The following is a 354,400-nucleotide window of genomic DNA, read 5'->3' as shown; positions in this document are numbered from 1 at the left end:
GGGCCGGCGTGGCGGCGGGAGCCTGGGCGGGTGCCGGGGCCTGCGCACCGGGGACGGTCACGCGGAAGCCATTGACGATGCCGTGGGTGGCGGGCGCGTCGGCGACGGCAACGGCCCGGTCGGTGGTCACCGAGAGCGACACCAGGTACTTGTCGTGTCCGGACGTCGCGATGACGTGACGACGGAAGGTGTTGAGCGCCATGTCGCCCTCGCGGTACTGGCCTTCGACGACCGAGGATGGGAAGCCGCCGAAGTCAGCCATCGAGGCGTTCGTGGGCTGCCAGGCCAACAGCTTCTGGCTGTCCACGTAGCCGTGCGTAATGGCTTCCCTCGGATCGAAGTTGCCGACCAGTTTGTAGACCACGACCTGCGCGTTTGATGTGTAGACGCTAGCGCCGTGCCGGTCGGCGATCACCGCGAACGCGTCCGGCACATTGGGATCTGGAACCTGAGTCCAGCGCGCGGGCACCGGCAGCGTGATGTCCAGCGCCTTGAAGCCCTCGGGCTTTTGCGCCTCGAGTTTGACGCCCTTGGATTGGAAGTAGTCACGCAGCGTTCCCGAAGTCGCGGGAACCGGAGCCGGCGGGGTGGGAGCGACGGCGGCAACACCTGCCGCGGCGGGCGCTGCAGCCAGGCTCGGCGGAGTGAAGGGATTGGCCGCCGGGGGAGTCGGCGCGAAGGCCGCGACACCGGGTGCCGCTGGCGCGGCGGCAGCCAGGCTCGGCGGCGCAAACGGGTTCGCGGCCGGCGGGGTCGGCATGAACCGATTAGCGCTGGCGCCGCCGGGAGTGCCGAGCAGGTTCTGGGGTGCCTGCGCCGGGACGGCGGGAACTGCGGGGGGTGTGGGGACCATCGGATCCGCCGCAGCCGTGCCACCGCCGAACACGGCGACGCCGATTGCTCCGGCGGCGAAGCCGCCTACGAATACACGCCATCCAGCGGCGATTTCAATCATGTCCGTCGGTCCTTCCGAACGGCTGGGGGACCAGCACCCGTGGTACAGAGGCTGACTGTAACCAGCGGTCAAACCCGGTGAACAGGCTCGACATCGAGCTGGGATGAACCCCTGATCGGTGCGCAACTCAACCTTTACCAACCTGTGGCCGACGGGGCCGCCCAGACCGCCCTTATACCCTGGTCACGTGACCGATTCCCCGACTACCGCGCCGCGGAGCAGTGCCGAGACCTTTGGGGCCGCTCAGACGGACTCCGATGCGCCGCCGCACCGCTACACCGCGGAACTGGCAGGCAGCATTGAGGACACCTGGCAGCACAACTGGGCCCGGCTCGGAACGTTCAACGTGCCCAACCCGGTCGGCTCGCTGGCTCCCACGGATGGCACCGCCGTTCCCGACGACAAGCTGTTTGTGCAGGACATGTTTCCCTATCCGTCCGGCGACGGGCTGCACGTCGGGCACCCGCTGGGCTACATCGCCACCGATGTATACGCCCGCTATTTCCGCATGAATGGCCGTAATGTGCTGCACGCGCTGGGGTTTGACGCATTCGGCCTGCCCGCCGAGCAATATGCCGTGCAAACTGGCACCCACCCGCGCACCCGAACCGAAGCCAACATCGTCAATTTCCGGCGCCAGCTGAGCCGGCTGGGCCTTGGACACGACAGTCGGCGCAGCTTCTCGACCACCGACGTCGAGTTCTACAAGTGGACGCAGTGGATCTTCCTGCAGATCTACAACGCATGGTTCGACACCGCGGCCAACAAGGCGCGCCCGATCGCCGAGCTGATCGCCGAATTCGATTCCGGCACCCGTCGTCTCGACGACGGCCGGGACTGGGCGAAGCTGTCGGCGGGGGAGCGGGCTGATGTGGTCGACGGCCACCGGCTGGTCTACCGGGCGGATTCGATGGTGAACTGGTGTCCGGGGCTGGGCACGGTGTTGGCCAACGAAGAGGTCACCTCTGACGGCCGCAGCGATCGCGGCAACTTCCCGGTGTTCCGGAAACGATTGCGGCAGTGGATGATGCGCATCACCGCCTACTCCGACCGGCTGCTTGACGACCTTGACCTGCTGGACTGGCCCGAGAAGGTCAAGACCATGCAGCGCAACTGGATCGGGCGTTCCACCGGGGCGGAGGCGTTGTTCTCGGCGACCGTAGCCCAGGGCGAGCGGGCCGGCGCGCAGGTCGATATCGAGGTATTCACCCCCCGCCCCGACACCCTGTTCGGCGCCACCTACCTGGTTTTGGCGCCCGAACACGAGCTGGTCGACGAGCTCGTCGCCGCGGCTTGGCCCGACGCGGTGAACCCCGGTTGGACCTACGGTGCGGCGACACCGGCGGATGCCGTCGCCGCCTACCGTCGCGCCATCGCCGCGAAGTCAGACCTCGAGCGGCAGGAGAGCAAGCAGAAGACGGGTGTCTTCCTCGGCAGTCACGCGATCAACCCGGCCAATGGCAAACCGGTGCCGATCTTCATCGCCGACTACGTGCTGGCCGGATACGGCACCGGCGCGATCATGGCGGTTCCGGGCCACGATCAGCGGGACTGGGATTTCGCCAAGGAATTCCACCTGCCGATCGTGGAAGTCATTGTCGGCGGCGATATTTCGGAGTCTGCGCACACGGGCGACGGGGTGCTGGTGAACTCCGGCTACCTCGACGGGATGGACGTCGCCACAGCCAAGGAAGCGATCACCGCCCGCCTGGAGTCCGAGGGCCGCGGCCGGGCCCGCATCGAATTCAAGCTGCGTGATTGGCTTTTCGCGCGTCAACGGTATTGGGGTGAGCCGTTTCCGATCGTCTACGACAGCGACGGACGCGCCCACGCCCTCGACGACGCCGCGCTGCCGGTCGAGCTGCCCGACGTGCCCGACTACTCGCCGGTGTTGTTCGACCCCGACGACGCGTCCAGCGAGCCGTCGCCGCCGCTGGCCAAGGCCGCCGAGTGGGTGCACGTCGAGCTGGATCTGGGCGACGGCCTCAAGCCCTACACCCGCGACACCAACGTGATGCCCCAGTGGGCGGGCAGCTCCTGGTATGAACTGCGCTACACCGATCCGCACAACTCAGAACGGTTCTGCGGCAAGGAGAATGAGGCCTACTGGATGGGCCCGCGGCCCGCCGAGCACGGTCCGCAGGATCCCGGCGGCGTCGATTTGTACGTCGGAGGTGCTGAGCATGCGGTGCTGCACCTGCTGTATTCGAGGTTCTGGCACAAGGTGCTCTACGACCTCGGACACGTCACATCGCGGGAGCCCTACCGCAGGCTGATCAACCAGGGCTACATTCAGGCTTTTGCCTACACCGATGCCCGCGGGTCGTACGTGCCGGCCGATCAAGTGGTCGAACGGGGCGAAGGCTTTGTCTACCTGAGCCCCGACGGCGAGGTCGAGGTCTTCCAGGAATTCGGGAAAATCGGTAAGAGCCTGAAGAATTCGATCTCACCCGACGAGATCTGCGACGAATACGGAGCGGACACGCTGCGGGTCTACGAGATGTCGATGGGTCCGTTGGAGGCCTCTCGGCCGTGGGCGACCAAAGACGTTGTCGGCGCGCATCGTTTCTTGCAGCGGGTGTGGCGACTGGTGGTCGACGAGAACACCGGTAATACCCGGGTCACCGATGTCGACGGGTCGCAGGAGCTGGACGCCGAAACCCTGCGGGTGCTGCACCGCACGATTGCCGGGGTGGCGGAAGACTATGCGGCACTGCGCAATAACACCGCGGCGGCCAAGCTGATCGAATACACGAACCACCTCACCAAGGCGCATCGAGATTCGGTACCGCGCGCCGCGGTCGAGCCGCTGGTGCTGCTGCTGGCACCGCTGGCCCCGCATATGGCAGAGGAGCTGTGGCTGCGGCTCGGGCACACGACCTCGTTGGCGCACGGCCCGTTCCCGCAGGCCGACCCCGCCTACCTGGTCGACGACACCGTCGAATACCCGGTGCAGGTCAACGGCAAGGTGCGTGGACGGGTGGTGGTGGCCGCCGATGCCGACCAGGACGCGCTGAAAGCCGCAGCGCTGGCTGACGAAAAGGTCCAGGCCTTCCTGGCCGGTGCCACTCCGCGCAAGGTGATCGTGGTTGCCGGCCGGCTGGTCAACCTCGTCGTCTGAGGACTCCTCACCGTCCCGGCCGCAGCACCACCTCGTGCAGATGCCCGTCGCGCGGTGTGGCCACCGCATTGGCGACCGCCGCCGCCACCGTCTCGGGCCGCAAGAATTTGGCGGCGTCGTATTCGCCACCCTCGAATGCGACGAGTTCACGCTGCATCTCGGTGTCGGTGCGGCCCGGGTAGATGGTGGTCACCCGCAGCTGGGGCTCGTCGTCGCGCAACGAGTCGGCGAATGCGCGCAGCGCGAACTTGCTGGCCGAATAGGAAGCCATGCCCGGCGAGGCGGCGCGCCCTGCGCCGGAGTTGATGAACACCACCCGGCCGCGGGCGCTGCGCAGGGCGGGCAGCAGTGCCAGGGTAAGAGCCACGGGCCCAAAAACATTCACGGCGAAGGTGGCGCGCCACTCATTGATGTCCGACTCATCGACATGGCCGGGGATAGACAGCCCCGCGTTGTGTACCAGCACATCGAGTTCGTCGACGATCTCGCAACTGGATTCGAACGAGTCCGTATCGGTCAGGTCAAGCGGAAACGTCGTGGCGTCGTGCCGCAGCGCGACGGCGTCGAGCCGATCAGAGGGCCGACCGGCCAGCAGCAGGCTGTGCGACGGGGCCAGCGCCGCAGCGATGGCGGAGCCGATACCGCCGCTGGCGCCCGTGATGAGTGCAGTTGGCATGTGCCTCAGTCTACGAGACCAGCCAATGTCGTTGGAGGTGAGCTACTTTCACGCCTGCTTGCGCGCGGGTTCGCCGGCCGGGCCGGATGTCGGCTCACCCGCGGCCAGGCGCTGCAGCGGTGCCAGGGCCTCGGTCAGGGTGTTCAGGTCGGACTCGGGGAGTTGGCTGAGCATCGCGGCCAGGGCGGCGAACCGGTTGGCCTGAGATTCGCCGTGAACAGCCCGCCCGCGCGGGGTGATGTCGACCAGCACGGCTCGCAGGTCAGAGGGATCGCGCGAGCGCTTCACCAGCCCGACCTTTTCCAGCCGGCGGATCGCCACGGTAGTGGTGGGAGTGCGCACCCGTTCGTGTGCGGCCAGGTCGGTCATCCGTATCGGGCCCTGATCGAGCAGGGTGACGAGAATCGACAGCTGCGCCAAGGTCAATTCGCCGGCGACGACCCCGCTGGGGTCGCCGCGGCGCAATATGGAGGACAGTTTGGCCAGCGCACGGTGTAAGCCTTCCGCAAGCTCGTTCACATCGGTTGCGGTGGATTCGCTGTCCGCCATAAGTCGGCAGTCTAGCCCGATATGCGCGACGTACAAGGTAGCTATCGGCGACTAATTCTCCGCCATTACAGCACTTGGGACAGGAAGCGCTGCAGGCGATCGGTTTTAGCCGCTTCGAATATCTGCTCCGGAGGACCGCTTTCCACCACTTTGCCTTGATCCATGAATACGACCGCGTCCGACGCCGAGCGGGCGAATCCCATTTCATGGGTGACCACCACCATGGTCATGCCGCCGGCGCCGAGGTCGGCGATGAGCTTCAGGGCTCCCTTGACCATCTCGGGATCGAGCGCGGCTGTCGCTTCGTCGAAGAACATCACCTGCGGTGCCATGGCCAGCGCGCGGGCGATCGCGACGCGTTGTTGCTGGCCACCGGAGAGCATGGCGGGGCGGGCATCGGCCTTGTGCTTCAGCCCAACTCGGTCCAGGTGACTCAGCGCGACCTCCCGGGCGGCGTCGTTGGACAGGCCCAGCAACTTACGCGGCGCCAGCGCTACGTTTTTGAGAATGCTCAGATGGGGGAACAGGTTGTAATGCTGGAAGACCATCCCGATGCGCTGGCGGAGCTCGGCGGGATCGTCCTGCAGCACCGACTTTCCGTCCAGCAGGATGTCTCCGCTGTCGGGTTCGTTGAGGCGGTTCAGGGTACGCAGCAACGTCGACTTGCCCGAGCCGGACGGCCCGATCACGGCCACCGTACTGCCCGCGGGGGCTTGGATATCGACGCCGCGAAGCACCTTGTTCCCACCCAGGGTTTGGTGAATGTCTTTGCCTTCCAACGATACTGATGTGCGCCCCACGGAGTCCGCGATCACACGAGCCCCTGGCTGAAGGTGGACGCGACGATCTCGGCAGGTTCGTCCTTCCCGCCCCGGGGACTGCCGCGTCGCAGCCGGACGTCGATGTAGTTCACCAAATGCGTTAATGGGACGGTCAATAGCAGGTAGAACAGGCCGGCGGCCACCAACGGCGATAGATTGCCCGTCTGCGCGTTGAGGTCCCGGCCCACCTGGAAGAGCTCACGCTCCTGGGCGACCAGACCTAGGAAGTACACCAGTGCCGAACCCTTCAACAGCGCGATGGCCTGATTCACGAGCGCGGGCAGCACCCGCCGAATTCCCTGCGGCACGACCACCAGCCGCATCGCTGCCGGATAGCTGAACCCCAATGCCCGGGCGGCTTCCAGTTGTCCGGCATCCACACTCTGGATTCCCGAGCGCAGAATCTCGCCGATGTAGGCGCTTGCCATCAACCCCAGCGCGGCGATGCCCAACGGATAGGGATTGTTGTTCGTCAGCCCGCCCACCAACGGACCGATGCCCATCCCGACGATGAGGATGATCACCACTTCGGGTAGACCCCGGAAGATATCGGTATAGACCCGAGCCGGCCAGCGCAGCCACCGGGCCTTCGCCATCCCGGCGATGGCCAGCCCCATGCCCAACACCAGCCCGATCGCGAGGGCGCTGTTGGCCAGGATCAACGTGTTGGGCAGCCCCGTCATCAGCAGAGCAGGGACGGCTTCCCGGTACAGGTTCCAGTCGAAAAACTGATCACCCAGTTGCGCCAGAAGGGATTTCGGCGCCGTGGGACCCGGCGCATCGTGGTGGTGGCTTGCGGCGACCGCGGCGAAGTCCGGCAATGTCGGGTACGGCGCGGCTTTCGACCCGGGCTTCCAGCCCGGCGGTAGCGGCCGGGGAACCCATTCGGAGTACAGCTGCGCCCAGGTGCCGTCGGCGATGACAGCGTCCAGCCCCGAGTTCAGCGCGGCGAGCAGCGACGGGTTGTCCTTGGCGACCGCGTAGGCGACGAAGTCACCCGGGGTGAAGGCGTTGGCGACAACGGCCACCGGGTCTCCCGGCTTCATCAGGTTGGCCGCCAGCGACGCCGGGGCCACCCACGCGTCGATCTGGCGTGTCTTGAGGTTGGCGTACACGGTGGCGAAACCGGGATATTTCACCGGTTGCAGATGCAGGTCGCCGACGACGTACGACTCCTCGACGGTGCCCTGCACGACCCCGATCCGCTGCCCGTCGGCCAGGTCGCTGAAATTTTTGATCGGCGATCCGGTCGGGACCACCAGCGCGTAATAGCCGAAGTCGTAGCCGTTGGTAAACGAGACGGTGTGGCGCCGTGCGGCAGTCGCTTTCACCGATGCCGAGCCGACGTCGAAGCGCCGGGACGCCACCTGGGCGAGCAGCGCGGAGAAGTCCGTGCTGACGAAGCGGACTTGTAAGCCCAGCTTTTTCGCGATGGCGAGCAGCAGCTGATTGTCGAAACCGCTGAAGGTTCCGGTGGCGTTGACACAGACGGACGGCGGCGCATCAGACAGTGTGCCGACGGTCAGGACACCCGGGTCCTGCAGTCCGAGTGTCGAGTCGTCCACCGCGCTGAGTGGCTCGACGGATGCTGTCGTGTTGTTGTCGTCATGGCCGAGGCCCGCGGTGGTGGTCAGGTCCTTGGGGAGCGCGGTCGCGCCGTTCGCACCGGCGGGCGCACATTGGTTTCGGTCCGCGTGCGCAAGTCCCGTGGGTGCGACCATCGCCAGGCCGCACACGATCAGAATCGTCGCGGCCAGTCCGAGTAGCTTTGCGCCGCGCGTCGCGCGCGGGCCTTCGCGCACACTCATCACCGATACCGTATCGGCTGTCCGGCGGCTCGTCCCGTCTAGCGGTCTATCAGATTGCGATCGATGGCGCGCTGCGCAGTGCATCCGCGGCGGCGAGAGCATGAGGAGGCGCGCCGACCACGTGGCGGACGTCGTGCGGTGCGCTGAACACCCTGCGGCGGAACAGCTCAGCCAGCATGGTCTGGGCCATCACATGCGAGCGGCCCACGCACGCGGCCTGCGCTGCCGTGGGGTCGCGCCGTCGTATTGCGCTGGTCTCGTCCTCGTAGAAGGGCAACAATTCGTCGACGTTGGTCTGGTAGGTCATCCAGAACATGCGGGGGATCAGGTTTTCCGAAGCGCGCAGCAGGGCGTTCAGCCGCGGCCCCGCATACTCGTCGTTCACGGTGCGCCGGTATTCACCGGCGATTTCGGCGAACGCGCGAGAATCCTTGGCAGCGCGAAGCGAACGCATGAGGGCATCGAGGTGGCCCAGGATTCGGGGTGTCGGGTTGGCCGATGCCCGCGCCGACGCGATGCCGTTGAGCATGCCGTCGAGTTCGTGATGTTCGAGGACGGTGGCCTCGTCGAACCGTTCGACGAACGCGCCGCGGTGATAGCGGGTCGACACGATGCCGTCGTGTTCCAGCTGGACCAGCGCCTCTTGAATCGGCACGCGACTGACGCCCAGGCCGATCGCGATTTCATTGCGGTCGACGCGGTCACCGCTGCGCAGCTTCCCGGTCAGCACCAGATTGAGGATGTGGGAGACCACCAGGTCTTTTTCTTTAACCCCGTATTTCTTGGGCATCTGCTTTTCTAGAGTCTCTCTCCAACCGCCTTGGCCTACTAGCGCTCAGAAGTTTCTCATGACTTCGCGCTTGCTTCTAGATGTTTAGCCGATGAAGCGCAGACGAACGCCAGCGGAGCGCCTCAGCGTGCGTCGCGCCACTTGCAGAGCGCCTCGGCGGCCGTCAGGTCATAGTCGGGACCGTTGACGCCGATGGTCAGCAGCGTCACGCCCAGTGCGGTGAGGCCTTCGGCGTTCGCGATCAACCCGTCGATGCCTTCGCCGCGACGGACACCGCTGTTGTCCTCCACACCGGCGGACCGTTCGATGTCGGCCGGGTCGCGTCCGACGGCGGCACAGTGCTCGTCCAGTACGGCCGCCGCGGTCGGATAAGTGTCGACCGTGGTGAAGCCGTGCCAGATGTCGCCGTATACGGCGACCAGTCGCAACGTCTTGCGCGGACCCTTGCCGCCGATGAGTATCGGGATGTCGCGGGTGGGCGCGGGGTTGAGCTTGGCCAGCCGCGAGGTGATGCGGGGGAAGGCGGCGGCCAGGTCGTCGAGCCGGCTGCCCGCCGTACCGAATTCGTAGCCGTACTCGTCGTAGTCCTTGTGTTTCCAGCCCGATCCGATCCCGAGGATGAGCCGACCGTCGGAAATGTGATCGACGGTGCGGGCCATATCGGCCAGCAGCTCCGGGTTGCGGTAGGAGTTGCACGTCACCAGCGCACCGAACTCGATCCGTGAGGTCTGCTCGGCCCAGGCCGCCAGCACCGTCCAGCATTCGAAGTGTGGTCCCTCGGGATCACCGTAGAGCGGAAAGAAGTGGTCCCAGGTGAAGGCGATGTCCACACCGAGGTCCTCGCACCGGCGCACGGCGTCGCGGATGTCGCGGTAGTGGGGGGCGTGCTGAGGCTGCAGTTGCACACCGATGCGGATGGGGCGCTCAGAGGTCATATGACCACCGTAGGCCAGCGCCGCAACGGCCTCAGCGCGCGTCCAGCACTCCGCGCAGCAGTTCTATCAGCACCCGGGGCTGGTCGCTCTGCACCGAATGCCCCGAATTCTCGACGACCTGCGCCTCGCGGAAATACTTTGCGCGGCTGGCTAATTCGGCCGCATCCTCGTCGGTGACGAAGGGCGACGAGCCGCCGCGCACCAGGGTGACGGGTGCGCCCAACGCGTCGACGTCGTCCCACAAATCGTCGAAGTTGGGGACGGCCCGGATGGCGTCGTAGCGCCACGCCCAGTTCCCGTTGTCGAGCCGGCGGGAGTTGTGGAAGACACCCCGTCGCAACGCCTTGACTTCGCGGTGCGGTGCCGCGGCGATGGTCTGGTCCAGGATGGCCTGGAAGCTGGGGAATTCGCGCTCGCCGGAGACCAGCGCCACCGTGCCCTGTTGCTCGGTGGTCAGCTCGGCATACCGGTGCAACGCCGACGGGGTGACGTCGACGAGAACGAGTTCGGGCACCAGGTCGGGTGCGATGGCCCCCACCCGGATCGCGGTCAGCCCGCCCAACGACATGCCCACGATGAGGTCGGCATCGGGCGCGTGTTCCCGGAGCACCGGCGCCACGGCGTCGGCGTTGTGCAGCGGCGAGTAATCACCGTCCTCGCGCCAGCCCGAATGGCCGTGTCCGGGGAGGTCAACCGCCAGCGCGGGCTCGCCAAGGCCGACGATGACGGTGTCCCAGGTGTGTGCGTTCTGGCCGCCGCCGTGGAAGAAGACAACCCGCGGGGAAGTGCTGCCCCAGCGCAGCGCGCTGATTCTGCCGTTCGGCGTGTCGGTCTCGACCCGTTCGACCTCAGGCAGCGGGCCGGCAACACCGGCCTGCTCGGCGTTCTCGGATAACAGGGAGAACTCAGACAATGCCGCCAGGCCATCCTCAGATATCTCGGTCACAATCTTTGACACTAGAGGACGTATCTGCGCCGAATACCGTGGAATCGATCCCACATCGCCGCACTGCGCTCGGCGGCGCTCACCATGGCGGTATCCGGTGGCAGCTCTCGGGCGAGCTCGTCGTAGGGGACCACGCGGGTGTCCAGCACGGCGGGTTCGCCCTCGAGCATGTGGCGGTAGGTCAGGTTCCCCCGCCGGAAACCCTGGGTGTCCAACCAGTTGTGGACGTTCGGATCACGGTGCGCCATGACCAGGCGGATGCGCCCGTCGCCGTCGATTTTGGTGCGGCTCGGCGTATAGCTCACCGGGCGGTAGAGATAGTCCATGCTGTTGAAGAAGGCACCCATGTTGGTGAACATCCACAGCCCGTCGTGCGCGCCGAATTCGACGATCAACGCCTCGTCGGGGGCGAGCTCCCAGTACATGTTGGCGGCGGCGCGCCCGCGCTTGCGGTCGGCTTCGGTCGCGCCGGCCTTCAAAATGGCGGGAAAGCTATTGGGATGCTCGGCATCGACACCGCCATAGGTGAAGGGGAACTCGGGCCAGTCCGACATCAGGCCGGTGACGAAATCACCGGCCCAGCCCATCGCCTCGATCATGGTCTCGGGGCTGGGCAGCGGCTTGGGGGAGTCCATGTCGATGCGCTCGATGCGCAGCTGCGCCGGAAGTTCACCCCACCTGTCGAATCCCTGACGGATGAACAGCTTTCGTGATTCCGCGGTGGTGGGCAGCCAGTTGGGTCCCCGCTCCGTTCCGCCGATGTAGATCTCGAAACTGCCGTCGTCGGCGATGCTGAGCTGGTGGCCGATCAGATTGGCCTGCGGCGTATCTCCGAAGGGCTCGTGCAGCACCCCCGGCCCCGGTACCCGGGCGCCCTGGACCGTGACGTTGAAAAACCTTGCGGTGCCGCGATTTCCAGTAATCCGATAGGTCGACTGCCCGTCGATCCACGCCTGCTGGTAAGTGAAGTCGGCGCAGTCGCCGCCGAGCTTGCGGGTGGGGCCGCAGAACGTGTGCAGCACCGGGTAGCGGGTGTCGCGGGTCTCGAGCGACAGGTCGAATGCCTGCCCGAGGTTCTGGGTCAGGAAGCGGAAGGCGTCGGCTCGCTGGGCACCCGAGGTGTCGTTGGCGTCCTTGAACACCTGCTCACCGGCGCGCTGCAACTGCGCACAGAACTGCGCCCACGCCGATTGCAGGGCGGCATCGTCGGCACCGTCACCAAAGGCCATGGAAACCCATTGTCAGCCAGCCAATCTGTGCAGCATTGCGCCGACGACCTCACAGGCGCGTTGCGCGGATTCCGCGCGGCCCTCCGCTTCGATGCGCGGCCCGATGAGTTCCAGGTCGAATCCGTGCGAGTAGCCGCCCTCCAGGGCGTGGGCGACGAACGCCTCGAGCGGTATGACGCCGTCGCCGGGAACCGCGCGGCCCGGTAGCGCCCGGTCACCCAGTACGTAGTCGCTGAGCTGGATGAGCTCCGTTCGCGGTAACGCGCGTTGCACCATCGCTTCGAAATCGCCCTCCGCCCAGCAGTGAAACACGTCGATGCAGATGCCGATGCCACTCATCTCGGCCAGCGTGATGGTATCGCGCAGGGTGTGTGCCAGATGCATGTCGGCGTACAGGCTCGAGGCGTTCTCGATCGCCAGGCGCACCCCGACGCGCGCGGCGTGCGCGGCGCAGGGCGCGATCATGGCGCAGAAGAGATCGGCCGCGTGCTGCCACGACAGCCCATCCCGGCCGCCGGTGAGCAGGTAGACCAGGCGTGCGCCGGCCGCGGCCGCGGCGTCGATCACCGTGAACAAGGCGTCCTGCGCGGCCTGGGGGTCGGAGGTCAGCCGACCGCCTGCGAAGAGATGGTAAACCGCCTCCACCGTATAGTCGTTGTGCCGCAACACTGTTGCCAACTCGGGGTCGAGCAGCTGGCTGTCGAGGATGCTCAATCGGGACACCCCCAGCGTTGCCCAGTGCTTTTCCAGCTCCGCCAGCGGCGCGCCAAGGAACGTGACGTTGTGCACCGATAAACGGCTGTGCGCTGTCGTCATCTCAGCCGCGATTCTCGATCTCGACACCGAATCGCTCACGGAAAGGCTGGAATTCGGCATGCAGGGTGTCGAGATCTTCGCCGATGTCGAGCAGCAGCTGGGTGGAGTAGTGGAACTTGCCGTAGCGATCGCCGCGATTGTTGGCCAGGTAGTCGCGCATCGCGGATTCGGCTTCGTGCGTGACGACGCGGCCGCAGAACGCGTAGTAGCGCCGCACGGTGCCGACGGGGTCGGCGATGAAATCGGGGTAGCGGACGTGCAGGATGCGCGGATCGTCGACCATGGGATTGCTCATCGTGTTGGCGACTCCGGCGCGGGTCAACTCCAGATGCATTTTCGCCAGGGCGTGCAGGTCGACGGGACCGACCATTCCTTCGGCGATGTCGGCCATCATCATCGCACGCGACGCCGCGACCTGTACCGGGTCGCGGTGCAGCCAGACCAGCGTGGCATCCGGGTAGGCGTCGAACATCTCCTGGAGCCGGAAGCCGTGAAAGCCCTTCAACACCCAGTACTTTCGCGGTCGCTCGTACTGCAGCTGCTGCAGCATGGCCTTGTGCAGCCGGTATTGTGCGGCCGGGTCAGTGGCCAGGCCGCCGACCAGTGACTGCATCGGCACCCGCCACCAGGCCGTCGGCGTCATCACCCGAAAGTCGAACGCCCAGGTGCGCTCGTCCTCGGGCAGGCCGTCGCCGAGCATGTCGTTGTAGGGATGGCTGTGCAGCCATTTGGGCATTTTCTCGTTGATCTCGCGCCAGTCCGCGTCGGCGCGGGCGCGACGGTCGTCGTCCGGGGGCGCCAGTGCGGGCGGCGGCGACGGATACATCACTTCCCAAAAGCGCAGCGCCCGCGCGTGCGGGTCGACCGACATCAGTGCGTGCATCAGCGTTGTCCCCGAACGTGGTTCGCCGGTGACGAACATCGGTGCCTCGATGACTTCGGCACCGATCGGGTAGCGGTTGCGGTCTTCGACGAACTCCAGCCGTGACGTGAGCAGCCACCGGCACACCCGCTCGGCTTCCCGGGTGCCGTCGGCATCCATGCCCAGGCCGTTGAGATGGTCGACGGCGACCGCGAAGCGCTCCGGCAGTGTGGGGTCGGCGTAGTCGTGCAGTCCGGTTTCGGCCTGCGCGGCCGCGAGCAGCTCGGCCGCGTCCAGACGGGCGCTCACGACAGATCCCCGCACAGTTGCAGCAGTTCGTCCTCGGCCGCAAGGACATTGGCCGCGGACGCCCCGGCGTACTCCAGGCCGGCCATGGCGCCGTAGTCGAGAATTTTCGGCACCCGCAATCCCGCGTCGACGTATGTCTTGATGATCTTCGCGACCGCTGTGGGTGTCCCGTGCGGCACCACGGCGAGGATCATCTCGGGTGCGACGTTGTCCAGGAACTCGAGTATTCGCTCACGGGTGAGCACGGCGGGGTCGATGTCCTGGAACCCACGCCAGCCTTCACCCATCGGGTGTTCAAAGCCGAAGCCCCGCAACGTCTCTGCCGAGACCTGCAACAGGAATGCCTTGACCAGGGGAGCCTGCAGGATCTCGGCGAGCGCATCCTCGTCGCTGCCGATCAGGCAGACCTGAATGAAGCACGGCGTGATCGCCAGCGGATCGCGGCCGGCGCGCTCGGCCGAAGACCGCACGGCGGCAAGCATTTCGGCGTAGTGTTCTGGTGTCCAGGCGCCCGCGGGCCACCATCCGTCGGCGTGACGGCCCGCGATATCGAGCATCCGCGGGCCGCTGGCGCCGATCCAGATCTGCGGCGGCTTCCGCTCGTACGGCTCGGTGTCCAATCGCGCATGCTGCAGGGAGTAGAACTCCCCGTCGAAATCGACGGGCCCGTCGCTTTCCCATAGCAGCCGGATCACCGTCAGCGCCTCCTCGAAACGGCTGACCGGGCGCGCGAAGTCGAAGCCATACGGCAGCGTGTTCTCGCTCTCGCCGCTGCCCAGGCCGAGGATGAAACGCCCCTTGGCGAGATGGTCGATCGTCAGCGCCGTCTGGGCGAGCAGGGAGGGATGGCGGCGCACGGTGTCGACGACGGCGCTGACGAGGGGGACCCGCTCGGTCAGCACGGCGGCCGCGGACGCTACGGCCAGACCGTCGAGGTGGCGGTGCGGTGAGGGCGATGCGCCGGCGAGGTCGGTGAATTCCGGTGTCCAGATCGAGTCCGGCCAGAAGCTGACCATGTGATCGGGGAGCCAGATCGAGTGGTAGCGGCCGCTGTCGAGTTCAGCGAGGCGGGATAGATCGAGGGGAAGGGTCGTCCGGAAGAACGCGGCGGGCTGAACTCTCATCGTTGATTGCGGCCTGCTTCGGTTGGGGGCTGGAGGGTTCCCCGGTAATGCTAAGCGACTGCACAGCATGTCGTTGACCGAATGGTGGGTGCAGATAAAACGAGTGTGCGGTGAAGGCGCAGTTTCGTGGTGAAACGCGACCTCACCGCACACTCGATGCGACGAATCCGAACTTAGTCGGCGCCGATGATGAACTCTTCGAGCTGGGCGCGGGCGATGTCGTCGGGCAGTTGCTTGGGCGGGCTCTTCATCAGGTAAGCCGACGCCGGGATCACCGGGCCGCCGATGCCGCGGTCCTTGGCGATCTTGGCCGCCCGTACCGCGTCGATGATGACGCCCGCGGAGTTCGGCGAGTCCCACACCTCGAGCTTGTACTCCAGGTTCAACGGCACGTCGCCGAACGCGCGTCCTTCGAGCCGGACATAGGCCCACTTGCGGTCGTCGAGCCAGCCAACGTGGTCGGACGGGCCGATGTGCACGTCCTTGGTCTTGAACTCGCGCTGCAGGTTGCTGGTGACGGCCTGGGTCTTGGAGATCTTCTTGGACTCGAGGCGCTCACGCTCGAGCATGTTCAGGAAGTCCATGTTCCCGCCGACGTTGAGCTGCATGGTGCGGTCGAGCTGCACGCCACGGTCCTCGAACAGCTTGGCCATGACCCGGTGGGTGATGGTCGCGCCGACCTGGCTCTTGATGTCGTCACCGACGATCGGCACACCGGCGTCGGTGAACTTCTTCGCCCACACCGGATCCGAGGCGATGAACACCGGCAACGCGTTGACAAATGCTACGTCGGCGTCGATCGCGCACTGAGCGTAGAACTTGTCGGCCTCCTCGGAGCCCACCGGCAGGTACGACACCATGACGTCGACCTCGGCGTCCTTGAGTGCCTTGACCACGTCAACCGGCTCGGTGTCGGAAATCTCGATGGTCTCGGCGTAGTACTTGCCGATGCCGTCCATTGTCGGGCCGCGCTGCACCGTCACGTTGGTGGGTGGCACGTCGGCGATCTTGATCGTGTTGTTCTCCGACGCGAAGATCGCCTCCGACAGGTCAAAGCCGACCTTCTTGGCGTCCACGTCGAATGCGGCCACGAACTTCACGTCGCGGACGTGGTACTGGCCGAACGTCACGTGCATCAAGCCGGGCACGGTGCTGTTCTCATCTGCGTCGAAGTAGTACTGCACGCCCTGCACTAGCGAGGACGCGCAGTTACCGACGCCGACAATAGCGACTCGTACATCCGTCGACGCGTTCTGCTCACTCATGGGGCGTTCTCCTTACCTCAATTACCTTTATCGCGGTATCTGGCGACTGATTGTTTGGTGCTGGTTTTCTTGCGAGGGGCCTACGTCTGCTCGGACAAGCCGGGCGCCGCGCGCTCGGCGGCGATCAGCTCGTTGAGCCATTTGACTTCCCGCTCACTCGACTCGAGTCCGAGCTGATGGAGCTGGCGGGTATAGCGGTCGAACGAGTTGCTGGCCCGCGCCACGGCATCACGCAGACCTTCTCGCCGTTCCTCCACCTGACGGCGGCGGCCTTCCAGAATGCGCATCCGGGCCTCGGCCGGAGTGCGATTGAAGAAAGCCAGGTGCACCCCAAACCCGTCGTCGGTGTAGTTGTGCGGGCCGGTGTCGGCCACCAACTCACTGAAGCGCTGACGGCCCGTGTCGGTCAGTTCGTAGACCCGACGGGCCCGCCGAACCGGGGTGCCGGCCGGCGCGGCGTTCTCGGCAATCAACCCGTCCGCCTGCATGCGTCGCAGTGCCGGGTAGAGCGAACCGTACGAAAACGCACGGAACGCACCGAGTAGGCCGGTCAGCCGTTTGCGCAATTCATAACCATGCATAGGCGATTCGATCAGGAGACCGAGGATGGCGAGCTCCAGCATCGAGGCACCCCCTTTGCATTTCTGGTTACGACGGTCCGACGCGTCGCGTAATCGTATCGCTTCGATATATTCGCCACAACACCACCGAATGTTGGCGCGCTATTAATCACCCCGTCGCGGCAGCGCTACTGGCCCCGCAAGGGGCGCCTAGCTGGGCAGATTCAACCGCTTGATGGTGCCGTCACCGCTGAAGACGATGGAGCCGCCGCCGTAGTCGCTGGAGACGTACAGCGAAAGAGACACCGCGCCCGGCGTGGTCGGGTCCGTGGCCGGTTCCACGATCAAGTAGGTGTTTTTGACGTCGGACGGCTTCATCCGCAGGGTTTCCGGGGCACCGCGCATGATGCCGACGGTCTTCGTGATGTCGAACTTGCTGAGGTCGATTGCGGCCGACCCGTCGGCGGAGCTCTTGGCCGAGTTGGTCGGATCGTCCCATCCGCCGCGGTAGTCGTACGCCAGCACCCGGCGGTCGTCGGAGGGATCCGGGCGGTCCAGGATCGCGTACGTCGGGTAGATCACCAGCCGGTAGCCCAGGACATTTCCAAACCGCTTGCGGGCCTGCTCGAGCAAGCCGCTCAGGCCGCCGACCGAATGCAACTGCGTCGGCGGGGTCAGCACCACCGGGGCAACACCGTCGGGCTTGGCTCCCGGGTCCGAGGTGAAGTCCAGCGGCGAACCGGTGTTGCCGTAGACACCCCAACCGATGCCGACGCCCAGCAACACCGACACGACGAAGGCGCCGACCACCGGCCCCCAACCGCGGAGCCTCGGCGAGTTGACCGCCTGCAATTGAACCGAGGCGTTGTCGGTCTGCAGATCACTCATCAGCGCATGCAGATCGCCCAGTGTGACGGCGTTGGTGGCGGTGCTGACGCGTTGCCGGTGCTCCTCCATGGAGAGCTGGCCGTCGTCGAGAGCGCTGTCGAGAATCTTGCAGGCGTCCTGCCGGTCGAGGTCCCTGGCACGCGTCGCCGCCGTTGCCCCACCAACCGGCGGTGTCCCGAGCCATTTCGCCACGCAGATGATCGTAGAAGTCCGGCGCTTGCGATGCGACGGCCTTGCTTGCGTATCGGCGGTGGGGATGGCGACGTACTCTTGTTGGCGTGCGACTGCAGCGACAGGTGGTGGACTACGCGCTTCGGCGGCGCTCACTGCTGGCCGAGGTGTACTCCGGCCGCACGGGTGTGTCGGAAGTGTGTGACGCCAACCCGTACTTGCTGCGCGCCGCGAAGTTTCACGGGAAACCGAGCCAGGTGATGTGCCCGATCTGCCGAAAGGAACAGCTCACCATCGTGTCGTGGGTGTTCGGCGATCACTTGGGCGCGGTGTCTGGATCGGCCCGCACGGCCGAGGAATTGGTCATGCTCGCGACCCGGTTCGAAGAGTTCTCGGTCCACGTGGTCGAGGTGTGCCGGACTTGCAGCTGGAACCATCTCGTGAAGTCGTATGTGCTCGGTGCGGCACGCACGGCACCTCCTCCGAGGGGAACCCGCGCTACGCGGACTGCGCGCAACGGGGCCCGCACGGCCATTGAATAACGAAGGGCGCCACAGCCAGTCGTCCGATGACCAGAGCGGGTCCGAGACTGAGCGCGTGGGCGAGCAGGCACACGCCGACCGCCCGGACAGTGCCGACCGTCCGGACGCCGGCGCGCGCTCGGAGCCACGTTCCGGGGCCGGGCATCGCCGTCAGGTTCGCCCCGATGACCGGCAGACGACGATCCTGCCTGCGGTCGTCGACCCGCGTACGGCTCAGCTTTCCGATCCCATCGACGAGGTCAAGGCCGCGTTGGATGGCTCTTCGTCGACTTCTGCGCCCCGGGATGCGATCCAGGAGGTCCGGGCCGCCCTCGACGCACGGTCGACGACGTCGCGCCGCGACGGACCCATCTCGGGACGTCGCCCTCCGGACGGGCCGCCTCCTCCACCTCCGCCACCACCGGGCCGGCCCGGCGACCAGGAGGGGCCGAGCCACCGCGCCCCCGGGTCGGGGCTGGACTGGAGCTGGGTCGAGCGGATCAACTGGCGGTGGGTACGACGCGGCGCCTACCTGTCCGCAGCGGTGTTGGTGCTCTTGCCGATCGTCACGTTCGCCATGGCCTACTTCATCGTCGACATTCCCAAGCCCGGCAACATCCGTACCAACCAGGTCTCGACGATCCTGGCCAGCGACGGCTCCGAACTCGCGAAAATCATTCCGCCCGAAGGTAATCGGGTTGACATCAACATCAGCCAGGTGCCGGTGCATGTGCGCCAGGCAGTGATCGCGGCCGAAGACCGCAACTTCTACTCGAACCCCGGCTTCGATTTCGGCGGCTTCGCACGCGCGGTGAGCAACAACCTCTTCGGCAGCGGTGATCTGCAGGGCGGGTCGACGATCACCCAGCAATATGTGAAGAACGCACTGGTCGGTTCCGCCCAACACGGATTCAGCGGTCTGCTGCGCAAGGCCAAGGAACTCGTCATCGCCACCAAGATGTCGGGGGAGTGGTCCAAAGACGACGTGCTGCAGGCCTATCTGAACATCATCTATTTCGGTCGCGGGGCCTACGGGATCTCGGCGGCGTCCAAGGCCTACTTCAACAAACCCGTCGAGCAGCTGAACGTGGCCGAGGGGGCGTTGCTTGCCGCGCTGATCCGGCGGCCGTCCTCGCTGGACCCCGCGGTGGATCCCAAGGGCGCCGAGGCCCGCTGGAACTGGGTGCTCGACGGCATGGTGGAAACCAAAGCCTTGTCTTCCAGTGATCGTGCGGCGCAGGTGTTTCCGCCGACGGTGCCGCCCGATCAGGCCCGCGCGCAGAACCAGACGTCGGGTCCCGCCGGCCTGATCGAACGCCAGGTGACCAAAGAGTTGATGGAGCTGTTCAACATCGACGAGCAGACCCTGAACACTCAGGGCCTGCAAATCACGACCACGATCGATCCCAAGGCGCAGCAGGCGGCCGAGAAGTCGATCTCGAAATACCTGGACGGCCAGGACCCAGACATGCGGGGGGCGGTGGTGTCCATCGACCCGCGCAACGGGGCGATCCGCGCCTACTACGGCGGTTCGGATGCCAACGGTTTCGACTTCGCCCAGGCCGGGCTGCAGACCGGGTCGTCGTTCAAAGTCTTTGCGTTGGTCGCCGCACTCGAACAGAACATCGGCCTGGGCTATCAGGTGGACAGTTCGCCGCTGACGGTCGACGGCATCAAGATCACCAACGTCGACGGCGAGAGCTGCGGAACCTGCAATATCGCCGAGGCGCTGAAACTTTCGCTGAACACCGCCTACTACCGGCTGATGCTCAAGCTGAAGAACGGACCGCAGGCGGTCGCGGACGCCGCGTTCCAGGCCGGCGTCGCGAAGAGTTTCCCCGGTGTCGCGCACACGCTGTCCGAAGACGGCAAGGGCGGGCCGCCCAACAACGGAATCGTGCTGGGCCAGTACCAAACTCGGCCGCTCGACATGGCCTCGGCCTACGCGACGCTGGCCGCGTCCGGTGTGTACCACACGCCGCATCTGGTGCAAAAGGTTGTCAACGCCGACGGCCAAGTGCTGTTCGACGCGGGCAACTCGGACAAGGACAAGGGCGAGCAGCGCATCGACAAGGCGGTCGCGGACAACACCACTGCGGCAATGCAACCGATCGCGGCCTACTCGCGCGGCCATGCACTCTCCGGTGGCCGGCGGTCGGCGGCCAAGACCGGCACGGTGCAGTTGGGTGACACCACCGCCAACAAGGACGCCTGGATGGTCGGCTACACACCGTCCCTTTCCACGGCGGTGTGGGTGGGTACCGTCCAGGACAACGTGCCGCTGGTAACCGCTTCGGGCGCAGAGGTTTACGGGTCGGGATTGCCATCCGACATCTGGAAGTCGACGATGGACGGTGCCTTGAAAGGCACCGACAACGAAACCTTCCCCAAGCCGACCGAGATCGGCGGCTACGCCGGGGTGCCCGTCGCGCCGCCGCCCCCACCGCCGCCGACGGAGACCGTCATCCAGCCCAGCATCGAGGTGGCCCCCGGCATCACGATTCCCGTCGGGCCACCGACGACGATCACCGTGGCTCCGCCGCCACCGCCGGGCGCTCCGGGCGTCCCGCCGGGCGGCGCTCAAGCCCCTCCACCGCAATCGCCACCGTGACCGGCGGACAGCAGGGGAGCACCACCATCTCACCGCAGCCGCTCGCCGGTGACCTGCGCAGCGCCGACAACCGCGATTGCCCCAGCCACACCGACTCTTTGGGTGCCGCCCTGGCGGATGTCATCGGCGGCCCCGTCGGCCGCCACGCGCTGATCGGTCGCGGCCGGCTGATGACGCCGGTGCGGGTGATGTTCTTGATCGCGCTGGTGTTCCTGGCGCTGGGCTGGTCGACCAAGGCGGCCTGCTTGCAAAGCAGCGGGACCGGCACCGGCGATCAGCGGGTCGCCAACTGGGACAACCAGCGCGCGTACTACGAGTTGTGTTATTCCGATACGGTTCCGCTCTACGGCGCAGAGTTGTTGAGCCAGGGCAAGTTTCCCTACAAGTCCAGCTGGATAGAGAGCGGCCCGGACGGCACCCCGCAGACTCGCTACGACGGCAAGCCCGCGGTGCGGTACATGGAGTATCCGGTGCTGACGGGGGTCTATCAGTACGTGTCGATGGCGTTGGCCAAGACCTATACCGCGCTGAGCAAGCTCGTGCCGCTTCCGGTGATCGCCGAGGTGGTGGTGTTCTTCGACGTCGCCGCATTCGGGCTGGCGCTGGCCTGGCTGGCGACGGTGTGGGCGACCGCGGGCCTGTCCGGTCGTCGGGTGTGGGATGCGGCATTGGTGGCCGCCTCGCCGGTGCTGATCTTCCAGATATTCACCAACTTCGACGCGCTGGCAACGGCATTCGCGATGGGGGGACTGCTGGCGTGGGCCCGTCGTAGGCCGGTGCTCGCCGGTGTGCTCCTCGGGCTGGGTGCCGCGGCCAAACTGTATCCGCTGTTGTTCCTGGGCCCGATGCTGGTGCTGGGCATCCGGACCGGTCGCCTTGGCGCGCTGGCCCGCACCGCCGGGGTGGCCGCGGCGACCTGGCTTCTGGTGAATTTGCCTGTGCTGGTGCTGTTTCCGCGTGGCTGGTCGGAGTTCTTCCGGCTCAACACCCGCCGCGGCGACGACATGGACTCGCTGTACAACGTGGTCAAGTCGTACACCGGCTGGCGCGGGTTCGATCCCAAGCTGGGTTTCTGGGAGCCGCCGACGGTGCTCAACACCATGGTCCTCGTCTCATTCGTAATCTGTTGCGCCGCAATCGCGTACGTGGCGTTCACCGCCCCGCAGCGGCCACGGGTCGCGCAGCTGCTGTTCTTAGTGGTCGCGGCATTCCTGTTGACCAACAAGGTATGGAGTCCGCAGTTCTCGTTGTGGCTGGTGCCGCTGGCCGTGCTGGCGGTGCCGCATCGCCGGATACTGCTGGCCTGGATGACCATTGACGCGCTGGTCTGGGTGCCGAGGATGTATTACCTGTACGGCAACCCGAATCGTTCGCTGCCGGAACAGGTTTTCACCACGACCGTGTTACTGCGCGACATCGCCGTCGTGGCACTGTGCGCGTTGGTGATCTGGCAGATCTATCGGCCCGACGAGGACTTGGTGCGCTGGGGCGGCCGGGTGGACGATCCGGCGGGCGGGGCCTTTGACCGCGCGCCCGACGCTCCGCCCGATTGGCTGCCGGCCTGGCTGCGGCCGGCCGGGTTGCGGCGCGCCGACGAGCGCCACGCCGACACCGAGGTCGCAGCCGAACCCGCGAGCGTTGGGAGATAGCCGTGACGCTGGTCGCCATTCCGCTGTTCGATCGCTTCACCGCACTCGACGCCGTCGGGCCCTACGAAGTGCTGCAGCGCGTCCCGTCGATCGACGTCGTGTTCATCGGGCATCGCCGCGGCGAGGTGCGCACCGAAAACGGCATGCTCGGCGTCACCTGCGACGCCACGTTCGACGAAGTCGGCGCACCCGATGTGGTCGTCTTCCCCGGCGGCATCGGAACCCGCCAGCTGATTCACGACGAAGACATCCGCGGCTGGCTGCACACGGTGCATCCGCGCACCACGCTCACCACCTCGGTGTGTACCGGCGCGCTGCTGCTGGCCGCCGCCGGCCTGCTCGACGGACTGACCGCGACGACGCATTGGAGTGCCGCGGAGTTACTCAACGAGTTGGGCGCCCGCTATGTACCCGAGCGCGTCGTCGAGCACCTGCCGCAGCGGATCATCACCGCCGCGGGTGTGTCCAGCGGCATCGACATGGCCTTGCGAGTCGTCGAATTGCTCGTCGATCGCGAGGCTGCCCAGGCGGCGCAGCTGCTCATCGAATACGACCCGCACCCGCCGTTCGACTCGGGTTCGCTGGCCAAGGCCGACGAAACGACGGTGGCCAGGGCGGGCGAATACCGCCAAGCCCGGCAGTAGCGCCTCGGCGAACCGTCGTCCCAACCGTCACTTGCGTCCCCACGCCGGGTGGGGCACAAATTGCCCGCCTCCGAGCGACAACTTCCACCGCGTTGTCGGCTCGGGCTCGGGTGTTGTCGCTCGGAGGCGGGCAGAACGGACATTCGTCCCGACAGAGGCGGATGTGTCGGGTGAGACGCGAGGTTGGCGAACGAGTTTTGCACGCTTTTGGGTCCTAGCCAGGCATCCGGTACCCTGGGGCGGTTGCCGACGCAGGTGACACTCCTGCCACGGATCGACCGTGGCCGCTTTAGACCAGAGGAGGTGGTGAGGTTTCCATGCGTCCATACGAAATCATGGTCATTCTTGACCCCACGCTCGACGAACGTACCGTTGCTCCGTCATTGGAGACGTTCCTCAATGTCGTCCGCAAGGACGGCGGCAGCGTGGACAAGGTCGACATCTGGGGCAAGCGCCGGCTGGCCTACGAGATCCTCAAGCATGCCGAAGGCATTTACGTCGTGATCGATCTGAAGGCAGAGCCGGCGACGGTCTCCGAGCTCGACCGCCAGCTGAGCCTCAACGAGTCGGTGTTGCGCACCAAGGTGATGCGCACCGACAAGCACTGAGTTCCAGTCGTCGGCACGGCTGCGTAGGCTCAGCGAAATTACGCTCATGACCACTCATCGTCCCAAGGCGAGAACCAGGACGGACCCAGGAGGCACCAGTGGCTGGTGACACCATTATTACCGTCGTCGGAAACTTGACCGCCGACCCCGAGCTGCGGTTTACCCCGTCGGGTGCTGCCGTCGCGAATTTCACCGTGGCGTCGACACCCCGGATCTATGACCGCCAGAGCGGGGAATGGAAGGACGGCGAGGCGCTGTTCTTGCGGTGCAACATCTGGCGCGAGGCCGCCGAGAACGTGGCCGAAAGCCTGACGCGCGGGTCGCGGGTGATCGTGACCGGCCGGCTCAAGCAGCGTTCCTTCGAGACCCGCGAGGGTGAGAAGCGCACCGTTGTCGAGGTCGAGGTCGACGAGATCGGCCCCTCGCTTCGGTACGCCACGGCGAAGGTCAACAAGGCCAGCCGTAGTGGCGGCGGCGGTGGCGGCTTCGGCAGTGGCGGCGGTGGTGGCGGCGGCGGATCCCGTCCGCCCGCCGCGCAGGCGAGCAGCGCACCGGCGGACGACCCGTGGGGCAGTGCCCCGGCGTCGGGCTCCTTCGGTGGCGGCGACGAAGAACCGCCGTTCTGACTTCGAGAAATCTCAAATCGTTAAGACATAGGAAAGAAAACACACATGGCCAAGTCCTCCACGAAACGGCGCCCGGCTCCGGAAAAGCCGATCAAGGCGCGTAAATGCGTCTTCTGCTCGAAGAAGGGGCAGCCGATCAACTACAAGGACACCACGCTGCTGCGCACCTACATCAGCGAGCGCGGCAAGATCCGCGCGCGTCGTGTCACCGGCAACTGCGTCCAGCACCAGCGCGATATCGCGATCGCCGTGAAGAACGCCCGCGAGGTCGCGTTGCTGCCGTTCACCTCCTCGGCGCGATAGCGGCCGAGGGCTCAACCGAAAGTACGAAAAGATGAAGCTGATTCTGACGGCCGACGTGGACCACCTCGGTGGCGTTGGCGACACTGTCGAGGTCAAGGACGGGTACGGCCGCAATTTCCTGCTGCCGCGCGGCCTGGCGATCGTCGCCTCACGCGGCGCGCAGAAGCAGGCCGACGAGATTCGCCGGGCCCGTGAAACCAAGTCGGTGCGCGACCTCGGGCACGCCAACGAGCTCAAGACGGCCATCGAGTCGCTGGGCTCGGTCTCGCTGCCGGTGAAGACCGCGGCCGATTCCGGCAAGTTGTTCGGCTCGGTGACCTCGGCCGACGTGGTGGGCGCGATCAAGAAGGCCGGCGGCCCGAACCTGGACAAGCGCATCGTCCGGCTGCCCAAGGCGCACATCAAGGCCATCGGTGCGCACTCGGTGTCGGTGCACCTGCACCCGGAGGTCAACGTGGAGTTCACGCTGGACGTCGTCGCGGACAGCTAACTCGACACTGTTTGCTTTGTCCGGCGGCCGCCCCTGAGGGTGGCCGCCGGAACTCGTTTGGCGCTCTGTGAGCGCTCAGAGCCGGCTAGGTAGACGCGCGGATGCGGCGGACCTGGCGAACTATTTCGGTGACCGGGGTGCATGGGCGCCTTAACCGGCTCGTAACTCGGCGAAAATGTGGGTGAAAGCCAACACGCCCGACGCAGTAACCTGGCCCGACACGCCGAGCGAATTGTTCTCCACACCAAATGTGCAGTGGTGTACTGCGCGTATCTGCACGGATGCTTCAACGCCGCGTTTTAATCCACAGGTTCTCCACAACCCACTCAACACAGGTGTCGAAGGATATGCACACACGATGCACAGTGTTATGAACAGTGGCCCTTTCAGCTACCCGCTAGCAACGTTTACGTTCTTCCAGGCACGAGACTTTTGGGTGTCACCGCTTTGGGGGCGACGGTGCCTTCGCTTACGCTCGACGTGACGGTCATCGAATGTATGTTCGGGTACTTGGTTAGAGGGAGGTGAGGGCCCGTGGCGGTCGTCGACGACTTCGCGCCTGGCATGGATGCCTCGCCACCCAGTGAAGACTTCGGCCGCCAGCCGCCACAGGATCTGGCCGCGGAGCAGTCGGTGCTGGGCGGGATGCTGCTGAGCAAGGACGCCATTGCCGATGTGCTGGAGCGGCTGCGGCCCGGCGATTTCTACCGTCCGGCGCACCAGAACGTGTACGACGCGATTCTGGATCTCTACGGCCGCGGTGAGCCCGCCGATGCGGTGACGGTCGCCGCCGAGCTGGACCGCCGCGGCTTGTTGCGCAGGATCGGCGGAGCGCCCTATCTGCACACCCTGATCTCGACGGTGCCGACCGCAGCCAACGCGGGGTACTACGCGGGCATCGTGGCGGAGAAGGCGCTGCTGCGTCGACTGGTGGAGGCCGGAACGCGGGTGGTGCAGTACGGCTATGCCGGCGCCGACGGCGCGGACGTCGCCGAGATCGTCGACCGGGCCCAGGCCGAGATCTATGACGTCGCAGACCGGCGGACGTCGGAGGACTTCGTTCCACTCGAGGATCTGCTGCAGCCGACGATGGATGAGATCGACGCCATCGCCTCCAACGGCGGCATCTCACGCGGTGTGCCGACCGGCTTCACCGAGCTCGACGAGGTGACCAATGGCCTGCACCCGGGACAGATGATCATCGTCGCGGCCCGTCCTGGAGTGGGGAAAGCGCTTGCCCTAGACACGCCGCTGCCGACGCCCACCGGCTGGACGACGATGGCTGATGTCGCGGTTGGGGATGAGTTACTCGGCGACGACGGGCAGCCGACGCGGGTGGTGGCTGCCACCGACGTGATGCTGGGGCGGCCCTGCTACGAGGTGGAGTTTTCCGATGGGACAGTCGTTGTCGCCGACGCAGAGCACCAGTGGTTGACCGAAACACGCGCATCCCGGAAATCCGCACAGGCCGCGGCGGTGGGTTACAACCGTTGCAAGAATCAGCGCACGTTTGCGGCGGTGCGAACGACGGCCGAGATCGCCGGAAGTCTGCGTTGCGACACGCTAGATCGGCGGCTGAACCACAGCGTGGTCAACGCGCGTGCGCTTGACCTCCCGGATCGCGAATTGTTGGTCCCTGCATACACTCTCGGCGCCTGGCTGGGGGACGGCACCAGTGCGTCAGCCCAGATCACCGCGGCCGATCCAGAAATCATCATGCGGATCGAAGCCGACGGCTTCGTCGCGGTTCCGTCGGGGTCCGCTCGGTACCGTTACCAATTGCGCCTACCGGCTGTGTCTGAGCAGGCTCCTCGCGAGTGCGCGGTCTGCGGCAAGTCGTTCGTCCCGCGGACCAGCCAGGTGCGGACCTGTGGGCGTTCCTGTGGTGGGCGGGCTCGGTTTGTCTCTGCTCCGGTCCCGAGTCCAACCTGCGTGCGCTGCGCGGGACCGTCGTGCGGGCTGCGGTTGTGCCAGAACTGCCACGCTGCGGTGGGGACATTGCAGGCCCGACTGCGGACACTCGGAGTGCTTGGTAATAAGCACATTCCGATGGAGTATCTGCGGGCTTCCGAGACACAGCGGCGCGCCCTGCTCGCCGGCCTGCTCGACACCGACGGAACCGTGACAGCGGGCGGGGCCGTGCAATTTTCCGTCACTCACCGTCGGCTGGCGTGCGATGCTGCCGAGCTGGTCGTCAGCCTGGGCTACCGCTGCCAAACCTCGACGAAGCGGGTCCGGGGCCGCCAGGAGTCGTCCAGCCTCGCTTACACCCTGACGTTCTCCACGGACGACACCGTGTTCGCGTTGGAGCGAAAGGCTATAGCGCACAAGGAGCGTCGGGCCGCCGTCAACACCCAGCGCTCTGGATCGCGCTTCATCGTGGACGTCCGCCAGATCGAGACAGTTCCCGTGCGGTGTGTCGAAGTGGACAATGAGAGCCACATGTATCTGGCGAGCGACGCCATGGTGCCTACGCATAACTCCACCCTGGGCCTTGACTTCATGCGGTCGTGCTCCATCAAGAATCGCTTGGCGAGCGTCATCTTCTCGTTGGAGATGAGCAAGTCCGAGATCGTGATGCGGCTGCTGTCAGCGGAGGCGAAAATCAAGCTTTCCGACATGCGTTCGGGCCGGATGAATGACGAGGACTGGACGAGGCTGGCGCGCCGCATGAGCGAAATCAGCGAGGCGCCACTGTATATCGACGACTCGCCCAACCTGACCATGATGGAAATCCGCGCCAAGGCGCGCCGGCTGAAGCAGCGGGCCGACCTGAAGCTGGTCGTGGTCGACTACCTGCAGCTGATGACGTCGGGCAAAAAGCACGAGTCACGGCAGGTGGAAGTCTCGGAGTTCTCGCGCCAACTCAAGTTGTTGGCCAAGGAGATTGAGGTTCCGGTGGTGGCGATCGCTCAGCTGAACCGTGGTCCCGAGCAGCGCACGGACAAGAAGCCGATGCTGTCCGACCTTCGTGAATCCGGCTCGCTCGAGCAGGACGCGGACATGGTGATCCTGTTGAACCGGCCGGACGCCTTCGAGCGTGACGACCCGCGCGGTGGGGAAGCGGATTTCATTCTGGCCAAGCACCGTAACGGCCCGACCAAGACGGTCACCGTCGCACACCAGCTGCACCTGTCGCGCTTCACCAACATGGCTCGGTGAGTTTGAGGTTCTTGTCGATATGCAGCGAAGATTGACAAGCTGTCCGCCTGGTTAACACAACCGGAGTCTCATCCCTACCGAAAGTCCCGTTATGCGGGGTGAAGCGCTCGCAGCGATGAAGGTTATGAGGGCTCGTCTTCGTCGGGGGAGTCGTGGTGTGTGGCCAGGTGGTGCTGGATTCGTTCGTTGAGGGTGGCGAGCAGGTCGAGCTCAGCCGGGGTGAACAGCTCGACGAAGTTCCGGCGGACGTCCTCCGCGTGCCCGGGTGCCGCCTTCTCGATGGCGGCGCGGCCGGCCGGTAGGAGGCCGACCATCGTGCTGCGGGCGTCGTTGGGGTTGGGCTCGCGGCTGACGAGCCCGTCCTTTTGCATGCGACGCAACTGGTGGGAGACGCGGCTTTTCTCCCAGCTCAGTGCTCTGCCCAGCTCGCGAGCGGGCATGCGGCCCCCGTCGTGAGCAGAGAGCACTGCCAGGACCGCGTAGTCGGCCCCGGACAGGCCCGAGTTCTGCAGGCCCCGGTTTAGACGCGCTACGAGCTGATAATTCGCATACACGAAGGCCCGCCAGGCGCGGTCTTCACGAGGGTTGAGCCAGTTCGGTGCCATCGGCCCCCACACTACCCCGATTGGTTGACGCGTCACCAATCTCTTCGTATGGTTGAGTAGTCAACCTTTTCCAGCAACCAAGAGGGGATACTTCATGAGCAGCATCAGCATCATCGGCCTGGGGACCATGGCCAGCGCCTTGGCCGACCGGGCGCTCGCTGGTGGCAACACCGTCGAGCTCATCGGCCGTGACCCGGCCAAAGCCAAGGAATTGGCCGGATCGCTCGGCGGCGCCACGGTCGGGACGGCCGGCACCGCCCCGGCTGGGGACATCGTCATCCTCGCTGTGCCCTACGCCAATGCGGCGGAGGCGGTGAGAGAGTACGGCGACACGCTGGACGGCAAAATCGTCATCGACATCACCAACCCCGTGACCCCCGATATCACCGGCCTTGTCACCCCTGACGGCAGTTCCGGCGCACAGGAGATCGCCAAGGCCGCCCCCGTCGGCACGCATGTCGTCAAGGCGTTCAACACTCTGTTCGCCAACGTTCTGGCGGCCGGCCCAGCGGAGGGCCGCCCTTTGGATGTGTTCGTCGCCGGAGACGACGCGCAGGCCAAGGCCCAAGTATCGGTGTTCATCGAGAGCCTGGGGCTGCGCCCGTTCGACGCAGGGCCGCTGCCCATGGCGCAGGCATTGGAGAACGCCGGCCTGCTGGAGATGGGTCTGATGACGCACTCCCTCAACCACACCGACTTCTTCCTCGGCGTCAACATGCTCAGCTGAGCGGCCCCGCACCACCATGTCTCGCGCCGCATCACCTCAGTTGATCTACGGCATGAGACGACAACCCCAACCATCTTCGAAAGGACAATCACATGCGCGTTTTCATCACTGGCGGGACCGGCCATGCCGGCTCGCACATCATCCCCGAACTCATCGCCGCCGGGCACGAGGTCACCGGCCTGGCCCGGTCGGACACAGCCGCGGCGGCCCTGTCCGCACAAGGTGCGGAGGTGCGTCGCGGCGACCTCGAGGATCTCGACGGGCTCAAGGCGGCGGCCGCGGACTCCGACGGCGTCATCCACGTCGCGCACAGGCAAGACCTGCTTCCATCCGGCGGGATGGACGCCGTGGCCGCCGCAGAGCTGCCGATCATGCTCGCGTATGGCGAGGCACTGGCGGGGACCGGAAAGCCGCTGGTCGCGGCGGGCAGCATAGGCTCGGCCGGGGACCTGGGCCGGCCCGCCACCGAGGAGGACCCGGCCCTACCCAGCGGCGATGAGCACAAGGGCACCCTGCGTGTTCGCAACGTCGTGGAACGCGCCGTAGTCGGCCTCGCCGAAAGGGGAGTGCGGTCTTCGATCGTGCGGCTTCCCCTCATCGCGCACAGCACGACCGATAGCGCCGGCTTCCTCCCGGGGCTGATCGGGACCGCACAGGAGAAGGGCTTCGCCGGTTACCCCGGAGACGGCGCGAACCCGTGGTGCGCCGTGCACATCCGCGATGCCGCCGCCGTATTCCGCTTGGCGCTGGAAAAGGGTCCGGCCGGTCGCTATTGGCACGCGATTGCGGAAGGGGAAATCCCGTTCCGCGAGATCGCCGAGGCCATCGGAAGCCATCTGGACCTGCCCACCGTGAGCGTTCCGGTGGACGTCCTGATGCTGCCGGGATACTTTGGGCCCCTTACGAATCTGGTCACGGGGTCCTTCCCGGCAACCAGCCTCATCACGCGCCAGACCCTGGGCTGGGAACCCGCTCAGCCCAGCCTGCTCGCCGATTTGGACAACGGCCATTACTTCCCGGTCGGATGACGGCCGAGGCGCACCGATCCAGTCACACCCACCAGGAGAGTCACCATGACCACATTCGCCCCGCACCGCGACACTTTGGAGTCCTTCGTCGACTGCATCCACGGCGGCGCAGACAAAGACACCCTCACCCGTTTGCTCGCCCAGGACGTGGTGCTGTACGGCCCGTTCGGCGATGAGCCAGTCACCGGCCGCGAGGCCGCCGTGGAAACCATCAAGACCGTCAACGGACTGGCGGACGACGACACCTATCTGGAGGTCCTCAGCGGCGAGGCCCACCACGCCGCCCACTTCCGGCTGCAAATCGGAGACGCCGCGGTCAACGGAATATTCTTCGTCCTGCTCGACGCGGTCGGCAAGATCGCCGAGGTGAGCATCTTCTACCGCACGCTGCCAGCCGGCGTCGCGCTGCAGCGAAACCTCGCGGAAGCAACCGGCATGCAGCCCTGGGAACTGCGCACAAACGGGGAGTAACGACCAACGCTGCGCCCTACGCCCGCTAGGCGCGGTCTTCACGACGGTCCAGCCACTTCGGTTCCGCCACCCCACGCTCTTCAATTAGTTGACGCATCAATAAATCGGACTAAGGTGGAGGAGTCAACCTTTTCGATCGTCAGTCAAGAGAGGACATCTCATGAGCAGCATCAGCATCATCGGCACCGGGAACATGGCCCGCGCCATCGGCGCGCTGGCGGTAGCGGGCGGCAACACCGTCGAGGTCATCGGCCGCGATCAGGCCAAGGCCGCTGACCTGGCCAAGGCTCTCGGCGTCGGCGGCACGACGGGCGAGTTCGGCGCAGTCCCTGCCGGGGACATCGTCATCGTGGCCCTGCTATACGCCAGTGTCGTGCCTGTCGTCACCCAGTACGGAGACGCGCTGGCGGGCAAGGTCATCGTCGACATCAGCAACCCCTTCAATGACGCGGCCGACGGGCTCGCCATCCCCGATGACACCTCGATCGCGCAGGAAGTTGCAAAGGCCGCCCCGGCCAGCGCCAGCGTGGTGAAGGCATTCAACACCGTCTTCGGTCACGTCCTGGAGAAGAACCGGACGGTGGATGTGTTCTTCGCGGGCGACGATGCGCAGGCCAAGGCAGGCGTGTCGAAGTTCATCGCGAGTCTGGGGCTTCGCCCGCTGGATGTCGGCGGCTTGAACATGGCGCACTGGCTGGAAGGAACGGGCCTGGTCCTCATGGGTCTCGCCCGTCATGGGGTGGAGAACTTCGAGGTCGCTCTCGGCGCCACCGAATTTGACGGCTGAGCCGCACCCGCGCGCTAGTCCAAGCAGTGAACGGACGGGGGCGACGTGCGCCCTCGAAATGTTGATGAGTCACTGAAAGGTGTTGGTATGTGGGAAGTCACCGCAGGCCGATCGTCTGCGGGCAGAGGAGCCTCGCGATGAAGCTTGGTTTCGTCATTCCCTTTGTAGGGCCCGCCATCAACAGCGCCGCTGGTCTGAGCGCGTTCTGCCGCGAACTCGAGGACCTTGGCTATGACACGCTGTGGGTCGGCGATCGACTGGTCACGCCGGTCGATATGCACAGTACCTATCCGGGCAAGGAGCAGCCGTACCCGCCGCAGATGACCCGTTACTTCGATCCGGTGCTGCTGTGGACCGTCGCAGCGACGGCGACCAGCCGGGTGCGGCTGAACTCCAGCACCCTCAGCACGTTCTACTACGAGCCAACTCACCTGGCCCGGCTCTTGACCACGCTCGACGTGCTCAGCGACGGCCGCCTCGACGTCGGCGTGGGAGTCGGGTGGATGAAGGACGAACTGGACATCGCCCGCGGCGCGGACTGGCACCGGCGCGGACGGATGCTCGATGACCTACTGGCGTTCCTCCACCAGTGGTGGACGGCCACCCCGGTGTCCTGGGACAGCGAGTTCATCTCCCTGCCGCCGGTCCACGCCGACCTGCGCCCAGTCCAGGCGGGCGGACCGCCGATCTGGATCGGCGGTACCAGCGAGGCCGCGATGCGCCGGGTCGGGCGCAGCGGCACGGGCTGGCTCGGCGTCGACGGGTTGCAGGGCTTCGATCGTTTGTGGTCGATTGCTCGCCGTGCGGCGCAGTACGCCGGCCGCGATCCCGACGCGCTGAAGACGGCCATGCGGGTCAACCTCGAACCGGGCACGTCCATCGACTCGGTTGCCGACACGCTCGAGCGCTTCGCCCGGTCCGGCATCGATGAGGCGATCCTGGATGCCTTCGCATTGTTCCCCAGCCTTGACCAAATGCTTGACTTCGCCAGCCAGGTGATCGCTCGAAGGACTGATCATGGGAAAGCTTGACGACAAGGTGGCTAACCGCGACATCGGGAGTGCCGTGGCTCCGCAACTAGACTATGCCAACTCCCTTGGCAACTAAGGATTCTGAAGGTGTGCCAAAGGTGATCGAGAATGCGCTCCGCAATGCTCAGCGGCGGGAGACAGAGTGACCGCCGACGAACACGCCAAACCGGTACCGCACGTGTTCGTGCTGTTCGGGGCCACCGGCGACCTCGCTAAACGCAAGCTATTTCCCGGCCTGTACCACCTCGCCGCGGCAGACCGACTGCCGGGCGAATACGCGGTCATCGGATCGGGCCGCCATTCCCCCGGCTCCGACGACGAGTTCCGCGACAACGTGCGGTCCGGGCTCAACCAATTCGTCGACGACCTCGATGACGACGTTACACGGAAGTTCTTGAGCCGCTTGTCGTTTCAAACATCCAGCGCCGATGACGGAGCCGACCTTGCCGCAGTGGTGTCTGCGGCCCGCGAGCGCCTCGGTCACGATGCGCGCACCGTGATCTACCTGTCCGTACCGCCGACGGCCATGCAGTCGATGATCGGCATGCTTGGGCGCGAACGTCTCACGGCCGGCGCCCGAGTGATCATCGAGAAGCCGTTCGGCACCGATCTGGCATCGTCACGCGACCTCGACGCGGCACTCAAAGAAGTGCTCGACGAGGAGCAGGTGTACCGCATCGACCACTTCCTCGGCAAGGAAGCCGTGCAAAATATCCTCGCGCTGCGGTTCGCCAACAGCTTGATGGAATCGGCATGGAACCGCGAGCATCTCGTGTCGGTTCAGATCGACGTGCCCGAGACATTGACCGTGGAGGGACGCGGCAGCTTCTACGAGTCCACCGGCTGTTTCCGCGACATGATCTCCACCCACCTGTGCCAAGTGCTCGGCTTCATCGCGATGGAGGCGCCGGTGCACCTCGACGCGATGTCACTGCGCAACGAGAAGACCAAGGTGTTCGCAGCCATGCGCCCGCTAGACCCTCAACGGGTGATCTACGGCCAGTATGATGGCTACCGCGACGAGGACGACATCGCCGAGGACTCGTCGGTCGAAACATTCGTTGCGCTTGAGGCTTTCGTCGACACCGAACGCTGGCAGGGAGTGCCCTTCTATCTGCGCACCGGAAAGGCGCTGGGCGCGACCCGCCGCACCATCACCCTCACGTTCCGGACGCCACCGCTGGGCCGGTTCGGCGAATCCGCCTGCCAGCCAAACCAATTGGTGCTTGAGTTGTCGGACTCGCCGGAATTCCAGCTCAGCCTCAACGCCAAGCGACCCGGACCAGACTTGGATCTGCTGCCACTGCAGCTGCAGCTCAATTTGGCTGATGAAGACATCGAGGACACTCCTCTGGAAGCCTACGAGCGGTTGCTGCTCGACGTGATGCGCGGTGACCAGACGTTGTTCACCCGCGCAGACGAGGTCGACCGGCTCTGGCAGATATGTCAGCCGGTGCTCGACTCTCCGCCGAAGGTCGCGTCCTACGCTCGCGGGTCATGGGGACCGCAGGAGGCGCTGGCGCTGGCGGGTCCGGACGGCTGGCGGCTACCGGATGAGTGAAAACCGGTTGGGCATAGCAGATCACGGCCTGATCGGCGATTTGCGCTCGTGTGCCCTGGTGGGCACCGACGGCACCATCGACTGGTTCTGCGCGCCTCGCTTTGACTCCCCGAGTGTGTTCGGCGCGATCCTCGACGGCGACCGGGGCGGCAGCTGGCGGCTGGCGCCCACTCGCGGGGTAACCCGCAGCCACCAGTTCTACTTCCCCGACACCGCGGTGCTGATCACTCGCTTCCTCACCCCCAACGGGGTCGCCGAAGTCCACGACTTCATGCCGGTGATGGCCAAGGCCGACGACCACTACCGGCAGCGGCTGGTCCGACGGGTTAGCGGTGTGCGCGGCAAGATCGATCTGCAGATGCGGTTGGACGCCCGACCTGACTACGCGCGCCAATCATGTTCCGCCAAACCGCTCGGCGACGGCGTGCTGATCACCGGCGAGGGGGTACGAATGGGACTGACCGCCTCCACCGCACTGACTGTCGACGACGACAACCCCGACAACGCCGTGGTGTGCGCTGACATCCAACTCACCAGAGGAGACACCGCCCTGTTCGTGCTGGAGATGCTCGACGGTGACGACGAGCCTTCCGCCGACGCGGTCGACGTGACCGACGCATTGCTGGATGCCACCACATCGTTCTGGCGCGACTGGCTTTCCCAGTCGCGTTATGTCGGGCGGTGGCGCGAGATGGTGCACCGCTCGGCCATCACTCTCAAGCTGCTCACCCACGAGCCCACCGGCGCGATCATCGCGGCGCCTACTACAAGTATTCCGGAACGTATTGGTGGCGAACGTAATTGGGACTACCGGTACGTATGGATGCGCGACGCAGGTTTCAGCATGTACGCGCTATTGCGCCTGGGATTCATCGACGAGGCGCGGTCCTTCACCCGATGGCTGTCCGAACGGCTGGGCCACGAACGCGACGGCGACCAGGGACTGGGACCGCTGCGCGTGCTCTACAACATCGACGGCAACCTACCCGATAAGGAGGTCGAACTCGATCATCTTTCCGGCCATCGGGATTCCACCCCGGTTCGGGTGGGCAACGCGGCGGTCAACCAGCTACAGCTCGACATTTATGGCGAGCTGATCGACTCGGTGTACCTGTTCAACAAGTACGGTCCGGGCATCAGCGACGACGCCTGGCGCGACGTCGTCGAGGTCGTCGATTGGGTAATGGACAACTGGGACCGCGACGACGCCGGGATGTGGGAATTGCGGGGTGAGAAACGTGCCTTCACCACGTCACGGCTGATGTGTTGGGTAGCCCTGGAGCGCACCATCCGCATCGCCCGCCAGCGTGGGCTGCCCGGTGACATCGTCGCGTGGTCGAAGACCCGCGACGAGATCTACGACCGGATCATGACCCGCTGCTACAGCGCCGCGCGGGAATCGTTCACCCAAACCGAAGACGGTGACGAACTCGACGCCGGGGTGCTACTCATGCCGATGGTGAAGTTCCTGTCACCGGCTGACCCCAAGTTCCTGTCCACCCTGCGCGCCATCGAACGCGAACTCATCACCGACAGCCTGGTGTTCCGCTACGACCCGACATCCGACGGCCTGGATGGCGAAGAGGGCACCTTCTCGATCTGTTCGTTCTGGTACGTCGAAGCGCTCACCCGCGCGGGCCGGCTCGACGATGCCCAGCTGGCGCTGGAGAAGATGTTCACCTACGCCAATCACGTCGGGCTCTACGCCGAACAGGTCAGCGCCACTGGCGAACAAGTCGGCAACTTTCCCCAGGCCTTCACCCATCTGGCGCTGATCAGCGCCGCGATCAATCTCGACCGCGCACTGAACTGAGGAACTCTATTCTCCGAGCTCGGCCTGTCGGCCGCTAGTGAGCCGAGATACCCAGCGGCGGTGTGCAATTCGCACAACGTGGCGCGGTTGTGTTGGCTTCAGCGTGAAGCGTCGGTCGGCGCGCTCAGTCCTCGCAGCGCCTGCTAGGCAAGCTTGGCGAGTGTCTGCCATTGGCGGGCTCGTGCCAGCGTAGGTGGGCAGCGCTGAGGGCGGAGCCGATGGGCTAACCCGACTCGGCGATCCGGTCGGTAATGGCTTGCGCCGCCCTGCCGAGACTGATCAGGTCGGCCTTCGTCAACGGCTCCACCACCAGTTCGCGCACCTTCGCGACGTGCAAGGGGGCCGCGGCGGAGACCCGCCTCAATCCCGCCTTCGTGAGCTCGACCACGCTCACCCTGCCGTCATCGGCACAGACGCGCTTCACCACCAACCCGTTGCCTGCGAGGCGCCTGACCACGTGCGACAACCGCGACAACGAGGAGTTCGCACTGGCAGCGAGCTCCGACATCCGCAGCGTCCTTTCGTCGGCTTCCGAGAGATTCGCCAGCACGAGATACTCGAAGGTCGTCAGTCCGGTGGTGCGCTGCAGATCGCTTTCCAGGGCCGCCGGAAGCTCCATAATCATCGAAAGGAGCTGACGCCAAGCACGCTGCTGATCGTCGTCGAGCCATACCGTTTCGGGTTGACGACGCACACGCTCGGGCCGCGTCACCGCGACGACCCGATGGTTTCCGATCGCCCAGCTGTCATCCGGACCTCCTCCATCTGAAGGATAGTTCGACCGTCAACCGTTAATCGTCAGCCGCTGACCGAAGACGTCCGGTCGTTGTCGAGAGTGTGTCCGATGGACTCAATTTAGTTGACGCATCACGTTAACGCCCACTAGGGTAATTGATGCATCAACTAATGACTCGCCCGCGTGAATGCGAGATTCGCAGGTTCGACCGGACGAGTCATCGAACCTGTTCGCGCACAAACGTCTTCGAGGAGCCCACGTGAACATCGCGGTATGGATCGCATCCGGATTACTCGCCGCCGCATATCTTTTTGCTGGTGGCACGAAACTGCTGACGCCGAAGGAGCGCCTGGCGAAGAACCCCTCGATGGCTGCTGCCGCCGAGGCGTTGTCCGCGACGTCGCTCAAACTCATCGGCGGCGTCGAGGTGGCCGGCGCTCTCGGTCTGATCCTCCCGTGGCTCACCGGCATCGCGCCCATCCTTACGCCCGCCGCAGCCGTGGGCCTCGCGCTGCTGCAGGTGGGCGCGGCGGTGTTCCACGGTCGACGCGCGGAGTACAAGCAGTGGCCCGTAAACGCCGTGTTCCTGGCGCTGGCGGTCTTCATCGCGGCCGCTCGGACCTCGGCGGTCGTGCGATGACCAGCGCTCTGCGGTATGCCGTCGTGGGCACCGGCAGCGTTGGCGCGGTTCTGGCGCAACGGTTCTCCGACCACCACGTCCCAGCACTCTGGGCCAACACGCGAGGTCCGGAGACGATCGACGTCACCGGACTGTCCGCCTCGATCACACCGGCCACCCTCGACACGGCCCTGGATGCGGACGTGATCATCTTGGCCATTCCGTTCTTGCAGGTCCGTGAGCTGGGTGGGCGCCGCGCAGACTGGTCGGGCAAGATCGTCGTCGACGCGACGAACGCGTTTCTGGTGCCTAATTCCGAGCAAATCCTCGGCGGCCGCTTGTCGACCGAGTTCAACGCCGAGGCGTTTCCGGGCGCCGCGGTGGTCAAGTCGTTCAACCAAACCGCCGCCAGTCAGCTCGCCGAGAAGCGTCCGCTCGAGTTCGGCAGACGCGTAGTCTTCGTGTCCAGCAACGACTCCGCGGCGAGCGCGGTAGTAGCCGGGCTGTGCACCGATCTCGGTTTCGCCCCGATCGAACTCGGACGTATCGACGAGGGTGGCGTACTCATCCAAGCCCGCAACGCCTTGGTCTTGCGCAATCTCTACGAGCTACCGTCGGAGCTCGAAAACAGCATCCAGGTGGACTCGACTGTTGGGCGGGATCTCACCCCCGGTACGTGGACGATCGACCCCGTCCACTCTTCCATCACATTCTCGGTCCGCCACCTGGTGATCGGTAGGGTACGTGGGCGATTCGACGAGTTCTCCGGTGCGATCACGGTGCCCGAGAACGGAACTCCGAGCGTTGCGGTCACGGTAGCGGTCGGGTCGGTGAGCTCCGGCAACCCGAACCGCGACCACCACCTACGGGAACCCGACATCTTCGGAGCCGCCGAGTTCCCCACCGCCACCCTCGTCTCGACCGGTATGCACCCCGTCGGACAGCACGACTGGGTGCTCGAGACCGATTTCACCCTGCGCGGAACCACCAAACGCGTACCAGTGACGTTCTCGTTTCTCGGCGTGAGCCCTGGCATGGGTCACGGTGAGGTGGCCGGGTTCGAAGGTGTGATCAAGCTGAAGCGTAGTGATTTCGGCGTCCTGACCGAGACTCCCGTGCTATCCGGAGGAGGCCCGATGGTCGGGGACACCGTCGAGATCACCGTTTGCGTAGAGGCGGTCAAGGCGCCGTCCGCGCCGACGGGATGAGGTGGCGAAGCCCGGGCGGCGAACGTCGGGAGAGCCCGATCGTTACTGCTCTGTTCGACGACAGCGCGGCCAAGACTCCCAATCTCGACACCGGTTCTGCCCGTGAGGATTTCACCGATGTTGAGCGCGTTGCGGCCGAGAGGTTCAATCAACGTCACCGACGCGTCTCGGGCTCCTCCGTCACCGCACATCGGTGCGCAGTTCCCAGGGCTGCATGCCGAGTGCATCCGCAAGGTTTCGCTGCAGCGCGACGCCGGACGGCAGTGGGCGCCAAAATATGGTCACCTCGGCGATCTTGCCGTCCGCGTCGAGCAGGATGTAGTCCATTCCGTCGACCACGGTGTCGTCGACCTGCAGCCGGAAGTACGCGGCGTGGTGCGTCTCTCCGCTGAGGACCTCCTTGTAGGCGAGGTTGGTCGCCGCCCCCGCCCCGATCCCTCGCATGGCTTTCAGGACTGCCTCGCGGCCAGTGAGTGGATCATCGCCGAGCGGGCTGTACAGCACCACGTCCTCGGTGAGGATGCCGGAAAGAGCGTCTTTGTCTGCGCCGCCGTGCATGCAGTCGACGAAGAATTCCACGGTGTCGCGGTGTGCGGCGAAGGTGGTCATGGCTACTCCTTGTGTGCTTCTCGAATCCCGTTGTCTCTTACTCAGATCACTGTGGTGCCGCCGTCGACCACCAGCTCCATGCCATTGACATAGCTCGAGTCGTCGGAGGCGAGGAACAACGCGGCCGATGCGATCTCCTCGGGGCGGCCCATCTCTCGCCGGGGTATCACGGACTCGAACTGTGCCTTCGCCTCCTCGTCCATCACCTTCGCCAACATCGGCGACCCGACCTGGCCGGGGGTCAGCACGTTCACCCGGATCTTCCTGTCCCTCAGCTCCGACACCCACACCCGTGCGTAGGCGGGCAGCACGGCCTTGCTTCCGGCGTACACGCTCCAATTGGGGTAGCCCCGAAGCGAGGCGTTTGACCCGGTCATGAGGATCGAACCGCCATCGTTGAACAGCGGTAGCGCCTTCTGGACCGTGAACAGCGTGCCGCGGGCGTTCAGCCAGAAGGCGTCGTGGAAGTCCTCCTCGGTGATCTCGCCGAGCTTGTTCTGCTTGCCTACCCCGGCGCTTGCCCACAACACGTCGATCGCACCCTTTTCCTGCTTGACCGTGTCGTACAAGCGGTCCAGATCGTCGAGGTTGGCCGAGTCGCCCTGCACGCCGGTCACATTCCGTCCGATCTGTTCGACGGCTTGGTCCAGCGCGTCCTTCCGTCGGCCCGTGATGAAGACGTGAGCTCCTTCGTCAACGAACAACTTGGCACCAGCCAGCGCCATCCCACTCGTCGCGCCGGTGATCACCGCGACCTTCCCATCGAGTTTTCCCACGATCACTCCATTCGTTCAGTAGTGCCGATGTTATATACACCGATCTGTGTACTTAAAGTAACGGACGACGATGCGCGATGCAAGCTATGCACACCGATCCGTACCCAAATGGGCTAACCTGGGTGCATGACGGAGCTAGAGAAGGGGCCCCGAGGCCTGCGGCGCGGCAGGGGCGCACGAGAGCGCATCCTCGGCGCTTCACAACAACTGTTCCGCGATCAAGGCATCAACAGCACCGGACTGGACCAACTCTGCGCGGTGGCCCAAGTGTCCAAGCGCACCTTCTACCAGCACTTCAGTGGCAAGGATGAGCTCATCGCCGAACACCTACGACGATTCGATCCCGACATCCTGCCCGAGGTGTTCGACCGCACCGACCTCACACCCCGCGAACGGCTCCTCGCCGCCTTCGACATCCACGCGCCTCTGTGCCCGTTCATCGCGGCGGCCGTCGAAATCCACGACCCGCGCCACCCGGCACGCCTACGCGCCCGCGACTACAAGAAGGCTTTTGCCGCGCGGCTCACCGAAACCGCCCGCGAGGCCGGCGCCACCAACCCCGAACAGCTCGGCGAACAACTGGCGCTGCTCTTGGATGGCGCTTCGGCCCGCAACCGAGTCCTCGACACCGAAACCTTCGCCACCGCCGCCGCCATCGCAGTCGTTCTCATCGACAACGCCATCCCCACGGCAGTGGTACCGCCCGCGGCAGCCGGGAACCGGTCAACCGGGACGGGGCGGCGTGCGGGATCCGCCGGAGCTCAGCGGAAGTTGACGCCAAGGGAGAAGTTGAAGTCGTCTCGTTAGCGAGATCCGGCGTGCTCCTAACTTCGGGTGAGCCGAAGACCGGTGCCGCTAACCGTGTGTCTGGGAAAGGGCTTGCTGGTGAGGACGCCAAAGTCGTTGGCGGGCAAGTTGATTCCAGCGGGGCCGGCGGCGCTCATGCTGGTGTCTCCTCGGCGTTGCGCGCGGAGGCCAAGGTGAAGAGCATCAGCGTGCAGTTCGAGGTCGACCGGTTGTGCCAACGGTGGAACGTCCCGTTGTGGGTGAGAAAATCCCCGACCTTGATCGTGATCTCGTACACGTTGCCGTCCTCGCCGGGGTAGGCGACGTTGGTCTCGCCTTCGAGGACCACGACGAAGTCGATGGTGTCGGTGCGGTGCATGCCTGCCCCGTCCTTGCCCGGCACCATCCCTCCACCGGTGCCGAGGTTGATCCTTCCCACGGTCTCTGAGAGGTCCGGCGGTTCCTCTCCGATGACCGGGGGAATGATCTGAATGTCAACGCGCACTCCGCCAAGTGGGCCGAAAAGGCCCAGTTCCGTGTACTCACCAAGCACGTCCTGAGGCCGTAGCGGCAGTTCAGGGACCTCGTCGAATCCCCAGATGTCAAAAGCGTACGTGGCGTCCTTAACGGTCGAGGAGTCGAAAACCTCGTCGGTCTGCGTCACGACGCCCAAGGGAGCTTCAGCTGTCGTGAATCGCCTGATCTTCATTCTGATCCCTCTTGTCGTAGTGGTGGGTCGCCCCATCAGGGCTGGCCTGGCAGACGAAGCCGGTCACCCGGCCTCGTCATTCGTGGATCAGAAGATCCATTAATACTCAGGATGTATGTATCCCGAGGTACATAATTGTGGTCTTGGTGCGCTTGTGTCAACCGTCAGGTGGCCCCAGGTACAGGCGATTGCTGTCACGACCTAAAGTTCCTGTTGAAAGGCGTGTTTCATTGATCACTCAGATCGCGTAGACGCACCCCTACGGCGCCTCCTCGGAACGTCATTAGTGGACGCTATTTTCGTTTTTTGTATCTCTAGACTCATAATAAGTCAGTTCGGAGCTACACTGAGAGTGGCGGCGATGACCACCCAGACATCAGGCGAACACCCGCCGGCGACCCTGCCCACAGGCAGGTGAAGGAGGACAAAGGGCGATGAATATCCCGACTAGCTACGCGGCGACGGTGACGGTGCCGCTGCCCGATGATGACGCAATCAAGGGGGTCATCGAGGCCTACTTCGGTGGCACCTATCAGCCCGACGCGACGCTGAACGTCGTCAAGATGTTCGCCGGGACCGGAGCGCACTTCCCGGGCGTGATCGATACGGTCCAGGCGATCTTCGGCCCCGAGGGCATCAACCCCAAGCACCGGCAGATGTGCATGATGCGCGTCGCCAAGGCTTTCGACGCACCCTACGAGTGGCAGATCCACTCGGCGATCGGCCGCAACGTGGGACTCACCGAGGACGAGATCGCCGCCATCGCCGCCGACGGGCCCGTCACCGGCATCGACTCGGACTACGTTCTGCTTGGCCGGGCGATCGACGAGTTCGCCAGCGCCAAGACGCTGACCGACGAGACGCTCAGCGAACTCCTGACCACCTTTGGCGAGGACTCGACACGTAAGTACATTTTCTCGATCACCTACTTCATCTTCATGGGCCTGTGGCTCAACGGCTGCCGCGTCCCGCTGGAGACCACCGACAAGATCGGCGGGAGGGACACCAACCCGGCCGGGACATCTGCGGAGACCGTCGCCACGGGCTCCTAATCACGACCAAGCCGCCGGCGGCGTCCCGGCTAGTACACCCGAACAGGATCAGACGAAATCGGAAGGGGGATCAGGACAGCGGGCCCGCAGCGACGGACTCGCCCTACCTGGCCAATAGAGATGGCAACGAAGGAATCGGTCACCGAGCCGCACCGGCTCACCCCCAAGGGACGGGCCACGCGGGAGCGGATCGTGGCGACAGCAGCGCAACTGATGTACGACCACGGCGTCGCCGCCACCAGTCCCGGAGACGTCCAGAAGGCCGCCGGCGTCGGCGCGTCGCAGATGTACCACTACTTCCAGGACAAAGAGGCCCTGATCAGGGCCGTCATCGCCCACCGCGTCCAGGCTCTGCTGGCAACACTGGGCGGGTTGGACAGCATGGAGGGGTTGCGCGCCTGGCGAGACTTCGTCGTCGACACCCAACGCCAGCGGAACTGCGCAGGCGGCTGCCCGCTCGGGTCGCTGGTCGGTGAGCTGGCCGAACCCTTCCCGGACTGTCGAGCAGACCTGGTCGCGGGATTCGACCAGTGGGAAGCGGCGATCCGCGAGGGCCTGCAGGCCATGTGGGATCGGGGCGAGCTCCGCCGCAAGGCCAACCCGGACCGCCTGGCCACCGTGCTGTTGGCCGCGGTCGAAGGCGGGATGCTGCTCGCGCAGGTTCGCCGCGACCCCGCACCTCTGGAAACCGCCCTCGACGACGTCCTCGACCGCATCGAAGACCTCAGGCCCCGACGCGCGCCGGCCGGTCAGTGAGCCGCGTTGCCCCACCCGTCGGGCCAGCTGCCGAGCTGACACCTCGGCGACCGCGTCGGTCGAGTGACGGACGCACGTAGGCCGGTGTGAATGAGCACGATCTGTGTTTGACACAGCCGCAAGCTAGCTGTGCCGTGTCACCCCGGGTATCACGCCGAGCGAAGCGCAGGCGCCCGGTCCCGAATCCGTGTGGGAGCCAGTCCGCGCCGCAGTAGCCTTATCGCCGAAGAGCGCGTGCTAGTCGAGAACCGCGATCGCCTCCACCTCGACGAGGTGCTCTGGCTGGAACAACGCGGCGACACCAATCAAAGTACCCGGCGGCACGAACGTGGCGACACCGAGTTTCGCGCAGGCCCGGGCACGGCCCTCCTGCACTAGGGGCATCTTGTCCAGAGTCCAATCGGCCACATAGATGGTCAATTTGGCGATGTCGTCGAAGGAGCCGCCAATCTCGGCGAGTGCAGCGCCGACGTTGAGAAAACACTGCTCGACCTGCGCGGCGAGGTCGCCCTCGCCGACCAGCGCTCCGTCGGCGTCCCAGGCGACCTGTCCAGCCATGAACACGAGCTTGGAACCGGAAGCGATCGACACCTGGCGGTGAAAGTCGACCTTCGGCAGGGCACGCGGGTTCGTCAAAGTGATGGTCATCCAGACTCCTTATCTCGTGAGGGCTTGTGACGGCGAAATGCGTTGGCCGCCAAGACGTCGAGCAACGCGAATAGCCATGACCAGGCGGTGACATGGCGAGACCCCGAAACCCCTTGCTGTGCAGGGTCATCAGTTGCTGTAGACCCGGTCGGGGCGGATAAGCACCGCTGCCCGGCGCTGCTCGGCCATCTCCCGGTCATACTCGTCCCAGTCGTCGTGTTCACCGCCGGCTGCGGTGAAAATCGCTCGGAGCAAAAGCCGTAGCCCTTCGGCATCCAGCCATGGTTGGTGGTCGTCGGGTCCGGCGAGCTCGGCGCGCCCTTCGACCGCCGCCCACTGCCAACCGTTGCGGAAGGTGGCCGTGACCTGGGGTCGAGCCCGCAGGTTCGCCAGCTTGACAGGACCTGACGCGACCAAGGCCAAGATGGTCTCCCCGGTGGCGGGATGGGCTAGGACGCCGGCGTTGACCAGCGACGACTGGATCGTGCCGTTGGCACGCAACGTCGACACCACCACCAGGCCGCGCTCATCGCTGGACAGCGATGCTGCCTCGTGAACGGTGATGGTAGCGGCGCTTGTCATGACAACCCTCTTGCAGTGGGACCAGACGACGCGCTATCCGCACCGATAGCGCGAGAAGGCGGTTCTTGGTGTGAGCGTGGCTCCTTCGCGAAGCGATGAATGGCTTCGTCGGCATGCTGTTGTATTGCGGGGTCACGGAAGTCGGCGACGATCTCCGACTGATCCACTAGGGGCCCGGTGACGGCGCCCTGTCGGCTGGCGTAAAACACGCCGCTGCGCAACTGCTCGTCGGTGAGTCCATCGACCAGCCGCTGGGCGCCCTTCTCCAGCCGGTGTCCGACCCCCAGCGCGGGAAGGACGTAGGGCAACAGAAGATGATTCATCATGGCCCGAGTGACGACGCCCATGTCGCGCAATGCTTCCGTTCCCGCGGTGTTGCCTGGGCTCACGGTGAGCAGCCGCAGGTCGGGATGCTTTCGCGCCAGTGCCGACATCCACAACGCACCAAGGTATTTCACCTGTCCATAGGCGAGGAACGTGTTGAATTTGTGCTGCTTAAAGTACGAACCGTCGATGACGCTGGCGAACTCTTCCACCGAGTGGTTCGTGAACGTGGGCCGCGGCATCCGCATCATGCGAACACCGCGCGCGGCTTCGCTGCCCACCAGGACCGCGGTGTTGGTCAATGCCCCGGCGGCGAGGAGATTCTCAAGCAGTACAACGTGGCCCAGTACGTTGGAACCGAAGACATGCGTGACGCCATCAGCGGTGAGCGCCAACGGTGTTGGGCCGCCGGTGCCGCCGGCGTTCATGACAACCGAATGCAGTTCGCCATCCAACGTGCTCAGCGCTGACCTCACCGAGTCCAAATCGGTCAGGTCCATTCGAACTACCGTGAAGATGGACCTGCCCGTGATGCGCTCCAGCTCGGCGGCCGCGGACCGTCCGCTGTCGGTGTTGCGACACGCCAGATAGATCCTGTCGAAATCGCCGGCAACAGCGAGTTGCCGCGCCACCTCCTTGCCGAGCCCAACGTTGGCACCGGTGATCAGAACCGCCTTGAACGACCTCGCAGCCATGCTGTCATTTCCTTTCGATAGAGACTTCGCGCCGGCACGAGCTGGCCACCCGGCTTCGTCACTTCTGTGCTGGAAGCCTCATCAGCGTGCCTCTAATTTAGAGCAATTACTACATAATCATGCTTAAGCCAGCTGATGTCAAATGCGCTGGGTCGTCTGGCGTAGATGGCCGTCCTCTATCCTGAATACGCTGTAGTGACGCGTGTTTCGAGGATTGTCCACAACGACGAGAAGCGCCTCGGCGAAGCAATGCCCCAGCAGCAGCACTAGATAACCCCATCCGTTTATGTAGTGTATTCTTCAAAAGAATGTCGCGTTGGAGCTGTTCTGACTTCCGGGTTGCCGCGAGCAGGTCCGCGCAGAACGGCGGACAGGATCAGATGAATCGGAAGGGGGATCAGGTCAGCGGGGCCCGCAGCGACGGATCTCGCCAGACCTGGCCAAGTGATGGCAGCCAACGAATCGGTCACCGAGCCGCAACGGCTCACCCCCAAGGGACAGGCCACGCGGGATCGGATCGTAGCGACAGCGGCGCAACTGATGTACGACCGCGGTGTCGCCGGCACGAGTCTTGGCGACGTCCAGAAGGCCGCGGGCGTTGGACCTTCGCAGGTGTATCACTACTTCGGGGACAAGGAATCCCTGCTCAGGGCCGTCATCGCCTACCGCATCCACGCTCTCCTGGCAACGCTCGGGGGGCTGGACAGCATGGAGGGTTTGCGCGCCTGGCGAGACTTCATCGTTGACACGTATCGCCAGCAGAACTGCGAAGGCGGCTGCCCGGTCGGGTCGCTGGTCGGGGAACTGGCCGAGCGCTTCCCGGAGTGTCGAGCTGACCTCGCCGGTGGATTCGACCAGTGGGAAGCGGCGATCCGCGCGTGCCTACAGGCCATGTGGGGCCGGGGCGATCTGCGCCGCAAGGCCAACCCCGACCGCCTGGCGACCGCGCTGTTGGCCGCGGTCGAAGGCGGCATCATGCTCGCGCAGGTTCGCCGCGACCCCGCCGCCCTCGAAACGGCACTCGATGAGGTCCTCGACCGCATCGATGACCTCAGGCCCCGACGCGCGCAGGCCCGTCGTTAAGCCGGAGAGAGCCTGAGTAGTCCGGGATCGCCCTTCCTCGTTGAAGAGAATTTGCCATTCGCCTTTAGATGTCGGGGTGCAGGTCGCGCACACTGCTGACTGACTCCAGCAACGACGCCAGGTGCAGTACCGTCGATTCGGCGTGCCACTGCGCTGCCAACTGGATCCCGATGGGCAGCCCGTTGCTGCTGGTACCGAAACGCATTGTCAGAGCGGGCAATCCGGTGATGTTGAACGGCACGGTGTAGGCCATCACGTGAGCGCTGGCGTCGACGGTCTGGCCGTCGACGACGAACTCGGTGCTTCCGTGCGGCGGCGCCGGGAACGGGGTGACGGGAAGCAACAGGGCGTCGTAGTCCACGAAGTACGCGGCCAAGCCGTCGCGGAGCCGCTCGTAACCCTGTTCGGCGTCGACGTAGGCCTCGATGGAGGTATCCGGCGTGGCCAGCAGGCCCTTGGAAATCGTGAACATCTGGTCCGCGTGCCCGGCGGTGACGGTCGCGAACTCGGGTTTGACCTCCATGACCAACTGGCGGAAGAACACGTCGAGGGGGTTGTCGCGCTCGAAGGCGGGGATGGTCACGGGCTCCACGATCGCGCCGAGCTCGGTGAGCGCTGCGGCTGCCGCTCGAACGGTGGTAGCCACCTCGGGCTCGATGGGCCCGAGCCCCGAGTCGACGAGCCAGCCGACGCGAAGTGGTCCCGTCGGAACAGGACCGACACCCCGGTCGTACGTCGGCGTGGTGACCGAGAAGCCGTCGAAACCGTCCGGCCCGGCAAGAAGCGGGTACGTCAACGCGAGGTCGCGGATCGTGCGCGCCATCGGGCCCACGTGCCAGTCCCGACGCGGTTTCCGCGGCCAGACTCCGGTCATGGGGATGCGGCCGTGGGTGGGCTTGAGGGACACGATGCCGGTGTGTGCCGCCGGGCCGCGGACTGAGATGGCGAGGTCGGTGCCGAGACCGAAAGGGCTGAGACCCGCTGCGATGGCGGCGGATTCACCGCCGCTTGAACCTCCGGATGTGCGGTCGAGGTTCCAGGGGTTGTTCGTTCTCCCAGTCAGGAGATTGTCGCTTTCCGTCGAGTAGGAGAACTCGGGAAGGTTCGTCTTGGCGATGAGAATGCCGCCTGCATTTCTGATCCGCGCCACACAAGTCGCATCAGCATCGGGGCTGCGGCCCTTGAAGATTGGCGAGCCCCGTTGGGTCATCACGTCTGCGGTGTCGATCGAGTCCTTCACAGTGAACGGGACGCCGTGGAGGGGTCCGACCGCGGCCCCTGCGGCGAGGGCTTCGTCCGCGGCGACCGCGGCATCGAGTGCGCCGTCGGCCCGCGTGACGATGGCGTTGATCTTCGGGCTGATCGCGTCGATTCGGTCGAGATGGGCTCGCACGACTTCGACGGAGGTGACTTCGCGGTTGCGGATCAACTCGGCCAGTTTCGTCGCGTCCGAGTAGGTGAGGTCGGTATCCATTTTCCCATTCTCTAGAAGACTGGTCGTGTCTGCAGGGATGCTCCTGTGCTGCAGTCGTTTCGGTTCACGGGTCAGACCGCCCGCGGCGCACCGTTGCGAGATTGACCGGAGCTGTTAAACCGCTGCGTATGCAGCTGTCCAGGTCTTTATAGGCTCTCTCTGGTGTTGGAGCGCCTGGTCGTACGGTTCCGTGTGTGCGTGGCGTGGCGGATGCCGGGAGCGCAGCGAGACCGCGAGGTCACGGTGGCCAGCGTTTAGCAGCGAAGATTGGCAAGCCTCTTGCGACACGCCGATGCGTTGTCAAAGTAGGTAGGCATGTCTTGTCAATCTTCCCTGCATCTGGACAGTAGCGGCAGCAGTTCCCCTCATCGAGGCTCTGAACTGGTCAGCATCGCGACCACGTCCGAATGATGTTGTTTTACGACGCTGCCGGGGGTGTTCGTTGTCGAGGTGTCAGTCGAATCTGCAGGCGTGAGTGGTCAAGCGTCAGGGGCAGCGGGTTGTGTGGGTTGAGTTTGACACCGGCAGCCGCGGGGCTGCGCTCACTTAGTAATGTTGTCAGTACGACTGCGCCGATTTGCAGCGCAAGGTCGGCTCCGGGACATCGTTGCGGGCCGTGACTGAAGAAGTTGAATGACCAACAGGATTCGGCGGATCCCTCGGTCCAGGCGGTGGGATTGAAGTGGTCGGCCTCAGGGAACCGGCTGGTGTCGCGGTGGTTAAAGGTGTTGACGATCATGACTTGTGTTCCTTCGGGAACTGTCGCGCCACCCCACTCCGTGACCCGAGTTAGGGTGCGCGCCAGTACGGGTGTGCTAGGCCATAGGCGCATCGCTTCGGATAGGCAGCCGACGAGGTAGTCGTGGCTATGTTGTTCGTCGATTCCGTTCTGCGCCTTCGCGAGAATGGCAGGGTGAGCGGCTAACAGCGCCAGGCAACGCCAGAGGTTGATCGCCAGCGTGTCACCCATCGCGAACATCCAGTGAATGACTTGATGGGTCGGATGAGTTATGTCGCTGGCGGGTGCCGCGGCGAATTGTCCGACCAAACTGCTGGCTTCTGCGGCTTGTACGTAGCGGCCCAGCGCGGCCAGGAATGTGCTGAAGGACTTGGGGTCTCCCTTGCCGGGCGGGTTGGCTTTAGTCATAAGCGCCGCCAGTTGTGCCGAGATTTGTTCGTCGTCGGTAGCGTTGTCGCCGAGGATGATCCGGCGCGAAATGCGCTGTATTGCGGTGTGGAACCGTGGCCAGTCAAGATTGTCGGGGATAGCTCGGGCTTCCTCGTGAGCGACGGTTTCGCATCGGTTCGCGATCGCACCGCTGCCGGTGGCGTGTGCTAGAACGGCGTCGGTGAATCGTCGGCGATCGGACCAATGGCTGCCTCGGGATATGGTCAGGGCGTGCGGCTGAAATTTGTTCATCCCTGAGAGCTTGGGTTCGGGGTCGGATGCGAATGGCTCTGGCGCATGGGAGAGAACGAAGCGGATCTGATCGGGGCCAAAGACGAGCAGTGTCTGCTTGCCTCCCACGTTCACCCAAATGGGTCCGTCCCCGTAGCGACGACGCAGTGCGGTGAGGAGTCGGTGGGCGCGGCGCGCGACACCGACTCGGTTTAGCGCAGCGGTCACTGTGGGCCGGCGGCTGAACAGGCCTTCGGCCAGATTGGGCAACGCCACCAGCGTTGTGAAGCGCAAGCTTTCAGCTGTGGAGGTGTGCGGGAAGGCGATTGTGGAGCTCATCAGGGTTTCCTACTGGAGATGATGGCGGTCGTCGTCGTGCCGTGGCGCGTTGACGGTGGTGTGGATGTGGCTGAGCAGTGCGTGTCGTGCAGGCTTGGCTTCGGGGACTGGTAGCAGTGGGTAGACGTGAATTGCTCCGGGGTGCTCGTGGTAGGTGATGCGGTCTTTGCCGATGCTGTCGCGTAGTTGACGGCAATCGGCGACGAAGATGTCGCGGTCGCCGACGTAGAGGTCGATCGGTGGAAGGTTGTGCAGTTCGCCGTAGATGGGGCTGACTCGGTTGTCTTCTGGCGGTAGGTGTCTGGCCCACACGCGGCCGCACTCGCGCAGCCCGGGAACCGCGAGCCACGGGTCGCGTTTGGCGATGGTGGCGATCGCGGGATTGGTGAGTGCGATGTCAAGCCAGGGACTGATCAGGGTCAGTCCAAGGGGCGGGGTGGCTCCATCGACGATGACCGTTTGGGTAGCTGCCAGAGCCAGTCCTGCGCCGGAGGAGTCGCCGGCGATGTAGATCGGCCCTTGTTGCGCCGCTCGGCCCATCACTGTCCCCAGCAAGGCGATCGCTTCTTCGGCGCAGTGTTGTGGCGCGAGCCCGTAGAGGGGCACGTGTACAGGGCGCCGGGTCGCGTCGGCGATCGCGCAGACGAGTTTCCAGTGCGCGCGCTCGATTTGGTTGACGTAGGCACCGCCGTGGATGTAGACAACCGACGACCGGTCGGCAGCAATGGTCTCGCAGCTACTGGATCGCACTGTGTAGCAGTCGAACCCGTTGACAGTGTCGTGGGTCAGCTGGTAACGAGCGGACTTGGCCAGTTGCGAGGGTGGTCCGCCGGCACTCTTGGGCCGCTTGAGGTAGGCGCGCGCGCTCTGGGGTGTTGCGTAGGTGCGGGGCCGGCGTACGAGGCGCCCGTAGGTAGCGATGGCGTGCATCTGCCAAGACATGGGTCCGCCCTATTGCAGTTGCGGTGTTACCGGGCGACCGCAATTTTGAAGACAGCGCTGGTGATTGTTCCGAATGCATTGTTGCCGCCGATGAATAGGCGTTTGGTGTCGTAGCCGGCGACGTCTTTCATGTTCTGGCCGCCGAAGCGGGCTGCGGCGGCGTCGTCGGGCAGGACGACCTCGACGCCGAGCAGCCCGTGGCGCACCTCTAGGCGTTCCTCGCCCGTCGCGTTGGCGATCAGTTCGCCGACGGTGCGTTCAGTTCTCTCGGTTGGGATGGCAGGGCATGTCACGCCTTGCTCGTCGAGTTTCTTCGACAGTTCGTCGAGGGTGACTGCGGCCCCGACCACCAGGTTCAAGTTGCCGGTGTTCACCTCGACCGTGGTGTCGTCACCGTCGGCTTGCGCAGCCGAACCCGGATGGCGGTCAAGGGCACCGCGCACCGCCGCCTCGAAGGAGGGTAGCGCGGGTTCCTCCGGCGACACGTCGGGCAGCATGATGCCGGGATTGAAGCGCTGCGCAGGATCGAAGACCTGTTTGAGGACGCGCTGGGCAGCGATCTCCACCGGGGTGAAGCGTTTGGTCATGAACTGAATCTTCTCGGTACCGACACCGTGCTCGCCGGTGATGGTGCCGCCCAACTGCAGTGCTGCTTCGATGATTTCGTTGTTTGCGGCCTCCAGCGCGGCGGCCGCGTTGGGATTGTCCTTGTCGTAGAAGGTGGTCGGGTGTAAGTCACCGTCGCCGGCATGCCCGGTCACGGCGATGAACAGTAGTGCGTCAGAGTGCCGCTTGGCGGTGTCCTGGATTGCCCGCTGCATCTCCGGGATGTGTTGGCGGGGAACGGTGACGTCGCCGATGAAAAAGCCTTTGCCGCTGTGCACGACGGCGTCGGGGGCGTGCAGGCGCCCGTACCACAGCTTGGCGCGGGCGTCCTCGTCGTCGGCGCGGCGCACCTCAACGGCGTTTCGCCGCAGCACTCTATCGACGATCGCGGCGTCGCGGTCGACCTCGTCGGCGGTGCCGTCGACGTCGATGAGCACGATCGCATCGGCATCGGTGGGATAGCCGGTGTCGGTGAACTGCTGCAGGCCGGCGATACCGACGCGGTCGAGCCATTCGACAGCCGCGGGCACAGTGCCCGTCTGGATGATCGCGGCGATGGTTTCGGCCGCCTCCCGGGCTGTGTTGAAGCTGCCCATCAGGCTGCGGGTGACCGGCGGGATCGGCCGCAGGGCCACGGTGGCCTCGGTGAGGATGGCCAGGGTGCCCTCTGAACCGATGAGCACGCCCAGCAGGTCAGGGCCGTCGTCGTCGGCGCTGAAGTGGACCACAGAGCCGTCGGCGAGGACTGCCTCCACGGCCACGACGTGGTTGTAGGTGACGCCGTATTTGAGAGCGTGTGGGCCACCGGCGTTTTCGATGATGTTGCCGCCGACGGTCGCCAGGTGTGCCGATACGGGGTCCGGTGAGAACACCAGCTTGTGCGGGGCTAACTGCTCCTGCAGATCGGAATTGATGACGCCGGGCTGGACCCGGGCGGTGCGAGCTGCCGGGTCGATGTCGAGAACCTGATTCATCTTCGTCAGATCGATCACCACGCGGTCCGAACCGGCCATTACTCCGGCACTGCAATTGGACGCCCCCCCACGGGTGACCAACGCGACGTTGTGTTCAGCAGCAACTTTCACGATCGCGACGACCTCGTCGCGAGTGTGCGGGCGCAGCACCAGACCGGGCTGTTGACCAAAACCCCAATAGTCCTTTGCATTTTCGGCCAGGGTGGCGGCGTCAGTGGCCACCGCGTCGCGGCCACTCAAGGCTGCGGCAAACGCCGATACGATCATGTCATCCATTGCAATCCTCGGTCATCAGTGAAGTCGTTGCTTTCGTACAGAAGTTACAGAAAGGGTTAGTCGAGTTCGCCGCGCACGGGGCTCAACGCCCAGTTCAAGGCGAAGTCGGCGACTTCTTCCCATCCCGGTGCGCCGCAAGTGAAGTGGTCTCGCTGGGGGAACAGCTTGTAGGCGGTGATCGCAGACGAGTGTTTAGCGTTTTTCGTGTAGTTCTCGTGCTGCACCGCGGGCGGGAGGATGTGGTCGCGGCCGCCGGCGATGAACAGCAGCGGCGCACGATCGTCGTTCGCGAAGTTGTATGTGGTGGCAGCGTTGTGCGTGAAGTTGGCCAGTCCGCCCTGGAACAAGATCCGCCCAGGCACCGGAACGGCGTAACGCTCATAAGCGATTTTAGAATCAGATTCGGCGAGCGTGTTGGTAAAGGCGTAGTGAAATTCTGGTGCCGTGATAGGCACCGCGCGGTGCACATTGGCGGGGTTTTTCAGTACCGGGAACGTGGCCCGGATTTCTGAGAACGGCAGCGCCTTAATGCCTTTGACGGCGGCACCGTCGATGGACACACCGGCCTGCCCGTAACCGGCGTCAAGAAGCAGCTGCACGAAGGTGCCGCCGAATGAGTGGCCCATCAATATCGGCGGTTCGGCAAGTTTATCGATGATCTCGGCGAGGTGATCGAAGACCTCCCGCACCCCGAGTTCGGCCAGGGGTGTGGGGTCTGCGCGCAGCGCTGCGACGCCGGCCGGGCCGGGAGCGACACCCGGGTAGCCCGGCGTCACCACGTCATAACCGCGGGCGCGATACCGGGCCACCCAATCCTCCCAAGCCAACGGCGTCATCCACAGTCCGTGGATGAGAACGATCGTGCGCGCAGAACCGGTTTCCATGGCAGCCAGCATGCGGAATCGAGGTGGCCGCCGACAATGAGCCGCAGCCTAAAACCGTCCTTCGGAACCTTGTGCCAGGGCACAACCCCGCGCGGCGTTTTACGATCCGATATGTGCCGCAGCAACGAACACGAGCACGGACAGTTCTGACCGATCGCGTCCGCGCACAGTCGGAGGCGATCGTGGCCAAGGTCTTCACTGTGCTGCGCAGTGAAGTTTCTGACTACGTCCTCGGCGGTGACGATGACGGCAACACCGCTCAGGACAATATCGCCGGTTACCTCGACGAGATGCTGGACTGGATCGACCTCGGCGCCGATCCTGGCCGCTGGAGTTTCGACTCCGCAATTCGTTACCGCGCCAGCCAGGGCCTGACTCTTTCCAGCTTGCTGCACGCCTACAGGCTTGGCGCGGCCACCATCTGGGACGAGCTCGCACGTCTAGCGGATACAGACGAAATCGAAAAGGAAGCGCTGATTGCGGCGACACCGTCCATCTTTGCCTGGATGAACACCAATTCGCTTCGCGCGCACGCGGTTTTCCGTGAGATCGACATCCGCGATGCGCGGCGCAACGAACAGGTGCGAGCCGCGCTGCTGGATACGATTCTGTTCAACGACTCCAGCATCGGAGCAGCGTTCTGGGACGCCGTCGCCGCGCTCGGTCTCCCACGGACGGGCCAGCTGACGGTCATCGCGGCCACGGGTGCTGAGCACACGTCGATCGGGGACTCGCCTCCCGACATCGAGACGCGGATCTCTTCGCATGCCGCTGTTCAGGACGCGTGGTTTCGCCTTGCGGCCAGTTCGCAAATCGGAGTCGTGTCACTGCGACGGAATCGCGCCGACGCGCTGGACAGTATTGCCGACACCATCTGCTCAGACATACCGGTCCTGATCGGTCTCAGCAGCCCCTTTACCGCAATCACCGACTGCTCGAAAGCCCGCGCCCAAGCACAAATCGCCATGGCAGCCTCCGCGAACAGCCGACCAACCACTCGCTACAACCGCGACGTCTTACCCGTGCTGCTCGCCAGCTCGCCCGATGCCGCCGCGGCCGTCGTGGCGACCACCCTAGGGCCGGTGCTCGAGCTTCCACCAGACAGGGCCGAACCCCTACTCACCACTGTCCATACCTGGCTACGCCGCGGCCAATCCGTATCAGCGACCGCCGCAGAACTGCACTGTCATCGCAACACCGTCAACTACCGGTTGCGTCGATTCACCGAACTCACCGGACGGCCATTGACCGACAACTTCTGGCTGGCCCAAGTCGCCTTAGCGCTCGAGGCCCCACGCACTCAGAAGTGAGAAAGTATTCAGCCAGACGACCAAGCACTGTTCTCAATATCGTTGTCCGAAAAAAGGACTGGACACCCCGAACAAAGCGGCAATCCCGGATACCGCACCCGCGGTGACGATTTCGCTGTGCCGGGTCATGATTCGCCTGCGGCGACCGGAGGCCGGGCCGGGTACGTGAATTCGGCCCGCAGTAGCGCGGCCGGACGCGTGACGCCTTCTGGGGGAGCGGTGGTGCCGCCGTCGGTGGTGAGGTAGGCGACGCGGCCGTGGTCACCCGGGCCGCGTCCCCATGCGGCGCTGGAGGGCCCGACGAGGGTGTCGTCGAACGGGTCGCCGGCAACGTGGCGGACTTCGCTGCCGTGCCGCGGCGCCAGCGGCACACGGTCGATGGTGTTGGCCCGATGCCTTGTGACATAGGCGAATCCGGCATCCTCGTCGATGCAGAAGTCGTCGGCGTTGTCGATGGCCGCGACGAACTGCGCCGGCCCGGTGGGATCGAGGGTGGCAGCGTCGACGGGCACGCGCATGAACACCTTCTGTGCGGTTGAGGTGTAGTACAGGTAGCCGGTCCGCGCGCCGTAGCGCACGCCGTTGACGCCGGGTTGCGGTGGGGGAGGGACGCCGCTGTCGGGATCGAACGCCATGGTGTCGTCTTCAAGCCACACCCGGGCCGTGGCGGTGCGCGCGTCGTGGGCGAGGTCGACGCGCCAGATGAGTCCAGCGAAGCAGTCGGCGATCGCCATCACGTTCGGCCCGAGCAGGCAGCTGCCGTTGAGGGCGCGGACACGCTCATCGAAGGTGTAGACGATGTCCGGCGATACCGGAGCTCCCGGTGTCCACGCATTGAAATCGATTCGAGCCAGATGTGATTCGTAGGTGGTGTAGCCCTCGGTGAGGCTGATGATGAACACGTCGGGCGCAACCTCGGCGATGCCGGTGACACCGTGCTCGAAGGTGTGCACCAGGACCGGCTCGACGACTGCACCGGGCGTTGCTGGCGGGACCCACCAGAGTTCTTTCTGCAGGACGGCGGTGACGAGGATGGATCCGTCGGCGCGCACCGCGAGGTTTTCCAGAAAGTAAAACTGCGGGAAGAGCGCCACCGGAGTCAGCGTGACGGTGGGCAACGGAGCAAGAGACATGATGATCCTCGGATATCAGGGAGCGGGAATGTCGAGAACGGTGGGAATGGCGCGCACGGGTGTGATAGATGCCCGCCAGCCCGGCGACCACAAAAATGCCTGCGGCGCAAAATGTTTGCGCGGAGCGCCGATTGAGGTCGTCATCGACATGGTGAGGTGTGGACAGTGCTTCGGCCATCCGGTGAGCGTCAGCCGACCACCCAGGCCGTCTTTGGTGGCGCTCACTGGTCCAAACCCTCGGCGTTGGCCGGCACGTCGAAGGCGCCCAGCGTCATGCACACCATGGTGAACCAGCCCAGCAACACCGTGACGTCGACAATGCCCGCATCTCCGAGCAGTTCCTTGGCGCGCCGGTACAGGCCCAGCGGCACGATGCGCGGGGCGACCAATGTCGATGCAAGCTCATAGACCACCTGCTGGCGTGGATCGTCGAAGGACGTTGCCAACCCAGAGATCAGTGCCTCAACACGGTGCGGATCAAGGTGTCCGTCACGCTCACCGATGATCTCGTGTTCGTAGTTGGCGTAAGGACTGCGCCACCGCCCGTTGACGATGTTGGTCGCGATCTCGATCTCGGATTTCGTCAACGTCGACTCACGCTGAAAGTACGCCCCCGTCGGCACGATCGTCTTCGACAGCGTGGGGTTGGCAAGCCAGATCTTGTGCGGTCCCGGCACCAACCCCCGCAGCCCGAGGGTGAAGTCGTAGGCGTCTTTCATCTCCGGCGACATCGCGCCGACCGGTGTCTCCACGAACCGTCCGAACGTACCGAAATCGCCTCCAGCAGTCACCGTTCCCGCCTTTCGTCTAGATTTCCGCGAATGATTGTTCGCGTTCTATCGTGCGCCGACCAACGCGTGATGTCAAAAGCGAACGTTCGTGTTTTTTCATGTAGGTTGAGTAAATGCCCAAGGTGACGAGTGAGTATCGCGCGGAGCGGCGCGCGCACATCATGGCTGCGGCCCGACGCTGCTTCGTCCGGGACGGGTTTCACGCCGCCTCGATGCAGGACCTGGTCGAGGAAGCCGGTATGTCCTCCGGCGCGATGTATCGCTATTTCGCCAGCAAGGATGCGGTCATTGAGGCGATCGCCGTGGACAACCTCGATCAGGTTGTCGCAGTCCTGGCGCGGGCCATCGGTGACGGGGCCAGCCCACAGGCGGCCATCGCGGCCGTGCTGGAGTTCGTCACTATGCGCCACGGCGACGACGGTTTCGCCGCTATTGCCGTGCTGGTCTGGTCTGAAGCCCTGCGCAACCCTGCGCTGGCCGGGCACCTGCGCGGCGCTATTGCCACCGCTTTGGTGACGTTGAGCGGGAACGCGCACGCCGCTCCCGATGGCGTAGTGGACGGCACCTGTACTGACGAGGACGCGCATGGCGATGCGACAGCATTGGCCGACGTACTGTTGTGCGTATTGCCCGGCTATCTGATGCGGTTGGCGTTGGGCGGATCCGAGGCGGTCGCGAACATTCCCGATGCCGTGGAGAAGGTGCTCACCGTCTGATCAGGGGAACGGGCTCGTTTTGCTAAGGAGCGTCCTCCTCCTCCGTCTGCGGGTCGGAGCGCTTTACATAGGCTGCTTCACGCACGGCATCGTCAGTTTCCAGGGCCGCCCCCAAGGCGCCCCCGATCATCGCCAAAGAGCATGTCAACCAAGCTAATTCGAAGTAATCCCGAAGGGAGGCGGAGTGTCCGACGGCGCTGCGGAAAACTTGCGGCACCACAAACCAGAATGCGGCAATCAGTGCCAGCAGATACAGCGCGGAATACAGCACAGTCACACCAATGACGACCGTCACCACGGTCGCGATGTTGAACAACAGCACCTGCTTGCGCACTCCAGGCGCGGTGGTGCTCTCCCAAAGCCCAGCCCCGACGATCAAGGTCACCGCGGTAGCACCCACCGAGACCAGCGCCGTACCGACTAGCCGCTGCCACCCGAATGCATCGGCCAGCCGCCAGACATCCGAGTACACCAACCCAAACACACCGACGGCCACCGCGCCGGTCAGCGCACGCGACAGTCGCAGTGACAGCCGCCACGGCTGATTCGCCGCCACCATGCCGCCTAAAAGCACCACGTTGCCCGTCAACACGCGGGCAGTGAATGCGAACGCTCCATTGGCGGTGTCGGTGCCCAGTTCCCGCACCCGCTGAATCGACAAACGCCGCGGCGGAGCGATCACTCCCCGGGCGTCGGGACCGCGCTCGTGGGAGCCGATCAGCCGCTCAAGCAGACGCACGATCGTCCCGCGAACCCGTTGCCGTGCAACCAAAGCACCAAAAGCAGGCACCGACACAATCGCCACGTTCTGGACTGGATTCGCGTGAGCTACGACCGGGCGTCGATGAATGTGTAACGGAAGATCGGTCAGACAAACCACCACGTCCCAACCGCTGTCCAGGAGTTGTCGTCGCGCCGCGTCCACGATCGCGGCATCGTGGGCCGGTGGCTGGACCAGGCGGCCCTCCATTACCTCAACTCGCCACTTGGCCCCCGGTAATCGACGCTCGAGTTCCTCAGCCAAACCCTCATCGGCGAGGGCGCCGGCCAGTGAAAATGCCACGCCCGGCGCCCCCACTAGGCCCAGCACGATCTCTGGCTCAGGGGCGGTCTGTAGACGATTCGTCGGAGACACCATGCATTGATCGTCACATCCGCTCCCGGACGGTGTTCAATCTGCCTCAGTTGATCGGCCGCCAGGCGCCGAGAACAGCGTCCCGGTACCAGCCAAGCCGATTGCGAATCTGAACCCCGATGACGTTCTGGGCGTTAACGCGGCTGTCGATGATGTGTTGGTCGTCGATGTAGATGACCACGTGCGAGGCCTGACTTTCATTTCGGTTGGGGTGCAAATAGATCAGATCTCCAGGCGCAAAAGGACCTTCTCTGGGAATGCTGCTGCCCATCGGGCCGGCGGCGCCGTCATACTGTTGGTGCACATCTCCGTTGAACTTGATGCCCAAACCGTAGTTGTAGACCCACGCGGTGAAATTGGAACAGTCCAGGCCTCGACCAGCATCCCAGGCCGTCGGTGCCTGCACGGCGTCGGCGTCTGGATTCTCTTCGGAGGCATCGGCATAGGTCGAGGTTGGCGGATCCCAGCCGGGGATGTGATGGTGGCGATATTGCAGTCCCAGCGGGTTGTCAGGCGCGTAGATGTAGCGCATGGCCACAGTGAGAATCCGTTCTTGCTTCCACGTGGTGGAATCGCAACCCGCATCGTGCGGGATGACCGGCGGCGGCAGGGCGTTCGCCCGTGGTCCCCATCCTCCGTTCACGTAGTGCCCGTTGCCGCCTGTCCGGTACCACTCGGCGGGAGGTTCTTGGGTTTGCGGCAGCTGATCACGGCCGGCGAAATCCGCCGTCAACGAGTCACGGTTACAGGAAAAAGGGTAGGCTTCGCCGCTCTCAGCTCGCGAGAGCCCGACTGGTCCGTCGACGGCTATCGGCGAACCCACGACACAGACGACGAACAGAACTAAGACGAGGAACTTCATGCGATGCGTCAACAGGGCCTCTGCTCATTCCAACGGTTCGTGGCGACGCAGAAATGCTAAGCCGACCTCGGTCACCCCATCGTGGATTCGTTGACCTCGCAGGGGACGGTTGGTGCCAGATAACTGGTTGTCCGGTGGCGATCGGTGGTGAGCCCGCAATTGCGGTTGTATCGCCAACATCGCGTGGGCTGGCTCTCACTAACATCGCCGATTGCCCCCTGATCATCGCGACAGCGTGCCGTAACAACGGGTACAAGCGTGCGTGCTCGAACAGGCGCCAAAAACCATTGTGAGGCAATTTAATTGAGCAACCGGTCCGCTCGAGATAAGAGGCGGAGGGGTCGTGACCATGCGATTTGGGCTAGCGATGTCCGGCCGCCCTCCCGGCATCGCTTAGGCCAGACCTTAGGGCTCGTTGCGGATTGGCTGGGAGCTTCCGCCGGACCGACCATCAGCAGGCGGTCAGCGGGTAATTTTGGTTGCAAAGCCGTGGGGAGGGATCATGCCGACTACAGTTTTGCAGTGCCCGAAGCCGAATTGCGACGGGATTGTCGATGCCAGGATGAAGTACCAGTATGACGCCAATGGCAAGGTTGTCGGGCGCCTCGCACAGACGTTTGTGTGCCGAAAGTGCGGGCCCCGCTAGGCATTGGTTTTTGCGGCTGCGTGAGCGTCCGTTAGCGCCGCGCCTGAGTCGAAGCCATTTAGAGGAGAATTGTGTGCGGCCGCAGTTACGGGGGCCGGCTTCCGCCAGGCACTTTGAGGACCTACATTCCTGCTATCGCTTTGCCGCGGCCGGTGGCAGGTCCTCGGTGAGAGCCGCGTCAGCGAGCTCCTCGAGTTCCTTGCCTTTGGTCTCCGGTCCGAGCAGGTAGCCGATCACTGTGAATGCCCAGAGGCCGGCGAGCGCAAGGTAGGGCGTCTCTAGTCCGTACCGTGTGATGCCCCATCCGACGACGGTCGGGGCGGCGATGGAGACGATGCGGCCACCGCCGACCGCGATTCCAAAACCGGTGCCGCGCAACACGGTTGGGAAGAGCTCGGAGATGTAGGTGTCGCCGACGCCCCACAGCCACCCGATGGTGGCGATGGCGATCGCGCCGAAGACCAGGTACCTGTCCAGCGAGTGGGAGGTGGCAGCCAGGACAGTTGAGGTGATCTCAATGATCGCGGCGAGGATCGCCGAGGGGCGTCGGCCGATCCAGTCGGCGAGCGCGGTCCCAACGTAGACGAAAACGACTTGCAACAGGAAGAAGAGAAGCGCGTATCGGATCGCCTCGATCGGGGAGGCATGAAACCGCTTCACGATGTAGCTCGTCAGGAAGATCGTCACGCCCCAGAATCCGACTGCGTTGGCGGTGTAGATGAGCCACCCGACGATCAGGCGTCGGCGCACGCCCGGAAGGCGCCAAAGGCGGGGCTTTGCAGCCCCATTCGCGATCTTGGCACGAACGTCGGTGTGACGGTGCGACTCTGTGATGCCGCGCCGGACCAGGAATAGGACAATGGCGGGGATGATCGCCACGATGAACGCCGACTGCCAGCCGAAGTGCGGCACCAGGGCCAGCGCGACCGCCGCCGCGAGGACGTAGCCCAGTGAGAAGAGCGAAAAGATTACGCCGCCAACACCAATGGCGCGTGTCCTCGCCGGCCAAACTTCGGCGGTGTAGGGAGCGCCGACCGCGAGCTCTCCGGCACCGCCCACGCCAGTGAGGAAACGAAGTCCCGCGAAGGCGGCGATGTTCGTGGTGAGTCCGGCCAGCGCCGTCGTGACGCCGTAGAGCAGTATCGACGCCCCGAGCGTGGTTTTACGCCCCCACCTGTCGGCGGCGAAGCCAAACCCGATGGTGCCGATGGTGTAGCCGAGCAAAAAGATGGACCCGATGTACCCGGCCTCGGCGTCGGTGATGTGCAGCGTCCTCTTGATGTCCGGCAGCACGAGACCGTAGATGTTCACCGCGTACGAGTCGAAGCCATACCCCAGCCCGGCCGTCACCGCGATGAAGAGGGCCTGTCTGAAAGTGGCAGGTACGGCTTGGGATAGCTGGGCCGGGATCCGGCCGACGGTCGAAGTCACCCACGCAGGCTATGCGGGTACGCAATTTCGCAGAAGGTTCACGATCCTCCTGATCAGAACACGCGCTCCGTGGCATCCTCCCGAGCCCAGTCGGGGCGGCGGCCGAGGTGGCGCAGAATCCGGTCGAGATTCGTCGCGCTCGGGCCGTCGACGGCGCGCGCGAAGGGCACGCCAGGATCCTCTCGGAAGTCGCCGTCGGGTACGGCCAGGGCCAGAGGTAACGCGGCGTCGACGACGTCGTCGGCAAGGGTGTAGGGCACACCCAGCGATTCGGCGACGTCCCAGCCGTGGACCACGTAGTCGACGAAGTGGAAACCGATGGCCATCGCGCCGGGAAACGTTGCATCCGGGCCGAATTCGGGAAGCGCGAACGACGACTCGAGTGTGGCATCGTCGGCGAAGGCCGCCAGGACGTCGCGGGCGGCGTCGGCATACGTGCCGCCGGGGTCGGCGGCGATCGCAGCCAGCACAGCGTCGGTCCGCCACGCGTCGGGATCATCTCCGAACCCCCTTGCTGCCGAAGCGAATCCGTGATGCTGCGCGGTCATGTGGGCCAGCAGGTCGGCCAGCTTCCAGCCGGTGCAGGGGGTCGGCGCGTCGAGATCGGCGCCCCGCACGGAGTCGACCAGCGCGATGGAATTCAACACCGCGATGCGATGAAGAGGACGGACGTCAGGCAAATCAGTAGGCATACGCATATCGTAAGCGCACACATACAATATGGCAACGCCTAATATATGGCGATGCCACCGAAGCCCCGGCGGGATGACCTCGCGGCGATGCTGCATCCGCTGCTCAGAGATCTCGTGGCGGCCGAATTACCGATCCTCGCCGCCCACGACATCAGCATGTGGGGATACGTGGTGCTCAACGCGCTGGACAGATCGCCGGTGCGCACGCAGACGGCTCTGGCCGAAGCCATCGGCGCCGACAAGACCAGGATCATCGGCACGCTCGACGAGCTGCAGCAGGCTGGCTACATCGAACGCCGTCCCGATCCCGACGACCGCCGGGTCCGCCTGCTCGAAATCACCCCGGCAGGTCGCGCAGTCAAGAACGCGGTGCAGTCCGACATTCAACACGGCGAGGAACGCTGGCTCGCCGAATTGACGGCAGAGGAACGCAGGGTCTTCCTTCGTGTGCTCGAACGGCTGACCCGTGCGGAAACCACATGACGGGGAGGCCTCAAGCCGCCCAGGTCAGCGGAAGCGGACGTTCAACGTCGCCAGGCCGAAGATCTTCCGGCCGTCGGACTTCGCACCGACGATGACAACGCCGGTGCGGGTTGCCGGGTCCAGCGACTTGATCTTGCCGGTGAACTCGATGTCTGCGCCGTCGGCCAATGACACGACCGCGGGCGCCGATAGCCGCACCGCGAAGCGGGTGACCGCACCGGGGTCGCCCGTCCACGCGGAGGCGAATCCGGAACCCAAACCCATGGTGAGCATGCCGTGGGCGATTACATCGGGCAGTCCGGCCAGCCTGGCGAGGTTCTCGTCCCAGTGAATCGGGTTGGCATCGCCGGCCACGCCGGCATAGTTCACGAGGTCGCCGCGGGATAGCCGGGCGTGCTGTGCTGGTAGCTCGTCGCCGACCTTCACATCGTCGAAGGAGGGCGTCCCCGGCGTGCGGGTCATGCCTCCCTCGGCGAGACGAATCTCGCCCTCTGGGCGCACCGTCTTCTGGTAGCCGGATTCGGATTCGCCAGTTCCGAGCATGGCGAAGTCGTGCATCATCGCCTTCTGTACCGCGGCCTTGACGGTCGGATCGAGGTCCTCGGCGGTCAACCCGACGACGGTGGTGTGCAGGGTGTGCACCCGCTCGCCGTCCATATCGGTGAAGGTATTGGTCACGGTGATCATGTCTCGACCGGCGACCCTGCGCACTGACGTCAGTTCGACGTCGATGTGCAGTTCGTCGCCGGCGACGATCGGGCGGTGTTGCTCGAAGACCTCTTCGGTCTGCAGGTAGCTGTCGTAGCCGACGACCACCGATTCGAACATGCGGCGATTGCAGGTCATGCCCGGTACCGACGTGAAGGTCAGCGGCGCCACCAGACCCGAATACCCCAGTTCTGCGGCGGCGCCGACATCCCAATGTGCGGGGTGGTAGTCCTGCACGGCGCGGGCGTACTCACGCAACTTCTCCCGGCCGACCAGGTAGGTGCCGTCCATCTGGTAGTAGTGGCCGACCCGCGATTCGAGCAGCGATGCTTCTGTTGCTGCAGTCATGAATTGTTCAACTTTTCTGCCGGCTTGTTAGTTGAGGCCGACCACAGCACCCTAACGCGCGGACAGTGTGGGCTCGAAACGCCGCTACGTGCCGCGATGAGCCGATGGCCAGCGGGTATGACCGTCGTGGGTGGCTGAACCAGCAGAGGCGAGCGATGTCGTCGAGGTGGTGCCACCGCGAAAAGCGGAGTGCCCCATGATGATAATGCCCAAGATGAGTGCGGCGACCGCAGAGATCGTGATCACGGCGAAGACGATGCTTGCCCATATCGGCAGCGGCTGCCCGCCCGGCTCGGCATTCCTCCGCGCGGCGGAGGCTCGTTTGTTCCAGCCGGCATGCCGCGGTCGATACCTATCCGTGGGACGGCGAGCAGATGCCGATTTGGTGGCGGGCTTGGCGGGCGGCGCGCCCTTGCGGGGAGTCGGCGCGGCGCGGTTGCGCGGCGACGCCGGCGAGGTTGGGTGCATCGGCGTGGCGAGTGCGAGCCTTGCCGCTTTGGCCAGCTCCTTGGTTGTCGCATACCGCAGGTCGGGTTCCTTCGCCATTCCCGTCGCAATGATCTGATCCATCGCCGGCGGGACTCCGGGTTGAATCTTCGAGGGCTGTGGAGGCGGTTTGAACATGTGGGCGGCGAGCTGGTCCCGCCCCGCGCCCGGGAACGGACGCTGGCCGGTCAAGGACTGGTACAGCACACACGCCAATCCGTACACGTCAGCGCGGACGTCGGCCCTACCAGTTCGAAACCGCTCCGGCGCCGTGTAGGACCAATTGGCACCCCGTGACGCGCCGGCCTTCGTCAGCCCGGTTTCCTCGGTCGCGATACCGAAATCGGTGAGGTAGGCGAAGTCGTCTTCGGCGACCAGGATGTTCGTCGGGTTCACATTGGAGTGAACCAACCCCACGTCATGGGCGGCGTGCAACGCCGAGGCGATCTGCTCGATGATCCAGACCGCGCGGGCGGGCGGTACCGGCCCGGCGTCGAGAATGTCTTGGAGGTTGCGACTATCCAGCAGCTGCATCGTCACAAACAATCGTCCGTCTATCTCGCCGAAATCATGAATCTTGACCACGTGGGGCTCGTCAAGACCGGCGGCGGCTCCGGTGTTCCGCCGGAAGCGAGTGTGAAAACCGGCGTCGGCCGCGCAGCCGGCGGGCAGCATCCTCAGGGCAACAAAACGATCGGACCGGGGGTCGAAGGCACGCCACACCTCGCCCATCCCGTCGTGGTACAGCGACTCGACGAGGTGGTAGCGCCCGAACCGCCGCGCCCCGTCCACGCGTTTCCCTCCATGAAAGCCATTGACCTGCGCCACGATAGCCGTGCGGGTCACGTCGTAGACAGTGCTCGCCACCACGCCGCGATATAGAGCAGCATCGAGACCACCAACGCCACCAGTACCCATAGAACGATGGTGAGATCGATCCAGCTGCCAAACGCCGGTGAGCCGGGAAGCGCGTTTCGCAGCGGCAGCACCGCAAACAACATCGCGGCGTACCAGGTCGCCAACGGCGCCTGGAACATCGCCGGGTTTCGAAACGTCTGAAGCGCCACGAATAAGCCAATTGCCGCGATTGCGACGAAGATGCACAGGATGACCACCGCGAAGACCATCGTGCTTGCCGATCGCCCCAATTCGACGACATAGGGCGACGAGTCATTGGCGTTGTTCACGCGGCCCACGTGGACTTTCCAGCCGCCCACCAGATCGCCGAATGTCACGCTGGCGCGTTCCGGCGTTTGCGATGCGCCGGTGAACAATTCAACCGTGATCGGCCCGGTGTGGTAGCTGTCGAACGGCCAGCGTTCGACGTCGCGCGCCAGCGTCAGCGGCACGGGGAAGACACCGGGCAGCATTCCTTTGGACCAGGTGCGCCTGACCGGCGTCGTCACGGACGTAACCGCCACGGTCAGGTCTTCCTTGAGGGCGTAGGTCGCCTCGTCCACCAACGTCGGTCCCGGCTTGACGGCAAGGTCGCCGACGAGCTCGTCGTAGCTGTTTTGAACAGTTACCAAATTCAGCGTCACAGTTATGCCGCTGCTGGTCGGTCTCCCATGAGTCAGAACACTTTTGGACGCAGCACCATTGACGTAGAGAAGGACCGACGCGACCATCGCACCGGCGATGAGCCCGAAGAGCACGACCGCACCGAGCTTCGTGGGCGGCCACCACCCGCGCCGATGTGCCTCTGACAGCGAGCGCTCGCCCGACCGCATCCGTTCACCTTCCCCTTGGCCGCCGACCGCACCGGCGTACACCCCACCCGAGCAGGTATGTGAAACCGCCGCGATGGTTGTCGGCACATTACATTCCCGCGGGCTGACATGCCGGTTAGGGAATCGCGCGGTGACTGGCACTGTGGGCGGTCGTCGAACTGCGCGGTGGAGCCGGTTGATGTATACGCTGGTGCCGAGTGCGCACAACTGAGCCCTGCCAAGCAGCGAGCGGGATTCGACTGGCTTAACCGAGGGGGCTTGACCTTATGCCTGCATGGAGACGTCGTGCGGAGGTGACCGACATCGGCAGCGCTGAAGCGAAACGCAGAGTGGGCGCCGAGATCGAAGTCGAGGTGACCGAACCCACGAGACTGGATTTCCAGATCGCGGTCAGCCGTCAACCGGGCATCGACGTCGATGAATCCCTGGTCATCGAACTGAACGGCAAGACGCTAGAGCCGCGTGAAATTCTCGGCCAGCACCAAACCCGAATTCACGTGGTCGAGGCCGGCAAGGGAACGGTGACAGCGTCGTACTCGGCGACGGTCGTCGGCCAAGCCGACCCGGCTCCGGTGAGCGACATCGACTTGATCACCTATCTGCGCCCTAGCCGGTATGCCGAAGCGGACAAATTCTTCGGCTTCGCCGCGACCGAATTCCAGCGGTACGGGGCGTCGGTCACCCTGCTCGAAAACGTCTCGTCGTGGGTCGGTACCCGGCTGAGTTATGTCCCCGGATCCAGCGATCCGATCGACGGGGCGACCGACACGTTGCTCGCCGGCGCAGGCGTGTGCCGCGATTATGCGCATCTGGTGATCGCGCTTCTGCGCGCGCGAAATATCCCGTCCCGCCTGGTGGCTGTGTATGCGCCGGGATGCGAGCCGATGGATTTTCATGCGGTGGCCGAGGCGTTCGTCGACGGTGCGTGGCGGGTTGTCGACGCCACTTGCCTGGCGCCGCGGCAGTCGATGGTGCGCATCGCCACCGGCCGAGATGCCGCCGACACCGCCTTCTTGGACAACCACAACGGCGCCATCACGATGCAGAACATGGTGGTTACCGCCGTCGTCGACGGCGACCTACCCCAGGACTCGGTCGACGAACTCGTCAGCCTGCATTAGTCGCAGCGACGGTCGCTAGCCGCTTTCGTCTTCGCGCGGTGACGTCTGCGCGGATTCGACGGTCGCGATGCTGCTCAGCCCGCTGATCGTGAGGACCCGAACCAGCACGGGGTGAACGATGAGGTGCAGCCGGTCGACTTCGTCGGCATGGTCGAACAGCACATTGATGCCGGCGCTGTCGATGTATCTGACCGCGCCCAGATCGACGGTTATCGGCTTGCGGGTGCCCGCGCGGGCGTGGGCGATGGCCTGGGTGAACTCCGCGATATTGCTCAGATCGATCTCACCCTCGACAACGACCCGGGCGGCGCCGTCGGCGCCGCGGGCGGTATTCAAGGTGAGCGGTGTGGCCATCAGGCGATCCTTGCGTACATATGCACTGTAGTTCCGGTGTTGCTGGGGTGAATGGCTAAGTCCTCCATGAGGCCGCGCATGAGCGCGATCCCGCGGCCACGATTTTCGGCAGGGACGTCGTGCGGTTCCTTCCAGGCGCCGGTGTCGACGACGGTCAGGTGCAGCCCGTCGACGTACGCGGTCGCATACAACCAGATAGTGCCCTCGGGGTAGTCGCGGTGGCCGTGCTCGATTGCGTTGGCGACGGCTTCGCCGCTGGCGATCAGCACGTCGACGATCTGATCGGGGCCCACTCCAGCCTTTGCCAGCCAGTTGCGGAGGGCGGCACGGCTCGGCGCGAGCTGGGTGGCGTCGGCGGTGAACTTCATCTCGAATGGACCGGGCTGCCGGTAGAGCAGGATGGCCACGTCGTCGAGATATCCACCTGCGGGCTCAAGCCGGGACATGAGATGGTCTGCCACCTCATCGAGCGACTGCGACCGGCCCTCTTGCACGAGCTCGGCAGCGCGGTCCATGCCGTCGTCGATTGAACTGCCCCGGCGTTCGACCAGTCCATCGGTGTAGAGCAGCAACGTCGCCCGTGCCGGGATGGTGACACGGGTTTCGGGGCGCGTCCAGTCCGGCCGCAGCGCCAGGGGCAGTCCGTGTTCACCGTCCAGCGTCACGGCAGTGCCGTCGGCGTGCACCATGATCGGCGGCGGGTGACCCGCGTTGGAGTACACGAGTTCGCCGGTGTCGAGGGTGAGCACCGCGCAGAAGGCGGTGGCGCAGCGGGCGCCGGGCAGCCGGCCGGCGAAGCGGTCCAGCCCAGCGAGCGCAGCGCTTGGACTGGACCGCTCAAGCAGCAGCGCGCGGCAGGCGCTGCGAAGCTGACCCATCACGGTGGCTGCCGCCAAACCGTGACCGACACAGTCGCCGACGATCAGCGCGACGCGGCCGTCGTCGAGATCGACGGCGTCATACCAATCGCCGCCGACCTGCAACGGGCGGGCCGCGGGAAGGTAGCGCACGGTGAAGCCGCGCGGCAGACCCGTGGGGTCAAGCATGGAGTGCTGGAACGCCAGGGCGGTTTCGCGTTGGGAGTCCAGCTGGTAGACGCGGTGCAGGCCTTGACCGAGCCGCCCGGCCAGGACTGTGAGCAGAGTGTGGTCTTCAGGGGTGAAGGGCCGTTGCTCGGACAACTCGACCCAGACGACGAGCACCCCTTGCGGATGCTGCAGCGAGATGCCCGCTGTGCCGGCCTCTCCGGTGCCGGTGGTCAGCAGGTCTGCGTCCCGTAGCGACTCGATCAGCTGTTTCTGACCCGCCGGCAGGTCGGCCCACTGGGCGGCGGCGCCTGCGCAAACCAGCCCCGGCGCATCAGTTTCCGCAACAGCGCTGGACGGGAAGGTGACAAGCAGAACGCGCCTGGCGTGCCACACGTGACGCAGTACCTCGGCGGACCCGTACAGCGCGTCATCCAACGTATCGGCTTGAGCCAGTTGCTGATTGAGGGCGGCCAGCGCGGTCTGGCGCTGCACCAAGTAGTGCTCGGCAGTGACGTCGCGAAAGGTGCCGACCATGACTCGGCGTCCCGAGTCGGGATCTTGGGCGTGGTTGAAGTTGGCCGCGACCCACAGCCGGTGTCCATTCCGGTGGGTAACGGGAGTCGTGAAAGTGCCGCGGCTTTTGTTCAGCAGATCCGCGAGCGCCTGTCGGACCAGACGGTGGGCTTCTGGCTCCGTCGTGGCATCAGGAAACCATGGGTGGGGGGCGTCGTAGGGCAGCCCTTCGGGGCCATAGCCGAGTGTCTCGGTGAAAGTGTTGTTGATCTCGATGACGGCACCACGCTCGTCGCAGACAAAGAACGCTTCCTGCAATGAGTCGACCAGAGCGGAGCGCCAGCGCGCTTGGTGGTTACGCAGCCGCGCCAACTCGACATTGGCGCGCACCCGGGCGAGCAGCTCCGCGGCGGCGAATGGTTTGACGAGGTAGTCGTCGGCGCCGGTCAGCAGGCCCTCGATCGAGGCTGCCGGGCCGGCGCGTGCAGACAGCAGCAGGACGGGCAGGGCCGCGGTGCGCGGGTCGCGGCGCAGCGCGGCGAGCAGTTGCAGCCCGTCCAGCTCGGGCATCATGACGTCACTGATGAGCAGGTCGGGCGCGCGCGCGTGAATCGCCTCGAGGGCCTGCTGACCGTCGGTGACATCACTGACCTCGTAGCCGGCAGTCCGCAACAGGTGGCTCAGGTAAGCCCGCATGTCGGCGTTGTCGTCGGCAATCAACACGCGGACCCGTTCGCCGCTGGGCAGGGTTGGGGTGACCGCGGTCATCGTCGCCGTCGTGCTGGTGTCGGGCGGGGCGAAAATGGTGTCCGCCGGCAGCCAGCGCAGGGCTTCCTGCACGTACGATTGGGCGATCACGCCGGCCGCGCGGGCGCTTTTGGGCTTGGCGAGTTGGTCGGCCGGCAGATGGGCCGCATCGAAGGGCAGCCGGATGGTGAAGGTAGTGCCCACGCCCTCCTCGCTATCGGCGGTGATGGTCCCACCGTGCAGCCCGACCAATTCTTTGACCAACGCCAGCCCGATGCCGCTGCCCTCCGTCGAGCGTGCGCGTGCTGACTCGATGCGGTGGAAACGCTCGAAAAGTTGCGGGATCTCTGCGGCGGGCACTCCGATACCGGTGTCGGTGACGGTGACAACCGCTTCGGTGTCCTCTTGACGTACCCGGATGGTGATCGTGCCCTCGAAGGTGAACTTCAACGCGTTGGAAAGCAGATTGAGGACGACCTTTTCCCACATTTCGCGGTCCAGGTACACCGGCTGGTCGAGCTGCGGACAGTCCACAGTGAACGTCAGGCCGGCCTGGTCGATCGCCGACCGAAAGATGCTGGCCAGTTCAGCTGTGAACGACGGTAGGTCGACGGGCTCGAATTGAGCCTGCATTCGCCCGGCCTGGATGCGCGAGAAGTCCAGCAGGGTGTTCACCAGCTTGGCGAGCCGCAAACCGTTGCGGTGGATGAGATCCAGCTCCTCGCGGGTATGGTCATCGATACCTGTTGTGCGGCTACGTAATTCGTCGACCGGCCCGAGGATCAAGGTGAGCGGGGTGCGGAACTCGTGGCTGACGTTGGAGAAGAAAGCGGTCTTCGCCCGGTCGAGTTCGGCCAGTTCCTCAGCACGCCGCTGCTGGGCTTGGTAGCTGCGTGCGCTGCCCACCCCCGCGGCGATGTGTGCGGCCACCAGCTCGACGAAGCCGCGGTAGGCGTCGTCGAATGCGCGGTGCCGGTTCAGCGCGGCGACCAGAAACCCCAGTGGCGAACCGCCCTGCTGCAACAGCGGCACCACGAGCGCCTGACAGGGTGGCTCGTTCCAGGCGCCGGCCGGCACGTTCCATTCGCCCCCAATGAGCTCGATCAGTTCGGCCTCGCCGCGCACGGCCTTGTCGACCGGCCACAGCGACGGGCCGCTGCCCGGCAGCGTCTCCGGCGCCGCCGGATGGCCGGGCGCGATGCCGCTGACCCCGGCGAGGTGGGCGTCGCCGTCGTCGCCGAACAAGTACGTCAGGGTGAACGGAAGGTCGTAGGGATTCCTGGCGAGCTGGCCGGCGGCGAAGTCCAGCATCTGGCGCTCCGTGCGTACGACGGTTGGGTCAGAGCCCAGTTCTCGCAGCGTCGTCATGCGGCGCTCGGTGATCACCCGGTCGGTGTCCTCGCTGACCACGCACAGCATGCCGACAACTTGTGCGTCCTCGTCGCGCAACGGGCTGTAGGAGAACGTGTGATAGCTCTCCTCGGAGTAGCCCGACCGCTGCAGGATGAGCATCAGGGCCTCGTCCCACGTCGCTTCCCCGGTAGACAGGACGCGCTCGATGCGCGGGCCGATATCGTCCCAGATCTCCGCCCACACTTCTCGGGCCGGCCGGCCCAACGCCCAGGGGTACTTGCGGCCCAACGTGTCCCGGCGATAGGCGGCGTTGCAAAAGAACGTCAGCTCCGGACCCCACGCCATCCACATCGAAAACCGGGATGCAAGCAGGATGTTTACCGAGGTGCGGAGACTTTGCGGCCATCCCTCCACGGGTCCGAGCGGAGTGGATGCCCAATCGACGGCGGCTAGATCGCGGCCGATTTCCTGGTCTGCGCGGAAGACCACTGACTTCCCTCTCAAATCCAACCCTTAAATAAGGACAATGGCGAGGCGGGCTTTGGGGCCGGCCTCGTCGTAATAAGAGAACCATTCACCGGGTTCGCGACGCCGGGTTTTCGCCGAACGCCTTTTGTTGGTGGTTGTGCCGGACAATGCCCGCGGCGGAGCCGGGCACCCCGTCAGGGCGCCCGACCAACGTCACTGGTGCGCATCCGGATTGGTCGACACCGTTCGTCTGTCCTATCGCGTCGTCTCGTCGGCGGTCTGATGCCGAGACTGGTGCAGGCCCGGGGCGTCTGGATCGTCGTCCCGATGCTCCAATAGCTCCTCGGTCTCGCGCTGTTCCTCAGTCGTCTTCCTGGCATCCTTCGGCACGTTCGGTGCGTTGCTGCTGTCTCCCACGCGAGGTCTCCTCTTTTCGATTTCAGGCGGCTTGCCATTGCAGGGTCTCCGGGATCAACGACCCCGAAACCCGTTTCGCGAATCAATGATTAATCAGCGCTGAACGGGGTATTTTTCCGACATCGCAGTTGATATAGGGGGCATGCATATGGTGACCGTCGAACGCGGCCGTACGCGCTGCCCGCGGTGCATGAAAATGTCCGAGTATCAGTTTCTCGACCGCGGTAACGACACGCTTGAATACGAGGTGCGCTGCCCCGACGGCCACGTGCACTCCGAGGTCACCACTATCTCGACTCCGACGATTACGGCCGCTTAAGCGAATTATCTTCCGCCGCAATCGTTTCAGATACCAAAGTCGTTCATTTGCTTCAGCCGCGGTACGCGCTCACCTGGCCGGCGAATTTATCGAGCAGTCGCAGCGAGTCGTCGAGCGGCCGGGTCGGCAGGAACAACGCGAGTTGGCCGAAGCCGAGGTCCTCGGCGGCGCGCCAGTAATCGAGATCGTTGTACGGCGTGCCGAACATCGCCAGCGGGACGTCATGACCTGCGCCAGCACGCAATTGGTCGACGCGCTGGGTGATGTCTTCTATCGGGTTGGGGTTGGAGATCCAGCCTGCCCCGTGCCGGATCACCCGCTTGACGGTGGCGTTGGAATTGCCGCCGATGAAGATGGGCGGGTGCGGCTGCTGCACCGGCTTGGGGCGGCTGTAGGACAGCGGGAAGTCGACGTACTTGCCGTGATACTCGGCGGGTTCGTCGGTCCAGAGCGCCCTGATGGCCTCGATGCGTTCGTCGAGTAGTGCGCCGCGGGTCTTCGGGTCGGTGCCGTGGTCGCGCATCTCCTCGATGTTCCAGCCGGCTCCGACGCCGAACACGAACCGGCCGCCGGAGATCAGGTCGATGCTGGCGGCTTCTTTGGCGGTGATGATCGGATCGCGTTCGATGAGGAGCGCAATGCCGGTGACTAGTTCGATCTTCGATGTCACCGCGGCGGCCGCGGCCAGCGTGACGAAGGGGTCGAGGGTGCGGTAATAGTGCTGCGGCAGTTCGCCGCCGCCCGGGTACGCAGACTCACGGCTGGCCGGTATGTGTGTGTGCTCGGCGATCACCAGCGACTCGAAGCCGCGCTCTTCGATCGCGCGCGCCAAGGACACGGTGTCGATGCTGTCGTCGTTGACGAAGGTGGAGATTCCGATCTTCATCGCGCTATCCCTGTCTGTTGGCTTCGGGTGCCGCAACGCCCTTGACTAGCAGGCTATTCCCGGTGCCGCGCGGACCCTAGTGTCGCGCATCAACAAACCCGCGAGCAGTAGCCCACTCAGCAGTAGCGCGCCAACGAAGGTCACCGTGGCCGCCCCCCCGCCGACGCTGTAGACGAGCCCGCCGAGTGCACCGCCCACCGACCCGCCGAGGTAAAAGCCCAACATGTACAGCGCCGCCGCGGGCCCGCGATCCTGCCAGGCCACCGCGCCCACCCAGCCGCTCGCCACGGTGTGCGCGGCGAAGAAGCCCGCCGTGAACACGCCCACGCCGACGACGATCATTCCGACGGCATGCGGTCCGGTCGCAAGCAGGCCGATCACCGCGGTCGGCAGGGCAATGCCTAGTGCGAACGCACGGCCTCGGCGGTCGACGAGGCGCCCGGCGAATGCCGACGACCAGGTGCCGGCCAGATACAGCACGAACAGCAGACCGACCATCGACGACGCCAACCCGAACGGTTGGGCGGTCAACCGGTAGCCGAGGTAGTTGTATACCGAGACGAATCCGCCCATGAGAACGAAGCTCAGGATGAAAAGCTTGAATAACACGGGGTTTCGCAGATGGCCGCCGAGCTTGTGCAACGTGGCCCGCGTGCTGGCGGGATTCGGTGTGAAGTAGCGGGACCGCGGCACCAGCACCGCGAAGGCCACCGTGGCGGCCAGCGTTGTCAGCGAGCTCGCCAGCAGCGCGACCCGCCAGTTGCTGATGTCGACGACCAGTGACGGGATGATCCGTCCGATCAGTCCGCCCACGGTGGTTCCGGCGACATACCGGCCCATCGCGGAGCCGAGCGAGGAGGCGTGCACCTCTTCGGCGAGGTACGCCATCGCGACCGCGGGGACGCCGGCGAGTGCTATGCCCTGCAGAGCCCGCCCGGCGATCAGAACGCCGAGAGAGGGACTGAACGGCAACAGCAACCCGATGACGCTGGACGCCACCGCGGAGGTCAGCATCACGCGGGTGCGGCCGTAGCGTTCTGACAGCATGCTTGCCGGAATGATGCACAACGCCACCATTCCTGTGGTCAGCGAGACGGTGAGCGCGGAGATGGTGGGGGAGATCCGGTAGTACGCCGACAACGCGGGCAGCAGCGCCTGCGTGCAGTACATCCCGGCCAAGCTCGCCACACCCGCGCAGCACACCGCTGCGGTCAGCCGCCGGAAACCGCTGCTACCCACCCGGTGGGCCTGGTTGCTGAAGGGTGCGGCAGCCAGCGAAACCATGACTACGATCCTCGGCCGCACCGGCTCGAAACGGAAATGAATTATTCGCCGGATTATGATGCTGTTACGACATAAGAAGAGGTAGGCGGGTGCGCGACGGCGACTATGAGTGGTTCATCACACTCGCGGAGCTCCAGCACGTCACTGCGGCGGCCGAGCAGCTGGGTATTGCGCAACCGACGTTGACCCGGATGCTGGCGCGCCTCGAGCAGCGGCTGGGGGTCGAGCTGTTCGACCGCCGCGGCAGGCGCCTGTCGCTCAACGCCTACGGCCGAATCTTCTACCAGCACGCCCGCCGCGCCCAGCTGGAGCTCGATTCGGCCCGGCGCGCAATCGAAGACCTGACCAATCCCGCCGTGAGCGAGATCCGGCTGGGGTTCCTGCATTCGTTCGGAAACACGGTGGTGCCGCGGCTGATCGCGGATTTCACCAAGGCATCACCGCGAGTGACGTTCGCGCTCTTGGAGGACGCCGCCGCTTCGATCGCCGATTCGGTGGAGTCTGGCTCGCTCGACATCGGCGTGGTGTCGCCGCGCCCAGCACAGTCAACATTGGCCTGGCGCAGCATGTTTCGTCAGCGGCTCGGCGTCGCCGTGCCCCGCGACCACCGGCTCATAGGCGTCGCTGAGGTGTCCATGACCGATCTCGCCGACGAACCCTTCGTCACCATGCACCCCGGGTTCGGTATGCGCCGCTTGCTCGACGAGCTTTGTGCCGCAGCACAATTCCAGCCGCGAATCGCCCTGGAATCCTCCGACCTGAGCACGTCTGCCGGTCTGGTTGCCGCCGGACTGGGCATCAGCCTGATGCCCATCGACGGCAGCGAGTACACATCGGGGGTGGTGATCCTTCGGCTGGCCGACGCCGACGCCTATCGCGATGTCGGAATGATCTGGAATTCCGCCCGCCCGCTCTCGCGCGCCGCACGGGATTTCATCGCGTCCGCCGCCAACGTCATCAGCAGCGACTAAACGGGTCAGCCGCGGCGATGCGAGCGCCAGTACTCTCGCGGGAGAGTACGAAGGCTCGACGAAAGGCGCGGCGGTTGTCGGATCGAGACGATTACAGATACGTGATCATCGGCGCCGGTGCCATCGGCGGGACGGTGGGCGCAATTCTCGCGCGGGCCGGCGTTCCGACGGTCCTGGTGGCGCGTGGCCGGCACGCCGAGGTTCTGGCGACGTCGGGGATCACGCTCCGAACACCCGACGGCACCTTCCATACGGCGGTGACCGCGGCGGGCCGGCCGGAGGATGTGCGGTTGACCGACCGCGATGTGCTGGTGTTCACCACCAAAACCCAGCAACTCGATGCGGCGGTGCAGGAGTGGGTCGACCAGCCGGTGTATGGCCCGCAGGGCGTGGTGGGAGCCGCCGGCGACCGGCTGCCGGCCATGACCGCGTTGAATGGCGTTGCGGCAGAGGAGAAAGCGCTGCGCTACTTCGCCCGGGTATTCGGCATCTGCGTGTGGTTGCCCGCCGTGCACCTCGAACCCGGTGAGGTGATCGTGCGGTCTTGGCCGCTGGCCGGCCAGTTCCACATCGCGCGGTGGCCCGCGTCGGCCAGCACGCCCGACGACGCCGCCCTGCTCACCGCTGTCGCCCAGACATGGAGTGCCGCCGGGATCTTGGTGCGCACGCCCGACGACGTGGCGCCGTGGAAGTACAACAAGCTCCTGAGCAATCTGGGCAATGCGGTCGGTGCCCTATCCGCCGATGATTCCGACACCGGCGAGGTGGTGGCCGCGGTGCGCCGGGAGGGCGAGAATGTGCTGCGAAACGCGGGAATTCCCTTCATCTCGTTCGAGACCTCGAAGGCCGCACGAGTGGACGGACCCAGCATCCGCCCGATACCGGGCTGGAAATCCGCAGCGAGCAATTCCACCTGGCAATCGCTGAGCCGCAACACCGGCAACGTGGAAACCGACTATCTCAACGGAGAGATCGTCAGGCTCGCGCACCGGCACGGCACCACGGCGCCCCTCAACGCGGCGCTGGCACGTGCCGCCCGCTCTGCGGTGCGCGATGGCCTTGGGCCGGGCCGTTATTCGGCGGCGCAATTGGCGGAACTGCTCGGCATGAGTGCTGTTGCCGGCGCGCAGGACTGACCGCGGCCGGTCCACCGGGCAAGCACCGGGGTCCATGCGGACCGGTCGGCCGATTCGCCCGCCCACGCGATATAACCGTCGGGACGCACCAGCACCGCCGGGCCCGCATCGGCCCGCTCGGCCTGCAATAGCCCTTCCGCATCGATCGCACGTGCGCCGCGCTCACGAACCAACACGAAACCCGGCTGACGCTGCAGCTGGGTGATTCGCTCGTGCACCAAAGGAATTCGTGTGGCTCGGGTGCCGACCAACGAGCTCTCGCCCCTGCGGTGGGCGTACCGCAATGTTGTGCCGGCGAAGCTTCCGGCAATCGTGTCACGAAACCGTGGGATGCGAAGCAGGCGGGGCGCCAGGAGGTTTCGCATCTTGCGCGCCGGCAGAGGATGCAGCTTAATGCCACGGGCCATCAGGCCGGACTGCACCAGGACGCGTTTGCCGATGGGATGGCGCTCGTCGTGGTAGGTGTCGAGCACGGCGTCGTCGGCGCCAGCGAGTACGGCGTCGACCTTCCACGCCAGGTTGGCCGCGTCTTGAATGCCGGTGTTCATGCCCTGCCCACCCATGGGGGAGTGGACGTGCGCGGCGTCGCCGGCCAGGAACACTCGACCGTGCCGGTAGTGCACGACTTGTCTTTCATCGCAATGGAACCGGGATTTCCAAGACACCTCGAGCAGGCCCGGGTCGGTGTCCAGTGCGCGTGCAAAGACACCCTCGATCTCGTCCTGAGCGACGGGCTCGGTGTCGGGCAGCTGATTGCTGCGGTCCCAGACCATCGTGCGATACCACGAGCCATCGGCGTCGTGACGGTCGTAGGGCACGAGGAACGCGAAGACGTCGCGAGTGCTATGCAGCCTCGGGCCGGCGCCCGAGGGCCCGTGCGCGAGCTTGACGTCGGCGAGCACGATCGAGGACAGGATGGTCCGGCCGGGAAAATCCGCCCCCACCAGCTCTCGAACCGTGCTGTGGGCGCCGTCAGCGCCGATGACATACTTTGCCCGCCAACGTAATTCGTTGCCCCCACCGTGTGGTCGCGCTGTCACGGTCACGCCATCGGCGTCCTGGTCGAGCCCGATGATCTCGATGCCGCGGCGGACATCGGCACCCTGGGCGACGGCGTAGCCGGCGAGTGCCTGATCGACGTTGGTCTGCGGCGTGACCATGACGAATTGGTAGGGCGAGTCCAGATGGGTGAGATCGATCTGTGCGCCGCCGAAGATTGTGACGCCCGGCGCCTGGTGTCCATCTGCCAGCAGGCCGTCGGCGAGCCCGCGGGCGTCGAGCACCTCGAGGGTACGGGCCATGGTGGCGAAGGCGCGGCTGGACTGGTTAATCGCGGGCCAGCGCTCGAGAACCACCACCGAGCGGCCGCTGCGGGCAAGGTCGCCGGCGGCGGTCATCCCCGTCGGGCCGCCACCGACGACGATGACATCAACGTTGTCGATGCTCATCACGCCACCGCCTCGGGGTGTGGGTAATAGCGACGGATGTCGTCGGGGGTCGGTACGGCCGCGCGATTGAACACGAAGCGGCAACCGGGTTGGCTGATGTGCGCGGCGTTGACGATCGACTCGAAGAGCAGGGTGTTACCTGCGACCAGTCGCACCCCGGCGCCGATGAGCACCGCGTCATACCGTTTGGCGGTCAGCCACCGCCGGGCCTTAGCCGCGCCCGCCTCGCCGAAGTCGATGAGGCAGTTGTCGACGTGATAACCCGCGGCGCGCAGGGCGGCGAGGTTGTCATCATTCGCGGCCCGCAACTTCTCTCGGGACAGGCCGGGAAATTGGGCGAAATCGGCTGAGCTGCAATCGATTACATCCGGATCGAGTCCGATCTGGATCGCTGTGACGGTCATGGCTGGTGACCTCCCATCTAAGTTCAACAACTGTTGAACTCAACGCTAGGCCCCCGATCGGACGATGTCAACAATTGTTGAATACACTGGGGCCCATGCCGGCGAAAATCCGCGACGGGGAGGTCACCCGGTCGACGATCCTGGCCACCGCGCGCTCGCAGTTCGGCAAGCACGGCTTTGAACGCACGACCATCCGCTCGATCGCATCGGAAGCCGGCGTCGACCCAGCGCTCGTCATGCACTACTTCGGTAGCAAGGCAGCGCTTTTCGCCGCGGCCTCGCGATTCGACATCAGCTTCCCCGATCTGTCGGATGTGGCCCCCGAGCGCATCGCCGAGGTGTTGCTGCCACTGTTCATCGAGGTCTGGGGGCCCGAGGGGCCGTTTCTGCCGCTGCTGCGCGCGGCCGCGACCAACCGGGCCGCCGCTGATGCCCTGCTCCAAGTGTTCGTCGACCAGGTGGCCCCGGCCCTGGCCGCGGTCGCACCCGATCACGCCGCCGAGCGGGCCGGCCTGGTGGGATCGCAACTGCTCGGGCTCGCGGTCGCCCGCTATATCGTGGGCGTCCCGCCGCTGGTGGGCATGGACGACGCCCAACTCATCGAATGGCTACGACCCGTGCTCGCGCACTACCTGACAGATCCGGCACCATGAGGTGATGCATCCCTTTCGTAAAGCGGTCGAAGAACGAGACGAGGCGGCGATTCAGGCCCTGTTGGCCGATAGCGTCGTGTTCACCAGTCCGGTGGCGTTCAAGCCGTACGTCGGCAAGGCGATCACGGCGGCGATCTTGCGCGGGGTGCTAAGGACCTTCGAGGACTTTCGCTACGTGCGTGAGATCGACGGCAGCGACGGTCGCGACCACGCGCTGGTGTTCGAGACCGGGATCGTCGGGGCGCCGGGCGTCAAGATCACCGGTTGCGATTTCCTGCACTTCGACGACGACGGCCTGATCGACGACTTCATGGTGATGGTGCGGCCGCTGTCGGGGGCGACGGCCTTATCCGAAGCGATGGGTGCCCAGTTCGAGCGGATTCAGCAAGAGGCGGTGGAGCTCGCCGGCAAGTTCGCTACGGCCACTTGAGAACCGTCGGTCATGGCGCCGGATAGTAAGTCGGAGGGAGATGCGGGTGAAGATTCGCTTCGGGGTCGGGCTGGGTCTGGACAGCGCTCCCGATCAACTCGCCGGCATTGTCGATCATCTGGAGAGCAACGGGGTGGACTCGCTGTGGTTCTCCGAGCTGGTGTACGCGCCGGCGGTGGATCCGATGGTGGGCATGGCGTATGCGCTCGCTCGCACGACGCGGCTGAAGGTGGGCACTTCGGTGGCGGTGCTGCCGGGACGTCATCCGGTGCTGGTGGCCAAGCAGCTGGCTTCGCTGGCTGCCCTCGCACCCAAGCGCGTGCTCCCGGCCTTCGGGTTGCGGTCGGCGATTCCGGCCGAGCGCGAACTCTTCGTAGTGCCCGACGGCGAGCGGGCGGCCGTGTTCGACGAGTCGCTGCGGGTGCTGCGCCTGGTGCTGGGCGAGGACGCGGCCAGCTACCAGGGCCGCTATTTCACGGTCAACGGCGTCGCGGTGACACCGAAACCGTCGCCGCCGCTTGATATTTGGCTAGGGGGTTCGGCGCCCGCAGCGTTTCGGCGCATCGGTACGCTCGCCGACGGCTGGTTGGGCAGCTTCCTCACCCCGGACGAGGCGCGGGCCGGACGCCAGGCGATCGAGCGAGCGGCCGAGCAGGCCGGCAGGCAGATCGAACCGGATCACTTCGGCATTTCGCTGGCGGTCACCGACGGTGAGTTGCCGCCCGAACTGGTCGCGGCGGCCCGCCATCGTCGCCCCGACGTCGATCCCGGCGAGCTGATCGCCGCCGGCTGGGATCAGCTGCATCGGCAACTCGACGCCTACGTCGATGCCGGGTTGACGAAGTTCGTCATCCGGCCCGCAGGTGGGGGTTCGCTCGACGGCTTTCTCGATCGGTTCGTCGCCGAGTTGGTCGGCAGGCAGAACTAGGCGAGCGTCGCCGACAAGTAGCCGGAATCGCCACCGAGCGAGGCGAGCTCATCGTTGGGCACCTGAAATCCGTTGGCGGCGAAGGCTTGTTCGGTGGTTCGGACGTCGACCCGCCACCCGTGCCCGGCGAGGTATTCGGCAGCGTTGTTGCGCTCGCCGGTGAAGAACAACGAGGCAAGGTCGATGTTGGAACCGACCCGCTTCGATCGTTCCGTGAGCTTCTGCGCCCAGTCCGACGGGATGTTGCGCATGTCCATGTGTTCGGTCGCGATCCGGCTGCCCGGTGCGGACAGGGCGGTGATGTTGTCGAACAAGCGGTCCTGTGCGTCCGGCGGCAAGTAGACCAGCAGGCCTTCGGCGCTCCACGCGGTCGGCGCTCCGGTGTCGAGTCCGGCCGCAACCAGTGCCGAGGGCCAGTCGTCGCGCAAATCGATCGATACGGTGCGCCGTTGTGCGGTGGGCTCGGCGCCGAGCTTGGCCAACGCGCGCGTCTTGAATTCGATGACCTCGGGCTGGTCGATCTCGTAGACCACCGTTGCGGCCGGCCACGGCAGCCGGTACGCCCTGGTGTCCAGACCCGATGCCACGATCACGGCCTGGCGGATCCCGGAACCGGTGGCGTGCAGGAAGAAGTCGTCGAAGTAGCGGGTGCGCACGGTGATCTGTTCGCGCACGGGCTGGCGGCTCAGCACCGCATCGGTGTTCTGTCCGAGGTCGGTGTCGAGCAGTTTGATGAAGGTTTCCGAGCCGACCGCGCGGACCAGCGGGTCGGCCCAGGGGTCGTCAAGCAGCGGATCCGGTCCCTGGGAAGCGATTGCGCGCTGCAAGGCGACCGCCGTCGCGGTCGCGCCGACGCTGGACGCCAGATCCCAGGTGTCGTTCTCGGAACGGGTCATTCGCCGAACCTCTTTCTACGCAGCCGTGGATTACTTAGGCAATATAAGTTATGCGGTCCACTGTACGCACGGCGGTGGCTCATTGGCCTTTCAGGCTGCCGATGCGAAGGGAGAAGTCGTCGGGCTTCGATCGCGGGGTGGCCTCGAATTCTTCGACGTAGCGTTGCGGGTCGCGGTCGGTGATCGTCAGGCCCTTGGTGGTGGGGTGCTGTCGCATGAATTCGCTGTATTGCTGCCCGAGCGCTTCACGGAGGCCGATCGGCGCGTTGCGGCGAAAGTCCGAGAGTCCTTCTCGTTCCTCTTCACCCATGTGATCGTCGTTGGCCACCCGGGTACGGCCGACCGCCGCCCACCACTGTTCGGTGCCGACTCCGGCCGCGTTGGCGTCGCGAACGCCGTCGCGAATGTCGTTGTGATCGCCGATCGCGTCCAGAGTCTCGCCTTCGGGATCGTCGGTGCCTCGCGTGAGCAGCTGCGGGTAGAAGATCTTCTCCTCGATGTAGGCGTGCACGTCGAGCTTGTCGGCGAGCGGGCGCCAAACCCGCTCGAGTGCGCCCCGGTTGACCGGTGTCTGTGCCTGCAGCTCGTCCAGCTTGGCGAATTGTTCGCGGAACCACTCATGGTCGGCGAGGATCGCCATGGTGATGTCAGCCACTGCGACCTCCCGCCTTCTCTGAGCGCTAGGCCTTTCGGCCATCGTGTCCGACGATGCCAGACGCTCCGTCAACTCGCCACACCGTCGAAAAGCCCGACGGACGCGGGCGCCCGCTCGCGTCCTATGGTCGAGCGGTGACGATCACCTATGACGAGACGCTGCGGGAACGGTTCCGGGCGAATTTGTCGGGACACGACCGCCGCATCGTGACCGACCCGACGAAGCGGCACGCGGCAGTCGCGGTGGTGGTGGTCGATTCCGAGGTCGGTGAGGACCGGGTGGATCCGGCGCCGGTGGACGACTGGATCGCCGGGCGGCCGATGGAGGCCGGCCTCGACGGCCGGATGGTCGACGTTTCGGGCGGCGCCGCGTTTCTCTTGTGCCGCAGGGCATCTCGCCTCACCTCACACGCTGCGCAATGGGCGCTGCCCGGCGGTCGACTCGATCCGGGTGAAACCCCTGTCGCCGCCGCGCTGCGGGAACTGGACGAAGAGGTGGGCATCAGGCTGCCCGACTCGACCGTTTTGGGGATGCTCGACGACTACCCGACCCGGTCTGGATACGTCATCACGCCGGTGGTGATCTGGGGTGGCGGCAAGCTCGATCCCCGTCCCGCACCCGACGAGGTGGTTGCCGTCTATCGGGTGGGGTTGCACCAGCTACAGCGCGACGACTCGCCGCGGTTCATCAGCATCCCGGAGAGCCCGCATCCGGTCGTCCAAATTCCGTTGGGAAATGACCTCATTCATGCACCGACGGGCGCGGTGCTGCTGCAGGTGCGGTGGCTGTGCCTGGAGGGCCGACACGACCCGGTCGACGAGCTGGAACAGCCGGTGTTCGCCTGGAAGTGAGATCGCGAAACATCAAGTGGCGCAGACCCGTTCGCTCGGCATTTTGTCATCGCGCTGTGGTTGTTCGGTGGTGGTTGTCCGCCAGAGGGCCAGCGCTGCGGCGATGAGTGCGGCGGTGCCTGCGGCCGCGGCGGTGAACTCCCAGCCGCGCCGGATGGTGTCTAGGTCGATGCCCGGCTGGTAGATCATGGTCAGGACGGCGGTGCCCAAAACCGTGCCCAGCTGCCGGGCGGTGTTGATCAGCGCCGACCCGGCGCCCCACCGGTGCGCGGGCAGCGCCAGGCCGGTGACCGCGGAAAGGCTGGGAAAGACCAGCCCCACCCCGGCGCCGGTGAACAGCTGCCCCGGAAGGAAATCGGCGACGTAGTCGGGCTGCGGACCCACCCGGCACAGCCAGATCACGATCCCGACTACATACAGGGTCGCCCCCGTCGCGGCGACGGCGCCGACGCCGAGTCTGCCGATCAGTCGACCGGCCAGCGTGAGCGACATGATCACGACAACAACGGGACCCGGCGACAGGCACAGGCCTGCCACGTCGGGCGCCTTGCCCCACACGGCGGTGAGCAGCATGACGCTGCTCAGCAGCATCGCACCGAACGCCGCGGCAAACAGCAGCAGCGCAAGGCAACTCGACCACATCGGCAGCACCCGCACCGCGGCGAGATCCAGGGCCGGCGACGGGTGGCGTAACGAGCGCCACACGGCCAGCGCCATCGCACACCCGGCGCCGACGGTGGCGACCACGACGTTCGTGCCATTACCGGCCACGGGCAATTCGATCAGCGCCCACACGAGCGCGCCCACCCCCAGCACCAGGCTCAAAGCGCCGAATAGATCGGGTACCCCGGCGCCGGTCGGCTTGGTTTTGGCGAGCACCCAGGGGCCTGCGGCGAGTGCGAGCAGTCCCAGCGGCACGTTGACGAAAAAGATCCACCGCCAGGACAACTCGACCAGCAGACCGCCAACCGGTGGGCCGAGGGCGGCGGCCATGGCGCCCACCGCCGACCAGGTGCTGACGGCCGCGGCGCGTCGCGTGGCGGGAACAGCGGCTAGCAGGAGCGCCAGCGAGCTCGGCATGAGCATCGCGGCCCCGAACGCTTGCACGACGCGGAACGCCACTAACATGACGAACGACCCAGAGATTCCGCACGCGGCCGATCCGACGGTGAACACGGCCAGACCCCAGAGGAATATTCGGCGGTGACCGTATCTGTCGCCGAGCCGACCCGCCGGGTTCATGAACGCGGCGAAAACCAGTGCGTAGCCATTGAGAATCCACGACATCGCGCCGAGGTCCGCGGTTCCGAAGGCCCTCCGGATGTCAGGGAAGGCGATGTTGACGATGAACAGGTCCAGGCTGGCGAGAAATGCGGCAGCGGACACCACCAGCACCGTCAGCGCCGAGCGTGTTGCCGATAACTGCGTCGCCGTCACTGATCCGCCTCACGGTTGAATCCGCCCACCGATCGACGTGATCGCGTCGTCCGCCGAGTCAGCTAAGTATAGTCGACTATATCCAGGCGCAAACGGCCGCTACCGCGGGCCCCGGCTCATCGCGGAGTCTTTTCGCCGGCCTCCACGGCGACGGCAAGCCTGTTCTCGGTGGGTGCCACGGGGCAGGTCGCATAGTCGGTGAATGCGCACGGCAGGTTGGCCGCACGGTTGAAGTCGAGCGTCACCGTCCCGTCGGCGTCGGGGGCATCGAGCGAAAGCACCCGGGCGCCAGGGTATGTCGTCAACCCGCTGGTGGCGTCGGTGAAGAGGATGCGCAAGCCGGACGACGCGTCCCCGAAAGCGATCAGCTGCGACGTGGTGCCCGCCAGTTCGAAGTCGATGGCGCCGACGGCGCGCAGGTGGTGCTCGAGCCCCTCGACGACGGCGCCGGTGGTGACGACCCTCGGCTCGGCATACGGTGTGAAGTTGCCGACGACCCGCCACGTCTCACTCGGGGCGTAAGCGGGAATACCGTTGTACGCCTTGAGATGTGGCGATTTCGGATCATGCACCCGCAACGCGACCGACCCCGTTCGGCGGATCACCTCGATGCGGCGGTCACCGGCCTGCACGAGCAATCCCGGTGCGCCTTCGACTGGTTCCAGCCGGTCGGTTCCGTCGATGCCCTCGACGTACACCGCCTCGCGGTCGGCCCGCCAGCGTCCCGGAAGGTCGGCGACCGTCTCGAATTCTTCGGTGATCCAGTACAAGCCGGTGAGGCTGACCCAGCCGAGCGGGTCGGCGTAAGAGCGTTCCCGCTCAGCGTGCCAGTGGTTCCACGCCGCCTCGAACGTTCCTACTGTGGTATCTGCGCTACTAGTCATGATCCTCACTTACCTACGTGCTTTGTCGAACGAACACAACATCATTCGGAACCGACTGCGCGATGAGCGGCCTGCTGGGAATGCGTTCCCGAAGGCACGGTGCCACCTCGGACTGGAACAGTTCAAGGCTACGACGCTGCGCGGCGGGCGTCACCCCGTCCGCATCGGCGGACAAGTGCATCACCTCGTGTCCGAGCTGCTCGTGGTAGCGACCCACCTTGTCGATCACCCGCTCGGGACTGCCGATCAGCGCCGAGCTTCGCTCGACGAAATCCTCGATCGATTCGAACACTGCCGGAATCCCAGCGCGGCGCGCGAACGCCAGGCGTGCCTCGAACATGGGCCGGTACGTGGACACCGCCTCCTGCGATGTGCGGGTGACGCAGAACCCCGCGGTACCGGCGCCGACGAGAGCGTCCTCGGGCCGGTGGCCGTAGAACTCCCACCGCTGGCGATAGTGGCGAACCAACTCGGCGTACGGCTCGACAGGATGGCTGACGTTGGCGGAGAAGAGCGGGTCACCATGACGAGCCGCGAGGTCGACCGAATCCTTGCTCGTTGCGCTGCCGTGCCAGATCCGAATCCGGCTCTGCAACGGGCGGGGGAGTGTCTTGGCGTGGACGAGCGGCGGCCGAAACCGGCCCGACCACGTGACGTCGTCGCTGTCCCAGAGCAGACGGAATAGCTCGTAGCCCTCGCGGTTGCGCTCCCATTGATCGTCGGTCGTCACGTGGAACAACTCGGCCTGTGCCGCACCGTTGCCCTTGCCGATGATCAGCTCGAGCCGGCCACCGGACAGGTTGTCCAGCGTCGAATAGTCCTCGAAGGCGCGAACGGGATCGAGCAGGCTCAAGGTCGTAACCCCGGTGAACAAACTGATTTTCGACGTGCGCGCCGCGATGTTGCTCAGCACCACCGGCGGGGACGACGAGATGAACGGATCCTCGTGCCGCTCGCCGACCGCGAACCCGTCGAATCCCAGCTCCTCGGCCAGCACTGCCTTGTCGACGACATCATGTAGCCGCTGCGCCGGGCTTTTCTTCTCACCCGAAACCGGATCGGGATTATGAGTGATCAGCGTGATCAAGAGAAACTTCATCGGATAGCACGAACCGATTGGTGCCCAACTTCATTCCCGCGGCGCTGTCGGCGCCGTTTACCTTCGCGTGCCCGGGCCGTAAAGCGAAGGACACGTAGTGTTTGTCTTCTGGCCACCGGTGGGCGGGCTGGGTCTGCAAGCCTTGACCCGAGCGGAGTCGCCCGCGAAGGAAAAGAGGCCGTCATGACAGAACACTTGCGTGCGTACAACAGCCTGTGGCAGGTCCGCAGCGACTCGTGGTGTCGACTGGAGGAAGCCGCCGATCGCCTGACGCGGCCGACCACGACGGGGGAGTTGCGGGAAAAGTACATCGATATTTGCCGCGAATTGCTAGAGCGGCTGAGCACCCTCGAACCCTACTGGGCCTATCCCGGCTGGCCCCAATTCGCGCGGATCTCACGGCTTTTCGCCTCGGGCAACTACGACAAGTTCGCCCAGACGCTGGTGCGGATCAACCGGGCGCTGACCACCGAGTCGTACCGGACCGGGGACGTGGACAACGCCGGTGCCGACGAGCTGGACATGTTTCCGTCCGATCCGCGCCGGCTCGAGGAACCGTCGCCGCAGCGCGACCGCCCCTATTTCGAAGTGCTCGTCGTCGAAAAAATGACCGAAGACCAGGAGCGGGCGCTGCGCAACGAGGTGCGCAAGTGGCGGCGTCCGGACGACGAGTTCGTCTACGAGCTCGTGGTGGTGTCCAGCGGCGACGAGGCCCTGATCGCGGCGCGGCTCAACGTCAACCTGCAGGCGGCAGTGATCCGGCGGCGGTTCTCCCACCAGTCGACCCGCGACCTGTCCACCCTGTCCGAGTTCGTCGACACTGGCGTGTCGCACGACCTGGCCGACCACCAGTCACCCGAGGAGCGCGCACAGATTCTCGCGGTCTCGCTGTCGAACCTGCGGCCCGAGCTCGACCTCTACCTGATGACCGAGATCGACGTGGAGGACATCGCCGGTCGGCTGGGCAAGTACTTCCGCCGGGTGTTCCACGCCAGGGAAGGCATGCTGGAACTGCACCTGTCGATCCTGCAGGGCGTGGAGGCCCGCTACCGCACGCCGTTCTTCAGCGCGCTCAAGCAATACAGCCACCGACCCACGGGTGTCTTTCACGCCCTGCCGATTTCGCAAGGCAAGTCGATCGTCAACTCGCACTGGATCAAGGACATGGTGGGCTTCTACGGCCTGGACGTGTTCATGGCCGAGACGTCGGCGACTTGCGGTGGCCTGGACTCGCTGCTCGAACCCACCGGGCCGCTGCGCGAGGCCCAACAACTCGCCGCGCAGGCCTATGGGTCTCGCCACACATACTTCGTCACCAACGGAACCTCGACGGCCAACAAGATCGTCACCCAGGCGCTGGTGGCGCCCGGCGACATCGTGCTGCTGGACCGCAACTGCCATCAGTCGCATCACTACGGGATGATGATGGCGGGCGCGAATGTCGTTTATTTGGAGGCGTATCCGCTCAACGACTACTCCATGTACGGCGCGGTGTCGCTCCGTGAGATCAAGTCCAAGTTGCTGGCGCTGAAGCGCGCGGGGAAGCTCGACCGCGTCAAGATGATGTCGCTGACGAACTGCACATTCGACGGCGTCGTGTACGACGTCCAGCGGGTGATGGAAGAGTGCCTCGCCATCAAGCCCGACCTCGTGTTCTTGTGGGACGAGGCGTGGTTCGCGTTCGCCCGCTTCCACCCGGTGTATCGCACCCGCACCGCGATGGCGTCGGCACGGGCGCTGCGCGAGAAGTTGCAGGATGCGGACTGCAAGCGCCACTACGAGGAGTACCTCGCGGCCGGAAACCCCGAAACAGCAAGTGATGAAGCGCTTTTGGAGCGTCGCCTCATTCCCGACCCGGCTCGGGCGCGGGTACGGGTGTACGCGACACAGTCGACGCACAAGACGCTGACCGCGCTGAGGCAGGGTTCGATGATCCACGTCTTCGACCAGGACTTCGACCAGAAGGTCGCCGAGCCTTTTCACGAGGCCTACATGGCGCACACCTCAACCTCGCCCAACTATCAGATCCTCGCGTCGTTGGATCTGGGTCGCCGGCAGGTCGCACTCGAGGGTGTTGAACTGGTGCAGCGGCAGATTGAGAACGCGATGCAATTGCGCGACGCGATCGACAACCATCCGTTGCTCAGTAAGTACATGCGCTGCCTTCGTACGTCGGATCTGATTCCGGAGAGTTTCCGGCCGTCGGCCATCGAGCAGCCGCTGCGCTCGGGCCTGCGCAACATGATGGCGGCCTGGGATCAGGACGAGTTCGTGCTCGACCCGTCGCGAATCACCCTGTTCATCGGCAACACCGGATACGACGGCGACACATTCAAGCGCCAACAGCTGATGGACCGCTACGGAATTCAGATCAACAAGACGTCGCGCAACAGCGTGCTGTTCATGACCAACATCGGCACCACGCGTAGCTCGGTCGCATTCCTGGTGGAGGTTCTGGTCAGTATCGCCCGCGAGCTGGACGAAAATATTTCCGAGATGAGCCTTGGCGAGCGTGAACATTTCGAGCGGGCGGTGCACCGGCTGACGAAGCAACCGGTTCCGCTGCCCGATTTCAGTGGCTTTCACCCCGCGTTCCTGGACCACAGCGGGACCGAGCCGACGCCCGAGGGCGACGTCCGCCCGGCGTTCTACCTCTCCTATGACGACACGAATTGTGAGTACCTGAGCGGCGAGCAGATCGACGAGCGGCTGGACGCTGGAATCGACATCGTGTCAGCCACTTTCGTGACGCCCTACCCGCCAGGCTTTCCGGTGCTGGTGCCCGGCCAGGTGTTCAGCCGCGAGATTCTGCAATTCATGCGCGACCTCGACACGCCCGAAATCCATGGCTACCTACCGAATTTCGGCTATCGCGTGTACACCGAGAAGGCCATCGAAATAGTGGCCGAGTCGGTGGGGTTGCCGCTCAACGGCCACCGGTCCGGGGTGCGGGCAGCGCCTGAGTCGCAGAAGCCGGGGAAGAAGAAGCCGACGAAGCGCAGCGGGACCGAGAGCAATCTTCCGGAGGTCGGTCACGCTGAGCTGCTTGGCCAACAGCATCCGGGTGACGCGGTGACGGTGTCGCCACCAGGCGAATAATTGGTCGTCGTCGAGCCGTGCGCCTTCCGGCGTACAGTGTCGTTAGTTGTGCGAACGAAAACGTCGACATGCTTGCTCTGACGAGGGGAGGCCGTTGTGCCCCGTGCTGCCGGTGATACCTGGGACATCGTGACGAGTGTGGGCTTCACGGCGCTGGCGGTCTGCGCCGCACGTGCGCTCGACGCCGCGCTCGACCCGCCACTGGCCAACGATGACTTCGCGGCCGGCTTCGTCGCGGCCGCCGGTGAACCGAATCTGGCTGCCGCAGTGGCCAATACCGATCTGAGCAGCGCCGCGGCGTTCAATGCCCAGTGGGTGGGCGTCCGGACCCGGTTCTTCGACGGCTTCTTCGCCCGGGCCCGGGTAGGGCAGGCCGTCATCCTGGCAGCCGGATTGGATTGCCGCGCTTACCGATTGGCGTGGCCGCCCGATTGCACGGTTTTCGAAGTCGATCAGCCGCGGGTGCTGGAATTCAAGCAGCAGGTGCTTGATCAGCGGGGCGCCCAGCCGTCGACCCGGCGTGTTGCGATTGCCACCGACCTGCGCGACGACTGGGCTGCAGCCTTGATCGAGGGGGGTTTCGATCCCGGGCAGCCGACGGCGTGGGCGCTGGAGGGGCTGCTGCCGTACCTGCCTGGGGCCGCGCAGGATGCGCTGTTCGAGAAGCTGCACGAGTTGTCCGCGGTGGGCAGCCACGTTGCCGTCGAACTGGGGCCGGACCCGGGCGAGGCGAAGGAGTTCGCCGACAGCATACCTACGATCAGTCAGCTCAGTGCGCAGCCTCCCGTCGCCCAGCTGTGGTACGACGATGCGCGCATCGATACCAAAGACTGGCTCACCAAACAGGGTTGGGACGTCGTCGGCGTCGATCTGGTGGACAAGGCCGCCAACGAATACGGCCGCCCGTTCCAGGGACTGCCGCCGGTCTTCGACCGCTTGCTGCGCTCGAAGTTCTTCGGCGCTACGCGAACGCGCTGAATCAGTTCTGCCGGTGGCTGTCTCGTCGTAGCCGCGCAGCTCGACCGACCGCTGTCGCCGCCGCCAGCGCCGCCATCACACCCAGGATGATCATCGACGCGTGCGCCGAACCGAGCGAGCTCAACAGCATCGGTAGGCCGAAGCCGATATAGCTCACGGTATAGAAGGCCCCGGTTAGCGCACCGCGAAGATGTTGCGGCGCAGCGGCTTCCAGGTCAATCAGGCCCTCGCGAAGCACCAGCCCGGATGCGCACCCGAGGACCACCATGAGCGACACACCCACGCCCAACGGGATGGGCTGCGGTGCCGCCGCGGTTGCCGCATAGCCGAGCGCGGCCAGCACCGCTCCGGTGGTGCCGGCTTGCGGTCCCCAGCGCCGCGCGCGGGCGACCAGCTGAATGATCCCGCTGACGCCGTTGGTGATCAGCGCAGCGGTCCCGGCGGCCAGGGGAGCCGCCAGGGGAGTGTGCATGTGGGTAGGGATTGTGACGAATGCCAGGGTCGCCGAGGCAAACGCCCAGGGCGCCAACGGTATCGCCCAACTCAATGCCCGCGCGACGCCCTGATCCGCCGCCGACTCCGGCTGGGGACCACTCGGGGTTATCGGTGCGTCCGTGGCCACGCGCCGGGCGGCCAGGACCGTCACGGCCGCCGCCGCGATGACAATGACGGCAGCGACGAGGAACGACACCCACACCCCGGACGCTCCCATCGACGCGATCGCGCCCGCGGCGAAGGGCCCGACCGCGAAACCCGCGGTCAGGACGGCCCCGGCGACGGCTGCTCCGGCGGGCCCTTTCAGGTCGGAGGCCCACGCGGTACAGGAGCTGATGACCAGGCCCACCCCCAGTCCCACGACCAGGCGGCCCACCAGCAGCACATCCGGACGCTGCGACATCAGCATCGCCAGCGTGCCGGCCAGATTGACGATCGACCCGACCCAGGCCACGGGTCGACGCCCGACCGCATCCGAGGTACGACCGCCGATCAGCAGGCCGGGCAGTAGCCCGAGCGCGTAGACACCGAAGACGGCGTCGAGCGTGCTGCGACTGAGGTGCTGTCGTTCGCTCATCGCCGGGATCAGCCCGGCGAAATGGTTGGCCGCCCAGCCCGTCGCGAGCAGGAGTGCCAACAATCCGGCGAACAGGCGCTGGTTCGCACCGGGTCTGGCTTGCCCGTCAGGCTCATCGGTCATGACGGCGTCCCGTCGCGTTGGACCGATTGTCACATTCGACGAGGCCACAGGTCCCTCCTCACTTGATCTGCCAAACGACCCACACGCGCGGGAATGACGGCGCCGTCCAGGGAGTTATTCCCGCCAGTTCCTGATGCGAATCACAGTTGTCACGTGCAATGCGTTGTTGGCGAGGCGATCTCGCGAGGTCAGGCTGGTGATGTCGGCTACGTATTGCGGCGGTCACCGCAGGAGTTGAACCCCTCGGCGGCGTTCACCGTCGTGAGTTACAGGACGCCTGAACACATCACGCGACGCTGCGCGGTGGGTGAATCCGCCGCAATGGCGGTAGGCGATTTCGGGGAGGGTACGGAAAAGTGACACGCACCACCACTGCAACGGCAACCACCACGTATCTGCGGGCGCTGGGGCCCCTGGAACGCTTCTTCTGGCGTTACACCGAACGCAACCCAGCACATTTTCTCCTGGCTGCCGAGTTCGATATCGCCCTCGACGCGCAGCGGGTACGGGACGCGCTCGATGCCGCACAGCGCCGACATCCGATGTTGTCAGCGCATGTGGAAGACGATCGGCACCTGGGTCCTGCGTTTTAGCGGGCCGACACGGTGCCGCCGATCGATCTGACACTCCATCGCGACTATGCCCAGGACTGGCAGCTGCTCGCGGCCGACGAGCTCACGCGGCCGTTCGGCCGTCTGGCCGCCCCGTTGATGCGGGCAACTCTTGCCACTCAAGGGACGACATCGACCTTGCTGCTGACGTTCGACCACGTCGTTGCCGACGGGATTTCGTCGGTGTTGGTACTCAACGACCTGCTGGCCGCGCTCAACGGCGAAGCGGCGATACCACTACCACTGCCGATGTCGTTGGAAGACTTGGTGACTCGTGAGCTCGATGCATCTGGCGCCGATGAGGTGTCCCTGGACGCCGACGACCCGCGCATGGCCGTGCCGAGCTCCATCCGTTCCTTCGACGGCACACCGCCGTACGTGCACAGGATCGAGATGACCGGCGACGAGACCGCGCGCATCGTTGACCGCTGTCGTCGGGAACAGACGACGGTGCACGCCGCGATCGTGGCGGCCGCCTCCCGGGTACGTGGCGCCGAATTCGGTGAAGAGTTCGTCCGCACCTTCAGCCCGATCAATATCAGGGAGCTCGTCGGCCAAGGGCCGAATTGCTGCTTGTGCATCGCCAGCGCACGCACAGGCATGGAGCCGGCGGCTGGCACCGATTTTTGGACGCAGGCGCGCGAAATCACCCGGGAACTGAGCGTCGCGCGATCGGCGGGCGCGCAGGTGATCGGCTCGACGATCGTCGAGCAGCAGCTGCCCGTCGACGCCGACTACGCCGCCGCGGAACAGTTCTTCCGCGCCGGGCTGCCGTTCGAGCTGATGGTGACCAACCTGGGTGTGCGAAACTTCGCCGATTTTGGACCGGTGCGGCCGCGGGCCATCTGGGGTCCGATCGTCCTGTCGCAGGTCGACAAGGAGTACGTGACTGGAGTCGTCACCTACGATGGCCGGCTGCGCATGGTCTCCTGCGGGCACACACCCACGAGCCGATTCCTCGAAGGAGTGCGTGAGATGCTCACGGATGATGCGCCGTAGTCGCTAGCCGGCCTCTCCAGCGGCCCGGCGTCGGGCGGTCAGCAGGTAAACGGCAGTAGTTAACTGCCACAAGATGATCGAATAGACGCTTGCGCGTTCCCACATCCCGTCGGGCAGCAGGTTGGTTTGCGATGTCACCGAATTGATCAGCAGCATAAGCAGACTCAGCAGGCCGAGCGCCGCGACCAGTATGGAGATGCGTCGATACCAGCGCCAGCCGTCCCCCGTCGCGATGACCGCGGCTCCCGCCAGGATGGCGGTGTTGCCTCCGACGATCGCCAGCGCCGCGCCGGCGCGATGCACGTTCCCGCTGTGCACGGCCCCTATCACGATGTTGCCGATCGAGTTCGCGCCGATCAGCCCCAAAAAGGCTCGGGCCCTGGGGCTTTCGGGGATGCCGACAATCAGCCCCGCTCCGAGGATAAACAGAATGCCCTGCAGGTAGAACGCCGCTTGCATCAGGTATGAACGCGGGGAGACCGCGCTGACCCCGAGGTCGCTGATGTAGTTGCGCGCATAGCTGTAAGCGGGCACAACTCCCGCGGCCGCGACGGCCTCGAGGATGAGATACCCGACGGCCGCCACGACCCAGAGCACTGCGCCACGCCGGGCGGCCAAGACAGTCAACCTCCCCGGCGATCGGCGTATGCCGGACCGGTGGGGAGCAGATGTCTGTCCACGAGTTTGTGCCACCGGCGCTGGCGGTACCGGTAGATTCCCACGGCCGCCTTGGCGACGACGGGGGTCAGCGCGCTGGCATCGATGTCCACGGTGTCGCTGTAGCGGCACCGGGCCGGCGAAATCGGCTCGACGTGCAACGTGTGATTCCACGCCCGCAGAAAACCACCGTGCTCGTGGGTGCGCACGTGCCGGGCGTCGTCATCGACGTCGATCACCTCGATCGTGTGGCGCGAGAACGGGACGAGGTGAAACAGCCAGAGCCAGGCCGTGCCGATCTCGCCCGCCCGCATCGGCTCGGTGCGTCCGACCAGTGCGGGGATACCGATCAAGCCGCGACAGACATAGTTGAAGGACGCCGGATGGCAGATCGCCGCCCAGACCCGATCAGCATCGGTTGGTAATTCCGTTTCGACGTGGATTGTCTGCACGGATCTCCGCCTTTCGTAAGGTGCCAGGCCAGAGCACTAGTATGAGTAATTACTCGCCCACACCGGTCGAGATCGCACCGTTCGAGAACGAGTTGGTCGCCATGCTCACCAGATACCTGACCGGCTGACCGAGACCGCACTTCACGCAACGCCGCAGCCGGTTCGACGTAATCGTGTGGCGCGGCCGCACAATGACGCGATGCGGGCAGTGTGGCACGTCGGGCGCCTTCGTCGATTGTTGGCGACCACCGTCGTGCTGCTCGCACTGGTCGGTTGCGCCGGCCGACACCACAGCGGCGAGGGATCGGACTCGTCGGGCGACTTTCGCGGACCGATTGACGTCGGCAACGGGCGGCATATTTATCTGGAATGCCGCGGAAAAGGAAGTCCGACAGTCATTTTGGAATCCGGCTATCACAACTCGTCGGATCCGTGGAGCCAATCCGACGCCGATGCGCCCGCTGTAGGCCCCGCCGTGCTGCCCGCCCTGGCCGGCGCCCACCGCGTCTGCGCCTACGACCGGCCCGGCACGTTGCGGAATTCCGACCCGCCGACTCTCAGCGACCGCAGTTCGCCGGTCGCGATGCCGCGCACCGCGCAGGACGTCGTCGGCGACCTGCACGCGTTGCTTGCCGCCGCCCGTCTTCCGGGCCCGTACATCCTTGTCGGGCACTCGCTGGGGGGTCTGTTCGCCCGGCTGTACGCGCAGAGCTACCCCGATCAGGTGTGCGCGGAGGTCTTCGTCGATGCCTTCGGCGTCGAGATACCGAGCCTGCTGGGCTCCGACTGGCCCGCCTACCGGCAGGCGTTGGATGCACCGCTGCCGCAGTTCGCCGATTCGTCGTCCTTCGAGGTGATCGACATCGACAAGAGCGTCGCGCAGGTCGCCGACGCCCCGGTGTTCCCGCCCATTCCCATCGTCGTGCTGACGAGGACCGAGCCCTTTCTGATTCCCCCGAACGTTGCGCCCGAGCAGGGGGCGAGGCTGGAGCAGGCTTGGCGCGATGCGGCCTTGGATCTCGTCGGGCTGCGACCGCAGACGCCACACCTCATCGCGACCGGCAGCGACCACTTCATCCAGATTCACCAACCCGACCTGGTGACGGCCGCCGTCGCCCTGGCCACGCAGCGGGCCGCCCCGCCGCACTGACCGTCATACTCTGCTCATGGGGGCAGCCGCGGCGGCGGAGAACGAACGATGACCATGACCGTGCTGATCGCGTTGGTTGCGGTGATCGAACTCGGCGGAATCATCGCCCTCGGAGTCCTGCTGATCGTGTCGCGACGCCAACTGAAGGGGGCCAGGGTCGCGCTCGAGCGCAGCCGCACCCGCCAGGGCATCCGGCGCCGGCGTCGCCGCGGTGTTGCGCCGTTTGCGATCAGGACGGCTTTCAAGACGGCCGATTCGCTGATTACCAAGGGCCTTGGGGCCACGGTGCGAAACTCGGTCGAAGACCTCGCGGGCTGGGCCCAGGTCGAGCGTCCCGACCTCGCCCGGCTGACCGCTGACGGCGATGTCGTGATTGCCTTCTCCGACATCGAGGATTCCACGGCGCAGAACGAGGCGTTGGGTGACCGGGAATGGGTGAAGGTGCTCGAGCGGCACAACAGGCTCATTCAAAACCGTGTCGACGACCACGGTGGCCACGTGGTCAAAAATCAAGGCGACGGATTCATGCTCGCCTTCGCCGACGCCGCGCACGCCGTGTTATGCGGGATCGATGTGCAGCGAGCGCTATTCGAAGACGCCGAGCGCTGGGAGGGCATACGCGTCCGCATCGGCATCCATGTGGGACCTTCGGTCAGACGCGGCGACGACCTCTTCGGGCGCAACGTCGCGATGGCGGCTCGCGTTGCGGGCCAAGCCGACGGTGGTGAGATCCTCGTCAGCGAATCGGTGCGCCACGCGATCGACGGCCAGCCCGACATCGAGTTGTGCGCGCCCCGCGAGGTCGAACTCAAAGGTTTTGAGGGAGGCCATAATCTGTATCCGGTCAAGCTGCCCCATTGACCGGCGAGTCACTTGCGCGGGCGCAGTACCGGAGTCACCAGCTCACCGGTGTTCAGATAGCTGTCGAGGTTGGCAATCGCGAGCCGTGCCATCGCCCGGCGGGTCCGCGCCGTGGCACTGCCGATGTGCGGGAACAGCACCACATTGTCCAAATTGAACAGTGCGGCAGGCACATTGGGCTCGTCGGCGAAGACGTCCAGCCCCGCTCCGGCCAGCCCACCGCCCGCGACCAGCTCCACCAGCGCCTCCTGGTCCACTACACTGCCGCGGGCGATGTTGATCAGATAGCCCTCCGGCCCCAGTGCCTCGAGCACGGTGCGGTCGACGAGGTGGCGGGATCGCGGGTCGCCGGTGGTGGCGACGACCAGAATGTCGACCGACTCGGCCAACTCCAACGGTGATGCCGCATAGCGATACGGCGACCCCTCAATTCGGTGGCGGTTGTGATAGGCTATGGCACAATCGAATCCGAGCAGCCGGGTGGCGATGGCCGAACCGATGCGGCCCAGGCCCAAGATGCCGACCTGAAGGCCATTGACGTCGCGACCGTAGGAGAACCGGCCCTCGCTCGCCCAGCGGCCCGCCCGCACGTAGCGGTCGGCAGCGCCGAAGCGGCGCAGGGTCATCAGGATCAGCCCCAGCGCGGTGTCGGCGACGGTGTCCGACAGGACGTCCGGCGTGTTGCTCACGCCGATACCGCGATTGCCGGCCGCCTCCAGATCAATCGAATCCACACCCGCCCCGTAGTTGACGATCGCTTCCAGGTTGGGCAGGGCCGCGATGGTGTCAGCGTCGATGCCAAGGGGTGGCGCCGATGTCAAGACCACGCGTATGTCGGCCGCATGCTCGGCGAGGAAGGGGGCCCGCGTAGGCCCGTCGGGAAGCTGGGGGATCTCGTAGCGCGAGAACAGTTCTTCTTCGAAGGTCGGTTCCAACCGGCCGATTCGCAGCACGTCGTGCATCGTGTTGATGGTCACGCTTGCATCATTCCCCAAATCATTTCGAAAGGCACCGCTAATTCGGCGACAATGAGTGCATGGATGCTCCCCGGGCAGGCGAATGGATCGACCAATGCGAGACGCTGATCAGCCGCAGGGGACACCGCATCGCCTTTCGCCGCCGGGGCCACGGGCCGACAGTGCTTTTGCTGCACGGATTTCCGACCTGGTCCTACGACTACGCCGACATCGCCACCGAGCTTGCCGCCGACCACGACGTGGTTACGCTGGACTTCCTCGGCTACGGCGCCTCGGATAAGCCCAAACCCTACGACTACTCCGTTGCCGAATCAGCAGATGTCGTCGAGGATTTGGCAGCACATCTCCAGCTGGACTCGGTTCGCCTGGTTGCGCACGACTACGGTGGCATCGTCGCCCAGGAGCTCGTCGATCGAGTAGCCGCCGGCAAGCTCGGGTTCGGCATTTCCAGCCTCGTCATGTTGAACTCCGGGATTGTCTACAGCGCCTACCGCCCTACTCGGTTACAGCGGTTGTTGATCGTGCCCGGGGTCGGAAAGCTGATCGCCAGCCGGGTCACCGCCGGGCGCCTTCGCACCGGGCTCGACGCGGTCCGCGGAGCAGCGCTGACCGACACCGAGCTCGAGGACCTCTGGTACGGAGTATCGCTGCGCGACGGCCACAAGCTCGCGCATCTGCTGATCCGTTACAACGCCGAACGCGCCATTCATCACCGTCGCTGGGAGCAGGCCCTGGCGGACTGGGATGGTCCGTTGCACCTGGTGTGGGGGCTCGACGATCCGGTGTCGGGACGCCACGTCCTCGAGCCGGCCATCGCGGCCCTCCCTCACGCCGAGGTGACGAAACTCGAAGGTGTGGGCCACTATCCGCAATCCGAAGCTCCGCAGGCCGTCGCGGCCGCTATACGCGGGCCTGGCTAGAAGAAGGTTCCGGCGTAGGGCGCCTCGGGCACCGCGAACAGTTGGTCGGCTACCGCCAGCGCCGCGGGGTCCTCGGCGTGTGCCAGACCGGCGACGGCGAGGTTGCGCCAGGTGGCTCCGCCGAGCAGGACCGCGCCGAGCCCCTCGATCCCGACGTTCAGCTGGGCCGCCCGCTTCGAGGTTTCCACCCCGTCGCCAGTGACGATGAAGGTGGCCGAATTGGACTGCAGCAGTGGGTCGTTGACGGCAACGGTCACCGCACCGTTGCCGACGTATCGGCGGGCGCCCAGCGCAGCATGGGCATCGACGACGCGCAGCCATGTTTCGTCGTGCACCGCGGTAGCCCGCATGGCCCGCCGGTCGACAAGCAGCCAGGGCAGCGGATTGTCGAGCGGGAGCATCCAGAACGTCACGCGATGAATCAGATCCAGCTCGAACAGAAATCGAAGTAACCCGACACAGGCGTCGATCGTGGGCGCGAAGAAGTCCTCGACGACGATGGTGCGCTGGTCGCTGACAAACCATGCTTGGGTATCGATGGGGCGGTAGCGGGCGAATCCCGTCTCGGAGCCGGGCTCGCCGTGGACAGCGATATATGAAGCCCCAGGCGTCGATTCGGTCCGCAGTCGCACGCCTCGCCACCACACCGGGGGACGGCCGATGGTTCCCGCCCGAGACGAACGATTGGCGTCGTAGACGCGGGGCAGGATTTCCCATGCCGCGGCTGCATCGAGCAGCCGCACCGGACCGCCGGCTGGGACGTCGGGACGGAATGCGGCCCGCGCTGTCTGAACCTCGACCGTCTGTGCCGAACTCGCGACGCCGTAGCCGTATCGCCCGTAAATCGTTGCCTCCGATGCGCGCAACGAGGCGACGATCTCACCGCGCTGGGCAAAGTCGCGCAACTGATGATGTACCAGCGCCGTCGCGATGCCCTTTCGGGTGAACGAGGGCAGCACCCCGACATGTGTGACCGCGGCGTGGTTCACGACGGCTCCGCCGGGCAGGGTCAGCGTGCTCGTCACGGCATCCGCGGTGCCGGTCAGTTGTCCCGCGACGAATGCGCCGACGGTGCGTCCGGGCTCGAGCAACGTGGTGATCTGGCCGGGTGCCAGATCGGGCAGCGGCGGAATGCCCACCATCGCGGTGCGAAACACCTTCGCGGCGGCGATGAGGTCGTCCTCGGCGTCGAGAACGCGGATCTCGGTGGTCATAGGGTCATCATGTCGCGCGCCCGGCCAGGGGCCGCCCGCGGCCCGGCTGATCGGATTCTGTCCAGAAAGCACGCAGCTCGCGAAACCCGCTGGGCAAAGATACTCCGCACATCCCGGCAAGGAACGGGTTGAATCCGCTCGGAATCCAACTTGTCCTCGGCCCGCCGGGCACCTAGCTTGGCGAGAGATGTCTGCGAGATTTTTCTGGTTTCTGCCCACCACCGGGGACAGCCGCTCGATCGTCGGCGGCTCCCACGCCTCGGCCAACCGTGATATCCCGAGCGGTTACCGCGCGCCGAGCCGTCGCTACCTGGCCGAGGTGGCTCGCGCCGCCGACCGGCTGGGCTTTGAGGGCGTGCTGACGCCGACCGGCACCTGGTGTGAGGACGCGTGGCTGACCTCGGCAGCGTTGTTGGCCGAGACCGAGCGGCTGAAATTCCTGGTCGCGTTCCGTCCCGGACTGGTGCCCCCCACGCTGGCCGCGCAGCAGACCGCGACGTTGCAACGATTTTCCGAAGGCCGGGTGCTGCTCAACGTGGTCAGCGGCAGCGACGACGCCGAGCAACGCCGATTCGGCGATTTCCTCGGTCACGACGACCGCTACGGCCGCACCGCCGAATTTCTGAAGATCGTGACGTCGGTATGGACGCAGGAGTCGGTGAATTTCACCGGGAAGTACTACACGGTCGAGGACGCGCGGGTTTCGGCACCGCCGAATCCGTTGCCGGAGATCTACTTTGGTGGTTCCTCGGGGCCCGCGCTGCCGATCGCGGCCGAGTATGCCGACGTCTACCTGACCTGGGGTGAACCGCCGCAGGCGGCGGCCGCCAAGATCGAGAAGGTGCGGGCCGGGGCCGCCGCGCGAGGCCGCAAGGTCCGGTTCGGGATTCGGCTACACACCATCACCCGTGACACCTCGGCGGCGGCCTGGGCCGTCGCCAACGAGATGCTCGCCGAAATCAGCGACGAGCAGATCGTCAAAGCCACTGCGCTGCACGCCAAGTCGGAATCCGAGGGACAGCGACGCATGACGGCGCTGCACGGCGGCCAGGTCGACAAGCTGGAGATCTACCCGAATCTGTGGGCCGGGGTGGGCCTGGTGCGTGGCGGCGCCGGCACCGCGCTGGTCGGCAGCCATCAGGAAGTCGCCAACCTGATCAGCGAATACCATTCGCTGGGCTTCGACGAATTCATCCTGTCGGGTTACCCGCACCTGGAAGAGGCGTATTGGTTCGCCGAAGGTGTACTGCCGCTGCTCGCCAAGGCGGAATAACGGCGCTCGGTGCGGAGTTTTTACTCGCGGTGATTTAAGCAGCGCCGCCGCATATCGGACGGTGCGAGGCGTGTAGGTGGCGATTTGTGCCACGGCGCGGCCTGCTAGGGGTCACTAGCATGTGAATTGCGCGGTGAGAGTGGGACGGAGTCGACGATGCGGTCAGCACAGTGTTGTCAGCCGCCCGCACCGCAAGTGTGCGCGGCGGCCATTTCCGCCTGATCGGGGACTCCCCGCGCCAACTACGAAAGCGGTTCTGCTCATGGCTGATTCGTCCAGACCCATCCGTCTGGCTGTGGCGTTAGACGGCGCCGGGTGGCATCCGGCGGCCTGGCGCGAAGCCGACGCCCGTCCGGATGAGTTGTTCGGAGCAGGCTACTGGGCCGATCTGGTTGCCGAGTCCGAGCGCGGATCCCTGGATTTCGTGACGATCGAGGACGCGCTGACGCTGCAGTCCGACCACCCCTTTGAGCCCGACGAACGAGTCGATCGTGTGCGCGGCCGACTGGACGCCGTGCTCGTCGCCGCCCGTGTCGCGCCGCGCAGCCAGGGAATTGGGCTGATACCGACGGCGATCGTGACGCACACCGAGCCGTTCCATGTGTCGAAGTCGATTGCCACCCTTGACTATGTCAGCGCCGGGCGCGCGGGCGTCCGGGTGCAGGTCTCGGCGCGTCCCGATGCTGCGGCGCATTTCGGGCGCCGCACCACGCCACGTCTTCCCGGCGACTGGAGCACCGATGCGGACGCGCAGCAGCAGATCAGCGAATACTTCGCTGAGGCAGCGGATTACGTTGAGGTGCTGCGCCGGTTGTGGGACAGCTGGGAGGACGACGCCGAGATCCGCGATGTCGCCACCGGGCGATTCGTCGACCGGGACAAGCTGCACTACATCGACTTCGAGGGTCGGTGGTTCTCCGTCAAAGGGCCGTCGATCACGCCTCGTCCGCCGCAGGGCCAACCCATTGTCGCGGCGCTCGGCCACGGCGGTGCCTCTTACCGGCTCATCGCCGAGGCCGCCGACGTCGGCTTCGTGACCCCGCATGGCGCCGCCCAGGCCGCCGACGCGGTCGCCGAGATCGGCGCGCTGAGCCGGGCGGTGGGCCGCAGCCCCGACACGTTGCACCTCTTCGCCGACCTGGTGGTGTTCCTCGATCGCACCCCGCAGGACGCCCAGGCCCGCAAGCGTCGGCTCGACGACCTGCTCGGGACCGAATACCGCAGCGATGCAGAGGTTTTCGTGGGAACTCCGGCGCAGCTGGCCGACCTGCTGCAGGACTGGCACGCCGGGGGCCTCTCCGGGTTCCGGCTACGCCCGGCCAAGCTGCCGCACGACCTGGTCACCATCACCGAGTCGCTGGTACCCGACCTGCGCCGGCGCGGGGTGTTCCGCACCGGCTACGACGCCAAAACCCTGCGCGGCTCGCTCGGGCTCGGTCATCCCGCCAACCGCTACGCGACCGCCTGACCTACCGAGGACACCCAATGAGTAAGCCCATCAAGCAAATTCATCTGGCGGCGCATTTCCCGGGCGTCAACAACACCACGGTGTGGAGCGATCCGGCCGCCGGCAGCCACATCGAGTTCAGCTCGTTCGCGCAATTCGCCCAGACCGCCGAGCGTGGCAAGTTCGACTTTCTGTTCCTCGCCGAGGGATTGCGCCTTCGCGAACAGGGCGGTCAGATCTACGACCTGGATGTCGTCGGCCGCCCCGACACCTTCACCGTGCTGGCCGCGCTCGCCGCGGTCACCGACCGCATCGGGTTGACCGGCACCATCAATTCCACCTTCAACGAGCCCTACGAGGTGGCGCGCCAGTTCGCCTCGCTCGATCATCTGTCCGCCGGCCGGGCCGCCTGGAATGTCGTGACCTCGTGGGATGCGTTCACCGGAGAGAACTTTCGCCGCAGTGGCTTCCTGGCCGAGGACCAGCGCTACGAGCGGGCCAAGACCTTCCTGCAGGCCACCCGCGAACTGTTCGACTCCTGGCGCGGGGACGAGATCGTGGCGGACAAAGCGACCGGTGTCTTCCTGTCCGATCCGCATGCCGGCGAATTCGCGCACCGGGATGCACATTTCGACATCCATGGCCGGTTCAACGTCCCGCGAAGCCCGCAGGGACGGCCGGTGATCTTCCAGGCCGGTGACTCCGACGAGGGCCGGGACTTCGCCGCCGCCGCGGCGGATGCGATCTTCTCGAGGCACAGCACCCTGGGGGCCGGGCAGTCGTTCTACGAAGACGTCAAGGGCCGCCTCGCCCGCTACGGCCGCCGCCGCGAGGAGCTGCTCATCCTGCCGGCCGCGACATTCGTGATCGGCGATACCGACGCCGAGGCCGACGAGATCGCGCATCAGGTGCGGCTCGCGCAGGTGTCGCCGCAGACGGCGATCAAGTTCCTCGAGCAGCTGTGGAACCGCGACCTGTCCGACCACGACCCCGACGGCCCGCTCCCAAGCGTGGACCCCGTCGTGGGGGAGAACACCATCTCGCGCGGCCGCGCGAGCGTCCGCATGTTCCGCGACCCCCTCGCCATCGCCAACGACTGGCGAGCCAAGGCCGAGGCCGAAAATCTGACCACCCGCGAGCTGATCGTCGAGGTCACCGGACGCCAATCGTTCGTCGGATCGGCCGAGACCGTCGCCGCGACCATCAACGACTTCGTCCAGGCCGATGCCAGCGACGGCTTCATTCTGGTTCCGCACATCACCCCCGGCGGGCTGGATCCGTTCGTCGACCAGGTGGTGCCGTTGCTGCAGGAGCGCGGTGTGTTCCGTGCCGACTACGCCGGCACCACCCTGCGCGAGCACCTGGGTCTGGCAGCGCTGCCGGCGCCGCGGCGATCCGGCGCCTCGACCGAGGTGGCGTCGTAAGTGCCATGACCACTCCGCTGAACGTGCTCGACCTCGTCCCGATCTCGTCGGGCTCGACCGCGACCCAGGCCCTGCGGAACAGCATCGACCTGGCCAAGCGCACCGAGGCCCTCGGCTACGCGCGCTACTGGTTCGCCGAGCACCACCTGAACCCCGGGGTGGCCGGGACGTCTCCCGCGGTGGTGCTCGCGCTGACCGCGGCGGAAACCTCGACGATTCGGCTCGGCTCGGGTGCCGTACAGATGGGGCACCGCACGGCGCTGGCCACGGTGGAGGAATTCGGTCTGCTCGATGCGCTGCACCCGGGCCGGTTCGACCTCGGCCTGGGGCGCTCGGGCGGCAAGCCGCGTGAGCCGGTGCGGGTGGCGTCGGCCGCCAGGCAGCCGGTGGTCGACGGCCGCGCACCCAACGGGCTGGTGATTCCCCAAAGATTCGACCCGACACCACTTTTGAAGTCGCCGCGCTTCGCGTTGCACAAGGCGTTGCTGCAGCTGCCGGGGGCGCAATCGCAGGACTACACCGAGCAGGTCGACGACATCCTGGCGCTGATCGCCGACACCTACCGTTCCGACGACGGCGAAGAGGCGCACGTCGTGCCCGGCGGCGGCGCCGATCTGCAGATCTGGATCCTGGGCAGCAGCGGCGGGGAGAGCGCCGTCGCCGCCGGCAACAGGGGCCTGCGGTTCGCCACGAACTATCACGTCGCCCCGGCCACCGTCCTCGAGGCGGCCGATGGCTACCGGGAGGCGTTTCGGCCCTCGGCCGAGCTGGACCGACCCTATGTCGCGGTCTCCGCGGACGTCGTGGTCGCCGACGACGAGGCCACCGCCCGCCAGCTGGCGGCGGGGTACGGACTCTGGGTGCGCAGCATCCGCACCGGTGCGGGTGCGATCCCGTTTCCCACCCCGGCCGAAGCAAGGACGCACACGTGGAGCGATGCCGACCGCGAGCTGGTCGCCGACCGTGTCGAGACGCAATTCGTCGGATCCGCAGGGCAAGTCGCCGATCAGCTGGAGCGGTTGCGCGACGCCACCGAGGCCGACGAGCTGATCATCACGACGATCACCCACGATCACGAAGACCGGGTGCGTTCCTATCAGCTGCTCGCCGACGAGTGGGCGCGCCGCTAAACCCATCGCTTGGCGGATACTGATGCGATGCTGGGACACCTAGGCGTCAACGTGCCTGACCTCTTGAGGGCCAAGCGCTACTACGATGCGTTCATGCCCCTCGTCGGGTTCGAGCCGTACTTTCACACCGCGCAGGAATTCTCCTACAAGCCCGCCGACAATAAGCCGGGCACCTATCTGTTCTTCTACCCGGCGTCCGAGACAGGCGACTACTCGCCAGAACGAATCGGACTGCAGCACTTGGCTTTCATCGTGCGCCGCCGGTCATCGGTGCATGCCGTGCACGACCACGTCATACAAGTCGGGAGCGATGTGATTCACCCGCCTCAACATTTTCCGCAATACCCCGGCCACTACTACGCCACGTTTTGGTACGACCCCTTCGGTTTCAAGCTAGAAGTGGTGTGTCACCACGACCGCGACTGACGACGCCGGCTAGCGGATCGGCAGCCCAGTCACCGCCCGCGAAATCACCAGGCGCTGGATCTCGCTGGTCCCCTCGAAGATGGTGAAAATCTTGGCGTCCCGGTGCATGCGCTCCACCGGATAGTCGCGGGTGTACCCATTGCCGCCCAGGATCTGGATCGCCTCGTCGGTGACATATACGGCGGTCTCGCTCGCCACCAGCTTGGCCATCGAGCCCTCCGCCGAGTCGAAGCTCTTGTCGTTGCGCGCCATCCAGCCGGCCCGCCACACCAGCAGCCGGGCCGCGTCGATGCGGCTCTTCATGTCCGCCAGCTTGAACGCCACCGCCTGAAATTCACCGATCTTGCGGCCGAATTGCTCACGCTGGCAGGCGTATTCGAGGGCATACTCGTAGGCGGCCCGGGCTACGCCGACGGCCATCGCGCCGACGGTGGGCCGGGTGCGTTCGAAGGTCTTCATCGCGGCCTGGCCGCCCGCGGAGGCACCGGACTTGACCCGGGCGATCTTTGCCTCGAACTTTTCCCGGCCGCCGAGGATGCAGTCTTCGGGCAGCCGGACGTTGTCGAGCACCACCTCGGCGGTGTGCGACGCGCGGATCCCGTGCTTCTTGAATTTCTGGCCCTGCGAAACACCTTTGGTGTCCGGCGGGATGACGAAGCTGGCCTGCCCGCGGGTGCCGAGTTCGGGGTAGACCGAGGCCACCACGATGTGCACGTTGGCGATCCCGCCGTTGGTGGCCCAGGTCTTGGTGCCGTTGAGCACCCATTCGCCGGTCGCTTCGTCGTAGCGCGCGCGAGTGCGGATGGCGCCGACGTCAGACCCCGCGTCGGGCTCCGACGAGCAGAACGCACCCAGCTTGGGGTCACCGGGCGAACCGAACATCTCGGGAAGCCAACGGCCCAGCTGTTCGGGAGTTCCGTTGCCCGCCAACGCTGCCGCCGCCAGCCCGGTGCCCAAGATGGACAGCGCGATGCCGGCGTCGCCCCAGAACATCTCCTCGAATGCAGTGAGGAAGCCGAGCCCCGTCGGCTCGGCGGCCTGCTGGGCGAAGAAGTCGGGGGAGTACAGCCCGACCTTCGCGGCCTCCTGGATCACCGGCCACGGAGTTTCCTCTCGCTCATCCCATTCGGCTGCGGCCGGACGGATGACCTCGGACGCGAATTGGTGCACCCAATCGCGCACTTCGATCACATCGTCGCTGAGCTCTAGTGAGAACGTCATGATTACCCCCTTGAAAGGCGTTGTCGGTCAATCGTTTCTGTCGTTGGTGTACTGCGCGAGGACGCTGAGCGTTTGGTTGACCCACGCCTCGAAGTAACGTTCGCCGTCGACGTTGCCGGGCGTGCGACCCGTCAACGCCTGCAGTGTCGCGGCGTAGGAGAGTGATCCGATCGCCGCGGCCGCGGCCGCCTCCGGATCCGGAATGCTGGTGCGGCCCGAGCGGTTGGACGCGACCAGCTCATCGGCGAACCGCTGGTAGGCGTTGTCGGTGATGACCTGCCAGGTCTTCTCGTCCAGATCGCCGAGCTCGTCGGGTTCGCGCAGCATGACCTTGAGCACCTCTTCGCCCTCGGTCAGGTTGCTCCAGATCAGCTGACCCGCCGTCCGAACCGCCTGCTCGACGCTGCCGGGGTCCCCGGCGTCGAACTCTTCACGCGCGGCCACGATGCTGTCGATCCGGTACGCGACCGCCGCCTCCAGCAGCTCGCGCTTGGACGCGAAGTGCTTGTAGAGCGCGCCCGAACCCGGCGCCAGGCCGGATGCGCGCTGAATGTCGGCCACCGAGGTCGCCGCGTAGCCCTTGGCGGCGAAGAGCTTCAGCGCTTCGGCCAGCAGTCGGTCACGTCCCGAGGCGGGCATAGTGAGAGAGTAATCACTCACCACAGGCCGTGGCAAATCACGCCGGTGCCCGTGCGGTTTCACAATCGCCACATCGGCCTCTTTAGGGGGAAGGGGCACGTTGTGCCCGCCTCCGAGCGACAAATCGAGGCCGCGCGTGCGAGCCGGGCATCCGCCAGCGACTGTCGCTCAGAGGCGGGCAAATGGTCCCGCGTCCCGTCGCAGCGACTGGTGTGGCGGATATGACGACATCGATCGTCGAGCATAGGAAAACCGCCGGTAGTAGCCGGAACGGCTGCCTGTGCGCCATGCTAGGACCCGGGCGCAGGGTAACTGGACGAGGGAGAGGGAGTGCAGTGAACGACGAGCAGCGCAACGTCATGGCGTCGGGGCGTGGCTTCATCGCCGCGCTGGACCAAAGCGGCGGCAGCACGCCGAAAGCCTTGAAGCTGTATGGGATTGAAGAGGATGCCTACGAAGGCGACGAGCAGATGTTCGACCTCATGCACCAGATGCGCGCGCGGCTGATCTCCGCGCCGAGCTTCACCGGCGACAAGATCATCGCGACCATCCTGTTCGAGCAGACCATGGACCGCACCATCGACGGCGAGGAGTCCGCGGCGTTTCTGTGGAAGCGCAAGCACATCGTGCCGTTCGTGAAGGTCGACCAGGGGCTGGCCGACGCCGAGAACGGCGTGCAGCTCATGAAGCCCATGACGAAGCTCGACTCGCTGCTGGAGCGGGCCGTGGCCAAGGGCATTTTCGGGACGAAGATGCGCTCATTCATCGCCGAGCCCAACCATGACGGGATCAAGGCCATCGTCGACCAGCAATTCGAATACGCGGACACCATCGCCGCGGCCGGGCTGATGCCGATCATCGAGCCAGAGGTCAGCATCAAAAGCCCGGACAAGCCCAAGGCCGACGCGCTGCTGGTGTCGGCGCTGAACACGAAGCTCGACGAGCTGCCCGCCGAACGGCAGGTGATGCTCAAGCTGACCCTGCCGGACGACGACGACCTCTACACGCCGCTCATCGACCACCCCCGGGTGCTGCGGGTGGTCGCCCTGTCCGGCGGCTACAGCCTCGCCGAGAGCTGCACCATCCTGGCCCGCAACCACGGCCTCATCGCCAGTTTTTCGCGGGCGTTGACCGAAGGGCTGACCGCTGCGCAGAGCGACTCGGAATTCGACGAGAAGCTCAGCGCGAACATCGCGGAGATCTACGCGGCATCCGCGACATGACGTCCGTCGCGCAGCGGGGTCACCCGCATTAGTCTTTCGAGCATGGCCGGAAAAAACTCGCTGCCCAAGCTTTTCCTCGAATGGCCCGTGATCCGTCAGTTGCGGTCGGGGGACGTACTCGGTCGCGGCACCGCTGTGACCTCCAGGCAGACCCGTGCGGTCACCGCCCGCACGACGACTGCCGACCGTGTCGTGCAAAGCGTGTGCCCGTATTGCGCGGTCGGCTGCGGACAGCGGGTCTACGTCAAGGACGAGAAGGTCGTCCAGATCGAGGGCGACCCCGACTCGCCGATCTCGCGGGGCCGCCTGTGCCCCAAGGGTTCTGCCAGTGAGCAGCTGGTCAACTCGCCGGGCCGGCAGCTCGAAGTGCTCTACCGGGCCCCGCGCGCGACCGAATGGCAGCGCCTCGACCTGGACACCGCGACCGACATGGTGGCCGACCGCTTCCTGGAATCCCGCCGCAACAGCTGGCAGGACATCGACAAGAAGGGACAGCTGCTGCGCCGCACCATGGGCATCGCGGCCCTGGGCGGTGCGACCCTGGACAACGAAGAGAACTATCTGATCAAGAAGCTCTTCACCGCCGCAGGCGCGATTCAGATCGAGAACCAAGCCCGTATTTGACACAGCTCCACGGTTCCCGGTCTGGGGACCTCCTTCGGGCGCGGCGGCGCCACCCAATCACTGCAAGACATGGCCAACGCCGATTGCATCATCATCCAGGGCTCCAACATGGCCGAATGCCATCCGGTCGGGTTCCAGTGGGTCGAGGAGGCTAAAGCCCGAGGCGCGCGGCTGATTCATGTCGACCCGCGCTTCACCCGCACCTCGGCGGTATCGGATAAGCACATCCCGATCCGCGCCGGGTCGGATGTGGTGCTGCTCGGCGCGCTGATCAACCACGTCCTCACCCATGACCTGTGGTTCTCCGAATACGTCGTCGCCTACACCAACGCGGCCACGCTGATCAACGAAAACTTCAGGGATACCGAGGAACTCGGCGGTTTGTTCTCCGGCTACGACCCCGAGACCGGCCAGTACGACCCGTCGTCGTGGGCGTACGCCGAACACGAGGAATCCGATCCTGAGCACGGCGCCGACGCCTCGGCAAGCGCAGCCGGCCAGGAGTATGGCAGCGGGGGACCGCCGCTCGCCCACGCTCGGGTGCTGCGCGACGAGACACTGCAGCACCCCCAGACCGTATTTCAGATACTTAAGCGCCATTACGCCCGCTACACCCCGGAGATGGTGCGCGACATCTGCGGCATCAGCCTCGCGGATTTCGACTACCTGGCCCGCTCCATCGTCGAGAACTCCGGGCGCGAGCGCACCACGTGTTTCGCCTACGCCGTCGGGTGGACACAGCACACCCTGGGCGCCCAATTCATCCGCACCGCAACAATTTTGCAGTTGCTGATGGGTAATGTGGGTCGCCCGGGCAGCGGCATCATGGCTTTGCGCGGCCACGCCAGCATCCAGGGCTCCACCGACATTCCGACGTTGTTCAATCTGCTGCCGGGATACCTGCCGATGCCCAAGGCGGGCACCCACGACACCCTCGCCGACTACCTCGAGGCGGTGGGATCCAAGAAGCAGAAAGGCTTCTGGGCCAACGCCGACACCTATACGGTGAGCCTGCTCAAGGCGTGGTGGGGCGACGCGGCCCGCGAAGACAACGACTGGGCCTTCGACTACCTGCCGCGGCTGTCCGGTCCACACGGGACCTACCAGACCGTGATGGGAATGCTGGACGACGAGGTCGAGGGCTACTTCCTGCTGGGCCAGAATCCCGCGGTCGGCTCGGCCCACGGCCGCATGCAGCGGCTCGGCATGGCCCACCTGAAATGGCTCGTGGTGCGCGACCTGAACATGATCGAATCGGCCACCTGGTGGAAGGACGGTCCGGAGATCGCGTCCGGTGAACTCAAGACCGAGGACATCGAGACGGAGGTGTTCTTCTTCCCGGCGGCCTCGCACGTGGAGAAGGCGGGAACCTTCACCCAGACGCAGCGGCTGATCCAGTGGCGGCACAAGGCGCTCGAGCCGCCCGGCCAGTGCCAAAGCGAGGTGCAGTTCTTCTTCGAGCTCGGCAAGCGGATCAAGGCGCGGCTGGCCGGCTCGACGGACGAGCGCGACCGGCCGCTGCTGGACCTGACGTGGGACTACCCGACTGACGAGCACGGTGAGATCGACGGCGAGGCCGTACTGGCCGAGTACAACGGGCACCACCTCACCGGACCCGAGGCGGGCAAGCCGGTGTCGTCGTTCACCGAGCTGCGCGCCGACGGGTCCACCGCCGCGGGCTGCTGGATCTACGCCGGGGTCTACGCCAACGGCGTCAACCAGGCTGCCCGCCGCGTGCCACACGGCGGAAGCGGTCCGAGCCAGTCGGAGTGGGGCTGGGCGTGGCCGGCCGACCGGCGGATTCTGTACAACCGCGCGTCGGCCGACCCGGACGGCCAGCCGTGGAGTGAGCGCAAGCGCTACATCTGGTGGGACGCCGAGAAACAGCGTTGGGTCGGGTATGACGTGCCCGACTTCGTCGCCGACCGGGCACCGGACAGCCGCCCCGACCCCGCGCTCGGCGGGCCGGCCGCGCTGGCCGGCGACGACCCGTTCATCATGCAGGCCGACGGCAAGGGCTGGCTCTTCGCGCCCAAGGGCTTGGTCGACGGACCGTTGCCCACGCACTACGAACCGCAGGAGTCGCCGGTCGCCAACGCCCTGTACCCCCAGCAGCGGAACCCGTCGCGAATCATCTTCCCCCGCAAGGAAAATCTGAGTGCGCCGAGCGCCGGGGACCCCGGCGCCGACGTCTATCCCTACGTGTTCACCACCTACCGGCTCACCGAGCACCACACCGCCGGCGGCATGAGCCGATGGCTGCCGTATTTGTCCGAGCTGCAGCCGGAGATGTTCTGCGAGGTCTCCCCGGAGCTGGCCGCCGAACGCGGCCTCGAGCCGTACGGGTGGGCCACGCTCATTTCCCCGCGCGCCGCGATCGAGGCGCGGGTGTTGGTCACCGAGCGGATGACTCCGTTGGTCATCAACGGGCACACGGTGCACCAGATCGGGCTGCCGTATCACTGGGGTGTCGGCAGCGACGCGGTGGTGAGCGGCGATGCGGCCAACGATCTGCTGGGCGTGACGCTGGACCCGAACGTGCAGATTCAGGAGTCGAAGGCCGGGTCCTGCGATATTCAGCCGGGCCGACGGCCGCAGGGCGAGGATGTGTTGCGGCTGATCGCTGAGTATCAGTCGCGCGCAGGCGTCACGGTCGAGACGGACAATGTACGGGTGAGCGACGCCGTGTGGGAGATCGTCGACAACGCGCAGGAGACGAGGGGAGGCCCGTGAAGTTCAAGGGTCAGCTGACCGGACCGACTGACCCGGCAGCCGACGCCGGTTGGACGGAGGAGAAGCCGCGCAAGGGCTTCTTCACCGACACCTCGATCTGCATCGGCTGCAAGGCCTGCGAAGTGGCGTGCAAGGAGTGGAACCGCAACCCGCGCGACGGCGACCTCGAACTGCTGGGCTCCTCCTACGACAACACGGGTTCGCTAGGGGCCAGCACCTGGCGGCATGTGGCGTTCATCGAGCAGAACCGCGACCGCATCGACGAGGCCCGCGAATCCGGCCAGGCGCTCATCGATTTGGGCATGCCCGCGTTGCCCGGCGCCCCTGAACCCATCGACCCCGAGCCGTTCACGCCACCGGACACCCCGGAATTTCGCTGGCTGATGTCGTCGGACGTGTGCAAGCACTGCACGCACGCCGGCTGTCTCGACGTCTGCCCGACGGGGGCGCTGTTCCGAACCGAGTTCGGCACGGTGGTGGTGCAGCACGACGTGTGCAACGGCTGCGGCACCTGCGTGGCCGGATGCCCGTTCGGCGTGGTCGAGCGCCGCAGCGACGGCACGTATGCCACCTCGGAGCGCAAGTCCGACCAGCTCGCTCATGAATACGTCACCGGTGTCGCCCAGAAATGCACGCTCTGCTACGACCGCTTGGTCGAGGATCAGATTCCGGCCTGCGCCCAAACCTGTCCGACCACGTCGATCAAGTTCGGTAATCACGACGAGCTGGTGGAGCAGGCGCGGGAGCGGGTCGCTCAGCTGCACGCCCAGGGCCGCACCGAGGCGCGCCTCTACGGCGCCAACGAACACGACGGCGTCGGCGGCATCGGCTCGGTCTTCCTCTTGCTCGACGAACCGGAGGTCTACGGCCTGCCGCCCGATCCGCGGGTCTGCACCGCTGACCTGCCGCAGATGTTCAAGCGGGCCGGCATGGCCGCGGCCGGCATGATCGGCGCCGCCGTGGTGGCGTTCTGGAGCAGCCGATGAGTACCTCGGAATTCGACAGCTTCCGTCCGCCGGAGCCCGCGGGCGGCAAACGCCGGAAAGGCAAGCGCTCCAAACGTCGCGGCGGCGGCAGTGGTTCCGATGGCTCGCGCGAGATGCCGATGGTCCCCGACGCCGAATTCACCTCGTACTACGGGCGTCCGGTGGTCAAGGCCCCGCCGTGGGGACACGAAGTGGCGGCGTACCTGTTCCTCGGCGGCGTCGCTGGTGGGTCCGGCCTGCTTGCGGCCGGTGCCCAGCTAACCGGACGAAAAACGTTGCGCCGCAACACAAGACTGTCCGCCCTGGTGGCCGTCGGGCTGGGTGCGGTCGCGCTGGTGAAGGATCTGGGCCGGCCCGAGCGGTTCGTCAACATGCTGCGGACCGTGAAGCTGACGTCGCCGATGAGTGTTGGTTCGTGGATTCTCAGCTTCTTCAGCGCCGGCATCGGGGTTGCCGCGGTCTTCGAGATCGACCGGATGACCGGGGAGCGAATCCCGTTGGGCCCCTTGCGGCCTGTGCTGCGCGCACTGGAAGGGCCGGCCGGTCTGGAGGCCGCGGTGTTCGCAGCACCGCTGGCCGTCTACACCGCGGTGCTGCTCACCGACACGGCGACGCCGACGTGGAACGCCGCGTACCGAGACCTGCCGTTCGTGTTCGTCAGCTCGGCGAGCCTGGCCGCGTCGGGGTTGGCGATGATCACCACGCCTGTGTCCGAGTCCGGGCCGGCCCGCAACCTGGCCGTCATCGGTGCGATCTGTGACCTGATCTCCGCCAGGGTCACCGAACACCGGATGGACCCGGTCACCAGAGAACCGCTGCACGAGGGCGCGCCTGGTCGGATGCTGGAATGGAGCGAACGGCTGGCCGCCGCAGGGGGTTTGGGCGCATTGCTGGGCGGGCGACACCGCGGCGTCGCCGCCCTGTCCGGCCTGGCGCTGCTGGCCGCGTCGGCTCTCTTGAGGTTCGGTTTCTTCGAGGCGGGCAAGGAATCGGCGCGGCACCCGCGCTACACGATCGAGCCGCAGAAGCGTCGGCTGGCGGCGCGCCGGGCGGCAGGCATCACCGACGACTCGATCACCACCGCTGGTTGAAGCCGCGCTAGCGGATATCGATGCCCGAGCCCGAAACCGTATGCCCGACAACCGGATAGCCGGGTAGTTCGCCGACCACGAGCAAGCCGCCGGAGGTTTGCGCATCGGCAAGCAGCAGCAGCTCGTCCTCGGTGACACCGGGGCCGGGACGCAGATGCGGGCGCACCCAGTCCAGGTTGCGGCGCGTCCCGCCGGAGACGAACCCGTCGCGCAACGCCGCGCGCGCGCTGTCGAGAACCGGCACCGCGGCGCGGTCGACGACGGCGCCGACTTTTGAGGCCCGGCACATCTTGTACAGGTGGCCCAGCAGACCGAACCCGGTCACGTCGGTCGCCGCTTTGAGCCCTGCCGTCGTCGCGGCCAGGGCCGCGTCGCGGTTGAGTTGGGTCATCGTCGCGATCGCTTCGGCGAACACCTCGCCGGTCTGCTTGTGCCGATTGTTGAGCAGTCCGGTGCCCAGCGGCTTGGTCAGCGTCAGCGGCAGGTTCGGTGCTGCGGAGTCGTTGCGCAGCAACCGATTTGGATCAGCAACACCGGTCACGGCCATGCCGTACTTCGGTTCCGGGTCGTCGATGGAGTGGCCGCCGATCACCGGGCAGCCCGCCTCTGACGCTACCGCCAAGCCGCCGCGCAGCACCTCGGTCATCAGCTCCAGCGGCAGCACGTCGCGCGGCCAGCCCACGAGGTTGATCGCGACGATCGGCCGCCCGCCCATCGCGTATATGTCGGACAGCGCGTTGGCCGCGGCGATACGGCCCCAGTCGTAGGCGTCGTCGACGACCGGGGTGAAAAAGTCCGCGGTGGACAGCACCGCGATGTCACCGACCAGCACCGCGGCCGCATCGTCGCCGTCGTCGAGGCCGACGAGCACGTTCTCGTTCGACTGCCCGGCGAGTCCGCGGACCGCCTCTTCAAGTTCGCCGGGCGGGATCTTGCAGGCGCAGCCGCCGCCGTGGGCGTAACCGGTGAGCCGCGTCGGGGTCATACGCCGAGCCTACGAGGTAGTCACATTAGCCTCACGCGGCTCTGCCCCGGCAGGCACACGTTGTGCCCGCATCACAGCGACAAAGTCGCCTATAGCCGCCGGCACCCGCAGCGCGTCCGCGTTTGTCGCTCGGAGGCGGGCACGGCGACCATCCCTCGGCGCATCCGCCGACGCCGGGGCCACTGTGGCTGATGTGACGCGGCGCCGGTCAGGCTACGTTGTCCGTGGAGGCGTTTGGGTTCCTGGTGGTCCCCCCGGTCTTCAAAACCGGTGAGATCGAGCATCTCGGTCTGGCGGGTTCGATTCCCGTCCGCCTCCGCCAGCGTGGACCGAGGAGGTCGAGGAGGCAAGTGACACAGATCGACCCGCGCCGACTGATTCCGCGCACCGATCAGCTGCTGGCGCTTCCCGCCGTGCAGCAGGCGCGAACTCGGTTGGGCGAGAGCCTCGTCCGGGCGGTGATCCGCGACATCCAGGACGCTGCGCGGCGCGGTGACCTAATACCCGAGCAGGTGCACGACGCCGTGCTGCGGTCGTTGGCCGCGTACCCAACCACGACGTTGCGGCCCGTGCTCAACGCCACGGGCGTCGTCGTGCACACCAACCTGGGCCGGGCGCCATTGGCAAAGAGCTCGGTCGAAGCCCTGGTCGCCGCCAGCGGCTACGTCGATGTCGAGCTCGATCTGGCCACTGGCACCCGGTCGAAGCGGGGGGCCGCGACCCGCGAAGCGCTGCTCACCGCCTGTCCGGCCGCCGAGGACGCACTTGTGGTCAACAACGGCGCCGCCGCGCTCGTGCTCGCCACCACCGCGCTCGCATCCGGCCGTGAGGTGGTCGTCAGCCGCGGCGAACTCATCGAGATCGGCGCCGGGTTCCGGCTGCCCGACCTGATCGCCTCCACCGGGGCGCGGCTGCGTGAAGTGGGCACCACCAACCGCACCCATCTCAAGGACTACGCCGACGCGATCGGGCCGCAGACCGGATGCGTGCTGAAGGTGCATCAGAGCAACTTCCGCGTCGAAGGGTTCACCGCCTCGGCCACGGTGCCCGAGCTGCGGGCATTGACCGAGCAGCAGGCCATACCCCTGGTCGTCGACCTGGGCAGCGGACTGCTCGCGCCCGACCGGCTGCTGCCCGACGAGCCCGACGCCGCCAGCACGCTGGCCGACGGCGCCGACATCGTCACCGCGAGCGGCGACAAGCTGCTCGGTGGGCCGCAGGCCGGCATCGTGCTCGGTCGTGCCGGGGTCGTCGGCCAGCTGGCCCGGCACCCGTTGGCGCGCGCGGTCCGTGCGGACAAACTGACCCTCGCCGCGCTCGAGGCGACCGTCCGCGTCGGGGCATCGCCCGTGACGCAGGCTCTGCACGCCGACGCCGACTCGCTGCGCGCCCGGGCCGAGCGTCTCGCCGGAGCCGTCGGCGCATCCGTCGTCGCACACGACGGCCGGGTCGGGGGCGGGGGAGCACCCGGCGTGCCGTTGCCGGGGTGGGCGGTCCGCCTTCCCGAAGGCGCCGCCGAACGCCTGCGCGCCGGCGACCCCGCGGTGCTGCCGCGGGTGCACGACGGTGCCTGCCTAGTCGACCTGCGCTGCATCCCCGAATCCGACGACGATCGGCTGCTCGCCGCCGTGCGGACAGCGCTGGCAGGTGTGTCCGAGGCGGACCGCTGAGCACGTATGTTCTGGCCACCGCCGGCCACGTCGACCACGGCAAGAGCACCCTCATCCGAGCCCTGACCGGGATGGAACCCGACCGCTGGGCCGAGGAGCGTCGCCGCGGGCTGACCATCGATCTGGGCTTCGCCTGGACCACGCTGCCGTCGGGCCGCGAGGTCGCCTTTGTCGATGTCCCCGGTCACCAGCGCTTCCTGGGCAACACGCTGGCCGGCCTCGGGCCGGCACCGGTGATCTGCTTCGTCGTCGCCGCCGACGAGGGCTGGCAGGCACAGTCGAGCGATCACCGCGACGCGATCGCCGCCCTCGGCGTCCGGCACGGCCTCATCGCGATCACCCGCGCCGACCGGGCACCCGACCGCGCCCCTGAGGCCCTCGCGCAGGCGCGCGCCGAGCTGGCCGACACCGGGCTGCGCGATGCGCCCGGTGTGATCGTGTCGGCGGTCGACGGCACCGGGCTGACCGAGTTACGCGAGGTGCTCGACCGCGTCCTGGCCGAAGTGCCCGCACCCGACACCACCTCCCGGCTGCGGCTGTGGGTCGATCGTTCCTTCTCCATCGACGGCGCGGGCACGGTGGTGACCGGGACGCTCACGGCCGGCACGCTGGCCCGCGGCGACCGGCTCGAGCTACTCGGCGCCAAGACCCGATCGATAACGATCCGCGGCCTGCAGAGCCGCGGCGAGCCGTACCCGGCGCTGGGGCCGGTGGCCCGGGTGGCCCTCAACCTGCGCGGTGTCTCCCGCGACGCCATCCACCGCGGCGATGCGCTGGTCACCCCCGGCGCGTGGCCCACCACCCGCACTCTCGACGTGCGCCGAACCACCGGCGACCCGTTCACCGAGACCCCGGCGCGGCTCGTCGCGCACGTCGGCACCGCCGCGGTGCCCGCGCGGCTGCGGCCGTTCGACGACGAGCACGGCCGGCTCACCCTCGACCGGCGGCTGCCGCTGGTCCTCGGCGACCGGCTGGTGCTGCGCGACCCCGGCGGCAGCCGGGCCCTCGGCGGTGCCCAGGTACTCGACGCCGACCCACCGGCGCTGCGACGCCGCGGCGACAGCGCGCGCCGGGCGGCGGCGCTGGGCGCCATGGACACCACCGCCGACCTCGCGACCGAGGTGGCCCGCCGGGGCGCCGTGCAGGAGAGCTACCTGCGTCGGCTGGGTCTGCTGCCCGACGGTGGCGCTGACCCACCCGCGGGCGTGCGGGTGCTCAACGGCTGGTGGGTGCACGCCGCGACTTACGACGCGTGGCGGCAACGGCTGCAGACCGCGGTGGCCGAGCTGCATGCGCGAGATCCCTTGGCCGACGGCCTATCGCAAGGCGCCGCGCGCGACCTGCTGGAGCTGCCGGACGAGTCGCTGCTGGACGCGGTCGTTCGTGACACGGGACTCGAGCAGGGTGGTGGCCACATCCGGGTGGGCGGCTCACGCGATGACCTCGGCGGGGCCGAGGCCGCGGTGAGCGAACTCGAGGTTCGGCTGCGCGCCGAGCCGTTCCGCGCGCCGGAAGCCGACGACCTCTCGGCACTGCGGCTGGGCGCTCGGGAACTGGCCGCGGCCGAACGCGCCGGGCGGGTGTTGCGGCTGCGCGACGGCGTGGTGCTGCTGCCCACTGCCCCCGCGATGGCGATGCGTGCGTTGGCTCAGCTGGACCAGCCGTTCACCACAAGCCAAGCGCGCCAAGCACTCGACACCACTCGCCGGGTGGTGATTCCGTTGCTGGAACACCTGGACACGCGGGGCTGGACCCGCCGATTGGACGCCGGTCACCGCGAGGTTGTGCGTTGAGCACGATAATTGGCCCATGATGGTTGCCGACAGTCGCGTGTTGGAAGCGATTCGGCTGCCGATGCGGGTGTTGTCGTTGCGCACTATCGTCATCGTCGCCCAACTCGGCGTGATTGCCGTCGTCGTCACGTTGGGCGTATGGGTGTGGGTCGGCGTCACCAATGACCAGTACAGCCAGCTCGACCGTCGCCTGGACTCGGTGAGCAGCCTGGGCGACATCAGCACGTTGCTCAACAGCCCGCAGCAGAGCAACTCGGACCGGCCTGCCCCCGACGGCAACCTGGTGCGCACCGCGCGCATCGGCGGCATCACCGTGTCGGTTCCTAGCAACATCGTGCTGCCCCAGCTCGCGAACGGCTATGCGAACACCACCATCAACGGCGTGCAGTACCGCGTCCGTACCTTCTCCGCGGGCCCGGCCTCGATCGCCCTGGCCGCGCCGTTGGCCGAGGCTCAGCACCGGATCAATGAACTGCACCTGCGGGTCTTGCTGATCTGCGGTGGCGTCATCACCGGCACGTTCTTGGTCGGCTGGGTGATCTCCCTGATCATGGTCAATCCGTTCCTGCTGCTGGCCCAGCAAGCCCGCGCCATCAACGCCCAGTCCAGTCCGGATGAGGTGCAGGTCCGCGGGGTGCGTGAGGCCGTCGAGATCGCCGAGGCGGTCGAAGGCATGCTGGCCCGCATCGGCAAGGAGCAACAGCGCACCAGGGCGGCGCTGGAGTCGGCGCGCGACTTCGCCGCCGTCGCCTCCCACGAGCTGCGCACCCCGTTGACCGCCATGCGGACCAACCTGGAGGTGCTGTCCACCCTCGAGCTCGGCCCCGAGCAGCGCCAAGAGGTGATCGGCGACGTCATCCGTACCCAGAGCCGGATCGAAGGGACGTTGACGGCGCTGGAGAGGCTGGCGCAGGGCGAACTGACCACCGTCGACGATTTTGTCCCGTTCGACATCACCGAGCTGTTGGACCGCGCCGCGCACGACGCACTGCGCATCTACCCGGACGTGGCCGTGTCGCTGGTGCCCTCACCCACGGTGTTGATGGTGGGGCTACCTACCGGCCTACGGCTGGTGATCGACAACGCCATCGCCAACGCCGTCAGACACGGTGGCGCCACCAAGATTCAGCTGAACGTCACCAGTTCCAGCGAAGGCGTGGAAATCGCCATCGACGACAACGGAACTGGTGTTCCCGAGGAGGAGCGCGTCGCGGTCTTCGCCCGCTTCTCGCGCGGTTCGACGGCATCGCGGTCGGGGTCCGGGTTGGGGCTGGCACTCGTTGCGCAGCAGGCCGAATTGCATGGTGGCCGCGCGTCGTTGCATGCCAGCCCGCTGGGTGGGACGCGCCTGCTGTTGAACGTCGCCGGCGATGGACGAGGGCCCGCCTGAGTCTTGGCGTCTTGAATGATGCTGTAAAGCAACCACTTTGGAACTACCAGGATCTGCGAGCGCGAATCCATGTGCTATTCATATAATTTGCATTCCCTATGCACCCGGGTTGTCCGGTTGACCCGCCTCTGATCGTCCACCTACCTTCGAACGCGGGAGCCAGGGGACAACGGAGTTGCTGGAGAGGCGTAATCGCCTGTGCTCGAATGGAAAGGCCGCCCGCCGTATCAGGGCGGATGGTGAAACGCCCCCAACTTGCAGCCCAAAGAGGGAGGGATCGATGCAGCGCGCAGCACAGCCCGACGGTGATGCCGTCGAGCGGCAAGCAGCATCACGAATGGACCGAATGCGCGGGGTGATCCGGTACGACCTGTCCGCGTCACTGGTGGTTTTCCTGGTCGCGCTTCCGTTGTCGCTGGGAATCGCCATCGCCTCGGACGCGCCCGCCCTCGCCGGGCTGATCGCCGCGATCGTCGGCGGCATCGTCGGTGGGATCTTAGGAGGTTCGCCGCTGCAGGTCAGCGGTCCCGCGGCCGGCCTGACCGTTGTCGTCGCCGATCTCATCGGCCAATTCGGTTGGAAAATACCCTGTTTCATCCCCGTCACCGCCGGTGTCATGCAGCTTCTGTTGGGGCTCAGCCGAGTTGCGCGTGCTGCGCTGGCGATCTCACCCGTCGTCGTCCACGCGATGCTGGCCGGCATCGGCATCACGATCGCGCTCCAACAAGTGCACGTGTTACTGGGCGGGGAGTCCAAAAGCTCGTCGTGGCACAACGTCATTGAGCTGCCCGCTCAGGTGCTCGGCGCGCACCGGCCCGGACTTGCGCTGGGCCTGCTCGTGATCGCCATCATGGTCGGCTGGCGTTGGGTCCCGGCTAAAGTCGCGCCGATTCCCGGGCCGCTGGTCGCCATTGTGGTGGTGACGGTGATCTCGCTGCTCTTTCCGTTCCGGGTATCGCGTATCGAGCTGGACGGGTCGGTGCTGGATGCCCTGCAGCTGCCTGCCCTTCCGCATGGGAACTGGGGCGCCGTGGTACTCGGCATCATCACCGTCACCCTCATCACCAGTGTGCAGAGTCTGCTGACCGCGGTCTCCATCGACCGAATGCACCACGGCCCACGCACCGACTTCAACCGTGAGCTGATCGGTCAGGGCGCCTCCAACATCGTGTCCGGAGCCATCGGTGGCCTGCCCATCGCCGGCGTCATCGTCCGCAGCGCGGCCAATGTCAACGCCGGAGCGAAAACGCGTGCCTCCACCATCCTGCACGGCTTCTGGATCCTGTTGTTCGCCTTGCCTTTTGCGGAACTGGTCGAGCAGGTACCCAGCGCGGCGCTCGCCGGTCTTCTCATCGTCATCGGCATCCAGCTATTGCAGCCCGCCCACGTCGAAACAGCCCTGAAGACAGGCGATTTGGCCATCTACCTGGTGACCGTCATCGGTGTCGTCTTCCTCAACCTGCTGCACGGCGTGATGATCGGTCTGCTGCTGGCCATCGCGCTGACCGGGTGGCGGGTGATCCGGGCCAGGGTGGAGGCCATCCCCGCGGGTGACGAATGGCGGGTCGTGATCGAGGGGGCCTGCACATTTCTCGCGCTGCCCAGGTTGACTCGCGTGCTGGCGTCAGTGCCGCAGTGCACCAGCGTCACCGTGCTTCTGCACACCAACTACCTCGACCATGCCGCGCACCAAGCGATTACCGACTGGCAGCGACAGCATTGCGCCACCGGCGGCACGGTGGAGATCCTCGGAGCCGTCGAAGGAGGCCGGCTCGCCCGCCGCGTCAAGGACGGCACTGCCGAACCCGATACCGCATCGCCGAGAACCGATCGACGGGGTCGTCTGGCCGTAGTTCAGGCGACCCCGGAAACATCTCAAGGTCTGTAGGTGGCAGACGCGAAAACCCCTCTCTCACTATAAGGCTGAGGGAGGGGCTTGCGGCAAGGCCCCTAGCGTGCCGCACAATCTTCCAACCAATGCCAAGCAACGGGGGTTGTTGTGACGAGCACGCCGAAACCCTTTGAAGTCCACGAGTCTGGTGCGTTCCTGCACGGCACCAAGGCAGACCTTTCGGTGGGTGATCTGCTGGTGCCCGGGCGCAGGTCGAACTACGAGCGGGGGCGCGTGTCGAACCACGTGTATGTGACCCAAACACTGGATGCGGCAGCGTGGGGAGCCGAGCTGGCCACCGGCGAGGGCCGATGCCGGATTTACCTCGTGGAACCGGACGGTGCCGTGGAGGACGACCCGAACGTGACGGACAAACGGTTCCCCGGAAATCCGACCCGCTCCTACCGCACCCGGGGACCCGTGAGAATCGTTGGCGAGATCACGGACTGGGTCGGGCATTCATCCGAACAGATACAAGCCAGGCGGGACGGCCTGGCCGACCTCGAGCGCCGGGGCCTTGCCGTCATCGACGACTAATCGGGTCTCATCGTGCCCGTCCCGAAAAAGGGACCTGGCGCAACCGTAGCGACTTAGGGTACCCTAACTTCAACTATCAGCAAGGAGGCCTGATGCCGACAACCTGGGTCGACGCATTGCTGAACAAAAGGCGCCACCAAGGTGCCGCTCCTTTTCCGCATCAGGCTGCGTTCTTCCTCAATAACCCTGTGCGGCGGGCATTGTCCAAGCCGGCGCGAATAGTCGACGACATCAGGCTCACCGGATCCGAGCGCGTGTTGGAAGTCGGTCCGGGTCCGGGCTTTTACAGCGTGGAGATCGCACGCCGGCTCACCTACGGCCAACTCGACCTGTTCGACTTGCAGCCCGAGATGCTGGCGAAGGCCGCGCGGCAACTCGAGCGCGCCGGCTTCCACGACGTCGGCTTCACGGCGGGGCAGGCCGCCGAGGGATTCCCGTTCCCGGACAACACTTTCGATGTCGCTTTCCTCGCCGCGGTGATCGGCGAAGTACCGGACAAGCATGCGTGCCTTCGGTCGCTGAGCCGCATCGTCAAGCCGGGTGGCCACCTTGTCTTCGCCGAAGCGTTTCCCGACCCGGACCGCATGAACGTTCAGCAGTTGCGCGACCTCGCCGAACCCGAGGGTTTCGAGTTCGTCGACGCGACCGGAAACCGATGGCGCGACTTCGTCCGCTTCCGTAACGGCGAAGCCTCCTGACCTCGTCGACGCCTACACAACGGAATTGTCGCTCCGCGCTGACGAACTACATCGGCGGGGCTTGGTCCGTCAGATTCAGCATCATGTAGGCAAGGCAGAACAGGAAGTTCAGCACCAGCAGGATCAAGCCGGCGAAGATCATCGATTGAGTGCCCTTGCGCTGCAGGCGCTTGTACCGCGAGCTGCGCTCGTCGCGTTTCATCTGGGTCGCGATCAGCGCGAAATTGATATCCGTGACTTCGTCTTCGGTGACGGGCATGCCGGCGAGCATCTGCTGCAGCCGAACCGGTTGGGTGTCGATTCCCACGCGGGCAAACTGCCGACTCATCCGGCGCGCGCGCCTCTGACCGAGAATCTGATATCGCGTGTTCAGCTGGTGTGATAGTCGTCCACGTTCTTCGCCGAGGGGATTAGACGCTGCCGTCACAAGCCGGAAGTCTAGACCCGTTTGGGCAATTTGGGGGGTTGAGCGCGCGATTACTTGACCGATTGCGTGGGGACGGCGCCACCGGTCATTCGCTCGGATTCGGGTAGATCGAGGTAGCGCTCGAGGTTGCGATGCATGTTGATCACCCGGCGTTCCTCGCCCGAGAGCACGAGGTGGTTGAAGCCGGGTTGGTGCATGCCCCGCTGTAAACCCGCGAGCACCCGGATGTCTTGGGTGAGCACCACACCCGGCTCGGACTGCTCAGCGGGAACGCGGACGTCCGTCGGCCTATTGCGGTCCGCGCCGGGGGGCATCCGGGTCATCAAGAACATGACCAACTCGCCGTGATCGGGATCCTGACCGGGGCGTGAGCACATGATCGTCAAGTGATCGGCGTTGGCCAGAAGCGTCATGTTGGGGAACACGTTGTACTGGTGCAGGCGGGTGATCCGGTCGGTGTCGGCCCAGTCGAGATCGACCCCCCGGCTGGCCGCGAACGCCCGGGTCTGGACGGCGATCAGGTCGGCCACCGACTGCCCGGGTTGACGTTCGGGAAATGGCGTGCCTTCGGCGGCACCCATCAGCGCGCCCTGGGTATAAACGTAGGCGTCCCATACCTCTTCGTCGCTGAGCGCGCCCTCCAACCGCGGGCTCTGCACACCATAGGGCTGGTCGGATTTGCCGGTATGCCCCCAAATCTGTTGTGGTGCATGGATATCGTCGACGCAGCGCAGTAGCTCGGGGTGCAGGGTCTGGATGTGGTAGGTCTCGCTATAGCCGTCGGCGATCGTCTTCCAGTTGGCCTCGACGTCGACGGTGAGGGTGGCGTAGCAGCGGAAGTCATCCAGATGACACCACGCGATGTCATCGGGTACCGCCTCCAGATACTCGATCAACGGCATCGCTTCACGGTCGAGATTGACGAAGACGAGCCCCGCCCAGCTGTCCACCCGAACGGGTAGCAGCGGGAAGTCCGACATGTGCAGCGCGCCGAAGCCTTTGCGGTCGGGCACTCTGCGGAGCGCGCCGGCAAGGTCCCAGGTCCAGCCGTGATAGCCGCATTTGAGCTCGCGCAGTCCCGAACCCGAGCCGACGCACAGCGAGTTGCCGCGATGGCGGCACGCGTTCTGGAATGCCCGCAGCATGCCGTCGTCGCCCCGCACGATCAGCACCCCGTAAGGGCCGCAGCGGTACTCGAAGTAATCGCCCGGCTCGGCGACGTGGTCGATCATGCAGGCGACCTGCCACACTCGGGGCCACATGTGTTGCATCTCCAGCGCGGCGAACGCCGGAGAGTAATAGCGCTCGGCGGGCACCAGAGTGGGGCTCGGCGGCGGGGTGCCGATGGCGTCCTCGTCGCGGCTGCGAGTGGGGTTGCCCGCGGCTGCTGTCATAGGCCTGGAAAGGGCCCGGCCCTAGCGCGCCCCGCGGACCAGGCGCCCGGGTCTGGCCCCGGTGTCGACGTCCTTGCGGCGGGTCACCGTGCCGCTGACGATGGTCGCCGCGTAGCCGCTCGCCCCCTGCAGGATCCGGTTGCCGCCGGCCGGCAGGTCCCAGGCCATGGCCGCCGGGTGCAGCGTCAACGCGTTCATGTCGATGACGTTGAGGTCGGCCTTCTTGCCCGGCTCGATGGTGCCGCGGTCGGTCAGACCGAAGAGGTGAGCCGTATCGCGGGCTTGCTTGCGGATCACGGTCTCCAGCGACAGCTTCTCGCCGCGGTGCCGGTCGCGCGCCCAGTGTGTGAGCAGGAACGTGGGATAGGAAGCGTCGCAGATCATTCCGCAGTGAGCGCCGCCGTCGGACAGGCCCAGCACGCCGGCGGGGTGCAAGATCATCTCGCGGATCGCGTCGTGGTTGCCGTCGGCGTAGTTGAACAGCGGCAGCATCAGCATCGCGGTCGCGTCCTGTTCGAGCATCAGGTCGTACAGGGTGGACAGCCGGTCCTCGCCGCGGGCTTCGGCGATGGCCGCGACGGTGCGATCCAGGGTGGGCTCGTAGTCCGGCGGGTCGCCGAGCGCGAACAGCCGTTTCAGCGAGTGCTGCACCATGGCGAACATTCCGTCGAACAGCAGCGTGGGGTCGGCGGGCAGGTCGTCCTCGGACAGGATCGCGGCCTTCACCGCGGGGTCGGCCAGGCGCTGTGCGAGTTCCTCACGGCTGCACTCGGCCTTCAGCCGGCGGAAGGTGGGCCGGTGGGTGAAAGCGTGGTGGCCCTGGAACCCGAACATCATGCCGAACGGGCGGGCCGCGATCTGGGGATACAGCCGGCTGCCCGCCGCGTGCGCGTCCGCGGAGAGGTCCATCATCTCGCGCCATAACTTCGGATCGGCGTCGACCTGGATGAGGGCGAACGACACCGGCCGGTCAATCTCGCCGCTCAACCGCCGCATCCAGTCCAGTTCCTTTTTCGGGGCGACGATGTCCTCGCCGGCGGATCCCTGCGGGGCCAGCTCGAAGACCGCCTGGCCCCCGGCCGCCATGGCGCGGCCAAGACCGAACAGTTCGTCCTCGGCGGCAAACGTGCCGGGCACGGGCTCGCCGTCCATCGCGCGGTGTCCCATCGTGCGCGACGTCGAAAAGCCGAGTGCCCCGGCCTCGATCGCTTCGGTGACCAGTCGGCCCATCGCTGCGATGTCCTCGGGCGTGGCCGGCTCGTTGCGGGCGCCCCGCTCACCCATCGCGTAGGCGCGGATGGCGCCGTGCGCCACCTGGCTGCCCACGTCGATCGCGAACTTCTGCTTGCCGATCGCGTCAAGGTACTCCGGGTAGGTCTCCCAGCCCCACGTGATGCCTTCGGTCAGCGCGGTGCCGGGAATGTCTTCGACACCTTCCATCAGCTCGATCAGCCACTTCTCACTGCCCGGGCGCACCGGGGCGAAGCCGACGCCGCAGTTGCCGGTCACGATCGTGGTGACGCCGTGGCCGCTGGACGGCTCCAGCAGGCTGTCCCAGGTGACCTGCCCGTCGTAGTGGGTGTGGATATCGACGAAGCCCGGGGCCACCACATGCCCTGTCGCGTCGATGGTTTCGGCCGCTTCGCCGCCCAGCTCCGGGTCACCCGCGCCGCGCCGCACCACGTCGACAATCTTGCCGTCCAAGATGGCGATGTCGGCCTGATAGCGCTGCGCGCCCGTGCCGTCGACGACGGTGCCGCCGGTGATCTTGAGGTCGAACACGAGTTTCCTCCGAAGTCTGTGCGGGGTCGCCATGGGGCTGGCCGGTCTTAGCCGTTGACGCTAGACCGACCATTACGCTACGCCTCGTCCCGTAAAGAGTGAAGGCATTCGTCGTGACCGGTTGAACGATTCGAGTCCACGTCCCGTGGGATGAGATTGGCGGCATCGATCGCCATAAGGGTTGCGCACGCGATAGGCCCGTGGGTGAATTGCCTTCACCGACTTCGTTCGCACGCCACGGCCCGGCAGCACAGGACGGAAAGGACGGTGGGCATGCAGCCCGCTGATCGCGACGGCGCCCAGGCCGACGAACCCATCGAAACCACGCCCGCGCGGTTCGGCGCGCTGACTCGGCGGGGTGCCCTGCTGGGGATCGGCGCGGTAGCCGGTGTCGCCGCGGTGGATGTGGGCGGGTTCGCCTACGCCGGCGGCTGGCTCGGCTCTTCAGGACCCGACGACTTGACCCCGCCGAGGTTCGCCGACCGCTTCGAACAGGTCTACGGCCGGCACGACGGGTTTCGCCGAAACCATGCCAAAGGCCTCAGTGCCACAGGGACTTTCGACAGCACGGGGGCTGGCGCGGCCGTTTGCCGCGCGGCGGTCTTCCGGGCGGGCAGCGTCGGCGTGGTCGGCCGCTTCTCGCTGGGCGGCGGTCTGCCGGATCAGTCCGACAAGCCCGACACGGTCCGGGGTCTGGCGTTGCTGTTCGACGTGGGGGGCGGCCAGCAGTGGCGCACCGCGATGATCAACTTTCCCGTCTTCACCGACAGCACGCCGGAAGGTTTTTACGAGCGGATGCTCGCGTCCAAACCCCGGCCCGATACCGGCAAGCCGGACCCGCAGAAGTTGGCCGCATTCCTCGACCGCCATCCCGAAACCGTTGCCGCAATGAAAGTCATCAAGCAGTTACCACCCAGCGCGGGATTCGCGGACAGCTCGTTTCACGGTCTGAACGCCTTCTGGTTCACCAACAGTGCCGGTGCGAGCGTTCCCGTGCGCTGGTCCGTTGTTCCGCAGGCCGCCGGCGGCGCGGCTGCCCCGCCCATATCGGTCGGCAAGGATTATCTGTTCGACGACCTCATTCGCGTGCTCGCGCAGCGGCCGCTGACGTGGCGGCTGGTTCTCACCATCGGGGAGCCGGGCGATCCGACCAACGACGCCACCAAGCCGTGGCCCGCGTCCCGGCGCACGATCGAGGCCGGCAGCATCACCATCACCGCGGTCCAGACCGAGGAAGCGGGCAACGCCCGCGACGTCAACTTCGACCCGACCGTGCTACCCGACGGCATCACCGCATCCGACGATCCCCTGCTGGCCGCGCGCTCGGCCGTCTACGCGCGGTCCTTCAGCCGTCGCGCCGAAGAACCCAAGTCGCCCAGCGAGGTCAACGTGCGCCAGGTGCTCTCATGACCGTGGCGACAAGCGAAAACAGCGGCACCACGGCACATTTCACCTTGTTATCGAGGATCCTGCACTGGACGATGGCGCCGATGGTCATCGTGCAACTGCTCATCGGCGTCACCATGATCGCGTCGCTGAGCTACTACCCGCTGATGCTGGCCATCCACCGGCCGCTGGGCCTGGCCATCCTCGTCTTCGCTCTGGTGCGCTTGGCGAATCGGCTCTCGCATCACCCGCCGCCGTTCCTGGCGACCATGAGCCGCCTCGAACGACGGATCGCGACGTGGTCGGAATATGCGCTGTACGCCCTGCTGCTGGCCCAGCCGGTGGTCGGGTGGGCGATGTTGTCGGCCGCGCGATTCCCGATCGTCGTTGTCGGCCCGATCCGGCTGCCGGGCATCGCGCCGCACAACATCGACCTCTACGGGCTGCTGCGCGAATGCCATGGCGTCTTCGCTTTCCTACTGTTCGCGACGTTCACCGCCCACATGTGCGCGGTGCTGTTTCACACGCTGGTGCTGCGCGACAAGCTCATCGATCGGATGGCGTTGTGGCCCACCAAGGGCCGGCGCCGCTGACCCGGCGGCGCAGCTGAAGTCGTCGAGGCGATCGGCCAGGCCCGCTGACTCCTCAGCGCTTGAGGCCGAGCGAGTCCACGATGAGCCGGGTGGTCAGTTCGGCCCGGCGCCGCGAGTACGACTGCGCGTCAGAAAGGATCGGATACACCACCCCGCCGACGATGGCGTCCGCGGCCGACTCGGCGGTGGACGCATCGATCCCCTCGGCCAGCAGCCTTGTTCGGACGCTGTCATGCAGGGGCAAGCTGAAGCCCGCTCGCAGCCTGACCGCGGTGTCCTCGTGTTCCATGCAGGCGACGGTCAATGTTCGCAGCATCGCCGACCCGCGAGCCGTCGTCAGCGTCGCGGTGAGTTTGCGCACCCACGCCACCAGGTCGCTCGCCAGATCCCCGGTGTGTTCCACCGACGTGAGAATTTTGTCGGCGTCTTCGAGCATCACGTCGGCGACGAGCGCGGGACGCGTCGGCCACCAGCGATAGATGGTCTGCTTTCCGACCCCGGCGCGCGCGGCGACCGCCTCGATGGTGAGCCCGTCGAATCCGCGCTCGAGAAGTAGCTCGCGGGTGGCGGTGACGATGGCCGTGCGCGACTTCTCACTACGCCGCCTCGGAGTGTCGGCCCCAGAGGTCACCCGAGTGAGATCGGCTGGCATCTCGTGATCCTCGTTTCCCGGACCCCGCGTGGTGGTGGCCCCGCCCGCAGGCGTTGAGCCCGCTTTACATATCCTGACCCGGCCCGTAATCTGCCACAAGACGAGACGGTTCGTCTTGTAAGACGGAAGGATAGCAGTCCGTGCGGCCCAAGCCCACGTTCGCCACTTCTGGACATTGCGGTCGGCCGCGCCCATGAGCCTGGGACTGTCGCCGGAGCAACAAGACCTCAGCGAGGCCGTCGGCCAATTCGCGGCCCGGCACGCCCTTATCGCCGCCACCCGCGACAGCTTCGATGCGCTGGCCGCGGGAAAACTGCCGGACTGGTGGGATGCGCTGGTCGCCAACGGCTTTCACGCGGTCCATCTGCCCGAGGAGCTCGGCGGACAAGGCGGCGGGCTGATGGACGCGGCGTGCGTGCTGGAGTCGGCGGGCAAAACGCTGCTGCCCGGGCCACTGCTGCCCACCGTGGCAACCGGAGCCGTCGCGTTGCTCGCCGAGCCGACGCCCGGTGCCGAAGCGCTGATCCGCGACCTCGCCTCCGGGGCCCCCGCCGCGATCGTCCTTCCCGCCGACGCAGACTTTCACGCACGTCAGGACGGTCAGCGGTGGCTGGTCACCGGAAGCTCGAAGGTCACCGCCGGCGTGTGTTCGGCGCGAGTGGTCCTGGTCGGAGCCAGCACCGACGGCGGTGACATCGTTTGGGTGCCGGTGGACACCGAAAACGTCGCTGCCACAGTCGAATCCGCCTCCGGAACGGACCTCGTGGCCGACGTTGGGGTGCTGCGGCTCGCCGACTACGGTGCGGCCGACCGGGACGTTCTCAGCGGCATCGATTCCGACCGTGCGGCGTGCGTCGTGGTGAGCCTGGTGGCCAGCACGACGGCCGGGATCACCCAGTGGTGCGTCGATGTCGTCACCGCGCACCTGCGTACCCGGGAGCAATTCGGCAAGGTGATCGGAGCCTTCCAGGCTCTGCAGCACAGCGCGGCGATGCTGTTGGTCAACAGCGAGCTGGCCACCGCGGCGGCCTGGGACGCGGTGCGCGCCGCGGGCGAGTCGCTCGACCAGCACCGCCTCGCCGTGGCCGGGGCGGCGACCATCGCGGTCTCGCCAGTTCCAGACCTCGTCCTCGACGCCCTGACGATGCTCGGCGCCATCGGTTTCACCTGGGAACACGACGTGCACCTGTATTGGCGGCGGGCCATCAGCCTGGCGGGATCGATCGGTCCGGCCAATCGATGGGCCCGGCTGCTCGGACAACTGGGGTGTACGCAGCAGCGCGATATGTCGGTCAATCTGGGTGATGCCCAATCGGACTTCCGATCCTGGGTCGCCGAAACACTCGATGCCGCAATGCAATTACGCAATGACAAACGCGCACCACACGGCGACTACGAGGACCAGGCCAGCGGGCCGCAGCGCACATTGATCGCTGACGCCGGCCTCATGGCTCCGCACTGGCCTGCGCCGTGGGGCGTGGACGCGGATCCCCTCAAGCAGCTCATCATCGACGAGGAGTTCGCCAAGCGTCCCGGGCTGGTCCGACCGTCGCTGAACATCGCCGAGTGGATCCTGCCCTCGGTCCTGGCCGCCGCGCCAAAAGAGTTGCAGGAAAAGCTGATCCCCGCGACGCAGCGCGGCGACATCCACTGGTGCCAGCTGTTCAGCGAGCCGGGAGCGGGCTCCGACCTCGCGTCGCTGACCACCCGGGCGACCAAAGTCGAGGGCGGCTGGCGGATCAACGGCCACAAGATCTGGACGTCGTTGGCGCAGTACGCCGATCTGGGCGCGCTACTGGCGCGCACCGACCCCGAAGCCAGTAAGCACCGCGGCATCGGCTATTTCATCCTCGATATGCGATCCCCCGGGGTAGAGGTCCAACCGATCAAGACGGCGACCGGGGAGGCGCATTTCAACGAGGTCTTCCTCAACGACGTGTTCGTTCCCGACGATATGCTGCTGGGCGGTCCTACCGACGGCTGGAACCTGGCGATCGCCACCATGGCCGAAGAGCGTTCGGCCATCAGTGGATACGTGAAATTCGACCGGGCTATCGCACTGCGCGGGATGGCGGCCGAACCTGGTCCCGAACGCGACGACGCCGAGCGGGCGCTGGGCGAACTCGACGCCTACGCTAATGCCATCCGGGCGCTCGGCGTCCGGGAAACCATCCGGCTGCTCGACGGCCAGGCATCGGGCCCGGCGTCCAGCATCGCCAAGGTAGCGATGAATGTCTTGCTGCGGCGTACGTTCGAGGCGACGCTGCGCCTGGCGGGACAGACGATCATGGTCGACGACTCCGAACCCCCGGTCGTGCGGACCTATCTGCATCTGCCGTCCGAACTCATCGGCGGCGGAACGAGGGAGATACAGCTGAATATCATCGCGCAGATGATTCTCGGCCTACCCCGGAAGTAAGGACACGACATGGGATTACGCGGAGAGGCCGCGATCGTCGGCTACGTCGAGCTGCCACCCGAGCGGATGAACAAGGCCACGCCCGCGCCGTTCGCCATCGAACAATGGGCGGAACTCGGTGCCGCCGCGCTGGCCGACGCGGGTCTGCCCTTCGAGATCGTCGACGGCATCGTGGCGTCACACCTGGCCGAGTCGGAGATCTTCGTGCCTTCCACCATCGCCGAATATCTCGGTGTGGGAGCACGATTCGCCGAGCACGTGGATCTCGGCGGGGCCAGCGCCGCTGCCATGGTGTGGCGGGCGGCCGCGGCCGTCGAGCTCGGGATCTGCGATGCGGTGCTGTGCGCACTGCCCGCCCGTTACATCACGCCGATGTCCAGCAAGAAGCCCAAGACCTATGGCGACGCGCTGTATTTCGGATCGTCGAGCAACCAATACGGCTCTCCGCAAGCGGAATTCGAGATCCCGTATGGCAACCTTGGCCAGAACGGTCCGTATGGACAGGTGGCGCAGCGCTACGCGGCGATCTACGGCTACGACGAGCGGGCTATGGCCAAGATCGTTGTCGACCAGCGGGTGAACGCCAACCACACCGACGGCGCGATCTGGAAGGACAAGCCGCTTACCGTCGAGGACGTGCTGGCCAGTCCGGTGATCGCCGATCCGCTGCACATGCTGGAGATCGTCATGCAATGTGTGGGCGGTGCGGCCGTGGTCGTCGCGAGTGCCGACGTCGCCAGACGCGCACGCAATCGGCCGGTGTGGATCAAGGGATTTGGTGAGCATGTGCCGTTCAAGACCCCGACGTACGCCAAGGACTTGTTGTCGACTCCCATCGCGGCGGCCGCCGACACCGCGTTCGCCATGACTGAGTTGACTCGCGAGCAGATGGACATGGTGTCGATCTACGACTGCTACACCATCACCGTGTTGTTGTCGCTGGAGGACGCTGGCTTCTGTGAGAAGGGCAAGGGCATGGAGTTCGTCGCCACCCACGACATGACGTTCCGCGGCGACTTTCCGCTTAACACCGCCGGCGGCCAACTCGGTTTCGGCCAGGCGGGATTGGCCGGTGGCATGCACCACGTCTGCGATGCCACCCGACAGATCATGGGACGCGCGGGCGCGGCTCAGGTCGCCGACTGCAATCGCGCGTTCGTGTCCGGCAACGGCGGGATCCTGTCCGAGCAGACGACGCTCATCCTGGAGGGGGACTGACCATGGCCACCATGGAGCGACCAATGCCGGTGAAAACGCCCACCACGGCGCCGTTTTGGGATGCGCTGGCCCAGCATCGCATCCTCATCCAGTACTCGCCATCCCTGGCGGCCTACGTCTTCTATCCGCGAGTGCGGGCGCCGGGAACCCTGGCCGACGACCTGGAGTGGCGCGAGATATCCGGCCTGGGCACGCTGTACTCCTACACCGTGGCGCACCGGCCGGTCAGTCCGCACTTCGCCGACGCCGTGCCCCAGCTGCTTGCCATTGTCGAATGGGACGAGGGGCCGAGGTTTTCCACCGAGATGGTCAACGTCGATCCGGCGCGGCTGCGGGTCGGCATGCGGGTGCGGCCGGTGTTCTTCGACTACCCCGAGCACGACGTCACGCTGGTGCGCTACGAACCGGCCGAGTAACCCCGCTGCGTCTGGTCACATTCGACACACCGGCCCGTGTTGGGGATGACGTTTGTTTTGGCGGGCAAACCGCCTATCCCGCCACGAATGTGAGGCAGCCGCCGTCACTTCAGCTCTTCGGTCGGCACGTCGTACCGCTCCTGATAGGCGCGCACCCGGTCACGCACCTCGCCGGCGTCCAGCCCGGTGTCCGACCAGGTGTAGCGCCCACGGCCGCCATCGCCGGGATGCTTGGCCAGGAAGTCCCGCATCTTCTGTTCGGCATCGGGTTTTAGCTCGCGGCCGAGCTTGTCGTAGATGTCCTTGATGGTGGTCCAGGGATCGCTGATGAAGTCGGCGAACTGCACGTCGATCATCTGGTTGTCGGGGACAAGGCCGCTGTCACGGGACGCCATCCCGCGCTCGAGGCCGACGGTGATCTCCTCATACGACTGTGCCGCGCACTCGGCGATGTTCGACTCGTCGCTGCCCATCCGCCGCAGGTGGTGGGTCAGCGCGGCGATCGACGAGATGACGTTGAGCGGATCGCGGTGGGTCTGCACGATCAACGCATCGGGGTACTCGGCGATCAGCTTGTCGAGCTGCCACAGGTGTGCCGGCGACTTGAGTAGCCACTGGCCGGGAACTCCAGACTGCAAGTGCTGCAAGAAGATCCGGTGATAGCGGTAAGCGCCGGCATGGTCCGCCTCATAGAGCAGCCACCGGTAATAGCGCGGCAGCCGATACTGCACCGTGTAGATCATGCTGGTGAATTCGCTGGCGGTGATGCGGACGCATTCCTGCCCGACGAGCGCGCCCATCGGGTGAAAGGCCAGGAACCCCGGGACGATCTGCTCCGACATCTCAATGCTGGCCTGCGCCAACGGGATGCGCGGATCGTTGTGATACGTCTCGGGCTGCGGGACGGGGCAGGGCGCATCGACCTCCCACGTCAGCGGCGCGCGCAGCTCCGGATCCTGCGCGAGCAAGTCGTACAGGATCGTCGTGCCGGTACGGGGTTGGCCGACGATGAAGATCGGTGCGGTGATCGGCTTCTCGGCAATCTCGGGATGCTTTTTGCGCCAGTCGATTACGTCGAGCCGGTTCTTCAACGCACGGATCAGGTCGAGGTGGGCGATCTCAACGCCGATAGCCGACAATCGCGCCTCGTTGACCAACTCGTCGGCGACCAGATCCAGCCCGGCCTGCCAGCCGTCATCGCCGAAGTCGTCGCTGCCCGCTTCCGCGCAGGCGGCGGCGATCAGGGCTGCCGGGGCGAATCGTTCCTGCAAGGTCATGCTCGTTCCTCACCTCGGCGCACCGACACCGTGACAGCGGGCGGCTTGGGGTTGTCCAGCCAGCGCACGATCACGAACCCGCGATGCCGGCCACCGGTATCGAGCCAATGGCCAAACCCGAAGTCGGCGGCAGAGATCGCGATGCGCACCCGTCCGTCGTCGTCCGGCTGCACCGCACTACTGGTCACCGAGCTGTGCCGGCGGACTGGCTCCAGGCACTCATGCCACACGCTTTCCAGCGTCACATTCCAGTACCGTGTATCGGGTGGTTCGATCTCGAGCACCAGGGCTTGATCGGGGTCGAGCCGGAAGGTGCCCATCATGTAGAGGTTGTCCGGGGTGGTGTCGGCGGCGCCCAGATCGGCGGCCTCAGCAGTCAACAGCGTGTTGGGGTTCTCCAGGAGCTCGGGCTTGATCGTGCGGTGCAGCGTCACGAGTTTCATCAGGGTCCAGGCCATGGCGGTGAACTGATCGGCCAGCTCGTCGTCGGTCAGCGGCGTCAAGGGGTCGGGATCGAGCGCCTCGATCTGCATGGTGGCCAACTCTTCGGCGGCGCGATCCCCGATGTACTCGCGGACCACGACCGACGAGGCGTCCTCGGGGATGTTCACCCAGTACGCGCCGTCGCGATCGGCGGGCTCTTCGGATGAAAGCAGCAGCTCGAATTCGCCGGTGGCTGAGTCTAATTGCGTGTCGCTGACGTAGTTCGACATCCGCCGTGGTGTCAGTCCGGTGCCGGCCAGGATCTGAAAGCCAAGGTAGGCGCTGGTGCCGCGGGTGCCGGTGATCCGGTAGCGCCGGTCACCGCGGATCATCGCCAGGTAGTAGTTGCCGTTGGGGTTGGGTCCGCCGATCATCCGGTTCGGCGAACACATATCGAAGAACGATGGACGTCCGAGGTCGGCCTCGACGGACAATTGCGAGCACAGCGACGAGACTCTGGCGATCACCCGCAGCCCTTCGAGCAGCTCACGCTCGGATTCGGCATCCTCGGTCACGATTTTGGTGACGTCGGCGAGCATCTGCTGGAAGAACTGCCACGCCGCCAGCGTCTTTGCCGGACTTTGAGTCATAGTCTTATATTTAGACTATGTCTCACGCGTTGTCTAGCACGACCTCGGCCGCCGAGCGCAGGCGCGCGGCCACGCGGCAGCGCGTCGCAGCGGCCGCCGCGCAACTCGTCGCCAGTCACGGGTTGGCGGGGGCAACCGTGGACCGAATCGCCGATGCCGCCGACATCAGCCGGGCGACGTTCTTCCGCTATTTCAACTCCAAGGAGGACGCGGTCGCCGAGGGGGTGAATGTGCACTGGTTGAACCGGATCACCAACGCGCTGGCCAGTCAGCCGCCGCAGCTGTCCGCCGCCGAGGCCATCGTGGGGGCTTTTCACCAGCTCGCGCTGGGCTTCGCCGAGATCGAAGACCAGGTGCGCGAATTGGCCACGCTGACAAGGTCATCCGAGACACTCGATGCGTGGACTTTGCACATCTATGTGCGGTACGAATCGGTGATCGCCGAGTTGATCGCGCCACGGGTGCCCGCGCTGACCGCCGACGATCCCAGGCCCCGCCTGCTCGGTGCGCTGGCGATGGCCACGGTACGCATCGCCCTGGACGATTGGCTGCGCCACGGCGGATCACTGCCCACCCGGGTCAGTCAGGGCCTGGCGGCGATCAGCATCGCTACGAGCTAGCTTGCGGGGCCGGCCATTTCAGAATCCTGCGGGCCGTCCCGCCCAGGATCCAGACCTTCTCGTCCTCCGACAGCGACGGGGAGTCGCGGATGCTGAACAGCGTCTCGGCCCACGTGGCACGGTGCCGGGTCATCGTGTAATCGCTGGCCCACATCACGCGCTGGGGTCCGAAGGCGTCCAACGCGCGGCGCAGCTTCGGGTCGAGATCTGTGAACGGGTACGGCTCGGTCGACAGAAACGTAGCCGCATGCGCCCACTTGTAGGCCACGTTGGGATACTTCGCCATCGCCACGGCGTCATCGATGCTCGCCTGGCCGCGCGGCGCGTCGAATGCGGCCCCGCAATGGTCGATGACGAATTGGACGTCGGGGAAGCGCTGCACGTATTGCTCCAGTTGCCGAACCCTGCCGGGGCAGGTGATGAACACTGGCAGGCCGTGGGCGTGAGCGGTTTTCAGCATCCCATCGAGCCCGCCCTCTTCGAACACCGCACCCTCGGCCGGGGTGAAGATCGTGCTGCGCAGCGCCTTGAAACCGGGCGCGGCCGTCAGCGTCTCGACCCAGGATTGGATGCCGGGATCGGTTGGATCCACCCGCATCAGGAAGGCGAATCGATCGGGATGTGCTATCGCCGCCGCCTCGGCGTTCGGACCCACGCAGCGAAAGGCGCCACTGGGGAGCCGATAGCCGGGCAGCAGCCTCCCGTCGTCCGCGGGCGCATCGAACTCGTCGAACAACAGCGACTGGATGCCCAGGGCGTCCATGATCGCCAGCGTGATCTCGGTGCCCAGCATGTTCGCATGGACCTGTGCGTCGACGATATCCACGGACGGGAGTATTCCAGTGGCGTCGCATCGGGCGCACCGAACTCTTCCGAACCTGTAGAACTGCTTGGAAGGTGGTGCGAGATCAGTAAGTGCCACTTCTCCCCGACTACGATGGACATGAGGTTGCTGAAGGGGGAGGCGAACGGTGCGATTGCGGTCGGCCGATCGTTTCCAACCCGAATTGGCGCTCGTCGAGGGCAAATCGCGCACGAAAATCCGCATCGTCGTGTTGTTGACCGTGATAGCCAGCGTGATGATCACGTCGGTCGTGCTGTACATCGATGGTGCTGGTTCTCGGCGTGTTTCGGGCGAGGGACCGGCCGCCAGCGGCGGGACCACCGTCACGCTGAGCGTCGAAAGCATCCAATCCAACTACAGCGTGCTGATGGGCAACCTCGTGATTTCGCCCGGTCCCGCACTTCTGGATCCGGCCACGGACGGGCTCAAGCAAGACCTGACAGTCCAGGTCACCTCCGTCGCGACGCCAGTCAAGCGCACCTGGTCCAAGGGCATGCTCCCTGGCGTTTTCCCCATCCCGCTCACCCTGTCGCGCGACATCGAGCGCTGGCCTTTCGACCGCTATTACACCGGGCCGATCACCGTCGAACCGTTCGTCGGCGCCGCGCAAACACCTGAACGCGCCAACATGGTGATCGTCGACCGGCTGCCAGGTTGGAAAATCACCGCGTCCGGTCCGAATAAAGCGAGGCCGTCCCCGGTCTACAACGTAGAGATGCAACGCTCGGCGAGCACCATGGTGTTCGCGATTGTCATCCTATGCATCCTGGTCGCGATTGCGTGCGGAGCGCTGTTGGTTGCGGTTCAGACGATGCGGTCCCGACGAAAGTTCCAGTCGCCCATGATGACTTGGTATGCGGCGATGTTGTTCGCGGTGGTTCCATTGAGAAACGCGCTTCCCGGCTCGCCGGCGTTCGGAAGCTGGATCGACATGACGATCGTTTTGTGGGTGCTGGTCACACTGGTGGTCTCGATGTTGCTGTACATCGCTTGTTGGTGGCGACATCTGCCGCCTGATCCGGGCGTCGACGTCCCGGTGCAGCGACGTTCTACGGTGACTGCTTTGCCTCGGCGCTAGCGTTCGGCCAGCCAGTAGCAGCTCAGGTGGTGGCCCGCACGATGAGGCGGGCGATGTCGGTCGGCTGGGGTGGCGGCAAGGCCGGATACCCCAACTCGGTGCGGACGGCGGCAAGCGCGGCGTCGGCGACCGCATGCGGGTCGAACTGCACCGTCGTCAACGGCGGCGTGCTCACCGCGCCCATCGGGCTGGCGTCGACGCCGATGACGGCGAGATCGCCGGGGCAGCGCAGTCGAGCTTGGTGGATGCCGAAGAGGACCAGGCACGCGATCTCATCGCTTTGCGCACACACCGCGGTGACGCCGTCGCGCACCCACCCGGTCACCACCTCGGCGGCGCTCTCCAGGGTGACCTCTCCGACGGTCAGTTCTGGCAGGCCGCGTGATCGAGTCGCGAGTGATACGCCTTCGAACCATGCGTCACCGAGCGCACGCCATTTAGCAATCCCGGTGTAGGCGAAGGCAATTCGAGTGTGTCCACGCGAGACAAGGTGGTCGACCCGCATCTCGCCGACCGAGAGGTGCGGATCGCCGAGTGCCGGCAATGACCCGATCTCGATGCGCGGTATGCCCTCCGCGTCCACCGCGGCCCGCGCGGCCGTGCTGAGCGGGAACAGGCTGGTGACCGCGACCGGGTCGAGGTTCGCGATCGCGTCGACGACGTGCTGATCGTCCTCGGTCTCGAAGATCAGCACCTGGAGCAGGCCCAGGCGCGCCAGGTCGGTGGTCATCCGGCTGCCGGCCTGGATCGGCATCTCGCCCACCGCGACATGCGGCACCACGTAGAGAACCACACCGCTCTTGCCGCGGGCGAGGTTGCGCGCCGCCAGATTGGGTCGATAACCCAGTAGCTCCGCCGCGCGGTGGACCGCCTCCCGTGTCCGCGGAGAAATCCGGCGGCCTTCCACGTTGTTCAGCACGTAACTGACGGTCGCGGTCGACACGCTGGCCAGTCGGGCCACGTCAGCGTTGGTGGGACGCTCGGCCCTATTCGTCGTCAACGTGCGTCACCCTCCGGGCCCAGCCATGCCCCATGGTGGCACGCGTCCGGGACGGGCTGTAGATGATCCCGCGATCCCGCGGTCAGCCCGACCGGCGAATTACGTGGACTAATAGTCATTGAAATGTGGCGACGCCATGGGACCGCGACCCGCGCAGTCTGCGCGTGTGTATTGCTGTAAAACAGCGCTTTAACGTCAATCCGCAGCCACACATCGTGTTGACAGTGTGACAGAAATCATTGTCTACTAGTCGCTACATACGAGGAGTGCGGCATGAATAAAAACGATCTGATCCTGATCAGCGTGGACGATCACATCGCCGAGCCGGCCGATATGTTCGACGCGCATGTTCCCGCGAAATACAAGGACCGCGCCCCCCGGGTGGTCCTCGAGCCCGACGGTATTCAGCAGTGGTACTACGGCGAGGTCCGGGGACGGAACATGGGCCTGAACGCCGTCGCGGGCAAGCCCCGCGAGATGTACAACATCGATGCGTCACGCTACGACGAGATGCGGCCGGGATGCTTCAATGTCGACGAGCGGGTCCGCGACATGAACGCCGGCGGGCAGCTGGCGGGTTTGAACTTTCCGAATTTCACCGGCTTCTCGGGTCAGGTCCTCAACCAGGGCCCCGACCGTGACGTCAATCTGGTGATGATCAAGGCGTACAACGACTGGCATGTCGACGAGTGGTGCGCGGCCTACCCGGGCCGGTTCATCCCCTGCGGCATCCTGCCTCTTTTCGACGTCGCCGAGGCGGCAAAGGAGGTCAACCGCCTGGCAGACAAGGGATGTCACGCGGTGACGTTCTCGGAGAACCCAGAAGCGTTGCAAATGCCCAGCATTCACACCAAGTATTGGTATCCGCTCTTCGAGGCCGTGTGCGAGAACAAGACGGTGCTGTGCACCCACGTGGGCTCGGCGTCGCGATCTCCCCAGGTGTCGACGGACGCCCCGCCCAGCGTGCAGATGACGGCGTCGTCAATGATGAGCATGTTCACCTTCACCGAGCTGATCTGGGCCGAGTTCTGGGCTGACTTCCCGCAACTGAAGTTCTCCCTCACCGAGGGCGACGTCGGCTGGATCCCGTACTTTCTCTGGCGGGCCGAACACGTCTTCAACCGCCACGCAGGCTGGACGCTCGCGGAGTTTCCGCCCGGCTACAACGGCCCGGCCGATGTGTTCAGGCGGCACTTCTACACCTGTTTCATCAGCGACAAGGTCGGCGTGCGCAACATGGACTGGTTCAACGAGGACATGCTGTGCTGGGAGTCCGACTTCCCGCACTCCGACAGCAACTGGCCGTTCGCGCCCGAGGACATCATCGAGACCATGGGGCATCTCGACGACGCGGTGATCAACAAGATCACCCATGAAAACGCCATGGCCGCTTACTCATTCGATCCATTCAAGTACATCCCCCGGGATCACGCCCGGGCCGGCTACCTGCGGGCCCAGGCCACCGATGTCGATGTGGTCACCCACGTCGGTCGCCACGCCAGTCAGCGTGACCGTGACGCGTGGACGCGGATGACGCAGTTCGCCCTGCAGTCTCAGGGCATCACGCCCGTGACGGCGGAGGTCGCCGGTATTGCCGGACGAGCGACAACCCTGGGCAACTGAGCGTGGCAGCCGAGGCGCCGTTCACGGGCTGGCGCGTCGTGGAGTTGTCCAACGGGATCGCGGCGTCTTATGCCGCCAAGATGTTCGCCGACGCGGGTGCCGAGGTCGTGAAAATTGAGTCCCCGCAAGGGGATTGCCTGCGTAACTGGTCGGCGGGTGGTTCGGCCGGGGCGTTGTTCGGCTATCTGGCCGCGGACAAGAAGTCGGTGGTCTGTGCCGACCACGCCGAAGCGAGTTCGCTGTTGGCCGGTGCCGACGTGGTGTTCACCGATCTGACCGACGGCTGGACCCTCGACGAGATCACCGCGCACGTCGGCCTGGCGGCGGTGGTGGTCGCCGTGACACCGTTCGGCACAACGGGCCCTTACGTCGACGAGGGCGTGATCGCCAACGAGTTCATCCTGCAGGCGCTGTGCGGCTCGATCGCCGGTCGGGGCTGGCCGGACGACGAACCCGTGCAGGCCGGCGGCCGCCTCGGCGAGTGGCTGGCGGGCACGTTCGCCGCGGCGGTGGGCGCAGCCACGGCGCGGCACGCGGCCCGCGGTGGGCGCGGCGAAATCGTCGACGTGTCGACCTACGAGGCGATGGTGATCGCGATGGGCGGTCTGTCCGCCATGTCGGCCAGCGTCCTGGGGGTGGATTCCTCGCTAGGCCAGCGCAGCCTCGAACTGCCGTCGATCGTTCCGACCGCCGACGGCATGGTGGGCTTCTGCACCATCACCGCACAGCAGTTCCAGGACTTTCTAGTGATGATCGAGCGCGACGATCTGGTCGACGATGCCGAGCTGGCGTCGTTCGCCGGGCGAATCGAGCGCCGCGACGAGTTCGTCGACATGATCACCCAGTGGACACAGACCCGCACTACGCAGGAGATCGTCGATCTCGCGGTGGCGTTCCGAATCCCGGTGGCGCCCATCGCTACTCCCGTCACCCTGCCCGAGGTCGACCATTTCGTCGAGCGCGGCGTGTTCGTCGAATCGGGGCTCGGGGTGCTGCAGCCCCGGGTTCCCTATCGCAGCAAGGCCATCGCCACCAAGCCGCCCGGACGCCCACCGGTGCTGGGCGCCGACAACGGAAACGTCCACTGGCCGGTCCGCCCACCCCGAGGCGGCCCCGCCGACCCCGATGCCCTTCCGCTGGCCGACATTCGGATCACCGACTTCACCGCGTTCTGGGCGGGCCCGGTCGCCACTCAATTCCTCGGCGCCCTGGGCGCCGACGTGATCAAGCTGGAGGGCGTCCGTCGACCCGACGGCATGAGGTTCTCCGCCGGCCGCCCACCCGACTGGGACCAGTGGTGGGAGTGGGGGCCGGTCTTCCTGTGCAGCAACAACAACAAGCGCGGTGTCAGCGTCGAGCTCAGCACCCAAGCCGGACGCTCGCTGGCGTGCGAGCTCATCGCCGCGAGCGATCTGGTCCTGGAGAACTTCTCGCCCAGGGTCATGGAGAACTTCGGTCTGACCTGGGAAACCGTCGCGGCCGCCAACCCGCGCGCGGTCATGGTGCGCATGCCGGCGTTCGGACTCGACGGGCCGTGGCGTGACCGCGTCGGCTTCGCCCAGACGATGGAGCAGGCCACTGGGATGGCCTGGACGACTGGGCATTCCGATGGGCCACCGGTGATTCCCCGCGGTGTGTGCGATCCGATAGCGGGTCTGCATGCCGCCTTCGCCGCCGTGGCGGCGCTGGTGATCCGTGACCGCCACGGGACCGGGATGCACGTCGAATCCACCATGGTGGAGTCGGCGCTGAACGTGGCCGCCGAGATGCTGGTCGAGTACTCGCGCAATGGAATCGAATTGCGCCGGGAGGGAAATCGCGGTCAGGGTGCGGCGCCCCAGGGTGTCTACCGCTGCCGCGGCGACGACGAGTGGGTCGCCGTTGCCGCGGTCGACGACGCCGCACGTGTGGCCCTGGCGGGTCTCATCGGCCTGGCCGAGCTGGGGCCCGGCCCGGTCGGCTGGCGAGAGCGGGCCGACGAGATCGACAAGCTGATCGCCGGCTGGACCGCAGGCCGCACGGTGGCCGACGCGGTCCGCACCCTGCGGGGCGCCGGGGTTCCTTCGGCGCCGGTCACAAATTCCCCTGCGTTGCTGGATAATCCACATCTGCTAGCCCGCGGGTTCTGGGAACGGGTCGATCATCCCGTCGCCGGTACCTTCCGGTGCACCGGGATGCCCTTCGTGTTCGTCGGTAAACCGCGCCGCTGGATTCGGCGGGTGGCCCCGCTGTACGGCCAGCACACCGAGGAAGTGCTGACCGGGCTGCTGGGACGCGGCGAGCATGAGCTGGCGCAGCTACGCGCATCGGGGACGACCAGCATCCGGCCGGCGGGCTTGTGACATGGCAGTGACCTTGTGCGTGCCGCCGCGGGCCGGCGAGCTGTGCGCACCGGTGCGCTTCCTGGTGCGCCAGGACTCCGTGGTCATGGAATTGACCGCACGGCACCGGATTACCAGCGTCGAGTGGGACGACCACGAACGCGCGGTGGCGATGATCGTCGAGATCACCGACCCCCAGACCGCGCGGCCGGTGGACGTCCGGATAGACGTAGTCGAGGGCGGCACGGAGCCCGACGATGTACGCACCACCAAGATCGGCAGCGTAGTGCGTGACGGACGGCCATACGACGTCCTTGGCACGTATCTCGGGGTGGTCGCCGATGAAAACTGAAGGGCCGCAACCAATGAGAATGGAGCACGTGTGAGCGCGAGGAAGCGCACCGCAGCCGTCGTCGGGATACACAACACCCGGCAGGGACGCCGTCTGGACGGCGAAACCTCGCGCGGCCTGGCGATCAAGGCCATCCAGGGCGCTCTGAGCGATGCGGGTCTGAGCCTCGACGACGTCGACGGAATCAGCGCCGGCCCACTGTCCACCGCGCTGATCTACGACCTGCGGATCGGCCCCGCATGGCAGGGACTCGCATTCGGGGTCGGCATGATCACCGAGGCGGCCACCGCGATCGAGCACGGCATGGCCGATGTGGTGGTGCTCGTTGCCGCGCAGGCAGGCGAATACCGCGATCACGAGGCCACGGCCCCGTGGACGCGGCCGGAGAACGAATTCGTCGCGCCGTGGGGCATGTTCACCACCGCGGAGTTCGCGCTGATCGCCCGACGGCACATGCATCGCTACGGCACGACTCGCGAGCAACTGTCCATGGTCGCCGCGACCATCCGCAACAACGGATCGCAGAACCCGGAAGCCGTTTACTACCAACGCGGACCGTTCGCGCCCGAGGACATCACCGCGTCCCGCCCGATCGCCGACCCCTTCCATCTCCTCGATTGCGCCACCACCTCCGAGGGCGGCTGCGCCCTGGTCGTGGCGAACGTCGACGACATCGACGTCGCCAGCCAGCCGATCCATATCTTGGCCAGCGGCGCGGACTTTCACGGCCCGTCGTATCAGCACCCACCGGCGTGGGATCTGGGCGGCAGGCGCGGCGATCATGTCAACGGCTATGTCGGCGGACGCGCCGCCGACCTGGCATTCAGCCACGCTGGCCTGCGGCGCGACGAGGTCGACGTGCTCGAACTCTACGATCCGTTCTCGTTCGAAATCATCCGCCAGCTCGAGGCATTCGGCTTCTGCGGCGAGGGCGAAGGCGGACCATTCGTCGCCAACGGCCACATCGCCATCGGCGGCAGTCACCCGATCACCACGGACGGAGGAACCATGTCCTTCAGCCACGCGGGTTCGAATCCGCAAATGATGCAGCGCGCCATCCGAGCCGTCCAGCAGTTGCGCGGTGAGGCCGGCGCCCTGCAAGTCCCCGACGCGCATATCGCGTTGTGTAGCAACGGGGGAGCGGGCGCTCTGTTCACCACACTGCTGATCCTGGGAGACGAACCACTGTGACTTCCGAACCGTTGCGGCCGCAGACCGGGCCCGTACCCCATGCCAGCAGCCACCTCAGCGTCCCGTTCTGGCAGGGCTGCCGGGACAGCGAGCTGTGCTACCAACACTGCGAGTCGTGTGGCCTGTCCAACTTCCCGCCGACCGAGCATTGCCGCCAGTGCCTTTCGCCCGACTTGCGCTGGGCAAAAAGCGAAGGTCTCGGCGAGATCTACAGCTGGACGGTGGTCCACCGCCCGGTGTCACCCGAGTTCGAACCGCCCTACGCGCCAGCCATCATCACGCTGGACGAGGGCTACCAGATGTTGACCAATGTCGTCGGGGTTGCTCCCGAGGATGTGGCGATCGGGATGCGCGTGCAGGTGCAATTCCACGAGGTTGGCCCGGACCTGACGCTGCCGTATTTCACCGAGTTCTCGTGAGTCCCGCGCGCACCAGCAACGGCCTACCGGTCACCGCGTACCTGGTGCTGGGTGTGCTGGCGGCCAACGACGAACAACTCACGGCCGGCGAAATCAAGGGGCGCGCCGAGCTGACCGTCGGCCATTTCTATTGGTCACCATCGGTCAGCCACGTGCGGCGGGAGTTGAACAGGCTCTTGGCGCGGGGGATGGTCAACGAGATCGGCGCTCAGGCCGGCAAGCGCGCGATCACGTTGTACGAGACCACCGAATCCGGGCTCGAGGCACTGCGGCGATGGGTCCAGCATTTCCCGGGCCAGGAGCAGGTCGTCATCAAACACCCGGTCATCCTGAAAACCTGGCTCGCCCGCGGCGAGGATCCCGAACGCGTCATCGACACGCTGGACCGCCACCTCGAGGCGACGCGGGCTCGGCTGGACGAGGCATTGTGGTCGCGGCAGCGCTCCCGCGAGCTGGGCATCGTCGACGATCCGGACCAGCGCTTCTCGTTCGCCGTTTTGGACTACGCGATCCGCGGCTTGTACGCGGAGATCTCGAACATCACGCAGCTGCGCGACGAAATCGCCAGCGGCACAAGCCGGGATCCCGTTACGCGGGTGCGGCGGGCAAAGGGGCAGATCCGCCGTCGGACACCAACGAGCTAGCGGCGATCCGATAGGACGTGCCACGAGGGTCGCGCACCCACAGAATCTCGTCCCCGCCGACCGCCGTGCCCTGAGTGATCAACTGGCGCTTGAGGACTTTGTGGGTAGCGGTGCTGGGTAGGTCTTTGGCCAGACGCACGTAGCGTGGCCGCGCCTTGGGGGACAGGTCGGGCTGGGCGGCGAGGAACGCTTCGAATGAGTCGGGGTCCAGTGTGTGTCCCTCGTTGAGCACCACCGCGGCCATCACCTGATCGCCGACATGCCCGTCCGGCACGGCATACACCGCGACCCGGTTGATTGCGCTGTGCCGCAACAGGATTCGCTCGATCGGCGCGGCGGTGATGTTTTCGCCGTCCACCCGCATCCAGTCGGCGGTGCGGCCCGCGAGGTAGATCCAGCCGTCGGCGTCGCGGTAGGCGAGGTCTCCGGACCAGTACATGCCGTGGCGCATGCGTTCGGCGTTGGCGTCGGGGTCGTTGTAGTAGCCGGTGAAGAAACCCGAACCCGCCGTGTTGACCAGCTCGCCCACCGCTTCGTCGGCATTGGCCAGCGCCCCGCTGTCGTCGAAGCGCGCCACGGGGCATTCGGTGACCGTGTCGCTGTTGTACACCGCGATGCCGTCGATTCCCTTGCCGATCGAACCCTTGGGGGTGCCTTCTTCGCGGATGATGATGACCGCGTTCTCCGTCGAGCCGAAGCCGTCCTCCACCCGGACGCCGAACCGGCGCCCGAACGCCGCGATGTCCTTGTCGTTGGCCTCGTTGCCGAACGCCACCCGCAGCGGATTGTCGGCGTCGTCGTCGCGTTCGGGGGTGGCCAGGATGTAGGCGAGTGGCTTGCCGACGTAGTTCATGTAAGTGGCGCCGTAGTGGCGGATGTCGTCGAGGAAAGTGCTCGCGGAAAACTTCGCCGGCACGATGGCGGCCCCCGAACAGACCGCGGGCGCCCACCCGGCGACGACTGCGTTGGAGTGAAACAGCGGCATGGACACGTAGCAGGTGTCCTGCTCGGCAAGGGCGAAGCGCTGGACCAAGTTGGTGCCGGCGAACATCGCCATCAGGTGTGAGACCTGAACCGCCTTCGGATTTCCGCTCGTGCCGGAGGTGAAGATCATCATGAACGCATCCATCGCGTCGACTTCCCGATGCGGGACCAGCTCGCCTGCTGCGGCGAGGAACTCAGCCCACTGCTGGGTCGATGCGTCGAAGATCTGAGTCGCCCCGAGATCCAGCCCCTCCAGCAGCGGCCGGTGTTCGGCGTCGGTCACGACGAACTGACATTCGGCCCGCCGGATGTCCGCGGCCAGCGCATCGCCGCGCCGGGTGGTGTTCAGGCCGCAGAGCACGTAGCCGCCGAGCCCGGCCGCCGCCATCTGCGCGCACATCTCCGGGTTGTTGCCGAGCAGTACGCCGATGTGCATCGGCCGCTGCGGGTCGGCGGCACCGATCAAGGCCGCGGCCCGGGTCGCCGCTTGCGCCAAATACTCACGCCAACTCCATTGCAGGTCGCGGTGTTTCACGGCGATATGGGAATCGGACACGCGTCGTCGTAGGAACGCCTGCATGGTGTCGTCGGTCATCGGCTCTGATCCACCTCCGCTATGTCGCTCTCCTACGAGACGAGACGGTCCGTCTTATACTAACCACCCACCATCATGAGGCCACCATCCACGGCCAGCAGTTGTCCGGTGATGAAGCCCGAGCCGGATCCGGCCAGGAAAACCAGCATCGGTCCGAGGTCGCGCGCGGGTTCTCCCAACGCGCCGCCGAGCGGAATCATCATCTTCATCTGCTGATCGATCAGGGCGGCGGCGTCTGGACCCAAGAAGTCGCGCAGCCGGTCAGCGCCGGCTGTCTGCACCGCGGGTGCCAGGGCGTTGACGGTGACGTTGTCTGCGGCCCAGGTCTTGGCGGCCGATCGTGTCCACGCCTGGACCGCTCCTTTGGTCGCGGCATACACGGCCGAAATCGGGCTGCCCATAACGGCTTCGGACGAGCCGAAGTTGATGATCCTGCCGCCCTTGGGGTCTTGGTCTTTCATCACGGCGTGGGCAGCCTGATTGGTGAGGATCGTCGCTTTGACGTTGGTGTCCAATAGGAAGGAGATGTCGTCGGCGCTGATGAACCCGGGGATGCCGGCTTGCCACAGCCCCGCGGCGTTGACCAAGACGTCCAGGCCGCCGAGATGCTCGGCCGCTTGGCGCACCATCGCCGTCACCGCGTCGGCGTCGCGCACATCGCACTGCAGCCAGGTGGCCGCGAGGTGGTCCGGGGGCGGGGTCTGGTGATAGGTCGCGGCGACCGCCGCGCCCGCCTCGGCGAGGACTCCGACGGCTGCCGCGCCGATACCGGTCGCTGCGCCGGTCACCAGGATGCGCCGGCCGGACAAGGGTGGGGTCAGTTGTGACATGGGCGAAACGCTATCAACCCGTCCAACGGGCATTCGGCTCCGAATTCTCCGGGATGCGCGCGCAGCGATGCGGACCGCTGTGAGGTTTCGCTCATGCGCATGTCACCTACAGGACCTACCTTGGGAGTTGTGATGAGTAAAGGCACTACGATCGCGTGGCGCGGCTGTGTGGCCGCGTTTGCGGTGACTGTCGGGTGTGGCGTGGTGACCGTGGCCCCGGAGGGGTTATCGATACCGGAGGCCGCAGCGATGGCCGGTGCATCCGCACCCGCGGATCCGCACGGCCCCGGCGGGGGTGGCGCGTTGCCCGTCGTTCCCGTCCACGGTGGCTGCATCATCGGACTGAACTGCGGGTGCATTCGCGGCACCACCGGCCCGTGCAGCGGCCCGCCGTTGCTCAAACACCCGGCGATCCACGACGCTCCCCAGGATGCTCGCGGCGCCGGCGCCCCTGTCGAGGGCCACAACTGATTCCAGCTGCTGAGGTGGCCGCGCAGGTGCGCTAGGCGCGCACCGCGATCGTCGACAGTAGGTCTGCGAGCCGGCCCGGCTGGTCCACCATCGAGAAGGTCCGGGCCGCGTCGATGACCTCGAGGCGGGCGTTCGGGATGATCGCGGCCAGCTTTTCGCCGTCCCCGAGCTCGAACAACGTGTCGTCGCCCGACCACGCGATGAGCGTGGGCATGTCGACCTCGGGCAGTCGGGCGGCGACGTTGATGGTCACCTCGGTGCGCAGCGAGAGGGTGAACTGGCGGAGGTCTTCGGCGACCGCCGGATCGTCGAGCGCTGGACGTACCCAGCCCTCGACGAGGGCATCGATGTCGTTGTGCGCCAGGCCATCGAAGGCACGCTTGCGGGCGACCGGCGCCCGCATGGTTTTCATCGCCGTCCGGAATAGTGCCTTCGATTTGGCCGCCATGATCACCGGCTTGAGGATGGGCGGCGGAAAGTGTTCGAACGCATCGCAACTCGTGAGGACCAGAGCCCCGAGGCGCTCGGGGTGGTGCACCGCGACGAGTTGGGTGACGACGCCGCCGGTGTCGTTGCCGACCAGCACCACGTCCTCGAGGTCGAGGGCGGCCAGCAACTCGGCCACGATGCCTGCGACACCGAAGATGGTTCGGTCGGCGCCGGGGCGCATCGGCTGCGGATGCGCGCCCAGCGGCCAGGTGGGAGCGATGCATCGCAGTCCTCGATCGGCCAGCCGCTTGCTGACCTGACGCCACAGATCTCCGGCCATCATGTAGCCGTGCACGAACACGACAGGCCTGCCGTTTTCGGGTCCGGCTGCTTCGTAATGGATGGTTCCGGCACTAGTGTCGATCGTCGACATGGATGACTCCTCGCTCGAAGAACATATTTACAAACAGGCTGTCTGTTCGTAAGTTACCAACAGGTTGTATGGAAATCAAGAGACGGACCCAGGAGGAGCGCTCCGCGGCGACCCGCGACGCGCTGATCTCGGCTGCCCGCAAGCTGTGGGGGCTGCGGGGCTACGCCGATGTGGGAACGCCGGAGATCGCCGCGGCAGCCGGGGTGACCCGGGGGGCGATGTACCACCAATTCGCAGACAAGGCTGCGCTATTCCGCGAGGTCGTCGAGGTGGTGGAGCAGGACGTCATGGCAAGGATGGCCAACGTCGTGGCCGCCTCTGGCGGCACCACACCGGCCGACGCCATCCGCGCCGCGGTCGACGCGTGGCTCGACGTCTCCGCCGACCCGGAGGTGCGTCAGCTGATCCTGCTGGATGCGCCGAGCGTGCTCGGCTGGGCGGACTTCCGGGATGTCGCACAGCGTTACAGCCTGGGCATGACCGAGCAGCTGCTCGCCGAGGCGATCAAGGCCGGCCAGCTGGCTCGGCAACCCACGCGACCGCTGGCCCATGTACTGATCGGTGCGCTGGACGAGGCGGCCATGGTCATCGCTACCGCCGATGATCCGAAGCGTCTGCGCCGCGAGACCCGGCAGGTGCTGCATCGGCTCATCGATGCGATGTTCGACGCGCGCTGAGCGATCAGGTCTGGCGGGTCCAAGTGCGGAGTTTGGCCAGCAGAACTGTGGGTAGTTCCACGTTAACAACCTGATTCGGTAGGCGCCGATGCCTGTCGGTGTGAAGCCGCAGGAAGGATTCCATCGTGGGCGCTAAGCATTACATGCGGGAACCGTCGAGACGCAGGATGTCCGGCGTGGCTGAGGTCTGCGAGGCACTGTCCGGTTCGCTGCTATGTCTGGCGTGTTTGACTGCGGTGTTGCTCTGCGGTGGTCAACCCGAAAAGCGACTGGTGACGGCGACCCAGGAGCCGTCTGACGTCTCGCAGCCAGTCAGTCAGGAGGGAACCGTGGTTGCTGCGACCCCGGGATCGGTGACTGCCCGCAGCGCGGATGGATACACGCAGACTTATCTCGTCACCCCGAACACGACAGTCATCACCCATGGCGGAAGCCAACCGGCCTCTGCCGCTACGCATTTCGCGGTCAACGATAGGATATTCGTTGTCGGGACCGTTCAGGGTGGTAGTAGGCTGGCCACCGCAGTGGCCGACCGCGACGCAGGGCCCGGCAACGGACCGCCGATGGATTGGTCTGCAGAACAACCGATTCCGCGCGGGGGCGGCTAGCGGCACTGGCGCTTATGAACCTCCACAGGTTAGCGACACCCGCAGGATCACGCTGTCGGAGTTCAGCAGGTTGGTCTCCACGTCGCCGTAGAAGTAGTGGTGGTCCGGACTCCAGTCGGCGGTCTGCACGACGGTCGCGTAAACGTGTCTGTTTCCAAATCCTCTGGCGTCGGGGTTGCCGCTGAAATCGCTGAGGCGCTGCGGGCTTGACCCGTCGGAATTCATTGTCCACCAGTCGGTCCCATGCCCCGGGTTGCCGTCGTTGCTCATCCAGATCACCTGGCCGTCCGGGGTGTAGCGCGGATGCTCGTTGTAGGTGTCCGACTTGGTCAGCCGGGTGGACGCGCCCGAACCCAGGTCGAGGCGATAGATCTGGCTCTTCCAGAAGTTGTGAGTTTCGTAGTCGCTGGTGTACACCAGCGACGTGGAATTCGGTGAAAAGCCGCCGGTTTCGTTGAACGCGTCGCCGGGAGGCGAGACGGTGCGAGTGTCCGACAGCGACGGAGTGCCGTCCGGGGCGACGTCGAAGTTGCCGATCTTGATCACCCAGAATCCGGCGAAGCGATCCGGATTGAAGACCCTGCCCGCAGCGGTGCGTTCGGTCCATTCGAGCAGTCTGCCGTCGGGCGAGAATTCCGGAATGATCGTGCCGTGGTCTTTGTCGGTCTCGACGTTGGTGAGCTGCCAGGCCCGGCGGCCATCCGCGGCGGCGACCCACAGGTCCGAGTAGCTACCCCACCCCGGGGTGGCGGGGACAGAATCGCCTGGGTGGCTGGGCTTTTCGGCGACGAAGGCCATGAACCGCCCAGACGGGCTCCAGACCGGTGATCCGGTGGTGCGCTGCGGGAAGGTCGGCGATCCCACGCCGATTTGCTGGCGGTTCGTCCCGTCTGGTTTGACGGTGTAAATGTGAAAAAGACCGTCAGCCCCCTTGGCGTTGAACGCGATGACATCGTTGGGCTTCGACCAGTCGACTCCGAACGCATCATTCTCGAAGACCTGATAGGTGATCGGCGGGCCACAGCCGCTGGTCCCGAGGGGATTCGCTGGCGTTGGATGGTTGGCGTCGCCCCGATGCGCGCCGGTACACGACGCGCAGAATAGGACGACGATCGCCGCGCCGATGTGCAGGAAGCGTCTGACCAACCCCGCCATGTCAACCCCGCGATCGATCCACCCCCGCCAGCGTACGGAAAACCGTCGTCCGCTCAGCGGTGGTTCTGGGCGAAGAATTGCCAGATGGTGTCGGTGGCGTCCAGCGCCGTGGACGGTGCGGGGATGCCGGCGACCCGTTCGGCGAGCGGGCTGGGCTCACCCCCCGGCCATTGATGGCCCGCGCCCGCGACCGAGATCAACTCCACGGTGCGCCCGTCCGCGCACCCGGCCGTCTGGGTGGTAACGCTGCCGGAGGTGGTCGATGTCGGCGCTCCGCACGCATCGATTCCACGCCAGATGGTGGCGACCGACTCCACCGACGGACCATCGACGCGTGGAGTTCCGTTGGCGCCGAATGCTTTTCCTGGACCGCCGTTGTAGGGGACCCTGTCGTCGGCGGTGCCGTGGATCTGCAGCACCGACGTCGGCCGCGCCTGGGAGCAGTCGGTGAGCAGCGTTCCCGCGACGGGGGCGATCGCGGCGAAGGCGTCGGTCTGGCAGCCCAGTCGAAGCGCCATCATCGCCCCGTTGGACATCCCGGTGACATAGACGCGGGCCCGATCGACGGGTATCTGTTGCTCGATCGCGCCCACCATCGCGGTGATGAACCCGACGTCATCGGCATTGACCTGCTGCGGCTCACCGCAGCAGGTCCCGGCATTCCAGGCGCGGTTGAGGCCGTCGGGGTAGGCGACTAGGAAATGTCCCGCATCGGCCTCGTTGTCCCAGTGATAGGAGCGCTCCGCCTGAGCGCCGGTGCCGAAGCCGCCGTGCAGCATCACCACCAAGGGCGCCGCATCGGGCAGCCCCTGGGGTCGATACACGTTGAAAGTCCTCCTGGCGCCACCGGATTGGATGGTCTGGCTGGACTGCCCGACCGGGATGGACCCGGGTGCACCCAACGCGTGTCCGCCGCCCAGGCAGCCGCCCAGCGCCACCACCAACGCGGGAAGGAGCAAGACGCTGAATGGCCGAACGCATCCAGATCGCATGGCCCCATCGTGACAGCGCGTCAGACTTTTGACAAGTCGCTTGTCAATCTTCATGTGGGTGGCACACTCATGAGCCATGCGACGTGTTCTCGACGGCCAGTGGAAACCCACCGTGCCGGCGCTGGTAAATCTGGTGGCCGCATCCGGGGCTCCCCGCTTGCGGGCGGCGTTCGCCGCGGCGGGACTCGACGGGATCCGCCCGGCGCAGGCCGTTGCCCTGGTGCCGCTGGTGGCCGGCGGATTGCATGCGTCGGCTCTGGCCGACCGGCTTCGGGTGAGCCGGCAAGCCGTGGCGCAGGCCGTCAGCGGGCTCGAGCGACACGGTTATGTCACTAGGGTGCCCGACCCCGCCGACGCCCGTGCCCGCATCATCGAACTGACCGCACGCGGGCGCCACGCCCTGCGGGTGATGCGGTCCAATGCCATCGATACCGAAAAGCGCTGGCAAGAGTTGTTGGGGGAGAACCGGTTACACGAGCTGCGTGAGACGCTGGTGGTGTTGCTGTCGGCCGACGGCTGAGGTCAGGAGTCGAATGGCGCAAGCCGCACGGCCAACGGCATTCCACAACGAACGAGCAGCCCCATGCGCCCCTTCGGCGAGGCCGCGGCCTCCGCGCGAATCATCTGTACAAGTTCACGCTTGAAATCGCCTCGCGGATAACGGCGTATCACCTCCGCGACGTTATCGGGTGCGATGTCCCAGGCGCGCAGTCCGGCACCATCGACCATCGCCCCCCACTGCAGGTAGCAGCCGATCGCGCCGTCGGCTTCGAGCCTGACCCCGGGCGTCGCGTGCACACAGATGCCGTCGGCGAGCAGGTCCGTGCGTTCGACGCCGACGTTCGCCGCGTCCGCGCAGCGCAGCATCCGGTCGACGCCGCCCAGGGTGAAGTCGCGGCCCGGTGTGGGCGTGACGATGCCGTAGTCGTGCAGCAGCGCCCCGCAATAGAAGAGTTCGTCATCCATCGTCGAGCCATCAACGGCCGCAAGGGCATTCCCGAACAACCAGGTGCGATAGGAATGGCCCTGAAGCGTCGGTGGCAATTCCGCGCAGGCCTCCTCGGCCTCACGCGCGAATGCGGAATCGGGTACCACGAATGCGTCCAAGTCGACCCGGGCGGCGGCGGCCGGAATTCTGCCCAGCGCGAGTTTGGCTCTGCCGATCGCGTTCTCCCACTGGCCGATCGCGGTGGCCCGTAAAACACGGAGGCGCTCTGCGCGCGACAGCAGGCCGCCGGTGCGACGAGTCCAGGCCAGGCCACCCAGCCGCTGCGGATCCGGCGTGTTTGGGGCCAATCTGGTTGTCGCTAAGGGGTTCTCAGGAAGATGTCGTTGAGCGTGCAGGTGCGCAGGTTGCGCTCGCGGATGGTGTCGACGAGTTGCGGATAGACATGCGTGACGGGCAGGTGATTGAGGTGACCGATCACAATGTTCTGCGGAGTGAAGTATTCGTCGGCCATCTTGACGATGTATTCCTCGGTGATCAACGTCGAGTCCGACAACGACCCCGACCACAGGGTGGGAACGGTGTAGCCGAGGTAAGCCGCCACCGAGTCGACGGTGGCGTTGCGCTTGGCGTAAGGCGGCCGGTAGTACGGCTTGGCGCCGACCCCGTAGGTCTTCTTCAGGAACTCGTCGTTGCGCTTGAGCTCTTCTTCGACCTTGCTCTGCGGCACCGACGTCAGATCCGGATGCGACCAGGTGTGGTTGCCGAGCTGGATCTGCCCGGATTCCACCAGCGGTCGCAGCGTCGGCAGATTGTCGGTCCACGAGTTGTAGATGCCGTTGACGAAGAACGTCATCCGCATGCCGGTGTCCTTGGCCAACTGCGTGTAGGCGCGCACCACGTCGCTGTTCACACCGTCGTCGAGCGTCAGCGCCAGCAGGTCGCCGTCCCCGGGAATCTTCATGAGTGCTCCGCCACCCGGCAACGGGATGCGGGCACTCAGCGGCGGCGGCGGCAACAAGGCCGACGCGGAGCCGGGCGCGGTCGGTCCCGAGGTCGCGGCGGCGGTCCCGGCGGGGACCTGAGCAAAGGTCCGCGGTTGCGGATCCACGATGAGCCGAGCCGCCCCCACGCTGGCAACGGTGGCCGCGGCGAGCGACCCCAGGAAGCGTCGGCGATTCATGACCCCACCCCGGTTATCCGGCTGCGCGGCTCTGAAAAGGAGGAAAAGTGTGCGGCGCGGTGCGCGACAGGCGAGCCCGCGTACGGGACGCCGATCCTGCCAATCTTCGCAGCCACAGCAGCGAACCGTACCACTCCCCGCTGCAATATGCCGGGTGCGTTACGGGAGGGTCAGGTGTGAATTCGGGTTGCAAATCGGTAACGGCGACGAGCGTGCCTCAGTGCGATTCGCCGCTGCTCCGCTGGGGTAGTTGCACAGGCTCGGCATCCGGGGTGCCCAGCGTCGCGGCCAACCACGGCAGCGCCGCGGTGAACGCTTGCGCAGCAAACGGCCAGTCATGCTTGCCCGCCTGGGTGACCACCGCGCAGGCGATCCCATTGGCGCCGGCGATAGCGCACAGTGAGTTCGCGGCGGCATCCTGGCCCTCCGGGTTGGCGGACGACAAATTATCGAGGGCGGGATTGGCCGCCTGCGCCATGCTGTGTGCGCCGGGCGGCGCGGGGATGTCGAACCAACCCGACACCCCGGTATAGCGGCCGTGGCGGGTGATGACGTTGCTGGGGTCGAACTCGGCCCAGGCGGCGGCGTTGCCGCCGAACAACCGGGCGATGCTTTGGTCGGTGGGGCCGACGTTGGGGCGGATGTCGCCGGCGATGTCGACGAATGCGCTGAACATGTCGGGGTGCATGACGGTCGTGGTGACGGCGCAGGTGCCGCCCATCGACCAGCCGGCGATGCCCCAGTTGGTCCGGTCGGCGCTCACCCCGAAGTTGGAGACCATGAACGGCACCACGTCCTTCGTCAGGTGGTCCGCGGCGTTACCCCGGCTCCCGTTGACGCACTCGGTGTCGTTGTCGAACGAGCCGGTCGGATCGACGAACACCAGCGCCGGGGCGAAGCCGTGATGATGGGCCGCGAAATCGTCGATGGTGTCGAACGCGTTGCCGGCGCGCAGCCAGTCGGCCGGAGTGTTGAACGCCGAACTGATCATCATGACCGTTGGCAGCTTGGGGGGCGGATTGCTGCTGAACCAGGCGGGCGGCAGGTAGACGAGCTCCTGGCGGTGCGAGAAGTGCGACGCGTCGGCGTCGATGTTCACCGGAACGACGACGCCTTTGGTGGGCTTTGTCCCCTCGATCTGCATCGCCGTGACGCGCAGGCGATCGATCTGGTCGGGTAGGGGCCCGGACGTCAGCTGGTTCCACGCACTGAGCACGGTGGGGAAGTAGCCGACCCACATGTTCAGCGCGACGCTCGCGCACAACACGCACAGGGGTACCGACAGCACCGCCACGCCGCGACGCCACCAGCGCGCGCCCGGCCACCCCAGCAGCAGCACGGCGGCGGTCAGGCCGCTCATCGCGATCCACAGCCACAGCGACACCGGCGCCGGGTCGCCGGCGAGCCCGATCGATCCGATGTACCAGTACGACAGGCCGGTCACCGCACCGGCGGCGATGAGCGCCGCCGGTAGTGCGCGCTTACGCCAGCCGCGCCGGCGCCAATCGACGGCAGCGACGGCGACGAGCAGCGCGAGGACCTGTAGTGCCGGCGGCAACCAGCCGCGCAGCAAGGACAGCTGTCCGAAGAATTCGCGCAACGATCGTGACCTTCACTACATCCAAATGCTGCGCGCTGCTGCGCCGCAGTAACGGGCCGGCATCGCGCCACTTTGCGAGGCCGACGTGGCTTGGTGGTCAACCCATCCGCCGTTGCCTGGCAATGCGGTGGGCTAGATCAACTATCCCACATCGCCTTCGGTGGTCATTCCGGCGAAGGAACGCAGCCGCAGGCTGTTGCCCACCACGAAGACGCTGGAGAACGCCATCGCGGCGCCGGCGAACATCGGGTTGAGCAGGCCCAGGGCGGCCAGCGGGATCGCGGCGACGTTGTAGCCGAAGGCCCAGAACAGGTTCATCTTGATCGTGGCCAGCGTCTTGCGGGAAAGCCGGATCGCGTCGGCCGCAGCGCGCAGGTCGCCCCGCACCAGGGTGAGGTCCGCGGCTTCGATCGCGACATCGGTGCCGGTGCCCATGGCCAGCCCCAGGTCGGCCGTGGCCAGAGCGGCGGCGTCGTTGACCCCGTCGCCGACCATCGCGACGACCCTGCCCTCTGATTGCAAACGGCGCACCGCGGCGACTTTGTCGGCGGGCAACACCTCGGCGATCACCTGCGCGATACCGATCTCGTCGGCGATGCGCCGCGCAACCGTCTGGTTGTCGCCGGTCAGCAGCACCGGCGTCAACCCGAGCCGGGTGAACTGCCGGACGGCCTCGGCGCTGGTCGGTTTGACGGTGTCGGCGACCACCAGAATGCCGCGGGCGCTCCCGTCCCAGCCGACCGCGACAGCGGTTTTGCCTTCGCCTTCGGCGCGGGCCTTGGCCGCGAGCAGCGCCGCATCGAGCCGTTGGGCGCCGTCGGCGAGCAGGCTCTCCCTGCCGACGAGGACGTCGCGGCCCTCGACGACGCCGCGTACGCCCTTGCCTTCGACCTCCGCGAAGTCCTCGGGCGTGGGCAGCGGGCCGAGTTCGGCCTTCGCGCCCTTGGCGATTGCCTTGGCGACGGGATGTTCGGACGCGTCCTCGAGGGCGCCGGCGTAGCGCAGCAGCGTTCCGCGGTCGGTGTCACCGGTGGTGACGACGTCGACGAGGGCCATCTTGCCGGTCGTCACGGTGCCGGTCTTGTCGAGCACGATGGTGTCGATTCTGCGGGTCGACTCCAGCACCTCGGGCCCCTTGATGAGCACGCCGAGCTGGGCCGCGCGACCGGTGCCGACCAATAGTGCGGTCGGAGTGGCCAGCCCGAGCGCGCACGGGCAGGCGATGATGAGCACCGCGACGGCGGCGGTCAGCGCCGCGGTGAGCGCGAAGCCGGCAACCAGCCACGCGGCCAGGGTGGCCAGGGCGATGGCAATGACGATCGGAACGAAGACGCTGGAGATGCGGTCGGCGAGCCGCTGGACTTTGGCCTTGCCCGCCTGGGCCGCCTCGACCAGCCTGGCCATCTGCGCCAGTTGTGTCTCGTCGCCGATTCGGTTGGCGCGCACGACAAGACGCCCGCCCACATTCACGGTGGCGCCGGTGACGGCGTCGCCCGGGGCGACTTCAACCGGCACGGATTCACCGGTGAGCATCGAGGCGTCCACGGCCGACGACCCGGACACGACGATGCCGTCGGTGGCGATCTTCTCGCCGGGACGCACCACGAACTCGTCGCCCACCCTGAGTTGCTCGACGGGGATGCGGGTCTCGACACGTGGAGCGTCGGGCCGAAGATCGGGTCGCAGCACCGCGACGTCTTTGGCGCCGAGCTCCATCAGGGCCCGTAGCGCGGCACCCGCGCGCCGCTTCGAGCGCTTCTCGAAGTAGCGGCCGGCCAGGACGAACAGCGTCACACCCGCGGCGACCTCGAAGTAGACATTGCCGGCTCCACTGCGGGCGGCGGTCAGCGCGAAGTGGTGGTGCGCATGCGCCGTGCCCGCCGTGCCCAGGAACAGGGCATAGAGCGACCACAGGAACGCCGACAGCGTCCCGATCGAGATCAGGGTGTCCATGGTGGCCGCACCGTGTTTGAGGTTGACCCAGGCGGCGGCATGGAAGGACCGGCCCGCCCACAGGACGACCGGCGTGGCCAGCGCCAGCGACACCCACTGCCAGTTGCGGAATTCCCACGCGGGGATCATCGCCATGGCGATCACCGGGGTGGCCAGCACGAGGGCGGTGATCAGCCGGATGCGCAGCGACGCCAGCTCCGGGTCGCCCGCCGCGTCCCGCGTCGCGGACCCGACGCGGTGCTGCGGCAGAACGGCCGTGTAGCCGGCCTTTTCCACCTCGGCGAGGAGCGTGTTGGGGTCATACCCCGACGGCACGGCGACGGTGGCCGTTTCGGTCGCGTAGTTGACCGTCGCGTGCACGCCGTCCAGCTGGTTCAGTTTCTCCTCGATGCGCATGGCACACGAGGCACAGCTCATCCCAGCGATCTCGAGCTTGACGCTGCTCATCTCGGCTGGTGACGCGGTCATCTGGGAAATTCTGCCTGTCGCGTCGCGGTGCCGCAGTCCTGGGTCGGGCCGGTTGCGCCTCACCCGGTGTTCGCTGGTCGTCATGACACTCCCTTCCATATACCCATTGGGGGTATACAGCAAATGCCATAACATATACCCCCTTAGGGTATATGAGTCAAGCGTTGGGCGCCCTGCTATTGCCGAAGGTGGGAGCAGGGCGCCTGCGGCGTGATCTGATCCCGCGGCGATGGACCGCAGATCCCGGCGTTCGCGACGGTGATGTCGAGGCGACCGAGCTGCGCGACCGCCGCGGTGATCACCTTCCGGCCGTCGGCGCCTTCGGCGGATAGGCGTATCGCGTGTGCCCGTCCCGGTCCACGTGCGGCGCCGGTAACCAGCGGGACCCTCCTCGAGATTGACTGGCTCATCGGTCTTTTGAGTTCTCTTCGGCCGCTCGCCTAGTCGCGGGTGATCTTGTCGAGCGGATTGGATCGCTCGAGCATGCCGTAAGCCTGTTCGCCGTCCCAGCTGTATCGCACCCCGGCCTGCTGTACCGCGGGGAAGCTGGTCATCTCCTGTTTGAGGGCCTGCATCGAATACATGTCATCGTTGTGGTGAATGTCGTGCGTGGAAAAGACTGTCTTCCCTTCGATTTCGATGACGCCGTCGGCGGTCTGTAAGACGAGCGAGGCGTCTTCGCCCAGCGGTTGCAGCCGAGTCAGCCATGGGGCACGGACGGCCCGGGCGGGGATCAGGCCGCCGTCGCCGGTGAAGACGAATCCCTCGTTGAAGGTGGGCTGGCCGTCGGGACGCGGGGGATAGGCGATGTAACCGAATGCCTTTCCGCTGCCGAACACGGCCGACTGCCAGCAGTGCCCCCAGAAGCCGGCGAGCTTGCGCACACCGGTACGGCGGATGCGCAGCCCGCTGCCGGTGAACTCGTGCCGTTCACCCGCGGCACGGAATTCGCCTGTGGCGGTGAACAACTGCTCGTAGCGTGGTCCGCCCATCATGGCGCCGACGCTCGAGGTGCGAAGTTGTGTGTCGGCGTCGGCCTGCAGCGCGCCCTGCACCCAGGGCGGCACGGCCATCTTGGTCTCGACGTGAAAACTGATGTCCACCGAGGGGCCGTCCTTCGTGCCCGCGACCAAATCGGCCGACGACGTCTGCACCGCGGGCCCGCCGTACGTCATCGTCCAGGTGTCGAAGGGCTCGATGCAGCGAAATGCCAAGCCCCCCGCCCCGAGCACGGTCGCCCGGCCGTCGGGTCCCTGGGCGGGCAGCGATGGCCCGTTACCCCGCAGCCGATACACCCGGCCGTCGGGGAAGGCGACATTGAGCTGGATGTCGTGGGCGTCCCAGTTCGCGCCGACCGCTTCGATTCCGATCCGCGGCAAGCCGATCTCACCGCGATCGTCGACGACCCAGAAGCTCACCGAGTCCCGCATCTCCGGGTCCTGCGGCCGGTCGGCCAGCACGTATTCGCGGGACGGGTCGATCCCGCCCGTCAGATCAATGGCCATCAAATGCCCTTCGTTCCTTGTCTTTTAGTGCGTGGTCCACCGTCGAGCGCTCTCGACATACGGCGCGAACCGGGGCCGCACCTCGCCGAAATCAATGCCGAACGCAACCGGGTCCGCGTGCGAACTCGGCTCACGCTCGGCGGCGGCGTGCTCCCACCAACTCTGCATCCGCGCCTCGAACTCCGCACCCACCGGGGCGCCCAGCCACGCGTACAGGCCGACTACCTCACCGATCGGATCGTTCTGCATGGCACGAAAGTCGATGTCGTAGAACCGATCCTCGGTGCCGCCGGCCCGAAACTTCAGCGCCCGCTCCATGCCCAACGACCAGTGCTCGACGTTGAGCCTGCCGATGTAGGGCCGGTCGATCTCGGTGCTGAACGACCCGATGATGTCGGCATACAGATCGGCCACCGACAAGATGACGTCGGTGGGATCGCGGTGCGTCATCACGAAGCGGGCGTCGGGAAATGCCGCGTTCAGCGCGTCGAGCCACAGGACGTGCGACGGGCATTTCAACCGCCATGGCCGTTGCGGCTCACCCCAGGCCAGCAGCTTCATCACCCGTCGCTGATATCTCAATGTCGGGGTCAGATCGGCGTCGTGCACCAACCATGCTGAATAGGAAGGGATTTCGGCGAAGGACTGAAAAATGTGCGACTTGAAGTCCAGCGCCATGAGCTCATGGCACTCCATCGGGCCATGGGTGTCGCCGGGGACGTGGTAGCGGGTGCCGAGCATCTCGCCCTTGTCGGGTGGGATGCGGGGGTCGACGCCCCGCACTGTCGAGGGCGGTGGACAGGGTTGCGAGGACTCCCACCGGCGTAGGTAGCGCACGTCGGGATCCTGGGCCAACAGCATGGACAACGCGGTGGACCCGGTCCGGGGCAGGCCCAGGCCGATCAACGGTGCGGTGATGGGGACGTCGTCGATCTCGGGGTGCCGCCGATACCAGTCTTCGACCTGCAGGCGCTGCGACAGGTAGCCCACGATCCGGTGCCGCAGGAACGCCGCGCCGCGGTCGTTCATCCGCGCCTCGTCCCGCAGCGACGACAACAGGATCTGCAGGCCGTCGGTGAAAGAGTCGTCACCGAAGTCGGTGAGGCCGGTCTGCGCGCTGGCCTCGGTCATCACCTCGCGCGTGGTAAGCACCTCGGCACCCACCTCTCAGGTCAGCCGGATCGTCGCGGTATCGCTGCTCTTCGCGGAAAGCCAGCCATGCCGAACTTATATTGTTGCTACCTGGGGAAGTGACTGATATCGCCAAGTTCGTGCCGTCGACGGTATGGGATCCGAATTCGCCCGAACCGCAGACTTAGCCGGGACTAGGCTGCGGGGTGGACCGAAGGAGGCGCCATGACTGTCATCGTTGTCGACGCGGGACCCCATCAAGTCAGCCGATCGGTTGACGTGGCCGCGCCGGCCGCGGAGCTGTACGCCATGGCTGCCGATCCCCGGCGCCACGCCGAACTGGACGGATCGGGCACCGTTCAAGGCAATATCAAAGTCCCCGATGTGCTGGTTGTGGGTTCGAAGTTTTCGACGAGCATGAAGATGCTGGGCATGCCGTACCGCCTTACCAGCACGGTGACTGCGCTGGAACCCAACGAATTGGTTGAATGGCGTCATCCGTTCGGCCACCGGTGGCGCTGGAAATTCGAAGAGCTCTCCCCGACTTTGACCCGGGTCACCGAGACGTTCGACTACCGCGATGCTGGTGCGATCAAGAACGCCGTGAAGTACTACGAGCGAACGGGGTTCCGGAAATCCAACGCCTCCGGCATCGAGGCGACGCTGGCCAAGCTGCGGGACCGCTACACGTAGCCGTGAACTAAATGCCGACAGCGCCGGAGGCGTTGCACCACAACGGTTTTGCCAGGTCAGGGCCGGCGCGCGAACAGTGATCCCCTGATGAGTTTCTTGGCCGAGCCCAGGGTGGCTTCGTAGGCTTGCGGCGACAGGCTCGCCGCGCGTTCCGACAAACCGCGGGTCAGCGCGCAGATCGTCTCCACCACGGCCGCCGGATCGGTCTCGGGCGATAGCGTTCCCCGTGCTCGAGCGTCGGCAACGATCTCGGTGACGATGTTGCGCAGCGCCCTGGATTCCGGGTGCCGCGGGCTCTCCTGCCGCGACTGCGTTGCGCCGCCCGCGCGCACCGCGCGCAGGAAGGCGGTCAGGTAGGGATAGTCGGCGATCAATCGTTGCGACTCGTCGAGCACCGCATCCAGTCGGTCCGCGACGTCGTCGGATTGCGCCGCGGCCGCACGCAGTCGGGGTGCGACGATGTCCTCGATCTCGTCGCCGGCCGCGTCGAGCAGGTCGGACTTGTTCGGAAAGTAGTGGTACAGGCTGCCACTCGTCATGTCGGCAGCGCGGGCGATCTCGCGGATCGTCGTTTGTGCATAGCCGACTTCGGCCACGCAGCGCATCGCCGCGATGAGAATTCGGCGCCGAGTCTCTTCGGCGTTTGCCCCCACCGGACGGCCGAGCTGAGACGGCGAGACAGTCATGCCGCCCGGTCGCCTCGGCAGGTTCGCCGCACACTCACCGGACGCCTCCGCGCAAGACAGTTCTCATCGATCCGTCGAATATATTCCACCGCTGCGGTTTGCCGGTCCAGGCCGTCGGGTTCGAAGAGCAGATCGGTTCCCCACGCCTCACGGGCCACTGTTCTTCGGGCGTCGGATCTTTCGCCGCGTCGCGCGATATTCCCACTCCGGGCTCTGGCGCAACTGCCAGCCACGCCAGCGGGCCAGCAGACACCAACCCGCTCCGACGACCACCCCTAGCAGGGTGCCCGCCGACGCCAGGCCGCAACGGCTGAACACCACGACAGTGACGCTCGCGGCCACCGCGCAGGTCGCGTAGAGGGTGTTGCCGCCGAAGATCGCGGGAGTGCGGTTGACGGCCAGATCGCGCAGGGCCCCGCCGCCGACCGCGCTGATCGTGCCCAGCAAAATCGCGGGCAGCCAAGTCAACCCGACGCTCAACGTCTTCTCGGTGCCGACCACCGCCCAGGTGCCCAACGCCAACGCGTCGACGACCGGATACGTCAGCGACCACATCCGTCCGCCCAACGGGATGAGGAAGGCCACCACCGCACCCGCGATCGCGACGATCACGTAGAGCGTGTCGGTCAGCGCCACCGGCGGCCCGTGCTGCAGCAAGGTGTCGCGGATCAGGCCGCCGCCCAGTCCGGACAGGATGGCCAGGGCGACGAATCCCACCGGGTCCATGCGAAATTCGCGGGCGACGATGCCACCCAGCACCGCGTTCACCAGGACACCGGCCAGGTCGATTGAGCGGGTGAACTCCGCCACGGTGATGTTCACGGTCGGTCACTCACCGATCGAATATATTCGACCGTGGCAGCTACGGTCCGCAGATCAAAGTGCAAGTGAGGACACGACCGACCATGCCCCGAACACAGCTGGGCCGGCCCGTCGGCGCCAGCGGCGAAGAAACCCGCCAGCGGATCATTGTCGCGACCATGAGATGTGTTGCGCAGGTGGGCTATTCGCGGGCGACGATTCGTGAGATAGCGCGCATGGCCGATGTGACCAGCGCCAGTCTGTACAACTACTTCCCGAATAAGTCCGAACTGATCAACGCGACCATCGCGGCGCGGGCCGATGCGGCGATGCCACGGCTGCGTAAGGCGGCAGAAGGTGCGGGCGACATCGTCGACCGGATCGAGGCGGTACTCGACGAATGCGGCGCGTTGATGCGCGAATACCCGGACCTGGCTGCGTTCGAATGGGCCATCCGGGCGGAGAATGCGAGCACCGGACAGCGGCGGGAAGCGGAAGGGTTCGAGACGTTTCGCGACATCATCGAGCAGGCCGTGGCGGACGCGCACCGGCGCGGTGAACTCGGTGATCACCCGGATCCTCGGGGCGCCGTGGAGGCCGTCTATGCGTTGATCTACGGCCTCACCGAGCTGGCGGCCACCATGGTGCCCGAGGACTACCAGGCCGCACTGAGCTCGGCCAAGGTGCTGGTCAGGGGAACGTTGTTCAGCCGGTCGTAGCCTGCACCGGCCAATTCGGTGCCGCGTTTCCTTGATACGATCAACTGATTGATTATAGAGTCGGCTCACGACGAGTGGAGCCGAGACCGTGACCGAGACTGCTGGCCTGACGTTCGACGTGGCAGCGCTGCGGCAGAGGTATGCCGACGAGCGCGCCCGGCGGATTCGCCCCGACGGTATCGCCCAGTACGTCGAGATCGCCGGCGAGTTCGCCCGGTTCGGCGAGGACCCCTGGGTCGACGGGACGTTTACCCGCGAGCCGCTCACGGACGAGGTCGACGTGGCGATCATCGGGGCCGGCTTTGGTGGGCTGTTGACGGGCGCGCGATTGCGTGAGCTCGGTGTGGACAGTGTGCGGTTGATCGACCGCGCGGCCGACGTGGGTGGCACGTGGTACTGGAATCGGTACCCGGGGATCGCCTGCGACGTCGAATCTTATGTGTACATCCCGCTATTGGAAGAGCTCGGCTACATCCCGGCGGAGAAGTACGCCAAGGGGGCCGAGATCTTCGCCCACTGCCGGCGCATCGCCGAGCACTACGATCTGTACCGCGACGCGTGCCTGCAGACCGATGTCCAGGAAATCCGCTGGGACGCGACGTCTTCCCGGTGGATCATCCGGACCAACCGGGGCGACGAGATGCGAGCGAAATTCGTTTCGATGGCCAATGGCTATCAAGCCAAGCCCAAGCTGCCGGGCATCGCAGGCCTGGGATCGTTTCGTGGCCACGCCTTCCACACCAGCCGCTGGGATTACGCTTACACCGGCGAGAAACTGGAGAACCTGGCCGATAAGCGGGTCGGCATCATCGGTACCGGGGCGACCGCGATCCAGTGCGTGCCGCACCTGGCCGCGGCCACCCAGCACCTCTACGTCTTCCAGCGCACCCCGTCGTCGGTGGACGTGCGCGCGAATCAGCCCACAGATCCACAGTGGGCCAATGCATTACAGCCCGGCTGGCAGCGAGAGCGTATCCAGAATTTCCAAATCCTCACCGCGGGTGGACAGGCGGCCGAAGATCTGGTCGCCGACGCCTGGACGAGCATCACCCGCAAGCTTCCGGTGATGCGGCACGACAGCGACGGGGCGCTGGACCCCATACAACGCAGCCGCGACATCGAGATCGCGGACTTCGCCAAGATGGAGGAGATCCGGGGCCGGGTCGACGAGATCGTCGCCGACTCAGCCACCGCCGAGGCGCTCAAACCCTGGTACGGATACTTCTGCAAGCGGCCGTGCTTCCACGACGAGTATCTGCAGACGTTCAACCGGGACAATGTGACGCTGGTCGACACCCGTGGCCGCGGCGTGGAGCGCATCACCGAGTCCGGCGTAGTCGTTGACGGCGTCACCTACGAGCTCGATTGCCTCATCTTCGCAACGGGTTTCGAGGTGGGCACCGACTACTCCCGCCGCACCGGGTTCGAGTTGATCGGCCGCGACGGCGCGACGCTGACCGAACGCTGGAGTGACGGCGTGCGCACCTTTCATGGCCTGTGCGCCAACGGTTTTCCCAACTGCTTCATCGAAAGCATCTCCCAGGCCGGCCTGACGGTGAACTTTCCCTACTTGCTGGACGTGCAGGCCACGCACGCCGCCTGGATCATCGCGTGGGCTCTCGAACACGGCGCGAGTGAAGTCGAGGCATCGCCCGGCGCCGAGGCCGCCTGGGTCGACACGGTGGTAGCCCGGTCGGCCGCCACCGCCGCGCGGGCCAGCACCTGCACCCCCGGCTACTACAACCGGGAAGGCAAGGCGGACGCCAAAACTCGGCAAGGCAGCTTCTTCTTCGGTACGCCCACCGAGTACGCGGACATCTTGGCGGCGTGGCGGGCGACGGGGGAGCTGGACGGGCTCGACATCCGTGGCCCGAAGGCAGCGCCATGACAAGCCGGCGGGCCCGGCTGCGATATGCGGCCGGGCGCGTCCGGGCGCTGACCCGGCGCCGGCGCGCACCGAAGGTGGCGATCATCGGCGCGGGGTTCGGCGGCCTCGCGACCGCGGTGGCATTGCGCCGCAACGGGATCGACGACCTGGTGATCATCGAGGCCGGCGACGGAGTAGGCGGCACCTGGCGTCGCAACACCTATCCCGGCGCCGCCTGCGACATCCAGAGTCACCTGTATTCATTTTCGTTCGCGCCCAACAAATCCTGGAGCCGCACCTACGCGCGGCAGCCCGAGATCCTCGCGTATCTGGAGTCGGTGACTGACGACTTCGATCTGCGCCGCCACCTCATGCTGGACTCTCACGTGCGTGCGCTGCGCTGGAACGCGCAGAGCCATACCTGGGATTGCGACGTGGACCGCGCCGGCAACATCAGCACGCTGACCGTCGACGTCGTGGTCTGCGCGGTCGGCCTGTTCGGGTCGCTGAAGTTGCCCGACATCGAAGGTCTGGCCGACTTCACCGGCGTGCTCATGCACACTGCGCAGTGGGATCACCGCGTCGACGTGGCGGGCAAGAAGGTGGCGGTGATCGGTACCGGTGCCAGCGCGGTGCAGGTTGTTCCCGAATTGGCGAACATCGCGGAGCGGGTGACGGTCTTTCAGCGCACCCCGCCGTGGATGGTCCCCAAGGACGACCGCCCATACAGCGCAACTGAATTGGCGCGATTTCGGCTGAATCCGCTTGCGGTGCCGCGGACCCGCTGGCAGATCTGGAAGTTTCAGCACGACAACACCGCGACCTTCGCCGACGACCCGATTGTCACCGCGCGTAGTCAGTTCGCGACGTCGTTCCTGGAACGCACGGTGTCCGATGAGCGACTTCGACTCGCGTTGACCCCCGGCTACCCGTTTCGCTGCAAGCGAGTGCTGCTCGGCGACGACTACTACCGGGTGCTGCAGCGAGACAACGTCGAGCTGGTCACCGACCCCATCGACCGGATTGCCGACACCGCGGTCGTCACCACCGCCGGCCAGGTCGTCGACGCCGACGTGATCGTGTTGGCCACCGGATTCGAGACGTCGCGTTACCTGTCGGGCATCGACATCGTCGGCGCGAACGGCCTTTCCCTGCACGATCATTGGGGCGACGATCCCAGCGCGTACCTGGGCGCTGCGGTCAGCGGCTTCCCCAATTTCTTCATGCTCTACGGCCCGAACACCAACCAGGGCGGCAACTCGATCGTCTACATCCTGGAGGCCGGGGCGCGCCTGGTCGCCAGCGCCCTCACCCGGCTGGCGCGGCGCGGTGGATACCTCGATGTCCGCTCTGAAGCGCAAAGCCGTTACAACGCAGAGCTGTCCCGCGATCTGGAGCGCACCATCTGGACTAAGTGCGACAGCTACTTTCGTTCACCCACCGGCCGCATCGTCACGCAGTGGCCCTACACCGAGCTGGACTACGCCCGCCGGACCTGGCGGCTGCGCCGACGGGATTGGCTGCACCGCAGCGGCGCGGCTCCGGCCCGTCGGCCGGGCCTAACCGGTGCCGGAGTCGATGACACCGCGAACCAGTTGACCGGCGGCTAGGTCATCGTCCTGCCCGTCAGCGGGCCGGATCCTCGGCGACCTCGATATCGCCGGCCGCCGCTGCGGCGCGCAGCTGGTGAAAGTCGTCGAGGGATTTGTCGGCGTAGGCATACGACCATTCGGCGACCGCCTCGTGCACGGCGTTACTGGTGCCGACATATCCCCGCAGGATGGACGCGTTCGCGCTCTGCGCGTGCGCCCGGGCCAGCAGCACCGCACAGGCGACGACGTATTCGGAGAAGATCGACGCCGACATGCATTCGATGTCGACGCTGCCCTTCATGTCGTTGAACTGACGGACGTAGTAGTCGCGGCCGTCCTTGCGTGTCGTCCCCAGAAAGACATCCGACATCGCCTGCAAGATCAGCTGGCCGTCGATGACGCGCACGCCCTGGCCTCGGGTCTCGACGGCCGCAGTGAGGGTGTCCGGCTGGGGCCAACCGCCGTATTCGTCGAGCACCGATCGGGTGGCCTCTTTGATCTGCAGGATCAGCGGACTTCCGTTGGGGCCGACCAGGATAACCAAGTAGCACCGGGTACCGACGCTGCCGACTCCGACGACCCGAAGCGCGACATCGGTGACGCGAAAGTGTGACAGCAGCAGCGCCACGTCGGCCGGGACCGCCGCGAGATACTCCTGAATCGACTCGATCAAGGGGGCTTCGACGTCCTCGTCGACGTGCTGCAGGACGGGCGGCGCTTCACGCAGGCGCGGAGTTCCGTCCGGGCCAATCTCCATGATCTGCTTGAAGACTCGCGCCGACGTTCGCTTGCGCGCGCGGGATATTGTCTTCTGAATCACCGCCTGCAGGCCCTTGGATACCTTCCCGGTGTAGTGCTCGGGTTCCACCCGCAGGTAGTAGCGGTCCAGAACGTCCATCTCCTCGAGCATGGCCTCAAGGCTGGTCTGATAGCCGACCAAGGCCTCTTCGATACATCGCCGGATGGCCTTGGCCGGGTACCCGGCATGGCGGCCGCCGATGATCGCGCTGGTGATCAGGCGTTTGACATCCCACTCGGACGGCGCGACCGCGGCCTCATCGAAGTCATTCAGGTCGAAAACAATCGACCGGTGCGGGGCGGCGTACAGACCGAAATTCGAGATATGAGCATCGCCGCAACACATGATCTCGATCCCACTGGACGGGCTGGCGGCGAGGTCGGCAGCCATGACCGCTGCCGAGCCTCGGTAAAACGAAAACGGGTCGGCGAGCATTCGGGCAAACCGCAGCGGGACGAGTTCGGTGAGGCGCCCGGCATTCTGGTCGACGAGAATTTCCGTCGCGGTTCGGGTGGACGGTGTCAGCTGTGCGAGGGACCGTCGGGGAGCCGTCTTGCGCAGCCCCCGGCCGCGTGCCAGATCCTCGCTCGGAACTTCGAGGTCGATCAGGCGGTCACGCAATGCCCGTTGCGGCATTCGACCAGCATAGGTAGCGAGCGTTATTTACGTCAGGGTGATTTTCACGGCTGTCGGCAGGTGGCCTGACGGTTAACATCGTTGGAAATGCTCAGAGCCAGACTCGGTGCTACTAGATCGCTGTGAGGGGACGCCTGCCAATGGTAGAAACGCCTCCGTTGGCTAAGCGTGCCCTGGTCTGGCGCCGCATCCCCTGGCTCAACCTCCTCGGCGTGGTGGCCGTCGTGCTGGCCGGCACGGCGCTCGTGGTCAAGAACGTCCCGAACGCAGGGGCCAATCAAATCCTGAACGTGTCCTACGACCCGACGCGCGAGTTGTACGCGGCGATCGATAAGGCGTTCGTCCCGCAATATCGCGCGCACTCCGGAATCACGGTGGATATCAAGGAGTCTCACGGCGGGTCGGGGCGGCAGCTGCGTAGTGTCCTGGACGGCACCCAGAAGGCCAACGTGGTGTCGCTGGCGCTGATCAGCGACATCGAGACCCTGAGCAAGCGCGGTTTGATCGCCGCCAACTGGCAACAGCGACTGCCGAACAACTCGGTGCCCTACACCTCGACCATCGTGTTCGTCGTGCGCAAGGGCAATCCGAAGGCCATCCACGACTGGCCTGACCTGATCAACACGGGAGTATCCGTGGTGAGCCCCAATCCGCGCACCTCCGGCAACGGCCAGCTGAGTGTGCTGGCGGCGTGGGGCTCGGTGACCACCCGCGGCGGCAGTCCGGCGCAGGCGTCCGCCTACGTCAAGACGCTGTTGACGCATGTCGCGGTGTCCGACGCCGGTGCCCGCGGCGCGGGCGACAGCTTCACCCTGGCGAAGATCGGCGATGTCCAGTTGACCTGGGAGAACGAGGCGCTGCGCGAGGTTGCCGCGAACAAGGACGAGTTGGAACTCGTCTATCCGCCGGTCAGCATCCTGGCCGAGCCGGCGGTGGCTTGGGTTGATGCCAACGTCGCCGATCCCAATACCGCGACCTATGCCAAGGCCTACCTGGACTACTTGTTCACCGACGCCGCACAAGAGCAGGTCGCGCAGTACGGCTATCGGCCGTTCAAAGCGGACATCCTGGCCAAGCATGCCGACCGGCTACCGCCGCTGGCGCTGTTCCCGATCACCGCCATCGCCAAGGACTGGAGCGATGCGCGCGAGCAGTTCTTCGGCACCAACGGAATCCTGGACGCGATCTCGGCGGCGCCGCCTGGAGCGGTGTCGGGAATCTAGCGGAAAGACGTGTACAAGGTGGGCTTTGCTCTGAATTACGACCTGGTGAAGGGCCGGCATGATGTGATCGCCGGCCTGACGGTCGCCGCCATCTCGTTTCCCCAGGCGATGGCGTACGCGCTGATCGCCGGGGTCGACCCGCGCTTCGGCGTGTACTCGGCGATCGTCGTCACGATCGTGGCCTCGATCTTCGGCTCGTCCTCGCACCTGATCAACGGCCCGACGAGCGCCATCTCGCTGTTAGTTTTCACCGCACTCGCCTTCATCGATTCGGAGAACAGCAAGGAGCTCTTCGAAGGACTGTTTTTGTTGGCGGTCCTGGTTGGCGCGTTTCAGATCGTGATCAGCTTGTTCAAGCTGGGCAACCTGACTCGCTACATCTCCGAATCGGTGATCGTCGGCTTCATGGCGGCCGCGTCGTTTCTGCTCGCCGTGGGGCAGCTGGGCAACGCACTGGGGGTGCGCGACAAGGGCAACGGCCACATGCAGGTGTTGCATCGCGTGTGGCTCACCTTGACCCACGGGGATCACATCAACTACCGCGCGCTGATCCTCAGTGCCGGCGCGGTGATCCTGGCGGTCGTCCTGCGCAAGCTGGTGCAGCGCTACGGCTGGCCCCAGATCGACATGCTCGCGGTGCTGATCATCACCGCACTGATCGCCTACTTGGCGGGATGGTCGGTTCCCGGCGCCAACGGACATACCGCGGTGTCGGTGGCGGCCAAGATCCCGCGCAGCCTGCCCGGCCCGCATGTCCCCGAGGTCCATACCGAGTGGCTGCCGCATCTGTCGACGGGAGCGCTGGCCATCGCCTTCGTCGGCATCATCGAAGCGCTGTCGATCGCCAAAGCCATTGCCTACCAAACCCAGCAGAAGATCGACTACAACCGGCAGATCATGGCCGAAGGCCTGGCCAATCTCGCCGGCGGCTTCTTCCAGAGCCTGCCCGGCTCGGGCTCGCTGTCGCGCTCGGCGATCAACTTCCAGTCCGGCGCCAAGACACGGTTCTCCGGCATCGTCTCGGCCGCAACCGTTGCCGCGGCGCTGCTGCTGTTCGCCCCGCTGCTGCGGTATGTCCCCCAGGCCGCACTGGCCGGGCTGCTGCTCGTCACCGCGGCGCGACTGGTCGATTTCAAGCGCTTGTTCTATACGCTCAAGGCGTCCCGCTACGATGCGGGCCTGGTGATCATCACGGCATTCACCGGGGTGGCAATCGATCTCGACAAGTCGGTGCTGCTCGGCGTGATCCTGTCGATCGTTCTGTTCGTGCCGCGCGCCGCCAAGCTCAAGGCCAAAGAGCTGGTCGTCACGCCTGAACGTGTTGTCCGCGAACGCATTTCGGGCGACTCGGCAGACCCGTCGATCGTCATCTACGACCTCGAGGGCGAGCTGTTCTTCGGGGCCGCACCGGAACTGGACCGTTACCTGCAGGCCATCAGCAAGCGGATCACCGACGACGACATCAAGTTCCTGGTTTTGCGGCTCAAACGGGTGCGTAATCCCGACGTTGTCTGCATCGAGCGCATCGAGCACTTCCTGCGCGAAGAGACCAACCGCGGTGTCGCCGTGCTGCTTGCCGGGGTGCGCCCCGACACGCTGCATGTGTTGAACAACGTTGGGTTCCAAAGTTGGTTCACCCCAGAGCATGTCTTCCCCGAAGAGGACGAGGAGTATTCAGCGACGCTGAAGGCGGTGCGCTACGCGCACAACAAGCTGGCCGAGCTGAAGCTCAAGCCGCCGTTCACGTCCGCGCCCGAAATCGCCCCGCACGTCGACCTCTACTACCTGGTCTGACGTCAGCCGTTGGCAGCGGCCGCTCGGGCGCGCTCCCGCATCGACGCGACCACACCGCCGTCGTTGAGGATGTCGGTGCCGGTGAGGTAACCGGCCTTGTCGCTGACGCAGAATGCCAAAAGCTCCGCCATCTCCTCCGGCTTGCCCCACCGCGGGACGGCCGCGTCGGCGACCATGGCCCCGGCCCCGGCCTGCTCCTCGAGCCGGCCCATCTCGGTGTCGACGGACCCCGGCGAGATCGAGACGATGCGCAATCCGCGCGCGTTGAACCGTTCGGCCTGGGACTCGCTGTACCATCTCACAAAGTTCTTGCTCGCGGCGTAGGCGTAGCCCGAGCGCGCTTCCTCGGGTATGGCGTTGCACGCCAACACCATTGCATCGAAGAAGGCGTCAGCGTCGCTCAGCGCCAGCGGAAACTGGCCTGTCGGAACAAATTCCTCGGGTATCAGGTAGGCGGCCATCGACGCGACGTTGACAATCGCGGCGCCCTCGCCCGCGTTCGCGTGGAACTCCTCGTTGACGTTGATGGTGCCGACGGCATTGGTGCGCATGACATAGTCGGCGGCACCCATGCTCGGGCTCACTCCCGCGGTGTGGATGACCGAGGCGAGGGTGCCGAGGCGTGTTGCGGTGTCGAACAGGTCTGCCACCGCGCCCCGGTCGGTGACGTCGCAGTTGACGGCCGCGGCATCGATCCCGATGTCCTTCAGCGTTGCGGCCGCGTTGTCGAGCCGTTCCTGCCTGACGTCGCAGAGGACTAACGCGTGGTCGCGGCCAACGATTTTCGCGGTGGCCAGACCCATGCCGCCCGCGCCGCCTGTAATCACCGACACTCGATTCATACCTGGACCGTATACGCAGCGAGATTTCGTGCGGAGCCTCGGGCCGTGCTGGACGTCGCCTTATGCCGGGGTAGGGCTCTCCGAATCGTGGTGCGGGTGGCCGCTATGCCGAATGGCGGTCCCGAGGAATGGCGCCTGCAGCGTGGCGACAAGCTGTCGGCGGTTGACGATCAGCCCGCCGACGGCGATGACGCCGTAGACACCGCAGAGAACGAGCCGTCCCTCGGTCGACGTCAGGGGGAACTGGACGATGAACAGTCCCAGCAGCGCCCACGCCGAGGCCCGACCGAAACGCAGGGCCAGGATCAACGCGACACCCATCAGTGTCTGGCTGGCGGTGAGCAGGACTTCCTCGACCTGGCGAGGGTCGAGCACCAGGGAGAATCCGCCACCGCCCAGCAGATGGGCCAACGGCAGCGATCCGATCAGCAGCGTCCACTGGTTGACCTTCGACGAGATCAGTGTGGCAATGGCATCGGTGCCCTTGCCGCGGGAAGCGAAGATGGTCGCGATGATGAATTCCGGGGCCTCGGAGGCCAGCGGGGCGAGCCACTGAACCAGCAGGAACCGGTCGATGCCCAGCTCGGTACCCGCCGCGACCAGATTTTCGGCAAAGGGTTTCGCGCACAGCAGGATCACCGCGCCGGACACCACGAAGAGGCTGACGACGACGGACCGCCGGCTGCGGTCCGACAGCTCCCCGAGAGCGGCGGCGGTACCTATCAGGTCGGGTTCCTCCACGTCGCCGTGGCTGATTTTGTAGAGGTAGAAGCCGAACCACGCCAGCAGCGCCAGTCCCAGCGCCAGGTGGATCTCGCCGCTCGCCGGAATCACGAACGCGACCACGCCGGCGATCAGCAGGAAGCCGAGTTCGACGCGATTGGCGGGCTCCAGCGTCACACCGGTGGGTTTGCCGGCGCCGGTCTTTCGCGCCACCAGCACGCTGACCAACACCACCACCGGCCAGCCCAGGCCCATCAACAGCCGGTTCGATCCGGTCATGTTCGCCGCGGCGTACTGGGTGTAATCCGGGTTGTGCCCCGACACGTACGCGTAGTAGAGGTCGACGGCGTATTCGGGCAGCACAGCGACCAGCGCGAGCACCGCGATTGCCAGGCCGCCGGAGACATCGATCTGGGCTGCTTCGGCTCCCCAGGCCAGCAGGAAGCTGGCCGCCACCACAGCGGCCCCGTAGATCAGCAGGGCGACGACCGGGTCTGGTTGCAGGCCGGCGATCCGGACCACGACTGCGGGGATGATGAAGACGGCGGTGATCAGCGCCGACCGGGTCAGGACGCGCCAAGGTGCGCGGATGGCCGTCGAGACGGCCGCGGCGGGCTTATCGGTGGCGCGCATCGTCATCTTTCAAACTCGTCGATGGGTGCCGATCGTCACTGGCTCTTCGGCTCGTGGCCGGGGCTTGACCTGCGTGCTCACGCTACCCGTCCGACCGTCATCCAGCAACGTCGTGGAGACGCAAAGCTACGGCGCTCTCCGTGCTGTCTTTGCTGGCCATGGGCCGCAATTTAGAAAGTTAGGGAATACTAACTTCAAACTTTGGCAAACCGTTGTTGGCGAGCCCGGGTCTACCGGCGGCTCGCCCGCGCTACCGATCCGGGCCCATCGACGCGGCGGCGGCCTGGGCAAACAATTCGACGGTCTGGTTGCGGGTCAGTGCGGACAGCATCTGCTCGGCGGCGCGCATCATGTCGCCCGCCATGTAGGTCGGGCCGTTGCCCAGGTTCTCGAATGCCTCGGCGATGACCTCGTCCACGGAGGCGGCCCCGTCGGGCGCCGCGTCGGGTGAACTTATCTGGCCGCGGCTGTATTCGAGTTGTCGCAAAGCGGGTGTGTTGGTCTTGCCCAGGATCAGTCCCAAAACGTCGACCCCTTTGTCGTGCAGCTCGGCCCATAGCGCCTCGGCGAAGACCATGTCGAATGCTTTGGAGGCGCCGTAGGCGACCATGTTGGCCGCCCCGGCCAATCCGGCGCCGGATCCGAAGATGACGATTCCGCCGCTGCCTCGTTCGACCATTGCCGGGGCGAAGTGATGGCACAACTGCATGGGCACCATGCAATTGCGGTGCACTATCGCTTCGGCGGCTCCGATGGGATTGTCGAGGAAGGGTTCGTAATTCGGATCGGCACCCGCGCAGTACACAAGAAAGCCGATCTCCAGGTCGCTGGTCGCGGCCGCGACTACCGATGCCGCATCCGGCGCGGCGAGATCCACAGCGAGGGTGCGTGTTTGAGCCGATGTCCGGGATTCGATCTCGGCGGCGACCTGATCGAGGACGGCCTGGCGGCGGGCCAGCAGCACAACGTTGACACCGCGTTCGGCCAGTCCGGCGGCGAACGCGGCACCCACGCCGTCGGAGGCGCCGGCCACCAGCGCCCACGGCCCGTATTTGATTGCGAAGGTCACTGAATACTCCTGCCGTCGCTACTGACCGAACGCCGTGATGCGCACCGGGGTGAACCGGCGTCGCGCAATGCGCCAGCCATCGGGGGTCCGCACCACCTCGTCGTCGTAGAAACCCCACGCGTTGACGCCGGATTGGTTGTCGCCCATCATGATTACCGCATCGATATAGGTTCGCGCCGAAGCCTTGTCACCCTCGACGGTGATGGCCTGGTTAGTCAAGCGGTGCAGGGTGTGGCCGGCCATCGCATGCGTCTTGTCCATGAAGTCGGTGACCTCGTCCACGCCATGCCATGTCCCGATCTCGCCGTAGTCGAGTTCGCAGTCGTCGGTGAACACCGTACGAAACAGCGGCCAGTCGCGGCGGTCGATTCCGGTGGCATAGCGCACCAGCACATCCGCGATGTCCTGGCGGTCTTCTCGTTCGCTCATTCGATATCTCCGTTGGGGTGCACAATGATTCGTGGCGGTCCGGCTGATTTGCGTGCGAGGTCGAGCGCTGCGGGGACCTCGTCGAGGCCGATGACACTGCCGACACTGGGCAGTGGGTCCAGTCGTCCTTCGGCGATGGCGTCCAGCGTTCCGTACCAGTCCTGGGGGTGTGGTCCGCCGCCGAATTGGATGGTGACGCCTTGCCGAGTCGCGGTGGTGATGTCCAGGGTGTCGCCGGTGTACCAGCCACCCGCGCAATAGATCCGAGTGGCCATTTCGGCGGATTCGACGAGGTGCTGGATCAGGCCGGCGGCGCCCACACATTCGAAGACGACGGCGGGCCCGGGCACTCCACGTTCGGCCCGCACTTCCTGGAATGCGTCGAACGGTGGCGTCTCGGCTGGGTCGACGACGACGTGCGCGCCGAAGCGATCGCGGGCCAGCTCACGTCGTTCGGACTTGTAGTCCGCCACAATGATCGGCTCGATCCCGCGGCTGGACAGGGCGGCGACCGCCGACAGGCCGATCGCCCCGGCGCCGATGACGATGGCGACCTCGCCCGGTTGGACCTGCGCCGAGCGCACGTAGAACTCGCCGACGGCGAACGCGTCGGTGAGCGCGGCGGCGTCGCACGAGACGCCGGCGGCGACGGGCTTGGCCGCCACTTCCGAAACCACCAGCAGCTCAGCGAAACTCCCCGGCGCCTCGGGGTGCTGGCCGATGATCCGCAGGCCACCGGCGCCGCCGTCCACCAGCCGGATCGGCATCGCCGTCACACGCGAGCCGATCGCGAACTGATCCGTGCAGCCGGGGCCGTGCGCGATCACCTCGCCGACGAATTCGTGGCCGAGCACGATGTCGAGGTCCTCGTCATACAGGGACCGGCCGGTCGGGTCGTCGATCGCGAGTTCGGGATGATCCATGAAGTGCACGTCCGACGCACAGATCGCGGTGCTCAATGTTCGCAGCAACAACTCACCCGGCCCGGGCTGAGGGTCCGGCGTCTCACGAACCTCGAGTCGGCCGGCTCTCAGCACCACAGCGCGCAATGCGTCCGCTCCATTTTGTCGAATAATCGAGTTAAAGTATCGAATGTTCGCTATAACAGTAGGAAAGTCGCCGTAAGGGAGTCAAGACATTCGAGGTTCCACGTCTGCGCCGACCGCCCGGGTACTCGACGTTGTCGAGTTGCTGGCTCGGTCCGCACACGCGCGGCTGCGGTTCTCCGACATCGTGCGTGAGCTCGACCTGACCCAGGCGACCGTGCACGCGATCCTGAAGACGTTGTGCGACCGCGGCTGGGCCAGCCGCGACCCGGTCACCAAGACCTTTGCGCTCGGGCCCGCGCTCGCCGTGGTCGGCGCGCGGATGGACACGGCCCGGCCGCTGGCGCATGCCGCCCGTTCGGCGGCGCTGCGGCTCTCCCGCGACGTCGGCTACGCGGGCTCGGTGGTCGAGCGATTCGGTGATTCACTGGTAGTCACGGCTTTCGAGGGCGACTCCGCCACCCAACCGTCGGGCATACCGGGTGACCGCATCCCGTATGCGCCGCCGTTCGGCGTCGCGCTGGCTGCCTGGGACACCGACGAGGAGCAACGCGCCTGGATCCGTCGCGGCGCCGGCGACAACCCCGATCGCATCCAGCGATTGGATCAGGTGTTGCAGCACACGCGCGAGCGCGGGTTCGACGTCGACTGGACGACGCCCGCGCTGGCACAGGCCGTCCAGATGGTCGCCACGTTGGATGGCAACGAAATGCCGACCCCGGTGCGCCACATCATGGACCAATTGCTGGTCGAGTTCACCACGATCGGCTTCCTGTCCGACGACAACCCGGGCCGGCGTAAGCAGCCGGTGGTGACCATTGCCGCACCCGTTTTCGATCGCCGCGGACAGGTTGCCATGATGGTTGCGGTGCATCCGCTTTCGCCGCTGAACGCCCGGCAGATCCGGGTCATCGGGCGAAAGCTCACCGACGAGACGACGGCGATCAGCGAGTCTGCGCAGCATCCGGAAGCGCTGCATCGCGTCGTGTAGCGCGTACCGGCGGGAGGGCCAGAGGTCGTGGGGCATGACTACGTGGTGGACGATCTAGCCCGGTTCGTCGTTGATGCGCGAGCCTCGGATTTGGCCGGACGCTCGCGGGCACTGCTGAAACGCAATGTGCTCGACAGCATCGCCTGTGCTGTCGGCTCGTTGGGCGGCGAGCTCATCGGCACGATCCGCGCACAGGCCGACCAGTTCAGCGCGGCGTCCACGGCCACGCTCGTCGGGGGTGGAAAGGCGTCGGTAGATCAGGCCGCCTTTTTCAACACCGTGCTGGTGCGCTATCCCGATCTGCTCGACACCTATCTGACGGTGGGTGGGCTGTGCCATCCCGCCGACAACTTCGGGGCCGTCCTGGCGGTGGCCGAGCATGTCGGCGCCAGCGGAGCGGATTTCCTGCTGGCCCTGGCCGTTGCGTACGAAGTCCAATGTCGTTTCAGCGCACAGGTTCCCGTAATGGAACGCGGGCTCAATCACGCACTGCAGCTGGCGATGTCGGTCGCGGCCGGGTCGGCGAAGCTGCTCGGCCTCGACGCGGAGCGCACCGCCAACGCGATCGCGGCGTCGGCGGCCGACAACGTGTCGCTGGCGGCGGTACACGCTGAGCCGGTGTCGAATTGGAAAGGCATCTCCCCGGCCATCACCGGCATGCGGGCGATCTACACGACGATGCTGGCCGGACGTGGCATCACCGGGCCGAAGTCGTTGTTCGAGGGCCCGATGGGATTGGTGCAGCTCTTCGATCAGCCCATCGAATTCAACACCGCCGACCGGACGCTGAACTCGGTCGACGAGACCTACCTCAAGCAATACTGCGCGCTGATTCACGGACAGGCAATTATCAATGCGCTCTTGACAATTCGCTCTGACAATAACCTGCGGGGCGAGGACGTCGCCCGGGTCGCCGTTGAGGTCTTCCAGAGCGCCTATGACCTCGCCGGAGGCGGAGCCTTCGGCGACAAGGATCATCCGCGGACCAAGGAGCAGGCCGACTACAACCTCAAGTACCTCACCGCGGTCGCGCTACTCGACGGTGGCGTCGGGCCCGAGCAGCTGGAGAACCAACGGGTGCTGCGCGGCGACGTCCAGGACTTGTTGGCGCGCGTCGAGGTCACGCCAGCGGCCGACCTGACCGCCGACTATCCGCAACGCACCGCGATACGCGTGCACGTCAGCACGCACGACGGCCGGGAATTCAGCCGCGAGGAAAGCGATTACGAGGGATCGCCCACCCGGCCGATGTCCTGGGAGCGGGTGGTGGACAAGTTCGACTGGCTCGCGGAACCGTTCTGCGACGCCGCGCTGCGTGCGGACCTCGTCTCCGCGGTCCAACGCGTGGACGAGATCCCCGTCGCCGAGCTCACCGCGCTGCTGGGCGTGGTGAGCCCCGTCAGCCTGCGGCCACGGTCGAAACCGCGATTCTGAACACCCCCGGCTGCGCGCGCCCTCTTGCGTGCGTGCATGCCCGCATTCAATGATCGGCCATGACTAAAGATCGCGGCATCAACCGCTGGGAGCTCGTCACCTGCGCGGTGCAAGGACACGTCACCTATGCGCCGGATGACGAGGCGCTCGCAGAGCGGCTCAGCGGCACCACCGGGTTGGGCGACGTGTGGCGGTGCCTACGCTGCGGCGAATTCGTCATCGGCGAGCCGCATGGCCGTGGCCGCGCGGAGGATGCGCCGATGATCATGCGCGGCAAGGCATTACGTCAAGCGATCATCCTCCGCCTGCTGGCAGTCGAACGACTGTTGCGGGCAGTGGTGATCGGCCTGGCCGCCTACGCCGTGTGGAAATTCCGCGGTACCCGAGGCGCCATCCAGGCCACGCTCGACCGCGATCTCCCGGTCTTTCGCGCCGCCGGGTTCAAGGTCGACCAGATGACCGTCGTGCATGAACTGGAAAAGGCTCTGGCCGCCAAACCCTCCACGCTGGTCCTGCTGACGCTCGCGCTGACCGCCTATGCCTTGATCGAGGTGCTCGAGGCCGTCGGGCTGTGGTTGCTGAAGCGCTGGGGCGAGTACTTCGCCGTGATCGCCACCTCGGTCTTCCTGCCGTTGGAGATTCACGACCTGGCCAAGGGCATCACGATGACGCGCGCGGTGACGTTCGGGATCAACATTGCGGCGGTGGTCTACCTGCTGATCTCCAAGCGCCTGTTCGGCCTGCGCGGCGGCCGCAAGGCGTACGACGAGGAACGACGCGGTGAGCAGCTGCTCGACGTCGAGCGGGCGGCTATGCCGAGTTGACCTGCCTGGGTTGGATGAAGACACCCTCGGCTTCAACGGTGATGCCCTCGTCATCGGCGAGGTGACCGACCGCGAACGTCTTGACCCCCTCGATGCGCTCGACATGAGCCTCTGCGCGCAGGCGTCGTCCCAGCGCGGTCCGGCGCCGGTACCGCAGGGTCAGCGTGCCGGTGTAGGTCGGCGTGCGGGCACGAGAGGCGGCGGCGCCCAGCACATGATCGAGGATCAGGGCGGAGACACCGCCGTGGACGTGCTGCGCTGGGCCCTCGTACGGCGCGCCGAGAACGAATTCCGACCACACCGACCCGTCTGGATCGTTGTTGACGACCAGGGGCGGCGCGACCGGGTTGCGCACGCCGATCACAGCATTCCCCAACGCGACGGTCCGGCCGTCGGGCGTTCGCTGCACGCCAAGGGGTCCCGGACGTGCCGAAACTTCTAATTCCGCAGTGGCGCGGTCAATTTTGTCCCTGACCGCTGCTACGGTCGTAGGGTCGGCTTCGGTGCGGATGCTGACATCAATAAGCCGGCGGATCGATTCGGCCAGCGGCCCGTAGACCGATTCGAGCCGACTGTAATCAATGCAAAGCTGCTCGTCAGACACCTAGGCAACCTAACAGTCTTGGTGTGGGGCGAGGGTGATGAGCCGGCTTCCGACGTCCTTACATGTGCTCTAAGCCACAAATGCGCTTAGCGCGGCGTTTACCAAGGTGCTGCACCCTTGTAAAACAGCCGAGGTGCAATTTAACGGATCGGCCAGTATGGCCGAACAGAGGGAAAGGTCGCGACTGTGCCAACACTGCAGACCTGGATCAACCAGAGCTCAACCAACCTCGACGTGGTGACCCCGATCAAAGAACGCGCCTGCGATGCCCTGGCGGCCGTGCTGCGCAGCAGGCCGCACCGCTCGGAGACGGACTCGCGGGTCATGCCCAAGGGTGTGGAGCGCTGCTGATCGGTTGACTGCTCCGCCGGTCCGAGCAGCCCTGACCGGCGGATACAATTCGCGCGGTGACAATCGGCGTCATTTGTGCGATCCCGCAAGAGTGGTCGTATCTGCACAGCATCCTGGCGGCGCCCAGCCGCGAACAGGTCGCCCAGATCACCTTTGATAGCGGTGAACTCGGCGGCCATCGGGTCGTGCTGGCCGCAGCCGGCATGGGCAAGGTCAACGCCGGATTGGTTGCGACCCTGCTGGCCGACCGATTCGGTTGCAGCACAATTGTTTTCACTGGGGTCGCCGGTGGGCTGGACCCGCAGCTGCACATCGGCGACATCGTCATCGCCGATCGGGTGGTGCAGCACGACTTCGGTCTGGTTCACGAGGAGCGGCTGCACCCCTATCAGCCGGGGTACGTCCCGGTCATCAATCCGACCGAACGTCTCGGCTACCCCGTCGGCCCCGACCTCATCGACCGCGTCAGGCGGCACCTCGAAGGATTCACCCTTCCTGCGCTGCCGACCGCGGCGGGCGGGGCGGACACGCCACCGAGGATCGTCTACGGCACCGTACTCACCGGCGACCAGTTCTTGCACTGCGAGCGCACCCGCACCCGGCTGCACAACGATTTCGGCGGCCTGGCCATCGAAATGGAGGGCGGCGCCGTGGCGCAGGTCTGCGAGGCCTTCGCAATCCCCTGGCTGGTGATCCGTGCGCTCTCCGACCTCGCCGGCGCCCGCTCCGGGCTGGATTTCAACGTGTTCGTCGGGGAGGTCGCGGTCAGTTCGGCTCGCGTGTTGCTGCACCTGCTGCCGGTGCTGCGCTGAGGCCGCCGGCTTGGGCCGCGCGTTCGCGTCGCCGAGCCCGCGACGCGCGCAGGTTCGCCACGTTGCCGCAGGTTTTCACGTTGCACCAGACGCCGCTGTTGTTCTTGGAGCGGTCGTAAAAGGTCGACAGGCACGGGTGGTTATGACACTGCTTGATGCGTCGCCAGGTGTCCTCCTGCTGGCTCAACAGGATCTCACCCCACAACACCGAGGCCAGCCAGCGCCAGCCGGTGCCCGCCGGTACCAGGCGCACCTCACCCGTGTCGGACAACCCGAAAGACGCCGAGACGGCAGACACCTTTGAGCCGTCCACCGCTTCGCCGCGGACCAGTTGCCCGATCGTGTGGCGCAACGCGCGCAGCTTCGCCAAATCGGCGTCGTTCAGGGACGGCGGCTCGACATCTTCACCGCGCAGCGCCGACCAAGTTCGCACCGCGCCGGACACCCAATCGCTCGCCAGGGCGGTATCGGCCAACAGGTCGGTCCCGTATCCCTCGATGCCGACCGTATTGAGGAAGTCCTGAACCAGCCCGAGACCGCCGGGCGCGGCGATCAGTTTGAACCGGTGTGACGCAGACCATTCAGACATAACCAAATACTACTTGACTCTGTCATGGCGGTCAATTAGTTTGACAGATACAAACAAGCTTCACCTAAGTCAAGGAGATCGGATCATGGTCAACATCAAGGGATCGACGGTCGTGGTTACCGGCGGACAGCGCGGGCTCGGAAAGTCCATCGTCGAGGAGTTCTTGGCGCGGGGTGCGGCCAAGGTATACGCGACGGCTCGCGCGCCGAAGCCCAGCGACGACCCCCGCCTGGTGAGCGTCGAGCTCGACGTCACCAAGCCGGAATCTGTTGCCGCGCTTGCTATCACGGCATCCGACGCCGACATCGTCGTCAACAACGCGGGCGTGCTCGGCGCGGCCAAGCTGCTGGACAGTGACATCGACGAGGTCAAGGCGGTATTCGAGACCAACTACTTCGGTGCGCTGCGGGTCGCCAAGGCGTTCGCCCCGATCCTGGCCGAGAACGGTGGCGGTGCCCTGGTGGACATCAGCTCCGCGTTGTCCTGGGCGGGCGGATTCGGCGGATACGGCGACTCCAAGGCCGCCATCTGGTCGCTGACGAACTCGCTGCGCATCGAGCTGGAAAAGCAGGGCACGCTGGTGACCGCGGCGCACCTGGGCTACACCGAGACCGACATGACCACCGGGTTCGACGTGCCGAAAAACGACCCGCGGGACGTGGCCCGTCAGATCGTCGACGGCGTCGAGAACGGTGACGCCGAGGTGCTCGCCGACGAGTTGACCCGCCAGCTCAAGGCCATGCTGTCCGGGCCGGTCGAGGCGCTGCGCGTGGGCTGACGCTGCCATCGCACGGATTCACCCGCTCTGGGGGTCGGCACGAGGCCGGCCCCCAGTGGCGTGCCCGACGTGTTTGGATGGCTCCATGGATGAACCCCAACAAATTGTGAGCGCCTCCCGGGCAATCTCTGCCAGCGCCGAGCGGATCTTCGAGCTGATCGCCGACCCGTCCAGCCAGCCGAGCTGGGACGGCAACAACAACCTCGCGTCGTCCGCTCCCGGGCAGCGCGTCCGTCAGGTGGGTGACATCTTCAAGACGACGTTGACCAACGGTGCCGTGCGGGAGAACCACGTGGTGGAGTTCATCGAAGGCAGCAAAATCGCTTGGCGCCCAGCTGAACCCGGAAAGCAACCGCCCGGGCACTTGTGGCGCTGGGAGCTGCAACCGATCAACTCGACGCTGACCAACGTGACCCACACCTACGACTGGACCGCACTCACCGACCGGGTCCGGCTGGAGAAGGCCCGCTCGACCACGCCCGAAATGCTGCGCGAGTCGATGGACAAGCTCGCCATGCTGGCACAGGCGTCCGGGTAGTCGGGGCGGCATGGCTCTTCCACCACCGGCCAGCGACTGCGCGGCCATCGTCACCGGCGCCTCGTCGGGCATCGGCGAACAGCTCGCCGGGCTACTGTCTCGGCGTGGGTACCCCGTTGTGCTGGTCGCCCGCAGTGCCGACCGTCTTGACGAACTCGCCACGCGGTTGGGCCCGCAGGCCCACCCGCTGCCCACGGACCTGTCCGATCGATCCGCCCGGGCCGCCCTGCCGGACCGGATCGCACAGCTCGGCTTGATCCCGGACATCCTGATCAACAATGCCGGATTCTCGACACTGGGACTCGTCGCGAAATCGGTTCCGGAGCAAGAGGTCAACCTCGTCGAGGTCGACGTGGCCGCGGTGGTCGACCTGTGCAGCAGGTTCCTGCCCGGCATGGTGGACCGCCGTCGCGGCGCCGTGCTGAACGTCGCCTCCGTCGCCGCGTTCGGGCCGCTGCCCGGCCAGGCCGCGTATGGGGGCGCGAAGGCGTTCGTCTTGTCCTACACCCACAGCCTGCGCGGTGAGCTGCGCGGCACCGGGGTCACCGCGACCGCGCTGTGCCCGGGTCCGGTGGATACCGGATTCGGCGACGCGGCCGGCTTCAAGAAAGAAGAGGCCGAAGCCGCTCTGCCCCAGGTGATGTGGGTTCCCGCGGACAAGGTCGCGCAGGCCGGCATCGACGGCCTGGCCGCCGGCAAGGCCGTCGTGGTCCCCGGCCGGGTCAACCGGATCGCCGCGGCGCTCTTTCGGGTCGCACCGCCGGAATCGCTCTTGCCGCTGCTGATCCGCGGCCACCCGGCCTTCAAAAGGGACTGAGGCTCACGCGAGCTTGCCGCGCACCCATTGAAAGGTGCCGGTGTTCTTGACGCGCACGCTGGAAAACCCGTTCTCTTCCAGAATGTCGGCGATCTCGTCATCGCCGAACGCATACGCCCCGATGTTGGGCAGCATCTGCCAGAGCCGAGCGGCGCGCCCCGCTGTCGGGACCATGATGGCCAGCCGTCCGCCGGGCCGCAGCACCCGCGCCATCTCGCCAAGGGCAGCAGCCGGATTCGGGACCAGCTGCAAGACGGCCATCGAAATGACCGCATCAAAAACGCTGTCGCGGAACGGAAGTCGTTGTGCGTCGGCCCGCAGGAAGCCGACCTCGGGCCCCGCTTCGTTGCGCACGGCCCGGTCCAGCATCGGCTCGGAGATGTCGACGCCCAGGGCCAGTCCGTCGGGCGCGGCGGCGTCGGCCAGCGAGGCCGTCACGGTGCCCGGTCCCGAGCCGACGTCCAGCGCGACCCCGCCCGCCGGGATGTCCAGCCACTCAGTGGGGTGCGCGAATGCGGTGAACAGCCGGCGGGATAGGGCTTGGCCATTGTCGTAGAGCATCGACCCGATCGGTGATGCCCACGCCGCCTGGATCGGGCCGGTGTTCTTCGGGACCGCATCTCCCTCGGCGCCGAGCAGATCGAGATAACCCTTGCTCACGTCCGGATCCGTCGGCGGATCAGCGAGCAGATCCAGCGCCCGGCGCAAGGCGGGAGGCAACGAGATGTGCACGTCGGTCATGCGTACTCCTTCGATCAAATCCCAAGCTGTACGCGAAAATCGGATAGGAAGCCGCAACGCTGAGCGGCCCCCGAAGGCAGCCTACGCCGAGCCGCGCGGCACCTCGAGCGGGCTAAAATGTGGCTTTCGTTAACGGTTGACGACCGCGTGTTCGCTCACCAGGGCGTAGAGCCGCCAGGACCCGGGCACGCCCTTGAGCTCGCTTTCGCCGCGGTCGGCGAACCGGTGTCGCGAGCCGGTGACGATGTCGCGCACCGTCGAGGACACCAGCACCTCGCCGGGGCCCGCGTGTGCGGCCACGCGCGCACCGATGTGCACGGCCATGCCGGCGACATCCGTACCACGCACCTCGACTTCGCCCGCGTGAATGCCCACGCGCACCTCGATACCGAGCACCCGAACCGCGTCGACGATGGCGTCGGCGCAGGCGATCGCTGAGCTCGGGCTGCTGAACGTCGCGACGAAGCCGTCTCCGGCCGTGTTGACTTCACGACCCGAGAACCGCTGCAGCTCGTGGCGCACGATGGTGTCGTGGTTGTCCAACAGGTCGCGCCAGCGGTCGTCGCCGAGCAGCGCGGCACGCGCGGTCGAGCTGACGATGTCGGTGAACACGATCGTGGTGAGCAGTCGCTCGGCATCCGAGCCGCCGCGCAGGCCGGTGATGAACTCCTCGATCTCGTCGATCATCGGCGCGGTGTCGCCCGTCCAGTACAGCGCGTCCTCGCCCGGTAGCTCGACGAGGCGCGAGCCGGCCAAGTGCTCGGCAAGGTAATGGCCATGCCCGATCGGGCTGAACTCCGGATTGTCGCGGTGCAGGATCAGCGTCGGTGCGGCGATGCGTGGCAGTGCGTCGCGCACGTCCGAGTGCCGGATGGTCTCGATGAAGAGGCGAGCCATGCTCGGGGATGCGGCCCGGTTGCCCGCGTGGTCCCACCACGCGCGGAAGGCTCCGTCGCTGGATACCGACGGAGCGATGATGCTGAGCATGTCGAAGCCCTGCTCGACGGCATCCGGTTCGACCCCGACCGTCGTATACGCTTCCGCCGCGCCCTCGTCGCCGCCGATCGGGTAGTCCGGTCCACGAAGCGTCCTTGCCCCGCCGTTGAAGATGACCAGATTGCTTACCCGCTCGGGGAAATCGGCGGCGAGCACCAATCCGGTCAAGGACGTGAAACCTGGAGCGAAGACCGTCGCCCGCTCGCACCCGACCGCGTCCATCACGGCGATCGCGTCCTGTGCCCAGTAGTTGGGCCCCATCATGTCCAGCGAAGGAAGCCGAGAGGACAGGCCGATTCCACGCTGGTCGAACCGGATCACCCGGGCGAAGGAGGACAGCCGACGGTGAAAGCGGTACATCGACGGCTCGCTGTCGACGCAGTCAATCGGAATCAAGGGGCCCGGCAGCACCAGCAAGTCGATCGGACCATCGCCAAAGACCTGATAGGCGATGTCGATCTCGCCGCAACTGGCGTACCGGGTTCGCGGAACCGGCGCCACGGCTTACAGGCTAATGCAGGGCTCTATGACACGTCGCCGATGATCGGGACCAGATAGCGGGCGGCGTAATCGCGGACGGCGTCCTGATCCGAGATATCGAGCCGGTCGGTGGGGAACACGATGATGCCCAGCGCGACGCGCAGCAAGATATCGGCGATGTTGGCCAGGTCGGCGTCGGGAAGGTCAGCCCCGCATCGGCGCAGGGTATGGGCGATGCCGTCGGCGAATCGGCGGATCGGGAAGACATCCGACCGGGAGAACAGGCCGAAGAGCTCGGGTTCGCTTTCCACGATCCGGGAGTACAGCGGGGAATCCTGAACCAGGCGCACACCCAGCGCGAACGCCTCGACGACGGCCTGCTGCGGATTACGGCCGGTGGTGGCCTGGTCCAGGGTGGCGAAGAAGAGCTCACCCTCGCGCCGCACCACGCGTTCGAAGAGGTCATCCTTGGTGGGAAAGCGCCGGTAGATGGTGCTGCGGCTGACCCCGGCCCGGGCCGCGATGTCCTCGATGTTCGCCCGGCGCACGCCGTAGGTCTCGAAGACCTTGCGCGCGGTGTCCAGGATCGTGCGGTCCGTCATCGACTCGGTCGCGGCCTCGATCCCGACTTCGGCCTGCGCCATCGTGACTCACCTGCTTTGCGGACATACCTTGGCGATTGCTACCTTGGAACAAAGATACTCTTTTGTGTCAATGCGTCAGGGAGGTGGGCATGACTGCCCAGCATCACCAGTTGGCCGCCGGCGCCCGATTCGACAGCGGGGTTCGCGAAGCGGTCCCCTTGTTGGTCGAGGGGCCGGTTGACGACGATGCAGCCGCGGCCGCCCCGCGGCTGGGACCGGACTCGTTGATCTGGAAGTTTTACGGGGATAACCGCACTCAGTTCTTCGGTTTCCAGCGCACCGCGGGCGTGGAGAACTGCATCGAGCAACTCGGCCAGGGCGTGCTCGATCACTCGGTGGTCTTCAGCGACACCTTGGGCCGGGCCAAGCGAACCGGGCCGCCGCTGATGAAGACCGTCTACTCCGACGACCCACACGAGTGGGGCCGCAAGGTCCGGGATTTCCACAAGCCGATCAAAGGGACCATCAGCGACGGTTCGCGGTATCACGCGCTGAACCCGGAGCTGTTCTACTGGGCGCACGCCACTTTCGTCGACCAGGTCGTCTACATGACCGACACGTTCATCCGGCGACTCTCCGACGCCGAGAAGGAGCAGATCTTCGAGGAAGGCAAGATCTGGTACAGCCTCTACGGCGTCAGCGATCGCAGCCAACCGCAGACCTATGCCGACTTCGTCGACTACTGGGACGACATGCTCGAGCGGTTCGTCCCGCACAAAACCGTGCTGTACGGCACCGGGTACATCCGCAAGGGGATACCGGGCCCGCGCCGGATTCCCAAGCCGGTCTGGAAGATCCTGTCCGCGCCGCTGAACGCCTACACCCGTCTGGTGCTGGTCGGCACCCTGCCGCAACAGATGCGCGACGTATGTCAGCTGGAATGGAATGCTAAGAAGGAGAGGCGCTTTCAGCGGTTCGCCGCCGCCATGCGTGCGTTGAATCCGCTCGTCAATCGCCTTCCGCTGTGGTTGATCTACACGCCGTGGGCCGTCACCGCGTGGCGCGGTGCCGGCGTCGACCCGCGCAAGGTGCACAACCGCCCTTCATGACGCCGCGATGGCGTGGGCGACCTCGCGCAGCCAGCGTCGACTGGGGTCGTTGTCCAGGCGAGGGTGCCAGACCGAATAAAAGGGCAGCAGCGGTAGCTGCGAGGGAGCCTCGATGATGCTGATGTCTGGGGCGTCGGCGAACTTGGTTGCGAGCCGCGCCGGAAACGTCAGCACCAGGTCGGTGCCGATCAGCATTTCGGGCGCCAGTGCGTGAAATGGTGTGGAGATAACGACATTTCGCGTACTGCCGAGTGTGCGTTCGATGAGGTGTTGCCCGCCACGCTCGATATCGATCCTGATGTGCGGGTACCGCAGATAATCGAGTACGGAGAGCTGACGCCGGCGGGCCAGCTTGTGGTCGGCGGCGACCGCGCACACGAAGTGGTCGGTGAACAGCAGCTGGCTGGAAAACTGCGCCGGCGCGGGCCTGCCCAAGATCAAGAGGTCGATGGCGCCGGTCGACAGGTCCTCGAAGGCGGTGTCGTCGAGCAGTTGGTAGGCCAGCGTCGACCGCGGTGATTGTGCGCGGAATGATCGTGCGAGCGCCGCACCGAAGGCCGACACCGAATAGTCGCTGAGTGCCAGGCGGTAGGACTCCTGCGCCGTCACCGGGTCGAAGTCCTGCGCGCCGAACAGGGTGTCGAGTTCGGGCAGCACCACCGCGAGCTGGCGGCGGATGCGTTCGGCTCGTGGCGTCAAGGTGTAGCCGTCGCGGCCGCTGACCAGCAGGGTGTCGTCGAAGGTTCGCCGCAGTCGTTGCAAGGCTCGGCTCATCGCCGGTTGGCTCAGGCCGACTCGGGTGGCGGCCCGCGAGACATGACGTTCCTCGAGGAGAGCGGCGAGCGCCGGCAGCAGGTTCAGGTCCACTCCCCCAATATGCGTTTGCTGCATACCAACAATACTAGGAATTCATTTCACAAATCGCTCCCGCTTCAGCAGGCTAGAAGTAACGGCCCAGAGATATCGACGCGAAAGACAGGAAATGCTATGCGGTACATCGCCTTGGAGGAAGCCTTCGTTATCCCCGAACTCGCCGAGCGTCAGCCGATGCCCACCCGCGGTCTGGCGAAGATGCCACTGCGATGGAACGCCGACGCCGCAGAACGGTTCGCGGCACGACTGCCCGACTTCACCGAGTACCGGCTCCCCGAGATGGACGACGCCGGCATCGACATGCAGATTCTGTCGCTGACAGTGCCCGGCCTGCAGGTCGACATCGAGCCCGAATTGGCAACGCGCAACGCCCGTTTCGCGAACGACTTCACGGCGGAGGCAGTGGCCAAGCACCCGGACCGATTCGGCGCCTTCGCCGCTCTGCCGCTGCAGGACCCCGCGGCCGCGGCCGCGGAGCTCGAACGTGCCGTCGCCGAGCTGGGGCTGCGCGGCGCCCTGGTCAACGACTGCATCACGGGTCCCGGCGGGCGCTATCTCGACGCGCCCGAGTACGACGAGGTGTGGTCGGCACTCGAATCGCTGGGTGTCCCAATGTATTTGCACCCAGGCTCACCGCCGGCCGACAACTGGCAGGTGCTGGCCGGTCGTCCGGAGATGTACGGGGCGACGTGGAGTTGGGGCGCCGAGGTCGCTGGCCACGCCCTGCGCCTCATCTTCGGCGGGGTATTCGACCGGCACCCCGGCGCTACCCTGATCCTGGGTCACATGGGTGAGTTCCTGCCGTTCCAGCGCAGCAGGCTCGACTCGCGGTACAAAGCCCAGGACCCCGAAAACCGGCTTCCGCGAATGCCTTCGGACTACCTGGGCACCAACGTCGTGTTCACCAACAGCGGCGTCTTCTCACCGGCAACGGTGCTGGGGGCGGTCCTGGAGGCCGGCGCGGACGCGGTCATGTTCTCCGTCGACTACCCGTATGAATCGTCGCTCGAGGCCGCCGCCGGGCTTGAGCGCACGGTACTGTCCGACGCGGACCGGGAAAAGGTCGCGCACGGCAACGCCGAACGTCTGCTGAAGCTATGACGAACGCGCTGGTCTTGCGCGCAATCCTACGGCGCGAACCGCGAACTCTGCGGGACCACTTCTCCGGAGCTGGCCGCGCGCTGAAAACCAGTTCAGGAATCTAGAATTCGCCGCGTCGTGGGTCAACGTTCAGGGTTTGTATGCCCAGTGGACCGCGAGCCAATTGCCTGGCCGGACCGGCATGCGACAGGATCGTGGCATGGCCGACATCGATTTCTCGCTGCTGGATGTCCCGCGATCGATACCAATCGATGACCCCGAGGCGTATTTGCGCGCCGCGATCGCCTGGCACTTCGGCGAAGAGACGGGCTCCGCGTTTTGGTTGCGCGCCGCCAAGACGCTCGACTTCGATCCGCTGACCGACGTCACGACGTTCACGGACCTGCGGTTGTTTCCCAATCTGCTTACCGAGTTGCGCAATGTGCCGGTCGAGGACCTGATCCCCCGCGGATACGGCTCGCCCCCACCGGTGCCGCAGGTATTCGAATCCAGTGGAACCACCGGCGCACCGAAAAGAACTGCGCAACTTCCGGATTGGGTGGCGCAGGTCACCGAATGGCAAACCGAGGACTTCGCGACCGGGGGCTTCGTGCGGGGCCAGGGCTTCCTGTGCCTGATGCCGAGCGGCCCGCACGGGGTGAGCTACTTCTCGCGGCGGGTCTCCGAGCGGCTGGGCGCGGCGTTTCACGCGATCGACATCGACCCCCGCTGGGTGAAGAAGATCGCCGCGCGCAACGCCGTCGCGGAGGTCGCGGCTTACCTCGACCACGTCCTCGAACAGGCGACACGCGTCCTGCAGACGCAGAACGTCGCGAATCTGCACGCCACCCCGCCGATGCTGGAGGCGATCGCCCGCAACGACGACCTGGTCGACTTGGTCAACGCCAAGATCCGCTACCTGTTGCTCAGCGGCGCGCACGTCGATGCCGACACGCTGGACCTGCTGCGCGACATCTTCCCGAACACGGCGATCACCATGGCCTTCGGCAGCACGATGATCCTGTCCCAGGCGGTCACCCGGGTCGCCGACGACGACGCGTTCGTCTTCGACCCCCGGACCCCCTACGTCGTATTCTGGGTGATCGATCCCGAGACCGGGGAACAGGTGCCCTACGGCGAACTCGGCCAGGTGGTGATGAACCACATCAGCAAGGGCATGTTCCTGCCGAACAACCTGGAGCGCGACGTGGCGATCCGGATACCCGGGCCGCTACCGCACCTGTCCGATTCGGTCAGCGCGGTGCGCCCGGTCGCCACCTTCGAGGGCGAGGCCGTCATCGAAGGCGTGTACTGAGATGGTCGGCGAAAAGCCAAGCGCGACCGCAGAATTAGTGGGCATCGATGCACTAGGGCCCGACGGGCCTTATCGCACCCGCAACCGCGAAGTCATTCGCAGCACGGCCGGTGTCCCCGTCGCCGAGCTGAGTATGGTTCCGTCGCTGTATGTTTCGCGGGCCATCGGCGCACAGCGTAAGGTGCGGCCGTTGCCGATCGCGCAGCGCGAGGCGGCGCTGGCCGCGGCGGCCGATGCGTTCGCGACATCGGTCATCGCGGGCCTGGACTTCGACGGCTATGTCGAACTGGCCAGCCGCATTTCGGGGCTGCCGATCGCGGTGACCCGGGCCGGGGCCCGCGGTGTGGTCGACGCCCTTGCCACGGCGTTCGATGCCGTGCGGCCGGCTCAGCCGGTGGGCGCCGCCCTGGACTGGCGTGAGGAGCGCACACGCGCCGGCGGTGCGGTGTGGACGCGGCGCGGAGAGGTGTTCGCCGTGCATGCCGCGGGAAACGGCCCGGGTGTGCACGGACTGTGGCCCCAGGCGCTCGCGCTGGGCTACCGGGTCGCGGTGCGCCCATCGCGACGCGAACCCCTGACGGGACACCGGCTGGTTACCGCCTTGTGCCAAGCCGGATTTCGCAACGAAGACGCCATCTATCTGCCCACCGACCACGCCGGAGCCGACGAGATCATCCGGCGCGCCGACATCGCCATGGTGTACGGCGGCCAGGATGTGGTCGACAAATACGCCGTCGATCCGTCGGTGGTGGTGAACGGACCGGGGCGCACCAAGATCCTGCTCACCGCCGAGCGGGATTGGCGCGATCACCTCGACCTCATCGTCGACTCGATCGCCAACCTGGGTGGCATGGCCTGCGTCAACACCACCGCGGTGCTCTACGAAGGCGACCCGGCCCCGCTCGCCGAGGCGATCGCCGACCGGTTGGCGACGATCGAGCCGCTGCCGTCCGAGGACGAGCGGGCGATCCTGCCCACCCAGCCCGCCGAAAAGGCCGAGGCGCTGGCCAACTATCTGGCGACCAAGGCCGCGGGCACCACCCCGCTACTGGGCGCCGATCAGGTCGTCGCCGCGCTGGGTGACGGGTATGCCGCACTGCGTCCGGCCGTGCACCTGCTCGCCGAACCCGACCCCGGCAAGCTCAACATCGAACTGCCCTTCCCGTGCGTGTGGGTCTCGCCGTGGTCGCGCGCCGCCGGCCTCGAGCCGCTACGAAAATCATTGGTAATCAACGTGATCAGCGATGACGACGAGCTGATCGACGACCTGTTGGGCGAACCGACGGTGGCCAACATCTACCGCGGGAATCACCCGACATACTTGCACGCACCCCACATCCCGCACGACGGGTTCCTGGCGGACGTCCTGATGCGCAACAAGGGTTTCATTCGGGACTAGCCCGTACTGGCGTACGGCAACAGCGCCATCTCCCGGGCGTTCTTGATCGCGATGGCGACCTGACGTTGCTGCTGAACCGTCAGACCGGTGACGCGGCGCGATCGGATCTTGCCGCGCTCGGAGATGAACACCCGCAACGTGCCGGTGTCTTTGTAGTCGACGGCGTCGAGGCCGAGACTCTTCAAGAGGTTCTTCTTCTTTTTCTCCAACGGCTGCGCGGCCCGACGCACGGGACGTTTTGATTTGCCGGCCATCTACCAGCTCGCCTTACGTACACCGGGGAGCTGGCCCTGGTGGGCCAGTTCACGCATTCGCACTCGGGACAACCCGAACTTGCGCAGGTGACCGCGGGGTCGGCCGTCGACCGCGTCCCGATTGCGCAGCCGCGTCGGACTGGCGTCGCGCGGCTGGCGGGCCAGTTCCTGCTGGGCGGCCAGGCGTTGTTCGGCGGTGCTGCGCGGTGACCGGATGATCTCTTTGAGTTCGGCGCGCCGCTGCGCATAACGCGCCACGATCACGCGGCGCTGGTCGTTCTTGACGATCTTGGATCTCTTGGCCATTCAGCGTTCTTCCCGGAACTCGACGTGGCGGCGGACCACGGGGTCGTATTTCTTCAACGTGAGCCGGTCGGGGTCATTCCGCCGGTTCTTGCGGGTGATGTAGGTATAGCCGGTGCCCGCGGTGGAGCGCAGCTTGACGATCGGACGAATATCGTTGCGCGTCATCAGATCCGCCGACCCGACTTGCGCAGCCGAGCGACGACGGCCTCGATGCCGTCGCGATCGACGACCTTCATGCCCTTGGTGCTTACCCGCAGGGTGATGCGGCGGCCCTCCGACGGCAGGTAATACGTCTTGGACTGAATATTGGGTGACCACCTGCGCTTGGTTCGGCGGTGCGAATGTGACACCGCGTTACCGAAACCCACTGTGCGGCCGGTGACTTGGCAACGCGCGGACATGGCTCTCTCCCCTCCCCGGGTTCGGTGTTATTGAAAATCGTTTTCGACAACGTCTGTGTCGCACTGTACCGTCACTGAGGGGTTATTGAAAATCGTTTTCAACAAGGAGTGTGGGATGCGGACTCCCGTGGTGCTGGTAGCGGGCGACGGCGACAGCGATGGGGTGACGGGCGCTTTGTTGCGCTGCCCGGGCACCGTCGTCGTCGAGCACCGGTTCGACGGACACGTCGTCCGGCGCACCACCACCACATTGCGCGACGGCGAATTGACCACCGCCGAGGACGCCCTGGAATTGGCGCACGGATGCGTGGCCTGCACCGTTCGCTACGACCTGCTGGTGCTGCTGCGCAAGATGCATCGCTGGGACGGCGTCGAGCGGATCGTCGTGCACCTGGCCCCGTTGCTCGAACCCGAGCCCATCTGCGTGGCAATCAACTACGTCGACGTCCGTGTCGGTCCCGGCTACCCGGATGGCCCCGCCGCGTTGGACGTGGCGATCGCAGGCGTGGTGGCCTGCGTCGACTCGCGTACCTGGCTCACCCGCGCACTCGGCGACGCTGACCTGGCGGACGGACGCACGGTCGCCCAGGTCGTCGTTGCGCAAGCCGAATTCGCCGACGTCGTCGTGCTGACCCACGCGGAACCGGTGACGCTGGCCGTCTTGCGCCGGCTTGCGCCGCGGGCTCGCCTCACGGTGGGGATCGATCGCGTCGAGCTGGCCCTGGCGCACCTGGAGGACGACTCGCGCCGGGGCCGCAGCGACCATCCGCACGGCTGGCTGCTGGCCGGGCTGCCGCCGTTGGGCGCCGACGGTGGGGTGCGCATCGTCGAGTTCAACGCCCGCCGCCCGTTTCACCCCGGGCGGTTGCATGCCGCGGTGGATCTGTTGCTGTCCGGGGTGGTCCGCGCGCGTGGCCGGCTGTGGCTGGCCAATCGAACCGATCAGGTCATGTGGCTGGAATCAGCGGGCGGGGGGATGCGGGTTGCCTGCGCGGGAAAGTGGTTGGCGGCCATGACCGCCGCGGAGGCGGCCGCTACCGACCAGGAACGGCGCCTCTTCGCCGAGCTGCAGTGGGAGTACCGGTTCGGTGATCGGCACACTGCCATCACGGTGTTGGTGTGCGGTGCCGAGCCCGCCGACATCGTCGCTGCCCTCAATGGCGCGCTGCTCACCGATCAAGAGCTCGCCGCGCCGGACCAATGGCGGCATTACCGGGACCCCTTCGGTGACTGGCATCAGGATCCTTGCGATGAGACACCCGATTCGGCCGAGGGAGTGTCGCCGGAGCGCGACGGTCGATCCGAACCGTGAGCTGAGGCCGGGGCCCGGGGCTCGGGCTGTGAAGGTGGTCTGGTAGCTGTAGGTTACGAGTCAAGAAGCGTTCAAACAGCAGCGCGGACCTGGCTTTTGGCATACCCGTTCGGTGATTGCGGTGTCAGAGTGAACCTGATTGCACTGGCCCTCAAAACGGCCACTGATCGCCTGGCCAACCCGGCCAGGGCATCAGACCCCGACAAGCTGCGCTGCGTGGTATCCGGCAAGACCGTCCTGGTGACCGGGGCGTCCTACGGGATCGGCGAGGCGACGGCCCGGCGACTGGCCGCCGCAGGGGCGACGGTGCTTCTCGTCGCGCGATCGGCGGAGCGGCTCGACGACCTTGCGGCATCGATCAACGCCGGCGGCGGGCAGGCGTTCGCCTATCCGACCGACCTCGCCGACGAGGACGCCGTGCACGTGTTGACGAAGCAGATCACCGAGAACCACGGCCCGCTCGACATCGTGGTCAGCAACGCCGGGAAGTCATTGCGCCGGTCGCTGCATCAGCAGTACGACCGTCCGCACGACTTTCAGCGCACCATCGACATCAACTACCTCGGCCCCATCTGGCTGCTGCTCGGATTGCTGCCGGCTATGCGCGAGAACGGTGGCGGGCACGTCGTGAACGTCTCCAGCGTCGGTGTGCGGGTGGTACCCGGCCCGCAGTGGGGCGCCTACCAGGCGTCCAAGGGCGCATTCGACCGCTGGCTGCGCAGCGTGGCACCCGAACTGCATGCCGACGGCCTGGACGTCACGTCGGTGTACTTCGGGCTGGTGCGCACCCGGATGATCGAGCCCACGCCGCTCCTGGGCAGACTTCCTGGCTTGTCCGCCGACGAGGCGGCCGAAGCGATCGCCAAGGCTGTCATCGAGCGGCCGCGCACCATCGAACCGCGCTGGGTGTTCCCGGCCGAAATCGCGTCGGTTCTGCTCGCGGGCCCAGCCGATCGCGCGGCCCGTCTGTGGCATCGCCGCTTCTTCGCCGATTCGACCGGGCGCGAGGACCTTCGATGACCGACGGAGTGGCCGCGACGACGGCTCGGGCGCTGGCGTCGTCCGGGCTACTGACTCTGCCCGACCCGCTCGCGGCGCTGCGGTTGGTCCGCGAGGTGTATCGGGGCGGTACCAATCTCTACACGCTGCTGGGCATCGCGGCGGCACGATGGCCGCGGCGCACGGCGATCATCGACGACGACGGCGCCATCACCTACCGACAGCTGCAGGCCAAGACCGAATCGCTGGCCCGTGAGCTTTCGCAGTCGGGCGCCGGCCCGGGTGAGGCGGTCGGGATCATGTGCCGCAACGGTCGCGACTTCGCCGCGTCCGTGTTCGCCGCCGCGTTGGTGGGTGCCGACGTCGTGCTGGTGAGCACGGAGTTCCGCGCGGATGCGCTCGCCGGCGCATTGAGCACACACCAGATCGCAACGATGTTCTGCGACAACGAATTTGCTGAACAGGTCCGCGAGGCCAGCGGTTCCGCCATGGTCATCGATCCGGCCGCCGTGCCGCCCGAGCCCGGCAAGCGGCGTCCCAGGGTCGTGGCTTCCGGGCGCCTCATTCTGCTGACGTCGGGCACCACCGGCGTACCCAAAGGTGTGCCGCGCTCGCCCCGGATGAGTTCGGGCCTGGGTGTTGGCATGACGATTCTGCAGCGCACCGGTCTTCGCGTCGGATCACGAATTGCCGTGGCGGTACCGATGTTTCACGGACTCGGGCTGGGCATGCTGATGCTCACCGTGAGCCTGGGCGGCACGGTGCTGACCCGCGGGCGATTTGACGCCGAGGCCGTGCTTGCGCAGGCGTCGCTGCAGCGCGCCGACGCGATGAGCGTGGTGCCGATCATGCTGGCGCGCATCCTGGACCTCCCGCAGCGCGTGCGGGCGCGAAATCCGTTGCCATCCCTGCGGGCAGTGCTATCCAGCGGCGATCGGCTCGATCCCGGCCTGGCTCGCCGGTTCATGGATGACTACGGCGAAATCCTCTACAACGGTTACGGTTCCACCGAGGTCGGCATCGGCGCCCTGGCGACACCGCGGGAGCTGCGCAACGCGCCGGAGACGGTGGGGCATCCGGTCGCGGGGTGCCCGGTGCGCATCTTCGACCGCAACGGCCGAGCGGTCGGGCCACGGGTCACCGGTCGCATCTTCATCGGCGGCGAGCTGAGGACCGACGGCTACATCGGTGGTGGCGCCAAGGCGGTCATCGACAGCTTCACCAGCACCGGCGATATGGGTTACCTCGACAACTCGGGCCGGCTCTACATCGTCGGCCGCGAGGACGACATGATCGTCTCGGGTGGCGAGAACGTCTACCCGCGGGCGCTGGAGAACGCGCTGTCCGCATACCCCGACGTCGCGGAGAATGCGGTCGTCGGAGTGGCCGACGACCAGTTCGGACGCCGGCTGGCCGCGTTCATCGTGCCGCGGCCCGACATCGACGTCGATGTTGCGGCGCTGCGAGAGTACTTGAAGGGCAAGGTCTCTCGCTTCGAGCAGCCCAGAGACATCCACATCGTTGACACCATCCCGCGCAATCCCGCCGGCAAGGTCATCCGCAAGCAGCTCGCGACCTGATCGCCTTGTCGCGTAACCCTACTGCGGGTCCGGGTGGATGACGCCGATCGTCTTGTTGAGCCAGTTCGGTGCCAGCGCCGAGATCGCGGTGGCACCCGCCGTCGCGCCCAGCACGCCCGACCAGGCGACGGGCCCCAGCGGGGTGCAGCCGAAGAACTGACTGACGACCGGGGTTTGGACGATGCCGACCAGGACGCCCGCGCTGCCCAGGGCGGTCGCCACGACGAGCGGGCTGTGCCGGCGGGTCAGCAGCGTCTGGGCCAGCTGGGTCGTCACCAATGCGGTCAAACCCATTGTCGCCGTGCGGCGTTCGGTGCCCGGCGTGTAGCGTCCGATCGCCCAGGCCGTCGTTGCTCCCGCGGCGGTGACGGCGCCGCGGGTGACGATCTGGCGCATCAGCGGCGCGTCCAGCGAAGGCGTGGGCCCGGTCAGCACCTCGCGACGGTGGTAGGCGCGTAGCTCTTCGGCCTCCTCCTCGCTCACGTACTCGGCGACGTCGGGTTCGACGTACTGCGACGTGACGGCCACCGCAAGCGCGGGGAACATGTCGGTGAGCAGGTTGACCAGCAGCAGCTGACGGGTGCCGACCGGCGCGCGGCCCTGGCCGAACGCGGTGCCGATGATGGTGAACAGCACCTCCCCGACGTTGCCGCCGACCAGGATCGTGACCGCGTCGCGAACGCCGGCCCACATGCTGCGGCCTTCGACCAGTGCGTCCAGCAGCACGCCCAGGTCCTCGTCGGTCAGCACGATGTCGGCGGCGCCGCGGGCGGCCGACGAACCGCGGCCGCTGACCCCGATACCCACGTCGGCCATTCGGATGGCGGCGGCGTCGTTGGCGCCGTCGCCGACCATTGCGGTCACTCGCCCGTTGCGCTGCAGGGCGGCCACGATCTGCACCTTTTGTTCCGGGCTGACCCGGGCGAACACCTGCACGCCGCGGGTGAGTTTGGCGCACTCGTCCTCGTCCAGTCCGGTGAGCTCGGCACCCGTGACGACCCGGACATCCTTCGGCATGCCCAGCTGGCGGGCGATCGCGCGGGCGGTGACGGGGTGATCGCCGGTGATCAGCACGACGTCGCGGCCGGCGTCCTCCAGTGCCTCGATCAGCGGGCGCGACGAGGCGCGCGCCGTGTCGGCCAGCCCGACGTAGCCGAGCAGTTCGAGGTCATGGGCGGCCGCATCGACAGCGTCGACGTCGGTTTCCTCGTCGTCGGCTGTGCCGTTGGGCCAGTCGCGCTGCGCCACCGCCAGCACGCGCAGGCCTTGATCGGCGAGGTTGTGCACCACCGCCTCCGCGTGTTCGAGGTCGGCCTCGGGATTGGCGAAGCGGCAGCGATGCAACACCACCTCAGGGGCGCCCTTGAGGACCAGAACCGGCGAACCGGAGTCGGTGCTCAGGGTGCCGATCGCGGCGGCGTAGCCGCGACTGGACTCGAACGGTACCTCGGCGAGCACCGTCCATCCCGAATCGCTTTGGGTGATAAGCGAACTGGCCGCGGTGATGATGGCTTCGTCGGTGGCGTGCGCATGGCCGCGTCCCTCTTGCGGCTGGGTGGATGCCCAGCCCGCAGCCCTGAGCACCGCGGCCGACGCCGGATCGGAGCGGTCCGGGAACGGCTCGTCCGGAATCGCGGTGTGCGGTATGGCGCAGACGACGCGCAGCTTGTTCTCGGTGAGGGTGCCGGTCTTGTCGAAACATACGGTGTCGACCCGACCGAGGGCTTCGATGGTGCGCGGCGAACGGACCAGCACGCCGCGCGCGGTGAGGCGCTGGGCGGCGGCCAGCTGAGAAAGGGTCGCCACCAACGGCAGCCCCTCGGGGACGGCCGCCACGGCGATCGCGACACCGTCGGCGACCGCCTGGCGCAGTGTCGCGCGCCGCAGCAATGCCAAAGCGGTCACCGCGGCGCCGCCGGACAGCGTCAGCGGAAGGACCTTGCTGGTGAGCTCCTTGAGCCGGGCCTGGACTCCCGCCGCCGTTTCGACGTCGGCGACCGCCGAGATCGCCCGGTGTGCCGCGGTGTTGACCCCGGTGGCCACCACGATCGCGCGTGCGTGGCCCGCAACGATTGTGCTGCCCTCGAACAGCATGCTGGCCCGCTCTGGGTCGTTGACTGCGACCGGGTCGACCTGCTTGTCCACCGGCAGCGACTCCCCGGTGAGCAGCGATTCGTCGACCTCGAGGTCTTCGGCCACCAATAGGCGCGCATCCGCGGGAACCACTTCCGGGGCGACCAGGTCGATGACGTCGCCGGGCCGCAGCGCCTTGGCGGAGACCGTGACCGTGCGGGTGGCGTTCCGCGCTGCTTCCAGCCGCCGTCGTGTGGTCGCTACCGCCGGGACCACCACACGGCGCACCAGCTGATCCTGCTCGGCGAACAGCTCGGCGGCGGCCGCCTCGGCCCGCAACCGTTGTGTCCCACCGGTTATCGCGTTGACGGTCATCACGCCGCCGACCAGCAGCGCGTCGATGTTGCTGCCGACGATCGCCGACGCGGCGGCCCCCACAGCCAGGATCGGCGTCAGCGGATCGGCGAGTTCGACCCTGGTGGCCGCGGCCAGCTTCGCCAGTGTGGTCGCCGGACCGCGCAGCTGAGCAAACGCGGGGCTGTAGGACAGGTCGTCGAGCCGGCGCCGCCAGGACGATTCGGTCTCGACGGCCAACGGGCGCGCTCCGCCGGCCAGTCGGGAATACACGATCTCCGGGTCAAGCGCATGCCACGCGGTGAGTGGCTGCGGGGTGGGGTCTGGCAGCCGAAGTACCCTGCTGGCCGACAGCGTGCCGGCGGCGAGTGCGGTGGCGGCGGCCGCGTTGACCGGTTTGAGCCAGCGACGGAAGCTGACCGAGCCGCTGCCCTGGCGGTCCTGCTCACCGGTGACCAGCAGCAGGCCGGCAAGCGTTGTGCCGCCTTGGGAAAGGTGCACAGCCGATTCGCTGGCCGAGCGCGCCACGGGAATCGCCGACAAGATCCGCACCGCGTCGGCCAGGTCGGTGCCGGTGATGATGTCTGCTGTCCACGCGGTCGCGGCGCGTGGATCATCAAGGGCCACACCGACATCGGCGATGGCCAAAGCGGCCAGGGTGTCGGTCGAGGCGAAGTCGCGGTGCAAAGCGGTGATCAGCAGCACCGGCCCGCGATCGATCCGCAGCTCACGCACGAGGTTCAGCAGCGGTGTGCCGGGCGGATGTGTCGCGCCGACGCTGGCGGTCAGATCCTCGGTGCCGGCCACGTGGCGCAGCACCACTCGGGCGCCGGTCCGGTTCGCGGTCTGCATCAGCGGAATCGCGTAGGGATCGACTTCCCAGCCCACCTCGACCCGGCCCACGCATTCGCCGTCCACCATCAGGTCGGCGCTTTCCAAGCCCTGCGCGGGGGTCTCCGACGGGCCTTGCAGTGGAACCCATTTCAGCCGCGCGCCGGTGGCGGGCAACTCATCTGGGTCGGGCTCGGGCGCCTCTTCGCCGTGCAGGAGCGCGTCGGCGACCTCGTAGACGCGGTCGTCGTCCCAGCCGGGGGCATCGCCGAACGATTGCAGCACGGCGCGATGATCGCCGCGCAGCGCGGCGCCGTCGATGACGACGACCTTCACCCGATCCAGGCGGCGCAATGCGCCCGGGTCGAGGACCAGCTGCCCGGAGTTGGCGAGGCCGCGGCCCAGTATCGCCGCGAACGCCTGCCGGCCCATGTGGGCCGCGCGTGGCACTCCGGCTTCGATCGCGGCGGCAGCGTCTTCGACACCGCCGCCGGCGACCAGCGCACTGACCGCGGCGATCAGCGAGCCGTTCGCCGCCGAGTTGACGTAGTTCTCCACCGGCCCGGCCATCGAGCCCTTCTCGGTGTCCATCGCCGCGTCGATGGCTCCGCCGACCACGACGTGCGAGGCCTCGCCGGCCGCGGCCGGCGCCCAGTTGTGCCTGGGTACCTCCGCCTTGGCCGACGAGATGACCGGGACCACCGGTGCCTGCGGCCGGTCGGGCGAGGCCAGGTGTGGCTCGCGGTCGCGCCAGACGCGCCGATGTGCGGCCGCCTCGGAGATCTGCAGGGTGCGTTGCGTCAGATCGAGAATCGGCGTGCCCCACGCCTGGGTCAGCCCGTTCGCCGCCGCCGTCGTCGCGGCCAGCGTGATATCGGTGCCCACGCGACCCAGCCGCGACTCGAGGATCGATACCATGCGCGGTTGATGATTGATCAGGGCGGCCGCGGCCCGGGTGGTTTGCGGGGCCGCGGGCAGCCGGGCCACCCATCCGGTGAACGCGGCACTCAGCGCTACGAAGTCCATGGCCGCCGCGGTCAGGGGCACCAAAATCGCCAGCGGATTACCGGGATCGGCGAACGGCGCCGAGAGCACCGACTCCGGCCGCGTCGAAACCAGGTCGCCGGCCAGGGCGGCAACCGTCGATCGCACCTCGTCCAGCACGGCCGTCTGGTCGGTGTCCTCGTCCAGTTCAATCACCAAACGACCCAGCGAGCCCTCGACGTGGGCCTTGGCGACTCCAGGGATCCGGCGAACCGGCTCCTCGACGACAGCGGAGTATTCGTGCCAGCGGGGGAACGGCAGCAGCGGGTCCAGGTCCAGGTGCACGCGCTGGCCGCTCTGCCAGCGCACCGGCGGAAGGATGACGTCGGGGGTTCCGTCCGGGGAGCTGTTCATCCCCAGCGCTCGGCCGGCCGAGTTGGCGACGGACTGCACCACCGGGCCGGCCAACTCGCCGACAGGTCCGGCCAACAGCTGGACGGCGCCCGCGGCACCCGCCGCGGTCGACACGCCTGCTCGCACAATTTGGGCCGCTCCGCCGGTGACACCAGCGACGACGCTGGATACACCCGGAATCTTCATTCAGTCACCCTTCAAAGTTCACTTCGCCGCGCCTAATGATCCTGGCGTCTCTCGAACCTGTCCACAGGTGGCCTAGGTAGGCCCTGCGCTGACATCGGTGGCTGCACAGGTTTGGCGCTCGCAGAGAGAAACGGAAGCGCTATCGCTTTCCATGATGGCTTACCGGCTGGCCGGTAAGCCAAACGCGGAGAACAGGGCGGGGTCCAGAAAGACGGTCATCGCGGCGATCCCGGCGGCACCCGCGTTCAGGACGTGGATGGAATGGGCCGCCATCACGTCGTCGGCGCTGCGGCGATATTCGGCAACCGCGGGTTGTCCGTTCGCCGCCGTCGGGATCATCACGATGTCGCCGACCTTGGCAAAGGCCCGGATGATGAGGAACTCCACGACCGTGTCGCGGCCGGTGAACCAGACGGGAACCGGCGGCATTTCGAGCCTGACGTCGGCCTGCAGCAACTCGGTGAGGGCCGCGATGTCCGCGTTTTCGAACGCCGCACAGTAGCGGTCGAGCAATTCACGGCTCGCGGCGTCACCGGGCTCGACGGTGTCTTCCTCGGCGGGTGCGACCTCGGTGAGGCGGGCCCGGGCACGCTGCAGGGCGCTGTTGATCGCGGCGGGCGTGGTTTCCAGCAGCTCGGCGACTTCGGCGGCGCTGAATTGCACGACATCGCGCAGAATCAGGACGGCTCGTTGGCGCGCGGGCAGCTCCTGCAGCGCGGTCATCACGGCCAGCCGCACGCTGTTCTTCACAGCGAGGGCCTCTTCGGGGGCCTGGATCAGGGCGTCCGGGATCGGCTCGAGCCACTGATAGGCGCCGGGTCCGCCCTCCAGACCGGTGTTCGGGTCGATCGAGCTGTCACCCAGCCCGGCCGGCAGCACGCGGCGGGCACGGTTCTCCAATGCGCGCAGGCACGCCGTCGTCGCGATCCGGTACAGCCAGGTCCGCAACGCCGCCCGCTCCTCGAACGCCTGGTAACCCCGCCAGCCGCGCAGATAGGTCTCCTGGACGAGATCCTCGGCGTCGTGCACCGAACCGAGCATGCGATAACAGTGCGCGATCAACTCGGCGCGAAACGGCGCCGCTTGCTCGATGAAATCCTCTTGAGCCGGCACGGTCGCTCTCCTATCCCGGGGGCCGAACGCTACTCCAATACAGAGACGGTGGGCCGGCAAGACTCATCGGTCCCCGTCCGCTCGGGACCGATGAATTCCGCTGCCGGGTCGTATCTGAATTGGTGGACGTCCAGCCATGCCGGAGTTGACCGAGGAAGTGAGCACGAATATGAACCAAGCCACGACGACCCAGGCCGACGGTCTCGTCGGCACCACGGCGATCGTCACCGGGGCGAGCCGAGGATTTGGCCGCGCCATCGCCACCGCACTGTCCGCCGCCGGGGCGCAGGTCGTCGGCGTCGCGCGCACCGGCGCACGACTTGAAGAGGTGCGCCGCGAGCTCGGCCCCACCTTCATCCCCGTTGTCGCCGACTCCGCCGATCCGGCGACGGCTGCGCGGGTCATCGACGAGTACCAGCCGCGCACGCTGGTGCTGTCCGCGGGATCCACCCCGCAGATGAGCCCGCTGCAGGAACAAACCTGGGAAACCTTCAGCAGCAACTGGAATGTCGATGTCGCGCAGGCATTTCACTGGGTTCGTCATGCGCTGCGACGCCCGCTGGCGCCGGGCAGTTCGGTGATCGTGATGTCCAGCGGCGCCGCGCTGAATGGCTCGCCGCTGAGCGGGGGCTACGCGGGCGCCAAGGCCACGGTCCGGTTCATCACCGGCTACGCCGCCGAAGAGGCGGATCGGACCGCGCTGGGAATCAGCTTCGTCTCCGTGCTGCCGCGGTTGACGCCGTTGACCGACCTCGGCGCCAAAGCCGTTGCGGCCTACGCGGAGCGGCAAGGGGTCAGCGCGGACACGTTTGTCCGGACCGGGCCGCCACCGCTCTCGGCTGAGCAGGTCGGAAAGTCGGTCTTGGAGATTGCCGGCCGCGGCCCCGGGCAACACGGTGCCTATCTGCTCACCGCTTCAGGCCTGTCATCGCTGAATTAAGACACGAAAAAGAAAGGCGGGAATCGCAATGGATGCACCCCCGATAGTGTCCGCCCCGGAGTGGGCGGCCGCGCACCAGGCGCTGTTGGTGAAGGAGAAGGAGCTGACCCGTGCCCATGATGCCCTGGCGGCGTCTCGCCGGCGGATGCCGTGGCTGGCCGTCGACAAGCCATATGAATTCGACGGGCCCGACGGGAAGGTGAACTTGCTGGGGCTGTTCGGCGGTCGCCGTCAGCTCGTCGTGTATCGCGCCTTCCTCGGCCCCGACGTCCACGGCTGGCCCGACCATGGTTGCCGCGGCTGCTCGATGGTCGCCGACCACATCGGGAATCTGGCCCACCTGAACGCCCGCGACACCACGCTGGTGTTCGTCTCGCGTGCGCCGCAGCGCGATATCGAGCGGGTGAAGGCGCGGATGGGCTGGCAGATGCCCTGGTACACGCTCACCGACAGCTTCGACGCCGACTTCGGCGTGGACGAATGGCATGGCACCAACGCGTTCATCCACGACGGGCCCCAGGTGTTCCGCACCTACTTCATCAACAACCGCGGTGACGAAGCGCTGGGCACCACGTGGAGCTTCCTGGACATGACCGCGCTCGGGCGACAGGAAACGTGGGAGGACTCCCCGGCGGGCTACCCGCAGAGCGCGCCGTACGAATGGTGGGATTGGCACGACGAATACGGCCGGCACGAGCCGTCGCGATGGTTTGGCGAGCCCGACCCGAACGATCCCAACGACCAACGTCCGGCGCGCGAAGATTAATTGAAATTGGGGCCGAATAAGCAAAAATGCGCGGTAGCCGTCCGACGGCTACTCGCGCATTATTCGGGCTACGAGGAATTCGCTACAAAATTCGATGATTTGCCCTGCCGACGTGATACCCAGCCGGGAAGGACTTCTCGATTACCTGCAGCTGGTGGTCCACCCTGGACTCGAGTTCGAGGACGACGCAACTGTCGCTGACGGCCTTCGATTCCAGAACTATGTACCGCTGACCGCAATCGGTGATCGGGTCGCCAGAGTGCAATGTTTCGACGGGCACCAATTCCGGGGTTCCGTTTGACTCCACCCATGACACAGTAGGTCAATCCCACGAATCAGGGAATAGTCCGTCGGTTCAGTTGGCGGGGCTGCTCCCGGGTTGCTTGAAAAAGACGCTGACCCGCGAGATCAGGCCGTCGACGCCACGCTCGAAGACAATGCATTCGGGCCATTGAGCGGGCGCACCGTCGATCTCGAACTCCTCGGTCAACTCGGCGAAGGACAGCCCGGAGGCCACGTGCGAAACCCGTTGCACCGTCAACCGATGGCCGCCGATGTTGGTGATGACCTTGCGAAGGTACGCGAGGTAGCGCGCCTTGCCCTCGATCTGATCGCAGAACGGTCCCTCTCGGGTCAGGCCTTCCTCGGCAATGGTGTCGGCCAGCCCATCCCAGTCGTGAGCCGCCAGGCATTCCAGATAGCGCTCGACCACTTGACCGTTCGTGTCGCTCATGGCGTCTCCACTTGCTCGCGTGGGTCAACGGTAAACCCGTCGACCCCGCCGGGCTAGGTTGTCTGCTATGAGCTGGTGGATGGCCCACGCCGAGCGGACGCTGACCGAGGAAGTGCCGGCGGCACCCGAAGCGGTGCGCGACTTCTACGTCGACCTGGACAACATCAGAATTGTGCACCCGCTGATCGTGTCGGTCGAGAGGGTTTCTCGCACCGAGACGTCCGATGGATACCGGCAGAGCTATCGCGTGGTGGATCGAATTCCATTGGGGCCGTTAAGTTTAAAGATCACCTACCGGGCCCGCCTGCAGGTGCCCGTGCACGGGGACGTGCTGACCGAGGCGGACCAGTCCCCGGGGGTCCGGTTGCGGGGGACCGTGAGTTTCGAGCCGTCCGGTGGCGGCACCCGGGTCACCGAGCGCATCCGGATCGCCGCGCCCCGGTTGCTGGCCGCGGTGACCATCCGCGAAGGGGTTAAGGCGCACATCGAGATGCTGGCGGGCATTCGCCGCCACTTCGAAGAAGGCTGAGGGCTGCGCGATGATGGATCAATGCCGGCAGGCTCAGACCACCAATAGGAGGTTGCAATGAAGTGTCGTGCCGCTATTCTGCGCGGGGTCGGCAGGGACTGGGAGATCCGCGAGGTTGATCTTGATCCGCCCCACGCTGGTGAAGTCCTGGTACGGATGGCCGTTGCCGGCATCTGCCACTCCGATGACCACCTGGTAACCGGGGACGTATTGCCGACCCCAGAGGTGCGCGCCTCAACCGGTATCCCTGAGCCGGACTGGTTCCCGATGCTCGGCGGTCACGAGGGCGCTGGTGTCGTCGAAGAAATCGGGCCTGGCGTGACGACGGTGCAGCCGGGAGACCACGTGGCGATGTCGTTCATTCCCGCGTGCGGCAATTGCCGGTTCTGTGTCAACGGGCAGAGCTACATCTGCGATGCCGGCGCAACGTTGTTCTCGAGGGAGATGCCCACCGACGGAACATGTCGCCGGCATCTCGGCGACGAAAACCTGATGGCTTACGGTCAACTCGGCACATTCGCCGAATATGCGGTGCTCACGGAAAGGTCCGTCATCAAGATCGACGACGCGATCCCATTCCATGCCGCCTCACTGGTGTCGTGCGGCGTCAGCACCGGCTGGGGCTCCGCAACAGTTTCGGCGGGCACCGAGCCCGGTGACACCGTGGTCGTCATCGGGACCGGTGGTGTCGGGATGAATGCCCTGCAAGGGGCGCGCGCGGCGGGTGCGACCTATGTCGTTGCAGTGGATCCGATTGAGTCCAAGCGGGATTCGGCAAAGATCTTCGGTGCCACGCACACCGCGGCTTCGGCCGAGGAGGCAGTACCGCTGGTGGCCGATATCACCACCGGCGTCATGGCCGACCGCGTCGTCGTGACCCCCGGCGTTGTGCACGTGGAGTTGATCCCGTTGGCCATGCGGCTGCTTCGCAAGGGCGGGACATGCGTGGTCACCGGCATCACCCCCTACACCGAGCCGGTGGTTCCGCTGATCCTGCAGGAGATGGTGCTGTCGTCCAAACAACTCAAGGGAGCGCTCTACGGCGGGATGAATCCGCGCACGAGCGTGCCGTTGCTGTTGTCGATGTATCAGGCGGGTGTATTGAAACTCGACGAGCTGGTCACCCGCCACTACCGGCTTGACCAGATCAACGAGGCGGTCGTGGATCTGCGCGAGGGCCGCAACATTCGCGGAATCATCGATTTCGCCGACCTCTAACCAACTCGTCGGAGTTTGCGTTACGGCGTAATCCATTGCGACGCAAGCGCAAAATCCGACAGATACTTCGTCGAACTCCATCCGCCGTCGACGACGACCGTCTGCCCATTGATGAAACTTCCGCCCGGCGAGCACAAGAAGGCGACGGTGCTGGCTATGTCATCAATCGTGCCCAGCCGCTGATGTGGCGTCATCTCGGTGTTGATCTTGCGAAATCGTTCGTCCTCCAAACGCTTTTCCACCATCGGCGTTACCGTCACCCCGGGTGCGACGGCGTTACAGCGGATGCCGGATGCCCCGTACTGACAGGCGATGTGAGTGGTCAACGCCGTCAGCCCGCCCTTGGCCGCGGAGTACGCGCCGCCGCGCAGACCGCCGATGACCGCGAATGTCGACGTGATGTTGATGATCGCCGACCCGGGTTCCATGTGTGGCAGCACGTCGCGCGCGAGCCTAAACGGCGCGCGCAGCATCAAACCCAAGAAGTAGTCCAGCGTTTCGTCGTCAGTTTCGTGCAGCGGTTTTGGGCTGCCGACTCCGGCGTTATTGATCAGGAAGTCGATGTGACCCCATCGGCCGACCGCGAGGTCCACGATGCGTCGCGGCGCGTCGTCCTGGGTCAGGTCGACAGCGATGGTAGCGACGCGATCCGGGTCGTTGACCGCGTTTTCGAGCTCGGCGAGCCGATCCTGGTCGCGGCCCGTGCCGACGACCGCCATGCCCATCTCGGCAAGTTTGGTTGCACACCCCAAGCCGATACCGCTGCTCGCTCCCGTGACGATTGCGACCTGCATCTCACCCATCCTTAATCAGCGTCGCCCGGATCTGATGCTTGAGTATCTTGCCCGCGTCGTTCTTCGGCAGGGCTTCCCAGATCACGACCTGTTCTGGCGCCTTGAATTTCGCTACGCCCTTGCGTTGCAGGAGTGCAAACAGGCTTGCGACGTCCGGCCGCAGATCGCCCTTTGGCACGATGACCGCACATGCCAGTTCCCCGGTGCGCGCATCCGGCAGCCCGACGACCGCGATTTCGGCGATACCGGGGTGGTCGGCGAGCAGATCCTCCACCTCCTTGGCCGAGATGTTCTCGCCGTTGCGTATGATGACGTCCTTGACTCGGCCGGTCACTATCAAGTACTGGTCGTTGGCCCAGCGCCCGAGATCTCCGGTACGGAAAAACCCTGTGGCATCGAATGATTCGGTGTTGTCTTCGGGACGGCGGTAGCCCAATAGCATCTGCGGGCCGCGCACACAGATCTCTCCGTCACCGGCCGGCGCGGAAGGGTGCGCGACGAGTTTAATCTCGGCGATACCGGCCCTGCCGTCGGTGTCCGCCGCGTGGCCGGCCTCGTCCGGCCGGGGTGCGCCGACCGTCGCGACGGGCACTTCCGTGCAGCCGTACACCCGTGTGACCACGGCATGGTCGAAATACTCTGCGGCGCGCCGGATCAGCGACGGCGATACCGAGGCGCCGCCGCAGATGAACACCTTCAAGTCGGCCAGGCGGGTGTCGGCGCGCTCGGCGGCAGACAACAGCTGCTGCAGAAACGGCGTGGCCCCCGCCACGTGGGTACACCGCTCGGAGTTCATCAGCGCCACCGCCTCCGAAGGATCCCATCGGTCCATGAGCACCGCCGTCGTGCCCAGCAGTAGCGGGCATTCGAATGCATAGATCGAGCCGCCGATGTGGGCGACCGGCGACGGGACCAGGAACGCGTCGCCAGGTTCGATCGCCCAGTGGTCACGGATCTGACAGATTAGGGCGTGTATCGAATTATGGCTGTGCAGGACGCCTTTCGGGCGGCTCGTGGTGCCGGACGTGTACAGGATCATCCGTACGGAATCGGGATCCAGCGCCGGAAGCGTCGCGTTCCCCGACGGTGGTGTCAGCAGGGCCGCGTACGGTGTGTGCGGATCGGCGCCGCCGCGCAGCACCACCACCTCCGGCGCCCGGCTCATCCCGGCCGTCACGCGTTCGAGCATCACCGCATAGTCGTGGCCGCCGTATTGGTCCGGGACGAAAATCATTGCGGTGCTGGCATCTTCGAGGATGAAACGCAGGTCGTGGTCGCGCAGCGACGGCAGGATTGGGTTCACCACCATTCCGGCCAGCGTCGCGGCCAGGTAGATGACCGCGGTCTCGTGCCAGTTCGGCAGCATGAACGACACGACGCTGCCGGTCGGCATGCGCTTCGTCATCGTGTGTGCCAGCGCGCGGGCCTGCGCGTCCAGCGTGACGCAGTCCAGTCGAATATCCTTGTCCACCAGCGCTGTTCGCCGTGGCGACGTCTCGGCGGCCGCGCGCAGTGCGTCGGCCAGGGTGGTGTGCACCCACAACCCGCGCCGGTATGCCTGCGACGCGTCTGCCGTGTTTGCCCGGGTGATCACCGCGACCTCATCTCGGGCGGCCTCATCCATCCACGCGACGCATGGTCATCGCGTACCGAAACCTCGACGACAGGTGGGTGTTGATCGTCACCTGGGCCACCTCGCCGTCGGAGGTTGTGTAGGTGCGGCGCATCTGCAGCGCTGCCGTCCCCACCTCGACGCCCAGGCCGTCGGCCAGTTCCGGCGATAGCTGCACGGCCGCAATCTCTTGGTGCAACTGGGCGACGCTCACGCCGAACAGATCCTCGATCAGCGGGAAGATCGGGCCGGCATGGCGTTGCAGCAGCCTGCCGACCGCCGCGAAAGTCCGGCTGATGTAGTACTCCGTCCGGCACATCGGCACCGACGCACCATCGGCCTGCCGGTAACCGCGCACCGATAGCCACTGGGTGCCGACCTCGAGCCCGGTCCGAGCGGCGAGGTCGTCGTCGATCGTCACCATAGCGTTGGATTCGATGGTCAGCTGCGCGCCGGCCGCGAATGCGAGGAGGTCGTCGATCGACATCGCGTCCTGGGCATAGGAACTCGATGCCGGCCGCGGAACAACCCGGGTCCCCGCCCGCGGCCGAGACGCCACCAGGTTGTCCTCGCGCAGCCGGCGCAGCGCCTCGCGCACGGTGAATCGGCTCACCGCGAAACGCTTGCACAGTTGGTGCTCGGTCGGCAGCTGCGAACCCACCGGGTAGACCCCGTCGACGATCTCCTTACGCAGCGTGCGCGCGATCTGCAGGTAGCGGTGGTCGCCCTCGATGGTCTGGGGCATCAGGGGCCGTCCGGTGTCGGGCGCACGGCCAGTACGCTGCCATCGCCGTCGGCCGAGATGTACAGCGTCCCGTCGGCCGCGGCGGTGATGCCGGCGAAGGGGCCCTGCGGCCCGGAAAACGGCGGCATGCCCAGCAGCGGCTTGGGCGTGACACCGGGCGGCGGACCGACCGGCAGCCCGGCGGCGATCGTTTGCCGCGCGTTGGTGGACAGGTCGAACGCGATCAGCTCCTTGGCACCGGCGTCGACGATGTAGAGCACACCGCCCTGGACCAGAATGCCTTGCGGGCGTTGCAGATCGGCGACCACGGTGTCGGTCCTCGACCCGTCGACCCGGAGCACCCGCCCCGCCCCGGCCTCGGCCACCAGACACACCCCGTCCGCATCGATCGCGACGCCGACGGGCTCGCGCAGATCGGCCGCCAGCACCGCGACACCACTCGACTGCAGCGACAGCACTCGACCCGTGCCCAACTCGGCGAACACCACGCCGCCCGGGCTCAGGGCCACACCGTAGAGCTGGTCGAAACCGTCCGCCAGCACCTCGGTTTCGCAGGCCTCGGGCCGGTAGCGGGCGACCTGGCCACCCGACGTCGTGACGACGAACTCGCCGGGCCCGCTCGCGGCGACGCCGCGCAGGAATCCAGGATAGCCGGGGCTGAACAACATTCCCGCGGTGTGCAATGACCCATCGGGCAGGGCGACGTAGAAGTACGTGCCGTCGGCGATGTAGAGCTGACCGTCGTGGCCCACCGCCAGGTCCATCGGCCAGTTGAGCCCACCGGCCAACACGGATTGCGTTGTGCCGTCCGGTGATATCTCGGTGATCTCGCCGGTGAAGTTGGAGACGAACAGCCGGTCGCCGACGAAGGTGCAGTTGTCCAGCCCCGGATTCAGCTGGGCGAGCAGACGCTGTTCGCCGCTGCGGGGATCGATCCGCAGCACCTGCCCGCTGGCCACCTGCGTCGAGACGATGTAGCCCCGTGCGTCGAACTTGACCGAGTCGGGCACACCGAGACCTGTTGCCACACACTGCGGCTCGCCGCCGTCGGGGTCGATACGCCAGATCTCGTTGGCACCCATCACCGGGAAGTACAGCAGGCCGTCGGGCCCGACCTCCATCGCGTTCGGTGAGGGCACGTTCTCCAACAGGACCCGGGGTGGCCCACCCGCGAGGTCGAACTCGAGCAGCCGTCCACCCTCGCGGCATTCGCCGATGAACAGCCGGCCCCGATGGACGGTGATGCCGTTGGCTGACGGAACGTCGTCGCGCAGCACGCTCGTGCGACCGCTGGTATCCCGCACGCTGACCCGACCGTCCATCACCTCGGTCGCGTAAAGGTTCCCGCTGGCGTCGAACGCGACGTCGTCGGGCGCCACGATGTCGCCCCCTTTGGGACTGGCGGTCACCAGTTCCCCGGTGCGGTGATCCAGCGCGCTGATCTGACTGCCGGTGACCTGGGCGATGTAGATGCGGCCGTCCGGCCCGGTGCGCAAACCGTTGGCGCCGAACAGGCGACTGGGCGCGGTGACACGCTCGAGCTCCCAGCCGCGCGCGACGTCGACTGGATGCGTCGCCGCATACCGCGATGGCTGCGATGAGATGGCCCGTGAAATGGACATGCTCGCCGAGTCCTTCCGTCGGCCGTTTGGGCTGGACGCTATCAACTCCTACTAGTCCAGACAATAGCCATCCGGCCGCGTCGGTCCGACCTTGACAGCGATGTCCACCGATCGGAATAGTGTTCTCCAAAGGACAGAATGGGATATTTTGTCCGGACAAATGAGCAATAGATCCGGTCGCCGGCATTGACTTCCGCGGCGGGGGAAAGCAGGTCATGGACGATCTCGCCGATCACGACGCCCTCTTAGGGCTCGACGGTCGCATCGTGGTGGTTTCCGGCGCCGGCGGCGGCGGCATCGGCACGACCGTGACCGCCATGACCGCTCGCGCAGGCGCCACGGTGATCGCGGTGAGCCGATCGAAGGAAAACCTCGACGAACACATCGGCCCGCTGGCACAGCAGGGCTTGCCCGTGGTGCCGGTCGCGGCCGACGCCTCGACCGACGAGGGCATCGCCACGGTCATCGAGCAGGCGCGCCGCACCGACGGGCACTTGTACGGCCTGGTCAATGTCGCCGGCGGCGCCGAGCCGTCGACATGGATGCCGTCGACCCGGGTGGCGCGCGGCGACTGGCGCAAGATCTTCGCCGACAACCTCGAAACCGCCTTCTTCATGAGCCAGGCCGTGGCGGCCGAACTCGTGGCGCAGCAACAACCGGGATCGATCGTGTCGATCTCCTCGATCAGCGGCATGAACACCGCGCCGTTTCACATCGCTTACGGGACCGCGAAGGCCGCGATGGTGGCGATGACCCGCACGATGGCCCTCGAGCTGGCGTTGTCGGGAATCCGCGTCAACGCCGTGGCGCCCGGCGTCACTGAGACGGCGGCCTCGCGCACCTACGTCGACGAGGACCCCGAGCGGGACCGGCAGGCGATCGCGATGGGCCGGCGTGGACGCCCCGAGGAGCAGGCCGGCGCCATCCTGTTTCTGCTCTCGGAGATGTCGAGCTACGTCACCGGCCAGACGCTGCTCGTCGATGGCGGGCTGGACCTCAAGTGGAGCCATCTCGGCGCCGACAACACGTCGCTTTTCCTCAAGGACGAATCCTTCCGCGCGGAGATTAGGAGGATGTGATGACTGATCTAGCGAAAGATGCGAATGCCAGTGCGCCCGAGGAACTTTCGCGATCGATGACGATCGGCGTCGAGGCATACATCTCCGAGGACTACGCCCGCGCCGAGCGCGACAAGCTATGGCGCAAGGTCTGGCAGCAGGTGGGCCGCGTCGAGGAGTTGCCCGAGGTGGGCAGCTACCTCACCTATGACATTCTCGACGACTCGATCATCGTGGTGCGCACCGGCGCGGCAGAATTTCACGCCCACCACAACGTCTGCATGCACCGCGGCCGTCGGCTGATCGACACGCCCGAGGGCGCCAAGAACGCCTGTGCCCGCACCCGAAAGTCGTTCGTGTGCGGCTTTCACGGCTGGACGTACGGCCTGGACGGCGCGTGCACTCACATCCGCGAACAACAGGACTGGCAGGACGCGCTCACACCGGACAACACCCACCTTCGGCCGGTGCGCGTCGATACGTGGGGCGGCTGGTTGTGGATCAACATGGACCCCGACTGCGAGCCGCTGGCCGATTACCTGTTCCCTGCCGCAAAGATCCTCGATCCGTTCGGCCTGGAGAACATGCGCTACAAGTGGCGCAAGTGGCTGTCCTTCGACTGCAACTGGAAGGTCGCGCTGGAGGCCTTCAACGAGACCTACCACGTCTACACCACGCATCCCGAGTTTAATAAGTTCGGCGAATTCAAGGGATGGGCGAAAGCCCAAGGCAAGCACAGCCATATCGGCTACGACGCCCCAAAGGACATGGAGGCCACCAAGTCCAAGATCCGCCTGGGCATCGGCGCCGACCCGCGTGTGTCGACCGCGGAGATGCAGGTGTACACGATGGAAGAAACCAATGCCACCACCACCCAGACGCTGGTGAACGCCGCCAAGCGCCTGGTGGACGAGTTACCCGAGGGGACGCCGGCCGACAAGGTTCTCGAGCACTGGCTGGCGTCGGCGCGCCGCGACGACGAGTCCCGCGGCGTGATCTGGCCGACGATTCCGGCCGACGTCCTCGGACAGGCCGGCACCGCGTGGCAGATCTTCCCGAACTTCCAGATCGGGCAGGGCCTGACCAGTGCCCTGTGCTACGGCGCGCGCCCGCACCCCAGTTACAACCCGGACAAGTGCATTTTCGAGGTGTCGGTCTTTGAGCTGTACCCGAAAGGCCAAGAGCCCCAAACGGAATGGGAATACACACCGGTCGGAGACCCCAGGTGGCGGTCGGTTCTGCCGCAAGACTTCTCCAATATGGCCGCGGTGCAGCAGGGCATGAAGTCGCTCGGTTTCCCCGGCACCAAGCCCAATCCGTACCGCGAACGCAGCACGGTCAATCTGCATTATCAATTGTCGCGGTACATGGGCGCCGGTGAGCCCCAGGAACTTTCAGGTGAGGAGTCCCCCCGGGCATGACCCCCGACATGGAAAAGCACCAGGACGGTTGTGGGCCGACGCAGACGCCCGACGACTTCGACATCGACGCGATGCGGGCCAAATACGCCCGGGAGCGCGAGAAGCGCCTGCGTAAGGAGGGCGGCGCGCAGTACCTCGAACTCGACGGTGACCTGGCCGATCTCTACGAGGTGGACCCGTACACCCGGGTGGCCGACCGCGCCCCGATCGACGAGGACATCGAGGTGGCCGTCCTCGGCGGCGGGTTCGCGGGGTTGTTGTCGGGTGCCTACCTGAAAAAGGCCGGCGTGCAGGATGTTCGGGTCATCGACATGGCAGGGGACTTCGGCGGAGTGTGGTACTGGAACCGCTTCCCGGGCATCCAATGCGACAACGACGCCTACTGCTACATCCCGATGCTCGAGGAGCTCGACTTCCTGCCGAGCAAGAAGTTCGCCGACGGCGCCGAGATCTTCGCGCACTGCCAGGCCATGGGCAAGCACTTCGGCCTTTATGACGGCGCGATCTTCTCAACGCAGGTCGAGACCATGCGCTGGGACGAGACGAGCAAGCGCTGGCGACTGATCACCAACCGCGGCGACGACATCCGCGCGCGGTTCGTGGTGATGGCGCAGGGCTCATACAACAAGCCGAAGCTGCCCGGTATCCCCGGTATCAAGGAGTACCTGGACAGCGGCGGCCACGCGTTCCATTCCGCACGCTGGGACTACGATTACACCGGCGGCGATGCCAACGGCGGCCTGCATAGGCTGGCCGACAAGCGGGTCGCACTCGTCGGCACTGGGGCTACCGGCGTCCAGCTGGTGCCGCATCTCGGCCGGGATGCCAAGCAGCTCTTCGTGTTCCAGCGCACCCCGTCGTCGGTGGACATGCGCGCCAACACGCCCACCGACCCGGCCTGGGCGGCGGCTCTGCAGCCCGGTTGGCAGGAGGAGCGCAAGCGCAACTTCCACAACTGGTCGCCGTTTGTGGGGGTGGTCTTCGGCGAACCAGATCTGGTGTGCGACTTCTGGACCGAATTGGGCCGCAACATGACCGCCCGGATTGCCGCCAGCCCGGATCCCGCCTCGCTGGGGATCGAGGAGATCATGGCGATCCGGGAGGAAGAGGACTACAAGATCATGGAGCGGCTGCGCCGCCGCGTGGCCGCGCTGGTCGACGACCCCGACACCGCCGAGGCGCTCAAGCCGTACTACCGCTTCATGTGCAAGCGGCCGTGTTCGAGCGAGACGTACCTCCCGGCGTTCAACCTGCCCAGCGTGACGTTGGTGGACGTGTCGGAATCCAAGGGAGTGGAACGCCTGACGGAAAAGGGCATAGTCGCCAACGGCGTCGAGTACGAGGTCGATTGCGTCGTATTCGCCAGCGGGTTCGAGATCTCCACGGAGATCAGTCGGCGCTTCGCGGTCGACGTCATCGAGGGCCGAGACGGGCTGTCGCTGTTCGACTACTGGCACGACAGGTACCAGACGCTGCACGGCATTACCACCCGCGGATTCCCCAACCAGTTCTTCACCGGCTTCATCCAGGGCGGCGTCTCGGCCAACACCACCGCGATGTTCGAGCAACAGGCCGAGCACATCGCTTACATCATCGCCGAGGCGCATAAACGAGGCGCGACCACCGTCGAACCCAGTCAAGAGGGCCAGGACGGCTGGGTCAAAACGGTCGCCGAACTCGCGATCGACAACTCGGCCTTCGAGATGTCCTGCACCCCTGGCTATTACAACAATGAGGGTCAGGGTGGCGCCAAAGACAATGGTGCGTTCCTCGGTGATTTCTACTCGCCGGGCTTTTACGCCTTCGGTGACCTGATCGCCGAGTGGCGCGCCAAGGGTGACCTGGAAGGCCTTGAGCTTTCGTGAGCGAGTTGCGGTTCGACGACCGCGTGGCCGTGGTGACGGGGGCCGGCCGCGGGCTGGGCCGCGCCTACGCGCAGCTGCTCGCCTCACGCGGGGCGAAGGTGGTCGTCAACGACGCCGGCGGCGGCCTGGACGGCGAGGGCGTCGACGCCGGTCCCGCCGCGCAGGTGGCCGTTGAGATCACGGCCGCCGGCGGAGAGGCCGTCGCATGTAGTGCGTCGGTAGCAACCGCCGACGGCGGCGAGGCGATCATTGCGACCGCGCTCGAACACTACGGCCGCATCGACATCCTGGTGCACAACGCCGGCAACGTCCGTCGCGCCTCGCTGAAGGAGATGAGCTACGAGGACTTCGACGCCGTGCTCGACGTTCATCTGCGCGGTGCGTTCCACGTTGTGCGGCCGGCGTTTCCGCTTATGTGCGAGGCGGGTTACGGCCGTATCGTGCTGACGTCGTCGATCGGTGGCCTGTACGGAAACCACCACGTCGCCAACTACGCGGCCGCCAAGGCCGGCGTGGTCGGGTTGTCCAATGTCGCGGCGCTCGAAGGCGCCGGCGAGGGCGTGCAGTGCAACGTGATCGTGCCGGCGGCGGTGACACGCATGGCGGAGGGCATCGACACCTCGGCCTACCCGCCGATGGGCTCGGAACTCGTTGCGCCCGTGGTGGTTTGGCTCGCACACGAATCCTGCTCGGTAACCGGTGAATTGTTCATCGCGCTGGCGGGTCGCGTCGCCCGGGCGGTCGTCGCGGAGAGCCCCGGCGTGTGCCGGTCGTCGTGGACGGTCGAGGACGTCGCCAGCCATCTGGACGCGATCCGATACGTCGAGGCGCCGCTCATCTTTCCCGTCGTCCCGGATGGGCATAACGAGCACATCCGCTACAGCTTCGAACTGGCTGCGCGCTCAAACGATCAAGGAGCACTCCATGGCTAGCTCGACGGGCCCGATGGCCGGTGTGCGCGTCGTCGACCTCACCGCCATGGTGATGGGACCGTACTGCACGCAGATCATGGCCGACATGGGCGCCGACGTGATCAAAGTCGAACCGCCCCAAGGGGACAACACCCGATTCATCTCGGTGGGTCCGGTGCCGGGCATGAGCGGGGTCTTCGTCAACGTCAACCGGGGCAAGCGCAGCATCGTGCTGGATCTACAAACCGAGGCCGGGACGCGTGCGTTGCGCGCCCTCGTCGAGACCGCCGACGTGTTCATCCACTCGATGCGCGCCAAGGCAATCGCCAAGCTGGGCTTCGACTACGACGACGTCGCCGCGATCAATCCCGCGATCGTCTACACCAATTGCTACGGGTACGGGCGACGCGGGCCCGATCGCGACCGCCCCGCCTACGACGACACGATCCAGGCCGAATGTGGTCTGCCGGCGGTGCAACAGCAATTGACCGGCGAGGCCGATTACGTCGGCACCATCATGGCCGACAAGATTGCCGGGCTCACGGCGCTGTACGCGACGACCATGGCGCTGTTTCACCGCGAGCGCACCGGGCAGGGACAAGAAGTCGAGGTCGCCATGTTCGAAACCATGGCCTCGTTCATGCTCGTCGAACATGCCAACGGCGCCATGTTCGACCCTCCCCTGGGGCCCGCGGTGTATCCGCGCACCGTGGCGCCCAACCGCCGCCCGTACCGCACCAGCGACGGCCACATCGCCGCGTTGATCTACAACGACAAGCATTGGCACGCCTTCATGAAAGCCGTGCAGCCGCCGTGGGCCAGCGAGCTGTATTCGACACTGGAACAGCGCGCCCGTGAGATCGACACCGTCTACGGGCTGGTGGCCGAGACGATGAAAGAGCGCTCCACCGCGGAGTGGTTGGCGCTGCTGCGCGAACTCGAGATCCCGGCCGCGCCGCTGAACACGCCGGGCGCGCTCTTCGACGACCCGCATCTGAACGCCGTCGGCCTGTTCGAGACGGTGGACACCCCGCAAGGGCCGGTGCGCTTCCCCGGCGTGCCCACCTGGTTCTCGCAGACGCCGGGCCGCGTCGCGGGGCCGGCGCCCGAGCTCGGCGCCCACACCGCGGAGATACTCGGCGAGCTGGGCATGCGGGTCGAATCATGAAACACGCCAACGACATTGCGGCGTCGCCGCCCACAGTTATCCATCACTAAGGAGTTCGAAGACTATGGCCGTGCCCGTTTACAAGCGCATTCTCGACCTGTTCGAGGCCGAGGGGGTGAACACACTGTTCGGCATCCCGGACCCAAACTTTGTGCACATGTTCGCCGAGGCCGACGCCCGCGGCTGGTCGGTGGTCGCACCGCATCACGAACTGAGCGCGGGATTCATGGCTGAGGCGGCGTCGCGTATGACGGGCAAGCCGGGCCTGTGCATCGGCACGCTCGGCCCGGGCATGGCCAACATCGCCGGAGCGATCCAATGCGCGCTGGTGGAGAACTCGCCGGTGATCTTCCTCGGCGGTCAGCGAGCCCGCGTCACCGAGCGTCGCGTTCGGCGCGGCCGCATCCAATTCGTCCGGCAGGAGCCGCTTTTCGCGGCGTCCGTGAAGTACAGCGCCTCCATCGAGTACGCCGATCAGACCGATGAGATCATCCACGAGGCGATACGCCAGGCCATGTCCGGCAGGCCCGGTCCCGCCTACATCGAGTACCCGTCGCACGTCATCCTCGAGGAGCTCGACGTACCGGACCCGTTGCCGCCCAGCAGGTATCGCCTGGTGAATCAGGGTGCGGGTGCGCGTGAGGTAGCCGAGGCGGCGAAGCTGATCCGCGACGCGAAGAGTCCGATACTGCTGGTCGGACACGGCGTGCACACCTCCCGTACCCAACAGCAGGTCAAGGAGCTGGCCGACCTGATGGCCTGCCCGGTGATTCAGACCTCCGGCGGCACCTCGTTCATTCCGGGGCTGCAGGAGCGGACGTTCCCCTACTTGTTCTCCCCGGCGGCCAACGAGGCCGTCGAGGAATCCGACCTGTGCGTCGCACTGGGTACCGAACTCGGTGAGCCGATGCACTACGGCCGGACCCAGCATTGGGCCGGCAACGATGCGAACCGCAAATGGGTGTACGTGGAGCAGGACCCGACCGCCATCGGCGTCAACCGCCCGGTCGACGTGGCGCTGGTCGGCGATCTGCGCGGCGTCGTGCCGCAGCTGGTCTCCGCACTCAAGGAATCTCCGCGCAAACCCGCACCCGTGCTGGAGGCTCTGATCAAAAAGGACGCGAAAGAGCTTGCGGACGTGGCGGAATCGGCACCGTCCGGACGCTCGCCGATCCACCCCGCGCGCTACGTCGTCGAGGCCACCAAGGCGTTCAACGAACTCGAGGACGGCATCATGGTGCGTGACGGCGGCGCGACCGTGATCTTCCAGTGGACCTACTCGCAGACCAAGCCGCGTGACGTGATCTGGAACCAGAACTTCGGTCACCTGGGCACGGGCCTGCCGTACGCCGTCGGCGCCTCGGTCGCCGAGGGCGGCAAACGTCCGGTCATGTTGCTGACCAGTGATTCCGCCTTCCTGTTCCACATTGCCGAACTCGAGACAGCGGCCCGGCAGAACCTGCCGCTGGTGTGCGTTGTGGGCGTCGACCACCAGTGGGGCTTGGAAGTGGGCGTGTACAAGCGCACATTCCCCCAGCCGTCGCCGCAGCCCGGCGTGCACTGGAGCAAGGACGTCCGGATGGACAAGGTTGCCGAGGGCTTCGGCTGCCACGGTGAGTACGTCGAGAAGGAAGAGGAAATCGGCCCGGCGATCGCCCGCGCCTATGCCAGCGGCAAAGTCGGTGTAGTGCATGTGTGCATCGACCCGAAGGCCAACTCCGAGGAGATGCCCAAGTACGACCGATTCCGGACCTGGTACGCCGAAGGCACCCAGTAAGAAAAGGATGATCCAATGCGCGAATACCTGAACTTTTACATCGACGGCAAATGGGTTGAGCCGTTGCGGCCCAATGTTTTTGAGGTCGAAAACCCGGCGACCGAGCAAGTTTCCGGCAAGATCTCGCTGGGGTCGGCGGACGACGTCGACGTGGCGGTCAAAGCCGCTCGACGAGCCTTTGGCAGCTGGTCGCAGAGCACCCGCGAGCAGCGCTTGGACCTGTTGCAGGCCATCCTCGCCGAATACCAGAAGCGTGCCGACGAACTAGCCGATGCGGTCACCGAGGAAATCGGCGCGCCGCCGTCGCTGGCCGCGGGGCCGCAAGTCTTCCTCGGGATCGGCCACCTGACCACGGCCATCGACGCGTTAAAGAACTTCGCGTTCGAAGAACATAAAGGGGCGACGCTGATCGCCAAGGAACCGATCGGCGTCTGCGGTCTGATCACGCCGTGGAACTGGCCGATCAACCAGGTCGCGGTCAAGGTCTACCCGGCGCTGGCGACCGGCTGCACCGTCATTCTCAAACCGTCTGAGGTGGCGCCTTATTCGCCGTACATTTTCGCCGAGATTCTGGATGCCGCGGGCGTGCCGGCCGGGGTCTTCAATCTGATCAACGGGGACGGGGCTGGCGTCGGCGTGGCCCTGGCAAGCCATCCCGACATCGACATGGTCTCGTTCACCGGATCCACCCGCGCGGGTGTCGAGGTGGCCAAGCTTGCCGCCCCGACCGTGAAGCGAGTGACTCAAGAGCTCGGCGGCAAGAGCCCCAACATCGTGCTCGACGACAGCGGCTTTGCCGAGGGTGTCAGCGCCGGCGTGGCTAACATGATGCCGAACTCGGGGCAGAGCTGTAACGCGCCGACGCGCATGCTGGTGCCGAATTCCCGGATGAACGAGGCGATTACCATCGCGCGTGAGGCGGCCGAGCAGGTCACGGTGGGACACCCCGGCGCAGGGACGACGATCGGGCCGGTGGCGTCGAAGACGCAATTCGACAAGGTCCAGCGGTTGATCCAAAAGGGCATCGACGAGGGCGCGACCGTGGTTGTGGGAGGCCCGGGCCGCCCGGATGGGCTGGACCAGGGCTACTACGTCAAGCCGACCGTGTTCGCGCATGTCACCAACGACATGACGATCGCGCGCGAGGAGATCTTCGGGCCGGTGCTGTGCATCCTCGGCTATGACGACCTGGACCAGGCCGTCGAGATCGCCAACGACACCGAATACGGCCTCGCCGGCTTTGTTTCGGGGGCCGACCTCGACAAGGCCCGCGAGGTTGCCCGCAAGATCCGCGCGGGATGGGTGACGATCAATCACGCCTTCGACATGAACGCCCCATTCGGCGGCTACAAGCGCAGTGGCAATGGTCGCGAATGGAGCGAGTTTGGCTTCCACGAGTACCTGGAAGTGAAGAGCACCCTGGGCTACGCGCCCGACAAGGCCTAAGAGCTTTAGCCCGAAAACCGAACGCGCCACAGCGAAGAACCGTTGCGTGTCCTCCACTGAATCCCGCATGCCCGCCTCTAGGCTTGCTGAAATCACGAGGAGGGGCAGCGACGTATCGGCAGCAACTATGGCGCCGGGCGAAAACTTGGTCAGGGCGCGCGAACAGCGACCACTGAGCCGGGCGGGGCGGATCCCGCACCGGCATCTTCTGCTCGGCACCGCCGCTGGGTCGCCCCGGTTCGCCGCGTCGGCCGCCTCGCGATTTGGGACCAACCCGAGCGCCGCGGCGGTATCCCGGCACTGGACGGACTTCGTGCGCTAGCAGTCGCGCTGGTGCTCGGCCAGCACGGGGGCATCTCCGGCATGGGCGGTGGGTTCCTCGGCGTCGATGTGTTCTTCGTCCTCAGCGGATTTCTGATCACTTCGCTGCTGCTGGACGAGCTTGGTCGCACCGGCCGTATTGACCTGACCGGGTTCTGGATTCGCCGTGCGCGCCGGCTGCTGCCTGCCCTGGTGCTGATGGTTCTCGCGGTGGGCGCCGCCCGCGAACTCCTTCCCGCACGGGCGCTGAATGGATTGCGCGATGACGCCATCGCCGCATTTTTCTGGGTGGCGAATTGGCGATTCGTCGCCCAGAAGACCGACTACTTCACGCAGGGCGCTCCGCCGTCGCCGCTGCAGCACGCCTGGTCGCTCGGCGTCGAGGAGCAGTACTACTTCGTCTGGCCGGTGCTGCTGATCGCGGTGACCCTGTTGTCGGCCTGGCGCGCCAAGCGCTACTTCATGCGGGCCACCGTGGGCGGGGTCCGGTTCGCCGTATTCCTGATTGCCACGGTGGGGGCGCTGGCTTCGGCGACGGCCGCCATCGTCTTCGTCTCCGACGCCACGCGCGACCGCATCTACTTCGGCACCGATACCCGCGCGCAGGCATTGCTGGTCGGCTCCGCGGCAGCGGCTCTGCTGGTTCGGGATTGGCAGTCGCTGAACCGCGGCTGGTGCCTGATCCGGTCTCGGTGGGGGCGACGGGTCGCCCGCGCGCTACCCGTGCTCGGACTCGGGGGACTGGCCGCGGCGACGTACTACGCGACGGGCAGTGCGGGTGATTTCCGCCACGGCCTGCTGATCGGGGTCGCGATCGCGGCCGTCCTCGTGGTCGCTCCCGTGGCATTGGAACAGCGCGGGCTGGTCGCCCGTGTCCTGGCCATGCCCCCGTTGGTGTGGCTGGGCGCCATCTCCTATGGCGTCTACCTGTGGCACTGGCCAATCTTCTTGGCGCTCAACGGTGAACTCACCGGATGGTCCGGGCTGCCGCTGTTCGCGGCCCGCTGTGGGGCAACCCTGGCGATCTCGGTGGCGTCGTATTGGCTGATCGAACAACCCATTCGGCGCTGGCGACCGTCGCGGCTGGCGTTACTGCCGATCGCCGCCGCCACCGTGGCCACCGCCGCCGCGGTGACGTTGCTGCTGATTCCGGTGGGCCCCGGTGGGCTGCGCGAGCCCGGCCTGCCGCCCGGCGTCTCGGCCGTCGCGGCGGTCTCGCCGGCGCAGCCCGGCGGGAGTCGCCCGGTCGGGCCCCGAAACCCCAACCGGCCGTTCACCGTTTCGGTGTTCGGTGATTCGATCGGCTGGACCTGGATGCACTACCTGCCGCCGACGCCGGGGTTCGCGTTCCTCGACCACACGGTGATCGGCTGCAGCCTGGTGCGGGGGACTCCGTACCGGTACCTCGGCCAAACCCTGGACCAGCGACCGGAATGCGATGGCTGGCCGATCAGATGGTCGGCGCAAGTCGGCCAGGACCAGCCCGACGTCGCGCTGCTGATCATCGGCCGCTGGGAGACGGTGGATCGGGTCAACGAGGGACAGTGGACCCACATCGGTGATCCGACCTTCGACGCCTACCTCAACGCGGAGTTGCAGCGAGCCCTGAACATCGTAAGCTCCACCGGTGTTCACGTGGTGGTGGCCACCGTGCCGTACAGCCGGGGTGGTGAAAAGCCGGACGGCCGTCTGTATCCGGAGGATCAGCCGGACCGGGTCAACCAGTGGAACACCATGCTGCGCAACACGGTTGCCCAGCACAGAGGCGTGCAAATCCTCGACCTGAACAAAAAGCTATGCCCGGACGGTGTTTACACCACCAAGGTCGACGGCATCAAGGTGCGCAGCGACGGCGTGCACCTCACCCCCGAGGGAGTGCAGTGGCTGACGCCGTGGCTCGAGGAATCGTTGCGCTAGGCGTTAATCGTCGGTGCGGCAGCTGATTTCCATGCTGTCGCCCTCCCGTACCAGGAAGTTGAAACTGGTGTAGCCGTTGGCCGGATCGCGCACATAGTCGAGGTAGGGCTTCATGTCCGACGAGCTGGCATTGTCGGCGATGACCAGCGCACCCGTGGGCAGCTGCGGTTCCAGCAGCTTGATCACCGGTAGGTACAGGTCCTTCCAGCCGTCCAGCAGGACGAAATCGGCGGGCGCGTCCAGGCTTTGCAGCGTGGTCAGCGCGTCGCCCTCCAGAATCGTGATGACGTCGTCCAGTCCCGTTTCGGCGAAGGTCTTTTTCGCGGCGGCGATCTTGGTGTCACTGAGCTCCGTGGTCACCACGCGGCCGCTGCCGTTGTCGCGTACCGCCGCGGCGAGATGAAGGGCGGAAATGCCGAAGGACATGCCGAATTCGACGACGGTGGTCGGGCGGGTCGCCCGCACCAACGAATACAGCAGCCGGCCGGCTTCCGGGGTCACCGGGATGTAGAACTCGCTCATCGCCTCGGTGCGTTCGGCCGTGGTCATCGGCCGGTTGAAATCGCTGACCCGCTCCCGCAGCCGCGACATCTGGTTTTTCGATTCGGTGTACATATGGTCGAGCACGGTCGAGACCCGAGTGTCCTGCAAAGTTGTCGCCATACGGTCGAGGATAGGCCGCCAAGATAGCCTCGCTCTTCTACGGCGGATACGCCGTCCTGCTCGCGGTGTCGGCGGGGTGGCTTTCAGCTCGGACCACATCCTGGGCCTGGCGACCTAGGGCGTGCAGGCGCTGGCTGGTGTCCTGCTGCCGTCGGCGACGGTCTTCATGGTTCTGCTCGGCAACGACCGCGCCGAGCTGGGTCCCATGGGTAACCACCGTGCGGCAGACGATGTCGTCATTGCGGGGCCCGCGGGCCTAATGTGAATCACCCGGCAGCAGAACGATTTTGCCGTGGGTATGCCGCTTCTCGAGTTCGGCGTAGGCGTCGGCGACCCGATCCAGGGGATAGGTTGCCGCGACGTCGAATTCGATCGCGCCAGTAGCGATCAGGTCGGCGATTTCGGTGAGCACTTCCGGTGTGGACGCTTCGCTGCTGCCTTCGGTCTTGGCGCCGACTTCCACCGCCTTCTGGAACGCGATGATGGTGTCGATCCGCTCCGGTAAGACACCGAGATCCACGGCCAGCTGCACATAGTCGGGACCGAACAGGTCGATGAACGCGTCGATTCCGTCCGGCGCCGCCTCGCGCAACCGGTCGGCCAGTCCGTCCCCGTAGGCGACCGGGGTCACGCCATGGGCGTGTAGCCACTCGGCGTTACCCGGTCCAGCGATGCCCAGCACGCGGGCTTTGCGCAGCACGAGTAGTTGCACGACAATGCCGCCGACCCCGCCCGCCGCCGCCGACACCGCGACCGTCTCGCCCGGCTGCGGGTCGACCGCGCGCACCGCGGCGTACGCGGTCACACCCACCACGTACAGCGAACCCGCCACCTCCCAACTCAATTGGGGAGGTTTGCGGATCAGTTGGTTGACCGGGACCACGGCGTGGGTGGCATGGCTGGAGCGCTGGAAACTGAACCCCAACACCTCGTCACCGACCGCGAATTCGCCGACCCCGGGCCCCACCGCCGTGACGACGCCGGCCAGGTCGCTGCCTTCGCCGGACGGGAACGTGGCGGGAAACATGTCGTGCAAGGCCCCCGAGCGGATGGCCGCTTCCCCCGGGTTGATCCCGGCGGCCCGAACCTCGACCACCACCTCGCCCGGGCCGGGAGCGGGCATGTCGATGTCTGCCACATACAAGACATCCCGGTCTCCGTATCGGTCGAACCGCACCGCGCGTGCCGTCATCTCGATCTCCTTTCCCTGTGCATCACACCTCGTTGTTCACGCCGCACACCAGCGCAGCTAGCGCGGCCAGAGAATCCCGGCACGTCCGAACGCGTATGTTCGTATGCGCTGGTCTTGTCCCGCCGCGTGTAAGGAATGCCCATGCATATCGCCCGGATATCGGTTGCCGGCTGCGCGGTCGTCGCCATTGTGGTCGGCGCCGCGACTGTTGTCGGTTGTGGTCACAAGAGCAAGACCGCGTCGCCCGCGGGGACCTCGTCGAGTGCCGTGTCGGCCGCGGTGACGAACCCGTCATCGGGGCAGCCCACCGACTACAGCGGGTTGCTGATCAAGGCGAGTGACATCGGCGGAGACTTCACGGCACCACAGCAACCCGTGCTGAACCCCAACAACGCGGTCGGCGTCGCGCAATTGTTCGTCAACGCCGACAAGAGCCGGCGGATCGGCGACAGCATCCAGATCGAGGCCGACCCCGCGACCGCGGCCACCGGCCTGGACAACACCAAGACGAATTTCGCGGGCAAGGTCAACGGTACTTGGCAGCCGATCGACGTCTCCGCCGACGGGACAATGATTTCCGGCACGTCGCCGGACAATTCCCAAGCGGTGACGGTGTTGCTGTTCACCGAGGGCAAGGCGCTGGTCGACCTGGAATTCGACAGCGCTCCCACCGACCCGATCGATCCCGGCATCGCTGCTGAGGTCGGCCGCAAGCAGGACATCGCGATCAAGAACGGGTTGCACTAGCCAGCCCGCCGATCAGACCAGACCCAGCAGCCGCAGATCCGAGAAGTACTTATCGATCAAGGGTGCCGACAGGTGTGGAATGTCTTTGTCCGCACCGATTTTCGCTGCCTGCACCGCCGCACGCAAGACATCCGTCGGAGCGGGCGCACCGAGCAGCGGCTTCTGTGGCCGTCGGTAGGCGTGCAGCAGGGGTAGCACCGAATTCTGACGCTGTTTGTCCGGTAGCGCGCGAAGGGCGGTTTCGAAACGGCCCAGCCACTCGTCGTAGTCGTCGATGCGCGCGATGGTGTGCCCAGCCTCGTTCAGCCAGTCCACGAACACATCCAGGGAGATGCCGTCGTTGTGGGGGTTCATCAGGTCGTAGGACCGATAGGTCGCCGAACCCTCTGCCGCCGTGGCCATTTGCGTGCCCAGCGTGGTGACCGTCTCGGCCACGAAGTCCGCCGGCAAGCCGTCGTAGTGCGCCCGCGCGCGCCGACCCTGGGCGTCGGTCTCGTAGAAGGAGAACGGCGCAACACCCGTGACCAGCAGGCTGAATATCAACCGGGTGAACATATCTGGCACATTCACCTGGCCCGCGTACCGGCTGTGGGCGAGGATCAGGTCGGAGCGGAATACCGCGACCGGCAGGCCGCACAGGTCGTGTGCTTCGCGCAGCAGCACCTCGCCGCCCCACTTGCTGTTGCCGTACCCGTTGGCGTAGCTGTCGTCGACCGGACGCACCGGGCTGACCGTGCGGATGTCACCGTCTTCGATGAACTTGGCGGGGTCGACCGACTCGGCCACCGAGACAGTCGACAGGTAGGTGACCGGCTTGATGCGGGTGGTGATCGCCAGCCGGATCAGCTCGGCGGTGCCAACGACGTTGGGGCCGAACAGCTGGTCGTACGGCAGGACGTGGTTGACCAGGGCCGCCGGATGCACGATGAGGTCCACCCGCTGCGCCAGCGAGTCCCACGCCGCTTGGTCCAGGCCAAGATTGGGCTCGCCGATGTCGCCGACGACGACCTCGAGGTGGTCGGCGGCCAAGCTGCGGAACTGTGCGAGCAGTTCCGGATCCCCGCTGTCGAAAACGTCCTCGAGTCGCCGGGCGGCAGCCGCGGGGTCGGTGCCACGCACGATCGTGACGAGCTTGCCGCCGGTCTTCGCCAGGCGTTGCAGCCACTCCAGCGCCAGGAACCGTCCCAGGTAGCCGTTGGCGCCGGTCAGCAGGACCGTGTGCGGCGTACCGGTGGCGCGCGGCAGCGCGGGGGCCGCGGCAAGGGTCGCGGCGCCGATGAACTTGTCCAGCGTCAGGTCGGCGGCGCGGACCTCGGTGGCCCCGCGTCCGTGCACGGTGGAGAAGGTCGGTCGCTTGGACCCGGAATGACGCTCTCCCTCAACATAATCAGCGATCTGGCGCAGATTCGACGTCGGGCTGATGATCTGCCCCACCGGCACCTCGACGCCGAAAAGGTCGTGCAACAGGTTGGAGAAGGTCAACGCGGACAGCGAGTCGCCGCCGAGATCGAGGAACTGTGCGTCCGGTTGCGGCGGGCCACCGGCCAAGCCCAGTAGCGACTCCGCGGCGCGGGTCAGCGTGTCGATGACCGGTCGGTCCGCCGCGCCCTCTCGCAGCGTGCGAAGTTCGGCCGTGCGGGTAGCGGCGAGTTCGGTGTAGAGCTCTTCGAGTCGTTCGACATAGTGCTCTTTGAGCTTGGGCCGCAACAGTTTACCCACACCCGACAGCAGGCCGTTGCTCTCGCTGAACGGCTGTGTCTCGACCAGGAAGTCCGCGGGAATCTCGTAGGACTGCAGCTCGGCTTGTTTGGCCGTCTGCCGCAGCGATTCGCTCAGCGCCGCTTTGAGACCGGCACCGTCGCCGGCGAACCTGGCCAACGCCTCGTCGGTCGGGACGACGACGGCCAACAGGTACGGTCGCTCGCTGTTGCCGTACACGAAGACCTGACGGACCAGGGCCGCGCTGGAGAAGACGGCCTCCAGTTGCGCGACGGCGACGAACTCGCCCTGAGCCAGCTTCAGCACGTTGTTTCGCCGGTCGACGTAAGCCAGGTGATCCGGCCCCAGCTCGGCCATCACGTCACCGGTGCGGTAGTAGCCTTCCGGATCGAAGGCGTTGGCGGTGACGTCGGGGCGTTTGAAATACCCGCGAAATGCCGTCGCGGACTTCACAAGTAGCTCGCCGCGCGGATAGGGCTTGTCTGTCAGGAAATATCCCAGCTCGGGAACGTCGACCAACTTGTAGTCGATGACGGGCGGCCGGGAGATGAAGCCGTCTTTGGTGACCATCAGCAGCTCGGTCAGGCCATAGCCGTCGAATACGTGGACGTCGAGGCAGCCCTCGATGAAGTTTTTCATCTCGGTCGCCAGGGGTGCCGTGCTGGAGAAGCTGGTGATGATGCGCCCACCGAGGATGTGTTCGCGCAGTTCGGTCCTGGCTTCCGCGTCCGCTTCTGCTGGGCTGGCGCCCTCGAACGCCAGCCGGTCGGCGGCGCTCTGGTAGCGCTGGTAGAGCATCTCGGCGATCCGCGGCACCATGCCCATCTGGGTGGGGCGCACCAGATTCCAGTCGTCGAACAGGGTGGACAGGTCGCTTTCCGGCACGAAGTAGCTGGTGCCGCCCGCCTGGAAGGACGACGACAGGGCTATCCGGCCGCCGACGTGGTTCAACGGCATGAAATTCACGTTGAACACCGGAATGTCGGCGAAATCGGGCTGCAGTTCCACTGTCCAGATTTCGGAGATCATCCGCTCGGTGTACATGGCGCCCTTGGGCAATCCGGTGCTGCCCGAGGTGTAGAGGATCATCGCCAGTCGCTGGTCAGTCTCGGCGGTGTAGGCCGGCTCGGCCGGCAAAGCGCGCCCGCGCTCCGCCAACTCGTCGAACGTCTCGATGCTCACCGCCAAGCCGGCGTCGGCCAGCTTCCTCCGAGCACGCTCCACGCTCTCGCGATGGTCGTCGACCTCGGGTTGGTAATCGAAGATCACGAGGCGCCGCAACGTCGTGCTCTCGAGGGCCGCGTCGATGGCAAGGTCGAGATAGCCTGCGCCCGTGGCGATTACCCGGGGCTCAACCTCGGCGATGATCGGCCGCAGGCGGGAGGCCGCGGCGTTGTGCTGCAGGGGCACCACAACCAGGCCGAGGTAGGCGGAGACCAGATCGATGGTCAGGTACTCGGCGCTCGCGAAACCCAGGGTGGCGACGAAGTCACCGGGCTGCACCGGGTTGGCTTCGTCGTGGCGCAACGCGGTGGCGACGGCACGGACGTTGGCCCACAGCTCGCGATAGGTGATGGTGTCGAATCGGGGCAGCAACTGCGCGGTGGTGCGGCCGGTCGCCGGGTCGGTCGTCAGCTGCCGCGCCCGCCAGCCGAGCGCGGGACGATCTGCGTAGCCCTCGACGAACGTCTCGAGGATCTGCGGAAGCCGCAGACCGGGCTGGCGCGCCGCGGCTTGCAGGGACAGGTCCGGTTTGGCGTTGCGGAATTGCTCGTCGTCGGCGTCGAGCCGGCGGATCCGTTCAGCAGCGCGCTCGCGTGGCGTCTGGCTGAGATGGGCAAGAGCGTCGTCGCTGAGTTTCGCAACACCAGTCATGTCCGGCCTCTCGTTCGGGTGACTCCCTAGGCGAAACCCGCCACCCGGTACGAGTCTTCCACCGGCGGTGTGTGACCGTCGCCACACCATCGCCGCGGGCCGCGGCGTGCGGCGATGGCATGCACGTCAGAACCCCGGCAGTGCCGGGACAACGGCGATTGTCAGGCCACGACCTGGATGGGGTCGCCGACGTTGACGTTGTTGAAGTACCACGCGGCGTTGTCGGGGCTCAGGTTGACGCAGCCGTGGCTGACGTTGGAGTGGCCCTGTTCGTCGACCGACCACGGGGCGGAGTGGACGTACACGCCGCTCCAGGTGACCCGTACGGCGTACTGCGCGGTGATCTTGTATCCCTCGGGCGAACTCAGCGGAATGCCGATGGTCCGCGAATCCATCACCACGCTGCGCTGTTTCTCCAGCGCGGTGAAGTTGCCGATCGGCGTCGGGCGGCTCGGTTTGCCCATCGACGCCGGCATGGTCCGCAGCACTTCGCCGTTTCGGCTCGCGGTGAAGGTGTGGCCGGAGATGCTGGCGACACCGAGGAACTGGTCACCGGTGTCGAAGCCGGTGGTCAGCTCCTGGACGCCGACCGAGACGTGGGTGTGGGCGGGCCAATACTGATTGGGCACCCACTGCACGACATTGTTCTCGGGCCATTCGAAGTGGCCGGAGGTGTTGCTGGGCGAGCTGACCCGGATGCCGCGTTCGGCGGCGGCGCGGTCGATCACCGGCGCGGTGAACGTCACGACAACCGGGTGTGCAACGCCGACGACAGCGCCGTCGGCGGGCAAAATCGCGGCAACACCGGGAGCCGGCTGAGGTGAGGGGATGGCGGCGTGACTTGGCGCAGGCGAGGCGACGCTGGATCCGATCAAGCCCATAGCCGTGATCGCGACCATAACAAATAGATAACGAACCCCTCGACGCATAGCGTCCGCCCTCCGAGATGGTGCGATCAACACAACGATATTCTACTGGTTGTCTAACTATTACGGGTTTTAGCAAACACGGCACCCCGCTGTTTGCGATAACGATCCGGTCTCCGGTTGAGTTCGAATTCATCGCGGGCGGGCCTCGGTGAGAGAGCGGGCATGGCGCACGAAGACCCCTACACGCGTCCCTTGGCGGAGTCGGCGGCGTTGTTGCTCATCGACATGCAGCGCGATTTCCTCGATGCCCCTGGCGCCAATGGCGTGATGGCGGTTGCGGGTACGAACGCGGTGATTCCGGGAATCGCAAAGTTGGCCAGAGCTTTCCGGCAACGTGGACTGCCGATCGTGCATGTCGTCGACACCCAACTTGAGCAACACTTGCGTGGAAATTCCAGCAGCACTGTGGTTTTCGCCGGCTGCAATTTCCCGAACTGCCCGCGGACGTCGATCTACGAAGCCTCCGAACGTGACTTTCGGGTGGTGCTGGTGTCCGATGCGGTGTCGGGCACCTACGAGCGGGGGATCAACGAATGCCGCGCCATCGGTGTGACGGTCGCGGAGGTGTCCGAGACGCTGGATTGGCTGGGGCAATAGCGAAGGGTTAGCCTCAGCGACATCGGTGCGGCGCAGACCGAGGAGGTGCGGGTGCTCTTCCGACAGCTGGAGTACTTTGTCGCGGTCGCCCAGGAGCGACACTTCGCCCGGGCGGCCGAGAAGTGCTACGTGTCGCAACCCGCGTTGTCGGCCGCGATTGCCAAGCTCGAACGCGAGCTCAATGTCACGCTGATCAATCGCGGCCACAGCTTCGAAGGCCTCACCCCCGAAGGCGATCGTTTGGTGGTGTGGGCCAAGCGGATTCTTGCCGAGCATGACGCCTTCAAGGCCGAGGTGGACGCCGTGCGGTCCGGCATCACCGGGACGCTTCGGCTGGGCACCGTTCCCGCCGCATCGACGACGGTGTCGTTGTTGCTCTCGGCGTTCTGCTCGGAGCACCCGTTGGCCAAGGTGCAGATCCGTTCCCGGCTGGCTTCCGCTGAACTGCATCGCCGCCTGCGCGAGTTCGAGCTGGACGCCGCGATGGTGCACACCACGCCCAACGACGCCGACGACCTAGAGGTGACCCCGCTTTACCAGGAGCACTACGTGCTGCTGTCGCCCGCCGAGATGTTGCCGCCAGGTGCATCGACGATGAGCTGGCCGGACGCCGCACAGTTGCCGCTGGCGTTGCTCACGCCCGACATGCGCAACCGCCGGATGATCGACGAGGCCTTCGCCGGCTATTCGATCACCGTTGCCCCGCAGGTCGAAACCGACTCGGTCGCATCGCTATTTGCGCAAGCCGCCACCGGCAACTGGGCGTGCATCGTTCCCCACACCTGGCTGTGGGCATCGCGGCTGAACGCCGATATCCGCGTAGTCGAAATGGTCGAGCCGGTGATCAAATCCGAGGTCGCGCTGGCCACCAACTCCGCCGGACCGGGGTCGCCGATCGCTCGCGCGCTCAACGCGTCCGCACAACAACTGCGGCTCAACGAATTCTTCGACGCCCAGCTACTGAGTATCACGCATCGGCGCTGACCGCGGACTGCTTGGTGGCGGCGCTGGTCGGGTTGAGGCTGGCCAGGTGCCCGCTCTCCACCCCGGCCGCCGGGTCGAGTTCGCAGTCGACGATCGACGGGCCGCCCGAGGCCAGGGCCTCGGTCAGCGCCTTCTGCACTTCGGCCGGTGTGGTGACGTGATATCCCTTGCCGCCGAACGCTTCCGCGAGCAGCTCGTGACGCGCCCGGGCGTTGAGCACGGTGGGAGCCGGCTCGTTTCCGGTCGGCGCTTCGTCGCCGCGATAAACCCCGCCGTTGTTGAGGATGACGACGGTGACCGGCAGCCGGTAGCGGCAGATGGTCTCGATCTCCATGCCGGAGAAGCCGAATGCGCTGTCGCCCTCGATCGCGACGACGGGCTTGCCGGTCTCGACCGCGGCGGCAATCGCGTAGCCCATCCCGATGCCCATCACGCCCCAGGTGCCGGTATCCAACCGGTGCCGTGGTAGCTCCATGTCGATGACGTTGCGGGCCAGGTCCAGCGCGTTGGCCCCTTCGTTGACGACGTAGGCGTCCGGGTTCTCCTGCAGCACAGCACGAATCGCGCCCAGTGCGTTGTAAAACCGCATCGGATGCGGATTTTCGGCCAACCGCTCGCGCATCTTCGCGTCATTGCGGGCTTTGCGCTCGGCCAGCTCGTCGGTCCATTCCGCCGGCACCGAGATGGGCCGGTTCGCCAGGCCTCGCGACAGCGCCGCCATCACCGAGCCGATGTCGCCGACCAGCGGTGCGGCGATCGGCTGGTTGCTGTCGAATTCGCTTGCCGCGATATCAACTTGGACGAACTTGGCGTCGGCCGACCATTGCGGCGAGTCTCCATGGCCCAGAAGCCAATTCAGTCGAGCGCCGACCAGTAACACCGCATCGGCACGGGCGATCGCCAGCGAGCGTGCGGCCGCGGCGGACTGAGGGTGTGAATCCGGTAGCAGCCCCTTGGCCATCGACATCGGCAGGAACGGGATGCCGGTGGTCTCCACGAACTCCCGAATCGCCTTGTCGGCCTGTGCGTAGGCGGCGCCCTTGCCGAGCACGATCAGCGGGCGCTGTGCCCCGGTGAGCACGTCGAGCGCACGCTCGACCGCGTCGGGCGCAGGCAACTGCCGGGGAGCGGGGTCGACGACCCGCCACACGCTGTCGGCTCCGGCGGCGGCCTCCATCGCCTGGCCCAGCACGGCGCCGGGGATGTCGAGGTACACGCCGCCCGGGCGGCCTGACACCGCGGTGCGGATGGCGCGTGCGATGCCCAGGCCGATGTCCTCGACCCGGGTGATCCGGTACGCCGCCTTCACGAAAGGCCTTGCGGCGTCGAGCTGATCGAGGTCCTGGTAATCGCCGCGCTGCAGATCGACCAGCGCTCGATTGCTCGAGCCGGAAATCTGGATCATCGGAAAGCAGTTCGTGGTGGCGTTGGCCAGGGCGGGCAGGCCATTGAGAAATCCGGGCCCCGATGTCGTCAGGCACACGCCGGGGCGGCCGGTGAGGAATCCGGCGGCCGCGGCGGCGTTGCCGGCGGAAGTCTCTTGCCGGAAGCCGATGTACCGGATTCCGGATGCCTGCGCGACGCGGGCCAGGTCGGTGATCGGGATGCCGACGATCCCGTAGATCGTCTCGACGTCGTTGGCCTTCAGGGCGTCGACGACCAGATGGAAGCCATCGGTCAGTTCGGTCATGTCCCGACTCCTCGCGTGTCTGTGCCTGTTGCCTAACACTGTCGTCCGGGTGCCCCGCCGATGTCCAAGACCCGGCCGCTATGCAGCGATCCACGTTGATTATCAACCACTGCTCAGCAGCGTGCTGCCCAGTCGATAGCTATCGGTTATCGATCGTGAGCTGAACAGTATTGGACGGGCCGTGCGCTGCGCCCGGATAGTCATTCGTGAGCGGCGACGAGGCAAAACAAAGATCCAAAACTGCTCCTCAAGGAGATTTCCAAAATGACACAACCCCAGACGCTGAATGTGGAATACAGCGAACTGATGGCCCGGGCCGATGAACTCGAACAATCGCTTCCCGCAATGCCGTTGACGAATCCGCAAGCGCCGAGCGAGCTTTCCTATGCCAGGGACGCTGCGAAACAACTCGCACTCAACGCCGACATGATTCGGTTGTACCTGAATGGCTGCGGGCGGGAATGGAAATCCCTCGCGACTGCCCTGAGGACTGCGGCCAAGGCCTACGAAGAGGTCGACGAGGGGGCGGCGGACGCCATCGCCAACGAGGGGGATGCGACGGCGGGCGCGACGGCTCCTTCGGCCCTTGGCGACTCGGACATGCCTTTCACCCCGCCGTCGCCACTGACCCTGCCGCCGCTCGTCCAAGACGCCTACTACGAGGTCCGGGTGGCGGCAAGGGATATCGAAGCCGGCGACCACGGCGCGGCGTGCCGGGCATTCGGGGACGAATGGGACGACGTCCAGCGAGCGCTGCAGGGAGCGACCTACCGGTTCCGCGCGTTCACCGCATGGGAGGGTGAGGCAAGGACGGTCGTCGAGCAGAATTTCGAGCAGCAACGGCAATGGATCTTTTCGATGGTGCAGATGTGCGGCGAGCTTCGCGACCAGGCGTGGCAACTCGCCGAAGCCCACAAAAAGCTTCGGGCCCCCAGCGGGTTGGCGGAGATGGTCGACAAAATCTATGTCAACCCTGCAGAGCACCCCGGTCCCGAGGATCTTCAGACGTGCGATAGGTGGTACGCGGATGGCGTGCAACTGAATTCCGGGAGCTTGGTGTGGGAGGCCACCGATTGGTACGCAAAAATGCAGGTGCAGTCGGAGACGTCGCTGAAAATCTTCGCGACGAACACGTCGTTTCGGCCGCTGAATCCGAGTATGTTCCCCACCGCATCCGGAGTTGGAGCCGTTGTCGATGGCGGCAATTCCAGGAATCTGCCTGACGTGCCGCCCTTGGACGGTGGCACCGACATGTCCGCGGGCACCGGGATGCCGTCGATGCCGACCATGCCGACCATGCCCAACATGCCTACGCCGTCGACCGATTCCGCGGCAGCCGCTCAAGCCGCCGCGGCCGGTGCGGGTCGGCCGAAGGGGCCGGGGATGAAGCCGATGTCCCTCGGCGGCGGAATCGGCGGTGGCGTGCCGGCGATGCCGGCGAAAGCCGGCCTTGCCGACTGGTCGTCCGCACCGGCTCAGACGTCCGCCGCGGCCGCCGGCCCCGGTCGCGCGGTTCCCGCCGCGTACGCCGCGCTGGGCGCCGGGGGCAACGGCGCCGGCGGCGCGGGCGGCGGCATGCCGATGGGCGGCGGCCAGGGCAAGGGCGAAGGCAGCAAAGGCAAGCGTGTGCAGGGCGGCGACGACGAGGCGCTCTACACCGAGCGCCGCGCCTGGACCGAGGGAATAATCGGTCGCCGGGTCAAGGCGCCATCCGACAAGGAAGGAGTTAAAAAGCCAGCCGCTTACGCATCACTCGACGCTAAATAGCGCGGGATAGATTTCATCCAGATCGTTTCACGATTGAGCCGAAGGGACGTGACGACGATGTCTGACTCGATCACCCAGCAGGAAGTGCCGTCGACGGAGTCGGCCGGCGAATCCCCGAGCATCGCCGCTCTGGTCGCGCAGACGGCCAGCCAAGCACCGGGGGCACCGGCGCTTGTCGTCACCGCCGATCGGCTGCCGCTCAGCTACCGCGACTTGGTCGGGCTGGTCGATGACCTGGCCGGCCAGCTGAAGCGGGGCGGTCTGCGGCCCGGCGACCGGGTCGGGTTGCGCACGGGCAGCAATGCCGAATTCGTCGTCGGTTTGTTGGCGGCGTCGCGTGCGGAGCTGATCGCCGTTCCGCTGGACCCGGCGTTGCCCCTGCGCGAGCAGGGTGTGCGCAGCGACGCGGCGGGCGCGCGGGTGGTGCTGATCGACGGCGCCGCGCCGGAGGGGACCGACGCGTCACGGTGGTGGCCGATCGCGGTGACGGTCGACGGCGGCACGCCGCGGGTGACCGTGGACACCGCCGCGGGTGCCAAGGACGACGTCGCAACGCCGCAAGGGCTGCGCCCCGACGACGCGATGATCATGTTCACCGGCGGGACCACGGGCACCCCGAAGATGGTGCCGTGGACTCGCGGCAACCTCGCGGGTTCGGTGCGGGCCATCATCGCCGGATACCGGCTCGGCCCACAGGATGCGACCGTTGCGGTGATGCCGCTCTACCACGGTCACGGACTGGTCGCCGCGCTGTTGTCGACGCTGGTATCCGGCGGGACTGTGCTGTTGCCCGCACGCGGGAAGTTCTCGGCGCACACATTCTGGGACGACATCCACGCGGTGACGGCCACCTGGTACACGGCGGTCCCGACCATTCATCAAATCCTGTTGGAGCGAGCCAAGACTGAGCACACCGCAAGCGGGCCGGCCGCGCTGCGCTTCATCCGCAGCTGCAGCGCTCCGCTCACCACGGAGACCGCGGCCGCGCTGCAAGACACCTTCTCGGCCCCGGTGGTGTGTGCCTTCGGCATGACCGAAGCCACCCACCAGGTCGCCACCACGGGGATCGATGCAGGCGAAACCCCCGCCGAGACAACGGGTCTCGTCGGCGCATCGACCAGCCCGGAGATCAGGATCGTCGGCTCCGACGGACAGCCGCTCCCCGCCGAAACCGTCGGGGAAGTCTGGCTGCACGGCCCCACCGTGGTGCGCGGCTACCTTGGCGATCCGGCGATCACCGCGGCCAACTTCACCGACGGCTGGCTGCGCACCGGCGACCTGGGGACCCTGTCGCCGGCGGGTGACCTGAGGATCCGTGGCCGGATCAAGGAACTGATCAACCGGGGCGGGGAGAAGATTTCCCCGGAGCGCGTCGAGGGCGTACTGGCCAGCCACCCCGGCATTGTGGAGGTGGCGGTGTTTCCGCTGCCCGACGCGATGTACGGCGAGACGGTGGCCGCGGTGATCGTCCCGCGGGAATCCGGCGTGCCGACACCCGACGAGCTTGCCGAGTTCTGCCGCGACCGGCTCGCGCCCTACGAATTTCCGACCACGCTGCTCGAGGCCGGCGAGTTGCCGCATACCGCAAAGGGCTCACTGGATCGCCGCGCGGTGGCCGACAAGTTCGGCCGCCCGGCCTGACGGGGACGGCCCGGCGCTATGGGGCGGACGACGTGATGTTCCCCCACGCGGCCCGCGCACCCGAGTCGCCGACCCGGTAGGTCTGTACCAGCGTGGCGACTGCCGCGGCGATCACCAGCACCCCGACCACCGCGTGCAACGAGAATTTCACTGCGTGGCCGCGGTCTTGACGAACGTGGACGACGGCCAACAACGCCACGGCGCCCACCAGAGCGGCGATCACCCAAATCAGGGTCGACCCGAGTTCCTCGTGGTTGGTCAGCACCGGCGTCGGGGGACCGACCCGAGCCGACAGCCAGACGCCCGCGGTGGTCGTCAACGGCGTCAGCACCAGCGTGCCCACGGACAGCAGCAGAACCAGCCAGATCAGCCGGCGTCGCGCCACGGGCCACGCCACACACAGGATCGCCAGGATCGCCGTCAGCGGACCCAGGACGACGATGAAATGGTTGAGCAGGATATGAGCGGGCAGTCCGTTGAATGTCGACATACTGGAATCCGGGGCTCCCAATCTGGCTGTTTCACAGGTGCTTTCACACAGTAGCCCGCAGCCGCGCGGCGGCCGATTCTGGCATGGGTTCGTAGCGGGCAAACGAACGGGTGAAGCAAGCGGCGCCGTGCGCCAGTGAACGCAAGTCGATCGCGTATCGGGTCAGCTCGACCTGCGGCACCTCGGCTCGCACCACCGTGCGTTCCTGGCCCGCGGTGTCGGTGCCGAGCACGCGGCCGCGACGCCCGGACAGGTCGCCCAGCACCGCGCCGACGAAGTCGTCCGGGATCAGCACGGCGATCTCGTCGATCGGCTCGAGCAAACTCACCTTGGTGGCGGCCGCGGCATCGCGTAGCGCCAGCGAGCCCGCCATCTGGAACGCGAAGTCCGACGAGTCCACGCTGTGTGACTTGCCGTCGAGCAGGGTGACCCGGATGTCGACCACCGGGTAGCCGGTGTGCACACCCTTTTCCATCTGCGCGCGCACACCTTTCTCCACGCTCGGGATGAATTGGCGTGGCACCGCTCCGCCGACCACTTTGTCGACGAACTCGAATCCGGCGCCTTCGGGCAACGGCTCCACCTCGATGTCGCACACCGCGTACTGGCCATGCCCGCCGGACTGCTTGACGTGGCGCCCGTGGCCTTTTGCCTTGCCGCCGAACGTTTCTCGCAGCGGAACGCGAAGCTCGACGGTGTCGACGGTGACGCCGTACCGGTTGGCCAGCGCGTCGAGGACAACACCGGCGTGGGCCTCGCCCATGCACCAGAGCACGATCTGGTGGGTTTCGGAATTCTGCTCGATGCGCAGCGTCGGGTCCTCGGCGGCCAGCCGCCCCAGCCCGACCGACAGCTTGTCCTCGTCCGTCTTGGCATGTGCCGCAATGGCAACCGGCAGCAGCGGTTCCGGCATCGTCCAGGGCTTCAAGACCAGGGGCTCCGCCTTGTCCGAAAGGGTGTCGCCGGTTTCGGCGCGGCTCAGCTTGCCGATCGCGCAGATATCGCCCGCCACCACCGCCGGCGCCGGGCGCTGCTGCTTGCCGAGCGGGAAGGAGAGCACACCGATGCGTTCGTCTTCGTCGTGGTCGGGGTGGGTGCTGCCGTTCGGATTGGACTCGCCGAAGAAGGACGCAAAATGGCCCGACACATGAACCGTCGTGTCGGGCCTGATGGTCCCGGAGAACACCCGGACCAGGCTGACCCTGCCGACGTAGGGGTCCGACGTCGTCTTCACCACCTCGGCCAGCAGCGGGGCCCCGACGTCGCAGGCCAGCTCGGCGTGTGGGGCGCCCAGCGGCGTAAAGACCTCTGGCAGTGGGTGTTCCATCGGCGACGGGAAACCGCGCGTGGCGACCTCTAACAATTCCAGCGTGCCCACCCCGGTGCCGCTGCAGACCGGGATCACCGGGAAGAACGAGCCCCGGGCGATGGCTCTTTCCAGGTCCTCGATGAGCACGGACTCGTCGATCGACTCGCCGCCGAGATAACGCTCCATCAGCGACTCGTCCTCGGACTCCTCGATGATGCCTTCGATCAGGGTGCCGCGCGCCTCCTCGATCCGCTCGGCATCCGCTGGATCCGGCGACTGCGTGGTCCGTTTCCCGCCGGCGTAGAGGTAGCGGGTCTGCGACAGCAAGCCGATCAGCCCTTCGCAGGCGGGCAGGGCGGTGGGTAGATACAGCGGCAACACCTTGTCGCCGAAGGCGTCCTGCGCGGCGGCCAGCGCGTCGGCGTAGTTGGCCCGGGCGTGGTCGAGCTTGGTGATCGCCACGGCGCGCGGCATGCCGACCTGGCTGCACTCCTGCCACAGGGACTTGGTCGGCTCGTCGACGCCCTCGTTGGCCGCGATCACGAACAGCGCGCAATCCGCGGCCCGCAGCCCGGCCCGCAGCTCGCCGACGAAGTCGGCGTATCCGGGTGTGTCGACCAGGTTGACCTTGATGCCGTCGTGCAACAGGGAAGCCACCGCCACACCGACCGACCGCTGTTGGCGGATCTCGGCATCGTCGTAGTCGCAGATGGTGCTGCCATCCACGATCGAACCCGCCCTGGACAGCACCCCGCTCGCCACCAGCAGCGTCTCCACCAGAGTGGTTTTGCCGCCTCCCGACGGCCCCACCAGGACGATGTTGCGAACGTCGCCGGGGCCGTTCGCGGTGGGGGCGGCCGCCCCGCCCGCCGAGGCGTTCGCCTTGTCCGCCATGGCCGTCCTCCACTTCTCCCGCGCCGGCGGGTCTGAGTCGGGCGACTCACGTCCGTCGGGGCGTGGTGTGGCCCAGCTCACATGCCGTAATAGGCCAACTTTTCTCCCAACCGCGGCCCAGCACAAGGCCTATCGAATCGGCGGTCAGGCGTGCCAGCTCGACCACCGGTGCACCGTCACCGCGATCACCGGGCCGTCGAGCGAAACAGATTGGTACTGAGGGTATTTGGCGCGCAGCAGCTCGTATCCGGTGTGCATCGCCTGGCCGTCGGAATGAATCGCGGCGACGCCGTCGACCCGCACCCACCACAGCTGCGACCAGTCGTCGGCATAGTGGTCGACGAGCAGGCTCACCGCAGGGTTGGCCGCGATGTTGGCCAGCCGGCGGAGCCGCTGGGTCGTCTTGGGTTTGGCATCGACGGCGGTGTAGACGACGTCGGGACCGTCTTCGCGGACGGCGAACACCACCGGCACCAGGTGCGGTTTCCCGTCGGCCGCGCTGGTGGCCAGCCGCGCTATCGGCGACTGCGTGAAGCTGACCTTCGGGTCGAATCCGCCCATCCTGCCAGCTTATGGACTTTCGGCGGTGTCCCAAGTAGCTACCTGCACTACGGTGATGTACACAGTCTGTACCGCCCAGAGCAAAGCCTGGGAATTCGATGTGCACGGTGAATGCAGGAGGCAGGGGATGAGCGAACGGCACCACCGCCCGGTCCGGTGGTCATGGTTAGCCAGCGTGGCGGCCGTGGTCGCACTGTGCCTGGGCCTTGTCACGGCGCCGGCATCCGCTACACCGTCCCGGCCGCTGCCGCTCGACCCCGCGGCGACGGTCACGCCGCAGATCGTCAACATCAACACCAGGTTCGGCTACAACGCCGCGATCGGGGCCGGCACCGGCATCGTCATCGATCCGGGCGGCGTGGTGCTGACCAACAACCACGTCATCTCGGCGGCCACCGATATCAGCGCGTTCGACGTCGGCAACGGCCAGACCTATGCCGTCGACGTGATCGGCTACGACCGCAACGCCGACGTCGCGGTGCTGCAGCTGCGCGGCGCGGGCGGCCTGCCGTCGGCCGCGATCGGCGGCGGGGTCGCGATCGGTGAACCGGTCGTCGCGGTGGGCAACGCAGGCGGCGGGGGAGGCGCGCCCACTGCGGTGGGCGGCCGAGTCGTCGCACTCAACCAGAGCGTCTCGGCAACCGACACCCTGACCGGTGCCGACGAGCGGCTGGGCGGCCTGATCCAGGCCGACACCGCGATCCGGCCGGGCGACTCGGGTGGACCGCTGGTCAACAACGCCGGCCAGGTGGTCGGGATGAACACCGCGGCCAGTGACAGCTACAAGATGTCGGGCGGGCAGGGCTTCGCCATCCCGATCGGTCACGCGATGGGGGTGGCCGGCGCCATCCGCGCCGGGGCCGGATCCAACACCGTCCACATCGGCCCGACCGCCTTCCTCGGCCTGGGCGTGGCGGAGAGCGGCGGCGCAGGCGCGCGTGTGCAGCGCATTGTCAACAACGGGCCGGCCGCCGCCACCGGGATCGCCCCGGGCGACACGGTCGTCGGCATCGACGGCGTCGCGATCAACGGGCCGACCGGGATGACGGACGTGATGGTTCCGCATCACCCCGGCGACACCATCACGTTGCGCTGGCGCGGGGGTGACGGCGAGCGCAGCGCGCCGGTGCAGTTGGGTGAAGGGCCTCCAGCCTGATCGGGGCGCGGATTCTGTCCGGCAGCCGACGAATTCGATTGTCGGCAGGCAGGATTGCCCCCGTGATTCCGAACGTCGGACCTCGGGTACCCGTGGCATCGTGGAATTGATGAACGACGCAAAAGACGCTGTCGAGCATGATCCCGCGGAGGGGAGTCACGTCGAGGACGGTGTGGTCGAACACCCCAATGCCGAGGATTACGAGAACGCCACGGCGCTGCCCGCCGACCCGACCTGGTTCAAACATGCGGTGTTCTACGAGGTGCTGGTCCGGGCGTTCTTCGACGCCGATGCGGACGGGTCCGGTGACCTGCGCGGACTCATCGGGCGGTTGGACTACCTGCAGTGGCTGGGCATCGACTGCATCTGGCTGCCGCCGTTCTACGACTCGCCGCTGAAGGACGGCGGCTATGACATCCGCGACTTCTACAAGGTGCTGCCCGAGTTCGGCACGGTGGAGGATTTCGTCGACCTGCTGGATGCCGCCCACGAGCGCGGCATCCGCGTCATCACCGACTTGGTGATGAACCACACATCGGAGTCGCACCCCTGGTTCCAGGAGTCCCGGCACGACCCGGACGGGCCCTACGGCGACTACTACGTGTGGAGCGACACCAGCGACAAGTACACCGACGCCCGGATCATCTTCGTCGACACCGAAGAGTCGAACTGGACGTTCGACCCGGTCCGGCGCCAGTTCTACTGGCACCGGTTCTTCTCGCACCAGCCGGACCTGAACTACGACAACCCGGCCGTGCAGGAAGCCATGATCGACGTCCTGCGCTTCTGGCTCGGACTGGGGATCGACGGGTTCCGCCTGGATGCGGTGCCGTACCTCTTCGAGCGCGAGGGCACCAACTGCGAGAACCTGCCCGAGACGCACGCGTTCCTCAAGCGGGTCCGCAAGGTCGTCGACGACGAATTCCCCGGCCGGGTGCTGCTGGCCGAGGCCAACCAGTGGCCGGCCGACGTCGTCGAATACTTCGGCGACACCACCACCGGCGGCGACGAATGCCACATGGCGTTTCACTTCCCCCTCATGCCGCGCATCTTCATGGCGGTGCGGCGTGAGTCGCGGTTCCCGATCTCGGAGATCCTCTCCCAGACCCCGGAGATCCCGGACATGGCGCAATGGGGGATCTTCCTGCGTAACCACGACGAGCTGACGCTGGAAATGGTCACCGACGAGGAACGCGACTACATGTACTCCGAGTACGCCAAGGATCCGAGGATGAAGGCGAACGTCGGCATCCGTCGTCGCCTTGCGCCGTTGCTGGACAACGACCGCAACCAGATCACGCTGTTCACCGCCCTGCTGCTGTCGCTGCCCGGATCACCGGTGCTCTACTACGGCGACGAGATCGGCATGGGCGACGTGATCTGGCTGGGTGATCGCGACGGCGTGCGGACTCCCATGCAGTGGACGCCGGACCGCAATGCCGGGTTCTCCAAAGCCAACCCGGGCCGGCTCTATCTTCCGGCCAGCCAGGACTCGGTCTACGGGTATCAGGCCGTCAACGTCGAGGCGCAGCGCGACACCTCGACGTCGCTGCTCAACTTCACCCGGATGATGCTGGCGGTGCGGCGCCGCCACGAGGCGTTTGCGATCGGGCGGTTCGAAGAACTCGGCGCGTCGAACCCGTCGGTGCTGGCGTTCCTGCGTCAGGCACCCGACGACGGCGACACGGTGCTCTGTGTCAACAATCTTTCGCGGTTCCCGCAGCCGCTGGAGCTCAACCTGCAACATTGGAGCGGTCACACGCCGGTGGAGCTCACCGGCCACGTGGAGTTTCCGCGGATTGGTCACCTGCCATATCTGCTGACACTGCCGGGACATGGGTTCTACTGGTTCCAGCTGTGCGCATCGGAGGAGAAGGCATGACACGCTCAGCCAAGCTGCCCTGGACCGAGTGGTTGCCACAGCAACGCTGGTACGCCGGGCGTAATCGCGAGCTGTCCAGCGCCGAGCCCGCGGTGGTCGTCGCGCTGCGCGACGAGCTGGACTTGGTGCTCGTCGACGCCAGCTACACCAACGGCTCCTCGGAGCGCTATCAGGTACTCGTCGGCTGGGGCGCCGAGCCGTTCAGCGAGTTCAACACCGTCGCCACCATCGGCGCGGTTGATGACCGGACCGCCTTCGACGCGCTGTACGAAACCGACGCCCCGCAGTTTCTGCTGTCGCTGATCGACGCCGGTGCGGTCCGCGATTCTTCTGGCATCGAAATCACCTTCAGCAAGGAACCCGATGTCGTGCTCCCGCTGGAGGCGATGCCGCGGGTGTCCGACGCCGAGCAGTCCAACACCAGCGTGATCTTCGATCGCGACGCCATCTTCAAGGTGTTCCGCCGGGTCAGCAGCGGCATCAATCCCGACATCGAGCTGAACCGAGTGCTTGGGCGTGCCGGCAACCCGCACGTGGCCCGGCTGCTGGGCACCTACGAGATCGCTGGCGCCGACGACTCGGCCTGGCCCCTGGGAATGGTCACCGAGTTCGAGGCCAACGCCGCCGAGGGCTGGGCGATGGCCACGGCCAGCGTCCGCGATCTGTTCGCGGAAGGCGACCTGTACGCCTACGAGGTCGGCGGCGACTTCGCCGGCGAGTCCAACCGGCTCGGCGAGGCCGTGGCCTCCGTCCATGCGGCGCTGGCCGAACACCTCGGGACGGCACAAGCACCCTTCCCGGTGGACAACGTGCTGGCGCGATTGGCGTCGACCGTGGCCATGGTTCCCCAGTTGGAGGAGTACGCGGCAACGGTCGAGGAGCGCTTCGGAAAGCTGGCCGGTGAGACGACGACCGTCCAGCGGATACATGGCGATCTGCACCTGGGGCAGGTGCTGCGCACCCCGGAGAGCTGGATCATCATTGACTTCGAGGGCGAGCCCGGCCAGCCGCTGGCCGAGCGGCGGGCACCGGATTCGACGTTGCGCGATGTGGCGGGCGTCTTGCGCTCGTTCGAGTACGCCGCCTACGGGCCGCTGGTGGACCAGGGCACCGACAAGCAGTTGGCGGCGCGCGCCCGGGAATGGGTCGAACGCAATCGAACCGCGTTCTGCGACGGCTATGCGGCCGCGTCGGGCGTCGACCCGCGGGATTCCGCGCAGCTGCTGGCGGCCTACGAACTCGACAAGGCGGTGTACGAGGCCGGCTATGAGGCGCGGCACCGGCCCGGCTGGCTGCCTATCCCGCTGCGATCGATTGCCCGGCTCACCGCGGTCGAGTAGGGCTTGGACCGATGGCGTATGTGAAAGCATGTGCGGATGTCGAGTCCGATCTTCGACGGTGAGGATCGCCTGTCGTGGGCGCTGGCCGCGTTGGCCGGTGTGCTGGGCGCGACCGCGTTCACCCACTCGGAGGGCTACTTTGTCACCTTCATGACCGGCAACGCCCAACGCGCGGTGCTGGGCTATTTCCGGCATGACGTGTTGCTGTCGATCACGGCGGCGCTGCTATTGGTGTGCTTCGTCGCCGGCGTGGTCGTCGCCTCGGTGTGTCGCCGCCGCTTCTGGTCGGGGCACCCGCACGGCCCGACCGTGCTGACCACCACCAGCCTGGTGGCGGCCACCGCGCTGGACATCATCGAAGAAGGCTGGGATGAGAACATGCTCGATTTCGCGCCGATCATGTTGGTGGTCTTCGGCATTGGCGCGTTGAACACGTCGTTCGTCAAGGGCGGCGAGGTGTCGATCCCGTTGAGCTACGTCACCGGCACGCTGGTCAAGATGGGCCAGGGCATCGAACGCCACATGGCCGGCGGAACGGTCGCGGACTGGCTCGGCTACTTTCTGTTGTTCGCCAGCTTCGTCCTGGGTGCCGCGATCGGCGGCGGCATCAGCCTGGTGGTCAACGGCACCTGGATGCTGGTGGTTGCCACCGTGATCTGCGCGCTGACCACCGGCATCACCTATTTCCATCTGGACCGACGCGCCGTTCCCGACTAGCTGCGCCAACTAAAAAGCATCGGCAGCAGCGCTGACCGGTGCGCTGCTGCCGATGCTGGCTTAGTGCCTTAGCCGGCGGGAGGTGCGGCCGGGGGCGGGGGAGGCGTCGCGGCGTTGACCGCGTTGATGGTTTGGATCATGTCCGGCTTCATCGCCATCAACTGCTGGTTCCAGTAGGGCCACGAGTGCGTCCCGTTGGCGGGGAAGTTGAACACCCCGTTTCGTCCACCCGATGCCACATAGGTGTTCTGGAACTGCTGGTTGGTGCGCAGGGTGAGCCCTTCGAGGAACTTCGCCGGCATGTTGTCGCCGCCGAGGTCGCTCGGTGTGCCGTTACCGCAGTAGACCCAGATGCGGGTGTTGTTGGCGACCAGCCGCGGAATCTGCAGCATCGGGTCGTTGCGCTTCCACGCCGGGTCGCTGGAGGGACCCCACATGCTGTTGGCGCTGTAGCCGCCCGCGTCGCTCATCGCCAGGCCGATCAGCGTCGGCCACCAGCCCTCGGACGGGTTGAGGAAGCCCGACAACGCCGCGGCGTACGGGAACTGCTGCGGGTAGTACGCCGCCAGGATCAGCGCGGAGCCACCCGACATCGACAGGCCCACCGCCGCGTTGTTGAGCGGCGATACCTGCTTGTTGGCCTGCAGCCACAGCGGCATCTCGTTCGTGATGAACGTTTCCCACTTGTAGGTGTAGTTCTGGCCGTTGCCTGACGACGGCTGGTACCAGTTGCTGTAGAAGCTGGACTGGCCGCCGACGGGCATGACCACCGACAGGCCGGACTGGTAGAACTCCTCGAACGCCGGAGTGTTGATGTCCCAGCCGTTGTAGTCGTCCTGGGCCCGCAGACCGTCGAGCAGGTAGACGGCGTGCTGGCCGCCGCCCTGGAATTCGACCTTGATGTTGCGGCCCATCGACGGTGAAGGAATCTGCAGATATTCCACCGGAAGACCTGGCTTGGAGAATGCCCCCGCGGTCGCCAAGCCGCCGACAGCGCCGACGAGTCCGGACAGCAGGGCAGCACCTATCGCCGCGATAGCCAGCCGGCGCGGCACCCCTGTCGCAGCGCCACGCAACTTTTCAACGAACGTCATAGTTTCTACCCATCCCAACTTTCATCTGCCGCATGATGCGGTGGAATCTGTTCTCGGGGAGTCAAACACAGACGTCGGACACAACTCCTCTGTCACGGCCGCAGCGCAACGTCGCGGTCTGCTAACGATTGGGACTCGGCGAGCAATCGTCGCGAACGGGTCACGATTGGCTATCGGAACCGTGCGGACGCCTTGCGAATCCGATAGCGGATGCGCTATCAGGCGCCCGAGACCGCTACGCCACCAGGCGGCGCAATAGTGTTGAGGCCGTGACGATTCCGAGCGCGGCGGCGATCACCAGCACCACCAGATCCAGCGGATTGAGTGGAGTGCCGATCAGCATCGCCCGCAGGGCATCGACCTCGTAGCTCAGCGGGTTGACGGTGCTCAGAGCATGCAGCCAGGACGGCATCACGTCGACCGGGTACAGGGCATTGGACGCGAAGAACAACGGCATGGTGATGGCTTGCCCGATACCCATCAGGCGATCGCGACTGCGCACCAACCCCGCCAATGTCATTGACAGACAAGCGAAGAACGCCGCACCAAGCATCACCGTGACCATCGCGGCCAGGATCCGCAATGGATTGATGGTCAGCCCGACACGCATCAGATAGGCCAGCGCCATGACGCCGACGACCTGGGCGACCGATCGCACTCCGGCGGCGAACGCCTTGCCGGTGATCAGCGCCGACGCGGGTGCCGGTGTCACCATCAGCTTGGCCAGCACGCCGGCATCGCGATCCCAGATGATCTGGATGCCGTAAAAGATCGAGATGAACAGAGCCGACTGGGCGATGATGCCCGGCGCCAGGAAAGCCAGGTAGGACACCGACCCGGTGTGGATGACGTGCAGCTTGCTGAATGTGGTGCCGAAGATCAGCAGCCACAACGCCGGTTGCACCATGCGGGTGATCAGTTCGGTACGGTCATGCCCCAACTTCTGCAGTTCGACGATGGCGAACGCGCCGACGCGACTCATCGTCGCGCGGGCTCGCTGCCAACCGCGTGGGGCGCGGACCAGGTTGGCGGCCGGGCCATTGGTTGCATGATCAACTTGCACGGCTGGCAACCCTTCTGCTGGAACGGATTTCGCGAAAGTCCGAGGACTCGGGCGTCGATTCGGCGAGGTCGGAGGCGGCGAAGTGGCGGAACACGTCCTCGAGCGTGGCGCCCGCGGACACCTGCGCCTTCAGGTCCGTCGGGGTGCCCACGGCCCGCAACGTGCCGCGATGCATCAGCGCGACGCGATCGCACAAGGCGTCGGCCTCTTCCATGTAGTGGGTGGTCAGCAGCACCGTCATCCCGAACTGGGCCTGCATGTTCTGCACCTGTGTCCACACGCCGTCGCGGGCGATCGGGTCCAGCCCGACGGTCGGTTCGTCCAGCACCAGCAGCGACGGCCGGTTGACCAGGGCCTGGGCCACCTCCAGGCGGCGGACCATGCCGCCCGAGTAGGCGCCGGCCAGCCGGTCGGCCACGTCGAGCAGCTCCATGGCGGCCAGTGCTTGTTCAACGCGGCAGGCACGCTCACCGCGGGGGACGCCGTACAGCCGCGCGAACCATTCCACATTCTGCCAACCGGTCAGGGCGGGTTCGATCGAAAGCTGTTGTGGCACATAGCCGATGTTGCTGCGAATGTCGGTGGTCCGGCGTCGGGAGTCCAACCCGAAGATGCGCAGTTCGCCTTCCTGGACCGGCGTCAGGGTGGTCAGCATCCGCACCAGGGTGGTCTTGCCGGCGCCGTTGGGTCCCAGCAGTCCCATCGTTTCGCCCGGCCGTACCTGCAAGCTCAGGTCGTCGACCGCGGTGAACTGGCCGTAACGGTAGGTGAGGTTCTGGCAGTCGATCGCCAACGGTAGTAGTTCGGTCATGATCCGCGCTCCTGTAATCTTCGTGTCACCGTGTTGAGAACCTCCAACCCCTTTGTCAGAGAATCGATTTGATCGTCATTTAGTTCGCCGAGCAGCTCGGACAGCAGCACCCGCCGGGCGGCTCGTGACGCGTCGACCATCTGCTGCGTGGGCTCGGCGAGCCGCAGCTGGCAGGCGCGACGGTCGGTCTCGTCGACGGTCCGGATCAACCAGCCGGTGGCGACCAGCTTGGAGACCAACGTCGAGGTGGTGTTGGGCACCTGTCCGAGTTCGGCTGCCGCGGCGCGCACCGAGATTGCCGGTCGCCGGCCGACCAGCCACAGCAGCTCCGCCTGTGAATCGCTGAGCGCGGCGGTGTCGAACCCGCGGCCGACAGATCGGCGGAGTTGCCGGCGAAATCTGCCGACGCTGCCGACCACGTCGGCGGCGAGTTCGGTGTGTGCCTTCAGTGTTTGCATATATAGCTCTGTTTACGAGCTAAATATGTGTGCTGGCTATGTCCGAGCTATCCCCGAGCTACTTGTCGATGCGGTGCAGGTCAACACCGGTCAGTTGGCCGTCGTGGACGGCCGCGGTCAGGTAGGTACAGAACGGTTGGCGGCGCCGATCCGTCGGGGAGCCCGGGTTGAGCAGACGCAGCCCGGTCTGTGTCGTGGTGTCCCACGGGATGTGGCTGTGCCCGAACACCAGGACATCGCGGTCCGGGTACAGCCGCGCCATCCGGGCTTCGCGCCCGGCGGCGGCGCCGGTCTCGTGGACGACCGTGAAGCGGACACCGGCCAGCGTCACTTCGGCTCGCTCCGGCAGCCGCGACCGCACCGCGGGCCCGTCGTTGTTGCCCCAACACCCGACCAGCCGCGCGGACCGGGCCGTGAGCTCGTCGACCAGTTCGGGTGCCACCCAATCGCCGGCGTGCAGCACGACATCGGCGCTGGCGACCTCATCCCACACCGCGGCGGGCAGGTCGCGGGCGCGCAGCGGGACGTGGGTATCGGCAATCAACAGGAGTCGCACGAGTCCTATGCTTACCCACGACCTTAAGGAGAGAGCATGCGCACCTTCGATTCAGTTGCGGACCTTGCCGCCGCTGCGGGCGAGACCATCGGGCAGAGCGACTGGGTGACCATCACTCAGGAAGAGGTCAACCTGTTCGCCGACGCGACCGGCGATCACCAGTGGATCCACGTCGACCCGGAGCGCGCCGCGAAGGGCCCGTTCGGCACGACCATCGCCCACGGCTACATGACGTTGTCGTTGCTGCCGCGACTGCAGCACGACATGTACACCGTGAACGGGATCAAGCTCGCGATCAACTACGGCCTGAACAAGGTTCGCTTCCCCGCCCCGGTGCCGGTCGGCTCGAGGGTGCGTGCGCAAAGTTCGCTGGTCAACGTCGAAGACGTCGGCAACGGTGCGGTTCAGGCGGTGGTGTCGACGACCGTCGAGATCGACGGATCAGCCAAGCCGGCCTGCGTGGCCGAAAGCATCGTCCGCTACATCACCTGATTTCCCGACGCCGTTCAGCGACGGCAGTAGTCACACCCGGCACTTCACTACCGCCACGACGGGCGCTACCCCATTTCGAAACGCGATATCACCGGCGATATCGCGTTTGAACTTTGGTCATGCCGAGGCTCGCCGGTGCCAGTGTGACCGGTGTGATCACACGGCGGCGGCGATCAGAACTCCGCGATCGCATGCTCGAGGCGTTCGGCCAGTCGGCTCTGGGCTTCGGCGCGCCGGGTCGGTATGTGCTGAGACGGGAAAGGCGTTGTCACGGGCTCGTATTCGCGCAGCGTGCGACGGGCCACCGTCATCTTGTGCAGTTCGGTAGCGCCGTCGGCGATGCCCAGCGACTCGGCGGCGACCATCATTTTGACAAACGGCATCTCATCGGAGACGCCCAGTGCGCCGTGTAGGTGCAGGGCCCGCTGCGCGACGTCGTGCAGCACCTGGGGCATGGCGACTTTCACCGCCGCGATGTCGCGTCGCACCTTCTGGTAGTCGTGGTGCTTGTCGATCAGCCACGCGGTGCGCAGCACCAGCAGCCGGAACTGCTCGATCTGGATCCAGCTGTCGGCGATCTTCTCCTGTGTCATCTGGAAGTCGGACAGGTGGCCGTGCCGGGTCTTACGCGACACGGCCCGCTCGCACATCATGTCGAAAGCCTTGCGCGCCAACGCAATTGTGCGCATCGCGTGGTGGATACGGCCGCCGCCGAGCCGGGTCTGGGCGATCATGAATGCTGAGCCTTCGCCGCCCAGCACATGGTCGGCGGGCACTCGGACGTCTTTGTAGCGCACGTAGCCATGCGAACCGTGCTTGCTCGACTCGCCGCCGACCGCGACGTTGCGGATGATCTCGATGCCCGGCGTCTCGCCCGGAACGATGAACAGCGACATTTTGTCGTAGGTGCGGCCCTCGGGGTTGGTCACCGCCATCACGATGAAGAACGATGCGTGCTTGGCGTTGCTGGAAAACCACTTCTCCCCGTTAATGACCCAGTCGTCACCGTCGCGGGTCGCACCGGTCACGAACATGCCGGGATCGGAACCGCCCTGCGGCTCGGTCATCGAATAGCAGGAGGTGATTTCGCCGTCGAGCAGCGGCTGCAGGTAGCGCGCCTTCTGCTCGTCGGTGCCGAACAGCGCGAGGATCTCGGCATTACCGGAATCCGGTGCCTGACAACCGAATACCGACGGAGCCCAGCGGGAGCGCCCAAGGATCTCGTTGAGCAGCGCCAGCTTGACCTGGCCGTAGCCTTGGCCGCCGAGTTCGGGGCCCAAATGTGCGGCCCACAGTCCCTGGTCCTTCACCTGCTGCTGCAACGGGCGCAGGATGCTCATCATCTCGGCGTTGTTTTTGTCGTACGGGTCAAGCGCGACGAGATCGAGCGGTTCGAGCTCTTCGGCCATGAACTTTTCGACCCAGTCCAGCTTCGCCTGATATTCCGGGTCTGTCTCGAAGTCCCACACTGTCGGCCGCCGTTCTCCGGTGCGACGTCGCACCGGCATCTTGGATATCGCTAGATGGAGCCACCCCATCGTAAGTGGGGCTTTTCTAGGACGCCTTCGCGGCCACCGCGGCGTTGATGATGACCGCGTGCACCCGATGCCAGCGCGGTTGAGCGAAGCCCGCCCGCAACAGCAGCCGATCGGCGCGGTGCGGGGTTCGGGCCTTGCCCCGCCTGCTGGTGGCGAGGGTGGGGAGCAACAAACGGGAGAACTGGTCGACCAGGACAAGGTGCCCGCCGGCGCGCAGCACCCGTGCGCACTCACGCAGCCCTGCCAATTGATCCGACCAGTGATCGAACGACGTGCTGCTGACCACGAGGTCGATCGAGGCGTCGGGGTAGGGGAGTCGCTCGGCGACGCCGGTGGCGAAGGTCAGGCGGTGGTCGCCGCCGATGCCGCGGGCCGTCTCAATCATGTTGGGAGCGGCGTCAATTCCGGCAAGTTCCACGGCATCCGGATACTGGCGGGCCAGCGTTCGCAGCAGGTATCCAGTTCCGCACCCGACGTCGAGGACTCGAAGTGGTGCGGCAACGGTTTCGGCGGCCAGCGCGGCGGTGTTCTCGCTGATGGTGTGGTGCAGCCGACCGCGCCAGCCGTGGTCGTACTCCCCGGCACGATCGTCGTACGCGCCGAGATCGCGATAAGGCGGCACGGCGGCAATTGTATTAGTGCAGCTTGGGCAGAACGTAGTCGCGGTAGAAATTGATGGCGGTGATGGGGTCGGCCTGCGGGAAGTGCAGAAAGGGGACGGCGCCGCCATCGAGAACCCATTGCACGGCAATGATGTGTGGGGCGGCATCGATGCCGACCGTCCAGTTGGCCAGCACCTTGTCGATCGGGTTCGAATCGGCGGCACGCTGGATCTCGACCGGATTGGGTTGATCGGCGGCCCCGGCGGTAAAGCGCCACAGGGCCGCCGCGCGGGAGGCCTCCTCGTTATCACCGACGACGGCGAACAGTTCGACGCGCTTGCCCAGGGTGGCAGGGTCGCGGCCCGCGGCACGAGCGCCGGCATCGAATGCGGCCAGCAGCTTCTGGTTTATGAGGTCGCGGGACTGGGTGATCCAGCCATCGCCGTATTGCCCTGCCAGCCTTGCGCTTTTAGGTCCGCTGGCGGCCACGAAGATCGGCGGCGGCGTCGGCGGGAGGTCGTAGAGTTGCAGCGAGTTGGTCTGAAAATAGCGGCCGGCGAACGAGGTTCGCTGGCCGCTCCACAGCTGGCGGATCAGCCCGATCGCCTCAACAAGACGGTCATGACGCTCGGCGTATTTGCCGAACGTGTTGGTGGTGGCCTGCTCGTTGAGCCGCTCGCCGGTCCCGAGTCCCAAAAAAACGCGCCCGGGATTCAGGACCGCCAGCGAGGCAAACGCCTGCGCCACCGTTGCCGGGTGGTAGCGGTAAATCGGGCAGGTGACCCCGGTGCCGAACTCGATGCGACTGGTGCTGTTGCCCACCAGGGCCAGGGTCAGCCACGGGAACATCGAGTGGCCCTCGTTGTCCTGCCACGGTTGGATGTGGTCGCTGGCCCAGACATATCGAAAGCCGGCCTTCTCAGCCGCCTGGGCTTGCTCGACGAGCCGATTGGTGCGGAACTGCTCGTGCGACAACGTGATTCCCACGCCCTTGGCGGCCGGCAGCGGCGGACTGCCAGGCGCGCCACGATGCTTCAGATCGCACCCGCCGGCCAATGCGCCAGCGCCCAGTACGCCTGTGCCGGTCGCGAGCCGCCCGAACGCCCGCCGTGAGAAACCCGTCACCGAAGCCAAGATACCCGCGGCCGAACCCATGACACTCGTTTCGCGATGTGCGCCGCCTTCTTGGCCTGCTGGACCTAACCTGAAGTGGTGACTCCGCGGGCGCGGGCGGCGGGGAAAGCCGATATTCGCGAGCTATCAGCCACGTTGAGCCGGGCCTTTTACGACGATCCGGTGTCGACCTGGATCCTGCCTGACGACAAGGCACGGTCCAAACACCTGGCTCGCGTCTTTGCGGCGATGACTCGTCATCACCATTTCGGGTACGGCGGCGTGGAGGTCGCCTGCAATGGACCGGGTATCGGTGCGGCCGCGCTGTGGGATCCGCCGAATCACTGGCAAGAAACGCGCCGAGCGGAGTTGGCGATGACGCCGTCATTACTGCGGGTGTTCGGCTTGCGGACAGCGGTGGCCCGCGGCGTGCAGGAAGCAGTGAGGCGCGTGCACCCCGAAGAGCCGCACTGGTATCTGGCAGTACTCGGAAGCGATCCGGCGGTGCGCGGCATGGGCTTTGGACAGGTCCTCATGCAGTCGAGGCTGGACCGCTGCGATGCCGAGCACGCGCCGGCCTACCTCGAGTCGAGCAAGCCCGAAAACATCCCGTACTACCAGCGTTTCGGCTTCACGGTCACCGGCGAAATCGTGCTGCCCAACGGAGGTCCGACGTTGTGGGCGATGTGGCGGGCGCCGCGCTGACCGCTTTGCGTTACGGCTTGCTGCGCCAGCCGGCGATGCCGATGGCGATCATCCGCAGCTGCTTGACGGCGGTCCGCCGGATGTCTTCCAGCGACTCGGCGCTCTGGGCATCCTCGGTGGCTTCGGCGATGACGATCATGGCGTTGACGAACAGCGTCGCCAGAACGTTGAGGTCCTCGGTGCTCCAGCCGTTGAGCCCCGGGAAGCGGGCCAGGTCGGTGGCCAGCTCGGACGTGATCAGCCGGATCTCGGTGCGGATGGCGTAGCGCAGGACGGACAGGCCGCTATTGCGCTCCCTGGCGATGAATCGCCAGTGTTCGCGTCGTTCGGCGACGCTGGCGATCAGGATCTCGACGGACGACTCGATCACCCGGTTGGGGTCGAGCTTGCCGGCCCTGGCGCCACGCAGGGTGTCGCGCAGGTGCCGAAACGACTCGTCGATGAGGACGAGGCCGAGGGCCTCCATGGATTCGAAGTGGCGATAGAACGCCGCGGGCACAATGCCGACTTCCCGCGTCACCTCGCGCAGGCTCAGACTGGAAAAGCTGTGGTCCTGCAGCAGCTTGAGCGCCGCGGCGATGATGGCCCGCCGGGTGGCTTCCTTGCGTTCCTCGCGCGACGGGCTTTCACGGGGGCGCTCGCGGCCCGACCGGCGCGACCGTGAGCTAGGAGTACGGTCGTTCACTGTGTGAAGCCTACCACAGAGCAGGCTAAACCCTTGACTATCTGGGCGTATCGGACGCACGGTGTACATATGTTCACTCAAAATCTTACCCGGACGCTGACGAAGCGCGTCCTGGGATCCGACCTGGTTGACCTGCTCACCGGTCCACACGGCGTCGACCGCTACACCGAGCTGGTGACGCCGACCTGGACGCTGGGCGAGCCGCGCGCCAAGGTCATCGACGTGCGTCGCAGCACGGCGCGCAGCGTCACGCTCACGCTGGCCCCGAACGCGAGCTTTCGTTCCGCGCACACCGTCAAGGCGGGCCAATACGTCACCGTCACCGTCGACATCGACGGCCGCAGGCATGCCCGCTGCTATTCCCCGGCCAACGCCGAGGGCAGTTCCACGATCGAGCTGACCATCGGCCACCACGAGCGCGGCCTGGTGTCGAACTACCTCTATGAGCGCGCGCGTCGCGGCATGGTCGTGGGGCTGACCGGCGTCGGCGGGGACTTCGTATTGCCGGCCCGGGGGCCGCGGCGGCCGCGCCGGATCCTTTTCGTCTCCGGCGGCAGCGGCATCACGCCGGTCATGGCGATGCTGCGCACCCTGATCGCCGAGCAGCACGTCGACACCGCGGGTGGCGAACTGGCCTTCGTCCACTACGCGCGCAATCCCGCCGAGGCGTGCTACCGCGACGAGCTGGCGGCAATGCCCGGCGTGCGGGTGTTGCACGGGTTCACCCGTTCGGGTTCGGGCGAGCTCGCCGGCCGCTTCGGACCGGAGCACCTGACCGCCGCCATGCCCTCGCCAGATGCGGTATTCGTCTGTGGGCCAACGGCTTTGGTCGATGCCGTGCGTGAGCACTGCGACAACGTCTGCACCGAGAGCTTCGTGCCACCGGTCATCGAGGCACCCGAAAACGTATCGGGTGGACGAATCACGTTCGCCGACAGCGGCATTGACGCCGTTGACGATGGCCGGTCGCTGCTCGATCAGGCCGAATCGGCCGGCCTGACCCCGGCCAACGGATGCCGGATGGGCATCTGCCACACCTGCACCCGACGCAAGAATGCCGGCACCGTGCGCAACCTGACCACCGGCGCGGTGTCCACTGCGCCGGACGAAGACATCCAGATCTGCGTCTCCGTCCCGGTCGGCGACATCGACCTATCGCTTTAACGCCCGAACATCAAGGGAGGAAAAGTCATGACACACAACACAGTCACCCTGACCCGCGAACAGGCCGACGCATTCGGCCGCGAAATCGACACCATCAAAGAACGCGTGATGGCACAGCTCGGCGAGGAAGACGCCGACTACATCCGCCGCGTCATCAAAGCCCAGCGTGCGCTGGAAGTCGGCGGCCGTGCGCTGCTATTCGCCGGGGTGCTGCCACCGGCCTGGCTGCTGGGCACCACCATGTTGGGGCTGTCAAAGATCCTGGACAACATGGAGATTGGCCACAACATCATGCACGGCCAGTACGACTGGATGCGCGACCCTGCGATCTCCGGCCGCTCCTTCGAGTGGGACACGGCCTGCCCGGCCGACCAGTGGCGGCATTCGCACAACTACATGCACCATACCCACACCAACATCGTCGGGATGGACCGCGACATCGGCTACGGCATCCTGCGGATGAGCGAAGACCAGAAGTGGCACCCGTACTACTTGGGCAACCCGGTGTACGCCTTCCTGCTGATGGTGCTGTTCCAATACGGTGTCGCGCTGCACGAACTGGAAACCGAGCGCATCCGCTCGGGCGAGATCAGGCTGCGCGACAAGCGCGACGTGCTCAAGGCCATCTGGAAAAAGACACGCCGCCAGACGCTCAAGGATTACGTCGCCTTCCCGTTGCTGGCCGGCCCATTCGCGCCGTTCGTCTTCACCGGGAACATGACGGCCAACCTGATGCGCAATGTCTGGTCGTACATGATCATCTTCTGCGGCCACTTCCCGGACGGCACCCAGGAGTTCACCGTCGAGGAGACCAAGGATGAGTCCCGCGGACAGTGGTACTTCCGCCAGGTGCTCGGTTCGGCGAACCTGACCGGCGGCAAAATCTTCCATCTGCTGTCCGGCAACCTGTCGCACCAGATCGAACACCACCTGTTCCCGGACATGCCCGCCCGCCGGTATTCGGACATCGCGCCCGAGGTGCAGGAGATTTGCGAACGCTACGGCGTTCCCTACAACCGGGGCCCGCTGCCACAACAGTTCGGCACCGTGGTCCGCAAGATCGTCAAGCTCACCCTCCCGGATTCGGTGAAACTCCCGTCTTTGCTGCGCAAGAGCGCCGACGAGCGGGAGCCCGTCGCGGCCTAAGTCCCACATCGGGTGGGGGCACAATGGGGTCCGTGGAGTGGACCGGTGCCTGCTATGCGGACAAACCAACGGTGGAAGTCTCGACGTGGATCGACGCCGACCCGAACCGGGTCTGGAATCTGATCTCCGATATCAAGCTGATGCCGACCCTGAGCAACGAGTTGCAATCGGTGGAGTGGACCGAGGGTGCTGACGGGCCCCGCCTCGGCGCCCGATTCGTCGGATACAGCGAGCACGATGCGTTCGGACAGTGGAGCACCACCTCGCAGATCGTCGCGTGCGATCAGCCCCGGGAATTCGCCTGGGCCGTTGGTGATGTCGGCAACCCCTCGGCGACTTGGCGATTCCGGCTGACCCCCCGCGACGGCGGCACCAACCTGAGCTACTGGATGCAGATGGGACCGGCGCCTTCGGGGTTGTCGGTGGCGATCGAATCGATGCCGGACAAGGAACAAAAGATCGTGTTCGTCCGGATGCGGGAGTTCGAGGCGGCGATCGGCAAGACCCTCGCGGCGATCAAAAGGCTGGCCGAGCACGGGGTCCGTTGATGCGCACGGCGACGACGGTCGAGTTGTCCGGCGCCCCTGACGAAGTGGCCCAGGTTGTCGAATTCGCCGTCGAGGCCGAGAAGCTGGGCCTGGACGTGTGCTGGGTTGCCGAGGCGTGGGGTTCGGACGCGCCGTCGGCGCTGGGCTACATCGCTGCGAAGACCGAGCGGATGCTGCTCGGTTCGGGCGTCCTTCAGGTCGGCACGCGCACACCGGTCGTGGTCGCCCAGACCGCGATCACGCTGTCCAACCTGTCGAACGGGCGGTTTTTGCTGGGCCTGGGCGCCTCGGGCCCACAGGTGATCGAGGGTCTGCACGGCGTCGCGTTCAGCCGGCCGCTGGCCCGCATGAAAGAAACCGTCGACATCGTGCGGCAGGTGTTCGCGGGTGGCAAGGTGTCGTATTCCGGCAGCCAGTTTCAGATCCCGCGGCCCGGCGAGGCCGTGCCGATGAAGTTGTCGACGGCGTCCGGGCACCCGATCCCGATCTATCTGGCCGCACTGTCCCCGGCGATGCTGCGGCTGACCGGCGAGATCGCCGACGGCTGGCTGGGCACCAGCTTCGTCCCGGAGGGCGCCGCCGACGCCTACTTCAGCCACCTCGACACCGGACTGGCCGCCGCCGGGCGCAGCCGCGCCGACATCGACATCTGCCAGGGCGCCGAGGTTGCCTTCGCGGCCAACGAAGACGAACTGCGCCGCATGGTCGTGGGCCGGAAAAAGGAACTCGCGTTCAGCCTCGGCGGCATGGGCTCGTCGAGCACCAACTACTACAACCAGGCCTACAGCCGGCAAGGCTGGGCCGAGGTTGCCGCCGCGGTGCGCGAGCGCTGGCAGCAGGGCGATCGCGAAGGCGCCGTGCAGCTGGTAACCGACGAGATGGTGCTGGCGACCACGCTCATCGGAACCGAGGACATGGTGCGGGCACGGCTTGCGGTCTGGCGCGACGCCGGTGTGGACACGGTGCGGCTGTATCCCGCCGGCGACACGTTGGAGGCCAAGCTGACCACGCTGGGCCGGGCCATCGTGCTGGTCCGCGAAACCTAGGCTGTGGGTACTCTTGCCGCGATCTGGCTGGCGATGGCAACCCCTTGTTCTGTTATGTCATAGCTGCATGCCGCCACGTCGATCACCACGTTGTTGCGGGCCGTGAGCGCCCGCTGACACGCCCAACCTGTGGTGCGCGGATTGGTCTGAGTGTTGGTGAGTATGCCCTTGGTGGTGGACATGGGTCCTGTGTTCATGTCGGTGTTGTGGACGTTGTCGTGATAGCTGCGGTTGGCGCAGGCCTGCCAGCTTTGCGTCGAGGCGCTGAAAAATGCGGCCGCCGCCTGTGCCGACGGAAACATCAACACAACCTGGTCGACGGCGTGCTTGAACTGGTGAGGCTCCTCGAGTGTCTGCCCGCGAAGGGCGGCAAAACCGCTGCCGTTGTAGACGGGCGCCTCTCCCGCGCCGCCGACCGGTAGGCACTCGGGAGGCGACGACGGATTGGCAACACCGATGTCGTCCAGAGTCTTCCACGGTCGGGAAACCGTCATTGCGGTCGCGCCCATCGCGGTATTGATGTCAGCGGCGCTCAGCAGCAGACCGTCTAGCGCAGCCTCCTCGACCGGTTTGGGCGGCGGTGGAGGTGGTGGCGGTGCGACGCTCGTTGCTGTCACTGCTGCCGGCGTGGGTGCAGACGGCTGCTGCAGTTGAAAGATGACGACGCCGGAGACCAGCACCACGACCACGACGACGATCGCGGCGATCAAGGCTGAGCGGCCTCGAGGTGGCCACCAGGATCCCCGTTGGGGTGTGGGAGTCTCGGGTGGCGAGGGATCGGCTGGGTCTTGTTGGCTGGCAGCGAGATTCAGACCGGCGGAGGGTTGTTGCACGGCGGCCTCGGTTGCGGACATCGTGGGTGCGTCGGCGCTGGACGCGAAAGCCGCACGAGTGAACTGATTTTGGGCCAGCAGCGAGATCGGTGTAGTGACTGCATCGCGGGCGGCATTGGCGAACTCGATGGTTGTGGCATAGCGATGGTCCGGTTCCTTGGCCATACCGGTGGCGATCACATCATCGACGGCCGGGGGCACATCGGGTTGGGCGTCCGAGGGTCGAGGCGGCGGGGTATTGACGTGTGCGTACATCAGGTGCGCCATGGAGTCGCCAGGAAATGGTGGGTGGCCGGTGAGGGATTCGTACAGCACGCAGGCCAGCGAGTAGATGTCGGCGCGCGCATCCTCCGTTCCGGTGTGCAGGCGCTCAGGGGCGATGTATTGGAATGTGCCGATTGTGTCGCCGGACTTGGTCATTCGCGTTTCTTCGATCGCACGAGCGATGCCGAAATCAATCAGGTAGGCGAAGTCGTTGTCGTCGAGCAAGATGTTGGAGGGCTTGATATCGCGGTGTAACAACCCCACCCTGTGGGCGGCATGCAACGCCTGAGCGACCTGTTCGATGATGCGTACCGCGCGTGCGGGGTCCAGGGGTCCGTCGGCGACGAGGGTTTGCAGGTCGCGGCCCTCGATGAGTCTCATATCCACGTAGAGCTGGTTGTCGATTTCACCGTAGTTGTGGATGGGTATGACGTGCGGGTCGTTGAGTCGCGCGGCCGCGTGGGCCTCTCGGCGGAAGCGGGATTGAAATTCCTCGTCGTCGGACAAAAAGGCCGGCAACAGCTTGATGGCGACAACGCGGTCAGTTTCGGTGTCGTGGGCCCGCCATACCTCGCCCATGCCGCCGCGGCCCAGCAACTCGACCAAGCGGTACCGCCCAAACGGGGTCCCGTCCATATCAGCCTCCCGGCAGCCACGGTCCAAGACACGGTAAGCCACTGGACGGCTTAGTACCTAGGAATCCCACCAGAGGCAGGCCGGTGTGTGGTTCAGTGCACGTCCGTCGGCGCGTCCGCGGCCTTCACCAACTTCACCCCGGGCCGCTCCGGCACCCCGTCGGTGAGGAACCAGCGGAACGCGAGGTTGCCACGCGGATAGCCCAGCGTCGTCAGGGAATTCGGGTGCGTCGTCAGCCCGCGCGACAACACGATCGTCACGGAGCCATCGCTGTTGAGCGCCGCGCTGTGGTTGTTGAGGGAGGACCGGGCTTCCTCGTCGCCGTAGGTGGCCATGAACTGGTTCCAGACCACCAAGTTCCAGAACCGGCACGACGGCGGCCGGTGCGTGATGACGAGCGCTTCGTCGTCGTCGAGCACGAAGCTGCCGTAGGAGTAACAGGCGTCGCGGGCCGACCAGCCGAAGTTGGAGTCGGGCACCTGATATGGGTCGGCGAATTCGTTTGCGGCGTGCGCGGTTTCGTGACCCAACCCGTGCTCGTCATCGACTCGCGTCCCGACCGGAAGCGGGATGATGGCAAACATCATCCGCATCCAGGCGGCGACGGCCCGCAGGCTGGCCGCCGTCTCGGCGTCGCCATGCCGTATCGGGTCGGGCTCCTCGAGCGCCTCGATATGCCACGTCACCGGACGGCCGGTCGGCGGGTGGGCTTGGTAGTCGCGGGTCATCAGCACCGCCGCGTCGGGCGTCGCCGGGAATTCGAAGGCGAAGTTGCCGTCGGCGTCGACGTCGAGATCGCTGTCGCGGACGATCGACACGACCCGGTCTGACCATGCGCCCGGCGATGGTTCGTTGTAGGCGGTCACCGAGAAGTACACGCTGTCGCCCTTGTTGCCGCTGATGCGGTATCGCCGCGCCGGGTCGACCGGGCAGATGAAGTAGTAGGCGTCGGTGTTGTCGCCACCCCACCGCCGATCGCGGCGAAACGGCGTATTGACGGCGACGAACTGCGGCCGGCCCGGCTCGGGGAACAGGTAGGCGTCCAGCGCCACGCCGAGGGTGGTGGCCAGCATGCGGTAGCCGTCGGCGATGTGCCGGTCGTCGGTGACCGCACGGTCGCCGTCGAGGAAGGAGCTGTCGAGTTCCCCGAGGGTCGCCAGCAGCTCTCGCCAGGCAGCCGTCGACTGGTGTTCGGTCATACGCTGATTCCTTTCAGGAGCAAGGTGGTGGTGCGATCGACCCAAACGTCGTTGAGCTCGGCCGGGCGGGTGAGCAGGCCGATCAGCGTGATCCCGGCGATGGCTTCGGTTAATTCGGCGGCGGTCACGTCGGCCCGGACCTCGGCTCGGCGGGCGGCCCGATCCAGCAACTCGGCCAGGCCCCCGCCGATGACGCCGGCGAAGCGTTCCAGCAGCTTGGCATGCAGGGTCGGGTCCGCCGCCATCTCACCGACCAGCCCCGGCAACGCTGCCCGGGCGGCCGGGGTTGTCAGGAAAACCATTGAGCGGCGGACCATTTCACGCAGATCCTCGGGCAGTGACCCGGTGTCCGGAATCTGGGTCGCGGCGCCGATCGGGAACACCGCCTCGTGGACGAGGTGCGCCTTGCTCGGCCAACGCCGGTAGATCGCGGGCTTGCTGGTGCCCGCGCGGTCGGCGATCGCGGACACCAGGAGTCCGGGATAGCCCGTCTCGGCCAGCAGTTCAACGGTGGCGCGCAGCACCGCTCCGTCAATTCGCGGATCGCGGGGTCGGCCAAAATCTACAACCATTACGAAACTCAGAGTAACATAAGTCGCGTGACCGACGCCGTTCGCCTTGACGACCTCGCCCTGCCCCGCTTCAGCCCCGAGGCTCAGCAGATCCTCGACATGATGGCCGCGATGGCCCCGAGCGCCCCACTTGATGCCGACTCCTTGCACGCGCAGGCCAGTGCCGACACCGGCCTGCATGACTTCGGTGCGCCCGACTACCGCGAGCGACTCGACGTGTATCTGGCCGCGCTGCGTGAGATCGACGGGCTGCATGGGGCCGGAAGGGTCAACTTTTACGGGCAGCTGCTGCAGTTGCTCAAAAACCGGTTGCTGCTGACCGACCTGTTGAAACGCCATCCCGAGATCGACGACATCGAACTGCGTTCGCCGATCGTCATCGCCGGGCTGCCCCGCACCGGCACCACCCATCTGCACAACCTGCTCGCGGCGGCGCCCACCTTCCGGACCATGCCGTACTGGGAAAGCAACGAGCCGTTTCCGTTGCCGAATGAGGTTGGCGCCGAACCGGATCCGCGCCGGGCGCGGATGGACGTCGCCGTCGGGGTGGTCAACATCGTGATGCCGCATTTCCCGCTCATGCACGAGATGACCACCGATCACGTGCACGAAGAGATACAGCTGTTGGCCAACGACATCTCGACGATGCTCTTCGAGACGCTCGCCGACGTGCCGCGCTGGCGCGACTACTACCGGGCCCACGACCAGACGCCGCACTACCAATACCTGGCCACCCAGCTCAAGGCCATGCAGTACCTGCGCGGGGGACACCGCTGGCTGCTCAAGTCGCCGCAGCATCTCGAACAGGTCCCGGTGCTGGACCGCGTATTCGGCGACAGCATTGTGCTGTTCACCCACCGCGACCCCGTGCCGGTGGCGCTGTCGATGATCGCGATGATCACCTATTCGGCCCGCATGCACCGCTCACCGGTGCCGGTGGAACAGATCGCGCAGTCCTGGATTGAGCGCCTCGACCAGATGCTCACCGCGCTCGTGCGCGATCGGGACACCCTGGGGCCCGAACGTTCGATCGACATTCGCTTCGACGAGTTCATGGCCGACGAGCTCGGTGTCGCCGAGCGGGTGTACGCCCTGGCCGGCGAACCCTTCACCGACGACGCGCGCACCGCGATCGCGGACTACCTGGCCGGCCACCGGCGCGGCCGACTCGGCAACGTCGAAACGTCGTGCGAGATGTTCGGGCTGACGCCGGACGCGCTGCGGGAACGGTTCGCGCCCTACGTCGAGCGGTTTCTGTCGTAGCGGCTTTTCGGGTCGCTATCGATTGAGGGGGACAGGCACTATGCCCGCCTCCGCGCGACAGTTGTCCACCGCGACGGCGCGTTGTCGCTCGGAGGTGGGCAATTCGTCGTTCGCTAGGTCTCGCGCACCTGCCTGCCAGTGGGCTAGCTTCGGAACGCATGGTCACCATGCCCGCGCTCGAAGGCTCCGTCGCTGTCGAACACCGGTACATCGAGTTGGGCGACGGCGTGACGATCCACGTCGCCGACGCCGGTCCGGCCGAGGGGCCGCCCGTCATGCTGGTGCACGGCTTCCCGGAGAACTGGTGGGAGTGGCACGAGCTGATCGGCCCCTTGGCCGCCGACGGCTACCGGGTGCTGTGTCCGGACCTGCGTGGCGCCGGCTGGAGCTCGGCCCCTCGCTCGCGCTACACCAAGGCCGAAAAGGCCGAGGATCTCGCCGCCGTGCTGGATCGCCTGGGCATCGGCCCGGTCAAACTCGTCGCCCACGACTGGGGCGGACCTACCGCGTTCATCATGATGCTTCGCCATCCGGAGAAGGTGTCCGGCTTCTTCGGGATCAACACCGTTGCGCCCTTTGTGAAGTTCGGCCTTGGATCGGTGCGCAACCTCTGGCGGCTCTGGTATCAGATCCCGATTTCGTTGCCGGTAATCGGTCCCCGGTTGCTCAGGGATCCCAACTCACGGTTTCTGAGAATGTTGGGTCCTTGGGTTGGTGGCGGGTTCTCGATTCCCGACGACAGTGCCCGGCTGTATGCCGAGTGCATGCAACAGCCCGGCCACGCGGAGGCCGGGTCGCGGTGGTACCGCAGTTATCAGACCGGTGAAATGTTGCAGTGGGTGCGCGGTGAGTACGCGCACGCACGCGTCGACGTCCCGGTCCGGTGGCTGACCGGCACGGACGATCCGGTGATCACGGCCGACCTGACCGACGGATATGCCGACCACATCAGCGATTTCGAGGTAGAGCTGGTCGACGGTGTCGGCCACTGGATCGTCGCGCAGCGACCAGACTTGGTGCTGGATCGATTGCGATCGTTCCTGAAACTTTGACTTACTCGACGCCGATCGTGACCTCGGTGGACTTGATGAACACGGTCGCGGGCTGACCGACCTTGAGGTCGAGGTCCAGTGCCGCGTCCTTGGTGACCGATGACGTGACAACCTGATCGCCCCCGTCGAGGCGCACCTTGACGATTGCCATCACGCTCCCGAGATCGACGTCGATGATCGTCCCGCTGAGCTGATTTCGGGTCGATAGCCGCATAGCAGTCCTTACGTATCTAGGGGTCCTGCGGTGAGCCTAGACGCAGAACGCGGCTAGTGGCGCGGACCGAGCAACGCGATCGAGGCGTCCACGGCGGGCTCGAGGATCTCGCGGACGGGGCGGCCGTCCTCGACCGCAAGCGCGGTCAATTCACGCAGCCCACCCAGCAAGATCACCGCCAGCTGCGGCGTCAGCGGCGGCAGGTCGGCGCGCCGGAATCCCGGGCTGGTGCTGAGGTTGATCAGCAGCCCGGACAACAAGTGCAGCCCGCGGCGCTGAACCGGGCGGGCGACGGCCCCGAGCGAGGGGAGCTGACGAATCCAGCTCAAGGTGATGGCCGGGCGCGCCTCGATGTATCCGACGTAGGCCTCGACGGCCTGACGGATCTGCTCGCGCCAGTCGGTCTCGGGGTCGACGGCCGACTGGATGCGCTCGCCGAGTCTTTCGATGTCGGTGGCCAGCAATTCGAGGAAACACTCTTCCTTGCTGGTGAACTGGTCGTAGAACGTCCGCTTGGACGTGCGCGCGTGCCGGACGATGTGGGCAACCGTGCTGGCCGGGTAGCCGCGCTCGGTGATCGAGGTGGCCAGGCCGTCGAGCAGTCGGAGCCGAAAGGGGTCGTGGGTTGCCGCGTCCCCGGTCGTTGTCGGCACCGTCGTCGCGGATGGCACGGCCGGTGGCCCTTTCGTCGCAGGTGGCATCTTGTCAGGCTTGGTACTTCAGAGTACCGTACCCGGAGAGGCCTCTGGTACATCGCGGTACCAACCCCCGGACCAGGGGGTGAACGTTGGGAGCAAAGACGCCATGAGCGAAGTAGTCACCGCCGCGCCGTCCGCCGCCGCGGTCCGGCTGCCACCGGCGGTACGAGCCCCAAAGATGTTGCAGGGCATGGGTTTTGCGATGTCGCGGCGCTCGATGATACGACGACTGTCGCGCCGCTACGGCGGTGTCTTCGCGATGAGCCTGCCGATGTTCGGCCCTGTCGTTGCGGTCAGTGACCCGCAGCTGGCCAAGCAGATCTTCACCACCAGCCCAGAAGAACTCGGCAACATCCAACCCAACTTGAGCAGGCTGTTCGGCTATGGCTCGGTGTTCGCGCTCGAGGGTGAGGAGCACCGCCGCCGGCGACGGCTGTTGGCGCCGCCATTTCACGGCAAGAGCATCAAGAACTACGAGAGCATCATCGAAGAAGAGACGCTGCGCGAGATCGCCGACTGGCCGCAGGGGACCTCGTTCGCCACGCTGTCGCCGATGATGCGGATCACGCTGAACGCGATCCTGCGCGCGGTGTTCGGCGCCGACGGTGCCGAACTCGACGAGCTGCGCCGGCTGATCCCGCCGTGGGTCACCCTTGGCTCGCGGCTGGCGTCGCTGCCGAAACCCAAACGCACCCATGGCCGGTTCAGCCCGTGGGGCCGGCTGGCCCAGTGGCGCAACCAGTACGACAACATCATCGAGACGTTGATCGCGGCCGAGCGGGCCGACCCGAACTTCGCCGACCGCAACGACGTGCTCGCGCTGCTGCTGCGCAGCACCTACGACGATGGTTCGGCCATGTCGCACCAGGACATCGGTGACGAGCTGCTCGCCCTGCTTGCCGCCGGTCACGAAACCACCGCGTCCACACTGGCATGGGCATTCGAGCGGATCAGCAGGCACCCGGAGCTGCTGGCCGCGCTGGTCGAGGAGGCCGACGAAGGCGGTAGCGAGCTACGCCTTGCGACGATCCTGGAGGTCCAACGGGCAAGGACCGTTATCGATTTCGCCGGTCGCCATGTCTACCCGCAGACGTACCAACTCGGTGAGTGGGTGATTCCGCGCGGCTATTCGATCATCATCGGCCTTGCGCAGCTGCACGCCAACCCGGACCTGTTCCCCGATCCGGAACGCTTTGATCCACATCGCTTCATCGGGACGAAACCGTCGGCCCTGTCGTGGGTTCCGTTCGGTGGCGGGACCCGCCGGTGCGTCGGGGCGGCGTTCGCCAACATGGAGATGGATGTCGTGCTTCGAACTGTGCTGCAGCACTTCACCATCGAGACAACGGACGTCCCCGCTGAGCGCTGGCACTGCCGGGGGGTCGCGTTCGTCCCGAAGGACGGCGGCCGAATTACGGTGCGCCGGCGCTAGACCGGACTTACTGACTGGCCGCCGCGCGCCGCGGCAGCTTCCAGCCGGGACGGACGTAGTGGCAGGTGTATCCGGTGGGGTAGCGCTCGAGGTAATCCTGGTGCTCGGGCTCGGCCTCCCAGAAGTCGCCCGCCGGGCTGACCTCGGTGACGACCTTCCCGGGCCACAGGCCGGAGGCCTCGACATCGGCGATGGTGTCCAGCGCGATGCGCTTCTGCTCGTCGTCGACGTAGAAGATCGCCGACCGGTAACTGGTGCCGCGGTCGTTGCCCTGACGATTTTTCGTTGTCGGGTCGTGGATTTGGAAGAAGAACTCCAGCAGCGTCCGGTAATCGGTGGCGGTCGGGTCGTACCCGATCTCGATGGCCTCGGCGTGCGTGCCGTGATTGCGGTAGGTCGCGTTCGGAACGTCGCCGCCGGTGTAACCGACCCGGGTCGAAACCACACCGGGCAGCTTGCGAATCAGATCCTGCATTCCCCAGAAACAGCCGCCGGCAAGGATTGCCTTTTGGGTGGTTGCCACTTCGTGTCCTCCTGACCGGCCGAGACTCGGACATGACCAAGCCCAGGCTACACTCCGCCGATGAGCTGCAACGTTGCCGCCAAGCAGAAACCCCTGGTCAAGCAGTGACTGTCCGCACGTTCTCGCGTAGCGAACTGGCCGCGGCCTTCGACAAATTCGAACAGACGGTCGCCCGGGCCTCCGAGAGCCAAGACTGGGACGCCTGGGTCGAGCACTACACACCCGACGTCGTGTACATCGAACACGCGGCGGGCACCATGCGCGGCCGCGACGAGGTGCGCGAGTGGATCAAGCGGACGATGTCCACCTATCCGGGCAGCCACATGGTCGCGTTCCCATCGCTGTGGTCGGTCATCGACGAGCCCACCGGGCGCATCATCATGGAACTCGACAACCCGATGCGCGATCCCGGTGACGGCAGCGTCATCACCGCGACCAACATCTCGATCATCACCTACGCCGGCGACGGTCTGTGGCGTCAGCAAGAAGACATCTACAACCCGCTGCGCTTCGTGCAGGCCGCGTTGAAGTGGTGCCGTAAGGCGCAGGAACTCGGCACCCTCGATGAGGACGCCGCGCGTTTCCTGGAGCAATACGGAGCCGGCCAGTGAGCAGCAACCCCAAACTTGTCATCGGCGCCAACGGTTTTCTGGGCTCACACGTGACCCGCCAGCTTGTCGCCGACGGTGCTCAGGTGCGGGCGATGGTGCGCGAGGGTGCCAACACCCGCTCGATCGACGACCTCGAGCTCACCCGCTTCCACGGCGATGTGTTCGACACCGCCACGGTGCGCGAAGCGATGGACGGAGTCGACGACGTGTATTACTGCGTCGTCGACACCCGCGCGTGGCTGCGGGACTCCTCGCCGCTGTTTCGGACCAACGTCGAAGGGCTGCGCAACGTTCTCGATGTCGCCGTCAACCAACCGAACCTGCGCAAGTTCATCTTCACCAGCACCTACGCGACGGTGGGTCGACGGCATGGGCACGTCGCGACCGAAGACGATGTGATCGCCTCGCGCGGGCTGACGCCCTATGTGCAATCCCGGGTCGAGGCCGAGAACCTGGTCATGCGCTACGTCGCCGACGCCGGCCTGCCCGCCGTCGCGATGTGCGTGTCCACCACGTACGGCGACGGGGACTGGGGCGGTACCCCGCACGGCGCCTTCATCGCGGGTGCGGTCTTCGGCAAGCTGCCCTTCCTGATGAACGGGATTGCGCTCGAAGTGGTCGGCGTCGACGACGCCGCCCGGGCCATGATCCTGGCCGCCGAGCACGGCCGCATCGGTGAGCGGTACCTCGTCTCCGAGAAGATGATGGCGCTGAACGATTCGATCCGGATCGCTGCCGACGAGGCCGGCGTCCCGCCACCGCGGCGCGCGATTTCGGTCCCGATGCTCTACGCCATGGCCGCGGCGGGCACCCTCAAGGCCAAGCTCACCGGCACCGACGCCCAACTCAGCCTGGCGTCGGTGCGGATGATGCGCGCCGAGGCCCCCGTGGACAGCAGCAAGGCGAAGCGGGAATTGGGTTGGCAGCCACGCCCGGTCGAGGAATCGATCCGCGAGGCCGCCCGGTTCTGGGCCGCGATGCGCACGCCGCGATCCTCGGCCGCACCATCGGAATAGGGGCCGGGAAGTGTTGCGAGCCGGTCGGCGTTATACCCAGCATCTGCGTTTGAGGAGGCAACAATCATGGCCCATCGCGAGGTTTTAGAACCCAGCGCCGGACATCCGATCACCGTCGAGCCCACCAAGGGGCGAGTACAGGTCCGCATCAACGGCGAGCTCGTCGCCGACACCACGGCCGCGCTCGAACTACGGGAAGCCAGCATCCCTGCGGTGCAGTACATTCCGCTCGACGACGTGGTCTCCGAGCGGTTGACCCGAACCGACACCACCACCTACTGCCCATTCAAGGGTGACGCCAACTACTACAGCGTGACCACGTCGGCCGGTGACACCGTCGAGGATGCGATCTGGTTCTACGAGCAGCCCTACCCCGCGGTCGCTCAGATCGCCGGGCACGTGGCGTTCTACCCGAACAAGGCGGAAATCAGCGTTCTTGAGTAGCCTGCGGGGCTCGCCAATTGGGGAAGAGTTCGGCGGCTGATCTGGTGTCGCTGTATTCGCGCATCGACACGATCAGGCCGTCGCGGGTCTCGAAGATGCAAATGAACGGGCTGTCGTACTGCTTGCCGTCGACGGTTCTGCCCTCGGCGATCGCCTCGACGACCACGGTGTCGCCTTCGTTGATGCAGCGGAGTAGGTCGATGTTGACCTCGACGACCTTCTTGCGTTGGTCGACCGAGCGCCGAAAGTTGTCCTTGTCCAGGCAGAGTTGCGTATACAGGCTCCAGTAGGTGAAGTCCTCGCTGAGGAGCGTGAAACCCTCGTCGACATCGCCACCCTCGCTCAGGCTCTGCAAGAGCATCCACGCGAGTTCGGCATGCGGGGCGTCGAACGGGGTCATCACATCGCAATAGTGTCTTGAGGAACAGTTGCCGGTCAATGCGGGCGGTTCGCCCGAATGCAGCGGCGACCTCGACAGGAATCCGGAGCGTGTCGGTGGTGAATGCGCGGACGGTGACGTTTCCCGGGGCGGTCAGCTTCGGGCACACCCTCGCGCCACTTCGCCGGGGTTCCGGCGATCCGTGCTTTCAGGTCCCGGGCGACGGCGCCGTCTGGCGAACCAGCCTGCTGCCGTCCGGTCCGGTCACCGTGCAGTTGCGCCGTGCGTCCGCCAACGCCGTCCATTGCGAGGCGTGGGGCGGCGGCGCCGAGGAGTTTCTCGAGCGGCTGCCCGCGCTGCTGGGTGCCGATGACGACGCGTCGGATTTCGTGCCCACCCACCCGACGGTTGCCGAAGCCCAGCGGAGAGTGCCGCACCTGCGCCTGGGCCACACCGGACAGGTGTTGGAGGCCCTGATCCCCGCGATCATCGAGCAGCGGGTCCCCGGCGCCGACGCATTCCGGTCATGGCGCGTGCTGGTGACCAAGTACGGCACGCCGGCGCCCGGTCCTGCGCCGGCCAGGATGCGGGTGCCACCCTCGGCGCAGGCGTGGCGGCACATCCCGTCCTGGGAATTCCACCTCGCCAATGTCGATCCGGGACGAGCGCAGACGGTGGTCGGTTGTGCGCGCCGGGCCGAATCGCTGGAACGGCTGGTATCGCGGCCGGCGGCCGAGGTACGCGAAGCGCTGATGTCGTTGCCGGGGGTCGGGCAGTGGACCGCCGCCGAGACCATGCAACGCGCGCTCGGTGACGCCGACGCCGTATCGGTGGGCGATTACCACTTCCCGAAGATGATCGGCTGGACGTTGCTGGGCCATCCCGTCGATGACGCCGGCATGCTCGAGCTGCTCGAGCCGATGCGACCGCACCGCCATCGGGTGGTGCGGTTACTGGAGGTCAGCGGACTGGCCCACGAGCCGCGCCGCGGGGCGCGGCTGCCCGTGCAGCAGATCCACTCGCTTTGACCTGCGGGTGTTTTCGAGTGGGGCCTTCGGGTACCCGCCAACACAAGCGATGTGTGAGGAAGGAAACGATGACTGCGTTCACTATTCCGGGGTTGACCGACAAGCAGGCAGCGCGCCTGGCCGAGCTGCTGCAGAAGCAACTGAGCACCTACAACGATCTGCATCTGACGCTCAAGCACATTCACTGGAATGTGGTGGGCCCCAGCTTCATTGGCGTACACGAGATGATCGATCCTCAGGTGGACGCCGTCCGCGGGTTTGCCGACGACATCGCCGAACGTATTGCTGCGCTTGGTTCTTCGCCTGAGGGCACTCCCGGGGCCATCATCAGGGATCGGTCGTGGGATGACTACTCGGTGGGCCGCGACACCGTGCAGGCGCACCTGGCCGCGCTGGACCTGGTCTACAACGGCGTCGTCGAAGACCTTCGCCACGCCATCGACGAGACAGACGAACTCGACCCGGTGACGCAGGACCTGCTGATCGGGCAGGCGGGGCCGCTGGAGAAGTTCCAATGGTTCGTGCGTGCCCACCTCGAAAGCGCGGGCGGCAAGCTCAAGCACGAGGGTAAAAGCACCGAGAAGGGCGCGGCCAGTACCGCGCGGCGTAAGTCCTAGGGCCGCAAGGGGCTAAGGTGTTTCGGGCGCCGCCTGGTGCTCCCGTTCCGCTTGTGCCGCTTCACGATTGAGCCGCTGCGCCTCGTAGATGGTCACATTGGTGCGCGACAGCAACATTGCGGCAATGCCCACCGAGATGATCGCTCCCGGCACCACCGAGAATGAGCCGGTCATCTCGGCCACCATGATCATGATCGCCAGTGGCGCCCGCGCGACGCTGCCGAAACAGGTCATCATCCCGACCACGACGAAGATGCCGGGATCGTGCGGGATGCCCGGCAGGTGGCACAGCTCGCCCAACCGCCACACGGTGGCCCCGAGGAACGCGCCGATGACGATCCCCGGGCCGAACAGCCCGCCGGAGCCGCCGCTGCCGATCGAGAGCGAGGTGGCGACGATCTTGGCGAGCGGCAGGACGAGGACGATCCACAGCGGGATGTGTAGCAAGGAGTCCCGCTGCGCGGCCAGCTGCGCCCAGCCGTAGCCGCTGCTCAGAATCTCGGGTATCAGCAGCCCGAGCAGCCCAACTAAGAGTCCGCCCACCGCCGGCTTGAGCACCGGCCCGCCGGGGAGCCGGCGGGTGAGGCGGACTGAGGTGTGGAAGACCCGCGCGTACAGGTAGCCGACGGCCGCCCCGGCCAGCCCGATCACCACGAACCACAGCAGCGGCCAGGCCCGTTCGAAGCGGTACTCGGCGTCGATGTAGCCGAACAGCGGGTCGAAGCCCAGGAATGATCCGAGCACGGCATAGGCCACGCCGGAGGTGATGAAGCCGGGCAGCAGGCAGCGGTAGTCGAAGTCGTCGCGGTAGGTGATCGACGCGGCCAGCACCGCCCCGCCGAGCGGCGCGGCGAAGATCGCGCCGATGCCCGCGCCGATGCCCAGCGCCACCGCGGCCCGGCCGTCCTCGTCGGACAGGTTGAGGCGCCGGGTCAGCAGCGAGCAGAAGCCCGCCGAGATCTGCGCCGTCGGGCCTTCGCGGCCGCCCGACCCGCCCGAGCCGATGGTCAGCGCGCTGGCCACCATCTTCACCAGCACCGCGCGGAACCGGATGGCGCGCGGATCGGTGTGCACCGCCTCGATGGCCTCGTCGGTGCCGTGGCCGGTGGCTTCCGGGGCGAGTTTGGCGACCAGCAACGCCGACAGCAGCGCCCCGCCCGTCGTCACCAACGGGATCGCCCACGGGCGGGAGAAGCCGGCGGAGCCGCGGCTGCCGCCTTCCCCGACGGGGGTCGGCAGGTGGTAGTCGGCCAGGTAGCCGAGCAGAAACTGTGCGGTGTATTTCAGTCCCAGGTAGAAGACGACAGCGCCCAGGCCCGCGATGACGCCGATCGTGACACCCAGCAGGAACCATTTGCGCAGATAGCCCGAGGTCCTGATCACGGCCCCGAATCGTCCACCGGCGGCGCTAGGTGGGGCAACGGCGGGCTGGGGCTCCCCCTCCGGCGGCTCGCTCACCGTAAGAGTCTGACCCTCGACTCCCGCGTCTCGCACCCCGGGGAATAAACGGACTACGGTCCGGTTATATGGGTAGCACAACAAGAGGAGGTAAATATGCCTGCTATCACCGCAGACACTTTGACGTTGCCGCGGGTCGGCGCGGCCAATCCCGCCGACACCGAGCGCCCGGTCCGGTCGATCACCACGGGGCCCCGAGGCTACGAGGGTGAGGGGTTCCCCGTCGTGCGGGCGTTCGCCGGGGTGAGTGCCGCAGCCCTGGATCCGTTCGTCCACCTGGACCAGATGGGTGAGGTGGAATACCAGCCGGGAGAACCCAGGGGCACCGATTGGCACCCCCACCGTGGCTTCGAAACGGTCACTTACATGATCGACGGCAAATTCGCGCACCAGGACTCCCACGGCGGTGGGGGCTTGATCACCGACGGCGCCACGCAGTGGATGACCGCGGGGTCGGGCATCCTGCACATCGAAACCCCGCCCGCCGAGTTGGTGGAAAGTGGCGGCACCTTCCACGGCATCCAGCTCTGGGTGAATCTGCCCAAGAAGGACAAGTTCGCGCCGCCGAGGTATCAGTCCATCGAGGGCGGCGACGCCGGCCTGATCGCGTCGGACGACGGCGGTGCGCTGGTGCGCATCATCGCCGGTGAGATCGACGGTCATCGCGGACCCGGTGTCACCCACACGCCGATCACGCTGGCGCACGCCACGATTGAACACGGGGCGCGGCTCAACATCCCGTGGCGGCGTGATTTCAACTCGCTGATCTATGTGCTGTCCGGGAACGGATATGTCGGTCCGATCGGCCATCCCATTCGGCAGGGGCAGTTGGCCGTGCTGGGCCCCGGGGATCGGATCACCGTCGGCGCCGAACCGGCCCAGGATTCCTTGGGCACCACGGCAATAGACCTGTTGTTTCTGGGCGGCCGACCGATTCGCGAACCCGTATTCCACTACGGGCCTTTCGTGATGAACTCACGCGCGGAATTGATCGAGGCGGTGGAGGACTACCAAGCCGGAAAATTCGGCAATATTCCGCCGAATGCGTTAATGCCGCATCGTGGCGGTGGCACAATCCTCTAGTGCCGTCAACGGGGAGGCGCAGACCGGGCCGCCCGCCCGCTGCGAAGGCAGACGAGACTCGCAAGAGAATCTTGGACGCCGCTCGTCTTGTCTTTAGTGAACGCGGCTATGACGGGGCGACTTTCCAGGCGATTGCGGTTCGCGCCGATCTGACCAGGCCGGCGATCAACCACTATTTTCCCAGCAAGCGAATGCTGTATCGGGAAGTTGTAGCCGAGACTAACGAAATGGTTGTCGCCGCCGGCATTAAACGGGCCGGCGGCGAGACCACGCTCATGGGACGGATCGGCTCGTTCATCTCCGCCGCGATGGATGCAAATTCGGAGAATCCGTCCGCATCCGCGTTTCTGGTGACCAACGTGCTGGAATCGCACCGCCATCCAGAATTGAACAAATCCGGAAACGACGCCGTTCGAACGAGCCGGGAGTTCCTGACGTGGGCGGTGAACGACGCAATCGAACGCGGGGAGGTCGAGCCTGATATCGACGTAGCAGCGTTGACCGAGACGCTGCTCGTCCTGCTCTGCGGCGTGGGGTTCTATTCCGGTTATCTGCGCAGCCGCGAGATGGCAGACCTCACCGAGATGCTGCGGAGGCTGCTGGCCGGCGCGCTGTTCAGGCCCGACCGCTGACGTCGCCGTGCCGTTGGCGGGCGCAGTGAGATCGGGCACAAAGCGCATAGGCTAACTAACTTATTCGGGTAGCATGGTGCCGGCATGACTGATCTCGATGACACTTCTTCGTCAGCGTCCTCGTTGCGTACCGACGGCGACTCCTGGGCCATCACCGAACTCGTCGGCGCGACCGCGTTGGGCGTCGCTGCGGCGCGCGCCGCGGAGACGGCGGGCCCCGATCCCCTGATCCGCGACGATTTCGCCCGGACCCTGGTGTCCTCGGCCGGCCCGGCGTGGGCCCAGCTGGCCGACCCCGAGCTGGCCTGGCTGGACGGCGATGAGCAGGGGCAGCGCGCGCATCGCCTCGGCATCGATTACCAGGCCGTCCGCACGCACTTCTTCGACCAGTACTTCACCGACGCGGTCGGCGACGGCATCCGGCAGGTGGTGATCCTGGCCGCCGGGCTGGATTCGCGGGCCTACCGGTTGGATTGGCCCACCGGCACCGCGGTCTACGAGGTCGATCAGCCCAAGGTGCTGGAATACAAAACCGGAGTCCTCAAGGCCCACGGCGCGATGCCCACCGCGAACCGGCACACCGTCCCGGTGGACCTGCGCGACGACTGGCCCGCGGCGCTGGCGGCCGCCGGATTCGACCCCACCCAGCCGACGGCGTGGCTGGCCGAGGGCCTGCTGCCGTATCTGCCCAGCGCTGCCCAGGACCGGCTCTTCGAGATGTTCACCGCGCTGAGCGCCGTGGGCAGTCGCGTCGCCATCGAGGCGTTTGGCATGAACTCCAGCAGCAACACCGCGCGCTGGACCCGGATGCGCGACCGGCTCGGGCTGGACGTCAACGTCGAGGCGCTGACCTACCACGAGCCAGACCGCTCGGATGCCGCCGAGTGGCTCGCCCAGCACGGCTGGCAGGTGCGTGTGGTGAGCAACCGCGACGAGATGGCCCGGCTGGGACGCGCGATACCCGAAAATCTGGCCGACGACGCCGTGCGCAGCACGTTGCTGCAAGCGCGTCTCGGCGGTCCGTCCAACTAGCCCAACGAAAGACTTCGGAGACCCGATGAGCTCACTGCGCACCCACGATGACACCTGGGACATCAAGACCAGCGTCGGCAGCACCGCGGTCATGGTGGCCGCGGCCCGCGCCGTCGAAACCGAGCGGCCCGACGCGCTGATCCGCGACCCCTATGCCAAGCTGCTGGTCGAGGGTGCCGGGGCCGGCGTGCTGTGGGAAGCCATGCTGGACCCCGAGGTCACGGCCAAGATCGAGGCCCTCGACGAGGATTCCGCGGCCCACTTGCATCACATGCGCGGCTACCAGGCGGTGCGGACCAAGTTCTTCGACACCTTCTTCGCCGATGCCGTAGCCGCCGGGATCCGCCAGATCGTGATCCTGGCGTCGGGACTGGACTCGCGCGCCTACCGCCTGGACTGGCCGGCCGGCACCACCGTGTATGAGATCGATCAGCCGCAGGTGCTCGACTACAAATCCAGCACGCTGGCCGACAACGGCGTCACCCCTGCCGCCGATCGCCGCGAGGTGGCCATCGACTTGCGTCAGGACTGGCCGGCCGCACTGCGGGCCGCGGGCTTCGACCCGGCCCAGCGCACCGCGTGGCTGGCGGAGGGGTTGCTGATGTACCTGCCCGCCGAGGCTCAGGACCGGCTTTTCACCCTGGTCGGTGAGCTGAGTCCGGCCGGGAGCCGGGTCTCGGCCGAAACCGCACCCAACCACGCCGACGAGCGTCGACAGCAGATGCGGGAGCGGTTCAAGAAGGTGGCCGACGAGATCGGCTTCGAGCAGAGCGTCGACGTCGGCGAGCTCATGTATCGCGACGACCACCGCGCCGACGTCACCCAATGGCTGAACGAACACGGCTGGCGGGCCACTGCGCAGCACTCGACCGACGAGATGCGCCGGCTGGGCCGCTGGATCGAGAACGTTCCGCTCTCCGACGACCAGGACGCATTCTCCGATTTCGTCATCGGCGAGAAGCTGTAGTGCCGCGCACCGCGGACGACTCCTGGGACATCGCCACCAGCGTCGGGGCGACCGCGGTGATGGTTGCCCTGGCCCGCGCCGCCGAGACCGCCAGCGCCGATCCGCTCATCCGCGACCAGTTCGCCGAGCCGTTGGTGTCGACGCCCGAGCTGGCCGGCGTGCGTGAGCAGGTAGCCGCGTGGTGGGCCGAGGACGACGATCCTGACTCCACCGTCGACTCCCAGCAGATGATCGACTACCAGGCGGTGCGGACGCATTTTTTCGACGAATACTTCACCGACGCGGTTGCCGGCGGGATCCGGCAGGTGGTGATTCTGGCGGCCGGCCTGGACTCGCGCGCATACCGGTTGGACTGGCCGGCCGGCACCGTCGTCTACGAGATCGACGTGCCCAAGGTGCTGGAATACAAAAGCCGGACACTGGCCGGTCACGGCGCTACGCCCATCGCCGAGCGGCGGGCCGTACCTGTCGACCTGCGCCACGACTGGCCGCTGGCCCTGCGTGGCGTCGACTTCGACACGAGCCGCCCGACGGCGTGGCTCGCCGAGGGGCTGTTGCCGTTCTTGCCGGCGGCGGCGCAGGAAGCGCTGTTCGCCTCGATCGACGCGCTGAGCGCAGCGGGCAGCCGGGCGGCCGTGGAGAACTTCGGGGTGGACCAAGCCAAGCGCCAAGAGGCCGAAAAGCGGTGGGCCAACCTGAAGGCCAAGCGGGAAGCGCGCGGCCAAGACACCTCGTTCAACCCGTTCGACCTCTGGTTCGAGGACGGCGACCGCCCCGACTGCGGTGACTGGTTCGCCGGGCACGGCTGGACCACCCGCGTCATCAGCGCGCGCGAGGAGGCGGTGCGATTGGGCCGCGAGCCGGTGTCGGATGAGCGGCCGTTCGCGAACACCTTTGTGACGGCGACCAAGGCCTGACCGGGTCACGCCGGATCTTCCTTACTGCCCTCCCAACCGGATGGTTAGGATCGCGAGTATCACCCATGAGTGTCTGCCTGCCGAGCAGCGGGCACCCTCGGGACGGTGCACAAGGGAAGGACAACGATGACCACCGAATCGGTTGCACCACAGACCTCCGAAACCAATGGGGCCGCCAACTCTGGGCAAGCGCACCCCGTCAACATCGCCGCGACGGTGGGACGGCTGCGCCAGACCTTCGCCACCGGCCGTACCCGCGACATCGACTGGCGTAAACGGCAGCTGTTGCAGCTGGCCAAGCTGATGGAAGAGAACGAGGCCGCGATCGGGGCCGCGCTGGCCGAAGACCTGGATCGCAGCCCGTTCGAGGCGTTCATCGCAGACATCGCCACCACCGCCGGCGAAGCGAAGTTCGCGGCCAAGAAGGTGCGCAGCTGGACGCGCCGCAAATACCGACTGCTGGAAATGCCGCAGCTGCCCGGCCGCGGCTGGATCGAGTACGAGCCCTACGGCACGGTGCTGGTCATCGGCGCCTGGAATTACCCCTTCTATCTGACGCTGGGTCCCGCGGTCGGCGCGATAGCGGCCGGCAACGCCGTCATTCTCAAGCCCTCGGAGATCGCGGCGGCTTCCGCACACCTGATGGCCGAGCTGGTCCCGAAGTACCTCGACAACGACGCCATCGCGGTGGTCGAGGGCGACGGTGCGGTGAGCCAGGAGCTCATCGCGCAAGGCCTGGACCGGGTGCTGTTCACCGGCGGCACCGAGATCGGCCGCAAGGTCTACGAGGGTGCGGCCCCGCACCTGACCCCCTGCACGCTGGAGCTCGGCGGCAAGAGCCCGGTGATCGTGGCGGCCGACGCCGACATCGACGTGGCGGCCAAGCGGATCGCGTGGATGAAGCTGCTGAACGCCGGGCAGACCTGCGTCGCGCCCGATTACGTGCTGGCCGACATCAAGATCCGCGACGAACTGGTCAGCAAGATCGGTGCTGCCGTCACAAAGTTCACGGCCGACAAGCCGAACGGGATGCGGATCGTCAACCAGCGGCAGTTCGACCGGATCAGCGGATACCTGTCCGGCGGCGACGGCAAGGTCACCGTGGGCGGGGCCTGCGACGCGTCGAGCCTGCGCATCCAGCCCGCCGTTGTGGTGGACCCCGATCCGGACGGGCCTCTGATGCAAAACGAGATCTTCGGGCCGGTACTGCCGGTCATTACCGCCCAAAACCTGGATGACGCAATACGTTTCGTCAATTCACGGCCCAAGCCGTTGGCGGCGTACCTGTTCACCAAAACGAAGGAGACCCGCGAACGGGTCATCAAAGAGGTGCCCGCCGGCGGCATGCTGGTCAACCACCTCGCCTTCCAGGTCTCGACGGCCAAGTTGCCGTTCGGTGGCGTCGGCGCATCGGGGATGGGTGCCTACCATGGCAGATTCGGCTTCGAGGAGTTCAGCCACCGCAAGTCGGTGCTGACCAAGCCGACCCGGCCGGACTTATCGAGCTTCATCTACCCGCCGTACACCGACCGGGCCATGAAAATGGCTCGCCGGATGTTCTGACCCGTTTTCGCACCAAATCACTTGCTAGTAAACGTTTTACAAAAGCAGAGAGGAACCTGATGCCAGGAGTGCAGGATCGCGTCATCGTCGTCACCGGAGCCGGTGGGGGATTGGGCCGCGAATACGCCCTGACCCTCGCCGCCGAGGGCGCGAGCGTCATCGTCAATGACCTTGGTGGAGCGCGCGACGGCACCGGTGCCGGCCACAACATGGCTGACCAGGTCGTCGCCGAGATCCGGGACGCGGGCGGCCGGGCGGCCGCCAACTACGACAGCGTCGCCGAGCCCGAGGGCGCCGAGAACATCATCAAGACCGCGATCGACGAGTTCGGCGCGATCCACGGCGTGGTGAGCAACGCGGGAATCCTGCGCGACGGCACCTTCCACAAGATGACGTTCGAGAACTGGGACTCCGTGCTCAAGGTGCACCTGTACGGCGGGTACAACGTCATCCGCGCGGCCTGGCCGCATTTCCGTGAGCAGAGCTACGGCCGGGTGGTGGTAGCCACCTCGACCAGTGGGCTATTCGGCAACTTCGGTCAGACCAACTACGGCGCGGCCAAGCTCGGACTGGTCGGCCTGATCAACAGCCTGGCGCTCGAAGGTGCGAAGTACAACATCCACGCCAATGCCGTTGCGCCGATCGCGGCCACCCGGATGACCGAGGACATCCTGCCCAAGGAAGTGCTCGAGAAGCTCACGCCCGAATACGTCGCACCGGTGGTCGCCTACCTGTCCACCGAGGAAAACCCCAACAACGCTTCGGTTTTCGTGGTCGGTGGCGGCAAGGTGCAGCGTGTCGCGCTGTTCCAGAACGACGGCATCACGTTCGACAAGCCGCCGACGGTGGACGATGTCGCCGCGCACTGGGCCGAGATCACCGACTTGTCCGAGGCCAAGCAGGCCAATTTCAAGCTGGGCTAAGAGCCGGCGAATTAGACGAGCAGTTCATTGCGCAGGCGGTCCACATCCGCCTCCGCAATGCCTGCGTCGCGTAGGTAGGCGTCCAGCGAGCCATACGCCTCGTCGATCGCCTGGCGGGCGGCGGCCAGATATTCCGGGCGCACGCCGAGGACGCCATCGGCCAGCCGCGCCTTGGTGAACGTGACGACCTCCGGGGTGAGTTCGACGTCGGAACGGTGCTGGATCATCTCGTAGATGTGGTCTCGTAGTTGGGGTACCGCGGCATTGCTGCGCAGATAGTCAGCCACGATGGTGTCGCGATCGATGCCGATCGCTTCCAGCACCGTGGCTACCACAAAACCGGTGCGGTCCTTGCCCGCGAAGCAGTGCGTGAGCACCGGTCGCCCGGCTGCAAGCAACGAAAAGACTTGCCGCACAGCGCGTTGCGCTCCGTTACGGGACGGGAATTGCCGGTATTCGTCGATCATGTGGCGGACAGCGGCCTCGTTAACTGCCTCGTCGGATTGGTCGGGATCGCCCTCGAACAGCCGCCGAAACGCCGTCTCGTGCGGCGCTGCGTCCTCACTCTGAGGCTCTTCGTCACCAAGATCGGGCAGGGGCAGCAGGTGGATTTCGACTCCGTCGGGCACCAAGCCCGGACCGCGCCGGGCGACCTCACGCCTGGCGCGCAAGTCCGCGACGTCGGTGATGCCGAGATCGCGCAGCAGCGCGCGGCCCTCGTCGTCCAAGCGGCTCAGCTCGCCGGAGCGGAACAGCCGCCCGGGTCGCAGCGCGGCCGCACCGTCGGCGACGTCGCGAAAGTTCCACGCGCCCGACAGTTCTCGCAGGGTCTCAGTCATGCGCGGTGACCGCCGAGGCGAAGGTGGACTGCTCGCGGCCGAGCTCAGTACGCGCGATGGTCCGCATGTGCACCTCGTCGGGTCCGTCGAAGATCCGCATGGCGCGATGCCAGCCGTACAGCCGGGCAAGCACGGTGTCGTCGCTGACGCCCGCGGCCCCATGGACCTGGATGGCGCGGTCGATGACATCGCAGGCCACTTGCGGCGCAACGGCTTTGATCTGCGAGACCAATAGATGCGCGGCCTTGTTGCCGTGCTGGTCGATGGTCCAGGCGGCCTTCTCGCACAGCAACCGCGCCTGGTCGATTTCGTTGCGGGACTTGGCAACCGCCTGCTGCACCAGACCCTGTTCGGCCAGCGGGCGGCCGAACGCGATGCGATTGCGGGCGCGGTCCACCATCAGGGCCAACGCACGCTCGGCGCCGCCGAGCGCGCGCATGCAGTGGTGGATGCGGCCCGGTCCCAGCCGGGCCTGGGCGATCGCGAAGCCGCCGCCCTCTTCGCCGAGCAGATTGGTGGTCGGCACGCGGACGTTGTCGTAGATGATCTCGGAGTGGCCGTGCTGGTCCTGCCAGCCGAACACCGACGTCGAGCGCACGTTCGTCACACCGGGGGTGTCCATCGGGACGAGCACCATCGACTGCTGCTGGTGGCTGGCCGCCTCAGGATTGGTGCGGCCCATCACGATGAGGATCTTGCAGCGGGGGTCGGCCGCACCCGAGGTCCACCACTTGCGGCCGTTGATCACGTAGTCGGCGCCGTCGCGCACGATTGAGGTCTCGATGTTGCGGGCGTCGCTGCTGGCCACTGCCGGCTCGGTCATCGAGAACGCGCTGCGGATCTCGCCGGCCAGCAACGGCTCCAGCCACTGCTTGCGCTGTTCCTCGGTGGCGAACAGGTGCAGCGTCTCCATGTTGCCGGTGTCGGGCGCCGCGCAGTTGATCGCCTCGGGCGCCAGCTCCAGGCTCCAGCCGGTCAGCTCGGCCAGCGGCGCGTATTCCAGGTTGGTCAACCCCGACTCGGCCGGCAGGAACAAGTTCCACAGGCCGCGCTCTTTGGCCTTGGTTTTCAGTTGCTCGATGACGGGCGGAACGGTGTGGTCGTTGGGGCCGGCCTCGTGGCGGTAGTTGTCGTAATCGGCTTCGGCCGGAAAGACAAACTCGGTCATGAAGTCGGACAACCGCTTGTGGTAGTCGGTGGCCTTAGCCGACATCGCGAAGTCCATGCCCGTCACGATAGGACACGCCCCTTAACCCGCCGCGACCAGACGCGGAATCGCCCGAATACATGCGGCATAGTGCGATTCCGCGTTCCCCGCAGGCGGGGGATGCCCCCAGCTCGACGGGGGATGATGGGGGCCATGACCGAGACCCGCCCGCCCTTCCCGCCTTTCACCCACGAAACCGCGCTGCAGAAGGTGCAAGCAGCCGAAGACGCGTGGAACACCTGCGATCCCGAGCACGTCAGCCTGGCCTACACGCCCGACTCGCAATGGCGAAACCGCAGCGAACACATCGTCGGCCGCGCCGAGATCGTGGCGTTTTTGACCCGCAAGTGGCAGCGCGAACTGGACTACTCGCTGCGCAAGAGCCTGTGGGACTTTCACGACAACCGGATCGCCGTGCGGTTCCAGTACGAGTGCCATGACGACACCGGGCAGTGGTATCGCAGCTACGGCAACGAGCTGTGGGAGTTCACGCCGTCGGGGTTGATGGCCCGCCGCGAGGCCAGCATCAACGACGTGCCGATCACCGAATCCGAGCGGCGCCACGTCGGACCCCGCCCGGCATCCGAACACGGCCAAGACTTCCCGCTCTGGTAGCGGCGGTTAGGGTGTCTGGGGCAAACGCCCGGGCAGAACCTAAGGAAAGTGGATGTGCGCGCGATGACAGATCCGCAGACGACGATCGGGGTAGTCGCTGAGTCCGGGACGGACGAGCGCCGGGTCGCGCTGGTACCCAAGGCGGTCGCGTCGCTGACGGGCAGCGGACTGGCCGTGGTGGTCGAGTCCGGCGCGGGTGAAGGCGCGCTGCTGCCCGACGCGCTCTACACCGAGGCCGGCGCCATCATCGGGGACGCGTGGACCGCCGATGTCGTGGTCAAGGTCGCGCCGCCGACCGCCGACGAGGTCGGCAAATTGCGCAGCGGCCAGACACTGATCGGCTTCCTGGCGCCCCGCAATGCGGACAACTCCATCGCCGCGCTGCGTGCGGCGGGCGTGCAGGCGTTCGCGCTGGAGGCCATCCCGCGGATCTCGCGCGCGCAGGCGATGGACGCGTTGTCGTCGCAAGGCAACGTGTCCGGCTATAAGGCCGTGCTGCTGGCGGCCTCCGAGTCGACCCGGTTCTTCCCGATGCTGACGACGGCGGCGGGGACGGTGAAGCCGGCCACCGTGCTGGTCCTCGGCGTCGGAGTGGCCGGGCTGCAGGCGCTGGCGACGGCCAAACGGCTCGGGGCGCGCACCACCGGCTACGACGTGCGGCCCGAGGTCGCCGACCAGGTGCGGTCGGTGGGGGCCCAGTGGCTGGACATCGGCATCGATGCGGCCGGCGAGGGTGGATACGCGCGCGAGCTGACCGAAGACGAAAAGGCCCAGCAACAGCAGGCGCTGGAGAAGGCGATCAGCGGCTTCGACGTCGTCATCACCACCGCGCTCGTGCCGGGACGACCCGCGCCGCGGCTGGTGACCGCCGCGGCCGTCGAAGCGATGAAACCCGGCAGCGTGGTGGTGGACCTGGCCGGGGAAACCGGGGGCAACTGCGAGCTCACCGAGCCCGGGCGGACGGTCGTCAAGCACGACGTCACCATCGCGTCGCCGCTGAACCTGCCGGCGACGATGCCCGAGCACGCCAGCGAGCTCTACAGCAAGAACATCACCGCGCTACTGGACCTGCTGATGACCGACGGCAAGCTGGCCCCGGACTTCGACGACGAAGTCGTCGCCGAGTCGTGTGTGACTCGCGGAGAGGACTCCTAGATGTACGACGAGCTGTTGGAAAACCTGGCGATCCTGGTGCTGTCCGGATTCGTCGGGTTCGCGGTGATCTCCAAGGTGCCCAATACGCTGCACACGCCGCTGATGTCGGGAACCAACGCCATCCACGGCATCGTCGTGCTCGGCGCGCTGGTGGTCTTCGGTGAGGTCGAGCACCCGTCGCTGGCGGTGCAGATCATCCTGTTCGTCGCGGTGGTGTTCGGCACCCTGAACGTGATCGGCGGCTTCATCGTCACCGACCGGATGCTGGGCATGTTCAAGGGCAAGAAGTCGGTCCCGGCCGCGAAGGGCGAGAAAGCGGGAGGGCCGGCCGCGAAATGAACTATCTCGTCACGGTCCTCTACGTCATCTCGTTCGCGCTGTTCATCTACGGCCTGATGGGCCTGACTGGGCCCAAGACCGCGGTGCGGGGCAACCTGATCGCCGCGGTGGGCATGGCGCTCGCGGTGGCGGCCACGCTGGTCAAGATCCGGCACACCGACCAATGGGTGCTGATCATCGCCGGCCTGGTGGTCGGCATCGTGCTCGGCGTTCCGCCGGCGCGACTGACCAAGATGACCGCCATGCCGCAGCTGGTGGCCTTCTTCAACGGAGTCGGTGGCGGCACGGTCGCGCTCATCGCGCTTGCCGAATTCATGGACACCAGTGGATTTTCCGCGTTCCAGCACGGCGAATCGCCGACCGTGCACATCGTGGTCGCGTCGTTGTTCGCCGCGATCATCGGGTCGATCTCCTTCTGGGGCTCGATCATCGCGTTCGGCAAGCTGCAGGAGATCATCTCGGGATCGCCGATCGGCTTCGGCAAGGCTCAGCAACCGGTCAACCTGCTGTTGCTGGTGGCCGCGGTGGCCGCCGCGGTGGTCATCGGCCTGCACGCGCATCCCGGGTCGGGCGGGGCGCCGCTGTGGTGGATGATCGGCCTGCTGGCCGCCGCCGGGGCGCTGGGCCTGATGGTGGTGCTGCCCATCGGCGGCGCCGACATGCCGGTGGTCATCTCGTTGCTCAACGCGATGACCGGGCTGTCGGCCGCGGCCGCGGGTCTGGCGCTGAACAACACCGCGATGATCGTGGCCGGCATGATCGTCGGTGCCTCCGGCTCGATCCTGACCAACCTCATGGCCAAGGCGATGAACCGCTCCATTCCCGCGATCGTCGCCGGAGGTTTCGGTGGCGGTGGGGTGGCGCCGAGTGGCGACGGCGGTGGCGACAAGACGGTGAAGGCGACCTCGGCCGCCGATGCCGCGATTCAGATGGCCTACGCCAACCAAGTGATCGTGGTGCCCGGCTACGGCTTGGCGGTCGCGCAGGCCCAGCACGCGGTCAAGGACATGGCGACCTTGCTGGAGCACAAGGGTGTGACGGTGAAATACGCGATCCACCCGGTCGCCGGCCGGATGCCCGGGCACATGAACGTGCTGCTGGCCGAGGCCGAGGTCGACTACGACGCCATGAAGGACATGGACGACATCAACGACGAGTTCGCTCGTACCGACGTCGCCATCGTCATCGGCGCCAACGACGTCACCAACCCCGCGGCCCGCAACGACGCGTCCAGCCCGATCTACGGCATGCCGATCCTCAATGTGGACAAGGCGAAGTCCGTGATCGTGCTGAAGCGGTCGATGAACTCCGGCTTCGCCGGGATCGACAACCCGCTGTTCTACGCGGATGGCACCAGCATGCTGTTCGGTGATGCGAAGAAATCGGTGACCGCGATCGCCGAGGAACTCAAAGCGCTCTAATTCGTCGAGGTGGGAACGGCGTCTAAACGGGCGGATACGCGGGCGGCGGGTATCCGTGGCCGTTCTCGACTCCGCGCAAGCCCCAGCTTAGGTAGTTCATGAAGAACTCGATCTCGTCGCTCGCGTCGTAGTCCGGACTCGGATCCATCAGCGCCACCTATCCTCTTGCGATCCCCTAGCGGCCTCGTTCAAATTTCCACTGTAGCCCCATGAGTCCCGGGGCGACAGGCGGCGATGGCCTTAAACTGTCCAACCAGTTGATTGGTACTTTGCTTTACCGGAGCCTCGCTGGAACCTCATCCGGCTTGGCTGGCAGCGACGATAGTGAGTAGAGATGTCATCCGACAGCATCACCCCCAACGGGTTAACGCGGCGCGAGGAGTTGCTGGCCGTGGCGACCAAGCTGTTCGCCGCCCGCGGCTATCACGGCACCCGGATGGATGACGTCGCCGACGTGATCGGCCTGAACAAGGCCACCGTCTACCACTACTACGCCAGCAAGTCGCTGATCCTGTTCGACATCTACCGCCAGGCCGCCGAGGGCACGCTGGCCGCCGTGCACGACGACCCGTCCTGGACCGCCCGCGAGGCGCTCTACCAGTACACGATCCGGCTGCTCATGGGAATCGCCAGCGACCCCGAGAGGGCCGCGGTGTATTTCCAGGAGCAGCCCTACATCACCGAGTGGTTCACCAGTGAACAGGTCGCGGAGGTCCGCGAGAAGGAAGCCCAGGTCTACCACCACGTGCACGGCCTGATCGATCGCGGGATCGCCAGCGGCGAGTTCTACGAGTGCGACTCGCACGTGCTGGCGCTGGGCTACATCGGGATGACGCTGGGCAGCTATCGGTGGCTGCGGCCGAGCGGACGACGATCGGCCAAGGAGATCGCCGCCGAGTTCAGCACCGCGCTGCTGCGGGGTTTGATTCGCGACGAGTCGATTCGGGCCACTTCGCCGCTCGGGCCGTAGTGGCCGGCGACCCCGATGGGCGCACCAGAAATTGTGGACTACTGTCTAGAAAAGTTTTCCACGTTCTGAACGGAGACGGTCATGGCAATCCGCGTCGCCCACGTCGGTACCGGAAACGTCGGAAGGCTTGCTCTCGCCGAGCTCATCACCAATCCGCAATTCGAACTGATCGCGTTGAATGTGTCGTCGCCCGAGAAGGTGGGCAAGGACGCCGGGGAGCTTTGCGGCGTCGGCCTGGACGCCCCAGTCGACACCGGTATCAAAGCCGCCAACGACCTCGACGCGCTGATCGCCGCCAAGCCCGAGTGCGTTGTCTACTGCGCGATGGGTGACACCCGGCTGCCCGAGGCCATGGCCGACGTCATGCGCATCCTGGCCGCCGGCATCAACGTCGTCGGATCCTCGCCCGGGCTGCTGCAATTCCCCTGGGGAGTGATGCCCGACAAGTACATCAACCGGGTGGAAGATGCTGCCCGGCAAGGTAATTCGACAATCTTCATCAGCGGTGTCGACCCGGGATTCGCCAATGATCTGATCCCGTTCGCGCTCGCCGGCACCTGCCAGCGCATCGAGTCGGTGCGCTGCATGGAGATCCACGACTACGCGAGCTACGACGGCGTCGAGGTGATGGACTACATGGGGTTCGCCAAGCCCATGGACGAGGTGCCGATGCTGCTGCAACCGGGCATTCTCGGCATCGCCTGGGGGACCGCGATCCGCCAGCTGGCGGCCGGCCTGGGCATCGAGATCGACGAGATCACCGAGTCATACCAGCGCGAGCCGGCGCCGGAAGACTTCGACATCGCGGTCGGACGGGTGGCCAAGGGCACGGTGGCCGCGTTGCGGTTCGAGATTCGGGGAATGGTCAAGGGCCACCCCGCGATCGTCATCGAGCACATCACCCGGCTGCGGCCCGACCTGCGGCCCGACTGGCAGCAACCCGCTTCCGGTGACGGCTCGTACCGCGTCGAGATCGTCGGCGAACCGTCCTACGCCGTGGACATCGTGCCGAGCAGCCGCAAGGGCGACCACAACCACGCCGCGATCGCCGGTGCCGCCGGCCGCGTCGTCAACGCCATCCCCGACGTGATCGCGGCGCCGCCGGGCATCACGACCACCCTTGCCCTACCGCTGGTGACCGGAAAAGGGCTTTTCACAACAACTTCCACGCCAAACCACCTCGTGGCCAGCTAGGCCTTGAACACATCGAAAGGAGCCCCTCTGTGGAACGTCCAGGACGGGTAGAGGGAAAGGTCGCACTTATCAGCGGCGGCGCTCGAGGAATGGGAGCCGAGGACGCTCGCCTGCTCGTCGAGGAAGGCGCCCAGGTCGTGATCGGCGACATCCTGGACGACGAGGGCAAAGCGCTGGCGGCCGAAATCGGTGACGCCGCACGATATGTCCACCTCGACGTCACCCAGCCCGATCAGTGGGACGCGGCGGTCGCAACGGCGGTCAGCGAATTCGGCAAGCTCAACGTCCTGGTGAACAACGCCGGCACCGTCGCCCTCGGGCAACTGAAGAATTTCGATCTGGCCAAGTGGCAGAAGGTGATCGACGTCAACTTGACCGGCACCTTCTTGGGCATGCGGGTGGCCGTCGAGCCGATGACCGCGGCCGGTGGCGGTTCGATCATCAACGTTTCGTCCATTGAGGGGCTGCGCGGGGCGCCCGCCGTGCACCCGTACGTCGCGTCCAAATGGGGCGTCCGCGGCCTGGCCAAGTCGGCGGCTTTGGAGCTGGCACCGCTGAACATCCGGGTGAATTCGATCCACCCCGGATTCATTCGCACACCGATGACCGCCAAGCTGCCGGAGGACATGGTCACCATCCCGCTGGGACGCCCGGGAGAGGTGCGGGAGGTCGCGACGTTTGTGGTGTTCCTGGCCAGCGACGACTCGTCCTACTCCACGGGCAGCGAATTCATCATGGACGGTGGACTGGTGACGACCGTCAATCAGAAAGACTTCTAGCGAGGCGTTCTCGCGCGCCAGCCTTCGCCGTCAAAAGCCGCTGGAGGGACTCCTGCTTTTGCCCGCCTCCGAGCGGCGGCTCGTCGCCGTTAGCGCACCCTTTACCGGCCTCTGTCGCAGGCGTATCGTTCGGCCTTGCCAGCACGGAGGTGAGGCTGATGGATCGCGTGGCAGTGGTCACCGGGGCAAGCCGCGGGATAGGTGCGGCTACCGCATTAACCCTCGCGGAGCGTGGATTTCGGGTGGTGGTCAACCACCGGTCCAGCGCCGAGCAGGCGGATGAGGTTGTCCAGGCCGTGACGGCGGCCGGTGGTGAGGCCCTGGCGATTCGGGCCGACGTCACCGAGGCCGACGATGTCGCGGCAATGGTGCAGGAAGCCGAAGCGCGTTGGGGCCGAGTTGACGTGCTGGTGCACAACGCGTTAATTCCTTACGACGTGACGTCGTTCGCCGATCTGAGCTGGGAGCAGCTCGGCGGCAAGCTGGACCGGGAGCTACACGCTGCGTATCTGGTGACGAAAGCCGTTGTGCCTGGCATGGTTTCGCGAAGTTACGGACGGTTGGTCTATCTCACCACGATATTGTCCCGGCGGCCTCGCAACGGCATGATCACCGTGGGCACCGCCAAGGCGGCGATGGATCAGTTTGTCCGCTACGTCGCACTCGAGCTGGCTCCGCATGGGGTAACCGCCAACCTGGTGTCGCCGGCCACGGTGGGCGACAAGAAGTCGAGCGAGTTGTTGTCGGCGACGGAAGTGCATCAACTCGGTGCGACGAACCCGATGGGCCGCCTGGTGAGCCCCGACGAGGTGGCCAAGACGGTGGCGTTCTTGGCGAGTGAGGACGCCGCCTTCACCACCGGGCATTGCCTGGAGGTCAACGGCGGCCTCACGATGGACTGAAATCGACTTCCCGGCAAGGGAAGTCATAATCCGAAAAGGGGTTCACCGTGCAGACGATCGATCTGGCCTACGTCGGGCGTGGTCTCCATGAGGAACTGGTCGCCCATGTGGCCGACCAGGAGGGCTACTTCGAGGACGAGGGTGTCCACGTCGCCGTCCGTGACGGGGTCGGCTGGCCGGCGGAACGGCTGCGCCGCGGTGCTGTCATCGGCCTGGGCCGCACGCTCGTGTCGCGGCTGACCGACGGAATCGGTTGGACGGCAGTCAGTTTCAGCACCGACCGTCCGTTGTTCTGGTTTCTCGGCAACTCCGACGTGAAGTCCATGGCGGATCTGCGCGGCCGGCGCCTGGCCGTCCACGGTCCCAAGGATCCGCCAGGGACCTTCGCGCGGATCGTGTTGCGCCAGCACGGCCTGGACCCTGACCGTGACCTGGAATGCGTGGTGCGGCATCCGGGCGACTACCAGATGGACCTGCGACGGCTGCGGGACGGCTCGATCGATGCGGCCTATGTCGGCAGCACGCTCTCACCCGAACAGGTCGCCGACGAAGAGGGATTCCACGTGCTGGCCTGGGTTGGCGATCATTTCGAGATCCCCACCGTGGGGGTGGTCGTCGACCCTGTCCATGTCCCGCTGGACAGCCCCGCCCTGCAAGCCCTGACAAGAGCCAACGAGCGGGCGCTGCGATTCCTCGTCGAGCAACCCAGCCGGGCGGTGGACTACGTCGCCTGGTTCCTCGACCGACTCACGCGTGAGGAGGCGCAACGGTATTACGAGCACTACGTCGGGCCGTATTTCATTCCCGGCCGGACGATGGACGTCAGCGTCGCGCAGCACGCAATCGACGCAGTCGCGGCCGAACTGGGCGTCGCCTCGATTCCCGCCGAGGCGATGTACGGCCAGGCCGGTGCGGCCGCTGGGGCACGTTGACAAGGCGTGAGGTGCTATAACCGCGAGCATGTTGCGCAGCCTGCAAGACGTGGTCGGATCGAGCCACGTCATCACCGATTCCGACGTGCTGGACGGGCGCAGCGTCGACCACACCGGCCGCTATCGCGGCAAGGCCAGCGCGCTGGTGCGTCCCGGTTCGGCCGAACAGGTCGCCGAGGTGCTGCGGATCTGCCGCGACGCCGGGGCGCACGTGACGGTCCAGGGCGGTCGCACCTCGCTGGTGGCCGGCACCGTTCCCGAGCATGACGACGTCCTGCTGTCCACCGAGCGGCTCGGCGTCCTCGGCGATGTCGACACCGTCGAGCGCCGGGTCGAGGTGGGTGCTGGAGCCACGCTGGCTGGGGTGCAGCAGGCCGCCAGTGCCGCGGGCCTGATATTCGGTGTCGACCTGGCCGCCCGGGACACGGCGACCGTCGGCGGTATGGCGTCGACCAACGCCGGGGGCCTGCGCACCGTTCGCTACGGCAACATGGGTGAGCAGGTGATCGGTTTGCAGGTCGCGCTGCCCGACGGATCGCTGCTGCGCCGGCACAGCCTGGTGCGCAGCGACAACACCGGCTACGACCTGCCCGCCCTGTTCGTCGGCGCCGAAGGCACCCTCGGCGTCATCACCGCGCTGGATCTGCGGCTACACCCCAGCCCGTCGCATCGGGTGACAGCGGTGTGCGGATTCGCCGATCTCGACGCGCTCGTCGAGGCGGGGCGCACGTTCCGGGACGTGGACGGCATCGCGGCGCTGGAGCTGATCGACGGCCGGGCCGCCGCGCTGAGCGGCGAGCACTTGGGGGTCAGCGCCCCGGTCGACGGCGACTGGCTGCTGCTGGTGGAGTTGGCCGCCGACCACGATCAGACCGAACGCCTCGCTGACCTGCTCGACGGCGTGGCGCTCGCCGGTGAGCCCGCGGTCGGCGTGGATACCGCTGCGCAGCAACGGTTGTGGCGGGTGCGCGAATCGTTGGCCGAGGTGCTCGGCGTGTACGGGCCGCCGCTGAAATTCGACGTGTCCCTGCCGCTGTCGTCGATCAGCGGGTTCGCCCGCGACGCGGTTGCGCTGATCGAAGGCCAGGTCGACGACGCGCTGCCGTTGCTCTTCGGCCACATCGGCGAGGGCAACCTGCACCTCAACGTGCTGCGTGTCCCGCTCGAACAGGAGAAGGCGCTCTATGGGCCGATGATGGACCTCATCGCGGCATGTGGCGGCAACGTCAGCTCCGAACACGGCGTCGGCACCCGCAAGCGGCCCTATCTCGACATGTCACGGGAGCCGGCCGACATCGCGGCGATGCGCGCGGTCAAGGCGGCGCTGGACCCGACCGGCTACCTCAACGCTGCGGTGTTGTTCGACTAGTCGGCACTTGGCTTGATGCCCACCGCGTGCCGCAGCTGGGCGAGGAAGTCGTCGGCGTCGTCGCTTCGAACGATGTAGTGCGAGATGGCAATTCGGATCACCGTCGCCGCTTTCACCGCGGCGTTGGGGCCGGGCAGGTGCCGTTGCAGGCCAGCGCGCATCTCCGGGATCACATTGCCGAACTGGGCGATGGTGTGCTCGGGTTCGACGTCGACCACGCGGACACCCGAGAACGAATGCTGGTAGTCGACGATGAACCGCAACACCGCGTCGAGCTTGTCGGTGCCCTTCAGCCCGGCGGTGGCCTTGACCAAGCCGCTTTCGAAGACCTGCCGCTCGTAGCTGGAAAACGCCGACAGCAACTCCTCTTTGGAGGCGAACCAGCGGTACAGCGTGGGCCGCGACACCCCGGCCTGGGTGGCGACGTCGGACAGGCTGAGTTTGGTCTTGCCGTTGCGGCCGAGTACCTCGGCGGTGGCCGCGAGGATCCGCTGCGGCGTCGAGGTGTCGGTCTCGGCCTTGGATATCGCCTGGGCCGGCTGGTTCATATCTGAGACTTTACGAACTATTGCCGAAGTCGCCATGTTCTTCTGCTTCCACGTCAGGACCGCTTGGGGCGCTGGCGCACCAGGACGGACTGCTGGATGGCGCCCACCGCGCCCTGCTCGTCGAACAGCGTCCCGATGGTCGTCCCGATGCCGTCCGGTCCGTAGCTGGTCTCGGCGCGAATGCCGACCCAGTCGCCGTCGGGAATCCGGAACACGTGCACGGCCAGGTCGGTATTCAGGAACGTCCACTTGGTGATGTCGAGCTTGCTCCCGATGCCGTTGGCGCAGTCGGCCACCGCGAACAGCCGCTCCAGCGGGGTGAGCGTCTCGCCGCTGACCAAGTCGACGGTCGGCTTGATCCACGACTCGCCCGGGCCCGGGGTGAGTGGTTCGGTCAACCAGAGCCAGTCGAGGCTGTGCACGTAGTTGCGGTCCCAATCCCGGGCCTTGAGGTTGCGGTTGCGCGCCTCGCTGCGCGGCCGGGGAAGCTCCGCGGCGGCGTGCGCCACCGCCTGGGTGTCTTGCTGCTGCAGCCGCCAGCCGCTGGCCCGTGCGACCGGGCGGGGCTGACCGTCGGGGCCGGGGGCCAGCATCTCGGCGCTGACCAGCTCGATCTGTTTGCCCCCGCGCTGCACCTCCGCCCGAACCCACAGGTCCCCTTCGGACGGCACCCCGCCCAACAAGTCGATGACGACCCGGGACAGCCGGGTGTCGTCGCGTTGTTCGCGGCGCTCCAGCGCCCGGGCCAGCAGCCCCGACACCGGGCCGCCGTGCTGAATCGACGCCGACCAGGTGCCGCGCGCCAGATCGGTGGCCCGGAACTTCTCGCCCAGGTCGTCGGCGCCGATGAGCTCGTAATAGGAGTCGGTCACTCGTCCACTTCTCCGTCGAAGGTGTGTCGAAGGCGTCAGGGCAGCCCGGCGCCCGGGGTGGTCACCGTCACCGCGTCGAGCCGGGACAGCCGCGTCCCGACGAGGCGCTGCGGGTAGGCGTCGGTGCTGGACAGCAGGAACAGGGTACGGCGTTCGGGACCGCCGAGCGTGCACGCGATGGCCACGCGCTCACCCATGTCGATGCGATCCGTGACGGTGCCACCCTCGGTGATCCGCTCGAACTGGTGAGCCAGCGTCATCGACGTCCACACCCCGCCGTCGGCGTCGAGCGCGATGCCGTCCGGCGGTCCGTCCAGACCGTCGGCGAAGACGCGCCGGTCACTCAGCGCGCCGTCGTCGCCGATGGCGAACGCGGTGAGGCGCCGCCCGAGCGACTCGGCGACGATCAGCGTCGCGCCGTCCGGTGTGATGACCATGCCGTTGGGGAAGTCGAGGTCAGAGGCCACAATGGTGGCCTTGGCAGTCCTGTCGTCGGGGTCGAGGCGAATGATCACGCCGCCTTCCCGGGCCTGCGACCCGATGTAGGCGCGGCCGCGGTCGTCGATGACCATGTCGCCGAGGTCGGCCGGTGCCAGGTCGGCGAGATCGGCGATGGACACCACGGTCTCGCCGTCGTAGCGCAGCACCTGCCGGTCTTCGGTGGAGGCGATGAGCAGGGACCCGTCCGGACGAAAGCCCAGGCCCGACGGTGCGCGCCCGGGCAGCGGCAACGTCGTCAGCGCACCACCGAGGGTCGAGGTGTGTACGGCTTCGCCCAGCATGTCGGAGAACCACAGCAGTCCCTCGAACCAGCGCGGGCCTTCGCCGAAGCAGAAGCCATTGGCCAGCGGCTCGGGGATCATCCGGTCACGCCTTCCGGCCAATATTCCGCTTTACAAAACACCGCAGAAGTGTCACGCAATGCGGGTACTGGTGTCAATCTGCGGTGCGGCCGAGCTCGCGCGCGACGGCAGCGTGATATTCGTCGATCCTGGCCGGGTTGGCCTGCTGAAAGAGCCGATCGGGCAGCGGGGTGTCCTGGTGCGCCTCGATCGTCATGGTCCGGGCGAACAGCGTGACGTCCTGGCCCGGCCTGCTGAACCGGTACGTCACCGTGATGCGGCCGTCCAGGCCGCTCGTTAAGCCGTGCGGGTCGTCGCGGTCGTGGCCCAGGCGTCCCAGGGAGGTGAACACGAATAGCGAGGGCCGCACGGCGGTGGCCAGCTGCCAGCTGAAGATGCGGTCGCCGTCCGGGCCCGCCTCCTGCCAGGTGTCGCCGACCTTGAGCGGGAGCTCCGGCAGATTGCCGATGTGCGCGCTGCCCGGGTAGGTCTTCGTCCAGTTGTCCGGGTTGGTGACGAAGTCGTACACCGTTTCGGCGGACTGGGTGAATGCGGTCTCTGAGGTGCTGGTGACGATGCCCAATTGCGTTGCCTCTCTGTGCGTTTCGTTGGCTTGATCCGCCGGCGGGGCGGAGTCTAGTTAGCCAAGCTTTACAAATCTTACTCAAAGTGTCACGCTGTGCGGTGAGCTGCGCTCGCGACTCGGCCATCAGCAGATAACGAGAGGTGGAGCGGATTTTGACCACGGAATCAGAGCAGACTGAGTGGACGGTGCAAGGCCTGCTGGACCTCTTCGAGGTGCGGGCCGACGGCCAGGACAAGTTCACCGGCGACACCGGCATCGCCGTCGGCGATGAACGGCAGGTCGTCGAAGGCACCCAGGTGCTGGCCCAGGCGATCGTCGCGGTCGCCAAACGATTCCCGGACAAGTCGATACGGTCGGCGCACGCGGTGTTCTCCCGTGCCATCACCGTCGGCCCGCCCATCGAACTCGTCCTCGACGTGGTGGCCGAGGGCAGGTCCACCGCCACCGCCGTCGTGGCTGTACACCAGAACGGCCGGCGCTGCCTGAGCATCACGGTGCTGGCCGACGTCCCGACCGCCGACGTCATCCGCCATCACCTGCCCAAGCCCGACGTTGCCCCGCCCGCCGACGCCAACCACTCGCCGATGCCGATGGTCGGGCGCGAACTGCGCCTGGTCGACGTCGTCGACGTCAACAGCCCCGACGAGGTCGGGCCGCCGGAGCTGTACGCCTGGCTGCACTACGACCCGATCCCGGCGCGCGACGACCTGGCCAAGGCGCTGCTGGCTTACTTCACCGGGCATCTGGGCATCTCGACGACCATGCGCGCGCACGAGGGCATCGGCACCGCCCAGGCCCACCTGACCGTGTCCACCGCGCCGATGAGCATCTCGATCGCGTTCCACGAGCCGGTGCGCTGGGACGGCTGGCTGCTCTACACCCACGAAAGCACTCAGGTCGGCGCGGGAATGTCGTATGTCCGCGGTGCCGTGCACTCGGAGGAGGGTGAGCTGTTGGCCTCCTTCGCCCAGGAGGCGCTGATCCGTCCGTTGCGCACCACCGACACGTCAATCGACTCTCGCGCGCGGTTCTAACGGCCATGCAGTTCACCATCACTCACCCGATGCACACCCATCCCTACAACCCGGAGTTGGTCAGCGGGGCGGGCATCGGGACGGTGGCCGCGGCCGCCGAGGCGGCGGGGATCCACGGGTTCGGCTTCACCGACCACCCGGCGCCGTCGCAGCGCTGGCTCGAAGCCGGGGGTCACGATTCCGTAGATCCTTTTGTCGCTTTGGGTTTCGCGGCGGCCACCACGACGACGCTGCGGCTGATTCCCAACATTGTCGTGCTGCCGTATCGAAACCCGTTCGTGGTGGCCAAGTCTGGTGCCACGCTGGACCTGCTGTCGGGTGGCCGATTCACGCTTGCGGTGGGAGTGGGCTACCTCAAGCGGGAGTTCGCCGCGCTGGGGGTGAGCTACGACGAGCGTGCCGAGTTGTTCGAGGAATCCCTGCAAGTGATCCGGGCAATCTGGACCGGCGACGATATCTCCTTCGAGGGAAAGCATTTCAGTGCACGGGGGATCACCGCCCACCCCCGTCCGGTCAGCACCCCACATCCGCCGATCTGGATCGGCGGCAACACCACGACGGCCAGGCAGCGGGTCGCGCAGTACGGCGATGGCTGGTGTCCGTTTCCGGCCCCGCCGCAACTGGCCCAAACGGCCGGCACCGCCTCGATCACCTCGGTTGAGGAGCTCTCGGCTGCCATCGATGATCTGCGGCGCAGATGCGATGCGGCGGGCCGAGATTGGTCGGCCATCGACATCACCTTCGCCAACTTCGAGGGCGGCAGCATCACCGACGACGACTTCAACGCCGACGCGTACCTGCACGGTCTGGACAAGCTGGCGAAACTCGGGGTGACCTGGGTCAGTGTTCACCTGCCCGGCGACAGCATGGCGCATGCGCTCGACACCCTCGAGCGTTTCCGCACCCTCGTCGTCGATGCGGCCTAGTCGGATCGAAGAACGACGATGGACTTCTCCCACGTAGCCCTCTCGCCCGAGGATCAGGAATTCCTCGACGAGACCCGAGCGTTCGTCGACAAGCACGTCACTGACGAGGTACGGGCGCGCGATCGCGAGTTCGGCGAAAACTTCGATGAGCAAGTGCATTTGGCGCTGGGCGAAGCGGGGTATCTGAAATCCGATTACCAGCCGGATTCCGAGGGCGGGTTCAGCCCGGTGCGCCGACGGATCTTCCATCTGGAGATCGGCCGCGCCCACACGCCGTGGTACCACTGGGGCACCACGGCGGTCGTCGCGCGGTTGGTGCAACAGTTCGGCGCTTCGGAACTCGCCGAGGCCGTGCTGCCGGGAGTGCTGTCCGGCGAGATCCGGCTGTGCCTGGGGTACACCGAGCCCGAGGGCGGCTCCGACGTCGCCACCTGCAAGACCCGGGCCGTGCGGGATGGCGACGGGTGGGTTATCAACGGCTCCAAGATGTTCACCTCCAATGCGCACAACGCCAGATACGTGTTCCTGCTCACCAACACCGACCCGCAAGCACCGAAACACAAGAACCTGACCATGTTCCTGGTTCCGCTCGATTCGCCCGGCGTGGAGATTCAGGGCATCCGGACGCTGGACGGCGACCGCACCAACATCGTGTACTACAGCGACGTACGCGTCGACGACCTCTACCGGATCGGTGAGGTCAACGGCGGCTGGGCGGTGATGCGCTCGGCGCTGGATGCCGAACACGGCATCACCGACCCGGAAGACCATGGGCTGCAGGATATTTCCGTGATGTCCGAGCACGGCCGGCTGATGTCCGAGGTGGTCGACACTATCGCCGCGCTGGTGGCGCAGTGCGACGACAATGCGGTGAAATACCGCCTGGGTCGCAGCATCGCCCGGATGGAGGCGGCGCTGTCGACGCCCGGGATTTACGGGCGCGTCGCATTGGCGCAGACGATGCGCGAGGTCTCCGTGGAGTTGATGGACCTACAGGGGGCCGCATCGGCAGTGCCGGCCGACACCAAGAGCTCACCGGAATTCCTTTTCCGGCATGCACTTCCGACCGGGATCTACGGTGGCACCATGGAGGTGTTCCGCAACATGATCGCTCAGCACGAACTGAAGCTGGGCCGTCCTCGCTTGGGCCGGTAGCCCAAGCGCTACCTTTTCCAGGGAGCGTTGCGAGCCGCAACCGGCCGTGCTGCTCCGAGTGAATGGATGGCAGAAGGGTGGGCCGCGCAGTGGCCGTGTTCGTGGCCCTTGGTTCGTTCATCACCACGTTGCTCGGCGGTTATGCGGCGCTGCGTATCGGTTCCTACCGCAATCTCGTGCTCGGCTTGGCCGCCGGGTTGATGCTCGGTGCGGTGGGCTTCGACCTGTTGCCAGAAGCGCTGAGCGCGGGATCCTGGGTACTGTCGGGTATACCAGCTCCGCTGGTGGCGTTCGTTGCCGGCTTTCTGGTGCTGCACATCATCGAACACACCGTCGGCATTCATCGCGGTCAGACGTCGGATGACGCGGATGTCGTCCAAACACCCGCCGTTGGGCTATTGGCGGCATCGGGGTTGGTGGCCCACAGCGTCATGGACGGATTCGCGATCGGTGCCGCATTTCAGGCAGGGACCGGCGTGGGGGCAGTGGTCGCGGTCGCGGTGATCGGCCACGACTTCGCGGACGGCTTCAACACGTACACCATCACGTCGCTCTACGGGAATGACCGTCGCAGGGCGCTGACACTGCTGGCCGCAGACGCTGTCGCGCCGGTCGCCGGGGCGGCTCTGACCCTGGCGGTGACGATTCCGCATCGTCTCCTCGATGTGTACCTCGGATTTTTCGCAGGCTTCCTGATGTACTTGGCGAGCGCGGATGTCCTGCCGCGGGCGCACACCGGGCGTCGCACCCTCGCGACCTTGGCGTGCACCATCGGTGCGGTGCTGTTCATGTTTGTGATCGTCGGGCTGGCGAGCTAGGCCGGCTGGGTTTCAAAGTCTTCGATCGAGGGCCCAATGGCTCTAGATCGGCGTCAACGTCGGCCTATATGTTCCTGGATGAGCCCAATGTTTCACCGAAAACCAGTTGCGGCAACAAATTTGGGATAAACGATGAGTCCAGCAAAAGGCGTCATACCTAGCCAGGCGGTTCATGATGAGGGCTGGCTGCAGTTACCCGCGCTCACCCGCGACCCCAACGATCCCATCTTTGCGGCATTCACGCGAAGGAAGACCACCAAGGAAACCAGCCCGATGCCGTTGTCGATGCGGGATCTCTCCGATCTGCTGTGGTCGGCCTACGGCGTAAATCGGGAGACGGGTCCGTTTGGTTTACCGGGACGCACCGCCGCTTCGGCGAGCAACTCTCAAGAGATCGATCTTTATGTCGCGCTCGCTGATGGAACCTATAGCTATGACGGGCTTGGCCACCGCTTGGCGCCGATCACCGACAGCGATGTGCGCGCCCTGGCGTTGACGCCGGGTCAGCCTGATGTCACGGTCGCTCCGGTCGTGTTGATCTACGCGGTGGACGTTCGCCGCTTGACCGATACCGCCGGATTCGATGAACCTGGGCTTCACGATCCGGACGTGCAGAAGTCTTACTACTATGTCGACACCGGCCTGATCGCCGGCAACGTCTACCTTTTCGCAGCCGCGCGTGGCCTGGCGGCGTGGTTTCACAACTGCGACAGGACTGGGCTCGCCAAGCACCTAGGGTTGAACGCACAACAGCGGGTCCTGTTTGCGCAATCCGTCGGCTACCCTCCGTCGAGACCGAGCGACGGCTGACTTCGCGGCGCTACGGGTTTGGCAGCTCCGCGATCACGTCGGCCCGAGTGGCATCGAAACTCAGGAATCCTTTGATGGGAAGGCTTTCCGGCGGCGGCTCCGGGTAGCTCCAGGCGATGTCGTCGATCTCACCCATTGACCAGTACGTCGCAAAGCCTTTGTAGTTGCAGTAGCTCGACGTCGGCGAGCGATGCAGCAGATCGGTGCGCACCAGTGACGGGTCGACATAGAGCCGGGGCGCCAGCGCGGTCTCGAAGACGATCATCGTGTCGTCGGTGTCGACCAGCGTGGTCCCCGCGACACTGACCCGCAGGCGCCGTCTGGTCGGGCGGCAGTCGACCCGGTGATACGGGTTCGGCGGATAGTGGACGAGCTCGCGGCCTTCCTCCAGCCAGTTGTCGACGGCGTCCCACGGGACATAGACGAAGCCGGGTGCTTCCGGCTCGGGCTGGCTCGGCAGCTCGCCCACCTCGTCGGCCCGGAAGAGGTAGCTCAGCGGATGGCCCTGCCGGTGCACCATCAGCACCTGCTCGGTGTCGATCACCACATGGCCGTCCAGCTTGGCCTGGACGCGTCGCGGATGCGGCTCGATGTAGACAACGCCGCCGGGTATCGGGGGAGCGAACCGGCCGGCCGGGTCGCTGCTGAGTGGACCACGTCCTGCCACCAGACTCACCACACCTTTGTATGCCCCCGAACGCCGCGGCGAAATGCGGGGTGTAGGAACTTAGCCATGGCCGGACCGGTAGAGGGCATCAAAGTCGTCGAGCTCGGAGTTTGGGTGGCCGGCCCGGCAGCCGCGGGCATCCTGGCGGACTGGGGCGCCGACATCGTCAAGATCGAGCCGCCGGCCGGTGACCCGGGCCGGATGTTCGGCGCGATGCTCGGCTGCGATCTGGGCATCAACCCGCCGTTCGAAATGGACAATCGCAACAAGCGCAGCATCGTCTTGGACCTCACGGCCGACGCAGACCGCGACGTCGCATTCGAATTGCTTTCTGATGCAGACGTTTTCGTGACCAACCTGCGTCCCGGTGCCTTGGCGCGCCTCGGCTTCGACTTCGAATCGGTGTCCGCGCGCAACCCGCGCCTCGTCTACGGGCTGATCACCGGCTACGGCCAGGACGGCCCCGACGCCGATCGCGCCGCCTACGACGTGGCGGCCTTCTGGTCGCGCGCCGGTGTGGCGCATCTGCTCACCCGCCCCGGCGACACCCCGCCGTTTCAGCGCGGCGGGATGGGCGACCACTCGGCGGGGATGACCCTGGCCGCCGCGATCTGCGCGGCACTGGTGGCCCGCCAGCGCACCGGCACCGGCCAGCTGGTCTCCACGTCGCTCTACCGGCAGGGTGCTTACACCGTCAGCTTCGATCTGAACACCTACCTGATGACCGGCCAGCCGATCGCGGTCGGCCAGCGCGAGACGATGGGCAACCCGGCGATGAACAACTACGCGACCGCGGATGGGCGGCGATTCTGGATCGTCGGGCTCGAAGGGGATCGGCACTGGCCCCCGCTGTGCCGCGCGGTCGGCCGCCCGGAATGGCTGGACGACCCCCGGTTCAGCGACGCCCGGGCCCGCTTCGTCAACAGCGCCGAGCTGATCGCCGAGCTGGACGCCATCTTTGCCACCCGTTCGCTGGGCGAATGGGCTGAGGTGTTCGCCGTTGAACCCGATTTCTTCTGGTCGCCCGTCAACAGCCTCGAGGACGTCGTCGCCGACGAGCAGTTCCATGCCGCGGGCGGAATCGTCGATGTGCCGGACGGGTCAGGCGGCGTCTCGATGGTGGCCACACCCGCGGATTTCCACGGCACCCCGTGGTCGCCGCGTTCCGCGGCACCCGAACTCGGAGCGCACAGCGACGAAATCCGCGCCGAACTCAAGGCCCGCCGCGGTTCCTGAGCGCTCATCGGAGCTTTACAAGTTTCGGCAAAAGTGTCACGCTGTCCGGTGAGTCGCGTCACCGGAGCAGCGCCGGGTGATGCGGCGCAGCCCAGAACACAAGCGCCGACTTACAACGCGCCAGACGCCAACGCACACCTGAAGGTGTGGCGGTGAGGAACGGATGTGATGGTCACTCCAACAATCGACATCAGCGAGGGCGGCCGGGTTCGCGCCGCGCGCTCAGAGGGTGAGTGCCTGCGCTATCGGCTGGACGTGGTCGCGGCCAACGCCGTCGACGTCGTCCAGTCGGCCGGGGGCTGGCTGTACGACCGGGTGATGGCCGGCTGGGAGGTGACGGTGCTGCTGCCGCACAGTTGCGACAACCGATCGCTGCGCATCCTCGGCGTCGACGTGGTGGACACCGAATCGGAATTCGCCGCGGCCGCGATGGGCTCGACGAGCCAGACGCTGGCCGTCAGCGCCGAGGCATTCGCCGTCGACGCCCGGCTGCGTGACAAGGTGCTCGAGTCCCTGAACAACCAGTTCACCGAGGTCGCGTTATGGGGCCAGCCTCAACGGGGATGGCCGCTGGGTGTTGATCGCGGGTTGGCCACGGCGCAGCACCTGCTCAGCTCGGCGGCGCGCAGATTCAAAGGCGCCGCCCTCGCCGCAGCCGGAATTTCATGCGGCCCGGTCGGTTTCACCGAAACGCTGCTGTGCGATGCGACCCGGGCGCAGCGCGACTCCGAGTTGATCCGCCTCACCTAGCGCGATGAAGAAGTATTACCGCCACACACTGCTGTACTTGCACGAGACGATCTCGTTGGGCTCGGGCCGAAGCGAACGCTTCACCGAGGTCTTCGCCGACACCTATCAGCCGATGATGGATGAGCTGGGCGCCCGGTTGTTGGCGATCTGGGAAGCCACCGCCTACAACGGTCACTGGCCGCAGGTGACGATCATCTGGGAGATCGACGGGTTCGCCGACTACGCCAGGATCGGTGCCGCCCAGACCCGCGGTGGCAGCCACGAGGCGGCGGCGGGAAAATGGCAGGCCTTCCTGGCCGACATCGGCGCCTCGGGGGAGGGCCGCATCATGTACCCCGGGCCCAGCAACAAAACCCTGGCGCAACTGCGTGAAGCGAATTTCACTGCGCCACTGGTGATTCAAGAGATCATGCAGACCAAGCCGGGCCGTCAAGACGACTACATCCGCGAACTGGAGCGGCTGTATGTGCCGTGGTCGGAGCGCACCGGCAAACGCTGGCTGGGCTCGTTCACCACCACCTTCCGGTTCAACGAGGTCATCCACTACTGGGCGCTCGACGGTGGTTGGGAATGCTTCGCCAACCACTACCCGTCGTGGAAGGACAGTCCACCCGCCGAGATCGTGACCTGGATGAGTGTGGCGCCGGCGCTGCGTGACGGCTGGGAGGACTCGATTCTGCAGGCCCTTCCACCCTCGCCGCTGCAGTGATATGACCGAAACCGTGGATTTCGCCTACGATCCGTTCGACGCGCAGGTGATGGCAGATCCGTTGCCGTACTACCGCACTCTGCGCGACGAGTATCCCCTGTACTACATGCCGCAGTGGGACACCTTCGCGTTGTCGCGCTTCGAGGACATCTGGCAGGTGCTCGAAGTCAACGACGGCACCTTCGTAGCGTCCGAAGGCACGCTGCCCCCGACCACGGTGCTGGCCAAGCACAACACCGGACCTGTCGAGGATCCGCCGTTGCACCCCTTGCCATTTCACGCGGTGTTCGACGCCGACCTGTACGGCGAGATCCGCCGGTCGCATTCGGCGCCGCTGCGGCCGCGGTCGGTCGCCGGGCTCGCGGACAGGATCCGTACCCTGGCCAACGAGCGGCTCGACCTGCTGCTGCCGCGGGGTTCGTTCGACCTCACCCAGGAGTACGGCGGTATCGTCGCGGCCTCGATGGTCTGCGGATTGTTGGGTCTCCCAGACGATCTCGCGCCGCAGGTGCTGGCCGCCGTCAACGCCGGCAGCCTGGCCGAGCCGGGCGTGGGCGTCGAGGTCGCCGCGGCCCGGCCCAACTATCTCGGATTTCTGACACCGGTCGTCGAGCGCCGCCGCGCCGATGCGTCCGGGGACGCACTGCCCGTCGTCGACGGGCTGCTGGGCTACCGGTTGCCCGACGGCACCGCGCTGACCGACACCGAGGCCGCGACCCAGATGCTCTGCATCTTCATCGGCGGCACCGAGACGGTGCCCAAGATCGTCGCCCACGGCCTGTGGGAGCTCAGCAAGCGACCCGACCAGCTGGCGGCGGTGCGCGCCGACCCGGCCACCAACGTGCCGCTCGCGCGTGAGGAGATGATCCGCTACTGCGCGCCCGCGCAATGGTTCGCCCGGACGGTGCGCAAGCCATACACCATCCACGACAAGACAATTGAGCCCGGCCAGCGCATCATCACCCTGCTGGCGTCGGCCAACCGCGACGAACGCGAATATCCGCAGCCCGACGAATTCATCTTCGACCGGCCCATCAAGCGGTCGCTGGCGTTCGGCCGCGGCCAGCACTTCTGCATCGGCTACCACCTGGCCCGGCTGGAAATCGATGTGCTGCTTACCGAATGGCTGCGCCGGGTGCCGGACTACGCAATCCACAGCGATGCCGCCAAGCGGCTGCCGTCCAGTTTCCAATGGGGATGGAACAACATTCCGGTGGAGGTCTGACGTGTGGTCCTACCGCATCGTCGCGCCGTATGAGTTCGAGCGGACGACGATCGCCGAGAAAACACCCGACGACCTGTCCGATGGCCAGGTGCTGCTGCGCTTCCTGGCGGCCGGGGTGTGCGGCAGCGACATGCCGGCCTTCCGTGGCTCCCGCGGGCGGTTGCCCGGCGACGACGGCCGCAGCGCCGCCGAGAAAGACGGCTTCCCGATCCACGAAATCGCCGGTGAGGTGATCGCCAGCCGGCATTCCGAACATCGGCCCGGGGATCGTGTGGTCGGGTGGGCCTCCGGATTCGACGGCCTGATGGAGCGGGTGATCAGCGACGGCAACGGGCTGGCGCCTTACGATCCGGGGCTGACCCCGGCGCAGGCGGTCGGTCTGCAACCGCTGGCGTGCGTCCTGTACGCCTGCGAGCAATTGCCCGACCTGGCCGGCCGGCACGTCGCGATCATCGGGCAGGGCTCGATCGGGCTGCTGTTCTCCTACGTCGCCAAGGCGGCGGGCGCACGCCTTGTCACCGGCGTCGACCCTGTCGACCGGTCAAGTCTCACAACCGCATTCGGTGTCGATGACGCGGTCCGCGCCACCAGCGACCGCTGGGTCAGCCAACTGGCGGCCGCCGACCGCGCCGACATCGTCATCGAAGCCGTCGGTCATCAGGTCGCGACGTTGGGGCACGCCGTCGAAGCCGCCGCCCCGGGAGGCACCGTCTTCTACTTCGGCGTCGCCGACGACGAGGCCTACCCGATTAGCATGCGTCTGATGCTGCGTAACAACCTGACGCTGAAATCCGGTGTGACACTGGACCGTCGTCGTGTGCTGGAAGCCGCCGACAAGTTCGCCGGCGAGCATCCCGAGCTGCTCGGCACCTACCTCACCCACACCTTCGGCGTCGACGAGGTGCAGGCCGCGTTCGACCTGGCCAGCCGGCCGGATCCCGAACGCGTCAAGATCGCGATAGCGGGCTGAGTGTGTCGACAACGGAAAGCAACCTACAGCGGGCGCTACACAAGGCCACCCCGATCTGGGGCGGCTGGATCACCGGTCCCACGCTGATCGGACCCGAGGAATTTGCCAGGGCCGGTTACGATTACGTCGGCTTCGACGCCCAGCATGGTTATCTCGACGACGCCGACATCGCCGGCATCCTGCGCCGCCTCGAACACCTACCCATCGCCACCGCGGTGCGGCTACCCAACGCCGACGCGGCGCCGATCGGGCGGGTACTCGACGCCGGGGCCGACGCCGTCTTCATCGCGATGATCGAGTCGGCCGACCAGGCCGCGGCGGCGGTGGCCGCCACCCGCTATCCGCCGGGCGGCGTCCGCAGCTTCGGCCCACTGCGCGCCAGCCTGGGAGTCGACCGCACCGCGCTCGAGTCCAGGGTCAGCGTGTTCGCGATGATCGAAACCGCCGCGGCGCTGACTGATCTCAGCGAAATCTGCGCGGTCGACGGCCTGGCCGGAATCTATGTCGGCCCCGCCGATCTGGCCATCTCGATGGGTTTAGACGCCGTTGGGTCCACCCGCAACACGGACGTGCTGACCGCGATCACGCGCATTCATCGCGAGGCTACCGCCGCCGGGCTGGTCACCGGAATTCACGCCAGCGACGGCAAGACCGGACATGCCATGGCGCAGCTGGGTTTTCAGATGATCACCCTGGCGGCCGAATCGGCGGCGTTGCGGCGCGGAGCCGCCGAGCATCTGCGTGAGGCCACCGGAGGATGACCGACGACCACGCGGCCATCCGCGAGCTGATCGCCGGCTATGCGCTGGCCCTCGACGCCGGAGAGATCGAAGCGTGCGTCCAACTTTTCACCCCCGATGCGGAAGTCAACGTCTACGGGCGGTCTTTCGCCAGGCACGGCGGTCTCCGCAAGATGTTTGCCGACGCGCCATACGGGCTGCACCTGACCGGAGTCTCGCGGATCGACGTCCACGACGACACCGCGACGGCACGGTCGCAGGTACTGTTCGTCCGGACCGGTGACCACCAGCTGCGGCCGGCGCTGTACGACGACGAACTGGTCCGCGACGGCGGGCAGTGGCGATTCCGACGGCGTCGCTGCCAATTCATCACCAGCCATGGTCTATCCGATCGCCCGGAGGTGGCGTCCTCATGACTCAACGTGTCGCACTGGTCACCGGGGCCGCCGGCGGTCAGGGCTGGGCCATCGCGAAAAGGCTTCGCGCTCGGGGCTATTCGGTGGGTGCCTGCGACCTGCGCGCCGACGAGATCGTCACCGCGGTGCGCGAATTGGGCGACGGCGAGATGATCGCGATCGAACTCGACGTCACGTCCGCCGAGCAATGGGCCGCGGCCGTCGACAAGGTGGTCGACCGATTCGGGTCGCTGAGCACCCTGGTCAACAATGCCGGTGCGCTACATCGGGCATCGTTGGCCGACGAGACGCCCGAGGATTTCGAAAACTCCTGGCGGGTCAACTGTCTGGGCGCGTTCCTGGGTTTGCGCGCCACGCTCGATCAACTGCGTGCGGCGCAACATGCGGCCGTGGTGAACATCTGCAGCACCGGGGCGATGCGTCCCTTTCCGCAGCACTGCGCCTACGGGTCGGCGAAGTGGGCGTTGCGTGGCCTGACCCAGGCTGCGGCCGCCGAGCTGGGCCCGTCCGGCATCCGGGTCAATGCGGTGTTCCCGGGACCCATTGCCACCTCGATGCTTGACGAGGCCACCCAGACCCGATTGGCAGACACGGCCATGTTCGGCCGCATCGGCCAACCCACCGAGATCGCCGATGCCGTCGCGTTTCTGGTCTCCGAGGAGGCGTCCTTCATCACCGGTTCGGAGCTCGTCGTCGACGGCGGACAGTGCCTGCAGATCCGATGAGCACGAATCTGTCGGTCGGGATCATCGGCGCCGGGCCGGGCGGCCTCGCCCTGGGAATACTGTTGTCGCGTGCGGGTTTTCACGACTTCGCCATCTTCGACCGCGAAGACGACGTGGGCGGAACGTGGCGGATCAACACCTATCCGGGCCTGGCCTGCGACGTCAAGTCGCATCTGTACTCTTTCTCCTTCGACCTGAATCCGAACTGGTCGCGACTGTGGTCCGGCCAACGCGAGATCCTGGCCTATTTCGAGCGTTGCGCCGACAAGTACGGGCTCCGGCCGCACCTGAAACTGAACACCGAAATCCGTTCGGCGCGTTGGGATGAACAGACCCAACTCTGGTGCCTGACCTCTGCTGACGGCGCGCGGCACCAATTCAACATCGTGGTGTCCGCGGTCGGCCTGTTCACCCGACCGCTGCTGCCCGATCTCGTCGAGCGGGAGCCGTTCACCGGAACGGTGATGCATTCGGCCCGCTGGGATCACTCCGTTTCCCTGCAGGGTGCGCGGGTAGCGGTGCTGGGCACCGGGTCGACCGCGTCGCAGCTGATACCCGAACTCGCGAAGGTCGCCGACACGGTGTACTCGGTGCAACGGTCGCCGACCTGGATCCTGCCCAAGCCGGACCGGCCCTACACCCGGCGCGAACGCTGGATCTTCGCCCACGTGCCGTTCGCCAAGAAGCTGTACCGAACCCGGTTGTGGTTGCGCAGTGAATCCAACATCTCGGTCATTGAGCATGGCAGCGAGAAGACCCAGGATTTCACCGCGATCGCGCTGGGCCTGCTCGAGAAGACCGTTGCCGACGAGGAATTGCGCCGCAAGCTGACTCCGGATTATCCGATGGGCTGCAAGCGGCTGGTGTTCTCGTCGGACTTCCTGCCCGCCCTGACCCGCCCCAACGTCGAGGTGGTGGACAGCCCGGCCGACCATCTGAAGGCGCGGTCGCTGGTCACCGCGGACGGCACCGAACGCGAGGTCGACGTGGTGGTGTGCGCCACCGGGTACGCCGCGGCCGACTACCTGGGGCAGCTGGACGTCTGCGGCGAAAAAGGAACGACATTGCGGGAGGTGTGGAGCGACGGGGCGCAGGCATATTTGGGGATGGCCGTTCCGGGATTCCCGAATTTCTTCATGCTCTACGGACCCAACACGAACGTCGGTTCCAACAGTGTGATCTTCATGCTGGAGGCGCAGGCGCGCTACATCGTGCGGGCGCTGAAATACCTGCGGCGCAAGAACAAGAGGTATCTCGCTGTGCGGCCGTCGGCGCTGGCGGGCTTCGTCGCCAAGATCGACCGGTGGATGGTCGGCACGGTATGGACCACCCAGTGCAGCAACTACTTTCGTGCGGCCAATGGGCGGGTGGTCACCCAGTGGCCGCGAAGCGCGCGCAGCTTCTGGGAGATGACGCGCAGCTTCAAACCGGCCGACTACCTCTTCTCCGCTCAACGCGTCGGCGCCGAGGCGTTCACCGCATCCGACGGGCGAAGCCAGTGACCGACCTGGACGGCGCCCGGCGCCTCGATCCCGCGCTGCGGGCCATCGCGACGACACGAACCGCATTCACGACGGAGGCGATCGCGCTCATGCGCGAGCCGTTCGATGAGCGCCGCCGCGACGTCGCCCGGCACACCGGCGTCCCCGGTGTGCAGATCAGCGAACACAACGTGATCGCCGAGGGCGGCGCGGTGCCCGTGCGGATCTATCGCGGCGGCCCCGCCCCGGCGCCGGTGGTCATCTACTGCCACGCGGGCGGATTCGCGCTGGGCAATCTCGACACCGATCACCCCCAGTGCGTGGAACTCGCCCGCCGCGGCCGGTGCACGGTGGTGTCGGTCGACTATCGGCTCGCCCCGGAGTTTCCGTATCCGGCCGCGTTCGACGACGCGATCGCGGTGCTGAGGTGGGTGGCCGGCAATGCGAAAGCGCTCGATGTCGATGCCGCGCGGGTGGCCGTCGCGGGCAGCAGCGCGGGTGGCGCCCTGGCCGCCTGCCTGGCGCAGGGTGCGGCCGACGAGTGGCTGCCGCCGGTGATCTTCCAGTTGCTGCATCAGCCGGTGCTCGACGATCGCCCCACCGCGTCCAAGGCGGAGTTCCGCACCAGCCCGGCCTTCGACAGTGAGGCCGCCGCCTTGATGTGGCGTCACTACCTGGGCACGGATGCGGGTTCGCCGGATGCCGTACCGGCCCGGCGCCCCGAATTGAATGGTCTGCCACCGGCTTTGATCACCTGCGCGGAGGTCGACCCCTTCCGCGATGAGGCCATCGAGTACGCGCTGCGGTTGCTGCGTGCCGGCGTCTCGACCGAGCTGCACGTGTTCGCCGGCGCCTGCCACGGATTCGATTCGCTGCTGCCCGACTGGGCCGGCTCACAGCGGCTGTTCGCGCTGCAAGGCGATGCCCTGCAGCGCGTTTGGAACGGAATTTGAGCCTTCCTGACCTGGGGCTCAGGACTTTTGGCTCTATTATCAGCATCCGGGTCGGCGAAACAATCGGCTGACGGACACAGCCGGTGCGGGTGAGCGCTTCACCCAGCAGCCTTCTTGGAGAGGACCCGCCATCAAGATCACCGGCTTGGAGGTCGTGCCCTTTGAGACATGCGTCGATCGAATCTCGTTCGGCCAACTGACTACCGATTACCGCGTGGTGCAAACCGTGACCAAGGTACTCACCGACGAGGGGGCCGAAGGCTACTATTTCGGCGGTCACTTCCACGGCGACCAGGACGGCTTGCTCCCCGCAGACCAGGCGCTGGTCGGGCAATTCTTGAGCCCCCTGCTCGCCGGCCAGGATCCGCTCGACCGGGCGGAGATCTGGCGGCAACTGTGGGCGGCAAAGCTGCCCGAGAACGTTTGCAGCGTAATCGATTTGGCCCTGTGGGATTTGGCGGGCCGAATTGCCGGGCTGCCTGTCTACAAATTGCTGGGGGGCGCCCGCGAGCGGGTCAAGGCCTACGCCAGCAGTTTCAACAATCTCGGATCGCCCGGCGAGTATGCCGCCCACGCCGCTGAATGCCGGCGACAGGGATACCGGGCCTACAAGATTCACCCGTACCACTACTGGAACCCCGCGACCCGGCAGGCAGCCCTGCCCCGACCGTCCTACGTGGACTGGGATATTGAGGTGTGCCAGGAAGTTCGGGCAGCGGTCGGTGACGACATGGTGCTGATGTTCGACCCATGGGGCACCTACCACAGCTATGTGGACGCGCTGCGGGTCGGCCGCGAACTCGAACGGCTGGGCTTCTACTGGTATGAGCACCCGATGCCGGAGTACCGGGTGGAGTCCTACGTGAAACTGGCCAACGAACTCGATATCCCGATCTGCTCGCCCGAGATCGCCGAAGGCGGTATCTATACCCGGGCAGACTGGATTCTGCGCAATGCGTCCGACATCAGCCGCATCGACGTCCTGCGCGGCGGCATCAGCGGCGTGATGAAACTGGCCGGAATGTGCGAGGCGGTCGGTATGCGCTGCGAGCTGCACATGAGTGGCTTTGGGAACCTCCAGGTCCTGGGCGCTACGAGTGAAGACGTTTGCGAATACTACGAGCGCGGACTGCTCGGACCCGGGGTTCGTTACGACGTCGCGCCGCCCTATCTCGAGGCGTCCTGCGACCCACTGGGGCCCGACGGATTCGTCGAGCTACCGGCGGCACCCGGACTCGGCTACCAGATCCGGTGGGACTACATAGAAAGTCACCGCCTCCCCGACGCATCGGTGGAGCCCATCGCACCCCTACACCCGAGATAGTCGCCGCACGCACCGCCTTCAGCCGCGATGCGGACCAGCCGATTCGATCCAGTGACGCGCCCGCGACGCCACCCGTGCTGCAATACCTCTTATGGCGTCCACGCCGTCGGTCCCGCCGACACCAGATCGGCTCACCAGCAGTGACTTCCCGGTGTGGTGGCCGGTGGGCACCCGATGGGCTGACAACGACATGTTCGGCCACCTCAACAACGCGGTCTACTACCAGCTGTTCGATACCGCGATCAACGCGTGGATCAACACCACCACCGGGCTCGACCCGATGGCGACGCCCGCGCTCGGCATCGTCGCCGAATCGGGTTGCCGCTACTTCTCCGAACTGCATTTCCCGCAAGGCCTCGTCGTCGGCCTCGCGGTGACCCGGTTGGGCCGCACCAGCGTCACTTACCGTCTCGGCGTGTTCGGAACCACGGCGGGCGACGAGGAAGAACAGGCTCAGCCCATCACCGCGCTGGGGCATTGGGTGCACGTCTACGTCGACCGGCTCAGCCGCAAGCCGGTGCCGATTCCCGACGCCATCCGTGCACTGCTGTCGACGGCCTCGGTCGCGGACGCGGAATAGCCCCGAGCCGAGATGCCGCCCCGGGCGGGCGCTTTCGCGCATCCGGTTATGCTTCGCCCATGCCTGTGTTGAGCAAGACCGTCGATGTCGATGCGGACGCCGCCGCGATCATGGCCATCGTCTCGGACTTCGAGCGGTACCCGGAGTGGAGCGAAGGGGTCAAGGGCTGCTGGGTGCTTGCTCGCTACGACGACGGGCGCCCCAGCCAGCTCCGCCTGGACGCCGTCTACCAGGGATTCGAGGGCACCTACATACAGGCCGTGTATTACCCGGGCCCCAACCAGATTCAGACCGTCATGCAGCAGGGCGAGTTGTTCAAGAAGCAGGACCAACTGTTCAGCGTGGTGGAGGTGGGGGCCTCCAGCCTGCTGACGGTGGATGTCGACGTCGAGACGTCCATGCCCATCCCCGCGCCCATGGTCAAGTCGATGCTCGGCAACGTGCTGGAGCACCTCGCGGAAAACCTCAAGCAGCGGGCCGAACAGCTGGCCGCCAACTAGCGAGCCCGCCGCTCAGCCCAGAATCCCCGCCCGATCCCGCATTTCGATCAGCCGCCGTGCCGCGTCGGTGAATTGCCAGACGGTGCGCTCGATCACGGCGGCTGTGTCGCGCCGGCGCAGCGCGGCGATTGTCAGACTGTGGTTCTCGACGGCGGCGATGCCCCATTGCGGGTCGGCGGCGTACACCAGCACCGGCATGTAGCGCGCGGCGTTGAGCAGGAACCAGGCCAATTTGATTCGGCCGCTGGCCTGGTTGAAGACGCGGTGAAACGCAAACTCGATCCCCGAGACGGTCTCGGGATCACTGGTGCCGACGGCCGCCGCCAGCATGTTGTTGATGCGTTCGAGTTCGTCGATCTCGGCGTCGGTGATCTGGTCGGTCGCCGCCGCGGCAAGCTTCCGGGCGATGGTCGCCTGCAGCCAGAAAATGTCGTCGATGTCCTGGGCCGTCAGCGGCAGCACCACATGGCCGCGATGCGGCTCCAGCTGCACCATGCCCTCGCCACGAAGCTTCAGTAGCGCCTCGCGCACGGGTGTCACGCTGACCCCGAGTTGGGCGGCGGTCTCGTCGAGGCGAATGAACGTGCCCGGACGCAACGACCCCGACATGATCACCGCCCGCAGGTGGCCCGCAACCTCGTCGGACAGCTGCGCTCGGCGCAACGGGCGCCCCCTGCTGAGCAGCCGCTCAATCGGTGGTGCTTTCACGCGAGCTCCCAGGGTTTTGCCAGGAATCTAGGGGCCTCATCGGGGCTTGTCATCAGGGCAATCAGGCCATAGTGTGACCCACACAACACTATGTTTTATCAAATATCAACCTGTCGCAAGCGGTGCGTAAGTGAAGGGAAGGCATTACTTGACCGCACAACTTGCCAGCCACCTGCCTCAGGCAGCACAGGGATCGCCTGCTAAGGAGCAGCCATACCTGGCCCGGCGGCAGAACTGGGTCAACCAGCTCGAGCGGCACGCACTGATGCAGCCGCAAGCGACGGCGCTGAGGTTCACCGGCCGCACGGTGACATGGGCCGAGCTGCAGCGCCGGGTCACCGCTTTGGCCGGGGCCCTGAGCCGTCGAGGGGTCGGCTTTGGGGACCGGGTCATGGTCCTCATGCTGAACCGCACCGAGTTCATCGAGTCGATGCTGGCCACCAGCATGCTCGGGGCGATCGCGGTGCCGCTGAACTTCCGGCTCACCCCGGCGGAGATCGCCCTGCTGGTCGATGACTGCGAAGCGCGGGTGATGATCACCGAACAGGTGCTGGCGCCGGTCGCGGTCGGGGTGCGTGAGATCAAGTCCCTGATGGCCACGATCGTGGTGGCCGGCGGCTCGTCCGACGACCGCGTGCTCGGCTACGACGACCTGATCGATGAACCGGGTGACCCGGTCCAGCCCGCCGACGTGCCGAACGATTCGCCCGCGCTGATTATGTACACCTCGGGCACCACCGGCCGCCCCAAGGGCGCGGTGCTGACCCACACCAACCTGACCGGGCAGACGATGACCGGGCTCTACACCAACGGCGCCGACATCAACAACGACGTCGGCTTCATCGGGGTCCCGCTCTTCCACATCGCCGGGGTCGGCAACCTGCTGGGAGGCCTGCTGCTGGGCCTGCCCACGGTGATCTACCCGCTCGGCGCATTCGAGCCCGGCCAACTGCTCGACGTCCTGGCGGCGGAGAAGGTCACCGGAATCTTCCTGGTGCCGGCCCAGTGGCAGGCGGTCTGCGCCGAGCAGCAAGCGAGGCCGCGCGATCTGCGGCTGCGGATCATGTCGTGGGGGGCGGCGCCGGCGCCGGACGCGCTGCTGCGGGAGATGTCGGAGACGTTCCCCGGGACCCAGATATTGGCCGCGTTCGGCCAGACGGAGATGTCGCCGGTCACCTGCATGCTGCTCGGTGACGACGCCATCCGGAAGCGTGGGTCGGTGGGCAAGGTGATCCCGACGGTCGCGGCCCGCGTGGTCGACGAAAACATGAACGACGTGCCCCTCGGTGAGGTCGGCGAGATCGTCTACCGGGCCCCGACGCTGATGAACGGCTACTGGAACAACCCGGCCGCCACGGCCGAGGCATTCGCCGGTGGCTGGTTCCATTCGGGCGACCTCGTCCGGATGGACGACGAAGGCTATGTCTGGGTCGTCGACCGCAAGAAGGACATGATCATCTCCGGCGGTGAGAACATCTACTGCGCGGAGGTCGAAAACGTTCTCGCCGGCCACCCCGGCATCGTCGAAGTCGCCGTCATCGGACGCTCACACGAGAAATGGGGCGAGGTGCCGATCGCGGTTGCCGCCGTCGCCGACGCGGGGCTGCGGCTGGATGATCTGGGCGAATTCCTGACCGAACGGCTCGCGCGCTACAAGCACCCCAAGGCACTCGAGATCGTCGACGCATTGCCCCGAAACCCCGCGGGCAAGGTACTCAAGACCGAACTACGGGTTCGCTACGGATCCCCAGCTGATGCCGAAAATAATTCATTATCAGGGGATTTCACAAAGAAAGAGGAGGGCTGAGGGGCCTGTAACGTTTGCCAGCTGTTGACGAAGGGTTAATTGTGCATCTGCGGTTCACACGTGCTTGGCCATCGGGTACATTCCTGTGGTCTCCGTTACTACTTGCCAGTAGGGAGCCGATGGTCACACCTATGGATTCCGGGCGAGATGGGGGAACCCTCGGCCGCGATGCGGCGGAGGGAAGAGGCGTGCGACAGGATCCGCCGCGGTGCTGGGAGGCACGCGGGGCTGGCGTGAGGGGGCACGGGTGACGGCGTCGACAGGTCCACATTTGGTGGGCTACCTGCGCGACCAGGTACGGACTCCGCTGACCCTCATCGGTGGCTTCTTCCGGATGTGCGTGCTGACCGGGAAGGCACTGTTCCGCTGGCCGTTCCAATGGCGCGAATTCATCCTGCAGTGCTGGTTCATCATGAAGGTGGCGTTTCTGCCGACCATCATGGTTTCGATACCGCTGACGGTTCTCCTTATCTTCACGCTCAACGTGCTGCTGGCCCAGTTCGGCGCGGCTGACCTGTCCGGTGCCGGCGCGGCGATCGGCGCGGTCACCCAGCTCGGCCCGCTGACCACGGTGCTGGTGGTGGCCGGCGCCGGCTCCACGGCGATCTGCGCGGACCTGGGTGCGCGCACCATCCGCGAGGAAATCGACGCGATGGAGGTGCTCGGCATCGACCCGATTCACCGCCTGGTAGTGCCCAGGGTGGTCGCCGCGACTCTGGTCGCAACGCTGCTCAACGGCTTGGTCATCACCGTCGGCCTGGTCGGCGGCTACCTGTTCGGGGTGTACCTGCAGAACGTATCGGGCGGGGCCTACCTGGCCACCCTGACCACCATCACCGGCCTGCCCGAGGTCGTCATCGCCACCGTCAAGGCGGCAATCTTCGGCCTGATCGCCGGGCTGGTCGGCTGCTACCGCGGCCTGACCGTCAGCGGTGGCTCCAAGGGACTGGGCACCGCCGTCAACGAGACCGTGGTGCTGTGCGTGGTCGCCCTGTACGCGGTCAACGTCATCCTGACCACCATCGGCGTGCGCTTCGGAACGGGGCACTGACATGTCGACCGCTGCCGTCTTGCGAGCCCGGTTCCCGCGGGCAACCGAAAACTTCAACCGCTACGGCGGTGCCGCCGGCCGCGGGCTGGATGATCTCGGCCGGATGGGCTGGTTCGCCATGGTCTGCATCGGCCAGGTGCCGCACGCGCTGCGTAACTACCGCAAGGAGACGTTGCGGCTGATCGCCCAGATCGGCATGGGCACCGGCGCCATGGCCGTGGTCGGCGGGACGGTGGCGATCGTCGGTTTCGTCACGTTGTCCGGTAGCTCGCTCGTCGCCATCCAGGGGTTCGCGTCCCTGGGAAACATCGGCGTCGAGGCGTTCACCGGATTCTTTGCCGCGCTGATCAATGTGCGTATCGCCGCGCCGGTCGTCACGGGAATCGCGATGGCCGCCACGGTCGGCGCCGGCGCCACCGCAGAGCTGGGCGCGATGCGGATCAGCGAGGAGATCGACGCCCTGGAAGTGATGGGCATCAAGTCGATCTCGTTCCTGGCGACCACCCGGGTCATGGCCGGGCTCGTCGTCATCATCCCGATTTACGCAATGGCGATGATCATGTGCTTCCTGTCGCCACAGATCACCACGACAGTGCTCTACGGGCAGTCCAACGGCACCTACGAGCACTACTTCCGAACCTTCCTACGCCCCGATGACGTGTTCTGGTCATTTCTGGAGGCGATCATCATCACCGGGGTCGTGATGATCACGCACTGCTATTACGGCTACAACGCCGGCGGCGGGCCCGTCGGCGTCGGTGAGGGCGTCGGTCGGTCGATGCGCTTCTCGCTGGTCTCGGTCCAGGTCGTGGTGTTGTCCGCCGCGTTGGCGCTCTACGGCGTCAACCCCAACTTCGCGCTGACGGTTTAGCCGCCATGCCCAAGCCGATCAAGACGAACAAGGCGCGGAACCCGCCGTACAAGTTGGCGGCCGTCGGATTGCTGGCCATCGCCGCGGTGATCTTCGTCTTGGTCTACGGGCAGTTCCGCGGCGACTTCACGCCGAAGACCAAGCTGACCATGTACGCGTCGCGCGCCGGGCTGGTGATGGACCCTGGCTCGAAGGTCACCTACAACGGGGTGGAGATCGGCCGGGTCGCCAACATCGCGGAGACCTCGCGCGACGGCAAACCGGCGGCCAAATTCACCTTGGACGTGTACCCGCGGTACCTGTCTCTGATCCCCGTCAACGTGAACGCCGATATCAAGGCGACCACCGTCTTCGGCGGCAAGTACGTCTCGCTGACCACGCCGACTAACCCGTCGTCGCAAAAGCTTTCGGCGCAGACCGTGATCGACGCGAGATCGGTGACCACGGAAATCAACACGTTGTTCCAGACCATCACCTCGATCTCGGAGAAGGTGGATCCGGTCAAGCTGAACCTGACGCTGAGCGCGGCCGCGCAATCGCTGGCCGGGCTGGGCGACAAGTTCGGCCAGTCGGTGGTCAACGCCAACGCGATCCTGGACGACGTCAACCCGCAGATGCCGCAGATCCGTCACGACATCCAGCAGCTGGCCGGTCTGGGCGATACCTACGCGAATGCCGCGCCCGACCTGGTCGAATTCCTCAACAACGCCGTCGTCACCGCCCGCACGGTCAACCAGCAGCAAAAGGACCTGGACCAGGCGCTGTTGTCGGCGGCAGGGTTCGGCAACACCGGCGCCGAGATCTTCGAAAAGGGCGGGCCGTACCTGGCCCGCGGGGCCGCCGACCTGGTTCCGTCGGCCCAGCTGCTGGACACCTACAGCCCGGCGATCTACTGCACGCTGCGCAACTACCACGACATCGAACCCAAGGCGGCGTCGTTCCTGGCCGGCAACGGCTACTCGCTGAACGCCCACACCCAGGCGCTGTCCGGGTTGGGTCTGATCGCCAACCCGGTGTCGGCGGTTGCCGTCATCGCCAGCCTGGTCGGCGGGGTCGCCGGGGTGGTCGGCGGCGCGCCCAACCCCTACACGTATCCGGAGAACCTGCCGCGGGTGAACGCTCGCGGCGGTCCCGGGGGTGCGCCAGGGTGCTGGCAGCACATCACCCACGATCTGTGGCCCGCGCCCGAGCTGGTCATGGACACCGGCAACAGCCTCGCGCCGTATAACCACCTGGACACCGGTTCGCCGTACGCGATCGAGTACGTCTGGGGCCGCCAAGTCGGGGACAACACGATCAACCCATGAAAATCACCGGAACCATCATTCGACTCAGCATCTTCTCGTTGGTGCTGCTGCTCTTCACTGTGATGATCGTCGTGGTGTTCGGTCAGATGCGCTTCGACCGGACCAACGCCTACTCCGCGGTATTCAGCAACGTCAGCGGGCTGCGGCCGGGCCAATTCGTCCGCGCCTCCGGTGTCGAGATCGGCAAGGTCAGTTCGATTGAGCTGATCGATACCGGCAAGCGGGCCCGGGTGACTTTCGCCGTCGACCGCGCGGTGCCGCTGTATCAGTCGACGACGGCGCAGATCCGCTACCTCGACCTGATCGGCAACCGCTACCTGGAGCTCAAGCGCGGCGAGGGTGAGGGCGCCGACCGGGTGCTGCCGCCGGGCGGCGCGATCCCGCTGGCACACACGTCGCCCGCGCTGGACCTCGACGCGTTGATCGGTGGCTTCAAGCCGCTGTTTAGGGCGCTGGACCCGGACAAGGTCAACACCATCGCGACGGCACTGGTCACCGTCTTCCAGGGGCAAGGCGGCACCATCAACGACATCCTCGACCAGACCGCGCAGCTGACCAACCAGATCGGCCAGCGCGACCAGGCGATCGGCGAGGTCATCAAGAACCTCAACATCGTGCTGGACACGACGGTCAAGCACCGCGAGCAATTCGATCAGACCATCAACAACCTCGAGGTGCTCATCACCGGGTTGAAGAACAAGGCCGACCCACTGGCGGCCGGGACCGCACACATCAGCAATGCCGCGGGAACGGTGGCCGATCTACTCGGCGAGGACCGCACCCTGATACACAAGACGCTCAACTACCTGGATCAGGTGCAGCAGCCGCTCGTCGATCAGCGTGACCAGCTCAACGACTACTTCCAGAAGGTGCCGACCGCGCTGAACCTGATCGGGCGCTCCATCGGGTCCTACGGCGACTTCGTCAACTTCTACGCCTGCGACGTCACCCTCAAGATCAACGGGCTGCAGGGCGGCGGGCCGGTTCGCACGGTCCGGTTGTTCCAGCAGCCGACGGGTAGGTGCACGCCACAATGAGAACGCTGGAACCTCCCAACCGGATGCGCATCGGTCTGATGGGCATCCTGGTGACGGTGCTCGTGATCGGCGTCGGGCAGAGCTTCACCAGTGTCCCGATCCTGTTCGCCAAGCCGGCCTACTACGGACAGTTCACCGATTCCGGCGGCATCAACACGGGTGACAAGGTGCGCATCGCCGGCATGGACGTCGGCAAGGTAGAAGCCCTCGACATCGACGGCGATCACATCACGCTGAAGTTCTCCATCGGTACCAACACCATCGGCACCGAGAGCCGGCTGGCGATCAAGACCGACACGATTCTCGGCAAGAAGGTCCTCGAGATCGAGGCGCGCGGCAATCAGACCCTGCAACCCGGGGCGACCTTGCCGGTGGGGCAGAGCACCACGCCGTATCAGATCTACGACGCGTTCTTCGACGCGACCAAGGCGGCGTCGGGCTGGAACATCGACGAGGTCAAGCAGTCGCTGCATGTGCTGTCACAGACCATCGACCAGACCTATCCGCACCTGAGCGCCGCGCTGGAGGGTGTCGAGAAGTTCTCCGACACCATCGGCAAACGCGACGAAGAGGTCAAGCATCTGCTCGCCCAGGCCAACCAGGTGGCCACCATCCTTGGTGATCGCAGCGAACAGGTCGATCGCCTGCTGGTCAACGCGAAAACCCTGCTGGCCGCCTTCAACGAACGCGGCCAGGCGATCAACGCGCTGCTGGGCAACATCGCGGCGTTCTCCGAGCAGGTCAAGGGGTTGATCAACGACAACCCGAACCTGAATCACGTTCTCGAGCAGCTGCGCACGGTCAGCGACGTGCTGGTCAAGCGCAAAGACGACATCGCCAAGGGATTGGTTGAGGTCGGCGGATTCCTGCCGTCGCTGAACGAAGCGATCGCGTCGGGACCGTACTTCAAAGTGGTGCTGCACAACCTGGCCTTCTATCAGATTCTGCAGCCTTGGGTGGACGCCGCCTTCAAGAAGCGCGGCATCGACCCAGAGAACTTCTGGCGCAGCGCCGGGCTGCCCGAATCCCGCTGGCCCGACCCCAACGGCACCCGGTTCCCCAATGGCGCGCCGCCGCCCGCCCCGAAGATTCTGGAAGGAACCCCGGATCACCCGGGGCCGGCCGTCCCACCCGGATCGCCCTGCTCCTACACCCCCGCCAATCCCGGCGGCAACGTCACCATCGGCGACGAAGGTCTGCCGCGTCCATGGAACCCGCTGCCCTGCGCCGGTGCCAGCATCGGCCCGTTCGGTGGCGCCGCCTTCCCCGCGCCGCCCGACATCGCGGCCTCGCCGCCGAACCCCGACGGTCTGCCGCCGACGCCGGGCATTCCGATCGCGGGGCGGCCGGGTGACCCGCCGCCGGGCGTTCCGGGCACCCCGGTGCCGCTGCCGACCCAGGCACCGCCGGGTGCGCGCACCGAGAACCTCGGACCTGCCGCCCCGCTGGGGCCGCCCTCAGCGTTCGCGCCCGGGTTACCGCCGGGCCCGCCGGCGCCGCCCGGGCCGGGGAACCAGCTGCCCGCGCCGTTTATCAACCCCGGCGGATCGGGAGGCAGTGGTGTCACGGGAGGTAGCCAGAATTGAGCACCATCTTTGACATCCGCAACCTGCGGCTACCCAGGCTGTCCCGCACGTCGGTGATCATCGGATCGCTGGTGGTGGTGCTGGCACTGGTGGTCGGCTACGTCGGCTACCGGCTGTACGAGAAGCTGACCACCAACACGGCGGTGGCATACTTCCCGGCGGCGAACGCGCTGTATCCCGGGGACAAGGTCCAGATCATGGGTTTGCGGGTGGGTGCGATCGACAAGATCGAGCCGACCGGCGACAAGATGAAGGTGACCTTCCACTACGAGAACAAGTACAAGGTCCCGGCCAGCGCTTCCGCGGTGATCCTCAACCCCACGCTGGTGGCCTCGCGGGCCATCCAGTTGGAGCCGCCCTACAAGGGTGGGCCCACGCTGGCCGACAACGCGGTGATCCCGGAAGAGCGCACTCAGGTGCCGGTGGAATGGGACGAGCTACGCAACAGCATCACCAACATCATCTCCAAGCTCGGTCCGACCAAAGAGCAGCCGACTGGGCCGTTCGGTGAGGTCATCACGTCGTTCGCCGACGGGCTGGCGGGCAAGAGCAAGCAGATCAACACGACGCTGAACAGCTTGTCGCAGGCGCTAAACGCGCTCAACGAGGGCCGCGGCGACTTCTTTGCCGTGGTCCGCAGCCTGGCGCTGTTCGTCAACGCGCTGCACGCCGACGATCAGCAGTTTGTCGCGTTGAACCAGAACCTCGCCGACGTCACCGGTGAGCTCGCGTCGTCCGACGGCGATCTGTCCAATGCGATCCAGCAGTTCGACAGCCTGCTCACCACTGTGCGGCCCTGGCTCAACAAGAACCGCGAGGTGCTGACGCAGGACATCAACAACCTGAGCACCGCCACCACCACACTGCTGCAACCGGAGTCGTTGAACGGGCTGGAGACCGCGTTGCATGTTCTGCCGACGGCCGCGGCGAACATCAACCAGATCTATCACCCGTCGCATGGTTCGGTGGTCGCCATTCCGACGATCGCCAACTTCGCGAACCCGATGCAGTTCATTTGCAGCTCCATTCAGGCCGGCAGCCGGCTCGGGTATCAGGAGTCGGCCGAACTGTGTGCCCAGTACCTGGGGCCGATCCTGGATGCGATCAAGTTCAACTACCTGCCGTTCGGCTTGAACCTGTTCAGCACCGCCGAGACGCTGCCCAAGGAAGTCGCGTACTCCGAGCCGCGGCTGCATCCGCCACCCGGATACAAGGACACCACCGTCCCCGGTATCTGGAGCCCGGATACGCCGACGTCGCACCGCAACACCCAGCCCGGCTGGATTGTGGCCCCGGGGATGCAAGGACAGCAGGTGGGCCCGATCACCGCAGGCTTGATGACGCCCGAGTCGCTGTCTGAGCTCATGGGTGGCCCCAACATCGAGCCGGTCCAGTCCCAGTACCAGACCCCGCCGGGACCGCCGAACGCCTACGACGAAAATCCGATCCTGCCGCCGATCGGGGTGCGGGCCCCAACGCCCATCCAGCCGCCGGCCCCTGGACCGGATGTGCTGCCCGGACCGGTCGCTCCGACGCCCGCGCCGGTGGCGGCCCCGGCACCCAACGCCGGTGGCCCGGTGTCGCCCGCTGACTTCGGGGGTGGCCAGTGAGGAGCAAGCCGAACCGACAGGCAGTGAGAGTGTTGCGGCTGATCCGCCGCCGAAGCTGCCAGGGCCTGGTGCTGCTGGTGGCCGCGGTGGTGCTGAGTTCGTGCGGCTGGCGCGGCATCTCCAACGTCCCGATTCCGGGTGGCCCGGGCAGTGGGTCCGGGGCCTACACCGTCTACGTCCAGGTGCCGGACACGCTGGCGATCAACGGCAACAGCAAGGTGATGGTCGCCGACGTCTTCGTCGGCTCGATCAAGGCGATTCAGCTGAAGAACTGGGTGGCCACCCTGACACTGGGCGTGAGCAAGAGTGTCAAGCTGCCCAAAAACGCCATCGCCAAGATCGGCCAGACCAGCCTGCTGGGTTCGCAGCACGTGCAGCTTTCCGCGCCGCCGAATCCGTCGCCCGAGCTGCTCAAAGACGGCGACACCATTCCGCTGAAGAACTCCTCGTCGTACCCCACCACCGAGCAGACACTGGCCAGCCTGTCGCTGATCCTGCGCGGCGGCGGCATCCCGAACCTGGAGGTGCTGCAAAACGAGGTCTTCAACATTTTCAATGGCCGGGGCGAACAGATCCGGTCCTTCCTGGGCAAGCTGGACACCTTCACCGAGCAGGTCAACGAGCAGCGCGACGACATCACCCACGCGATCGACTCGACCAATCGGCTGCTGGTCTACGTCGGTAACCGGTCGGACGTCCTCGACCGGGCGCTGACCGACCTCCCGCCGCTGATCAAGCATTTCGCCGACACCAAGAACCTGCTGATCAACGCCATCGACTCGGTGGGACGACTCAGCCAGGCCGCCGATCAGTACTTGTCGGAGGCGCGCGGGCCCCTGCACACCGACCTGCAGGCGCTGCAATGCCCGCTGAAGGAACTCGGCCGAGCCTCGCCGTATCTGATCGGGGCGCTGAAGTTGATCCTGACCCAGCCCTACGACATCGACACGGTGCCGAAGATGTTCCGCGGTGACTACCAGAACCTCTCGCTCACGCTCGACGTGACCTACAGCGCCGTCGACAATGCGTTCCTTACGGGAACCGGGTTGTCGGGAGCGTTGCGCGCACTCGAGCAGTCCTTCGGCCGCGATCCCGAGACGATGATTCCCGACGTTCGCTACACGCCGAACCCGAATGACGCGCCCGGCGGGCCGCTGGTGGAAAGGGGGGACCGGAATTGCTGACTCCCTTCATCAAGCGCCAGTTGGTGGCGTTCGGCATCCTGACAGTGATCTCACTGCTGGTGCTGGGCATCTACTACCTGCAGGTTCCCAGCCTGGTGGGCATCGGCCAGTACACACTCAAGGCCGAGTTGCCCGCGTCGGGCGGCCTGTACCCGACTGCCAACGTGACGTATCGCGGCATCACCATCGGCAAGGTCACCGACGTCGAGCCCACCGAAAAGGGCGCCGAAGCGACGATGAGCATCGACAGCAACTACAAGATCCCGGTCGACACGGTCGCGAACGTCCACTCGGTGTCGGCGGTCGGTGAGCAGTATCTGGACCTGGTCTCCAGCACCGGGTCCGGCCGGTATCTGTCCGACGGACAAACGATCACCAAGGGCACCGTGCCCGCCGAGATCGGTCCGGCGTTGGATACCGCCGACCGCGGCCTGGCGGCGTTGCCCAAGGACAAGATCGCCACCTTGCTCAATGAGACCGCGGAGTCCGTGGGCGGGTTGGGGCCGGCGCTGCAACGGCTGGTCGACTCCACTCAGGCGATCGTCGGAGACTTCAAGACGAACATCACCAGCGTCAACGACATCATCCAGAACTCCGGCCCGGTCCTGGACAGCCAGGTGAAATCGGGCAGCGCGATCGAACGCTGGGCGCGCAACCTCAACACGCTGGCCGCCCAGGCCGCGCAGCGGGACCAGAACGTGAAAAGCGTGCTGTCGCAGGCCGCGCCGACCGCCGATCAGGTCAACTCGGTGTTCAGCGACGTCCGGGAGTCGCTGCCGCAGACGCTGGCGAATCTCGAGGTGATATTCGACCTGCTCAAGCGCTACCACGCCGGCGTGGAGCAGGTGCTGGTGTTCTTGCCGCAGGGCGCCTCGATCGCCCAGACGGTGGCCGCGCCGTTCCCGAACCAGGCGGCACTCGACCTGGCGCTGTCGATCAACCTGCCACCGCCGTGTCTGACCGGCTTTATCCCGGCGCCGCAGTGGCGGTCTCCGGCCGACACCAGCCTGCAGCCGTTGCCGTCCGGCACTTACTGCAAGATCCCGATGGACACCCCGGCCAACAGCGTGCGCGGCTCGCGCAACATCCCGTGTGCCGATGTCCCGGGCAAGCGGGCAGCCTCGCCACGGGAGTGCCGCGACCCCAGGCCGTACGTTCCGGCGGGAACCAACCCCTGGTACGGCGACCCGAACCAGATCCTCACCTGTCCGGCGCCGTCCGCGCGCTGTGACCAATCGGTCCGGCCGGGCATGGTGATTCCGGCGCCGTCGGTCGACAACGGCTTGAACCCGGCGCCCTCGGATCGGGTCTCGGGGACACCGCCGCCGACCAGTGATCCCTTGTCGCGGCCGGGATCCGGTACGGTGCAGTGCAACGGGCAGCAGCCCAACCCCTGTGTCTATACGCCGAGCGGCCCCCCTTCGGCGGTATACAGTCCCCAGAGCGGTGAGCTGGTGGGGCCCGACGGTGTCAAATACTCCGTCGAGAACTCGACCAAAACAGGAGACGACGGATGGAAGGAGATGCTGGCGCCAGCCGGCTGAACCCCACCGACGCAGATGATTCGTTGGACACCCAGGTGACGACCGAGGATTCGTCGGAATCGGAGGTCGGAGTCGACCAGTCCGACACTGAGGTGACGACCCACGCCGACACAGCGGCCGAGGCCGTACCGGCGCCGGTAGAGCGTGGCCCGTCGCGGGTCGGTCGCCGCTGGTTGGCCGGTATCGCTGCGGTGCTGATCCTGCTGGCCGGGGGCATTGGTGCCGGCGGTTACTTCGCGCTGCGCTACCACAAGGAAAGCCAGGAAATAGCGCGCAACGACGCCGCCGCGGTCAAGGCGGCGATCGACTGTGTGTCGGCGACGCAAGCGCCGGACACCAGCACGATGATCGCCAGTGAGCAAAAGATCATCGACTGCGGCACAGACGCTTTCCGCACCCAGGCCATGATCTACACCAACATGCTCGTTCAGGCCTATCAAGCGTCGAACGTCCACGTGCAGGTGTCCGACGTGCGGGCCGCGGTCGAGCGTAACAACCCCGACGGTTCCATCGATGTGCTCGTCGCGATGCGCGTCAAGGTCGCCGGCGATCAGACGCAGAACGAAACCGGTTACCGGCTGCGGGTGACGATGTCGAACGCCGAAGGCCAGTACCGGATCGCCAAGCTCGACCAGGTGACCAAGTGACGGTGGTGGCCGAGGACAGTCCGACTAAGACCCAGAGCGCGGCGGGAATCCCGGCATCATCGGAAAATGCCTTGGTGCCGTGGCACATTCGTGCATGCGCGTGGGCTGTCGACGTCCTGCCGCCCGCAGCGGTGGTGACGACGATGGCGTTGGTGTCGTTCACCGTTTCGGCGGGCGGCGTGTGGTGGTGGGTGTGCATGTCCGTGCTGGGGCTGGCCACCCTGGCGCTGCTGGTCAACCGGCTGCTGCTGCCGGTGGTCCTCGGGTGGAGCCTGGGCCGCGCGCTGTGTGGCATCGCCGTGGTACGTCGCGATGGCACCGCCCCCGGAGCGTGGGGGCTGTTGCTGCGGGATCTGGCCCACCTCCTCGATACCGTGACGGTGGTGGGATGGTTGTGGCCACTGTGGGATGCGCAGCGCCGCACCTTCGCCGACATGTTGGGCAAAACCGAAGTGCGGCAAGCCGAGTCGAGCGTGGCGCTGCCCAAGCTGCGGCGCTGGACCGCGGTGGCAGCGCTGACGGCTGCGGTGTTGTCCCTGGCGGGTGCCGGTGTGAGCTACGCGGTGGTGTACTCCCGCGATCAGGCGACCGATCAGACCCGCGCGCAGATCGCGATACAGGGGCCCAAGATCGTCGCGCAAATGCTGACGTACGACCCGAAGTCGTTGCACGACGATTTCGCCCGCGCGCAGTCGTTGGCCACCGACAAATATCGCGGCCAACTCGTGACCCAGCAGGACATCGTGCAAAAAGGTAACCCGGTGATCAACGAATACTGGGTGACGGACAGCTCGATCGAAGCGGCGTCGCCGGACCGGGCGACAATGCTGCTGTTCATGCAGGGCCGGCGCGGCGCCGCGCCCGGTGAACGGTATATCACGGCCACCGTACGGGTGGCCTTCGTCAAGAGCGGCAACGATTGGCGCGTCGACGATCTCACCGTCCTGACCAAACCCAAACCGGGGAACGGAAAATGAGTCCCCGCCGTAGGTTTGCGCCCGGCGAGGCGCCGCTGCTCAGTGCGCAGCCACCCAAACCGCGGCGATCGCGGGAGTTGCCGCTCGCGGTCGCGGTAGCCGCGGTGCTGGCGGTCGCGGCAATCACGGCGTCCGCCCTGATGCTCGGCTCGCATGAATCGCGTGAGCGCGCCGCCTCCAGGGACCGTGAGGTGCTCAACTACGTCACGGGGTTCATGGCGGGCTTCACGTCGCTGGATCCGTTTCACGCCAACGACTACATCGCGCGGGTACAGGCCCAGGCGACCGGCGACTTCGCCAAGCAGTACCGCGACAAAGCCAACGAGATCCTGCTGCAGGTCGCCCGGGCCGAACCGGCCACCGGGACCGTGTTGGGTGCCGGAGTGGAACGGTGGAACGACGACGGCAGCGCCAATGTCATCGTGGCGACCGAAGTCACCTCCAAGTCGCCGGACGACAAGCAGGTCTTCGAGAACACGACTCGTTGGATGGCAACCGCTACCCGGGAAGGTAATCAGTGGAAGATCAGCAATCTGCTGCGGGTGATCTGACCGGCGACGCAGTCGAATCGGCGGTCGGCGAGGTCGACGAAAGTCCCTCTGCCACAAAAGAAGACGCTACCTCTGACGCCCCGAAAAAGACCCGGGCCCGACGCAGGCTGTTCGCTGGGAGGAAGCGGGCGGGCGTGGCGGACCTTCCGGCCGCCGCCGCGGGTGGCGAAAGTCCTTCTACCGCAATAGAGGACGTCACTCCCGCTGCTTCCGACGTCGCTTCTGACGAGGCCCCCGAGGCTCCCGCTGCCTCCGACGTCGCTTCCGACGAGGCCCCCGGCGAGCCGGCCTCCTCCGACGAGACGGTCGACGCCGCGACGACAGCCGCCAGCGAGACGGCCGATACCGAGGTGACCGCGGATGCCGGCGAGGCGGACCCGGAGGCGCCGGAGGCGACAAAGACCCGACGCCGGCTGTTGACCGGGAAGTGGGCGGGCGTCGTGGCCGCGGCGGCCGCCGTGCTGTTCGTCGGTTCCGCGGCATTCGCCGGCGCCACCCTGCAGCCCTACCTGACCGATCGCGCCACTGCCGCAACTAAACTGAAGGTGGCCCAGACCGCGGCCAATGCGATCACGACGCTGTGGACCTATACCCCGGAGAACATGGACAAGCTCGCCGACCGCGCGTCGGGCTATCTCAGCGGCGATTTCGAGGCCCAATACCGCAAATTCGTCGATGCGATCGTCGGCCCCAACAAACAGGCGAAAATCACCAACAGCACCCAGGTCACCGGTGCGGCGGTCGAATCGCTGGACGGTCCGGATGCCGTCGTCATCGTGTACACCAACACCACGTCCACCAGTCCGTTGAACAAAAACATTCCGTCGCTGAAATACTTGTCCTATCGGCTGTTCATGAAACGAGCGAATGGCCACTGGTTGGTGACGCGAATGACCACTGTGACTTCGCTGGATTTAACGCCGCACGTGTAGCACGATCAGCGCGGACGATCTCTGGAATTCGAGCCAGAAGGATGCTGCGCGAATGACCGCACCGACCACTCCCTCACCCATATCTGGGCGGCATACCGTTGCGGCACTGGTCCTGCTGACCTTTGCCACCGGACTGGCGGACGCGGTGAGCGTCCTGGTGCTGGGCCGGGTGTTCGTCGCCAACATGACCGGCAACGTGATCTACCTCGGGTTCTGGTTGGCACCGCGGAGCAGCCTCGACCTGGGCGGAGTCGCGGTGGTGATTCCTACCTTCGTCGCAACGACGATCGTCAGTGGCCGGTTGCATCGGCTCATCGGTCACCGGGCGCAACCGTGGATCACCATTGTGTTGACGACGGAAATCGCGGTGTTGCTGTCGCTTTCGATTTTGGCCGGTACCGGTGTGCTGCATTATCACGACAACACCAAACTCATCATCATCGCGATGCTCGCGGTCACGTTCGGTCTGCAGCACTCCAGCGCCCGGCAGTTCGGGATCCCCGAACTGTCCACCACGATGCTGACGTCGACGATCGTCAGCATCGGTCTGGACAGCCGCCTTGCGGGTGGCACGGGTGAGCGTCAAACGCTGCGCCTGAGCGTTGTCGCCACGATGTGTGCCGGCGCCTTTGCCGGCGCGACGATGACGAACTTCTTCGTTGCTCCGACGTTCGTGGTCGCCGCCGTCGTGGTCGCTGTGAGTCTGCTGATCTTCCGATTCGGGACTGCGCCAGTGAAAAGCGAAGTGGTGGAAACGAGTTAGCGTTTAGTTGAATGCCAGCCAGCTGGGCAGTGCGCGTTCGTGGGAGTCGCAGAGCACCTCGCGGGTGTCACACGATCCCCTCGGTGATCCGGCGCCGGCCCACATCCCGCCGGTGTCGCGGCGCAGCACGATCGCCGACGACCCGCCACCGTCGAGCAGGATTGCGTTATCGCTGCCCAGGCCGCGGAACAAGTCCTGCATGTTGTCCGGGGTGTAGCTGCCGCCCTCAAAGACGTACATCTCGTCGCGCTGCTTGACGTAGGCCAGCGCCGTGCGCGCCGCGCTGGGCCCGCCGTCACGCAGCTGCTGAGTCTGGCCGGGGGCCAGCAGCCCGATGCCGGACACCGCGACGAACTTCTCGTTCTTGTTGAGCAAGTCCTCGACCACCGGGGTGGCGGAGTCGTAGTCGTTCTTGCTCCGGGGCCACACCACATACGGCGCCCCACCTGTCGGCAGGATCATCGTGGTCAACGACGACCAGCTCTCGCCGCCGCCGGAAAGGCCTTGCTTGCCGGGGTAGACCGGGGTGCCGGTCACAGCCTGGTTGGCCCGGCCCTGACCGTTGGTGTTGTCGACGAAGGCGCCCAGCGGCGAGCTGCAACCGGTCGTGCGCCAGCTGCCGCCCTTCTGGCCGCGCACATCGAAGAAGTTGGCGTTGATCGCGATGGTCGGCTGGCCCATCCGCAGCCATGCCTGCCGCGGCTCGTACAGCTCGGACGCCTGCCACAACCCCTCTTCGGTGCGGGCCCCGGGATTGTGCTCGCAGCGGGCCTGGTCGCCCCGATGGGTGTCGACCAGCAGATGCGGGGCAAGGCGTCCGGAGGCGTTCTTGATGACCATGAGATGGCCGCCGTTGTTCATCTCGTACCAGTGGCCGCTGGCGTCGAGCAGGGGTGTGGGGTGGCCGGGGCCGAAGTTGTAGACCAGATACGAGCCCTGGGTGGCGCCGACGGCGCTCGCCAGCATCTCGCGGCCGTCGGCGGCATGCGCGACGGGCGCTCCCGACAGGACCGCGCATCCCATTACCGCGGTGAGGGTGGCCGCCAGTCGGCGCAACCTGCCGGTTCGTGTCGGCACGATAGCCCTTTCGGCCCGAACGTCAATGCAACCCTAGAATCATCAGTCACATTTGTCACACTGTCAACCTAAATAACGGTTGCGTGACGCTTTGGCCGCGCCGGAATTACGTTCGCTCGCTTGGGCTTTCGCGCTCGGCATCGGGTGCGCCGGCCGGCTCGGACGCGGCCGCTTTGGCCGAGGCGGTCGCTTTGGCCGGGTCGGGCGCGGTCGCGGTGTCCGCTTTGTCCGCCGACCCGATTCCGTGCTTGGGCCCGGTGTCGGTGCGCGACTTGTGTTGCGCCTGATGTGCTTCGGCGATCGCCATTTCGACCGCGCCTTGAATCCGGTGGAATCCGCTGCGGTCGTAAATTCTCGTGGTAATGCCGCCCACCAACAGACCGATGATCAGGCCGATACCCGTCATCCACAACGCCTGGGACAGGCCCGCCTGCCCGGAGCCGTTGAGGTAGAGCAGCGATCGGATACCCAGGAACACCTGGTGCATCGGTTCGAATTCGGCCAGCCAGCGGAAGAACGGCGGGACCGCCTCGAGCGGGACCGTGGCGCCCGCCGACGGCAGCCCCAGGATCACGAAAACCAGCATGCTGAACAGCAATCCCATCGACCCCAGCACCGCGATCAGCGAGCTGGATGTCACGCCCACCGCGATGATGGCGAAGACGCCGTAGGCCCATAGCTGCCAGCCGAGCGTGATGGGCATGCCGAGGCCGTGCGCGATGGCTAGGTAGACCGCGGATGTGATCACCGCCAGCACCACCATGATCGACCACTTGACCAACAGGGTGCGGAAGCGCGAGATGTTGGCCTGTTCGGCAAAGCGATACACCGGGCCCCACTCGGCGGGCACGTAGCCGAGCAGCGAATCGACCAGGGTGCTGACCACGATGCTGCCGGTGAAGCCGGCCAGCAGCAGCAACAGCGCATAGTAGAAGGCCGACAACCCATTTCCGGTGCCGTTCGGCAGTGGGTTGTACACCGCTGACTTGACGTCGACGGGGCTCGCGAGTCCGAGCTGCGCGGCACCGGTCAGCTCCGCACCGCCGGACTGGGCCGCGACCTGTGCGGAAAGTTGTTGTCCGACTTGCTGATTGATCTTTGTCGCGGCCAGGTTCAGTGTCTGCCCGGCGATGCTGGAGCCCAGCGTGCCGGCGCGCTGGTTGGTGTAGATCGCGATCGAGGGCCGCTCCACATGGCCGGGCATCAGCGCACTCTCGCCGTATTCGCGCAGCCGGGAGGAGAACGTGGGTGGAATCACCATCTCGCCGTACACCTTGGCGGTATCCAGCAGGCGCTGCGCTTCGTCGTGCGACACCACCTGGACGTCGAACTTGTTCTTGTCCAGGTTCGCGCTCAGGCCGTCGACGATCTTCGCCCCGGTGGGCCCGGCGTCCTCGTTGACCACCGCGATGGGAAAGTGCCGCAAGTTGGTCGTCGGGTTCAGGATGCCGCCGAGGTAGAGCGCGCACAGCGCCGACATCAAGGCCAGCGTGGCAAGGATGGGCAATGCCCAGAACTGCACGGTCCGTAAGGCTTTTACGTCGTGTTTCGGGTTCGGCGCCGCGTGCCGCGGCTGCTGCGATTCAGACATGCAGGCTCCTGTTCGTCAGGCCTACTCTATTGGTCTAGCCGCCCAGCCCGGCGCGCATCTCCCAGATCAGGACCTCCGACGGCTCGCGGGCGGTCAGCCTCGGACCGTCGGCGTCGGTGAACCGGACCGCATCCCCCGCCTCGAGTTCGCCGACGCCCTCCACGGCGACGCGGCCGAGTGCCACGAAGACGTGCAGGTAGGGGGCGGCGGGCACGCTGACGGTGTCACCGGGTTGCAGCCGCGACGCGTGCAGCGCCGCGTGGCGATTGTGCAGCGAGATGGCGGCATCACGCTCGGGTATGCCCGAGGCGATCGTGACCAAGCCACTACTGAGCAGGTCGTTGTGAACTTCGTGCTGTTGATAGCTCGGTGTGACAGCAGTCTCATCCGGGGTGACCCACATCTGCACGAAATGCACTGACTCCGTAGCGGAGTCGTTCTTCTCCGAATGCAGGATGCCGCTACCCGCGGACATGCGCTGGGCCAGGCCGGGATAGATCACGCCGCGATTGCCGATCGAATCCTGGTGTGCCAGAGCTCCGTCCAGTACCCACGTGACGATCTCCATGTCGCGATGCGGGTGGGTGTCAAAGCCGGTGCCGGGGGCGACGATGTCGTCGTTGTTCACCAGCAGGAGACCGTGGTGGGTGTTGCCCGGGTCGTAGTGATCGCCGAACGAGAACGAATGCCGGGAGGTCAACCAAGGCGTCGTGGTGACAGCGCGCTGCGCAGCGCGCCGGCGCTCCGCGGTGGCAGGCATAGCCTCAGGGTAGTGCGGCCAGCAGCCCCCGCGCGTGCTCGAGTGCATCGTCGAGGGCGTCCAGGGTCAACCCGGCGGGGCGGCCCAAGTGGATCTCGATTTGGTATTCCGGTTGTCCGTCCTGGCCGAAGATCGGCAGGACAACGAATTCCGTTGACGGCAGATCTGTTTCGAGCGCATCGGTCACCGACTGCAGGGTGACCATCGTCATCAACGTGGTCAGTTGACGGGTGACCTGCGCCGTTGGTTCCAGCGACGCCAGCACGCCGGCCAGGCGATTATGCAGTGACTGGTGGGTGTCGTCGAAGCGCCACGCGCCGTAGCCGCGGGCCCGGATATCGGCGAGGACCCGCCGATGTTGTGCGATCTCGCCGCGGGTCAGCCGTGGCATCACCCGATGCAGCCAGGACTCGACGAACTCGTCGTCGCGCCAGGCCATCGCGACCAACCCGAACGGTGGATCGATCGGGAAGCGCTGACCGACGGCGTGGCCGCCGTCGGTGCCGTGCCCGACCGCGTCGATGGTGGTCAGTTGCCGATCGCCGATGCGCGACATCGAGCAGCCCGCGCCCAGCGTATTGCGCAGGTAGTCCAAGGCTTCGCGCCCGCGGTCCAGCAGCGGGAACTGCGTGCGCAGGCCGTGCACCAACCCGAATAAACCGCTGCCCAGGCAGAAACGGCGATCCGCCCGCCGCATCACCCAGGCCCGCCGTTCCAGCTCGGTGAGCACCAGGGCGCACGTCGAGCTGCTGATCCCGCAGACCTTGGCCAGCTCGGCCGAGGTTCGGCCTTGTGGTGAATCCGCCAGCGTGGCAAGCACGTCCATCACCCGCCCGGTCGGCGGTGATTTAGCGGTTGACGTACCCATGTCCAGCTTCCTACCATCCGTCCAAAATATAAGAACAGTCGTCCTAATATTAGGAGCAATGGTGATCAAGGTGGGGGTGTGGGGCCCGGGTTCCATGGGTGTCATCGCGTTGCGCGGGGTGATCGACCACCCCGAGCTGAAACTGGTCGACGTCGTGGTGCACAGCGACGGCAAGGCGGGCCGCGACGCGGGGGAGCTGTGTGGCATCGCGCCGGTGGGGGTGGTGGCCAGGCAGGATCCGGCGCCGCTGTTGGCCGGTGACGCCGACGTCGTGGTGTATGCGGCCGGCGCCAACCTGCGTCCGCTGGACGCCGTCGAGGACATGGTGTCGATCCTGCGAGCGGGCAAGAACGTGGTGTCCTGTTCGGTGGTGCCGCTGGTCTACCCCGACGCCGTCGACGCCGCGTTCACCGAGCCACTGCGGCAGGCCGCGGTGGACGGCGGCGTGTCGTTCTTCACCACCGGGATCGACTCCGGATTCGCCAATGACATTCTGCCGCTTGTGCTTACGGGTGTATCCCGGGTGATCGAATCGGTGCGCGTGACGGAGATGTTCAACTACGCGACCTACCCGGACCGGGCCGCGGTCTACGAGATCCTCGGATTCGGCAAGCCGCTGGAGTTCACCGCGTTCGCGGCCACACCCGGTGTGTTCACCTTCGGCTGGGGCCCGGTGGTGCATCAGCTCGCCGCCGGGCTGGGCGTCAAGGTCGACCACATCGAGGAGAGCAACGAAAGGCTGCCTGCCACCGAGTCGTTCGACACCCCGACCGGTCGCATCGAGGCCGGCACCATCGCGGCGATGCGGTCGACATTGACCGGATATGTCGGGGACGCAGCAACTTTCGTCATCGACCATGTGACGCGAATGCGAGACGACATCGCGCCCGACTGGCCACAACCACACATCAGCATTCCGCCGAAGGATCTCGGCTACGGGCAGGCTTCGGGCCGAGGGGTGTACCGCGTCGAGATCGAGGGATCTCCGAGCATGCGCTGCGAGTTCGAGATGGCCGAGGACCATGACCACGACCTCGGTGCGCGGATCGCGGGCTCGTCACGGATGGTCAACGCCATCCCCGCGGTGTACGCGGCGGCGCCGGGACTGTTGTCCGCGCTGGACCTGCCGTTGATCACCGGCACCGGGCTGGTCCGCCCGGTGGACGGACCCTCGCCGGATAGCCGCCTTTTTCAGTTCTGACGCGCCGACCTGTCCGGGCTATACGCGGCGGTGCGGTCCGGGCTCGGGCTGGCTCTGCTGCCGGTGATCGGGAAGCTGCCCGATGGCCTGTGCCCGGCCGAAGGGCTGCCGCCGACCAACTATGCCAAGGTGCTGGTCCGCGGCCGCGCCGGTATCGATCCGGATCTGCTGAGCGCCGTCGACGCCGCGGTGCGTGACGTGCTGGCTAACGAAAGCTGAACTCAGGCAGGGTATGTCGCGCCGGCCAGCTCGATGATCTCGGCCCGGTCGGCCGCCAAGATGAACCCGGATCGGATCGTGGAATCGAGTGCGGCCGTAAAGCGTTCGACATATTCGGTGACGCCCCCTGGGTAGAGCCGGCGTACCGTGTCGGCGTCGAAGGGTTCGCCCGAGCCGAAGATCGCGGCCATGACGCTCTCCAGCGCTTCTACCTCGCCGCCCGCGCCGGATGTCCGGGCGATCGGCACGTCTACCCAAGGGGTCCGGACGCCGCCCTCGGAAAGGCCGTTGGCGTCCAGGATCGGTTGTGCCTCTTTGGTTTCCCCCGCCTCGCGCATTCTGATGGGTGGCGCGACGGGTGCCGCCTCGCCGCTGCCAACCCAGGTGTTCAGCGCGGCAATTGCCGCCTGGACGACATAGTGGTGTTGCGGCGCGAAGTTGATGAAGTGCGCGAGCTGTTGGCCCATCAGCATGTTGGTCGGCGCGTAGGCGGCCACGATGGAATCGAGCGGCGCCGCGCCGGTGTCGATCGGGCCGACCTGAATCGTGTAGTTGTCGGCGTGCGCGGAGCCGGGAATCTCCCAGACCCGCAGTCGCTCGTTGTCCGGCTGACGCGCGAAGTAATAGCCGTGCCGAACGCCGCCGAACAAGTCGGTTTCGGTGATGATCGTGAGGAGCGGGACGCGCAGGTCGGGACGGAATTGCACCGCCAGCGGTGTGTCGCTGGTCAACTCGTCGAAGATGGAACCGCCATCCAGCGGTGCCGCAGGCGCGAATCGGGAATGCACCAGGAAGCCGTCGTAAACCCGGGCAAGCGGATCGACGGCGTTGACGTAGGTGGTGAGGAACATCGCCGATTGCGATTCACCCACGGCGATAACGTGTTTCACGTCGAAGTCGCTCAGCACGCCGGCGCCCCTGACCAGCGCGCCGGTCTGGGAGAAGATGTCGTAGCAGAAGGCATCGCCCGGGTGGTGCAGGGCGCCGTACCGCGTCGGGTCTTGGCTCTTCAGCGACATGTCCATACCCAGCATGCTTGCCCCGCCGTCCACCCCGACCTTCTGGGCCGACACCGCGACGTAGGCGTAGCCCGCGCGAACTATTTCGCGATGGGCCATCATCCAGACGGCGGGAGCGTCGATGCCGCCGCTCACATTGAGCCACTCGACCAGGACCGTCCCGTTGAACCGGGCGTGGTCGGCCGGCGTCAGCACCACGATCCGCGTGGCGTAATCCTGCGCACCGTCCGGCGTCACCTGCCAGGCGCCGTCGGAACCCAGTTCGGCTGCCGCGGTGTACGACGACGCCGTTCCGGAGATGAAGAACTCCGCGGCGACGTAGTCCAGGGCGCCGATATCGAATGCACCCAACAACAGGGCGGGTTTTCCGGGCACCGGCGTAACGGTTGGCAACTCCGACATGAGCTACACCTTCTTGGCTCGAGAGCCGTCACAGCGAACTGGGCAGCCCGAACTTCGCGAACAACGTGTCGTCCAGGAATGCAACCACATGCGACACCCCGTCGGTGCGGACATCCAGAACATGTAGTTGGAAGGCCACGTGCGTAGCGCCCATGCGCATGTACATCGCCGCGGCGGGCTGACCGTTGGCGACCAGCGGGATCATCCGCATGTCGCCGCCCACCTCGGCGGGGCACTGCTGGTGAATGAGGGCGATGATGTCGCGCGGGCCCTGGTACCAACCCGTGTAGGGCGGCATCTCCCAGACCGCCTCGGCGGTGAACAGCTCCACCAGCCGCTCGATGTCGTAGGACTCGAACGCCGCGATGTAGCGGGCCAGGAGGTCTTGGGCTTCGGGGGAATTCGGCGTCGCCAGTCGGTCCGTCGAGCTGGGTCCGACCGTCTGCAGCTGCGACCGGGCCCGCTGCAACAGGCTGTTGACCGCCGTCGTGCTGGTGCCGATCGCGGTGGCCACTTCGGCCGAGTGCCACTGCAGGACCTCGCGCAGCAGCAGCACCGCCCGCTGCCGGGGCGAGAGGTGCTGCAGCGCGGCGACGAACGCCAACCGCACCGATTCGCGGGATTCCACGACGGCCGACGGGTCGGCCGGGTCGTCGGTTGCCTGTGGCAGTGGCTCCAGCCAGGGCACCTCGCGGCGTTCCACCAGCTCCGCCGTCGGATCGGAAGGGGCTCCGCCGAGCCCGGCCGGCAACGGCCGGCGCCCGCGGCCTTCCAGCGCGCTCAGGCAGGTGTTGGTGGCGATGCGGTGCAGCCAGGTTCGCAGCGACGACTTGCCCTCGAACCGGTCGTAGGCCTTCCAGGCCCGCAGCAATGTCTCCTGCACCAGATCCTCCGCGTCGTGCAGGGATCCGGTCATCCGATAGCAGTGGGCGAGCAGTTCGCGACGGTACGGCTCGGCGGCGGCGGAGAAATCGGCGTCGGCGCCATCGGCGGCGAGCAGGCTCACCCGCCCGAGCCTACGCAGAGCCTCCGACTACGGGCTGCCCGGAGCCACTACGCTGCTCCGTAATGACAACGACGACCCGCACCGAACGGGCTTTCGACGGCGTGGGCGGTGTACGCATCGTCTACGACGTCTGGACGCCTGACACACGGCCGAAAGCGGTGGTCGTTCTGTCGCACGGCCTGGGCGAGTATGCCCGTCGTTACGACCACGTGGCCCTTCGCTTCGGCGAGGCAGGGCTGGTCACCTATGCGCTGGATCACCGTGGTCACGGCCGCTCCGGCGGCAAGCGCATGCTCGTCCACGACATCACCGAATACACCGGGGACTTCGCCACCCTCGTCGGGATCGCCACCCGGGAGCACCCCGGCCTCAAGTGCGTCGCACTCGGGCACAGCATGGGCGGCGGGATCGTCTTTGCCTACGGCGTCGAGCGGCCGGACAACTACGACCTGATGGTGCTGTCCGCCCCGGTGGTCGCGGCCCAGGACGCAGTGTCGCCGCTGCTGGCGTTCGCCGCCAAGGCGCTCGGTGCCCTCATACCTGGCGTGCCGGCGCAGGAACTCGACGTCGACGCGATCTCCCGCGACCCCGCGGTGGTGGCGGCCTACAAGGCCGACCCGCTCGTCTACCACGGAAAGATCCCCTTCGGCGTCGGCCGGGTCATGCTGCAGGTCGGAGAAACCATGCCGCGGCGCGCGCCGGCACTGACCGCGCCGCTGCTGGTGGTGCACGGCTCCGACGACCGGCTGGTGCCGCTGGAAGGCAGTCGCCGCCTGGTCGGATCCGTGGGCTCCCCCGACGTCGAGTTGAAGGTGTATCCCGGCCTTTATCACGAGGTCTTCAACGAGCCCGAACAAGACCAGGTGCTCGACGATGTCGTCTCGTGGATCCTGAACCGGCTGTGAATCGGCCCTGAGCGAAATGTCGCTACCCTGCGATAGTTTGGCGATATGACCGACGACAAGATGCTGGCTCGCATCGCCGCACTGCTGCGTCAGGCCGAAGGCACCGACAACGCGCACGAGGCCGACGCCTTCATGAGCGCCGCGCAACGGCTGGCGACGACGGCGTCCATCGACTTGGCAGTGGCCCGGTCGCATGCGGCCGAGCGTTCGGCGGCCCAAGCCCCGACCCAGCGGACCATCACCATCGGCGAGGCGGGCAGCAAGGGATTGCGAACGTACGTGCAGCTTTTCGTGGTGATCGCCGCGGCCAACGACGTGCGCTGCGATATCGCGTCGAATTCGACGTTCGTGTATGCCTACGGCTTCGCCGAGGACATCGACGCCAGTCACGCGCTGTACGCCAGTTTGGTGGTCCAGATGGTGCGGGCTTCGGACGCCTACCTCGCTTCGGGTAAGCATCGGCCCACGCCGACGATCACCGCCCGGCTCAATTTTCAGCTCGCGTTCGGGGCCCGCGTCGGTCAGCGGCTGGGCGAGGCCCGCGCGGAAACCCGTCGCGAGGCCACCAAGGACCGCAGTCGCCGGCCGGGCACCGCAATTGCTTTGCGGAACAAAGATATTGAGCTGCATGACTACTACCGCAGCGCGTCGAAGGCGCGCGGTACCTGGCAGGCCAGCCGAGCGACGGCCGGCTATTCGTCGGCCGCGCGGCGTGCGGGCGACAAGGCAGGCAAGCGAGCGCGGCTCGGGAACAGCCCCGAGCTGCCCGGGGCGCGGAGTGCGCTGGGCCGGTGACTGCGGCGGGCCCCGCGAAACGGGACTCCCAGCGGGCCAAGGTCTATGCCGCTGAGGAATTCGTCCGGACGATGTTCGACCGGGCCGCCGAGCGCGGCCTACCCGCCGTGGAGTTCTTCGGCACCCAGCTGACCTTACCGCCGGAGGGGCGATTTGGATCGGTCGAGTCCGTGCAGCGCTACGTTGATGGCGTGCTCGAATTGCCCGCGGTACGGCAGCGCTGGCCCGAGGTGTTGCCGCTGCGGGTGCGCGCGCGAAAGGCGGCGACTGCGGCCCACTACGAAAATCGCGATGGCACAGGGATTATCGCGGTTCCCGACCGTGACACTGCCGACTGGGCGCTGCGCGAGCTGGTGATACTGCACGAAGTCGCCCACCACCTGTGCCGGGCGGAGCCGGCGCACGGCCCGGACTTCGTCGCGACGATCTGCGAATTGTCGGAGCTGGTGATGGGACCCGAACTGGGTCACGTGCTGCGGGTGGTTTACGCGAAAGAGGGTGTGCGGTGAACGAATCAGCCGATCCGGACGCCCGGGCGCGGGACGTAGAGGCGCAGCTGACCGACGACGAGCGGTTCTCGCTGCTGGTCGGGGTGATGGGGGCCGGGGACCTGTGGCCGTTGCCGGACGAGCGCATTCCCCCCGGCGTTCCGATGAGCGCGGGATACGTCCCCGGCGTCCCCCGGCTCGGCGTACCGGCGCTGCTGATGAGCGATGCCGGCCTGGGCGTCACCAACCCCGGCTATCGCCCGGGCGACACGGCGACCGCGCTGCCGGCCACACTGGCGCTGGCCGCCGGTTTCGATCCCGCGCTGGCCCGCGCGGCGGGCGAGGTGATCGGGCGCGAGGCGCGCAGCCGGGGGTTCAACGTGCAGCTGGCGGGATCGATGAATCTAGCGCGCGACCCACGCAATGGCCGTAACTTCGAGTATCTTTCCGAGGACCCGCTTTTGACCGCGACGATCGCCGCCGAATCCGTCGCCGGGATCCAGCGCCACGGCGTCATCTCGACGGTCAAGCACTATTCACTGAACTGCAATGAGACCAACCGGCACTGGCTGAATGCGGTCATCGATCCCGACGCGCATCGCGAATCCGATCTGCTGGCCTTCGAGATCGCCATCGAACGTTCGCAGCCCGGCGCGGTGATGACGGCATACAACAAGGTCAATGGTGATTACGCGTCGGCCAACCACGCCTTGATCAACGACGTGCTGAAAGGCGTTTGGGGATATCGCGGTTGGGTGATGTCGGATTGGGGTGCGACACCGAGCTGGGAGTGTTCGCTGGCCGGCCTGGACCAGGAATGCGGTGCCCAGATCGACGTCGTGTTCTGGCAGGCGGAGGCGTTCGGCGATCCGCTGCGAGCCGCCTACGCCGACGGCAGGCTGCCCAAAGCGCGCCTCTCCGACATGGTCCGGCGGATCCTACGGTCCATGTTCGCCGTCGGCATCGCCGAACGCGAGACCGTGCCGCAGCCGGATATGGCCGCGCACAACGACATTGCCCAGCAGGTCGCACGGCAGGGAATCGTGTTGCTGCAGAATCGCGGTGTGCTGCCCCTGGACACCGACTCGGTGGCCCGCATCGCTGTGATCGGCGGCTACGCCCAACGCGGTGTCCCAACGGGTTGCGGCTCGAGTGCTGTCGTGCCGCCGGGCGGCTACGCGGAGGTGATCCCGATCGGTGGCTCCGGCATGATGGGTCCAACCCGCAACCTGTACCTGTTGCCGTCGAGTCCGGTCGATGAGCTGCGTAAGCGAATCCCGAACGCGCAGATCGAGTTCGACCCCGGTATCAGCCCGGCGGAGGCGGTGCTGGCGGCGCGGCGGGCCGACGTGGTGATCGTGTTCGCGATCCGCGTGGAGGGCGAGGGCGCCGACAGCGCCGACCTGTCGCTGCCGTGGGGTCAGGACGCGGTCATCGCGGCGGTCACGGCGGCCAATCCGAACACCGTGGTGGTGCTCGAGACCGGTAACCCCGTGGCCATGCCCTGGCGAGATTCGGCGAATGCGATCATGCAGGCGTGGTATCCGGGCCAGGCCGGTGCCGCTGCCATCATGGAAATCATTGCGGGCCAGGTGAATCCGTCGGGGAGACTGCCCGTCACCTTTCCGGAGGATCTGGCGCAGACCCCGCGCCCGGAGATACCCGGACTAGGCGCTCCGTTCGGCGAAGCGACCACGATCGACTACTTCGAAGGCGCCGATGTCGGATACCGCTGGTTCGCGCGGGAAGGTCTGGCGCCGATGTTCGCGTTCGGCCACGGCCTGTCCTACACCACCTTCGAGTACCGCGACCTGGTGGTCACCGGCGGTCAGACCGTGTCGGCCAGCTTCAGCGTCGCCAACATCGGTGACCGAAGCGGCGCGGATGTGCCGCAGCTGTACCTGACGGGCGCGCCAGAGGAACGACGGGTGAGGCTACTCGGATTCGAGCGGATCGAGCTCGAACCGGGTGCCGCCCGCCGGGTGACCATCGAGGCGGATCCGCGGCTGGTCGCCCGCTACGACGGCGCCGCCGGGGCGTGGCGCATCGCGCCGGGCAGCTATGCGGTCGCGGTGGGTAAGTCGGCGGTCGACTGGGAGCTGACAGCCCAGGTCGAGCTGGCCGGCCGCCGTTTCAGCTGACCGGCACCATTTCGTCGCCGCAGGTGCATCGGTATGGTTCGCCCGCGCCGCTGCAATGACACTCGGCTTCGATCCGAACGCGACAGCCACAGCCGCCGTGCCCGCAGGTCAACAAGGTTCCCGCTGCGTAGTCCGCCATGTGAATCATCCTTATCTTGTTGGGGATTCCGGTGATCCCACTGGGAAGCTCAATGTATACCCTATAGGGGTACACGGTAAATAGGCCTGCCGCGTCTCATCGGTCGGGCGGTAGCGTTGACGGCATGACCCAGACAACGACTCCCGAAGATGTCGATGCGTTCCTGGACGCCACCCTGATCGCCGACGACCCGGCCCTGTCCGCCGCGCTCGAGTCCAGCGATGCCGCCGGGCTGCCCCACATCGCGGTATCGGCCCAGCAGGGAAAGTTCCTGTCGCTGTTGGCCGGTGCGATTCAGGCGCGGCGTGTTCTCGAGCTCGGCACCCTGGGTGGCTTCAGCACCATTTGGCTGGCCCGCGGGGTCGGGCCGCAGGGTCGGGTGGTGACGCTGGAATACGAGCCCAAGCACGCCGAGGTCGCGCGGGTGAACCTGCAGCGGGCGGGCGTCGCCGACCGGGTGCAGGTGGTGGTCGGTGCCGCGCTGGACGCCTTGCCGAAAGTGACCGGTGGCCCCTTCGACCTGGTGTTCATCGACGCCGACAAGGACAATTACCCCGCCTACCTGGAATGGGCGATCAAGCTGGCCCGTCCGGGCTCAGTGATCGTGTTGGACAACGTCGTTCGCCAAGGCGGTGTGCTCACCGCCGACAACGATGCCGCACGTGCCGTGCAGCAGACGCTCAAGCTGATGGGCGAGCACCCACGGCTGGACACCGCGGTGATTCAGACGGTCGGAGCCAAGGACTGGGACGGCTTCGCCTTCGCGACGGTGAAGTAGCCTATCGAAGCGCTAGCCGCAGACCGCGCCGATCGCCGCCGAGCTGACCAGCTTGACGTACTTGGCCAGCACGCCGGTGGTGTAGCGCGGCGGGGGCGGTGCGAAACCCTCTCGCCGGGCGTCGAATTCGCCCGGATCGGTCAGGACGTCCAGCGTCGCACCCTTGACGTCGAGCCGGATCCGGTCGCCGTCGCGCAGGAAGGCGATGGGTCCGGCGTCGACCGCCTCCGGCGCGATGTGCCCCACGCACAGTCCGGTGGTTCCGCCGGAGAAGCGGCCGTCGGTCAGCAGCAGTACGTCCTTGCCCAGCCCGGCGCCCTTGATCGCGCCGGTGATGGCCAGCATTTCGCGCATTCCGGGCCCGCCCTTGGGGCCCTCGTAGCGGATCACCACGGCGTCGCCCTTGGTGATGGTGCCGTCCTCGAGGGCGTCCAGCGCGGCGCGTTCGCCGTCGAAAACCCTTGCGGTGCCTTCGAACACGTCGGAGTCGAAACCGGCGGACTTGACCACTGCGCCGTCAGGCGCGAGCGACCCGCGCAGAATGGTGATCCCACCGGTCGCGTGGATCGGGTGATCGAGGGCGCGCAGCACCTTGCCGTCGGGGTCCGGCGGTGCGATGGCGGCCAGGTTCTCGGCCACGGTCGCGCCGGTCACCGTCAAGCAGTCGCCGTGCAGCAGGCCGGCGTCCAGCAGGGCCTTCATCACCACCGGCACGCCGCCGACGTGGTCGACGTGCGACATCACATGGCGGCCAAAGGGTTTGACGTCGGCCAGATGTGGGACCTTGGACCCGATCCGGCTGAAGTCGTCGAGCGTGAGCGCCACCTCGGCCTCATGTGCGATGGCAAGCAGGTGCAGCACCGCGTTGGTCGATCCGCCGAACGCCATGACCACCGCGATGGCGTTCTCGAATGCCTCCTTGGTGAGGATGTCGCGCGCGGTGATGCCGCGGCGCAGCAACTCGATGACGGCCTGACCGCTGCGCCGGGCGAACCCGTCGCGGCGGCGGTCGGTGGCCGGCGGTGCCGCGCTGCCCGGCAGCGACATGCCCAGTGCTTCCGCGGCACTGGCCATCGTGTTGGCGGTGTACATGCCGCCGCAGGCGCCCTCACCGGGACAGATCGCACGCTCGATGGCGTCCACGTCCGCGCGCGACATCAAACCGCGCGCGCACGCCCCGACCGCTTCGAACGCGTCGATGATCGTGACCTCGCGTTCGCTGCCGTCGGACATCTTCGCCAACCCGGGCAGGATCGAACCCGCGTAGAGAAACACGGCCGCCAGGTCGAGGCGTGCGGCGGCCATCAACATTCCGGGTAGCGATTTGTCGCAGCCGGCCAACAGCACGGACCCGTCGAGGCGCTCGGCCATCATCACGGTCTCGACGCTGTCCGCGATCACCTCGCGGGACACCAGCGAGAAGTGCATCCCCTCGTGTCCCATCGAGATGCCGTCGGAGACCGAGATGGTGCCGAACTCCAGCGGGTAGCCGCCGGCGGAGAAGACGCCCTCCTTGACCGCCTTGGCCAGCCGGTCCAGCGAGAGGTTGCACGGGGTGATCTCGTTCCACGACGACGCCACCCCGATCTGCGGCTTGGCGAAGTCCTCGTCGTCCATGCCTACCGCGCGCAACATCCCGCGGGCGGCGGTCTTCTCGAGACCGTCGGTGACGTCGCGACTGCGGGGTTTGATGTCGGGTGTGGCCATCCTGCAAGTATGCGCTGGCCAACCGCGCTGCAACTCAGCGGGGTCATACCCCATTGGGGTATCGTTCGGGGTGCCGGATGGGCAGCGTCCGCGTCGGGAGCGTACTGGGAGGGGCTGAAGAGCCAGATGACGACTGCGCACGGATATTCGCAGCAGAAGGACAACTACGCCAAGCGACTGCGGCGCATCGAGGGCCAGGTGCGTGGCATCGCCAAAATGATCGACGAAGACAAGTACTGCATCGACGTCCTGACACAGATCAGCGCGGTCAATAGCGCCCTGCGGTCGGTGGCGCTCAACCTGCTTGACGAGCACCTGGGTCACTGCGTCGCCCGCGCGGTGGCCGAGGAGGGGCCGGAGGCCCCGGAAAGGGCTCAAGCCAAGCTGGCCGAAGCGTCGGCCGCCATCGCGCGTCTGGTTCGTTCCTGACCGGTGATGCACCGGTGATGCAGTTGTGATGCGTTTCGGCCAGCTAACTGGGGTGCACCCGTTGTCGCGGTGCGTACCGTAAGGCAGTGTGATCGCATTAGGCACGACAACCCAAGAACAAGAATTGGGAAGCCCGGCCGACACCGACGCCATGATTGCCGAAACCCGAACCGCCGCCGCTACCGCGCGAACGTGGACCCCACGGGTCGCCGCGCAGCTGGCGGTGCTGGCTGCCGCGGCCTTCACCTATGTGACGGCCGAGCTCCTGCCGGTCGGCGCGCTGTCCGCGATCTCCCGCGACCTGCACGTCAGTGTCGTCACCGTGGGGACCCTGTTGGCCTGGTACGCCCTGGTGGCGGCGTTGACGACGGTTCCGCTGGTGCGCTGGACCGCGCACTGGCCGCGCCGGCGGGCGTTGATGCTCAGCCTGACCTGCCTGACGGTCTCTCAGGTCATCTCGGCACTGGCACCTAATTTCGCGGTGCTTGCCGCGGGGCGGGTGCTCTGCGCGGTCACCCACGGCCTGCTCTGGGCCGTGATCGCCCCGATCGCCACCCGGCTCGTGCCGGCCAGCCATGCCGGGCGCGCCACGACGTCGATCTACCTCGGCACCAGCCTGGCGCTGGTGGTGGGCAGCCCGCTGACCGCGGCCATGAGCCTGATGTGGGGTTGGCGGCTGGCGGCGGTGTGCGTGACGGTGGCCGCGGTTGTGGTCACGGTCGCTGCCCGGCTGCTGTTGCCCGAGATGATTCTCACCGAGGACCAGCTGGCCTGCGTCGGTCCGCGGTCACGTCATCACCGCAACGGCCGGCTGATCACCGTGAGCGTGCTGGCCATGATCGCGGTTACCGGCCACTTCGTCTCCTACACCTACATCGTGGTGATCATCCGCGACGTGGTCGGCGTGCGCGGGGCGAATCAGGCGTGGTTGCTTGCCGCTTACGGGGTGGCGGGTCTGCTGGCGGTGCCGCTGATGGCGCGGCCGTCGGACCACCGGCCCCGCGGCGCCATCCTGCTCTGCATGGCGGGTCTGACGGCGCCGTTCGTCGTGCTGACCGCGATGGCGTTTCACGGGCACACCCATGCGGTGACCGTGCTGATCGGGACCGGCGCGATCGTGCTCTGGGGCGCGATGGCGACCGCGGTGTCGCCGATGATGCAATCCGCCGCGATGCGCAATGGGGCCGATGACCCAGACGGGGCGTCCGGTCTCTACGTGACGGCGTTCCAGGTGGGCATCATGGCCGGTTCGCTGGCGGGTGGCTTGTTGTACGAGCACAGCGTGGCGATGATGCTGACCGCTTCGGCGGGCCTGATGGCTCTCGCACTGGCCGGTATCGCGGCCAACAAGCAGCTGCTCGAGGTTGCTCCGCGACGCTCACGCGATTCATAGTTCGGCGGTCAACCACGCCAATCGGGCGATTCAGTGGGGTAGTGCCAGCTGCGGATTAGGTAGCTGGATGCGGTCCTATGGGACACTGGGTCAGACCCTGACTGGAGGTATGGATATGGCGGGCTGGACGAGGGGAAATCTCTTCGCGGCTCTGAGCGCGGCCGGATTCGCGGCTCTGCTGGTACTGAGCACCGGTACCGCCCTGGCGGATCCGGACCCGGTCCCCGGCGATCCGGGCGTCGCCGCACCGCCGCCTCCGCCCCCGCCTTTCCAAATCCCGGGGCTGCCGCCCATGCCGGGGTTGCCACCACCCGGGCCCGACCCACTGGGCATGCCGATGGGTAGCGCCGACGGGCAGGACCCGACACCCTTCACCGGACCGGCGCCGTTCGGGACGCCCTCGTTCGTGCCGAAAACCGGCTCGATGGTGGGGGTCGCGCAGCCGATCATCATCAATTTCCCCGGGCATGTCGATGACGCCGGCGCGGCCCAGGCCGCCGTCCATGTGTCGTCGATCCCGCCGGTGCCGGGCAAGTTCTACTGGATGACCCCGACCCAGCTGCGCTGGCGCCCGCTGAACTTCTGGCCCGCCAACACCGCGGTGAACATCGACGCGGGCGGCACCAAGTCGAGCTTCCGGACCGGGGACCAGCTGATCGCCACGGCCGACGACTCCACACACCAGCTCACCGTCACGCGAAACGGCACGCTGGAGAAGACCATCCCGATGTCGATGGGCATGACGTCCGGCAACCACCAAACCCCCAACGGCACGTACTACGTGCAAGAGAAGATGCCCTCGGTGGTGATGGACTCGTCCACCTACGGGGTCCCGGTCAACTCGACCTACGGCTACAAGGTGACCGTCGAGCTGGCCGTCCGGTTCGACAACGTCGGCGACTTCGTGCACAGCGCCCCGTGGTCGGTGGATGACCAGGGCAAGCGCGACGTCAGCCATGGCTGCATCAACATCAGCCCGAGCAACGCAAAGTGGTTCTTCGACAACTTCGGTACGGGCGATCCCATCATCGTGAAGAACTCAACCGGCGGGAACTACAAGAAGAACGACGGCTCCAGCGACTGGATAACCAACTAAATCCAGATCCCGAAAGACGACTGCTCTTTCGCGCGCGCGCGGATTATGTATAGCATCATACATATCCTGTTGAGGCGGCCTGGTTGATGGAGCGGCGATGCGAAGTCCACGCGAGCGGATGGTCGTTTCCGCTGCGCTGTTGATCCGGGAGCGGGGTGCACACGCCACCGCGATTTCCGACGTGCTGGCGCACAGTGGCGCGCCGCGCGGATCGGCCTACCACTACTTCCCGGGTGGGCGAACCCAGCTGCTGTGCGAGGCGGTCGACTACGCGGGCCATCACGTGGGCGCCATCATCGCCGAGGCCCAGAGCGGCCTCGAACTGCTGGACACCCTGGTCGAGAAGTACCGGCGTCAATTGCTGGACACCGATTTCCGCGCGGGCTGTCCTGTCGTGGCCGTCTCCGTCGAATCGGGTTCCGAGGAGGACCGCGAGCGGATAGACCCGGTGACCGAGCGGGCCGCCGCGGTGTTCGACCGCTGGACCGATCTGCTTGCACAGCGCTTCATCGCCGACGGCGTCGCGGCCGCCGACGCCACCGAATTGGCGGTGTTCGCTACCGCGGCCATCGAGGGCGCCATCGTGCTTGCCCGGGTGCGGCGCGACGTCACGCCCCTGGATGCCGTCCACCGCCAGCTACGCAACAGCGTCCTGGCGTGCCGAATCGGAAAGGAATCCCCGCGATGACCGCTGAGTGGCAGTCCACCGCATGCATTCTCTGCGAATGCAACTGCGGCATCGTCGTCCAGGTCGAAGACCGCCGGCTGGCTCGCATCCGAGGCGACAAGAACCACCCGGCGTCGCAGGGCTACACGTGCAACAAGGCGTTGCGGCTCGACCACTATCAAAACAACCGCGCCCGGCTGAGGACTCCGCTGCGCCGCCGCGCCGACGGGACCTTCGAGGAGATCGACTGGGACACCGCGATTATCGAGATCGCCGAGGGATTCAAGCACATCCGAGACACCTACGGCGGAGACAAAGTCTTCTATTACGGCGGCGGTGGGCAAGGCAATCACCTGGGCGGGGCCTATAGCGGCGCATTCCTCAAGGCCCTGGGCGCGCGCTACCGGTCAAATGCGCTGGCGCAGGAGAAGACCGGCGAAGCCTGGGTCGATGCGCAGCTGTACGGCGGCCACACCCGTGGTGAATTCGAGCACGCGGAAGTGTCCGTCTTCGTCGGCAAGAACCCGTGGATGTCGCAGAGCTTTCCCCGCGCCCGGGTGGTGCTCAACGAGATCGCCAAGGACCCGGCCCGGTCCCTGATCGTCATCGATCCCGTGCTGACCGACACCGCGAAGATGTCTGACTTCCACCTGCGGGTGCGGCCCGGTACCGACGCGTGGTGTCTGGCCGCCCTGGCCGCCGTCCTCGTCCAGGAAAACCTTTGCAACGAGGCGTTTCTCGCTGCGCATGTGCACGGCGTCGACATCGTCCGGGACGCGTTGCGCGACGTTCCGATCGGCGAGTATGCCCAGCGTTGCGGAGTGGACGAGGGCCTGCTGCGAGCCGCGGCACGGCGCATCGGCACCGCCGCGAGCGTCTCGGTGTTCGAAGACCTGGGCATCCAGCAGGCGCCCAACAGCACCCTGTGCTCCTACCTGAACAAGCTGCTGTGGATCCTCACCGGCAATTTCGCGAAACAGGGTGGACAGCATCTGCATTCGACCTTCGCACCACTGTTCGGCACCGTATCCGGCCGCACACCGGTCACCGGTGCCCCCATTATCTCCGGGTTGATACCGAGCAATGTCGTTCCCGAAGAGATCCTGACCGATCACCCGGACCGGTTCCGGGCCATGATCGTGGAAAGCAGCAATCCCGCTCACTCCCTGGCCAATTCGTCCGCCTGCCGGGAAGCCTTCCAAGCGCTGGAATTGATGGTGGTTGTCGATGTCGCGATGACGGAGACCGCCCGCCTCGCACACTACGTGCTGCCCGCGGCATCGCAGTTCGAGAAGCCGGAGGCCACCTTCTTTAATTTCGAATTCCCGCACAACGGCTTCCACCTGCGGCGTGCGCTCTTCGAGCCGCTGCCCGGCACGCTGCCGGAACCGGAGATCTGGGCGAGGCTGGTGCGGGCTCTGGGCGTGATCGACGACGCCGACCTGGGGCCGCTGCGCGAGGCCGCGCAGCGGGGTCGTCAGGCGTACGCCGAGGCGTTCTTCACCGCGGCTGCGGCCAATCCGACTGTGGCACGGCTTGTTCCGTATGTTCTCTACGAAACGCTCGGGCCGACACTACCCGACGGCCTGGCCGGGGCAGCCGCGTTGTGGGGGCTCGCGCAGAAGACCATGCTGACCTACCCCGACGCGGTCCGGCGTGCCGGGCACGCCGACGGCGACGCGTTGTTCGACGCCATCCTGAACAGTCCCTCCGGAGTCACCTTCACCGCGCACAACTACGAGGACGATTTCGCGTTGATCGGCCACTCCGATCGCAAGATTGCGCTGGAGATTCCCGAAATGCTGAACGACCTAGGGGACCTCGCCGGCGCGCCGGCTCAGCTGACCACGCCGGAATTGCCGATCGTGCTGTCGGTGGGCGAGCGGCGTGCCTACACCGCCAACGACATCTTCCGCGACCCCACGTGGCGCAAACGCGATGCCGACGGCGCACTGCGGGTCAGCGTCGAAGATGCCCAGGCGCTCGGGCTCGCCGATGGGTGCCGGGCCCGCGTCACCACCGCGGCCGGCAGCGCCGAGGCGACCATTGAGATCACCGAGACGATGCTGCCCGGACATGCGGCCCTGCCCAACGGTTTTGGGCTCGATTACACCGACACCGATGGGCACACCGTCGTCCCCGGGGTCGCCCCCAACATGCTCACCTCGACTCGGTGGCGCGACGCCTACGCGGGCACTCCCTGGCACAAGCACGTGCCCGCAAGAATCGAGGCGTTGGCCGCCGCCGGTGTCAGCTCCAGATCCTGACCCGGTGCGCAGGCGCCAGGAATAGCGCGTCGTCCTCGGCGACCTCGAAGGCGTCGTAAAACGCGTCCATGTTGCGCAGCACGCCGTTGCAGCGGAACTCGGGTGGCGAGTGCGGGTCTGTGGCCAGTCGCCGAATCGCTTCGGCGTCACGGGATTTGGTGCGCCACACCTGCGCCCAGCCGAAGAACACCCGCTGTACGCCGGTGAGGCCGTCGATGACGGGAGCCGGGCTGCCGTTCAGCGACAGCTGGTAGGCCAGCAGCGCGATGGACAGCCCGCCCAAGTCGCCGATGTTCTCGCCGACGGTGAATGCGCCGTTGACGTGATGGCCGTTGGTGAGCGCCCGCGGCGTGTAGGCCTCGTATTGCTCGATGAGCGCCTTTGTGCGGGCGCCGAATTCGGTGCGGTCGTCGTCGGTCCACCAGTCGACGAGGTTGCCGTCGCCGTCGTATTTGGCGCCCTGGTCGTCGAAGCCGTGCCCGATCTCGTGCCCGATCACCGCCCCGATGCCGCCGTAGTTGGCCGCGTCGTCGGCTTCGGGGTCGAAGAACGGCGGCTGCAAAATCGCTGCGGGGAAGACGATTTCGTTCATCCCCGGGTTGTAGTATGCGTTGACGGTCTGCGGCGTCATGAACCACTCGTCGCGGTCGACCGGTCCGCCGAGTTTGGCCAGCTCGCGGTCGTGGTTGACCGCGTACCCGCGCTGGTAGTTGCCATACAGGTCGCCGCGCTCGATCACCAGCGCCGAGTAGTCACGCCACTTGGCCGGGTAGCCGACCTTGGCGGTGAACTTGTTCAGCTTGGCCAGCGCGCGCTCCCGGGTCTGCGGCGTCATCCAGGCCAACTCGCTGATGGACAGCCGGTACGCCTCTTGCAGGTTTTCCACCAGTGCATCGATCCGCGATTTGGCGTCCGGCGGGAAATGCCGTTCTACGTAAAGCTTTCCGACGGCATCGCCCATCAGGCTCTCTACCAGCGACACGCCGCGCTTCCAGCGGTCCCGGATCTGCTCGGCGCCGGTGAGCAGGCGTCCGTAGAAGTCGAAGTCGGCGGCGACGATGTCGTCGGTCAGCCAGCCGGCGCGGGCGCGAATAACCCGCCAACGCGCCCAGAGCTTCCAGTCGTCGATGTCGACGCTGTGCCACAGCTCGGCGAACGCGATGAGGTAATCCGGTTGGCGCACAACCAATTCCGCGAGGGATGTCGACGTGCCGCCCAGCGCGCCAACCCATCCGGTCCAGTCGAAGCCCACCGCTTCGTTCTGCAGCTCGGCGAAGGTGCGCAGGTTGTAGGTGAGGTCGGCGTCGCGGCGTTTGACCACATCCCAGTGTGCGGCGGCAAGTTTGGTTTCCAGCGCCACGATGCGGGCGGCGATCTCGTCGTAGTCTTGCGGATCCGCGGGGCTGTCGCCGCCGAAAACCAGGCCGAACATCCGCGCGATGTGCACCGGGTAGGCCGCCAGCACCTCGGCGTGCTGCTCGTCGCGGTAGTAAGACTCGTCGGGCAAGCCGATGCCGGATTGGTTGAGGTGCACCAAATAACGGGTGGAGTCCTTGGCATCGGTATCCACGAACAGGCCGACGCCCCCGCCCACGCCGGTGCGCTGCAGCGCGCCGATGGCGGCGGCCAGCGCGGCGGAATCGGTCGCCTCGTCGATGAGCCTCAGCTCGTTGTGCAACGGCTGGGTGCCGCGGCGCTCGACGGTGTCCTCGTCGAGAAAGCTGGCGTACAGGTCGCCGATGCGTTGCGCGTCGGTGCCGTCGTCGGCGGCTTGCTCGCTGGCCTCGATGATCAGGTCGCGCACCTGTTCTTCGGCGCGGTCGTACAGGTGGCGGAACGCACCGTCGGTGGCCCGGTCGGCGGGAATGTCGTAGTCGGTCAGCCAGCGACCGTTGACATGACCGAACAGGTCGTCCTGGGGGCGGGCATTCTCGTCGATGTAGCTCAGGTCGATGCCCGAGCGGATGGCGGCACTGGTCACCCCGCCATCTTTACCATCTTTTGCAGCGGCGGCGCCTGCAGAGCGGGCGCCGCCCGGGGGGTAGCCTCGCGCCCATGCCCGACGGCGAGCAAACCGACCAACCGGCCGACGAAGACATCGACGGCGCTCACGACGACGTTGACGACGACGTTGACGACGACGCCGAATCCGGAGACGCGGAGCCCGAGGCCGCCGACGGCCCGATGTTCTCGAATTACGGCATCGCATCGGCGGTCCTCGGGGTGCTGTCGGTCGCCGCGGTGGTGCTCGGCGGGGTCATCTGGTCCGCCCACCGTGACGAGACGGGCGAGCGCAGCTACCTGAGCCGCGTCATGCAAACGGCCGCCGAATGGACGGGCGTGCTGATCAACATGAACAGCGGCAACATCGACGGCAGCCTGCAGAAACTCCGTGACGGGACGGTGGGGGAGCTCAATGTCGACTTCGACGCGGCGGTGCAGCCATACCGGCAGGTGGTCGAGAAGCTGCAAGCGCAGAGCACCGGCCAGATCGAGGCGGTGGCCGTCGACGCGGGCCACCACGACCTGGACTCGCAGCCCGGTCTGTCGCGGCCGGTGGTCACGACCAAGCTGCCGCCGTTTGCCACCCGAACCGATTCGGTGATGCTGGTCGCGACGTCGGTGAGCCAAAACGCCGGCGCCAAGCCGCAGACGGTGCACTGGAACCTGCGGCTCGATGTGTCTGACGTGGACGGCAAGCTGATGATCTCGCACCTGGAATCGATCCGATGAGAAACCTGTGGCGGCTGCTGGCCTTCGACATCGTGGCCCCGCTGGCCACCATCGCTGCGCTACTGGCGATCGGGCTCGTGCTCGGCTGGCCGGTGTGGTGGGTGTCGGCGTGCTCGGTGCTGGTGGTGCTCATCGTCGAAGGTGTGGCGGTGAATTTCTGGCTGCTGCGCCGCGATTCGGTCAGTCTGGGCACCGACGACGACGCACCCGGGCTGCGATTGGCCGTCGTCTTCCTGTGTGCGGCCGCGCTGTCGGCGGCCGTGCTGACCGGGTACACGCACTGGACAGGGCCGGACCGCGAGTTCAAAAAGGACTCCCGCGAGGTGGTCCAGGTCGCCAGCGGGATGGCCGAGGCGATGGCTTCGTTCGCCCCGGGTGCACCGGCGAGCTCGCTGGACCGGGCCGCGGCGATGATGGTGCCCGAGCATGCGGATGCGTTCAAGGAGCAGTACAAGAAGTCGAGCGCCGAGTTGGCCCAGCACAACACCTCGGCCCAGGCCAGCACGCTGGCGGCCGGGGTCGAGGCGCTCGGCCCGGCGGTGGCCAGCGTCGCGGTCGTCCTGCGGGTCGTCCAGAACACCCCGGGCCAGCCGCCGATTCAGGCGGCGCCGGCGCTACGCGTGGCACTCATCAAGCGCGGCAACGACTGGCTGGTGTCCGACGTGCTGCCGATGCGCGGATAGGTCAGTTGGAGTCGGCCGGCCGAGGCGCCCTGGCCTTGACGAACCGGTCCGACAACCGGCGTATCCGGATCATCAGGGAGGCCGACGGGCTGACGCTGCCGTCGAGGTAGGACGCCAGATCCTCGGCCGCCACCCCGATGCGCGCCGCGA

General features: G+C 66.3%; 335 protein-coding genes, 1 tRNA gene and 4 pseudogenes (1 of these 340 only partly in view). 193 read left to right on the top strand and 147 right to left on the bottom strand.

Annotated features, from left to right (window positions below; all coding sequences use genetic code 11):
- On the bottom strand, positions 1 to 955 hold a 955-nt coding region (locus MNAB215_RS08385; RefSeq protein WP_077078284.1), incomplete at its 3' end, for an LpqN/LpqT family lipoprotein.
- A gap of 187 nt (positions 956 to 1,142) precedes the next feature.
- On the opposite strand from MNAB215_RS08385, the gene leuS reads away from it, so the two are divergent.
- Positions 1,143 to 4,076, top strand: a complete 2,934-nt coding sequence (gene leuS, locus MNAB215_RS08380; protein ID WP_077078283.1) for a leucine--tRNA ligase — start codon at positions 1,143 to 1,145, stop codon at positions 4,074 to 4,076.
- 7 nt (positions 4,077 to 4,083) lie between these two features.
- Here leuS and MNAB215_RS08375 read toward each other — a convergent pair whose 3' ends face one another.
- The 14 genes from MNAB215_RS08375 to MNAB215_RS08310 all read right to left on the bottom strand — a co-directional run bounded on the left by MNAB215_RS08375 (position 4,084) and on the right by MNAB215_RS08310 (position 17,846).
- Entirely contained in the window at positions 4,084 to 4,752 is a 669-nt protein-coding gene (locus MNAB215_RS08375; protein WP_077078282.1) for an SDR family oxidoreductase, read from the bottom strand.
- 48 nt (positions 4,753 to 4,800) lie between these two features.
- Positions 4,801 to 5,301 (bottom strand): MarR family winged helix-turn-helix transcriptional regulator, encoded by a 501-nt coding sequence (locus tag MNAB215_RS08370; RefSeq protein WP_077078281.1) that lies wholly within the window; start codon positions 5,299 to 5,301, stop codon positions 4,801 to 4,803.
- A 65-nt stretch (positions 5,302 to 5,366) separates the two neighbouring features.
- A complete protein-coding gene (locus tag MNAB215_RS08365; protein WP_174604573.1) occupies positions 5,367 to 6,113 on the bottom strand; it encodes an amino acid ABC transporter ATP-binding protein in 747 nt (248 codons plus the stop codon).
- Positions 6,113 to 7,930 (bottom strand): ABC transporter substrate-binding protein/permease, encoded by a 1,818-nt coding sequence (locus tag MNAB215_RS08360; protein ID WP_077078279.1) that lies wholly within the window; start codon positions 7,928 to 7,930, stop codon positions 6,113 to 6,115. The genes MNAB215_RS08365 and MNAB215_RS08360 overlap by 1 nt, the downstream gene beginning before the upstream one ends.
- Positions 7,931 to 7,979: 49 nt before the next feature.
- Positions 7,980 to 8,720, bottom strand: a complete 741-nt coding sequence (locus MNAB215_RS08355; protein WP_077078278.1) for a GntR family transcriptional regulator — start codon at positions 8,718 to 8,720, stop codon at positions 7,980 to 7,982.
- A gap of 122 nt (positions 8,721 to 8,842) precedes the next feature.
- Entirely contained in the window at positions 8,843 to 9,655 is an 813-nt protein-coding gene (locus tag MNAB215_RS08350) for an LLM class F420-dependent oxidoreductase (RefSeq protein ID WP_077078277.1), read from the bottom strand.
- Positions 9,656 to 9,686: 31 nt separating this feature from the next.
- Positions 9,687 to 10,601, bottom strand: a complete 915-nt coding sequence (locus MNAB215_RS08345; RefSeq protein WP_077078524.1) for an alpha/beta fold hydrolase — start codon at positions 10,599 to 10,601, stop codon at positions 9,687 to 9,689.
- 11 nt (positions 10,602 to 10,612) lie between these two features.
- Positions 10,613 to 11,830 carry a DUF1214 domain-containing protein gene (locus tag MNAB215_RS08340; RefSeq protein WP_077078276.1) on the bottom strand — a complete coding sequence of 406 codons (1,218 nt, stop codon included), beginning with the start codon at positions 11,828 to 11,830 and terminating at the stop codon, positions 10,613 to 10,615.
- A 12-nt stretch (positions 11,831 to 11,842) separates the two neighbouring features.
- On the bottom strand, positions 11,843 to 12,646 hold the full coding sequence (locus MNAB215_RS08335) for a sugar phosphate isomerase/epimerase family protein (protein WP_077078275.1): 804 nt from the start codon (positions 12,644 to 12,646) through the stop codon (positions 11,843 to 11,845).
- A 1-nt stretch (position 12,647) separates the two neighbouring features.
- Positions 12,648 to 13,817 carry a sulfotransferase family protein gene (locus MNAB215_RS08330; RefSeq protein WP_077078274.1) on the bottom strand — a complete coding sequence of 390 codons (1,170 nt, stop codon included), beginning with the start codon at positions 13,815 to 13,817 and terminating at the stop codon, positions 12,648 to 12,650.
- Positions 13,814 to 14,941: an LLM class flavin-dependent oxidoreductase gene (locus MNAB215_RS08325; protein ID WP_077078273.1), complete on the bottom strand. Its 1,128-nt coding sequence runs from the start codon at positions 14,939 to 14,941 to the stop codon at positions 13,814 to 13,816. The genes MNAB215_RS08330 and MNAB215_RS08325 overlap by 4 nt, the downstream gene beginning before the upstream one ends.
- Before the next feature lie 173 nt (positions 14,942 to 15,114).
- Complete coding sequence (locus MNAB215_RS08320) at positions 15,115 to 16,206, bottom strand: inositol-3-phosphate synthase (protein ID WP_077078272.1); 1,092 nt, start codon at positions 16,204 to 16,206, stop codon at positions 15,115 to 15,117.
- A gap of 80 nt (positions 16,207 to 16,286) precedes the next feature.
- Positions 16,287 to 16,829, bottom strand: a complete 543-nt coding sequence (locus MNAB215_RS08315) for a PadR family transcriptional regulator (RefSeq protein WP_077078271.1) — start codon at positions 16,827 to 16,829, stop codon at positions 16,287 to 16,289.
- Between the two features lie 147 nt (positions 16,830 to 16,976).
- The gene (locus tag MNAB215_RS08310) at positions 16,977 to 17,846 is read right to left on the bottom strand and encodes a DUF1707 SHOCT-like domain-containing protein (protein ID WP_077078270.1); all 870 of its coding nucleotides are present in this window, start codon (positions 17,844 to 17,846) and stop codon (positions 16,977 to 16,979) included.
- Between the two features lie 86 nt (positions 17,847 to 17,932).
- Between MNAB215_RS08310 and MNAB215_RS08305 the strand changes: the two genes are divergently transcribed.
- The 9 genes from MNAB215_RS08305 to dnaB all read left to right on the top strand — a co-directional run bounded on the left by MNAB215_RS08305 (position 17,933) and on the right by dnaB (position 28,439).
- Positions 17,933 to 18,367 (top strand): DUF5318 domain-containing protein, encoded by a 435-nt coding sequence (locus MNAB215_RS08305; RefSeq protein ID WP_077078269.1) that lies wholly within the window; start codon positions 17,933 to 17,935, stop codon positions 18,365 to 18,367.
- Complete coding sequence (locus MNAB215_RS08300) at positions 18,360 to 20,957, top strand: transglycosylase domain-containing protein (RefSeq protein ID WP_425436414.1); 2,598 nt, start codon at positions 18,360 to 18,362, stop codon at positions 20,955 to 20,957. The genes MNAB215_RS08305 and MNAB215_RS08300 overlap by 8 nt, the downstream gene beginning before the upstream one ends.
- The gene (locus MNAB215_RS08295) at positions 20,954 to 22,606 is read left to right on the top strand and encodes a glycosyltransferase family 87 protein (RefSeq protein ID WP_077078267.1); all 1,653 of its coding nucleotides are present in this window, start codon (positions 20,954 to 20,956) and stop codon (positions 22,604 to 22,606) included. Before MNAB215_RS08300 ends, MNAB215_RS08295 begins: the two co-directional genes overlap by 4 nt.
- Before the next feature lie 2 nt (positions 22,607 to 22,608).
- Entirely contained in the window at positions 22,609 to 23,250 is a 642-nt protein-coding gene (locus MNAB215_RS08290; RefSeq protein ID WP_077078266.1) for a DJ-1/PfpI family protein, read from the top strand.
- 317 nt (positions 23,251 to 23,567) lie between these two features.
- Positions 23,568 to 23,858, top strand: coding sequence for a 30S ribosomal protein S6 (gene rpsF, locus MNAB215_RS08285; protein ID WP_077078265.1), 291 nt, complete (start codon positions 23,568 to 23,570; stop codon positions 23,856 to 23,858).
- A gap of 98 nt (positions 23,859 to 23,956) precedes the next feature.
- Entirely contained in the window at positions 23,957 to 24,484 is a 528-nt protein-coding gene (locus MNAB215_RS08280; RefSeq protein WP_077078264.1) for a single-stranded DNA-binding protein, read from the top strand.
- A 45-nt stretch (positions 24,485 to 24,529) separates the two neighbouring features.
- The gene (gene rpsR / locus MNAB215_RS08275) at positions 24,530 to 24,787 is read left to right on the top strand and encodes a 30S ribosomal protein S18 (protein ID WP_077078263.1); all 258 of its coding nucleotides are present in this window, start codon (positions 24,530 to 24,532) and stop codon (positions 24,785 to 24,787) included.
- A gap of 31 nt (positions 24,788 to 24,818) precedes the next feature.
- Positions 24,819 to 25,277: a 50S ribosomal protein L9 gene (gene rplI / locus MNAB215_RS08270; protein ID WP_077078262.1), complete on the top strand. Its 459-nt coding sequence runs from the start codon at positions 24,819 to 24,821 to the stop codon at positions 25,275 to 25,277.
- 534 nt (positions 25,278 to 25,811) lie between these two features.
- The gene (dnaB, locus tag MNAB215_RS08265) at positions 25,812 to 28,439 is read left to right on the top strand and encodes a replicative DNA helicase (RefSeq protein ID WP_077078261.1); all 2,628 of its coding nucleotides are present in this window, start codon (positions 25,812 to 25,814) and stop codon (positions 28,437 to 28,439) included.
- A 122-nt stretch (positions 28,440 to 28,561) separates the two neighbouring features.
- Here the strand turns inward: dnaB and MNAB215_RS08260 are convergent, their stop codons facing one another.
- Complete coding sequence (locus MNAB215_RS08260) at positions 28,562 to 29,044, bottom strand: MarR family winged helix-turn-helix transcriptional regulator (protein WP_077078260.1); 483 nt, start codon at positions 29,042 to 29,044, stop codon at positions 28,562 to 28,564.
- 94 nt (positions 29,045 to 29,138) lie between these two features.
- On the opposite strand from MNAB215_RS08260, the gene MNAB215_RS08255 reads away from it, so the two are divergent.
- From MNAB215_RS08255 to MNAB215_RS08225, 7 genes are all read left to right on the top strand, one after another.
- A complete protein-coding gene (locus tag MNAB215_RS08255) occupies positions 29,139 to 29,771 on the top strand; it encodes an NADPH-dependent F420 reductase (protein ID WP_077078259.1) in 633 nt (210 codons plus the stop codon).
- 92 nt (positions 29,772 to 29,863) lie between these two features.
- The gene (locus tag MNAB215_RS08250) at positions 29,864 to 30,799 is read left to right on the top strand and encodes an SDR family oxidoreductase (protein WP_077078258.1); all 936 of its coding nucleotides are present in this window, start codon (positions 29,864 to 29,866) and stop codon (positions 30,797 to 30,799) included.
- Positions 30,800 to 30,844: 45 nt separating this feature from the next.
- Positions 30,845 to 31,270: a nuclear transport factor 2 family protein gene (locus MNAB215_RS08245; protein WP_077078257.1), complete on the top strand. Its 426-nt coding sequence runs from the start codon at positions 30,845 to 30,847 to the stop codon at positions 31,268 to 31,270.
- Positions 31,271 to 31,430: 160 nt separating this feature from the next.
- A complete protein-coding gene (locus MNAB215_RS08240; protein ID WP_077078256.1) occupies positions 31,431 to 32,057 on the top strand; it encodes an NADPH-dependent F420 reductase in 627 nt (208 codons plus the stop codon).
- Positions 32,058 to 32,194: 137 nt separating this feature from the next.
- Positions 32,195 to 33,088 (top strand): TIGR03619 family F420-dependent LLM class oxidoreductase, encoded by an 894-nt coding sequence (locus MNAB215_RS08235; protein WP_077078255.1) that lies wholly within the window; start codon positions 32,195 to 32,197, stop codon positions 33,086 to 33,088.
- A gap of 142 nt (positions 33,089 to 33,230) precedes the next feature.
- Positions 33,231 to 34,649, top strand: a complete 1,419-nt coding sequence (gene zwf, locus MNAB215_RS08230; RefSeq protein ID WP_077078254.1) for a glucose-6-phosphate dehydrogenase — start codon at positions 33,231 to 33,233, stop codon at positions 34,647 to 34,649.
- Positions 34,642 to 36,462: a glycoside hydrolase family 15 protein gene (locus MNAB215_RS08225; RefSeq protein ID WP_077078253.1), complete on the top strand. Its 1,821-nt coding sequence runs from the start codon at positions 34,642 to 34,644 to the stop codon at positions 36,460 to 36,462. The genes zwf and MNAB215_RS08225 overlap by 8 nt, the downstream gene beginning before the upstream one ends.
- A gap of 223 nt (positions 36,463 to 36,685) precedes the next feature.
- Here the strand turns inward: MNAB215_RS08225 and MNAB215_RS08220 are convergent, their stop codons facing one another.
- The gene (locus MNAB215_RS08220; protein WP_217348912.1) at positions 36,686 to 37,174 is read right to left on the bottom strand and encodes a MarR family winged helix-turn-helix transcriptional regulator; all 489 of its coding nucleotides are present in this window, start codon (positions 37,172 to 37,174) and stop codon (positions 36,686 to 36,688) included.
- Positions 37,175 to 37,457: 283 nt separating this feature from the next.
- Between MNAB215_RS08220 and MNAB215_RS08215 the strand changes: the two genes are divergently transcribed.
- The gene (locus MNAB215_RS08215; RefSeq protein ID WP_077078522.1) at positions 37,458 to 37,838 is read left to right on the top strand and encodes a DoxX family protein; all 381 of its coding nucleotides are present in this window, start codon (positions 37,458 to 37,460) and stop codon (positions 37,836 to 37,838) included.
- A complete protein-coding gene (locus MNAB215_RS30650) occupies positions 37,835 to 39,025 on the top strand; it encodes a YceI family protein (RefSeq protein WP_217348911.1) in 1,191 nt (396 codons plus the stop codon). Before MNAB215_RS08215 ends, MNAB215_RS30650 begins: the two co-directional genes overlap by 4 nt.
- A gap of 180 nt (positions 39,026 to 39,205) precedes the next feature.
- On the opposite strand, the gene MNAB215_RS08200 is transcribed toward MNAB215_RS30650, so the two are convergent.
- On the bottom strand, positions 39,206 to 39,634 hold the full coding sequence (locus MNAB215_RS08200) for a nuclear transport factor 2 family protein (RefSeq protein ID WP_077078252.1): 429 nt from the start codon (positions 39,632 to 39,634) through the stop codon (positions 39,206 to 39,208).
- A gap of 41 nt (positions 39,635 to 39,675) precedes the next feature.
- Positions 39,676 to 40,410 carry an SDR family NAD(P)-dependent oxidoreductase gene (locus MNAB215_RS08195; protein WP_077078520.1) on the bottom strand — a complete coding sequence of 245 codons (735 nt, stop codon included), beginning with the start codon at positions 40,408 to 40,410 and terminating at the stop codon, positions 39,676 to 39,678.
- Between the two features lie 126 nt (positions 40,411 to 40,536).
- Between MNAB215_RS08195 and MNAB215_RS08190 the strand changes: the two genes are divergently transcribed.
- Positions 40,537 to 41,217: a TetR/AcrR family transcriptional regulator gene (locus tag MNAB215_RS08190; protein ID WP_077078251.1), complete on the top strand. Its 681-nt coding sequence runs from the start codon at positions 40,537 to 40,539 to the stop codon at positions 41,215 to 41,217.
- Positions 41,218 to 41,350: 133 nt separating this feature from the next.
- On the opposite strand, the gene MNAB215_RS08185 is transcribed toward MNAB215_RS08190, so the two are convergent.
- Positions 41,351 to 41,860, bottom strand: a complete 510-nt coding sequence (locus tag MNAB215_RS08185; RefSeq protein WP_217348910.1) for a cupin domain-containing protein — start codon at positions 41,858 to 41,860, stop codon at positions 41,351 to 41,353.
- A 479-nt stretch (positions 41,861 to 42,339) separates the two neighbouring features.
- On the opposite strand from MNAB215_RS08185, the gene MNAB215_RS08180 reads away from it, so the two are divergent.
- Together MNAB215_RS08180 and MNAB215_RS08175 are read left to right on the top strand one after the other, a co-directional pair.
- A complete protein-coding gene (locus MNAB215_RS08180) occupies positions 42,340 to 42,957 on the top strand; it encodes a carboxymuconolactone decarboxylase family protein (protein WP_077078249.1) in 618 nt (205 codons plus the stop codon).
- Positions 42,958 to 43,077: 120 nt separating this feature from the next.
- Positions 43,078 to 43,713: a TetR/AcrR family transcriptional regulator gene (locus tag MNAB215_RS08175; RefSeq protein WP_077078248.1), complete on the top strand. Its 636-nt coding sequence runs from the start codon at positions 43,078 to 43,080 to the stop codon at positions 43,711 to 43,713.
- 237 nt (positions 43,714 to 43,950) lie between these two features.
- On the opposite strand, the gene MNAB215_RS08170 is transcribed toward MNAB215_RS08175, so the two are convergent.
- The 3 genes from MNAB215_RS08170 to MNAB215_RS08160 form a co-directional block, all read right to left on the bottom strand.
- Complete coding sequence (locus tag MNAB215_RS08170) at positions 43,951 to 44,361, bottom strand: RidA family protein (RefSeq protein WP_077078247.1); 411 nt, start codon at positions 44,359 to 44,361, stop codon at positions 43,951 to 43,953.
- 129 nt (positions 44,362 to 44,490) lie between these two features.
- On the bottom strand, positions 44,491 to 44,943 hold the full coding sequence (locus tag MNAB215_RS08165; protein WP_077078246.1) for a TIGR03618 family F420-dependent PPOX class oxidoreductase: 453 nt from the start codon (positions 44,941 to 44,943) through the stop codon (positions 44,491 to 44,493).
- The gene (locus tag MNAB215_RS08160) at positions 44,940 to 45,962 is read right to left on the bottom strand and encodes an SDR family NAD(P)-dependent oxidoreductase (RefSeq protein WP_077078245.1); all 1,023 of its coding nucleotides are present in this window, start codon (positions 45,960 to 45,962) and stop codon (positions 44,940 to 44,942) included. The genes MNAB215_RS08165 and MNAB215_RS08160 overlap by 4 nt, the downstream gene beginning before the upstream one ends.
- 447 nt (positions 45,963 to 46,409) lie before the next feature.
- Here MNAB215_RS08160 and MNAB215_RS08155 point away from each other — a divergent pair, with 447 nt between their 5' ends.
- A complete protein-coding gene (locus MNAB215_RS08155; protein WP_077078244.1) occupies positions 46,410 to 47,045 on the top strand; it encodes a TetR/AcrR family transcriptional regulator in 636 nt (211 codons plus the stop codon).
- Between the two features lie 64 nt (positions 47,046 to 47,109).
- On the opposite strand, the gene MNAB215_RS08150 is transcribed toward MNAB215_RS08155, so the two are convergent.
- The 5 genes from MNAB215_RS08150 to MNAB215_RS08130 all read right to left on the bottom strand — a co-directional run bounded on the left by MNAB215_RS08150 (position 47,110) and on the right by MNAB215_RS08130 (position 53,939).
- Positions 47,110 to 48,519, bottom strand: a complete 1,410-nt coding sequence (locus MNAB215_RS08150) for an amidase (RefSeq protein ID WP_077078243.1) — start codon at positions 48,517 to 48,519, stop codon at positions 47,110 to 47,112.
- A gap of 418 nt (positions 48,520 to 48,937) precedes the next feature.
- Positions 48,938 to 50,257: a cytochrome P450 gene (locus tag MNAB215_RS08145; protein WP_077078242.1), complete on the bottom strand. Its 1,320-nt coding sequence runs from the start codon at positions 50,255 to 50,257 to the stop codon at positions 48,938 to 48,940.
- A gap of 9 nt (positions 50,258 to 50,266) precedes the next feature.
- A complete protein-coding gene (locus tag MNAB215_RS08140; protein WP_083746037.1) occupies positions 50,267 to 51,199 on the bottom strand; it encodes an alpha/beta hydrolase fold domain-containing protein in 933 nt (310 codons plus the stop codon).
- A 26-nt stretch (positions 51,200 to 51,225) separates the two neighbouring features.
- Positions 51,226 to 53,055, bottom strand: a complete 1,830-nt coding sequence (locus MNAB215_RS08135) for an FAD-binding oxidoreductase (RefSeq protein WP_077078241.1) — start codon at positions 53,053 to 53,055, stop codon at positions 51,226 to 51,228.
- Between the two features lie 56 nt (positions 53,056 to 53,111).
- The gene (locus MNAB215_RS08130) at positions 53,112 to 53,939 is read right to left on the bottom strand and encodes an alpha/beta hydrolase (RefSeq protein ID WP_077078518.1); all 828 of its coding nucleotides are present in this window, start codon (positions 53,937 to 53,939) and stop codon (positions 53,112 to 53,114) included.
- 23 nt (positions 53,940 to 53,962) lie between these two features.
- Between MNAB215_RS08130 and MNAB215_RS08125 the strand changes: the two genes are divergently transcribed.
- Positions 53,963 to 55,249: a PucR family transcriptional regulator gene (locus tag MNAB215_RS08125; protein WP_483869954.1), complete on the top strand. Its 1,287-nt coding sequence runs from the start codon at positions 53,963 to 53,965 to the stop codon at positions 55,247 to 55,249.
- A 125-nt stretch (positions 55,250 to 55,374) separates the two neighbouring features.
- Here the strand turns inward: MNAB215_RS08125 and MNAB215_RS08120 are convergent, their stop codons facing one another.
- A complete protein-coding gene (locus MNAB215_RS08120; protein ID WP_077078239.1) occupies positions 55,375 to 56,382 on the bottom strand; it encodes an SMP-30/gluconolactonase/LRE family protein in 1,008 nt (335 codons plus the stop codon).
- 221 nt (positions 56,383 to 56,603) lie between these two features.
- On the bottom strand, positions 56,604 to 57,173 hold the full coding sequence (locus MNAB215_RS08110; protein WP_077078237.1) for a carboxymuconolactone decarboxylase family protein: 570 nt from the start codon (positions 57,171 to 57,173) through the stop codon (positions 56,604 to 56,606).
- Between the two features lie 113 nt (positions 57,174 to 57,286).
- On the opposite strand from MNAB215_RS08110, the gene MNAB215_RS08105 reads away from it, so the two are divergent.
- Positions 57,287 to 57,889, top strand: a complete 603-nt coding sequence (locus tag MNAB215_RS08105; RefSeq protein WP_077078236.1) for a TetR/AcrR family transcriptional regulator — start codon at positions 57,287 to 57,289, stop codon at positions 57,887 to 57,889.
- A 22-nt stretch (positions 57,890 to 57,911) separates the two neighbouring features.
- Here the strand turns inward: MNAB215_RS08105 and MNAB215_RS08100 are convergent, their stop codons facing one another.
- From MNAB215_RS08100 to MNAB215_RS08085, 4 genes are all read right to left on the bottom strand, one after another.
- The gene (locus MNAB215_RS08100; RefSeq protein WP_077078235.1) at positions 57,912 to 59,027 is read right to left on the bottom strand and encodes a hypothetical protein; all 1,116 of its coding nucleotides are present in this window, start codon (positions 59,025 to 59,027) and stop codon (positions 57,912 to 57,914) included.
- Between the two features lie 43 nt (positions 59,028 to 59,070).
- Positions 59,071 to 59,757, bottom strand: a complete 687-nt coding sequence (locus MNAB215_RS08095) for an NlpC/P60 family protein (protein ID WP_165691536.1) — start codon at positions 59,755 to 59,757, stop codon at positions 59,071 to 59,073.
- Positions 59,758 to 60,664: 907 nt separating this feature from the next.
- Positions 60,665 to 61,963, bottom strand: a complete 1,299-nt coding sequence (locus MNAB215_RS08090; RefSeq protein WP_077078233.1) for an MFS transporter — start codon at positions 61,961 to 61,963, stop codon at positions 60,665 to 60,667.
- A gap of 53 nt (positions 61,964 to 62,016) precedes the next feature.
- Entirely contained in the window at positions 62,017 to 62,661 is a 645-nt protein-coding gene (locus MNAB215_RS08085; RefSeq protein ID WP_077078232.1) for a TIGR03086 family metal-binding protein, read from the bottom strand.
- A 45-nt stretch (positions 62,662 to 62,706) separates the two neighbouring features.
- On the opposite strand from MNAB215_RS08085, the gene MNAB215_RS08080 reads away from it, so the two are divergent.
- Positions 62,707 to 63,138, top strand: coding sequence for a MarR family winged helix-turn-helix transcriptional regulator (locus MNAB215_RS08080; protein WP_077078517.1), 432 nt, complete (start codon positions 62,707 to 62,709; stop codon positions 63,136 to 63,138).
- A 24-nt stretch (positions 63,139 to 63,162) separates the two neighbouring features.
- On the opposite strand, the gene MNAB215_RS08075 is transcribed toward MNAB215_RS08080, so the two are convergent.
- The 3 genes from MNAB215_RS08075 to MNAB215_RS08065 all read right to left on the bottom strand — a co-directional run bounded on the left by MNAB215_RS08075 (position 63,163) and on the right by MNAB215_RS08065 (position 66,497).
- On the bottom strand, positions 63,163 to 64,194 hold the full coding sequence (locus MNAB215_RS08075; RefSeq protein WP_077078231.1) for a fused (3R)-hydroxyacyl-ACP dehydratase subunits HadA/HadB: 1,032 nt from the start codon (positions 64,192 to 64,194) through the stop codon (positions 63,163 to 63,165).
- 84 nt (positions 64,195 to 64,278) lie between these two features.
- Positions 64,279 to 65,526 carry a serine/threonine-protein kinase gene (locus tag MNAB215_RS08070; RefSeq protein WP_245830167.1) on the bottom strand — a complete coding sequence of 416 codons (1,248 nt, stop codon included), beginning with the start codon at positions 65,524 to 65,526 and terminating at the stop codon, positions 64,279 to 64,281.
- Positions 65,523 to 66,497, bottom strand: coding sequence for a DUF4436 domain-containing protein (locus MNAB215_RS08065; protein WP_131829091.1), 975 nt, complete (start codon positions 66,495 to 66,497; stop codon positions 65,523 to 65,525). Before MNAB215_RS08065 ends, MNAB215_RS08070 begins: the two co-directional genes overlap by 4 nt.
- A 179-nt stretch (positions 66,498 to 66,676) precedes the next feature.
- On the opposite strand from MNAB215_RS08065, the gene MNAB215_RS08060 reads away from it, so the two are divergent.
- Entirely contained in the window at positions 66,677 to 67,531 is an 855-nt protein-coding gene (locus MNAB215_RS08060) for a transglutaminase-like domain-containing protein (protein ID WP_077078229.1), read from the top strand.
- A gap of 15 nt (positions 67,532 to 67,546) precedes the next feature.
- Here the strand turns inward: MNAB215_RS08060 and MNAB215_RS08055 are convergent, their stop codons facing one another.
- The 3 genes from MNAB215_RS08055 to MNAB215_RS29655 all read right to left on the bottom strand — a co-directional run bounded on the left by MNAB215_RS08055 (position 67,547) and on the right by MNAB215_RS29655 (position 72,411).
- Positions 67,547 to 67,885 (bottom strand): STAS domain-containing protein, encoded by a 339-nt coding sequence (locus tag MNAB215_RS08055; RefSeq protein WP_077078228.1) that lies wholly within the window; start codon positions 67,883 to 67,885, stop codon positions 67,547 to 67,549.
- Entirely contained in the window at positions 67,885 to 72,015 is a 4,131-nt protein-coding gene (locus MNAB215_RS08050; RefSeq protein WP_245830165.1) for a SpoIIE family protein phosphatase, read from the bottom strand. Before MNAB215_RS08050 ends, MNAB215_RS08055 begins: the two co-directional genes overlap by 1 nt.
- 234 nt (positions 72,016 to 72,249) lie before the next feature.
- Complete coding sequence (locus MNAB215_RS29655) at positions 72,250 to 72,411, bottom strand: hypothetical protein (RefSeq protein WP_165691535.1); 162 nt, start codon at positions 72,409 to 72,411, stop codon at positions 72,250 to 72,252.
- 196 nt (positions 72,412 to 72,607) lie between these two features.
- Between MNAB215_RS29655 and MNAB215_RS30480 the strand changes: the two genes are divergently transcribed.
- Positions 72,608 to 72,730, top strand: a complete 123-nt coding sequence (locus MNAB215_RS30480; protein WP_281253292.1) for a hypothetical protein — start codon at positions 72,608 to 72,610, stop codon at positions 72,728 to 72,730.
- 52 nt (positions 72,731 to 72,782) lie between these two features.
- Here the strand turns inward: MNAB215_RS30480 and MNAB215_RS08045 are convergent, their stop codons facing one another.
- Both MNAB215_RS08045 and MNAB215_RS08040 read right to left on the bottom strand, forming a co-directional pair.
- Positions 72,783 to 73,616, bottom strand: a complete 834-nt coding sequence (locus MNAB215_RS08045) for an LLM class F420-dependent oxidoreductase (protein ID WP_077078226.1) — start codon at positions 73,614 to 73,616, stop codon at positions 72,783 to 72,785.
- Positions 73,617 to 73,661: 45 nt separating this feature from the next.
- A complete protein-coding gene (locus MNAB215_RS08040; RefSeq protein ID WP_077078225.1) occupies positions 73,662 to 74,900 on the bottom strand; it encodes an MFS transporter in 1,239 nt (412 codons plus the stop codon).
- 89 nt (positions 74,901 to 74,989) lie between these two features.
- Here MNAB215_RS08040 and MNAB215_RS08035 point away from each other — a divergent pair, with 89 nt between their 5' ends.
- Both MNAB215_RS08035 and MNAB215_RS08030 read left to right on the top strand, forming a co-directional pair.
- Positions 74,990 to 75,871 (top strand): LysR family transcriptional regulator, encoded by an 882-nt coding sequence (locus MNAB215_RS08035; RefSeq protein ID WP_077078224.1) that lies wholly within the window; start codon positions 74,990 to 74,992, stop codon positions 75,869 to 75,871.
- Between the two features lie 74 nt (positions 75,872 to 75,945).
- A complete protein-coding gene (locus MNAB215_RS08030) occupies positions 75,946 to 77,007 on the top strand; it encodes a ketopantoate reductase family protein (RefSeq protein WP_245830163.1) in 1,062 nt (353 codons plus the stop codon).
- Here the strand turns inward: MNAB215_RS08030 and MNAB215_RS08025 are convergent.
- Both MNAB215_RS08025 and MNAB215_RS08020 read right to left on the bottom strand, forming a co-directional pair.
- Positions 76,944 to 78,455, bottom strand: coding sequence for an FAD-dependent oxidoreductase (locus MNAB215_RS08025; protein ID WP_083746035.1), 1,512 nt, complete (start codon positions 78,453 to 78,455; stop codon positions 76,944 to 76,946). The genes MNAB215_RS08030 and MNAB215_RS08025 overlap by 64 nt on opposite strands.
- The gene (locus tag MNAB215_RS08020) at positions 78,455 to 78,859 is read right to left on the bottom strand and encodes a hypothetical protein (RefSeq protein WP_077078222.1); all 405 of its coding nucleotides are present in this window, start codon (positions 78,857 to 78,859) and stop codon (positions 78,455 to 78,457) included. Before MNAB215_RS08020 ends, MNAB215_RS08025 begins: the two co-directional genes overlap by 1 nt.
- A 95-nt stretch (positions 78,860 to 78,954) precedes the next feature.
- Between MNAB215_RS08020 and MNAB215_RS08015 the strand changes: the two genes are divergently transcribed.
- The 3 genes from MNAB215_RS08015 to MNAB215_RS08005 are packed head-to-tail and all read left to right on the top strand — an operon-like array spanning position 78,955 to position 80,870.
- The gene (locus tag MNAB215_RS08015) at positions 78,955 to 79,512 is read left to right on the top strand and encodes a TetR/AcrR family transcriptional regulator (protein ID WP_077078221.1); all 558 of its coding nucleotides are present in this window, start codon (positions 78,955 to 78,957) and stop codon (positions 79,510 to 79,512) included.
- Positions 79,513 to 79,516: 4 nt separating this feature from the next.
- Positions 79,517 to 79,942 (top strand): nuclear transport factor 2 family protein, encoded by a 426-nt coding sequence (locus MNAB215_RS08010; RefSeq protein ID WP_077078514.1) that lies wholly within the window; start codon positions 79,517 to 79,519, stop codon positions 79,940 to 79,942.
- 46 nt (positions 79,943 to 79,988) lie between these two features.
- The gene (locus MNAB215_RS08005; protein ID WP_077078513.1) at positions 79,989 to 80,870 is read left to right on the top strand and encodes a TIGR03854 family LLM class F420-dependent oxidoreductase; all 882 of its coding nucleotides are present in this window, start codon (positions 79,989 to 79,991) and stop codon (positions 80,868 to 80,870) included.
- Here MNAB215_RS08005 and MNAB215_RS08000 read toward each other — a convergent pair.
- On the bottom strand, positions 80,867 to 81,766 hold the full coding sequence (locus MNAB215_RS08000; protein ID WP_077078220.1) for a class I SAM-dependent methyltransferase: 900 nt from the start codon (positions 81,764 to 81,766) through the stop codon (positions 80,867 to 80,869). The two genes, MNAB215_RS08005 and MNAB215_RS08000, sit on opposite strands and share 4 nt — an antisense overlap.
- A 79-nt stretch (positions 81,767 to 81,845) precedes the next feature.
- Positions 81,846 to 82,421 carry a hemerythrin domain-containing protein gene (locus MNAB215_RS07995; RefSeq protein WP_077078219.1) on the bottom strand — a complete coding sequence of 192 codons (576 nt, stop codon included), beginning with the start codon at positions 82,419 to 82,421 and terminating at the stop codon, positions 81,846 to 81,848.
- A gap of 134 nt (positions 82,422 to 82,555) precedes the next feature.
- On the opposite strand from MNAB215_RS07995, the gene MNAB215_RS07990 reads away from it, so the two are divergent.
- Positions 82,556 to 83,272, top strand: a complete 717-nt coding sequence (locus MNAB215_RS07990; protein WP_077078218.1) for an NUDIX hydrolase — start codon at positions 82,556 to 82,558, stop codon at positions 83,270 to 83,272.
- 12 nt (positions 83,273 to 83,284) lie between these two features.
- On the opposite strand, the gene MNAB215_RS07985 is transcribed toward MNAB215_RS07990, so the two are convergent.
- The 3 genes from MNAB215_RS07985 to MNAB215_RS07975 all read right to left on the bottom strand — a co-directional run bounded on the left by MNAB215_RS07985 (position 83,285) and on the right by MNAB215_RS07975 (position 86,692).
- Positions 83,285 to 84,709, bottom strand: coding sequence for an MFS transporter (locus MNAB215_RS07985; protein WP_077078217.1), 1,425 nt, complete (start codon positions 84,707 to 84,709; stop codon positions 83,285 to 83,287).
- Between the two features lie 116 nt (positions 84,710 to 84,825).
- Positions 84,826 to 85,593 (bottom strand): DUF1684 domain-containing protein, encoded by a 768-nt coding sequence (locus tag MNAB215_RS07980; protein ID WP_077078216.1) that lies wholly within the window; start codon positions 85,591 to 85,593, stop codon positions 84,826 to 84,828.
- Between the two features lie 13 nt (positions 85,594 to 85,606).
- Complete coding sequence (locus tag MNAB215_RS07975) at positions 85,607 to 86,692, bottom strand: LLM class flavin-dependent oxidoreductase (protein ID WP_077078215.1); 1,086 nt, start codon at positions 86,690 to 86,692, stop codon at positions 85,607 to 85,609.
- A gap of 183 nt (positions 86,693 to 86,875) precedes the next feature.
- Here MNAB215_RS07975 and MNAB215_RS07970 point away from each other — a divergent pair, with 183 nt between their 5' ends.
- Both MNAB215_RS07970 and MNAB215_RS07965 read left to right on the top strand, forming a co-directional pair.
- Entirely contained in the window at positions 86,876 to 89,791 is a 2,916-nt protein-coding gene (locus tag MNAB215_RS07970) for an aminotransferase class I/II-fold pyridoxal phosphate-dependent enzyme (protein WP_077078214.1), read from the top strand.
- A 96-nt stretch (positions 89,792 to 89,887) separates the two neighbouring features.
- Positions 89,888 to 90,769 (top strand): SAM-dependent methyltransferase, encoded by an 882-nt coding sequence (locus MNAB215_RS07965; protein WP_077078213.1) that lies wholly within the window; start codon positions 89,888 to 89,890, stop codon positions 90,767 to 90,769.
- 1 nt (position 90,770) lies between these two features.
- Here MNAB215_RS07965 and MNAB215_RS07960 read toward each other — a convergent pair whose 3' ends face one another.
- Positions 90,771 to 92,012, bottom strand: a complete 1,242-nt coding sequence (locus MNAB215_RS07960; RefSeq protein ID WP_425436412.1) for an MFS transporter — start codon at positions 92,010 to 92,012, stop codon at positions 90,771 to 90,773.
- 308 nt (positions 92,013 to 92,320) lie between these two features.
- Here MNAB215_RS07960 and MNAB215_RS07955 point away from each other — a divergent pair, with 308 nt between their 5' ends.
- Positions 92,321 to 92,557, top strand: a complete 237-nt coding sequence (locus tag MNAB215_RS07955; RefSeq protein ID WP_083746034.1) for a hypothetical protein — start codon at positions 92,321 to 92,323, stop codon at positions 92,555 to 92,557.
- A gap of 12 nt (positions 92,558 to 92,569) precedes the next feature.
- Positions 92,570 to 93,574, top strand: a complete 1,005-nt coding sequence (locus tag MNAB215_RS07950) for a hypothetical protein (protein WP_083746033.1) — start codon at positions 92,570 to 92,572, stop codon at positions 93,572 to 93,574.
- Between the two features lie 3 nt (positions 93,575 to 93,577).
- On the opposite strand, the gene MNAB215_RS07945 is transcribed toward MNAB215_RS07950, so the two are convergent.
- Positions 93,578 to 94,159, bottom strand: a complete 582-nt coding sequence (locus tag MNAB215_RS07945; protein WP_165691534.1) for a DUF998 domain-containing protein — start codon at positions 94,157 to 94,159, stop codon at positions 93,578 to 93,580.
- Positions 94,160 to 94,197: 38 nt separating this feature from the next.
- Entirely contained in the window at positions 94,198 to 94,683 is a 486-nt protein-coding gene (locus MNAB215_RS07940) for a hypothetical protein (protein WP_077078210.1), read from the bottom strand.
- Positions 94,684 to 94,882: 199 nt separating this feature from the next.
- Between MNAB215_RS07940 and MNAB215_RS07935 the strand changes: the two genes are divergently transcribed.
- Positions 94,883 to 95,833: an alpha/beta fold hydrolase gene (locus MNAB215_RS07935; RefSeq protein ID WP_131829090.1), complete on the top strand. Its 951-nt coding sequence runs from the start codon at positions 94,883 to 94,885 to the stop codon at positions 95,831 to 95,833.
- A gap of 54 nt (positions 95,834 to 95,887) precedes the next feature.
- Entirely contained in the window at positions 95,888 to 96,694 is an 807-nt protein-coding gene (locus MNAB215_RS07930) for an adenylate/guanylate cyclase domain-containing protein (protein ID WP_077078512.1), read from the top strand.
- A gap of 8 nt (positions 96,695 to 96,702) precedes the next feature.
- On the opposite strand, the gene MNAB215_RS07925 is transcribed toward MNAB215_RS07930, so the two are convergent.
- Positions 96,703 to 97,656 carry a 2-hydroxyacid dehydrogenase gene (locus tag MNAB215_RS07925; protein ID WP_077078511.1) on the bottom strand — a complete coding sequence of 318 codons (954 nt, stop codon included), beginning with the start codon at positions 97,654 to 97,656 and terminating at the stop codon, positions 96,703 to 96,705.
- A 74-nt stretch (positions 97,657 to 97,730) separates the two neighbouring features.
- Here MNAB215_RS07925 and MNAB215_RS07920 point away from each other — a divergent pair, with 74 nt between their 5' ends.
- Positions 97,731 to 98,591, top strand: a complete 861-nt coding sequence (locus MNAB215_RS07920) for an alpha/beta fold hydrolase (RefSeq protein WP_077078208.1) — start codon at positions 97,731 to 97,733, stop codon at positions 98,589 to 98,591.
- Here the strand turns inward: MNAB215_RS07920 and MNAB215_RS07915 are convergent.
- Positions 98,588 to 99,805 carry a GNAT family N-acetyltransferase gene (locus tag MNAB215_RS07915; protein ID WP_077078207.1) on the bottom strand — a complete coding sequence of 406 codons (1,218 nt, stop codon included), beginning with the start codon at positions 99,803 to 99,805 and terminating at the stop codon, positions 98,588 to 98,590. The genes MNAB215_RS07920 and MNAB215_RS07915 overlap by 4 nt on opposite strands.
- A 187-nt stretch (positions 99,806 to 99,992) precedes the next feature.
- Between MNAB215_RS07915 and MNAB215_RS07910 the strand changes: the two genes are divergently transcribed.
- The 5 genes from MNAB215_RS07910 to MNAB215_RS07890 all read left to right on the top strand — a co-directional run bounded on the left by MNAB215_RS07910 (position 99,993) and on the right by MNAB215_RS07890 (position 105,505).
- Complete coding sequence (locus tag MNAB215_RS07910; protein ID WP_077078206.1) at positions 99,993 to 101,078, top strand: LLM class flavin-dependent oxidoreductase; 1,086 nt, start codon at positions 99,993 to 99,995, stop codon at positions 101,076 to 101,078.
- A 262-nt stretch (positions 101,079 to 101,340) separates the two neighbouring features.
- Positions 101,341 to 102,546 (top strand): LLM class flavin-dependent oxidoreductase, encoded by a 1,206-nt coding sequence (locus tag MNAB215_RS07905; RefSeq protein ID WP_077078205.1) that lies wholly within the window; start codon positions 101,341 to 101,343, stop codon positions 102,544 to 102,546.
- A gap of 17 nt (positions 102,547 to 102,563) precedes the next feature.
- Positions 102,564 to 103,949, top strand: a complete 1,386-nt coding sequence (locus tag MNAB215_RS07900; protein WP_077078204.1) for an NtaA/DmoA family FMN-dependent monooxygenase — start codon at positions 102,564 to 102,566, stop codon at positions 103,947 to 103,949.
- Positions 103,950 to 103,954: 5 nt separating this feature from the next.
- Complete coding sequence (locus MNAB215_RS07895) at positions 103,955 to 105,079, top strand: LLM class flavin-dependent oxidoreductase (protein ID WP_077078203.1); 1,125 nt, start codon at positions 103,955 to 103,957, stop codon at positions 105,077 to 105,079.
- Between the two features lie 27 nt (positions 105,080 to 105,106).
- On the top strand, positions 105,107 to 105,505 hold the full coding sequence (locus tag MNAB215_RS07890) for a VOC family protein (protein WP_077078202.1): 399 nt from the start codon (positions 105,107 to 105,109) through the stop codon (positions 105,503 to 105,505).
- Between the two features lie 9 nt (positions 105,506 to 105,514).
- Here MNAB215_RS07890 and MNAB215_RS07885 read toward each other — a convergent pair whose 3' ends face one another.
- Both MNAB215_RS07885 and MNAB215_RS07880 read right to left on the bottom strand, forming a co-directional pair.
- Positions 105,515 to 106,726: an acyl-CoA dehydrogenase family protein gene (locus MNAB215_RS07885; RefSeq protein WP_077078201.1), complete on the bottom strand. Its 1,212-nt coding sequence runs from the start codon at positions 106,724 to 106,726 to the stop codon at positions 105,515 to 105,517.
- 27 nt (positions 106,727 to 106,753) lie between these two features.
- On the bottom strand, positions 106,754 to 107,365 hold the full coding sequence (locus MNAB215_RS07880) for a TetR/AcrR family transcriptional regulator (RefSeq protein ID WP_077078200.1): 612 nt from the start codon (positions 107,363 to 107,365) through the stop codon (positions 106,754 to 106,756).
- A gap of 335 nt (positions 107,366 to 107,700) precedes the next feature.
- Here MNAB215_RS07880 and MNAB215_RS07875 point away from each other — a divergent pair, with 335 nt between their 5' ends.
- Genes MNAB215_RS07875 through nrfD form a run of 4 tightly spaced genes read left to right on the top strand, consistent with a single transcriptional unit; the run spans position 107,701 to position 114,022 of the window.
- Complete coding sequence (locus MNAB215_RS07875; protein WP_077078199.1) at positions 107,701 to 108,588, top strand: fructose bisphosphate aldolase; 888 nt, start codon at positions 107,701 to 107,703, stop codon at positions 108,586 to 108,588.
- Positions 108,589 to 108,630: 42 nt separating this feature from the next.
- A complete protein-coding gene (gene fdh, locus MNAB215_RS07865) occupies positions 108,631 to 111,945 on the top strand; it encodes a formate dehydrogenase (RefSeq protein ID WP_165691533.1) in 3,315 nt (1,104 codons plus the stop codon).
- On the top strand, positions 111,942 to 112,931 hold the full coding sequence (locus MNAB215_RS07860; protein WP_077078196.1) for a 4Fe-4S dicluster domain-containing protein: 990 nt from the start codon (positions 111,942 to 111,944) through the stop codon (positions 112,929 to 112,931). Before fdh ends, MNAB215_RS07860 begins: the two co-directional genes overlap by 4 nt.
- Positions 112,928 to 114,022, top strand: coding sequence for an NrfD/PsrC family molybdoenzyme membrane anchor subunit (gene nrfD, locus MNAB215_RS07855; RefSeq protein WP_077078195.1), 1,095 nt, complete (start codon positions 112,928 to 112,930; stop codon positions 114,020 to 114,022). Before MNAB215_RS07860 ends, nrfD begins: the two co-directional genes overlap by 4 nt.
- A 7-nt stretch (positions 114,023 to 114,029) precedes the next feature.
- On the opposite strand, the gene selD is transcribed toward nrfD, so the two are convergent.
- Positions 114,030 to 115,007, bottom strand: coding sequence for a selenide, water dikinase SelD (selD, locus tag MNAB215_RS07850; protein WP_077078194.1), 978 nt, complete (start codon positions 115,005 to 115,007; stop codon positions 114,030 to 114,032).
- Positions 115,008 to 115,233: 226 nt separating this feature from the next.
- Here selD and MNAB215_RS07845 point away from each other — a divergent pair.
- The 7 genes from MNAB215_RS07845 (at position 115,234) to MNAB215_RS07815 (ending at position 122,986) form a co-directional block, all read left to right on the top strand.
- Positions 115,234 to 115,329: transfer RNA gene (locus MNAB215_RS07845), tRNA-Sec, on the top strand.
- A 28-nt stretch (positions 115,330 to 115,357) separates the two neighbouring features.
- The gene (gene selA / locus MNAB215_RS30160) at positions 115,358 to 116,677 is read left to right on the top strand and encodes an L-seryl-tRNA(Sec) selenium transferase (protein WP_077078193.1); all 1,320 of its coding nucleotides are present in this window, start codon (positions 115,358 to 115,360) and stop codon (positions 116,675 to 116,677) included.
- The gene (gene selB, locus MNAB215_RS07835; protein ID WP_077078510.1) at positions 116,674 to 118,470 is read left to right on the top strand and encodes a selenocysteine-specific translation elongation factor; all 1,797 of its coding nucleotides are present in this window, start codon (positions 116,674 to 116,676) and stop codon (positions 118,468 to 118,470) included. Before selA ends, selB begins: the two co-directional genes overlap by 4 nt.
- Before the next feature lie 61 nt (positions 118,471 to 118,531).
- Positions 118,532 to 119,860, top strand: a complete 1,329-nt coding sequence (locus tag MNAB215_RS07830) for a sensor histidine kinase (protein ID WP_077078509.1) — start codon at positions 118,532 to 118,534, stop codon at positions 119,858 to 119,860.
- A 280-nt stretch (positions 119,861 to 120,140) separates the two neighbouring features.
- On the top strand, positions 120,141 to 121,748 hold the full coding sequence (locus MNAB215_RS07825) for a SulP family inorganic anion transporter (RefSeq protein WP_174604537.1): 1,608 nt from the start codon (positions 120,141 to 120,143) through the stop codon (positions 121,746 to 121,748).
- A 111-nt stretch (positions 121,749 to 121,859) separates the two neighbouring features.
- Positions 121,860 to 122,288, top strand: a complete 429-nt coding sequence (gene arr, locus MNAB215_RS07820; protein ID WP_077078192.1) for an NAD(+)--rifampin ADP-ribosyltransferase — start codon at positions 121,860 to 121,862, stop codon at positions 122,286 to 122,288.
- Between the two features lie 92 nt (positions 122,289 to 122,380).
- Positions 122,381 to 122,986, top strand: a complete 606-nt coding sequence (locus MNAB215_RS07815; RefSeq protein ID WP_077078191.1) for a class I SAM-dependent methyltransferase — start codon at positions 122,381 to 122,383, stop codon at positions 122,984 to 122,986.
- Between the two features lie 46 nt (positions 122,987 to 123,032).
- Here the strand turns inward: MNAB215_RS07815 and MNAB215_RS07810 are convergent, their stop codons facing one another.
- The 3 genes from MNAB215_RS07810 to MNAB215_RS07800 form a co-directional block, all read right to left on the bottom strand.
- On the bottom strand, positions 123,033 to 123,314 hold the full coding sequence (locus MNAB215_RS07810) for a hypothetical protein (RefSeq protein WP_245830162.1): 282 nt from the start codon (positions 123,312 to 123,314) through the stop codon (positions 123,033 to 123,035).
- A 149-nt stretch (positions 123,315 to 123,463) separates the two neighbouring features.
- Positions 123,464 to 124,807: an aromatic ring-hydroxylating oxygenase subunit alpha gene (locus MNAB215_RS07805; protein ID WP_077078189.1), complete on the bottom strand. Its 1,344-nt coding sequence runs from the start codon at positions 124,805 to 124,807 to the stop codon at positions 123,464 to 123,466.
- A 21-nt stretch (positions 124,808 to 124,828) separates the two neighbouring features.
- A complete protein-coding gene (locus MNAB215_RS07800; RefSeq protein WP_077078188.1) occupies positions 124,829 to 126,589 on the bottom strand; it encodes an N-acyl-D-amino-acid deacylase family protein in 1,761 nt (586 codons plus the stop codon).
- Between the two features lie 273 nt (positions 126,590 to 126,862).
- On the opposite strand from MNAB215_RS07800, the gene MNAB215_RS07795 reads away from it, so the two are divergent.
- The gene (locus tag MNAB215_RS07795; RefSeq protein WP_245830160.1) at positions 126,863 to 127,999 is read left to right on the top strand and encodes a catalase family peroxidase; all 1,137 of its coding nucleotides are present in this window, start codon (positions 126,863 to 126,865) and stop codon (positions 127,997 to 127,999) included.
- Positions 127,996 to 128,568 (top strand): cytochrome b, encoded by a 573-nt coding sequence (locus MNAB215_RS07790; RefSeq protein ID WP_077078187.1) that lies wholly within the window; start codon positions 127,996 to 127,998, stop codon positions 128,566 to 128,568. Before MNAB215_RS07795 ends, MNAB215_RS07790 begins: the two co-directional genes overlap by 4 nt.
- Positions 128,569 to 128,620: 52 nt before the next feature.
- Here the strand turns inward: MNAB215_RS07790 and MNAB215_RS07785 are convergent, their stop codons facing one another.
- Positions 128,621 to 129,220, bottom strand: a complete 600-nt coding sequence (locus tag MNAB215_RS07785; RefSeq protein WP_077078186.1) for a TetR/AcrR family transcriptional regulator — start codon at positions 129,218 to 129,220, stop codon at positions 128,621 to 128,623.
- A gap of 193 nt (positions 129,221 to 129,413) precedes the next feature.
- On the opposite strand from MNAB215_RS07785, the gene MNAB215_RS07780 reads away from it, so the two are divergent.
- Genes MNAB215_RS07780 through MNAB215_RS07770 form a run of 3 tightly spaced genes read left to right on the top strand, consistent with a single transcriptional unit; the run spans position 129,414 to position 133,273 of the window.
- Positions 129,414 to 131,639, top strand: a complete 2,226-nt coding sequence (locus MNAB215_RS07780; protein ID WP_077078185.1) for an acyl-CoA dehydrogenase family protein — start codon at positions 129,414 to 129,416, stop codon at positions 131,637 to 131,639.
- Positions 131,640 to 131,648: 9 nt separating this feature from the next.
- Entirely contained in the window at positions 131,649 to 132,857 is a 1,209-nt protein-coding gene (locus MNAB215_RS07775) for a thiolase family protein (protein WP_077078184.1), read from the top strand.
- A gap of 2 nt (positions 132,858 to 132,859) precedes the next feature.
- Positions 132,860 to 133,273: a Zn-ribbon domain-containing OB-fold protein gene (locus tag MNAB215_RS07770; RefSeq protein WP_077078183.1), complete on the top strand. Its 414-nt coding sequence runs from the start codon at positions 132,860 to 132,862 to the stop codon at positions 133,271 to 133,273.
- A gap of 104 nt (positions 133,274 to 133,377) precedes the next feature.
- Here the strand turns inward: MNAB215_RS07770 and MNAB215_RS07765 are convergent, their stop codons facing one another.
- Together MNAB215_RS07765 and MNAB215_RS07760 are read right to left on the bottom strand one after the other, a co-directional pair.
- Entirely contained in the window at positions 133,378 to 134,550 is a 1,173-nt protein-coding gene (locus MNAB215_RS07765; protein WP_077078182.1) for a sulfotransferase family protein, read from the bottom strand.
- Positions 134,547 to 135,623 (bottom strand): DUF1214 domain-containing protein, encoded by a 1,077-nt coding sequence (locus tag MNAB215_RS07760; protein ID WP_077078181.1) that lies wholly within the window; start codon positions 135,621 to 135,623, stop codon positions 134,547 to 134,549. Before MNAB215_RS07760 ends, MNAB215_RS07765 begins: the two co-directional genes overlap by 4 nt.
- Positions 135,624 to 135,640: 17 nt before the next feature.
- Between MNAB215_RS07760 and MNAB215_RS07755 the strand changes: the two genes are divergently transcribed.
- Positions 135,641 to 136,243, top strand: coding sequence for a TetR family transcriptional regulator (locus MNAB215_RS07755; protein ID WP_077078180.1), 603 nt, complete (start codon positions 135,641 to 135,643; stop codon positions 136,241 to 136,243).
- Here MNAB215_RS07755 and MNAB215_RS07750 read toward each other — a convergent pair.
- Positions 136,233 to 137,069 carry an amidohydrolase family protein gene (locus MNAB215_RS07750; RefSeq protein ID WP_077078179.1) on the bottom strand — a complete coding sequence of 279 codons (837 nt, stop codon included), beginning with the start codon at positions 137,067 to 137,069 and terminating at the stop codon, positions 136,233 to 136,235. The genes MNAB215_RS07755 and MNAB215_RS07750 overlap by 11 nt on opposite strands.
- Positions 137,070 to 137,322: 253 nt before the next feature.
- Between MNAB215_RS07750 and MNAB215_RS07745 the strand changes: the two genes are divergently transcribed.
- Positions 137,323 to 138,165: a DUF4436 domain-containing protein gene (locus tag MNAB215_RS07745; RefSeq protein WP_077078506.1), complete on the top strand. Its 843-nt coding sequence runs from the start codon at positions 137,323 to 137,325 to the stop codon at positions 138,163 to 138,165.
- 22 nt (positions 138,166 to 138,187) lie between these two features.
- Here the strand turns inward: MNAB215_RS07745 and MNAB215_RS07740 are convergent, their stop codons facing one another.
- A complete protein-coding gene (locus tag MNAB215_RS07740; RefSeq protein ID WP_077078178.1) occupies positions 138,188 to 139,165 on the bottom strand; it encodes a LacI family DNA-binding transcriptional regulator in 978 nt (325 codons plus the stop codon).
- A gap of 273 nt (positions 139,166 to 139,438) precedes the next feature.
- Between MNAB215_RS07740 and MNAB215_RS07735 the strand changes: the two genes are divergently transcribed.
- Genes MNAB215_RS07735 through MNAB215_RS07710 form a run of 6 tightly spaced genes read left to right on the top strand, consistent with a single transcriptional unit; the run spans position 139,439 to position 145,715 of the window.
- Positions 139,439 to 140,788, top strand: a complete 1,350-nt coding sequence (locus MNAB215_RS07735; RefSeq protein WP_077078177.1) for an amidohydrolase family protein — start codon at positions 139,439 to 139,441, stop codon at positions 140,786 to 140,788.
- 2 nt (positions 140,789 to 140,790) lie between these two features.
- On the top strand, positions 140,791 to 143,130 hold the full coding sequence (locus MNAB215_RS07730; RefSeq protein ID WP_077078176.1) for a CaiB/BaiF CoA-transferase family protein: 2,340 nt from the start codon (positions 140,791 to 140,793) through the stop codon (positions 143,128 to 143,130).
- A gap of 1 nt (position 143,131) precedes the next feature.
- On the top strand, positions 143,132 to 143,461 hold the full coding sequence (locus MNAB215_RS07725) for a hypothetical protein (RefSeq protein WP_077078175.1): 330 nt from the start codon (positions 143,132 to 143,134) through the stop codon (positions 143,459 to 143,461).
- Positions 143,462 to 143,491: 30 nt separating this feature from the next.
- Complete coding sequence (locus MNAB215_RS07720) at positions 143,492 to 144,652, top strand: thiolase family protein (protein WP_077078174.1); 1,161 nt, start codon at positions 143,492 to 143,494, stop codon at positions 144,650 to 144,652.
- The gene (locus MNAB215_RS07715) at positions 144,649 to 145,071 is read left to right on the top strand and encodes a Zn-ribbon domain-containing OB-fold protein (RefSeq protein WP_077078173.1); all 423 of its coding nucleotides are present in this window, start codon (positions 144,649 to 144,651) and stop codon (positions 145,069 to 145,071) included. The genes MNAB215_RS07720 and MNAB215_RS07715 overlap by 4 nt, the downstream gene beginning before the upstream one ends.
- A complete protein-coding gene (locus MNAB215_RS07710; protein WP_077078172.1) occupies positions 145,068 to 145,715 on the top strand; it encodes a MarR family transcriptional regulator in 648 nt (215 codons plus the stop codon). The genes MNAB215_RS07715 and MNAB215_RS07710 overlap by 4 nt, the downstream gene beginning before the upstream one ends.
- Here the strand turns inward: MNAB215_RS07710 and fadD1 are convergent.
- Together fadD1 and MNAB215_RS07700 are read right to left on the bottom strand one after the other, a co-directional pair.
- Entirely contained in the window at positions 145,660 to 147,294 is a 1,635-nt protein-coding gene (gene fadD1 / locus MNAB215_RS07705; protein ID WP_077078171.1) for a fatty-acid--CoA ligase FadD1, read from the bottom strand. The genes MNAB215_RS07710 and fadD1 overlap by 56 nt on opposite strands.
- A gap of 59 nt (positions 147,295 to 147,353) precedes the next feature.
- Entirely contained in the window at positions 147,354 to 148,115 is a 762-nt protein-coding gene (locus MNAB215_RS07700) for an SDR family NAD(P)-dependent oxidoreductase (protein ID WP_108637589.1), read from the bottom strand.
- Positions 148,116 to 148,256: 141 nt separating this feature from the next.
- Between MNAB215_RS07700 and MNAB215_RS07695 the strand changes: the two genes are divergently transcribed.
- A complete protein-coding gene (locus MNAB215_RS07695) occupies positions 148,257 to 148,595 on the top strand; it encodes a hypothetical protein (RefSeq protein ID WP_131829088.1) in 339 nt (112 codons plus the stop codon).
- Between the two features lie 31 nt (positions 148,596 to 148,626).
- Here the strand turns inward: MNAB215_RS07695 and MNAB215_RS07690 are convergent, their stop codons facing one another.
- Positions 148,627 to 149,457, bottom strand: coding sequence for an alpha/beta fold hydrolase (locus tag MNAB215_RS07690; RefSeq protein ID WP_077078168.1), 831 nt, complete (start codon positions 149,455 to 149,457; stop codon positions 148,627 to 148,629).
- A 68-nt stretch (positions 149,458 to 149,525) separates the two neighbouring features.
- Here MNAB215_RS07690 and MNAB215_RS07685 point away from each other — a divergent pair, with 68 nt between their 5' ends.
- Complete coding sequence (locus tag MNAB215_RS07685) at positions 149,526 to 150,134, top strand: TetR/AcrR family transcriptional regulator (RefSeq protein WP_077078167.1); 609 nt, start codon at positions 149,526 to 149,528, stop codon at positions 150,132 to 150,134.
- A 620-nt stretch (positions 150,135 to 150,754) separates the two neighbouring features.
- Here MNAB215_RS07685 and MNAB215_RS07675 read toward each other — a convergent pair.
- Positions 150,755 to 151,897 carry a TolB family protein gene (locus MNAB215_RS07675; protein ID WP_077078165.1) on the bottom strand — a complete coding sequence of 381 codons (1,143 nt, stop codon included), beginning with the start codon at positions 151,895 to 151,897 and terminating at the stop codon, positions 150,755 to 150,757.
- A 53-nt stretch (positions 151,898 to 151,950) separates the two neighbouring features.
- Entirely contained in the window at positions 151,951 to 152,889 is a 939-nt protein-coding gene (locus MNAB215_RS07670; RefSeq protein ID WP_077078505.1) for an extracellular catalytic domain type 1 short-chain-length polyhydroxyalkanoate depolymerase, read from the bottom strand.
- A 76-nt stretch (positions 152,890 to 152,965) separates the two neighbouring features.
- Between MNAB215_RS07670 and MNAB215_RS07665 the strand changes: the two genes are divergently transcribed.
- Positions 152,966 to 153,409, top strand: a complete 444-nt coding sequence (locus MNAB215_RS07665; protein WP_077078164.1) for a MarR family winged helix-turn-helix transcriptional regulator — start codon at positions 152,966 to 152,968, stop codon at positions 153,407 to 153,409.
- Between the two features lie 2 nt (positions 153,410 to 153,411).
- On the opposite strand, the gene MNAB215_RS07660 is transcribed toward MNAB215_RS07665, so the two are convergent.
- From MNAB215_RS07660 to MNAB215_RS07630, 7 genes and pseudogenes are all read right to left on the bottom strand, one after another.
- Positions 153,412 to 154,185, bottom strand: coding sequence for an HD domain-containing protein (locus MNAB215_RS07660; RefSeq protein ID WP_083746030.1), 774 nt, complete (start codon positions 154,183 to 154,185; stop codon positions 153,412 to 153,414).
- An 11-nt stretch (positions 154,186 to 154,196) separates the two neighbouring features.
- Positions 154,197 to 155,018 (bottom strand): polysaccharide deacetylase family protein, encoded by an 822-nt coding sequence (locus tag MNAB215_RS07655; protein WP_077078163.1) that lies wholly within the window; start codon positions 155,016 to 155,018, stop codon positions 154,197 to 154,199.
- 217 nt (positions 155,019 to 155,235) lie between these two features.
- Entirely contained in the window at positions 155,236 to 156,618 is a 1,383-nt protein-coding gene (locus MNAB215_RS07650; RefSeq protein ID WP_077078162.1) for an alpha/beta hydrolase, read from the bottom strand.
- Positions 156,619 to 156,759: 141 nt separating this feature from the next.
- Positions 156,760 to 159,039: a heavy metal translocating P-type ATPase gene (locus MNAB215_RS07645; protein ID WP_077078503.1), complete on the bottom strand. Its 2,280-nt coding sequence runs from the start codon at positions 159,037 to 159,039 to the stop codon at positions 156,760 to 156,762.
- Between the two features lie 200 nt (positions 159,040 to 159,239).
- Positions 159,240 to 159,449, bottom strand: a pseudogene (locus tag MNAB215_RS30645) (SDR family mycofactocin-dependent oxidoreductase); the annotation flags it as partial.
- A gap of 30 nt (positions 159,450 to 159,479) precedes the next feature.
- The gene (locus tag MNAB215_RS07635; RefSeq protein ID WP_077078160.1) at positions 159,480 to 160,544 is read right to left on the bottom strand and encodes a hypothetical protein; all 1,065 of its coding nucleotides are present in this window, start codon (positions 160,542 to 160,544) and stop codon (positions 159,480 to 159,482) included.
- A 24-nt stretch (positions 160,545 to 160,568) separates the two neighbouring features.
- Positions 160,569 to 161,696 (bottom strand): sulfotransferase family protein, encoded by a 1,128-nt coding sequence (locus MNAB215_RS07630; RefSeq protein ID WP_077078502.1) that lies wholly within the window; start codon positions 161,694 to 161,696, stop codon positions 160,569 to 160,571.
- A 204-nt stretch (positions 161,697 to 161,900) separates the two neighbouring features.
- Here MNAB215_RS07630 and MNAB215_RS07625 point away from each other — a divergent pair, with 204 nt between their 5' ends.
- The gene (locus MNAB215_RS07625) at positions 161,901 to 162,368 is read left to right on the top strand and encodes an SRPBCC family protein (protein ID WP_077078159.1); all 468 of its coding nucleotides are present in this window, start codon (positions 161,901 to 161,903) and stop codon (positions 162,366 to 162,368) included.
- A 56-nt stretch (positions 162,369 to 162,424) separates the two neighbouring features.
- Here MNAB215_RS07625 and MNAB215_RS07620 read toward each other — a convergent pair whose 3' ends face one another.
- Positions 162,425 to 163,054 carry a TetR/AcrR family transcriptional regulator gene (locus MNAB215_RS07620; RefSeq protein WP_077078158.1) on the bottom strand — a complete coding sequence of 210 codons (630 nt, stop codon included), beginning with the start codon at positions 163,052 to 163,054 and terminating at the stop codon, positions 162,425 to 162,427.
- 147 nt (positions 163,055 to 163,201) lie between these two features.
- The gene (locus MNAB215_RS07615) at positions 163,202 to 163,876 is read right to left on the bottom strand and encodes a trimeric intracellular cation channel family protein (RefSeq protein ID WP_108637546.1); all 675 of its coding nucleotides are present in this window, start codon (positions 163,874 to 163,876) and stop codon (positions 163,202 to 163,204) included.
- An 83-nt stretch (positions 163,877 to 163,959) separates the two neighbouring features.
- Between MNAB215_RS07615 and MNAB215_RS07610 the strand changes: the two genes are divergently transcribed.
- The 3 genes from MNAB215_RS07610 to MNAB215_RS07600 all read left to right on the top strand — a co-directional run bounded on the left by MNAB215_RS07610 (position 163,960) and on the right by MNAB215_RS07600 (position 168,051).
- Entirely contained in the window at positions 163,960 to 164,574 is a 615-nt protein-coding gene (locus MNAB215_RS07610; RefSeq protein WP_077078157.1) for a TetR/AcrR family transcriptional regulator, read from the top strand.
- Positions 164,575 to 164,662: 88 nt separating this feature from the next.
- A complete protein-coding gene (locus MNAB215_RS07605) occupies positions 164,663 to 166,462 on the top strand; it encodes a flavin-containing monooxygenase (RefSeq protein WP_077078156.1) in 1,800 nt (599 codons plus the stop codon).
- Complete coding sequence (locus MNAB215_RS07600; RefSeq protein ID WP_077078500.1) at positions 166,459 to 168,051, top strand: flavin-containing monooxygenase; 1,593 nt, start codon at positions 166,459 to 166,461, stop codon at positions 168,049 to 168,051. Before MNAB215_RS07605 ends, MNAB215_RS07600 begins: the two co-directional genes overlap by 4 nt.
- A gap of 16 nt (positions 168,052 to 168,067) precedes the next feature.
- Here MNAB215_RS07600 and MNAB215_RS07595 read toward each other — a convergent pair whose 3' ends face one another.
- Positions 168,068 to 169,468 carry a DUF2252 domain-containing protein gene (locus MNAB215_RS07595; protein ID WP_077078155.1) on the bottom strand — a complete coding sequence of 467 codons (1,401 nt, stop codon included), beginning with the start codon at positions 169,466 to 169,468 and terminating at the stop codon, positions 168,068 to 168,070.
- 140 nt (positions 169,469 to 169,608) lie between these two features.
- Between MNAB215_RS07595 and MNAB215_RS07590 the strand changes: the two genes are divergently transcribed.
- Together MNAB215_RS07590 and MNAB215_RS07585 are read left to right on the top strand one after the other, a co-directional pair.
- Complete coding sequence (locus MNAB215_RS07590; protein ID WP_077078154.1) at positions 169,609 to 170,691, top strand: sulfate ABC transporter substrate-binding protein; 1,083 nt, start codon at positions 169,609 to 169,611, stop codon at positions 170,689 to 170,691.
- A gap of 18 nt (positions 170,692 to 170,709) precedes the next feature.
- Positions 170,710 to 172,485: a SulP family inorganic anion transporter gene (locus MNAB215_RS07585; protein ID WP_083746064.1), complete on the top strand. Its 1,776-nt coding sequence runs from the start codon at positions 170,710 to 170,712 to the stop codon at positions 172,483 to 172,485.
- Between the two features lie 2 nt (positions 172,486 to 172,487).
- Here the strand turns inward: MNAB215_RS07585 and MNAB215_RS07580 are convergent, their stop codons facing one another.
- From MNAB215_RS07580 to MNAB215_RS07560, 5 genes are all read right to left on the bottom strand, one after another.
- The gene (locus MNAB215_RS07580) at positions 172,488 to 173,327 is read right to left on the bottom strand and encodes an SDR family oxidoreductase (RefSeq protein WP_077078152.1); all 840 of its coding nucleotides are present in this window, start codon (positions 173,325 to 173,327) and stop codon (positions 172,488 to 172,490) included.
- Between the two features lie 60 nt (positions 173,328 to 173,387).
- On the bottom strand, positions 173,388 to 174,683 hold the full coding sequence (locus MNAB215_RS07575; RefSeq protein ID WP_077078499.1) for a sodium/calcium exchanger protein: 1,296 nt from the start codon (positions 174,681 to 174,683) through the stop codon (positions 173,388 to 173,390).
- Between the two features lie 250 nt (positions 174,684 to 174,933).
- Positions 174,934 to 175,752 carry an SDR family NAD(P)-dependent oxidoreductase gene (locus MNAB215_RS07570; RefSeq protein WP_077078151.1) on the bottom strand — a complete coding sequence of 273 codons (819 nt, stop codon included), beginning with the start codon at positions 175,750 to 175,752 and terminating at the stop codon, positions 174,934 to 174,936.
- 18 nt (positions 175,753 to 175,770) lie between these two features.
- Entirely contained in the window at positions 175,771 to 176,181 is a 411-nt protein-coding gene (locus tag MNAB215_RS07565; RefSeq protein ID WP_077078150.1) for a nuclear transport factor 2 family protein, read from the bottom strand.
- On the bottom strand, positions 176,178 to 177,221 hold the full coding sequence (locus MNAB215_RS07560; RefSeq protein WP_077078149.1) for a zinc-binding dehydrogenase: 1,044 nt from the start codon (positions 177,219 to 177,221) through the stop codon (positions 176,178 to 176,180). The genes MNAB215_RS07565 and MNAB215_RS07560 overlap by 4 nt, the downstream gene beginning before the upstream one ends.
- A gap of 97 nt (positions 177,222 to 177,318) precedes the next feature.
- Between MNAB215_RS07560 and MNAB215_RS07555 the strand changes: the two genes are divergently transcribed.
- The 3 genes from MNAB215_RS07555 to MNAB215_RS07545 are packed head-to-tail and all read left to right on the top strand — an operon-like array spanning position 177,319 to position 180,476.
- Positions 177,319 to 178,218: an IclR family transcriptional regulator gene (locus MNAB215_RS07555; protein WP_077078148.1), complete on the top strand. Its 900-nt coding sequence runs from the start codon at positions 177,319 to 177,321 to the stop codon at positions 178,216 to 178,218.
- Positions 178,219 to 178,263: 45 nt separating this feature from the next.
- On the top strand, positions 178,264 to 179,652 hold the full coding sequence (locus MNAB215_RS07550; protein ID WP_077078498.1) for an MmgE/PrpD family protein: 1,389 nt from the start codon (positions 178,264 to 178,266) through the stop codon (positions 179,650 to 179,652).
- Positions 179,653 to 179,711: 59 nt separating this feature from the next.
- A complete protein-coding gene (locus MNAB215_RS07545; protein ID WP_077078147.1) occupies positions 179,712 to 180,476 on the top strand; it encodes a DUF2127 domain-containing protein in 765 nt (254 codons plus the stop codon).
- Here the strand turns inward: MNAB215_RS07545 and MNAB215_RS07540 are convergent.
- Entirely contained in the window at positions 180,463 to 181,080 is a 618-nt protein-coding gene (locus MNAB215_RS07540; protein WP_077078146.1) for a PaaI family thioesterase, read from the bottom strand. The two genes, MNAB215_RS07545 and MNAB215_RS07540, sit on opposite strands and share 14 nt — an antisense overlap.
- Positions 181,081 to 181,266: 186 nt before the next feature.
- On the opposite strand from MNAB215_RS07540, the gene MNAB215_RS29645 reads away from it, so the two are divergent.
- Entirely contained in the window at positions 181,267 to 181,431 is a 165-nt protein-coding gene (locus tag MNAB215_RS29645) for a hypothetical protein (RefSeq protein WP_165691532.1), read from the top strand.
- A gap of 47 nt (positions 181,432 to 181,478) precedes the next feature.
- Positions 181,479 to 182,243, top strand: a complete 765-nt coding sequence (locus tag MNAB215_RS07535; RefSeq protein ID WP_245830210.1) for a 5'-methylthioadenosine/adenosylhomocysteine nucleosidase — start codon at positions 181,479 to 181,481, stop codon at positions 182,241 to 182,243.
- On the opposite strand, the gene MNAB215_RS07530 is transcribed toward MNAB215_RS07535, so the two are convergent.
- Positions 182,197 to 182,832: a CGNR zinc finger domain-containing protein gene (locus tag MNAB215_RS07530; RefSeq protein WP_245830153.1), complete on the bottom strand. Its 636-nt coding sequence runs from the start codon at positions 182,830 to 182,832 to the stop codon at positions 182,197 to 182,199. The two genes, MNAB215_RS07535 and MNAB215_RS07530, sit on opposite strands and share 47 nt — an antisense overlap.
- Positions 182,833 to 182,917: 85 nt before the next feature.
- Between MNAB215_RS07530 and MNAB215_RS07525 the strand changes: the two genes are divergently transcribed.
- The 3 genes from MNAB215_RS07525 (at position 182,918) to MNAB215_RS07515 (ending at position 184,965) form a co-directional block, all read left to right on the top strand.
- Positions 182,918 to 183,610 carry an SDR family oxidoreductase gene (locus tag MNAB215_RS07525; RefSeq protein ID WP_077078144.1) on the top strand — a complete coding sequence of 231 codons (693 nt, stop codon included), beginning with the start codon at positions 182,918 to 182,920 and terminating at the stop codon, positions 183,608 to 183,610.
- A gap of 85 nt (positions 183,611 to 183,695) precedes the next feature.
- On the top strand, positions 183,696 to 184,148 hold the full coding sequence (locus MNAB215_RS07520) for an SRPBCC family protein (RefSeq protein ID WP_077078143.1): 453 nt from the start codon (positions 183,696 to 183,698) through the stop codon (positions 184,146 to 184,148).
- 10 nt (positions 184,149 to 184,158) lie between these two features.
- Positions 184,159 to 184,965, top strand: coding sequence for an SDR family NAD(P)-dependent oxidoreductase (locus MNAB215_RS07515; RefSeq protein ID WP_077078142.1), 807 nt, complete (start codon positions 184,159 to 184,161; stop codon positions 184,963 to 184,965).
- 3 nt (positions 184,966 to 184,968) lie between these two features.
- Here the strand turns inward: MNAB215_RS07515 and MNAB215_RS07510 are convergent, their stop codons facing one another.
- The 3 genes from MNAB215_RS07510 to MNAB215_RS07500 all read right to left on the bottom strand — a co-directional run bounded on the left by MNAB215_RS07510 (position 184,969) and on the right by MNAB215_RS07500 (position 187,826).
- A complete protein-coding gene (locus MNAB215_RS07510) occupies positions 184,969 to 185,706 on the bottom strand; it encodes a methyltransferase domain-containing protein (RefSeq protein WP_077078141.1) in 738 nt (245 codons plus the stop codon).
- 129 nt (positions 185,707 to 185,835) lie between these two features.
- Complete coding sequence (locus MNAB215_RS07505; protein WP_077078140.1) at positions 185,836 to 187,203, bottom strand: adenylate/guanylate cyclase domain-containing protein; 1,368 nt, start codon at positions 187,201 to 187,203, stop codon at positions 185,836 to 185,838.
- Positions 187,204 to 187,226: 23 nt separating this feature from the next.
- Entirely contained in the window at positions 187,227 to 187,826 is a 600-nt protein-coding gene (locus MNAB215_RS07500) for a TetR/AcrR family transcriptional regulator (RefSeq protein WP_077078139.1), read from the bottom strand.
- Between the two features lie 89 nt (positions 187,827 to 187,915).
- On the opposite strand from MNAB215_RS07500, the gene MNAB215_RS07495 reads away from it, so the two are divergent.
- A complete protein-coding gene (locus tag MNAB215_RS07495; protein ID WP_077078138.1) occupies positions 187,916 to 188,875 on the top strand; it encodes an oxygenase MpaB family protein in 960 nt (319 codons plus the stop codon).
- On the opposite strand, the gene MNAB215_RS07490 is transcribed toward MNAB215_RS07495, so the two are convergent.
- Positions 188,870 to 189,766, bottom strand: coding sequence for a LysR family transcriptional regulator (locus MNAB215_RS07490; RefSeq protein WP_077078137.1), 897 nt, complete (start codon positions 189,764 to 189,766; stop codon positions 188,870 to 188,872). The genes MNAB215_RS07495 and MNAB215_RS07490 overlap by 6 nt on opposite strands.
- Positions 189,767 to 189,862: 96 nt before the next feature.
- Between MNAB215_RS07490 and MNAB215_RS07485 the strand changes: the two genes are divergently transcribed.
- The 3 genes from MNAB215_RS07485 (at position 189,863) to MNAB215_RS07475 (ending at position 193,542) form a co-directional block, all read left to right on the top strand.
- Positions 189,863 to 190,849 carry an amidohydrolase family protein gene (locus tag MNAB215_RS07485; RefSeq protein WP_077078136.1) on the top strand — a complete coding sequence of 329 codons (987 nt, stop codon included), beginning with the start codon at positions 189,863 to 189,865 and terminating at the stop codon, positions 190,847 to 190,849.
- A gap of 199 nt (positions 190,850 to 191,048) precedes the next feature.
- Positions 191,049 to 192,143 carry an AMP-binding protein gene (locus MNAB215_RS07480; protein WP_077078135.1) on the top strand — a complete coding sequence of 365 codons (1,095 nt, stop codon included), beginning with the start codon at positions 191,049 to 191,051 and terminating at the stop codon, positions 192,141 to 192,143.
- A gap of 1 nt (position 192,144) precedes the next feature.
- Positions 192,145 to 193,542, top strand: coding sequence for an aldehyde dehydrogenase family protein (locus tag MNAB215_RS07475; RefSeq protein ID WP_077078134.1), 1,398 nt, complete (start codon positions 192,145 to 192,147; stop codon positions 193,540 to 193,542).
- Here the strand turns inward: MNAB215_RS07475 and rpsR (MNAB215_RS07470) are convergent.
- The 4 genes from rpsR (MNAB215_RS07470) to rpmB are packed head-to-tail and all read right to left on the bottom strand — an operon-like array spanning position 193,539 to position 194,503.
- The gene (gene rpsR, locus MNAB215_RS07470) at positions 193,539 to 193,796 is read right to left on the bottom strand and encodes a 30S ribosomal protein S18 (protein ID WP_077078133.1); all 258 of its coding nucleotides are present in this window, start codon (positions 193,794 to 193,796) and stop codon (positions 193,539 to 193,541) included. The two genes, MNAB215_RS07475 and rpsR (MNAB215_RS07470), sit on opposite strands and share 4 nt — an antisense overlap.
- Positions 193,797 to 194,102: a 30S ribosomal protein S14 gene (gene rpsN, locus MNAB215_RS07465; RefSeq protein ID WP_077078132.1), complete on the bottom strand. Its 306-nt coding sequence runs from the start codon at positions 194,100 to 194,102 to the stop codon at positions 193,797 to 193,799.
- Positions 194,103 to 194,267 carry a 50S ribosomal protein L33 gene (gene rpmG / locus MNAB215_RS07460; protein ID WP_077078131.1) on the bottom strand — a complete coding sequence of 55 codons (165 nt, stop codon included), beginning with the start codon at positions 194,265 to 194,267 and terminating at the stop codon, positions 194,103 to 194,105. It lies immediately after the preceding gene.
- Complete coding sequence (gene rpmB, locus MNAB215_RS07455; RefSeq protein WP_077078130.1) at positions 194,267 to 194,503, bottom strand: 50S ribosomal protein L28; 237 nt, start codon at positions 194,501 to 194,503, stop codon at positions 194,267 to 194,269. The genes rpmG and rpmB overlap by 1 nt, the downstream gene beginning before the upstream one ends.
- A 115-nt stretch (positions 194,504 to 194,618) precedes the next feature.
- Here rpmB and mrf point away from each other — a divergent pair, with 115 nt between their 5' ends.
- The 3 genes from mrf (at position 194,619) to MNAB215_RS07440 (ending at position 198,394) form a co-directional block, all read left to right on the top strand.
- On the top strand, positions 194,619 to 195,815 hold the full coding sequence (gene mrf, locus MNAB215_RS07450; RefSeq protein ID WP_077078129.1) for a ribosome hibernation factor-recruiting GTPase MRF: 1,197 nt from the start codon (positions 194,619 to 194,621) through the stop codon (positions 195,813 to 195,815).
- 129 nt (positions 195,816 to 195,944) lie between these two features.
- Positions 195,945 to 196,835 (top strand): SDR family NAD(P)-dependent oxidoreductase, encoded by an 891-nt coding sequence (locus MNAB215_RS07445; protein WP_077078128.1) that lies wholly within the window; start codon positions 195,945 to 195,947, stop codon positions 196,833 to 196,835.
- Complete coding sequence (locus tag MNAB215_RS07440; RefSeq protein WP_077078127.1) at positions 196,832 to 198,394, top strand: AMP-binding protein; 1,563 nt, start codon at positions 196,832 to 196,834, stop codon at positions 198,392 to 198,394. Before MNAB215_RS07445 ends, MNAB215_RS07440 begins: the two co-directional genes overlap by 4 nt.
- Before the next feature lie 18 nt (positions 198,395 to 198,412).
- Here MNAB215_RS07440 and MNAB215_RS07435 read toward each other — a convergent pair whose 3' ends face one another.
- Both MNAB215_RS07435 and MNAB215_RS07430 read right to left on the bottom strand, forming a co-directional pair.
- The gene (locus MNAB215_RS07435; RefSeq protein ID WP_077078126.1) at positions 198,413 to 203,236 is read right to left on the bottom strand and encodes a cation-translocating P-type ATPase; all 4,824 of its coding nucleotides are present in this window, start codon (positions 203,234 to 203,236) and stop codon (positions 198,413 to 198,415) included.
- Between the two features lie 159 nt (positions 203,237 to 203,395).
- Positions 203,396 to 204,349 carry a sigma-70 family RNA polymerase sigma factor gene (locus tag MNAB215_RS07430; RefSeq protein WP_077078125.1) on the bottom strand — a complete coding sequence of 318 codons (954 nt, stop codon included), beginning with the start codon at positions 204,347 to 204,349 and terminating at the stop codon, positions 203,396 to 203,398.
- Between the two features lie 136 nt (positions 204,350 to 204,485).
- Between MNAB215_RS07430 and MNAB215_RS07425 the strand changes: the two genes are divergently transcribed.
- Together MNAB215_RS07425 and MNAB215_RS07420 are read left to right on the top strand one after the other, a co-directional pair.
- Positions 204,486 to 205,289, top strand: coding sequence for an SDR family oxidoreductase (locus MNAB215_RS07425; RefSeq protein ID WP_425436408.1), 804 nt, complete (start codon positions 204,486 to 204,488; stop codon positions 205,287 to 205,289).
- Between the two features lie 28 nt (positions 205,290 to 205,317).
- Complete coding sequence (locus tag MNAB215_RS07420) at positions 205,318 to 206,055, top strand: DUF899 domain-containing protein (protein ID WP_077078124.1); 738 nt, start codon at positions 205,318 to 205,320, stop codon at positions 206,053 to 206,055.
- A gap of 82 nt (positions 206,056 to 206,137) precedes the next feature.
- On the opposite strand, the gene MNAB215_RS07415 is transcribed toward MNAB215_RS07420, so the two are convergent.
- Both MNAB215_RS07415 and MNAB215_RS07410 read right to left on the bottom strand, forming a co-directional pair.
- Complete coding sequence (locus MNAB215_RS07415; protein WP_077078123.1) at positions 206,138 to 206,362, bottom strand: hypothetical protein; 225 nt, start codon at positions 206,360 to 206,362, stop codon at positions 206,138 to 206,140.
- 48 nt (positions 206,363 to 206,410) lie between these two features.
- The gene (locus tag MNAB215_RS07410; protein ID WP_077078122.1) at positions 206,411 to 206,788 is read right to left on the bottom strand and encodes a nuclear transport factor 2 family protein; all 378 of its coding nucleotides are present in this window, start codon (positions 206,786 to 206,788) and stop codon (positions 206,411 to 206,413) included.
- A 67-nt stretch (positions 206,789 to 206,855) separates the two neighbouring features.
- Here MNAB215_RS07410 and MNAB215_RS07405 point away from each other — a divergent pair, with 67 nt between their 5' ends.
- A complete protein-coding gene (locus tag MNAB215_RS07405) occupies positions 206,856 to 207,317 on the top strand; it encodes an SRPBCC family protein (protein ID WP_077078121.1) in 462 nt (153 codons plus the stop codon).
- Between the two features lie 57 nt (positions 207,318 to 207,374).
- Entirely contained in the window at positions 207,375 to 208,535 is a 1,161-nt protein-coding gene (locus tag MNAB215_RS07400) for an NDMA-dependent alcohol dehydrogenase (RefSeq protein ID WP_281253290.1), read from the top strand.
- Between the two features lie 20 nt (positions 208,536 to 208,555).
- On the opposite strand, the gene MNAB215_RS07395 is transcribed toward MNAB215_RS07400, so the two are convergent.
- The 4 genes from MNAB215_RS07395 to MNAB215_RS07380 are packed head-to-tail and all read right to left on the bottom strand — an operon-like array spanning position 208,556 to position 213,308.
- The gene (locus tag MNAB215_RS07395) at positions 208,556 to 209,338 is read right to left on the bottom strand and encodes an SDR family NAD(P)-dependent oxidoreductase (protein ID WP_083746028.1); all 783 of its coding nucleotides are present in this window, start codon (positions 209,336 to 209,338) and stop codon (positions 208,556 to 208,558) included.
- Positions 209,331 to 210,953 carry an AMP-binding protein gene (locus tag MNAB215_RS07390; protein ID WP_077078120.1) on the bottom strand — a complete coding sequence of 541 codons (1,623 nt, stop codon included), beginning with the start codon at positions 210,951 to 210,953 and terminating at the stop codon, positions 209,331 to 209,333. The genes MNAB215_RS07395 and MNAB215_RS07390 overlap by 8 nt, the downstream gene beginning before the upstream one ends.
- Complete coding sequence (locus tag MNAB215_RS07385) at positions 210,946 to 211,686, bottom strand: GntR family transcriptional regulator (RefSeq protein WP_077078119.1); 741 nt, start codon at positions 211,684 to 211,686, stop codon at positions 210,946 to 210,948. The genes MNAB215_RS07390 and MNAB215_RS07385 overlap by 8 nt, the downstream gene beginning before the upstream one ends.
- Positions 211,686 to 213,308, bottom strand: a complete 1,623-nt coding sequence (locus MNAB215_RS07380) for a Vgb family protein (RefSeq protein ID WP_077078118.1) — start codon at positions 213,306 to 213,308, stop codon at positions 211,686 to 211,688. The genes MNAB215_RS07385 and MNAB215_RS07380 overlap by 1 nt, the downstream gene beginning before the upstream one ends.
- 215 nt (positions 213,309 to 213,523) lie before the next feature.
- On the opposite strand from MNAB215_RS07380, the gene MNAB215_RS07375 reads away from it, so the two are divergent.
- From MNAB215_RS07375 to MNAB215_RS07340, 8 genes are all read left to right on the top strand, one after another.
- The gene (locus MNAB215_RS07375) at positions 213,524 to 214,387 is read left to right on the top strand and encodes an SDR family NAD(P)-dependent oxidoreductase (RefSeq protein WP_077078117.1); all 864 of its coding nucleotides are present in this window, start codon (positions 213,524 to 213,526) and stop codon (positions 214,385 to 214,387) included.
- The gene (locus MNAB215_RS07370) at positions 214,387 to 215,787 is read left to right on the top strand and encodes an aromatic ring-hydroxylating oxygenase subunit alpha (protein WP_077078116.1); all 1,401 of its coding nucleotides are present in this window, start codon (positions 214,387 to 214,389) and stop codon (positions 215,785 to 215,787) included. Before MNAB215_RS07375 ends, MNAB215_RS07370 begins: the two co-directional genes overlap by 1 nt.
- Complete coding sequence (locus MNAB215_RS07365; RefSeq protein ID WP_245830151.1) at positions 215,784 to 217,652, top strand: flavin-containing monooxygenase; 1,869 nt, start codon at positions 215,784 to 215,786, stop codon at positions 217,650 to 217,652. The genes MNAB215_RS07370 and MNAB215_RS07365 overlap by 4 nt, the downstream gene beginning before the upstream one ends.
- Positions 217,653 to 217,675: 23 nt before the next feature.
- Positions 217,676 to 218,584 (top strand): SDR family NAD(P)-dependent oxidoreductase, encoded by a 909-nt coding sequence (locus tag MNAB215_RS07360; RefSeq protein ID WP_174604570.1) that lies wholly within the window; start codon positions 217,676 to 217,678, stop codon positions 218,582 to 218,584.
- A gap of 13 nt (positions 218,585 to 218,597) precedes the next feature.
- Positions 218,598 to 219,731 (top strand): CaiB/BaiF CoA transferase family protein, encoded by a 1,134-nt coding sequence (locus tag MNAB215_RS07355; RefSeq protein ID WP_077078114.1) that lies wholly within the window; start codon positions 218,598 to 218,600, stop codon positions 219,729 to 219,731.
- A 64-nt stretch (positions 219,732 to 219,795) separates the two neighbouring features.
- Positions 219,796 to 221,508, top strand: a complete 1,713-nt coding sequence (locus MNAB215_RS07350) for a thiamine pyrophosphate-binding protein (protein WP_077078113.1) — start codon at positions 219,796 to 219,798, stop codon at positions 221,506 to 221,508.
- 15 nt (positions 221,509 to 221,523) lie between these two features.
- Positions 221,524 to 222,954, top strand: a complete 1,431-nt coding sequence (locus tag MNAB215_RS07345) for an aldehyde dehydrogenase family protein (protein WP_077078112.1) — start codon at positions 221,524 to 221,526, stop codon at positions 222,952 to 222,954.
- Positions 222,955 to 223,215: 261 nt separating this feature from the next.
- A complete protein-coding gene (locus MNAB215_RS07340) occupies positions 223,216 to 225,192 on the top strand; it encodes an SGNH/GDSL hydrolase family protein (RefSeq protein WP_077078110.1) in 1,977 nt (658 codons plus the stop codon).
- 3 nt (positions 225,193 to 225,195) lie between these two features.
- On the opposite strand, the gene MNAB215_RS07335 is transcribed toward MNAB215_RS07340, so the two are convergent.
- On the bottom strand, positions 225,196 to 225,855 hold the full coding sequence (locus MNAB215_RS07335) for a class I SAM-dependent methyltransferase (RefSeq protein ID WP_077078109.1): 660 nt from the start codon (positions 225,853 to 225,855) through the stop codon (positions 225,196 to 225,198).
- Between the two features lie 26 nt (positions 225,856 to 225,881).
- Here MNAB215_RS07335 and MNAB215_RS07330 point away from each other — a divergent pair.
- Positions 225,882 to 226,094, top strand: a pseudogene (locus tag MNAB215_RS07330) (manganese transporter); the annotation flags it as partial.
- A gap of 17 nt (positions 226,095 to 226,111) precedes the next feature.
- Here MNAB215_RS07330 and MNAB215_RS07325 read toward each other — a convergent pair.
- Complete coding sequence (locus MNAB215_RS07325) at positions 226,112 to 227,047, bottom strand: NADP-dependent oxidoreductase (protein ID WP_077078108.1); 936 nt, start codon at positions 227,045 to 227,047, stop codon at positions 226,112 to 226,114.
- Positions 227,048 to 227,188: 141 nt separating this feature from the next.
- Between MNAB215_RS07325 and MNAB215_RS07320 the strand changes: the two genes are divergently transcribed.
- On the top strand, positions 227,189 to 227,794 hold the full coding sequence (locus MNAB215_RS07320) for a hypothetical protein (protein WP_077078492.1): 606 nt from the start codon (positions 227,189 to 227,191) through the stop codon (positions 227,792 to 227,794).
- 12 nt (positions 227,795 to 227,806) lie between these two features.
- Here the strand turns inward: MNAB215_RS07320 and car are convergent, their stop codons facing one another.
- Positions 227,807 to 231,388, bottom strand: coding sequence for a carboxylic acid reductase (gene car / locus MNAB215_RS07315; protein WP_077078107.1), 3,582 nt, complete (start codon positions 231,386 to 231,388; stop codon positions 227,807 to 227,809).
- Between the two features lie 161 nt (positions 231,389 to 231,549).
- Complete coding sequence (locus MNAB215_RS07310) at positions 231,550 to 232,317, bottom strand: L,D-transpeptidase (protein ID WP_077078106.1); 768 nt, start codon at positions 232,315 to 232,317, stop codon at positions 231,550 to 231,552.
- Positions 232,318 to 232,479: 162 nt separating this feature from the next.
- Here MNAB215_RS07310 and MNAB215_RS07305 point away from each other — a divergent pair, with 162 nt between their 5' ends.
- The gene (locus MNAB215_RS07305) at positions 232,480 to 232,914 is read left to right on the top strand and encodes a cysteine hydrolase family protein (RefSeq protein WP_077078105.1); all 435 of its coding nucleotides are present in this window, start codon (positions 232,480 to 232,482) and stop codon (positions 232,912 to 232,914) included.
- A 51-nt stretch (positions 232,915 to 232,965) separates the two neighbouring features.
- On the top strand, positions 232,966 to 233,898 hold the full coding sequence (locus MNAB215_RS07300; protein ID WP_077078491.1) for a LysR family transcriptional regulator: 933 nt from the start codon (positions 232,966 to 232,968) through the stop codon (positions 233,896 to 233,898).
- Here the strand turns inward: MNAB215_RS07300 and oxc are convergent.
- The gene (gene oxc, locus MNAB215_RS07295; protein ID WP_281253288.1) at positions 233,882 to 235,627 is read right to left on the bottom strand and encodes an oxalyl-CoA decarboxylase; all 1,746 of its coding nucleotides are present in this window, start codon (positions 235,625 to 235,627) and stop codon (positions 233,882 to 233,884) included. The two genes, MNAB215_RS07300 and oxc, sit on opposite strands and share 17 nt — an antisense overlap.
- A 225-nt stretch (positions 235,628 to 235,852) precedes the next feature.
- Between oxc and espB the strand changes: the two genes are divergently transcribed.
- Together espB and MNAB215_RS07285 are read left to right on the top strand one after the other, a co-directional pair.
- The gene (gene espB, locus MNAB215_RS07290) at positions 235,853 to 237,355 is read left to right on the top strand and encodes an EspB family ESX-1 secretion system-associated protein (protein WP_131829087.1); all 1,503 of its coding nucleotides are present in this window, start codon (positions 235,853 to 235,855) and stop codon (positions 237,353 to 237,355) included.
- A gap of 57 nt (positions 237,356 to 237,412) precedes the next feature.
- A complete protein-coding gene (locus MNAB215_RS07285) occupies positions 237,413 to 238,996 on the top strand; it encodes a FadD7 family fatty acid--CoA ligase (RefSeq protein ID WP_077078102.1) in 1,584 nt (527 codons plus the stop codon).
- Between the two features lie 16 nt (positions 238,997 to 239,012).
- Here the strand turns inward: MNAB215_RS07285 and MNAB215_RS07280 are convergent, their stop codons facing one another.
- The 3 genes from MNAB215_RS07280 to MNAB215_RS07270 form a co-directional block, all read right to left on the bottom strand.
- Complete coding sequence (locus MNAB215_RS07280) at positions 239,013 to 239,486, bottom strand: DUF2231 domain-containing protein (protein ID WP_077078101.1); 474 nt, start codon at positions 239,484 to 239,486, stop codon at positions 239,013 to 239,015.
- Positions 239,487 to 239,529: 43 nt separating this feature from the next.
- A complete protein-coding gene (locus tag MNAB215_RS07275; RefSeq protein ID WP_077078100.1) occupies positions 239,530 to 241,689 on the bottom strand; it encodes an elongation factor G-like protein EF-G2 in 2,160 nt (719 codons plus the stop codon).
- Positions 241,690 to 241,833: 144 nt separating this feature from the next.
- A complete protein-coding gene (locus tag MNAB215_RS07270; RefSeq protein WP_077078099.1) occupies positions 241,834 to 242,250 on the bottom strand; it encodes a TIGR03668 family PPOX class F420-dependent oxidoreductase in 417 nt (138 codons plus the stop codon).
- Between the two features lie 127 nt (positions 242,251 to 242,377).
- Between MNAB215_RS07270 and MNAB215_RS07265 the strand changes: the two genes are divergently transcribed.
- The 4 genes from MNAB215_RS07265 (at position 242,378) to MNAB215_RS07250 (ending at position 247,345) form a co-directional block, all read left to right on the top strand.
- The gene (locus tag MNAB215_RS07265; RefSeq protein WP_077078098.1) at positions 242,378 to 243,406 is read left to right on the top strand and encodes a S1C family serine protease; all 1,029 of its coding nucleotides are present in this window, start codon (positions 242,378 to 242,380) and stop codon (positions 243,404 to 243,406) included.
- A 109-nt stretch (positions 243,407 to 243,515) separates the two neighbouring features.
- On the top strand, positions 243,516 to 245,288 hold the full coding sequence (gene treS / locus MNAB215_RS07260; RefSeq protein ID WP_077078490.1) for a maltose alpha-D-glucosyltransferase: 1,773 nt from the start codon (positions 243,516 to 243,518) through the stop codon (positions 245,286 to 245,288).
- On the top strand, positions 245,285 to 246,628 hold the full coding sequence (locus MNAB215_RS07255) for a maltokinase N-terminal cap-like domain-containing protein (RefSeq protein WP_077078097.1): 1,344 nt from the start codon (positions 245,285 to 245,287) through the stop codon (positions 246,626 to 246,628). The genes treS and MNAB215_RS07255 overlap by 4 nt, the downstream gene beginning before the upstream one ends.
- 36 nt (positions 246,629 to 246,664) lie before the next feature.
- Complete coding sequence (locus tag MNAB215_RS07250; protein WP_077078096.1) at positions 246,665 to 247,345, top strand: YoaK family protein; 681 nt, start codon at positions 246,665 to 246,667, stop codon at positions 247,343 to 247,345.
- A 68-nt stretch (positions 247,346 to 247,413) separates the two neighbouring features.
- Here MNAB215_RS07250 and ag85C read toward each other — a convergent pair whose 3' ends face one another.
- The 5 genes from ag85C to MNAB215_RS07225 form a co-directional block, all read right to left on the bottom strand.
- Positions 247,414 to 248,439 (bottom strand): diacylglycerol acyltransferase/mycolyltransferase Ag85C, encoded by a 1,026-nt coding sequence (gene ag85C / locus MNAB215_RS07245; RefSeq protein ID WP_077078095.1) that lies wholly within the window; start codon positions 248,437 to 248,439, stop codon positions 247,414 to 247,416.
- A 235-nt stretch (positions 248,440 to 248,674) separates the two neighbouring features.
- Complete coding sequence (locus tag MNAB215_RS07240) at positions 248,675 to 249,421, bottom strand: ABC transporter permease (protein WP_108637545.1); 747 nt, start codon at positions 249,419 to 249,421, stop codon at positions 248,675 to 248,677.
- Positions 249,422 to 249,491: 70 nt separating this feature from the next.
- Positions 249,492 to 250,313: an ATP-binding cassette domain-containing protein gene (locus MNAB215_RS07235; RefSeq protein ID WP_077078093.1), complete on the bottom strand. Its 822-nt coding sequence runs from the start codon at positions 250,311 to 250,313 to the stop codon at positions 249,492 to 249,494.
- Positions 250,310 to 250,771, bottom strand: coding sequence for a MarR family winged helix-turn-helix transcriptional regulator (locus tag MNAB215_RS07230; protein WP_077078092.1), 462 nt, complete (start codon positions 250,769 to 250,771; stop codon positions 250,310 to 250,312). Before MNAB215_RS07230 ends, MNAB215_RS07235 begins: the two co-directional genes overlap by 4 nt.
- Positions 250,772 to 250,829: 58 nt before the next feature.
- Positions 250,830 to 251,327, bottom strand: coding sequence for a metallophosphoesterase family protein (locus tag MNAB215_RS07225; RefSeq protein WP_077078091.1), 498 nt, complete (start codon positions 251,325 to 251,327; stop codon positions 250,830 to 250,832).
- Between the two features lie 36 nt (positions 251,328 to 251,363).
- On the opposite strand from MNAB215_RS07225, the gene MNAB215_RS07220 reads away from it, so the two are divergent.
- The gene (locus tag MNAB215_RS07220; RefSeq protein ID WP_077078090.1) at positions 251,364 to 251,819 is read left to right on the top strand and encodes a MaoC family dehydratase; all 456 of its coding nucleotides are present in this window, start codon (positions 251,364 to 251,366) and stop codon (positions 251,817 to 251,819) included.
- Positions 251,820 to 251,992: 173 nt separating this feature from the next.
- Here MNAB215_RS07220 and MNAB215_RS07215 read toward each other — a convergent pair whose 3' ends face one another.
- Genes MNAB215_RS07215 through MNAB215_RS07205 form a run of 3 tightly spaced genes read right to left on the bottom strand, consistent with a single transcriptional unit; the run spans position 251,993 to position 255,084 of the window.
- Entirely contained in the window at positions 251,993 to 253,327 is a 1,335-nt protein-coding gene (locus MNAB215_RS07215; RefSeq protein WP_077078089.1) for an acyl-CoA dehydrogenase family protein, read from the bottom strand.
- Positions 253,328 to 253,373: 46 nt separating this feature from the next.
- Positions 253,374 to 253,979 carry a class I SAM-dependent methyltransferase gene (locus tag MNAB215_RS07210; RefSeq protein ID WP_077078088.1) on the bottom strand — a complete coding sequence of 202 codons (606 nt, stop codon included), beginning with the start codon at positions 253,977 to 253,979 and terminating at the stop codon, positions 253,374 to 253,376.
- A gap of 13 nt (positions 253,980 to 253,992) precedes the next feature.
- Positions 253,993 to 255,084 carry a F420-dependent hydroxymycolic acid dehydrogenase gene (locus MNAB215_RS07205; protein ID WP_077078489.1) on the bottom strand — a complete coding sequence of 364 codons (1,092 nt, stop codon included), beginning with the start codon at positions 255,082 to 255,084 and terminating at the stop codon, positions 253,993 to 253,995.
- 87 nt (positions 255,085 to 255,171) lie between these two features.
- On the opposite strand from MNAB215_RS07205, the gene MNAB215_RS07200 reads away from it, so the two are divergent.
- Entirely contained in the window at positions 255,172 to 255,777 is a 606-nt protein-coding gene (locus tag MNAB215_RS07200) for a GNAT family N-acetyltransferase (RefSeq protein ID WP_077078488.1), read from the top strand.
- A 10-nt stretch (positions 255,778 to 255,787) separates the two neighbouring features.
- Here the strand turns inward: MNAB215_RS07200 and MNAB215_RS07195 are convergent, their stop codons facing one another.
- Complete coding sequence (locus MNAB215_RS07195) at positions 255,788 to 256,462, bottom strand: TetR family transcriptional regulator (protein ID WP_077078087.1); 675 nt, start codon at positions 256,460 to 256,462, stop codon at positions 255,788 to 255,790.
- A gap of 69 nt (positions 256,463 to 256,531) precedes the next feature.
- Between MNAB215_RS07195 and MNAB215_RS07190 the strand changes: the two genes are divergently transcribed.
- Genes MNAB215_RS07190 through MNAB215_RS07175 form a run of 4 tightly spaced genes read left to right on the top strand, consistent with a single transcriptional unit; the run spans position 256,532 to position 260,366 of the window.
- Positions 256,532 to 257,626, top strand: a complete 1,095-nt coding sequence (locus tag MNAB215_RS07190; protein WP_077078086.1) for a flavin reductase family protein — start codon at positions 256,532 to 256,534, stop codon at positions 257,624 to 257,626.
- A 27-nt stretch (positions 257,627 to 257,653) separates the two neighbouring features.
- Positions 257,654 to 258,772, top strand: a complete 1,119-nt coding sequence (locus MNAB215_RS07185; protein WP_077078085.1) for a fatty acid desaturase family protein — start codon at positions 257,654 to 257,656, stop codon at positions 258,770 to 258,772.
- A gap of 23 nt (positions 258,773 to 258,795) precedes the next feature.
- Positions 258,796 to 259,320, top strand: a complete 525-nt coding sequence (locus MNAB215_RS07180; protein ID WP_174604535.1) for an SRPBCC family protein — start codon at positions 258,796 to 258,798, stop codon at positions 259,318 to 259,320.
- Positions 259,320 to 260,366: an LLM class flavin-dependent oxidoreductase gene (locus tag MNAB215_RS07175; RefSeq protein WP_077078084.1), complete on the top strand. Its 1,047-nt coding sequence runs from the start codon at positions 259,320 to 259,322 to the stop codon at positions 260,364 to 260,366. Before MNAB215_RS07180 ends, MNAB215_RS07175 begins: the two co-directional genes overlap by 1 nt.
- Here MNAB215_RS07175 and MNAB215_RS07170 read toward each other — a convergent pair.
- The 3 genes from MNAB215_RS07170 to MNAB215_RS07160 form a co-directional block, all read right to left on the bottom strand.
- Positions 260,363 to 262,099, bottom strand: coding sequence for a serine/threonine-protein kinase PknH/PknJ (locus tag MNAB215_RS07170; protein ID WP_077078083.1), 1,737 nt, complete (start codon positions 262,097 to 262,099; stop codon positions 260,363 to 260,365). The two genes, MNAB215_RS07175 and MNAB215_RS07170, sit on opposite strands and share 4 nt — an antisense overlap.
- 92 nt (positions 262,100 to 262,191) lie before the next feature.
- On the bottom strand, positions 262,192 to 263,298 hold the full coding sequence (locus MNAB215_RS07165) for a DUF1214 domain-containing protein (protein ID WP_077078082.1): 1,107 nt from the start codon (positions 263,296 to 263,298) through the stop codon (positions 262,192 to 262,194).
- Entirely contained in the window at positions 263,295 to 263,870 is a 576-nt protein-coding gene (locus tag MNAB215_RS07160) for a TetR/AcrR family transcriptional regulator (protein WP_077078081.1), read from the bottom strand. Before MNAB215_RS07160 ends, MNAB215_RS07165 begins: the two co-directional genes overlap by 4 nt.
- A 27-nt stretch (positions 263,871 to 263,897) precedes the next feature.
- On the opposite strand from MNAB215_RS07160, the gene MNAB215_RS07155 reads away from it, so the two are divergent.
- Together MNAB215_RS07155 and MNAB215_RS07150 are read left to right on the top strand one after the other, a co-directional pair.
- A complete protein-coding gene (locus tag MNAB215_RS07155; RefSeq protein WP_077078080.1) occupies positions 263,898 to 265,133 on the top strand; it encodes a sulfotransferase family protein in 1,236 nt (411 codons plus the stop codon).
- A 158-nt stretch (positions 265,134 to 265,291) separates the two neighbouring features.
- Positions 265,292 to 266,185, top strand: a complete 894-nt coding sequence (locus MNAB215_RS07150; protein WP_077078079.1) for an alpha/beta fold hydrolase — start codon at positions 265,292 to 265,294, stop codon at positions 266,183 to 266,185.
- Position 266,186: 1 nt separating this feature from the next.
- Here MNAB215_RS07150 and MNAB215_RS07145 read toward each other — a convergent pair whose 3' ends face one another.
- Both MNAB215_RS07145 and MNAB215_RS07140 read right to left on the bottom strand, forming a co-directional pair.
- Positions 266,187 to 266,399 carry a TOBE domain-containing protein gene (locus MNAB215_RS07145; RefSeq protein WP_077078078.1) on the bottom strand — a complete coding sequence of 71 codons (213 nt, stop codon included), beginning with the start codon at positions 266,397 to 266,399 and terminating at the stop codon, positions 266,187 to 266,189.
- 53 nt (positions 266,400 to 266,452) lie between these two features.
- Positions 266,453 to 267,100, bottom strand: a complete 648-nt coding sequence (locus MNAB215_RS07140; RefSeq protein ID WP_083746024.1) for a TetR/AcrR family transcriptional regulator — start codon at positions 267,098 to 267,100, stop codon at positions 266,453 to 266,455.
- A 103-nt stretch (positions 267,101 to 267,203) separates the two neighbouring features.
- Here MNAB215_RS07140 and MNAB215_RS07135 point away from each other — a divergent pair, with 103 nt between their 5' ends.
- The gene (locus MNAB215_RS07135; RefSeq protein ID WP_077078077.1) at positions 267,204 to 268,529 is read left to right on the top strand and encodes a cytochrome P450; all 1,326 of its coding nucleotides are present in this window, start codon (positions 267,204 to 267,206) and stop codon (positions 268,527 to 268,529) included.
- 7 nt (positions 268,530 to 268,536) lie between these two features.
- Here the strand turns inward: MNAB215_RS07135 and msrA are convergent, their stop codons facing one another.
- The gene (gene msrA / locus MNAB215_RS07130; RefSeq protein WP_077078076.1) at positions 268,537 to 269,052 is read right to left on the bottom strand and encodes a peptide-methionine (S)-S-oxide reductase MsrA; all 516 of its coding nucleotides are present in this window, start codon (positions 269,050 to 269,052) and stop codon (positions 268,537 to 268,539) included.
- 104 nt (positions 269,053 to 269,156) lie between these two features.
- Here msrA and MNAB215_RS07125 point away from each other — a divergent pair, with 104 nt between their 5' ends.
- The 3 genes from MNAB215_RS07125 (at position 269,157) to MNAB215_RS07115 (ending at position 271,123) form a co-directional block, all read left to right on the top strand.
- Positions 269,157 to 269,663 carry a nuclear transport factor 2 family protein gene (locus MNAB215_RS07125; protein WP_077078075.1) on the top strand — a complete coding sequence of 169 codons (507 nt, stop codon included), beginning with the start codon at positions 269,157 to 269,159 and terminating at the stop codon, positions 269,661 to 269,663.
- Positions 269,660 to 270,679 (top strand): NAD-dependent epimerase/dehydratase family protein, encoded by a 1,020-nt coding sequence (locus MNAB215_RS07120; RefSeq protein WP_077078074.1) that lies wholly within the window; start codon positions 269,660 to 269,662, stop codon positions 270,677 to 270,679. Before MNAB215_RS07125 ends, MNAB215_RS07120 begins: the two co-directional genes overlap by 4 nt.
- Before the next feature lie 66 nt (positions 270,680 to 270,745).
- Positions 270,746 to 271,123, top strand: coding sequence for a DUF427 domain-containing protein (locus MNAB215_RS07115; RefSeq protein WP_077078073.1), 378 nt, complete (start codon positions 270,746 to 270,748; stop codon positions 271,121 to 271,123).
- Here MNAB215_RS07115 and MNAB215_RS07110 read toward each other — a convergent pair.
- A complete protein-coding gene (locus tag MNAB215_RS07110; protein ID WP_077078072.1) occupies positions 271,107 to 271,523 on the bottom strand; it encodes a nuclear transport factor 2 family protein in 417 nt (138 codons plus the stop codon). The two genes, MNAB215_RS07115 and MNAB215_RS07110, sit on opposite strands and share 17 nt — an antisense overlap.
- An 80-nt stretch (positions 271,524 to 271,603) precedes the next feature.
- Here MNAB215_RS07110 and MNAB215_RS07105 point away from each other — a divergent pair, with 80 nt between their 5' ends.
- Complete coding sequence (locus tag MNAB215_RS07105; protein ID WP_108637587.1) at positions 271,604 to 272,530, top strand: DNA-3-methyladenine glycosylase family protein; 927 nt, start codon at positions 271,604 to 271,606, stop codon at positions 272,528 to 272,530.
- A 68-nt stretch (positions 272,531 to 272,598) separates the two neighbouring features.
- Positions 272,599 to 273,147: a Dps family protein gene (locus tag MNAB215_RS07100; RefSeq protein ID WP_077078071.1), complete on the top strand. Its 549-nt coding sequence runs from the start codon at positions 272,599 to 272,601 to the stop codon at positions 273,145 to 273,147.
- Positions 273,148 to 273,159: 12 nt separating this feature from the next.
- On the opposite strand, the gene MNAB215_RS07095 is transcribed toward MNAB215_RS07100, so the two are convergent.
- Positions 273,160 to 274,605, bottom strand: coding sequence for a chloride channel protein (locus MNAB215_RS07095; protein ID WP_077078070.1), 1,446 nt, complete (start codon positions 274,603 to 274,605; stop codon positions 273,160 to 273,162).
- A gap of 96 nt (positions 274,606 to 274,701) precedes the next feature.
- Between MNAB215_RS07095 and MNAB215_RS07090 the strand changes: the two genes are divergently transcribed.
- From MNAB215_RS07090 to MNAB215_RS07060, 7 genes are all read left to right on the top strand, one after another.
- Positions 274,702 to 275,688 carry a pirin family protein gene (locus tag MNAB215_RS07090; protein WP_077078069.1) on the top strand — a complete coding sequence of 329 codons (987 nt, stop codon included), beginning with the start codon at positions 274,702 to 274,704 and terminating at the stop codon, positions 275,686 to 275,688.
- Positions 275,688 to 276,320 (top strand): TetR/AcrR family transcriptional regulator, encoded by a 633-nt coding sequence (locus tag MNAB215_RS07085; RefSeq protein ID WP_077078068.1) that lies wholly within the window; start codon positions 275,688 to 275,690, stop codon positions 276,318 to 276,320. The genes MNAB215_RS07090 and MNAB215_RS07085 overlap by 1 nt, the downstream gene beginning before the upstream one ends.
- Positions 276,321 to 276,404: 84 nt before the next feature.
- Positions 276,405 to 277,352, top strand: coding sequence for a class I SAM-dependent methyltransferase (locus tag MNAB215_RS07080; RefSeq protein ID WP_077078067.1), 948 nt, complete (start codon positions 276,405 to 276,407; stop codon positions 277,350 to 277,352).
- Positions 277,353 to 277,377: 25 nt separating this feature from the next.
- Positions 277,378 to 278,319, top strand: a complete 942-nt coding sequence (locus MNAB215_RS07075) for a class I SAM-dependent methyltransferase (protein WP_077078066.1) — start codon at positions 277,378 to 277,380, stop codon at positions 278,317 to 278,319.
- Positions 278,320 to 278,378: 59 nt separating this feature from the next.
- Positions 278,379 to 279,236, top strand: coding sequence for an SAM-dependent methyltransferase (locus MNAB215_RS07070; protein ID WP_245830208.1), 858 nt, complete (start codon positions 278,379 to 278,381; stop codon positions 279,234 to 279,236).
- Positions 279,237 to 279,362: 126 nt separating this feature from the next.
- Positions 279,363 to 280,799, top strand: coding sequence for an aldehyde dehydrogenase family protein (locus MNAB215_RS07065; protein WP_077078064.1), 1,437 nt, complete (start codon positions 279,363 to 279,365; stop codon positions 280,797 to 280,799).
- A 59-nt stretch (positions 280,800 to 280,858) separates the two neighbouring features.
- Positions 280,859 to 281,722, top strand: a complete 864-nt coding sequence (locus tag MNAB215_RS07060; RefSeq protein WP_077078063.1) for an SDR family oxidoreductase — start codon at positions 280,859 to 280,861, stop codon at positions 281,720 to 281,722.
- An 11-nt stretch (positions 281,723 to 281,733) separates the two neighbouring features.
- Here MNAB215_RS07060 and MNAB215_RS07055 read toward each other — a convergent pair whose 3' ends face one another.
- Both MNAB215_RS07055 and MNAB215_RS07050 read right to left on the bottom strand, forming a co-directional pair.
- A complete protein-coding gene (locus MNAB215_RS07055; protein WP_077078062.1) occupies positions 281,734 to 282,561 on the bottom strand; it encodes a tyrosine-protein phosphatase in 828 nt (275 codons plus the stop codon).
- Positions 282,554 to 283,774, bottom strand: a complete 1,221-nt coding sequence (locus MNAB215_RS07050; RefSeq protein WP_077078484.1) for an acyl-CoA dehydrogenase family protein — start codon at positions 283,772 to 283,774, stop codon at positions 282,554 to 282,556. The genes MNAB215_RS07055 and MNAB215_RS07050 overlap by 8 nt, the downstream gene beginning before the upstream one ends.
- A 147-nt stretch (positions 283,775 to 283,921) precedes the next feature.
- On the opposite strand from MNAB215_RS07050, the gene MNAB215_RS07045 reads away from it, so the two are divergent.
- The 4 genes from MNAB215_RS07045 (at position 283,922) to MNAB215_RS07030 (ending at position 287,298) form a co-directional block, all read left to right on the top strand.
- Positions 283,922 to 284,383: a nuclear transport factor 2 family protein gene (locus tag MNAB215_RS07045; protein ID WP_077078483.1), complete on the top strand. Its 462-nt coding sequence runs from the start codon at positions 283,922 to 283,924 to the stop codon at positions 284,381 to 284,383.
- Positions 284,384 to 284,446: 63 nt separating this feature from the next.
- The gene (locus MNAB215_RS07040) at positions 284,447 to 285,538 is read left to right on the top strand and encodes a Re/Si-specific NAD(P)(+) transhydrogenase subunit alpha (RefSeq protein ID WP_077078482.1); all 1,092 of its coding nucleotides are present in this window, start codon (positions 284,447 to 284,449) and stop codon (positions 285,536 to 285,538) included.
- Positions 285,539 to 285,877: an NAD(P) transhydrogenase subunit alpha part 2 gene (locus MNAB215_RS07035; RefSeq protein ID WP_077078061.1), complete on the top strand. Its 339-nt coding sequence runs from the start codon at positions 285,539 to 285,541 to the stop codon at positions 285,875 to 285,877.
- Positions 285,874 to 287,298 (top strand): NAD(P)(+) transhydrogenase (Re/Si-specific) subunit beta, encoded by a 1,425-nt coding sequence (locus tag MNAB215_RS07030; protein WP_077078060.1) that lies wholly within the window; start codon positions 285,874 to 285,876, stop codon positions 287,296 to 287,298. Before MNAB215_RS07035 ends, MNAB215_RS07030 begins: the two co-directional genes overlap by 4 nt.
- 22 nt (positions 287,299 to 287,320) lie before the next feature.
- Here MNAB215_RS07030 and MNAB215_RS07025 read toward each other — a convergent pair whose 3' ends face one another.
- On the bottom strand, positions 287,321 to 287,449 hold the full coding sequence (locus MNAB215_RS07025; protein WP_174604568.1) for a hypothetical protein: 129 nt from the start codon (positions 287,447 to 287,449) through the stop codon (positions 287,321 to 287,323).
- 183 nt (positions 287,450 to 287,632) lie between these two features.
- Here MNAB215_RS07025 and MNAB215_RS07020 point away from each other — a divergent pair, with 183 nt between their 5' ends.
- The 6 genes from MNAB215_RS07020 to MNAB215_RS06995 all read left to right on the top strand — a co-directional run bounded on the left by MNAB215_RS07020 (position 287,633) and on the right by MNAB215_RS06995 (position 293,444).
- The gene (locus tag MNAB215_RS07020) at positions 287,633 to 288,268 is read left to right on the top strand and encodes a TetR/AcrR family transcriptional regulator (protein WP_077078059.1); all 636 of its coding nucleotides are present in this window, start codon (positions 287,633 to 287,635) and stop codon (positions 288,266 to 288,268) included.
- A gap of 81 nt (positions 288,269 to 288,349) precedes the next feature.
- The gene (locus tag MNAB215_RS07015) at positions 288,350 to 289,462 is read left to right on the top strand and encodes an NAD(P)H-dependent amine dehydrogenase family protein (protein WP_077078058.1); all 1,113 of its coding nucleotides are present in this window, start codon (positions 288,350 to 288,352) and stop codon (positions 289,460 to 289,462) included.
- A 29-nt stretch (positions 289,463 to 289,491) separates the two neighbouring features.
- Positions 289,492 to 290,241: a glucose 1-dehydrogenase gene (locus MNAB215_RS07010; RefSeq protein WP_281253287.1), complete on the top strand. Its 750-nt coding sequence runs from the start codon at positions 289,492 to 289,494 to the stop codon at positions 290,239 to 290,241.
- 158 nt (positions 290,242 to 290,399) lie between these two features.
- Positions 290,400 to 291,143 (top strand): SDR family NAD(P)-dependent oxidoreductase, encoded by a 744-nt coding sequence (locus MNAB215_RS07005; protein ID WP_077078056.1) that lies wholly within the window; start codon positions 290,400 to 290,402, stop codon positions 291,141 to 291,143.
- Positions 291,144 to 291,190: 47 nt separating this feature from the next.
- The gene (locus MNAB215_RS07000) at positions 291,191 to 292,075 is read left to right on the top strand and encodes an ABC transporter substrate-binding protein (RefSeq protein WP_077078055.1); all 885 of its coding nucleotides are present in this window, start codon (positions 291,191 to 291,193) and stop codon (positions 292,073 to 292,075) included.
- 28 nt (positions 292,076 to 292,103) lie between these two features.
- Entirely contained in the window at positions 292,104 to 293,444 is a 1,341-nt protein-coding gene (locus MNAB215_RS06995; RefSeq protein ID WP_077078054.1) for an FAD-binding oxidoreductase, read from the top strand.
- Here the strand turns inward: MNAB215_RS06995 and MNAB215_RS06990 are convergent.
- The 4 genes from MNAB215_RS06990 to MNAB215_RS06975 all read right to left on the bottom strand — a co-directional run bounded on the left by MNAB215_RS06990 (position 293,441) and on the right by MNAB215_RS06975 (position 296,289).
- Positions 293,441 to 293,992 (bottom strand): TetR/AcrR family transcriptional regulator, encoded by a 552-nt coding sequence (locus MNAB215_RS06990; RefSeq protein ID WP_077078053.1) that lies wholly within the window; start codon positions 293,990 to 293,992, stop codon positions 293,441 to 293,443. The two genes, MNAB215_RS06995 and MNAB215_RS06990, sit on opposite strands and share 4 nt — an antisense overlap.
- Positions 293,993 to 294,045: 53 nt before the next feature.
- Entirely contained in the window at positions 294,046 to 294,864 is an 819-nt protein-coding gene (locus MNAB215_RS06985) for a thioesterase family protein (RefSeq protein ID WP_077078052.1), read from the bottom strand.
- A gap of 35 nt (positions 294,865 to 294,899) precedes the next feature.
- On the bottom strand, positions 294,900 to 295,727 hold the full coding sequence (locus MNAB215_RS06980) for an SMP-30/gluconolactonase/LRE family protein (RefSeq protein ID WP_077078051.1): 828 nt from the start codon (positions 295,725 to 295,727) through the stop codon (positions 294,900 to 294,902).
- A 73-nt stretch (positions 295,728 to 295,800) separates the two neighbouring features.
- The gene (locus MNAB215_RS06975) at positions 295,801 to 296,289 is read right to left on the bottom strand and encodes a polyketide cyclase (RefSeq protein WP_077078050.1); all 489 of its coding nucleotides are present in this window, start codon (positions 296,287 to 296,289) and stop codon (positions 295,801 to 295,803) included.
- Between the two features lie 155 nt (positions 296,290 to 296,444).
- Here MNAB215_RS06975 and MNAB215_RS06970 point away from each other — a divergent pair, with 155 nt between their 5' ends.
- The 5 genes from MNAB215_RS06970 (at position 296,445) to MNAB215_RS06950 (ending at position 301,035) form a co-directional block, all read left to right on the top strand.
- Positions 296,445 to 297,326 (top strand): acyl-CoA thioesterase, encoded by an 882-nt coding sequence (locus MNAB215_RS06970; protein ID WP_077078481.1) that lies wholly within the window; start codon positions 296,445 to 296,447, stop codon positions 297,324 to 297,326.
- 5 nt (positions 297,327 to 297,331) lie between these two features.
- Positions 297,332 to 298,252, top strand: a complete 921-nt coding sequence (locus tag MNAB215_RS06965; RefSeq protein WP_077078049.1) for an LLM class F420-dependent oxidoreductase — start codon at positions 297,332 to 297,334, stop codon at positions 298,250 to 298,252.
- An 18-nt stretch (positions 298,253 to 298,270) separates the two neighbouring features.
- Positions 298,271 to 299,407, top strand: coding sequence for an acyl-CoA dehydrogenase family protein (locus MNAB215_RS06960; protein ID WP_077078048.1), 1,137 nt, complete (start codon positions 298,271 to 298,273; stop codon positions 299,405 to 299,407).
- A gap of 89 nt (positions 299,408 to 299,496) precedes the next feature.
- On the top strand, positions 299,497 to 300,225 hold the full coding sequence (locus tag MNAB215_RS06955) for a ZIP family metal transporter (RefSeq protein ID WP_077078480.1): 729 nt from the start codon (positions 299,497 to 299,499) through the stop codon (positions 300,223 to 300,225).
- A gap of 132 nt (positions 300,226 to 300,357) precedes the next feature.
- Positions 300,358 to 301,035 (top strand): nitroreductase family protein, encoded by a 678-nt coding sequence (locus tag MNAB215_RS06950; RefSeq protein ID WP_083746022.1) that lies wholly within the window; start codon positions 300,358 to 300,360, stop codon positions 301,033 to 301,035.
- A gap of 10 nt (positions 301,036 to 301,045) precedes the next feature.
- On the opposite strand, the gene MNAB215_RS06945 is transcribed toward MNAB215_RS06950, so the two are convergent.
- Positions 301,046 to 301,711 carry a DUF427 domain-containing protein gene (locus tag MNAB215_RS06945; RefSeq protein WP_077078478.1) on the bottom strand — a complete coding sequence of 222 codons (666 nt, stop codon included), beginning with the start codon at positions 301,709 to 301,711 and terminating at the stop codon, positions 301,046 to 301,048.
- Between the two features lie 57 nt (positions 301,712 to 301,768).
- Between MNAB215_RS06945 and MNAB215_RS06940 the strand changes: the two genes are divergently transcribed.
- The 13 genes from MNAB215_RS06940 (at position 301,769) to MNAB215_RS06880 (ending at position 313,311) form a co-directional block, all read left to right on the top strand.
- A complete protein-coding gene (locus MNAB215_RS06940; RefSeq protein WP_077078047.1) occupies positions 301,769 to 302,938 on the top strand; it encodes a CaiB/BaiF CoA transferase family protein in 1,170 nt (389 codons plus the stop codon).
- Positions 302,939 to 303,106: 168 nt separating this feature from the next.
- Positions 303,107 to 303,688 carry a hypothetical protein gene (locus MNAB215_RS06935; RefSeq protein ID WP_077078046.1) on the top strand — a complete coding sequence of 194 codons (582 nt, stop codon included), beginning with the start codon at positions 303,107 to 303,109 and terminating at the stop codon, positions 303,686 to 303,688.
- 4 nt (positions 303,689 to 303,692) lie between these two features.
- A complete protein-coding gene (locus MNAB215_RS06930; RefSeq protein WP_077078045.1) occupies positions 303,693 to 304,397 on the top strand; it encodes an NIPSNAP family protein in 705 nt (234 codons plus the stop codon).
- Positions 304,398 to 304,410: 13 nt separating this feature from the next.
- A complete protein-coding gene (locus MNAB215_RS06925; RefSeq protein WP_077078477.1) occupies positions 304,411 to 305,622 on the top strand; it encodes a cytochrome P450 in 1,212 nt (403 codons plus the stop codon).
- 1 nt (position 305,623) lies between these two features.
- Positions 305,624 to 306,592, top strand: a complete 969-nt coding sequence (locus tag MNAB215_RS06920; protein WP_077078044.1) for a zinc-binding dehydrogenase — start codon at positions 305,624 to 305,626, stop codon at positions 306,590 to 306,592.
- A gap of 2 nt (positions 306,593 to 306,594) precedes the next feature.
- On the top strand, positions 306,595 to 307,353 hold the full coding sequence (locus tag MNAB215_RS06915) for an HpcH/HpaI aldolase family protein (RefSeq protein WP_077078043.1): 759 nt from the start codon (positions 306,595 to 306,597) through the stop codon (positions 307,351 to 307,353).
- Positions 307,350 to 307,748: a nuclear transport factor 2 family protein gene (locus MNAB215_RS06910; protein ID WP_077078042.1), complete on the top strand. Its 399-nt coding sequence runs from the start codon at positions 307,350 to 307,352 to the stop codon at positions 307,746 to 307,748. Before MNAB215_RS06915 ends, MNAB215_RS06910 begins: the two co-directional genes overlap by 4 nt.
- Positions 307,745 to 308,473, top strand: a complete 729-nt coding sequence (locus MNAB215_RS06905) for an SDR family NAD(P)-dependent oxidoreductase (RefSeq protein WP_077078041.1) — start codon at positions 307,745 to 307,747, stop codon at positions 308,471 to 308,473. The genes MNAB215_RS06910 and MNAB215_RS06905 overlap by 4 nt, the downstream gene beginning before the upstream one ends.
- Entirely contained in the window at positions 308,470 to 309,975 is a 1,506-nt protein-coding gene (locus MNAB215_RS06900; RefSeq protein ID WP_077078040.1) for a flavin-containing monooxygenase, read from the top strand. Before MNAB215_RS06905 ends, MNAB215_RS06900 begins: the two co-directional genes overlap by 4 nt.
- Complete coding sequence (locus MNAB215_RS06895) at positions 309,972 to 310,907, top strand: alpha/beta hydrolase (RefSeq protein WP_077078039.1); 936 nt, start codon at positions 309,972 to 309,974, stop codon at positions 310,905 to 310,907. Before MNAB215_RS06900 ends, MNAB215_RS06895 begins: the two co-directional genes overlap by 4 nt.
- Before the next feature lie 226 nt (positions 310,908 to 311,133).
- Complete coding sequence (locus MNAB215_RS06890) at positions 311,134 to 312,231, top strand: enolase C-terminal domain-like protein (protein ID WP_131829086.1); 1,098 nt, start codon at positions 311,134 to 311,136, stop codon at positions 312,229 to 312,231.
- 91 nt (positions 312,232 to 312,322) lie between these two features.
- Positions 312,323 to 312,811: an acyl-CoA thioesterase gene (locus MNAB215_RS06885; RefSeq protein WP_077078037.1), complete on the top strand. Its 489-nt coding sequence runs from the start codon at positions 312,323 to 312,325 to the stop codon at positions 312,809 to 312,811.
- Between the two features lie 59 nt (positions 312,812 to 312,870).
- A complete protein-coding gene (locus tag MNAB215_RS06880) occupies positions 312,871 to 313,311 on the top strand; it encodes an SRPBCC family protein (RefSeq protein ID WP_077078036.1) in 441 nt (146 codons plus the stop codon).
- Between the two features lie 12 nt (positions 313,312 to 313,323).
- Here MNAB215_RS06880 and MNAB215_RS06875 read toward each other — a convergent pair whose 3' ends face one another.
- The gene (locus MNAB215_RS06875) at positions 313,324 to 314,019 is read right to left on the bottom strand and encodes a GntR family transcriptional regulator (protein WP_077078035.1); all 696 of its coding nucleotides are present in this window, start codon (positions 314,017 to 314,019) and stop codon (positions 313,324 to 313,326) included.
- A gap of 148 nt (positions 314,020 to 314,167) precedes the next feature.
- Here MNAB215_RS06875 and fadD5 point away from each other — a divergent pair, with 148 nt between their 5' ends.
- The 14 genes from fadD5 to MNAB215_RS06805 all read left to right on the top strand — a co-directional run bounded on the left by fadD5 (position 314,168) and on the right by MNAB215_RS06805 (position 329,886).
- Positions 314,168 to 315,826, top strand: a complete 1,659-nt coding sequence (gene fadD5 / locus MNAB215_RS06870; protein ID WP_077078476.1) for a fatty-acid--CoA ligase FadD5 — start codon at positions 314,168 to 314,170, stop codon at positions 315,824 to 315,826.
- Positions 315,827 to 316,073: 247 nt separating this feature from the next.
- A complete protein-coding gene (locus MNAB215_RS06865) occupies positions 316,074 to 316,877 on the top strand; it encodes an MlaE family ABC transporter permease (RefSeq protein WP_077078034.1) in 804 nt (267 codons plus the stop codon).
- Between the two features lies 1 nt (position 316,878).
- Complete coding sequence (locus tag MNAB215_RS06860; protein WP_077078033.1) at positions 316,879 to 317,748, top strand: MlaE family ABC transporter permease; 870 nt, start codon at positions 316,879 to 316,881, stop codon at positions 317,746 to 317,748.
- A gap of 5 nt (positions 317,749 to 317,753) precedes the next feature.
- On the top strand, positions 317,754 to 319,055 hold the full coding sequence (locus tag MNAB215_RS06855) for an MCE family protein (RefSeq protein WP_077078032.1): 1,302 nt from the start codon (positions 317,754 to 317,756) through the stop codon (positions 319,053 to 319,055).
- Positions 319,052 to 320,092, top strand: a complete 1,041-nt coding sequence (locus MNAB215_RS06850) for a virulence factor Mce family protein (RefSeq protein WP_077078031.1) — start codon at positions 319,052 to 319,054, stop codon at positions 320,090 to 320,092. The genes MNAB215_RS06855 and MNAB215_RS06850 overlap by 4 nt, the downstream gene beginning before the upstream one ends.
- Positions 320,089 to 321,678 (top strand): virulence factor Mce family protein, encoded by a 1,590-nt coding sequence (locus MNAB215_RS06845; RefSeq protein WP_077078030.1) that lies wholly within the window; start codon positions 320,089 to 320,091, stop codon positions 321,676 to 321,678. Before MNAB215_RS06850 ends, MNAB215_RS06845 begins: the two co-directional genes overlap by 4 nt.
- Positions 321,675 to 323,288 carry a virulence factor Mce family protein gene (locus MNAB215_RS06840; RefSeq protein ID WP_077078029.1) on the top strand — a complete coding sequence of 538 codons (1,614 nt, stop codon included), beginning with the start codon at positions 321,675 to 321,677 and terminating at the stop codon, positions 323,286 to 323,288. The genes MNAB215_RS06845 and MNAB215_RS06840 overlap by 4 nt, the downstream gene beginning before the upstream one ends.
- Before the next feature lie 23 nt (positions 323,289 to 323,311).
- Positions 323,312 to 324,472 carry a virulence factor Mce family protein gene (locus MNAB215_RS06835; RefSeq protein WP_174604530.1) on the top strand — a complete coding sequence of 387 codons (1,161 nt, stop codon included), beginning with the start codon at positions 323,312 to 323,314 and terminating at the stop codon, positions 324,470 to 324,472.
- Positions 324,466 to 326,016 carry a virulence factor Mce family protein gene (locus MNAB215_RS06830; RefSeq protein ID WP_077078028.1) on the top strand — a complete coding sequence of 517 codons (1,551 nt, stop codon included), beginning with the start codon at positions 324,466 to 324,468 and terminating at the stop codon, positions 326,014 to 326,016. The genes MNAB215_RS06835 and MNAB215_RS06830 overlap by 7 nt, the downstream gene beginning before the upstream one ends.
- A complete protein-coding gene (locus MNAB215_RS06825; protein WP_077078027.1) occupies positions 325,986 to 326,663 on the top strand; it encodes an Mce protein in 678 nt (225 codons plus the stop codon). Before MNAB215_RS06830 ends, MNAB215_RS06825 begins: the two co-directional genes overlap by 31 nt.
- Positions 326,660 to 327,640, top strand: a complete 981-nt coding sequence (locus tag MNAB215_RS06820) for an RDD family protein (RefSeq protein WP_077078026.1) — start codon at positions 326,660 to 326,662, stop codon at positions 327,638 to 327,640. The genes MNAB215_RS06825 and MNAB215_RS06820 overlap by 4 nt, the downstream gene beginning before the upstream one ends.
- Entirely contained in the window at positions 327,637 to 328,191 is a 555-nt protein-coding gene (locus MNAB215_RS06815) for a mammalian cell entry protein (protein ID WP_077078025.1), read from the top strand. Before MNAB215_RS06820 ends, MNAB215_RS06815 begins: the two co-directional genes overlap by 4 nt.
- Positions 328,192 to 328,325: 134 nt before the next feature.
- Positions 328,326 to 329,123, top strand: a complete 798-nt coding sequence (locus MNAB215_RS06810) for a mammalian cell entry protein (protein WP_425436405.1) — start codon at positions 328,326 to 328,328, stop codon at positions 329,121 to 329,123.
- 52 nt (positions 329,124 to 329,175) lie between these two features.
- Complete coding sequence (locus tag MNAB215_RS06805; RefSeq protein WP_077078024.1) at positions 329,176 to 329,886, top strand: YoaK family protein; 711 nt, start codon at positions 329,176 to 329,178, stop codon at positions 329,884 to 329,886.
- Between the two features lie 3 nt (positions 329,887 to 329,889).
- On the opposite strand, the gene MNAB215_RS06800 is transcribed toward MNAB215_RS06805, so the two are convergent.
- From MNAB215_RS06800 to MNAB215_RS06785, 4 genes are all read right to left on the bottom strand, one after another.
- Entirely contained in the window at positions 329,890 to 330,990 is a 1,101-nt protein-coding gene (locus MNAB215_RS06800; protein ID WP_108637544.1) for a phosphodiester glycosidase family protein, read from the bottom strand.
- 79 nt (positions 330,991 to 331,069) lie between these two features.
- Positions 331,070 to 332,554 carry a YhgE/Pip domain-containing protein gene (locus MNAB215_RS06795; RefSeq protein ID WP_077078022.1) on the bottom strand — a complete coding sequence of 495 codons (1,485 nt, stop codon included), beginning with the start codon at positions 332,552 to 332,554 and terminating at the stop codon, positions 331,070 to 331,072.
- A 34-nt stretch (positions 332,555 to 332,588) separates the two neighbouring features.
- On the bottom strand, positions 332,589 to 333,314 hold the full coding sequence (locus MNAB215_RS06790; protein WP_077078021.1) for a pirin family protein: 726 nt from the start codon (positions 333,312 to 333,314) through the stop codon (positions 332,589 to 332,591).
- 4 nt (positions 333,315 to 333,318) lie between these two features.
- Positions 333,319 to 334,182, bottom strand: a complete 864-nt coding sequence (locus tag MNAB215_RS06785; protein WP_077078020.1) for an IclR family transcriptional regulator — start codon at positions 334,180 to 334,182, stop codon at positions 333,319 to 333,321.
- Positions 334,183 to 334,243: 61 nt separating this feature from the next.
- On the opposite strand from MNAB215_RS06785, the gene MNAB215_RS06780 reads away from it, so the two are divergent.
- Positions 334,244 to 335,383: an NAD(P)H-dependent amine dehydrogenase family protein gene (locus MNAB215_RS06780; RefSeq protein WP_174604566.1), complete on the top strand. Its 1,140-nt coding sequence runs from the start codon at positions 334,244 to 334,246 to the stop codon at positions 335,381 to 335,383.
- Positions 335,384 to 335,389: 6 nt separating this feature from the next.
- A pseudogene (locus MNAB215_RS06775) lies at positions 335,390 to 335,602 on the top strand (LysR family transcriptional regulator); the annotation flags it as partial.
- Between the two features lie 2 nt (positions 335,603 to 335,604).
- On the opposite strand, the gene MNAB215_RS06770 reads toward MNAB215_RS06775, so the two are convergent.
- Together MNAB215_RS06770 and MNAB215_RS06765 are read right to left on the bottom strand one after the other, a co-directional pair.
- Positions 335,605 to 337,023, bottom strand: a complete 1,419-nt coding sequence (locus MNAB215_RS06770; protein ID WP_077078018.1) for an alpha/beta hydrolase domain-containing protein — start codon at positions 337,021 to 337,023, stop codon at positions 335,605 to 335,607.
- A gap of 28 nt (positions 337,024 to 337,051) precedes the next feature.
- Positions 337,052 to 338,147 (bottom strand): annotated as a pseudogene (locus tag MNAB215_RS06765) (sigma-70 family RNA polymerase sigma factor).
- Between MNAB215_RS06765 and MNAB215_RS06760 the strand changes: the two are divergent.
- Genes MNAB215_RS06760 through MNAB215_RS06745 form a run of 4 tightly spaced genes read left to right on the top strand, consistent with a single transcriptional unit; the run spans position 338,092 to position 342,358 of the window.
- The gene (locus MNAB215_RS06760; protein ID WP_077078016.1) at positions 338,092 to 338,934 is read left to right on the top strand and encodes an alpha/beta hydrolase; all 843 of its coding nucleotides are present in this window, start codon (positions 338,092 to 338,094) and stop codon (positions 338,932 to 338,934) included. The pseudogene MNAB215_RS06765 and the gene MNAB215_RS06760 sit on opposite strands and share 56 nt — an antisense overlap.
- Before the next feature lie 45 nt (positions 338,935 to 338,979).
- Positions 338,980 to 339,729 (top strand): DUF2786 domain-containing protein, encoded by a 750-nt coding sequence (locus MNAB215_RS06755; protein WP_077078015.1) that lies wholly within the window; start codon positions 338,980 to 338,982, stop codon positions 339,727 to 339,729.
- Positions 339,726 to 340,238: a TIGR04338 family metallohydrolase gene (locus MNAB215_RS06750; protein WP_077078014.1), complete on the top strand. Its 513-nt coding sequence runs from the start codon at positions 339,726 to 339,728 to the stop codon at positions 340,236 to 340,238. The genes MNAB215_RS06755 and MNAB215_RS06750 overlap by 4 nt, the downstream gene beginning before the upstream one ends.
- Complete coding sequence (locus tag MNAB215_RS06745; protein ID WP_245830146.1) at positions 340,235 to 342,358, top strand: beta-glucosidase; 2,124 nt, start codon at positions 340,235 to 340,237, stop codon at positions 342,356 to 342,358. The genes MNAB215_RS06750 and MNAB215_RS06745 overlap by 4 nt, the downstream gene beginning before the upstream one ends.
- On the opposite strand, the gene mymT is transcribed toward MNAB215_RS06745, so the two are convergent.
- Complete coding sequence (gene mymT / locus MNAB215_RS30155; RefSeq protein ID WP_281253301.1) at positions 342,351 to 342,512, bottom strand: copper-binding metallothionein MymT; 162 nt, start codon at positions 342,510 to 342,512, stop codon at positions 342,351 to 342,353. The two genes, MNAB215_RS06745 and mymT, sit on opposite strands and share 8 nt — an antisense overlap.
- Before the next feature lie 109 nt (positions 342,513 to 342,621).
- On the opposite strand from mymT, the gene MNAB215_RS06735 reads away from it, so the two are divergent.
- On the top strand, positions 342,622 to 343,275 hold the full coding sequence (locus MNAB215_RS06735; RefSeq protein WP_077078012.1) for an O-methyltransferase: 654 nt from the start codon (positions 342,622 to 342,624) through the stop codon (positions 343,273 to 343,275).
- Positions 343,276 to 343,287: 12 nt separating this feature from the next.
- On the opposite strand, the gene ilvD is transcribed toward MNAB215_RS06735, so the two are convergent.
- On the bottom strand, positions 343,288 to 344,982 hold the full coding sequence (gene ilvD, locus MNAB215_RS06730; RefSeq protein WP_077078011.1) for a dihydroxy-acid dehydratase: 1,695 nt from the start codon (positions 344,980 to 344,982) through the stop codon (positions 343,288 to 343,290).
- Between the two features lie 126 nt (positions 344,983 to 345,108).
- Here ilvD and ricR point away from each other — a divergent pair, with 126 nt between their 5' ends.
- The 5 genes from ricR (at position 345,109) to MNAB215_RS06705 (ending at position 350,834) form a co-directional block, all read left to right on the top strand.
- The gene (gene ricR, locus MNAB215_RS06725) at positions 345,109 to 345,411 is read left to right on the top strand and encodes a copper-sensing transcriptional repressor RicR (protein WP_077078472.1); all 303 of its coding nucleotides are present in this window, start codon (positions 345,109 to 345,111) and stop codon (positions 345,409 to 345,411) included.
- Positions 345,412 to 345,562: 151 nt separating this feature from the next.
- Positions 345,563 to 346,804, top strand: a complete 1,242-nt coding sequence (locus tag MNAB215_RS06720; protein WP_077078471.1) for an MFS transporter — start codon at positions 345,563 to 345,565, stop codon at positions 346,802 to 346,804.
- Positions 346,805 to 346,919: 115 nt separating this feature from the next.
- A complete protein-coding gene (locus tag MNAB215_RS06715; protein WP_077078470.1) occupies positions 346,920 to 347,900 on the top strand; it encodes a L,D-transpeptidase in 981 nt (326 codons plus the stop codon).
- A gap of 97 nt (positions 347,901 to 347,997) precedes the next feature.
- Entirely contained in the window at positions 347,998 to 348,588 is a 591-nt protein-coding gene (locus MNAB215_RS06710; protein WP_077078010.1) for a TetR/AcrR family transcriptional regulator, read from the top strand.
- Positions 348,585 to 350,834, top strand: coding sequence for a molybdopterin-dependent oxidoreductase (locus tag MNAB215_RS06705; protein ID WP_077078009.1), 2,250 nt, complete (start codon positions 348,585 to 348,587; stop codon positions 350,832 to 350,834). The genes MNAB215_RS06710 and MNAB215_RS06705 overlap by 4 nt, the downstream gene beginning before the upstream one ends.
- Here MNAB215_RS06705 and MNAB215_RS06700 read toward each other — a convergent pair.
- Complete coding sequence (locus MNAB215_RS06700) at positions 350,818 to 352,815, bottom strand: M13 family metallopeptidase (RefSeq protein ID WP_077078008.1); 1,998 nt, start codon at positions 352,813 to 352,815, stop codon at positions 350,818 to 350,820. The genes MNAB215_RS06705 and MNAB215_RS06700 overlap by 17 nt on opposite strands.
- A gap of 74 nt (positions 352,816 to 352,889) precedes the next feature.
- On the opposite strand from MNAB215_RS06700, the gene MNAB215_RS06695 reads away from it, so the two are divergent.
- Positions 352,890 to 353,567, top strand: a complete 678-nt coding sequence (locus MNAB215_RS06695; RefSeq protein WP_077078007.1) for a hypothetical protein — start codon at positions 352,890 to 352,892, stop codon at positions 353,565 to 353,567.
- Complete coding sequence (locus MNAB215_RS06690; RefSeq protein WP_077078006.1) at positions 353,564 to 354,250, top strand: hypothetical protein; 687 nt, start codon at positions 353,564 to 353,566, stop codon at positions 354,248 to 354,250. Before MNAB215_RS06695 ends, MNAB215_RS06690 begins: the two co-directional genes overlap by 4 nt.
- Before the next feature lies 1 nt (position 354,251).
- Here MNAB215_RS06690 and MNAB215_RS06685 read toward each other — a convergent pair whose 3' ends face one another.
- Positions 354,252 to 354,400, bottom strand: the 3' end of a protein-coding gene (locus MNAB215_RS06685) for a helix-turn-helix domain-containing protein (RefSeq protein WP_077078005.1). The gene runs 373 nt beyond the window's last position; 149 of the gene's 522 nt are visible here — the last part of the coding sequence; the start codon falls outside the window, past its right edge — the gene reads right to left on this strand; the stop codon is at positions 354,252 to 354,254.

This window comes from Mycobacterium numidiamassiliense, assembly GCF_900157365.1.
Classification (GTDB): Bacteria; Actinomycetota; Actinomycetes; order Mycobacteriales; family Mycobacteriaceae; genus Mycobacterium; species Mycobacterium numidiamassiliense.
This window is presented reverse-complemented; position numbering and strand designations above follow the sequence as displayed.

Coding starts and splice junctions, on each gene's coding strand:
- MNAB215_RS08375 (WP_077078282.1), bottom strand. CDS start 4,752: ATGCCAACTGCACTCATCACGGGCGCCAGCGGCGGTATCGGCTCCGCC.
- MNAB215_RS08370 (WP_077078281.1), bottom strand. CDS start 5,301: ATGGCGGACAGCGAATCCACCGCAACCGATGTGAACGAGCTTGCGGAA.
- MNAB215_RS08360 (WP_077078279.1), bottom strand. CDS start 7,930: ATGAGTGTGCGCGAAGGCCCGCGCGCGACGCGCGGCGCAAAGCTACTC.
- MNAB215_RS08355 (WP_077078278.1), bottom strand. CDS start 8,720: ATGCCCAAGAAATACGGGGTTAAAGAAAAAGACCTGGTGGTCTCCCAC.
- MNAB215_RS08350 (WP_077078277.1), bottom strand. CDS start 9,655: ATGACCTCTGAGCGCCCCATCCGCATCGGTGTGCAACTGCAGCCTCAG.
- MNAB215_RS08340 (WP_077078276.1), bottom strand. CDS start 11,830: ATGGCCTTTGGTGACGGTGCCGACGATGCCGCCCTGCAATCGGCGTGG.
- MNAB215_RS08335 (WP_077078275.1), bottom strand. CDS start 12,646: ATGACGACAGCGCACAGCCGTTTATCGGTGCACAACGTCACGTTCCTT.
- MNAB215_RS08325 (WP_077078273.1), bottom strand. CDS start 14,941: ATGAGAGTTCAGCCCGCCGCGTTCTTCCGGACGACCCTTCCCCTCGAT.
- MNAB215_RS08320 (WP_077078272.1), bottom strand. CDS start 16,206: ATGAGTGAGCAGAACGCGTCGACGGATGTACGAGTCGCTATTGTCGGC.
- MNAB215_RS08315 (WP_077078271.1), bottom strand. CDS start 16,829: ATGCTGGAGCTCGCCATCCTCGGTCTCCTGATCGAATCGCCTATGCAT.
- rpsF (WP_077078265.1), top strand. CDS start 23,568: ATGCGTCCATACGAAATCATGGTCATTCTTGACCCCACGCTCGACGAA.
- rpsR (WP_077078263.1), top strand. CDS start 24,530: ATGGCCAAGTCCTCCACGAAACGGCGCCCGGCTCCGGAAAAGCCGATC.
- rplI (WP_077078262.1), top strand. CDS start 24,819: ATGAAGCTGATTCTGACGGCCGACGTGGACCACCTCGGTGGCGTTGGC.
- MNAB215_RS08260 (WP_077078260.1), bottom strand. CDS start 29,044: ATGGCACCGAACTGGCTCAACCCTCGTGAAGACCGCGCCTGGCGGGCC.
- MNAB215_RS08255 (WP_077078259.1), top strand. CDS start 29,139: ATGAGCAGCATCAGCATCATCGGCCTGGGGACCATGGCCAGCGCCTTG.
- MNAB215_RS08250 (WP_077078258.1), top strand. CDS start 29,864: ATGCGCGTTTTCATCACTGGCGGGACCGGCCATGCCGGCTCGCACATC.
- MNAB215_RS08245 (WP_077078257.1), top strand. CDS start 30,845: ATGACCACATTCGCCCCGCACCGCGACACTTTGGAGTCCTTCGTCGAC.
- MNAB215_RS08240 (WP_077078256.1), top strand. CDS start 31,431: ATGAGCAGCATCAGCATCATCGGCACCGGGAACATGGCCCGCGCCATC.
- MNAB215_RS08235 (WP_077078255.1), top strand. CDS start 32,195: ATGAAGCTTGGTTTCGTCATTCCCTTTGTAGGGCCCGCCATCAACAGC.
- MNAB215_RS08225 (WP_077078253.1), top strand. CDS start 34,642: ATGAGTGAAAACCGGTTGGGCATAGCAGATCACGGCCTGATCGGCGAT.
- MNAB215_RS30650 (WP_217348911.1), top strand. CDS start 37,835: ATGACCAGCGCTCTGCGGTATGCCGTCGTGGGCACCGGCAGCGTTGGC.
- MNAB215_RS08200 (WP_077078252.1), bottom strand. CDS start 39,634: ATGACCACCTTCGCCGCACACCGCGACACCGTGGAATTCTTCGTCGAC.
- MNAB215_RS08190 (WP_077078251.1), top strand. CDS start 40,537: ATGACGGAGCTAGAGAAGGGGCCCCGAGGCCTGCGGCGCGGCAGGGGC.
- MNAB215_RS08180 (WP_077078249.1), top strand. CDS start 42,340: ATGAATATCCCGACTAGCTACGCGGCGACGGTGACGGTGCCGCTGCCC.
- MNAB215_RS08175 (WP_077078248.1), top strand. CDS start 43,078: ATGGCAACGAAGGAATCGGTCACCGAGCCGCACCGGCTCACCCCCAAG.
- MNAB215_RS08170 (WP_077078247.1), bottom strand. CDS start 44,361: ATGACCATCACTTTGACGAACCCGCGTGCCCTGCCGAAGGTCGACTTT.
- MNAB215_RS08165 (WP_077078246.1), bottom strand. CDS start 44,943: ATGACAAGCGCCGCTACCATCACCGTTCACGAGGCAGCATCGCTGTCC.
- MNAB215_RS08160 (WP_077078245.1), bottom strand. CDS start 45,962: ATGGCTGCGAGGTCGTTCAAGGCGGTTCTGATCACCGGTGCCAACGTT.
- MNAB215_RS08155 (WP_077078244.1), top strand. CDS start 46,410: ATGGCAGCCAACGAATCGGTCACCGAGCCGCAACGGCTCACCCCCAAG.
- MNAB215_RS08150 (WP_077078243.1), bottom strand. CDS start 48,519: ATGGATACCGACCTCACCTACTCGGACGCGACGAAACTGGCCGAGTTG.
- MNAB215_RS08145 (WP_077078242.1), bottom strand. CDS start 50,257: ATGAGCTCCACAATCGCCTTCCCGCACACCTCCACAGCTGAAAGCTTG.
- MNAB215_RS08140 (WP_083746037.1), bottom strand. CDS start 51,199: ATGTCTTGGCAGATGCACGCCATCGCTACCTACGGGCGCCTCGTACGC.
- MNAB215_RS08135 (WP_077078241.1), bottom strand. CDS start 53,055: ATGGATGACATGATCGTATCGGCGTTTGCCGCAGCCTTGAGTGGCCGC.
- MNAB215_RS08130 (WP_077078518.1), bottom strand. CDS start 53,939: ATGGAAACCGGTTCTGCGCGCACGATCGTTCTCATCCACGGACTGTGG.
- MNAB215_RS08120 (WP_077078239.1), bottom strand. CDS start 56,382: ATGTCTCTTGCTCCGTTGCCCACCGTCACGCTGACTCCGGTGGCGCTC.
- MNAB215_RS08105 (WP_077078236.1), top strand. CDS start 57,287: ATGCCCAAGGTGACGAGTGAGTATCGCGCGGAGCGGCGCGCGCACATC.
- MNAB215_RS08100 (WP_077078235.1), bottom strand. CDS start 59,027: ATGGTGTCTCCGACGAATCGTCTACAGACCGCCCCTGAGCCAGAGATC.
- MNAB215_RS08085 (WP_077078232.1), bottom strand. CDS start 62,661: ATGCGTATGCCTACTGATTTGCCTGACGTCCGTCCTCTTCATCGCATC.
- MNAB215_RS08080 (WP_077078517.1), top strand. CDS start 62,707: ATGCCACCGAAGCCCCGGCGGGATGACCTCGCGGCGATGCTGCATCCG.
- MNAB215_RS08075 (WP_077078231.1), bottom strand. CDS start 64,194: ATGACTGCAGCAACAGAAGCATCGCTGCTCGAATCGCGGGTCGGCCAC.
- MNAB215_RS08060 (WP_077078229.1), top strand. CDS start 66,677: ATGCCTGCATGGAGACGTCGTGCGGAGGTGACCGACATCGGCAGCGCT.
- MNAB215_RS08055 (WP_077078228.1), bottom strand. CDS start 67,885: ATGGCCACACCGCTCACCTTGAATACCGCCCGCGGCGCCGACGGCGCC.
- MNAB215_RS30480 (WP_281253292.1), top strand. CDS start 72,608: ATGTCCGAGTATCAGTTTCTCGACCGCGGTAACGACACGCTTGAATAC.
- MNAB215_RS08045 (WP_077078226.1), bottom strand. CDS start 73,616: ATGAAGATCGGAATCTCCACCTTCGTCAACGACGACAGCATCGACACC.
- MNAB215_RS08040 (WP_077078225.1), bottom strand. CDS start 74,900: ATGGTTTCGCTGGCTGCCGCACCCTTCAGCAACCAGGCCCACCGGGTG.
- MNAB215_RS08025 (WP_083746035.1), bottom strand. CDS start 78,455: ATGAGCATCGACAACGTTGATGTCATCGTCGTCGGTGGCGGCCCGACG.
- MNAB215_RS08020 (WP_077078222.1), bottom strand. CDS start 78,859: ATGACCGTCACAGCGATCCAGATCGGACTCGATCCGGATGTAATCGAT.
- MNAB215_RS08015 (WP_077078221.1), top strand. CDS start 78,955: ATGCCGGCGAAAATCCGCGACGGGGAGGTCACCCGGTCGACGATCCTG.
- MNAB215_RS08010 (WP_077078514.1), top strand. CDS start 79,517: ATGCATCCCTTTCGTAAAGCGGTCGAAGAACGAGACGAGGCGGCGATT.
- MNAB215_RS08000 (WP_077078220.1), bottom strand. CDS start 81,766: ATGACCCGTTCCGAGAACGACACCTGGGATCTGGCGTCCAGCGTCGGC.
- MNAB215_RS07980 (WP_077078216.1), bottom strand. CDS start 85,593: ATGACTAGTAGCGCAGATACCACAGTAGGAACGTTCGAGGCGGCGTGG.
- MNAB215_RS07975 (WP_077078215.1), bottom strand. CDS start 86,692: ATGAAGTTTCTCTTGATCACGCTGATCACTCATAATCCCGATCCGGTT.
- MNAB215_RS07970 (WP_077078214.1), top strand. CDS start 86,876: ATGACAGAACACTTGCGTGCGTACAACAGCCTGTGGCAGGTCCGCAGC.
- MNAB215_RS07935 (WP_131829090.1), top strand. CDS start 94,883: ATGCGGGCAGTGTGGCACGTCGGGCGCCTTCGTCGATTGTTGGCGACC.
- MNAB215_RS07930 (WP_077078512.1), top strand. CDS start 95,888: ATGACCGTGCTGATCGCGTTGGTTGCGGTGATCGAACTCGGCGGAATC.
- MNAB215_RS07925 (WP_077078511.1), bottom strand. CDS start 97,656: ATGCACGACGTGCTGCGAATCGGCCGGTTGGAACCGACCTTCGAAGAA.
- MNAB215_RS07920 (WP_077078208.1), top strand. CDS start 97,731: ATGGATGCTCCCCGGGCAGGCGAATGGATCGACCAATGCGAGACGCTG.
- MNAB215_RS07915 (WP_077078207.1), bottom strand. CDS start 99,805: ATGACCACCGAGATCCGCGTTCTCGACGCCGAGGACGACCTCATCGCC.
- MNAB215_RS07910 (WP_077078206.1), top strand. CDS start 99,993: ATGTCTGCGAGATTTTTCTGGTTTCTGCCCACCACCGGGGACAGCCGC.
- MNAB215_RS07905 (WP_077078205.1), top strand. CDS start 101,341: ATGGCTGATTCGTCCAGACCCATCCGTCTGGCTGTGGCGTTAGACGGC.
- MNAB215_RS07900 (WP_077078204.1), top strand. CDS start 102,564: ATGAGTAAGCCCATCAAGCAAATTCATCTGGCGGCGCATTTCCCGGGC.
- MNAB215_RS07895 (WP_077078203.1), top strand. CDS start 103,955: ATGACCACTCCGCTGAACGTGCTCGACCTCGTCCCGATCTCGTCGGGC.
- MNAB215_RS07890 (WP_077078202.1), top strand. CDS start 105,107: ATGCTGGGACACCTAGGCGTCAACGTGCCTGACCTCTTGAGGGCCAAG.
- MNAB215_RS07885 (WP_077078201.1), bottom strand. CDS start 106,726: ATGACGTTCTCACTAGAGCTCAGCGACGATGTGATCGAAGTGCGCGAT.
- MNAB215_RS07880 (WP_077078200.1), bottom strand. CDS start 107,365: ATGCCCGCCTCGGGACGTGACCGACTGCTGGCCGAAGCGCTGAAGCTC.
- nrfD (WP_077078195.1), top strand. CDS start 112,928: ATGAGTACCTCGGAATTCGACAGCTTCCGTCCGCCGGAGCCCGCGGGC.
- selD (WP_077078194.1), bottom strand. CDS start 115,007: ATGACCCCGACGCGGCTCACCGGTTACGCCCACGGCGGCGGCTGCGCC.
- MNAB215_RS07830 (WP_077078509.1), top strand. CDS start 118,532: ATGCGGGTGTTGTCGTTGCGCACTATCGTCATCGTCGCCCAACTCGGC.
- MNAB215_RS07825 (WP_174604537.1), top strand. CDS start 120,141: ATGCAGCGCGCAGCACAGCCCGACGGTGATGCCGTCGAGCGGCAAGCA.
- MNAB215_RS07815 (WP_077078191.1), top strand. CDS start 122,381: ATGCCGACAACCTGGGTCGACGCATTGCTGAACAAAAGGCGCCACCAA.
- MNAB215_RS07810 (WP_245830162.1), bottom strand. CDS start 123,314: ATGAGTCGGCAGTTTGCCCGCGTGGGAATCGACACCCAACCGGTTCGG.
- MNAB215_RS07805 (WP_077078189.1), bottom strand. CDS start 124,807: ATGACAGCAGCCGCGGGCAACCCCACTCGCAGCCGCGACGAGGACGCC.
- MNAB215_RS07795 (WP_245830160.1), top strand. CDS start 126,863: ATGCAGCCCGCTGATCGCGACGGCGCCCAGGCCGACGAACCCATCGAA.
- MNAB215_RS07790 (WP_077078187.1), top strand. CDS start 127,996: ATGACCGTGGCGACAAGCGAAAACAGCGGCACCACGGCACATTTCACC.
- MNAB215_RS07785 (WP_077078186.1), bottom strand. CDS start 129,220: ATGCCAGCCGATCTCACTCGGGTGACCTCTGGGGCCGACACTCCGAGG.
- MNAB215_RS07780 (WP_077078185.1), top strand. CDS start 129,414: ATGAGCCTGGGACTGTCGCCGGAGCAACAAGACCTCAGCGAGGCCGTC.
- MNAB215_RS07775 (WP_077078184.1), top strand. CDS start 131,649: ATGGGATTACGCGGAGAGGCCGCGATCGTCGGCTACGTCGAGCTGCCA.
- MNAB215_RS07770 (WP_077078183.1), top strand. CDS start 132,860: ATGGCCACCATGGAGCGACCAATGCCGGTGAAAACGCCCACCACGGCG.
- MNAB215_RS07765 (WP_077078182.1), bottom strand. CDS start 134,550: ATGACCTTGCAGGAACGATTCGCCCCGGCAGCCCTGATCGCCGCCGCC.
- MNAB215_RS07760 (WP_077078181.1), bottom strand. CDS start 135,623: ATGACTCAAAGTCCGGCAAAGACGCTGGCGGCGTGGCAGTTCTTCCAG.
- MNAB215_RS07755 (WP_077078180.1), top strand. CDS start 135,641: ATGTCTCACGCGTTGTCTAGCACGACCTCGGCCGCCGAGCGCAGGCGC.
- MNAB215_RS07745 (WP_077078506.1), top strand. CDS start 137,323: ATGATCACGTCGGTCGTGCTGTACATCGATGGTGCTGGTTCTCGGCGT.
- MNAB215_RS07735 (WP_077078177.1), top strand. CDS start 139,439: ATGAATAAAAACGATCTGATCCTGATCAGCGTGGACGATCACATCGCC.
- MNAB215_RS07725 (WP_077078175.1), top strand. CDS start 143,132: ATGGCAGTGACCTTGTGCGTGCCGCCGCGGGCCGGCGAGCTGTGCGCA.
- fadD1 (WP_077078171.1), bottom strand. CDS start 147,294: ATGACCGACGACACCATGCAGGCGTTCCTACGACGACGCGTGTCCGAT.
- MNAB215_RS07695 (WP_131829088.1), top strand. CDS start 148,257: ATGAGTAAAGGCACTACGATCGCGTGGCGCGGCTGTGTGGCCGCGTTT.
- MNAB215_RS07690 (WP_077078168.1), bottom strand. CDS start 149,457: ATGTCGACGATCGACACTAGTGCCGGAACCATCCATTACGAAGCAGCC.
- MNAB215_RS07685 (WP_077078167.1), top strand. CDS start 149,526: ATGGAAATCAAGAGACGGACCCAGGAGGAGCGCTCCGCGGCGACCCGC.
- MNAB215_RS07675 (WP_077078165.1), bottom strand. CDS start 151,897: ATGGCGGGGTTGGTCAGACGCTTCCTGCACATCGGCGCGGCGATCGTC.
- MNAB215_RS07670 (WP_077078505.1), bottom strand. CDS start 152,889: ATGCGATCTGGATGCGTTCGGCCATTCAGCGTCTTGCTCCTTCCCGCG.
- MNAB215_RS07665 (WP_077078164.1), top strand. CDS start 152,966: ATGCGACGTGTTCTCGACGGCCAGTGGAAACCCACCGTGCCGGCGCTG.
- MNAB215_RS07655 (WP_077078163.1), bottom strand. CDS start 155,018: ATGAATCGCCGACGCTTCCTGGGGTCGCTCGCCGCGGCCACCGTTGCC.
- MNAB215_RS07645 (WP_077078503.1), bottom strand. CDS start 159,039: ATGACCGCGTCACCAGCCGAGATGAGCAGCGTCAAGCTCGAGATCGCT.
- MNAB215_RS07635 (WP_077078160.1), bottom strand. CDS start 160,544: ATGGCCATTGATCTGACGGGCGGGATCGACCCGTCCCGCGAATACGTG.
- MNAB215_RS07625 (WP_077078159.1), top strand. CDS start 161,901: ATGACTGTCATCGTTGTCGACGCGGGACCCCATCAAGTCAGCCGATCG.
- MNAB215_RS07620 (WP_077078158.1), bottom strand. CDS start 163,054: ATGACTGTCTCGCCGTCTCAGCTCGGCCGTCCGGTGGGGGCAAACGCC.
- MNAB215_RS07610 (WP_077078157.1), top strand. CDS start 163,960: ATGCCCCGAACACAGCTGGGCCGGCCCGTCGGCGCCAGCGGCGAAGAA.
- MNAB215_RS07600 (WP_077078500.1), top strand. CDS start 166,459: ATGACAAGCCGGCGGGCCCGGCTGCGATATGCGGCCGGGCGCGTCCGG.
- MNAB215_RS07595 (WP_077078155.1), bottom strand. CDS start 169,468: ATGCCGCAACGGGCATTGCGTGACCGCCTGATCGACCTCGAAGTTCCG.
- MNAB215_RS07590 (WP_077078154.1), top strand. CDS start 169,609: ATGGTAGAAACGCCTCCGTTGGCTAAGCGTGCCCTGGTCTGGCGCCGC.
- MNAB215_RS07580 (WP_077078152.1), bottom strand. CDS start 173,327: ATGAATCGAGTGTCGGTGATTACAGGCGGCGCGGGCGGCATGGGTCTG.
- MNAB215_RS07575 (WP_077078499.1), bottom strand. CDS start 174,683: ATGCGCGCCACCGATAAGCCCGCCGCGGCCGTCTCGACGGCCATCCGC.
- MNAB215_RS07565 (WP_077078150.1), bottom strand. CDS start 176,181: ATGAGCGAACGAGAAGACCGCCAGGACATCGCGGATGTGCTGGTGCGC.
- MNAB215_RS07545 (WP_077078147.1), top strand. CDS start 179,712: ATGACTAAAGATCGCGGCATCAACCGCTGGGAGCTCGTCACCTGCGCG.
- MNAB215_RS07530 (WP_245830153.1), bottom strand. CDS start 182,832: ATGTCTGAATGGTCTGCGTCACACCGGTTCAAACTGATCGCCGCGCCC.
- MNAB215_RS07525 (WP_077078144.1), top strand. CDS start 182,918: ATGGTCAACATCAAGGGATCGACGGTCGTGGTTACCGGCGGACAGCGC.
- MNAB215_RS07520 (WP_077078143.1), top strand. CDS start 183,696: ATGGATGAACCCCAACAAATTGTGAGCGCCTCCCGGGCAATCTCTGCC.
- MNAB215_RS07515 (WP_077078142.1), top strand. CDS start 184,159: ATGGCTCTTCCACCACCGGCCAGCGACTGCGCGGCCATCGTCACCGGC.
- MNAB215_RS07510 (WP_077078141.1), bottom strand. CDS start 185,706: ATGACCGACGTGCACATCTCGTTGCCTCCCGCCTTGCGCCGGGCGCTG.
- MNAB215_RS07500 (WP_077078139.1), bottom strand. CDS start 187,826: ATGGCGCAGGCCGAAGTCGGGATCGAGGCCGCGACCGAGTCGATGACG.
- MNAB215_RS07495 (WP_077078138.1), top strand. CDS start 187,916: ATGACTGCCCAGCATCACCAGTTGGCCGCCGGCGCCCGATTCGACAGC.
- MNAB215_RS07490 (WP_077078137.1), bottom strand. CDS start 189,766: ATGCAGCAAACGCATATTGGGGGAGTGGACCTGAACCTGCTGCCGGCG.
- MNAB215_RS07485 (WP_077078136.1), top strand. CDS start 189,863: ATGCGGTACATCGCCTTGGAGGAAGCCTTCGTTATCCCCGAACTCGCC.
- MNAB215_RS07480 (WP_077078135.1), top strand. CDS start 191,049: ATGGCCGACATCGATTTCTCGCTGCTGGATGTCCCGCGATCGATACCA.
- MNAB215_RS07475 (WP_077078134.1), top strand. CDS start 192,145: ATGGTCGGCGAAAAGCCAAGCGCGACCGCAGAATTAGTGGGCATCGAT.
- rpsR (WP_077078133.1), bottom strand. CDS start 193,796: ATGGCCGGCAAATCAAAACGTCCCGTGCGTCGGGCCGCGCAGCCGTTG.
- rpsN (WP_077078132.1), bottom strand. CDS start 194,102: ATGGCCAAGAGATCCAAGATCGTCAAGAACGACCAGCGCCGCGTGATC.
- rpmG (WP_077078131.1), bottom strand. CDS start 194,267: ATGACGCGCAACGATATTCGTCCGATCGTCAAGCTGCGCTCCACCGCG.
- rpmB (WP_077078130.1), bottom strand. CDS start 194,503: ATGTCCGCGCGTTGCCAAGTCACCGGCCGCACAGTGGGTTTCGGTAAC.
- mrf (WP_077078129.1), top strand. CDS start 194,619: ATGCGGACTCCCGTGGTGCTGGTAGCGGGCGACGGCGACAGCGATGGG.
- MNAB215_RS07440 (WP_077078127.1), top strand. CDS start 196,832: ATGACCGACGGAGTGGCCGCGACGACGGCTCGGGCGCTGGCGTCGTCC.
- MNAB215_RS07435 (WP_077078126.1), bottom strand. CDS start 203,236: ATGAAGATTCCGGGTGTATCCAGCGTCGTCGCTGGTGTCACCGGCGGA.
- MNAB215_RS07425 (WP_425436408.1), top strand. CDS start 204,486: ATGCCGGAGTTGACCGAGGAAGTGAGCACGAATATGAACCAAGCCACG.
- MNAB215_RS07420 (WP_077078124.1), top strand. CDS start 205,318: ATGGATGCACCCCCGATAGTGTCCGCCCCGGAGTGGGCGGCCGCGCAC.
- MNAB215_RS07410 (WP_077078122.1), bottom strand. CDS start 206,788: ATGAGCGACACGAACGGTCAAGTGGTCGAGCGCTATCTGGAATGCCTG.
- MNAB215_RS07405 (WP_077078121.1), top strand. CDS start 206,856: ATGAGCTGGTGGATGGCCCACGCCGAGCGGACGCTGACCGAGGAAGTG.
- MNAB215_RS07400 (WP_281253290.1), top strand. CDS start 207,375: ATGAAGTGTCGTGCCGCTATTCTGCGCGGGGTCGGCAGGGACTGGGAG.
- MNAB215_RS07395 (WP_083746028.1), bottom strand. CDS start 209,338: ATGGGTGAGATGCAGGTCGCAATCGTCACGGGAGCGAGCAGCGGTATC.
- MNAB215_RS07390 (WP_077078120.1), bottom strand. CDS start 210,953: ATGGATGAGGCCGCCCGAGATGAGGTCGCGGTGATCACCCGGGCAAAC.
- MNAB215_RS07385 (WP_077078119.1), bottom strand. CDS start 211,686: ATGCCCCAGACCATCGAGGGCGACCACCGCTACCTGCAGATCGCGCGC.
- MNAB215_RS07380 (WP_077078118.1), bottom strand. CDS start 213,308: ATGTCCATTTCACGGGCCATCTCATCGCAGCCATCGCGGTATGCGGCG.
- MNAB215_RS07375 (WP_077078117.1), top strand. CDS start 213,524: ATGGACGATCTCGCCGATCACGACGCCCTCTTAGGGCTCGACGGTCGC.
- MNAB215_RS07370 (WP_077078116.1), top strand. CDS start 214,387: ATGACTGATCTAGCGAAAGATGCGAATGCCAGTGCGCCCGAGGAACTT.
- MNAB215_RS07365 (WP_245830151.1), top strand. CDS start 215,784: ATGACCCCCGACATGGAAAAGCACCAGGACGGTTGTGGGCCGACGCAG.
- MNAB215_RS07355 (WP_077078114.1), top strand. CDS start 218,598: ATGGCCGGTGTGCGCGTCGTCGACCTCACCGCCATGGTGATGGGACCG.
- MNAB215_RS07350 (WP_077078113.1), top strand. CDS start 219,796: ATGGCCGTGCCCGTTTACAAGCGCATTCTCGACCTGTTCGAGGCCGAG.
- MNAB215_RS07345 (WP_077078112.1), top strand. CDS start 221,524: ATGCGCGAATACCTGAACTTTTACATCGACGGCAAATGGGTTGAGCCG.
- MNAB215_RS07335 (WP_077078109.1), bottom strand. CDS start 225,855: ATGGCGACAACTTTGCAGGACACTCGGGTCTCGACCGTGCTCGACCAT.
- MNAB215_RS07325 (WP_077078108.1), bottom strand. CDS start 227,047: ATGACGGCACGCGCGGTGCGGTTCGACCGATACGGAGACCGGGATGTC.
- MNAB215_RS07320 (WP_077078492.1), top strand. CDS start 227,189: ATGCATATCGCCCGGATATCGGTTGCCGGCTGCGCGGTCGTCGCCATT.
- car (WP_077078107.1), bottom strand. CDS start 231,388: ATGACTGGTGTTGCGAAACTCAGCGACGACGCTCTTGCCCATCTCAGC.
- MNAB215_RS07310 (WP_077078106.1), bottom strand. CDS start 232,317: ATGCGTCGAGGGGTTCGTTATCTATTTGTTATGGTCGCGATCACGGCT.
- MNAB215_RS07305 (WP_077078105.1), top strand. CDS start 232,480: ATGGCGCACGAAGACCCCTACACGCGTCCCTTGGCGGAGTCGGCGGCG.
- espB (WP_131829087.1), top strand. CDS start 235,853: ATGACACAACCCCAGACGCTGAATGTGGAATACAGCGAACTGATGGCC.
- MNAB215_RS07285 (WP_077078102.1), top strand. CDS start 237,413: ATGTCTGACTCGATCACCCAGCAGGAAGTGCCGTCGACGGAGTCGGCC.
- MNAB215_RS07280 (WP_077078101.1), bottom strand. CDS start 239,486: ATGTCGACATTCAACGGACTGCCCGCTCATATCCTGCTCAACCATTTC.
- MNAB215_RS07275 (WP_077078100.1), bottom strand. CDS start 241,689: ATGGCGGACAAGGCGAACGCCTCGGCGGGCGGGGCGGCCGCCCCCACC.
- MNAB215_RS07270 (WP_077078099.1), bottom strand. CDS start 242,250: ATGGGCGGATTCGACCCGAAGGTCAGCTTCACGCAGTCGCCGATAGCG.
- MNAB215_RS07265 (WP_077078098.1), top strand. CDS start 242,378: ATGAGCGAACGGCACCACCGCCCGGTCCGGTGGTCATGGTTAGCCAGC.
- treS (WP_077078490.1), top strand. CDS start 243,516: ATGAACGACGCAAAAGACGCTGTCGAGCATGATCCCGCGGAGGGGAGT.
- MNAB215_RS07255 (WP_077078097.1), top strand. CDS start 245,285: ATGACACGCTCAGCCAAGCTGCCCTGGACCGAGTGGTTGCCACAGCAA.
- MNAB215_RS07250 (WP_077078096.1), top strand. CDS start 246,665: ATGTCGAGTCCGATCTTCGACGGTGAGGATCGCCTGTCGTGGGCGCTG.
- ag85C (WP_077078095.1), bottom strand. CDS start 248,439: ATGACGTTCGTTGAAAAGTTGCGTGGCGCTGCGACAGGGGTGCCGCGC.
- MNAB215_RS07240 (WP_108637545.1), bottom strand. CDS start 249,421: ATGAGTCGCGTCGGCGCGTTCGCCATCGTCGAACTGCAGAAGTTGGGG.
- MNAB215_RS07235 (WP_077078093.1), bottom strand. CDS start 250,313: ATGACCGAACTACTACCGTTGGCGATCGACTGCCAGAACCTCACCTAC.
- MNAB215_RS07230 (WP_077078092.1), bottom strand. CDS start 250,771: ATGCAAACACTGAAGGCACACACCGAACTCGCCGCCGACGTGGTCGGC.
- MNAB215_RS07220 (WP_077078090.1), top strand. CDS start 251,364: ATGCGCACCTTCGATTCAGTTGCGGACCTTGCCGCCGCTGCGGGCGAG.
- MNAB215_RS07215 (WP_077078089.1), bottom strand. CDS start 253,327: ATGCCGGTGCGACGTCGCACCGGAGAACGGCGGCCGACAGTGTGGGAC.
- MNAB215_RS07190 (WP_077078086.1), top strand. CDS start 256,532: ATGTTCACTCAAAATCTTACCCGGACGCTGACGAAGCGCGTCCTGGGA.
- MNAB215_RS07185 (WP_077078085.1), top strand. CDS start 257,654: ATGACACACAACACAGTCACCCTGACCCGCGAACAGGCCGACGCATTC.
- MNAB215_RS07180 (WP_174604535.1), top strand. CDS start 258,796: ATGGGGTCCGTGGAGTGGACCGGTGCCTGCTATGCGGACAAACCAACG.
- MNAB215_RS07175 (WP_077078084.1), top strand. CDS start 259,320: ATGCGCACGGCGACGACGGTCGAGTTGTCCGGCGCCCCTGACGAAGTG.
- MNAB215_RS07170 (WP_077078083.1), bottom strand. CDS start 262,099: ATGGACGGGACCCCGTTTGGGCGGTACCGCTTGGTCGAGTTGCTGGGC.
- MNAB215_RS07165 (WP_077078082.1), bottom strand. CDS start 263,298: ATGACCGAACACCAGTCGACGGCTGCCTGGCGAGAGCTGCTGGCGACC.
- MNAB215_RS07160 (WP_077078081.1), bottom strand. CDS start 263,870: ATGGTTGTAGATTTTGGCCGACCCCGCGATCCGCGAATTGACGGAGCG.
- MNAB215_RS07150 (WP_077078079.1), top strand. CDS start 265,292: ATGGTCACCATGCCCGCGCTCGAAGGCTCCGTCGCTGTCGAACACCGG.
- MNAB215_RS07145 (WP_077078078.1), bottom strand. CDS start 266,399: ATGCGGCTATCGACCCGAAATCAGCTCAGCGGGACGATCATCGACGTC.
- MNAB215_RS07140 (WP_083746024.1), bottom strand. CDS start 267,100: ATGCCACCTGCGACGAAAGGGCCACCGGCCGTGCCATCCGCGACGACG.
- MNAB215_RS07135 (WP_077078077.1), top strand. CDS start 267,204: ATGAGCGAAGTAGTCACCGCCGCGCCGTCCGCCGCCGCGGTCCGGCTG.
- MNAB215_RS07115 (WP_077078073.1), top strand. CDS start 270,746: ATGGCCCATCGCGAGGTTTTAGAACCCAGCGCCGGACATCCGATCACC.
- MNAB215_RS07110 (WP_077078072.1), bottom strand. CDS start 271,523: ATGACCCCGTTCGACGCCCCGCATGCCGAACTCGCGTGGATGCTCTTG.
- MNAB215_RS07100 (WP_077078071.1), top strand. CDS start 272,599: ATGACTGCGTTCACTATTCCGGGGTTGACCGACAAGCAGGCAGCGCGC.
- MNAB215_RS07090 (WP_077078069.1), top strand. CDS start 274,702: ATGCCTGCTATCACCGCAGACACTTTGACGTTGCCGCGGGTCGGCGCG.
- MNAB215_RS07080 (WP_077078067.1), top strand. CDS start 276,405: ATGACTGATCTCGATGACACTTCTTCGTCAGCGTCCTCGTTGCGTACC.
- MNAB215_RS07075 (WP_077078066.1), top strand. CDS start 277,378: ATGAGCTCACTGCGCACCCACGATGACACCTGGGACATCAAGACCAGC.
- MNAB215_RS07070 (WP_245830208.1), top strand. CDS start 278,379: ATGGTTGCCCTGGCCCGCGCCGCCGAGACCGCCAGCGCCGATCCGCTC.
- MNAB215_RS07065 (WP_077078064.1), top strand. CDS start 279,363: ATGACCACCGAATCGGTTGCACCACAGACCTCCGAAACCAATGGGGCC.
- MNAB215_RS07060 (WP_077078063.1), top strand. CDS start 280,859: ATGCCAGGAGTGCAGGATCGCGTCATCGTCGTCACCGGAGCCGGTGGG.
- MNAB215_RS07055 (WP_077078062.1), bottom strand. CDS start 282,561: ATGACTGAGACCCTGCGAGAACTGTCGGGCGCGTGGAACTTTCGCGAC.
- MNAB215_RS07050 (WP_077078484.1), bottom strand. CDS start 283,774: ATGTCGGCTAAGGCCACCGACTACCACAAGCGGTTGTCCGACTTCATG.
- MNAB215_RS07045 (WP_077078483.1), top strand. CDS start 283,922: ATGACCGAGACCCGCCCGCCCTTCCCGCCTTTCACCCACGAAACCGCG.
- MNAB215_RS07040 (WP_077078482.1), top strand. CDS start 284,447: ATGACAGATCCGCAGACGACGATCGGGGTAGTCGCTGAGTCCGGGACG.
- MNAB215_RS07035 (WP_077078061.1), top strand. CDS start 285,539: ATGTACGACGAGCTGTTGGAAAACCTGGCGATCCTGGTGCTGTCCGGA.
- MNAB215_RS07030 (WP_077078060.1), top strand. CDS start 285,874: ATGAACTATCTCGTCACGGTCCTCTACGTCATCTCGTTCGCGCTGTTC.
- MNAB215_RS07020 (WP_077078059.1), top strand. CDS start 287,633: ATGTCATCCGACAGCATCACCCCCAACGGGTTAACGCGGCGCGAGGAG.
- MNAB215_RS07015 (WP_077078058.1), top strand. CDS start 288,350: ATGGCAATCCGCGTCGCCCACGTCGGTACCGGAAACGTCGGAAGGCTT.
- MNAB215_RS07005 (WP_077078056.1), top strand. CDS start 290,400: ATGGATCGCGTGGCAGTGGTCACCGGGGCAAGCCGCGGGATAGGTGCG.
- MNAB215_RS06995 (WP_077078054.1), top strand. CDS start 292,104: ATGTTGCGCAGCCTGCAAGACGTGGTCGGATCGAGCCACGTCATCACC.
- MNAB215_RS06990 (WP_077078053.1), bottom strand. CDS start 293,992: ATGAACCAGCCGGCCCAGGCGATATCCAAGGCCGAGACCGACACCTCG.
- MNAB215_RS06980 (WP_077078051.1), bottom strand. CDS start 295,727: ATGATCCCCGAGCCGCTGGCCAATGGCTTCTGCTTCGGCGAAGGCCCG.
- MNAB215_RS06965 (WP_077078049.1), top strand. CDS start 297,332: ATGCAGTTCACCATCACTCACCCGATGCACACCCATCCCTACAACCCG.
- MNAB215_RS06960 (WP_077078048.1), top strand. CDS start 298,271: ATGGACTTCTCCCACGTAGCCCTCTCGCCCGAGGATCAGGAATTCCTC.
- MNAB215_RS06950 (WP_083746022.1), top strand. CDS start 300,358: ATGAGTCCAGCAAAAGGCGTCATACCTAGCCAGGCGGTTCATGATGAG.
- MNAB215_RS06940 (WP_077078047.1), top strand. CDS start 301,769: ATGGCCGGACCGGTAGAGGGCATCAAAGTCGTCGAGCTCGGAGTTTGG.
- MNAB215_RS06935 (WP_077078046.1), top strand. CDS start 303,107: ATGGTCACTCCAACAATCGACATCAGCGAGGGCGGCCGGGTTCGCGCC.
- MNAB215_RS06930 (WP_077078045.1), top strand. CDS start 303,693: ATGAAGAAGTATTACCGCCACACACTGCTGTACTTGCACGAGACGATC.
- MNAB215_RS06910 (WP_077078042.1), top strand. CDS start 307,350: ATGACCGACGACCACGCGGCCATCCGCGAGCTGATCGCCGGCTATGCG.
- MNAB215_RS06905 (WP_077078041.1), top strand. CDS start 307,745: ATGACTCAACGTGTCGCACTGGTCACCGGGGCCGCCGGCGGTCAGGGC.
- MNAB215_RS06900 (WP_077078040.1), top strand. CDS start 308,470: ATGAGCACGAATCTGTCGGTCGGGATCATCGGCGCCGGGCCGGGCGGC.
- MNAB215_RS06885 (WP_077078037.1), top strand. CDS start 312,323: ATGGCGTCCACGCCGTCGGTCCCGCCGACACCAGATCGGCTCACCAGC.
- MNAB215_RS06880 (WP_077078036.1), top strand. CDS start 312,871: ATGCCTGTGTTGAGCAAGACCGTCGATGTCGATGCGGACGCCGCCGCG.
- MNAB215_RS06860 (WP_077078033.1), top strand. CDS start 316,879: ATGTCGACCGCTGCCGTCTTGCGAGCCCGGTTCCCGCGGGCAACCGAA.
- MNAB215_RS06855 (WP_077078032.1), top strand. CDS start 317,754: ATGCCCAAGCCGATCAAGACGAACAAGGCGCGGAACCCGCCGTACAAG.
- MNAB215_RS06850 (WP_077078031.1), top strand. CDS start 319,052: ATGAAAATCACCGGAACCATCATTCGACTCAGCATCTTCTCGTTGGTG.
- MNAB215_RS06845 (WP_077078030.1), top strand. CDS start 320,089: ATGAGAACGCTGGAACCTCCCAACCGGATGCGCATCGGTCTGATGGGC.
- MNAB215_RS06825 (WP_077078027.1), top strand. CDS start 325,986: ATGGAAGGAGATGCTGGCGCCAGCCGGCTGAACCCCACCGACGCAGAT.
- MNAB215_RS06815 (WP_077078025.1), top strand. CDS start 327,637: ATGAGTCCCCGCCGTAGGTTTGCGCCCGGCGAGGCGCCGCTGCTCAGT.
- MNAB215_RS06805 (WP_077078024.1), top strand. CDS start 329,176: ATGACCGCACCGACCACTCCCTCACCCATATCTGGGCGGCATACCGTT.
- MNAB215_RS06795 (WP_077078022.1), bottom strand. CDS start 332,554: ATGTCTGAATCGCAGCAGCCGCGGCACGCGGCGCCGAACCCGAAACAC.
- MNAB215_RS06790 (WP_077078021.1), bottom strand. CDS start 333,314: ATGCCTGCCACCGCGGAGCGCCGGCGCGCTGCGCAGCGCGCTGTCACC.
- MNAB215_RS06785 (WP_077078020.1), bottom strand. CDS start 334,182: ATGGGTACGTCAACCGCTAAATCACCGCCGACCGGGCGGGTGATGGAC.
- MNAB215_RS06770 (WP_077078018.1), bottom strand. CDS start 337,023: ATGTCGGAGTTGCCAACCGTTACGCCGGTGCCCGGAAAACCCGCCCTG.
- MNAB215_RS06760 (WP_077078016.1), top strand. CDS start 338,092: ATGACAACGACGACCCGCACCGAACGGGCTTTCGACGGCGTGGGCGGT.
- MNAB215_RS06755 (WP_077078015.1), top strand. CDS start 338,980: ATGACCGACGACAAGATGCTGGCTCGCATCGCCGCACTGCTGCGTCAG.
- MNAB215_RS06735 (WP_077078012.1), top strand. CDS start 342,622: ATGACCCAGACAACGACTCCCGAAGATGTCGATGCGTTCCTGGACGCC.
- ilvD (WP_077078011.1), bottom strand. CDS start 344,982: ATGGCCACACCCGACATCAAACCCCGCAGTCGCGACGTCACCGACGGT.
- ricR (WP_077078472.1), top strand. CDS start 345,109: ATGACGACTGCGCACGGATATTCGCAGCAGAAGGACAACTACGCCAAG.
- MNAB215_RS06720 (WP_077078471.1), top strand. CDS start 345,563: ATGATTGCCGAAACCCGAACCGCCGCCGCTACCGCGCGAACGTGGACC.
- MNAB215_RS06715 (WP_077078470.1), top strand. CDS start 346,920: ATGGCGGGCTGGACGAGGGGAAATCTCTTCGCGGCTCTGAGCGCGGCC.
- MNAB215_RS06710 (WP_077078010.1), top strand. CDS start 347,998: ATGCGAAGTCCACGCGAGCGGATGGTCGTTTCCGCTGCGCTGTTGATC.
- MNAB215_RS06705 (WP_077078009.1), top strand. CDS start 348,585: ATGACCGCTGAGTGGCAGTCCACCGCATGCATTCTCTGCGAATGCAAC.
- MNAB215_RS06695 (WP_077078007.1), top strand. CDS start 352,890: ATGCCCGACGGCGAGCAAACCGACCAACCGGCCGACGAAGACATCGAC.
- MNAB215_RS06690 (WP_077078006.1), top strand. CDS start 353,564: ATGAGAAACCTGTGGCGGCTGCTGGCCTTCGACATCGTGGCCCCGCTG.